We start from the raw sequence: 461,373 nt of genomic DNA, 5'->3' as shown, positions 1-461,373 counted from the left end.
ACCAGTAGCATGATTGGCTATATGCTTCTGGAAGCAGGTCTAGACCCAACGATTTTAGTCGGTGGCGAAGTCAATGCTTGGGAAGGTAATGCTCGATTGGGACAAAGCCAATATTTGGTAGCCGAAGCAGATGAATCAGATGGTTCTTTAGTAAAACACGCTCCCGAAATTGGCATCATTACCAATATTGAACTAGATCATCCTGACCATTACGATACATTAGAAGAAGTCATTGACATCTTCCAGACATTTGCTAAGGGTTGTAAAACGTTAATAGGTAGTATTGACTGTGCTACGGTGCGCGATCGCTTGCAACCCACAATTACCTACAGCTTATACTCAGATACCGACGCCGATTACACCGTCACCAATATTGATTATCGCGCTGATGGTACCACGGCTTTGGTTTGGGAAAGAGGCAAAGCTTTGGGCGTGTTGACGTTGCGGTTGCTCAGTCGGCATAATCTCAGCAATGCCCTAGCGGCAGTAGCTGTTGGTCGCGCTTTGGGCTTAGAATTTGGAGCAATTGCCAAAGGTATCGCCACCTTTGAAGGAGCAAGACGACGCTTTGAGTTTCGAGGTGAAGTCAATGGCATTACCTTCATTGATGACTATGCTCACCACCCTAGCGAGATTCGCGTTACTCTCGCCGCAGCACGTTTACAGGCAAGACCAGGGCAAAGAGTGGTTGCCATCTTCCAACCTCATCGCTATAGCCGTACACTGACCTTTTTAGAAGAATTTGCCGAGTCCTTTACCCATGCTGATTTGGTTGTACTGACTGATATTTACAGTGCAGGTGAACCTAATTTAGGGCAAATTAGTGGTGAACGTCTAACGGCGGAAATTGCTAAACAGCATTCGCAGGTAGTTTATCAATCAACTTTACCCGCAGTGTATGAGTACTTGCTACAAACACTACGCCCAGGAGACTTGGCGCTGTTTTTGGGAGCTGGAAATTTGAACCAGGTGATTCCTGAAATAATTACGACACTTTGTGAGCCGGCTAAAGCCACATCCTAAGTGGAGACTTTGCGAAGTTTTATTTCCGAGCAAAGTGCCTCTCTGGCAACGGTTTCATCTGTGAATTCTGTTACCGTATCTTTGCGGTAAATTAATGTAAAAATTTTACCAAAACAAAGTAAAGATGACCATTTCCCAGGCAGCTGGAAACGTCTGCACAGTTTCTGCTTTGAATACAAAGAAACAGCAAACAGCTAATTCAGTGGAGAACGAAGTAATTTACTTACCCAGTACTGATTGTGCGATCAAGTCCCAGGCTTCTTTGTCAGCGTTTACTTCCTATAGAGTTGGGGGAGCCGCTGATTTATACGTTGCCCCCCGAAACTTAGAAGCACTGCAAGCAAGTCTTAAATACGCAAAAGAACGTAATTTAAAGGTAACAACACTGGGAGCAGGTTCTAACTTGCTGGTAAGCGATGGTGGTATATCAGGCTTAGTCATTGCTACTCGTCATCTCCGCTTCAGCAACTTTCACCCCCAAACCGGTCAATTAACCGTTGCTGCTGGAGAATCAATTCCCAGCCTGGCATGGGCAGCAGCAGAATTAGGTTGGCAAGGATTGGAGTGGGCTGTTGGTATCCCTGGAACAGCAGGAGGTGCCGTGGTGATGAACGCAGGGGCACATAATAGCTGTATCGCAGATATGTTAGTTAGTGCCCAGGTACTTTCACCCGATGGTACACTGGAAACTCTTACCCCGGAACAGTTAGGTTATAGCTACCGGACTTCATTATTGCAAGGTGGCGATCGCATAGTCACCCAAGCCACCTTACAACTCGCGCCAGGTGCAGACCCCGCAAAAGTTGTGGCAATCACCAAAGAACACAAAAAGCATCGATTAAGCACCCAACCATACAACTTCCCCAGTTGTGGCAGTGTTTTCCGCAATCCCAAACCTTACAGTGCTGGCTGGTTAATTGAACAAACTGGTCTCAAAGGCTACCAAATTGGTGGCGCACAAGTAGCGCTACTCCATGCTAATTTTATCGTTAATCGTGGTGGAGCAAAAGCTAGTGACATCTTCTGTCTCATTCGCCACATCCAACATCAAGTACAAGAACGTTGGTCTATTAATTTAGAGCCAGAAGTTAAAATGCTCGGAGAGTTTCAAGGTGCTTGTTGAAACTTTTAATTCCGGGAATGGGCGAAGCAAAGGAGCAGAGGGGAAGTTGGAGTAAGTCTTTCCCCTTTGCACTTCTGCATCTTGTGACCCATAATCTATTCTAGGATGCATTAATTATTGGTAAAAAAAGAGGCAAATTACTTACCGCATCTATAATTGAATTTGATTTGTTATTCAACGCACACGCGTACAAATAATTATGACAGGAAAAGGACAGGGATTTGGCTTTGGCTTAGGAAAAATGAAGGAACTGGCCGAAGCTTTTAAGAAAGCACAGCAAGTTCAAGAAGGCGCAAAGCGACTCCAAGAAGAATTGGAGCAAATGGAGATTCAAGGAGAATCTGGCGGTGGCCTGGTGAAGGTGATTGTCAGTGGGAACCAAGAACCAAAACGAGTAGAAATTTCTCCAGATGCTTTAGCAGAAGGTGCAGAAGTACTTTCTGATCTTGTAACAGTGGCAATGAAAGAAGCCTACAACAAGTCCACAGCAACAATGCGGGAACGTATGGAAGAATTAACCAGTGGATTGGAGTTACCTGGATTTTAGTCATTGGTCATTAGTCATTGGTCATTAGTCATTGGTCATTAGTCACTGGATAAACAGAGAAGTCTGAGCGCCGAAAGTCGGCGCTCAGACTTCTGCTCAGGGAAACGCTGTGCGTAGCTTGCTTTTTTGAAGGGGTACGCAGATAAATGACTATTGACAAAGGACAAAGAAAATCTATGCCTTACAAGTTGCTGTTTGTCTGCTTAGGTAACATCTGCCGATCGCCATCGGCAGAAAATATCATGAATCATCTAATTGAGCAGGCTGGCTTGAGCGATGGCTCCGCCGACCCCAAAGGCATACGCATCCTCTGTGATTCTGCTGGCACATCTAGCTATCACGTTGGTAGCCCACCTGACAGACGCATGAGTGCTGCGGCTGCTACTAAGTTGGGAATTAAACTGCGTGGTCGAGCACGCCAGTTTCAAAAGTCAGACTTTCAAGACTTTGATTTGATTTTGGCTATGGATCGAGAAAATTATGATAACATCCTCAGTCTCGATCGAACTAAGCAATATCAGCATAAAGTGCGTTTGATATGCGAGTTTTGCTCTCGACACACTCTAAAGGAAGTTCCAGATCCCTATTACGGTGGTCAAGAGGGATTTAATCAGGTTATTGATTTACTGATCGATGCTTGTGAAGGCCTGCTCACAAAAGTTCAAAGTGAAGAGTTATGAGTTAGAAGTTTTAATTCCTCACTCCTCACTTTGAACTCCTAACTTTTATTCCACTAAACCATGCTTCATCGCAAAACGGACTAATTCCGCGCGGTTGCTGGTTGAGGTTTTTCTCAATAAACTGCTAACGTACTTTTCCACGGTTCGAGGACTCAGGTGTAGCTGATGACCCATTTCGGCATTAGAAAGACCATGAGTCAATAACTCTAAGACTTCCTGTTCTCTATGAGTTAGGGCTGAGTGCAGATGGGATTGCTGAATTTTAGTGGACAGAGAATTATGCGCATCCTCCGCTTTTGTCAAGCCGGAAATGCCCAAACTGTCTTTATGAGAAAAACGGTATTCTGATTGGATAATTTGCGATCGCTCTAAAAGATTGCGGATTGCTGCTGCTAACTCTTCCAGTTCAAAAGGCTTGGGTAAATATAAATCGCACCCTGACTGGTAGCCCAGAATTCTTTCTTGGGTTTTAATACGTGCCGTTAATAAAATTACAGGCAATAAACGAAACACTGGTTGTTGACGCACCCGGCGCACCAGTTCATAGCCATTCATTCGTGGCATAACAATATCCGTGACAATCAAATCAGGATGATACTCATCCACCATAAACAAAGCCTCTTGACCGTCATTAGCCGTGATCACTGAGTAGCCAGACAGTTCAAGATAGTCGCTAACAGACAGACGAGTGCCCAAATCATCATCCACTACAAGGATCGTCAAGGGCATGGATAATACACCCCTAGCATTTTTTTACTCAGAAATATTGCTTCTATGTACTCCGTTAGTGAACACAGACAATAATAGTGTTCTTATGTTTCATACTATGACAGGATTACTAGCTAATGACTGCTCTAAGGGTTTATTTATAAGGAAAATCTTAAATCATTAGGAAGGTTAACGAAGTGTAACCACCTTAGACTCCCTGTGCTTAGGAGGCACAGAGAGCTTTGTAATTTGTAACAACTCATCATCATTAGCGTCATACCAATTCTTTGTCAGGACTTATGCCAAAAGGGAGTAGAAAATCTTGATTTTCTGTAGGGGCAATTCATGTAAACGCAAAGAAGCAAGTTATGCAGAGTCTTTCCTAGAGAAGCGGCTTCCCACAGGGTATTGCCCCTACTTGATGTATAAGTCCTATTTGTGAAACTGCACAAAATCAGGCTTGGTCAGACAAGTTGCTCAAGCAACTTGTTCTATGAAACCTCAAAGGTAAGCGGTATCAGCTAACTTAAAGTTGCCAGAAAACCTTAATTTTGAACTTAAAAAAGCTAAATTAGTGATATACAGTTCACCATTTATAGCGGTTCTAAGATACACCCTATAATTTACAAGCCAATCAAAATAATTTTTTAGGTACATTTAAAGCACACAAAATTATCAATGAGCGACAAGAACGAAGGTTACAAAGTTATTTGCGACAACCGTCAAGCCCGTTATTTGTATGAAATTCTAGAAACTTACGAAGCTGGAATTGAGTTGACAGGAACAGAGGTGAAGTCGATTCGTGCGGGTAAAGTCAATCTCCAAGATGGCTATGCTTTGCTTCGCAATGGCGAAGCATGGTTGATTAATGTGCATATCTCACCTTACAACGCTAGTGGACAATATTTTAATCATGAACCACGGCGTACACGCAAGCTACTATTGCATCGCCAAGAACTCCGTAAGCTAATTGGCAAAGTCGAACAGCAGGGTTTAACTTTAATCCCTTTGAAAATGTATCTTAAACGAGGCTGGCTAAAAGTGAGTATAGCCCTTGGAAAAGGTAAAAAGCTCCACGATAAACGAGAAGACCTGAAACGACGCCAAGACCAGCGTGACATTCAACGGGCTATGAAAAGCTATTGAGGATCGGTTTGCTAAACTACCACAGTAAGAGTGAGAAACTGATTGCTGTGAAAATTATCTTGTATGTCTACAGCGTGAGTTCTGAAAATGCCTAGTTTATAGCCGCAGATTGATTTTGTTACGGTTGAGACTCGATACAGTGGTGAGTAACTTCGGATGGCATCAGGAATTTTCAGATTTATGAAAAGTAATTTCATTACATTTGTTGGGGCTGGCGTTCTCAGCTTGAGTATGGGAATTTTACCCTTAACTCTATCTGCACAAGCTCAGACAACTAATGACTCCGGGGCCACTACTGCTCCAACAACGACCACTAATGAGCGCAACGATTTTAATTGGGGTTGGCTAGGATTGATTGGTTTATTCGGTCTAGCTGGGTTGGCTGGCAAAAAGCGCGATCCTCAACCGACTGCTTATCGCGACCCTAATGCCCCAAGTGGCACTACTTACAGAGATTAGACAATTCAAAATTTAAAAGTTGTCAGTTGTTCAGTAAGACAACAACTGACAACTTATTGATGTTAGTTTATTGCTGCTTCTGAGTTAGTTGAACTTGTCTGATTTCGAGCTAAAGGTGTCCAATAGCTGGCAATTAAGGCAACGATCAGCCACCAGAGGGTATTAACTTCAGGACGATACCAAACAGTATCTACGGTGCCGTGAGCTAGCATACCCAACAAAATAGCGATCGCTCCAATTAACCAAAATCCCTCTACACTCCTGATTTTTCGCAATCGTCGCACTTGCAAAAGTGCCGTATTAAATGTGACAATTATTAGCCAGAGAAAACAGGCTAAACCAACAAAGCCAGTTTCTACAGTCACTTCAAACAATATCGAATAAGCGCTCAAAGCAGTGTAACGAGGGCGTTGGTACAGGGGATAAACTTTATTAAAAGAGTTGTGACCAGGCCCAATGCCGAAAATCGGGCGATCGCGAATCATCTCAAAAACAGCATCCCATACATTTCGGCGAAAATTATTGCTGCTATCTTTACGGTCGGCAAAAATACTAAAGACTCGCAGTCGCACTGGCTCTACAAATATCACTGCTAGCACCAATACGCCGATCAAACCTCCCAAGACAATCGGTAGTGACCAAGTACGCCAAAAACGAGGCATTTCCACGCTTTTCCAATAAACTAGTAATGCCATCACAGCTAAAACTGCCACCACTAGTCCAATCCAACCACCACGACTAAAAGTCAGAATCAGGCAAGAACTATTGACAATTAGCATCGTTAATGCAAGGGCTTTCTTAGGCCAGCTTTGCCATGCAAAAATTGCCACTAAGCTAAAAATTACTGCTGGTAAGAGGTATCCAGCCAATAAGTTGGGATTGCCTAAATAACTGTAGACTCTTGTAGTCTTTGACATAGGAGATTCTGGATCGACCCAAGTTGCCAGTGCTGTGGCTCCAAAAAACCATTGCCGCAACCCGTATACACTAACAATTAACGATACGTGCAGATAAAGGATGATAATCCAAGAACGGAGACGAGGCGACCTTAATACCCTGGCACAAAGGGTAAATAGTAGCAAATACAAGGTCAACGTTCCCAAGTCGTTAAGTGCCGCCTTTTTCACTGGTGATAATGCTGTTGCAACTGCGGCAACCCCCCAGTAGAGCAATACTAGCAGGTGAATCGGAGTGACTGACGAGACATTTGCTGGTGTTACTTGATCGGATAAAGTCAACAACAGCCAAAATCCGACACAAGCCACCAGCAAAAAACCCACCAACGTACTCGAAGCAAAAGGTGCTAGAGCATATATTAAGCTGAGTAAAGCCGCTGCGATCGCATCTCCCCACTGGAGTAAGACGCTAGTTTGCCGCCAAGAACTTAGTAGTCCCACCAGAGAGCGGTGTACATAACTGGTAGCAAGATATTCTTTGAGCGGTAAAGTTGATAGAGTAAATCGTTGCCAGACTAAATTCATAAAAAACATTGCGATCGATTAGCCTGCCGACGCAGAACTTGGAATTGATCATAATGCCTATAGCTATAAAAAGGTAATAACAGAGATTGCAGATCGCTTGATGGCGCTCTTATTCTTAGCCATCAGCCAACACGAAGTTAAGATAGTTCTTCATATACTTAGTACAGCTTTACGTAAAATGGTGGCGAATTGAGGGTTGAAATTTAAAGGCATAGGTAAGCGCAGAAGCACACAGATAATTCGCTACGAATTAATGAAATATAGATAGAAAATACGTCTTTCCCAATCTCCAATCCCCAATCCCCAATCCCCAATCCCCACGATCAGACATCGCTAATTGCTGGTGAGGAAGTCGCCAGTTGCAGCGGCAAAGAAAGCACATAACGATATCCTGACTCTGGTGAACCTTGAATCAAAATATGTCCGCCATGCAATTCTGCCAGTTGACAACTTAGTAATAAACCCAAGCTTTCACGAGAAAGATTTCCATGCGATTTAGCTAAATTTATACCTGAACTAGTAGCAAAGAAATTTGAGTGGGAATCACTCAGATTCTTGGAATTCTCCACTGCTACTGATGAAGTATCTAGTTGCTCGTGTCTGTCTGTATAAGTATTGTAAGTTGCTACCTCACCTGTAAGCTCCAGCAACGACAAAGAATTGAGACGGAAGTAAGGATCAACCTCAGTTATGCCGTCCCCTAACCAGGGATGGGAAACCCAAATGGTAATGTTGAGCGTATCTTCTTTGTAAGAAACATGAATGCGAACAATGCTACCTGTAGCCGAAAGTTGAATCACACTGAAAACCAGGTGATAGAGGATTTGCCGCACCTTGTCTTTATCTAAAGGGCAAATGCGACTGCGTCCCGGTTCTATAGACAGGCGAATATCTTGCTCGCGGCGATTAGCTATTTCTTCGAGGGTATTGATAGCTTGTTGGCATAGCATTTCAATATCCACGGGAGCTAGATTTAGCACAGTTGAATTTTCATCCATAGCTCCTAGTTCGGTAATTTCGTTTACTAGGGAAAGTAAGTACCGACCACTGTGTTGGATAATTTCCAAATATTCTCTCTGCTTAGTCGTCAAAGGCCCATAAATCTCACGTCCTAAAACACTAGCCATACCGAGTACAGATGTTAAGGGCGTGCGTAACTCCTGAGTTAGCTGACTCAAAAGTTCTAGCTTCAGTTGCTTAGTAGAAACAGAGTCGCTATCTTGAGTGGATGCAGTGATTTTAATCTCAGTGTTACGTTCCTCATTGAGTGAAAATATCGGAACGTTCTTGGGAGCGCTTGATTCGAGTTTCGCTTGCAGGAGTCGGTTACGTTCAAATTCACTCATGCTCCAACGAGCGATGATTTGTAAAAACTCAATGTCTTGGGGTGTAAAATTGCGTGGCACTAAATCCATCACCGCCAATGCACCCAAACAATGTCCCTCAGCATCAATCAATGGCGCTCCTAAGTAAGCACGAATACCATAATCTTGCACTAACTTGCTGCTAGCAAGTACTGGATCTGTAAGTTTATGCGTATCATTAATTACAACTACTTGAAAGCTATCTACTACCTGAGTACAAAAGGACTCCCGGCGTAGTAGTTGGCGGCTTTGTGCCAAATGATTCATTAATCCCAGCCTAGATAAGCCCACCGCCGACTTGAACCAGTGGCGTTCTTGATCTACAAATCCCAATATGGAAATTGGTGCTTCCAAAAAGCGGGCGGCAGTCTGTGTGGCTTCTTCAAAAACCGGAATTGTTTCTGGTTGCCGCAAACCTAAATCCGACAAAGCTTTGAGGCGTTGCTGTTCTCTTGATTCATGAGAATCCCAACCATCCTTTAGGGCAAATAATTTGTTTTCAGGCTCTATCATTGCCACTGCTACCTTAATAATTTCTCGATTATGTAATTGATCTAAGTCCTATTTCTAGGTTATCAATTGCTATTTTTAAGCATTCCCTAATTTTGCCTCTGACAAACAAATTTAAGGCAAAAATTTTTTCTCCCTTCCATTAAGCCAAGATGTGGTGTCTGCTAGTTACTAGTTACTGGTGCTGAATTTTGTTTATTTAGCACTGGTGTAGTCTTTATTGCTTGAGATTTTGCAATCAGACTACGTTAGATTTAGATTCAGCCAGGGTAAGCTAATGCTAAGGATACAATACAAAGGGGCTGTCATTTTTTATGTATATAAGGGAAAATTTGTACTGGAACATTCAAAGTAAATTTACTTAAAAATTTATATGTTGGCGGAATAAAATATAGCTATTTTACTGATAACAGCTAGCACTTAGAGATGATAATGCTAGTGCAGGATGACGTAAATAATCCAAACATATCGCTACGGGTTAGCAAGCTACCAAATTAGTGAAAAGCTCAGTTTGTAAGCTTTTTAAATTTTGATAGAAGTTGGAGTGGTGGCTTTAGAGAAGTCTGATGGCAACTTCGGGCGCTCAAATTAAAAGGGCATGATTTTGAATTACCCATAACCGACTAAATAGTCGATCTAAGCCTTTATCCAATAGATTAAATTTATTACAATTTTACGCCGAAAATTGTACAAAACTTTCTATTTTTTCCATGCAAGGAAACATTTTTTGAGGACGACTGGTAATGAATAAAATGACTATTAGAGTTCCTTTTGTAGACCTAAAGTTACAACATCAACCAATTCAAACGCAATTGCAAGATGCAATCCAATCTGTATTGGAACGGGGAGATTTTATTTTAGGGCAAGCACTTTCAGATTTTGAAGCAGAATTTGCGGCAGTATCTGGTACAGCTTATGGAGTTGGTGTGGCATCAGGAACAGATGCGATCGCTCTGGGATTACAAGCGTGTAATATTGGTGCTGGCGATGAAGTGATTTTACCTGCAAATACTTTTATCGCCACCTTAATTGGAGTGCTACGTGCTGGCGCCAAGCCAATTTTAGTAGATTGCGATCGCCAAACTGCTTTAATTGACTTAAGAGAAGCAGCAAAGGCAATTACGCCTCATACCAAAGCAATTATCCCTGTGCATCTCTATGGTCAGATGGTATCACCACGCGATTTAGTGAACTTTGCCGATACCTACAAACTACTAATTTTTGAAGATGCCGCCCAAGCACATCTCGCCCAAAGAGACGGATATTACGCTGGTTCAGTAGGAATAGCAGCAGCTTTTAGTTTCTATCCCAGCAAAAATTTGGGAGCATTTGGGGATGGGGGAATGCTGCTGACACGAGATTCAGATGTAGCCCAGAAGATGGTGCGCTTGCGAAATTATGGGGCATCGCAAAAGTATTTTCATACTGAACCAGGTACGAATAGCCGCTTGGATACTTTGCAAGCAGCAATTTTGCACAAAAAACTCCCATATTTGCCCCAGTGGAACCGCGATCGCCTGACTATTGCCCAGCAGTATGATCGTGAACTAGCATCCTTGGCAACTGCTGGGATTATCCCTATAGAAAACCAAAGTGATACAGGACACGTTTATCATCTTTATGTGATTAAAGTAGATGATTCTTGCCCAATAGAACGCCAGCAACTCCAGGAAAAACTCACAGCAGCGGGGATTCAAACTGGCATTCACTATCCAATTCCTTGTCATCTCCAGCCAGCATTCACTAACTTAGGCTATCAACCGGGAGATTTTCCCCAAGCAGAGAAGTTGTCAAAGCAAATATTATCATTACCGATGTATCCTGGTTTGAGTAGTAGCCAAGTTAAAGAAGTTGTAGCAGCGATCGCCAATGCAGTCTCAACAAATTATCAGGCAGATAATCTATCTCCTGCTGACCTTGGCAGTGTGGTAGCCTAAAGTTAATTCATACTTAATGTGCATCTAAAAATTAGACATTTGTCATTTGTGCTTTATCAAAAACTAATCACCAATGACCAATGACCGATGACTAATAACTAATAACCAAAGTTTTTGAATTACTTAAAATCATGGCACTCCGGCAACAGGTAAAAAACATAAACGCATCAGGCTTGTTAAATCTAGCTATTTTAGGCGTTTTGCTGCTGCTTTATGCTCCGATATTGCTACACTGGTTGGATGGTTGGCTGCACAAAAATATCAGTACAGAACACGAATATTTCAGCCACGGGATAATTGGTTTACCATTTGCGGCTTATCTGGGCTGGATGAACCGGAAAAAGTGGAGACGTTTGCCAGATACCATCAATCCTTTGGGCGCTGTTTTATTGTTATTAGGGGCAGTTTTTTATCTTAGCGGTGTTACAGAGTGGGTTAACCTTTCCTTGCCCGTGATATTAGTCGGATTATGCTTGTGGTTTAAGGGAATAGCAGGTTTGCGATTACAAGGATTCCCCCTACTACTAGTATTTTTAGCCACCCCAACAGCATTACCTTATCTCATTGCTCCCTATACCATGCCTCTGCAAAGCTTCATCGCTGGTACAGCAGGCTTCATACTGAATCAATTTGGTATGGAAGTAACCGTAGATGAGATCAATCTTTACGTGGGAGGACGGATTGTAGAAGTTGCTCCCTATTGTGCAGGGCTGAAAATGTTGTTTACGACTTTCTACGTGGGCTTGATGCTGCTTTATTGGACAGATGCTTTGTCTTCACGGCGGACAACTATATCGTTTTTATCTCTTGCTGCGATCGTTAGTATTAGTGCCAATATCATTCGTAATACTTTACTGACTTTCTTCCACGGCACGGGTCAAGAAGCGGCTTTTAAATGGCTGCATGAGGGTTGGGGTGGCGATCTCTACTCTGCTTGTATGCTGGTGTCACTAGTGCCCTTACTGAATTGGATTAATAACTATTTTTCAGCATCTCTAGAAACTGAGCAAGAAGCAGAAAGTTAGAACCATTGGGCATTGGGCACAAGAGGCAGAGGGGAAAAACTTACTGCAACTTTTCCCCTGTTCTCCATTCTCCCCTCCCAACTCCCTTAATCTTTCATCACTTATACGTAAGTCCTAAATATTACTGAACTCACAATGTGATTTTATAAAGTAAAATTTTGCCTAAGTATTGCAAATTTTACTGATGATTTCCTTCTCTAAATTTTTCAAGGAAAACCAATTGACTCAGGTAGCAGCACTTTTGTTATTGCTACTGCTGCTAGCAATGGCAGGGGTTCCCGGATATCTGACAGGACACTGGCAATGGAAACAGCCGCCCGCTGTTCCTACCCTCCATGAATTAAAACAGATCCGCAAGACTGGGTTAACCCTTTCTGGTTGGCAAACCATTGAACAAGCTGAACAGCAAATTGGCGAACATAATTGGTCTTTGCAGGTAATCAAAAAAGAAGGTTCCGAATCTCAAGCAATCCTGCTTTTGTTACCGCAAAATGGGCCTATGGATCAACCAGAGGTAGAGTGGACAGACGTTAACGGTTGGGGAAGGTCACGCTGGGGAAAGTGGGATATAGCTCAATCTCGTTCTGCAGAATTTACTGTGAAACCATCTGCAAAGTTGGCTTCTAATGTCGAAACTAAAGTAGAAGCTAGGTTCTTTCGCGCCTCCACACCACAGCAAACCTTCGCTGTTTTGCAATGGTATGCGATGCCAGACGGCGGAAATCCATCACCTTTTCACTGGTTCTTGGCGGATCAACTGGCACAGTGGCGCAAGCAACGTATTCCTTGGGTTGGTGTGAGCATTCTGATTCCAATGGAACCTTTGGGGCAGGTAGAAACATCTTGGTCTTTAGCTCAGTCTATTGGGGAAACAGTACAAGCTGCATTAATGGCAGGCCCTTTGTAGAGCTTGTTATAGATGCCCTTGTGCAGAGATTTATCAAGAGTATCTCTATAAATTGTGTCAGGCTGAAACTCACTTAAAATGATGTTAACAATATGAAGTTAGAAATTAAATTTAGCAAAATTATTCTCTTTCTCTTGGTAAATACTTGTAGATATAAAAAGACATATAAGGCATTTTTAGAGTAAAATAACCACTCGGCGCTACTAATTTCTATATCAATATTTTCTGCTCCGATGTTCATAGATGCCAGTTATTATATGCGTGGATTCAGCGCCTTGTGTTTTGTCAGTCTTCAAGTAGGAGTTTTCTTAACAACACCTATCCAACTTGTTGTTGCCCAGCCTTTTCCATCTCAAGGACAATCACCAGGGCTATTCCCTTCACCTGTGCCAGGTACTGAAGTTGTACCTCCAGGTACGAATGAAGAAATTTCTCCGCAACTCAGTCGCTACCTCTTGGGGCCAGGAGATGCAATTGATGTTGTGCTTCAGCGTCCTCCCGGCCCATACCGCTTAGGCATCGGAGATGGAATTAGCGTTTCGGTTCAGCGCTTTCCAGATTTGAGCTTTCAAGCTTCAATCAACCCAGAAGGTAATATTGCGGTGCCGTTATTGGGAACAGTTTCTTTACAAGGTTTAACTTTGCAAGAAGCTCAAGAAAAAATTCGCTTGGGTTTAAATCGTTATGTAGTCGATCCAATAATAGTTTTAGCATTAGCAGCGCAGCGTCCAGACCTCAGTTTTCAAGCTGTAATTAGTCCAGAAGGCAACATCATCGTGCCACAAGTGGGAACGGTGTCATTAAAAGGTTTAACTTTGGAAGAAGCTCAAGAAAAAATTCGCTTGGGCTTGAGTCGCTTTTTCCCAGATCCAATCGTGGTAGTATCCTTAGCAGGAACGCGACCAGTTCAAGTTACCATTAGCGGGGAAATATTTCGACCAGGAATTTATCCAATTAATTCACCAACACCCCGCGTTGCTGATGCTTTGCTAATATCTGGTGGTTCAACGTTGAATGCAGACCTGCGACAGGTGCAAGTACGCCGGAAGTTAATCGATGGTTCTGTAATTTCACAAACTATTGACTTATATGCAGCACTGCAAAATGGTGGTTCAATCCCGAATTTACGCTTACAAGATGGAGATGCGATACTCGTGCCCCGTCGTGAAGTCGGTAATGAGGACGGTTATGACCGCAATTTAGTAGCACGTTCATCCTTGGCTACACCACAGATTAGAGTGCGAGTTTTAAACTATGCTGCGGGTGGTCTTTCCATTCAAGCACTGCCTAACGGCAGTACATTTGTAGATGCTTTGGGAGGAGTAAATCTAGACACTGCTAATTTAAGAGATATCGCTCTGGTTCGCTTTGATTCGGAACGAGGCAAAGCTGTTACCCAAAAACTTGATGCTAAAAAAGCTTTAGGCGGTGATGCATCTCAAAATGTGGCACTTCAAGATAATGATGTTATTGTTGTTGGTCGGAATCTCATTGGGAAAATTACTAATTTCCTGACCACCATTACCCAACCTTTTTTCAATGTTCAATCTTTTCTCCGGTTTTTTGACAACGTTGGTGGTGGACGAAATTATTAATATTAAAAAAAAGGATGCAAGCTGAAAATAGTTTGGAGCTTAGGAAGCCACATCTCCAAACAATCTTTGAATTTATTAATGGAAAAATTTTAAAGATATCAACCGATATATACATTAGGAAGTTGATAGCGCCCTTGTATCAAAGCCACTATCTTTGTTTGGTGCTTCCTAAATTTTTAATTTTGTATTTTAAATTTTGAATTGGAGCGAAGCGACCATGACCCCACCAATTGTTAAGCGCTATCTGATTGCTTTTGATAAATATAAGTGGATTGGATTAGCTAGTTTTGCTTTAGTTATTGCAGGGTCAACTGTAGTAGCTATGCAACCAGAGCCACCTACTAGCTATATAGCATCTGGTGCACTTAGTTATAGTGGCCCGCCAGTTTCTTTCTCTACAACTGGTAATGAAATCCAACAGCAAGGAAAGGAACTGAATGAGGATGTTTTACTATCAAACCAGATAATTGCAGGCGTCGCAGAGAAAGCCGGTGTCAAACCGAAACAACTCGGTGCAAGTCTTGCCCTTTCTCTACCTAAAAAAAACGTAAAGAGTGGAGAATTAGAATCTCCTTTCTTTGAACTGAAATATGTAGATACTGACGCCAAACGATCTATACAGGTCTTGACGGAATTGATGCAAGCAATGATCAAGGTGAGTAGTGACATCAATACTGGGCGATTACAAGCAATTATTCAAAAGATTAACGATCGCACACCACAAACTAAACGGGAATTGCAAATTGCTGAAAAGAAGCTGGAACAGTACGATCGCATAGAGCGAACCGCAATATTAGCAGCAGAGAATGGCAGCTTGTTAAGTGGCATTACTTCTAGCCAAAATCTACAACGGCAAATTCAATTAACTATTTCTGGGGTTGATGCTCAAGTTCGCAGTTTACAAAATAAGTTAGGCTTAACAGTCGGACAGGCTTATGTTTCTTCTGCTTTGAGTGCCGATCCAATTATTGGTAACTTACGAGCGCAAATTTATCAAAGTGAATCGCAAATCGCTGTACTCAGAAAAGATTTGCGGCCGGAACATCCAACGATGGTGCAGTTAATGCGTCAAAAACAAGCTGCTGAGGAATTACTACAACAACGTGCTGCTGAGGTGTTAGGTGGTGATGGGTCGGCAGCTCCGCTTCAGGGTAGCGTTGCAGGTATTCGCACTCAAAGCAGCTTAGATCCAACACGCCAGCAATTGGCAAACCAAATGGTGGCTTTACAAACCCAACGGGAGACACTGCAACAACAACTAGCTCAAGAAATCCAACAAGAAGCGCGACTACGGCGAGAGTATTCTCTGATACCCAATAAGCAGTTAGAGCGATCGCGTTTAGAACAGGAGGTTGGACTCAAAAAAGCCATTTATGACCAAATGCAGGCGAAGCTAACCGATGCAAAAACCGCAGAGGCAGAAACTACTAGCAGCCTCAGCATTGCCAGACGCCCCGCAGTCACTATCGATCCCAAACCTCCGAAGAGTGTGCCTATTACCCTTGCTGTGGGCGGTTTCTTAGGTGTGTTGGTTGGTGGCGGGGTGATATTTTTGTTGGGAGCGCTGGAAGGGACTTTCAAAACCAGGGAGGATATCCGCGAGAGCCTCAAGCAACGAGAAGTGGCACTGTTGGGAGAATTGCCTTTAATGCCAGTTGATGATTTGGAGCCAGATGCTGTGCCGGTGGTATTCTCCCAAGATTCTCCTTATTTAGAATTTTATGAGAAGTTCCGTAGTAATATGCGCCGGATTGGTGGTAAAAACTTAAAGGTAGTATTGATTACTAGCACCGGTAGCCTAGAGGGTAAAACGGCAAGTGCTTATAATTTGGGTATCGCTTCCGCCCGTGCTGGTAAAAGAACTTTAATTATCGAAACAGATTTGCGATCGCCTTCCCGTTGTACATCCTTGAAAGTAATTCCTGACCCTGAAGCCACTATTGAACCCCTGCGTTATTACGCTAATTTGAGTGAATGTATTCGTTTAGTTCCTGATGTTGCAAATTTATACATTCTTCCCAGTCCAGGTCCAGTGCGGCAATCCGCTGCTATTCTTGAATCTAGCGAAATGCGGCGGCTGATCGAAGATGTCCGCGAACGGTTTGATTTAGTTATTTTAGACACTAGTCCTCTCAGTATATCAAATGACCCTTTATTAATTCAACCCTACAGCGATGGGATCATACTAGTGGCGCGACCAAACTATACGCAAGAGAATATGCTAGCTGAAGCTATCGATCAATTGGTTGAATCTGAACTAGGGTTATTGGGAGCAATTATTAATGGTGCTGATATCATCGTTTCTGTACCTGAAGAAATTGCAAAATCATCAACATTTTCATCTGAAGAAGTTTCAGCGAGTGCTAACAAAAACTAATAGTTTTCAAATGTGGAAATTTTAATCCAGAGTCTCGCAGTGAATACGCAGAGCATTGAGAGGTAGCAGTTTTTTCGCTACAAGTTTCAGGAAATGCTGTATTTAGTCGCGCCGAAACAAGCCAAATAGGGGAGCGAGAATCACGCCAAAAACAAAACCACCGATGTGCGCCCAGTAGGCAACTCCACCAGTTTGCACGGTCATATTAGCAGCTGTTTGTAGGGTCGCAAGACCGGATATTACATTTTGCACAATGAAAAGTCCAATTATTACTAGTGCTGGAACTCTGATTGTGGTGATGAAAATCCCCAAAAATATTAAAGTCATGACTTGAGCGTGGGGAAAGCGGATAATGTACGCACCCAAAACTCCAGAAATTGCACCACTTGCCCCCAAGGAAGGAATCTCAGAATTCATCCCAATAAACCATTGGCACAAGGCAGCTAAAGCACCACACGCCAAATAAAAAATCAGATATTTAGCATGACCCAATCGGTCTTCAATATTGTTGCCAAAAACCCAGAGAAACACCATATTCGAGATTAAGTGCCACCAACCGCCATGTAAGAATTGTGACGTAAATAACGTTATCCACTCTGCGCTCAAATCGGTGGTTAACTGTTGAGGCACTACCGCATACTCACCTAAAAACTGACTCAATTGTGCATGTGACAGGCTCACCTCGTGAATAAAAACTAAAATATTCATGCCAATTAACCCGTAGGTGAAATACGGAGTGATTCGCGTCGGATTTTCATCGTAGAGGGGAAACACAGGTGTTTTTCCTAAATTATTGACTAACTGCAATATAGCTTGTAAGGCTAGCAGTTGCGAAGGTTAAGCAATTTAACCTATTAAATCAATCAATTGAGGGTAACAACGATATTATGAAAAATTACTTGTACCAAGATTCTTCTTGGGATTTATCGCTAAATAAACCCAACAGTGGGCCAAGAATTGCCCCAAAGATAAACCCGCCTGCATGGGCCCAGTAGGCAATACCGCCACTTTCCATACCGATGTTGGTACGTGCTTCGAGTCCAGCAAGCCCGTAGAAAGCTTGTTCGAGAAACCAGAATCCTAAAAAGAAATATGCTGGGACACGGAAAGTTGGGAAGAAAAATCCTAGAGGCACTACGCCAAGAACTTCGGCGTTGGGAAAGCGGAGAATGTATGCACCCATGACACCTGCGATCGCACCACTCGCACCCAAAGAAGGAATGCTAGAATCTTGAGCGAAGAACCATTGGGTCAAGGATGCCAAAACACCGCAAGATAAATAAAACAGCAAATATTTGGCATGACCTAACTTATCTTCAACGTTGTTCCCAAAAATCCAGAGAAACAGCATATTGCCAGCTAAGTGCAAGAAACCGCCGTGCAAAAATTGTGAGGTAATCAAAGTTGCCCACTCTGGTACTAGTTGATGTAGAGAAGTACCACCAAAACTTAGGGTGAGTTCTCGGGGAACTACAGCCGCAAGGTGCAAAAACCCATTTAATGCTTGTGGAGGAAGACTTGCTTCATAAAGAAAAGCGAGGACGTTGACAGCAATCAGTCCATAAGTCACATAAGGGGTAATTTTTGTCGGATTATTATCTCTAATGGGAACCACAAGCGTTTTTTCCTGATTTTAAGACACAAACTCTAGAATACTGAATTCTGTAAGTAGTTTCTTCTACCTCGTGGATGGATCTCACTTTCATTAAGTAAATAATTAGTATTTATATGTATGAGCCAGTGATCATGTAATAAACGTACACTTAGAGTAAACTGCTGCTTGACCGCACAATTTATTCTGCTCATCTAAGAGATTCCAGAGGATGCCATCTTGAATCTCAAAGCGTTTACCAGTACTGGTGATCCGCACACTAGAAAAATAGCTAAACCCTTGAGTTGCTGCTTCTGATAATAGGCGATCGCGTTCTTCCTGCACTACTTCTTCAGCTGATTTCCGGGAAGGCATTCTGGTAAATTCTTCCCAAGAAAGCTCCCATAATTCCAACGCTTTGCGATTACCATAGTTAAAAATTGGGTCTGACTCAGTGCCGTGAGAAACTAAGACAAAAGGTGCTTCAAATAATGCCTGTGCTATTTCCTGGGGTACACCATTTACATCCAACAAAGAATTTCCTATCCAATGCTGAAAACTGTTTACTAGGCGTTGACTGTGGCGAATAATTGCCTCTTGCTGCCAAGGAAATTCGATAATGCTGGTCATGAGATAATGAATACATAGCACTAAAATTTAGTATGACATGAAACAGTTTTTTCTTAACACTTTAGGAAATCAGTGACGCCTAATATATGGAAGATTTGAAAAAGGATTGACATACTCTTCCCAAAGCTGAAAATATTCTAGTTAATCTATCTATATAGGCTTGGCAACTCATGTTTTTTTCAAATTCTCTGGAAAATCAACTCCAGCGCTGGAACGAAACCATTCACAATCAGCCGAAAAATCCTAATGCTTACATTCGTCGAGGTATGGTTAACTTTCAACTAGCCAAAATTGATGAATCTATTCAAGATTTTGACATGGCAGAGCAAGTGGATACCCGTATTAAACCCTACCTCTGGCAACGTGGATTATCGTACTATTATGCAGAAAGATTTGCTGAGGGCGCTCAACAATTTGAAATTGATTTGACTGTGAATGCTCAAGATGTAGAGGAAACAGTATGGCGATATCTCTGCATAGCTCGTTCGTTAGGTGTTGAAGAGGCACGTAATTGTTTACTAACTGTAAAAAATGACCCTCGACGTGTTATGCAACAGGTATATGATTTGTATGCGGGAAATTGTACACCAGATGATGTTTTAACTGTTGGTCAATCAGAAGGGATAAAGGGAAATTTTTACAGTCATCTTTACTTGGGATTATATTACGAAGTTGAGAATAATGTTAATTTGGCTCAGGAATATATAGTGAAAGCTGCTGATAATTACAAAATTGATGATTATATGTGGTACCTAGCGCAAGTACATAAAAAATTACGAAGGTGGATATAGTCAGAATTTTAACCATTGTATGCTACTCCTGAAGGGGAGATTGCTAAGATTCTTATAACCTATATATGGAATCCTATTATGAACAACATCGCTGAACAGATTTACGCACTAGTTAAATCTCTTCCCCAAGAGCAAGCTAGGGAGGTCTTAAGTTTTGCTGAATTTATTCGTAATAAGAACCTAAATGATAACCAACCCATCGACACAGCAGACTCAGTTTCTTGGGCAGAACTTGTTTATTCCCTTGCTGGAACTTGGAAAGAAGACTTTTTGAGCCTGGAAGACATTCGGGCTGAAATGGGACAAGACATCCTACGGGAAAGTCTCTAGATGTACGTTTTAGATACCAACACCCTGATTTACTACTTTAAGGGTCAAGGACAAGTTGCTCATAATCTTGCCACTATCCCTGCTGAGGAAATTAGTATTCCGACAATCGTTGTTTTTGAGTTACAAGTCGGTATTGAAAAATCCACTTCCCCAGCAAAACGCACTCAGCAACTTCAGCAACTTTTAAGCCGAGTAAACCTAGTTCCATTCGATTATGATGCTGCTCTTGCTGCTGCTACAATTCGCACCCAGTTAGACAAGCAAGGAACTCCAATTGGCCCGATGGATATTTTGATTGCAGGAATAGCGATCGCACTTAAAGCAACTCTTGTGACTCACAATGTCAACGAATTTTCTAGAGTTGTGGGACTTGCGATCGCTGACTGGTATTGACTATCTATAATGTCAATTTTCGGTGGCTTCGTTTTCAAACTGCACTTGTCTGTACAAATCAGCGTAGGCGTAGCCCGTCGTAGACATCGCTATTTCTACATCCACCGAATTGCTACTCTGACCAAACACTAACACTCTAGCATTTTATCTTGCAAATGCTTTCTGGCATCGCTTCTTAGATTTTTCGCAATAATTCCCGAATAGCGATCGCACAATCACCAAAAGCTAAAGGTGAAATTGTCACATCCTCTGCAAGTATGCTCTCACTGTGATATCCGTCTGGACTTGGGAGACGATACATATACAACTTGCGTCCATTCACATCTAAAATCCAGTACTCAATAATACCTGACTTAGCATAAGCGTTCGCCCTTGGCGTTGGCAAAGCCATCGCTTTTACTTCTCGATCGTATTTGAGACTGGAATCAGCTATTTCAATCAGTAAAAACACTTCGGAAGCATTGGGATGGTGATCCTCATAATCTAATGGATTCAGCTTCACCACTGAAATATCTGGCTCTGGTTCCGAGTAATCATCAAGTTGCACTGGTGACTGGATTCTTAATAAAACTTTGTCACCCAAACGTTGACGCAATAACCTTTCTGTGCGGGTAATTGCTGATTCGTGAGCAGTTGCTTTTGCTGACATTCTGATGATTTGTCCCGCGATTAATTCTAAGCGTTCTTCAGGATGAAAAATCCCCGTTTCCGCCATTTGGTGATATTCTTGAACACTAATTAGGCGAATATTGGTCAGCATAAGATTCACGTTAACGTCCTAGCATTTTATCCCGCAGGTGTTTAATGCGATCGCGCAATTTTGCCGCCTCTTCAAATTCCAGTTTCTTTGCCGCCTCTTTCATCTGCGCTTCTAACAGAGTAATCAACCCTGGAATCTGTTCTAATGGCAGTTCATCTATATGTTCATCTACAACTTTTAAGTCAGTTGCATTTAACCGCCGAGATACATCTAAAAAAGCCAAAATCGCATTACTTGATTTTTTAACAATTGGTTGTGGTGTAATCCCATGCAGTTGATTGTGTGCTGTCTGAATACCACGCCGTCTATCTGTTTCATCAATAGCTTTAATCATGCTACCTGTCATATTATCGGCATACAAAATCGCTTGTCCCTGGACGTGACGCGCGGCTCTACCAATAGTTTGAATTAAGGAACGCTCGGTTCGTAAGAAACCTTCTTTATCTGCATCCATAATTGCTACTAATGAAACTTCGGGTAAATCCAAACCTTCCCGCAGCAAGTTTACACCAACTAATACATCAAATTTCCCCTCGCGCAAGTTCTGCAAAATTTCAATGCGCTCAATAGAAGTAATCTCAGAATGTAAATACCGTACCCTTATACTGCGGTCTTGCAAATATTCGGTTAAATCTTCCGCCATCCGCTTGGTTAATGTGGTAATTAACACTCGTTCATGGCGATCGGCTCTATCTTTAATTTCTCCCAACAAATCATCAATTTGTCCTTCTGTGGGACGCACAGAAATTTCTGGATCAACCACCCCAGTTGGTCTAATTACTTGCTCAACTACATGATCTTCAGAAATTTCTAATTCCCAATTTCCGGGAGTTGCGGAAACAAAAATACACTGATTTACCTTTTGCCAGAATTCTTCTGCTTTCAAAGGACGGTTATCAGCAGCGCTAGGAAGCCGAAATCCATGTTCAATTAAAACTTTTTTTCTAGCTTGATCACCGTTATACATACCGCGAATTTGTGGCACGGTAACGTGAGATTCATCAATAACTAGTAGCCAATCTTTGGGAAAATAATCAATTAAACATTCTGGCGATTCTCCAGCTTGTCTTCCTGCTAAGTGACGGGAATAATTCTCAACGCCGTTGCAGTAACCTACCTCGCGCAGCATTTCTAGGTCATAGCGTGTACGTTGATCTATGCGTTGCGCTTCTAATAGTTTTCCTGCTTGTTCTAAGTCTAGTTTTTGCTGTTTTAACTCGGCTGCAATGTCATTACAAGCTACTTCTAATCGTTCTTCTGGGGTGACAAAGTGACGTGCAGGGTAAACATTCACCGCTTCCAAACTCTTGATAATTTCACCTGTCACCGGGTCAATGTAGCGAATTGCATCAATTTCATCACCAAAGAATTCGACGCGAATAATTCGGTCTTCATAAGCTGGACCAATTTCTAAGACATCACCACGGACGCGAAACTTTCCTCGCCCCATTTCTATGTCGTTGCGGCTATATTGAACATTTGCCAAATCGCGTAAAATTTGGCGTTGATTTACTTCCATACCTATCTGAAGGGGGATGGCAGCTTTCAGATATTCTGATGGCATTCCTAAACCGTAGATGCAGCTGATGGAAGCAACGACAATGACATCACGGCGTTCAAAAAGCGATCGCGTCGCTGAATGCCGCAACATATCTATTTCATCATTAATCGCTGCCGTTTTTTCAATATAAGTATCGGTAACGGGAATATACGCTTCTGGCTGATAATAATCGTAGTAGCTGACGAAATATTCAACTGCGTTGTTGGGAAAGAAATCTCGCAACTCGTTACAAAGCTGTGCAGCCAGGGTTTTATTATGCGCCAGAACTAAAGTAGGCTTGCCAATTTTCTCAATCACTGCTGCTACCGAAAATGTCTTACCAGTTCCAGTGGCACCTAATAAAGTTTGGTAACGATTACCAGCTTGGATACTAGTAGTAAGTTGTGCGATCGCTTGTGGTTGATCGCCTGTAGGACTAAAGGGAGCTTGAAGACAAAATTCTGTCATACAGTTTTGCTGTAAATACCCTATCTCATGGTGACGATTCCGCCCTGTATCTATTGTAGCTGGCTTATTAGATCAAATAAATAGTAATAATTATTTACAAAAATTATTCTTTTTAATTTACTTATGTATTAGTTTTAAAGATTCTTATATCTATATGAGGTTTTTTAAGGTTAAACTCTAAGGTATATGGGAAAAAATTTCATCTTTCCTTAATTATTGTAAAATTCAGTTAACAAACTAGAGGTTTTCGTTTATGACTATTAGCAACGCTGGCAAAGCAACCAGTTCTCGGCAAAAGTATGCCAAGTCTCAAGGGGAAGCTAAAGAGGAAGTTGAAAATCAACAAGACCAGAGCTTGAATGCAGATAAAGTCGAGGAAGTTAATGAACTGCCAGTAGGAGCTTCTGGAACACTCGCCATTTCTGGAATTCGTCCCATAGGCGCTAGCGACTTAGAAGTTGCTGAACACCTCTCAATTGCTGGGGTGCGTCCCGTTAGCACCAGTAGCTTGGAAGTAGTTGAAACCTATAACTCAATGGGTATTCGTCCAATTGGCGCTAATACATTCCAAGTTGTTGAAAGTATGAATCTGTCTGGGATTCGTCCAATTGGCTCAAGTTTATTGGTAATTGATGAAAGCTATTCAACATTTGGGAACCGTCCGATAGCATCAAATGAGGTTGACAATTCTGAAAGCCTAATGGGTTTTCTAGATTAAACATAAAACACCCCCATAACTTTATTAACCCAGTTTTATATGAAACTGGGTTTTTTATTTAAAAAGTAAAAATTACCATCTGTAACATTTGTTCTATGTCTTTTAGCATAGGTAACTAAACTATTCTCACTTTATTTTATATTCAACCAACAGCCAGAACGCTTACTACAACTAACTTTCTTAATTACGAATTACCAATTCCGAATTCCGAATTATTGAATCTGCCTTGTGGTGGAAGGCTCTAGCAAAAATTTTAAGTTACTATGTAAAGGTAATAACAAAGAGTTTCAAAGTTAGTTTATAGCTTTGAAATTAATTTTTAATTGAATAAGGAGTATCAAAATGAGCATAGAAGATCGCGCAAAGGCTGCTGCTAAAAATGTTGAAGGTAAAGCCCAAGAAGCATTAGGAAATGTCACTGGAGATCCAGAAGATAAAGCCGAAGGTAAAGCAAAGCAAGCCGAAAGCGAAGTACGTCACGGCATTGAAGATGTAAAAGATAATGTCAAGAAGAACATTGACTAGGAATTCATAGTTTTTTTGCAGAAACTTTAGGGATATAAATGGGGTGGATTCCATTTTTGCAATAAAAAATTATGAAGCGTTAAATATTCAATGCTATGTACCTTTATTTTTTTCTTAGCAAGCTTTAAAAGTAAAGGACTGGCTTGATTGACAGAAATTTTATAGAGACGTAATTAATTACGTCTCTATGTTTGTTTATGCTTAATTTATTCTTAATTTATTTTTATAATTATTATAACTATAAAGCAATAGAGTTCAGAATGAGCAACAAAAACCTGATGTAGAGACGCGGTTTATCGCTTCTTGAAAGACCAATCACTTTTAACTAAACCGGATCATATTCTAAAGTTAAAACTTACACACTCAGATACCCCAACCTCCTTTAAAGTAATTTTCCGTTGCAAATCTGTCTATGATGAGCGTAGCCATGATAATTTTACTCAATCTGAAAATCTATTTCAAATATCAAAAATTGTAGTAATATACCACAGGCATTAACTATCTTCAGCTACATCTGATTGTTAGCGCTCTTAAATTCACAATCGATGAGAACGTACCGTGAACCTAACTCTTTATTTCCTCCGTCACGGACAGACAGAATGCAGCCGCAATAATTCCTTTTGCGGTTCTATAAACTCAGAACTCACTCCAGAAGGCTTGGAGATGGCAAAGGCTTTTGCAGACACATATAGTTCTATGGATTGGACAGCAATATTTTGTAGTCCAATGCGGCGAACTGTATTGACAGCAAAACCCTTATGTGGAGCAATAGGGATGGAACCACAACTCAGGGATGGTTTGAAGGAAATTAACTATGGCTTGTGGGAAGGAAAAACGCCTGAAATAATTAGCCGTGAATATCACGATGATTATATTCGCTGGTCAGCAGATCCGGCTTGGAATGCGCCAAATGGTGGAGAAATGGCGGTTACAATTGCTTCTCGTGCCTTGCAGGTAATTGAAGAAATTAAACAAAATTATAGTAGTGGCAATGTTTTAGTTGTTTCCCACAAGGCAACTATCAGAATTATGCTGTGTAGTTTACTAGGGATTGATGTGGGACGCTTCCGTTTTCGTTTGGGATGTCCTGTTGCTTCGGTCAGTATTGTAGAATTTACCTCACATGGCCCGTTGTTAAAGGTTTTGGCAGAGCGTAGTCATTTGGATGAGCGGTTGCAAAATTTACCGGGGACATGAGGGAGTTAGCCCCTTCTCTGCGAGACGCTACGCGAACGGGGAAGTCAAAAGTCAAAAGTCAAAAGTCAAAAGTCAAAAGTCAAAAGTCAAAAGTCAAAAGTCAAAAGTCAAAAGTCAAAAGTCAAAAGTCAAAAGTTAGGAGTTAGGAGTTATTATTTTTCCCTTGCTTTCCTTCACTCTCTGGCTCAGTATATTTGCATAAAACATTTATTCCAATTTTAAAAATATATAACACGACAATTGTTGCGATGTCTACGACGGGCTACGCCTACGCACCATCAATCGGTATTCCATGCACTGCTGCAACGGCAACCAGGGAGCCAATGATGCTGTTGAACAAAGAAGCACTACCAGGGTTATTAGTGTATTCTTTTATTTTGCCCCGTAAACCATCATCACCACAGATTTCCGCGCGGATTTCGTCGAGAGTCAGCTGCAAAAGAGATTTTTTGCCCTTACTATAATCTGTTTTGCCAACTTTCTCTTGCCAGAGTGCATCAAAACTAGCTTCTAGATTGCCGTTGTGGTGCTGTAGGGTAGTAAGCGCTTGTTGCGCTGGGGTATCGTTTTGGAGAAGTTGCTGAAGTTTTTGGATTTCGATAGAGGTTAATTGGGGATTCATATATATTTGACTTAATTATTTATGGAGTATTTGTTAGTTCCTGAATCAACTCTTCAGGTGTGATAATTCTGGGAGTAGCAACTGGAAAATCTCTAGGATTGCGAGTAATAATAGCATCTAAATGATTGAGTACCGCACTGCTGTATTGAATAGCGTCTTCAAAATCTCTAAAGTTAGCAGTTAATGCCATGTTGATTGTGGTACTGTCTACTGTTGTGATTTGACAGAAGGTTACAATTCTATTTAAAAGTGATAGAGCAGATGCTCGACCTTTATCTTTCCGAATGATGTAGTAGAGGTCACTAAAAGTAGAAGCAGAAAGATAACCTTCTATTTGTTTTTGATAAATAAATGAGAATACTTGTATAGTATTGCTGTAAAAGGGATGGCGTTCAAGAGCAAAATCCAAAATTATATTAGTGTCTAGTAAGACTCTCACAGATTATGTTTCTCCCTCAAATATTCCCATTTGGCTTGGTCGGGGTCAAAATCTGAAGGAGTCGGCTCTGTACTTTCTAACCACTCTTTCAAAATGGGTATAGAGCATTCCACTATTCTTTTTTGCTTTTCAGGCTGGGACTGAATTTGATTTTCTCTAGAACTTTCCAAGGATGGAACTGGTTGCAAAATAATCACTTCTACCGTCCCTGGAGCAATATTTAGAGGTTCGTGAATAATTAAATTACCGGATTCATCAATTGTTGCGTTTAGCTTGTAGGCTTGCATATTGGTTTTCCTCATCTATATATAATATATATAATTAAATAATATTTCAGGCATTTTCACAGATTATGTTTCTCCTTTAAAGCTTCCCATCTGGCTTGGTCTGGGTCAAAGTCTGGTGGTGTTGGTGGGGCATTTTCAAATAAACCTTCAAATGCTTTTACTTTAGACTTTCTTCTCGGCTTCTCTGGCTGTGACTCAGTAGGGGTTTCTGTAGAATTTTCTAAGGATAGAACTGGCTGCAAAATAATCACTTCCACTTTTCCAGGAGCAATATTTAGAGGTTCGTCAATAATTAAATGACCTGATTCATCAATTGTGGCGTTTAGCTTGTAGGCTTGCATACTTTTGCTCCTTTTTATTTCTAGGATAGAACACTGCGTAAATATTGCGTAGGCGTAGCCCGCCGTAGATATCGCACTTCTGAATAACTATTTTGTTGTGATTAATACCAATTCCAGAAAAAAAGAAAACAGATGCGTAGGTTGGGGAGGCACTCATGTGGGCGGGTTTCCCGACTTGAGTGAAGTGGCGTTTGAACGGAGTGAAACCCAACAATTACAAGATTTTGAGGTGTTGGGTTTCGTCCCTCAACCCAACCTACATTCTATTTACCAAAATCGATATCTCCTAGAAAATTACCTAGAGAGAATTTATTAGTTCTTGAATCAACGATCGCAGTTATAAGTGAATGTCTTGTCGTCACCATTACAACATTAAGTCTTAAGGTTACGAGATTAAGGCTTAACGCTATAACATTAAGGCTTAACGTTACGACATTAAGCCTTAACATTACAACATTAATCACCAGCACCATAAGATTAAGGCTTAACGTTACGACATTAAGCCTTAACATTACAACTTTTTGACAAAAGCTTATGCGATCGCTCTTTAGGGTAGTGCGCTTTGTGCGATCGCAACCAATTCTGCGCCATAGCTACCCCTAACACTAGTTAATGTGATGCTAACTTATCTTAGTAATTCACGCAGAGGTTAACTGATTACGCAAATGAAATCAGCAAATTCTATTGGACTAGGCTTTTAATTCAGTACATATACAGCGATAATTTACTAAAATCATCACTGAGTTGTTTCATGCTGCCAGTTATTGAAAGCATTGTATTACGTCAAATGGCTTCGGGCGATCGCCTATCCTTACAACTATACAAATTCATCGGCGCTCAACCTGGTAAAAAGGTTTATATTCAATCTAATCTACACGGTGCAGAAATTGCTGGTAATGCCGTTATTCACCAGCTAATTGAGTTTTTATTAACAATAAATGATTCAGATTTAGCTGGAGAAATTTGGCTAGTTCCCGTTTGTAATCCAATGGGGACAAATGAACGCGCTCACCATTTTTCCCCTGGACGTTACTGCGTTTATGAAGCCAAAGACTGGAATCGCATATTTTGGGATTACGAGAAAGAAGCTGATGATTTAGTAGCTTTTACTAAATCTCAACTTCATATTGATCTAGAAGTCGTTCGACAAAATTATCTAACTATAATTAAGCAGCAATTCGCAAAAATTTTAGAAGAAATTAATTCTTCTGTTGGTGTTCCTTACACTGACCTTTTTGCCTACAAGCTACAAAATATCAGTTTAGATGCAGACTACTTAATTGATTTGCATAGTTCTACAAATCAAGCATTAGACTACCTTTATTACTTCCGAAATCGAGAAGACAGTGCAAAATACTTCCTACTTGATTTCGGAATCTTACTTGATAAATATGATGGTGATGCTTTTGATGAAGCTTTTATCAAACCTTGGTTAGCACTAGAAGCTTGTTTTCAAGATTTAGGTAGAGAAATCAAGTTTGATGTGGAAGCTTGGACACTGGAATTAGGCTCAGGAATGCAAATGAACCCTGATTCAGTTGCTAAAGGTGTAAGGGGTGTGAAAAACTATTTAGCCCGAAAAGGTGTACTGCAAATTCCTAATTTATCGAATGACACAAAAACCCATGAAATGACTTTTGCATCTAGCAGTAACCGGAAAAAATATTATGCGATCGCAGGTGGGATGATTCAATCGAGAATAGCATTAGGTAGTTTTGTCAAAGCTGGACAAAAGCTGTATCAAATTCTCAGTTTTAATAAAGAAGGTAAGTTACCTAGTGTAATTGATGTCTATGCTCAACAAGATGGATTAGTTTATGATGTCGCAACCAATCAAGCTGTGAATGAAGGTGAATTTGTCTTGGGAGTTATTAGTTAGGAGTTTTTTTGCAAGCGTCTCTTCCCCCTTCTCCCAAAAGGAGAAACAACTGGCGTGTGAATTTTATGAGACTAATAGGGCTAAAATTGAGTTGTATCGGTATAAAAGAGAGAATCAATTTACTGAAAAAAGCAGCCTTTAACGAAGAACAAATTAAAGCTGTGATTCAGTCACTTTATCGTCGCTGCACTGTGGTAGATTTCAACCTGAGTATTTTGAAATCTGCATCGGATATCCGCAGTCGATATAATTTTTCTTTTTGGGATGGTTTAATTGTTGCTTGTACGCTTTCCGCAGAAGCAACAATTCTCTATTCTGAAGATATGCAGGATGGGTTAGTATTACCTGGTCAATTAGAGATTGTGAATCCGTTTAAATGAAAGTAGAGAATTAGGTTTACAGTTATATAGCAATCCTAAATCTTCGTGAGAGATAAGATACCCGACTAAACTCCCCACTCCCCAATCAATTTAGTCTCCTAAATAAATACTCATACCACGAGCAGTTTTAACTAAAGTACCATTGGGATCGACAGCGCTATATTGAGCGATCGCTTCTGTAATTGGTACACTTAATACTTGGCGATTTTGCCATGTCACCATGCGATCGTATTTACCTTCAGCAATTAGATTAACCGCCGCTACGCCAAAGGCTGTTGCAACTAATCTATCCAGTGGTGAAGCAGTTCCACCCCGTTGAATGTGTCCTAAAACGGTGACTCGCGTTTCGACATCAATATGCTGAATAATTTCATCGGCTAAATATTCGCCAATTCCTCCGTATCGAGATTGACCTAAGCGATTGGTAATCGTCACATTTTCGCCGCCTTGGGTACGAACTGCTTCGGAAACGATTATCAAACAATAGTTTTTGCCTTTATTTTGGCGTTCTTTGATTTTGTGGCAAATGTGTTCAACTGTATAAGGTATTTCGGGAATTAAAATTACATTCGCTCCCCCTGCAATTCCCGCAGCTATTGCTATGTGTCCAGCATCACGACCCATTACTTCCAAAATCATGACTCGGCTATGACTTGCAGCAGTAAAATGTAACCGATCTAGTGCTTCTGTGGCAATATTTACTGCTGTATCAAAACCGATAGCGTGTTCGGTAATGCCAATATCGTTATCAATGGTTTTGGGAATACCAACTAGATTAATACCACCTTGTTGAGCGAGGCGACGCAAAATTGCCAAGCTACCATCGCCACCAACACCAATCAAAGCGTCTAAACCTAGTTGATGATAACCTGCAATAATTTCTTCGGAGCGATCGCATAAACTTCCATCCGCCATTGGAAAGGCAAAAGGGTCGCCTTTATTGGTTGTCCCCAACATTGTGCCACCCGCAGTTAACAACGAGTCAACTCGATCAACTTCCAGCTTGGTGAATTGTGGCGGACGCACCATTAATCCTAGAGTCGCTTGACGAATTCCTAAAACCTCCCAGCCGTAAGTATTTACAGCACAATTTACTACAGCCCTAATCACAGCATTTAAGCCAGAACAATCACCTCCACTCGTAAGAATTCCTATGCGTTTGGGTTCTCCCACATTTTTTATTGACATTTTGATCCAAATGTATATATTAAGCAATCGATGAAAATTAAGCCAAATTTAGCAGCAGATTAAACTTAAGCAAAAGTCCTCCCTGTTAATGCCAAAGTAATTTTATGTTTCTTTTGTATCTAAAAAAAACAAAGTCTAAAAATTCAGCAACTCTTGAGCCAGAAGTCAGAATTTATGTGGGTTTGGTATGATTACTGATGAAATGAGGTAAACTTGGAGTTTAATTTTTTTAATATTCTGACTATTGAATTCTGACTCATTAATACTACAACTAAGGTTATCTCAGGTGTAAAATATAAGTGTAGAGCCAGTAGTAGATTAAACCTCGGCAAAAGCAATCCCTAAAAATGCCAGGGTAATTTTATGCCTATTTTGTGTCTAAGAAAAAACCAAGTTATCCCAGCTATAAAATATGAGGGTGGAGCCAAAGGTGACTAGTATTGAAAATTACACTTTCTCTTTTTCAGGAGAAGTAACAATTCCCCAGGCTCCTCCTGAATTCAAATCAGGTTTTATCGGCATTGTTGGTCGTCCAAATGTCGGTAAATCCACTTTGATGAATCAGTTAGTAGGACAAAAAATTGCCATTACATCACCAGTAGCACAAACTACACGTAACCGTTTGCGCGGTGTATTAACTACACCAGAAGCGCAGTTAATATTTGTAGATACGCCAGGAATTCATAAGCCCCATCATCAATTGGGCGAAGTATTGGTGCAAAATGCCAAAATTGCCATTGAATCGGTAGATGTAGTGTTATTTGTGGTAGATGGATCTGTGGCTTGTGGCTCGGGCGATCGCTATATTGCCGATTTGCTCAGTCGCAGCAAAACACCAGTAATTCTGGGTATGAACAAAATCGACCAACAACCTGCTGATTCGCAGTTTCTAGATGATAGCTACGCTCAAATGGCCCAGTCCCATGAATGGGAAATAGTGAAATTTTCTGCCAAGACTAGTACCGGATTACCGCAACTTCAAGAATTATTAATTAAACATTTAGAAATTGGACCATTATATTATCCTCCCGACTTAGTAACTGACCAGCCAGAACGCTTTATTATGGGTGAATTAATCCGAGAACAAATTTTATTGTTGACTCGTGAAGAAGTACCCCATTCAGTTGCGATCGCCATTGATTTAGTAGAAGAAACTCCCAGCATTACTCGCGTACTTGCTACCATCAACGTCGAGCGTGATTCCCAAAAAGGCATACTCATTGGCAAAGGTGGAGGAATGCTCAAAGCAATTGGTAGTGAAGCCCGCGAACAAATTCAAAAGTTAATCGCTGGCAAAGTTTACCTAGAATTGTTTGTAAAAGTCCAGCCAAAATGGCGACAGTCGCGGATTAGTTTAGCAGAGTTAGGCTATCGCGTGGAAGAATAATATATTGGTCATTTGTCATTAGTCATTGCCAAGCAAAAAAAGCAAAGGACAAAGGACAAATGACAAATGACTAATAACTCTTAATAAATAAAAATGTCTTTAGATACTCGCTATCCCTTAAATTTACCGGTCAATGCTCCGCCATTGCGCGTGTTAATTGTCGAAGACGATCCGATGATGCAATTGGGATTAGAGCAATCATTAATGGCTCATCCTCAGTTGGAGATTGTTGGACAAGCAGAAGATGGTTATTTGGGAGTTCAAGCCGCACTGCAACTGAAACCTGATTTGGTGGTTATGGATATTGGATTGCCGCGATTGGATGGCATTGCCGCAACACAGCAAATTAAGGCGGCGCTGCCAGCAACTCATGTGGTGATGTTAACATCTCATCAAACGGAGACAGAAATTATTGCAGCACTATCTAGCGGTGCAGATGCGTATTGTATAAAAGGTGCAAGTGTGGAAAGATTGTTAAGTGCGATCGCGGCCGCAGTCGATGGTGCAGCCTATCTCGATCCTCAAATTGCACGGCGAGTAATTGATAATCTCAAACCGCCTTCACCCACCACCAACACCGCCAACTTATCTGGGCGCGAGTTAGAAGTGTTAAAGCTGATGGTAGACGGGTTGAGTAACCCAGAGATTGCCGAAAAACTCTATCTCAGTCCCAACACCATCAAAACTCACGTCCGGGGGATTATGAATAAATTAGCAGTGGACGATCGCGTGCAAGCAGCAGTTGTGGCACTGCGTTCTGGCTTGGTTTAAAGTTAGCTAATTTTTTGTTTTATGCGCTCATTACTATTTCAAAACTTGAAGCTGACTATTCCTACAGCTTTAGTATTTACGATTCTTGGCTATATTCTAAGTCTACCTCTGAGTTTTCTTGGCAACTCAGAAGCAGTAAGATGGCAACTCAATCTCCGACACACAATAGTTATTGATACCCGAGAGCTTGATGAGCTTGGAAGTTTTCAAGCGCGGGTAGCACTTGGAGGTACAGCGATCGGAATCCTAGTAGCTCAAACAACTTTTATTGTGTATATGTTTGGACTTAGCAATCGTAGCACTAAGCAGTAATCGACCAATGCAGCAAAATACAAAGATAAACCTTAGCCTTAGAGGATGTTTTAAAAGTGGTCGGCTATAATTTTAGGCACTTCTAGATCCCCCCTAACCCCCCTTAAAAAGGGGGGAACTGGAATCAAAGTCCCCCAATTTATCCGGGGATTTAGGGGGATCTAAAACGTTTTGCTACCGACCAAAGAACTTTTAAAATATCCTCTTAGTAAAGGTAAGAATACTATTCTATCCAAACTTAATAAACCGTAAACTCAGCAGCGAGTAACAAAAACCCATTAGTACGATAAGAAAGCCTATATAATTCTTTGAAAAACTGTCTTTTGAAGCGCTTTTGTTAGCGATCACCATATTTTTTACTCTCATTTATAAGTAGAGACGTACATATATATGTACGCCTCTATAGCTGATTAATTTGTTTTCAAGATGTTTGAAATATAGTCTACCTCAAATGCATTTTAGTTAAAAGAGTTTGAGAATTGATTCGGGTCTATATTAGTAGGAAATAACAAAATTTCCTTACCTTCTAAACTTGCCTTGTGGTGAAGCAAAATTGCCTTTTCCAAAGAACAATATTTAATTGGAACCCATCTGTCGCTATAAAAGTAGACAGTTACTCGGCTCATTGCATACTCTTTAAACAGCAGTGGAAGAGACCAGGACAAGTCCACAGTTTGAACCTTACCTGTTGAATCCATGCTTTGAATCTCAGTTGTTAAGTATATTTACTTTTACTCATTGGAATGATCAAAAGGAACTATCATAAGTAGTAACAATCTGCCTTAAAACTGTATCTTTAGATAAAAGTTAGAATAATTAAAACTGATCTCACAACCTTGGCACTAAATGCGATCGGTACTTATTGTGTCTTTACAGCTTGGGTTATATCCACAATATGACTCTCTCCAACAGTCGTTACTGAAATCACCATTGCAAAAATATAAGTAGTACAGCTTGGCGTAAATAAACATACCATTTCAAATGGCGCAAGAGCTTGGAATACAATTATTTTGACTTTTGACTTCCGCCTTGCGGTAGTAGGGATTTGATAGAAGAGTGCGATCGCATAACCTATTTTTCTTACAGCTATTTACTGGAAAATAGCTGAAAACTGTATGTATCTAACTCTTAACAAATGTCCACTCTAGTACTTTGATAGGGGCTTGTTGTAGTGCTTGAGTTAATTCAGCGCTGCTCTCAAATTTAACCTGGGAGAGGTCGCAGGCTTCGATGTTGACCGTGAATTTCTCGTCTTGGAAGGGCCAGGGTTTGACAACAACTAAGTTATCACTACGCTGCATGATGTCATAGCGCTCACCTTCAGGGCCCTTACTAATTTCTAAAAACCTTTCATCATCAGGTAGTTGTTGCTGACAGAGAATAAGCGAAAGGCGATCGCACCATTGCATAAATGCATAGGCTGCATCAACTTCCTCCTTTTTCATGCCCAGTTCTTTACGCCAACGTTGCTGGTTTTGAAGTTGCTCGTCTAAAAGTTTGTCTAATTTTGAAGACTGACCCCGGCTTGGCTCATTTAAACGGCTGATGTGCATGGAAATTAATAGAGCCACCCATCGTCCACGGTAAAGGGCATTCTTTGCCAAATTAGCCAATTATATCGACACCTGCATCTAGATCGGCATTTGTGGATAGGGTGAAGTCCTTCGGCGCACCCGCTTCAGTCAGAATATCTTCTTCCCACTCTTTTTCTAGGTCATTGTGATGGGAAATTGCAGCTATTGTTTCATATAACCTTTCTGGAGCATCTTTGCGTCGCCATTGTCCCGCTAGTTCAGCACCTAATAAAGCATGGGCACGATGATAAATCACTTCCCAACCATTTGGCGTAGCGTTGACAATCACAAGTCAATCTCCTGATTCTGAGTTTTGATTTTGAGTTGAATTAATTTCTGAAGTCAGAAATGTTGGAGTAGAGATTGAAGCAGCGATCGCTCTAACTTTTTCAGTGTGGCTGAATATTTATAGCTATAGCTATTTTTAATTGAGTATAGTAGCCAAATACTCAGCGAGAATTCCCGACTTTTTAGAAAAGTCGGGAATATTTTTGCTTGGTAGATGTAGGTAAACAGCCCAAAAATTGCTAAATAAGGTAGGTAAAGAACACACTTGATGATTGGGATTTTTCAGAATCTCCCAATCATCTTTTTGCTCAAAATCAACCTCTACTCTAACTGCAACCTATACAATTAAGAGTGGCTTTCTTGCGGGTTAGCAATGTATTTAAACGTTGGCTCAGAATTCCAAGGGCCACGCTCATCTTTACCATTTCCATCTGTAGATAGGTTGTAGTAAAGAGCAACAGTTTCATCTGGCTTAATATTACCAAAGAATGGATCTGTCAACTTACCGAGCGAATCTAGAGCTTTCATGAACATCTGGGTATGAGAAATTTCTCGTGTTAACAGATGCACTAAAGTTTCTTGGGTTCCTTTATCAGTTGCTAACTTAATCAATGATTCGTAAGTCTGACGAGCACCAGCCTCAGCTGCAACGTTAGCTCTTAAATCACGCACTACATCTCCACCCTCATTCAAGTAACTTGCAGTCCAAGCACTACCTTGACTATCTAGAAAATGAGGACCAGCCCCTCGGACTGCAAACAGCGTACTTTTATAAGCCTCTGTTTGATCCACATTTTTGGTATGACCTTCGATGAGTTTCCCAACCATTTCTAAATGGCCAAATTCCTCAATCGCAATGTCTTGCAGCATATCTTTAATGCCAGCATTTTCGACATGAAATGATTGAACCCAATATTGAAGTGCTGCACTAAGCTCTCCAGTAGCTCCGCCAAACTGCTCTAAAAGTAATTGAGCAAAACGAGGGTTTGGTTCACTAATGTTAACTGCATGAATAGGCTCTTTCTTGTGAAAAAACATAGATTTACACTTCCCAAAATTATGATGTTCTCTAAAGGATCGGCTATTTTATTGTCTTCTAATATTTTACCAGACAGAGCTAATTTAATGTTTGATAGCTTCTCAAACTGGTGAACTAGAAGACTGATAAAATACAGTGTTATGTGAATGTTGATAAATGCCAATCAGCGATTAGGCATTACTGCTTATTCTGATTAATCCCATAGATAAATAGCAACAGTTGCGCCGAACACAGCCACTAAAATATCAGGAATTAAACCAGCACCAGCCGCAGTAATTTGCAGAGTTCCTGTTCGTAGCAAGGTAAACAGACTTCCACTGACTAAAGCACCAACGATACCCAAAATCATTAGTGGAGATAAGTCTGCCGCCTTGATAGACAAGATAAATAGCTTTAGCGTAAGCGTACCACTTTGTGGAAGCAAGCTACGCGCAGCGTGCCGCAGACTAGCCTCTCCAAGAGTTGGCATCGCACCTGCCAGAAGTTATAAAACTATCCAAGCAATAATACTCATAACTGCCTCAACTATCTCACTTGTTTCTAACTTATCAACTCTGACTGACAATTCTTTCTACCACATGGGATAAATGCTAAATCCAAAAGTTAGATATAAAACTTTACATCAATGAATATTTGAATGAAAATTGGCATTTTTTATTTTTTAGCATAAAAATGCTAAACAAAGTTTTGCCAGATAAATCAGGAATTATTCAATACATCAGTCTAGACATAATTTTCTGTAAAAATAGACACTGAAAAATTAATCAATTTATTATATCTATCTTAAGTAAGATGTCAAAATATAATCTAACTTTTTGGAGATGCGTCAAAATCTAGCTCAGACTAATTTATAACGGTTTCGTTAGCATTCATCATTGATTATCTTTAATTTAATTACAGATAGATGATTAACCGAGATTGGTGCAAAATTTTTCTTTCAAATCTCAATGACCTGCCTAAATGATAATTTTATCATCAAAGAAAACGGCTTTGTGATAATTACTAATAGTTTATTTTAAAATTCCGATTTCTCAAGAGTTTATTATATTTTACAGCACAGTTTGCTCACAATAATCATTTTAATAATTGCAACATATTAGATAGATTCCCTCAATCGTTATTTTCAAGGTAAATTGAGGAAATAATATCTATCTTGTCAACATTTGCAAAAATGGTATCAAATAGCGCGTGAGAATTTTGTCTCTCGCGTTCTAGTGTAAGTATCAAATATGACAGCAATATTTCTGACTAGTAATCTACCGATATCTGTAATCTGGATCTGATTTTTTGATAAACTGACTAGACCATCGGCTTCTAATGGTTTTAACACCTCTAGTTCCTCAGAAAAGTATTCATCAAAATTGATATGATATTTGTTTTCAATGTCTTGCTTGTATAACTGAAAATGAGACATAATACCCATGATCACATCCCGTCTGATGATGTCATTTTGAGTAAGCTTGATACCTTTGCTAACAGGTAAAGCACCCGCTGCAAGTGTCTGATAATAATCCTTTAATTCCTTGTGGTTTTGAGTATAAGCATCTTCTAGCATACTGATGGATGTAGCACCAAAACCAAATAGTTCTGTTTCAGCGTGGGTAGTGTAACCCTGGAAATTGCGTTTGAGAGTACCATTGCGTTGAGCGATCGCTAATTCGTCATTAGTTTTAGCAAAATGATCCATCCCAATAAATAGATATTGGTTATTTGTCAATTCTTCAATGGTCATTTTCAGAATTTCTAACTTTTCCTCTGCTGGAGGTAGCGCCTCTTCAGGAATATTTTTTTGCGTTGGTTTTAGCCACGGCACATAAGCAAAGTTAAAGACGACAATTCGATCGGGATCTAATTCAATCGTCTTTTTCAGCGTCTCTTGAAATGTCTTACGTGTTTGATACGGTAAACCATAAATTAGGTCTACATTCACACTTTCAAACTTAGCTTCTTTGATCCAACTCATGACATCAAAGAGCATTTCTTCCGGCTGGACACGATTTACAGCTACTTGAACTTGGCGATTAAAATCCTGAATGCCAAAACTAATGCGGTTAAATCCAATCTCTCTCAGAAAAAAAATGTAGTTTTTATCGATATAGCGGGGATTAATCTCAATTGAGATTTCTGCTTGGGGATCGATGTTGAAATAGCGATTGATGTTTTTCCATAAAAATTCTACTTGGTGATGTTCTAAGTAATTAGGAGTACCACCTCCCCAGTGGATTTGCAGCACTTTTCTATCTGGATCGATTAAAGCTGCGGTGTTTTTAATGTCTTGAACCAAATACTCCACGTAAGGTTTAGCAATATTCTTGTTGTTGGAAATTACTGTATTACAGCCGCAGAAGTAGCAAGCGCTTTGGCAAAAAGGGATATGAAAATATAAACTCATAGGGGTTTTGCGTTGATTCGAGGCGGCGATCGCGGCCTTAAAATCAGTTTCAGTGAATGTTTCGCTTAACTCTGTAGCGGGCGGGTAACTGGTATATCTAGGTGCGCGAGTATCGTACTTTTGAATCAGATCCAGATCAAACTTGACACCAGGTAACAGAAAAACCATTGAGTTGCTTTCCAATGAATGAGGGGAGTGGGGAGTAGCGAGTAGGGAGCAAGAGGGAAATAAGCAATGACAAATGATTAATGACTTAGGCTATTAAAGAGAATTTGACCGAGTGCTTTAATTAAACTTCCCTCTAACTCTTGAGCCATATTTAAATTGAACCCAAAGGCATTATTAGCTTCTGCAACAATCCGTTCTGCTGTTATATCATTAACAGGCAATGCATTTAATGCCTGACGATACTTATCCTTAAATACCTTTTTGTCAGGAATTTGCTCAAAGTTGTAAAAGGATGTGCCTTCATAGCCAGAAAGCTTCAGGGTTGACTGAGCAACTTTTTGTAGCATTTCATTCCCAGATAGATCGCCCATGTAGCGAGTGTAGGTATGACCTAGCTATAAGGCTGGTTCACTAGCAGAAATTTCCCGAATGCGGTCAATGTAGCTCTGGGCAGCAGGTGAGGGTGTAATATCATGTCCGCTTGATTACTTATAAAACCCTAAGAACCCCACCCCGCCAAAGCTACGCTTTGTCTCCCCTCCCGAAGAGCGGGCTACGATGTACACACAAGTCTCTACGTTGTTCTTTGAATCTGGGTTTTACCCCACCTTAACCACTGCTTGAATTCAATGAACGACCACCCGAATTCAATAAACGACCACCCGAATTCAATGAACGACCACCCGAATTCAATGAACGACCACCCGAATTCAATGAACGACCACCCGAATTCAATAAACGACCACCCGAATTCAATAAACGACCACCCGAATTCAATAAATGACCACCCGAATTCAATAAATGACCACCCGAATTCAATATATTTATTGCATAAATTCTCAAAACCTCACCCCAAACCTGATTTACTAAGGTTTTAGCTTTAGTTTTACTCTAGCCTAACCATCACTGCGATTAAGTAGGCAATCTTTGGGATTTAAGAAGAAATTCAACTTGTGTGTACACGGTAGCCGCTTGCGGGGAGGGGCTGGGAATGGGGTGCAATGATTGTGGGAATCATAACTAAACCTCATCTATGTTGAGAACCGTAGTTTTTGCCCTCACCCTAAATCCCTCTCCCAAGTAGGGAGAGGGACTTCTTTCCGGCTCCCCTTCTCCCAATATTGGGAGAAGGGGCTGGGGGATGAGGGTTTTTCTATTCATACAGAACTACGGTTTTCAACGTGGACGCAGTTTAATTACCCAGACTTGATATAACTTGCTCTCTCCAATTATCTTCATAATAGAACACCATGTCTTTTCCGAGCGAGGATTGGCGATTAAGTTCCAGAAAGTAAACTGCACTAATTACAGGATGGTCTAGATGGCTCTTGAAAGCAACTTCTAGTTCAGGGTAACTGAAAGATAATTTAATCCTCAACGAACAGCTTTCAAGGTATCGTAAAGTAGCTTGTAGCGGTTAAACCCTGCTTCATACAAAGTATTTGCCTGCGCCTGTAGTACATTACTATCCTGCGGTAAAATCTTGAGTGCAGTTTCTAACTTGGGGTAAACACCAATCCCCACCATTGCTAAAATAGCTGCTCCGTAAGCGGCTCCTTCTTCGGCTTTGGGAGCAATGAGTTTTGTTTGCAAAACATCTGCCAAAATTTGTAACCAGATGTGAGAACGTGCGCCTCCACCCGTTGCTAAGAGTTGACCAATGGGAGCGATCGCACTAATTACCTCCAACGCTGAACGCAAGCTAAATGCAACCCCCTCCAAAACAGCACGAGTGATATCTGCCTGGGTATGAGCTAATGACAGATTCACGAAAGCACCGCGAGTATCTGGATCGAGGTGAGGACTGCGTTCTCCTGCGAGGTGGGGTAGAAATAGAACACCACGCGCACCAGGCTGCGATCGCTCTGCCATATCCATCAAATCGGTGTAGGATATATGCGGTGCAAATGTATCTCGATACCAACGCAGAGAACCACCAGCCGCCAGCGTCACTCCCAGTAGATGATAGCCGCCATCGACATGACAGAACAAATGCACCCGACCTTCGGGATCGGGAATTGGGCGATTGCACGGTGCAAAAATAACTCCCGATGTGCCAATACTCAAGCTACCCCGGTTGAGGTTGCTCGATGAGATGCCCAAACCGATGGCTGCTGCGGCATTGTCACCTCCACCCGCGATTACAGGTAATCCCACAGGTAATCCCACACGGGCGGCTATTTCTGGTTTGAGTCGTCCGGCGATCGCGGTAGATTCGATGACTGGGGGGAACAACGCGGGATTGATATCAAGAACATGGAGAATATCTGTATCCCATTGCCGATTCGCTAAGTTCAAACAGCCGACACCAGACGCATCAGATGGTTCTGTAAATGGTTCGCCAGTTAGCACATATCCCAGATAATCTTTTGGTAAAAGAATCCGCCACAACCGAGTGTATGCTTGTGGTTCTTCAGTTCGCAACCATAGAAGCTTCGGCAGTTGAAAACCAGTAATTGCCGGATTTCCAGTGCGTTGGATTAATTCCTGCCGGGGAATAGCGGCTTCAATTTCAGCAACAGCTTTACCTGTGCGCTGGTCATTCCACAAAATTGCCGGTCTAATCGTTTTGCCTTGAGCGTCGAGAGGAACCATACCATGCATTTGTCCAGACAAACCGAGGGCAATCGCTCGGTATCCGTCTAACTGTTGAGTAACATTGAACAGAGCATCCAAACTGGCTTCGACCCAATCCGATGAGTTTTGTTCCGTCCAACCGGGTTGTGGAGTTAATAGGGGATAGCTTCTGGTTGACTGAGCGATAATTTGTCCTTCCAGATTAACTGCGATCGCCCGCACTCCTCCTGTACCCAAGTCTAAACCAACTACGATATCGGTCAATTGTCCCTCCAAATTCTTAATCCTAAATCGGCAATCTTACAGCAGTTTGCATATATTTAAGACCACACTCTGATTTCTATATTTTTATAACTAGAGCGCCAGTCCAGTAGAAGGTGTTGACATAATGCTATGTCGCTAAAAAAACAAGCCTAGTTCAGAAACCACTCAAAATAGCTAATCTCTGGGACTACACCCATTCTCACTGGTAAAACCGAAACTCCTAGTCCACGTGATACGTACATGGCAATCACACCATCTCGATACCAACCACGGACATAACGTCCGCTACCAGGCGGACGTAAAGGAGCAAAGCCAAATAATGATAATTGTCCGCCATGAGTATGTCCTGATAACATATATTGTGGTTTGTATTGTCTTATCTTTGCTAACTCATCACTTGAAAATGAATCTCGATATCCTGGTGAGTGGGCAAGTAATAAATGGTTTGGTTGAGGGGGAAGACCTTGGAGTGATTTGATTAAATCGGGTTTGCTGACTAAATCATCTAATCCCGTAATTAATATAGAGCGATCGCCGTAGTTATGTAAAATGCTTTCATTAACTAATAAGCGGCAATTATAATTGGCATAAATTTTTGTCAAACGTTTTAAATCAACACCTGCCCAGTATTCCCAATTACCCATAATTGCATACTTAGCTGTTTGTTTGTCAAGGAGCGACAAAAAGTAATCAAATCCATCAAGCTGTTCAACTTTATCAACCGAATCTCCAGTAAATAGTACAACATTTGGGTTAAGTTTATTAACTTGTTTGGCAATATTTTGTGCCCGATTGTTAAATTGTTTGAGATGGAGGTCGCTAATTTGAACAATCTTAAAACTATTATTGTTAGAAGCGAATTGTTGATTTAGTTGATGACGTGTGACGACGAAACGATTCGGCTCAATGATAAAAGCATACAGAATTAGTAAACAAAAGGTAACACTGATAGCAAGTAGAATAAATAGCCACTTTTTTCTCTTCCTTTTTATTAACATTAGTTGAAATTTTTCTGAAATTATCTTAAAGTAATACAAAATGTAATTTTACCACTATCTAGACCCTTTCAAGGTAACTCTAAAAATCCCGTTTTTTCTCTCTGTTACACGAGGTTAGAAAAGGTTTTTTTCACCAATATTTTGAGCCACCTTGAAAGGTCGCGGCTTTCATCTGGTTAAGTTTTCTCTAAGAATCGGACTAATGTTTCTTTAGCTCCAAACTCATACAATCTGCGTAAATGGTTTGCAACTGCATCGGCAAAAGGCGACTGCGATAAATCGCCAAAAATCTCAGTCAGGTTGAGCAATGGTTTGGCATCGGAACCACTAGAATGAGCTAGTTGAGTCAAAGTACCTGCTATTGGGTCATCAATGAGAATGGAGTTACCTAGATCATCAAGTCCATTTAGGTAACGGAACCAAGCAGCAACCGTGAGGCTCATGTAATCAATCGCCCCACCTTTGCGTAGCGCGTCACGAACTGAGCCTAAAATAAATTTTGGTATTTTGGCGGAGCTATTAAGGCAAAGACGCGGCAGTTGATCGCGAATCTTAGGATTAGCAAAGCGTTCAATTAAGGTTTTTTTATAATCGTCCAAATCAATTCCCGGCACAGATTGCAGTGTTGGCGTAACTTCTGCCATCAAATTATCGACGGCTTGCCGAATTAATCGATCGGCCATCACCTGATGGACGTAGGTGTAGCCTGCCAAAGAGCCGAGATAGCCAATCAGCAAGTGACTAGCGTTGAGTAGCCGGATTTTCATCATCTCGTAGGGATGAACATCGCTGGTCATCTGCACGCCAACTGATTCCCAATCCGGTCTACCTGTACAGAAATTGTCTTCGACTACCCACTGAAGGAACGGTTCGGCAACAACTGGAAAAGCATCATCAATGTTAAACTGTTCTGCCACCATTTTGATATCTGCTGGGGTTGTGGCGGGGGTAATGCGATCGACCATGCAGTTAGGAAAGGCTACTTGTTCAGCAACCCAACGTCCCAATTCTGAGTTCTGCATTTCGGCAAATGCGGTCAACATTTTGCGGGCAATGTTACCGTTGCCTTGCAGATTGTCGCAGGACAACACGGTAAACGGTGCGATTCCTTGTTGACGGCGACGATCGAGGGCTGCTGTCAAAAAGCCATATACTCCAATTGGCTGATTGGGATGCTGCAAATCGTACTGAATTGTCTGGTGATTCGCATCGAATTCACCGCTACCTTCAATATAGTAGTAGCCTCCTTCGGTAATAGTGAGGGTAACGATACGGCATTTGGGATCTGCTAAGGTGTCAATTACTGCTTGGCGGTTATCTAGTGCAAACAGATATTTTGTAATTGCTCCAATCACACGAGCGCGATCGCCTTCTGGGGATCTTTCAACTAAGGTATATAAACATTTTTGTGAATTCAGTGCATCCCGCATTCGTTTGTCGAATTCCAGTAGCCCAACCCCGCAGATTCCCCATTCACTACCGGGATTTTGATGAAAGTAATTATCTAAGTACAATGCCTGATGTGCGCGATGGAACCCGCCCACACCGATATGGACAATGCCGTTAGTAATTTGATGGCGATCGTAATTAGGTATGCGAACGTTATTTCTTAAATGGGACAGAGATGCTTCATTCAGCTTGATTGCTGATCCTTTGCTGATATTGCTGTTCATGGGATTCATTCTGGGTTAAGTGGTGACGATGAACTTTGGGAATGGCTTCACCGTCGCGGTCGAACAGATGGCAAAGCTCACCGTTAATGTAAATAGGAACGTAATCGTGCATTTTGGCTGGATTATCTCCGTCTGTTTGCACAACTATGGTTTCGCCACCCGCAATTTTGATGTAGAGAAAGGTTTCTTTGCCTAATCGTTCTACGACTAATACTTCGCCATTCACGCTTGGGTTATTGCGATCAAGCCGCTACAGCAACCCAGCCATTTTCATTTGCAACCAGTTGAATGTATTCCTTTGATGTTGCTCTTTAAAGTAAAAAAACCGAACGAAATAAATTTTCGATTTTATGCTCTAAGTTTGGGCAAAAGCTCAATAATAGAAATCATACCAATCTGATTTCCATCACGACCATTTGCAACAATTCTTCAATAAGAGGTTGAATCTATGACGGCAAAAGCAACTTATCAGTTTGCAGGTAAGACGATCCTAATTACTGGCGGTGCAGGAGATATTGGCAAGGCAACTGCACACCGTTTTGCTGCTAATGGCGCAGGAATAGCCCTGCTAGATTTGAATGAATCGAAGATGGCAGATGTGGCTGGGGAACTAAAAGAGTACAACGTTCCAGTCGGCACGTTTCGCTGTGATGTTACAGCTAGTGATGATGTTGCCAAAGCTTTTACTAGCGCTGTAGAGCAGCTTGGGCGAATTGACTATGTATTTAATAATGCGGGTTATCAAGGAGTGTTTGCCAAGACTGACGAATATCCTGAAGACGACTTTCAAAAGGTGATCGACATTAACGTTATCGGCGTTTTCCACATTCTCAAGGCGGCTGCACAGCAATTACGCGATGCAGGTGGAGGTGCGATCGTCAATATGGCGAGTTATGCAGGGGTGGTTGGGCCGCCAAATATGTTGGCTTATGCTGCTTCAAAGTTTGCGGTGATTGGAATTACTCAAACGGCAGCAAAAGACTTGGCTCCTTACGGCATTCGCGTAAATGCACTCTCCCCTGCGTTGATCGGCCCCGGTTTTATGTGGACGCGGCAAACTGAATTGCAAGCAGCAGTGGGGTCACAATACTTTGATGCCGATCCTAAGGTTGTTGAGCAACAGATGATCAATTCAGTGCCAATGCGGCGTTTAGGAAGTTTGTCAGAGGTGGCGAATGGGGTAGCATTTTTGATGAGCGAAGAGGCAAGCTATATTACTGGCTTTAACTTGGAGGTGACAGGGGGATAATAGAAATTTAAAAATAATTGAGCAAATCTTATATCCTTGGGCATATTCTTTAAAAAATGCAATCATACCTTTGACAGATACATAGTTTTTGCAGGTAGTATATGGGACAACCGTTTTTAGAGCGGCGCGATCGCAAATTAGACCTGGCTGCTCATGCTGCTTGGCTCTATTACATCGCCGGCAATACGCAAGAAGAAATTGCCGCCAAGCTCAATGTGTCCCGGCAAGCTGCACAACGCTTAGTGGCACTGGCAGTCAGTGAAAAATTGATTAAATTTCGACTCGATCATCCCCTGAGTGAATGCATTGCTTTGGCTGAGTCGTTACGCGATCGCTTTGCTCTGTCACTTTGTGAAGTAGTACCAACTGACGCAGGTAGTGGTGATACATTATACGGGATTGGTGTATGTGCTGCCACCCACTTAGAGGTTTACCTGATGGCTAAAACCCCAACCATACTGGCGTTGTCATCAGGTCGCACATTGCGAACAATGGTGGAGCAGATACCCTCAATGAACCAACCCCAGCATAAGATTGTGTCAATTATTGGCAATATGTCCCACTCTGGGCGTGCAGGTCGTCACGAAGTGGTTATGCATTTATCCGATCGCGTCGGTTCCCAAGCTTACCCAGTGCCGACTCCCGTTGTCGCAACTAGCATTGAAGAACGAGAACTCTTGCAGACTCAGCGATCGTTTATCGCCGTCAAAACTCTTGCAGAGCAAGCCAAAGCAACCTTTGTCGGAATTAGTCACATTGCCTGGAATGCTCCGTTACATCAAGACGGCTTCATCAATGACGATGAGGTAGCTGAATTGATTGAACTGGGAGCAGTAGGAGAAATTGCAGGTTGGGCTTACAGCGATCGTGGAGTATTGCTGCAACAGGGGACAAACAGTCGGGTTGCCAGTGTAGCACTCGAACAACCCACTCATCGACTGATTATTGGTGTAGCAGGCGGTGTGAGAAAGGCAGAGGCGATTTTGGCTGCTCTGCATGGCAAGTTAATTACAGGACTGATTACCGACGAAGCTGCGGCCCAAGCGATTCTTTCTCAGATTTAGTAAGTACTAAGTGAGATAATTATCCTAAATGTTAAATGGCAAATTACCTTTGATTTTTGAAAAGCAAAAGTAATTGAAAGAGCAAAGTACCATCCATATCAAATAATACAGCATCCATAGTTTTGAAGATTCATCACTTATGTTGGAATTGGGTTAAAGATTTTACACTACTTATCTAAAAAAGGGCACGCCCGTTAAGCCTGCCCTTTAGCTTTAGTGTTCTTGTCCCGTTGGTCGGATGAGGATTTCATTGACATTAACGTGCGGCGGTTGTGTAAGAGCGTAAACGATCGCAGCTGCAATATCTTCGCTTTGCAGAGGTTGAATTGACTTGCGTCGTTCTTGAATCCGTTGTTTGGCAACGGGATCGGTAATTTGGTTGTCAATTTCCGTATCCACCAAACCAGGTTCGATTATCGTGACGCGGATGTTGTCTTTGTGGACTTCTTGGCGCAATGCTTCCGAGAGGGCATTAACACCCCATTTGGTAGCATTGTAAACACCAACGCCCGCCCGCGCTGTCCGGCCAGCCACTGAGGAGATATTGACTATATGCCCCGATTTTTGCGCCTTCAACAGAGGCAAAACAGCATGAGTAGCATATAAAAGTCCTAATACGTTGAGATCAAACGATCGCCGCCAGTCGGAGCTATTTCCAGCTTCGATAGTTCCTAGCAAGGCAATCCCGGCATTGTTAACGAGGATATCGACTCTTCCCAATTCTGCATTGGCCTTTGCTAGCAAGTTATTTACCTGAGTTTCATCAGTCATATCAGTGACAATAGGCAATGCCTTGCCACCACTAGCTTCGATGCGTTCTGCTAATGCCTGAATGCGATCGCCCCGTCTAGCAGCGAGTACAACTGTTGCCCCAACTGAAGCCAAAGCGATCGCTGTTGCTTCTCCAATTCCCGCTGAAGCCCCAGTGATAATTGCCACTTTTCCTTCTAATTTACCTGTCATTTATTTAACTCCTTAGTAATTGTTGATAATTGGGCATTGGGCATTAATTATTCTTCCCCTGCTCCTCTGCCCCCTGCCTCTTACCGATCCTCAAAACAGATGCAACAGCTGCCCCACACAGTATTAGGGCTGCAAAGCGAAAAGTTCCTTGAAACCCCGCAACGATCGCATCAGGAGGGGCAACAGAGACATCTGCACCCGCAGACATACTAGCGATTAAGGCTCCAAATACTGCCCCAATTAGAGAAACTCCTACGGTGTTCCCTGAGGTACGTGACAAAGATAAAAGCCCAGAAGCTATCCCTAGGCGCTCTCTGGGTACCGATCCCATAACAGTGCTGTTGTTGGGCGATTGAAATAAACCTAGACCAATGCCGTAAATAAAATAGCGCGATACATAGCCTAGCTCAGTAATTTGAGCGTCAAAAGTGCTAATCCCCAGACAGCCGCCAATCATCAACCCCAGCCCAATTGAACTAATCAGTCGAGCGCCAAAGCGGTCTGAAAGTATTCCAGCTAGTGGGGCAATTAACCCACTCAGTACAGGTGACACGGCTAGTAACAGTCCTACTTTTACTGTCGGATAATGCTTGACGCTCTCTAGAAAGAAAGGGACGATCAGTAGCGAACCGCCAATAACAATGAATGCTAACCAGCCACTTAGCAAACCCATACTCAACTGAAGATTGCGAAACAGCTTTAGCTCTAGTAGTGGCTGCTTTAGAATCGCTTCAACTACCAAAAAAGTAATGAAACTTACGGCGGCGATCGCTAATAATATCAATGCATTAGTACTGCTAAAGCCCTGGCTTTGCCCTAGCGTCATACCTAAACCAAAACTACCCAGAGTCAATAAAGCCAATATGGCTCCCAAAAAGTCAAATTTCTGTTTGCCCTGAATGCGTGCAGAAGGTGGCACCACGCGAACTATTAAGAAACTAGCAATAATCCCCAAGGGTACATTGATAAAAAATATACTATGCCAGCCTGACCAGCTTAAAAGCAATCCGCCAGCAGAGGGGCCAAAAGCAATTCCCAGTGACACTACACTACCGATGACGCCAACAGCCCGACCTCGCTCGGAAGAGGGAAAAACTTCTGTGATAATTGCTAAACCAAGCCCAGAAATGAACACAGCACCTAGTCCTTGAAGTGCCCGAAAGGCGATCAACCACTCGATACTAGGTGCAAAGCCACACAACAGCGAACTGAAAGTGAACAGAACAAGTCCCCCCTGGTATAAGGACTTCTTGCCCCACATATCCCCCAAGCGCGTTGCTCCCAAAACTAAACCGGAACTGACCAACTGGTAACTCAATACAGCCCATTGGGTCGTAGGAAAACTGGTGTTAAAGGCTTTCACCAATGTGGGCAAAGCAACATTAATGATGCCTACATCCAGGGTAGACATGAATACCCCAAGTCCGACACCGAGTAAGACCCAATTTTTTTGAGAGCCTGATAAAGCCAGAGGTTCTGCTTGGAATTGTGCCAACGTTTAGCCTCCGCCTTTGACTTTACGGTTGTAAATAGTTTGCATACGTATATTCAGTATAGCGACGCGGCGTATAAACCCAGATATTACCATCGCGGCGCTTGATGGTTCGGGTTTTTGTGGAACCAACGAGAATAATTGTCCGCATATCAGCGCTTGCTGGTGTTAACTGGTCAAGTGCGATCGCCTTTACCGTTTGTCCTGGCCGACCGAGATTCCGGGCCAATACTACTGGTGTATCTGGTCTTCGATGTCGCAGCAAAATATTTCTCGCTTCTGCCAGTTGCCAGGTACGCTCTTTGGAAACAGGATTGTAAAAAGCAATGACAAAATCAGCCTCAGCAGCAGCAGCAATTCGTTGGGCGATCGCAGACCAAGGTTTCAAGATATCAGAGAGGGAAATAGCACAGAAATCATGTCCAAGGGGTGCACCAATGGCTGCTGCTGCTGCCTGCATCGCAGAGATACCTGGGGCCACATGAATATCGATACTGTCCCATTCGGGTTTAGCATAGCGATCGCATACCTCAAAAACTGCTGTTGCCATTGCATAGATACCAGGGTCGCCAGATGAAACCACAGCTACATATCGCCCAGATGCAGCCAAATCTAGGGCCATCTTTGCTCGTGCTTCTTCTTCGCGGTTGTCAGACTCATGCCGTTGTTTACCATCAGCCAGAGAACCAACTAAATCTAAATAAGTTTTGTAACCCACTAGGTCAGTTGCCGACTTGAGTATTTCCTTCACTTCGGGAGACATCCACAGCGAACCACCAGGGCCCGTGCCAATAATCGCTAATCGTCCGCGTGGCTGACCGATGGTGTTAGGGTCAATTACTTGAGAGGCAATAGCGATCGCAATGTTAGAAGAAGGAGAAGATAAAGGGGATGTACCTGTGGCGGCGATCGCTGCTGCTTGGGCGGGGCTATAACCTTGTGAAAGTAGACTTTCTAGCTGATTTGGGGTAAAAAAGCGGGTGGGCACTTTCAAGGCGCTAGCTAGCGTGTGGATTGCGGGATCGGCTGCGGCGGTGATGGGTGCAAATATCCCGGCTACTGATGCTGTTTCTAGTTTGGCATCAGTTAGTAGCTGTTGTACTAAAACTACTGCATGATCAATGATGCCACTAATTGCGATCGCGATCGTTGCTGGGTGGTAAACAAGACAGTTGGTTGTAGGAGTGACTAAACTTTCCGTAACTTGGATAGTCAAATCTCCCTTTGGGTCTATAGGCAGTTTACTATCACTCAACCAAGGCGCTATTCCTTCTAGCTTGACTTGCGCCCCAGCTAACACATCTGAGATAAATTTCTTCGCATCGTCTGGGTTTGCTAAATGGTATCCAGGAGGAGGAGATAACAACGTTGTACCCAAACGTAAATCGCCTGTGGTCGTAATTGCAGGTTTGACATCCAGCGTTTCAGCAATGCGACGTGCTAAATCGTTGACTCCACCAAGTCCGCCCAAAAGAGGGACAACAGCACTACCATCTTCAGCCACAGCTAGCACTGGTGGTTCCTGTCGTTTATCCGAGATTACGGGAGCTAACGTCCTAATTAAAATGCCGGCAGCACAAATGCCAATCAGCGGTCTTCCCTGCATAAATAACTCGCGCAACGTCTCGCCAAAATTTGTGAAGCTGACATCAACCTGCGATGTGCGACCCTCTAGACCGTATAGCGTTGCTCCTGGCAAGACGCTGATTATTTTACGTGCTACTGTCACGCTATTTTGACCTAGTACTACAATGGCGGGTGCAACATTCATGATCGTAAGTAGATATCTTGCAAAATTTTATATCCTTCAAATGAAACCACAGATTTAGACACGCAGCGACTTCCCGTTTCCGATCTTGGGATATTAATGGTGCGATGTCTACAACAGGCTTCTCTTGGAGAGGCTACGCCAACGCCTATATGCGTGCTATCTTCATAGTAGCTATAAAAACCTATTTTGGGTTTATCCCATATTAGGTTTTAGAATTTAACTGAGTTTAGCAATATGTAGTAACTCTCATCGAGATCGAAAAAACTATCGCCAGATAAAAGGCAAGCTAAAGTGCCTAAATCAGTTTTCAGCGAAGATTACGATCGGTTTCGCCAGCTACTTATCGAAGCCCGCAAAGCTGCCAAGCTTACTCAAGCAGAGTTGTCAGCAAAGCTAGAGCTTCCGCAATCTTATGTATCAAAGTATGAACGTGGAGAGCGTCGTCTTGACGTGATTGAATTTTTACAAATTGCCCAAGTTCTTGAAATCGATCCGCTTGCTTTTATCAAAGAACTGTTGAAATACCAAAAGGAGACATAATAATCATTATTCAATATGTAGACTTTAACGCAGCAGATATAATAATTAATACCCAATACCAGAACGAATGGCATGAGATTAGTAATACTCTCACTAGAATGCCTTTGTACATCAAGGCTTCAGATCAAGCTGGAATTCAGGGTAATGCAATATTCGATCCAGTAGGTACAAACGAATACATTAAAGCTGCTTTTATTCATGATGGTTGGCAATCAAATATACCTATTCCAGTACCTTACAGATTTTTAGGTACAGAGGTTGATTTTGCCAAAGCTGGCATTATCATTGAAATTCAATTTTCTAACTATCCCTTTCTACTCAATAACACCTTGCGCTCAGAATTGTTCTTCAAAGCTAAAACTGAATTTGTTGGATACCCAACTAATCTGGTAATTATAGTAACAAAGGCTCTGATGTTTCCTGCTTCCAATAGCACTCTTTATTACGAGCAAGCTGTTAATCAGTTAAAAGCTTTGACTAAATACCAAGTTTTTGATGTACCAATCAGATTGGTTGGATTATTTGAACAACAAAATACAATAGTGCCTATCATCTGGACTGAGTATTCATCTAAAAGATATTCTAGAACCGTGAATACTAGAATTAGTCGCCAATGCCAAATCATTACTGGACGTTCAGCCCGTAGTCGTTGTCTACTTAACTTATTGTAATAATTAATTTATTAACTCCATAATCTCAATTCAATTTGTTCTACTTCTTCTACTTGTTTTACTATTTGATTTTGTAAAGAGGTCTTTTTACCATTCCCGTTAAGCTTTGGATCTAATGGAATCTCTTCACCTCTTAGATTAGCTGCGAAAACAGATTCTTCATAGATTAATCTATCTTCCATTTCCTGCAAATGATACTCTTCTGAATAAAATTTTGCTTTGCTGCGTTCTGAAGCTTTATTTCCTACTTGCATATCAAACTTAAATTTATCAATAGATTGACCAGTTTTTTCAACATAATCGCGCAATGTTTTTAAATTTGGAAAACAACCATTTGGATCTGGATTGCCACTGAGACGACGCAAGGCAACTTGATGATATTTTGGTTCCATCTCTGACCCGATAAAATGGCGTTTATGATCTCTCGCAACCACCGCCGTAGTACCAGATCCCATAAATGGATCTAAAATAATATCATTTTCGTTAGTTGTAGCTAATAGAATTCTAGCTACCAAGTCTTCTGGAAATTGGCAGGGATGTATAGTTTGTTCTTCATGGTTGTGTTTAACATTCCGAAACAGCCAAATATCACCAGGATTTTTCCCTTCTGGATTGCATGAAAGTTCTCCCTTTCGATTTCCTCGATAATGTTTCTTATTTTGATATTTTTGTGGAACTCTAATAGCATCTAGATTAAATTTATAGTTATCCGATTTAGTAAACCAAAGAATAGTTTCATGTCTACAAGAAAACTTTTTCTGGGCATGAAGACCATGTTGCCTAGCCCATATAATTCGGTTGCGAGGAATTAATCTGCATGACTCTAAAATCGGAAAAAAGCGAATATCCAGAGGAATTAGCATTCCTCGGTCAGAAAAAGCACCAATTTGCCAAAATAGCGAACCTGTATTTTTGAGAATCCGGCTACATTCAAGCAGAACGGCTGTTTGTTCTGCTAAATAAATCTCAAGAGCCTGCCTTGATTCGTATTCTTTGCCTAGATTATAAGGTGGAGAGGATACAACTAAGTCAACACATTCATCTGGCAGATTACTTAGCAGTTGTAAGCTATCCTCTAAGAGAATCTCATCTAAGGGTAGATTCTCTTTATTAGTCTTCATTACGATACCTACCTTGCAAGTAATACTAGACTTTCGTCATCATAACCTATTTTAGGTTATTAGCCAATGATTAAGAAAAACATCAATGTAGAGTGTAATACCATACTTACTTTAACGATATATCTTGCTGCTGTAGACATAGCTAAAGGCGATGGAGAAGCGATGTCTCACGACAAGCCGCTGTGCATCTACGCATTTTTGAGAGAATTAGGAGTGCGATCGCATTCTCTTAAAAAAGTGCGTAGACGCAAAGCGGCTTGTCGTGAGACATCGCTTGTTAAATTGGAGATTGGGACTCCAACCAAATATCTAAAGAATTTCTTCCCCAATCCCCAGTCTCAACTTAATTAGCTTTACGCTCTTTGAGTACTTGATCTAGTAAGTTTCTAGCAGGTTGTGCTTTAGCCAACGCTACTTGATGGTCATTATAAGCACGAACAAGGCGAGAAAGACTGCTCACACCTGTTTTGAGTTGCTCAAGTTCTTCACCAGCAACTAATTCTCCATCAAGCATCCGCCCAATCAACGGTTTGATATCGCCCACTTCCTGCCGGACTTTTTGGAGCTTTTCTAGAGAACTCAGTAAGGTTTTTAGTGAGTTCAATATGTCATCAATATCCTGGGCATCCTCCACTGGCTCAGGCGGATTTTCAATTGCGATCGGATCTTTGTCTGAAACTGTAGGCAATTCCTCTACAGACGTTTCACTTATAACCCCGTTTGACCGTGCCATCAACGCTTCCTCAAGGAATTTTCCTCAGTGTATCGCTGATTTCGAGTTGCCAAAGATAGTATTGTTATAATTCGTTAAATAAATACTTGTACAAATTCAACTCTACTATCTGGGGAAACTGTTGAAACTGTTGTTAAGTCCTCTGTTAGAGGATCTATGCGTACTGCTGTTTCGATATGACTAACTGCATACTTAGGCTGACTTCGTGCATCTAGAACTAATGGACGGCGTTTTGCAGAATCTGATAGTAATTGAGCTAATTGCTGGCAATTAATTTTTTCACAGTAGGAAACTGAAATCCGATCAGAAGTTTAATAAAGTTAAACGGGAGCGATCGCACTTGTCAAAAGACTCTCTGGTTGGCAAACAATACTTCTAATAATAAAAAACGATCAAACAACAGGCGATCGCATTGGCATCAACTCGACAAAACAAACAGATAACTCATTTAAGATTAGCTTATTTACAAGTAAATATACTTATAATAATTACAGCATTTACCAATCACCTGCGATGATTTATGGCAATCCTTCAACTGATTGAACCCGAAGTTAAAAGTCTAGGTAGCTTTTTTGCCCGCCGCAGTTTGCCATATCCTAATCGCCAAATGGTTGGGCCGTTTATGTTTTTCGATCATCTTGGCCCGTCCGTTATGCCCCCCAATCAAGGCATTGATGTCCGACCACATCCTCATATTAATCTGGCAACGGTAACTTATTTATTTGACGGTGCTTTGATACATCGCGATAGTTTGGGTACTGTGCAGGAAATCCAACCAGGTGCAGTGAACTGGATGATAGCAGGAAAGGGAATTGTACATTCAGAACGCTCACCTGACTCTGACCGTCAGCAAGAAACTACTATTCATGGTATTCAAACCTGGGTCGCCCTACCTGTTGAACACGAAGAAACCGAGCCAACGTTCATTCACTATCCTGCTGAAATCCTTCCCACCTGGGAAGAGAATGGCGTTATCATCAAACTTATTGCTGGACAAGCATTTGGCTATACCTCACCTGTGAGAGTTCTCTCACCTATCCTGTATTTAGATGCAGTGTTGTCTGCCAACACCCATTTCACTATCCCTACAGATTATTCACAAAGGGCAGTATACAGTGTCACAGAGGGATTGAGGATTAATGATGAACCGATGGAGCAATATCGTCTCGCTATTCTAGAGCCAGGTGATCAGATTGAGGTTTCTGCTACAGCTGCTGCTCAATGTATTGTTATTGGCGGTGAACCGTTAGGTACACGCTACAAATGGTGGAATTTTGTCTCTAGCCGACCAGAGCGAATAGAGCAAGCTAAAGTTAATTGGCGCGACTCTCGCTTTGCTAGCGTGCCAGATGAAACAGAGTTTATTCCACTGCCGGAAGTGGTAACAGAAGCTAATCCTTTTTCATAAGTGTGTCACACTTCGACACTTACTACCTCGCTTTATCGCTGTTTTATAACTCTCACAAGATAAAAATTAGAAACCTTTGTTGTAATCAGTTTTTATAAATCTAGGCGTAGGTTTGGTTGAGGAACGTAGTACAGCTTGGCGTAAATAAACATACCATTTCAAATGGCGCAAGAGCTTGGAATACAATTATGCGTGACTTTTGACTTCCGCCTTGCGGTAGTAGCTTGCTTCCTGCAAGGGTAAATCAACACCAATAATCCTTGATTTTGTTGGGTTTTACTGTTGTTCAACCTAACCTACAAATATTTTATTTTTTCAGAATAATAAAAGAGCGTTAGAATGCCCAAGTTTAAAAGGTATTTGAATATAAGGTTAGTCTTTCGCATAAACTGACCCAGTGGCGACCATCTTCTAAGCAATAGAACCAGAAAAAATACTATTAACCCAAGTTGCCAGTTACTCTTATGGGCGATCGCTTCGGCTCTGGGATTGGTCTTTTTGATTGCAGGTTGGTGGATTGTCTCTGCTTCCTTCAAAAATGATAAGTTTTTAACCGGACACGATATCACTGGACAAGAGGGAGCAAATTGTTGAAAGTCAGCGTCAGGAGTAGATAATTCGACTAAAGTTTTAGGTGTAACTAGATGCACAATGGTTTTAGAAGTAAGCTGCCACTACTGCTGACATTCTGCTTATTTACTAGCTTTTTGCCTGCCTCTGGTTCAGTTTTATGTCCAGCCGTTGCCTCTGACGAATACTATAAAGTAGTCAGAAATTATGGCAGAGATGGACACGCAGGAACCGATGGACGTGAGGGTAGAGATGGTAGCAGTGGTGAAAACCAAAATATTTTTGTCAATGGTTCACCCGTTAATCTTGACTTGTCCGGTAAAGATGGTGAAGACGGGGAAGACGGAGAACATGGTTATCAACCTGACTGTGGTTCCCAACCTGATAATGTCAGCCACAATATAAATGCACCAGATGGTGGTAGTGGCGGTAATGGTGGCAAAGGAGGAGATGGGGGAAATGGTGGTTCTCTCACAGTGTATTACAGCAATTTGGCAGACTTACGGAATATTTCTGTCCGAGCAACTAGTGGGGAAGGTGGGCGCGGCGGTAGAGGTGGCAATGGTACGGAGGGTTGTAACTGTCACAGACGGAGATGGGAAGTAAAAACCTGTAAGGGAACTCCTGGTAGCCCTGATTATAAGTGTACTGAAAAGGTTTATAGATGTAGCGATGGTAGCGATGGGCGAGATGGCAGCGATGGTAGCGATGGTAGCCAAGGGCGCTTAGGAACTTTGAGTATTGTTAATAGCAAGGAACCTTTGGCAGCTGATACTTCAACTGTGCAGCTACCAATTTCGGAACTGATAAACAAACAGTTCCAACTCTCGAAGAATAAGTGGAATCAAGGCATGGGGGCAGTTTCTCTACTTGCTCCTGGTTCTGCGATCGCTGATGATTATCGAGAGTTTGAACAGCGTCTAGAAGAGGCTTTTCAAATAGTTTGGCAAGAAAGACAACCTATCACCAGCTTTGGCAATCAAGCTGTAACACTAAATTTAACTGATAACAAACAAGTAGAAGTTACTTTTTCTGAGGAATTATGGGTTGAGGGTAACACCAAAAGTGAGGCTAACTTTACAACATTTACCGTTAACCATGCCATTCCCAAAAAAGATGTCACCCGGTTAGCTGTAGCAGAGTTTGCCGATGCCGGACAAAATCTCAACTTAAAAATAGTCGATTTGGCAGCCAAATCTGATGCCATTAATACTCAATTTCGCGTGAAACTCCGCGCCCAGGATAGCTTGCACGGTTTTTCTGGCTACAAAACTGAATATGAAGGGGATATTCCCAACGAACTTGTGACTCGTGACTATAACCGTTTTACTCTAGCTTTGGGCAAGCTCAAAATTCCTGACGAAGCTTTACGCCCTGGTGTGAATGTTGATATTGAAGTCGTAGCAACTCGTTCTTTAGGAATACATTCTGCCAAGCAAACTATTAGCTGGCAGGGTGCAATCCGCAAACCTAGATAAAGTTTAAGAAGATTTTTTCCCATCTGAAACCATTTGCGAGAGAATATAGGCTGCGAAATCTAATAACTGATCCAGCAAAAAGCCAATGATACCGATGTATAAGATTTCCTGGATTATGTAATCAGCATTGCCAGCCTTATAAGCATCCCAGAGGGTAAAGCCAAGTCCTCTTGGGCCTGTTAACATTTCTGTGGCAATAACAATAAACCAGGCTACCCAAATGCTAACTTTCAAGGCATGAAATATATGAAATATAGCTACACGAAAGTTATTATTCTGTCTCTTGAAATGCTGCATACCTATTGCCGTATTAATAATCATCGTCCAGAGAGTTCCCACAAAAACTACTACAATAGCAGCCGAATTGCTCTCTTGAAACGTGAGTAGGGCAATAGGTAGCAAAGCTATAGGAGGGATACTATGTGGTATCTGAAATATCAGCCTAAATAGCTGATAAATCATGCTATTTATCCCGATAAAATATCCAATGAAACTACCCAATACAGCGGCTGGAATATAACCAACAAATAACCGTTGCAGGCTAGCTAAAATGTCTAAAAACATGTTATTTTCTCTGCCTCAGTTCTCATGGAAAACATTCGGGAAATACTGCGGCAACAACACAAAACAGGGCTGAGAAAAATGTATTGGATTACACATTCTATTTTTTTGCTAAAAGGTTTTTTATATCTTCTCCTCGTTAATTAATAATTAAAAAACTTAGGTATTATTACGATGTCATAGTAGTAGTACAAAGAAGAGGTAAAGCTTGACTTTACTAAACTTTATCAGAAACGCAAATTTTAATTAGTAAATTAAATACAATTTCTAGAATTTATCAAAGAAGGCAGTTATTGCTAGAGCTTACGTGCGATCGCTCCTTGATTATCTCAGCTGATGGAACGAGCTAGAAAAAGTCTTGAATAGACTGTAGGGATCAATTGGATGGGTATTCAAACCCTAACCAATTGTAGACACTTGTAAATAATGACACAGAAAATTGCTAGTTATCTCTAATAAAAGATGCGATCGCCTTTTTTATTGGAGAACCGGAATCGTCTCTGGTGTAGTATGTAAGACCGCGATCGATGAATGCAGAGGTAGTATCTATTAACTGCTGAAGAATCTCGGAATTAGTATTATCTATTTCTTCAGTGACTTTTTCCCCTGTAAATTTATTTTTCCGATCTTCTGGAGGTAAGACAATGCGAGGATCTTTATAAGTCTCTTTTGGTTTGGGTTTAAATGTCTCATTTAAATCAAACTGAAGACGTAAGTAACGTTTGGACTCATATCCACCCATAATTTGTCGGCAAATAGTACTATCAATCTCAGATGTAGGTTCCATGAAGATGTTAGTAAGATTTTTGATCCAGTCTAAGCCTCTCCATTTGCTTATTTGCTTATATTGATATGGTTGACCAGTTTGACCTGTGCCAATAGAAAGGATAGAAATATCTTCCAATCGCAGATTATCTAGTTTATATTGTTGCTTGATTTCTGGAGATACTGAAGACTGGCTAATCCTCATCGCTAAACTCAAAGCTGCAAGAGCAGGGTTATTAGCAGAAACTCCTCCATCAATGTGTGGAAATTCCCAGTCACCAAATTTTTGTTTATCTACAGGTGCTAATTTATATGCTGGAAAAAAAGTAGGTGCTGAGGCAGAAGCGGTAGATATTTCCCATAAATAACAGTCATCGTACCATCTGTCTCCTAAATCGGGATGACAATTTGTAAAAAAGGTTGTGTTGCGATATAGGGTATCGTAAGCAAGAATCAAAAGAATGGGTTTTTCGATATCCTTGATTCTTGTGGATTTATAGGCATCTTTGAGGACACTAGTAATTCCATCATGAGAATATTTAGATGGGGAAAATACATCAATAATTGATTTGATGATGGACGGAAAGTTTTTGTAGCGCTCTTTTATTTCTAGAGGGAATATATCTTTACCTCTATTTTTATACAGTTTAATGAGTTCATCGCTCTCCTTTCCGATAGCAATCCCTCCTGCTAATATGGAACCAGTAGAAGTACCAGCAACCATGTCAAAATATTCGTGTAAAAACTCTCCTTTTCCCTGATTTCTAATTTCTTGTTCTACTTGTTGAAGTATTCGTGCTGCAACAATTCCCCGAATACCGCCACCGTCTAAAGACAAAATTTTGAAGGACATAGCAATTATCTTTGATTATTTCTCTGGTTATCTTTCTGGGGACAAGTATCATGAGAATCACAATACGGTTCCATTAGCTTGTTTACTCTTATCCGACTTATCCGACTTATCCGACTGGAAGAATACTTAAGTTTTTTTTAACGAACTGCTTCTCTACGAAACACTACGTATGGGTACGCATAGCGTCTCGTTAGAGTGCGCCAAGCAGGGAAGAGAAGACTAAATAGGTAATCTGATAGCGGGAATAGAGTAGTTATTGAAGATTTAACTTGAAACACTTAGGAATACAGCAAATTTCAACGTTGTGAGGCACAGAAATACCCCACTTGCGCGATCTGGCGTGAAGGTTGGGGAAGAATATAGCGCTTCTTGTTTGCGTGAGGTACACCCGTAGGGGCACGGCACTGCCGTGCCCCTACACCCCACGATATAATTTTGTACCGCATCTGAATGGGAACCGCTATATACCTCATGTAGTTGCTGTAAATTCAAGGTTTTAAGTTGCAATTTCTGCTAAAGCGACAAGTCAATACCCTTTGGTTAAAAGAGTAAAGGAGGAAAAACAAGGATTTTCGCCTTTTAGCTTTAAACAAACTGCATTGGTCTAGTCTTGACTCTAGATAGATTAAAATCTTGCTAGTTCAAGTATGGCTTTGATGTATGATCATCTGTCTACTACGTAAGCTTAAATAAATATTTGCTATAAGAAAGTTAAAGCTTGACCCCGCACTTGCGTATTTACTTGGCCTTTGTCATAAACTATCTCACCGCCGACAATGGTAGTTGTAGCCCAGCCGGTCAGGTTCCAGCCTTCAAATGGACTCCAATGGCATTTGGTTAAAAGTTCCTCGCGCCGGACTGGACGGTATGTATTTAAATCTACAAGCACTAAATCGGCATCATAACCAGGTGCGATCGCTCCCTTATTCGGAATACCATAAGCCACAGCTACAGCTTTAGACATCCAGTTCACAACTTGAGCCACAGTACACTTTCCCTCCATCGCCGCAGTTAACATCAAAGCGAGGGAAGTTTCCACCCCAGGCATTCCCGAAGGACTATTGGGGTATTCTTGAGCTTTTTCTTCTAAGGTATGTGGCGCGTGATCTGTAGCGATGAAATCAATCACGCCATCGCGCAAAGCTTGCCAGAGAACTTCGTTATCGTGGGGCGATCGCAAAGGTGGATTCATCTGTGCTAATGTGCCAATTGTTTTATATGCACTAGTATTTAATAACAAATGCTGTGGTGTCACCTCTGCTGTCACCCAACTTGGTTTCTCCTGACGCAGCAAATCTGCTTCCAGCGCTGTTGACAGATGGAGAATATGCAATCGACGTTGATATTTTTGAGAAAGTTTTAATGCTAGTTGGGTTGCAAGCATTGCCGCTCGATCGTCTTGAATTTGCGAGTGAACAGCTGGATCGTGAATATTGGCAAATTCTTGGCGGCGTTGGTTGATTCTAGCTTGGTCTTCGGCATGAACGGCAATCAAGCGATCGCCTTTAGCAAATATCGCCTCCAATGCTGTTTCGCCATCAACCAACAACTGACCATGCATAGATCCCATGAAAATCTTAATTCCTGGTGTTGGCTTTGCTAAAAGCAAATCTGGTAAATTTTCTGCTGTTGCCCCAATAAAAAAGCCATAATTAACCAAGGACTTGTGTGAGGCCCGTTCTAGTTTGTCGTCTAATGCCTGCTGTGTAGTTGTTAAGGGACGTGTGTTGGGCATTTCTAAAAATGTTGTGACTCCCCCTTTAGCACAGGCACAACTGGCGGTGAATAAATCTTCCTTGTGTTCTAGTCCAGGTTCCCGGAAATGCACCTGCGGATCGATAACTCCTGGCAACAAAGTTAAGCCTTCTGCGTCAACTTCAATGGCTAGTGCTGTTTGGGAGATTTCTGGCGCAACTTCGACTATTTGGCGATCGCGCGTCAACACATCCCCAACCATCAGTTCACCATCGGGTAAGATTATGCGAGCGCGGCGAATCAGTAACATTTTTGGAGATGACATAGAGATAACCAAGTTTAGACAGGGAGCTATGTATTACAGAGAACCATGCTTTTAGGTTAAACTTATTCGCGATCGGAGTAACCAATTTTTGCCTTGCCTTAAAAAAAAGTTTATTTTTAAAATCCACAATCTAAAATTGGTAGTCAAGATGCAAACATAACTAGAAAATTAAAATTTTCCCGTTAAGATTAACAGATCAAGTCTCACTAGGCGAGTTAATTACCTACATCTTTCGTTAAGTTAAGTAATTTCATGCATAATCAAGTGTCTGATAACAACTCTAGTCAACAACCCGATAATTCTTGGATCGCAGAGCTAGGTAGAACAATTGTATTGAGCATTGTTCTAGCTCTGGGAATTCGTACCTTTGTTGCTGAAGCACGCTGGATTCCTTCTGGTTCAATGGAACCGACTCTGCATGGTACGCCAAACCAGTGGGAGGCAGATAAAATTATTGTCGATAAGTTGAAGTATAAATTTGCTGACCCGCAGCGGGGAGATATAGTAGTATTTTCACCGACGAAAGAACTACAAAAAGAACAATATCAAGATGCTTTTATTAAACGTATAATTGCCTTACCGGGAGAAAAAATACAACTTAAGGATGGCAAAGTCTATATCAACAACAAACCTCTCCCAGAAGCCAATTACCTCAGTTCTGGGCAGACTACAGTTATTGATGTTTGCCAATCAGGGCCACAGCCACCTTTTTTGGCAAAACCCCAGACTATACCAGCCGATTCATATTTAGTACTGGGTGATAATCGTAACAGTAGTTATGACAGTCGTTGCTGGGGTGTTGTCCCCCGCCAGAATATTATTGGACGTGCTATAGTTCGCTTCTGGCCTTTAAATCATGTTGGCGGAATCGATAAATCGCCAGTATATCCATAATTAACAAACAATATTGCTCAAATAGCTCATTAACAAAAAAATTTTAGATTTTAGATTGGGGACTATTAAATCACCAATCTAAAATCCAAAATCCGTCTTGAAAAGTTTAGTTTGCTCTTAGCATTGGTAAAGCCAGACGTTGCGCTATCGCCAGAAGCCGACACTGCAACTTTTCGCCAAATCTAAAATCCAATATTGCTATGACGCCTTACCTAGCTAAGATTTTACTGTATCCAGTTAAATCACTGGATGGTGTTGAAGTTGAGAACGCTAGAGTTCTTGCCAGTGGCGCACTACAGTATGACCGCGAGTTTGCCATTTTTGATGAACAACATAGATTTGTTAATGGGAAGTGTCATGCTAAAATCCATTTACTAAGGGCACAATTTGCACTCTTAAATAGAACTATCTCGTTGCAAATCCCAGATGGCAACTTACAACAAATTTTTCATCTGGATGAGGAACGGCAAGCATTAGAAGCAACTTTGAGTGATTATTTTAAGTTTGGTGTCACATTGGGACAAAACTCTTTGATGGGTTTTCCTGACGATACACACTCACTTGGCCCAACGGTAATTAGTACGGCCACATTGGCAGAAGTAGCTTCTTGGTTTCCTGGTTTAAGTGTAGATGAAATGCGCCGTCGGATGCGTGCCAACATCGAGATTGGTGGTGTACCAGCATTTTGGGAAGATCGGCTATTTAGCGAACAAGGTGATTTAGTCTGTTTTCGAGTGGGAGATGTAGACTTTTTTGGGGTTAACCCATGTCAGCGTTGTATAGTCCCAACACGCAATTCTTACTTAGGGGAAGCTTACCCAAACTTTCAAAAAATCTTTACAACCCAGCGACAAGCAACTCTGCCAAATTGGGTTGCTTTATCGCCTTTTAATCATTTTTATAGATTGAGTATCAATACTCAACTACCCCGATCATCAGCCGGAAAAATTTTACAAATTGGCGATGAAGTTGACATACTTATACAACAAAGTTAACATTTCGTAAAAATAAAAAATACAAAGTAAATTTTTTGGGATTTTTTTTGTTTATGCTGTGTATTTGCATGACAATTCTAAAATTGTTGTAGTTAAATATAAGTTTTTGTACAAATCCAGAAGTTTCCAGACCAGAAAATCAAGACATTAGCAATTAAAAATTAAATTTAGGATTGGGTGCTAATGGCGACCTGAATTTTAGAATGGCATACTGGAGCTTATTGGTTAAATTTCAGTTCATCTGAGAAAATTTGTTGAGATATTGCCAGATAAAACTGAGCAAATTCAGGTGCAATGGCGTACCTACTAGGCGATTTATATAATGGACTACTCCTGCGCAAAGATTGAAAATTAGGCGTTGGAGGAATTATGGCAGTAAAATAAGTACAATTATTTTGTACTGTTTTATACTAAAAATATAAAATTTTCATAAAAAGTATTGTATGCCGTAATTATACTTATATAAAATGTAGCTGGCATGGCAAAATGCACCTAGTAGATGCTGGGGAAGAATAAAACTACAATGTTATCCAAACTTCAGCCCGTCAAATCATTTAATCGCTTAGTTGGCAAAGTTTATGCCAAGATGCCCCTGAGATATGTTCTGATTGTGCCCTTTATCTTGCAAATTTGTGGTGCGGTGGGACTTGTGGGCTATATTTCGTATCAAAACGGCCAAAAAGCGGTAAGGGAGCTTGCTACTCAATTAGAAAATGAAATCTGCGATCGCATTGAACAGCATCTTGATCGCTATTTAACAACCCCGAAGCAAATCAATCAAATAAACTTAGATGCGATTGAGCTAGGTTTGCTTAACCTTTCGGACTTTCAAACCACCGGCAATTACTTTTGGAAACAAATGCAGGTTTTCAATGTTGGTTACAACAGCTTTGCCAATCCCAAAGGTGAATTTATCGGTGTTGAGCGTCTAGATAATGGCCAGATCTTAATTAATGAAGTTAGCGACAAGCATAGTATAGGCAAACTTTATGTTTATCCTACAGACAACCAAGGAAATCGCCGCCATTTACAGGAAGTCAAAAATTACGATCCTCGCGTAGAAGCTTGGTATGCAGATCCAGTCAAAGTAGGCAAACGAGTTTGGAGTCAAATTTATCAATGGGAAGATAAACCAGAAGTTTTATCCATATCTTCCAGCTATCCTGTTTACGATAAAAATCGCAAATTCGTTGGGGTGATTAGTGTTGATTTGCTTTTATCACAAATTGGCAAGTTTTTAGCTAAGTTAAAGATCAAAGAGTCAGGTAAAACTTTTATTTTAGAGCGTTCTGGGTTATTAGTGGCTTCTTCTACTAGCGAGCCACCATATACAATCGTTAATGGTAAAGGAAAACGTCTATCAGCATTAGATAGTCAAAATTCTTTAATTAAACTCACAACAAAGTCTTTGATCGAACGCTTTGGTAGTCTTAAGTTTGTTGTGGGGAAGCAACAGCTAAGTTTTACCGCCGATGGAATGCGTTATTTTGTGCAGGTAAAAAGCTGGAAGGATGAACTGGGTTTAGATTGGCTAATTGTGGCGGTGATTCCCGAAGGCGAATTTATGGAGCAAATTAATGCCAACACCCGCATTACTATTTTGCTGTGCATAGTTGCTTTTTTAGTGGCTACAAGAATTGGAATTTTGACTGCTCGTTGGGTAATTAAGCCGATTTTACAATTAAACAGATCGGCGAAGAAAATTGCTCAAGGTGAATGGGAGCAAATACCAAACATTCAGCGTTCCGATGAACTGGGAGAACTAGCCAAATCATTTGAAACTATGGCAAAGCAACTCCAGGCATCCTTTAGTGCTTTAGAAGCAAAGAATGCCCAGATGCAAGTTTTAAATGAGGCGCTATCTCATAATCAGAGTCAGCTAACTCAATTTTTAGAAGCCATGCCAGTAGGTGTATTTATCATCGATGCTGAAGGTGAACCTTATTATACAAATCAGATTGGGCAGCAAATTCTCGGTCAAGGAGCAATCGCAGAAGTTAGCACCGAAGAATTATCAGAGATATATCAAGCTTACCTTGCCGGGACAGATCAACTTTACCCCAGCGATCGCCTGCCGATTTTGAGAGCATTACAAGGGGAAAGCACCAGGGTTGATGATATGGAAATTCGCTGTTGTGGCAATATTACTCGCATTGAGGTTTTAGGAAAGCCAATTTATGATGAATCAGGGAATGTGGCTTTTGCGATCGCCACATTTTTTGATATTACCCAACGCAAACAAACAGAAAAGTTATTAGCAGAATACAATCGCACCTTAGAGGCTCAAGTAAAAAAACGTACTGAAGAGTTCCAGCAAGTTATCGAGCAACTGCAAACCACCCAAGAAGAACTGATTCAATCGCAAAAAATTGCTGCACAGGAACAACAAGCAGCCGTTCGAGAAGCGGCGCGAAGTGCTGCCGCCAACCTCGCCAAAAGCGAATTCCTTGCTAACATGAGCCACGAACTGCGTACCCCACTCAATGCCATTCTTGGTTTCACACAAGTTATGAGTCGAGATTATTTGCTATCTAGCGAACATCAAGAAAACTTGGCAATAATTAATCGTGCTGGCGAACATCTACTCAAATTAATTAACGACATTCTAGAAATGTCTAAAATCGAAGCTGGCAAAATCACCTTAAATTGCAGCAGCTTTGACTTAATTCATTTGTTGAAGAACTTAGAAGAGATGTTGCACTTGCGTGCTGCATCTAAAAATTTAGAATTACTGTTTGAATATGCGCCAGATATTCCTAAATACATAGAAACAGACGAAAATAAACTGTGTCAAGTATTGCTTAACCTCTTGGGAAATGCGATCAAATTTACCGATCAAGGGAGGGTGACGCTACGGGTGAGACTGGGGGCTGGTGAGCAGCAGAGCAGAGGAGCAGGGGAGCAGGGGGAGCAAAATCTTTCTTATCCCTCTCTTCTTTTTTTCGAGGTACAAGATACTGGCTGTGGTATTACCCCACAAGAACTTGACTTGCTGTTTGAAGCTTTTGAACAAACCGAAATCGGCAGAAAATTTCAACAAGGGACGGGACTGGGTTTAGCGATTAGCCGTAAATACGTGCAACTGATGGCAGGAGATATTACTGTCAGCACAATGCCTGGTGTCGGTAGTACATTTGCCTTTAACGTTCAGATTGCTCTAACTTGCCCCAGAGAAATCCCGATAAACCAAATTAAATCACAAATTAGAGCTTTAGCACCTAGTGAAAAAGTATACCGCATCCTAGTAGTTGACGACTCCACAGAAAGCCGTATCTTGTTAGTTAAAATTCTCACATCTCTAGGTTTTGAAGTTAACGAGGCTACAGATGGTAGTGAAGCGATCGCTAATTGGGAATCTTGGCAACCACACCTGATTTTTATGGATATGCGAATGCCAGTCATGGACGGTTACGAAGCCACAAGAATTATTAAAGCTAGAGAAATCGGGCATGGGACAGCCAATACGTCGCGCAGGTTCCCAAAATTGAAACAACTGGTGTCATCGGCGAGCCAGTACCTTGCAGAAGAGTTAACCGATTCAGGCGAGGGTGAGGTTATGAAAGTTGTCCGCAAAGAGTCTTCCACACCAGAAACAACTGGTGTGATAGAAAATGATGCTTCTGGTGCGTCCACTTTGCGATCGCGGATGCCACCAGCCTTGGCTCCCCCTTACGACTTCTCTAGAACAATGCCGGATAGCTCCAATACAAATACAATCATTATTGCCCTAACTGCTAGCGCCTTTGAAGAAGAACGCCAGAAAATTTTGTCCATTGGCTGTGATGATTTTATTCGCAAGCCATTCAAACAGGAAGTATTATTGGAAAAACTGAGCAAACATCTGGGTTTAAAATATACCAATCAAGTAGAAACCACAAACACAGTAGTTGTCGATCAAGCTACACAGATTTTTGTCAGTGTTGCCGAACTCCTGGGCGATTTATCAAAAATGTCACCTGAGTGGCTCCAACAGGTTCACTATGCCGCAGCTAGCTGTAGCGATGAACTGATTTTAGAGTTACTCAAGCAAATTACATCAGATAATGCTCAAGTTTTCCAAGTTCTCAGGGATTTAGCAAATAACTACCAGTTTGAGAAAATTATGGAATTGACTACAACAAACTTAGAATGAATTACGATCATTTAAACCCTAATAAACAAGATATTTTGATCGTTGATGATATGGCGGATAACCTTCGGGTTTTATCCTCCATATTGACAAGGGAAGGGTATAACGTTCGTAAAGCTTTGAACTGGCAAATGGCATTGACAGCAACTCAAACATTATTACCTGATTTAATTCTACTCGATATCATGATGCCAGAAGTAGATGGGTATGAAATTTGCCAGACCTTTAAAGCTTGGGAGCTAACAGCCGATATTCCAATAATTTTTATTAGCGCTTTAGATGATGTTTTTGACAAAGTTAAAGCCTTTAAAGTGGGTGGTGTAGACTACATCACCAAACCTTTTGAGTTTCAAGAAGTTTTAGTGCGCGTGCAAAATCAACTGGCATTGAGATCGGCGCGATTAGAAATATTGAAACTAAATGCTGAACTTGAAGATCGGGTAAAACAGCGGACTGGGGAGCTAGAAGAAACTCTCCAAAAACTCCAGCAAGAAATCGATTCCCGCCAGCAATTGCAAAGTCAACTGCTAGATATAGCACTGCATGATTCCCTAACTGGATTATCAAACCGAGTTTTTTTTATTAGGCGACTAGAAAATGCTCTCAATCGGGCGAAGCAAGAATCTAGTTATCAGTTTGCAGTACTTTTTTTGGACTGCGATCGCTTCAAAGTTATTAATGATTCTCTTGGTCATCCGGTGGGAGATGAATTGCTGATAGCCATTGCTCACCGCCTACAAGCATGTCTAATACCTGTTGATACTTTAGCACGACTAGGCGGGGATGAATTTGGAATTCTTTTAGAAAATATCACAGATATCAATATAGCAATCGAAGTTGCAGAAAGGATTTTGCAACAGTTATCACTTGCTTTTCAATTGTCAAGATATGAAGTTTTTATGAATGCCAGTATTGGTATTCGTTGGGGCAATAAAGATTACGATCGCCCAGAGTATTTGCTGCGGGATGCTGATACGGCAATGTATCGAGCTAAGGCTGAAGGAAGAGCCAAATATCACGTTTTTAATCCAGCGATGCATCAGGAAGCTATTCAGCTTTTAGAGTTAGAAAATGACCTGCGGAGGGCTGTTGAAAGGCAAGAATTCCTCGTTTACTATCAGCCAATTATTTCTCTGGCTACAGGCAGAATTTCTGGATTTGAAGCCTTGGTGCGCTGGCAACATCCGATTCGTGGTTTGGTTTCTCCCATAGAATTTATTCCTGTGGCCGAAGAAACGGGTTTGATTAATGCCATCAATACTTGGGTATTACAGTCAGCTTGTCATCAATTAAGCATCTGGCAACATTATCCAGTGACGCTAGAACCTCTAACGATGAGTGTCAATTTGAGTGCAAGGTTATTTTTACAGCCGAATTTGGTAGAACAAATTGACCGAATAATTTATGAAAATAAAATAAATCCGGCATATTTAGAATTAGAAATTACCGAAAGTGTAATCATGGAAAATACAGATGCAATAAAAATAATTCTTCAACAACTAAAGCAGCGAAAAATCAAGTTGATTATGGATGACTTTGGTACAGGATATTCCTCTTTGAGTTACCTGCACAGCTTTCCTTTAAATGCACTCAAAATTGATAAATCCTTCGTCAAACGGATGCAGGAGAACAAAGAGAATATGGGGTTAGTACCAGCAATGATTGGCATTGCCAACTCAATGGGGATGAGTGCGATCGCTGAAGGTGTCGAAACACAAGAACAGTTAGCCCAATTGAGAAGTTTAAACTGTAATTTTGCTCAAGGATATTTATTTTCTAAACCCATAGAACAACAACTGGCTCTTGAGTTGCTCACTTCAGCACCTCAATGGTAGCTATTAAGTAGCACCTGGGAAAAATTTCATTGTTGATCCTCGACTAGATAATCTGTGAGTGCTATCTACTATAATTCTTACAGCAGTTCAGGAGGTGGCCAAAGGTGATAACTGGCCAATAGCTTCGATAATCTGCAAAACTCTCCAGCGATGTGAGAGTTAAACTATAAATATGAGTATTTTGGTGAAATCGGTCAACAAATTTTAGGGTGATTTTAAAGAAGAATTTACTATCCTCAATAATTATACGCATAACTTTTGATCAATAATGCATTTTAATCAAACTAACCATCAGAAAAGAAATATTTTGGTGGTCGATGATACCCCAGATAATTTGCGGCTTTTATCGGCGATGTTGACTGCACAAGGTTTTGAAGTTCGCAAAGCCTTAAACGGTAAAATGGCACTGACTGCATGTCAAATGGTTTTGCCCGATGTGATTTTGCTGGATATCAATATGCCAGGTATGGATGGCTACCAAGTTTGTCAACAACTAAAAGCTGACGATAAAACTAGTGAAGTCCCAGTAATTTTTATTAGCGCCCTGGATGATGTTGTAGATAAGGTAAAGGCATTTGATGTTGGTGGTGTAGATTATATTGCAAAACCTTTTCATGGGGCAGAAGTGGTGTTGCGAATTGAAAATCAGATTAATTTACGCTTGCTCCAGGTTAAACTGCAAGAAAAAAACTTTTTACTCCAACAGGCTCTTGACAACTTGCAAGCCTCTCAAGTTCAACAAATTCAGAACGAAAAGATGGTGGCACTGGGACAGTTAGTGGCTGGACTGGCTCATGAGATTAATAACCCGATCAGTTTTATTTATGGAAATCTCCAATATGCTGGTCAATATGTGGAAGACCTAGTAAATATAATTGAGGTCTATCAGCAAGAATATCCCAAACCCACACCAAAAATTCAGCAAATAGCCAAAGATGTAGACCTGAATTTTATCATTGAGGATCTGCAAAATCTGATAGGTGCAATGTATAGAGGCTCCGATCGCATCCGGGAAATTGTACTGGCGCTACAACATTTCTCTCGGCATGATGAAGCAGAGATGAAACGGGTAAATATCCATGAAGACATGGAAAATACTTTAGTGATGTTACAACATCGGCTCAGAGAAGCAGCAGATCGTCCGGCAATTGTTGTAGTGAAAGATTATGGTAATTTGCCCTTAGTCACTTGTTATGCAAGCGAACTAAATCAAGTATTTATGCATTTATTGAATAATGCTATTGATGCAATAGATGAGGGAGTGAGGAATCAATTTTCTACTCCCTACTCACTCCTCCCTACTCCCCAAATTCGGATTCATACAGAGGTAACAGACTTGAATTTAGTCAAAATTGCGATCACTGATAATGGTGTTGGTATTGAAGAGTCGTTGCGATCGCGTTTATTTGACCCATTTTTTACCACGAAACCTGTGGGCAAAGGTAGTGGGCTAGGATTATCTATTAGCTATCAGATTATCGTCCAAAAACACCGAGGAAATATTAGCTGTAACTCATCTGTTGGCGAAGGAGCAGAGTTTGCGATCGAAATTCCTATAGAGCAGCCTGATATCTCATCGCAATTTTCAAAATCGGAAAAGGGATTAGGGACTGAGGATTAGGGAGATGGAGAGCAAAGAAGCAGAGGAGTAGGGGAAGCAGAGGAGCAGAGGAAGCAGGAGAGAATAATAATTCCCGATCAATGACAAATGACCAATAACAAATGACCAATGAATCTAATTAATCAACAATTCTGGTGCTACCAATCCTTTTTGGATAGCTAAGACTGCGGCTTGAGTGCGATCGCGTACTTCTAGTTTCTGTAAAATAGCATGGACATGAACCCGCACTGTACCAGGGGCAATGTAGAGAATTTCAGCAATTTCTTGATTGCTTTTGCCAGCTGCTACCAGTGCCAAAATTTCTTGCTCCCGCTTCGTTAAAGGATTTTCTAAAGATTCCTCAGTTTTTGCAGACTGCACCGCCATCGAATTGCCCTCAAAAGCGGCTCTAATTTCAGTTGTTGCCGTTTGATCCCACCAAGAAGCGCCCGCAGCAACCGATCGCACTGCTAATATCAAAGACTCAGCCGGAATACCTTTAAGGCAGTAACCTTGCGCCCCAGCAGCAATTAACCGCGAAATCAGGGGTTTTTCAGAACGAGACGTTAAAACGAGAATTGGTAAATTTGGGTGCTTCTGCTTGATTTGGCGACAAGCCTCAATCCCGCCAATACCCGGTAAACCTATATCCAGCAAGACCAAATCCAGAGGATAGTGATTTGCTAATTCTACAGCTTGTTCCCCATCTTCTGCTTCTGCAACAATCTCCAAACTGGTTTCTTGTTGCAACCGCATCCGCAGACCAAGCCGAAATAATTCATCATCTTCAACTAGTAAGATTTTTGTCATTTGTCATTGGTCATTGGTCATTGGTCATTTGTCATTGGTCATTTGTCATTGGTCATTAATTATTCTCCCCTGCTCCTCAACTCCCCGGTGGTGGACAAGCCGGGAGTCGGAAACCAAACAGTGCGCCGCGTGGTGAGCGATTCTCTGCCCAAATTGTACCCCCATGAGCAGTAATAATTTGCCTGGTCAAATAAAGTCCTAGCCCAGAGCCGGAGACGTGGCGATCGCTATTTCCTTGATAAAATCTCTCAAATAAGTGAGGTAACTCTTTTTCGGTAATGCCGGAACCAGTATCGAGTATTTTTACCACTTGATCGCTAGAATAACCTTCAAATACTACTTCCACTTTACCGCCACGAGGGGTATGGTTAATGCCATTACTCAGGAGATTGCTGAAAACTCGCCCAAGTTGCAAAGAATCGCCATTTACCCAGAGAAAGCTGCGAAAATCTGATTCGCCATAATGCAGAGAAATATAAACCTGACGTGTTTTCGCTAGTTCAGTTAGGGTAGCGATAATCTCCTCTGCCACTGTCACCAAGTTAACTGGTGATATCTGTAGTTTCAACCCTTCGGCATCATTGCGGTACACATCTAAAAGTGTTTGGACTAGTTGCAATGTACTCTGATGACTACGAGCCATTGTTTGTAAAACCTTTGCCTGCATGTGCGTGATTTCACCAAATTGCTCATTTTGAAAATATTTCAGAGTTTCAATTGCTCCTAATAGGGGTGTTTTCAAATCATGCGTTAGGGTAGAAACAAAATCTTCACGCATGATAGCCAGTTGTTCTTGGGAGCGTAATTGTGCTTGGGTATAAGCGATCGCTTCTTCATTGCGGTGGTTGCGTTGGCGAAGCCCGCCGCAGGCATCGCTTAACCAACCTGTTACCAACAACGCCAACACTGCAATCAACCTATTTGCCAACGTTGGAGAATTAATTATTTCTCCTCCGGGAACAAACAAATTCAACAATGTTAATCCTGTCGCTGCAACAGTGATCCCCAAAACTGCTCCCCGATTCAATCGAGAATCTGCTAGTAAAATCGTCCCTGTGTAGAGATAGCCAAATACGTATTCAGGGGGTGTCAAATATTCTAGGATTATCACGATCGCAAAGGCGATCGCTATTAGCCCATAGGTCTTTCCACGCTCATTTATAGCTTCTTTCATAGTCAATAATCGACTTAACATCGTCATTTATGATTTACTAAAAATCTGCATAACTATAAAATTAGCCCTTTCAAGGTGACAAACGAAGATACGTTGTTTCAGCGCTACCATCTTGAATCCTCCGCTCAGATTTGGGGCTTTTTGAAAGTTGAAATAATCAACCTTCGTTCCAAATTTCACCACCTTGAAAGGGCTAGTCTTGAAATATATTTGGGGCATACTGCCGTCAGCAAGATCGCGCCTACCGCTCAATAAATAGGGATTAATGAGATTAATTTGAACTCTGTTGAGTCTCATCAAGATATTTCATTCATCTGCAACCACTAGCGTTCAACGATTTATCTACAACGACATTACAGGTGCATTATTCTTTGATCAAGACGGTAGTGCATCTGATTATACTCAAGTAAAATTTGCACAATTATCTGCTGGATTGTCACTAACCCAAAACAATTTTGTGGTTGTTTAATCGTCATTAGCGTTTTACATTACTAAGCAGTATGTGTTGCGAGGTGCTATTTTAAGCACCTCGCATTCGATTGATCAATGCAAGTCATTTTGATCAGCGATCGCCATTCTTGCACAGATATAATCAACTGTATACTTGTCAACACAAAAGAGAACTTTTAATTAATTTTTAACCTATCCTGTACAAGTACAATTTTCCCAAAATGCCACGATCGCCCCTAATGCAGTGATTGGAGATATATAGAGGCGATCGCTAATCTCACTCAACCAATTCTGACTAATCGGGGTCAAATCGTTATAGTCTGTAGATCGCAGCCTTTCTGCGTACTGCCTTAACCCAGATGAGTAACGCTGGTATTTCATTGCGGGTAATTCAGGAAATCTCAGGGCATCGGAATTTAGAGCAGTTCGAGAAGATACTTAGAAGTGTGTAACCATCAGGTATTGGGGGCGGCAGCGGCGTTGTCGATGTTGTCAGGGAGCAATGCAATGGGGAATCTGAGTGCGTAAGTTCTGCAAACTTGGAAAATGTATTGTATAAACAAATAATCCTAACTAGTGAAATAGATGAATTAAGAGTAAAAATTAAATATTCTTAACAAAAACTTGAACAAGTATCTGGAAAATAGTGATAACTGAAAATAGTAAATTCCTCAAAATCTGTTATTTCTAAAAATTGGCTTGCTAAGACTTAAATTTAATTTAGCGCGAAATATATGGGACAAGGTTTTTTGCAAATTGGCTTAACGCTGTGTATTGTCATAGCAATCACTCCATTATTCGGAAAATACATAGCGCGTGTCTTTTTGGGAGAAAGAACACTGCTTGATTTTTTAATGAACCCCATAGAGCGGAGTATGTTCGTACTTGCGGGTGTTCGCAGAAAAGATGACATGACAGGTTGGCAATATATCCGAGCCATACTCTGTTGTAACACGATCATGGGTATTTCAGTGTATTTTCTGATCTATTTTCAGAGACTCTTGCCCTGGAATCCAAGCGGCTTTGGTTCGCCCAGGTGGGATGTATTGTTGCATACAACGATTTCCTTTGTAACCAATACTGACCAACAACACTACGCAGGTGAGACAACCTTAAGCTATTTTAGCCAGGTAGCGGCTTTAGGCTTTTTGATGTTTACCTCCGCAGCCACCGGTTTAGCCGTAGGAATTGCCTTTATTCGTGGATTGACGGGTAGAAAATTGGGAAATTTTTACGTCGATATTGTCCGTGGAATTACGCGAATATTGCTGCCAATTTCGATTATTGGTGCGATCGCTTTGCTGGTAGCAGGTGTACCACAAACATTAGCTAAGACTATGGATGTGAGAACCTTAGAAGGTGGGACGCAATATCTGGCTAGAGGCCCGGTAGCATCCTTTGAAATGATCAAACTTTTGGGCGAAAACGGCGGTGGTTTTTTTGGCGTAAACTCAGCCCATCCCTTTGAAAATCCCAATGGCGCTTCTAATTTGATAGAAATGCTCGCGATGATTTCTATCCCAGCAGCCTTGATTTACACCTACGGTATATTTGCCAATAACATTAAACAAGCTTGGCTACTTTTTTGGATGGTGTTTGTGATTTTTGTAGTTCTGGTGGGAGTGACAGCCGTAGGAGAACTGCAAGGTAATCCCCTAGTTAATACCGCCTTTGGATTAGAACAACCCAATTTAGAGGGGAAAGAAGTTCGATTTGGTTGGGCACAGACAGCATTTTGGGCAGTGATGACTACCGCTACTATGTCTGGCGCTGTGAATGGGATGCACGATTCTCTGATGCCGCAAGGAATATTTTCGACTCTCTTCAACTTATTTATCCAGGTTATCTGGGGTGGTCAGGGAACTGGAACAGCTTACTTATTTATTTACTTAATTCTCACAGTCTTCCTAACTGGACTCATGGCAGGACGTACCCCAGAGTTTTTCGGACGCAAAATTGAAAAACGGGAAATCGTTCTCGCCAGTGTAGTGCTGTTGATTCACCCAATCCTAATTTTGATTCCCAGTGCGATCGCCTTGGCTTATCCCATCTCCCTATCTGGAATTAGCAACTCTGGCTATCACGGTATTTCTCAAGTAGTTTATGAATATGCCTCAGCAGCAGCAAATAATGGTTCGGGCTTAGAGGGGTTGGAGGATAACAGCCTGTGGTGGAACTTGAGTACTTTAGTTAGCTTAATCGGAGGACGCTACATACCGATGATTGCCATCCTGCTGCTAGCTGACGGGATGTCTCGTAAACAACCAGTACCAGAAACCCCTGCTACTTTAAGAACTGATTCTCTGGTATTCACTGGGATCGCAGCTGGAGTGACGCTGGTTTTGGGAGTATTGACTTTCTTCCCCGTTCTGGCTTTAGGCCCCATAGCTGAGGGTTTGAAACTAGCATCTGGCAGTTAGAAAAGTTATGAGTTATAAGTTTGAAATTAAGAAAATATCAAAAAATAATTCAGGAGGCAGGAGGAAGGAGTAACCCAGATTTAAAAGTGTGAGATTGAAGCAAGAAAGGTTTATATCTTGCATATACGCGTCTCGTACCAGTATCTGATTTTTTAACTGGGTAATTACTTAGAATTAAAGTTTTCATTTGTACTTCTTTCCTCCTGGCTCCTGCCTTATCTGATAAATTATCCGGTTTCGTAGGATGCGTTACTAACGCATCCTACAGGTTGGATATTTTTTTATTAGAAGTTCCTATAACTCCTAACTCTTAACTTCTCACTCCTAAACTTTATTCATGAATCAAGTGGCAACTAACTTCAAAGCTAGACGCCCAAGTTTTCGTTCTGGCGATCGCCGCCAAAGACGTAAAAAAACCAGGGCAAATAATAAGTGGCTGTACTTAAGAGCAATTAGAGATGCTTTTGTCAAGCTCAACCCTAAGTATGCAATCAAAAATCCAGTAATCTTTGTAGTTTGGGTAGGGACAATCATCATCCTATTGCTAACGATTGATCCCAACCTATTTGGCCCTGCCCTGCAAAAGAACCCGCAAGTATTCAACGCCTTGTTGTCGGGGATTTTATTTTTTACAGTTTGGTTTGCCAATTTTGCCGAAGCAGTGGCAGAAGGACGGGGTAAAGCCCAAGCCGATGCCTTGCGGTTAACAAAGTCAGAGAGGATCGCGAAAAAACTTGCTGCCGATGGCACAATTAGTGAAGTTTCATCCACCAGCCTCAAACAGGGCGATACCATCTACGTCATTGCTGGCGATATCATCCCCGCCGATGGCGAAGTAATTATGGGTGTTGCCTCAGTGGATGAATCAGCAATTACTGGGGAATCTGCACCAGTATTAAAAGAATCAGGTTCCGACATTGCTAGTTCCGTCACTGGTGGGACACGGATTATCTCAGATGAACTAATTATCCGGATCACGACTGACCCAGGCAAAGGCTTTATTGACCGAATGATTGCCTTGGTAGAAGGGGGAGAACGCAGCAAAACACCCAATGAAATTGCCCTCACGGTATTGTTGGCAGTTCTCAGCTTAGTGTTTTTGTTAGTCGTAGTAACCTTGCCTGCACTTGCTTACTATATCAACAGTCCAGTCAGCATCCCAATTTTAATTGCCCTATTAGTAGCGTTAATTCCTACTACCATTGGCGGCTTACTAAGTACCATCGGTATTGCTGGTATGGATCGAGTTGCCCAATTTAACGTCATTGCCACATCAGGACGAGCAGTGGAAGCCTGTGGTGATGTCAACACTTTACTTCTTGACAAGACAGGTACAATTACCCTTGGCAACCGTCTGGCGGAAGAGTTTATTCCTCTCAACGGTCATTCAATGTCAGAAATTGCTAATGTTGCCTGGGCAGCTAGTGTCTTTGACAATACACCAGAAGGTAAATCCATTATCCGATTAGCAGAAAAATTGGGCGCGCGGTTTGATTTTGACTCCAGTCAGGCAGAAGGAGTTAGTTTTTCCGCTAAAACCCGGATGAGTGGCACGAATTTACCTGGTGGGTATGAGGCCAGAAAGGGAGCAGTAGAAGCTATTAAAGGATTTGTCCGTTCCCGCAACGGACGCGATGTACCAGAATTGGATGCTACCTACGAACGAGTTTCTCGCCTGGGAGGTACACCCCTAGCAGTTAGCTTAGATAACGAAATCTATGGGATTATTTATCTCAAAGATATAGTTAAACCTGGTATCCGCGATCGCTTTGAGCAGCTGCGACGGATGGGAGTGCGTACCATCATGCTAACTGGAGACAACCGAATTACCGCTTCTGTGATTGCCAAAGAAGCCGGGGTGGATGACTTTATTGCCGAAGCCACACCAGAAGACAAAATCAGTGTCATTAAACAGGAACAAGCAGCAGGTAAACTGGTAGCGATGACGGGAGATGGAACTAACGATGCTCCAGCATTAGCCCAAGCTAACGTCGGTGTGGCGATGAATACAGGAACGCAAGCGGCAAAAGAAGCCGCCAACATGGTTGATTTGGACTCCGATCCCACAAAGCTGCTCGATATCATTGGTATTGGTAAACAATTGTTGATTACTCGCGGGGCATTGACGACATTTTCCATCGCTAATGATATTGCTAAATACTTTGCAATTATTCCAGTGATATTTGTCGCTGCTAACTTGCAAAGCCTGAATATTATGAATTTAACTAGCCCTAAGTCTGCTGTACTCTCAGCACTGATTTATAATGCTTTGATTATTCCCGCTTTGATTCCCTTAGCATTAAAGGGTGTGCGGTTTAGACCGCTGACAGCTAATCGGTTACTCCAACGCAATATCTTAATTTACGGTTTAGGTGGGGTAATTGCGCCGTTTATTGCAATTAAGTTGATTGATGCACTGATTACACTTATGGGCTTGGCTTAAGTGGATGTTTGAAAAGTATTAGGCGAATATAATTCGCTATTAGACAAAGATTAATCCACGGAGGTGGACTAAGAGAAAATCAAGTTTTCAAACCCACTGAAGTTGGTTTTGTCTGTATAGTCGCAAATTATATTTGCCAGTGCTAGTATATTTTGCGACTTTTCAAACATCCTCTCAGGACAGCAAAAGTAGAGACTATGGGGAAACAAGCGCATCTTAACCAAAGTAAAATAATAAACATTTTTACTTTTACCTGTTGAGAGGTGGAACAAGAAGAATATGAATAAACATCGTTTTTACTCAGTACTGCTTTGGCGATATCCTTTGTTTAGTCGCAATGGCATAAACAACATCTATCACTCGCTATTTTTATCCTGCTGTGCTTGAATGTGGTAACTGCCCCAGTTGTTTATACTGTTGCTAACAGCATCTTGTAACGTCCTGCTAGGTGGGCAAAAGAATTAAAAATTAAAAATTAAAAATTAAATTCTAGGCGCAATTGGAAAACTTTTTATGGCTATTATTCGAGAAACCATCAGAGCAATTTTTATAACTCTAATGCTTTGGTTGTTGACTGCAATCATCTATCCGCTGGTAATCCTTGTAGTGGGTCAAGTTTTTTTGCCCTATCAAGCTAATGGTAGTATCATGCGAAATCTAAATAATGAACCAATTGGTTCTGCTTTAATCGGTCAGGTGTTTACATCTGAGCAATATTTCCATTCTCGTCCTAGTACTGTTAGATATAGCCAAGGGAAAAAAGCCAAGCCAACTGGCATATCTGGAGCTAGTAATCTCGCTGCAAGCAATCCAGAACTACTGAAGCGGATTTTAGAAGAGGCAGATCAATTGCGAGAGGAAAATCTTCAACCAATAGCTGATATAGTTTATACCTCTGGTTCTGGTTTAGATCCGCATATCTCCTTGAAAGCAGCACGGCAGCAATTGACGCGGGTTGCTGGTGCGCGGGGAGTAAAAGAAGAGGAGATCCTACGTTTAATTAATAAGTATACTGATGGCAGATTTTTATGGATTTTTGGCGAACCGGGAGTCAATGTTCTCCGATTGAATTATGCTCTTGATTTGCAAGATATTAATCGTCAGCAAAATCAGTAAATGGGCATGGAGCATGGGGCATTGGCAATGATGGTTTTCCCATGCAATAGGAGTGCTATAAATGTCAGATAATACTAATACTGGTTCGGCTGGGAATGCGCCTTTAAATTCTGCAAGTTACTCGCTTTATCCAGCACGACGACGGGGTAAGCATAAAATCTTTATTGGTATGGCTCCTGGAGTAGGCAAAACCTACCGGATGCTGGAAGAGGGACACGCATTCAAACAGGAAGGAATTGATGTTGTCGTTGGGCTTTTGGAAACCCACGCACGCAAGGAGACAGCCCAAAAAGCAGAGGGACTGGAAATTATACCCCGTAAGCAATATCCTCACGGTGAGTTGACGCTGACGGATATGGATACAGATGCTATTTTAAAGCGATGTCTGGCGACAAGCCGCTTTGCGTCTACGCCCCAATTAGTCTTAATCGATGAACTTGCCCATACCAATGTCCCTGGTTCTCCACGCGAAAAGCGCTACGAAGATGTAGAAGTAGTTTTGGCAGCCGGGATTGATGTCTACTCCACAATGAATGTGCAACATTTGGAAAGTCTCAACGACCTAGTAGCCAGAATTACAGGTGTGGTAGTCCGCGAGCGGGTTCCTGACAGGATTATGGATGAAGCAGATGAAATAGTGGTAGTTGATGTAACACCGGAAACACTGCAAGAACGGTTATTAGAAGGGAAAATTTACGCACAACCAAAAATCCAACAATCCCTCGATAATTTTTTCCAACGCCGTAACCTGATTGCTTTGCGGGAGTTGGCTTTGCGGGAAGTAGCAGACAACGTGGAAGAAAATGCGATCGCCTCCACTCCCAACGGACAATTCTGTAATATTCACGAGCGGGTTTTGGTGTGTGTTTCCACTTATCCCAACTCAGTGCAATTGTTACGTCGAGGTGCAAGACTAGCTAACTATATGAACGCGCCACTTTATACCTTGTTCGTAGCCGATCCAGAACGCTTCCTCACCAAAGAAGAAAGTTTACACATCCATACTTGTGAGAAACTTTGTAAAGAATTTGAAGGTACTTTTGTTCGTGTTACTAACGGTAACATCGCCAATGCGATCGCCCAAGTCGCCGAGAAATATCGGATTACCCAAATTGTAATTGGTGAGAGTCAGCGATCGCGCTGGCAAATGCTCCTCAAAGGATCTTTGACGCAAAAATTGGTGCGCTTGCTCAAAAACATCGATTTACATATTATTGCCAGCGAAAAAATGGTTTCATCCAAATAGGGGATCGGGCAGGGGGCAGGAGAAAAGAAGTAGAAACTCTTTATGTCTAATGCATGAGTCCTGCACTTTTTACCTCATTTACTTGAAAACTGCTGTATTACACTATTCTAATATTTCTGACTTTGGTTCTCTCAGTACCAACTCAGACATCAAATCAGGCGAAAATGATTTTTCCTCATTTTTGAGTGTCTCAGTTTGCTCATCAGCAGCAGGTAGCCATTTGATAAATGGTAGGGGTAACAGCGTGCTGAGGTTAGTAATTACCACCAAGAGCCAAAGTGAGTCAAAGTTTGTTGCGGTGATCCCCAGCCAATAGGTGATTAATGCCCCGAATGCATGGGAAACCGTTCCGGCTGAATTAAACACTGACATTAACAAGGCAAATAACGTCGCTTCCACACCAGAGGGACAAAGCCTTGCTGCTAGCACCATCACTTGCATAAAGGCAATTTTCCCCATCACAGTCAGAATCAGGCTATCACCCAAACTAAACCAGTGGTCATCTATACCCAATAGTCTGTTTGTGTGAGTCACCAACAACAGCATTGTCATCCCCAAAATTGACGAAAGGACAGTACTCCAAGCAAAAATCACCCGAAAAGGGATGCTTTTGAGGAAACGTTGAAAAATCCAAACACCTGCTAAAGAAGCGAAACTTCCCACCAAGTTTACTCGCCCCAAAAATTCTGGTTCAAAGTGGAGTTCGTTGGTAGTAAAGTAGAAAAAGGCTGAGTCAGCATTTGGGGTAGCTTGCCAGATGAAGATAAACGCTGTTGGTAGCCAAATTGTTTTTTGGCTAATGGCTTGGCGTAGCTGCCCCAGTTGATGTTTGATTGGTAAAGAGTTGGTCTGATTACTATCTTGAGCATCTTTGCTAACAGGGGACTCAGCAATTAACCAAGCCACCCCTGAAACGATCAGAGGAAATAAAGCGGTAATCCCAAAGACGGTACGGGTAGTAAAGTATTGGAGCAGCAGACCGCTAAAGTAGGCTGTTATTAAACCTCCGATCGCCGAAGCACCCCAGCACAGAGATTGTAGTGAACCGGCTTTTGCTTGCGATTCGCCTCTGGCTCGTTCCACAACCAGCGAGTCAACGATAACATCACTCATGGCGACGGAGAGAGAACCTAGAGCGATCGCTAATGTAGCTGCCCAGCTAGTATGAACTATTGTGGCCAAACTGATCCAAGAAGCAGTTCCCAATATCCCGGATAAAATCAAGTAAGGACGGCGACGATAGCCAAATATAGGTAAGCCATCAGAGATAAAACCAAACACCGGCTTGATCATCCAAGGTAGGAAGACAATTCCCAATAGCGCCGATACCTGGACTGGACTCAGGAGTAGTTCATCTTTGAGAAAAAAGCTAACGGCTAGACGCGATAGCCCTAAAATTCCTTGGACAAAGTAAACGGTGAGAATTGCAATTAACTCCGCATTTGGTTCATTACCCAAGAAGAGTTTTTGTGTTATTGAGTCTTTGACCTTGGACAAGCCAGATAATTGATCTACCATTCGATAAATAATTTTTAAATTTTGTTTACTTTTCTATCATATCGATTCTTAGGAGGTGGGTTTTTTCTCACCTTTTTGCTTTTGTTTCTTCTTTGAGTATTATTTAAGGCTTTCCTAACAACTTTTCTTTCTTCTAGCAAGATGTTCTCGTTCTCGATCGGCGGCTATTCGCCTTTGAATTTGGTACATCGAATACAGTTCTCATTAGTTCTGTCTAAATCAATCTTCAGACTCAGGACTTAGGACTCAAGACTTTGTTCCGTGGTAATATCAGTCACACGAAACCGCAAAAAACCGTGGCTACTGTATTAAAATCTCATCGGGCATCAAGAAGGCGTAAACATTCAACGCATCCTCTCCAGCGTTTGCTTGAGTATGGACACCAGTATCGTAAACAAATTTGGCTGGCGACTACTTATTCTATCCTCAATAAATTTTTCGACTTAGCACCACCCGGCTTAATTGGCGTGGCGGTGGATGTGGTAGTCAAGCAACAAGATTCCATAATTGCACAGTTAGGGGTACGGGATGTCTTTGAACAATTTTTGATTATTTCCTTCCTGACTGTGATCATTTGGATACTAGAATCTGTTTTTGAGTACGCCTACGCTCGACTTTGGCGGAATTTGGCTCAGAATATTCAGCATGACTTGCGTTTGGATGCATACAAACATTTGCAAGAGTTGGAATTGGCTTATTTTGAAGAACGCAGTACTGGCGGTTTAATGTCTATCCTCAGTGATGATATTAACCAATTAGAGCGGTTTTTGGATGGGGGAGCAAATGATATCATCCAAGTTTCCGCAACTGTTCTAATTATTGGCGCTGCTTTCTTTATTTTGGCTCCTAGTGTAGCGTGGATGGCTTTGTCACCGATGCCATTTATCCTTTGGGGTTCTTTTGCCTACCAACGACTACTTGCGCCTCGCTACGCTGATGTGCGAGAAAAAGTAGGTTTTCTCAATTCGCGTTTGTCAAATAATATCAGCGGAATCACTACTATTAAAAGCTTCACATCTGAAGCTTATGAAGCCTCTCGTTTGGAATTAGATAGTGACGCTTATCGCCGCAGTAATAGAAAGGCAATTACTCTTTCTGCTGCTTTTGTGCCGTTAATTCGGATGCTAATTTTGGTGGGGTTCACGGCATTACTTTTGTATGGCGGGATGGCAGCGGTTTCTGGAACAATGTCTGTAGGTACTTACAGCGTATTAGTATTTTTAATCCAGCGCTTGCTGTGGCCTTTAACTAGATTAGGCGAAACATTTGACCAATATCAAAGAGCAATGGCTTCTACTAATCGAGTTATGAATTTGTTGGATACTCCTATTGCCATTCATACAGGTAATGTGGCGTTACCTGTGAATGAAGTGCGCGGTGAAGTACAATTTAAAAATGTTTATTTTGCCTATAAAGATAGATTTCCAGTGATTAAAAATCTGTCTTTGGATATTCCGGCGGGAAAAACCATTGCAATTGTCGGTTCTACTGGTTCGGGTAAAAGTACTTTAGTCAAACTTTTATTGCGGTTGTACGAGGTACAAACTGGAAGCATTACTCTCGATGGTATTGATTTGCAAAGTTTAAATTTGCAAGATTTACGCCGCTGCATCGGTTTGGTGAGTCAAGATGTCTTTCTATTTCATGGCACGGTAGCGGAGAATATTGCTTATGGTAGCTTTGAGACTACAGAGCAAGAAATCCTCACGGCGGCGAAGATAGCCGAAGCGCACGAATTTATTGTTGAATTGCCCGAAGGTTATGAGACAATTGTGGGGGAAAGAGGACAAAAGTTATCTGGTGGACAAAGACAACGGATTGCGATCGCCCGTGCAGTCTTAAAAAATCCCCCAATTCTGATTTTAGATGAGGCTACCTCGGCAGTAGATAATGAGACAGAAGCGGCAATCCAGCGATCGCTAGAACGGATTACAGTCGATAGAACTACAATTGCGATCGCTCATCGTCTTTCCACCATCCGCAATGCCGATTGCATTTATGTTATGGAACATGGGAAATTAGTAGAGTCGGGAACCCATGAGCAATTGCTGGAGAAAGACGGTATTTATTCCGGCCTCTGGCGTGTACAATCAGGCTTAAGATAACTTTCGCCCCTTCTCTCTGTCTTAATTACGTTAGCGAGTCCACGAGCGTCATTACGAATTACAAATTATTTATGTTTTTTGGTAATAGTCAACCAGAACCAGGTGATAACAAGTGGCGTCGCCAGTTGGATAAGTTTGTCAAAGCAAATCAGCAAGAATTGGCGGCGCTTTTTTGGGGATTGTGGTTAGCAAATGGTGACAGTCAGGGTACTGTTGGTATTGATTTGCAACCAACGCCGCATTTTGTTTATTGTCCGAAAGAACAGATAGAGAATTTAAATAATAAGGTTGATAATCGGCTTCAGGAAATTTTGGGAATTGTTGAGAATCACAAGCCGGATGTGGAAGTTGTGATGATTGGGATTGGTAAGGGTGAAATTAAGTTAATTCAGTTTGCACCGGAACCAGCACCACCGATTTGTTTTGAGCAAGCTGGGAAGGATGTAGATGGGTTATTGGATGTGCTGGAAGAGAGGATGAGGGAGGAGATTGTTTTTTAACGCAAAGGGACGCTAAGGGAAGCGCAGAGGAACGCGGAGGAAGAGAAATAACTCTGCGCTTATTGTTTAATTGATTGCTTTGTAGAAATCTGGGTAAGTTAGATTTTCGGCACAATGCCAGATGATGTTAAATACGGCTTCGTAGCGATATGAATTGTTACTGTAAAATTGTTTGCTTAGATAGTCTTTTAGAGTTATGACTACTTGTGGTAAATGTTCTCTTTGGAGGATTTTTTTCAAACTATCAGCTATATCTAAGAGAGAGGATTCATACCATAGCCATTGTAAAGGAAATAAATCTTCATTTTCATCTTCTTCAACTTCAAGATCATGATGGGTTTGAATGAATCTGATAAAGATAGCGATCAGTTCATTTAGCTTCTCTGTTTCTAATTTTATACTTGGATTAAATTGTTGTAAGCTATAAGCAGCACTTGTAAAAATTGATTCATTTTTTGTGGTATTCAATAAGCGAATTAGAGTATCAATCACCTGTTGATTATTGCAGTCTATTTCCAGCAACGTCAAGAGCGCACTTAGAGATGTAGACTCATCTTTTAAGTTAACCATTTTCCACATGGCTTTAATTATTTGCTGCTGGTAGTCATTAGTTCGCGCTAGTATGTCGGCCGCATAAAAATACACCCATTCCTCCTCAGCAGTTTCAAGTATTTTGGATAAAGTGGTAATTGCTACTCTATTACCTGAATCGAATTTTCCTAGACATAAAGCAGCCTTACAAAGGAAAAATTCATTCTCAGTGGTTTTAATTCTCTCAGTTAAAATAGTAATTGCAGCTTTGTTTCCTGGATCAATTACCATCAGATATCTGACAGACATATCGAGCAAATATGTATTCTCGGTAGTTTCGAGAATCTGAACTAAAGTATTTAATGCTATTGGATTACCTGGATCAATATCCCACAAAGCCTTGGACGCATGTGAACAAATCACATCATCTTTGTATCTTTTGATGAAATCAATCAGGGTAGCGATCGCAATTTGATTACCAGAAGCTATTTCTCCTAAAGCTATAATCGCACCTTCATATATGTCTTCTAAAGTCAACCACTCATTTGCGATATCATCAGGCTTCATTTTGATAAATTGGATTAAAGCAGCGATCGCAGTTTCGTTACCGTAGCCAATTTTCCCTAAGCTATGAATTACATTCCCAGGCGTTATTTTAATGAATTGGATTAAAGTAGTAATTACAGTTTCATTGCCATAGCCAATTTTTCCTAAGCTATAAATTGCAGTCCGAAGATGAGAGTTATTTTGCTGAATTAGCAGTAATAAAGCTGCGATCGCACTTTTATTACCTGGATCGAGTGTTCCTAACTCTTCAGCTGCAACTCTAAGAATTGAACGACTTTCTGTAGTATGAACCAGATGGACAAAAGCAGCAATTACCCGTTTTCTGTCGGTTAATTCCAGGGTTTTTCTAGCTGTCTTCACCAAAGGTTTTGGTAATATCTGCCAATCTCGCTTATCCTGCCGAAAATAGGCATAACTCCATTTGAGCAGTTGTTCTACAATTGCATCCCCCAAACTAGATTCTGGGAACTGAGATAAAGCCTCAGCCGCCAAAAAGTAGGCGCGATACCGATAAAAATCGCCGCAGCCGTCAACAAAATCTATTAAAGCTTGGATAAAATCTTCTTTTTGCTGCTTATCCACATCCTTTTGGCTGAACCAGTGGAGAATCTCTGCTTTCCACTCCGGCTCAAAGATGCGGTAAGTGCCTTGATTTAGATTGCTGCGATCGTGGTTAAAGAAATACTGCCAATCATGCATTGCCTCCTACCCACTTCGAGATGTGGGACGAAAGGGATTTAAATGCATCTTGCTACATTAGTTGGCTTTCTGTCAAGTCTGGACGCGATGAGGATTTATAAATTTTGCTAGACTTCAGAATTTTATCTCAAGCATTGGAGAATCGATATCTAAAAGCCAACTTTCATCAATAAACTCTAAATTTTTATTGTAAATAAGAACTAACTCACCTAGTTTGTGAGTGCCATCAACAGTAGAAGCTATAAGGAAAAACTTGAGTTGTAGAAAACGTTCTTTGTAGGTAACGCCAATAGAGCTACTAACTAATTCGGCTTCTAGGATACGAGGCAAAGTAATTATTTCATAATATTTATCTTGTTCATCCCAGTAGCCGCATATTTTATAATCAGATAGTATTAGATGTTTTTTAACAAGATTATTAGCATCTTAAGTTTCTAATATTTCAGTTAAATCTCGCCAAATTTGATGATTTTTTAATTCGAGTTTTGTCATAGTTATTACCCCATAGTAGGGTGGGAATTAAAATGCCCACCCTACTTGCCTAAACTAGCGCTGGTGTATTCGCACGCTTAACTTGAGGTGTAGCAATTATCCTCATTCCGGCTGGTGCAGCTAAAGTTAACCCACGGCGCACAGGACGCACGGGACGTTTATTCACTAGCGAAACTTGGAATTCTGACAAAACAGTTGCCAAGACAATTTTCATTTCATACTGGGCAAATGCCATTCCAATACAGCGACGATTACCGCCACCAAAGGGTAAATATTCATAAGGTGAATATTGTCTTCCTAAAAACCGTTCTGGTTTGAACTGCTTGGATTGTGGGTAAACTTCTTCCCGATGATGCGCTAAATAAATACTGGGGACTATTGCCGTTCCCTCTGGCAGTTCGTAGCCCATAATTGTAATTGGGTTCTTCACAATCCGCACAAAAGCAGTCATGGCAATTGGATAAATTCGCAATGTTTCTTGGCAAACTGCTGTCAAATAGGGCAATTTAGCCACACTACTTAAATCAGGGGTAACTCCAATGGTGTTGAGTTCTTTTAGCAACTTCTCACGCACCTCTGGTAAACGATCAATCCAGTAAAAAGCCCATGTCAATGCCGAAGCGGTAGTTTCATGTCCCGCAACTAGCAGCGTCATTAACTCGTCGTGTAATTCTTCATCTGACATCCCTTGACCATCGTCATAACGAGCCGCCATCATCAAACTTAGGATATCTTGGCGATTTTGATCGAGTTGGGCCCGACGTTCTCGAAGCAAAGCATAAATAAGTTGATCAATTTTTTGCCGTTGTTGCAAAATCCAGCCCCACGGACTCCACGCACCGAAATCTTTTTGGATGAACCGGAAAAAGAAGGCGCTAGACATTACGGGCGAACTGATGAAGTCTAGCAAGTCACTTAGCGATCGCCTCAGTTCTTCAAAAAGCTGTCCATCATTTAAACCAAATACAACCCGTAAAATAACACGCAAGGTGATTTCTTGCATCGACTTACGGATATTAAAAGGCTTGCCAATTTGCCATTCATTAGTCACTTGTTGGGTTATTTCGCGAATTTCCTCACCGTAAGCCCGCATCCTTTCGCCATGAAAGGGAGGAGCTAATAATTGCCGTTGGCGCTGGTGGCGATCGCCATCCGCTAACATAAAGGAGCGATCGCCAAGTAAAAATTTTAGTCCTATGTTCCCCCTGCCAACCTCAAAATGCCTGGAATCAGCAGTAAAAATCTGCTCAAGCGCTTGTGGTTGACTAAAATACACAAGATGGTTATCAGAACTACTACTCCTGATCGTGAAAGTATCACCGTAAGTTTGAGCAAAATCATCCACATATTTCAGTGGCTGACTAATAAACTTGATCATCCTTAGCCAGCGCGGCATTTGAGGCCCATCGGGCAGATTGTAAGTTGTTGTCATAGAATTTTGTGGAGTTGATGGCTTCTAAATTTTATTGTTACGACTTTTCATGTTACTTAGGGTTACAGAAAGCGGTATATTCATCATTGGGGACTAGGGACTGGAAACTGGGGACTGAAAAAGAAGACAAAGAGAATAATAAAAACTCTTGTACAGATGCGATTAATCGCGTCTCTACTCCTAACTCAGCACTCAGCACTCCTAACTCAGCACTCAAAAGGCAGCATCGGAAGCAAGCAGTGCCAAAAATCATCGCTATTCTCAACGGTAAAGGAGGAGTCGGTAAAACGACTACCGCAGTCAATCTGGCTGCAAACTTTGCGAAGAAAAAAAAGGTGCTGCTGATTGATGCAGATATTCAAGGTTCTGCCAGTTGGTGGTTTGGGCGCAGTCAGCAGGGAATGGGATTTGATTTATCTCAAGAAACAGATCCCACACTTTTAAGTGATTTAGCAAAGATAACAGGTTACGATTTAGTAGTGGTAGATACACCTCCCGCGCTACGCTCTGAAGCATTAGTGGCGGTAGTTGCGATCGCAGATTATCTAGTTTTGCCTACACCCCCAGCCGCAATGGATTTAGCAATCCTCGTGGAAACAGTCAAGGAAGCCGTCATCCCTGTGGGAACCCCCCATCGGGTATTGCTCACCAAAGTCGATACGCGCAGTCTGGGGGAAGCACAAGAAGCAAAAAGCACTCTGACTCGCTTAGGTATTCCTACTTGTAATACCTTCATCCGTGCCTATAAAGCTCATGAACGAGCAGCACTCGAAGGTGTAGCGATTACTCAATGGCGAGGAGGAAATGCACGGGAGGCGGAATTAGACTACCGCCGTGCAGCTGATGAATTACAGCGTGATTGGAGAAAATAATGGTTAAGAAACAAAGTCTCTCTGACTTATTACAAGAAGAAGCACAAAAATTTACACCCCCAGAAGGTGAATCTGCGATCGAAGTTACAGCTGAAAAAATTGTTGAAGAACAAGCTTCATCTGATGAGGAATCTTCAGCACAACCACTTGAGCCAACTTCTACTAAGCGCACAAGTTCTACTAAGGCTGATTTAGAAACAACTGTCAAAGAATTGACGAGTAATCTAGAAACAAGCCACAAAAAAGAAGCATCTCTTGGACAAGAAATTGCCGATTTGCAATCAAAATTATCTAAACAAAAAACATTTGCATCAGAACAAAAATCATTACTAGAACAGCTAACAAAAGAACTTGAAGAAACCAAAAAAACAGCACTGCAACTAGCAGAAGCGAATTCCAAGCTGATCGAAGAAATTAATGCTTTAAAACAAACAGCAGAAGATAATTCTAAACTTGCTGTAGCTGTCAAAGAAACTAGTGCTATAAAACCCGTAAAAGAACAGTACAATCCATATAACTACAAAAAATCACATCTTTCATCAGAAAGACTAGCTCAAAATCAACCAGATGAGTATGCTGGTAGTGTTGCAAAAGAAACTAGTGCTATAAAACCAGTAAAAGACCACTACAATCCACTTAACTACAAAAAATCACATCGGTCATCGCAACCACTAGCTCAAAATCAACCACAAAATCAACCAAATGAGTATCCTGAGAGTTCTAATGAGATGTGGTTACTTGACTAAAGTCAGTTAATCTTAGCTTCCCCTTTCCTACCCTACGGTGTACGTGCAAATCGAAAAAAGCCCGATTTTTTATTGTTCTGTCTTTCTCCTCGTTCCCATATTCTGGGAACGAGGAGAAAGGGAGCCAATTTCAAAGTCCCTCTCCCAAGCTTGGGAGGGGGATTTAGGGTGAGGGCGTTTGATTCATCCAAGAAGTCTATTAGAAAGTAACTGTTGAAACTATTAGAAATAATCGGTGAGTTTGTAATGAGTAATCAATCGCTTAAAACAAGAATTATCAGGACTAAAGTCGTTATTACAAACTTTAAATTTTTACGCCTAGCTAATTAATGAGTTCACCACAAAAGTTTAAAATATACTGGGCAGTTATTTGTGGTTGTTCCAAGTGTGGGAGATGACCACAATCTTGAATCCAGGTGAGAGTACTGTGTGGAATTGCCCTTTTAAATTTCATAGCATCCTCAGTACCCAAAATTTTATCGGAATCGCCCCATAAAATTAGCGTTTGTTGCACAATTTGTGATATTATTTCAAATCTAAAAGCATTGTAACCACCACTTTTAGTGAAAGAAATTAGAGCTTGATGCCAACTCGGCATTTGTAAGTGTAATGCCCCACAACATAAGGCATCAATAGAGGCAAGAGTTTGATTTTTATATCCAATGCGAGAAACGCGATCGCGCACCTTCAAATTACTCAAAAACTGAGTTGCTAAATAATCTAATGGGGGAAACATGAATTTGCTCAATGGCGAACCACCTGCTAACCCCGCACTATCAATTAACACCAGCTTTTCTACCACTTCCGGGTAAGCCAACGTAAAATCAATCGCTGTCGCACCCCCCATCGAAGCGCCCACCAAAATTACAGGTTGGTTAATTAGGCTTTTCCAGAAATAATAAAGATGGGTTTTAATCGCAGTTGGGCTATAGGCAATTCCTGAAAGTCTATCTGTAAATCCAAAACCCAGCAAATCCACTGCCCAAGTTTCATTATCTCCAGAAAGTAATGGCAAAAGCCGCCGAAATTCTAATACAGAACTGTCAAAGCCATGAATTAATAAAATCGGAGTTCCACCACACCCTTGCTTGACAAATGTTGTGGTAATTGGTTGATTAGTTAAAGGAGTAGCGATCGCACTTGTTTGAATCCTCCGAGCTAGTGCGATCGAAGTAGGTTCTGTCAGTTGCTCAACTGCTGTAGGAAGAAAATTCGGAAACATAAATTTCAGTTTATCGTACTAGCTTGCTTCCACCCATAACTGATTTTGTTAAACAATAAAGTTACACAATCTAAGATGCTGAGGTATTATTTGTAATATATAAAACATAAACCAGTGAGTTATCAAAATATTCTAACTCCCAACAGACGCGATTAATCGCGTCTCTACTTCCCCAAAAAATATGGCATCAAAGAAAGTTTTCCAAAATGTCAAAATTGGGACTAAAGCCACGTACAATTAAAATCGCTTATCCCTTAATTCAGGAGCTAATGCCATGCCAATGGCGGTTGGCGTAATTGAAACTTTAGGTTTTCCGAGTGTCTTAGCAGCAGCAGATGCAATGGTCAAAGCTGCCGCAGTCACAATTGTGTATTATGGTCAAGCGGAAAGCGCTCGCTTGTTAGTCGCCGTCCGGGGACACGTTTCTGAAGTAAATAGGGCTGTTGAAGCCGGAATCGCAGCTGGAGAGGAAGTAAAGGTTGGTACAGTAATTACCTACTACATCGTTCCTAATCCCCCGGAAAATGTGGAAACCATATTACCAATCCATTTCACTCAAGAATCAGAACCTTTCCGCATGTTCTAAGCAATTTTGCTATCAAAATCTGTAGCGAAGCTTCGTACAATTAACTTGTAGCCCCCAGTTTATTCATACAGGAGATTAATAATGTCATTACAGGCAATTGGAGCACTTGAAACGAAAGGTTTTCCTGCGGTGCTAGCAGCAGCAGATGCGATGGTAAAAGCTGGTCGAGTTACCCTTGTTGGTTATATCAGAGTAGGTAGCGCTCGTTTTACAGTTAATATTCGTGGCGATGTTTCTGAAGTAAAAGCCGCTATGGCTGCCGGTATTGAAGCTGCAGAAAATGTTTATGGCGGTACCCTAGAATCCTGGGTGATTATTCCTCGTCCCCATGAAAACGTTGAAGCTGTTCTACCAATTGCCTACACAGAACAAGTCCAAGGTTATCGAGAATCTGTAGAAAATCCCATTGTTAGATCGAACAATCGATAGATTTAACCTCCTGCGGGGGAATTCAAAACAAAAAATTCCCATAAATGAATTTAAAGAGAAGTTTTTTGTCAAACTTCTGATTATCAAAACTTTAGAGAATTACATTCTTTCTGTTTTTAGATTTTGCATAAGTTAAATTTTGAGGCAGAAGGAAAGCAATAGTCAAAGTCAATAGTCAAAACCAATATTGACTGTTGACTATTCATTTTTAGGAATATAAAAGCTTTAAGAAAAACTTAGCAATATTAAAGGTGTAGTTATGACTGAAGCTAGGTTAAAAAAAATAAATTTGCCTATCAATCCTTACTATCCAGAATAGCGTAGGCGTAGTATCTGGTCGTAGACATCGCCACATAGGATACTGAGACTAATTCGACGCTATAGCAATAGTATGGGTTGAAACCTATACTGGTGGAATAACGCCCAACATTGAGTTAAATTAGATTCGTTCGTCGGATCTGTTACAAAATGTTAGATTTAACCGATCCATTTCGTGCATGGTGTATCCTCACCACTTTAAGCAGATTTCTGTTCTTAACTACGAAACATAACTTTACAAAAAAGTTAAATTAATAGAATACCCCCAAATGCTTGATATACATTGCTTTTTGACAATTATCACTGCAAGCAAAACATCAATGTAGAAATTTCTGCATAATCCTAGTGAATTCAGACGTAATAAAAGTAGAATCACTGAGCTATTTTCATGAAACTCATGAAATCTGGGGCAGCTGCCAGTTAAACAATTAGGTGGGGCAATGGGGGTTGTGATGCAAACTTCAAAATTGAGTTTCGAGGAATGCAATCTCACTATGACAACGGATGTGGAAAAACTGGCTCTAGATTGGCAAAAGCGCTTGGCTGTGGAATGTCCAGACCAAAATGAAGCCGCGAGGCAAAGCATTATTCTCTGGCTGTTGGGATCTGACTCAAAACGGTTCGATCTGTTTAATCCTAAAGAATTCGAGATCGCCAAGCAAGCGATGGAATATCGCTGGAGGATTTTACGTCAACGCTACTTGGGATTGGGGCGAGAACGTGCATATCGCAACTTGATAACCCGATTGGGGAGTTTAGTAACTTTACGGAATAAGATTCAGACTTGGGTTTCCCTCAGCCGCGATCGCCAGCGTAGTGTAATGGATGTATTACAAGAAGTACTCCAAGAGTTACTCCAAAGCGACAGTCAGATGCAACAACAAATGGTTGATATTGCCAAATATACAACCGATAGACGATTGGGGGATGCTCTATTATTTGCCAGTGTAGAAGAATATTGTCTGCGGCCAGTACGGAATCAACCCCTATTAGCTTACCGATTTGTGAATTATTTGCGTCGCACTCAGCGCGGTGGTTTAACCCAAGTACCCGGCCGTGACTTGGTTAGACTAGTGTCAGAAGAAGTTCTCACAGAGGACAGTGACAATCGAGTTAACTTAGTTGATAGTCAGGCGATCGCAGAATATCAAGAAGCACAACAACTAGAGGAACAACAAGGGCTGCGCCAGTCAGTACAAAAAGAATTTGAAAATTATTTACAAGAAAATCTCGGTATAGAAGCAGTGGAATGGCTACGACTGTATCTGCAAGGTAAGTCCCAAGAAGAGATCGCCAAAAAACTGAATAAGCCGACTAAAGAAATTTACCGTCTGCGAGAAAAAATTAGTTACCATGCTGTACGTGTTTTTGCCCTCAAAGGTAATCCAGAACTCGTAGACAACTGGCTCTCAATTTCCTTGCAAGAACATAACTTGGGATTAACCCAAAACCAATGGCAGCAACTTGATGAAAAATTGACTCCTCTAGGACGACAAATTCTAGATTTGCGGAGAGCGGGTAATTCAATAGAAGCCATAGCCCAGCAGTTAAAACTCAAAACCCATCAAGTGCTAGGCGAATGGACGAAAGTCTATCTTGCAGCCCAAGTTTTAAGAACTCAGGAGTAGCCTGTAGTGGAAATGGAGCATGGGGGAGTGGGGAGCAGAGAAGGCAGAAAAATGAGAGACAAGGAGATAAACAAAACTCAGCACTAGCTCAACGCCCCGCTATCCATGTACAGCACTCTTTTTCCCAATCCTCAGTATTATCCCAGTCCATAATCTAAAATTCATCTTCTACTTACAATTACTTAAGTATATATAATTGAAATTTATATAATATAACAAAGTATCTTTATTAACTACCTATTGAATTAGAGGCAAAATATAAGTAAACACCAACGAATCAAATCTATGTTGTCTTCAAAGGGCGAACTAAATGATACCGCAGCAAATGGACAGCAAATGCTAACTACCCCTCAAAGTAGGTGGGAAGAAGGAGGCGATCGCGAACAAATATTCTACCTGATTGATAATCTTTTATCCTTTGAAGCTTGCCTCTACCACCAGATTTTGCCCTTTGGATTAAAAGACAAAAACCTCTTGCTAGGTATGGTTCATCCACAAGACAACGAAGCCCTAGATTATGTTGGTCGCATTTTGTCTTCTATCAATTGCACAATGGTGATTGAGGCGATCGCAGCCGATGCCCACCGCAGAATACTATCAGCCTACCTCAACCATAAGAATACATCTCAGCTAGATGCAAAAGTGCATCAGGCAACAGTGGACTCTCCCCCAACAAATAGCCCAGCTACGATTGCTGACACACCTAGTCCTTCCCTAGATGCCGACTCAGAATCAAATCAACAGCCTATCTTGATGGTATTTCAGACACAAAAGCGTCAAAATTCTAGACAGCAGGTAGACTTGCCTCCGATCCCAGAGCTAGACCAATCATCTCAAACTACGACGTTCTTGACCCCTATTTTCAGAACTCAACAGGAAGAGAATTCTGAAGCCACATCATCAAACAATTTACCTATTTTGCCCACACAAGCTTCCGAACTACTGAGTTCGATGGAGTTACTAAAAACACTGCCAACAAAAAAAATACTAGAAGAATTACTAAGGCGAATCTTGGCTGGGGGAATTGGTCGTCTGTACTTAGAAAGACAAGCTTCTGAAGGTAGAATCCTGTGGAGTGACAATGGAGTTTTGCAGTCTGTATTAGACAAACTGCCGCTCTCAGTTTTCCAAGGAGTACTGAATGAATTAAAGCGGTTTGCTTCCCTGCCTATAATCACGGTTGCAGAACCAAAACAGGTAGAAAAGGAATACGTATATCAAAAAAATCGCTTATTATTACGCTTGCGAGTCATGCCGGGAATCTACGGCGAAGAGGCAACACTCCAAGTATTGCGGGGAGCAGCATTAAAATTCTATCAACAACAACAATTGACGCGTCTAGGCCGCGATGCTTTAGGAATTTCTCAGCAACTAAGCATCAAGTTACATGAACTACAAGAACGACTTTTATTGAATCCTAGCCTTGATTCTCAGCAATTAGAGGCTTTAGTTGCCCTGAATCAATTAGTGAAAAATTTAGACCAACAGATCAAAATACTAGCACTAGATAGCAATCTATCAACAAAGAGTAAATCATCCGTCAGTAAGTGAAAACGCTGATTTCGTTCGCATACATAATTGTTATGTTGTAATGGAATCCTAGACTGATAAAGTTTAGAGATTCATCTCTAAATAAATACAAATTTTGCGATCGTATTCTGAGTAAGATTACGGTTTAAACAAACTTAATAGTAGCAAAGTTAGTTTCCCGCTATTGAATCCTATTGTTGCAAATATTTCATGCTAACTGAGGTTTTTAGTGAACTTTTCCCCTTAATGAGTACAGCCAATCCACAGACATTGGAATGGCTACTCAACGTTGCAATTGAACATGAATACCCATCTGGGCGAGCCGTTGTGATGGAAGATGCCTGGGGTAACGCCGTTTACTTCGTGGTTTCTGGTTGGGTCAAAGTCCGGCGTACCGTCGGGGAAGATTCAGTAGCTCTGGCAATTTTTGGGCGTGGCGATTTTTTTGGAGAAATGGCAATTTTGGATGAATCTCCACGCTCAACTGATGTCATTGCCCTTTCACCGGTGAAATTGCTTAGTATCTCCAGAGAGCGGTTTATTCAAATATTGTTTAAAGACCCACAGTTACATCACCGAATGTTGCAACTGATGGTGCGGCGATTGCGACAAATTAACCTGCGCTTACAAATGCGGTCTTCACCACCAGCGGTCAAACTCGCCCATACCCTAGTGACTTTGGGTGAAAGCTATGGTCAGGAATCAGACTTAGGAAGAGAAATTTTTAACATTCCCTTTAAAGATTTAGCAGAGGTGACAGAAATCGGCGTTGAAGAAACCACCAAAATCATGGAAAAACTACATGAAAAAGGGTGGATAAAAATTGATAGCGCCAACAACATCACTTATCTTGTGAACTTCAAACAGTTGATGAACTTGGCTGGCAAAGTGTGATTTTTTTATCCGATTCTCTTCGAGATGCTTCGCGTAGCTTGCTTCTTGGTAAGTTTAACGCCAGAGATTTTGGATGATGATGAACGAAAGACGGTTTGTGTGCGATGTGAAAAGCAAATTTGTCATGATGGGAAAATTACCCATTGATTATTAACTCAGCACGCAAGATGACTGAAGCAACAGCAACTCGTCCCAACACCTACCTCCAAGAAACCGAGCCAACGATTCATTACCTAGTGGCAATGTCCCAACCAGAAACCCATCTGTTTGAAGTGACTTTACGCCTTGTGGATTATCCCTCACCGATTCTCGATTTAAAATTGCCCGTTTGGACACCAGGTTCCTATTTAGTCCGGGAATACGCCAAGAATTTACAAGATTTTGCGGCTTTTGCTGGGGATAAGCCTTTGCCTTGCCAAAAAATCAGTAAAAATCATTGGCAGGTAAACAAGATAGGTATTTCAGAATTAACTGTACGTTACCGCATTTTTGCAAATGAGCTATCGGTACGGACAAATCACTTAGATGCTACCCACGGTTATTTCAATGGTGCGGCACTATTTTTGAGAATACCTGGCTGGGATAAGCAACCCATTCGCGTCACCATCGTACCACCACAGCCGGAATGGCAGGTAACTACTGCCTTACCACCCATTGGTGAAGAAACGAATACTTTCTTAGCTAGCGATTTTGATACTCTGGTTGATACTCCCTTTGAGATTGGTAGCCACCAATTGTATAAATTTGAGGTATTAGGAAAACCCCATGAATTGGCAATCTGGGGGCAAGGTAATTACCAAGTTCAGCAGCTGATTGCTGATATCCAAAAAATTATTCAGGTAGAAGCGCAGATGTTCGGCGGTTTGCCTTATGAACGATATGTGTTTCTGCTACATTTATTTAGCCAAGCTTTTGGTGGTTTGGAGCATAAAGACTCTTGCTCGTTAATTTACCAACGTTTTGGATTTCGCGCTCAGGAAAAGTACCATCGCTTTCTTCAATTAGTTGCACACGAGTTCTTTCACTTGTGGAATGTTAAGCGAATTCGCCCAAAAGCATTAGAGGTTTTTGATTACGACCAAGAAAACTACACACCATCATTGTGGTTTTGTGAGGGCACTACTAGTTACTATGACTTGTTAATTCCTTTGCGGGCGGGAATTTATGATGTTAAGTCGTATTTGAATAATTTAGGCAAGGAAATTACCAGATATGAAATCACACCGGGGCGCAAGGTACAACCCGTTTCCGAGTCGAGTTTTGATGCCTGGATAAAACTCTATCGCCCGGATGCCAATAGCGGTAATTCCCAAATTTCCTACTATTTAAAAGGAGAAATGGTATCGTTGTTGCTGGATTTGCTGATTCGCTCTACTCACCACAATCAGCGCTCCCTCGATGACGTGATGCTAAAAATGTGGCAGCAATTTGGAAAAGCTGAAATTGGCTATACCCCAGAACAGTTACAGGAAGTTATCGAATCTGTCGCCGGAATTGATTTGACTGATTTCTTTAAACGCTACATTGATAGTACTGATGATTTGCCTTTCAATCAGTATTTAGAACCCTTTGGCTTGCAGTTGGTAGCCGAACAGCAAGAAGAACCTTACCTAGGCGTGAGAATAAATACCGAAAATGGGCGGGAGATGGTTAAGTTTGTGGAGACTGGTTCACCTGCACAAGTAAGGGGAATTGATGCAGGTGATGAGTTGTTAGCAATTGATGGGATTAAGGTAACGGCGGGTGGCTTAAGCGATCGCCTGAAAGATTACCAACCAAACGATAGCATTCAAGTCGCAGTTTTCCACCAAGACGAACTCCGTACCTATTCCATCACTCTCACATTCCCACATCCGACTCGGTATCAGGTAAAGCCTGTTGAGCATCCTAACTCCACACAGCAGCAAAACTTTGCTGGATGGCTAGGAGATGCGATCGCAACTGTTTAATAAACGGGCATGGGGCATTTAAAAGAGGCACAGGAACGGGGTGCGGGGGGCAAAGGGGAAAGCGCTTCTCCCTTGCTCCCTGCTCCCTGCTCCCCACCCCTAAGTGGTTCTCACCGCCCCAGAGTAAATCAAACCCCGTTGCAGATCCAGCGTTATAATCGCCCCATCTCGAATCACCTGCGTTGCCTGTTTCACGCCCACAATCACTGGTACACCGAGACGTAAGCCAATCACTGCTGCGTGACTTGTGAGACTTTCTTCTTCAGTAATAATCCCGGCAGATTTCCGAATTGCCTCCACAAAATCGGCACTAGTGCGGGGTGCAACCAATATGTCTCCGGGATTAAAGTTACTCACATCCATACCAGTACTAGCTACCCGTGCGCGACCACTCACTGAACCTTGTCCCAGTCCAATTCCGTGACCTAGTACTGCCGTTACCACCTCTACCTTAATCAAATCTGTAGAGCCAGAAATCCCCTGGAGTGTGCCAGCAGTCATCACTACTAAATCTCCCTGGGACAGTAACTGAAGTTCCTGAGCCACGTTAATTGCAGCTTGAAATGTCTGACCAGTGGAAGGTAATCCTAGCACCAACAGCGGTTTGACTCCCCACACCATCTGTAGCTGCCGCGCTACATTTACATGGGGTGTCACTGCCAAAATCGGTGTGTGAGGACGAAACTTAGAGACATTGCGAGCTGTTGCCCCTGTTTGGGTTAGGGTCATAATTGCCGCTGCACCTAGTTGTTCGGCAATTTGACCAACAGCTTGACTAATCGCATTGGGAATGGAGCGGCGGGCATCTCTCACAGAACGTAAGTTTAAGTGTTGGGCTTCTTCTTGCTCCATACGTTCGGCAATTCGCGCCATCGTCGCCACTGCTTCTACAGGGAAGCTACCCACGGCGGTTTCGTTGGAGAGCATCACCGCGTCCGTGCCATCTAAAATCGCGTTTGCCACATCCGACACTTCAGCGCGAGTGGGACGGGGATTGCTCACCATGCTGTCTAACATCTGAGTAGCGGTGATGATCGGAATTCCCAAGCGATTTGCTGTCGCAATTAGCCGCTTTTGGAGTACGGGAACATCTTCCGCTGGCAATTCCACCCCTAAATCGCCTCTAGCAACCATCACCCCATCACACAAAGCCAGAACTGCTTCCATTTGTTCAATGGCCTCGTGCTTTTCAATTTTGGCAACCACTGGCACTTGCTTGCCTGTACTGGAAATTAGTTCTTTAATTTCAATCATGTCCTGGGGATTGCGGACAAAGGAAAGTGCCACCCAATCTACACCCTGATCTAGACCAAACATCAGATCCTCTCGGTCTTTGTCGGTCATTGCTTTAATTGACAGGTAAACACCGGGAAAGTTTACGCCTTTGTTGTTAGAAAGTTTACCAGGCACGGTGATGCGACAATGCAAATCACCTTTGTCCCGGTTAATTTCCTCCACCAGCATTTCTACTCGTCCATCATCAAGGAGGATTTTTGCCCCAACTGGGACTTCCTCGGCTAAATAATCGTAGGTGACACAGCTAATTTCTTGCGTACCGATCACCGGACGATTTGTCAAGGTGAAGCGATCGCCTTTTGCCAAAACTATAGATCCGTTGTCAAACTTCCCCAAGCGAATTTTTGGGCCCTGCAAGTCTTGGAGAATAGCCACTGGCTGATTTAGTTCAAAAGCGGTTTGCCGAATTAAGCGAATACTACGCTGATGGTCGGCATGAGTTCCGTGGGAGAAGTTTAGCCGCAGCGTCGTGGCTCCCGCTTCAATAATCGCCTTGAGCATTTCAGGACTGCTAGTGGCGGGGCCAATAGTAGCGACAATTTTTGTCCGGCGCAGAGAATCTCTTAATTGCATAGGGGCTGAAGTTAGGGAGCTATCTGGGAAGTCATCGTAACTTAAGTGGCATCTCCTTTTCAGTCACTGCTATATCAATAAAATATAAGCAGTTAGAGAGGGTTTATGGGAGAGTGGGGGCTGTGGGATAGACTAGATATAGTACATCAATCTTGTATCCATCCTCCCAACGAAGGAGTTTATTCCATTAACTTCTTGCCGATTGTCATACCCCACTGATCAGTAAAGACTAGGCTTTGTCTGGAATCATAGCGTTATTCATCTGCTGATATGCAAAGCTGTGGATAAATCTTGCCATACAAAACTTTGCAAAACTTTATTATTCACTAATATTTATCGTATATTCGTAATGTCTGCTTAAGAAGGAGTCAATCTTAAAGATGATCGCATCGGAGGCACAAAAGCCACTGACAATCCCACCCAAGGAATTTTTAGCGCCTCCTGGTGATTTCAATCCGACGCTGCTGTTGTTTTCTGTAGCTGTGGCCATGCTGGTGTTATCCAACTTTGGTTACTGGCTTTGGGAATGGCCGCACTGGCTATGCTTTTGCGTGAACACGATTGCCTTGCATTGTGCTGGAACGGTAATTCATGATGCCTGTCACCAATCTGCCCATCGCAATCGGGTGATGAATGCAATGTTAGGTCATGGCAGTGCGTTGATGCTAGCTTTTGCTTTTCCGGTATTTACGCGGGTGCATTTACAGCATCATGGCCATGTTAATCATCCTAAAGACGACCCAGATCATTATGTCTCTACGGGTGGGCCATTGTGGCTGATTGCAGTGCGGTTTTTGTACCACGAGGTGTTTTTCTTTCAACGGCAACTGTGGCGTAAATATGAGCTATTAGAATGGTTTATTAGCCGCTTAATTGTCGGTGTAATTGTTTATATCTCAGTGCAGTACCACTTTTTGGGTTACATTCTCAATTTTTGGTTTATACCGGCTTTTGTGGTGGGGATAGCACTAGGCTTATTTTTTGACTATTTACCCCATCGTCCTTTTGCGGAGCGCGATCGCTGGAAAAATGCTCGCGTCTATCCTAACCCGATTCTGAATATCTTGATTATGGGACAGAATTACCACTTAATTCATCATTTGTGGCCTTCGATTCCTTGGTATAATTACCAACCCAGCTATTATCTGATGAAGCCCCTGTTAGATGAAAAAGGATGTTATCAAACTTCAGGATTGTTGCAGAAAAAGGACTTTTTTGAGTTTGTTTATGACATCTTTTTAGGAATTAGGTTTGATCATCAAAAAGAGTAGAGTTATTGTATGAAGCGATCGCCCACTAATAGCTAGCACTGGGGAATTGACAAAAGTACATCATGATCAAGGCTAGCATTCATAGTCAACTGAGTGCGATCGCTCAACAGTTCCCAATTTTTGAATGTGTTCCATGTGCGATCGCCTTGCGCCAATTCCTCATTGAGCAAAACATTTCTGGTAAACAGATTACCCTGTTTACAGGTAGTACAGAAGATCCTTTCTGCAACATCTACCATGAACGCCTCCGACAAAATATCTCCATCAACGGACGACATGAAGTGATCGCCGTTGAAATTGATGGACAAGAACTCATCTTTGATAACATCCACCCCGAAGGAATTTCCAGAGTAGACTGGATTAATAACCTATACTGCCCTGCCCAAGATTTAGGCGGCAATTTCCAAATCACCGAAATCGAATTTTAAGCTAGAGGGACAGATGGTTGATTTATATGACCTAATCTGCAATATAAAGAAACGTCCTGCCATGTATTTAGGACGAGCCTCCATATCCAATCTCCGCACTTTTCTGGCAGGTTACTGCTTTGCCCGTCGCCAGATAGGAATCCCTCAAACACTACAAGAACAGCAATTTTCAGAATTTCAAACCTGGATTCAGCAGAGATTTAATTTAACTTCCAATCATACTTGGGATCAGATTATTTTATTTTTCTCCCAAGATGAACACACTGCACTAGATCAGTTTTTCAAATTGTTTGATGAATTCACTCAAACAGAACATTCCAGTGAATTTCAACCGAATTCAACGAATAACTTGATAGTAGTTTCAGGAACTCAAGAGTAAAAGAAACTTGAAATAGATGCTTTAATCTAAGAACTTGACACAAAACTACGCCAATGGCAACCTGACATTGCTCAACAAGTGCGGCGAAGCCTTAAGGGTCGTGGAACACACTCATCAAGCAGAATTCGCATAGGCGGTTAGCATTTCCTTTGCTAATTCGAGAGTGGCGATCGCTTGCTCACGGCTGACACTGGGAAAGTGATCTAAAAACTCATCCAGTGAGTCACCCGCTTCTAGGTAATCGATCAAGGTTTTTATCGGCACACGAGTACCAATAAAAATAGGGGTTTCTCCCAATATATCGGGGTCGCTGTGAACAACACGTGATGTGGATGTCATATAGTTAGCTTGTCTGCAACAGACTACCTTCCGATCCTAACTCTCGTCGTCTGGGAAATCTTAGCATATATGCCATTGTTCCTTTGCAGAGTGCGATCGCTAACTGACAAAACTGCATCATGACCAACGCTAGCCTGCTAGCAGATACCTTAATATAGAAGCAAATACGACATCTTGTTATGGAATAGATGCTTTAGAGGATGTCTGAGAAGTATCAAATATTGGTTAATCCCCCTTACCCCCTTAAAAAAGGGGGAATAAGAGCCTTGAAGTCCCCTTTTTTAAGGAGGATCTAGAGGGATCTCTGAGCGTTCGGTGTATACAAAAAACTTTTTAGACATCCTCTCAGCATTTCCTTTGCTAATTCTAGAGCGGCGATCGCTTGTGCCTTTAAGTTAGATATTTATTAGAAGTTCAGAAATCAACAAGTTTTCAGTTGGGATTGAACTTTAGTGGTTGGTAAAGAATTTTTGGGCAAAGTTTGACAGGTTGTCTTTTGACGCAACTATTCTTTTAAAATTATTGTTCCTAAATACTGGTGAAAAAATAGCATTAAAAATCTTTGAATTTTCCTTTAATTGCCTTTCCCCAGTTAGCCTGGTCTACTTCGTTTACTCTTATAAACTCTATGTTCCACTTTACCCTAGAAAAGAATTTAGGATGGCTATTATTAATTTCTGTTCTGATTGCCACACCAGTTAATGCCCATACTGAAAAGGTATCACAAGATGTGGGCGGGATGCTGCATATTGAACCCCATGACAATCCTGAAGCTGGTAAAACCGCTCATGTTTGGATTGTCCTCACCCGTAAAGGTGGGCAACTAATCCCCCTGACACAATGTAACTGTCAGTTGGCTATCTACCCTCAACCTCACAATGAAACTGATACGCCATTGCTAAAGCCAAGTTTACATAATGTATCAACCAAGCAATATAAGAGCATTCCCGGAGCCGAGATTGTATTTCCCAAAGTAGGAGCTTATGATTTGGAGTTAAGCGGTACTCCAAAATCTGGAGCTAGTTTCAAGCCTTTTATGTTATCTTACACTGTTACTGTCGGCTCATAAAAGCTTTGTAATTGCAGTGCGATCGCCTCTAAAGCAGTAGCCATGCCCAATGCCCCATTCCCAATTCCCAAAATTTAAAATCCTGCCAAACGATGTCAAAGTTTCAAACTCAGGGATGATGAGTAATTAGCAATTAAATTGACAAAATCACACTATAAAGAGTGATATTAAGCGATAGATAGCGCTTGTAAAGGACTAACGGGCATGATTAAATCTTGGATAGTGATTGGGGGCGTGGCTTTCTTGGTTGCTCTAGCAGCAAACGTGATTACGCCAAGCGATCGCCAATGGTTCAAGCGTTTACAACGACCGAGATGGCTAACTTTTGAGGGTGCAATTCCGATTATTTGGACTGTAATATTTATTTGCGGTGCTTGGTCAGCTTATATTGTCTGGGAAAAAGACCCTGGAAGCACCTCAACCTGGTTAATCATGGGTTTATATCTGCTATTAGAAATAGTTACTATTGCCTATACACCTGTAATGTTTAAGCTTCGCAGTCTGAAAGTCGGTACAATTCTTGGTGGCACAGGTTTGATCATTAGTGCTTTATTGATACTTGCAGTCTTAGGTTTTTCTAACTGGGCAGCACTATTACTAGTTCCTTATTTGCTCTGGAGTCCCATTGGTACTTATACCACTTGGCAGATGATCCGTCTCAATCCTCAAGATGCCTAGTACCGCAGGGCGGAAGTCAAAAGTTAAAAGTCAAAAGTCAAAAATATTATGGAATTGCTTTCTCTATCTGGATTTTGTGAATCCATCGGTCACAATTCTTTTCAGATTGGTCTAAGAATCGCACCAGGGAATGATTAAACATATAGCCTAAATTGTCAAACTTGCAGTATATGACTTGACAAAATACACAAAACTTGAATGCATTATGATTCCATTTTGGATAATAATTGGGGCTGTAACTTTCTTCATCGCCCTTGGTAGTTTCTTGATTACGCCGCGTGATGTTAAATGGTTTACACGATTAAGTCGCCCTCGCTGGCTAGTTTTTGAGCCTCTGATTCCGGTTATCTGGACTGTGATTTTTATCAGTGGTGGAGCTTCAGCTACTATTGTCTGGCAAAAAAACCCCGGAAGCCTAATTACTTGGCTATTAATGGCTTTGTATCTCGTGGTAGAAATTATCACCGTCGCCTATATACCGCTAATGTTAAGATTTCGCAGTCTCAAAATCGGCGAAATTCTTGGGCTAATCGGTTTGATTTTAGCCGTTGTCCTGGCAATCTGCGTTTTACCGATTTCTTTAATGGCAGCGCTGTTACTCCTTCCCTATCTAGTTTGGACTCCCATTGGTACTTACACCACCGACGAGTTAAGAGAGTTAAATCCTCAAGATGCATAACGCATCTATGGAAGACGCCCATAATGTGCTGTAACAGGATTGGCTGGATTAGATTGATTATTCAGCCAAGCCCACATTTGATCGCCAAAACAAAAATGCCACCACTCTCTAGGATTGCGTTGAAAGCCGGCTTTTAACATTACATCTTGCAATAGCTGACGGTGAACATGATACTTTTGCGTTTGTGAGCGATCGCTATTGGCATAATAATCTGGGTGCGATCGCTCTGACATTTCATCAATCGGCGAACCCATATTTACTATTTTCCCTGTATCATCTACTAGCGTCACATCCACCGCCCCACCAGTACTATGAGGAGGCGGAGTTTTTTCATCCAAACTAGGTGCAGCCCAAATTGCATAAACCGCTTCCCAAATTTCTTGGCGTTGGTTTGGTGATAACTCTACATTAGTCAGTTCTCTATCCTGCACTGCTTGGGCGAAGCTGTAATCTACCATAAACTGCTGGACTGCGATCGGGCGATAAGCATCAAAGATTTGGATATGCCAGTTAGGATGCAGCAAATTAAGATAATTTTGCGCTTGGAGCAAATTTTCAATAACGCTTTGACGGAGATAATAGGGGGAGCGATCGCCATAAGGCGCACCCAATTTTTCATAAGGATGGGGAGATTCCACCGCAAACAATTCTAAAGGAATCGCTATTATCGGTTCACCACACTCAAAAATCGGGATTTGATGATAAGGTCTCATCTAGTCAGCTACACAGGACTTACGGATTTTAACGCAAGCATAGCATTCTGTGTAACGAGTCTCTTCTTCCTCTGTGTCCTTTGCGCTCTGCGTACAATACCAATTTTTCTCAATCCTGAACAGTAAACCAAAAACTTTTTTCTAAAGGGCGATGCCTACGCCTATGCTAATAATCTGCTACGTATACAAAGTTACAGCGTTTTTCAGGCAAATGAAGTAGACAGGTAGGGGCACAACATTGTTGTGCCCTTACGATAATCTGTACCTCACCAAGTTGGAATCTGCTGTATATAAATTACTTAGGCTGTAATTACTGCTTATAAAGTTCTGAAACCTTTCAAAAAATGAAACGATCAAAGTAACGTGTAGCATATTATGAATCGTTACCAGACTCAAATTAATCGCGCCCGATAAATGTAACAATACCATCTACCTTCTTCCCATTATTCAGGAAGATAATTGCACGAAAAATTAACATAAAAAAATGAAGTATGGCAGATAAAAGCAAAATTGTTTCCTTTGAACTTTCGGACGGCAAAATAATTAAAGTAGAGGTTACGCCTATAGGGGAACAACCTGTTTCTGATGAAACCAGAGTCTTTAAACAAGCGACAGAAATTATTAAATCCATTGCTGAAGATGTCGCAGGTTCATTAAAAGATATTAGCCAGACAGTCAAACCAGATAAATTTAGTATCAAACTAGGTTTACAAATTGGAGTTGAGTCAGGACAACTAACCGCTTTAATTGTGAAAGGAACAGGCACAGCTAAACTGGAAATTACGATGGAATGGGGTAAATAAGAGTTGATTGTCTTACAGTTGTGGTAATCTTTTTACAAAGATGCTAGATCAGAGCAATTAATGGGTAACGAAGACGATTTACAACGCTGTACAGTGCGTTTAAATGTTGCCAGTAGTCAGGGAACAGGTTTTTTTGTTGCACCGAATTGGATTCTCACCTGCGCCCATGTGATCGAATCTTCGAAAGATAACCCTGTGGAAGTATTCTGGAAAGCAGGAAACCAGAATTACACAGCTAAAGTTACGCAATTATACAAATATCCCCTTGATTTAGCCCTTTTACAACTGTACGAGGATTGTTTGGATCATCCCTGTGTTGAATTGGATGACACAAAACCCAATACCAACGATGATTTATATATTTTTGGTTATCCCAAGAATAGCGAAGTTGATTATTCGCAGGGGGATTCAGCAAGCTTTAAATATGAAGGAATAAGTTTTAAACAGGATATTATTCTCTATAAGTTAAAGCAAGGGCAAGTTATCTCAGGCTTTAGTGGATCGCCTTTGTTAAATTTACTAACAGGTAAAGTGTGTGGAATTGTGCATCTTTCTCGTGATGAGGATAGCGATTTAGGTGGGCGGGCAATTTCGGCTCAAGTTATTGTGCAACAGTTTCCCGAAATTGCCTTACTTAATAAACAATTTCATCAGCCAAAGCCCAAAGGTGATAATCCATTTGAATATGGTCTTCCTGTTCCTCCACAACGTTTTTACGGGCGGAGAAAAGAGATTTTAGAGATTAAAAACCGCATTGGCGCAATTAGTCCTCAATGTGTCAATTTGGTTGGCTTGCGGCGCAATGGGAAAACCTCTCTATTGCGATATATCAAAGAAAGAATCAGCGAATTTTGTTCGCCAGAACAAAAGCCTTTAGTTGTTTTCTTAGATTTAACGAATGGGAATTTTCATACTCCAGAAGGGATTATTGAAGGCTTAAGGCGAGGGATTCACAGACTAACAGGGAATTATCCTTGGTTAAAGGAAGATAATAAAGATGGCTTTGCAGTAGAAGATGGCTTACAGTTTTTAGTAGATGAAGGGTATCGTTTAATTATTTTATTGGATGAGTTTGAAGCCATTGCTAGTAAAAAAGATAGATTGGAATTGTTCCAGGATTGGGGAGAAGATTGGCGTTCTAAGGCTTCTGCGGGTTTATTAACAATGGTAATTGCCAGCAAACGCCCTCTTAATGAAGTTTACGAAACTTTGAGTCTGGGTTCTCCCTTTGCCAATATTTTCAGTACGACTATTTTAGGGGCATTAGAGGAGGAAGCTTGGCAAAGCATCATCCAGAAAGGATTTCTGCCTAATTCTGCGGTATTACAATGGGTAGATGAGTTAGCAGGAGGGTTGCCCTATTATGTGCAGATGGCGGGGGCGATGTTGTGGCAAAATAGGAATCAAGAAATAGCTAAAAATGAGTTTAATTTTCAAGCAAACCCTCGTTTTGAAGAACTTTGGAAAGATTTAACCAAAGTTGAACGTTTAGCATTACGTTATGAGTTGGAAGAGAGTAATTTACCTATTCCCGATCTGGCAATTGTAGATAGGCTTCAGCGTCATGGTTTATTACGGAAGAATGGGCGTTTATTTAGCAGTATTTTTGCAGAGTTTGTGAAAGGTCAAAGATAAAGCAAGAAGCCAAAGATTCAAACATTAAATATAAAAAATGTTGCTGTTTTTGCAAGAAATTTGGGAACTATTTTGGTGGGCAATGTTTTGTCCTTCAAGGCTTCAGCAACGAATGAATGAATGGTTGCCTCAAAAAGAAAAAGATGGACGCAGACCAGACACAATTTTTTTTGAGATTTTGTTGTACGGAAAGTTACGATTTATTAATCAGTATTTATTACTATTATTTATTTTTAATATTCCTCTTATTTTAAGACTGATTGAGCGTAATCAATTGTTGGATTGGCTACAGTTACCTTGTGTAATGTTAATTGCTTATACGACAGGAGTTTTATTTTTACCTTTAGGACTGGTTATCCCCTTGTTGTGGTTGATAGTTGTATTAAATCAGCCTGATAGATGGTTAAAGGGCTTAATAGAAGCTATTAAATTTTTACCTCCTTTACCTCAAATGGGTATAGGTCTTGCAGTTTTTGGAATATCTGTATCATTAACTGTTTGGTTAATATTGCAACTGTTAAAAAAACAACATCTTTCCCTTGCTCTTAATGTGATGGTGGTGGGAGGAACAATCAGCGTGATGTTAGGAGCGTGGTTAGCAACTCAAAACTGGTTGTTTCTCTTGTTAGTAAGTGGAATGACAGGCATTTTCCTATTTACAGCAACAGAAAGTATAGAAAATAGTGATGATGCAGGAGGAGTGGCGGGAGTCGTGGCGGGAGGAGTGGCGCTCGTCGTGGCGGGAGGAGTGGCGCTCGTCGTGGCGGGACAAGTGGCAGGAGTCGTGGCGGGCGCGGCGGGCGTGGCGGTCGTCGTGGCGCTCCTCGTGGCGGTCGTCGTGGCGCTCCTTGTGGCGGTCGTTATGGCGCTCCTCGTGGCGGGACGAGTGGCGAGAGTCGTGGCGGGAGGAGTGGCGAGAGTCGTGGCGCTCATCGTGGCGGGACAAGTGGCAGGAGTCGTGGCAGGAGGAGTGGCGCTCATTGTGGCGGGAGTCGTGGCGGGAGGAGTGGCGCTCATTGTGGCGGGAGTCGTGGCGGGAGGAGTGGCGCTCATCGTGACGCTAGTTGCTACTTTACCGCTTACTTGGTTTTCGGTTGTTGCAAGTTTAATCGCTTTTGCTCTTGCACCAGCAAAAGACAACAGAGTTTTTATCATCACTACAGTAATTTTAATAGCTCTTTCTGCCCAAAATTTAGGATGGCTTTCAGTATTAATTATCCCTCTAACTTTAGTCAGCTATTACAGAATATTTCCTGATTATAGCTTTAATTATAACTTTATCTCTAGAAATGGTTATTATACATTTCCTCATTGTTTACTAAAACTTTTCAGATTTTCAGATTCAACAATTAGGCAGTTACGTCCCCAAACAGCAAAAATACTTTTTCAATTACCTCCTTACACTAGCGAACTTCTGTGGATACCTTTACCTAATCATGCTCAACTTCTTGTTTCTGAATTTCGTGAAAGACCTCAACAAGCCTTAACAATCTTTCAATATACCCAAACTTTTTCCTTACCAGGATTTCAAATAACCCTACAAAATGCCTTACCACAAATTGTCGCCGACCAACTCCAGCAAATTCAAAGTATTCCAGAACTAATCTTTACTGCCAACTCAGACCATCCTATATTACCCTTCCTGATTTCCCCCTTCTATCACCTCAATTCTAACAGCGATACCCCCACTCCAGAAACACCTTTATCAAAGGTTAAACCCGAACTTTCTATCCTTATTCCTCGTTTGCAAACTATTATTCAAGATATTCAATCTGCACTTGAAAATAAAAATATACCCCTACGAGAACGAGGATTAGAAAAAATCAATAACAAGCTTGTGCAATTACAATCCCAATTACCCTCTCTGGGACTTAAAGACGAAGCCATCAAACGCTGGACACTTGTACTGGAACATTGGCAAAGGGTTATTGAACTGGAACAAAATGAACAACGCAAACTCTCTCAAGACGAACTAATCAACCCGTTCCAATATGGAAATCCGGTGCGACTTGAGCAAAAAAACTTGTTTAAAGGTCGTCAGAGATTTGCCAATGAAGTTGTCCGTCGAGTTTTAGACCGTGACCGACCTACCCTTGTGCTGCATGGCCCCCGTCGCTGTGGTAAAACTTCCTTTTTGTATAACTTTCCCCGCCTGCTTCCCAGTGATATTCTCCCCGTATTTGTGGATATGCAAAGTTCCGCCATTACCACCAGCGAATCTGACTTTTGCTTTGGCTTAGTCCGTGCAATTCATAAAGACTGCAAAAGTCAAGGTGTTCAATTACCAAACATTCCCAAACGCACCGATTTTCAACCTAGTCCCTATACTACCTTAGAAGATTGGTTGGATGAAGCACTTGCCCAAATCGGAGAACGGCGCATCCTTCTCAACCTTGATGAATTTGAAAAAATCGGTACCGCCATCCAAAAGGGACAAATAAATTTACGTTTATTTGACGAACTGCGCCACTTAATTCAACATTATGAACAACTCGGTTTTCTCTTTTCTGGGGTGCAAACTTTAGAGGAATTAGGCCCGAATTGGAGTAGCTATTTTATCAGCGTTGTCCCGATAGAAATGCTTTATCTTGAACCTAACGAAGCTGAGGACTTACTGCTTAATCCAGATCCAGCTTTTACACTGGGTTACGCTCCAGGCATTGTAGAGGAAGTATTAATGCTTACCAATTGTCACCCTTACTGCCTACAATTATTGGGCGCATCAATGGTGAATCAAGCTAACTTTAACCATACTGATTTTATTACTACTGAACTCTTGCAAGCTTCTATTAATGACGCATTTATTTCCGGTCAACCTTATTTTACAAATATTTGGACAGAATTTACAGGAACTACACCTGAAGAAATGGTAATTGGTCAAGAATTATTATTACAAGTTGCCAAGACTGATATTTTATTACCTATAACTACTGAAATTGCTGAAAAGGTATTAACCCGCTTGTTGCGTTATCATATTTTACACAAAATCAATGGAGGATATGATTTTGAAATTCCTCTGTTAAAACAATGGGTGAGAGAGCGTGCAGTAAGAAGCTAATTCTTGAAAGTAAGGAATTATATCATATCCGTTTGATTACTTATTAAACCCGCAGAACCTTTAAGTAAAAAATTCGGCAATTGCCAAATCATAATGTAAAACTAATTGAACAAAAATAATAAACGGCTGCCCGAATTCAAGAAACGGCTGCCCGAATTCGATAAACGACACCCCGAATTCAAGAAACGGCTGCCCGAATTTAATAAACGACACCCCGAATTCAAGAAACGGCTGCCCGAATTTAATAAACGACACCCCGAATTCGATGAACGACTGCCCGAATTCAATAAACGACACCCCGAATTCGATGAACATAAGTAGGTAAACATAATTCATTACACAATGTCATTGCGAACGCTTCGCTTGCAATGACTGTAATTAATTTTGCGTAGTTACTTACCTTGGACATTTGGGCTTCTGCCTTAACTTGACACTAATGGCAAGATGTTCACCCCATAATATTGGATAATTTATTTTTTGGAGTTCTCTTAACCGTTTGTTTTTTTTAATGCTCAATCAAAACCAAACACCCTTATTAGACGCCTTAAAAGCCAATGCAGCAAGACCCCATGCACCTTTTTACACCCCAGGACACAAACAAGGTGAAGGAATTTCTCAACCCTTGGCTGATTTACTTGGTACAAAAATCTTTCGCGCTGATTTAACCGAATTAGCAGATTTAGATAATCTCTTTGCACCCCAAGGCGTTATTCAAGAAGCACAACAACTAGCAGCAGTAGCTTTTGGCGCTTCGCAAACATGGTTCCTTGTCAATGGTTCTACCTGTGGTATTGAAGCGGCAATTCTCGCTACCTGTGGCACAGGCGATAAAATTATTCTGCCTCGCAATGTACATTCTTCTACGATCGCTGGTTTAATTCTCTCTGGTGCAATACCAATTTTTCTCAATCCTGAATACGATCCAGTTTTAGATATTGCCCATAGCATCACGCCCAGTGCTGTAGAATCTGCACTCCAACAGCATCCAGACGCCAAAGCAGTGTTAACAGTTTACCCAACATATTACGGTGTTTGTGGAAATTTGAGTGCGATCGCCAGCATTACACATCAATATAATATCCCTCTACTTGTAGATGAGGCACACGGCGCCCACTTTGCCTTTCATCCAGAATTACCCACTCCAGCCTTAGCCGCAGGTGCCGATTTAACTGTACAATCCATCCACAAAGTACTTGGTGCAATGACACAGGCATCGATGTTGCACGTTCAAGGTAACAGGATAGATTGCAATCGCATCAGTAAAGCTTTGCAACTCGTACAATCTACCAGTCCTAGTTATTTACTTTTAGCTTCTCTAGATGCAGCGCGTCAGCAAATGGCACTCTACGGAAAAATGTTGATGTCTCGCACTTTACAACTTGCTGATGAAGCTAGAACAAAAATCAGTCAAATTCCTGGATTATCAGTTTTGGAAATGCCTCGTTTGGAAGGTTCTCCCGGCTTTATAGCTTTAGATAAAACGCGACTAACTGTCACTGTTTCTGGTTTAGGTTTAACCGGATTTGAAGCAGATGATATTCTTGATGAGAAATTAGGTGTTACTGCTGAATTCGCCTCACTACAACATCTCACCTTTATCATTAGTTTGGGCAACACCCCAGCCGATATTGAACAATTATTGCAAGGTTTCACCACCCTCGCTAAAGAATATCGCCGAAGCAACTTGACTGTTAAAAGCCAGGTTTGGCAAAATTTAGATAGAACACTAGATTATGCTTTACAACTTTCTCCCCGTGAAGCTTTTTTTGCTGTCAGTGAAATACTACCTTTGACACAAACCAATAAACGCATCTGTGCTGAAATCGTCTGTCCCTATCCCCCAGGAATTCCTGTGTTAATGCCGGGAGAAGTCATCACCAAATCCGTCCTTGAATATCTACAACAAATCCAGGCTATGGGGGGATTTATCAGCGGTTGCAATGATATTAGCTTCAAAAGTTTGAAGGTTGTGAAATAACGTTATATTATAACTCCTGAATTCTTCTTCATAATTGATGAAGTCAATAGTAAATGTGCGGTTTTTTGGATGATTTAGGGAAAAATATACAATAGTTATACCAGTGTGAAACTTCAATGAAAATAGCTAGCAGACTAGTGAAATCTTTAATTTATACCCATAGGATAATGTTGATGATTGATAAACTAGAAGATGAAATCACAAACATATTATAGGGGGTTAGTAGCAGCTCCGATTGTAGTCACTCTAGCACTGGGTTTCTCAGCAAGAGCGAATGCAGTTGAGTTAGGCGCTGCCTCTGATTACAATGTATTTGTTTTGGGAGATATCTCTCAAAAATATACAGATATTGAAGGAAAAGTTGCTGCTGGCGGTAACATAAATTTCGTCGGCGGACTTGGAAGCAGACTTTCTGGCAATAGCGGCAACGTAGTAGTCGCTGGACAGAATTTAACTTTGAGCAACGGTCAAGTCTATCACGGTAATGCTGTCTATGGAGGCAGTGCCAATGTATCTAGCAATGTGGGATTTCCCCAAGGAACTCTCAGCAAGAGCAATCCCATCGACTTCAATGAAGCAGGGAAAGAACTGCGAGGGCTATCTGAATATTTGGCAACCTTAACTCCTACTGGTAATACAACAGTTCAACCTTGGGGTGCTATTAACCTTAGTGGCAGTGGTAATGCTTTCAATGTTTTTAATCTTGCAGGCTCATCTGTCTCCAAAACAAACTATTTTGAAATTAAGGGGGATGCAAATTCAACTATCGTTGTCAATATCAGCGGTAAGGATGTCTCGCTGCAAAACTTTGGGTTTAATATCATTGGCGCAGATAAACAAAAGGTAATTTACAACTTTTATGAAGCAACAAACCTAACTGCTAGTGGAATTGGCATCCAAGGTAGTATTCTTGCACCTTTGGCTAATTTCAATTTCAATAACGGTCAAGTTAACGGCAATGTAGTGGTAGCTTCTTTGACGGGAAATGGCGAGTCTCACAACTATCTATTTAATGGCGATCTGCCAAATGTCCCAACTAAGTACTACACTCCGCCTAAGCCTCCTACACATACTAAGGTTCCAGAGCCTGCAAATCTTCCAGGTTTAGGATTAATTGCTGTAGTATTTGGTTTGTTTCGCTACAAACGCAATCAACCAACTTGTTTAGAATAATTAAAAATTTTTGGCAGCATAGCGCATAATGCGAACTTATTTACAGATTTTCGCTCATGCGCTATTTCCTTGCTTTATACCTTCTACAATAAGGATAGACTTTATTGAGATTTGTATAGTTGGGGATCGGCTGTCATGGCTCCCGCCGTTTTCATTCAAAATTTGCAAAAGCGCTACGGCACAGTGGTTGCCGTCCAAGATGTTTCCTTTCAGGTAGAACCAGGAGAAATTTTTGGTTTACTAGGCCCTAATGGTGCTGGTAAAACCACTACCTTGCGTGCTTTGTGTACGCTGACCACACCGGATGCTGGCAAAATCGAAGTATCTGGCATCTCTGTGTTAGATAATCCGAAAGTGGCAAGACAACGACTAGGCTACGTAGCTCAGGAAGTCGCTATAGATAAGGTGTTGACTGGAAAAGAATTGCTGCAATTGCAAGCAGCACTTTATCACCTTCCAGGCGCAGTAGCCAAACAGCGTATTGAAACGGTATTAGATTTACTCGGTTTGCAAGAATACGCCAACAAAAAGACAGGAACTTACTCAGGCGGTTTACGCAAGCGCCTAGACTTGGCTGCTGGATTGCTCCATGCACCAGATGTTTTGGTGTTGGACGAGCCAACTGTAGGACTGGACATAGAAACCCGTTTTGTGGTATGGGATTTCTTGAGAAAATTACGCGCCTCTGGGACGACGGTAGTAATTACCAGCCATTACTTAGAAGAAATTGACGCTTTAGCCGATCGCGTGGCAATTATAGATCGCGGCGTTGTAATTGCCAGTGGTACACCTTCACAATTAAAAGATCAAGTAGGGGGCGATCGCATCACCTTGCGAATCCGCGAGTTTTCCCCGATTGAGGAAGCCGAAAAAGCTAAAAACCTCCTGAAACCTTTGCCCTTTGTCCAAGAAGTCATCATCAACAGCGCTCAAGGTAATTCGCTCAACTTGGTAGTGACACCTCAGAATGATGTTCTGATTAACATACAGCAAGCGCTGAATACTGCTGGCTTGCCAATATTTGGCATCGCCCAATCTCGCCCCAGCCTTGATGACGTTTATCTCGCTGCCACAGGACGCACCTTATTGGATGCAGAACTCGCAGCCGTCGCCACCCGCGATCCCAAAGCTGAAAAGAAGCAGAATATGAGATAGGGAATGGGAACTGGGGAGCAGGGGGAGCAGAGGATAAGTAGCAAGCAGTCAGTCTTTCCCCTCTGCCCCTCCGCACCTCAGCCTCTTGTGCCCAATCCCCAATGCCTAATGCCCAATCTAAAATCTAAAATCCAAAATCCAAAATTGCTATGAGTGTTACTCCTAAATCTGATATCAATTGGCAGCCGCTAGCATCGCCGCAAGCAGATGCTAATACTGCACCTAACTTTTTCGGCGAATTGGTACAAGAGACGTTGGCTTTAACTCGTCGCTTGTTTATTCAGTTACAACGCCGTCCCTCATCTTTAGTTGCTGGAATTATTCAGCCAGTAATGTGGTTAGTGCTATTTGGTGCTTTGTTCCAAAATGCTCCCAAGGGTATATTTGGCAATACAACAAATTACGGTCAATTTTTGGCGGCTGGCATCATTGTATTTACAGCCTTTGCTGGGGCGTTGAATGCTGGCTTACCAGTAATGTTTGACCGCGAGTTCGGCTTTTTGAATCGTTTGTTGGTAGCACCCTTAGCATCGCGGTTTTCCATTGTCTTTGCCTCAGCCATCTTCATCATCAGCCAAAGTTTGTTGCAAGCAGCCGTAATTGTGGCAGCAGCAGCATTTTTGGGCGCTGGACTACCAAATATAGCGGGTTTAAGTGCGATCGCGCTAATTGTCTTACTCTTAGCTTTGGGTGTAACAGCCATTTCCCTCGGTTTAGCTTTTGCTTTACCCGGACACATTGAATTGATTGCAGTGATTTTCGTCACTAACCTACCATTATTGTTTGCTAGTACTGCTTTAGCACCTCTATCCTTCATGCCTCAGTGGTTACAGGTTGTGGCTACCCTAAATCCTCTCAGCTATGCGATCGAACCAATTCGCTATCTCTATTTCCACAGTAGTTGGGAATTAGGTAGTGTAGTGATGCAGGCTCCTTGGGGCAATGTTACCTTTGGGGGAGCGTTGCTAGTGTTGTTTGGCTTTGCCCTAGTCGCCTTAGTGAGTATTCAACCCCAACTGCGGCGAACTCTGGCTTAAAAAGATAAAATAGATAAATTTTAGGTAGGGTCAAAACCCATGAAAAAACCATTTTTACAAATTACTAGACTCTTTGTAGCTACGGCAGCAGGAATTAGCTTTGCTTCCTTGCTCATGGCTCAACCCAGTTCGGCTCAAATCAGCAGCCCAACGGATGCTTTCCCCAGTAATAGTACAACAGACCAAAATACCGATCCTTTCTCCCGTTCCAACTCAGACAATTTTAATATGTTTGATCTGATTCATCGGGCAAATTTCGGGACTCTCAACTGGGATTCTAACCAGCAGAACCAAGAACTAAACTCAGCAGCAGCAGCCTTTAAAGCAAGGCAACAAAAACTAATTCAAGGTCAACAACAGCAACCAACCCCCAATTTGCCAACGATTACACTACCATCAGTTACATCGCCATCGGTGACACCACCATCAGGTAACTGAATTCAAATAAACAACCCCAAGCCTTTAGGGCTTGGGGTTGAGACTATTTAAAAAATCCTGAATTATCAGGTAAAAAACTACAGTCCAAGTGTAGCTAAAATATCGCTAGCATGGTTGCTGGTATTTACATTAGCGTCAACATGGGTAATTTTGCCGCTGGGGTCAATTACGTAAGTGACGCGCTTGGCATAACCGCCGCCATCCACATCAAAAGCTTTGATGAGGGATTTATCGCTGTCAGCCAGTAGGGGAAAATTCAAATTATATTTTTGGGTGAATGCTTGATGGGAAACTTCATCATCTGCACTGACTCCCAAGATTGCAATATCTTTACCTTGATATTGAGACTGGGCATCCCGGAAACTACAGGCTTGTTTGGTGCAGCCTGGCGTATCATCTTTGGGGTAAAAATACAAAACAACCGTCTTTCCGGCAAAATCAGATAAGGAGACTGTGTTGCCGTTTGTATCTTTGGTGGTAAATGCAGGTGCATCCGTACCAACTGCTAGAGGCATAATAAACTTTTCCTGTTTCAGATTGTTGATGCACTTGAAATTTTACATTAATTTATAATGATTAAATAGAATTACTAAAAAATAGTATAAATATACTTTAGGTAACTAATTTTGGTTTAATGGGGTAGTTGGTACAAGAAAAAATATATTCTGAAATTAATCTTTGTTAGAAGAAAAATTTATACCAATACACAATGGCTGCTGTTGATTCCCAAAACCCAAATATTTTTGTCTATCCTCAAAGCACAGTAGAAAGAGCCGAGCGATCGCTAGTGTGTTCGCCTTTTAATGTATCTTTATTTGAAGTGATGGGACACCAGAGTGTGTCATTAACTGCGATCGCCCTAGAAAATGGACTCAAGCAGGGCTATACTAAACGCCCTTTATCAGAATTAGCCTGTGATAACGCTTTGGGCTGGTTGATTCAAGTGGGTGTATTGCGCCGAGAAGTCGATGGGCAGGGGATTACAGATAGTTTTCGCCTCACTCCCTTGGGACGCCAGTTAGTGGAACAGTATCAGGGAAAAAATTGGCGTACTGCTTCATGGCGCGATCATTTTTATGATGCTGTGATTCATTGGTTGCGGATACCCTTTTAGAATAAAAACCTAAGAGTTAGGATTAGGGAATCAAAGGGAACAATATATACGGAAACATCACATCTATTTATGAAGTCTTTACCATAACCATCTAATTGAAATTTGTGATGGTTATAGTGGGCATTGGGAATTACGCACAAAAGCTAGAGGTGCAAAGGGGCACAGAGGCAGAGGGGAAAAACTTACTGCAACTTTCTCCCCTGCTCCCCTGCTTTTCCACTCCCCCTGCTCCCCTATTGTTCGTTCCTAAAAATTAACCCTGTATTTTGAAAAACTAAGTGATAGCAACTATGAAATCAATTATGGTAGTGGGGACAACATCCCATGCAGGGAAATCACTTTTAACTACAGCTATTTGTCGCATTCTGTCGCGGCGTGGTTGGCGAGTGGCTCCCTTTAAAGGTCAAAATATGGCTTTAAATGCTTATGTCACTGCCAGTGGTGGAGAAATTGGCTACGCCCAAGCAGTGCAAGCTTGGGCGGCGGGAGTCGTGCCTTGGGTAGAAATGAACCCAATTTTACTCAAACCTCAAGGAGATATGACTTCGCAAGTAATTATCAAAGGTAGGTCTGTAGGTAAAGTGAGTGCCTCAGATTACTACGAGCAATATTTTGAATTGGGGTGGCGGACAATTGAAGAATCGCTACAGCATTTAGGAACAGAATTTGACATGGTGGTTTGTGAAGGTGCTGGTAGTCCAGCAGAAATTAATCTCAAGCACCGCGACTTAACTAATATGCGGGTGGCAAAATATTTGAATGCACCAACCATGTTAGTAGTTGACATTGACCGAGGTGGTGCTTTTGCCCATGTCGTTGGCACATTAGAATTATTGGAACCAGATGAACGCGCCTTAATTAAGGGTGTAGTAATTAATAAGTTCCGAGGACAGCGATCGCTCTTAGATCCGGGGATAAAATGGTTAGAAGAACGCACAAAGATCCCTGTGATCGGTGTTATACCCTACTTGCAAGAAATGTTTCCAGCAGAAGACTCCCTTGACCTGCTAGAACGTCAATCGTCGTCGAATAAAGCCCAAACTGACCTCAACATTGCCGTCATCCGCTTACCAAGAATTGCCAATTTTACCGACTTTGACCCACTGGAATCAGAAAGTACAGTTTCAATTAAGTATTTAAGTCCGAAGCAAGATTTGGGACATCCTGATGCCGTGATTATCCCAGGTACAAAGACCACAATTGCTGACTTGCTACTGCTGCAAAAAAGCGGTATGGCAGAAGCTATCCAAAACTATGCTGCTTCTGGGGGAACGGTTTTAGGTATCTGCGGTGGCTATCAAATGCTCGGTCAAATCATCGCCGATCCAGAAGGAATAGAGGGACAAGCGGGCAGATTTCAAGGGTTAAATCTTTTACCAATTAGAACTGTAATTACAGGACAAAAAATCGCCCGCCAGCGCCAAGTTAGCTCAAATTATCCCCAACAAGGCTTACCAGTTAATGGCTTTGAAATCCACCAAGGGCGATCGCGCATCGAACAGCAAGGCATAGATCCCCAATCCTACCATGCTCTATTTGACGATATTAATTTAGGGTTAGTGGATAGTTGTCAATCAGTGTGGGGAAGTTACCTCCACGGGCTTTTTGACAATGGGCCTTGGCGACGCGCTTGGTTAAATCGCCTCCGTCAACAGCGGGGTTTAAAATCTTTGCCCACAGGTGTTGCTAACTATCGGGAACAGCGAGAGCAGATTTTGGACTCTCTAGCCATTGAAGTTGACAGCCATTTAGACTTAAGTGCGTTTTTGTCTTAAGCTAAAATGCGTTGAAATGTCATTAGTCATTAGTCATTGGTCATTTGCAAATGACCAATGACTAATGACTAATGACTAATGATAACAATTAACTGAAATACACAACATTGATGATTGTTCGTGTCCGTTTTTTACCAGATGATGTCACAGTAGATGCCGAAGTGGGAGAAGCCCTCTTAGATGTAGCAGACCGGGCTGGGGTATTTATTCCCACCGGTTGTCTCATGGGGTCTTGTCACGCTTGCACCGTCGAATTAGAGGATGGAGAGATCATCCGCGCTTGTATCACGCCAGTACCGCCACGCGAGGAATTGACGATTAATTTGTTTAGCGACCCAACTTGGTAATGTCGCCCTGCTGTGCTTAAGCACTTTACTAGGTGGTAACTAATGCTGCACAATTTGTGCGAGCGCAGCTTTTTTTGTCTAAATAGTATTTTTATGTATTATTACTGATTCTTTTCACTTAAATAGTTTGTATATTAGCTTGTCAATGTGTGCCTTAACTATAAAATCGGGCGATCGCACTTGCTAATTGTTACTATTAAACGCGATCATCTCTCAAGTACTTCAGTAGGCAAATAATATTTTATTAATAAAATACCATTTAGTCAGGTGACAATTATGAGAAGAGTTGTTCGTATTTGGTTTTCAAGCACTACAAACTTTAGCGAAGTGGGTTTAGAACATGGATTAATAAAAAATAAACAGCTTTATAATGGTAAATGGACTTATACTATTCTTCCTGAAAGATACTCATCATTATACGGTATTAGCGATAATGCAAAGCTAATAAAGCTGTTGGAAAATAAAGGCTTTGAAAACATTAAGATAGAATTATTAGAAGGTTATATTGGTTTTGAAAAAGTAACTGAATTAAGCAAGTGATAAATAATATATATGGAGTTTAAATATAGTGTTATGTTTCTCTGTCTAATTGAGGTTACTTCACTGCTCACTGTCAATCAACAGCCTATATTTTGGACTGTGGCAACATATAACTTTGACCCTGGACTAACACAAAATGAATTCTTTTGGGTTAATTGGAATATAAATGATAAAAAAAGGAAGTTGCGTATAAAAGTGCTGGAGATAGAAAAAAATGTTTTCCCAAAAGGAAGCTGTCCTCCTGATGTTTTCCCAAAAGGAATCTATCCACCCGATTATAAAAATGAATCTGTTTTCTTGTTAAGAATTTTTGGGGAAGCAGAAGACAGAGATGAATTCGTTGAAGTTGTAGATTTCATAAAAAAGATGAATCCAGGAAAATTTGATCCTGCTTTTAGTAATTGAAAAAAAAATCAAGTTTTAGGCTTTAACAAGCCCTAATCAACCAATAATAATGCTTGATCGTACCTCCTCAAACCCTTAAAAATCCATATTTTTCCTATCAGACAGCAAGAAACTTTTATACCTTGTTTCCTACTGCCTGTTTTTACTATCTATATCAATTAGCTTTAACATTCAGCGCGTATTCTTTAAACCTTTCCAAATCAGCTTGAATCGTTGATTCAACTATCCGTCCCAAAAATAAGTTATCCATAATTTTGCCAATAAGGCCGGGGATGGCGTAGGAAATGGTCATTTTAACAATGCTACTATTCTGGCGATCGTAAAAGCGAATCGCTCCCTGATTCGGCAAACCATCAACCGATTCCCATTGGATAATTTGGTTAGGAATAACTTTGAGAATTCGGGATTGCCAATTAAATTCTAGACTGCCAGTTTTTAATTTCCAAAGAGATATATCTGGATTATCTGGCGGAATTTTCACCGAATCAATCCACTTCATCCACCGGGGCATTTGCTCTAAATCAGACCAGAGGCTCCATACTAAATCTATGGGAGCCTCTACTTCTACCTGCACAGTATGCTCTAACCAGTCTGGCATTTCTCTTTTTCCTTCTCTACGAGATGCTTTGCGATTGCGTTCTTTGCACTCTTTGGAGTTCGTTATTTCTTTAAACTCTCCAAAATCACTTTTGCCGCCCGCCGTCCAGAAATAGTAGCACCTTCCATGCTGTCAATGTAGTCTTGCTGAGTATAACTCCCTGCAAGGAAGAAATTATCTACTGGTGTTTTTTGGTTGGGACGGTACGCATCCATCCCTGGCGCTTCCCGGTAGAGAGACTGAGCAAGTTTTACAACACTGTACCAAGTCATATTTAGCTCCCGCGACGAAGGAAACAGTTCATGGACTTGCTTGAGAACATGGTGTGCGATCGCTTCATTACTTTGTGCAATAAACGGATCTCCCGGTGTCAGCACTAGCTGTAACAAAGATCCCTGTCCTGAGCGATAATAATCCGCAGGGCTAGTCAACGCTAAATCGGCAAAACAAGAAAAGTCAGCATCGGCTGTGTAAAGTAAATTATCGATTCCAGCCGCATGATTTAGCTGTTTACGTTGCTCTCCATCGTTCAGTTCTGTTACCCAACCATCAAAGCGTAACTGCACTGTAGCCACTGGCACTGCATCCAGTTTGTAGATATTGTCAAATTCTGACCACTTACGCCACTCCTGGGGTAGGATGCGTTGAATTCCTGGAACATCACAGGCAAAAACGTAAGCATCAGCAGCGATCGTTTCTACTGCATCACCTTGGGCAACTACTATACCAGTGACACGGGTTTGTTCGGCTGACTCAGTAAACTGAATTTCTCTAACTTGTCGGCGCGTATAAACTTTGGTGCCTCTAGCTTCCAGATATTCTAGAATCGGCTTGTGTAAATATTCAGATGGAGAACCTTCCAGCATTCGCAAAACTGAAGCTTCAGTTCTAACTGCAAATAGCTGGAATATGGTTAACATACAACGGGCAGACATATTTTCGCAATCAATAAATCCCAATGCGTAGGCAATGGGGTTCCACATCCGCTTGATGCTGCCATTACTCCCACCATGACTGCGAAACCAATCGGCAAAGCTAACTTTATCTAAATTGCGGATAGTTTTCATCGCCCCATTAAAGTCTACCAATCCGCGAACTATCGGACTAGTACCCAAAGCGATCGCATTTTGCAATTTATCCTGCAACGATAGTTGAGAAGTAGTGAAAAATGCCTTTAAGCCATTGAAAGGCGCACCTGTAAGAAAGCGAAAATCTAAAGCACCAGTGCGCCCCCCTTTATTAATAAAAGTGTGGGTATGTTCCTTGAGGCGTAAGTTTTCTAACACTCCCACTTTTTTCATTAAGTCAAATAGTTGGTAGTAGCACCCGAAAAATACATGCAACCCCATTTCTAGATGGTTGCCATCTCCATCAATCCAACTACCTACTTTACCACCGACAAACGGACGAGACTCAAAAATCTCTACTTCACAACCAGCATCAGCTAGATCTACTGCGGTTGCTAGCCCAGCCAGTCCCGCACCTACGATTGCAACACGCATTCCGTCGTTCCTTTTCAGTTTCTTTACAGATTGTAACTGGGTTGGTGTCGGAATTTGCTACTTAATATCAACTCCAGCAGTATATTAATGCTTGCCAATATCGATAATAAAACCTCTTTGATTACTTTTTTTAGTTCCGGTAAATGACCAGACGCGATAAAATCGCGTCTGTATCATCTAGACAAACTTTTGTCCATAGGGGCGGACTCTCAAAACTATCATAGATATTTTTTTGGTGGCAAAGCAGTTTTCTGGATAAGTCGTGAAAGTAACTTCTTACTTATTTTCATCTTTGTTGTCATCAGAGACAGGTAAACTTCTAATCAGTTCACGAATCACGTCAGTTGCAGGTCTACCTGTTTGTTGACAATATTTTTCTAGCTTTTCTGCTTCCTGGGTTGCGAGGTTAACTGTTATGCGTTTAACGGCCCATTTTTTGTTTGTCATTGCTATCATGCTATCTGCTGTATATTTAGATGGTCGAAAGAATCTAAATTAAAGAGGGAACCGATAAGGTTATCAGAGTTTGTATCAGGAAATCAAGTAATATCATTAATATTAAAAATGTTCGTTTTGTCAAAGGATTGATCATTCTCTAAAAAAATCAAAATAATACACTTTATTTGTTACTAGTGTGACAGCATAAATAGCACATAGTTGCTTTATAAGTAAAGCCTGACAATGAAATTTTATAAATGAATTCAAGATACCTACTGTTGACTCAATGAAGATTTTCAAAATTATTTTCCATTGAAAGCATTTGACCTTCTCTCTTAACTAAGTTCGTCAAACCCCCTTGGAGAGAACATCCGCTAGAACACCAAAAAATAAAGCCTCAGAATCATTATCATGCTGGAATGCTGGCTTATAGGCGGGTTGGAGTGGTGTATATAGAGCGTGAATAGTCACTTATAAAGTATGCAAATAAACGACAAATACCCATCTGTAACCTGACTGTAACCAATAAGTTCAGAGCTACTTGAACAATTATAAATTTTGGCTTACCTTGATCAAGCTGATTGCTTTCCAGTGCCAATATAGTAGCCAGAAAAAAGGGGACAGAACTCAGTCTACTGAGTGTAAATTGCCAAGTATTTTGGTAAATTTTGACAGCAACATCTGTAATTTCACACAGATAAATTAATCCAAAATCGATATGATGTTACTTGACTGCTGTCGATACTAAGATTTTAGTTTTGTTTCATGCTTTTATAATAACTTATCGTCAGAATGCAATAAAATTTTGCATATTTTTATCTTCCTTCCAGCGATATAATTTGCTTTAAAATCAGCATTTTTTTGCGATTTTTCGTATTCATCTATCTGAAAGTTATGTAAATCATTTTTAGCCAAGTAGGGGACTATAATTTTGCCATAAAATCTTTTCCTCATATCTAAGCCAAGATATAAAATACTGTCAATAAAATTATAATTATAACTATTTTTTATTTGGTAAGTATACCTATAAAAAGAATCGTATATTTTAATTTTTTCGGCAGTGTGTTTATTATAGCTATTATTTACGTGCTTTAAATAATCTTCATTTAGACATTAACAAAGCTATTTTTTATCCTTTATAAAAAAATTACAAAGACAAAGATATATATCTGAACTTTTGCTTAATGATATTGATATATAACAGGATGCTAAACTCAACAACTTGTAAAAAAAAAGATTCCAATATCTAAGTGCATCAGTTAGGTTTGATTCAAGCAGTCTTTGTAGATAATTTTTTAGATTTTCGTAGTTATTTATACTTATAGTCATTACCGTAAAAGGACTAGAAAACTATAAAAATACAGGTACTTCATGAAATTTAGATAAAGTTAGCTTCTCAAAATTGGTCGCTTATTAGTATTGACATATACATGAATATTCATTACAAAGTGCCACGCCCTGATAGGTACGCGGATGACGAAGACTGAGTGGAACCGGAAACGCTCTGCCTCCGGTTAATAGACTGCATAGGAGGGATGGGAGGGGTAAACGTTAACAGACAGACAAAGCCTTCCCCTTTTCCTCTCTTAAATGCAGTTTCGGTCAATATGCCAATCAAATACACATAAGTTAATTTTTCATACCGATAATTTCAGATTCTAGATTGCAGTAATTCATGCAATTACTCAAATTTAAGTTGGGGCATAAGTTGGAGAGTGCCAATACCTAAATTTTTTGGTGAAAGCGATCGCCCTTCAAACAAAGCCATCATATCTCGTAACTGAGGATTGCCACGGGAGGCTCCTGTTAGTCCTTTGGCAATGATTAAGCCACAGTAGCCCAAAGTATTTTTACACCGCTGATTCCATTTTTTTCGGGCTTCGACATGGATCGGATCTTCATCTAAAAATTCACCGAATAGGAACAATTCGCCATTTTGAGTTTGCAATAAACCCAGGTCGTAGCGATCGCCATCAAAGGGATCGGCACCTGGATTAAAGCAAATTGCTCTCAATCCACCTGCTGCTTCAATTCTTTCAATTACAGTCTTCGCCTTGGGTCGGGAGGTTTGAATTAAAATCACCGGCAAACCATCACCCACTTGTTTGATTTCACTAGCCTGATGGTAGCTGACCCCCTTTCGTAGAGAATCCAACATTTCCCAGGACACTACACCTAAGCTGAGGAAGGAATCTTCTGGTATCAAGTCATCTCGCAATGATTGGAAATCAAGATTGTCAATCTCGCGATCGTCAATACCAAAGCCTGCCATTTCCTCTAATTCTGCTGCTAACTGCGGCATGGTAGAGACTGTCACAGCTACAGATTTAGTTGATTCTTCTGACTGCGGCAGAGAAATGCGATAGCGACGGCTGAGGGTAGGGAAGATGTCCTCATGAAGTTGGCGACGGCGATCGCGAATAAAGCGACTCAGGCTTTCGATCGCAACCAAGATTACCAATGCTTCTTCGTCATACAAAACAGACCGTAGTCCTTCTAAGGGGTGGATATTACCAAAAGTAGGGTCAATTTCTGATAATGGCAGATCCGCCAAATCATCTTCTTCATCGTCATCTTCATCGGTTTCGTCAATGCTCTCAAAAGTGAGAAACAAGCAATCTTGCTTAAGGAACGCTTCTTCTAGATGCTCTGTTGATTCTTCATCTGTTAGAACTGCGGCACGAAACTGTTTTAAAGACTCTTCTGAGCGATAAAACAAAATCCCATACTCCATTCCCAGCATTCCCATGACTGAGGCGTAAACTGTGCCAACATCCCACTTATTAATCTCGATTGACAAAATTTGCTGTTCTTCCAAAAATTCCCAAGGTGCTGCTTGCCAAATTGCAAATGCTTTCTCTCGCAAGATTTGCGCATACTGTGGGGGTAAGTCAGGGGTTTGACTATCGAGGATATCGGCGAATCCACGAAACAGTTCGTCAATTAAAGGCAGTTCTGGTGCGTAGTCAATAGCGATATCCAAATCTTGTAGCACTCCCCGCAGGTAAAATTGGATCTCACGGTCTTTGACTACAATTCTTTGAGGTCTGGCAGGTCTTGCTGGACTTTGAGGATGCTCCATTGCTTGCATTAAGGTGCGAACTATTGCTTCTGGGCCAATATCTGAAGCTACTACGTCCATTCCTCGAACAACACCTTGGGAATAATCTACCCAAAGAATGCATTCTCCCTTTGCCTCTAAATCTGACTGCTGGTTTGGTGATGACAACGGACGGCGATCGCCCTCCCATACAGAAGGAATTTGAGTTAATTTCTTCAACCGACGACTGGTAGAGCGATTAAAACTTGTCATAGAGATCAAAAGAAGCAATTTGGAAGTAAACTTTGGGGGATAGCTAGCCTCGAATTAAATTTTTATGGCTGCACCTGAAGGATGGTTGCTTCTCAGGCTGCCGCAAGGCTTGAATTTCAAGAATACCGAATGTATAAACACACTGAGTCTCTCAATTCTAGAATAGAAATCTTTGGCTACTTTTGACGGAGTGTTTACAATTTGGCATCTAGTAACATCTAAGCCGCTAGAATGAATACAAAAACACTTAACGAGCAACCCAGAAGCATTAACAAGCCGATATAGGGTAAAGCTTATACTAATTAGGGAGTTGAAAAGCAGATGACACAAGCAATTCAGGCTCAACAACGCGGAATTCTGTTGAGCGAAGCCGCATTGCACCAGGTAAAATCCCTCCGGGACAAGCAAGGCACAGACTTCTGCTTACGGGTAGGAGTACGTCAGGGTGGCTGTTCTGGGATGTCTTACATGATGGATTTTGAAGATACCAGCAAGATCGCCCCTGATGATGAAGTTTTTGACTATGATGGCTTCAAAATTGTCAGCGATCGCAAGAGTCTGTTATATCTCTACGGTTTGATGCTCGATTACAGCGATGCCATGATTGGCGGTGGTTTCCAATTTACTAACCCCAATGCTAATCAAACTTGTGGTTGCGGCAAGTCATTTGGGGTGTAATATTGTCAATTGTCATTTGTCCCTGGTTATTGGACGAAAGACAAATGACAATTGACCCTTCGGGTTCGCCAGTTGCTCATGGGGGAAACCCCCAAGACCGCACTGACTCACCAATGACTAATGACTCATGATTAATTTAATATGACTCAAACAGTTGAATCCCTGTTTGATACAGGTTTAGAACGCTATAAAGCAGGAGAATCAGTAGAATCTTTAATCCCTGTGTTTAAAGAAGTGTGCGATCGCGCTCCTAAAACTAGTGCTGCTTGGGTTTGTTTAGCGTGGTTGTATCTACTCGATAACAAACCCAACTTGGCTTACAAAGCTGGACAGAAGGCAGTCAAGTTAAATCCACAAGATCCCCAGGCTAGAATCAATCTCGCCTTAGCAATGCTGGAAACAAAGCAAAAAGGTTTGCGGGAACATATTGATCTAGCACAACAGTTAATTTTTGTCAATAAAGAATGGAGTGATGAAATAAAAAATAGTATTGAGGACGGTTTAAGTAGAAAACCAGATTGGCAGAGTTTAACAAAAGTCAAAAATTGGCTGTTTGAAAAGTAAAGGATAGGGAGTGGGACAATAGGGACAAAGGAAAAATTATTGAATCAGTTTCTCTCTTGTGTACCTTGTTTCTTGCTAATACCAACTCCCCATTCCCAATTCCCATTCTCCAATCCCCAATCTCCATTCTCCACTCCAATCATGAAAGATAAATTGTTAAATTGGCTAAACATGGTTTTAGTCGCAGATGTTTTTTTGGTTTTGTTTGGCTTTGGCTGGTTAGCGATCGCTGCGATCGGTGATGCCGCAGGAGTAAACCTGGGTTTGGATTTGTGGCATCAACTGTGGCAACCCTTGTTTAACCCAGCAATTGGCATCCTCATGGGCGGTGCCATTCTCAGCGGTATTATCAGTTGGGTTTCCAAAAAATTTCTTTCTAGTCAATAGTCAAAGAATTGGGCATGGGGCAATTCAATTTTGGATTTTGGATTTGAGATTTTGGATTAAATTTCAATCTAAAATCCAAAATCTCAAATCTAAAATTCTTACTCCCCACTCCCTTATTAATTAAGAATTTGTGTTAATGCCGATTGCAAATTAGGATATTTGTACTCAAAGCCTGTTTGCACGGCACGTTTTGGGATAACTTGCTGACCTTCTAAAACTACTATAGCCCCGTCTCCTAAAAGGGCTTCGATCGCAAAACCAGGAACAGGCAACCAAGAAGGTCGATTCATCACTTGTCCCAAAGTTTGGCTTAAATCTGCCATTCGCACTGGGTTAGGAGCAGTGGCATTATATACACCTTCTATTTCCGGTTTAGTTAAAGCTTGCAAAATCAGGTTAACTAAATCGTCTACGTGAATCCATGAGAACCACTGCCGACCACTGCCAATAGGACCACCAGCGAAGAGTTTGAAAGGCGGAATCATTTTACCTAAAGCACCACCATTGCCCAGAACAATCCCAAAACGCAGAATTACCAGTCGTACGCCATCATCTTTTACTTTTGTCGCCTCAGCTTCCCAAGCTTGGCAGACTTGGGCAAGAAAATCGTTACCAGATAGACTGGTTTCATCAAAGGTAGCAGTTTCACTGGTGCCGTAGTAGCCAATCGCCGAAGCGTTAATTAACACAGATGGTTTGGAGTTAGCATTGGCTATTGCTTCAACTATTTTTTGTGTACCTAACTTCCGGCTATTGAGGATTTCTTGTTTCCGTTCTGGTGTCCAACGTCCTTCACCAATAGGTTCTCCTGCCAAATTAACTACGCCATCACAACTAGCGATGACACTTTGCCAAGAACCAGATGCATTTGGTATATAGCCAACAATTTCTACATTAGGGAAAGCCTCAGATGGAAAAACTTTTTGAGCAAAAGTGGTATTCCGAGTTAATACTACTATTTTATGACCTTCTCCGTGTAATCGTTGTACCAAACGACTACCGACAAATCCTGTTGATCCAGTAATTGCGACTTTCATTTTCTACCTCAGCCAAACCTTTATTGTAAAGTTTTTGATCAAACTTTCAGCTTACCAAAGAAGGCAGAGGGCAGGAGGCAGGAGGAAGAAAACATATTTTTTGCCCTCTGCACTTTCTTCTAGATCAAGTAAATTTATTTATGTTCGCGGAGCGTGTCTTAGACAAGAAAGAATAAAATATGTATTTCGAGCGGAAAGTGCCACAAAAAATACTGCGTCCTTATTGAAACCCCGTTCAGCTGACGCTCACGGAACGCCTAAATTTCCTAAATTTATTTATGGGGTTTCCCTCCTGCCTTCTGCCTCTTGCCTTCTGCCTCTTCGTTGACTGGATATCTGGTAGTAGCTGCTCTCAAAAACTTTGATTTTTTAATGACTTTATATTTAGATACTTCGGTATTATAGGATGGACAGAGTGTTGCAAGGCTTGGGGCTATTATGGCTCGCTATACCTGTTCATTTCTTGTTTCTGTTCCTAGTGACCATCTGTTGCCGTTACTTGTAGAACTTCTACAGGACTGTCAGTTGGATATTCAATATCACACAGCCGAATATATTATCGCTCGTGAGGTTCCTGGAAATGTTCCTTTTCCTAAATTAATAACAGTAGAAGTACTGATTGATAAATCAAAATCTACTGAAACAGAAACCCGGATGAGTATTGTGATTAAAAATGAAGAACTACCACTCCACCTAGATAATTACTGCCGACAAATGTTTGAGTTAATCAAGCAAGCTATTGAAAGTAGCCGCCATTGGCATTTGATTGAAAGTATTGCAGGATAGCTTTGGCAATTGAATTCATACTCCCACGGCTTTAAGCCGTGGAAGTGTCAGACTGTGATTGGTAGTTATAATTCACTCTCTTATTCCTCCAAATCCTCGGCCATACCGGGGTTTATTAGTGTAATGTCGTACTCACTCGAATCCGTTTGTCCTAAACGCTGAGTATTTCTTAAAAGGTAATAAATGGCACGTACTTGAGGACCAAAAACGATCTCGTCTTCATTTCTGAGATCGTGGGCTGGTATCTTGCGTCCATTAATCATCAAACCGTTGGAACTAGGTTTACCTTTGGCATCGCCATCTACAATCCGGTAATAGTAGCTATGACTATTATGCTCTCGTGGCAATCTCACTAATGTGGCATGGCGGCGGGAGACAAACTGCGACATTAAACGGATATTACATTCGCGGTCTCTACCAATAGAGTAGACGGGGTGCTCTAGAGAAAATTCTTTGCGACCTTGATCGTCTTCAATAATCAGTAGATGGTTTTCATTGGTTTCTGCTGCCATTGACAAATCGGTGGAACTGTAATTGATTAAGATTTGTTTTGTATCGTATCTTCTTGCCATTTTCGCGCACCATCAGTCTGTGGTGCTAATCTAAATAAGCTTTAAAATTGCATAATACCTTGAAAGAGTAGAACATGGTCCTTCTACTCCAGTAGCTATGATAGCTTTGGTAAGTGTCTCAAAAAGCTTTGTAAACTGGTAAAAGTTGAATACCGACTCAGTTTAACTTTATATGGGATCGAAGAAGAATTCAGAATTTTGAATGAATCAGTGGAGGATACCCTACGGGATCTTGCTACAGACCCGCCACTATAAAAGTGGACTACCAAATTTTCAATTTGGTGGGGGTATTAAACCCGACTATAGCGTTTCCTAAGCAACTGAGGTACACCCAAATCTTGTTTACCAAGGTTAGTAGCTTTGAAAATAGACTTCTTGCATGAATCAAAAGCCCTCACCCTAAATCCCTCTCCCAAGCTTGGGAGAGGGACTTTTAAATTGGCTTCCTTTTTCCCAATTTTGGGAAAAGGGGTTGGAGGATGTAGTAAAATGCCGCAGGGTGGGCGAATTTTGCATTTGTGCAAGAGGTCTAATGTACCTCACCAGGTCGGGAACTGCTATATCCCTCTGCTGCTTTTTCGGTCAGAATACCCTTGTTGTATTCTGACGACTGACTCCTGAATTCTGTTTTGATAGCTAAATTTGTGGTGGCAAATTGGACGTGTCAAGGAGTATTCTACGGGCGATGAGCGAATCGCCGTAATAATATTGAGTTGGTGACGACGCTAACAGAGCTAAAAGCCATTAATGCAGCAGCACTAGATGGGTTAAGCACAAAACCCAGACTAGGGAATAAAACACCTGCTGCTAAAGGAATGCCAAGTGTATTATATGCAAAAGCCCAAAATAAATTTTGGCGGATTTTGTTGAAGGTGGCACGACTAAGCTGAATAGATTCGACGACATCGTTTAGGCGATCGCGCATTAGAATAATTTCAGCAGTTTCCATCGCCACATCTGTCCCGGAGTGTAAAGCAATTCCGACATCTGCTTGGGATAAAGCTGGAGCATCATTGATTCCATCTCCGACCATTGCGACAACTGAGTGGGGAGTTTTCTTTGTCTCCTTGTCTCCTTGTCCCCTTGTCACTTCTAACTGGAGAGACTGTATTGCCGCTGCTTTTTTAGCTGGGGGAACACCTGCGATTACATCAGCGCTATCTAATCCTAATTGTTTGGCTATGGCACTAGCTGCTTCTTGGCGATCGCCACTGAGCAACATTACCCGTAAGCCCATCTGACGCAACTTGTCTACAGTGGATCGGGCATCCGATCTGAGGGTATCAGAAACACCAATTAGTCCGGCTAAAGTTCCTCCAATTGCGACGCAAACGACTGTTTTACCATCTGTTGCCAAATCCTGTGCTACCTGTTGTGCGGTTTCGTTAATGGCAATGCCGTGCCAACTCAACCATTCCCAGTTACCCAACAATACAACTTTGTCCTCTACTACAGCAGATACCCCTAGCCCTGGTTCCGTGTGAAAGTCTACAGCCTCTGGAATAGATAACTGTTGCTGCTGTGCTTCTTGCTGAATCGCTTTTGCTAGGGGATGGTGAGTACCGCTTTCTACAGCTGCTGCTAGTTGGATTAGGGAGTGGGATTCACTACTCCCTATTCCCCATTGCCCCTTATCCCCAGAGGGGGCCCCGAGTTCCCCATTCCCCATTTCCTCAATTAACAGACAATCTGTGACGATGGGATTACCTGTGGTGAGAGTGCCAGTTTTATCAAATACTACGGTATCTAACTGGTGTACTCTTTCTAAAACGTCGCCACCTTTGATTAACAAACCTCGTTCTGCGCCCATAGCAGTTCCAACAAGAATGGCTGTTGGTGTGGCAAGTCCCAAAGCACAGGGACAGGCGACTACCATAACTGCGATCGCTAGTTTTAAACTTATTAATAGGGAAGAGTGGGGAGTTGGGAGTGAGGAGTGGTGAGCGTGGCTGATCATTTCCATGCCACCAGACATGGTAATATCAGTCCAAATATGAGTGCCGAAAAAGTACCAAAAGACAAATGTTAAGACAGATGCTGTCAGCACACCATAGGTAAAGTAACCAGCTACTGTATCTGCTAATTTCTGTACTGGGGCTTTCCGAGTTTGGGCGGCTTCTACTAGGGCGACAATTTGAGCTAGAGTTGTATCACTTCCAGTCCGGGTTGCTTGAATAGCGATCGCTCCTGACTGGTTTAGCGTCCCTCCTGTCACCGTATCTCCTGGTTTCTTGATTACTGGCACTGCTTCTCCAGTTAGCATTGATTCATCAACCGTTGTTTGACCAACCACCACTTCACCATCAACGGGGATTTTATCACCTGGCAGCACTTGTAAGCATTCACCTACACGCACCTGTTCAGCAGGAATCTCAACACTAGAAGAACCCATTCCGGCTTTCTCTGGGTTGGCAATCAATCGCGCTAAGAGTGGCTGGAGTGCTAGCAATTTCCTAAATGCAGCAGCCGCGCGACCTCTAGCTTGTTGCTCTAATGTCCTTCCTAAGAGAATGAAGCCCAGCATCATTACTGGTTCGTCAAAGAAGCACTCCCAACCCAATTGAGGAAAAAGCAGCGCTACTAAACTAGCAATGTAGGCTGTCAGCGTTCCTAATCCCACCAGGGTATTCATGTTAGGCGCATTTCGCCGCCAGCCCAGCCAGCCATCTACTAAAATTGGGCGACCGGGAATTAATAGCGCTACTGTCGCCAGTCCACAGTGAAACCAGATGTTATTTAGCACTGGCAGCACTGAGCTACCAAGATTACCAAAATGTCCACTTCCCGACAATATCAGCAACACCGCAGCGATCGCCAACTGCCATAGAGAAGAACGCATTTCTCGGCGTTGTCGTTCTGCTGGGTTTGGTAAGGTCGATATTTCGCCTGCTACTGTGCCATTAGCTTTTCGGGGTTGAGTCGGGAATCCAACGGCTGTTAATCGCTGTGCCAGTGCATCTGCATCTATTGCACCAACTTCTGACTCTACAACTGCTACCTCTGTGGCCAGGTTCACACAGGCACTCTTGACACCTGGATGTTGGGTCAGCTGTCGCTCTACTGCGTTCACACACCCAGCACACTTCATACCCCCAACATCTAGAATAATCTTCTCTAGGATTGGGTCAAGTTCTAGGGCTGGCTTAGTTTTCGGGACAAGTTGCATGGCTTGTGTTTAGATTCGCTACAGAAATTCAACGCCTGACTAAAAGCGTCTCTAATTCGAGCGTAGGCGAAATATGGAACTATGACTCAATGTCAACCATATTAAAATTATTAATTTATCGTACTTGGTTGAGCATTAAGACTATCGCTGCACTTTCATTCAACGTTCCAAGTTCCCAGATTTATCTGTAGAGTTCTGAATTTCGAATTTTAAATTTGGAATTTTTAATTCCCCTACAGGGGGTTGACAAATCCAACGTCGATAAGTGACATAAATAATAGCTACCACCTGTATTGGTGCGATCGCAATCAGGTTTTTTAAGAAATAGTTGATTTCTAAATGAGACATAACAGTAAAATATCCTAAGCCTAACAAGAAGAACATTGCCCAGTTAAGCTGTTTAGGTTTGAGAATAAGCATATCAATAAAAATAAATACAAAAGGTAGAAGTGCTGTATAACTTCTGCTAAAGGTAAAGGGTGAAGCGGAAGGCAAAAAGGATGTTGCTTTTGTCGCTGCCCTTTATCCCCACGCTTTTGCTGCAATCCTCAGCTTGGAAGCTTATGTTAGCCTCTGCTTCCAGTAAGAAGGCTATTTTTGTACTAGAACCAGCCCTGCTTCTTTTCAAAATAGGTATTTACAAATCCTTCAGGGGATTTATTTAAGTAGATCATGCCTTCAATTAAACCTACAAGTTGCATAATTAACAAAGCAACCCCGTAGGTGAAAGAACCCCCAACTATAGAAATCACTAACATAATAAAGCCTTCCGAAGCGTATCCTAGAATAAACTTATGAACCCCAAACGCTCCCAGGATAATCCCACAGTAACCAGCTAGAAGTTGTTTGGTAGGGTGGCTGGGGTTGAGATTTGCCATATAAGTGCTGCTCCTTGATAAGTGAGTATAAAAATAAAGTCTTTATTGTAATGGAAGCAAATACATTTACTTGCTTAATAAATAGATTTTTAATTTTTTCAGTACAATTAAGTCCCAAGACGAATAACTAAAATCAGCTTCTATTCCAGAGGAGACGCCAAGATGTCTTGCAGTATATGCCGATCTGGCGCTCCTTGTGACTTTTGGTGGATTTGACGATCGCAAACCCTGATGCAGCAGTTGATTTTTCGCTCAGGCGTTTATCTTGAGCAGAATCAATCTTAAATAATCAGCAAAAGCTGCTACATACACCACTTTTTACAAGTCCATCAGTATTATTTCCGGATTCTTTTGCGACGCCGAATAGCCCGCCCTTAGAAATTGCTTTCAGCAGGCGTGAAACGCTATTGCACCAATGACAAGACAACTGTGTGGCTAGTGGGAATCTAGAAGAAGCGCAAAAGGCATCTTCGATATCTTTCTAACCGCTTTTTAGTTACCGATCGTACTTCCATGAGCGCAAACCGGAATTGCATTCCAATTTATGACAGCTAAAAATGGTTCAAGAAGACAATTAACATCTTGAAAATGGCTAAAATCTACCCGAATGAGAATAAATGCTTAACTAGATAGTTTGTTGTCTATGTTAATAGCATTCTTTAATTTGCTTTTGCCATTATCTTAATTGGCTTTTCAGCTAGTATTTATGCTTATAACCAATTATTACTAGTAAATTGTCTCTACTTATGAAGATAAAATCAGATATTTTTGGTTTTGGCAACAGTATTTCATTTGTTTTAATTGCTACCTAAAACAAACAAGCTTAAGAGTGTACCACTATTCCAAAGACTGTGGAGGAGCATCGGAGCGAGGAGATTGCGCGATCGCGTGTAAACTACTCCCAAAACAATGCCCAATGCGGTTAGGGGCAGAATTTCCGATAAGCTGAGGTGAGCGATCGCAAACAACAAACTACTGATCAGAATCGATCCCCACACGGGTAAGTAACGAGTTAGAGAGGGTAACAAAAAACCGCGAAATAGGATTTCTTCAAAAAATGGAGCGGCGATCGCAGCTGTAGAGAAAAATATGCCTAATGCTACACCATCTTGGCTTTCTAGCGCTAGTTGCAACAAAGGATTACTACCACCCTGTCCTTGCCATAGCTGCTGATTAATCAAAGATACCACCACAACTACAGGTAAAGCCGTGCAATAGCCTCCCAGTCCCCACAAAAACCAGTTATCTTGAAAACGGAAGCGAAACCAGAATTCCGGTAGTGGAAAAAAGCGCTTGAGAGAGAAATACAGCACTAACAGCGCACCTAATGCCACTAAGAAGTAACTAACCAACACAGAAAACGCCTGAAGTCGCACATCCACAATGGGACGCGGGATGGGTAGCAGTGATATTACCAAGGGCACAAAAATTTGCCCCATAAAGAAAAAGCCGATGATAAAAACCTGCAAAACCGTTTCACCACCCCAAGGCGTTGACCAAGGGATATCAGCATTTTGAGCTAATAAAGAGGCTTTTCCTTTCAACAAGCGTTGAGCAAATAATAAAATCAGCAGTATGAGACCAATTAAAGCTGCCAAAGTGGGAATAGTGCCAATAACCGCCAATTTCACCACTGCTTGAGCAGAAGATTCTTGTTGTGCAGCTTTTACTGCTGATAATGCGTCTTGTCGTTGCTGGAGTTGGTATAACTTAACTAAAGCAGTAGAGCGAAACCAACCTTCTAAATTCTTTTGAATTGGTTCTTGAGCATTTTGGAGGATACGCGGAGGATTGCTCCACAGTCCAGTCAATACAGCGGCGGTTTCCCCAAATGGATTAATATCTGAGCGTTGTTGTAATTCGCTCCAAGTATTGAAGGCTGTATCCGTCTGTCCTTGCTGTGCTTGTAAAATTCCCAAGCGCAGGTCTAATTCAGCCAGTAATTTTTGTAACTGCTTAAAAGACTGTTGTAACTGTTGCTGTCCCTGTTTAGACGTTTCAATAGTGGGAGGAGCGTCCGGTAGAGGTTTCGGAGGTGTGGGAGTTATTTCAGCTTGAGAGCGTAATTGTGCAAGTTTGTTGTTAACTTTGTCTAAGTTAGCTTGAACTGATTGACGCGCCTCCTGATACTGCTTTGTAGCGCTTTCTAGGGGTTGCTCACCAAGTATTGCTTCTCGAATTCCTTGGAGTTTGTCATCACCGCTATCTTCTGATTGCCAAGCTTGAGCTTGTAAAGCAATATTTGTTTGGTATAGTTCCAGGCGACTTTGAAATTGAGGTTCTTGCCAACTACCGAATAAAGCCGAAACTGCCAACAGAACTGCTATCGGCGTCATCACAAAAAATAAAACCAACCGCTTGAGTGTCATTTATCCCCCTTTAACTGACCAGTGGAGAGCGCGTCCCCCTTGGGAATTATCGCAATAAAAAGTCAGAGGTGGATAGATATCATCAATATTATAAGTTTGCGATGAATGTGCGATGCCTGCGGTTTTTGCTAGCCTATGCACCCACGATGTTAAATTACAGTAGTGTTCCCCCACCTTGAGGAAGCTGATAATCTTTGTTTTGAGCGATGAATCACTCACTACGAACTAGGATTTTATTTTATGTTTAATTATGCCTACTTACTGAGTTTCAGCAGTCTAACTTAGAAGAATTTAGGATCGAGAAGTTGTTCCATAGTGAAAGGACACTCAAGGGGAAAAGTTTCTATTGGCTTTTGAGTCTCATTTGCGGCATCTCGACGAGCGCGGCGATAATATTTTTGTATCCACTCCCAGTCTTCTAGAAGGCGCTCCAAACTGGGAGTATCTTCCAAGCAATCTTGAATTTGATTTCGGCAGTTTGAGATTGTGTTAACCCAACTTTTGGTTTTTCGCTCTGGTTGATATTGGGATTTGAGTAAGTGCATTAAAAGCACCTGTAAATAACTTCCAAGTTCCTTTTGTTCGCTCCGACCCAAAGCCTCTAGTTCTTCTACCAAATGTTCAACATCTAACTCAGCCCAGCGTCCTTTCTTCAGGCACTCAGCTTGTTGCTGCGTCCACACCAGAAAGTCCTGATTGTAGAGTGTTGCTTTACTCATCAATAGTTACTCCTTTGTTTTCAGCAACATTTTGGCTGACTCAGTTTTCCTGCTATCAAACCTCTGGGTGTCATTCTAGCAAATAGCAAGAAATAAAGCCTAACCACCTAAATCAAAAAGCTTAACTTTTACAGCTTCAATAAAGTATTTTTTCAACAAAGAATAGAATTTTTGATTTGGCTTATTTTTAGATTAATTATTCTACTTAGTATCTAAAAAAAGCTTTAGATTTACATAAATTATTATCCTTATTGCCTCCTAACAAAAATTGTGTAACTAGGTAAATGTGAGGCATCCGTTTGAGTTTTGACAAGTCGCCAGTCATTATCTATATATAAATGCTCAAATACTTGAGAAGTTGCTAAAGACATTTTTTCAAAGTCATTAGTATCATTCATCTCTGAATTTTCTAGTTTGAAAGCTTTAGGTAAAACTAATTTTGAGGTATTCAGTTTTACTTTGTTGTTAAGTAAATTAGTAAACCAGTTGTAGACTGATTCTAAAGTTAGAGGAACTTCTCTATTTTTAAAAGCCTGAAATCTATCAATGTTTTGAAGATACCATTTACCATTTTGAACTCCATATTTCTGGATTACCATGAAATCATAAGCTGGTAATCTTGATTGAAAATTGTGGGATAAAGACGGCTCTTTTCCCATTATATAGCGAGCTACACTGGCACAGTAACTATCATGCTGAAAAATTTGGAAGGACTGCTCTTGTATTCTTTTCGGTAAACTTTCATGAAAGGATATAGTAGACCAGATTGGTGTCCAAACACCCACTAAAAGCCGTAGTTGCTCTGTAACACTGAAAACAGGATTCTGTTGGCTCAATTTTATAAAATAGGGAAGTAATTCAGTTTTATAAAAATAGATTTCCTCATTTAAAGCTTCTGGCTTTCGACCTTGAACTCGTGCCAAAATTTCATTTTTAAACTTTATTTTTTTTGGAACAGTTAATTGATTTTTCACTAAGAGGTCGAACATTACTATTTACCTTTTTCTCGTTTTTTTAGATGACTTGGTAAGTATTAAAAACTTTGCCCCTCTTTTCAAGGGTTATTAGGTATTTATCTGCTTGATATTATCCATTTTCACTCCCAAAATGGTGTGATTCAGATCACTGGAAACTAAAATATATTGAAGAAGCATTTAGAAATCAGAGTATTACAGACATAGACGTGTAGCGGCTGACCGTAGGATACGAGAAGCGCTATCAATTCACAAAAAATGAAGTGCAAAGGATGAAAATTTTACTCCTTTGCACTTCATTTTTTATCTGAAATTTCTACGATTCTCTTCCTGATGTGCAGGTATCATATCAAATCATAAACTCTAAGACTCGCGTCCCGATGCCCAAGTATCACGCCATTTGACAGTACCTTCTTTGGCAATCACCCAGCGGCGATTTACGAGATTTTCGCGCAGAGGCGATCGCCCTTCCCGCCACATGGCATATTTATAAGCAATCAGCTGACCAGTACTTTCATCAAAGGGAATCTCAGCAAACCAAGTATTGGTGTTGATATACTCTAGGGGATAGGCTTTGCTGATATCCCAGTTACCTAACTCTGGGCAATCTCCTGTCACCACAACGATTTCACCAGGTTTGGTCTCCACGCCATTGAGTTGGACGCGGACAATTGTTTGTGCTTTTATCCGTTCGCCAACGTGGCTGAAAACAATTGCTCCCCTTTCTTCTAGTACTAGGTCATAAATCTTGCCATCTTTTACCTCATACTTATTGCGAGTCACCACGCAGGTATGTTCTCCATCGGGCAATTCTGTTTCTACTTCTGGTAAAGTAACTTCTCCTCCCCGATTTAAAGCTACAAAACACGCAGAGTCGCGATAGCGGCGTAAATAGCAGTAAACATCCGGTGTTAAGTATTTTTGCCAATGGCTACCCATTGACACGGCTGGATTCAGTCGTCGTAAGCCAGACAGCAGCCTGATGCAACGATAAATCTCACTCTCAGTATCCCAACTTTCCATCATTGGGCGGTTATATGGGTCGTTACCGCCATCAGTGTCGTTATGCAGATACTGTTCTGTGCCGTAATAGATGCAGGGAATACCGCGACAGGTCATAATTAAGACGATCGCAACCTTCAGCATCGCTGGATCGGAGTTCAGCGATTGGAAACGGCACATATCATGGTTATCGATGAAGGTAACTAGCTCTGTTGCCCCGTTGTAGCGATAATCCTGATCAAAAATATATTGAATTGTTTGGAATCCCATTTCTGAACCTTGTCCCAGTGCAGCGCGAATTGCCACGCACAACCCAAAGTCTAGAAGTGTCATGCCTGAGTGGTTAACAAATTCCACCGAGAGATCGTCACTAGGATTACTGTAAATCCACTCACCAAAAATAAATACATCTGGTTTGTGATTGCTCATATCGCCAGTGAATTCTTGCCAAAACCAAATCGGCATGTGCTTGACAGTATCGACGCGCAGTGCATCGACACCCCGATCTAGCCATTGTTTAATTGCTGACTTAATATACTCTCGATATTCAGTATTGTTCTCATTGAAGGTTGCTAGACCAGATAGTTCACAGTTCTGTACTTGCCAATCGTCTTCCCAGTTTTGCACTTCGCCATAGTGGTGATACCAATTATTAGCATCATCATTAAAGTCAGCAATTTTTACACCATCATCATACAATTCACCTTTACTACCGCTGGTATCAGGTGTACTATGGTTGCAGACAATATCCAGCACTAGCTTCATATTGCGCTTGTGCAGTTCTGTAATTAACCGATCGAAGGTTGTATTTTTTTCTTCTTGAGTAGCGTTTAAAGAAGGGTTGTCCCCGTCAGCAATGTATCGAGGATTAAGCCGTTTAAAGTCTTTTGTCCAATAGCCATGTATTGCTGCATTGCCAACAAATAACTCTTCAACCTGCTCAAACAGTGGAGTTAGCCAAAGAGCGGTAACTCCCATATTTTTGAGATAATCTAATTTATCAATGACACCTTGCAAGTCGCCACCCCAGTACTTACCCCAATCTTGTCTAGTTGAATCATACAATTCTGAGTTTGCACCCTCGCTGTTATCTTGATCGCCATCATAAAAGCGATCGACTACGAGAAAATAAATTGTTTCCTGACGAAATTCAATATCTCTGGTGTAAAGGAACTCTAGAGCAATCTCAATATCTAACTGCGGTTCTTGTATAAGAGCTTCTACATTTTCTTTTGCAGGATCTACTTTATATTGATCTGGTGAAAACTGAGATGGTGGGGTTTGTACCATAAAAAACTCAAAATTTCATGTAATTCAATTCACTACTTGTAGAACCAACAGTACAACGTTTCAAGTATTGTGTGTCACTACAAACTTCGGTATTCTGACATCCTGCCTACGGTGTAGGTATCTATCGCTAGCTAGTTTATAATTCTATCGATAGATATAATTCATCTGCTGGAGGATAAAAATAAAGGGGTATAGGAGTTATTTAGGATAATTGCTCGGTCACAAAAATTTACAATATTTAATTAAATTGACTTGCGGTAAATATTGAGCCTAGCTAGTGTTTAAGTGTATATTCAAGAACAGATTTAAGAATACCTCAACTCCTCGAAGATTAGTTGTCAACAAGGTTTTGTTACACCTTAGCAATACTGAGTCAACCACGTATAAGCTAACTTTTTCTCTAGAAGATTCGCTCCATTGGTAAACTGACCATTGTCACTTTCAATCTGTTATTACTATCAAGGAATTAATTTAGGTAGCATTTATGACCAAATATGACAAGGTTTTTAACTCACCAAAGACATCAGAGGAATCACTAAGTCCAGAGGAAGCAGTGGCGGCGATCGCAACTGTCACTGCGATCGCAGATTCATTGATTGAAGAGGTAGATGCAGAAAGTTTAGCGGGTATCCTCTGGGAATTCGAGGTTTTTGAAGAATACTCAGAAGATGAAATTGCAGAAATAGTTGATAGACTCATCTCCATTGCAGAAGAAGAGGGAATTGGGCCCCTGTTTAATGCCGCCAAAGTATCTCTCTCAGATGAATTAGTGCTAGATGGTTTTGCTGCTGGGGTAATAGTGCTTTTAGACGATGAACTGGCCATTCCCAAACCAAAACAAGCCTACCTGAAAAAGTTACAAGCAGCCTTAGAACTTGAGGATGAAGAAGCAGAGGAAATCATCAAGGAGGTAATTGCAGCTTTTAAAGAAGCAGAAGATGAATATGCAGACGACGATGATGATGAAACAGTGGTCATCGAAGATTTTAGCGAACAGACATATCAATCTCCTTTAAGTAATTTTACCGTGCCGATTCCGGTCGATCCGCAGCAGGGCGGTAGAATTCAAAGCCAGGAAGGAGTAGTTGGCTTTTCTGATGATATCGGTACTTTGCTGAGAATCGATTATTATCCTTTCCCCTTAGAACAGTTAGAGGAATTGGAGTCTGTTGGACAAGAAGAATATTTACAAACAATTTTAGTAGACAAGTATATACCCCAAGCGATTTTTGCCAATGTACCAGATGCTTCTGTGGAGTATACCGAATATCTGAAAGATACTTTGCGAGGTGCTTACTACGTGTTAATTGATATGCCTAAAGGTTCCACAATTTCTAAGCAAGAAAATAATGGAACTGCGATCAGATTAGATGCGTACCGGGGCTTGCTCACCTTTATCAATGGGGAATTTTTGTATATAGTTAGTAGTCAGCACAGCTTTATTAACGGTGAAACTCCCGATTCTGTTGAGGAAGAGGCTGAAGATATCAAGGACAGTATTTTAGAGTTTGTTGAGACTATAGAGTTCACTTAGTAAAGCTTTGGGTAAAAGCGTAGCGTTTTGAATGCAAGCCAATGCATTAACAATGCAAGTCAATGCATTAACAATGCAAGTCAATGCATTAACAATGCAAGTCAATGCATTAACAATGCAAGTCAATGCATTAACAATGCAAGCCAACGCATTGACAATGCAAGCCAACGCATTAACAATGCAAGCCAACGCATTAACAATGCAAGCCAACGCATCAGGATTGCAGAGTCTTGCAAATTTAATTCGCTACGAATTACAGATGCAGTGCTGCCAAAGTTGCTAGTGGCTCAACATCGCTAATGTTTCGACCTTCTGTGAAATAGGCATTGAAAATGCGGACAGCCATCTCAGTCGCTTTGCCCTGATTGCCTGCAAACCAGGTCAATCGATGTGCTTTCAGGGTGTTGGGCGTGACGGCCATCAGGTCGTAGCGGAAGTTAATATTATCAGCTTGTGTTGCCTGCACCGTTTTTGCGTCCAATCCTTGTGAGTATTCCCAACTGCCAAATTTGCCAGTGCGATAGGCTTTACGATCCATTCCGGCTGCTGGCATTTGCGGATTTAGCTCAAAGGGAAACCAGAGGTATTCAATCTCAACAGCAGAATTTAGTTGGGCGATCGCTTGATTCAACCGCGTTTCTGCGACCAAACACCAAGGACAAATGAAATCAGAAGTAATTGCGATCGTCAGCGTCATCGTTGCCTCCTTTGGGACTGTTCTGCAACTGTTGATAGTTTCACTTTAATCTCATTTGAAAAGAATGTTAATGTACTAAATACGCTAAATACCTTTGCGTTTTTTGCAATAATCAGTTGCGGAGGGATGCGATGGATCAACTGGCAGCGATGCGATCGTTTGTCAAAGTCGTAGAAACTGGTGGCTTTTCTGAAACTGCACGGCAGTTAGAGTTAGCCGTCTCCTCGGTGACGCGCCAAATCAATTCCCTGGAAGCGATGCTGAACACTCAGTTACTCAACCGCTCCACGCGCAGCATCACGCTCACACTACAGGGGCAGAAGTACTACGAGCCGTGCAAATTCTGCAAGATGTAGAAGAAGCTAACCTTTGTGTTATGGAACAGGGTGATATTCCGCACGGCACTTTGCGAATCAGTCTGCCTGTGACGTTTGGGCGGCTGCACATTGCTCCGATTTTGAGCGATTTTCTGATTCAGTACCCAGAGGTGAAACTCGACCTCCAACTGAGCGATGGACTCGCAAATCTGGCAGAAGCCGATTTAGATGTGGTCATCCGCATCGGCAACCTCGATCGCTCCAATGCCAATCTAATGCTTCGCAAACTCGCGAACTACCATCGGCTGGTCTGCGGTAGCCCAGCCTATTTTAAGCAACAGGGTAAACCGAGTCATCCGAACGACTTAACTCAGCACAATTGTTTGCTGTTTGCTTATTCCACAAATCATCAAATCTGGCGCTTCCAACGTGAGACAGAAGTGTGTGAAGTTAAAGTGAGTGGATCTCTAGTGGCAAACCATTCGGAGGTGTTGCGTCAAGTTTGTTTAAATGGCAGTGGTTTGGTCTTGATGCCAACCTGGTTGATCGGTGAAGATATTAAAGCTGGACGATTGCAGCCAGTGTTGTCTGATTTTCAAATTTCTCCACAAACCGATCGAGATACAGGCGTTTATGCATTATATTTACCCAATCGTAAGCACTCGCGACGCGTTCAAGTGTTTATGGATTTCCTGATTCAGCAATTTGGCAATCCGCCCTACTGGGAGACAGAAAGTTTGGCTTGTGGCACTTTCCACTCAGACAGTTGACTTGAGCATCCTTGTATTCCCCCATTAGCTACACGCGTTCTCAATTCAGTGTCTATAACTCATCAACTGATCTGATGTACATTTGGAAAGGGCGATGTCTGACGACAAGCCCAGAGCCGAAATGTCTCCGGTGTCTACGCTTGTAATTTTTCATGACAATAACCCTGCTAAACAATCGCTATCAAATTATCCAGGTAATCGGCGCTGGTGGTTTTGGAGAAACCTTTCTAGCAGAAGATGTCCACATGCCTTCTCGCCGTCGCTGTGTAATCAAGCAACTAAAACCGATAATTAATAATGACCCGCAAACCTACCAACTTATCCAACAACGGTTTGAACGGGAAGCAGCAACCTTAGAGTATTTGGGTGAAAGTAGTCACCAAATTCCGAAACTCTACGCCTATTTTTCTGAGAACGGGCAGTTTTACCTCGTCCAAGAATGGATTCATGGTCAAACCCTGAAGAAAATTGTTGAAGCCAAAGGATTTGAGAGTGAAACTGCTGTTCGGCAAATTCTCTTGAGTCTGCTTTCAGTTTTAGATTATGTTCACAGTAAAGGCATTATTCACCGGGATATCAAGCCAGATAACATTATTTTGCGTCCTGCTGATGGCAATCCAGTTTTGATTGATTTTGGTGCAGTCAAAGAAACAATCCGTTCTGTAGTGAATTCTCCAGGATACCCCACGCGATCGCTTGTCATTGGTACGCCCGGATATATGCCTAGCGAACAAGCCGTTGGCCGCCCAGTTTACGCCACTGATATCTACAGCTTGGGTTTAACGGCGATTTATCTGCTGACTGGTAAACACCCGCAAGAATTGCTAACCGATCTGAAAACTGGGGAAATACTTTGGCTTCAGTTCGCCCCTAACGTCTCTTCCCAATTGGCGGCGGTACTCAATCAGGCAATTAAGCCTCATGCTGGCGATCGCTACAGCACTGCCAGTAAAATGCTATATGCCTTGCAGTCAGCTGCAAGTACTTCCACAGTCAGTTTTTCTCCCACTGCTACCTCGACTCGACAAACCCAGCCATTATATTCCCCACAAAAAAATTCTGCGATTCCAGGGTCTTCCACTTCTGGAAACTGGCAAAAATCTGCTGTGATTGTTGGTAGTTTGCTCATCGGTGGCTTGATTGGTGCGGTAGCAATTCCTAGCATCATTCGTCAGCAACAACCAGAAACAACGATTGGCACAAATCCCACGCCATCGCCAGAATCTTTTCCAACTTCTGCATCTACCGAACCGCCCGTTTCCTCCCAAACTTCTCCAGTCCCACTTATGCCTAGCTCATCACCACGACAGCGACCAACCTTTAATCCTCCAGTTGTACCCATAGCACAGCCAGAAAAAGAGCCTGTCACTTTAGATACTCCAGCACCGATAGCAGTATCCACACCACAGCCAGAACCAAAGAATGAGGCCGCAGTTCCCAAACCAGAAGTTCCTTCCACACCACAAAACAGCGATCGGTCGCCTAGCAAATTAGCTACCACTAGCCAAAGCGTTCCCGCATTTGCTACAGGTACATCAAGAAGTGACGTAGAAGCGACCCTCGGCAAACCAAATCAAGATTTAAGAGGCGCATGGGGTAAGACTCGTGCTGTCGTTTACAAATTAGTGCCCAACAAAATTGACCTTGGCTACTTATTCGATCGTAATTCTAAAGTGCTACGCCAAACTGAGGTATCTTTTGCCCAATCAGTAGACCCACAGATAATGGAGACTACCTTAGATGGAATGTTAGGAGGGCAAACCACTAAAGAAATTAAGCAGGGACTCAAACAGGTACAACAGCGTCAATCGGATAATTTTAGTTTTACGAATGGCTCAGTCAAAGGCCAAATTATTCGTCAAGAATGTGATTTTATTTACATTAGTATTTGGGATGCAGATTTACATAATTTTGTGAATCCATCTACAGCCAAACAATGTTAATGTCCTGAGAAACATTGTTCTTAAAAGTTAGATTTTAAATTTAGCTACTATGCAGCTTACTTGTTCGCTACTCCATAAATTGAGCAACAGATGTAGAAAGGAAAAATTGTAAATGAGTGAATACATAGAAACAGTAATTGTCGGAGGTGGACAAGCTGGACTTTCAATTAGCTACTACTTGACCCAGGAAGGTTGTCAACATATTGTTCTTGAGCGATCACCTCAAGCGAGTAATGCTTGGCGCAATCAGCGTTGGGACTCGTTTACTCTCGTGTGTCGGTCTTAGATAGTGATGGCTATCCGATTCACAAGCGTGGTTTCACAAATTATCCGGGACTTTATTTACTAGGTCTACCCTGGCTGCACACCGTGAAGTCTGGGCTTCTGTTGGGTGTTGGAGAGGATGCGGCCTTCATTGCATCAAAGATTGTGGCTCAAGAGCAGAATAGGTAATTTTGGATTAGTAAAGCAGGATAAATTTGAGTGTGTTGTTTGACAATAAAATGGCTTTCGCAGGATTTTGTATTTTATAAGACAATTCAGTATTCAATATAGTCCATCAAAAACGGGCTTTACTTGGGGTATAATCAACACAATTTCGGTATTTTAAAACACAAAAACCCAGTTTTGAGAATTTAGTGTATTTGCTTTCTAGGTTTTGCAACTTAACACACGAAAATATATCTTTCCCATGTCCAATGCCCAATATCCGTTTTCAAACTGAGTTTCAAATTCTTAATCTTCATAAAGTTATAAATACCATTATTAAGTTTTTAATAATACTTGTCTCAGCTTCTACATTCATGTCGTAAATTGCGATTGGAATTGTGTAATCTGAAGACAGCAAAGCTAAATTATTCAATTGAGGTCTGATGACTCCTACAATTATGCGTCAGCTTTGGTCAGTGGTTGAAACCGCGCAAGCCAAGCTCCTTTTACAACTGGATGATGCTAGCTTGGTGCAGTGGTTAGTGAAACAAACCGAAACGCAAGTGTTGTTAGATTCTAACGAAACTGATTTTCTTAGCCACTACATTCAATCTCGACTAGCTCTTATACGTGATATTGCCCATGAACGCCAGTGATCGCGATGCCTACGGCGGGCTACGCCAACGCAAAATCAAGATAAATAGATCGATCGTCAAGTGTTATTACTGTTGACTATTAGCTTTTGGGGAAAAATAACCTTCTACTAAGCAGTCAGAGCCGACTACACGCCAACGAACGCGTTCTAAAGACAACGCCTCAGTCATGGTAGTAAAACCTAAATCGCCCACAGGTGTGGGAGCAATACTACCACCAATGATTTTTGGGGCAATAAATGCCAAAACTTTTTGCACTGCTCCTTGAGCGATCGCACTAGCAGCTAAGGTACCACCACACTCCCACAGCACGCTACAAAAACCTCGTTCATATAAGTACGCCATTGCCTTATCCGGTGTAAGTGATGTTAATTCCACCACCTCCACACCCTGTTTGAGTAACAGTTGTTGAAAATCGGGGTTAGCACCCATCTGTGTCAACACCAAAGTTGGAGCATCCGCAGTTTGCCACAGATGGGCACTTTCCGGTAAGTTGAGATGGCGACTCATCACCACCCGCAAGGGATTATGTGCCTCCACCTGATGACTGGTTAAGTAAGGATTATCTTGTCGGACTGTATTACCGCCGACAATTATCGCATCACAAGCCGCCCGCATTAGATGCACTTCACTGCGGGCTTCTTGACTTGTTACCCAAGCGCTATGACCAGAGGTAGTAGCAATTTTGCCATCTAAAGTCATGGCATATTTTAAAATTCCCAAAGGTCGCTTGTAGAGGATGCGATGGACAAAAGCTTCATTTAGCTGACGACAGGCTGACTCTTCTACTCCTACCAACACTTCGATCCCCGCCGCCCGTAAACGGGCGATACCACCTCCAGCTACCAGTGGATTGGGGTCAACCATACCCACTACTACTTTTGCCACCCCTGCTTGGATCAATCCTTCCGAACAAGGGGGAGTGCGCCCGTAGTGGTTGCAAGGTTCGAGGCTGACATAGATTGTTGCACCACGAGAGCGATCGCCTGCTGCTTTTAAAGCAAACACTTCTGCATGAGGCTCACCTGCGCGAGGATGAAATCCTTCACCGACAATCTCGCCATCCTTGACAATCACCGCTCCCACTAACGGATTTGGCGAAGTACGCCCTAAAGCACGGCGAGCCAGTTCCAAACACCGCAGCATCATGCGAGAGTCAAAGTCACTTCCTACCTTTTGCTTCGGTGGTGAATTCGAGCCAGCTGCTGACTCCACTATTCGTGTATTTTCCTGAGTGTAATTTGGTAAAGATGCATCTGCTTGAGCGACCACTGGGGAATTATCCATAATTTTAGGCAATACTGTAAATATTCTGCACGCGATTGCGCAGCCTCTCCACAAAAGAATCGCGCTTTGCTCCTGATAATTAAACAGTAATATCTAGGCGCTATTATTGGCTATCTCAACTTACATGAGTCTGTAATATTCACACTTACAGTTCAGGGTAACTGAAAGTTTGAGACATTTCAAAACCCTTCATTTGGATGAAGGGTTAATAGCATCAGGTCAGAGGAATTATTTTATACAATTCCTGGAACAGTAGGTTTATGACTTTACGCATGAGCTTGCCTTGGATGTGCTTACCACCTAGCGGGACTTAAACATTTTTGAAGCAAAAACAAGCCTCAAACCCATACGCGGCAAGGAAAATACACTAAAGGCTCAAAAATGCTTGAAACCCAGATATATCAACAAACCAAGCAAACCGATGTCCAAATCTCTCTGTATATACATTTGAGGCTTTTTTCTAGCTACTTTTTGTCTAAGTCCCACTACTTGAAGAGAGTTCAAAGTTATTACCTAATTTTATATTTAAAGAATTATTACAACGCCAACAGCAGGTAGTAGATATTAATCCAGATAGTTTAATTGCCGTTAGCTGTCAGATAGCAGAGGCAGAAGTCGATGATTTGGGATTTGATTTAAATATCGAAGTATATTTTGTAGTTGGAGATACAAAAGGTCAAAACCATTTTCGGGCTAATCAAATAGTCCTTTGGTCGAATATATGGGGTGATGAAGAACAGCCTTTTGATTTAGAAGATGAACTAGGAGAACAATTCTGGACAAGTTATCAAATTCAGTTGCTTTTTGACGAAAAAGAGCAGCAAACACTTGAACTTGAACTATCACAAACATATGATTATGCCGCAAAATTAGAATTTTTCCCATCACTAAAAATATCTTCACCATCCATAGTTACCTTTACAGATAATGACTTCTAAAAATTATTATCTACACATACAGTGATGTAAATTAATCATTTAAACCTCATCTATGTTGAGAACCGTAGTTTTTGCCCTCACCCTAAATCCCTCTCCCAAGTAGGGAGAGGGACTTCTTTCCGGCTCCCCTTCTCCCAATATTGGGAGAAGGGGCTGGGGGATGAGGGTTTTTCTATTCATACAGAACTACGGTTTTCAACGTGGACGCAGTTTATATTCACTGAGTATTTGATTTTTTGGAAGTTCCCTTTTAACAAGATCGAGTCTTCAATCCATCCTATATCCTCATTGTGGCTCGATGATTGAACCCATAAACAAAATATTTCCCGTCTGATTATCTCTAATGGCACAGAAGAAGGGACGATCGACAATCATTCGGAATGGTTCTGGTTCTTGTCTCAAAGATGTTGCTACTATTCCCACTGAAGTAGCGGCAGCCGCTTCAGTGCCTTCTTCATTTACTTCAACAAAAGTTTTATGCTTAACTTGGCTAATAGCAAAGTTTTTACCCATGCCAGAAAAATTGGCTTTGTTGGTGAAAGCCTCCCCCATACCTAAAGTTTTTAAAGCATCATTGAGTGTAATATCGTAATCTGTTTTGAAGCGGGGTAGGCGAATAAACCCTTTTTGATTGTTGAACTGAGTCATCCATTTTTCCCAATTATCAATATTCAAGTTTTGATAAAACGCTTTGAGGTTAGAATTATTTTTGGGTAGGAATATATAAAAAATTATCTTACCATCTTTACCATAAGGTAAACTAACTGCTTGAAATTTTTCGCTTTCATAGTATCTATAATCACCCTCTTGTGACATCATTGGGTGTTGTTTTTGCCTGTTAGATGTGATGTAAAAAGGGTATGGAGCAGTTTGCTTTTTGTCAAACTCTTTACTCCAATTACCTTTAAAATATATGGCATTAATCAGAAATAACACCTGATCTGGTTCAATTTTTTCAACGATCTTAGTGATTTTGCCGTTAGTATTTTCTTTGACCCAGTTATTGATAATACTAGATGCAGCGGCATCTTTAAAGTTTAAATTGCTGACTTTGGCTTGATAGAAGTCCTGGGTTCTATTGATAAAGTCTGGCGCAAAGCTAACATCTTGATTTGCCCAAAGTGAGTTAGCAATTTTCAATTGCACTTTCGTATCTGAATTATCTAAAAGCTGTTTTAATACCGCCGCGTAAGAAGAGTTGATTTCTGGTAGATCCATCCCCTGTAATTCCAGGGTTTTTGCCATTGCTTGTTGAGTCGAGCCGCTAGCGCCGTTGTAAGTCATAGCAAGAGCGATCGCAACACTCGATGGTGAGATAAAAATATTTTTCTCACCCCGATCGTTTTTCAGAACTTCTGAAAATAGTTTAAAGCCAAACTTATTGCTAGACTCAACGATTTTTGTATCAGTGTTGGCTGTTTTTTTTTGCAATGGAGTTTCTGGCTGAGGTAAACTAGATTGGGCAAGGGCACTTTTATTACTATCGACTTGAGAACACCCTAATACACTGAATAAAACAACACTTGCAGCAGCCAGGGCATAACGTCTGCCCAGACTAACACCATAACGTCTTTGCAGGAAATTTTCTTTCGCATCACTCAATTTCTGCCGATTCATTCTGCTACCTCACTTGCCAAAGATTCCCGATCTGTGCTCAGAGTTGACGCAGATACTGTGTCAATGACTAACTATTGCATTTACTCCAATGCAAAAATGAGACTGTTACAGTTTTCGTAACAGCAAATTAATAGCTTAGAGGAATTAAACACAACTTGTGGAGTTGCTAATTCCTTATTGAGAAGGCTATACAGACGAGTTATAAAAAATTTCCATTTTTAAGAATTTTTATCTTTACGTATAAACGTATTGTAAGCTACGTAATCATAAAATAATCACTTCTGTGAGGTTTTTATAGATCGAATAACGTTTCTCAGAGGCACGAAATCTCGTTCCCATGCTTGATATGGGAACGAGAAAAACGCTGTAATTTTACACAGATATTTGTGCTAATCTATTTCAATTAATAGGTACAGTCCACCAAGCTAAACTGTAGGGTTGAGTCGCTTCATTCAGCTTTTGACGAAACTGGACACGGATTTTGTAATTGCCAGCAGTAGTAACGGGACAGAAAATATGTTCTACACTATCAATTTGGCTGATTGAGGAGCAAACAGCACCAGTATCTGAATTTTGAGCATCAGCTTTTACCAAGTAGAGGTCAAGATTATTCAAACCGCGATCGCGAAAATTTTCGCCTACGTCATATTGCTGGTTTTTATTTTTATCGTTGAGTTCTACCAATCGATCCCAACTCAGGGTAACAGCAACAAAACTCCCCTGCTTTAACGGTTTTGCTAATATATAGTCAATAGATGCTCCAACATCAACTATGCGATAATCCCAACCAATAGCTGGTACCGTAGCTGATGCTTGCCATTGACCAGCACTAAATTGCTGATAAGCGCGAAATGCGTTCAAATGACCCGCTCCCATTTGGGCATCTAAGGGAATCTTTGGATCTTTATAAGCATCAGAATCTAGCCAGTTTTGATTTTGCTTATCGATTAATGTTCGGGTCATTCCCAGCTTTAAGCCATCGCCGCTATCTAGGATTTTGTCTGCTGAATTCAGTAATACAGCTTTCATCACTTGATGACGCCGAGAATCAATGCTCCAGTGGGGTTGTTTTGTCCGCATCTGTCGGTCAGCAAGTTCTTGTAACAGAGCAACAGTAGCTGTAACTTGAGGTGCTGCAAAACTTGTACCTGTAACCTTGTTCAATTTGCCATCTGGATTGAGCAAAGGAATATTATTGCCAGGAGCAACTAAACTGATAGCGCGACGCCCATCAAGGTCAAATTCCCTTCCAGCGAGTCTTCCATTCACACCTTGGTTAACACCCGCTAGATTAGCCACGTCTACTTTGTTAAAAACTCCCCCTCGGCGGGATGAAAAAGCCACGTTTATTCCGTTAAAATTATCTGTAGGAATAGGAATACCGCCTTTACCCTGGTTGCCAGCGATCGCATACAAAACATCATGAGCGCGACTAGACCAGTCAACACACAAGGTTAGTAAAGCATTGCCGTCTAAAGTAGCTTCCGGTCGAGGATCGCGGCTCAGAGGTTCCCCAAAGCTAAAGTTAATCGCACGGACATCGCCACCATTTTGGAGCGCTATATGCTGTGCCGATAAGCACTCTTCTGGTTGACCCATGTTTTTAGTGGAACCCACCGCTGATGAATACAATTGCGCTCCTGGAGCAACTCCTGGCAAAGCTTTGTCTTGACTCACCATCACACCGGCAACATTGTAGGCGTGGGGGTCAACACCGCTATTTGACTTAGCTGGTCCATCGCGTAAGAAAACCGCAGCTACAGATATAGCACGATTTTTAGACACCGCCTTATCCCACCCAAACATTCCTGGCCGACCAATTTCCACTTGCCCAATAGCAATCTTACGACCGATTAAATTATAAGGAGGTTTGTGTAGCTTAAGAGCATCAATGCCGTTAGTTCCTAGTCCAGATTCTAAAGCTGAAGCAATTACTGGCGCACTCAGACAAGAAGCAGTTAATCCCCAAAATATCCAGGTTAGTTTTTTAGTCATTAGTTATTAGTCATTTGTCATTGGGCATTGGGCATTGGGTATGGTGAAGAGGACAAGGGAAAGACTTGTTGCAAGTTCTAAACTTTTGTCACCTGCTCCCCTGCTCCCCAAAAAACCGGGATCAAAATTATGAGTCTTGCTCAATGTTTTGTTACAATACGTACAGACGAGGACGCTTAAAACCCACTAGCCATGACCCAAAACCGATCTCAAAAGCCCATTGTAATTGCTCCATCTATCCTATCAGCCGATTTTAGTCGTTTGGGTGACGAAATTCGCGCCATAGACGCGGCTGGAGCAGATTGGATTCATGTTGATGTAATGGACGGTCGTTTTGTACCCAATATTACGATAGGTCCTCTGATTGTGGAGGCGATTCGTCCGATTACGACCAAGCCACTAGATGTCCACTTGATGATTGTAGAGCCAGAAAAGTATGTAGAGGATTTTGCCAAGGCCGGTGCCGATCATATCACCGTGCACTGCGAACATAATGCTTCTCCACACCTGCACCGCACCTTGGGGCAAATTAAAGAGCTTGGTAAGAAAGCTGGAGTTGTACTTAATCCTGGTAGCCCTCTAGAACTAATTGAATACGTTTTAGATTTGTGCGATTTAGTACTGATTATGAGCGTCAACCCTGGTTTTGGTGGTCAAAGCTTTATCCCTGGTGTATTACCCAAAATCCGCAAGCTGCGCCAAATGTGTGATGAACGCGGTCTTGACCCTTGGATTGAAGTAGATGGAGGACTAAAGGCAAATAATACCTGGCAAGTTTTAGAAGCGGGAGCCAATGCAGTTGTCGCCGGTTCAGCTGTGTTTAACGCTAAAGATTATGCTGAAGCTATTACAGCAATTCGCAACAGCAAGAGTCCTACTCCAGAATTAGCTAAGGTTTAATTCATTTTTGAATTAACCATTAAACAAGAAATGTAGCAGTGCTACGTCTCTACAAGACTTCTAGATTAATTTCACCAGATATCTATTCTCCACAAAAAATAAGGTGGGCAATTTGCCCGCCTTATTTATTTTTCTATACAGATGAAAAACTGGAAGATATTCAAGTTTTGAACTTCCAGTCTTGCTATATAAATTGAAAGTTTAGAAACCAAAGATAATCCAGGTTGGGAGGACTAGGATTACAATAGTCGAAAGAGAAGCGTATAAGCTACTAGTTCTACCAGCCAAAGACAACAATTAATTTCACCGTAACTTTTCTATTTCTGTTCCTGGAATTGATGTTAAGCGTTTGCTTTATTAACTAAAGCAACACCAACCACAAGATAGAAAGTTTTATTAGCATTACTCGCACCGTCTGCAGTCAGTGAAAGCTGTGTAAAATTTGGCTTGGGGGAATCCACCTCCCCAAATTCTCTTTGCTCAGACTTTCTCAAAAAAAGAACCACCAGTAGCAACGGTTGGATTATTGGTCTTGGTCTAGGAGTTATTTACTCCATGAAATGCTGACTACTTTTGTAATCAGTTTGATTTATTTCATAGTCAGAACTAATCGTTGATTTTATTTTTTAAATTAACTTGCTTGCCAAATCACCTCTATTTTGGTTTAAGTTGTAGTTGTTATTAGTTTACCAATATCATTAGTATATATTTGCCATTTTGGCAGATTTTTGCCAAATACTATGAAATTAATGACTGCTATAGAAAACCTGCCATGCTATAAATTTGAAATTAGCATCGCAGGCTTTCAGATAATCAATCAACTTTAGAGCAGAATCTATTGATTCCAAATACTTTTTAATTGAATCCACAGGATTTCAAAGAAACGTCTTGAACATTTTCTGGTTTGAATGGCGATTTACTTGATTAATGTTCGTTAATTTGCTGTGTCAATCTCTGGTCTAAACTCCCACCAAGGATTTATGCTTTTTGCTTTCTAACTACTTCTAGATAAGCTACGTCTTTAATTTTGCTTAAGCAGCTTGATGACACATTATTATCAGACCGGGAATCATGAGCATGTTTCAGCATTTTTAGATTTTCACTTTGCTGTTGTTTTGTCCTATCTGCTTGAGAATTCTCTTTGAGCAATCGATTGTAGGTGCGATATGGAATGTAATGGAGAGGATTATAACCACCAAATCGCAGCATTAAAACACATGCCCAGGAATACTTTCCAGCAAGAATTGCTTCAACTACTTTGTCAAATTGTTGAGCTTTTACTGTCTTATCTAAGTTACTACTAATACCAGCAATGTCTTGATTCATCATAGCGTTTAGTTATTTTGGGTGAAGTAAACTATTTTCTTCTCTGCAATTGTTGATGTTTCAATTGAAGTGTACAGACTGCCCTAGCCTTTTTGCAAATCTTGAATTGCTAGTGGCAAATTATCATCAATGGAGCGGTATTTGATGGTTTCCAAGGGATAAAAAATCATAAGTAAATAAATTTTCTTGGTTCACACGCTTATATTTATTACTACTGTTGAATTAGGCAATTTCCGGGAAGTTTGCATATTTTTTGAGACTACAAGAGAAAATATATTTATCTTTGAGCGTTAACAACACCATTCGCATTTATACTATTTTTTGTCGTTAACGTCATCTACTAATCTAGTATATTTATAGGTCAAATTTACTGAATATATTCCGATACTTACTTGTGTATTGTGCAGCTTTTAGTTTTGTCCTATTTGGCTAATTCTTGAGGGGTAAGACCCCTCACCCGATATTATTTTTAACCCTTTATTATTGTTGAGTAACTAGAAAACGATACCATTAAATAGAATGTAAAACAACTAATAAAAATATTAGGGGATAGAGAATAAAACCGCTCATAGCCATAGGATTGAACCTATTTATCAATAAGTTCGATTAGATAATGATACTTATCTTAATTGGTTTGCCAAAACTACAGCTTTAGCCTATCTAAATATAATTGCTGTCAACCGACCGCAAATATTTCATCACAACCAGGCAGTAATCATAAAATAGACCAGTTGAAAAATAAAATTACTGGTTAGTGATAATATAGATAGTTATAACTAGCCTTAGCTGAGTCCAGAAAAAGCTCCGTAAATGGATAATTTTACTCAAAAAAATATAGCAGGCTAAGTCTGTTCAATAATATTAGAGAATTTAAGAATAGATATAAAGCTAATTAATACAGAATATTATTAAGTTAATTCAGCAGAAATTTCTATATGTATGAATATCTAATAAATTTATAAAATTGAGATTACAAATGTAGTAGTAATTGGGCTAAATGGTTGTACAAGATCAAAAATCAATATGCGATCGCCTTGATCTCTCCAGACAACTACACAATGAATTACTTGACAATGAGCTATCCAAAGGTTATAGTATGAGTCCACCTTAATAAGACTAGTCCTCACTGATAGCGCTTCACATCCTGCAAGTTTGGGCTGCTTCTACTAAATGGTGAAATGCACCTGCTAAGATTTACTGGCGTTAAGTTACGCAAGCTGTAGGGGTTTAAGCGTATGCCCCAGTGTTGGCTAATCATTGCTAAATACGCAGCGCCACAATCTGATGAACTTTGCTGTTGAGTAAAGGAATAGGCACGTCATAACCTAGCTTTTGATTGTGAACGTAGTCTGGGAACTATTAGCAATATTTATAGCTAAAGCTAGTAATATTTGCATTTTTTGAAACATTAGTCTTAAATTCTCAATGCTTCAACTCTTACCATTACTGAAATTTTCCTTCGCTTCCGGAAACACTCGGAAAATAAAATCGCAAATCTAAACTTTGCTTTTTCAGACGAAGACAGGTTAAATTTGGTAACGTGAAATACGAGCGATCTAGGGACGCACATCTGTCATAGGTGTCAACTTAAGGTAGAAGTTAGGTAAGAGTAAGGGTTTTATGCCCTCATCCCCTAACCCCTTCTCCCATATTGGGAGAAGGGGAACTAGAGAATTTGCTCCCTCTGCCAATTTTGGGTAGAGGGCAAAACTCATACATTCAGAAGATTTCAGCTTAAGTTGACACCAATGACATCTACGTGTGCTGCATCAAAACAAGAACTATTTTGATAGTCAATCAATTAATAACTAAGTAAATTCCCCAAATCGCCATTGGCCGCAGGTAAGTGCTAGCGCGAAAAGTCCCAGTTGCGGTGATAGCTTCTGGCGTGCGAAATTGCAGACCATTTTCATAAATTTGCTGCACTACAGCTTGCGTCAACCTCAACGCTTCATCCTTCATTTCCATTTGCACGAGAAAAGCCGCCAGCCCAAAGTTTATCCCTGTCCAAACTTCTAAGGGATGAGTAGCTTTGGGATTTTCTGGTGAACCATCACGACGAACACCATTAGCAGCACCAAACTCACCATTACAGAATTTCAAAAAGCAAGCGTCATAAACAGTTTTCAGGGCAGAAAGGGCGCGATCGCTCGGTACAATATCAGGTAAATCCAGCAGACGGGCGTAGAATTGTCCGCACAATTGATCTGCCATCACCACATCGGAACCACTTTTACTATCAAGTCGGTAATATTCCCCATTCCAGAGTTTTTCTTGGTAAATAGGAAGAGATTGTTGTAACCAAGTTTCATAAGTGGATTTTTGCGCCGCCAATGTTGTGTTACCTGTCTGGTAAGTTAATAAAATATCGCTAATTGCGATCGCAGCTTCTAAGGCTGCCAACCACAACCCCCCACAATAGGCGCTGACACCTTGTAATCGCCAATCATCAAAGGTTTGATCGGGTGCGCCAGAATTTTCAGGAATCCCATCGCCGTCGAGGTCAAAAGTTTTCAGGTAGTCGAGGGTTTGAACGATCGCATTCCAACAATCTGCTAGGAATTCCACATCGTCAGCACCCGTGAGTAAAAAATCACGGTATACTTGCAAGACAAAATCACTACCTAAATCTTTCCATAAATTACAGTCTTGATAGCTGGTGTAGTTGGTTTTCTCCCAGACGTGTTCGTTCGGTGCGCCTAAATCGTGGGGTGTTGCACCTGCAACTTTGCGAACGGCAATTGGGCTTTCTGCCTTAATTGTCATGTAATAGCCAATGATTCGGGGAGTATCATCACCTTGAGGAATCGCCCGTGCAAATGCCCGAATTACCGATTTTTCTAATTCTGGAAATAGCATTAGCAGGGCAAAAGAGCCATACAACCGCACATCTAGACTTTCATACCAACGGTAATCTAAGCACTCTAGCACCGCAAACTGACCGATGGGGTCAAGTTCTGATGCTGCACTCCAGAGAGTACCGCCGCTGGTGAGGTCATAAAGCTCATTAAATAGAGCCATTTTAAACCAGTTGGGTAAATCTTCCCGGTCGAGAATGGGTTTTTGCCAACTTTGAATTTGCGATCGCCAGGTTTGGTATTCTTGTAACGCAGTCGATGCGATCGCCCAAGCATTGTTTCCACTTTTATCAAAAAAGTCTGTATATCTGCGGTAATAGTTGACTCCGGCAGCAAATTCTGTGATTGGCAAATCCCAAGCGACGACAAAGGGGATTTCGAGAGTTTCGCCTGGTTTGAGAGTGAAACGGATTGCGATCGCAGCCCCGATTTGTGTATTCTCTGTTGCTGGAGTAGTATCAACATAATTGGGCAAAGAGCCATCTTGGGCGAAGCTTTGCCACACCTCATCACCTGTACCTTCAGGATTCCAACGGCTGTGGTGAAATACTTCCACTTTGGGATGTTTCAGCATCGCAATACACCAAGTTCCATCGCCTTCTTGCAAAGGTTCATCACTACCAACCCGACCTAAAATACAGCCAACCTGTTGTGTATTTTCAACTATCTGGTTATAGTTTCCTTGACTTTCGCCCCAGCGCGGTTGGTATTCGTAAACCGGACTACCATCATCGCGCACCCGCACTTCGGGAGATTTGAGAGTGTTTGTAAACCAGCCCACCATATTTTGCCAAGTGAGCATAATGCTGAGAGTAATCGTTGCATCTGTGGAATTATGAGCATTCCAGAGGAATATTGCCACAGGGTAGCTAGTTTCTTGGTAATTGCCTGCCCAGACTGGGGAAAATTGCTCACAAGTCAACTGTGCTTGAAATACATTTTCATACACAAACCAGCTACGTGGATATAGCGCGTGATAATTGCCTGTCCCCTTTGTGTCGGGAGGTGTCGGATACCATTGCCAAGCCTTAAGAGTGCCATCATCGGGCGCTTGGGTAGATAAAGCATAGGCTTGGGAAGATGTACTATTGGATTCAAACACACTGAATTGACAAGCGGGAACGTTTTTGAAGTTATGCTCACCGCCGTCTATGTGCCACAGGTTAAAGTCTCCCCGTGAAGAACGACCGATGCAACCTGCACCAAAGCCGCCTAAAGGCATACCATGCCAAGGGCCATCATCAATATTACTTGCATAGCGGACTGTATAAGGTTTGTCCCAGCCTAAGCCGATGGGACGGCTCCAAGTGCAAGAGGGAATTACTGGAGAGAGTTGATTTGTCATCGCTTAATGTTACAGCGTGCAGTTACGTCAATGAAGACTAGCGCGATGTGCGATTTTTCTCAAGGTAGCTGAAATTTTCTAACTAGTCGTAGCCGCCCTTAGACATCGCTCCCGTAATTACTACCAAACCACAAGGTATAGAGCTTATTCCAGTCACTAAAACTTTAATATTGTGCTTCTACCGTGTATTGCTCAACTCTACTTGAATTTTAAATCTAGAGTTTTTAACTCTAATGGGTAAATCACTAGTCAATTTGGGTATTTTAAAGCACAGAGGTAATTTCTCAATAGTTTTAACAAAAGAAGATGACACAATACGCCCTTGTGGTTGAAATTGCTCAGAATGACAACAGTTTCGGCAGCCTGAGTAAACCTATCAATGATACAGAGGCTGTGGCTAACACAGAAAAATTTTTGCTGGTGGTAGATGAATTTGAGGAAGTATTTACAGTTTGTATAGATAAGGAAGAACGGCAGAGATTTATTGAACTACTTACTGGGGTAGTAGAGATTCATGATTCGCGGTTAGCAGTTGTAATTACTATGCGAGGCGATTTTATTGAATCTTGTTTAGATAATCCTTCTCTAACTCACCTGATTCAAACCCAGGCAGCAGTTATGCTGCCTTTAACTGGAGTTGATTTAAAGGAGACAATCGCCAAGTCTGCCAAGCTTCAGGTTCATAGTGTTGAAGAAGCAGGATTATTAAAAATTCTCCCAAATCTTAAACAAGAACCAGGGAGTTTGCCATTGTTAGAGTTTGCTTTAACTAAACTCTGGGAGAAACGCGAGCAAAAGAAACATCAACTAACCCAAGAAGAGTATGAGAAGTTGGGAGGATTAACTGCGGTGTTAAATCTCCATGCAGAAAATGTTTATCACTACCAAGATTATGAGAAAGAATATCCAACTCAAGAACGCAGTCAGCAAGAAAAAGAATGGATTAAGCAGATTTTTCTGCGGTTAGTGCGAACGGGAGAGGGAGAAAAGGATACCCGACAGCGCCAACCAAAAGCCACATTATTAAATATTGCAGGTGATGAAGCCAATCAACAGCAACAACTTAGTGAGTTGCTAGATGGTGAAGCGGGATTGGTTAAGGGACGCTTATTAGTTACTGGGAAAGATGAAAAAGGAGAAGTCTGGATTGATTTAGCCCATGAAGCTTTAATTGAAAGTTGGCAGCAGTTTGCCCAGTGGCAACAACAAGACCGAGACTTGCGACCGTTGAGCGATACATTAGAAAATACCCGACGGGAATGGTTGAACGAAAGGCCGGATGACAAATATTTAATGCAAAAGGGATTGCTGGCCCAAGTGGAGGATAGCTGGCAACAATTGCAGCCCCATTTGCAATCACCCCAACAAGATGAAGATTTTTACCAGCGCACCGATGCTGATCAAAAAGACCGCATTGCCGAGTTGGAAAGGGCGCTTACTGAATCCCAGTTGCGAGAGAAAGCGGCTAGAGTAGAGAATTTATTGCCCTTCCAACCCCTAGATAGTCTAGTTTTGGCAATTCAAGCTATGGGTGAGAATCAAGAGAAACTACCCCAGCAGATTCTTGCATCAGTTCAAAACAGTTTGAATCGGGTGGTGAATAAAGCAAGAGTCTCTATTCCCTTCTGTGGTCATGAGGGTAATGTCAATTCTATCGCCATCAGTGCTGATGGGCAGACGATTGTCAGTGGCGGTGCTGATGGTACGTTGCGGGTGTGGAACCATCAAGGTCTTTCCTTAGCTGAACCTTTGCGCGGTCATCAAGGTAATGTCAATTCTATCGCCATCAGTGCTGATGGGCAGACGATTGTCAGTGGCGGTGCTGATGGTACGTTGCGGGTGTGGAACCACCAAGGTCTTTCCTTAGCTGAACCTTTGCGCGGTCATCAGGGTAATGTCAATTCTGTCGCCATCAGTGCTGATGGGCAAACAATTGTCAGTGGCGGTGCTGATGGTACGCTGCGGTTGTGGAACCATCAAGGTCTTTCCTTAGCTGAACCTTTGCGCGGTCATCAGGGTAATGTCAATTCTGTCGCCATCAGTGCCGATGGGCAGACAATTGTCAGTGGCGGTGCTGATGGTATGCTGCGGTTGTGGAACTGCCAAGGTCTTCCCTTAGCTAAACCTTTGCGCGGTCATCAGGGTAATGTCTATTCTGTCGCCATCAGTGCTGATGGGCAGACAATTGTCAGTGGCAGTGTTGATGGTACGCTGCGGTTGTGGAATTATCAAGGTCTTCTCTTGGCTGAACCTTTGCGCGGTCATGAGGGTAATGTCTCTTCTGTCGCCATCAGCGCCAATGGGCAGAACATTGTCAGTGCCGGTACTGACGGTACGGTGCGGTTGTGGAATCGCCAAGGTTTTTCCTTAGCTGAACCTTTGCGCGGTCATGAGGGTAATGTCTCTTCTGTCGCCATCAGCGCCAATGGGCAGACGATTGTCAGTGGCAGTGCCAATGGTATGGTGCGGTTGTGGAATCGTCAAGGTCTTGCCTTAGCTGAACCTTTGCGTGGTCATGAAGGTAATGTTAGGTCTGTCGCCATCAGCACCGACAGGCAGACAATTGCCAGTGGTGGTACTGATGGCACGGTGCGGTTGTGGAATCACCAAGGTCTGACCTCAGCAGAACCTTTGCACGATCAAAAGGGTTGGGTCTATTCTGTTACCATCAGTGCCGATGGTCAGACGATTGTCAGTGGCGGTACTGACGGTAAGGTGCGGTTGTGGAACCTGCAAGGTCTGACCTTAGCTGAACCTTTGTGTGGTCATCAGGGTTGGGTTTATTCTGTTGCTATCAGTGCCGATGGGCAGACGATTGTCAGTGGTGGTAGTGACGGCACGGTGCGTTTGTGGAACCTGCAAGGTCTGCCTTTAGCTGAACCTTTGCGTGGTCATCAGGGTAATGTCAATTCTGTGGCCATCAGTGCCGATGGGCAGACGATTGTCAGTGGTGGTGATGACGGCACTGTGCGGTTGTGGAATGGTCAAGGTCTTGCCTTAGCTGAACCTTTGCCCGGTCATCAGGGTTTTGTCAATTCTGTTGCGATTAGCGCCAATGGGCAGACGATTGTTAGTGGCGGTACTGATGGCACTGTGCGTTTGTGGAATTATCAAGGTCTTGCCTTAGCTGAACCTTTGCGCGGTCATAAAGGTTGGGTGTATTCTGTTGCGATTAGCGCCGATGGGCAGACGATTGTTAGTGGCGGTGATGACGGCACTGTGCAGTTGTGGAATCTGCAAGGTCTTCCCTTGGCTGAACCTTTACATGGTCATGAGGGTTGGGTTTATTCTGTCGCCATTAGCGCCGATGGGCAGACGATTGTTAGCGGCGGTGAAGATGGCACTGTGCGTTTGTGGCGCGGTGACTGGCGTGCATGGTTGCAAGTCTGTTGTGATAGGTTACGTTACCATCCCATCTTCACCAATCCGCAAACAGAGGAAGCAAAAGCCGCCTGTGAAACCTGCCAAAAATATGTTTGGAGTAAAGTCAGCGGATAAAAACACGGCATTGCCGTGCCTCTAAGAAGGTCTGTACTCGGCTCAATTGCAAACGGCTATAAAGGCAGTAAGTAAAGAGAGGAGAACACGAAAAAGAGACTTATTATTTTCTCAATTTAGGCTCAGAACTCCAGTTTTCACCTTCAAAACTTGGAAGTTGATGCTCAAAACTCGGAACTTTATGTTCACAACTGCAACAACCGAGATCCAAGGGTAAATTATGGTGAGTGAAAGGCTTAGGCGTAACCCGCACTTTGACAAAGCTCACCTTTTTAATTTGGAATTTTTATTGGTGTTATTGAAATTAAAATTGTATATGTGGGCACTCTAAAATTAAGCAACATACTGGAGACTAATTTCTATGTCCACAGCCCCAATTAGTGCAACACTAGCGCAATCAGAGAGAGATGCAGTGTTGCAAGCGATCGCTACAATTAAAGACAAATTACCATTTTTGATTGATTTAAGTAATGAGGAGCGTAAAGCTTTACCCAAGATGGGAGATAAAAGCCGTGCCTTTGTCAGCAAAGCATTGGAAGTAGCGACACAGAACCCAGAGTTTTTGCCGCGATCGTTTGACCTTAATGAGATGCGGAAAGACGTACAATTATTTGAAGCTTTGTATCCAGTATTGCTGTCTTTGTCACAATTACAAGAGTTGCTGGATGATACATCTATAGCAGTGGGCAGTGAAGCTTATGCAGCTGCCTTGCAGGTGTATAACTATGCCAAAGCTAGTGGACAAGGCGCTGGTTTAGATGGAATAGTTGAGGAAATGGGGCAAAGGTTCGCCCGTAAATCACGGAAGTCCAAGCCTCAAGCAGCAACGTTGTAGAAAATAGCTCGGCGATGTCTAAGGGCGGGCTACGCCTACGCACTTCTTAGGTGCAATGTTGAAGCTAAGAACTCGGATGTTGGAGTAAATTGCTCGGCGTTCCGAGTTCTGAACTCGAAGCTTCAACCTCAGAACATAGAATTTCGAGATGAGAACACGAAATTTGAAGCTCTCAACAGCAACGTCCGAGATCCAAGAGTGAATGATGGAGAGTGGAAGGCGATCGCTCTCCTTTTTAACTCGGAACTTCGTGCTTTGAACAGCAACATCCGAGATTCAAGGGTCAATGATGGTGAATCAAAGGCGTAGACGTAGCCCATCAAAGACATCGCTTCCATAATGTTTCGCATAGCTGAAGGTATAAAGCTTATTCCTGCTAAAGCAAAACCTCAAGTGCTGGAATTTTGCTTCTTCTCAGGAAATTTACACTTCACCTCAATTTCAAAATTACTCTCCGCCGAACCTTCAGTTACGAAAGGGATACCAGTTTTTCCGCCTATCTTCAAGCCAAACTTCAGAGTCACCTCTTCAACTTCAGCAGCACCTAAATTTTTAAAAGCGCCAATGGCATATTTGGTATAAGCTCGAATTTGATGGTGAACTTCCTCAATCTTGACAAATGCTTCTCCCGGAAAACCGTAGGATTCTTTATCGTCATCAACCTCTGGTGTGACTACTTCTGGAACAGTTGGCGTTTCCTTTGACTCGAACAGAATTGTATAGATTTCCCCGTCTTCTTCAAAGACTAAACGTTCTATGTTCGACATCAAGCCCTCAGATTTTAGGTGTATTTACGTTATCTTATTCTGTAACAGACAACTTAAATATGTATAGATGGCTCGTTACGCGCTTGTTGTTGGCATTACAGATTATACAAATCAGCTTTCCAACCTCACAAAACCAGCTACGGATGCAGAAGCGGTGGAACGAGTACTAAAAGCGTATGGTGATTTTGAGGATATCGCTATTCTCAAAGGGAAAGTTAGTACAACTAAGTTGGCTGAAGCTTTAAAAACACTTTTGCAACAACAAGCAGTTAAAAACGAAGCCGTAATTTACTTTACAGGGCATGGCATCACTGTATCTGACAGCTTAGGAACACAGCAAGCATATCTAGCAACCTCTGACTTGACAATTGTCACTCAAGGCGACCAAATTATTGAACAAACAGGCGGGATTAGTCTTCTGAGTTTGAACAGTTTAATTAGAGATTCCGACTTGAGTAGTCTAGTAGTACTGTTAGATTGCTGTCATAGCGGTGAATTTTTAGAACGCAATCTCATTGAAAAAACTCTTACCGCCTTTATTTCACAGCGCGATTACTACTTTATTGCTGCTTGCAGAGGTTTTCAACAAGCCTATGCCAGAAGAAGCGAACAACACAGTATTTTTACAACAGCTTTGCTGGCTGGTTTGTTACCTGAGAATACTAATGATCATGGAAAAGTGACAGGCGATCGCCTCTTCGATATACTTGCCACAGAACTTAAAAGCAGTGGTCAAGAACCAATCCGCATGGGTTGGGGGCGTTCGATTACTCTAATTACCCACAACAATCAAAGACAAGCTCAAACCTTTGAGGTAAAGGAAGAATGTCCTTATCAAGGTTTAAAAGCCTTTGAAGCGGAACAAAAACAGTTTTTCTTTGGACGCAAGCAGGTAGTGAGGAAGATTCTGGGGAAACTGGCACAGAAGCCCTTTGTTCCGATTATTGGCGCTTCCGGGAGTGGTAAATCTTCTGTAGTTCAGGCGGGTTTGATTCCAGAATTAGATAATAGTGTCTGGCAAATTTTACCGCCAATCAAGCCAGGATTTCAGCCTTTGCAGGAATTGAGAGGAGTTCTGAAAGCATTTTTTCCAGGGGCGAAAAAAGAAAGATTGCTTTGGGAGTTGATTACTCAACAAGCGAATCCTTTACCTGTAATTTTGCAGCATCTCACAGGTGCAGACAAATTTTTATTGGTAGTAGATCAGTTTGAGGAACTATTTACTGTCTCTGTTGCTGAAGAAAAGCAGAGATTTATTGAATTGCTGACTCAGGTAGTTGAGATGACCGATTCGCGGTTGGCGGTTGTGATTACCATGCGATCGGATTTTCTCGAACCATGTTCACACTATCCGTCTTTAAATAAATTGATTGAAAATCAGCTTGTTTTGATACCTCGTATAACTGGAATTGATTTAAAAGAGACAATAACCGAACCTGCTAAACTTCAAGGTCATAGTGTTGAAGAAAGACTAGTACTGAACATTTTAGAAGATGTTGGTAAAGAACCGGGATATTTGCCGTTGATGGAGTTTGCTTTAACTAGACTCTGGGAAAAACGCGACCAACAAAAGCATCAGCTGACCCTAGAACAGTATGAAAACTTCCAAGGATTGACAGGGGCGCTAAATCTTCATGCAGAAAATGTTTATCTTTACGAAGATTATCAGCAGGATTCCCCGACTCAAGAACGAAATGAACAAGAGAAAGGCTGGATTAAGCAAATTTTCCTGCGATTAGTGCGAACCGGAGAGGGAGAAAAGGATACGCGACAACGCCAACCAAAAACTGAACTATTAACCATTGCTGGTAATAAGCAAGAAAAGCAGAAAGCATTAAGTGAATTGCTAGATGAAGGATTGGTGAAAGGACGTTTGCTGGTTGCTGGCAAAGGTGAACAAGGAAAAGCTTGGATTGACTTAGCCCATGAAGCCTTAATTGAGGGTTGGGAGAGGTTTGCCCAATGGCGACAACAAGACCGAGATTTGCGACGGTTGAATGATAGGTTAGCAGATGCATTACGCGAGTGGTTGAACAAAGGGGAGAATGAAAAATACTTAATGCAGGGGGGATTATTGGCAGAGGTGCGGGAAAATTGGGAAAAGCTAGAGTTTTTATCATCGCCTCAAGCCAAGAATTTATATCAATGCAGTGATGCTTATGAACAGCACCAGATCGCTACATTAGAAAAAGCACTCACTGAATTACGATTGCGAGAGAAAGCCGCCAGGGTAGAGAATTTATTGACTGTCCAACCCCTAGAGAGTCTAGTTTTGGCAATTCAAACAATCGGTGAGAATCAAGAGAAACTACCCCAGCAGATTCTTGCACCAGTTCAGAACAGTTTGAATCAGGTGACGAATAAAGCAAGAGTCTCCATTCCTTTGCATGGTCATGAGGATTATGTCAATTCTGTCGCCATCAGCGCCGATGGGCAGACCATTGTAAGTGGCGGTTTTGACCGGACAGTGCGGTTGTGGAACCACCAAGGTCTTCCCTTAGCTGAACCATTCCGTGGTCATCAGGATTATGTCTCTTGTGCCACCATCAGCGCCAATGGGCAGACCATTGTCAGTGGCGATCGTGACGGCACAGTACGATTGTGGAACCGCCAAGGTCTTTCCTTAGCTGAACCATTCCGTGGTCATGAAGGTGATGTCAATTCTGTCGCCATCAGTACTGATGGACAGATGATTGTCAGTGGTGGTGATGACGGCACAGTGCGGTTGTGGAACTTGCAGGGTCTTCCCTTAGCTGAACCATTGTGTGGACATAAGGGTGATGTCAGGTCTGTCGTCATCAGCGCCGATGGGCAGACCATTGTCAGTGGCGGTTTTGACCGCACAGTGCGGTTGTGGAACCGCCAAGGTCTTTCCTTAGCTGAACCATTCCGTGGTCATGAAGGTGATGTCAATTCTGTCGCCATCAGTACTGATGGGCAGACAATTGTCAGTGGTGGTGATGACGGCACAGTGCGGTTGTGGAACTTGCAGGGTCTTCCCTTAGCTGAACCATTGCGTGGACATAAGGGTGAAGTCATTTCTGTCGCCATCAGCGCCGATGGGCAGACTATTGTCAGTGGTGGTAGTGACCGCACAGTACGGTTGTGGAACCACCAAGGTCTTCCCTTAGCTGAACCATTACGTGGTCATGAGCGTGCTATCAATTCTGTGGCCATCAGCGCCGATGGGCAGACCATTGTCAGTGGTGGTTTTGCCCGCACAGTGCGGTTGTGGAACCGCCAAGGTCTTCCCTTAGCTGAACCATTGCGTGGTCATGAGGGTGAAGTCATTTCTATCGCCATCAGCGCCGATGGGCAGACCATTGTCAGTGGTAGTGATGACGGCACAGTACGGTTGTGGAACCGCCAAGGTCTTCCCTTGACTGAACCATTGCGTGGTCATGAGGATTGGGTCAGGTCTATTGCCATCAGCACTGAGGGGCAAACAATTGTCAGTGGTGGTGATGATGGCACAGTACGGTTGTGGAACCGCCAAGGTCTTCCCTTGACTGAACCATTGCGTGGACATGAAGGTGAAGTCATTTCTGTCGCCATCAGCACTGATGGGCAGACCATTATCAGTGGCGGTCGTGACGGTACAGTGCGGTTGTGGAATCACCAGGGTCTTCCCTTAGCTGAACAATTGCGTGGTCATGAGGGTGAAGTCATTTCTGTCGCCATCAGCACTGAGGGGCAAACTATTGTCAGTGGTGGTGATAATGGCACAGTACGATTGTGGAACCGCCAAGGTCTTCCCTTAGCTGAACCATTTCGTGGACATGAGGATTATGTCTGGTCTGTCGCCATCAGCACTGATGGGCAGACAATTGTCAGTGGTGGTGATGACGGCACAGTACGGTTATGGAACCGCCAAGGTCTTCTCTTAGCTGAACCATTGCGTGGACATGAAGGTGATGTCTATTCTGTCGCCATCAGTACTGATGGGCAGACAATTGTCAGTGGTGGTGATGACGGCACAGTGCGGTTGTGGAACCGCCAAGGTCTTCCCTTAGCTGAACCATTGCGTGGTCATGAGTATTATGTCAGGTCTGTGGCCATCAGCGCCGATGGGCAGACGATTGTTAGTGGCGGTCGTGACGGCACGGTACGGTTGTGGCGCGGTAACTGGCGTGCATGGTTGCAAGTCTGTTGCGACAGGTTGCGTTACCATCCGATCTTCACCAATCCGCAAACCGAGGAAGCAATAGCCGCTTGCGAAGTCTGCCGTAAATATGTTTGGAGTAAAGAACATGGGTAGGGGCACGGCAATGCCGTGCCCTTACAATGGTCTGTACTTATTATCTCCACCATTTAGGCTCAGAACTCCAGTTTTCACTTTCAGAACTTGAAACTTCCACCTCTGAACTCGAAACTTCCACCTCTGAACTCAAAACTTCCACCTCTGAACTCGGAACTTCCACCTTTGAACTCGAAACTCCGACCTTTGAACTCGGAACTTCGACTTTTAAACTCGGAACTCCGACCTTTGAACTGCAACAACCGAGATCCAAGGGTGAATGATGGTGAATCAAAGGCGTAGGCGTAGCCCGCCCTTAGACATCGCTTTGACGATCAAAAATGCGATTGCTTGTTATCTAATGGTGCATCTACGCTTACCCTGAGGACTCGGATGTTCTAAACTGGAACTACATTGTAAGCACTCAATGATGGCACAAATCACGTTTAAGGTTGAAGCATTTTGGGATTCAGACGCAGAAGTTTGGGTAGCAACTAGTGATGACGTACCTGGATTGGTAACAGAAGCTTCTACGATTGAGGTTCTGACGCAAAAGCTGCGAGAAATAATTCCAGAACTGATCATTCTCAACAAAATTGTCCCTCCTGACTATGTAGGTTCTATCACCTTTGAGTTAATCAGCCATCGACAAGAGTTGATTAAGGTGGCTTCATAGATGGGTGCGTCGTTCACTCCTGAGTTGAAAAAGATGCTTTCAGAAGTTGGGTGCTACTTTGAACGGCAAGGTAAAGGAGATCATGAAATCTGGTACAGTCCAATTACAGATCGTCGGTTTGTTGTAGACGGAACCATCAAGTCACGCCATACCGCTAATGGAGTTTTGAAACAAGCTGGACTTCCCAAAGCCTTTTAGGGAGGTAGCAAGTAAGGACAGTAGAACAGGAAAATAGACTTCTAATCAGCAAGCTTGAGGCTGGGAACTCGGAACTTCGTGCCTTGAACTGCAACAACCGAGTTCTAAGGATGAATGATGGTGAATCAAATGTATTGGAAATGGGGCTTTAGACTATTAATTGTATTCTTGGGGCTGTGGCTACTGTTGGATCTGGGTTCCCGCTTGGGAGCAGAGATTTTTTGGTTTCAAGAAGTCGGCTATCTCCAAGTATTTATGTTGAGGCTGCTGACTCGCGGTATTTTGTGGGTAGTCGTGGCTGGAATAACTGCTGCCTATCTACTGCTAAACCTGGCTTTGGCACAACGGCTAAAATATTCCCAGTCTCTAAAGATTGAGCCAGCAGAACTCAACAGTGAATTAACAAATTTTCTCAGTCCTAATTATCCAAAACGCAACGAAACCCGGATACTTGCGCCGCAAGGCTTTCAAGCATTAAAATTACACTGGTTATTACCCTTAACTCTGATTCTGAGCTTGTTGATTGGGTTAATGCTGGTTCACTATGGTCAAATTGCTCTTTTCTACTGGCATTCTCCAGTTAATCAGGCTATTCTACCCGTTCCCGCCCTATTTCGACCGGAGACAATCTGGCAACTTTTGAGGCAGATTGTCTCTCAAGTCTGGTATCTCGGTTTAATTGTGGGAGTAGCGATCGCCATCTTAATCTATCCTCAATTTTTACTGACTGCGATCGCAATTCTCTTCAGTCCCATTTTTGCCTTCATCATATTCCGACACTGGCCAAAGGTGCTGCAATATTTCCACCCCACCCGTTTCAACAGCACTGAGCCTTTATTTGGTCGAGATATCAGCTTTTATGTATTTTCTTTACCCTTTTGGGAACTGCTAGAACTCTGGCTGATGGGATTATGTTTGTATGGCTTCGTCGCCGTTACTCTCACTTATTTGTTGTCGGCGGATAGTTTAAGTCAGGGAATTTTCTCCGGTTTTTCGCCCCAGCAGCAGCGTCATTTATTCGGTATGGGTGGCTTGTTGATGCTGGTAGTGGCTCTGAGTTATGGGCTAACTCGCTATGAACTCGTGTATTCTAGCCGTGGTGTGAGTTATGGTGCTAGCTATACCGATGTTACAGCCCAGTTGCCAGCTTACACCGTCTTGTGCATTGTGGCAGTTGCGATCGCCTTTTACCTCCTTTGGCGAACATTTTTCTGGAAACCCAAATCTCAGTATCGTCCCTTTCTATTTTACGGATTAGGGGTTTATCTAGTATTAGTTGCAGCTGCTAATGTTGTTTTACCTACTGTGGTGCAATATTTAATTGTCCAACCTAATGAGTTGCAACGAGAGCAACCCTACATTCAGCGGACTATTGCCTTGACTCGCCAAGCATTCGATTTAGAAGCGATCGATTCTAGAAGCTTCAACCCCCAAGGAACACTGACTGAAGCTGATATTCAAAAGAATGACTCGACAATTCGGAATATTCGCCTGTGGGATGAGCGACCACTGTTAGAAACTAACCGTCAACTGCAACAAATTCGCCCATATTATCAGTTCCCCGATGCCGATATCGATCGATATACTCTCAAAACAGATGAACCTTCACCTCGACCACCTGCCCCCCAAAAGTCGCCACCTAAGCAGGAAGCAGTTGAATCAACAGAACGGCGGCAGGTACTGATTGCTGCACGAGAATTAGATTACAGTGCCGTACCACAGGAAGCTCAAACATGGGTTAATCGCCATTTAATTTATACCCACGGTTTCGGGTTTACTGTTAGTCCAGTGAATACAGTTGGGGCGGGTGGGCTACCAGAATATTTTGTTAAAGATATTAGCGGTAATAGTAGCGCCCTTACAACTTCTAATGAAGCCATTCGTCAAAGTATTCCGATTGGGCAACCCCGGATTTATTACGGTGAGATTACTAATACTTATGTAATGACTGGCACAAGAGTTAGAGAGCTAGACTATCCTAGCGGTAGTGATAATGTTTACAACTCTTATGAGGGATTGGGTGGCGTTGAAATCGGTTCAGCATGGCGACGGTGGCTATTTGCGATGTATTTGAAAGATTGGCAGATGGTGCTGACACGGGACTTTTTGCCAGATACAAGAGTGCTACTGCGACGAAATGTCAAGGAAAGAATTCAAGCGATCGCACCCTTCCTGAAATTTGACAGCGACCCCTATTTAGTTGCTGCTACTGCTAATCAAGATTTCCCAAGTAATCCCAGTTATCTTTATTGGATTGTAGATGCTTACACAACGAGCGATCGCTATCCCTACTCAGACACTGGTAGCGATGGAATTAACTACATTCGCAATTCTATCAAAGTAGTGATTGATGCCTATCACGGCACTGTGAAGTTTTACATTGCCGATCAAAGCGACCCGATCATTGCCACTTGGTCAGCGATATTTCCCAAGATGTTCAAACCGCTCAGTACAATGCCAGTCAATCTCCGCAGTCATACCCGATATCCGGTGGACTTTTTCAAAATTCAATCTGAGCGGTTGATGATCTATCACATGACCGACCCCCAAGTATTTTATAATCGGGAAGACCAATGGCAGATTCCGAATGAAATCTATGGTAGTGAACCCCGTCCAGTAGATCCGTATTATTTGATTACTAGTCTACCCACTGTAGACTTTGAAGAATTTATTCTGCTTTTACCCTATACTCCCAAACAACGGACTAATTTAATTGCTTGGTTAGCGGCGCGATCGGATGGCAAAAACTACGGTAAGTTGGTGTTATATGTCTTTCCTAAAGAACGCCTGATTTATGGAACAGAGCAAATCGAGGCGCGAATTAACCAAGACCCAGTAATTTCTCAGCAAATTTCCTTGTGGAATCGCCAGGGTTCGAGAGCTATTCAAGGCAATCTACTAGTAATTCCCATTGAGCAATCGCTGCTGTATGTCGAGCCAATCTATCTAGAAGCCACACAGAATAGTCTGCCAACCTTGGTACGGGTAGTGGTGGCTTACGAAAACCGGATTGTCATGGCGCAAACTTTAGAACAAGCATTACAGGGAATCTTTAAACCAGAAGTGACACCAGCCCCGGCGATTATCCGTCCCTTTGAAGAAGCAGCCCCGCCAGGTTAAGCGATTTTAAGACTAAAAAATTATTCACCACTGATGAGCTAGAAAATTTATTATGTCTTTTTTAGATCGGAGAAGTCGATTTTTCAGTAAGTTTAATCGCCGAGATTTAAGAACTAGCCAGTTAAGTTGGCTGATTATATCTGGCATCTTTTTATTTTTAGGAACTACTGGTGGTGTGCTGCAAGTTAAAACAGCACATAAGTCAGGGTTCACACTACAACTTTTACATACTTCCGACCAAGAAGCGGGTGTCCCAGCGCTGAAAGATGCACCGAATTTTTCGGCGGTGTTGAATGCACTCAAAAATCAGGATGCTAATCGTGATGGTAAACCTGATTATCCTAATACCTTAATCCTTTCATCTGGAGATGCTTATATTCCCAGTCCCTTCTTATTTGCCAGTGACAGAGCTTTTGGTGGTCAGGGACGGGGAGATATTTTAATTCTAAATGCTCTTGGGTTTGGTGCGATCGCCTTTGGTAATCACGAATTTGACTTAGGTACGGGTGTTGTTGCCGACTTACTTCGTGCCAAAGAAGATTACCCAGGGACAAAATTTCCTTATCTCAGCACAAATCTCGACTTCAGCACTGATAAAGACCTGGCAAAATTAGTTACTGCTGATGGACAAGAGGCAAGTAAAATTCCGAATAAAATTGCCCGAAGCACTATCATTACCGTCAATGGTGAAAAAATTGCTGTGGTTGGGGCGACAACTCCCACACTGCGGACTATTTCTTCTCCCGGTGGTGTGACTGTATTGCCTAAAGAATTTAATGACCGCGATACCGCAGATATCGCCGCTTTGGCTGCTGAAATTCAAACTTCTGTTGATACACTGCTGACAAAGAATCCAGAGATTAATAAAGTCATTTTATTGGCACACATGCAGCAAATTGCGATTGAGCAAAAGCTAGCAACATTACTCAAGGGAGTAGATATTATTGTTGCTGGTGGTTCCAATACCTTACTAGCCGACAAAACAGACCGTCTGCGAGTGGGTGATAAATCTGCGGGAACTTATCCAATCATCAAAAAAGCCGCAGATGGTAATCCGATAGCTGTAGTTAATACCGATGGGAACTATCGCTATGTTGGTCGTCTAGTTGTTAACTTTGATGCCAATGGAGTAATTATTCCGTCTAGTATTGACCCCAAAATTAGCGGTGCTTATGCGACTGATTCCCAAGGTGTAGCAGCTGTCGGTGGGAAACCCGATGCCAAAATTGTCGCCATTACAGAAGCACTCAAAAAAGTGATTATTGCCCAAGATGGTCAGATTTTTGGGAAAACCAACGTTTTTCTCAATGGCTGGCGGGGTGATGTCCGCACCCAAGAAACCAATTTCGGGAATTTAACAGCCGAAGCTAATTTAGCGATCGCTAAACGATACGATCCTAAAACTGTCATTTCCATCAAAAATGGCGGTGGTATCCGTGACAATATTGGTATATATACTTTTCCCCCAGGTTCGACTCGCTCACAGGATGTTATCAAACTACCACCCCAAGCAAATCCTGTAGCAGGCAAGAAAGAAAAGGAAATTTCCCAACTTGATATCACCAATGCTTTACGGTTTAACAATAGCTTGACTTTAGTTACTTTAAATGCTAAAGAACTACTAGCAATAATTGAACACAGTGTAGCAGCCATAGCGCCAGGTGCTACCCCTGGCAGTTTTCCTCAAGTAGCGGGATTAGCCTTTAGCTTTGACCCAAATTTGCCAGCAGGTAAGCGTGTTAAATCCCTGGCTATCAAAGATGGCAAAGGCAAAATTATTGATGTAGTGGTGAAAAATGCAGAGTTAGTGGGTGATAATAATCGCATCTTCCGCACTGTCACCTTAAACTTCCTAGCAAGTGGTGGTGATGGTTATCTTTTTCCGAAAAGAGAACGGGTTGATTTGATATCAAAAGATGCTAAACGTACAGGTTTAGCCACCTTTGCTGCTGATGGTTCTGAACAAGATGCATTAGCAGAATATCTGGCTGCTAACTTTAAGCAGATTCCATTTGCTCAGGAAGATGTACCAGCTACCAAAGATACTCGCATTCAAAATCTGAAGTTGCGTAAAGATGTGGTATTTTGAATCAATGGTTACAATTCCAGTAATTGATTTTACTAATTTTACTAAAGGCAACGCAATAAATCGGCAAGCTGTTATCAAACAAATCTATGAAGCTTGTCATGAAATTGGCTTCGTGTACTTACAAAATTCGGGAATATCAAAAGACCTAATCAAACAAGTATTCATTCACAGCAAATCTTTTTTCAATTTACCTTTAGAAGTTAAGCAAAAGCAAGCTTGGAGTGATGAATTTAGTAATATGGGTTACGTTGGGATTGAGAGAGAACGTCTTGACCCCAACAAACCAGGCGACTTAAAAGAGGCGTTTAATGTAAATAAACAAGCGGCTATCGGGATAAATGCTTCTATTGTCACCTTTTATGATAGTTGTACAGAACTTGCTAACACGATATTACAAGCTTATGAGTTGGCGTTAGAATTGCCAGAAGATTTTTTTACTATAAGACATAATCAACAAAATCATACCTTGCGACTATTACACTATCCTCCATCGCAGACACCAGCGAAACCCGGACAAGTGCGTGCTGGTGAGCATTCCGATTATGGCAGTATTACCTTACTTTTCCAAGATGACATTGGCGGGTTAGAAGTACAGACAGCATTTGGAGAGTGGATTGCCGCGCCTGCAATTCCTGATACTGTAATAATCAATACTGGCGATTTAATGCAACGATGGACTAATCATCGATTTTGCTCAACTAAGCATCGAGTGATGATTCCCACTGATAACAGGATAAATCAGTCTCGGTATTCTATGGCTTTTTTCTGTCATCCTAATGATCATACAGAAATTACTTGTTTGGAGAGTTGCCAGAAAGAACAATCGCCTATCTATCCTCCTATCCTTGCGGGAGAATATCTTTTAAGCCGTTTACAAGCAACTTATGGTAATTCGTAATTATAGCGGTTCCCATTCAGATGCAGTATAACATTACATCGTGGGGTGTAGGGGCACGGCAGTGCCGTGCCCCTACGGGTGTACCTCACGCAAACGAGAAGCGCTATAAGAAAGATATTTAAAATGAAAACCTACGACTGGATTGTGGTTGGCGGTGGAATTACGGGTGCTGCACTCGCCTATGAACTTGCTAAAACTGGCTTTTCTGTACTTTTATTGGAGCAAGACAGCAGACCACAGAATGCAACTCGCTATAGTTATGGTGGGCTTGCCTATTGGTCGGGTAATACGCCACTAACTCGGCTATTGTGCGAAGAAGCGATCGCACGTTACCATATCCTATCTCAAGAGTTAGACGCTGATATCCAATTTCGGGAATTAGATTTATTACTGACTATTTCAGCCCATAACGACCCAGAAACAACTGCGGCATCATATAATCAGTTTGCCATTCCACCCCGTTTACTCAGTATCCAAGAAGCTTGTGAGTTGGAACCGCAGCTAAATCGAGAGGCGATATCTGGGGCTTTAACTGTCAAACACGGTCATATTCACCCAGAAAAAACAGCACAAGCTTACATCCAAGCCTTTGAGCGTGCTGGGGGTGAAATGCAGATTACCCAAGTATTGCAAGTATTGCAAGATGGTGTACAAACCACCAGTGCAACTTTCCACAGCGCTAACGTTGTCATCTGTACGGGTGGACTCAGCCGCCAGCTGCTCAAGTCTGCTGGTGTTTCTATCAAGCTGTATTTTACCCACGAAGAAATCATTGAAACCTCACCCGTTGATGTCAGGTTACGCACCTTAGTTATGCCAGCCAATCTACAACGGTTTCAACTAGAAGCTGAATCTACACAAGTTGATGAATTATGGGATGAACTTGGTAATGAATTAGTACCAGCGATTTTAGATGTGGGTGCGATTCAGTTTCAAGATGGTAGTATCCGCATCGGTCAAATTAGCCGTGCGATCGCAGATCCTCAAGCCAAGGTAAACTCAGACGTAAGCGAAAAATGGTTGCGAAAAAGTGTTGGTCAAATTTTACCAGCATTGGAGAATCTACCAGGGACTTGGTATCACTGCTTAGTCGCATTTAGTAGCAATCAACTCCCCTTAATTGGTGCTATCCCCGGATTTAAAGGCGTTCATGTTTTCTCTGGATTTAGCAATCCCCTAGTACTGATACCACCTTTGGCAAAGCGCTTTGCTAATTTTGCAACTGGCCAGGAAGATGAAATTATTACACAAATGCTAATCTAAAAGCCCGCAGCGAAAAACACACATATTACTGATGCTGACACATTAGGCGGGTGCATCCCAGTTTTTATTTTACGTTTAGAGAATAAAATCTTAATTCCCGTAGAATGGATGGTTTGACAATTAGTACTTTTACTCCACTCAAAAAAGTGGGATGCTCCCCTTTGCATTGGCTTGGCAACATTTTATCAGAGGTTGTTTAGCTAAACTCTCTAAATCTACGGATTTAAGCAAATTCATCCACTCCACCGCTAGAGTTGGATCTTCAGGTTTGCTAAGACGTAATTCAGCCAAAGTAGTCAAAGCATCATACCAAATACCATTTTGGGCATAAAGGTTTACCCGTTGCTGAGGAGTTGCTTGCTTCAAGCTATCTACTAATTTAGGATTTAGATTGGCCCGTTGCACCCATCCTTCTACATACTCCTGTTCTACGGGTTGTTGTGGATTGCAAATGATTTTTATCTTGAAAAACCAGTGATACATCTTGTCTACTTGCAATGGGGGAGTATTTGCGCTTAAGGGAATGCTAATAATTCCTGGTACTTCTGGTATTGTTACTATTGTTCGGTAAAGAGTTTGACTTGGTTTAATTGACTCATCTTTGAGAACAAACTCGATGGAATCAATTGTAGATTTCTTATAGGGGACAAAAAACCAAAAAGTTGGCGATTTTTCCGCCGTAAAGCCCCAAACTTTAGTAACAGAAACAGCTTCTGTTTGTTTTCGTTTGAGTCTCTCTTCGTATATAGGTACAAGTGCAATAACAGACTGATTACTAACACCACAACCACGACTTGCAGCACCTCCGCGATCGCCTGCTGCCCCCTGTCTGGAGGAGGCGGAGGAGGTGAAAATTTCTTAGGAATGGCCGCAACTGATGTCATCCAAATCATTGGAGAATAGCCGATAATTCCCAACAAAGTTATTCCGAATGCCGTGATTAATTGTATTTTTTGCCAATAGCTTTTCATAAATACTCCTGACTTCTGCCTGATAAACGGCGATTTTCATGCTTCAAATTTGCGTTATCATTAATTTTTAAATTTCATGTTTAAGGAAGTTGTAGCTATTAAGCTATTAACTACTAAAGCCAACATAGCAGGAATGAGGGGAACCCAACAACTATATACAATTAAAAGTATAAAACAGCTAACGTATAAACTGATAATGGCTATTCCTCCTGCCAAGCTTAAATAAATGAATCGGTGCAGATAAGCAGTAAACAAACCGCCTAAAAAAGACCAACCCCAAACCCAAATTACCTCACCCCAAAGCGGCCAAGTCCACAACAGAGGTTTTCCGTCCAAAGCAGCACTGAGCAGTTGACTATTGTGAGACTTTCTGTTTGATTGATGTAGATTTTTCCTGTTTGATTCGTTTCTTGAGTGGAACTATGTCCGGCAAAAAATAGAATCTGCCAATTCTGCTCCCATAGCTGGTCAGTAAGGTCAAGGCATTGTGGTTCAACTAAAAAAGTGATATCTGTATTGGGTAACAAATTAAGTAGTGCCTGGTCTGCTTTGGTATCAATACCTTGACTGTTACCCAAAATCGCTAAGATTTTTACTTTGTCGGATGTAGTTGCTATGCGGTTAAGGTTGACTTGTTCGTAGGCAGGAGCGCTCAGGGCTATTTCCGCCTGGGGATAGCGTTCTATCAAATCCCAAAGATGCCAAGGAAATTTCTGTAATCGCAGGTCTTTGGTTTGTAAAAGCATACGAATATTATCCGCAAGCATGAGTTTTTCTAACAATGTCTCGCGGATGGAACGAAAGGAATCGGAAGCAAGCCAAGTATTAAAACTTACTTTAAATTCCTCACTCACTTGCTGGCAGTATTCTAGGCTAGGGACTTGGTTAAGTTCTTTAGGTAAACCAATGGGACGAGATGGCAGCCTTAAATTACGATAAATAGATTGCCAACGGTGATAATCGCGGATAATTTCTGGGTTGGGGGGAAGTTCGCCTGTGATTTCTACAGTCGGGCGGACATTTTCATTGCCAATCTGTAGAGTCACGGTAAACCCTTGTTCAAAGTTTCCCTCCCCTAAGTTTAAGATGATTAACTTGTCCACAGCTAGTTCTCCCTAGATGTTGAGTTGTATCTATCTGAGGTACACCCGTAGGGGCACGGCACTACCCATTGGTGTCAACTTAAGCCGAAAACTATATCAGACAGGCGTTTTGCAAATCCCTCACGCCCTCATCCCCTAACCCCTTCTCCCAAGGGAGAAGGGGAATTGAATGTCTAGCTCCCCTCTCCCTTGGGGAGAGGGGCTGGGGGTGAGGGCAAAACGTTGTTACCAAGCGGGTTTTAGGTTAAATTGACACCTATGGGCACTACCGTGCCCTTACACCCTGCTATATATATCTTGGTTGCTAAATGAATTACCTACTGTGTGTAGTTAAATTCAGTGTAAGAGTAAATAATAGGGGCTAAACGTGAAGATTTTTGAAGGTAACACTTAAAAGCGCAAAATCTCTCGCTCGTAGTCTTCAGGTGTGGGTTCTATTTCCCAAACCAATCCTTCTCCTAGTTCCAAAATTACTTCCAAATACAACATATCTACAGGATTTGTTGCTATATCTTGATTATTTTCAAAAGCTTGTAAGTCTTCTGTTAGTAGTCGGAGCTTAAACCCAGCCGGAATTTGACCATCAAGAGTTGTACTTCGCAATTCAAAACGCCAAACATAGTCTTCAGAAGCGCTTTTTGGGAAAATACGTAACTCGTATGTTTGCTCTGCAACTATTATTTGCCGAGACAAGCCGAGGACTGGTTCTGCACTCCGCATTCCCACAGCTACCACAAGGAATTCTCTTTTTTCCCATCCCCACTGTTGAGCTAAATTGGCTACTACTGTCTGTAATAATTGCGGAATTGACGACTGTATGAGTAAACCCTGACGCTGTTCATACAACTTTTTTCGCCAACCGCTATGTGCCAAGAGCGCACCCCAGAGTGAAAATGGAACTGCCAAACGTGGGAATTTCACATCGCGATCGCCCAATCTTTCTAAGAGGTTTTCTGCCTAGATTTTGGCAATAGAATCTAAAGGTGCAATCTCGGCACGTAAAACTTCTGACCGATCGAGTTGGCGTGTAACCCACAGCACATTAATATCTGGAATTAAATCTTCACTTTCCAAGCTGTAAGTGCGATCGCCAGCATCATAAACCCCTTTTGTTTTCAGAATTTGATGGGTTGTGTAGCCAAAAATCTTCATCCAGCCATCATCAGGATTAACTTGTACTGCTATGTAATAATCAGCAACCCATTCTGGAATATCTACCCATTCCTGCGGTACGCGCAACTCATCGTCATCCATCGCCAGGGTGGGAATTAAGACAAGGCGATCGCGATCAAAAGTAATAGCTGTGCCATTGACTACTTCCCAAAAACTCGGCAATGCCGCACTGTTAGGATAAACCCTGGCGGTGGCAGCAATTTCCTCCTGGAACCAAGGCAAAAATGCTTGCAAGCATTTTTGATTTATCCACCCACGTTGACAAGCACCAGCTGTTGAGTATGGTTGTTCTTGCTCCTCTGGAGATTGGGTAATTTCCAAGTATAAATGCTGTGAGTCAATGGTGAATGGGGGAGGTGCGTTCAACATAAATAATTTTAGAATGACTGCATATCAAGACCATATTAGGGAGAGGGGAGAGACAAAATTATTTCTTGTCTGCTCATTGAATCTGGGTATGGCTATATTGGACTTTCAGCCATTCCTCTAAACTTGTGTTTATGGCATCTACTACGTCGGATTTAAGGGAAATATGCAAGATGTTTTGACTCCATTGCGTTAAAGTCAGAAGCAATGACTTTTTAATGCTGTGAAGGCGACGGGAAACAGTATATTGCTTAATTTCTAACTGTGCAGCAATTTCTTGTTGAGTCAGTTGTTGAACGTAGTAAGCTTGTAGTACTTTTTGGGACTCAGCATCGAGTGCAGCGATCGCTTGGGACAAAACTTGGTTTAACTGAGCTTGCTGCGATCGCATATTCGCAGCTTCTTCCTGCTCAATAATTTCCGTTAGTAAAGATGTTTGCAAATCTACAGGCAATATATCTAATAAATTACCCTCATCTTCTTTGAGGGGAGCGTCTGCGGAAACAAACTTAGGATAGAGGAAAGTACGGGCAGCTTTAGCAGCAGATAATACCCAGGTTTCTATGGTTTGCTGATTGACTGCGGCAGTGGGTGAACTCAATCGGCTGAAACGTTCTGCATTATAAAGATGACTAATAGCTTCCCAAGTCCGAGCATCTGGTTTGGTCAGCTGACGAATTTTTGTATTGTCACCTGTGTAAAGTTCCTTAAAGCATTCCCAGGCTAAAACATAACTCTCGATGCTTTCAGTGTTAAATCCAGCATTTTGTAATGATTGCACTAGTCGTTTGCGGCTGAGTTTGTGCAATAATGCCCAGTCTGAGCAAATATCTGCTTCCCGCTGTAAGGAGTTATGTAAAAATAACTTGAACAATTAATTGACTACTTTGGGTTTTATAATATATAGCGGTATGCAATTGTATGAGATACGAACAGATGTACTGTAGTCGTTGACATACCGAAGTGAAAAGTTGCCTACAAGACTCTAGACTGACTCTAAATATTCAGTGAGGCAGTAGCAACAATGAGTAAACCAGTTATGAATATCTTGCAGAGAGACTTTTTGAAAAGCCGTATCAATCGCCTGAGCTAAATCATGATAGGTACGAGGAGCCGCAGAACGAATAAATTCTTTAACCTTTGACCAACAGTTTTCAATGGGGGAAAAGTCAGGAGAATAGGGAGAGAGAAAGTGTAGACTAGCTTGAGCTTGTTCTAGCATCGGGCGCAAAAAGGCTTCTTGATGAATGGAGGCATTGTCCATCACTACACAGGCTCCAGGGCAGAGATTAGGTATAAGTCGCTGGCAGATAAAGGCTTCAAAGGTTAAACCATCCGTCGCCCCCACAATAGCTGTCGAAGCAACAACACCTCGCAATGCCATTGCACCAATGAGACTCACATTCTTACCTCGTTGTTGAGGACGTGTCCCATAAGCTCTTTGTCCTGATAATGCTCGTCCGAATAGGCGAGTCATCCCTAAATTCACTCCAGCCTCATCAACAAAGACCAAATCCTCTACGCGCAGGATGGTCATTTGATGCCTGTACTCTCGCCGTAAGTTTTGAACTCGCTCCGTTTGTCGTTCACTGGCTTGAAACGTTTTTTTTTGCGGGTCAATCCCAAACGTGTCAGCAGACGACTAATAGTGGAACTACTTACTTGAACTTGTATCTGTTCATAGAGTTTTTCTTTCAACTGAGCTAAAGTGGCATCATTTTTTTCTTCTACTAGTTCTGCCAGAATTATTATGCTCTCTGGAGTTAGCTTGAGGCTCTGACCACCTCCATGACTTTTGGATTCTAGCGTACCTGAAACTTTGTATTGTTTAAGTAGTTTATGTATAAAACTCGGGGCAACCCGGAAACGCTCCGCTAATTTCCGTTGAGATATGGATTCCTGTTCATAAGTATCCGTAATTTTCCGACGGAAATCGATGGAGTATGCTTTCATTGCTTACATATTTAGGTCATGTTCAGTCTATACTACATCTGAGTGCATCTCACTCAACTGAAAACCGCTATATCGTTGGCATTGGCAGTTAAGACGCTTGTTAAAACAGCAGGGAGAGATTCAAGGCGCTATTGCTACCTATGATACTGCGATCGCTGAGTTGCAGACTCTCCGTAATGACTTAGTGGTTGTGAATCGAGATGTCCAGTTTTCCTTTAAAGAAAGTGTAGAACCTGTATATCGAGAGTCCGTAGAATTATTGTTGCAGTTTCAGCAAACTCATCCGAGCGAACCAATCCTAGACAAAGCTAGACAGAGGATTGAAGCACTGCAACTAGCGGAATTAGACGACTTTTTTCGGGAAGCTTGCATTAATGCCAAAACTGTTTTGCTTGACACAATAGTAGATAAAGATAATCCTACATCTGCGATCGTTTATCCAATTATTCTGCCTGATCAACTCCAAGTGATTGTCAAAATTCCTAAACAACCACTGCGTAATTATACAGTAAATAAGTCACAGAATGAGGTAGAAGGTACTATAAAACAACTTAGAGAGTATCTATTAGAACCCGATCAGACTGAGGAAGTGCAGGCGTTATCACAGCAGGTCTATGGGTGGTTAATCAAAGAAATTGAGTCAGATTTAAAAGATAGTGGAGTCAAAACCCTTGTATTTGTACTGGATGGAATATTGCGAAATGTGCCAATGGCTATATTGTATGACGGTCAGCAATATTTGGTAGAAAAATACGCTGTAGCACTCAGCTTAGGACTTCAGTTACTCGCATTCAAACCCTTGACACAAACAAAATTCAATGTACTAGCTGCCGGGTTAGTGCAACCACCACAAGGCTTTCAACAGCAATTTCCACCGCTACCAGAAATTAAATCAGAATTTAACTCTATTTCCCAAGCGATCGCGTCTACCACCCAGTTACTAGATCGAGACTTCAACAGGAAAAATCTAGAGAGTAAGGTAAATACTGTGCCATTTAATGTGTTACATCTGGCAACCCACGGTCAATTTAGTTCCAATGTTGAGAATACTTTTATACTTGCAAATGATGGACCGATCAACGTCACGCAATTTGATAGCCTGCTGCGCCGTCGGGATCAAACTCGCTCAGAAGCTTTGGAAATGCTAGTGTTAAGTGCTTGCCAAACTGCGACTGGTGACAATCGCGCCACGCTAGGGCTAGCAGGAGCATCCGTGAAAGCTGGCGCCCGTAGTACCTTGGCTTCACTATGGCATATCAGTGATAAATCTACTGCTATCTTAATTGGTGAATTTTATCGTGAGTTAGTTAAAACTGAAGTGACAAAGGCTGAAGCCTTGCGTCGTGCCCAAGTAAAGTTGTTAAAAGATTATCCCAATTACAGTCGTCCTGGCTACTGGGCACCTTATGTTTTAGTTGGTAACTGGCTTTAACAAATTCTATCCACTTATTGAAGTTTCTAGAGATTACCCTTCTGGAGAGTGATAGAAGCTGTTCATAAGCGATCGCCGCCTAATTGCAACGAGTTCTTAAATCTTAAAAATCAGGCATTAAGTGGAGTTGAAAAAAATAGTATTAATTGATGCTAATGTGATGTAGTTATGACTGCTGAAGAACTGCTAGAGCGTTATGCTATCGGGGACGTGCCAAACTCGAATTAGGAGTAATGTCTTTAATGAAAAATATCTTCATCTGTGCAGTTGTCATCTGCACAACTTGTATATACCCGATTAAGACATTAGCAGGAGAAAAACCTTCTGCGATTTTTCATGCATTTGACCAGCAGTACACTGATATCGAAAAGTTTGTCTGTGAAATAGGGAAGCAAGGATATTCTCACATTCAAATTTCTCCAGCCCAAAAATCTAATCCCGCTCCAGAATGGTGGGCACGCTATCAGCCTGTAGACTACAGCATTATCGAAGGTAGAGGTTCACTCTTCAATTTAAAAAAACTTATTAGTCAAGCCCACAGTTGTAATGTCAAAGTGATTGCTGATGTTGTTTTCAATCACATGGCTAATTTAGATGGCAATGATGATTTTGAAGATTTAACTAAATTTCCAGGTCTTTCTATAAATGACTTTAATTCGGACTCAAACCGTCCAGGTAAAAAATCTTGTAGCATTAATTATAGTGATGGCAACAGAGATTCAGAAATTAATTGTTGGTTAGGTGGTCTTCCTGACTTGAGATTTACCAATAATGTTAAAAAAATTCAAAAAGCTCATTTAAAAAAATTGCTAGATTTAGGGATTGATGGATTTCGATTTGATGCTGCCAAGCATATCCCAGCAGATGTTGTCAAAGAGTACATTAGTTATGTGGATCAACAAAGTCAAGGCAAAGCATGGAATTATCTTGAGGTAATCACAGATAGCGACACCAGTGCAGAAAATTATAACTGGATTGCTGCTGTCACAGATTTTGTTCTTTACAATTCAATGAAAAATGCCTTCAGCTTTGGTGGAGATTTGCGTTCTCTGCGAGATCCCACAGGCATAAACGATCCGCATAGCGTCACTTTTGGCAGAAACCACGATACTATTCGCGAGATTAATTCCAATGCCATTAATCCCTATAGCGATCCTTCTGACTCTTTCCTCGCAACAGCATATATCCTGGCGAGAGAAAGTGGCACTCCTCTAATACTGAACTGGGATAATAGAGATGCTGCTTTTATCAAATATGGTGTCAAATTCCGCCAAATTATGCATCAACGAGGAACTCAGGGTAAAAATACCAAAGAAAATGTTTTAGCAGCCATTGATAGTCCGACTGTATTGCTAATGGAGCGGGGCAGTGAAGGATTCTTTGTTGTCAATAAAGGGGAGAATAAATTTAATATCCCAGCACTAGATTTGACCTTGACGAATTTGGATGGATGTTATCGGGAACTCCGTAATAATTTTACTGTTGCGATTGAACGTCGCGATCGCAAGACAAAATTTATAACTCGTTGGGGAAGCTGGAATAGAGGCGGTATGGAAGTTCAAAAACGCGATGCACTCTATTTTATTCGAGAACCTTTTAATCAATGTCAAGTGTAGACGCTCCCTCCATCTCTTCTCAGCTTTTTATTGCAAGCGTACAGATACACTACCTGCATGGGCTGGCAAACCTTCTGCTTCTGCTAAGGTGACAGCTGCTTTGCCTATTGTCTGTAATGATTGTTTGTCACATTCTAAAAAAGTAATTCGTTTGAGAAAGTCGTAGACACTCAAACCAGAGGCAAAGCGGGCAGAACGGGCAGTTGGCAGTACATGGTTGGGGCCTCCTAAATAATCGCCAATCGCTTCTGGAGTATAGCGTCCTAAAAACACGCTCCCGGCACACTTAATTTGATCGGCAAGCAGTTGCGGGTTGTCTGTACACAATTCTACATGTTCAGGAGCTAGTTGATTGAGTAGTGGTATACTCTCGGCTAAATCGCTGACCAGAATCACGGCTGCATAATTTTGCCAACTAGCACTGGCAACTTCTCTGGTGGGTAAATCGGCGAGAATTTTCTCAACAGCCTTTATTACTTGTTGCGCGAAGATTTCGGAATCAGTAATTAAGATTGATTGGGCACTAGGATCGTGTTCTGCTTGCGATAGTAAATCCCAGGCAATCCAATCTGGGTTGTTCTGGCTGTCAGCTACTACTAAAATTTCTGAAGGGCCAGCGATGCTATCAATGCCAACAGTGCCAAAGACTTGACGCTTGGCTTCAGCAACATAAGCATTACCAGGGCCAACAATTTTATCTACTGGGGCAATGCTTTCTGTACCATAAGCTAATGCTGCGATCGCTTGCGCCCCACCAATGCCATATATTTCTGTAACACCAGCAACTTGAGCAGCAGCCAATACAACAGGATTAATCTCACCGCCAGGCATCGGTACTGTCATAACAATTCTTTCAACACCAGCAATTTTAGCTGGTAAAGCATTCATCAACAAAGAACTCGGATAGCTAGCCCGTCCCCCTGGTACATAAATTCCCACTTGCGACAGCGCAACCCAATTCAATCCCAGTTTCACCCCGACTGCATCGGTGTAGCCAATATCTTGCGGTAGTTGTTTTTCATGGAAAGCCACAATCCTTTTAGCAGCAAATTCCAGCGCCGCCAAGACATCGGCAGGACATTGCGTTGCGTGTTCGGCAATAAAGCTTTCGCTTAGATGCAAAGACTGGAGATTGTTGCGGTCAAAGCGGCTAGTATAGTCCTTGACGGCGGCATCACCACGCACTTTCACATCAGCTAAAATCTCGCGTACTGTCCCACTAACATCAACTGTAACTTCCCGGCGATCGCTTACAAGGGTTTTGAATTTGACAGAAAAATCTTTGTCGGTAGTTTGAAGTAGCTGCATGGACAGTACCTTAAAAGCAGTGAGGTCAATAATTAGTTTAACTCCTGATTAACTTGCTCAATATGACTGTGGCTTATATGCATCACTCTTTTTCAGATGTAAGCTAAAAGCACAAAAGATTATGAGTTAACATCTTATGCAGCAGTCCACAAGAGGCAATTACCGGGATCTTTGGCGGCAGCTTGTTACTTTTGCTGCAATTTTTGGCGCTTTCTTTATCAACGTAGTATCGAACGTTTTTCCGCTGAATGGACTTAGCATCGGGGAAATTTCCAATACTTTGTTTAAAAATGTCCTGATTATCCCTGCCAATTACGCCTTTGCTATCTGGGGGCTAATTTACCTTGGGTTGTTTGCTTTTGGGGTATACCAAGCTTTACCTAACCAACGCCATGAGCCTGATTTACGTAAGACAGGTTATCTGTTGGTGATTGCCTGTGTTGCTCAAAGTATCTGGGTGTATCTGTTTTTGTCTCGGTTTTTTGCTCTTTCTGTGATTGCAATGCTCTTGATTCTGTTGCCGCTAATTGCTGTCTATGTGCAGTTAGAAATTGGCAAATCGCGTGTACCTCGGCTGAAAAAATGGTGTATCCACTTTCCGATTAGCATTTATCTAGGCTGGATTAGCGTGGCGACCATTGTCAACGTAGCGTGTGCCTTGGATTTTCACCGGTGGAACGGTTGGGGGATTTCTGTTGTAATTTGGACTCTGATCGTGGTATTGATAGCAACAACAGTTGCAGCAGTTATGGTCATCCAGCGTCGAGACATTGCTTATGCAGGAGTAACACTCTGGGCATTGGTAGCGATCGCACTCAAGCATTCTGATAACTCAATGCTTAGAAATACCGTATTGGTTTTAGCAATTGTCCTAGTTTTAATCGCTACGATTAACAGCTTACGCACCCAACAAAAACATATTTAAGTGGAGCCGACTTGAGTAAAGCATACTTGATGAGGGCAAACCTCAGCGAGTCAGACCTCCAACAAGCTTCACTTCCGGGAGCTAACCTAAGTAGTGCTAACTTAAATGAAGTCAACCTCACTGGTGCAGATTTAACAGGAGCTAATCTGTCACTAGCAGACCTCAGAGGGGCAAATTTTCACTTGTGCAATTTGAGTGGGGCTAACCTAACAGATGCCAAGTTAATTGAAAGTGACTTGGCTTTTGCTCAACAATATCCGAACAAATACTAAATTTAATCTACTGACCAAACATGACACTTGCGTGAAACTCAAGCCAGGTAATCCCTATGAGCCAATCATGGATTTATTCCCAGACGGGATGATACCCATGCGTGACCCGTTTCCCTGGAGCGAACCATTGGGCCAAATTCTGAGTTGGATGGTATAATCGCCGAGTTATGGTAGCAAGTACTGGCTCATTCCATTCTGAACCACACCCTGAACTTGCTAATTTGGCATGAATGAAGAGAGAATCTATCAGTCAAGTCAAACTAACTTTCCAAAACGCAATAGTGGATGTTACCGAATTAGTCAAAGTTTCAATTATTCTCTTGCTCCTTGCTACAGGAGTAGCTTTGCTGTCCCGACGGTTGGGAATTCCTTATGTTACGGGTTTAGTACTAGCAGGTTTGCCCATCACTGAGTTATTGTCTCGTCGGATTGGTTTAAGTCCAACCCTTGTTTTGGATCTTTTCTTGCCAATTCTGCTCTTTGAAGCTGGTATTAATACAGATGTCAGTCGTCTACGCAGCACCTTTAAACCAATTGCCCTACTAGCTGGGCCAGGGGCTGTGATTTCCAGTGCGATTATTGCCGTCCTGTTGAAATTTGTCTTGGGATTGAGTTGGATACCTGCGTTATTTGTCGGAGTAATGCTGGCAAACACTGATACTGTTTCCATGATTGCTGTATTTAAGGATATACCAGTGCCTTCCCGGCTTTCCACTATTGTTGAAGGGGAAACTCTATTCAATGATGCTGCTGCCTTAGTTTCCTTCAACCTGATTGTGCAAGTATATTCAACAGGCTCACTCACATTTATAGAGGGAATCCAACAACTGCTATTTATCTCTCTAGGAGGCTGCGTTGTGGGGTTAGTCTTGGGCTACTTGAGTATACCTGTATTCGCCCGTTTAGATGATGCTCTTAGCAGTCTTGTGCTGACAGTCGCAGTTGCATTAGGAACTTTTCAGGTTGGGCAATATCTCGGTGTCTCAGGCCCTGTAGCCGTAGTTGTCGCTGGCTTAATTTTCGGTAATCTTGGGCTTTCTCGTAATACCTCTGCTTCTAGTCGCATCACCTTGTTGAGTTTCTGGGAATATGCCAGTTTTACTGTCAACACCTTTATTTTTCTGTTGATTGGTGCAGAAATAAACCTGGTAACACTCTGGAAAACTTTACCTGCAATTCTACTTGCAGTATTGGCTTATCAAGTCGGGCGAGTTCTTACAGTTTATCCACTGCTAGCAGTGGTTCGTTGGATTGACCGCCCAATTCCATTGCGTTGGCAACATTTACTGTTTTTAGGCAACATTAAAGGTTCACTGTCAATGGCTCTAGCGTTGAGCTTACCCACCACATTACCAGGGCGAGAAGTCCTGATAGCTATAGTCTTCGGCTCTGTGCTGGTGTCGTTAGTGGGACAGGGTTTAAGTTTGCCTTGGATGGTAAAACGCTTAAAATTATCTAAATTTTCCGAAATTCAACAACAGGTTGAAGAGTTGCAAGCCCAGTTGATGACGGGTAAAGCCGCACAAGATGAATTAGATAGCCTATTGAAATCAGGGGTATTACCAAAAGCCGTTTATGAAGAGATGCGTTCGGCTTATCAAGTACGAATTGCCGGTGCAGAAAAGACACTGCGGGAACTATATAATCGTCGCCCTGATGAGGTGGAAGGTAGAAGTCGCAAGAGCAGTAAACTTGAAGCCATTCGCCGACGTTTACTGCTGGCAGAAAAAGGAGCGCTCAATGAGGCAATGCGGAAGCGAATTCTTTCAGAAGAAATTGTGCGCGTACGGATACAAACTCTTGATGAACAATTACTGAAATTAGAAGATGATTAAATATGGGGCATTGGGCATGGGGCATTGGGTATGGGGGATAGTCTGAGCTTCGTTGATGAACCTTTGAGCTTCGTAAATGAACCTTTGAGCTTCGTTGATGAACCTCTGAGCTTCGTTGATGAACCTCTGAGCTTCGTTGATGAACCTTTGAGCTTCGTTGATGAACCTTTGAGCTTCGTTGATGAACCTTTGAGCTTCGTTGATGAACCTTTGAGCTTCGTGAGTGAACCTTTGAGCTTCGTGAGTGAACCTTTGAGCTTCGTTGATGAACCTTTGAGCTTCGTGAGTGAACCTTTGAGCTTCGTTGATGAACCTTTGAACTTCGTGAGTGAATCTTTGAGCTTCTTTGATGAACCTTTGAGCTTCTTTGATGAACCTGTGAGCTTTGTGAATGAACCTCTGAGCTTTGGCTGATTAGGATCTGTTGCCTCCAGCAATAGATTGAGTCAGAGACTCAATGAATGCATTCCCATGCGAAGCATAGGAACGAAGAATTAACTTAATTACGAATTACGTCAATGTAGCGGTAGTGAGTCCGCGTTCGCTTTTAGCGTCTCGTAGAGAGTGTCATTACGAATTATTTTAAAGGCGATCGCTTATCGTTATTTTGACTTTTAATTACTCTACTAGGACTGATAAAAGAAATTCCTTGTTGAAAGTCAGTACCAATCATGACTGCTTCCACTATCGGTTCGGATATTTCGGTTTGGGCTACCCACTCGACAATGAAGTTTGCGCCTAAACCTCCACTGGTGTCATTTCTATTGATAAAAAAATCTGTAGAAGCTAGGGGATCAAGTTGAATAGGGCGCTCCAAATACTGTTTAACTATTTTCCCTTCTGAGTTATAGTAGCGCACAGAAGTAATAATAATCGGATTGGTCAAATCTGTGTTCCGAATACTAAGCGTAACTGCTAACTCAAAAATCTCTTGGCGATTGTGATGATAGATATGAGAGTAGACCGGAACATAAAGAGTTTCACCGCTTGCGATCTTAAAATTCTTATCCAGCGTCACTGTTTTTTGCAACGGGGTTGCTGGAATGGCATTGGGTTGTGACTTGGGTGTTGATTCACAAGATGCAAGAATAATAACAGCGATCGCTAAATAAATATATCTATACAGCTTCATCAAAACTCACCAATTTTTTTATGTGTGTAGCTAACCCTACCTAATAAACAGTTTAGGTAGGAACTGCACTCAACATTTTTGTTCAATAAAATCAATGACTTGATGTAAGCATCTTGGTTTAGTTACAATCAGCACAGTTGAATGAGGTTCCAGTATTGTACTGCCGTTAGGAATCATCAAATCTTCATGGGGATGGGATTGATAACCAATAATTAGCGAACCAGTAGGGAATTGTGAATCCTGAGCAATTTCGGCAACGCTACGACCAGCAACATAGCAATTGTTGGGGATGGAAAGTTTCAGAACCTCAATCTGTCCCTGCTCAAAATGCATCATTGATTCCACTTGTGGATACTCAATGGCGTTCACCATTGTTGCAACTGATAGTTCAACAGTACTGATAATATGGTTGGCTCCAGCTATCCGTAGTGGTTCGGCAAAGTCGGGGTGGCGCATCCGACTCAAAATATGAGTGACGCCGTAGTGTTTAGCAAGAGTTACCATTGCTAAGTTTAAGGCATCACTGCGTAGGACAGCTGCCAAGGAGCCTGCTTTCCGAATCCCAGCTTCCAGTAATACTTCTGTACTCACAGCACTACCTTCAAAAGCCATTGCTCCCACTTGTTCACGGGCATAGCGGCAAGCGATCGGATCGATGTCAATTACGGCAACAGTATGTCCTAGTTCTACCAGTTTTTGCGCTAAACTTAAGCCCACTAAGCCGGCTCCACCAATCAGTACGTACATAGCTGTTCTTGATACTCTGTAACTTCTTGTTTCACTCTATAGATTAACAAGGAAATGAAGATGTAGCTTTGTTCCCAATTGCTCTGAACAAAATCCTAGTAAATCTTTTCTATAACAGGGAATTACAGATGCAGATTATGAGCGTTACAGTCCCACTGCATCCACGCATCCACAGCCTATCACCGAGCGGTAGGGGCATCAAGACAACCAAATAACATTGGTAATGGTATTATCCTAGGCTTAAAAATGCTTGAAACCCAGATAGATCAAGAAACTAGGCAAAACGATGTCAAAGTCACTCTGTATATAGGTTTGAGCGTTTTTCCTGGCTACTTTTTGTCTAAGTCCCATTAAAATGTCAAATTCACTTTCTACTCCTGACAAATTCCAGGGGAGGTATTTTCAATTGTAATTTTTGAATTGGTATTTTTCGAGCAACTCTTTAACTTGAGCAGCCACCAGAGGATGTGGATCTTTTTGTAACTGGGGTAAGATTTGCAGGAGAACGCGATATGAAACCATATTTAAGTATGCGATCGCAGCTTCCCTAACAAAGCCAGTTGGATGACGCAAACTCACTAATATCTCAGAACTGGTCAGTCGGATGCGTGTCACTTGAGCATAATGAAAACAGCAAGCTAGACACCAGTCAGAAAGGAAATTACCCAACATCAGCAATCTGTGGAGGCGATCGCTAACTATCATGTTCTCATATTCTACGATCTTGGCTTCGACAAGATATTGTAATTTTTCTGCCTGTGGTCGGTTATCTAAAATATTCAGCAATAAAGACTTTGAAGACAAAGTTACGGTATGCTCTAAGATTTCTAAGCCCCGCGCTAAGTTTACCACTGAGAGCGATCGCAGATTAAATGCTGCTGCCTGCATCTTTTCTGGCGAGTAAAGCAGTTTCAGTAATAGTAGCAGCCGCTCTTTGACATCCAATTCCAATTCTAGAAGCGCGCGTTGCAGTAATTCAGAGACAATCACAATCCTCTGATTGGATTGATGATTTTCTTTTTGGTCTAGTGTTTGGAAGTCAATGTATGCGGCGTAAATTTCACCTAAAAATTTTAATTCCTGCTTAATTAAATTTTCTACCCGACTTTCATAAAATCGATCTACTAAACCTTTAAGTCCTGGTTGTTTGTGTATTTTTAGTAAGCTGCGAAGAATATGATCCCTAGTAGTACCCCAGGATGTTTCCAACTTTTCCCATAAAATCTCCAATGCTTGCTGGGTGCCGACTTGAGCAATGGTGCGCCAAGCGTACATCCGCACTACTTCTGGTTTGTAAATATTGATAGCCAACCGCAACAGCATTTCTAAAGCTTCATTTTCTAGTCGCACTAGGGCTGACATAGCTGTACTGCGGGTTGATTTGTAATAAAGTGCTGCAATCAGTGCTGAATAGTACTCTTCTAAATGGGTGGCTGCAATCATTTCTAATACGGCACAGCGCACCCGTAACGACTCATCTTGTAATAAATTTGGGATGTGAATCCGCAATGCTTGCAAATAAACTGCTTCTCTCAGCGCTCTAACTCCATTCACCCGTTCCCGTTCTTGCTTATGAGTCAGCATCCGGCGCATGGTTTGAGTAGCTGCTACCTTTTGCATGGGCGTTCCCTGGCGTAAGACTAAAGCGGCGGCGGTGGCGCGGATGAGTGAGTTTTGGCGGGGGTGTAAATATCCTTCTAAGAGGCTTAAATTGGGATTTGGTTCAGCCAGCCAAACGTAGCGCAACGCTAAAGCAAAAACTTCGGGGTTAGTTTCTTGGGATTCTTCTAACAAAGGACGGATGGCGGCTAAATAAACCGGATTTACACCTCCCATCAGCATCACTTCCAAACTTTGGCGCTGCAAATCTGGGGTTAACTTCAATAGTAGAGGTGCTAAAACTTCCGCAGCTCCAAGGGAATCAATTTGGGCTAAAAGTTCAATACAAGAGCGTTTATCAGCCTCACTACCTTTTTCTGCTAAAGCTTTGACTACACCCTGTTTGAAAAATCGTAAGCCGACATTGGTTGCGCTCAAGTGACCCCGCGCCACACTCAAGACTAACAGTTCCACATAACGCGATCGCAATTCCCAAACTACTGTTAAACAAGTGCCAGTTATCAGCATTGTTTCTGCTACCAACACCCATTTTTGTAGTGGTTCGGGTACAAACCGCCCACAAAAGAAGATAGTCACAAAAATTAGCGCTCCTGTCAAACCTGTAGCGATCGCTTCGGCTGTTCCACCGGATAAAGTCTGCATCCGGCTGCGAATTGCCTCTGGAATCGGTTGGTACAGGATGGGGCCGCTACTCATGACAAAGGTATAACGCAGAAGTTCATCGCAGAATTTGACAAGTATCAGACCCCAGAAAAAGCTTTGCGATTGCATAGCTGGAATTAAATGCAGCAATACCAGCACTCCTGGGAGTGAAAAGCCGACGGTGATTGGTAAAAGCGTGGCAGTGAAAAATACCCCCATCCGTTCGATGAGTCGGCTGGAAAAAAACCACTGCAACAACAACTCACACAGTCCCAACATCCCACCAAAAAGACCCAAAAAGCTCGCAAGTTCTCGGTCGCTCAAATTGGATTGGAGTTCGCGTAAATACTGAAAATCTATTAACAACCCAATGACTTGCAACAAACCTACAAAAGCAAACAACTGCCAAACGTATCGCTTCAGTGGACTTTTAATGAAACGCTCTCGTGAAGCTTGTTGTTCAGGAGCTAGTCTTTGTGGGGTTTCAGGAAAAGCTGCTCGATAGTGATGAGTTAAATAGAATAGAATCCCCGATCCTAATAAAATCACCATACAGGCGATGAGGATGATCTTATTTAGCGTGGTGTATTGCACTAGCCAAGGCAAACTAAAGCCACTGATCACATCTGCTACTAAAAGACCACTACTCACCAGTGGGTAAGTCCGTTTAATCTCCCGAATATTAAATATTTGGTTGGCGACGATGGAGGTGTTGAGGTCATTGACCACATAAAGTGCATCTACCCATAGCCGTAGTAGAAATGCCGAAATAACTGCCAGGTAGGAAAAATGCGATCCCCAACGTAATACAACTAATAAAACTAATGGCATCAACATACAAGGTGCGATCACCACAATTACCCGACGTAAGGGAAAAATCTTTTGCAGCCAAGAGTATAAAAAGACCAGTCCGGCACTCATTGCTGCACTAGCAATATACATCCACGGCAGTAGATGAGTCCCATATTCATCCAAAAACAGTGCCACCGTACTGTCTTCTGCCCACCGCAATCCTACACATACAATTGTATAAAAAAGAAACATTATCTGGGTTCGTTCGCTCTCCTCTGGTCGGAGATTCACCCACTGTAGTAGTCGTGGTAAAGCAACTTTATTTGCAGCCAACCAGTGATTTTTCAGTTCCATGCAGTTTTATTTTCTGGTAGTATCACCGCGCGAGCGGGGGCAAGGGAGCAGAGGGGGAAGAAATATACCTCCTTGTCCCCCCTGTCCCCTCCATCCCCTGGAAATAGCAAAAGTCCTGAGCAACTGAGTATTATGTTTCCCACTCGGCGTTCAGGACTATCGATTTTAGATAAATTTAAATGCTTTCGTAGGAATGCACAGCTAACTGTGCGCCGAAAGTGCATATTGCATCCAAATGAAAGATGAAAAAATCCCCTGACTTCTAGCCAGGGGATTTTCAAACTTAGTCTATTAAACAGTTAGAGAATTATTTTTTAGGCGAGATGAGCATCATCATGTTTCGTCCTTCTTTTTTAGGCGCTTGTTGAAGCTCACCAAAAGGCTCCAAATCCGTTGCCATTCGCTTGAGCAAATCTTCTGCTAGGTCGCTGTGTTGAATTTCTCGACCCCGGAACATCACAGTCGCTTTGACTTTATCGCCATCTTTCAAAAAGCGCTCTGCTTGCTTAACACGCACGTTGTAGTCGTGTTCTTCTATTTTGTAGCGCATCTTAACTTCTTTGACATCAGCCGTGTGCTGCTTTTTCCGGGCTTCCCGCGCCTTTTTTTCCTGTTCAAACTTGTATTTCCCGTAGTCCATAATCCGACAAACTGGCGGGTCAGCTTTATCGCTGATTAGCACCAAATCTAGCTCTTTTTCTTCTGCTAGTTGTAGTGCTTCCTGTGGGGGCATAATTCCCAGTTGAGCACCGTCAGTGTCAATCACCCGAATTTTCGGGAAGCGAATTCGTTCGTTAATTTGGGGCAGATCGCGAGTTCTTTTCTTCTCAATCACAGCCATTATGATTTGTAGGAGCTCTTAAATGAAGGATTTGGTGTGGTCTAAATTGGTATGCCTCAGAGGCAAAATACAGAAGTAACTCAGGACTGAAAACATAGTCTTCAATTCTAGGGTAACTAATCTATAAAATAGTTGCCTCGTTGTATTTGTCATTTTACTCAGTCTGAGAGAATTTCTCTGCAATAGTTAATCTAAATTAGACAACCTAGACTCATATTAAATATTATTACAATTATTTAGCAAGATTTTTTGCGATCGCATTGAGTCACAAAATCAGGACTAGTCCTTGAGCGTTTTGTGAAAGAGAGTCCAGTATAGGTGGCGATGGTTCGTGGCGTTTAACTGTTCTGGTGTTAATCTTGGCATTTCGTCAAACTTACCAAGTCTGGCGAAAATACCCGCTTGCGCCATTACCTAGCAAGACTACACCGAAAAACACTCTGCTATTTTAAATCTTGGATATGCTTAAACATTCAATTCGATTATTACTTCATTTGGTAACGCAAAACACAACAACCAGGTGGTGCTACTTCCCCCGAAGCCTGAATTTGTTGGATAGAGAATTGTAAAGTCGCAATGGCTTGTTGTAGGAGTTCGGCTCTAGAAATAATGTCAGAGTCAACCATCTGGCATTGAAAGTGCGTATGGTGATTGAGGGGGTCGTCGTGTTCGCGAATATATTAGGAGAACAAGTCTAAATAGCGTAGCTTTGAGGTGGGGTTCTTCGGGTTTAATAAGTAATCAAGCAGACATGATATCAATAGACTTCTGGCATGAATCAATGAGCTTTCACCCTAAATCCCTCTCCCAAACTTGGGAGAGGGACTTTGAATTTAGCTCCCTTCCCTCAAAATTGAGAGAAGGGGTTGGGGGATAAGAGCAAATTTTACATTTGTGCAAGAGGTCTAAGTTTTACCACGCAAAACTATCCCTCTCTGAGTCGGACAGGGATAGTTTTGAACTTTAGTTCTAGGTATATTTTGTCGAACTCACATTAAGATACCGTTACAATAGGGTGCTTTAAACCTTAGTCTAATGCACCCTATTAGTAAATCAAGTGTCTCTCAAAAGTGCTTAATTTACACCAGCAGGTATCTTTTGAGTTTGAGTCATACCCGCTTTGCCATTCTCTGCCTTAATTTCTGCTACTTGCAGATGAGCTTCTAAGAACCAGAGTCGTTTGTCAATGGTGCGGGAAATTTCGGTGTAAAGGTCAGCAGTATCGAGGTCGCCTAATTCATCAGTTTTATCGATCGCTTTCCGCAGATGTTTAGCATAAGATGCAAAGCGATCTGCTAAGGCTGTCACATGGTCTTTGCCATCCAAAATATCTAAGGGGTATTCTGGCAGGATGGAATTACTAGCTGCGGCACGGACTGTTCCGAAAGCGTATCCACCTAAAGCTGTGACGCGTTCAGCTAACATATCGATGTACTCTTCCAATTCCCCAGCAAGTTCATCAAATAATAGATGTAACTGGTAGAAGTCAGTTCCTTTTACATTCCAGTGCGCTTGCTTTGCTTGGGTTTTCAGATCGGAAGTAGCTGCCAAGCTTTGGTTGAGAAGTACCACGATTTGCACTCGCACTTCAGCAGGAATGTCAATACGAGTGGGGTACAAACGTGATGTAATAGTGTTGTCGCTCATAGTTCTACGTTAATGCCTTTTGCATCTAACTTTACAGATTTTGGTTGGCTAGATGAAACTCTCTGACGACAGATTATATTAATGGCTGAATGTGTTACTGCTTATGACTCTTAGTCAGATCCGATGGTTTTCTATGGTATTGAATGTACCACCAAAAAGGCGATCGCGGATATCATTATTCTGCAAAAAGTCATGGGGAAAACCCAGTTCAATTTGACTGACTTCATCTAATCGTTGCAGATGTTCTGGCGAGAGGCTGACATCAAGGGAAGCTAAGTTATCTTGAAACTGCGTTAACTTACGTGCCCCAACGATCGGAATAATCACACCACTTTGAGCGCGTAACCAAGCTAATGCTACCTGTGAAGGTGTATGGCCAATTTCTGTCGCAACTTCACTGACAACTTGCGCGATCGCTAAATTCTTTTCAGAAACTTCTCCCCCTAAACTCGCTACTCGCCCTTGTTCGCCGCCTTCTTGACTGGGTTTGTTATACTTTCCTGTCAGCACTCCACCACCCAAGGGCGACCACGGCGTTACTGCCAAATCCAAAGCTTTTGCCATCGGGATCAAGTCCCGCTCTGGTGTTCGCTGAATCAAACTATACTCAATTTGCAGGGCGGTAAACTGCGTCCATCCTTGATAATGGGCGATGGTATTTGCTTGGGAAACAATCCAAGCGGGTGTGTCAGAAATGCCGATGTAAAGTACTTTACCTTGACGGACTACATCATCAAGCGATCGCAAGACTTCTTCAATCGGTGTTGTAAAATCCCAAGCGTGCAACCAGAATAAATCAATGTAATCGGTATTTAGCCGGTTGAGACTACCTTCCAAAGATTGAATTAAATTCTTGCGATGGTTTCCACTGGCGTTTGGGTCGCCCTTCTTGCCATTCATCTGCAACGGAAAGGAATATTTTGTCGCAACGACAAAGCTTTCCCGTTCTTTAGCGATCAACTCGCCGACAATTTTTTCACTGCTACCATCGGTATAACCGTTGGCGGTGTCAATGAAATTTCCTCCTGCTTCTACATAGCTATCAAAGATTTTCCGACTTTCGTCAACAGATGCACCCCAACCCCAATCTTCACCAAAGGTCATGGTTCCCAAGGAGAGTTCAGAGACTCTTAATCCGCTTTTGCCCAAGAGTTTGTATTTCATGAATATTTTCTGATTAATGAAAAAACTAAGCAAATACTATTCCAAAGGCATGATAACTGGAAATCAACGGAATATTTGAGGACAAGCCTTTTAATACTTGTGTTGTCGTGCTATTTAAATGCAACAGTCGCTTTGCAATACTACTCGATTAAGGCTAAAAAATAAAAATGTGTAGGTTCTTTAGCGTTACCCAACCTACAAGAATAAATTATTAAATATACTGTTATTTGAATAATATGAGAAGATTGAAATTGAATATTTTTATATAACTAAGTTTTTAAATTTACGAAACTCGGCTTCTGAGTTTTTTGATGTCTGCTAATGGTGCCATAGTCCATCTAGCTACGGCACCCAAGTCTACAATCTAAAATCCAAAATCTTTTAGGTGATTACTTCGATAATTTGAGGGCCGTTAACGCCGTTTATTTTAGCAATTTCGACAGAGCCAAATTGCGAACCGCTACCATCTTTGTCGAAGAATAGAATCGAGCTACTGGTGTCAACTCTAAAGCGTTGGTTAGGATTGGTGAAAGCACTACCGAAAGTTAATTGAGAACGTTGTAATAGCCCTACTACGAGTCCACCTCCGAATCCAGATGCAGAAACTTGGATTTTATCACCTTGAGATGCCTTTAAGTCATTGATAATATCGCCACCCTCTAAAGCACTGTTGTAACGGAAGATATCAGCTCCTGCTCCACCAGTTAAGATATCTCTACCCAATCCGCCAATTAGAATATCATTACCATCTCTACCATCAAGGTTGTCATTACCCGAACCACCGTTGAGAGTATTGACTCCAGCATTCCCTGTTAAGCGGTCATCTCCATTCAGTCCATTGATTACATCGTTGCCAATAGTAGCGTTAAGAACATCGTTTAGAGGGGTTCCAGTGATATTAGCCATACTTGTTTATTAGATAATTGGTGTTTTAAGATACAAAGTCTGAAAATTAAGGATATACTTACATGTCGCAAGCATCCAGTATTTTCTTGTGCCAATGTGTGTACGAAAAAAGACTATATATTAAATAAGAATCAATACACAAGATTTTTTTGTTAAAAAATAAGAATGCTAATTATTTTTTGTGGCGAGAGTAAATTATATAGTCCTTGTTTGGAAACTATGATTCTAGGACTTTCATGCTGTACAAAGGCATCGTGATATACATTAAAAAATGGATTATTTTAGGATTTTCTTAATTATCCTGCGATCGCTCCGGGAACGATTGAAACTGAAATGTTTCATGAAAAAGTTTCCCCCGGTAGTAAGGAAGAACACCTTTATTCAAGCATGATTCCAATGGATCGGTTCGGTCAGGTTGACGAAATTGCTGCTGCGATCGCCTTTTTCTGCTCTGATGAAGCAGCATTCATCACAGGACAAACCTTATTTGTAGACGGTGGAGCCGGTATCGGTCGCAGTCTAATCTGAGCTTTACTGAGGCAAGAGCGATCGCTACAATTTTCTAAGCTAGAATACCAAAGTTGTGTTTTAAACACATTCGACAATTCAATTGCCAAAGAGCCGTTATTTTGATGAATTACTACGTAATCTACGACGGAAATTGTAATCTCTGCGTTACCTTAGTGCGATCGCTAGAAACCTTAGACCAAGGAAAGCTGTTTCGCTACGCTCCCATGCAAGATGAGCAGACACTTTTACGCTGGGGAATTTCAGCCCAAGACTGCGAACAGGGGATGATTTTAATTGATGGCAATCAACCTCAAAGACGTTGGCAAGGCAGTAATGCAGCAGAAGAAATTGGGCGGTTATTGCCAGCAGGAAGTATATTTGTAGACGCTTATCGAGCCTTACCGGGGATGAAATGGGCAGGCGATCGCTTTTACGAACAAATCCGCGATAACCGCTACACCATATTTGGTAAGCGTTCTAGTACTTATGAATCGTCATACTGTGTGGATGGTAGCTGCAAGCCGTAGGTAGTACAGGTGAGGGTATTCCCAGTCTGAGGCAGGAAGCAGGGAGCAGGGAAATGTATTGGCTTTGAGACAAATACGCATTATTTATCGTCGCACTTTCCATTCAAAATAAATATTTTTCGCTTGAGCATAAATACATTTATTAGCTCGTAACCCTTGACTGTTGGGCAATTCCAGCATCTTTCTCCCCCTGCCCCCTGCCCCCTGCTCCCCTGCCTTTTTGGTCATTAGACAGAATTTATTCTACTAAAAAATCCGCCTCCAGGTGCTAGCAAAAAGTCTGGTAGACGAACCATTATGCTATCTGGCGTGTTTGTAAACATTGTGCAATCAATGACATTGCGATCGCGACCATAATTCGGCACAACAAAGAATCTGACGGGAGGATACTGCGTGAAAATTGGTGCTAACTACTTGGGGAACGGAGAGTGTGAATTTACAGTTTGGTCTCCGCTATTAGATAGCGTTACGGTAAAAATTTTGACGCCAGAAGAGCAGTTAATTCCTCTCAAGCCTCAATCTGAGGGATACTGGCAGACCAAAGTCAACGATGTGTATCCAGGTACGCTTTATCAGTATGTCTTAAATGGTCAAGACACCTTTGCCGATCCGGCGTCGCAGTATCAACCGGAAGGGGTGCATGGGCCGTCGCAAATTATCGATCATCATTTTGAGTGGACTGATGAAGGCTGGACGGGTATTCCTGTGGAGTCGATGATTTTCTATGAAGTTCATGTTGGAACATTCACGCCGGAAGGAACTTTCACCGCGATCATTCCCCGTTTACCAGAACTGAGGGAACTGGGAATTAACGCCATTGAAATCATGCCCATTTCCCAGGTTCCGGGAGACACTCATATTGAGGCAACTCTTGCATATCGCAACTGGGGTTATGATGGCGTTTACCCTTATGCTGTGCAAAATTCCTATGGTAGTCCAGCCGAACTCAAGCAACTGGTAAATGCTTGCCACCAAAATGATATCGCCGTTGTGCTGGATGTGGTGTATAACCACTTTGGGCCGGAAGGCAACTATATGAGTCAGTTCGCACCCTACTTTACTCAAACCTATAAAACGCCGTGGGGCGAAGCGCTGAATTTCGATGATGCCCATAGTCAAGGTGTGCGAAATTATTTTATCGAAAATGCGCTGTACTGGTTGGGTGAGTTTCACATTGATGCATTGCGGTTGGATGCCGTTCAAGCAATTTACGACTTGGGGGCGAAGCATTTTTTGTGGGAATTGGCGGAAGCTGTTCATCATTTCTCACAACAAGGGCAAAGATGGAAACGCCATCTAGTTGCCGAAAGTGATATGAATAATCCGCAATTAATTCGTCCAGCAGAATTGGGTGGATATGGACTCGATGCTCAGTGGAGTGATGATTTCCACCATGCATTGCACGCACTTTTGACAGGCGATCGCCAAGGATATTATCAAGATTTTGGGCAGGTTGCGGATCTAGCAAAAGCTTATGAAGATACTTTTATCTACGATTGGAAGTACGCACCACACCGCAACCGATTTCATGGCGTATCTTGCCGCGATCGCCCTTTATCACAGTTTACAATCTGCATTCAGAATCACGACCAAATCGGCAATCAAATGAAAGGAGAACGCCTTACCCAGCGCATCTCTTTTGAGGGATTAAAGTTAGCCGCCGGTGCTGTGCTGCTGTCGCCCAACTTACCTCTGTTGTTCATGGGAGAGGAATACGGTGAAACTGCACCCTTCATTTACTTTGTCAGTCACTCCGATCCTGATTTAATTCAATTAGTTCGAGCCGGACGCAAGCAAGAATTTGAAGCATTTCACTTTGCAGACGATCCCCCAGATCCAGAATCGGCAGAAACTTTTCTAAAGTCCAAACTTAATTGGGAATTACGTCATGAAGGTAAGCACAAAGTTCTGTGGGATTGGTATCGTCAGTTAATTAATTTACGGAAGACGCATCCAGCCCTTTTGAATCAAGACCGCAATTTCATCCAAGCGACTAGCGATAAAGAGAAGGATTTGGTGATCGTGCGTCGTTGGTGCGAATCAAGTGAAGTCATATTTGTGATGAATTTCAATTCATCGGCGGTGACAGTGACTTTGCCGAGTCAACACAATGTTCATAAGCTATTAGACTCAGCAGATACCTCATGGTCTGGGCATGGTTCTGAAGCCCCTGAAAGTCTGTCTGTGGGACAAGAAGTGAAATTGCAACCTACTAGTCTAGTACTCTATGAAAAAGGATGAGGGGGAGAGTTAGAACTTAAAGTTTCACCCTAATAACATCAACGTTCGAGCAAAAAGGCTTAACGTTCGAGCAAAAAGGCTCAATGTTCGAGCAAAAAGGCTCAATGTTTGAGTAAAAAGGCTCAACGTTCGAGTCAAAAGGCTCAACGTTCGAGCAAAAAGGCTCAATGTTTGAGTAAAAAGGCTTAACGTTCGAGTAAAAAGGCTCAACGTTCGAGTAAAAAGGCTTAACGTTCGAGTAAAAAGGCTCAAACTCCCTCACCTCTCAAACCATTTCAGATAAGATCCCCCCGCCTGCGGCGACCCCCTTAAAAAGGGGGTAAAGATCGGAAAAAGCCCCCCTTTTTAAGGGGGGTTGGGGGGATCTTCGAGAGACAAACATCTTAACCGAACCGTATCGCCCCATCTCTCATTAGAACAAACTCATGCGAATTCCTACCGCCACTTATCGAATTCAGTTTACACCTCAGTTTGGCTTTGACAACGCTAAAGCGATCGCAGCTTATCTAGCAGATTTGGGCGTTTCTGATTTATATGCCTCTCCCATTTTCAAGGCCCGATCCGGGAGTACACACGGCTACGATATAGTAGATGCCACTCAACTCAATCCAGAATTAGGAACTAATGAGTCCTTTGATGCGTTAGTTGATCAAATCCAATCCCTTGGTATGGGCTGGTTACAAGATATTGTGCCCAACCACATGGCCTATAGCAGCGAAAACGATTACTTGATGGACGTATTGGAACACGGGCCAGATTCCAGCTATACCGACTACTTCGACCTTTCTTGGAATGCACCCTTTGGCGATCGCCAAGAGCGAATTCTCGCGCCGCTATTGGGAGATTTCTATGGTGTATCCCTGGAAAACGGACACATTAAACTGCAATATGAACAAAACGGTTTAACTGTCAACTATTACAGCTTGAAATTGCCACTGCGCTTAGAATCTTACACAAAATTTATCACCTATAATTTAGGTAAACTCACCCGGACACTGGGACGCAATCACCCCGATTTTATTAAGCTATTGGGGATTCTCTACATTCTCAAAAATGTGCCTTCAGAGGTGGCGGGTAAACAACGACAAGACCAGATTGCATTTATTAAAGGATTAGTTTGGGAACTCTACACCACAAACGATGCCATCCACGAGTTCATTGACGAAAATCTCCAAACTTTCAACGGAGAACCCGGTAATTCCGAAAGCTTTAACCTCCTAGATGAATTACTGAATGACCAGTTTTTCCGTCTTGCTTTTTGGAAGGTTGGCGCAGAGGAAATGAACTACCGCCGTTTCTTTACTGTCAACGAACTGATTTCCGTTAAAGTTGAAGAAGCGCGGGTTTTTAATAATACTCATAGCCTAATTCAAAAGCTGGTTGAGGAGGGTAAGTTTACAGGTTTACGCATCGATCATATTGATGGACTTTATAACCCAATCCAGTATCTCGAAAGGCTGCGGGAAAAAATGGGTGATGTTTATATAACTGTTGAGAAGATTTTAGAACTCACTGAAGAACTACCGGAAAATTGGGGAATTGAAGGAACATCTGGATATGACTTTCTCAACTATGTAAATGGCGTATTTTGTCAAACAGAAAATCAATCACAGTTCGATAAAATATACCAGAACTTTATCGGTTCCAGAGCAGATTATGCCTCACTAGTCAAGGATAAAAAGCACCTGATACTAGAAAAGAATTTAGCAGGTGACATTGACAGTTTGGCTCTTTTATTAAAAAATATCTCCAGCAAATATCGCTATGGCAATGATTTTACGCTGAATGGATTAAAAAGAGCGATCGCTGAAGTTTTGACACTGTTCCCAATTTACCGTACCTACATTACGCCCGATGGAATTGGAGATAGCGATCGCGCTACTATTCAAGAAGTAATTCGCCAAGCCAAAGAACAAACACCCCTGTTGCAGCACGAACTGACCTTTATTGAAAAGTTAATGCTGCTAGAGTTTGATAATTCTCTGACTCAAACAGAACGCGAACAATGGATATATTTTGTCTTGCGAATGCAGCAATACAGCGGCCCGCTAATGGCAAAAGGCGTCGAAGACACCACATTATATGTATACAATCGCTTGCTATCGTTGAATGAAGTCGGGGGTAATCCCGGTCATTTTGGGATTCCAGTAACCAAATTTCACGCCTTTAACAAACAGCACCAAGCAACCTGGCCCCACACCATGAACACCACCGCCACCCACGACACCAAACGCGGCGAAGATGTCCGGGCTAGATTGAATGTCCTTTCAGAAATCCCCGATGAGTGGGATCAGCAGGTAAATACTTGGAGCGCCATTAATCGAGGACATCGTAGCGATCGCCACGGCTTCGCTATCCCCGATCGCAACGATGAGTATTTTCTCTATCAAACCCTAGTAGGGGCGTTTCCTTTTGCCGAACACGAACATGCATCTTTCGTGGAACGGATGAAGGATTATATAATAAAGGCAATACGAGAAGCAAAAGTGCATACAGCCTGGTTACGACCTGATAGCGAGTATGAAGAAGCTTGCACTTCCTTTATTGGGAAAGTACTCGATCCTTCCATCTCCGGGGAATTTCTACAAGCCTTTCGTCCCTTTCAACAGCGAATTGCAGACTATGGGATATTTAATTCCCTTTCCCAAACTCTACTGAAGATGACCGTACCCGGCGTACCCGACTTATACCAGGGAACGGAACTTTGGGAACTGAGTCTAGTCGATCCAGACAATCGCCGTCCCGTGGATTTTGAACAGCGACGTACTTACTTAAGCGCCATCCGCGAACAGGCAAAAACAGACATTCTCGGACTAATTCAGGAGTTACTAAACGACAAAACAGACGGCAGAATCAAACTGTTTTTAACGGCTCAATTACTCCAAGCTAGAACAAACTATGTCTCATTATTTCAGGATGGCGACTATCTGCCGTTAGAAGTTCAGGGAACCTACGCCAATCACATTATCGCCTTTGCGCGGCGGGAGGGGAATCAAACAGCGATCGCGATCGCGCCACGCTTTTTAACTAGCCTCATCCAGCCTGGAGACAATCCCTTGGGCGAGTCAGTTTGGCAAGATACGCATCTGCAATTACCCTCTGGAACTTCTCACTCCTGGAAAAACGTCCTAACTCAGCAATCCTTAAAGGCTACAGAAACCCTATCTATCGCAGCAGCCCTCGCTCATTTTCCAGTTGCGTTGTTAGTCAGTGATTAAGGGGTATTGGGCAAAAGAGGCAGAGGTGCAAAGGGGCAGAGGGGCAGAGGGGTAGAGGGGTAGAGGGGTAGAGGCGCACAGAGAAGGGAAAGACTTACTGCTCCCCTGCTCCCCATCTAGCCGGATGAAGGTGATATGTAGATTGAATTTCGTATTTGTTCAACTCCAATCTTCACTTGTTCTTTTAAAATTCTGAAAATTCACAAGTACCGATCTCGAAGTTGCGAGTTCTGAGCTAGTAATGAAATAGGAGTTGCAGTCTCATCCCGACTCACCTTGATAGAGCTACTTCCTGTTTTTAGTCCTTAGTCTCTATTCCCCAGCCCCCCATTTTGAATTTTGAGATGAATTATGACTACTCCAACTCCAGCTTATACCGACACTCAATCAGCACTTACCACCGCGCAGATTGATGCCGTGCGCCTCCACATCAAAAAAACGTGGAAAACCTTAACGCGATCGCACGAACACTTATTACAATCTGCAAGGGATACCAAACTAGAGCACAAAAAAGATGCTTGTTGGATTGTCTACATTTCCCCCTTAGAAGATTCTCCCAAGATTAGAAGTGTGTTGGAGCGATCGCTATCTCCCAAGGATATGGAATGCCTGGAAATTCGCACTTTGCCAAGTGAAGTGGAGGCGATTAAAGATCACGGATTGTTATACCTACCAGGGCCTTATGTCGTACCAGGTGGTCGTTTTAATGAAATGTATGGCTGGGACAGCTACTTTATATTACTGGGGCTTTTGCACGATGGGGAATTAGAACTAGCGCAAAGCCAAGTAGACCAACTGCTGTACCAGGTGCAGAATTACGGCATCATCCTCAATTCCAACCGGACTTATATGCTGTCGCGATCGCAGCCTCCTGTTCTCAGCATGATGGTTTTGGCATTATTCGAGCACACCCAGGATGAAGAGTGGTTAAGGTCAATCGTACCGCTTTTAGAACAGTTTTACTATTACTGGGTAGTTCCGCCCCATTTGAATGCTGCAACCGGCTTATCTAGATTTTATGCCTTTGGGGAAGGCCCCGCGCCAGAAGTTGTGTTCTCCGAGCGGGATGAGCAGGGGAAAAGCCACTACGATCGCGTTAAGGAGTACTATAAAACTTTTGAAGTTGAGGATTATGACGTTAGTCTTTATTACAACCAGGAAACTGACCAACTGACCAACCTATTTTACAAAAGCGATCGCACCATGCGCGAGTCTGGTTTTGATATCACCAACCGATTTGGCCCTTTCAGTGCTGATATCCTCCACTACGCTCCTGTGTGCCTCAACAGTTTGCTGTATCAGGTTGAACTTGACATGGCGCAAATTAAGCATATTCTGGGGAACGAACAATTGGAACAAAAATGGAGCAATCGCGCAGATATCCGCCGCGATCGCATCGATCAATTTCTCTGGGATGAAGAACAGGGACTATATTTCGACTATCATTTCCAGAGTGGAAAACGCCGCCGTTACGAATTTGCTACCACGTTCTATCCTCTTTGGTTGGGAATTGCTTCTCCAACTCAAGCTAAACGCGTTGTCAAAAATCTCTCTTTGTTTGAAGCCCCAGGCGGAATTTTTACCAGTACTCGTGTCACCGGCAACCAGTGGGATGCCCCCTTTGGCTGGGCACCACTGACGTTAATTGCCGTCCAGGGACTTCACCGCTATGGGTATCATACAGAAGGCGATCGCATTGCCAACAAGTTCCTGGCTATGGTAGTTAAAGAATTCGAGCGTCACAATACCCTAGTTGAGAAATATGATGTTGAGCGCTGTTCTGCCAATGTTTCCGACGAAATCTGCTTTGGGTATAGTTCTAACGAAGTTGGTTTCGGCTGGACAAATGGAGCTATTCTGGAACTCTTAGCAATCGGTGATAAAAAAGTTTAAATAAAAAGGCGTGAGTTTTTCCTCATGCCTTGATCTTAATTTTTTACACTTGACTCTAAGCAGGTCTGCGTAAAAATTTGTCGTTGGGATAAGGGTTTTAGTCTAATTTATCTTTCTTCACATAGTTTTGTTTTATTGTGCCAACTTACTTACTTGTATGGATTATGTATAGTTGAATGGAATTTGAATGGGACAAAAACAAAAACCAACAAAATATCCATAAACATGGCATTAGTTTTGAAGAAGCTACAGAAATATTTGACGGTGTTGTTTTCACCTCAATTGATGAACGATACAACTATGAAGAAATTCGAGAAATTAGTATTGGCTCAATCCAAGGCGTTGTAATTATTACCGTCGCCCATACAGACAGAAACGGCAAAATTCGATTAATCTCTGCCCGAAAAGCTACCCCCAAAGAAAGGAGAACCTACTATGAGTATCTCGCCCAATCGACTTAAAAAACTCGAAAATATCCCTGATACAGCAATTGATACTTCAGATATTCCTGAATTAGATCGGCAATTCTGGGAAACAGCTAAAATGGTAAAACCTCTTAACCAAGAAGCCACATTAATTCAACTAGATCAAGATATTCTAGATTGGTTTAAAAGCAAAGGAAAAGGCTACGAATCTCTAATTAACTCCGCTCTCCGCTCTTATATTGAGCAGAATTCATCGCTATAACGCCTTACCTTACTGGCTCGTACCAAATCATCAGGAATAATCACAATGGTTCAATCAGCCCCAAAAGTTCTAACCGTTGATGAATTTATTAGCCATTACGCTAATTTTAAAATATAACAATACCGATGACACCACAAGATGCACGACAATACGCACCAGCAACCCAGCGCAATAGCGAACCAATTATAGAAGTACTTTTACAAGTGTTGCCAAAAAGTGGCACGATATTGGAAATAGCAAGTGGTACTGGCGAACATGCAGTATTTTTTGCCCCCAAGCTAAGTCCTCGTCTGTGGCTGCCAACAGATGCAAATCCACAATTACGAGCCAGCATTACTGCATGGGCTGAACACTTTAGCTGTGATAATATTTATCCACCGCTTGAACTTGATGTCAGAGAACCAGTTTGGGCAGTGGAAAATCCTGGATTTGATTGGCTTAATAAGGAGCCAATTGTCGCGCTCGTCAACATCAATATGATTCACATTTCACCGTGGTTAGCCTGTCTAGGACTGATGGCAGGGGCAGGTCGGATCTTACCAGCAGGAGGTATCCTTTATTTATATGGGCCTTTTAAACAAGGTGGAGAACATACAGCAGGGAGTAATGCAGCTTTTGACAAATCCTTACGCGCCCAAAACCCAGAGTGGGGTGTACGTAACTTGGATGATGTTGTAGCAGTAGCTAGCGCCCAAAATCTTACCTTGAAACAGACTTACCAAATGCCAGCAAATAATCTTTCAGTAGTGTTTGAACGTTCTAAATAGTGAGTAATTTCTAGAGAGCCAGTCCACTAATATATGTTGGCAAAAATAAAGCAAGTGGCGTCAGAGGCTTTGACTTTTGCTCCCCTTCCCTACCAGGGAAGGGGTTGGGGCTAGGTCTCTATTGGACTCAACACACAAGCGCTATATATTCAGTATCTACCAAGTATCGGCTGTACGCTTATCATAAGGCTCACCTGTAAAAGGTTGTACCCCAATAATAGGATAAGCATCATCCGTAGGGCCAAAAATCCTCATTGCAGCTTCAGAAATATACTCAGTTATGTTCGCAATGATTTTGGAAATAGCCATAATATTTGACTCCTTATTTTCGAGTCGCTTTAATAGTGATACCTATACTGTAATCCTAATATTCAAGGCTGGTTCTTATTCTCAATATATTGAGAATATATGCAATGCTTATTCAGATAACTTTGCAATACTTTAGCTTGTAAAAAAGTCAAACTTTTATCTTCGATTCTAATTGTAACATAGTTATTTCTCTAATCCCTGTCTGGGAACGAAGCTAGCAAACAAACTTTCTCTGACAGGATATTGTTTCTTTTCATTAGCCGTCTTATCGGATTAACATTATTGCTAGCTATTACTATTAAAAAATATGAAGTATTTTATAAAGTTAGTATTAAGTTCCTGGTGAATCTACTGTTATACGGCAATCCCAGAAAATATACTTGCCTGGAGTTGACATTATTTATGGTAAATATTACCATAAATAGAGGAAGCATCTTGTAAGGAAGCTCTTGGATGACAACTTTGCCAGATTTGGACTATGTACATAAACAGCAGAACCAGGAATTGAACCTTTCTGCCGATGACTACAGCTTGCTGACCGATCTTTACCAGTTGACGATGGCAGCTTGTTATACAGGCGAGGGTATAGAACAACGACGGGCAAGCTTTGAATTGTCTGTCAGACGATTGCCAGAGGGTTTTGGTTATTTAATTGCAATGGGGCTGACGCAGGCATTGGAATATTTAGCCAAAATCCGCTTTAGTCCGTCGCAAATTGCGGCATTACAGGCAACAGGAATTTTTGCTCACGCAGGCGATCGCTTTTGGTCACTTTTAGCTGAGGGAAAGTTCACGGGTGATGTTTGGGCAGTACCGGAAGGGACGGCTGTGTTTGCCAATCAACCACTGTTGCGGGTGGAAGCACCGCTTTGGCAAGCGCAACTAGTGGAAACTTACCTGCTGAATACGATTAATTACCAGACTTTAATTGCCACAAAAGCAGCACGGTTGCGGGATGTAGCGGGGGAATCAGCAACACTTTTAGAATTTGGCACCAGACGAGCATTTAGTCCCCAAGGGTCTTTGTGGGCGGCGCGGGCGGCGTTGGCAGGTGGGTTAGATTCCACTTCCAATGTGTTAGCAGCGCTACAACTGGGACAAAAACCAAGTGGTACGATGGCACACGCCTTAGTGATGGCATTGTCAGCAATAGAAGGCACTGAAGAACAAGCTTTTAGTGCATTTCATCGATATTTTCCGGGTGCGCCATTGCTGATTGATACTTACGATACCGTTGCTGCTGCCCAACGCTTGGCCGAAAAAGTAAATTCCGGGGAAATGCAATTAACAGGAGTGAGATTGGACTCAGGAGATTTAGTTACCTTATCAAAACAGGTGCGATCGCTCCTTCCCGGTGTGCCAATTTTTGCCAGTGGCGACTTGGATGAGTGGGAAATTGCCAGATTAAAAGCTGCTGGGGCTGAGATTGATGGTTACGGACTGGGAACGCGACTAGTTACAGGTTCGCCTGTCAATGGAGTTTATAAACTTGTAGACATTGATGGCATCCCAGTGATGAAGCAGTCGAGTGGTAAGGTTACTTATCCAGGGCGCAAGCAGATTTTTCGCTCGTTTACAGGAGGTAAGGTAAAAGCAGACAGATTGGGACTTTTAGATGAAAGTACTTTGGACGAAAAACCTTTGTTGCAGTTGGTAGTACAAAAAGGTGAACGGGTACAACCGTTAGAGTCTTTGGCAACAATTCGTCAGCGTACCGCCGCCTCAGTTGCCAGTTTGCCACAACAGACACGGCGTTTGGATCATCCTGTAGCTGTAGAAGTGGAGATTTCTGAGGGGTTACGGGTGTTGACTGAAGAAACTAAGAAACGTAGACGCGCCAGCGGCTTGCCGCAGGCTACCGCCAAGGACGCATTCGCGCAGCGTCTCGTAGAGAAGGACGCAAAGTAAGATGATGAGAATTGCTTTGTTTGGTACTAGTGCCGATCCACCAACTGCTGGACATCAAAAAATTCTGAGTTGGTTGTCTGAGCGTTATGATTGGGTAGCGGTTTGGGCAGCGGATAATCCATTTAAGTCCCATCAAACACCCTTAGAGCATCGGGCGGCAATGTTGCGACTGTTGATTGCGGATATAGACGCGCCACGGCACAATATTGCTTTGGAACAAGAATTAAGCAGCTTCAGAACACTGGAAACAGTAGAAAAAGCAAAGCTTATTTGGGGTGAAGACGCTGAATTAACGTTGATCGTTGGTTCAGATTTACTGACTCAGTTACCACGTTGGTATCGCATTGAAGATTTGTTACAGGAAGTGCAACTACTGATTGTACCGCGACCGGGATATGCAATAGATGAGTCTAGTTCAGAGGTAGTGCAAAAGCTAGGAGGGAAGATTGCGATCGCTAGTCTGACCGGTCTAGATGTTTCCTCAACAGCGTACCGCGAACATGGAGATCCCCAAGCCCTCACAGCCCCTGTAGTTGCCTATATTAATCAAGAGCATTTGTACGAATGCCAGGACGTTCCCAAAAAAAGATACCAACTCCGTTAAACCAACAACCTTTGGCCGATTTCAAGGTTGGTGTTGATAATGTAATTTTTTCTGTAGATACTGTACAAAATCGGCTGTTAGTTCTACTAGTAATGCGACAGCAAAAACCATTTTTAAATCATTGGAGTCTTCCTGGTACTTTGGTACGTCCAGGAGAGTCTTTAGAAGATGCCGCCTATCGCATTATGGCAGAGAAAATTAAGGTCAACAATCTCTACTTAGAACAACTGTATACATTTGGCGGGCCGAATCGTGATCCCCGGGAAGCAACTGATAGTTATGGTGTGCGTTATTTATCAGTTAGTTACTTTGCCTTAGTGCGATTTGAAGAAGCCAAATTAATTGCCGATCGCATGACTGGTATAGCTTGGTATCCAGTCAAACAAGTGCCACAATTAGCTTTTGACCATAATGAAATTTTGGCTTATGGACACAGGCGGTTGCGAAATAAATTAGAGTATAGCCCAGTCGCTTTTGAAGTCTTGCCAGAAATGTTCACCTTGAATGATTTATATCAGTTATACGCCACAGTTTTAGGTGATAACTTTTCCGATTATTCTAATTTTCGAGCGCGTCTACTCAAGTTAGGTTTTTTATGCGATACCGGAATTAAGGTATCACGGGGTGCTGGCCGTCCGGCTAGTTTGTATAAGTTTGACGCCGAAGCTTTTGCTCCCTTAAAAGATAAACCTTTGGTGTTTATTTAATCAATTGTTACCCAAAGTCCAGAATAAGTTATTTGAGCATTTACCAATGACTCTTGACAAATGATCAATGACCAATGACAAATGACAAACAAAATGAAAATTGCGATCGCTCAAATTAATCCTACTATCGGTGACTTGCTTTTAAATGCCCAAAAAATCCTGGAAGCGGCACAACAAGCAGCATCTAGCGGTGCGCGTTTGTTGTTAACACCAGAACTTTCTTTGTGTGGCTATCCACCAAGAGATTTATTACTAAATCCTAGTTTTGTGGAAGGGATGGGCATCACTTTACAAAACTTGGCTCAGGATTTACCACCAAATTTAGCTGTGTTGGTAGGAACTGTTGAACCGAATGTTAAAGCACATATTAGTGGTGGTAAAAGCTTATTTAACAGCATTGCTTTGTTAGAAAATGGCAAGGTTAAGCAAGTTTTTCACAAGCGACTTTTGCCTACTTATGATGTATTTGATGAACGTCGCTATTTTGAAGAAGGTTTGCAAGCTAATTATTTCACTCTCGATGATATCCATATTGGCGTAACTATTTGCGAAGATTTATGGAACGATGAGGAATTTTGGGGCAAACGTAGTTATACAGTAAATCCGATTGCTGACTTAGCAATTTTGGGTGTAGATTTGACTGTAAATTTGTCTGCTTCGCCCTACACGGCTGGTAAGCAGCAGTTCCGCGAAATAATGCTCAGGCATAGTGCAATACGTTTTCAACAACCGATGATTTACGCTAATCAGGTTGGGGGAAATGATGACCTAATTTTTGATGGGCGTAGTTTTGCTTTAAATCGTCAAGGTGAAATCATATCTCGCGCCCGTGGTTTTGACACCGATTTATTAGTAGTTGAATTTGACGAGGTGCAACGTGATTTGCAGTTGGGTTCTGTAGAACCTATATATGAATCGGAAGATGAAGAAATTTGGCAAGCTTTAGTTTTGGGAGTGCGAGATTACGCTCGCAAGTGTCGCTTTTCTAAAGTAGTTTTGGGTCTAAGTGGTGGGATTGACTCCGCAATAGTAGCTGCGATCGCCACGGCTGCACTTGGTAAAGAAAATGTCCTCGGTGTTCTCATGCCTTCCCCTTATAGTTCGGAGCATTCCATTAGCGATGCTGTGGCATTAGCCGAAAATTTGGGGATTAAGACTAATCTTTTACCAATTGGCGAGTTAATGCAAGGCTTCGATCGTACTTTAGATAATTTGTTTGCAGGTACAGAGTTTGGACTGGCTGAAGAGAATATCCAATCTCGGATTCGCGGTAATTTATTAATGGCGATCGCTAATAAATTTGGCTATCTTCTCCTATCTACCGGTAACAAGTCAGAAATGGCAGTTGGTTACTGTACACTCTACGGCGATATGAATGGCGGGTTAGCAGTGATTGCAGATGTACCTAAAACCCGTGTGTATTCACTTTGCCATTGGTTAAATCGCCATAATGAAATCATCCCGCAAAACGTTTTAACTAAAGCACCCAGCGCCGAACTCAAACCAGGCCAAGTAGATCAAGACTCTCTACCGCCTTACGAAATTTTGGACGATATTTTGCAACGTCTGATTCACAATCACCAATCAGCAGCGCAAATTGTTGCAGCCGGTCACGATGCGGTAATTGTAGACCGAGTAATTCAAATGGTGGCGCGGGCTGAATTTAAACGGCGACAAGCACCCCCCGGCTTAAAAATCACCGATCGCGCCTTTGGAACCGGTTGGCGAATGCCAATTGCTAGTAACTGGGTTGGTGTCAAAAAGGCTTACCAGACTAAAACCACAGCTACACCTAACCTTAGTTTGTTGTAATGGACAAAATACTCATCGGCAAATCAAGTAATTTAGTTATCAAACCTGTCCCTGCCTTGAACTTTTATTAAAGTCTGTCCTTCTCCGATGCGGAGAGGGACAGGTTTTGCATAGTAAAATCTTTTTTATAGATAGTAGTTGTAAAAATATAGCGGTTCTCGTTTGAATGCAATACAGTTTGACCTCACTTCCATTCCTCTCTCCTAAAAGGAGAGAGGCTTTGAATCTTACTCCCCTTCCCTTATAGGGAAGGGGCTGGGGGTTAAGTCTGTATTGCACTCAACTGATAACCGCTATATAAAAAGTATTTAGTCGTTATCTTCAACTTGATATGAGCGCAGCAGATTTATTCCCAACATTGCACAAGCTATCTCGTGCAGATAAACTCAAGGTCATGCAGTTTTTAGTTCAAGAACTAGCTACTGAAGAAGAAATATTGTCGTTACAGCCAGGAGTCACTTATCATGTGTGGTCTCCCTATAATTCTCATGAGGCTGCTAATAAATTAGCTGCACTGCTAGAAGAAGACAGACAGGTAAACGATGCTTAATTCACAAAGATTTCCCTTCGTTGAAAGTCGTGATGTGTTCGGGGATATCGATGCACTACCAATATTACCTTTGACGTTAAGCTACAAAAATTCTGTCGTGAACGTTTCAGGTTTATTGGATACTGGAGCTAGTATTAATGTTTTACCTTACAATCTGGGTATTCAGTTAGGGGTGTCTTGGGAAGAATTAACAACCTCAGTGCAACTGGCTGGAAACCTTGCACCAGTTGAAGCAAAAGGGTTAATTTTGTCTGCTCAAATAGCCAGCTTTGCACCAGTTCGATTGGTATTTGCTTGGAGTCTCACGGATGACGTGCCGTTACTTTTAGGACGCATGAATTTTTTCTTGGAATTTGATGTCTGTTTTTATCGTTTGCAGATGGCGTTTGAACTGTCTTCTAAGTCGTAGATCCGATCGCTCCACCTCAAAGCTTCATCATTCCACCTCTGAACTTGAAGATTGCACCTTTTAACACCAATTGTCGAGTTAAAAGAGCGATCGCTTGACCTTTAAGCCTCGAAGTTGCGCCTTTTATCCTCAAAGTTGCACCTTTAAGCCTCGAAGTTGAGCCTTTTATCCTCGAAGTTGAGCCTTTTATCCTCGAAGTTGTACCTTTTATCCTCAAAGTTGCGCCTTTAACCCTGATCATTCTACTTTTGAACTTAAAGCTTGCACCTTAGAACATAAATTGTCTAGTTAAAAGGGCGTAAGTCTAGCTTGTCAAAGACATTACTCGACCTCTGAGCTTAATCAATAGGTTATTTTTACTCATCTAAACGCTGTGCGATCGCATTCAGCAATGACTCAAAGTCTGATTCGCTGTGAATATCAGGCGTGAGCGTATTCATATCTTTTAGCAGGTTGGTGAGTTGGCCAAATTCTGGTGGCAGACTGCTGAGTTGATTGTTGAAGAGGTGGAGGGATCGCAGGTTGGTGAGTTGGACAATTTCCGCTGGCAGACTACTCAGTTGATTGTTGTGTAGGTGGAGGGATCGCAGGTTGGTGAGTTGGCCAATTTCCGGTGGCAGCGTTGTTAAGCCTTTGCCAGAAAGGTCTAATTCTGTCACCTTGTCTCTAGCAGCTTTTTGAATAATTTGCAGCAGTTCTTCGTTAGTCATTTCGGGTTTTACAGAGGCGATGCCTGACGACGAGTTGCTGCTTGGACGCGCAGCAGAGAAATTGAGCTAATTAATAATCTAGCCTGTATCAATGATCGCATTCAGGCAATGTGCGTGCGATCGCAGACTCCAGATGACATCATATTTCAGGTTAGAGTATAGTTTGAGACGACATCAGTTTTTAAAATGATGTTTATACTTAGAACTTAGTAAATCAAAACAGGTGCATAATGAAACTACAAGATTTCTTGGGAAAAGATGAGAAATGGTCATTTGATGCGATCGCAGAAGATGCAGACTTGGCTCGTCAGATTCAGATATTGTTAATCAACTTAGGTTTGCTAGAACCTCCAGCCGATGGGAAATTTGGCCCTGTTTCTGTCATATCTCTCAAAAAATTTCAAGAATTAACAAAGACTGAAGAGAGTGGCTTTTTAGGAGCAGTCACAGCCAAAAAACTAATTGAAACCAAAATAGATGATCTTCCTAAACCCCCTTTAAAACTAGGCAATGACATCCCTAGTAAGATTGTGAAATATATGCTAGCCAAAGGTTATCAGGTATTTACCAATCCCAAAGAATACAACATTGTTTATGTAGAGGGCATAGATGCAGACTGGACTCTCAACAGTGACACGCCCAATCAATTTAACGATCGCCGGATTGTGATTGAAGTCGTAAATGGTATTCCCAAAATCGTCGATCACTGGGAAGCTACTACAGAACCAGGGAGGTACTACACTTATAATCCGATGAATCCCAAAGGAGCAGCTAGGATTCAGTTTGGACAATACAAAGCTTGGGCCATTGGTATCCACGGCACCGCAGAGCCTCACGAAGCATTAGTACAAGTTGGAGATATCACCGTTTGTAGAGATTTCAACCAAGATTTTAAACGGACTGGCGACAAACTTGATACAGGTGATGATTTTTGTGTGAATCAACACTGCGGCTTTGATTTCCCCAGGAATGATATTCGCCTTGCTAGTGCGGGTTGTTTAGTAGGACGTACTCGTGAGGGACATAGAGAGTTTATGACGATTGTTAAACAAGACCGCCGTTATGTCGCTAATCGCAAATATACTTTTTACACTACCGTAATTCCTGGGGATGATTTACTGTAAACATTTCCAGATGAGGTAATGGTTAATTGGTAGCATTTGTTGTTGTGATGCAAGATTTAGGAAGGTAGCATAGCTGTGCTACCTTACTTTGTCTAACCTTGTTCTTGTGGTTGCCCGATCTGTGCCGTCAGCTTCTCTTTATCTTGCCTGCGTTTTTTGGCGTAAAGTTGAATAGTGACTGCCATCAAAATAATCATGGCGAAAATAGCCCAAGCAGCGATATCTGTAGGTAAATTATTCTTAAACACAGCCAGCAAAACGATCGCTACTAACATAACTGTAGGTGCTTCATTTAAAGCACGTAATTGCTGACTATTCCAGCCACATTCATCTACTGCTAATTTCTTCATCAGCCGAGCGCAGTAATGATGATAGCCAATTAAAATAGCCACAAACAGCAGTTTGATATGCAACCAACCCTCTTTTAAAACATCCGGTTCAGTGCTTACTAAACCGATAGCCATTGCGATCGTCACGAACATTCCTGGGTTAGTGATGATATAGTAAAGGCGCTTTTCCATAATTTGATACTGATTTTTCAGTATCGTTCTTGCTGGTTCCGGTTCAAGGTTAGCTTCAACGTGATAGATAAAAAGACGTACTAGGTAGAATAAACCAGCGAACCAAACTACAAATCCGACAATATGAAAGGCTTTAAACCATGAATAAGCCATGAATCATAATCTCCTTTACTTGTGGTTGCAATCCATTTTTAATGGTAATAAAAAGAAGTCAGAATTCATAATCCTCCAACCATGAAAGGATGGAGTCTTAATAATAAAGAATATTTCAATTTAGCCACTTCATCTTCCATTTAGTAGTGATTTGGAATCCTTGACTAATTGATTCTGAATTCTGATTCCTAAATTTTGACATTCATTTTTATAATATCGATTTTTACCAGAGCTATATTGTCAATGAACATCTTTACGACGCACAAAGGGTAAAAGGTCTTGCAAAATCGCCTCGTGGTAGTGTTCTTGAGGATAATGTCCGACGTTATTAAGTTTTATTAATTCGGTATTTGGTACGGATTTGGCAAAGTTTTCGGCAATGTCTACAGGTAGCCAGGGGTCAATCATACCCCATTGAATCAGAATTGGTTGTTGCCATTCTTTAAAGCCAGTTTGTATTTCTGTCATGGCTGAATCAAGCTGTAGATTGCGAATACTTGCTAAGAGACTTCGACCAGATGTAGAAGCGGTCAAAAATGGTTTTCGATAAACATCTAAATCCTTATCTCCTATGCGATAACGGCTTCCACCTTCTAGTGTCCGATCGACTAATAAGGGATCTTGGGTCATTACTTCACCTGCTAAGGGTAAACCCATTTGTTTAATTTTCCAGGGTAATTTGGCAGCAGTTGAAATTGGTGTATTTAAAATAGCTAAATTAGCAATTTGTTCTGGATGACGCAAAGCATATTGTAGTCCTACAGAACCTAAAAAACCTTGGACAACTAAAGAAAAATGTTCAAGTTCTAGGGCTTTAATAAATCCTTCTAAAGCTGTGATAAAAGCATCGGGAGTGTAAGCAAAATCTCGTTTTTCTGGTTTGGCAGAAAAGCCGTAACCAATCCAATCGGGAGCGATCGCTCTTGTCCCCTGCTTCGCCAAGGCAGGTATAATATGACGCCAACTGTAACTTTGTGAAACTAAGCCGTGTAGCAACAACACAGGCGCTAAGTCACTTCTGCCGATTGGTAAAGATTCCCGATAAAACCATTCCAGTGAATCTACATTGATTTTATGTTCTGTTATTGACACGCTATTTTCCTATATTGGGCATTTGTCATTTGTCATTTGTCATTGGTCATTTGTGATTTGTCATTTGTCAGGAATTATTATTCTCTCCTGCTCCTCTGCTCGTCTGCTTTTCTGCTTTTCTGCCTTCCCTCATCCCCCCATTCCCTGAGAAATAATCATCTCACGAATCGCATAAGCTGTAGCGGGTGCTAGTAAAACGCCGTTGCGATAGTGTCCGGTAGCTAGCAGGACGTTACTAAACCCTGGCAACTTACCAATAACTGGGGCGGGGCGTCCTTCAGGGCGGGGACGTAACCCTGACCAGGTGCGGAGAATAGTTGCTGTAGCTAATTCTGGACAAAATGCGATCGCTTGTTCTCTAATAGATTCCAGCAGTTCTTGATTTGGCGGTATCTCATCGCCATTGCTAGGAAATTCCACAGTTGCACCTACCCAATAATCTCCACCGCCCACAGGAACAATATGGACATCATTACCCGTTATCGCTGGCTGGAAGTCGGGATTACCTAATGGATGCCCCACACGTATTTGCAAGGCTTGCCCAAGTACGGGGCGGATATCAATTATCTGATTTAATTTTGCTGTTAGTGGTGTTGAACCTAACCCTGCTGCAATTACAAACCAATCAGCGGTTATTTTTCCTTCTGTAGTCTCAAGGCAATCGCAAAATTCAGGTGTTGAAGTTGGAGCATCCAAAACAGTCACGCCAAATTTGAAAGTTACACCATTTTGCTGGGCAGCTTCAACTAAAGCTAAGGTCAGGACAGTTGGATCGATCTGGCGGTCTTGGGGAGAATAGACAGCGCCAGTAACTTTTTCGCGTTCTACTTGAGGACAAATATTCTGGAGTTTAGCCGTGTCCCAAATTTCTAAATTCCAGCCTTGAGAGTGGCGAATTTTTACTAGTTTTTCCCATGCTGACATCCCCTCTAGAGAAGAATCAGACAAAAGCATGAGAATTCCCTGGCGATTAAAAGGAATTTTGCGACCTGTTAAAGCTTCTAGTTCAGGAATCAAGGTTTCATAGCGTTGGATGCTAGTTTGCCGCATCTGCCAAGCTTTGCCCTTGATTTTTTGGCTGATTACGCCCATCAAAACGCCAAGTGCAGCGCCTGTGGAAGCTTGTGCTGGTGGTTGGCGATCGCAAACTGTGATTTTCAGCCCTTTAACTTGACTCAGTTGGTATGCGATCGCAGCCCCAACTACACCACAACCGATAATAACTACATGACTCATTGCTATTTTGAGGCGAAGATGGGAGAGATGCGGGAGATGAGGGAACAGGGGGAGCAATTTTTACTTTCCCTCATCCTCCTCATGCCCCTTTGCTCATCTTACCTTGCGCTTAACTTGCCTCTGCTTCTCTGCTGGTCTTAGGAAGCAGGTCGAGGAATTTGTCAATGTCTGCGAAAGCAGCCTGGGATTGGTTCAAGGCAACTAGAGGATTGCCAGCACTAGTAGCTTTATCGAGTTTAACCAGGTCTTTAAAAAAATCTCGCGTTATTTGACGTGCTGCGGGTTGGTCTTTGGGTAGAAGGTTGGGAGTGACATAAGTCAGATTCAGCTTTGCTTCTGTTATGGGCCCATGTATAAAGTTACGCACATTGATCCAATCACCTTGTTTTATTAGAGTTGTCAACTCTTGTGAGCGATCTCGTACAGCCTGAATTTCAGGAACATAAGCCTGAATTTTTTCAAGTTGTACTGCTGTGTAAGTCGGAGGTGCCACCGCAACACCAGGGCCACCACAACTAATCAGGAATGTGGCCAATAGTACTAGGAAAAATGAAAAAATCGAGCGTTGACGCACCATATATTGAACTTAATTGCTTTTGGTTTACCGATTAACAGTGTCATTTTAGATCGCTAGCGCAGTTAATCGTTCTTGTCAGCCAAGGATTTTGCAGAAAATCTTGATATTTTCTCCAAAGAGCAGAGTTTCATCTGTTTTTGAGGATTTTTTTAAGTACAATTACTTAATAGGTGTTAGCCCGTCCTAAGAAGAAGCGATTTTTGGCTTCTGTTAGTAAGGAGGATTGTTAGGAAAATATGATTTAGAGTTGCTAAATATCAAAGCTCTTGATAAGCTGAAACACCAATCATATAAGCCTTCTGGCTGTTTTTCTGTCTTCACATCCTTGAAGATGCCGACGCAATATAGGAGTGTTTTTTAGTGAACGCAGCTGAACAGGCAACGAACCTTGAACTCGCCAGCAACATTGCCACGGTAGTTAATTTGTTCAAATTCGAGTTTCCTGATGCCAAATCCGATCTCAAACCCTGGAAGAATGACCCGGAAACTAGGGAGTTAGTCGATCCAGATTCTATAGATATTGGCTTTCACTTTCCTGGTATCAGCAAATCTTGGCGAAGTCGTAGCATTTTAATTCAAATCCGATTTTATCAAGATCCCATCAATAATTCCCGCCGGGCGATCGGTGTAGAGGTAGCTGGATTTGATCATCGCGGCGAAGCGTGGCGACTTTCTACGGTAGAAAACTGGAGTGTTGTTGGCGCAACTTCGCCTTCTGGTGAAATTGAGGAGAAGCTCAAACAGATTTGCCGACAGATTTTAGAAGTTTTTAATAAATCAAGTGAATGAAATCAACTTGTGTCAGAGAAAGTAGTGAGGAATAATACAGAGGAGAGCTTTGCGTAGGCGTAGCCACCCATATCACAATGACCACCGTAATATTTGTACATGGCACAGGCATTAGAGAACGAGAATACAACGAAACCTTTGAGATAATTGAGCAAAAGATTCACGCCCAACGTCCTGATATCAAAGTTGCTCCTTGTCTTTGGGGTGTATTAGGTGCAAAGTTCAATGATAATCGGGCATCAGTACCCTTGGAAGATGCCACACTGGCTTTATCTCAAAGAGAAGAAGACGCAGATATTGTATTGTGGGGGCAATTATACCGCGACCCTCTTTATGAATTGCGGCTGTTGTCTTTGAAACCTATTGCGTCAGGAAATCCCTTTGGGGAAGAACCAGGGGATGTTTTACAATCTCGTGTAGCCAGTCTCACACCGACATCTCAACTGCAAGCTAAGTTGCAAGAGGCGGGAATTGCAGAGGTATTTGAGCCAGCACGAGAGGCAGTTATCCACAGTGAACCATATCAACGGGCATTGCTCACAGTTTCCGAATCTGATTTGAGTGAATATTATCCACCAATAACTAAAGCAGTTGTGGCTCAAGCAATGTTTATTAGCGAACAGCAAGAAAAATTTCCCCCGATACTCACTGATGCCCAATTGCGGGATCATATTGTGAAATTGCTGACTCTGGCTTTGACAGAGGCGGAGTTAGGATTGGGTGGCTGGTTATTAAAGCCATTTGTTGCACTAGCACAACACGGCGGAACAAATTATGTCAGAGGAAACCGCCTTGATTTAACTGATAAAGTCTCGCCTATGCCCGGTGATATTTTGTTGTATCAGACGCGGGGTGAAAAAATCAGGGCGTTTATCCAGGAACAAATTGCCCAAGCAGAACCGCCAGTGGTTTTAATCGCCCATAGTTTGGGAGGTATCGCTTGTGTAGATTTGCTAGTGCAGCAGCAGTTGTCTCAGGTGGAATTATTGGTAACAGTTGGTTCCCAAGCACCATTTTTATATGAGATTAACGCCCTCTACAGCTTAGAATATGGGCAGTTATTGCCAGAGCATTTCCCGCAATGGTTGAATATCTACGATTTACGGGATTTTCTCAGTTACGTGGGTAATAGAATTTTCCCTGAGCGAGTGCAGGATGTGGTAGTAGATAGTAAACAACCATTTCCCCGTTCTCACGGAGCTTATTGGACAAATGCCAAAACCTGGGAGGCGATTATTTCGAGGTTGCCATAATGGTTTACTTTTTACGGTATTTAGAAAACCCCTCTCCAAACCTCTCCCCTAAAAGGAGAGAGGCTTTGAATTTTCCCCCTTCCCAATTAGGGAAAGGAGTTAGGGACTGTTTTCAAACTCGAAGATCCCCCCTAACCCCCCTTAAGAAGGGGGGAAAAGAAACTCTAAAAGCCCCCCTTTTTAAGGGGGGTTGGGGGGATCTCCAAAGATTCAGGTGCTTCAAGAAAGGTTTGAAAACACGCCCTAGTGGGTTAGGTCATTTTCCACATAACGGTAAGAGGCTAAGTCATCATGCAGTTGATGGCTAAACCTGAGCGGACATTTGGGTTAATTGTAGGTATTGAAAAGTACCACGAATCTACTTGGAATGTGACGGGTGGGGGGCCAGCCGATGACGCGCTGAAATTTGCTCATTGGCTGCATCTGCATGGTGTACCGAAGGAGAATATTCGGTTATGTTTATCAGCACTGGCAGAAAATCATCAGTTAATTGGGGAATGTGGGTTAACTGTAGAGTTAGCAACAGAGCAAAATATCTCCGACATTGTGACTAACTTTTTATCCCCAAAGTCGGGGGATTTACTCTACATTTTTTGGGCGGGACATGGTTTGATTACCTCAGAACGAGAGCGTCGGTTGCTTTGTGCTGATGCAAATAAACAGAATTGGCAGAATTTAGATTTGAATTCTTTATTAGTTTTGTTGGGTTCCGATAAATTTCAGATTCGTAATCATATTTGTATTATTGATGCCTGTGCCAATTATGTTTTAGAGTCGAAGGGAAGACCAACTAACCTAGGTGGCAAAGCTTTTTTGAGTGGACAGCCAAAGCAAGATAGTCAACAATTTGTGTTACTGGCTACGCGGGAAGGAGAAAAAGCTAAGGTAAATTCTGAAAATAAAACAGGATACTTTTCTCAAGCTGTGAGAGAGGCTTTAGCCGCAGCTAATGGGACTTTTCCCCCGAATATGAGGGAAGTTACTGAGGCAGTTAAGCAGCGATTTAAGGATTTAGATAAAAAACAACTGCCGACTTATTTTTATTCCCGCAGTTGGGATGGAGATATTGAAACATCTCATTTCAACCCGTTTGATATCCCGCATAATATCCAACAGAGTCAAGCTCGTAAGTTTGTTGGGAGGGATGAGCAAATAGAACAATTGCATCAGCTATTGCAAGCAAATGATGTTGTGGCTATTACCGATGTGACTGGGCAAGGTGGCGTGGGTAAAACAGAGTTAGCTATTCAATACTCATGGCAATATTTAGAAGATTTTTCTGGTGGGTGTTGTTGGTTAAATCCCCAAGGTATTGATTTGGGAACCCAGTTAGTAGAGTTTGGAGTTGTGAATTTACCTGACTTTAATCTTCCTGATGGATTAAGCCTAGCAGGTCAAGTTGCTTATTGCTGGAAGAAGTGGCAAGCTGGCAAAGTTTTATTAGTATTTGATGATGTCAAAGACTGGAAGCAAATTCAACCCTACCTACCACCTAAAGGTTCTCGGTTTAAGGTGTTGATTACCACTCGTCAAAACACAGGGTTAACATATACCTCACTACCGTTAGGTGAGTTGTCACCAGATGGAGCCTTAGAATTATTAGCGAAGCTATTGGGGGATGAATATGTTCAACAGGACACAGAGACAGCAAAAAAACTTTGCGAACATGTCGGTTATATCGCCATTGGAATTTACCAAATAGCGGCTATCTGTCGTAAGCCAGGGAGAGTATTATGCTAGCAGACATTCTCGCACAGCTACAAAAGCAAGCATCAGCAGGCGAGTCTGGTGTAGCAGCAGCTTTTGAGTTGAATTGGCAAAGCTTAGAACCAGAAGCGCAAAAATTGGCTTGTCTGTTGAGTTTGTTCGCCTTGGCTCCTATTCCTTGGTCTTTGGTAGAATCAGCAGCAAGTTCTAGCGATTTGGAATTTGACTTTAAAGCTAACTGCGCTGTTTTAGTTGAGCGTTATTTGCTGCAAGAATTGGCAGAGGACACTTACCAAATACATGAACGCATTCGGGAATTATTGCAGCAGAAGTTAGAAGATTTGGCTGAAGCAGATGAACTCAAGCGCGGCTATTGTCAAGCAATGGTAGCCGTAGCAAAAGATATTCCTGAGACACCCACACTGATAGAAATTGCTCAAGCAACCCTGTCCATCCCTCACCTTGCGGAAGTTGTCACAGTTTACCAAGCTTGGTTAAGCGATGAGGATTTAATCTCACCATTTGAGGGCTTGGTTAGATTTTACGCAGGTCAAGGAGCCTATGAGCAAGCTTTGCCTTGGGGTAAACAAAGTTTATTAGCTACTAAAGAACGTTTGGGCCAAGAACACCCAGATGTGGCAGAAAGCCTGAACAATTTGGCACTCCTCTACAAATCACAGGGAAGGTACAGCGAAGCCGAACCTTTGTATATCGAAGCTTTGGCGATGAGAAAACGCCTGCTGGGGGATGAACACCCCGATGTGGCAAGTAGCCTGAACAATTTGGCAGCACTCTACAATTCACAGGGAAGGTACAGCGATGCCGAACCTTTGTACATCGAAGCTTTGGCGATGAGAAAACGCCTGCTGGGGGATGAACACCCCGATGTGGCAACTAGCCTGAACAATTTGGCATTACTCTACGAATCACAGGGAAGGTACAGCGATGCCGAACCTTTGTACATCGAAGCTTTGGCGATGAGAAAACGCCTGCTGGGGGATGAACACCCCTCTGTGGCACAAAGCCTGAACAATTTGGCAGCACTCTACTATTCACAGGGAAGGTACAGCGATGCCGAACCTTTGTATATCGAAGCTTTGGCGATGATAAAACGCCTGCTGGGGGATGAACACCCCTCTGTGGCACAAAGCCTGAATAATTTGGCATTACTCTACGATTCACAGGGAAGGTACAGCGATGCCGAACCTTTGTACATCGAAGCTTTGTCGATGACAAAACGCCTGCTGGGGGATAAACACCCTGATGTGGCAACTAGCCTGAACAATTTGGCATTCCTCTACAATTCACAGGGAAGGTACAGCGAAGCCGAACCTTTGTACATCGAAGCTTTGTCGATGACAAAACGCCTGCTGGGGGATGAACACCCATCTGTGGCAACTAGCCTGAACAATTTGGCATTCCTCTACAAATCACAGGGAAGGTACAGCGAAGCCGAACCTTTGTACATCGAAGCTTTGTCGATGAGAAAACGCCTGCTGGGGGATGAACACCCATCTGTGGCAAGTAGCCTGAACAATTTGGCATTCCTCTACAAATCACAGGGAAGGTACAGCGAAGCCGAACCTTTGTACATCGAAGCTTTGTCGATGAGAAAACGCCTGCTGGGGGATGAACACCCATCTGTGGCAACTAGCCTGAACAATTTGGCTGGACTCTACGAATCACAGGGAAGGTACAGCGAAGCCGAACCTTTGTACATCGAAGCTTTGGCGATCGCTGAACAACGGTTGGGAGCAAATCATCCCAATACAATAACCATTCGTGAAAATCTGGAAAACTTGCGGCGGAATCGTCAGCCTTGATTCAGGAGAATGGTTGCTTTTGTCTGGCGTTGGTTTCAGTAATTTAGGTAATCTGCACCAGCTGCATTACCCGCCTGGGATTCAAATCCTAGTCTAATAAGTAGGCAATATAATTAATTACACAATATCATTGCAAATGCAGTAAAGCAAAATAAAGCGATCGCAACGCCTACAACTACTTCTCTACGATATGCTCTGCGAAGGGTGCGATCGCAATAACTGTAAATTTTTTTGTTTCTCTACTTAATGAGCCTCTGAACTCCATTAATGAGTCTTTGAGCTTCATTAATGAGCCTTTGAACTCCATTAATGAGTCTCTGAACTCCATTAATGAGCCTCTGAACTCCATTAATGAGCCTCTGAACTCCATTAATGAGCCTCTGAACTCCATTAATGAGCCTCTGAACTCCATTAATGAGCCTCTGAACTCCATTAATGAGTCTTTGAGCTTCATTAATGAGTTTTTGAACTCCATTAATGAGCCTGTTTTAATTTATCAGATCCCCGACTTCTTCAAAAAGTCGGGGATCTAAATCTAGCTGAAGTACGTAACGCACCATCGAGGTTTTCGGTGCGTTAGCCTACGGCATAACACACCCGACGAAACTACGAGGCTACCAGCTACCTACAGGTTCAGCGATCGCAGAAAACATTGAAGGATCAATTGAAATACCCAATCCCTCAGCTACACGACGACCATAAGAAATATCTGCCCGGAAGAAGTGGCAAAGTTGGCGCATTTGGATATCCTGTCTCGCTTGAGAGAGACTGCCAACGATATTATCAGCAAGACGCTCTTGCTGCTCAGGAGTCATTAACCGATACAGATTACCTGCTTGGGTGTAATCGTCGTTTCCTTCACGATGACTGTAACGATCGACTGTGACATCGCCCAAATGACTAGGTGGTTCTGCATAAGCTGGATTTTCTTTGGGCGTACCCTCAGTACTATTCGGTTCATAGTTAGGAGCGCTACCGTGGTTGTTCCCCGGCGCCATAAAGCCATCTCGCTGATAATGCATCACTGGACATTTGGGCTGGTTGACAGGTAGTTGCTGATAGTTAGCACCCAAGCGATAGCGTTGAGCATCTGGGTAAGAAAAGATGCGAGCTTGCAGCATTTTGTCTGGAGAGAAACTAACGCCCGGAACCACTGCACTAGGGCTAAAAGCGGCTTGCTCAACTTCAGCGAAATAATTCTCAGGGTTCCGATTTAGCTCTAATATCCCGACTTCGATTAAAGGATATTCTGAGTGCTTCCAAACTTTGGTTAAGTCAAAAGGATTATCTGGATGTTTGGCTGCTTGCTCGTCAGTCATTACCTGAATAGACATCCGCCACTTGGGATAATCACCTTGAGCGATCGCTTCAAACAGATCGTGAGTCGCATGATCGGGATCTTCGCCCTTAATCTTAGCCGATTCTTCCTCCGTCAAGGTTTGATGCCCTTGCAGAGTCTTAAAGTGAAATTTACACCAGACGCGATCGCCTTCAGCATTAATCAAACTGAAGGTGTGGCTACCAAAGCCGTCCATGTGTCGATGGTTTTTTGGAACTCCCCGATCGGAAAACAGGATCGTCACTTGGTGAAGCGATTCTGGACTGAGTGACCAAAAATCCCACTTTGCATTCTGGTCTTTGCAATTGGTTTGGGGATTGCGCTTCTGGGTATGGATAAAATCAGGAAACTTCAAAGGGTCGCGGATGAAGAAAACAGGAGTATTGTTACCTACAAGATCCCAGTTACCCTCCTCAGTATAAAACTTGAGGGAAAAACCTCTAGGGTCACGCTCGGCATCTGCTGAACCTTTTTCTCCTCCAACGGTAGAAAAGCGCAAGAGAAGTTCTGTTTTCTTGCCAATTTCAGAAAAAAGTTTGGCTTTACTGTAGCGAGTGATGTCATTGGTAATAGTCAAAGTGCCATGAGCAGCAGCACCTTTAGCGTGGACAACTCTTTCAGGAATACGTTCTCTGTTGAAATGAGCCAGCTTTTCTAAGAGATGAAAATCCTGTATTAATAAAGGCCCACGCGAACCAGCAGTGAGTGAGTTTTGGTTATCGGCAACAGGAATACCGTCAGCAGTTGTCAATTTTTGGGGTTCAGTCATGGGTTAAGAAGCTTTCCATTAAGTTACTTAGATTGGTCACAGTACATTTTAATCAGTAGATAAACGAATATTCACTGACAAAACGAACTAATTCATAGTCATAACGAGTTTTATATTTAAAGCATACTCGATATGATTATGAATTACAATATTTTTTTTTGGGAGGATATAGAGGCTATATATTGCCTCTATGCTGCCTTTCAGATATATAAATGTTTGAGAATCAACGAGCAAACATCTGTCGCCTCAATTTGATGTTCGTCAACCAGGTGAGTTTGATGGGTGATAAATAGAGGCCCTTCAGATGGAGAAGTGGTAATGTTACCGTGAGAACCACGCACCAGAGAAGCATCCAGAGGAATCACATCCATCAGGTAGCGAAAACCCAGTTGTTTCTTAAGTAACTTCAGAGCAATTTTTCCTTGGGGGAATTTTATTTGCGGATCGAGGAAAAGTTCTACAGGATCGTAACCAGGTTTGCGGTGGATATCTACTGTTCTAGCAAAATCAGGCGCTTTCGCATCATCGAGCCAATAATAATAGGTAAACCAAGCGTCAGATTGAGCGATCGCTACCAACTCTCCCGATCTAGGATGATCGAGATGGTAGGCTTGTTTACCTTCGTCATCCAATACCTGCGCCACGCCTTCAGTCGCTTCTAAAAGCGATCGCACTTTCGGGATGTACGCGGGATCGTTCACATATACATGAGCAATTTGGTGATCGGCAACGGCAAAGGCAATGCTAGCCCCAAAATCGAGCAGTTCTCGCCCTAATTCTTCTCGCACGGCAATTAAACCATTTTCCCGTAATACGCGGTTCAAGTCCACAGCTTGAGAAACTGGCGTAATGCCATACTCAGAAAGAATAATTACCTGAATATTACGTGCTTGATAATATTCAATTAAATCGCCACAAACAGCATCAATTTCTCGCAAATCTGCTTGAATCTGTGTTTGATTGTTACCAAATTTTTGCAGACAGTAATCTAAATGTGGTAAATAAACTAGTGATAATGTCGGGCTATAACGTTCCTCAATCCATTTTGCTGAATTGGCAATCCATTGGCTAGAACTAATAGAAGTTTTTGGGCCCCAGAAATCGAACAGAGGAAAATTTCCTAAATCAGATTGAATTTGCGAGCGCACATCACTAGGATGGGTATAAATATCAGGTAATTTTCGCCCATCTGCGGGATACATTGGACGCGGCGTAATCGCATAATCTGCTGTAGAGTACATATTGTACCACCAAAAAAGGTTGGCACAAGTGAAAGTTGGGTCAATTGATTTAGCTATTTCCCAAACTTTGGGAGCCTGTACGAGTTTATTAGATTGTCGCCAAAACTTTACTTCGCATTCATCGCGGAAGTACCAACCATTAGCGACAATTCCATGTTCATCAGGCAATTTTCCTGTTAAATAAGTAGCCTGAACAGAACAAGTTACAGCAGGTAGCACTTTTTTGATGGGAAGCACTTGCCCAATAGCCGCCCAAGAAGATAAAAACGGCGTATTTTCTCCTAGTAAGCTGGGCGTTAATCCCACGACATTTAGAATAACTGTTTTTTTCATAAAAGTCCCTTCTTAATTTGCAGTAAATTCTTTTAATACCCACTCATATTCACGCTGAATAGAAGTTAGCAAATCTATCTTCATTTCTGATGGCAATACATCCCAAGTGTAAGTCTCAATTTCTAAATGGGAGCAAGCATTATTTGTCTGAAGTAGATGCAAAACAGTAGCAATGTCATCTTGGGTAGATTGCAAAATTTGATAATCATGAATAAAAATTGGCACATGAAAGTGAGTGCGCCATTCTTCAGCGAGAGATTGCTCTAAATGTGGTAATGCAGTTATTAAATCAGGATAGTGATGGAGTGTAGCATCGCTACGACGTTCTATTACCTGATGAAGATAGGTAGATTCTGCAAAAGGACGTAAGCGTTCAACTATCAAACTACGCTTCTCAACCTCAGCAGGTATTTTTACTTTAATTGCAGCGCTGATTTGAATTTTCCCAATCTTAATTCCTGCCGATTGCAAACGCGTAAATACAGATTGTGGCTGCTCATATTCAACTGAAAAATGGCAGGTATCATAGCAAACACGAATGTGTTCTAGCAATTTAGTCTCTGCTAAATCCGGCTCGATATTTAATTTCTCTGATAAATAACTACCACCTATTGGCAATAACCAATTTTGATAAAAGTCAATTACTTCTGAGGTATTTTCAATTAAACCATCAGGCTCAGGTTCTAAATCAATATGAAGTATCTTGCCTGTTTCTTCGCTGATGCGAATCATTTCTACAACAACTGATGCTATATTCAAACAACTCTTTTTCAAAACTGTTTCGAAAGTTGCTTGGTCTTTTACCCACCAAGGTTTATAGGATAATGGTAATGTAGAAATTCCGCCATCAAGTCCTTCGGGTAACAGAGTAGCTAAAACTTTTGCTAAGTTTAATGTATAATTAACCCGTTCTTGTGTAGACCAATCTGGTGCATAAACTTGGTCTTTTACCACCTGTCGATGGAATCCGCCATAAGGGAATCCGTTTAAGGTGAAAACATATAAATCTTGTTGAGTCAGCCAAGCTTGAAATTCAGCTAAGTTATTACTTTCTAAAAGCTGTTTTGCGGCAACATCTGCTAATCTCAAGCCAATACCAAAAGGTTCTGTAGGCGATAAACGTGATTTTAGTTTGGGAATATAGTTTTCTAAATTGGTGAAAACCTCTAGCCAACTTTCACCAGGATGAATATTGCTGCAATAAGTTAAGTGAAAATTATTGTTGTTTGTAATTTTCATTTTCTCGCTCTATTCCTTGTATATGTAATCTGTTTTCTTTGGCTTAAGTTTCACAAAATACTTGCTACATATTCATGGGTAGGGGATCACATCTATGCATTGATGTCAACTTAAGCTGAAATATCCTGACTGCATGAGTTTTGTCCTCACCCCCAGCCCCTCTCCAAATTTTGGAGAGGGGAGCATAATTCTCCAGTTCCCCTTCTCCCAACATGGGAGAAGGGGTTAGGGGATGAGGGCAACTCTAGAACGCTTTCTCTTACCTAACTTTTAACGTGAGTTGACACCAATAACATTTATGCGCCCCTACAGCCGATTAATCGTATTACTGGATGTACACATTCAAATTTAAGTAACAGCAAATACTTTTGCTAACTTCATCGAAATTGGTAGTAAGATTAAAACGAATAAACCGTAATACAAACCAGCAAAACCTGATGCAACGGTTGCATCTAAGACTATCAGAGATAAAACACCTATTTTCACAGCATTTCGGATATTTTCGGCTATCGGTTCCCTTGCAGCTTTGATAAATTTAGGCAAGATTCGGATAGCTAATAAAATAGCGAATGGTAGGGCTGCGATCGCTGTATACTCTTTTAATAATCCTAAAGCTAAAACTGCTGTCAAAACTATTGCAATCAACAGTAGCGCGAGTACTCCCGTAATCTTTTTACCTCCGTGAACTTCACCCTGACTAATTGCGGTGATAGCAGCAATATAAAGAACAGGAATCAGCGCTAAATACCAACGTTCTCCGATGATTTCTGGTACAGCACTTACACCTAATAATAAGTTACTGCCACGGCACAAACCCATATTTAAAGGGCCGAAAAAAGGATGATGTTTAGCGAGTGAGTTATAGAGGAGGCATGAAAGAGTGATAAAAATAGCGATCGCAGCACTCAACAACGATACTTGAAAAGCAGCTACAATCCCGATCGCAAACAGTATACTTCCCAATAAAGTAGCATTTTGACGAGATACGCGACCACTGGGAATTGCTCTATTTGGTCGCTCTTTTGCATCTAATTCAGCATCGAAAACATCGTTAAAAACTATCCCGCCACCATATAGACCAGTTGTAGCTAATAACAACCAAGCGAATGGAATTAGTATGGCAAAAGTTGCTTCGCCATTAATTAATTTAGTAAAAATTATTCCAGAGCCAGAAGCAGCAAAACCAAGAAGAATATCCGCCCAAGCAGTAACAATATTAGCAGGACGCATCAATTCTAAATAACCCCGCCAGCCTTGAAAATTTAAGCTTGCAACATTCACTTATCTGCCTCCATGCCTAGTAATTTCTCAAAATAAACTGCATATTATAGATGAATCAGATATTTATGCAATTCCTTTTTCTCACTCCCCAGTACAGACGCGATTAATCGCGTCTCTCCCCAATTTTCTACTCAATCAACACATAATCTGAAACTGATTTGATTCCTGGTTCTTGTCCCCGCAGCACAGAATTACCACTGAACAATTGACGTTGATCGATAGATTGAGGATTGAGCCAGTCTGACGCTTTCATCTGCCCAGTTTGACTGTAAGCAGCTAGGGCATTTTCATAACAAACTGCTCGCACATGTTCTTCAGGAATACCCCTATCTAACATCAACTGAGCCGTTTTTGGGACTGCCAAAGGATCGCTAATACCCCAATCAGCACTACTATCTACAATGATGCGATCGCATCCATACTTACGGACAACTTCAACCATCCTGGCGTTACCCATCTTCGTCTGTGGGTAAATCGTGAAAGCCGCCCAAAAACCGCGTCCTAATACTTCTTCAACAGTTTCTTCGTTGTTGTGATCGATAACTACCTGTGAAGGATCTAAGCCATATTCAATACAGCGATCCATACTCCGACTAGCACCCACCTTCTTGTTACGGTGAGGAGTATGAATTAGTACCAAACTATCGAGTTCTTTGGCTAATTCTAACTGTTGACAAAAGTACTTATCTTCTGCTTCTGTCATATCGTCATAGCCAATTTCGCCAATGGCAACAACTCCCTCTTTACACGCGTAAAGTGGTAGCAGTTCCATAACTTCAGTTGCTAGCGCCTCATTATTAGCTTCTTTCGGATTTAGGCCGATTGTGCAATAGTGTTGGATGCCAAACTGACTAGCACGAAATCGTTCCCAGCCCACAAGACTACTGAAATAGTCTTTAAATGAGCCAGCGTTAGTTCGGGGTTGTCCTAACCAAAAGGCTGGTTCAATAACGGCAACAATTCCATATTCCCGCATTACTAAGTAATCGTAAGTAGTACGGGAACACATGTGAATGTGAGGATCGATGAACATCATGGTTTTAATGATTGGGGATTAGGGATTAGGGATTAGGGATTAGGGATTGGGGATTGGGGATTGGTTATTTTCCTTGTCCTCCTTATCCCTACTCCCTTTTATTTGTAAACAAAAAGGCGATCGCGGCTAAAACTGCTCCAAGTCAGATTACCTTGTTGAATGGATGACTGTAAATCTGGGTAATGAGAAAGTAATGCTTGCGCTTGGGGTAAAGAAGACTCAGCACAAGCTAAGGCTGCTGCTTCTTGTTCGTCTATAGTTCCATTAACCAGTACTTTTTCCAAATCTGTGATGATGGCGCTATCGGCAAACCGTCCTACAGGTCGCCAAAGTTCTGGCGTAACTGTGCGTTTAGCTGCCCAACGTTCATGAGCATAGTCTGCCAACATCCTCGCCAATTCAGGGTTAGCACGCCGATCTAGACCCCAAATTAGATGTAACGGACTGCCGACAAACACAGCCTTCAGCACCATCTGATTCCAAGCAGCATTATCTAAATAATTCGCTGGATAAGGGTTACGTAGTGCTATGGCTTGGAATACATTGCTCATATTGCTACGAATTCCCTCAGCAGTACGATGGCGATGTAACTCTGGGTGTGGTAATAACGGCAAACTTTGATAAAGCACAACCAACTCCCCCATATCGGCAGTGGAGAAGACTCGATCGAGCGATCGCACATAGCCCTGAGGATCATCGTGGGGCAATGCTAAAAGCAAGAGTGTGCGACCTGCCTGCTCTACACTCCAATGACCAGGATACCAACCGGGAATCACATCCTGTGCTGCTTCCAAATCCTGGAATGTTAACTGCAAATCCTGTTTACCTAGATAACGCGGCACAGCACTAAAAGCCGTAAAAAACACTCTCTCAGCAGCGCCGCTTGCAATCTGTGCCTGCTTTTGTGACAACCAAGTAAAAGCTTTTTCTGAAACAGACTTGAACAGCCAGTGATGCAGTAATTGGTTTACTTTACTCATGATAAATTCAGGATAAGTTGCCCAACTTTTTTGTGACAACCAAGTATAAAATATACCACTAAACTTGATTTTTTGGGTTTGAAGCAGTTAGATAATATAGTACTGAGATCATAACTTCACTGAATCTATAAAAATATCCTGACTTTAAAGAAGATACTGTAAAGATACCATTTTAATTAGATAAATCATAAAATTATCTTACGGAAAAAAATTAGAATTTTATCTAAGAACGATCTCCATTAGTAACCTCAGATATGAAATATAGGCAGCAATAAAAATTATACGTTAATGTTATTTTTAACTTTATCCGCTAGGCAAAGACACTTCAAAAGTATGATGAATTGAGTAAATAGATTTATCTAGTAATTCATTTCAAGTTTGAATTACTTAGTGAATTTATTCTGCCTATTTTTGGGACAATTTAAATTGCAGTAGTATATCTATTTACAGTTACTTAGAAAACAATAATATTCAAATGATTATTCAACAAAAAAGCGCTCTGAATCTGCAACCAATAAACCAATGCGTCCGTGTTACCTTCAATTATGATGTTCACTTCACTAGAGGTCTGTTTCAGTTAGATAATCCTTTACTCGCACAAGCGATCGCCGCAGATGGGGAGACAACCCCAAAACAAGTATTAGCGGTGGTAGATGGAGGATTTTTACAGTATCAAGATGGGCTGTTAAAAAAATTATCAGTCTATGCTCAATGTTATCAAGATGTACTAACACTGAGCCGTGAGCCGATAGTAGTTCCCGGTGGAGAAGCAGTCAAGAACGATTCTAGATTTATAGAGCAAATTCATCAGCAGATCAATACAGCTGGATTGTGCCGTCATTCCTACGTTTTAGCAATTGGAGGTGGAGCCGTCTTAGACATGGCAGGATACGCAGCAACAACGGCTCACCGAGGAATTAGGCTGCTACGAGTACCAACAACAGTATTAGGGCAAAATGATTCGGGTGTAGGAGTAAAAAACGGAATCAATGCCTTCGGTAAGAAAAACTTTTTGGGTACATTCATGCCACCTTATGCCGTCTTGAATGACTTTGATTTTCTTACTAGCCTCGACGATCGAGATTGGCGATCGGGTATTGCAGAAGCGGTAAAAGTAGCATTGATTAAAGATGCAGATTTCTTCGATTTCATTATGACTAATGCCGATAAATTGGCTAATCGAGACATGGACATAATGGAAAGGTTAATCTATCGTTGTTCTCAGTTGCACTTAGAGCATATTGCTGGTAGTGGCGATCCTTTTGAAATGGGTTCATCACGTCCTTTAGATTTTGGACACTGGGCTGCTCACAAACTAGAGCATTTAACTAATTACAGCCTACGTCATGGTGAAGCTGTTGCGATCGGCATTGCTTTAGATACAACCTATTCATATTTAACAGGGCAACTCTTGCAATCTGAGTGGCAAAAGGTTCTAACTACACTCAAGAAATTAGGTTTTACCTTGTATGTATCGGCATTAACAGAGCAATTAGATCGACTAGACCATCCGCATTGTCTATTTAGGGGACTTACCGAGTTCCGCGAACACTTGGGAGGAAAATTGACAATTACCCTTCTACAAGGAATCGGAGAGGGAATAGAAGTTAACCAGGCGGATTTATCTTTGTATAGAGATGCTATTTTGATGCTGCAAGATTGGGAACTTTTGCATTAATTCTCCTTTGGATGCAATCAACAGAAGCGATGTCTCCTAAAAAACCTCTGAGTATTGTCCTGGCACGCCCGCTATTGGAAGTAACTAGCTACCCCTCAATCTATTACAAAAAGTTCACGATCCCCAGACGCAAGATATCTCGCGTAAAGTCACAGGAATAACCGATAGTTGCATCAGCAAGAAACTTGCCAGCCAAGCACTCTTTTGTCACCCCATAGCCCCCAAGAATTTCAACGGCTGTTTGTGCGTTTTTGATTGCAACATCCACTGCAAAAGTCTTGGCGGCTGGTGCTTTGATTGTGGCGGCAAGTTGGGGAGAAGTTTCTGCTGTAACTGCTGCATCCCATACCACCAGTCGTGCAGCCTGGGTGTTAATCATCATATCCGCTAATTTTAAAGCCACTGCCTGATGTTCGATAATCGGACGACCCCAACTGACTCTTTGCTTGGCATAACTCAAAGCATACTCATAAGCAGCACGAGCCAAACCAACATAAGAAGCTGCCAGCCCAATAGCTACTTCTGGAAGCAACATTAGTAGTTTTCCAGCTTCTCCTTCTTGTCCAATCAGATTTTCCGCAGGGACTGGGACGTTATCCAGACTAATCTCAGCATGATGAGAGGCTTTCCAACCAATCATCTGTGTCTTTTTGCCAAACTTAATCCCAGGTGTATCTGTTGGAACGAAAAAGATAGACAAACTTTCGCGCAATGGTTTATCCATCGCTGTACGGGCAATAATGAAGTAGGCATCCGCAATTCCAGCATTTGTGACTAACGAGGATTTTGTCCCATTAAGGATGTATGTATTGCCCTCACGCGCTGCAAAGGTCTTCATCCCAATATTGGAGTCTGGGAGCGCGCAGAACATATCAGAGGTGGCGACATTAGGTTCACTCTCTGCGGCGCTGAACAGATGGGGTTTTCCGGAATTGACAAAAGATAGTATTCGTTTTTGTTGTTCTGTGGTTGCTGCCCTAGTGACAAACAGTGACATTGCTGCGGTGAGATTGAAATAACTACAAGCAATGCTGACATCCACAACGCCTATTTCTTCTAGGACTATAGCCAAATCTATACACTTTCGCCCCCCACCTCCTAACTTTTCTGGAAGCATCAAGGATGTAAATCCTAATTCAGATCCCTTATAGAACAAATTTTGGCAAAATTCCCAAGGTTCTATCTCTAGATTGTTAGACTCTTCGATTATACGAACAATAGGCTGAATTTCATTTTGGGCAAAGTCACGAGCTTGTATTTGCAATATCTGCTGTTCTTGAGTCAGGTTGAAGTCAATCATGTCTTATCCTTTTTTTCCCATATCGCCAATATCTAACTTTGTTTCAGGTATTACAAACTAAATTTTGTAACTGCCTTTGCCTAGATAATCTTTGTATATAAATAGAAAAACTATTAAGATAAAATAGTTTTAGAATCCACTTGGCTGTACTCACATTTATCTCCAATACCTGTGAAATATTGTCTGATATCAAATGAATGTTAAGATTAGTGCGATAATTGCCAGTAAAAGGATATATGGTCTGTGCTGTTACTATCACTGCATCTAAGCAAATATTAATTGAAGTAAAAACTAGTTGAACCAGCCATATCTTGAATGAACACAGTACCATTTAAAACCTCAACTTTCTAAAAATGTTGAGTTTTATAAAATCTTAAACCTCAATTTTATTAAAGATATTATTCCAAAAGTTACTTAATTGGTTGTGTATATATAATTTATTTTCTATAAGAGACAATTCAAATGTTGTGGAAATAAAAAGTTAACTGAATATCTTCTACAGTTTTAAAATCTACAGCATGTAAACTGCGATCGCAATGAATAATCCTTTGATTAACTTGTCAATTTTTTATCAGTACTGAATAATTTGCCTATACTGACCAAACCTTTGATGCCGTAAGGCGTTAAGCATAATATTTTAATCTGTAACCCCGTATTCTTTCTCTATCACACTCAACAGCCTTTCCTCAAACCCAGTCAAATATGGGCGTTTCAACTCTCCCAAACACTTCAAAACTGTCTAGAATGGTTCTTCTAGCCACCGTCCCGTAGTCTGTTAATGCGTAGGCGTAGCCCGCCGCAGGCATCGCTAATCTGCTGCATCTGGTGACATTCTGACTCCAAGTAGTTCAGTGGCTTTAGGTGGTCGATTCTCACAGTGTACTCTCCATCCCATACCAAAACAGTACAACTGAACTCACCCACATGATTGACGATGCACCAGCACCCACCCTTACCTCGGAGATCGGGATTATCCTTGGCTATGATTTGGCAGACTTCCTCGACACAGTAAAGATTTGGTGCTTTTGTCCGTTCCATGATCCTTCGTACTACATCACTTACAAATCTAGCAGATGGTACTTTATCTCCGGCTTCTTCTACTGTCGTCTGCCATACTTCCCATTGCTGTTGAGGTTCCAGCTTTGTTATCGATCTAACTTGGCGTTCACTCGTAGGCAAAATTTGCGATCGCTTAGGACACATTTCCTCATTTTCTGTTTGTGTCCCACTAACACGTTTTCAATGATTAACCTCGTGTAGGGAAACCAGAGAGCAATGGAACATCTTACTAGCGAGGTCGATTCTCTCGCCCATTATAGATGCGTAAGATTAAACCCTCTACAGCAGGAAATTATTAGTTATCTCGTCAACCCTCCTTGGTGTTCGCAATGAAAACCTCGATGCTCCCAAGCTTGCATATCTACTTCGGTAAGTTTTGTAACATTTGAGCATTGCGGTTGAATAATTTGACTTAAAATCGCCCAAAATAAGCTGCGTGTTACATCTAATCCAGTTTTAGTCCAAGATTCATGATTACCAGGAATACCCAATTCTTGAACAATCTCTGGCTCTACCCAAATACCATGAGCACCTAAAAGAATCTGTGCCATCCATTTAGCTCTGGGTAAATGACTTGTCGAGGTAATCAACATGACTTTATGCACTCCCCAACGGCGCAAAATTGGAATACTATAATAAAAATTTTCAAAGGTAGAATTTGCGCAGTTTTCTAACCAAACGTTTTGTAACTCTGCTAATTCCGCCTGAAAAATTAACCGTATACAGGGATCTGGGGAACCATGAGAAATTAAAATTGGGGTTTGTGGGTGTTGTTTTGCTTGTTGGGCAACATAAGTTTCTCGATTAATACTGCCACCTAGCACAAAAAAGGCACCTATTGGCTGTGAAGAAGCAAAAAGTAAGGTTATAGTAGTAAAAATCAGCCAAACACCCAGGACAACGTACAATCCACCACTGAGTTTTTGTAACAATTGCCACAGATTAACAGATTTTTTTTTAATAGAAATTAATGATTTGATGGGAAATTTGCGTTTCATGACTTAAGTAAGAAAAGCTGATTTTACTGCTGTCTAACAATACTGCAATTCAGTGAGCAAAGTGCTATCTTATAAAAGTAATCTAGAATGCAAACATGACGCTAATTAAAGTGTCACACGCTCAGTATAGCCTTCCGGAGAAGACTAACAAACTGAGAAATGATTGTTAATAACTAATACGGCATTTTTGGCATCATTAAAATGATGAACGAACATAGTTGATTCTGGGGTATAAAAACTTAAAATTTTCTGGAAAGCCTGATTGCTAAACTGTCAACAACACAATTATTCCAGCTAAGTATACATGAACCAATCTGCGAAAAGTTACTCACCGCTCCAAGTAGCCTTGATTGGTGGAGCGATCGCCACAACTGCTACCATGTCCGTGTTCGGCCCCGCTTGGACTCGTGGTGTCCGTGCTGCTCTAGCCCTACAAGACAGCCCAAAAGTGATAGTTGACCAAGTTTGGCAACTGGTAAATCATGAATATGTTGATGGTAAATTTAATCAACAAGATTGGCAAGCAACCAGGCAAAGCCTGTTGAGCAAAGACTACTCTTCTCGCGAAGAAGCATACACTGCCATCCGCGAAGCTTTACAAAAGTTGGGAGATCCTTACACTCGGTTCATGGACCCCCAACAATTTGAAGCTCTGACTAGCCAAACATCTGGGGAAGTCTCTGGTATTGGCGTTCGGATGGAAGTGAACGAAAAAACTCAGCGGCTCACGGTTGTCGAAGCCATAGAAAATTCTCCGGCGCTGAAAGCTGGGATCAAAGCAGGCGATGAAATTTTGGCAATTGACGGCAAATCCACTCTCAAAATGAAAGTGGATGATGCTTCTAAGCTAATCCGTGGCAAAGCGGGTACTCCCATCAAGATACGGGTGGGACGCGCAGGCCAAAATGCTTTTGATTTGAAGCTGACAAGGGCAAGTATTGAAGTCCCAACAGTACGCTATACCCTCAGACAAGAAGGGAACCGCCGCGTTGGCTATATCCGTTTGCGAGAATTTAGCGCCCACGCCGCAGACCAAATGCAACGAGCCATCCGCGATTTGAACACAAAGAAAGTTGATTCTTATGTCTTAGATTTGCGGGGAAATCCTGGCGGTTTGTTGCAGGCGAGCATTGAAATTGCTCGGATGTGGTATGATAACGGCGGAATTGTCAAGACAATAGACCGTGTGGGCAGCAGTGAGGAAACTAAAGCCAATCGTACTGCTTTGACAAATCGTCCTTTGGCGGTCTTAGTGGATGGTAATTCAGCTAGTGCTAGTGAAATCCTTACAGGGGCGCTCAAGGATAATAAGCGGGCGGTAGTTGTAGGTGGTCAAACCTTTGGCAAAGCCTTAGTCCAGTCAGTTCATGAACTCGCAGATGGTTCCGGCTTGGCTGTCACAATTGCCCATTACTACACCCCGGCGGGAACGGATATTAACCACAAAGGAATTACACCAGATATCAAGCTAGACTTGACAGAGGCACAAGAGCGTCAATTGGCTTCTAATCCAAATTTAATCGGAACTAAGAGCGATCCCCAATATGCTCGAGCGATCGCAATTCTATCAAATAACAACTTTGCCCAGCCGCCAGCAAATCAACCGACTCGACCGATGAGCCGCGCTGGTGACTTGAAATTTTAGGTGAGTTATTTGTTAACAGGTATTCACATATTCCCAAATCCAGATTTTTGGAGTTATAGAAACTGCTTGATATTACCGTTCCAAGATTTTGATTTGGGAATACTAGCTAGTAATCCCATCTCCAAAATCTCAGATTTATGAATCATCAGCCAGTTGATGCAACCACCGCCACCAGCTTTTTACCAATGGTGTCGGTGGTTGTTCCTATTTATAACGGTGAGGCAGATTTACCAGAGTTAATCAATTGTCTGTTGTCTCAAACTTACCCAAAAGACCGCGTAGAATACTTGTTGGTAGACAATAATAGTAGCGATCGCACTCTCACTATCCTGAAAACATCTGCCGAAAATTGCCCAATTACAATTCGCCCCTTGAGCGAAACCCAAATTCAAAGCTCTTACGCTGCTCGTAATACCGGGATTCGCGCCGCTACGGGTGAAATTATCGTTTTTACCGATGCGGATTGTCGCCCACAACCGCAATGGTTAAACGCACTAAATCAGCCTTTTGTCAACAAAGAGGTGGTAATTGTTGCTGGTGAAATTTTGGCACTACCAGGTACAACTCTGCTAGAACAACACGCAGACCGTCAAGAAACTTTATCGCAAAAGCATACGCTTAAACATTCCTTTCGTCCTTATGGTCAAACAGCTAATTTAGCGATTCGACGCATTGCCTTAGAAAAAGTGGGTTTATTTCGTCCCTATCTGACTACTGGTGGCGATGCCGATATTTGTTGGCGGATTTTGGGGGAAAACATCGGGCGTTTGGAATTTGCCCCAAATGCGATCGTTCAACACCGCCACCGCGCTACACTTCAAGAGCTGCAAAGTCAATGGCGGCGTTATGGATGCTCAAATAGCTATCTGCACGAACTGCACGGTGTAGATTTAATGCGAGAGATGACACCCAAAGAATACGGCTATCGTTTGGCACGTTGGTTATTGAAGGAAGTACCAAGAGATATTAAAAAGGCGATTGCTGGTCAAGCCACCCTTGTAGATTTATTAAATACTCCCATTGGTTTGTTCACAGCTAGGGCGCGTACTGCTGGACAAAGAGACGCCAAGCTACCAGAGAATGCCAAGATAATTGCTCGATTGTAACTAAGAAATTGGCATCTCCAGCCCAACCAGTACCCGTTGTGAGACTCACAGATACTGCGATCGCAGAGGTGAAATAAGAAGCTGTATCATTGCCTTTTCCACCATTGAGGCGATCGGCATCTGTACTCCCAACTAGGAAATCGTTACCGTTTTCACCCAAGAGAGTGTCTTTACCACCTTCGCCAAAAATGATCTCATTGCCATTTCTGGCTTTAACAATGTCATTGCCATCTCCAGCGTGAATTAATATTGGCTTTGGCACCGCCGATAATTTCATCATTGAAAGCAGAACCGATGACGTTTTCAACGTTAAAGATTTGGTAAGTACCGCCAAAGCCGTCCTTAGCGTAGTTTTGCTCTAAGTTGACTATGATTCGGCTAGGATCGCCGCGATAACTAACGGTATCACTGCGATCGCCTCCGTCAAGGGAGTCATTGGCTGCTTCTTTCCGCAGTAGGTCGTTGCCAGCTTCACCTAACAGCTTATCATTGTCAGCACCGCCGTATATGGTGGTATGGGCAAAACCGCACTCTCTGTGAAGTTGGCAGAACAATTACAGGGAGAATTTCAGTATGTCATCTGGCGATCGCTCGTTTCGATCAAACCGTGAAACTCTGGGATGTATCTACTGGAGTCTGGGGATGTTTGATGACATTGGTGGGACATACAGGACTCGTAACATGGGATTTTAGTACAGGGGAATGTCGGCAAACTTTACGGACAGACCGTCCGAAGGCGCGATCGTTACAGAGGTTAAAGGGTTGACGGAGGCAAAGATGTCAACTTTAAAAGCTTTGGGGGCGGTAGAGGTGAATTTAAGTTGCTCAATGCCTACCAACTTTCGCTAAATTGGAAAAAGCAAAACTCAAGGGAATTTTAAATGTCAGCACAATTGTTACTGGTGGATGATGAACCAGGGATACGGGAAGCCGTGAAAGACTATTTGCAAGAGAGCGGTTTCAGCGTTCAAGTCGCCAGTAACGCCCTAGAAGGTTGGGAATGGATGCAGCTGAATACACCTGACTTAGTGATTTCCGATGTGATGATGCCTCAAGTGGATGGCTATCAGTTCCTGAAGCAACTACGGGAAGACCCCCGTTTCCAAGCACTCCCGGTAGTATTTTTAACTGCTAAGGGTATGACAGGCGATCGCATTCAAGGCTATCACGCTGGTGTTGATGCCTATCTACCCAAACCTTTTGATCCAGACGAGTTAGTGGCTATAGTCGAAAATTTGCTAGCCCGTCGCGCCGCTAAGGCTGCGAGTACGGGAGATGATACTGAAACCCCCGATCTTGCTGAACTAGCCAATCAGATTGCCCAAATTAAAGCATTGTTAACTCAAAAAAATGCTATTTCCCAATCGCCAGCCCCTTTTAAAATTGATTTGACACCGAGAGAACAAAGTGTTTTAAATTTGGTTGCTGAAGGGTTGATGAACAAAGAAATCGCCCGTCGTTTAGAAACCAGCGTCCGCAATGTCGAAAAATACGTCAGCCGTTTGTTTAGTAAAACCGGTACCAACAGCCGTACAGAGTTAGTTCGTTTTGCTCTGGAACATGGTCTTGCTAAATAGGCATTATTGGGCATTGGGCATTGATTAGTAGTTATTCTCCATCTCCCCTGCTCCCCTGCTCCCTTATCCCCTAGTCCTGGGTAATCGGTAATAGGTAACTGGCTGCTAAACCATGACCTATTACCAGTAATAGATAAAACATAAGTATTTCAGCAAATCAGGCACTTAGCTTAAGCAAAAAGCTAAAAGAAAGGTTATTTATTTTTACTTTGGTCTTTTAGGTTTTCATTTTATTTGCGCCTGTTGTCCAATTCCCCATCTGTAAAGACACAGAGTTTTATTATTCTGCAATGTTTTGATAAAAACTCGGTAAAATGCACCCGGCTGAATTTGCTTTCAGATTCTACCAGTACCCTTTGCTACAAAGTTTTTAATAGCGGAAACTGTTCCTGGGACTTTGTGCTGCTAAATAAGACTTTCACAAAGTAGAAATCAAAATATTTTATGAAATCTACTGACTGCTTAGTTTTTATGGCAATGGGGGTATGGGATCAACATTTGATTTGATGCCCAATTCACGTTTTTCACTACTTAAATTACACCTTTAAGTTGGAGAATTTTCCGCGACATTACGCAAGCGCATTAGCTGACGCCGCATTTGAGGCGAGGCTTTAAACTCAGACACTTCTTGGGCTTTAACGGACGCTTGTAGCGTCTCTAGAAAGTCATCAGAACCTTCGGTTAAAGCATCAAGTAGCACCTGTAATAGTTGCTCGCGATCGCTCAATAGACTCTTTTCCTCAATCAACCGGAATTTGAGATGTATTTCACACTCATAAACACCTACTTCGAGATTATTTATCTGGCGTGGTAATGCTTTGGAGTTCATAGCTTATTGAGATTCCTTTACTTGGTTGTGTATGAGGGTAAGGAGGTAGATGTCCAGCAAAAATTCTTTATATCCTTTTTGAATCCAAAGTGCTTGAATTAAGAATTTTTCTTCATCAATCACCTTTGTATTCTATTTCACTCTCCTGTGGTGTATTTTCAAGCTAGATTTTCAGTGTCTAGATTTTGACGTTTCTGTGCCAGATGTAGCTTATGGTAAGCCATAACTATTATTCAGTTTTTAAGATTCTACACAATAAAGTTTCTGTAAGAAGTTGTTCAACCTTTTTAAAGGTTTTTACATCAACTTTATGTGAACGTCAATAACAGTTTGACTTGTTACTCTAATTTTAGTGTTTCTACGTAAGTAAAACCGCTTACTTTTTTTGAGTTTGTTAAAGCCAGCGGTCGATCTAGCGCTATTGCGTGAAATTACTTGATGTACGTTTTTTGCAATAGGAAATTCAGGATAAATTGATGAGCATAATTATTAATGTCAAAACTTTTGTTCTTCAGAAAAAAATGTACACAGAACAAATTATTCCTCCCAAGTGCCTATCCATACTGTATTCTGGGCTGAGTCGAGTAGAAAAATCTTAGCAGTAAGTCAGATTAGTACACCAAATGAAAATACTCAACCCATTAATTTTTACAGAAAAATAATTCGACTACTGTCAGTACTAGCAGTTAAATATATCTTCAACTCATAACAGAAGTAGCAAACTCATCAGTAAAGGTGATATTTTTACTTATGCCCATTCAATATACCCTTTTGAAACTGCATTCAAAGCTTTGAAATTGAGAGCATTCAAGCTTGGATATTAACGTCTACAATAATTTCAGTGTAATCCACGCAAATCTTACACCTTTTTATGGATAACCCGATGCTGCTCAAGTCCACAACCCGGCATATCCGCATTTTTGCAGGTGAAATTGACCGGGATGGCGATTTAGTTCCTAGTCAACAAGTCTTAACCTTAGATGTTGACCCAGATAACGAATTTAATTGGAATGAAGATGCACTGCAAAAAATTTATCGAAAATTTGATGAACTAGTAGAAGCATCTAGTGGCGAAGACCTCACAGACTATAACTTGCGCCGTGTAGGGTCAGACTTAGAGCATTATCTGCGATCGCTTCTGCAACTCGGCGAAGTCAGCTACAATCTTTCTGCCCGTGTTACTAACTACAGCTTGGGAGTCCCTCAAGTTGCCATTGACGACAAACAATAAGCCAATGAGTTGCTAGCGGGCTGGCTGAACCCTTGTGTACGAAGAGTGCTGAGTTAAAAGTGTCTCGGCTTAGAGTGAAAAGATTCATAAGTCTACTTCTTAACTCAGCACTGACTCAACTCTAGCTATCCGCTAACAGCAGTCCTCAAGAGATTTTTAGAGCCACTGGATTTATCAGGTACTTTTGCCAAAATTAATATTTACTATTCTTAATTCTTAAATCAAAGTTAATTCTTGCTATCCTACTTATAAACTAAATAAATACCAACATTCTCTGCCTGTTAATGATGGGGTAATTTAGCAAAAACAAATCGCGCAGTTATGCTTGGGTTATGCTGTGGTGACAGGGTTGGAGTTAGTTGCTTTGGCGATGGAGAGTCACAGGGCAATAGAAGCTATGATTAGGCTGTAGGGTTGAGTTAGGAGCATATTTTTTGGAGCAGATAAGTATTAGCACCTGCTGATATCCGCCAGCTAAAATCATCATCTAAAGTCTGGGTATGTCAAGTTTAAGAAAGATGAGCGGTCTAGATTGTCCCTACTAATGCTATTAAAGAAATTGCCAATCGCTGATCGGTGCGAAAACTATGGAAAATGACGCGGCAACGCTCTACTGTCCAAACGAAAATTGTCAGGCTGCCAACCCCCTGACTCACAAGTTTTGCCAGCGATGTTCCACGCCCCTACCCAAAAATTATCTCTGGGCTGTGGTAGATAGTCCAAGTGTGGGTAGCCCTGGAGAAATATTAGCCGATCGCTATTTAATTCTTGATAAATTTGTTCTTTTAGATACGAAGCCTGGTTTATTAGCGCTAACGCCTGAATTAGATAATTTGCAGCCTCTAAAAGCTTACCTGAGATTGATTCCCTACCGTTTACACGTACCCCAGGTATATGGAGTGCTTTTTGTTGCTGACGGGTCTTCCCACCGAGAAATATTACTCTTAGAAAAACCGCCGCTATTAATAGATGATACTATCCAACAAGTACATTTGGGCAGCCAGTTAAGCACCGCTTGGCGTAATGCAACATCAATGCGCCAACTAAATTGGTTATGGCAAATAGCTCATCTGTGGCAACCTCTTGTGAGTGAAGGTGTCGCCTCTAGCTTACTTGACTCTGATGTATTACGGGTAGAAGGATCGTTAGTACGTTTGTTGGAATTGCGTTTTGATAGCGCCACATCACCAGAATTGCCCCAATTAGGTGAATTTTGGCAACAGTTGGTCAGCACTGCCAAACCAGCAATCGCGGAATTTGTTGATCGCGTTAGCCTTGCTTTAATTCAGGGAGAGATTAATTCAACCGATCAATTAGTCGGAGTTTTAGATCGGGGACTGGCAGGGTTAGGGCGATCGCAAACACCCACCATCCAAATTATCACCAAAACCGACACCGGGCCAAGTCGCCAACGTAATGAAGATGCCTGTAGCCCCCCCAGTGGAACTCTGGTGAGCAAACCACCCCAGCCAACAGCCTTAGCAATTGTCTGTGATGGCATCGGCGGACACGAAGGCGGCAATGTGGCCTCAAATTTAGCCATTGAAACAATCCAGCAGCAGGTACAGCAACTAACAAAGGTTCCCTACGACCATATAGACCCTTCATTGCTGCTGAATGACCTAGATAAGGCAGTGGCAATGGCCAATGATAAAATCAGTCAGCGCAATGACGGTGAAAATCGCCAAGGGCGTCAACGCATGGGCACGACTTTAGTCATGGCATTGCCTGTTGCTCATGAAATGTATATTACTCACGTTGGCGATAGTCGTGCCTACTGGATTACACGTCACGGCTGTTATCAAGTTACCCTCGATGATGATGTCGCCTCCCGCGAAGTGCGACTAGGTTATGCCATTTACCGCGAGGCAGTGCAACAAAGTGCGGCTGGTTCTCTCGTCCAAGCTTTGGGGATGGGTTCTAGCACTTCATTGCATCCTACATCGGGACGGTTTATGCTCGATGAAGATGCTGTTTTTCTGCTCACATCCGATGGTTTGAGTGACTTCGATCGGGTAGAAGAGTATTGGGAAACAGAAATCTTGCCGATTTTAGTTGGGGAAGCAAATATAGCAACTGTTGCCGATAGATTAGTCGAAATTGCTAATACTAAAAATGGACACGATAATGTCACCGTCGCTTTAGTTCACTATCAAGTCCAATATTGGGAACCAGAAATCACCATCCAAGCAGTGATTCCAGAGAGTTATTCTGCCAAAACTGTTGATTTAGCATCCAGGGCGACAGATGCGACAGTTTTAGGCAGCCCAAACCATAAGACTCAGGTGATTCCAGACACTGAGCCTGCTAAATCTCGTCAATTCCCCCTACAGTGGATAGTTCCATTAATATTTGTGGTCGCAGCAGGTTTTTTAGGATTGTTCGTCAAGCAACTGCGATCGCCATCAGGGGCCTCTCCAATTTTTTCTAATCCATTACAAACTCAAAACCCTGCCAACCCTGCCATTGAAGCGACATCTACACCGCGATCGCTGGCTAATCTTTCTCTTGGTTGGGTAATTAAAACCAATAATGACATCTCCTTGGGAAACAACCAATCACTTCCTCGTGGGACTTTTTTAGAAGTTATTGAGAAAAAATCAAATCCAAATCCTGCTTCTGGGAGTTTTTTGATGTCTATGCGAGTCTGTGCCAATAAAACTACACAAACTCCAGCTAATCCTAATAACCCAGATGTAACTACCTCAGTTCCACCAAATTCAAAACCTTTGCCAGCAACAGTATTGCTAAACTCCTTCCAAGTCAACCGTTTTGGCGTTGTTTTACAATCAAACGTACCAAATCCATGTAGATCTGTGACGCAACCGCCAGTTACCGAACCATCTGACACCAGTCCAACTTAATCAAATACTCGATAAACTAGTAAAAACCTGGAATAATAACAGGTAACAATCAGAGTAAAAAACTTACAAGGTCAAAAAAGTAGAAAATTTTCACCTTGGAGAATTGTTATTTGAAATTATTTTTTTTAGCTTTTAGTTTAATGAATCCATGCCATCCCTGAATTTGGCGATCGCCCGTCTCTTAAACACTGGCACTGACAACTTCGCCATTTGGGTGGTCAAGGCTCCATATCCCAGTGGTTACGTTTTACGTGACTGTGTATGGCCTGTTGAACTCACCCAAGTCTGGCAAGAATGGCAGCAGATGTTTGCTGGTCATGGTCGCCTAGATATTTCCCCAAACTCAACATCTCAAAAGGTCAACCCATTCCCTATAGATTGGATTTCATCCCCTTCAGGTCAAACTACTGGTCCCTACAGCAGTCGTCTGATGCAACACTTGGGAATGAATTTATGGCACTGGGTATTCGACGGACAAATTCTTGGTAGTCTAGAACGCAGTCACGGTATGGCTATGGGTGAGCATACACGTTTGCGCTTTCAACTAGAAATTCGCGACCCGGATCTGATCGCTTTCCCTTGGGAAATTATGCAGCGCAAGCCTGGTCAATCGGCAATGTCTCTGTCGCAAGATTTGCTATTTAGTCGCACCACCACTGAAGTTGACGCGTTACCGTATTTGCGAACTGACCAAGCTTTAAGTATCCTGCTGGTTTTAGGTCATGATGACAAGCTGCAACTAGAACGAGAAGCCGCTATCTTACAGCAAGCTCTTGCAGATACGCCTGGTAATGCCCAAAGATATGCACCTTGTGTCGTGAATAAACTCATTCAACCAACTCCACAACAGTTGATTGATGAATTAGAAACTAAAGAATACAATGTTTTCTTTTACGCTGGACATGGTTTGCCAGACCCAGATGGAGGGTTACTATTTTTGCGACCAGATATGCCCCTCAATGGGATAGAATTGGCGCAAGTATTGACCCGTACAGGAGTGAAACTAGCAGTTTTCAACGCCTGTTGGGGTGCACAACCAGCCGCGATCAATCATCAAGCTATCCCTGCCAGTAGTTTAGCAGAAGTACTGATTCGTCATGGTGTACCTGCGGTTTTGGGGATGCGCGATGAAATCGCTGACCACGAAAGCCATAGTTTTATTCAAGCCTTTATCGAAGCTTTGCGATCGCACAAGCCAATTGATGAAGCCGTAGCACAGGCTAGGCAAGAGTTGTTAACACTGTATAAATTTAATCAACCTGCTTGGACTTTGCCTGTTCTCTACCTGCATCCAGATTTTAATGGCGAACTCATTAAAAATCTGGATGAAGGTATTACGGAACTACCAGATACAGCCATTCCTGATGTAGGTTCCTCGCTTGCGATTGCTTCTTTGCGATCGCTCACTCCAAAAGGTAAAACCTGGCTACTGCGTTATGGTGTTACCCGCATCGGCCGCACGAAAGATAATGATATCGTCATTCCCGAACCATCTGTATCCAAACGCCACGCCGAAATCTTCTGCCGCAACACTCTTACTGATGCTACATTAATGCGAACTTATTACTTGCAAGATTTTTCCACCTACGGAACAACCTGGTTTTTAGGCCCTAATGGCTGGCAACAAATCCTCCGAGAGGAAGTCCCTTTGAAATCGGGGATGCAGTTAAAGTTTGGAAGTGCTAGAGGTGAAACTTGGGAGTTTGTGATTGAAGACTCCTAACAAAGCTATTGTGTAAATGAATTTGAGTCTTTAGCATCAGCTTTTAAAATCTGTTTTTTGGAGAAAAAATCAACTTTTTTTGCGGAAATCTCCTCTTAGAACTTGTAGCTGTCAATACCACCAAATAATCATCAGGTAAGAAAATATGGCTGACAAAATTAACGGCTCAGACACTTTCTCTTCTTTGCCATCTCAAGTAGATTTAGAGTTATTAGAAGCGTTACTAGAACCAGAGGATGCTAACTATCCCTGGAATCCAGGTGATGATGAATCAGAAGCTTATTTTCAGGAACTAGAACAACAGTTCGGAATGCAAGATTTGCTTGATGAAGAACTAATTAGGCGCTCGCAAGATTTCTACGGACATTTAGATACACTTTGGTCTAGTATTACTCCTACACCAGACCCTAATGATAACCCACAACAGGCAGTAGTGCTTAACCTTCAAGAAACATTACGTACTAATTTTTCCGTCTGTGTGCCCCAAATATTGCTCAATACCATCGCCACCAAAGCTGCTGAGATATTTGCGGCTCGCCAATTAATCAGCGAGCAACTAGTTGAGTGCGTTCAGACAGTACTACCAACTTGGGGAACAGAGGATCTGATGGTTTTGGCTCGTCCTTTTGCTTACGCTATGCGCAGTAGCGAATCGCAAAACGCGGTATCTGCACTCAGTAATCTTCAAAACAACGAGTGGACAGCTTTATCAGAAGTGGAGAAAGCAAAGGTTAGTTTAGCGATCGCTTCTTATGCTTTTACTGAACTTAACAAGTCCCAACCTGAACTATGAATGGGGAGTGGAGAATGGGGAATTGGGAGTAGTGAGTAGGAAAAGTTTTCACTATGCCTTGTGTTCGTGTGACCCGCGCTTTGTATTCACTCTATTGATAGATGTCTTTTGCAAAGATGTTGGTTTCCCTTACCCAAAGATATAGAGTCGAAAATCAAGACTTTTGCAAGAAGAAGTTTAATGATTTTTATTTTTGTAAGTATATTTACCCTATAATAAGTTAACGATACGCTGATTTTCAAACTAGGCCATCTATCCCAAGAGGTAAATACTCAAGCATTGCTTGTTCTCCCCCCTGCTCCCCTGCTTCCTCTATTTTGGTCCAAGAAATCGGGTAGCAAAATTTTGCGATCGCGTCGGTGACAGTGCCCGTGCCTTGAGAATTGCCGCCATCAAAAAGGCGTAAGATAACACTCCAACAACTACCAAAAGCAAGGCATTGATTGACCCTGTAGCATTCCACAAAGCATGAAGCGCAGAGGCACTCAGATAACCAATAGACAGAATTTGCCAACTTCTACTGGGTTTGAGGACAGCCAACCCGATAAAATAACCCAGGTAGCCACTATAAGCCATGTGTCCAGCTACAGAGCCTAAAATTCGCGGAATTAGCAGTTGTAAACCTGCCAGTTGACCAGCAGCCCCTATACCCACCTGTTGCGTGACATTTTGAGTAATATCCGGCACATACTGACCGAGGGTTTCCAAGAGAGTGAAGCCCACAGCAGAAGCTGTACCCAGGAGAATACCATCTAGAGGTTCCCAGATACCGATACGTTCTCGCCAAGGTGAAGACAACATTCTACCGATGGCAAAGGCCCCTAGTACAGGTAATGCCTTGAGTAATTCTTCCATCAACCCAGCGCCAAAAAACATCCGCACCAGTAACTCTGTGAAGGTGATAGATTCTTGGGGTGTGGGCAAGCTTCCAGGCAGGATGCCGCGAAATACGAAGATAAATAGATCCAACAGCGGACTGAGCAAAATCAGGATTGTACCCAATGACGTAGCCATTAGCACCCACCAAGGCTTTTGTTTACCACAAAGTTGGTAAACAAAATAGTAGGCAGCGAAGGCGATGTAACTCGCTACGATTACTTGATTAGCTTGGGGGCGACCGACTGTAGCAAACATCAGCACCACAAAGACTACGGTCAGTATTCCCGGTACGAGGTAAGCTTTACTAGTTAAATCTTTACCAGTGGAAATAATCGGAAAAAGCTGGGTGAAGCTAACAGAATCTGGCTGCTTTAATTGCGTGTGGTTGTGGTAGTTTGTTGCCGAAGGCAGTGGTGTAACTTGGTTCACTGTCGTCGCCGGAGTCAGTGAGGTATACTCGTACTCAAAAATGTATTGCGGCCCATCAGCACCTAGAGAAATGCGATCGCCTGGGTGCAATTCCTGACATTCATACAAGCGTTCTCCATTCAAATAAGTGCCATTAGCACTATTCAAGTCACAAAGCACCCAACTAAATTTGCTATCTGGGGATAGAGATAGGGGACGAACCACAGCATGACGACGAGATACCATTCGGTACATCATGGCATCCAAGACAACTTGGCAGCTGGGGTCGCGTCCAATTACCATTTCTTTACTGGGGGGCAGCGAGTAGCGAGATTCTGCTCCCAAAGCTACCCCATTACCAGACACTAGCCGCAGAAATGCATTATGTCTTGCGTTTTTGCCTGTCATCGAGTTAGAGTGCGTTTCTAAACTAATTCTTCACATAATTTGGCAGCAGGACTAACCTTAGCCACATTAGCAGCAGCATTGCTAAATCCACTATAGCTTCACTTACTGCTAAGAAATTTAAAATTATTGATGTAAAATTTCAAATTGTTTCACCTCATGTAAATAAGTATTCCATCTGCTGAGAGTTTGTCCTAAAACTGGCTTGTTAAGGAGCTAAATCAGATTGTCTCGATGCTCTACTTTTGACATCGTAGCGGCAAATTAAACCCACTGCAAATTATTAAAAAATAGTATTTTTTACTGCATTTAGTTATATTTCAAAAATATATAATTTTCAGTCGTATATTGTGAGCCAGTAAGGTTTTCTCCCAAAGGGAGAGGCTATCGCCTTTCCTTCTGTACGAGATGCTGCGCGAGCGGAACGGCGAACGCATCCCGTCTCATAGAAAAGCGGTAGCGACGTGGGAGCGTCACCTGAAATGTCAGTTGTTTTTGCCACTGATAATTGACTAAGCTCTTTTGGAGTGGAGAGTAGGTAAAGAAACTCTTCTAAAGTCTTGAATCAAAAGATATCCGGTATATTGCCTCAAATAACTGTAGCTAGTTCTGGGTGTTCAATCTTAGTTCCAAGTACTGTGAGGAATTCTGCTAGCCAATGCGGGTGAGCAGGCCAAGCTGGTGCTGTCACCAAGTTACCATCAACTATTGCTCGATCAACAGAGATATCAACATAGATCCCTCCAGCACTCTTGATATCTGGGCTACAAGCAGGGTAGCCAGTACATCTTTTACCTTGCAGTACATCAGCAGCTGCCAATATCTGCAAGCCGTGGCAGATGGCAGCAATCGGTTTATTCGTTTGGGCAAAGTGACGGGTGATTTCTAGCACCTGCTGATTCAAGCGGATATATTCTGGTGCCCGTCCTCCGGGAATGACTAAGGCATCGTAGGTTGTGACTTCTACTTCTGCAAACGTAGCATTTAAAGTGAAATTGTGTCCGGGTTTTTCACTGTAAGTCTGATCTCCTTCAAAGTCGTGAACTGCTGTCCGCACCTTGTCGCCAGCTTTTTTGTCGGGGCAAACTGCATGGACAGTGTGTCCTACCATTTGCAACGCCTGAAAAGGAACCATCACTTCATAGTCTTCTACATAATCGCCAACAAGCATCAAAAGTTTCTTTGCAGCCATATATTTTCTTAACCTCACTTTTTAGTCAATAATTGTTTATAGCGGTTCCCAGGTGCATGACGTGAAGTAAATATTGAAACTCCTCTGGCAATTCATGGAGAGGAGAGATAAAGCTGTGTTTTATGCAGGTGAGGTACAGCTTAACCCCACTCTTATTCAGAAACGCTATATAAAGTAAATATTAGTTTAAAATCAGCTATTTTAGGCGTTAGCATCCGCACGAATTTTTGATACATTACAACACATTTAGTTTTGTAATGTATCATTTGAGGGTGGGAAGTTAATAAAGTGTAATTCACTCTACAGATTTTTTATTTTCACTACTATTGACTAATTAAAGCAGATGAAATTCTGCGATCGCTCTAGGAAAATTTTTGTTTTCATGTCCTGGGTGGCTGAGTTTAATCAAGGCAAAACGCTGTAAAGGCGTTAAAACTGCCCAATTTTGCTGTGTTAGAGTTACACCTATTTCCTGAGCTTTGTCCTGAAGGCTAGCTGGTACAGTGGCAGAGTCTAGCCATGCCGGATGAGGCTCAATGGGCAATTTTTTAGCTGGTGTACCAGTACGTTGCATAATTAATTTCTCGATATGTTCGCGGTAAGATTGAATTTCCGTTTCTGTAGTGCAAGGTAATTCGACTAAAGCTTGACGCTCGGCTGTAGTCATTTGATTCCAATCAGACAATTTTAGCTTGATACCACAGGTATCTAATTTACAACGCACCTGCATGGGGATGCAACGCAGAGAATCAACAAAGTCTGCTTCAAATTGAAAGAAATCTGTCATAGCTCGACAAACCCAAAGTTGATGGGTGAGGATGGGAAATAGGGAATGGGAAAAGCGGCAAGTTTTGTGGCGGAGTATAAATCCCCATTAGGAATTACGAATTATTTTAACTTGCATCTTTAGAATTACTGAAACGAATTATCAAATAACTAATCGATAAGGCAAGAATAGCTACACCTAGACCAATTATATCAAGACCTCCAATTTTTTCTAAGTCAAGAATAATAATTTTTCTGGCAACAGCAATTAAAGAAGTGACAATAACTAATTCAACCTGAAAAACGTGTCTTCGTAAATAGGCTGTAATATTCTCTAAAATTTCTAACGCAATTAAAATATTTAAAAATAAACCGAAAACCTTATACAGGGTTGTGTTAAACTTCCCATAAGGAACTATAAATAATTCTTTAAAAATAAAAATTCCTAAATCTGTGATTGCTACAAAAATTACAATTACCATGAAAATAGATAGAGCTTTAGAAACTAGCACTTCTATGTTTTCAATGATGTACATGAAGTTCTCATCTTTGGTAGCTCCTAAAATTTGCCTAAGTAACTTTTTCATAGTGCTGCACCCGATTATAAAATAAAATCCCATAGATAAATCTAGAGGATGGGAAAAAGATTACTTGCTGATGCTTTGTAAATTTTCTATCGGTTTTTTATTCTTTATCTATAGCTGAAATTAAGTTTAGTAAAATCTCTTATTACTAAAAATTTATCTCTTTAAATATAGTAATTGGTAACAGTCAAAATTAGAGAGTCATAAAAAATGATAATAACTATTGACTATTGATTATTGACGAAATTACCTATTGCTGGTTATAAATTACCACTTTCGAGCTACAGTTTGCAGCTTACCATTGTGAAGACTGGAGTTGATGATTTTTGATGGGGACTTCCACCGAAATTGGTATCAGCTGTACCGCACAGGCTTTTAATTCTGGTTGCAGTGAATCGGGGCACGATTCTGGATGGGTGAGGGCATTAGCTTCGGCATTGTCAGCCCACAGCGAACCCCAGTGCATGGGGACAAAAACTGTACCAGGTGCGATCGCTTTTGTCACTTTAGCAGGAAACTTCGCTTTACCCCGACGCGATCGCACTTCCACATCCATACTATCGACAATACCTAACCAAGCAGCATCACGGGGATGAATTTCGATAAACGGTTCGGGATGCATTTTGCAAATTTTTTCAATTCGACCGGTGCGTGTTTGCGTATGCCAGTGTCCGTAAAGTCTTCCATTAGTTAGCACAAACGGATAATCTGGGTCTGGTGGTTCTGCCAATCCCTTGGAGTAATATGCCCCAAATCGAGCGCGTCCATCAGGGGTGTGGAAGCGCAAGTTAGTGTATAGTCTTTTCCCAGAGCGATTGGCAGATGCTTCTCCCCCTGCTCCTCGGTCACTGAGCGTAGCCGAAGTGCTGCTCCCCCTGCTCTCTTCAGGATGAGGCCATTGAGTCGGGCCTTGTGTCTGTAATTGCGTGTGACTGATACCTGTCATCTCGCAGGGACGATTTTTAGTTAGTTGGACAAACTCAGCGTAAACTTCTGCGGAGTTCGCAAAGGCAAATTCTCTCTCAAAACCTAATCTACGTCCAACTTCGGCAAAAATTTCCCAATCTGCTTTAGCTTCTCTTGGCGGTTGACGGAATGCTGAACACAGAGTTACCACTCGTTCGGAGTTTGTCATCACACCAGTTTTTTCACCCCACTGGGCTGCTGGTAGCAGAACATGAGCGTAAGCAGAGGTTTCTGTAGGATAATATGCGTCTTGGTAAATAGTGAAAGGCGATCGCAACAACGCCTTTTTAGTCCGCTCTAAATCTGGCATACTCACAGCTGGGTTAGTAGCTGCAATCCACAGTAACTCTACAGCGTCATTTTCCAACCCAGTAATCATGTCCCAAGCAGTTAAACCGGGATTGGGCGAAATTTGTCCTGGCTTGAGTCCCCAAAACTCCTCAACTTCTGCACGGTGCTGGGGATTTTTCACCGCTCGATAACCTGGTAATAAATTCGCCAAACCTCCGGCTTCCCGTCCTCCCATCGCGTTCGGCTGACCTGTCAGCGAAAAAGGGCCAGCCCCAGGTTTGCCAATCTGTGCAGTCATCAGGTGCAGGTTAATGATAGTTCTGACTTTAGCCGTCCCTTCTGAGGATTGATTCACACCCATTGACCACAAAGATAGTACCCGCTCAGATTCACCCCAATAACGAGCTGCTGTTTCTAAATCTTCAATACTGATTCCACAGTGACGAGCTACTATTTCTGGGGGATAGTGGCGAATCACCTCAGCATAAGCGGGAAAGTTGCTGGTGCAATCGTCCATGAACATGGTATCAATGTAATTCCAGCGCATCAACAAGTGGGCGATGCCGTTTAACAAGTCAATATCTGTACCAGGACGAATAGCTAAATGCAAATCAGCAGCTTCTGCGGTTGGTGTGCGACGGGGATCGACCACTATCATTTTGACTTTGCGGTTCTTTTTATGATATTTCTCCAGTCGATTGAAAACGATGGGGTGACATTCGGCTGTATTAGTACCAATTAGAAATGCACAGTCGGTTAATTCCAAGTCATCGTAACAGCAAGGCGGGCCATCTGAGCCAAAGCTTTGAATGTAGCCAGCCACTGCACTAGACATACATAAACGTGAGTTGGCATCAAAATTATTAGTACCCAGACAGCCTTTCATCAGTTTCTGAGCTATGTAATAATCTTCGGTTTGAAACTGACCGGAACCGTACATACATAAGGCTTTTGGCCCTTGAGTGAAGCGGATAGTTTGAATGCGCTGCGTGATTATATTAAAAGCTTCATCCCAACTAACACGCCGAAACTCTTGATCTAAGGAGTCTCGCACCATTGGGTAATGTAATCTATTTTTATCTAAAGATTCTGCGATCGTTGCACCTTTGACGCAAACCATACCCTGGCTGGATGGATGGGCTTTATCACCCCGCACCCGCCAAATTGGATTTCCTTGGCTATCTCGATTAGTTGCTTTGCCCAGTTGGGCTGGAGGTGAGACTTCTAAACCACAGCCAACACCACAGTAAGGACAGAGAGTTTTGGTAAATTCACTCATGGCAGTTGTACCATTTTGTTATTTTGATTGTGCAACCTCAGATGCAGCGCCAGCTTGGGAAATTTATATGTTGCACGCTAATCCTGGATCTAAAGATATCCATACGGTTTGCTTACAGCAGAATTCAAGTATTTGAACCACATCTGTTATAGGGGCACAAGGCCTTGCGCCCCTACCGCATGGTCTATTTACCTGAAAATAGCTGTAAAGATATGTAAGTTGGGTTTTGCTCCGCTCATCCCAAAATTAAAGGCTAATTGTTGAGTTTCTTCCTCAACCCAACTTACTACTGCGTAAAGTGAATTAATTTTTGCAGGTTAATGCATTGGCATTGCAGGTTAATGCATTGGCATTGCAGGTTAATGCATTGGCATTGCAGGTTAATGCATTGGCATTGTAGGTCGATGCATTGGCATTGCAAGTCGATGCATTAGCATTGCAAGTCGATGCATTAACAATGCAGGTTGATGCATTGGCATTGCAGGTGAAGAGACACTGTAGGCAAGCGGGGAGAGGAGACTTTGATGTAAATCAAAAATGGGGTGGGGTTCTTATTTTTGATTTATGCAATAAGTTTATTCTTCCGCTAAAAAGGTAGGATTTTTAGTTGTGGTTTCTGGTAATTCACCTTCATAAGCAGCGGCAAAAGAGCCTTTTGGTTCTTTGAGGAAGAAGGCACACATAAAAGCACATACTAAAGCGGCTAAACCCATTGTAGAAAACAGTGTTGGAGCATCGGTTAAGCTGAAAATTGTCAGGTAAACTACGCCACCAAAATTACCGTAAGCTCCCACATTCCCGGCAATTTGTCCAGTGGCTTCTTTCTTAATTAGGGGGACGATGCTGTAAGTTGCACCGCAGCCAGCTTGGGCAAAGTAGGCGGCAAACATTGTCACTGCGATCGCTACCGGAATCGGCCAGCTACTACTAATAAAACGTGCCATCAAATAACTAACACCAATGCCAGTACTGATAATTGTCATTGTCCACTTACGGGAGTTAAATTTATCAGAAATTAAGCCACCACTAGGACGAGAAATTAAATTTAAGAACGGATAGGTAGCGGCAATCATCCCAGCGGCAATATGCTCTAAAGCAAAGGTTTTTTCAAAAAATGCTGGGAGCATGGAAACAACTGCTAATTCACTGCCAAAGCTTGTTATGTAAGTAAATTCCAGTAAAGCTACTTGACCAAATTGAAAGCGTTCAGATGGAGCGTAAGTTTTGTTGCCAATTAGAAGTTCTCGGTTTACTTCCCAAGCTTTGTAACTTTGATAAGCAAATAATCCTGCTAATAGTAACCAAGTCAGATACATTTGGCTCAAAGTTAGGAAGTGAATATTCTTTTGTTCCAAGCGCCAAGCTAGTAAACCCAAGGCAAAAATCAAACCCAAATTCGAGACAATCATCGCCCAGAAGCTTTTAATGCTGGTTACTTCTAGAGAACCATTTTTCTGAGGTTTTTTGTAGACTTTTCCTGTGGGTGTATCTTGGACACTGTTGTAATAAATTACGCCGTAGATGGCTGCAATAATCCCTGTAAGTGCGATCGCAAATCGCCAGTTAGAAGCACCACCAGCGAAAAAGCTGGTAGAAACTGCAAGTATCGGTAAAGCAAACTCTGCACCAAAAGCTCCAAAGTTGCCCCAACCGCCATAAATACCTTGGGCAATTCCTATTTCCTTCGGCTGGAACCATTCCGCCACCATGCGGATACCCACAACAAACCCAGACCCGACAATTCCCATTAGCAAACGACTGATGACTAGTTGATTAAAATCTTGCGCTAGCGCCGTTGCTAAACAAGGAATAACCGTAAACATCAGCAGGATTGAGTAGGTGATTCTGGGGCCAAAACGATCCAGAAGCATCCCAATAATTAGTCGTGCAGGAATTGTGAGGGCGAGGTTACAGATGCCTAAAGTTTTGATTTGTTCTGGTGCTAGATGTAGTTCTCTGCCAATGGTCGTAGCGAAGGGAGCAAAGTTAAACCAACAAACAAAGGTGAGAAAGAAAGCAAACCAAGTCTGATGTAAGATGCGGTAGCGATCGCTAAATGAAAATAAGTTTTTAAGCATTCCAGTCTTTCTAATTGAATAAAATATGGAGAAGAGGTAAGGGAAGATGCAATACGGTTCGGTTAACGTGTTTATTCGTCGGAGATCCCCCCAACCCCCCTTAAAAAGGGGGGCTTTTTTTTCTAATTACCCCCTTTTTAAGGGGGTCGCCACAGGCGGGGGGATCTTATCCGAACCATATTGAGGGGAAGTTGAGCCTTTGAACTCGAAGGTTGAGCCTTTTATCTCGGAAGTTGAGCCTTTGAACTCGGAGGTTGCACCTTTGAACTCGGAGGTTTAGCCTTTGAACTCGAAGCTTGAGGCTTTGAACTCGAAGCTTGAGCCTTTTATCTCGAAGGTTGAGCCTTTGAACTCGAAGGTTGAGCCTTTGAACTCGGAAGTTGAGTCTTTTATCTCGAAGGTTGAGCCTTTTATCTCGGAAGTTGAGGCTTTGAACTCGAAGGTTGAGCCTTTTATCTCGGAAGTTGCACCTTTAAGGTTGAAGTATGAGTTTTGCCCAATGGCGAATACCTCCGATAAGTACTAACAGTTACTAACTACTAAGGCTTCTTGTTTGGGTTTTGCCCCAAAGTTTTTGATTAGTAAATCTTGCAATACTGGCTGCAAGTCCTCGCATGGTATGCCTTTCATAACACAAGTTCCCAAATGGGCATCTTTGCCAACTTTCCCACCCATATATATGTCAACGCCTTCCAAGGTTTTGCCATTTTTGCGAGTTTTAGTTCCCATCAAGCCGATGTCTGCAACTTGGGGTTGTCCGCAGGAGTTGGGACAACCTGTCCAATGAATTCGCACTGGTTTGGTGAAGGTTAACTCTTCTTCTAAGGCTTTTATCATTGCCAGGGCGCGGTTTTTGGTTTCGATGAGGGCAAAGTTGCAAAATTGTGCGCCTGTGCAAGATACTAGCGATCGTGTCAGCAAACCTGGATCAATAGAAAACCTTTCCAGCAAAGACTCTGTTAAAAATGTTGCTAAACGTGAGTCAGCAATATTGGGTATAACAATGTTTTGCTCAACTGTGAAACGAATTTCGCCAGTGCCGTAAACTTCTGCTATACGAGCGATTTCAAACATATCTTCGGCATCCAACCGACCGACAGGAATGTTTAAACCTGCGTAATTTAATCCTGCTTGTTTTTGTTTATATACCCCAATGTGGTCGCGTTTTTCCCAGTCGATTTCGTCTTTTGCTGCTGCGGATATTAATGATTTACCCAAACGGTTTTCTACTTCTGCTCGAAACTTTTCTAAACCCCATTCATCGATTAGCCACATCAAGCGCGATTTTTGTCGATTAGCGCGTAAGCCACAATCGCGAAATACTTCCAAAACCGCTCTACATAAAGCTACTACATCTTCTGGAGCCACCCAAGCATTCAGAGGAATCGCCGCCTCACAACGTTTAGCGGAGAAAAAGCCACCGACTAAAACGTTAAACCCGAATATTGGTGATTGGGAAAATTCTTGCCCTGTCCCCTCCTGAAATGCGGGAATAAAAGCCAAATCATTAATTTCAGCATGAACTGAATTGTCTCGTCCACCTGCGATCGCAATATTAAACTTTCGTGGTAAGTTGCTAAACTCTGGGTTCCCTTCGCCTTTGTTGGTGAGCATATCTTGAATTTGCTGTACCAACTCTCGTGTGTCGTACAACTCATCTGCATCCAACCCCGCCACAGGATCGCCTGTGATATTGCGGACGTTATCCATCCCCGACTGAACGCTGGTTAAACCAACTGCGTCAAATCTATTAAAGATATCTGGTAAATCTTCAATTCTGATCCCCCGTAATTGAATATTCTGTCTGGTAGTAATATCAGCGCAACCATCATCACCGTAACGCTGCACCACTTGGGCTAAAACACGCATCTGACTGCTGCTGAGAATACCGTTAGGCATCCGCAACCGCATCATAAACTTACCTGGGGTAACTGGGCGAAAAAACACGCCTACCCATTTGAGTCGATGATCGCGATCTGTTTCGTTCATTGCCTCCCAACCCAGAGCGGCAAATTTCTCTATCTCACTTTTGATGGCGAGTCCATCTTTTTCTGCTTTTAATTTCTCGAACTTATTGAGGCTAGGGGTATTTGCTGTGTCTGTCATGAGGCTGAATCTCGTTGCAAATTACTGATACAATCGGCAAATGTGGTCGTAATTGCCCAATATCAATCAATTCGTAGTTACATTAGGTGCTGTATCTACGAGGGCTAGGGAATAAAAACTTAATATTTAATTACGGCTGATTATTTTTGCTCAAGAGCATTCCAGCGCGAAACTTCAAATCCGTGGTTATTTAAAGAAAATTTGTGGCTATTTACATCTTGGGAATTTGTCAAGCAGGTTTAGATAATGTTCATGTAACAATTTCAATACTCATAACTTAAGGTGAGATTTTTGTTAAAATCGTATAAATTGTTACGTTTTTTGGTAATATTTACAAAAAACGCATGAGTCCTATGCATTTTTTACATTAAAGTCACCAATAAACGATGTAGAACCCTTAATCAACGGTATTTGAGATGACTGAAGCAATATTGGATCGCCATAGATTAATCTAAAATCCAAAATTGAATGGCAGATGTTAACTAAAACTTAGATATTATTTCAGCAGCTATGAAACGTCGTGATTTTATTAATTGGGTAGGTTTGGGTTTGATTGCGAGTTCTCTACCTGTAGCGATCGCAGCTTGTTCTTCTCAAACAACTCCAGCATCTAAAGATTGGCAAACAGTAGGTACATCAGCAGATTTAGATAAAACAGGTCAATTGCTGGCAAAAAACTCACCTGCTGGGCCTGTGCTGGTAATCGGCACATCTAAAGCCGGAAATCTAACTGCTGTTGACCCTACCTGTACTCATGCAGGTTGCACTGTAGCATGGAAAGCTGATGCGAAAAAATTCGCTTGTCCCTGTCATGGTTCGGAATATGGAGCCGATGGTAAAGTGCAAAAAGGCCCAGCGACAGAAGCGCTTAAAACTTATGCCGCCAAGATTGAGGGTAATTCGGTTGTAGTCAAGCCAGGTTAGTGGAGGCAGGGGGCAGGAGGTAGAAAATTGATAATTCAAGCAAGATATTGTGAGTAACATCAAACAGCTTTTGGTGCAAGCCGAGGCCGCATATTATGCAGCTGATTGGTCATCACTAATTCAATATTTGCAACAATTAATTTTAGGGGCAGACTCGGAACATCCAGAGATAGTTAAAAATCGAGAATATCTGTTAAAATTAACACTTCCCATGTTAGAAATGGGGGATTTTCAACAACGCTGGGAAATTACCAAAGTGTTGACTCACTTGGGAAATATTGCCATCCCATCTCTGGTAGAGATATTAGAAGATGAAGACGCAGAAGACGAATTGCGCTGGTATGCAGCCAGGACTTTGGGCGAATTTCAACACCCAAAAGCTATTGCGTCAATAGTTGAATTGTTGAAAAATGATCGAGATGAAGAACTTAAAGCGATCGCAGCTACAGCACTGGGACAAATGGGTACTGTTGCTATTACTTCACTAACTGAACTTCTATTAGATGAAAATACACGATTGTTAGCAGTGCGATCGCTTTGTTGTATTCGGCAACCAGAAACCATCACACCGCTGTTGAGTGTAGTGCAAGATCCGCAAGCAACAATCCGCGCCGCTGCAATTGAAGCCCTCAGCAGTTTTCATGACGAACGCATACCACCAGTATTGTTAAAAGCTTTGGATGATACAGCCGCCACAGTCAGGCGTGTAGCAGTGCTTGGTTTAGGTTTTCGTCCCGACTTACACCAAGCATTAGATTTAATAACGAGACTGCAACCTAAACTTTACGACTTTAACCTTGATGTTTGTTGTACAGCCGCAGTTACCCTTTCTCGGATTGGTAGTGATGACGCTGCCAAATACTTATTTGATTTGCTGATTTCACCCCAGACACCGATAACGGTGCAATTAGAAACCATCCGCGCTTTAAGTTGGGTAGGGACGTTATCGAGTTTGGAATATTTGCAAACAGCACTGAATCAAAGTACATCAGAAACAGTCTGGCAAGAAATTGTCACCGTTTTAGGACGAGTGCAAAAACCGCAGTTAACTACACCAGCCGCAGAAATCTTACTGCAAATACTGCGATTCCAGCATCCAGCCACAGAGATTGTCAGCATCAAAAGTGCGATCGCCTTGTCTTTAGGACAGTTAGGCAAAATGCAGGCAATTGAACCATTGATTTCGCTGTTAGGCGATTCTAACGCATCGGTGAGACTACATGCGATCGCTGCACTGAAAAATCTGGATGGGGAAGCCACACATCAACAATTGCAGCAGTTAGCAAATAATCATGCAATCACACCAGATTTAAAACAAGGAATAGCGATCGCTTTAGCCGAATGGTAAATTTTAGTCTCAACTTTTAATTGCGTAGCATCTCGTTGGCGCAGCCTCTCGTACAGAAGAGAAGACTAAAGTCATTATTACAAACCTTTAATTATTTACGCCATCCTACTTAACTGACAACAAAAGTATTCCTTAAGTCTAAAGTAAGACACTCCTAGAGTATGAAGTTATAAGTTCTCAGGTAAAATAGTATTGTAAAGGATTGTTTTTAGAGTCTCAACCGCTAGCAGCATCTAGCTGTTTAAAGTTTTTAGTTGATTTATATCCAAATAACTAAAAACTAGTGTCAATAAAGTAATTATATTTACTGAGATGAAAATCCTGATTAACTTAGCGATCGCTTGTACCTCTTAGGTAAGTCGATTTATCTAATTACAGACTCTAAAATGTTTTACGCTTATAAACTAACTTAACTTCAATGCCAAATTATTTCCTGCGATATAAGTAGTTTTACTCTTATGGTAGAAGTCCACCGAAAAAATAACACTTACGCTAGCTAATAACAACAAAATAATTCATAATAATCAAGTAAAAATGGGATAGGTAAAAGTAAATTTAATATTTAATTTATATTTTGAACAAGCGACTTTGTTCGTGGGTTCTTAATCCTGAATTAATTACTGTTTATGAGTTATTTTGTTGAATGGGACGAATAGTAAGTGGTGGTGGTATTTTTAAATCCTTTCAACGTTTCCAGAAGAAGCCAAGTAAAACACTCCTCAATCTTTAACTATGCCAGAAATTACCTAATTTAGCAGTGGATTAAAGAGACAATATCGCTTTTCAAAATCAATCAACCACAGAAATCTAGAACATAAAAGGAACCATAAGCATGAAGCCTTTAAATTTATCTAAAGCTGTTTTAGCTACTGTCTTTGCCATCAGTTTCGCTTCTGTATCCTTACCTCCTTCAGTTTTTGCCCAAAGTGGAGGTTCCGGCGGTGGAGGCTCAGGCAGTGGAGGCTCTAGTGGTAGCTCTGGCAGTGGAGGCTCTAGTGGTAGCACTGGCTCAGGAACTGGAAGCACAGGAACTGGCTCAGGAACTGGCTCAGGAACTGGAAGCACAGGCACTGGCTCAGGAACTGGAAGCACAGGCACTGGCTCAGGAACTGGAAGCACAGGCACTGGAACTACAGGCACTGGAAGCACAGGCACTGGAAGCACAGGCACTGGAACTACAGGCACTGGAACTACAGGCACTGGAACCACAGGCACTGGAACTACAGGCACTGGAACCACAGGCACTGGAACTACAGGCACTGGAACCACAGGCACTGGAACTACAGGCACTGGAACCACAGGCACTGGAACTACAGGAACTGGAAGCACAGGCACTGGAAGCACAGGAACTGGAAGCACAGGCACTGATTCCACAGGTACTGGAACCACAGGCGGTGGTGGTACAACAGGCACTGATTCCACAGGTACTGGAACCACAGGCGGTGGTGGTACAACAGGCACTGATTCCACAGGTACTGGAACCACAGGCGGTGGTGGTACAACAGGCACTGATTCCACAGGTACTGGCACAACGGGTACTGATTCCACAGGCACAGGCACTGATGCCACAGGTACTAACAGGAATACAGGCGTCACCACTTCCGAAAGAACTAGCGATCGCGGTTTCGATTGGGGTTGGCTAGGTTTGCTTGGTCTAGCTGGTTTAGCAGGACTACGTAATCGCGAAAAAGTCCGGGCTTATCGCGATCCTGATGAAGTCACAGGTTCTCGCTCCATAAAATAATATTCACAACACTCTAGGAGGGTACAGCCGTAGTTTGTGCCCTCTGTATCTCTTGTAAATCTGATGCGATCGCAGCCGTATCTGTAAGTTGTACAGCTATCTACTTGAGGTTGTACAAAATTTTGTATCACTGAGACCTGATAGCGTATCTTAATAAGAGTTAGGTCAAACTGTACCTTACCCCCAAGCCCTTTTTAAACTCACAAAGAGGGCTTGGGGGTGAAGGTTTTGATATGATTACTTCATGCACTTGGAAACTAATATATAATCTGTCGCATAATATGATGAAGTGAACTACTGATAGTTTGCTATGGCTAAACTCTCTGTTTCTGTAATTACAGGAGAGCGCTCAGAGCGATACTGTTAAAAATATTATCTAAAAATTTATATATTTCAGCAGAAAATAGTCAACTCTTTTTTGGTCAAATTTACCGAAAAAATCGGTGCAAAGCGGATAATTGACGACAAACGAGGTAAAACTTGATTTGCTTAAATGTAAATCAGAGAAAAAGACCTGTAACAAAGTCTACTAAATTGTGGATAAAAATCCGTTAACTTAATTAAACCGATAAATGTAATTCAGGCTACATAAAAATGCGCCTAGAGCAGTTGCAAGCCTTTCTAGCGATCGCCCAAACCGGCAGCTTTCAACAAGCAGCGCGAACATCTGGTGTTACCCAATCAACGATTAGTCGCCAAATCCAAGCATTAGAAGCAGATTTGGGGATAGAACTGTTTCACAGAACTAGTCATGCCAAGCTGACGCTAGGAGGTGAACGTTTGTTACCCCGCGTCCGCAAAATTTGCCAAGAGTGGCAGACTGCTACAGAAGAATTAGCCGATTTAATCGCCGGAAAGCAACCAGAACTTTGCATTGCCGTGATTCACTCCCTGTGTGGATCTTACTTACCACCAGTGTTGCAAAAATTTTGTCATGATTATCCAGATGTGCAATTGCGGGTGACTTCATTGGGAAGCGATCGCGCCCTGAAAGTCCTCAAAGATGGATTGGTGGATTTAGCAATTGTGATGAATAATCGCTTTTTAACCACCAGTAGAGAAATGGTGGTAGAAGTACTTTATGATGAGCCTATAGAAGTTTTAATCGCAGCCAATCATCCCCTAACCCAATATGAATTTGTCCCTTGGTCGGAGCTAATTCGTTATCCTCAAGTGGTTTTTAAAGATGGCTATGGGATGCAGCGCTTAATCCAAGATAGATTTGAGCGAATGGAGGCTACACTCCAGTCGGTTTTAGAGGTAAATACCCTAGATGCCTTCCGAGGAGTGGTGCGTCAAGGAGAACTGATAGCTTTGCTACCTCAATCAGCATTACTGGAAGCTCGTCTTGACCCTACCCTGGCGATTCGTTCCTTAGCCAGCAATAATACTAGCGGTTTAGCAGATGGTTCGAGTTTGACTCGTCGGGTAGTTATGGTAACAACTCAAGACCGTCTGCAAATTCCCCCCATCAAACACTTTTGGCAACTAGTGCAAGAAAATATCCCACTGCAAATTGACCAGCAGCGATCGGCTTCTTAAGCGTTATTAATGATTATTCAAGAGTCTTTAATTTCTGATGGGACTTTTGCAAGATAATTAATAGGTTTATAAAAACTAACTGTGCCGTGGTTCTTAGCCAGCCCTGAGTCTTGTTGGGATAAACTCATGCTCTATTATCTTGTTATTCTCGCACGTTAGTCGCTGTACACCAGTTAGCCACTGTTGCGACCCCCGTAACCCGATTTTGAACTTAACAGTACGGGATTTATACTCTTGTGTGATTGTGATCTGCGGCGGATCAAGAAATCTTGCCGTGAGCGACTTACCTGGATCTATAATCATGCCCTGAGTACCGAGTGCGTAGCTACGGAAAGTATTAGAATTTGGCCTGTTTGCGTACTGATCCAGCGATTCTGTTTCCGTAGTTCTATTGCCGCCGTTGTCTGTCGTAATCTTTGTTATTTCCTCAAAATATTCCAGTGGTGGCGGTGTCAAAAGGCGCAATCTTTTCTGCGATTTGTTGTACCATCTGATATTTATATATAAATTATGCCCAAATTGCCTGTCCGTTATGATATCGCTAGGCTGCATCGTCAAGATATCTAACTCCATATATTTTTTCCAGTCCTCCCCGTTCACCTGTATTTCTTCTATTTCATCGCCACCGTTATCTCTATCGCCACTGTATTTGGAAAAGAATTTTTTAACCTTTTCAAAAGGGTTACGCTGGATTACTGGTTGATACCCAGAAGGGGAGTTAAGAAGGGGTTTGGCTTGGATCTTGTTTTTTTTAATCTCCTGTTCAGGAAGCAATTTACGCCCAAGCGCACTACCATTTTGTTGGACAACGTGAGTTAACTCATGGGCAAGTAATTCCTTTCCTCCATGACTCTCAGGAGCATATTCTCCTTGACGGAAGAATATATCCTGTCCTGTAGTGAAGGCACGAGCTTGGATAGATTGGTTGAGTTGGTCAGAGTTGCTATCTGTGTGGATTTTGACACTGCTAAAGTCAGTCCCAAAAGCTTGCTCCATTGGTTGGCGGATATTGTCTGAGAGTGGCTGTCCACTTCCCCGTTCTTGTTGGATTGAAGTTTCCAAGTCAGATGTGGCTGCAACCCCACCACCCTGACGTTGTAGTGAAATATTAGTATCTGCCAGGGATTTCATTTGTAATTCTTCTTCTGACTCTGGTGATGCTTCCCGTTGCAGCGAAATATTGGCATCCGCCAGAGATTTCATTTGTAATTCTTCTTCTGACTCTGGTAATGCTTCCCGTTGCACAGACTGTTTACCTACAGACCCATCCATCGTCTGCATCACTTGCTGTGCTAGTCTATCAGCTTCCTGCTCGTAAATATCTCCTGGCTGGTTAACCGTGAGTTTTGTTTGTGGACGCAGTGACATTCGACTGATGTCGTGCATTAAAGGTAAATTTCGCGATCGCACCTCATTTGCTGCTTGGGATGAAGCACCAGAGGACTCTGAACCAAAACCACGTATTGGTTGTTTGAGTGCAGGTATTGAGAAGGAAGCAGTGGTAGCTTTTTTGGGCTGGCCTATGCGTTCTCTCATTTTTTTCTCCTGATGCCTAAGCAGTAGGTGGATAAATATTTTACTATTACTAACATCTAGAGTACAGCGATCGCACTCCTAACACAATTCATCGAAAGTCTAAATTTTCGGGAAGCCTATTCTATAGTATCGGGCGATCGCATTTCAAGAGGTGTAGGGTAGGCAAATTCTGATAATTTGACAATTTCACCGTGAGCGCACTTGTTCCGCGAGCGCACCCTTTATAAAAACCTCCTATAAGATCCGCTTCCACGGCTTACGACTCATCTCTGTCTTCTATATATCGTTTGGTAACCGAGCTAGTTTCACCTCACCAAAAAGCGATTCGGGGATAACATGCTCCAGCTTTCCAAATTCGTAATAATATTTGTTTCCACCAGACTTATTCTCCAAAGTCTCCATATTCTCTCCATCCTCTGCTCTCTTTAGTGTGCAGTTTTGGTTTATATATACTGCAACAAAACGTGTGCCCCATCTAAGTCCTTCGATAGATTTTTTCAAATTGGAGTTGTACACCGGTAAAATATAGAATCCTGTACCCTTACCAAGACCATGACCCGAACCCATCATGTCACTGGAAATACCATTGGCTACAAGTGAATTAACATTCTTGCTCCTAGTTTCGTGTACTCCGATTAATTTATAATTTCCTTTGACCGAGGGAAAATCTTGAAATTTAAAATTTTCTGCACTTTCTTCTTCTGATTCGTATTCATCTTTATCCGAAGATTCCGATTCGTCTTCTTCAGGTTGCAGTGTTTCTTTAAGCTCTTCAACGATTTCCTTGCAATCTTCCCGATCTGCAAGTTCTGTTACTAATGCTTGCATTTGGTCACTTGTCAGTTTGATCCTTATTCCTTGAAATTTATTCCAATTCAAGGCTTCACTAATCTCTACAAACTCGGAATCGGAAGTAATATTAGTCTTCCCGATCATAACCCGCTGAACAATGTCCACTTGACGGTTTAAAGTAGGATTAATAGTTTGTTGGAGTAGCTTTACTCTCGGTTTATTCGGGGAGATATCTTTGATTTTCGGTTCTTCTGTTCTTTTTTCGCCTTTCCCTTGGATCACGCGATCGCCCACCGATGCCAATAGTGCTTCCGTGGCAGGGTGTTGCGGGAACTGCTGCGGTGGTAAAGGTGATCGCTGTACCGCACCGCCACTCTGCTGGACAACATGGGTCAACTCATGCGCCAACAACTCCTGTCCGCCCCGACTCCCAGGATTATATTCCCCTTGCCGAAAGAACACATCCTGTCCCGTCGTGAAAGCACGCGCCTGAATTGACCGATTCAACTGGTCAGATTGACCATCCGTGTGAACCTTTACCCCACTGAAATCTGCGCCAAACGCCTGTTCCATCGGTTCGCGGATATTGTCTGCCATCACTTGTCCACCATCCCTTGCTTGGTTAATGGATGCTTCCAGGTCTGGCGCACCAGCCATCACAGCCTCACCCTGACGCTGCGCCATCGGCTTCATCTGTAATTCTTCCTCATCCTCTGGCACTTCTTGCCGTTGCAGTGTGCTATTGTCCAGAGATTTCATTTGCAACTCTTCCTCATCCTCTGGCAATGCTTCTCGTTGCAAAGTGCTATTGTCCAGAGATTTCATTTGTAATTCTTCCTCATCCTCTGGCAATGCTTCTCGTTGGATAGACTGGCGATTTACAGGTTGCGCCATTCTTTGCATTACCTGCTGTGCGACGCTATCAGCTTCCTGTTCGTAAATGTCTCCAGGCTGGCTAATTGAGAGTTTTGCTTGGGTACGCAGTGGTATGCGACTGATATCGTGAGTAAGTGGTTGTATTTCAGGAACCGCTTGGCGTGAAATTGCCGACGACTCCAAACCAAAGCCGCGTATCGGGTGTTTCAGGGATGGGATTGAGAAGCCTGTAGTATTTTTTTTCTGCCGGCTGATGTGTTCTCTCATTTTTTCCTCCTGTTGCCCAAGCAGTAGCTAGGTGAATATTTTGCTGTTACCAACATCTAGATTACTGCGATCGCACTTGTAACACAATTCCTCTAAAGTCTAAATCCAGGCAGAAACTAAGTTCGACTTTTGGCTACTTTTGATTCTGATGCAGTACCTTTAGCCTGGATTTAGGGAGAGTTTTTTATTTATGGACTCAAATCAGCAAAAAACTTTTTTCATGTTCGATGGAGATGTTGGCAGTACTGCTGGCTACGCTGGGGTTTCAGCGACATCTAATGCCAGCAAGGTGGCTAAAACGGCAAGTAAATACCTCAATGATTCACTGCTGCTGAACCAACTCACAGAGCATGTGTATAAACTCTTGCTAGAAGATATGCGATCGCAGCGCGAAAGGCTAGGTAATTATAGTTCTCAGAGGTGGTTGTAATGGCTACAAAAGCTAATAATAGCAAGGTTACTCCAAGCCTTAATAATAATGGCAAGGTTGCTCCAAGCTCTAATAATGGCAATATTACTCACGAACTAAATTATGTCACTACTAATCGTTTCTATGTAGAGATAGACAATACTATTGCTGCATCTTTTACTGAATGTTCAGGATTAAGTGTTCAAATTAAGAAAAATGTTTTTAATGAAGGTGGTGTCAACGACCAGCAAAGAATTTATTTAGGTCATACAGAATTTGCAGACATAACTCTTAAACGTGGAGTTACCGATCATCCAGGTTTTTGGAACTGGATGAGTACAGTTTTTGATGAAAAAAAGAAGACATCTCGATGGAATGTCAATATTTTGATTTTCAATCAAGCGGGTGAAACAATGATGAGTTGGACTTTGATTGGTGCTATTCCCATAGCCTGGAAAACACCTGCACTCCAAGCAGATGGAAACGCAGTTGTCATTGAAGAATTAACTTTAGCTTATGAAGGTTTACAAGTTGCAAGGGCTACAGGAGGAGGTATTTCTGTACAACGAAATCAAAAAACCGGATATTTCGTTTCTAGTTAATTGGCTATTTTGAAACTATAATTATGCAAATTAATCAATCTCCACTAGGAAATAATGTTCATCCACTTGGGGTAATATCATCTTTATCTGCTCCTCACAGAATGTTATTGAGAAAAGAGTCTCATTTTCTGCATTCACGAAATAATTTTATTAGTCCCATACAAACTAAACCACCATTAGTCACATCCTCTAAATTTTTATTGTCTCGTGAACAGGAACCATCGATACAACCATTAATAGGTTGGGATACTCAGGATATAAATAGTGAGTTCCCATTGCTTGAGTTTGATTCTTCTGATTCAATCACTCCACTAGAAAATAGTAATACTAATAGTAGGGAATCAGTAAAAGACAGTATTCCAGAGATAATGCCAACTCGCATTGTTAAAAAGACGAGTAATAATATCTCACAAAAACCAAATATTCCAGGTAAAGCTAAATCAAAAATAACAAATAAATCTCAACAGCCATCAGAAACAAAATCAAAATCTAGAACTAAAAAGCCTACTAAATCATCTGCGGCTAAAAATGTTGAGCAATCTTTTGATGAAAGCAACATTACTATTAATCGTAAGGAAGATAGCTTATTAGCATCAGATGAGCCTCTGTCTGTTGAGGGTAATTCGGAAATCCCCATTTTACAACTGGATATTGCTTCAGGCAATACTACAAACAATAGTGATTATGTTAGTAGCACAATGCCTAGCACAACAGCACCAACTTCACCTATTGTTGAAAAAAAATCGAGTTTATTAAATAATATTTCTAACAATACTCTGCAAGAAAATTCTGAGGTAACATCTAGTGTACCTAGTGCAAATCCCTCTTTAACAGAAAGCATTTTACCTTTACAAAAAAAGATTGGATTAAAGAATAATACAAATGAATTAGTCGAAAATTCGCCTAGAGAATTTACTTTAGATAATAATGTGGAGGAAATATTAACCTCGGATAGCAACTTGAGCAATCAAGTAATCCCTGAAGCATCACAAGTAGTTAATATCTCAGATATCCCAGTCAGCCCAACACCATCAGAACAGGATATCGAAACATCTCAAACTGCTTCTATAGTTGATAATCAAACCACTGCTTCCCAAACTAATTCAATCCAAGCAAAAGAGGTGCCATCAAGCGTAACCTCTGCATTGCAGTCAGAAGAATTACCACATACAAATAGTAATTGTGAGGCAATTACAGCCATTGAACCCGACTTAATATCAGAAAGTATCGAAAATAATTTTGTTAGAGATAATGCTATTGTTGATAATCCTCTAACTTTGTCGTCAGCACTGACTTCACCTGATGTTGATGATGCACCTAGTTTATTTCCTCCTTTAGCGAATGATAAAAATACTGTAGCGGCGGATGTTGCTGTATCTAATTCTGAGTCTTCAGTTGCAAAAAGCCCTATTGCAATTACCGCCACATCATCTGAAATTGGTGAAACACCATCAATTACCGCTACATCACCTGAAATTGGTGAAACAGCGATCGCACCACTTCGCGCAACATCACCTGAGATTGGTGAAACACCAACAATTACCGCTACATCACCTGAAATTGGTGAAACAGCGATCGCACCACTTCCGACAACATCGCCTGAAACTGGTGAAACACCAACAATTACCGCCACATCACCTGAGATTGGTGAAACACCAACAATTACCGCCACATCACCTGAGATTGGTGAAACAGCGATCGCACCACTTCCGACAACATCGCCTGAGATTGGTGAAATACCAACAATTACCGCTACATCACCTGAGATTGGTGAAACAGCGATCGCACCACTTCGCGCAACATCACCTGAGATTGGTGAAACACCAACAATTACCACTACATCACCTGAAATTGGTGAAACAGCGATCGCACCACTTCCGACAACATCGCCTGAAATTGGTGAAACACCAACAATTACCGCTACATCATCTGAGATTAGTGAAACTGCGATCGCACCAAAAATTACGGCTACATCATCTGAGATTGGTGAAACAGCGATCGCACCACTTCCGACAACATCGCCTGAAATTGGTGAAACACCAACAATTACCGCTACATCACCTGAGATTGGTGAAACAGCGATCGCACTAAAAGTTAGCGCCACATCGCCTGAGATTTTTAAAGAATCAGAACAAAAAACTTCTCCAGAGACTCCGACTAAAGTCGATTCTTTTCCAGACACTTCATTACAACTAAAAAGCGCACAGACTCATTCATCTCAGGTATCCAATTCCTTAATTCCTTCTTCCTTGGGGTTGGATATTGGAAGACAGAAACTTTCGATCCTAAATTCTCCACAGCTTAATCCTCTTCAAAACGAAACAATTCATGTGGATGAACCTTCACCTCAATACTCATCACCTCCCCTGATTTTCCGAAAAGCAAATCCTAGCACTAATACATCTTCTCAATGGTCAAATACACCTTCTCAATGGTCAAGTGTGGAAGATTTACTAAATGGAAATAATGATGAATTCACTAGCTTCAACTTTAGTGATGTGGAATCTAACAGTCAAAATTATGAATCTTCTCATGTTTCAGAATCGCCACAAGTTTTTGCTAAACACCTTCTTTCACCTAGAGGCTTTGCTGATGGTGGAGAGGTCACTCTACCTGACATATCTAGAGAAATCGAACCAATAACTGAGACGATAGAGAGCGTATCCTCGTCTTCTCAAGAAGATGATAAAGATGATACGGCTGATCTTGAAGCTCTAGCCCGTGAAATTTATAACAGATTACGGCAACGGATAGAAATTGAGCGAGAGCGTCATGGCGGTCACTCAGGTCGATTACCTTGGTAAATACCATTCAAGAATTTTAGGAGAAAAACTCAAATGGCAAGTCCAGCAATTATTGTTATTCAAAAGCTTCAACCGCAACTTGAGAAAGCAAAACTTATAGCTCATAACGGTGAAGCACCAAATATTGAATTCATGTTTAATCCCACAGACATTAGTTTTACTCGAACTGTTAAATGGGAGAGTCAACAAGGTAATAGAGGTACTGAACTTCTCCCTAAAGTTAACTTTTCTGGTGTTGAGCCTTATAAATTCACACTTAAACAGTTACTCTACGATACCTATGAAACGAAAGAGTCAGTAATGAAAAAGTACAAGGTGGGGAAAACTGATAAACCGAAGTCACCAAAGTGATAAATACTAATTTTTAAATCATTTATCGTTCAAGGTTAATCTGAAAAATTCATAGTTATAAAATAATAGTTATGCCTATACAAAGTCTTTATCTAAGTGAACCAAAAATCCAGATAGAAGGACTAAGCGATTCTTCAGAATTGATGAAAGATTTGCTGCAAATCACCATAGAATAAAGCCTTCATTTGCCAGCGATGTTTACGTTAGTAGTACATAATAGCTATATTCCCGCTTCTGACCGTCAACAAAACAAACCTTGGCAATATGAGCAGGTATTTAAGATTGGGAAGAAAGTGAAGTTGGGTTTCACTGAAAGTACTACTCTAGATCAGAATTTTAAAGAAAATATAGAAAAGATTCTGATTGAAGGCGAAATTACAGGGATGGAAGTGAACTTCAATGAGAAATCGGAAGCTGATATCATTGTTCGCGGCTATGATATTTCCCATCGTCTTCACAGAGGTCGTTATAATCGTTCTTTTTTGAATCAAAGGGATAGCGACATAGTAAAAAAAATAGCTAAAGAAGCAGGGATAAAACTTGGCAATATAGACTTAAGTGGCGAAGTCCATAAGTATGTCTTCCAAGAAAACCAAACTAATATGGAGTTTTTGCGAGAAAGGGCTGCCCGCATTGGTTTTGAACTATTTCTTACAGATGGCAAAATAAATTTTTGCAAACCAAAAGCTCAGGAAGCTCTACCACTAAAATGGCTAGTTGATATTAAGAAATTTAATACTCGCGTCACCAGTGCTGAACAGGTAAGTTCTGTGGAAGTACGTGCCTGGGACTATACCAAGAAACAATTGATTACTCAAACAGCTAAGAAAGAGAACCAAATAACCCAGACAGGTAATAAGCTAGGAAGTACTACTAGTACTGCATTTTCTAATCTTAAGTCCCAGGAAATGATTGTTGTAGATAAACCCGTTGCCAGCGCCAAACAAGCAAAGACTATGGCTCAGGCTCTGTGTGATGAACTGGGAGGAGAATTTGTTTATGCAGATGCCAAAGCAGAGGGTAATCCTGAGATTCGACCGGGGCGAGTTGTTACTCTTGAGGGTATGGGCGATCGCTATAGTGGTAAGTATTATGTTACAGAAACACGCCATTTCTTCAGTCAGCGTGTTTATAAAACTGATTTCAGCGTGCGGGGACTACGTTCTGGTGACTTATTCACAACTCTATCTCCAGAAAAACGCCTACAACCATCTGAGACTTTATTAGTGGGAATTGTGACTGATAACCAAGACCCAGAGGCATTGGGTAGAGTGAAAGTTAAGTTTCCCACCCTCACAGAAAAAGATACAAGTGACTGGGCGAGAGTTGTAGCTTTGGGAGCAGGGAAAAATAGAGGTTTCGACTGTTTACCAGAGATAGACGATGAAGTTTTGGTAGGTTTTGAGCATGGCGATATCCACCGTCCCTATGTAATTGGCGGGGTATGGAACGGCAAGGATGCACCCCCGGAAAAGGTGCGTGACTCAGTTGCAAAACGTGGCGTAAGATTACGCACCTTTACAACTCGTGTCGGACATACTCTACAGTTTATTGACGAAGATAAACTAACTAGTAAAACAGGTATTCGCCTAGAAACTAAATACGGTCACAAAATCTATCTCAATGACAGTCAAAAGTGTATAGTGATTGAAACCAAAGGCGGTCATACAATCAAAATGGATGATATGGCTAGGTCTATTTCAGTGGAATCAAAAGGTAATCTGTCATTAGATGCTGTTGGAAATATAGACATTTCAGCTAAGGGAACAATTACAGTTAAAGGTGCGATGATTCGCCTTAATTAATTACTAATTACGAATTATTTTGAAGTTTAGTAATGAAAAATACTATAGGAGGTTGTCATGGGTAGACCAGCAGCAAGAATTACCGACAATGTAGCGCATCCCTTACCGCCAGTATTGACAGGAGGCCCAGGTAGTCGCAATGTGTTGATTGGGTCTTTACCTGCGTGGCGGGGTGTGCTTGCAGCAGCAGTACCGGCTTTGCTATCTGCCAAAACAGCTTCTGATGCGACTGTCTTAGCAGCTGAGACTGCTACCAAGGCAGCGGCAGGTACACCAGGGGCACCTGCTGCTTTAGCCGCCGAACAAACTACAAAGACAACAGCAGCATCTACTATGGGTAGCGCAATCAGTGCTGCTGCGGCAGGTGCTGATATTCATAATTGTGCCACACCCTCGCCTGTACCTCCCCATGGCCCCGGTGTTGTAATTGACGGTAGTAAGACAGTGCTGATTAACAACCTGCCTGCCTGTCGTATGGGCGACACTATTATAGAAGCATTAGGGCCACCGAATAAAATTATCAAAGGTAATCCCACTGTTTTGATTGGCGGCTGATTGGAGAGGCAGAAGGGATAAGGGAGTAGGGGGGTAGATAAGTGAAATTCTGATCTGCGTCCACGAGTAAAAAAGACTCATTCACGAGTATCAAAGACTCATTCACGGAGTTCAAAGACTCGTCCACGAGTAAAAAAGACTCATTCACGAGTATCAAAGACTCATTCACAGAGTTCAAAGACTCGTCGGCGAGTATCAAAGACTCGTCCACGGGTAAAAAAGACTCATTCACGAGTATCAAAGACTCGTCAGCGAGTATTAAAGACTCGTCCACGAGTAAAAAAGACTCATTCACGGAGTTCAAAGACTCATTCACGGAGTTCAAAGACTCATTAATGGAGTTCTAATACTCGTAGACGAGTATTAAAGATTCGTGGACGAATCTTACAGCATTTTTCAAATAAATACAGCAGATTGCAACTTGGTGAGGTACAGATTATCTTAAGGGCACAGCAGTGCTGTGCCCCTACCTGTGTAGTTCATTTGCCTGAAAAACGCTGTGAATGACGGGGTAGGAACCAATACGCTTGAGTTAAGCATTTTTTCTCTCCCCCTGCCCCCTGCCTCTTCAACCTCGACCTTTGGCGAATAGGCTTAAACTTTCTGTGCCGATATCTTTGAAGATATCCATGTAACAGCTGTCTAAGTGCCAGATATGGTTTATGGTGGTCAACGAGAGTATTTGGGAACAGGTTGGGCTTATCCACTGCATTTAAGTGTGCAAGGTGGGATACAACTTAGCCGTGAAGATCAAAAAATTAAAGAATCTATTTGGATTATCCTTCGCACTGGAGTAGGTGAGCGGGTTTATCGACCGACATTTGGATCTCGCTTGTCAGAACTGGCGTTTGCAACCTTGAATAGCGAGACTTTGCTGCAAATCCGCCTTTATGTTTTGGAAGCGCTAGAGGTTTGGGAACCACGGATTATTATTGATGAAGTTCTCACCGATCCCGACCCTATGCGTGGCAGAGTGGATATCATCATCAATTATCGCCTCAAAGACAGTCCCGATATTTATAGCTTTGTTTATCCTTATTATTTGGTTTCAGCTGGGGAGGAATCGTGATACCAATTAAAAATTAAAAATTAAAAATTTCAGAAAGCTGCATTTTATCTGGGTTTCTAGGCTTGTATCTGTCACATTCTTTTTTAAATTGGTATGAACTTTGATTTTTTACCGAAATTACCTTCTTCCAATTTAGACGATCGCGCCTTTGATGATTTGGTGGAGGAATGTATAATGCGTATTCCCCGCTACTGTCCAGAATGGACAGATCACAACCTCAGCGATCCAGGGATTACGCTAATTGAGTTATTTGCTTGGTTAACTGACCAGATGTTGCTCAGATTTAACCAAGTACCTCGAAAAAATTATGTAGCTTTTCTAGAATTATTGGGTATTCGTCTCCAGCCTCCCGCCCCAGCTCGCACAGAATTAACTTTTTATTTAAGCGCTGCACTGCCTGAAGCCTACACTATTCCGGCAGGATTAGAAGCTTCAACTATCCAAACTGAAACCACAGAAGCTATTACCTTTAGTACAGATTCTCCTCTAATTATTGGCACACCCCGGATACAGCACTTTTTAACTGCCCAAACCACTGAAGACATTCCCCAATCTCTGCGAGAAAGAGTCACAAGTTCATGGACTCGTGAATCTAACGGTTTCTGGACAGGTAATGAACAATCGATATTTGAAGAGGAACCCCAGCCTGGTAACTGCTTTTATTTAGCGATTAATTCTGACGATCCAATAGATGCTAATGTCCTAGAAATTATTTTCCAAGGGGCTGCGGCTACACCTGCTGGTATTAACCCCAATCAACCACCTCGAAAGTGGGAAGCGTGGGATGGGGAAAATTGGCAATCAGTTTTATTGCAAGAGTCAGATGATGAGACTCGCGGCTTCAGTTTTTACGAACTCGCAGAACAGGGTGGGAACCCGTCTGAAGGAGCAGAGGTACGTCTGCATCTACCTCAAATTTGGCCGGTGGCTAATTTTACCTCTTACCGAGGTCGCTGGTTGCGCTGTAGCTTTATTAATACAGAAGGCAATCAATCTGGTTACAATCGTCCACCACGAATTACTGGTTTGGCAGTGCGGTCAATTGGCGGTACAGTTAGGGCTAGTCACAGTACGCTGATTCTAGATGAGCGCTTAGGAATTAGTGATGGTACACCCGGTCAGACTTTCGAGTTACAAAGCGCACCGATTTTAGAACGCCGAGAAAATGAATATATCCTAGTTACTCCTGCTGGTGGATTGCCTCAGAAGTGGACTGAGGTGAGAGATTTTGCTGATTCTGGGCCTTATCACTTTCATTACACAATCGATTCGCTGACTGGTACAATCCAATTTGGGCCGCTGATTCGTGAACCTAGCCAACTTAAACAGCATACTCAGGTGCGATCGCGAATCCAGCAACCATCACTAGATGACACATCTCTACAATTTAGTACCCGGGAAAACAATCAATCTGAACACCAGTACGGGGCGATTCCTCCCCGTGGCTCCGAGATTAAAATGGTTAGTTATCGTACAGGCGGGGGTAGAGAAGGCAATGTGCAAACTGGGGCAATCCAGTTTTTGAAGTCTGCATATCCTTATGTTGCTAGTGTGGTCAATCGTGTACCAGCAATCAATGGTGCAGATGCCGAATCGCTGGAGCAGGCTGTGATGAAGGCTCCCCGCATCCTCCGCACGCGCGATCGCGCCGTCACTGCTGAAGATTTTGAAGTTTTAACTCAACAAGCGGGTGCTGGTGCGATCGCCCGCGTTCGATGTTTGCCAGCGAATTCTCGTAGGCAAGCTGGTATAGTTAGTTTACTGGTAGTTCCTTATGCAAACACAGATGCGATCGCACAAGGCAATGGGATGAGACCAGAAGAGTTTGCCCTTAGTAATGCCCTGCAAGAGCAAATTTTGAGTTACTTAGATGAAAGACGGTTATTAGGGGTACAAATAGAATTAGAAGAACCGAATTACGTAGGTGTTTCTGTACAGACAGAAGTTGCTTTAGAGCCAGCATACAATAACCCTTTTGCCAGCGAAGAAATTCGTCGGAATTTAAGGCGATCGTTGTATAAATATTTAAATCCATTAACTGGAGGAATCGACGGCAAAGGATGGCCCTTTGGGCGACCCGTTTATACATCGGATATTGTAGTATTACTCCAACAAACCCCAGGCGTGCGTCATTTAGGCCCCGTCTTGCTGTTTCCCATCCGCAAGCAAGGAGAAAATTGGCGACGACAACCATCGCCAGAACAATTGATCGATCCAGGATCGGAAGGTTTGATATGTTCCTGGGCTGATACAAATCTGCGTTCAAATCACGACATCCAGATAATTCGTAATTCGTAATTCGTAATTCGTAATTCGTAATTCGTAATTCGTAGTTAAATAAAATTAAACAAACTTTTAATCCAAAATCTAAAATCCAAAATCTAAAATTCAAAATCCAAAATTGCTATGTCCCATCCTTTCCCACCTCCACCAATTAAATCCTTTGAACGCCTGCAAGCCGCAGACGGGTTACTAATCAATGCGGAACGCTGGCGCACAGCCCATGATTATCACCGTAATCGGCAAAATGCCCAATACCAAAGTTTAAACCAACCAGGAATTGTCTGCGGTTTAGGCGTGCGAGATGTGACTGCTCCTAGCCTTGTAGAAGCTAGATATCGAGATGGACGTTGGGTGCAAATTCAACCTGGTATTGCAATTGATTTAGCAGGTAATCTAATTGTTGTACCAACTTCTTATGATTTTCCTATCGATCTAGAAGTAGTAAGTTCTGAACCGCTGATGATCTACTTAGTAGTTAGCTATGTAGACCCTGATGAATTGCGGCGCGGACAGCAAAGAGATGTTGTTCAAGAAACTTATCGAATTGACCAAATAAACTCTATACCAGCCAGTTCAGAAATAGAAATATGTCGAATACTCCTACAACCAGGACATACTGACATTACCCAACCTGCGGATGCTTTCTTTCCTGGATATAACAATATTGATTTGCGTTATCGCCGTCAGGCACAAATGCGTCCCCAAGCACTTGTGTGTATGGCGCAGGCGAATCATAGCGATCCCGAATGTGCGCGTAATTTTTTCAGCCTTTCGTATTTGTTACAAGCAGTAGAACCCCTATACCCAAGTTTGCGAGGAGCTGATGAACCAGGTCAGGTTTCTTTAGCAGAAAATATCCAAGACTATGACATCCTTTATCTCACAGGTGGACAAGCAATTTCTTTAAATAGTCTCGAATTTGAATCCTTAAAAAATTACTTAAATTTAGGTGGTGTGCTTCTAATTGATGCACCAACAAATGCTAATCCTCTGATTGAGAGTACTCAAGCCTTGGCACAACAGTTAGAGAGTCCTTTAAGACCTTTAGAAGAATTGCAACGCAGTCATCCTTTAAGGACAAAACCTTTTTTATTTGCTGCACTACCAATGGTTAATCAACAGCAAATTAAACTGTTAATCGGTGGAGGAATTATTTTAGCGATTGGAGATTTAGCAACTGCTTGGGGATTGGATAGAGATTTGAGTTTACCCAGATTGACTATTCGTACAGCTCAGGAATTAGGTATTAATATTCTTCACTATGCTTGGAAACGGCGACAGTTGATAGGTTTGCAACAAGAAGATAATTCCGGGCAGTGGTGAAAGGCAAATTAAGTAGGCTGGACATTGCTTTGAATCATATTGAAATAGATGCCAACATTTTTGAGCAATTTCCACCTTACAATATCAAGTTGGAATTATTGAGTTTGGTTATTTGCGATCGCAACTGACTTTGCTCTGACGAATAAGCGGATGAGTCAGCTTTTTTGTGGATTTGTAGCCGTTCTTTCATCGCTAGTTTTAAAAGTCAATAGTGGGTAATCTATATATTATCTCACTGAAATATCCCCGACAACTTTTACGACAGGCGGAGATATTATTGTTTACGAATGATTTAGGATTACTTTTCTACTGAGTTAAGAACGCCGTACATTCAAGCAACACCATTCTTTTCGTTTCCACAGGGTAGCAACCACCCAACCATTTTCTTCTAAAGCGTCAGCAACAGCTTTAGATTGTTCTAGTAAAATACCACTGAAGATCGCCCAAGTTTCAGGTTTAGCGATCGCACTCATTTCTGGAATCAATTCAATAATCACATGAGCCAAAATATTGCAGACGATACCATCCACTGGGCTTTCAATTAGTTTTGTCAAAACGTCTACACTTCCCTGTGCAGGTAGTAAACGTTCTGGGCTAATATCATTCAGCGCACCATTACTGATAGTTGATTGCACTGCCAAAGGGTCAGTATCCACTGCATAAACTTTCTCGGCTCCCAATAGTAGTGCCCCAATGGAAAGGATACCAGAACCACAGCCAATATCCGCAATTACCAAATGCTCATGTTTGCCACTATTACCCACAAAGGACTGAGAAACTCCACTTAGCCGCATTTCCAGGGATTCCAAACATAGCTGAGTAGTGGCATGGTTGCCAGTACCAAATGCTACACCAGGATCGAGACGAATCACTAACCGTTCCGTTGTTTCTGGTAATGGTAGCCAAGCTGGATTGATTAGGAAGCGATCGCCTATTTCTTGTGGATGCCAATATTGTTTCCAGCTAGTCGCCCAATCTTCCTCATCAATCAATTGCCATTGTACTGAGGGAGATGAAACTCCTACACAGAGAGCATCTTGACGTAGCCACAGCGACAGCGCTGCCAAATCTAGTAGCTGTGTTTGAATTGTCGGCAGATAAGCCCTGACTAAAGATGAATTTCCTTTATTTTCACTAGCTGTACCACGACAGCCAAAATCTTCCAGTCGCCAAAAGATCGTATCTTCTAGGTCTGGTTCACATAAAATATTTAGTTCCCACCAGGTGTTTGCCATATAATTTTAGATTTTAGATTTTAGATTTTAGATTGGGGACTTGGTAACGGTTAATGATCAATGCGAAAAACAATGAGCAATTAGCCATTACCAATCCAAAATCCGTCTTGGAAAGTTCTGATTGGAGGAAGCCTCCGCTCAGACTTTCCGCAAAATCCGAAATCCAAAATTAAAGAGTTACTGTATACGCGTCTCGAATACCAGGGACTTTTATAATCTCATCCAAAATGCCCTCTGGTAAAGGGTCATCTATACTCAGAGCCATGACGGCATCACCACGGACGATTTTACGACCTACTTGCATACTGGCAATATTCACATTAAAACTGCCGAGTAGGGAACCAAGTTTGCCGATAATCCCTGGCATATCGCGGTGCAGGGTAAACAACATATATTTAGTGGGTGGGACGTTAATTGGGAAACCATCAACGTCGGTGAGGTGGATTTCCCGCTCACCCAACAAAGCACCTGTAACAGAATGAGTACCTAAAGTACCCGTGGCTTCTAGATGCAGTGTGCCGGCATAATCTCGAATGGAAGCATCGCGGGTTTCAATCACCCGAATTCCGCGTTCTTTAGCTTCTATGCTGGCATTTACGTAATTTACCCGTTCCCGCAAAGCTTGGTAAAGTAGTCCTTTGAGGGCAGCGACGATCAAAGGCTGACTTTTATTAGTCGCGAGTTCTCCTTGCAGTCGAATATTGAGTACTTCTACCCGTCCACCAGCTAGCTGTCCCACCAGATTGCCTAGAGTTTCTGCTAGTTGCATATAGGGTTTGAGTTCTTCCAACACATCGGGGCCGAGTCCGGGAATGTTTACGGCTGAACGCGCTGGTAGTCCTAAAAGTACATCGCGAATTTGTTCGGCAACATCAATGGCCACATTCACTTGAGCTTCTGCGGTAGAGGCTCCCAAGTGGGGAGTGAGAATGATTTCTTTACCTAGCGATCGCAACTCAGATTCACCCAGAGGTTCTGACTCGAACACATCCAAGGCTGCACCCCCGATTTTACCTGCTTTCAAAGCTGCTGCTAAAGCTACTTCATCAATGATCCCACCACGAGCGCAGTTGATAATCCGGGCTGTGGGTTTCATTTTTGCCAGGGTTGTGGCATTAATTAAGTGGGTGGTTTCTGGGGTTTTAGGGATGTGCAGCGTAATATAGTCTGCTTGCTGGAAGAGTAAATCTAGTTCAACTAACTGACAGCCAAGTTGTTCGGCTCGGTCTGTAGAAATAAAAGGGTCATAAGCTAAGAGTTTCATCCCCATTGTCTTAGCTACAGCGGCAACATGGGAGCCAATTTTACCCAAACCGACAACGCCGAGAGTTTTTTTGTAGACTTCCGCGCCGACAAAGCTATTGCGATCCCACGCACCGCGTTTCACCGAAGCGTTAGCATCGGGGATGTGGCGAGACAAAGCCAAAATCATCGCTAGCGCGTGTTCGGCAGCGGCAATTGTATTTCCCTCTGGAGAATTGACTACCACAATTCCTCGGCGTGTGGCAGCGGGAACATCCACATTATCCACACCCACACCAGCACGACCGATGATTTTTAGCTGGGTGCCGGCTTCAATGATTTCTTGGGTGACGCGTGTACTAGAGCGAATCATCAGCGCGTCATACTCACCAATAATTTGGAGCAGTTCGGCTGGTTTTAGACCTATTTTGACATCAACGGTAGCAACTTGCGAAAGAATGTCAATTCCAGCTTGGTCAATAGAATCTGAGACAAGAACCTTAGACATGATTACTTCATTTAAAGCTACAGGTTTTGCAGCACAAGACTTTTTAGTTTAGTCTTTATCTGTCGCAATTCAGCAAAAATTATTCGTTTGAATATCAACTTAACCTTTACTTACACTACGTGCTGATGGTATCGAAGCGTGAGTTGCTCTCGGTGGGTACTGCCTCCTAACTATTTGAAGATGAGTAGCTGTTTGCGCTACCCTGTCGCTAAATATAAAGCATGAATAGCACTAAGCACCTATATATTTATTAATAGTTAAGAGTTACCAAAATTTTATCGGCTTAAGCAACTTCCTTGTTGGGGTAGAAATGCGTGTATTCTTGGCTGGGCTACAACTTTAGCTGAGGCAATGCTCTACACAACCACCAAACGAGCCAGTAACTATTATATCTGTCGAATCTTGGTTGTTTTTCACTACCACAAGTGGTATCCCCTAGTCAAAGCAAAACATTGCATCATCAAGATAATCAGATTGTGACAGTTAGAATCTAGGCATCAAATAAATTTTATTGCTGATGATTGCGGCAGATTTAAGATTGTCTAGTAGTTAAAAGCTGTCAATTAGTGTCAGTGGAATACTTAATATACAGTAGTAAACTAATGATAGAGTTGCAAAGAAATCGCTATAATTTTGGTGAGCCAAATAGAGTGAAATATCCTTTGAGTTTTGGGGAAACCAGCCATGTTAGAGTACAACTTGCCAAGGTACTTGCCCTCAGCCGAGGAACTACCCGACTCTGATGAAACGCCTGTGGATAATGAACTGCAAGAATTGATACCAGGCTTGTTAAAGGCGATCCTGCTGATACTCTGGTCAGAACGTATGGACTGGTTGTTTGCGATAGATATGGGTATTTATTATCACCCTGATAAACCGCCAATTGTGCCAGATGGATTTTTGAGCTTAGGGGTAGAGCGATTTTATGATGAGGAACTGCGTCCTAGTTATGTGCTGTGGGATGAAAATGTTGTACCGATTTTCGTCCTAGAAGTAGTTTCCCAAAATTATCGTAAGGAATACACTACTAAATTGGATGAATATGAGGCTTTAGGTGTACTTTATTACGTGATTTATTCCTCTCGTCGCCGACGCAAACCGCATCTGGAAGTACATAAGTTAGTTAATGGTAAGTATGAATTGCAAGAGGGAAACCCCGTTTGGCTACCAGAAATTGGACTGGGAATTGGTTGTGAAAGGGGAAATTATTGTGGTGTAACGCGGGAATGGATGTATTGGTATGATGAGCAAGGACAACGGTATCTCACGCCCGCAGAACAAGTAAAACAAGAGACACTACGCGCTCAACAAGAAGCACTACGCGCTCAACAAGAAGCACTACGCGCTCAACAAGAAGCACTACGCGCTCAACAAGAATCACAACGCGCTCAACAAGAAGCACTACGCGCTCAACAAGAATCACAACGCGCTGATGTTGCAGAACAACGGGTTCAACAGTTGGCAAAACAATTAAGAGCGCTCGGAATAGATCCAGATATCTGACTTAACTGAAATATTTTGCAATATTTTCAACAAAACCTAATTTTTAGGTTTAGTTAGATATATGTATTTTTCATAAATAATTGTTAAAACTTTTACATTTCATCAATTAGATTACACACGCTTGATGCAATTGCGCCCATGTAATACCATTTCACTTTAAGGTTAATACATTTAGGTAAGCAGAGGAGAAAATATTTGTATCTTTCATTTGGTAAAATGGTATAAGTTAGCAGCATAGAGCGCTTGATCTACTACTTGCAATAACTCATCAGTGGTTTTTCCACGATCTGGAAACATAGCCACTCCACCCGAAACTTAAGTTTGAGTAAGTCATGATGTTCCAGTAATTTTCATAATTACTTCAAAGCGGTAAAGTTACAGCAAAATTATGAATCCTGAATTATTACAGAAAAACTATTCCTTTTTAGGAATAACGTTTCTGATTCCACTTTTATTAGAGACAGTATCACCTTTGTAACGAGGGATAATATGAATACTAGCGTGCATAATATTTTGACCTGCGGCTCGATTGATATTCATTCCTATATTAAAGCCATCAGGTTCAAATTCTACTTTGAGAATTTCTTGTACTTTATTCACCATAAACCAGCAAGCAGATTGCTCTTTAAATGGTAGTTCCAAATAACTGCTAACATGACGTTTGGGAATCACCAAAATATGTCCTTTGCTTATGGGATAGGCATCAAAAACAGCATAAGCAGTTGCTGATTCAGTTAATAAATTTAGATTTTTCCGAGGATTACAAAATATACAATAATTAGATGAATTGCGCTGATGATTGTAGTGAATATATTCATATAATTCCCGATATTCATCTACATAAATTGAATTAAAGGGAAGTTTGACAATACATTGATATGTTGGCTTTTTATGGACATAATGCTCTCTCAAACCTTCTTTTTTGATATCCCTTCTCACAGCATAATAAGCTTTGCCTCCTGGTTTTAATAAGTGGGATATTTGCATGAGAACATTAGCTTGTCCTTCAGGAAATAAAACATTTAAAACATAAAAGCAAATTATTGTATCAAATTTATTATCAGGATATTCTGGAAAATAATAAGGGTCATAGGCTGTAATATCACAACCTTTTTGGCGCAATATTTTAACATCATTACCAAAGCCACAACCAAAGTCTAGTATTTTGCCTTGGAGAAGGTTTTGATTTAATAAAAACTGTGCCGGAAATGATAGATAACTTCTTTCGATCGCAGTAAGATGGCTGAATTCATTTTTTTGCTGTTTCATAGAATTTTGGTGCTGATGTCCCAAAATTATTATTCCCAGCATCCCTTGAAGTTATGCGATGTCTACGACGGGCTATGACGCTCGCGGACTCGCTACCGCTACGCTATCGGCGTCGCATCAGGGTCAATACCTAGCTCACGTAACTTAGCTGCTAATATATCAGCACGTTGCCGTTCTTGTTGGGCACGTTGGCTTTCTTGTTGGGCGCGTTGGCGTTCTTGTTGGGCTTGCTCGCTGCTCCACAACAGCAAATTTTCTTCTTTATCCCACCAGCGCAGCCAATTCATGGTTTGGCATAATCTTTCACCTTGCCAAATTCCGAGAAATAACTCTAACTCAGGAATCCAGTAGCGTCCATTGGCGTCTGCTTGCTGCAAAGTATATTGTCCATTTTGCAAGCAGCGTAGTTCTATGCTTGGTTCGTAAGGGTCGTAGGTTACGTAGGTTGGAACTTGGAGAATCTTTTCGTAATAATAGAGTTTACCGTAGGGTGGAGTTGAACGAACTGATAGTTCTCCACCTTCTGTGTCTGAGAGAAATTCCATCACTACAGCCACAGCAGCGCCTTCTAAATTTGGGGTATAGCTGCGACGAACTACATTTGTGGCTACAGACTGCACTTGAGGGACGTAAAACCAATCAGGGGCTTTAACAACGATTTTTTTGTTGACTGTGGCTACAAGTCCAAAATTAGAGCCAATCAGCATTTGGGGTTGGATGCGTCCTGTGCTGATTGAGTTACGCACTTATATGCGGCGGCGGGAGGATAAAGAGTGTCATAATTTTCTCGAATTTTTTCATAAATGTAGTGGTGCGATTTCTCACCTCAACCAACATCAACTGCACGAACAGCTAAAGATTGGTAAGGCTTTGGTGATGTTCGATGGTTTGGATGAGGTATTTGATCCTGCTCAACGAGAAGATGTAATTACTGATATTCATCGCTTCACTAATGAATATCGTGATGTGCAGGTGATTGTCACTTCTCGCGTGATTGGCTACAAACCGCAACGTTTGCGAGATGCTGAGTTTCACCACTTTATATTGCAAGATTTAGAAGCAGAACAAATTCAGGATTTTATTTACCGCTGGCATGAGTTAACTTTTATCGATACTGCGGATAAAGTTAGAAAACGGGAACGGCTGCAAATCGGGATTGACACTTCACAATCTATTGCAGAACTAGCAGGAAATCCTCTGTTGTTGACGATGATGGCGATTCTGAATCGGAATCAGGAATTGCCAAGAGATAGAGCCGAACTTTACAATCAAGCATCGCGGGTACTATTGCATCAATGGGATGTGGAACGTGCTTTGCAAGAAGATAAGAGATTAGATCCTAAAATTATTGATTATAAAGATAAGCAAGCAATGTTGCGTCAGGTTGCCTATCATATGCAAACTGGCGATAAAGGTTTGGCTGGCAATTTGATTAGTGTAGGTGATTTAGAGAAGATTTTGACTGACTATCTCAAAAGTCTAGAAATCAGTCAAGCTAGAGAAGTTGCGCGGGTGATGATTAATCAACTGCGGACTCGCAATTTTATTTTATGTTTCTTGGGTGCAGATTACTATGCCTTTGTGCATCGGACTTTTTTAGAATTTTTCTGTGCTTCGGAGTTTGTTCGGCAGTTCGAGAAGGAACGCAGTATTACAATTGAGTATCTCAAAACTGAAGTTTTTGGCAAACACTGGCAAGATGAAACTTGGCATGAGGTATTGCGGCTAATTGCGAGAATGATTCATGCGAAATTTGTTGGTGAAATTCTTGATTACTTAATGGTGCAAGATGGCGAAGAGGAAAAATTTATCAACTTGTTTTTAGCGGCTAACTATCTTGCAGAAGTGGAAAATCGTTCGGTAATTGCGTCAGTGGCTAATGAATTACTTGATAAGCTAAAAGATTTAACTAAATATGACCTCTGGTACTATTACGAATACTATCAATATGAGGAAACTAAGCTAGTTCAGGAAGTTCGCACTCAAGCAGTTGCAACAATCGCCGCAATTTGGAAAGATAACAACAATACTTTACACTGGCTCAAAGACCGCGCCACTGCTGATAATGATGGGAATGTGCGAATTACAGCCATCCAAGCATTAGCCAACAATTTTTCAGATGACCCAGACATCCGCTCGTTTCTGAAAGACCGCGGCACCACTGATAATGATGGGAATGTGCGAATTACAGCCATCCAGACATTAGCCAGCAATTTTCCAGATGACCCAGATATTCGCTCGTTTCTGCAAGACCGCACCACTGCTGATAATCAATGGAATGTGCAACTTGTTGCTATCCAAACATTAACCAGCAATTTTCCAGATAACCCGGATACCCTCTCGTTTCTCAAAGACCTCGCCACTGCTGATAATCATGTGAATGTACAAGGTGAAGCCATCCAAGTATTAGCTAGCAATTTCAAAGATGACCCAGACATCCGCTCGTTTCTGCAAGACCGCGCTACTGCTGATAATGAATGGTTTGTGCGATATGTAGCCATCCAAGCATTAGCCAGCAATTTCAAAGATGACCCAGACATCCGCTCGTTTCTGCAAGACCGCGCCACTGCTGATAATGAAGGGAATATGCGAGGTAGTACCATCGAAGCATTAGCTAGCAATTTCAAAGATGACCCAGACATCCGCTCGTTTCTGCAAGACCGCGCCACTGCTGATAATGAGGGGAATGCGCGAGGTGCAGCCATCGAAGCATTAGCCAGCAATTTTAAAGATGACCCGGACACGGGTTCGTTTTTCAAAGACCGCGCCACTGCTGATAATGAGGGGAATGTGCGGCGTGCAGCTATCCGAGCATTAGCCAGCAACTTTAAAGAAGACCCGGACACGCGCTCGTTTCTCAAAGACCGCGCTACTGCTGATAATGAGGGGAATGTGCGGCGTGCAGCTATCCGAGCATTAGCCAGCAACTTTAAAGAAGACCCGGACACGCGCTCGTTTCTCAAAGACCGCGCCATTGCTGATAATGAGGGGAATGTGCGACGTGCAGCCATCGAAGCATTAGCCAGCAATTTCCCAGATGACCCGGACACGCGCTCGTTTCTCAAAGACCGCGCCACTGCTGATAATGTAGGAAATGTGCGAAGTGTAGCCATCGAAGCATTAGCCAGCAATTTCCCAGATGACCCGGACACCCGCTCGTTTCTTAAAGACCGCGCCACTGCTGATAATGAGGGGAATGTGCGAGGTGCAGCCATCCAAGCATTAGCCAAACACTTTAGAAATCAGCCTGAGTTATTTGAAATTTACTACAACTGCGCTGTTAATGACCCCTTTAAGCGTAAGCGAGACTATGAAACCAATCCTCGACGGGTTGCACTAGAGATAATTATCAAGCAATTTCCTCAGCATCCCCAGACTTTACCACTGTTACGCGACAAAGCAGCGAATGACCTAGATGAGCAAGTGCGAGATTTTGCTCAACAGAAGTTGGCAGAATTAGAGAAGTAAAAGAGTTTCAAAAATATGAACAACACAGAAGTTCGTCAACAAATCAACCAATATCTAGATGGATTGTCTTCAGAACGCCTAGAACTGGTTGCTGACTTCTTAGCTTATCTAGCAGATAAAGAAAGTGAAGATGCTACCCAAGAGTTAGTTGATATTCCTGGATTTATTGAATCTTTCGAGAGGGGTAAAAAAGATGTTGCTGAGGGTCGGGTAAAAACTTGGAGAACAATTCGGTCTGATGTATAGCATTGTTTTGTCTGCTGAAGCAGAGGAGATTTATGCTTTTGCAAGCCAAGCTTTAGCCAAAAAGATTGCTAGGTGCTTTGAGCAACTGGAACAAAATCCTCGTTTTCACCCTAATATTAAACCTCTCAAAGGTAATTTTGCAGGCTACTATCGCTATCGCATTGGTGAATATCGCGTTATTTACCGAATTGATGATGAAACCAATCAGCTTATTGTCCCCACTATTGCTCATCGCCGAGACGTGTATGAATAAATATGAAATATACAATCGTTATTCAGTGGTCTGATGAAGACGAGTGTTTTGTTGTGAGTCTTCCTGAATGGGGATTTTGTCATACTCACGGAGATACTTACGAAGAAGCTTTCAAAAATGCTCAAGAAGTTTTAGAAATGCTGATTGAATCATCTTTAGCTGACGGTCAACCTCTACCTGAGCCAAAAACACTAGAGAAGTCGTTAAAATAATTTGTAATTTATCAAATTAGAGAAGCATACGGCGATGCCTTCACGATAGGCATCGCGGATTTTAGATTTAATCTAATCTAAAATCCCAAATCGAGTTACCGATTCACCGCCGCGGCTTCTCTTGCTGCTGTTGCTTGATCTGGGTGAATACCCAAGCGAGTGAGATTAATGCGACCTTTGTTATCAATTTCGCGCACTTTGATAATCACTTCATCGCCCACCGCTACTTCATCCTCAACTTTGCCAACGCGGTAGTCAGCTAGTTGAGAAATGTGGATCATGCCTTCTTTTCCTGGCAAGAATTCCACAAATGCACCTATCGGTATGATCCGAGTAATGCGTCCTGCATAGACATCGCCTTCGTGCAACTTGCGGGTCATGCCTTGGATGATATTTCTGGCTCTCTTGGCCTTGTTCTCATCCACAGCGGAAATTGTCACGGTGCCATCATCTTCGATGTCAATTTTTGCACCAGTTTCCTCTGTGATCCCCTTAATAGTCTTGCCTCCAGGCCCGATGACCAAACCAATCATGTCTGAATCAATCTTGATTGTTAACAGACGTGGAGCATAAGGTGAGGTTTCAGTCCGTGGTGTGTCAATGCAGGCGAGCATTTTCTCGAGAATGTGCAACCGGGCTGCTTTAGCTTGGTGGACGGCTTGGGAAATAACGTCCAAAGACAAACCGGAGATTTTCATATCCATTTGCAAGGCGGTAATCCCGGTATCCGTCCCGGCAACTTTGAAGTCCATGTCGCCCAAAAAGTCTTCAATGCCTTGGATGTCGGTTAGGACTCGTACTTCGTCCCCTTCCTTAATCAGACCCATTGCCGCGCCACTGACGGGTTTGAGAATTGGTACACCAGCATCCATCAGGGCGAGGGTGGAACCGCAGACTGAACCCATTGAGGTGGAACCGTTGGAAGAAAGTACTTCCGAGACGATGCGAATCACGTAGGGAAATTGTTCTTTTGACGGTAGCACAGGGATTAGCGATCGCTCTGCTAATGCCCCATGACCAATTTCACGCCTTCCTGGGGCCCGCATTGGCTTGGTTTCTCCGACTGAGAACGGCGGGAAGTTGTAATGATGCAGATAACGCTTGTGCTGATCTAGCTGCATGTCATCGTTGAGGTTTTGAGCATCCCCAGGTGTACCCAGAGTACAAGTGGATAATACTTGAGTTAGTTCCCGGTTAAATAAACCGCTACCGTGGACTCGCTTTGGTAAAACATCAACTAAACAAGAAACCGGACGCACTTGATCGAGTTTACGACCATCAACGCGGACGTTATCTTCGATGATTTGTCGCCGCATGAAGTATTTGGTAATATCTTTAAAAGTGTTACCAAGTGCCTTCTTATTTGCAGTTGCGGCAACTCGAATGGGATCTTCTTCTGACAGTTCAGTAATCGTCGCGGCAATTTCATCCTTGACGACATCTAAAGCTGCATCGCGTTCGGGTTTGGTCAAACTAAATTGAGACAGGATTTTCTTAATCTGACCGTTGGCGCGATCGCGGATATAATTTTCTAACGTTTGGTCTACTTCTGGTGGTGCTTCTTGCACTATTACTAGACCCAGTTCTGCGATTAAATCTTGCTGGGCTTTGATTAAGTCCCGCACTGCTTCATAACCAAAGTCAATCGCCTCGATAATATCTCGCTCTGGCAACTGATTGGCTCCCGCTTCCACCATGATCACGCCATGTGGTGAACCTGCTACTACCAGATCCAAATCTCCAGCTTCAGTTTCTGCATAAGTGGGGTTAATAATGAAATCATCTCCCACTAAACCAACCCGCACTGCTGCCATTGGCCCATTAAAAGGAATCTGGGCAATCAGGGTAGCGATGGAAGCGCCTGTAACTGCTAACACATCCGGTGGAACTAACTCATCCATCGACAGCGTTAAGGCAATAATTTGCAAGTCATCCCTTAGCCATGAAGGGAACAAGGGACGCATGGGACGGTCTATAAGACGGCTGGTGAGAATTGTTTTTTCTGGTGGGCGACCTTCTCGCCGCATGATCCCGCCGGGAATCCGACCAGCGGCATATAGCCTTTCTTCATAATCTACAGTAAGGGGAAGAAAATCAATGCCTTCTCTGGCTTGCGATCGCGTAGCCGTCACTAAAACGGATGTGTCCCCTGATTCTATCAAAACCGATCCACCTGCCTGGGGAGCTAGTAGGCCTACTTTCAGTCGAATATCCCTTCCATCGAAGGATATTGACTTATCAACTTCTGCCATTCAGTTTTTTTTCCTTCTCTTTCGCTATTCTCTTTCTGTGGCAATCCTAACATTTATGCCCTATGGCTGACTTCTAGTAGATACAAAGATAGACAAGTCGTTCAAAGCAAAGTGTGATACAAGATTAGCGCATCTGCCACCTGCCCATTCTCTAGCTTCGCCGCGCCCGGAATTCGCCCAATAATCTCGAATCCTAACGACTGCCAAAGTGTAATTGAAGGTATATTAGTCTCAAAGACCAAATTAAACATTACTGCTTCGTAGCCCAAATTTGCTGCTATTGAAAGCATAGCCTCTCCCATAAACCGTCCTAAACCCTGACCGCCAAAGCCTGGTTGTACAATAAAACCAGCGTTGCAAATATGGCTACACCGACCGGGAAAGTTTGGCTTTAAATAAAACGCCCCTAATATTTCTTTTGGCTTGTGTGTAGGATCTACAACAGATGTCCTGACAACAAAGGCATCCTTGCTTAACCAATAAGCTGAAAATTCTGTTGGAGAGAGAGGTTGCTTTTGGGGATAGGTTTTACCTTCAACAATTACAATATTGAGTAATGCTCTTACAACCTCCTCCTCTTGAGGATGCATATAATCTAGTTCCACTAACATCCCATTTTTTAAAACTTTAATTATGGGAAAATTCATTATTAATAATGTTTCTATTGAATAATTACTTAAATTATTATATGCAAAATTGGTTAAAAATTATTTTTGAGAAGATGTAAAAAGTAGAATAGTTGCAATTTTAGTTCTTGAGTTTTGGGAAAATCTGAGTAGTTAGCAAATGGCGATTTTACACTGTAATTGGTTACTAAAAAATCAAAATGGTTGTTTATTTGTTTGGGGGGAAACTTGGCGATCATCACGAGTTAATTTTGAGCTTAATGGATCTGGAGATATAGCACTACATCCATTGGCAATGACATCAGTTGAGTTGAGTGAGTGGTTGCGTTCCCAGAATATGGCAATTACCAACTTCATTCAGCAACCCCAAGTTGCGCTCGCGACTACTGGACGAACGCGCAAAGCCGCCAGTGCCACTGAGATTACTTTGCCAACAAATTCACAAATAATTGCCCTACCAACTTATATCCCAGAAGATACTAATGAAGGAACAACAGCGATTTTCCCTGTACATTCTGCTAGCTTAGGGCTAGACACTGACTCCCCGCAATATTTGCAACCTTGGCGAGTTGAAGGTTTTTGTCTCAACCCCAGCGAAGCAGTAAAATTTCTCGCTGCTGTTCCCCTAAATGCTGCTAAAGGGGAAGATGCCTTTTTGGGTGGAGATTTACGCTTTTGGTCACAGATTGCCCGTTGGAGTTTAGATTTAATCTCACGGTGTAAGTTTTTACCAACAATTGACCAACAATCAGATGGTGCATTTGCTGCTAAATGGCAAGTACTTCTAGATAGCGCTGTAGATGGAACCCGCCTAGAAAAATTTTCTGCGAATATGCCGTTGGTTTGTCGTACCTATGAGGAGGGACTGGGAACTGGGGACTGGGGGCTAGGGACTGGGGAGGAATTTTCCCAATCCCTACTTTATGTAAACTTCCCCGCCGAACCTCAAGAATTACTTTTGGGATTTCTCAACAGTACGATAGATGCCCAAGTGCGAGACATGGTAGGTTCTCAACCTCCAATTGAAGCTAAGGCGATCGCATTACCAGCTGGGGTGCGACAGTGGTTGCCAGCCTTAACTAGTGCATCTCATACAGTTAATGCAGATGCAATTGAAGTGGAACGACTGGAAGCGGCATTGAAGGCTTGGACTATGCCGCTACAATACCAATTAACCCTTAAAACTCTATTTCGTACCTGTTTTCAACTGCGTTCTCCAGAGTCTGGCGATACAGATTGGACATTGGCGTATTTTTTGCAAGCGGCTGACGATCCAGAGTTTTTAGTGGATGCAGCAACTATTTGGAACAATCCAGTTGAAAGATTGGTTTATAAAAATCGCACAATTGACCAACCACAAGAAACATTTTTGCGAGGTTTGGGGGTAGCTTCCAGATTATACCCAACAATAGTAGCCAGTTTTGAAACCGAATATCCTCAATTTTCTCGTCTCACCCCTATCCAAGCTTACGAGTTTATCAAAGCTGTAGCTTGGAGGCTGGAAGACAGCGGTTTGGGAGTAATTTTGCCTCCCAGTTTGGCTAATCGTGAAGGATGGGCGAACCGTTTGGGTTTAAAAATTACTGCCGAAACCCCAAAGACAAAGCAGGGACGTTTAGGCTTGCAGAGTCTCCTGAATTTCCAATGGCAATTGGCAATTGGCGGACAAACTATTTCCAAAGCCCAGTTTGATAAACTTGTGGCTTTAAATAGTCCGCTAGTAGAAATTAACGGTGAGTGGGTAGAATTGCGGCCTCAAGATATCAAGACAGCCCAAACTTTTTTTACCACTCGCAAAGACCAAATGGCCCTTTCTCTGGAAGATGCTTTGCGTCTGAGTACAGGGGATACTCAGGCAATTGAAAAGTTACCAGTGGTTAGCTTTGATGCATCTGGGGCATTGCAAGAGTTGATTGGGGCGTTAACAAATAATCAAGCGATCGCACCTTTACCCACACCAACAGGCTTTAAAGGACAGTTGCGACCATATCAAGAACGAGGCGCTGCTTGGCTGTCATTTTTAGAACGTTGGGGTTTAGGCGCGTGTCTCGCCGACGATATGGGACTCGGTAAAACTATTCAGTTCATTGCTTTTTTGCTACATCTCAAAGAACAAGATGCACTAGAAAATCCAACACTACTAGTTTGTCCAACTTCGGTTTTAGGCAACTGGGAAAGGGAAGTCAATAAATTTGCACCAAGCCTGAAAATTTTGCAATATCACGGTGACAAACGCCCCAAAGGGAAAGCATTTTTAGAAGCAGTAAAAAATCACGATTTAATCGTTACCAGCTACTCACTTCTTCATCGAGATATCAAGTCATTGCAAAGTATCTCTTGGCAAATAATAGTTTTAGATGAAGCCCAGAATGTGAAAAATCCAGAGGCGAAGCAGTCAAAAGCAGTACGCCAATTAGAAGCTACATTTCGGATTGCGTTGACGGGGACACCAGTAGAAAATAGACTGCAAGAATTATGGTCTATTTTGGATTTTCTCAATCCTGGGTATTTAGGCAATAAGCAATTTTTCAAAAGGCGGTTTGCTATGCCAATAGAAAAGTATGGTGATACGGCTTCTTTGACTCAGTTACGTTCATTAGTGCAACCATTTATACTGCGGCGATTGAAAAGCGATCGCGACATAATTCAAGACTTACCAGATAAGCAAGAAATGACCGTATTTTGTGGTTTAACTGGCGAACAAGCCGCACTTTATCAACAAGTTGTAGAACAATCTTTAGTAGAGATAGAATCTGCTGAAGGATTGCAACGCCGGGGGATGATTTTGGCTTTACTAATCAAACTTAAACAAATCTGCAATCACCCAGCTCAATATTTGAAACAGGCGACATTAGAGCAACATAATTCAGCCAAACTTCTGCGGCTAGAAGAAATGTTAGAAGAAGTTTTAGCAGAAAGCGATCGCGCTTTAATCTTTACACAATTTGCTGAGTGGGGTAAATTACTTAAACCCTATTTAGAAAAACAGCTTGGGCGAGAAATATTCTTTTTATATGGCAGCACCAGCAAAAAACAACGTGAGGAAATGATCGACCGTTTCCAACATGACCCTCAAGGGCCACCGATTATGATTCTTTCTCTGAAAGCAGGTGGTGTAGGACTGAATTTAACACGAGCAAATCATGTATTCCACTTTGATAGATGGTGGAATCCAGCCGTAGAAAATCAAGCCACAGACCGAGTATTTCGGATTGGTCAAACTCGGAATGTGCAAGTACATAAATTTGTCTGCACTGGCACTTTAGAAGAAAAAATTCATGACATGATTGAAAGTAAAAAACAATTGGCTGAACAAGTTGTAGGTGCTGGTGAAGAGTGGTTAACTGAAATGGATACAGACCAACTCCGCAACTTACTACTACTTGACCGCAGTGCAGTAATTGACGATGATGCAGAATAAGTTTGTGGTGTAAACTTAACTGGTTTCTGTGTAGTATAACACTACAAAATTGTATTTGTTCGTATGCATTAGACTTCTTGCATAAATACTTCTTGACTTCACGTAAACGCGCAGAGAAATAGTTAAAAGTCGAGACTTTTGCAAGGGGTCTATTGAATCTTTATATTTAAAAATATCTTATATTGATGTTTGATATAACTCTATGGACGATCGAGAAGCATTACAGAGAACTCTCGCTCTGACGGAAGAGATTCATATACAATCAGATTTTGAGGCACTGCTCAAAGCGATCGCAGAAAGTTTAGATGAGTAAGTTAAGAGCGAATGTACGGAGCGTCTGCCAAAGGCGATCGCCCTATAGAAGCCCGCCCCTGGTACGAGCGTGAGTTAGCCCTGGCGCAGGAAGTGGGACGACAAGACTTGCTAGCTCATGCTCAAACGGGGCTAGCGCTAGTTTTACAGGTGGAGGGGCGCTACACAGAGGCGCTATCCTTAGCCCTGGCTGCCCTGGAAATCCGAGAGCGTCTGCGCGATCAGAACTTGGATTTTTCGCGCCAATTGGTTGAGCGGTTGCGGCGCAAGGCGGCGATGGAATAATTCGTAATTCCGTAATTCATTCAAGATTTTACGCCCCTGTGTAGTGCCAGAGTTCCATTCTGTAGGCGTATATTTGCGAAACTGAATATGCTCCCAACCATAAACGCTATAGTTTGGGGTAACTGTCACAAAACGAGAGCAACTCATCCATTCCATAATTTTTAATTTTGAATTGACTTATGACTAATTACACATTACAAGCAAGTCGAGAATGGTGGTCACAACAATGGCTAGATTTGCTAGATTCCTATCGCTTTAAAAAGCGTTTAGAACGTGCAAGAAACTATGCTCGTCAAGGAAATGTTCTCAGCATCGAATTTAAAAGTGCGAAAGTATTGGCTAGAGTGCAAGGTAGTGAAGTAGAACCTTATAAAGTTTCCCTTTCCCTTGAACCATTTACCGATGAACAGTGGGGTTATGTAATTGAAACCATGTCCCAAAGGGCAATTTTTGCTGCCAAGCTACTAGCAGGAGAAATGCCACAAAATATAGAAGAAGTCTTCACGGCTAATGGTCTTTCGATATTTCCATTTACCCTTGCTGATGTCCAAAGTAAATGCTCTTGTCCTGATAAAGCAAATCCCTGTAAACACATTGGTGCGATATACTATCAGTTAGGCGATAGATTCAGTGAAGACCCCTTTGTACTATTTCAATTGCGCGGACGTTCTAAAGAGCAAATTATCAGCGATTTACGCCAATTACGTAGTGCCAAGATTCAACCCAGTAGTACCACAGAAACGCCCGATATTCAACAGTCAATTCCTAATAACAAATACTCGGTAAAAATTGATTCTTTCTGGCAATACAATGAGCCATTAGAGTCATCATTGGTAGTGATTGTGCCCTCCAGTAGCGAGACGATATTAGATGTATTGGGAGCGGTTCCCCTAGCAAAGGAAGAGGAAAATGCAGTAAATTCGACTTCGAGTGATGTGGTAATGAAGTATTTGAATACGGTTTACAGAGATGTAAGCCAGAAGGCTGTTTTAGCAGCGATGAATGTAGGAGGAAGTTGATACTAATTCGTAATTTGTAATTATGAATTAAATTGACTGGAATATTCTCGCTTTAAAACTCTATCCCTTTATAAGTAGAGTATTTACCAATTCTGAATTCTGAACTCTGTATTTTTATTCCTGATTTATTGTCCAAACTCAAGCCTAGCCTGTTCTACCAAATCACCAGTCACAACATCTTGGCCTGCTTCACGAGCCAGCTGTTCAATTCTGGCTTGAGCTTGAGAGCGGACAAAAAAGGGAATATTTTGTAACTTTTCCTTAGCTTCAGATGTCCATCGCAAAGCATCAATAAAATTGGAATCGTTCATAGATTAGTTACCTTGGCAAGTCGCTCACTTTAATCAATAGATTACTAATTTTCCTATAAAAAAAGCCCTTGCTTTTATGCAAGAGCCTCTAAATTATTTAGTTGTCAGTGATGAAATAAACTTTACAACCTAGTCAAGGTCGTCCATGAACATCACTGGCTCAGTATCACGGTTAATTCCTTTCTCAAAACCACCAGCAGCAGCCCGTGCGCGACCAGCGTGCCACAAGTGACCAACTAGGAAGAAGAATCCTAGTACGAAGTGAGAAGTCGACAACCAAGCGCGAGGAGATACGTAGTTGAAAGAGTTAATTTCGGTAGCCACACCACCCACGGAGTTCAAAGAACCCAGAGGAGCGTGTGTCATGTATTCAGCAGCGCGACGAGCTTGCCAAGGCTGAATATCATTCTTGATTTTTTCCAAGTCAAGACCATTGGGGCCACGTAGAGGCTCCAACCAAGGACCGCGGAAATCCCAGAAGCGCATGGTTTCACCACCGAAGATGATTTCACCAGTTGGAGAGCGCATCAGATATTTACCTAGACCTGTAGGTCCTTGCGCAGAACCAACGTTAGCACCCAAGCGTTGGTCACGAATCAAGAAGGTCAAAGCCTGAGCTTGAGAAGCTTCTGGGCCAGTAGGGCCGAAGAATTCGCTGGGGTAAACGGTGTTGTTAAACCAAACAAAGATTGAGGCAATGAAGCCCATCAGCGAAAGAGCGCCCAAGCTGTAGGAGAGATAAGCTTCACCTGACCAGATGGATGCACGACGCGACCAAGCAAAAGGCTTGGTAAGAATGTGGAAAATACCACCAGCAATACAGATAAAGGCAATCCAGATGTGACCACCGACCACATCTTCTAAGTTATCAACGCTGACAATCCAGCCTTCGCCACCAAAGGGAGACTTGATTACATAACCGAAGATAACTGCTGGGTTCAATGTCGGATTGGTAATAATCCGAACATCACCACCGCCTGGTGCCCAGGTGTCATACAACCCACCAAAGAACATTGCCTTTGCTACCAACAGCAATGCACCGAATCCCAAAATAATCAGATGGAACCCGATAATGTTGGTCATCTTGTTCTTGTCTTTCCAGTCGTAACCAAAGAAAGAAGAGTATTCTTCTAAGGTTTCTGGGCCGCGAACGGCATGATAGATACCGCCAAAGCCAAGGACGGCTGAGGAAATTAGGTGGAGTACACCGACAACAAAGTAGGGGAAAGTATCGATGACTTCACCACCAGCACCAACACCCCAACCCTGAGCGGCAAGGTGAGGTAACAGGATCAAGCCCTGCTCATACATGGGCTTTTCAGGAATGAAGTGAGCGACTTCAAACAAAGTCATCGCTCCAGCCCAGAATACAATCAAACCAGCGTGGGCAACGTGAGCGCCCAGCAGTTTACCAGATAGGTTGATTAAACGTGCGTTACCAGACCACCAAGCAAATCCAGTAGATTCTTGGTCGCGCCCAGCGCCGCCTAAGATATTTGGTCTATTAGAGAGCGTTACCACGTGGTAATACCTCCTCAGGGAATACAAATTGTTCGTGGGGTTGATCTTGAGGAGCCATCCAAGCGCGGATACCCTCGTTCAGCAAAATATTTTTGGTATAGAAGGTTTCAAACTCAGGGTCTTCCGCCGCCCGTAATTCTTGGGAGACGAAATCATAAGCCCGCAGGTTGAGTGCTAAACCGACAATGCCAACGGCACTCATCCACAAGCCTGTGACTGGCACGAACAACATAAAGAAGTGCAACCAGCGCTTGTTAGAGAAAGCAATCCCGAAAATCTGTGACCAGAAACGGTTTGCCGTCACCATTGAGTAGGTTTCTTCCGACTGGGTAGGATTGAAGGCGCGGAAGGTGTTAGCACCATCACCATCTTCAAACAAGGTGTTTTCTACTGTGGCTCCGTGAATGGCACACAATAAAGCACCACCCAATACTCCAGCAACACCCATCATGTGGAAGGGGTTGAGTGTCCAGTTGTGGAACCCTTGCAGGAATAGTAGGAATCGGAAAATTGCCGCGACGCCAAAGCTGGGTGCAAAGAACCAGCTAGATTGTCCCAAGGGGTACATCAGGAATACGCTGACGAATACTGCAATCGGAGCTGAGAAGGCGAGAGCATTGTAAGGACGTATCCCTACTAAACGGGCAATTTCAAATTGCCGCAACATGAAGCCAATCAAACCGAAGGCTCCATGTAACGCCACGAATGGCCACAAGCCTCCCAATTGGAACCAACGGGTGAGGTCGCCTTGAGCTTCTGGCCCCCACAACAGCAATAGGGAGTGTCCCATGCTGTCGGCGGGGGTGGATACTGCCACTGTCAGGAAGTTAGCACCTTCTAGGTAGGAGGAGGCTAATCCGTGGGTGTACCAAGAGGTGACGAAGGTGGTGCCCGTCAGCCAACCGCCTAGTGCTAGGAAAGCGCAGGGGAATAGTAGTATCCCTGACCAACCTACGAATACGAAGCGATCGCGCTTGAGCCAGTCGTCTAGAACGTCAAACCACCCTCTACTGGGCGCGCGTCCAACTGCGATGGTCATTAGAGCAAAATCCTCTTTTTTTACTAAAATTGCAACGTTTCTAAGACAGTACGGAGAGCCAGTGTAACCGACTGCCGTGAGGAATTAACGTTTTTTTTGACAATCTCAACTGCTTTTAACCAACTGAGATTCTGAGAGCTTGCTGACTAGTTAAGTCATTATTTCTCAGGGTTATGACATCATACGTACCATCGGCTAGTAATCTAGCTTGTGGTAACTTAATGATTCTTAACTTATCACATTAGTCAGGGTTTTCGCCTGATACGCAAAAGCAAATGAGCTATGAAACACGAACCTTATAAATAATATGAATATCAGAATTTTTACAATTTGACACAACTTTTCTCAGAAATCTGAAAAAATTTAATGCAGATAGACGTAAGTAGGTAACTCATTTCAAGAGGTCAAAAAGAGACAGGGAAAGGGTAGCAGGGAATAAGGGGGGGTAGAAGGGCAAGGAGAAAGAATTTTTATCAGCCATTGAGTGAAAAAATAGTACAACATTCCCTAAAAAATTATATCCGTAGCAGAAACATGGAAGGGCGCAGTTGAGTTTTTGTCAACGATGTTTGGTAAAATGTGGATGGTCACTTCGCCGCCACTGTCGTTGATACACCTCTAGAAAACCTATGTGAAACGTTAGATAAGGAAAAAGGAAGTTGGCACATCTTGACTAATACAAATAGCCTAAGTGGTTTGTTCCGTAGTTTCAAGTAAGCCAGCATCATCCGGGACAGTAAAATTTGTCGGATACAAAGGAAAAAATTTATAGTCTGCGGTAGGGTTCCCGTAAACTTATTAAAACAGAGCTTCAGTGCCTCCTAAGCAATAGCCGGATTGGCACAAAGAGCCACTACTCTATGCAGCAAAAGCATTCAGTGTGCGAGTATGTCACAGCGAGTATCTCACGGGCAATGGTAGTTCAATGACGACATCAACAACGATTAACAAAGGCGATCGCCTCCTGCACCAAAATGTTCTCGGTTCTCGTCGGTTCAGTAACTACTGGTGGGCAACTATCGTTACCTTGGGAGCAAGCGGCTTTTTATTGGCTGGAATATCCAGTTATTTAAAAGTTAATTTACTCATAGTTTCCGATCCCACTAAACTGGTATTCGTCCCCCAAGGATTGGTGATGGGGTTATATGGTACTGCTGGCTTGTTATTAGCCACATACCTGTGGCTAGTGATTTTATTGGATGTTGGAGGCGGTTACAACGAATTCGATCGTGAAACTGGTACAATCAAAATCTTCCGCTGGGGGTTTCCTGGCAAAAACCGCCGAATTCAGATTGATAGCCGCATAGAAAATGTGCAATCTGTACTAATAGACGTAAAAGAAGGTCTTAATCCCCGTCGCGCCCTCTATCTACGCATTAAGGGACGGCGAGATATACCCTTAACACGGGTTGGACAACCCTTATCTTTAACAGAGTTGGAAACAGAAGGCGCAAAGTTAGCCCGCTTTTTGGGAGTATCGTTAGAAGGATTGTAAGGGAGTGAGGGAAGAAGAGGGGGAGCAGGGGGCAAGGGGCAAGGGGGAGAATAAAAATTACCTCTTTCCCCTCAGCTCCCTGCCCCTCTGCCTCTTATGCCCAATGGCCCTCAAAACGATAAGATACTCTGGTTAAATCGGTAACAGGCAATGCGGTTAAAAATTTCACAATTTTTACTTTCTCTTGTGATTATCAGTGCCTTAATGTTGGGAGGATGTTCAACACAGCAAGTCGCTTCTAATAGCTCTTCTCCAAATTCGACAGCTGCCTCGACCACAAGCGAGGCAAGCACCAAGACAACTACTGAGGCAACTTCTGTATCTCAAACTAGTAGTGAGAGTGTTCCTGGACTGGCAGATTTACCGCGCCTCGAAGGCAAGGCTACTGTGGTAATCACGGTTAAAGGTTCGCCGATTACTATCGAAGTAGACGGCACTGATGCCCCCATTACAGCTGGCAACTTCGTAGATTTAGTGCAAAAGGGTGTTTACGATGGTTTAGCTTTCCATCGAGTTGTACGCGAACCTCAACCGTTTGTAGTTCAAGGGGGCGATCCCAAAAGCAAAGACCCAAAAGTTCCAGCAGATCAACTGGGAACTGGTAGCTATATTGATCCAAAAACGGGAAATGCTCGCTATATACCTTTAGAAGTTAAGCCAAAAGGTTCGGATACTCCGATTTACAATAAACCATTTGATGCTACTGCTCAACCCGTCATATTGCCTCATAAACAGGGTGCAGTCGCAATGGCGCGATCGCAACCACCAGACTCTGCTTCTGCCCAGTTTTACTTTGCTTTAGCTGATCTAGCATTTTTGGATGGTAACTACGCCGTGTTTGGCAATGTCACTCAAGGCTTTGATGTAGTAAACAAAATTCAGCAAGGCGATCGCATTGACTCCGCTAAAGTCACCCAAGGTGCTAGAAAATCTGAAAACACCCGGAAAGTAGGAGGAGCAGGGGGAGAAGAGGAGCAGGGGAAGTAATAAAAGAACTCCTAACTCCTAACTTTTAACTCCTAATTTTTAACTCCTAAATTGCTGAAGGTTGTAGTCACAGGTATTGGTTTAATTTCCGCCTTAGGTGGAAGCTTAGAGGATAGTTGGCAAAATTTGCTGGCAGGTAAATCTGGAATTCGCTTACATCAACCATTTCCAGAACTTACACCACTTCCTCTAGGTTTGATTAATCAACAACCATCTGAGTTGACAATGTTAACTCAGATGGTTGTTGCTTCTGCTTTGCAAGATGCTGGCTTAGTTCCACCTTTAGCTGATTGTGCTGTAGTCATTGGATCGAGTCGTTCTTATCAAGCGTCTTGGGAAATGCTGGCAAGGCAAATGTATGGAGATGCAAAGATGCGGCAAATTTCCACGTCTCCCCGTGTGCCTCTGTCCTCTTTTGGAAATTGGCTAGATAGATTACCTCAGATGAATGCGATCGCAGCTGCCAGGCAAATTGGTGCATCGGGGATGGTTTTGGCACCAATGGCAGCTTGTGCTACTGGAATTTGGTCTATTGCCCAAGCAGCTTTACTTATACAAACTGGGCAATGTCAACAAGCGATAGCAGGTGCAGTGGAAGCACCGATTACACCCCTAACTTTAGCTGGATTTCAGCAGATGGGTGCTTTGGCGAAAACTGGAGCTTATCCCTTTGATTTACATCGGGAAGGCTTAGTGTTGGGTGAAGGCGCAGCTGTGTTTGTCTTAGAATCAGCAGAGTTTGCAAAGCAGCGTCAAGCAAAAGTGTATGGTGAAATTCTCGGTTTCGGCTTAACTAACGACGCATATCATAGTAATTCACCAGAACCTGAAGGTAAAAGTGCGATCGCTGCTATCAAACAATGTCTAGAACGTAGTTGTCTATTACCAGGCGATATCGATTACATTCATGCTCATGGCACAGCTACCCAACTAAATGACCAGATGGAAAGTATGGTAATTCAGCGTTTGTTTCCTGAAGGGGTGGCAGTTAGTTCCACCAAAGGAAGCACAGGTCATACACTAGGGGCATCTGGAGCTTTAGGTGTAGCTTTTTCTCTCATGGCGCTAAAGCATCAAATATTACCACCTTGTTTAGGATTGCAGCAGCCAGAGTTTGATTTAGATATCGTGACAGCAGCACGTCTAAGTAAAATTCGACAGGTATTATGTTTTAGTTTTGGCTTTGGGGGACAGAATACTGCGATCGCGTTAGCAAGGTAAAAATTTTTAGGTTTTAATATATAAATTTTTATTAAGGGGCACACAGCAGTGCGCCCCTAGCAACAGTGATTTTTACTTATCAGAATATAACATATAAAACTGTAACAAAAACTACAAAATTTTTATTTACTCAAAAAAAAAGGATAAGCTTAAGTACAGATGATATCCGGTTCGTAAAGATACCGTGATTATGAGAAAATTTTATGATTTCAAAATCCTTGTTGCTGTCAGAACCTGCTTCTCCAGCGCATATATGCCCAAGTTTGTTTTAGTTAATTCATGAGGCAGAATAAATCGTTGTCGACAGTAATTTTACTTGAACCGCCATTGATTTATCTGCCTTTTTTATTGAGCGATCGCTATAACATGAGTAGTACACGATGGCGGAAGTTTCCCCACCTTTAACCAGTTACTCAGAGTAACTTGTCTCACCAAGCTGATATTATTTGGTCAAGGATATTTTAAAGCTACCTTATGACTCGCTAGAAGGTGCAGCAGCATGAATCAAGTCTGGTGTCTCCTCAATAGGAGGACGCTCAATAGTTTGAGCCAATGTGGGACGTTGATGGCGTAGTTTACCGCCGCAGGCATCGGGAGTTTGTATCTGCACAGGTTTACCCGTCTCAATTGACTGGTAAAGCGCTTGAATGATAGAAACATCAATCAACCCTTCCGTTCCAGATGGCTCTGGGTCTTTATCTTCGAGAATACAATCAGAGAAGTAGGTAAATTCAGCTGCTAGTTGATCGCGATCCTCAAAGGTACGCTCTTGGGTTTCACCATTAATTGTCAGGTAGTGCTTCAGTTCTCCCTGCCAAGCATAGGCAGGTTCTACTCGCAAATCGCCTTGAGTACCTATAACCTGATAGCTCGAAACACTTGCCCCTCCAAAGCTACAAGTAAATGTTGCCAATCGCTCGTTGGGAAAACGCAAGATGACGCTAGTCATTTCTTCTACTTCGCTGAAGCGTTCTTCTCCGTTATTGGCAGCTACAGCAAATACTTCAATTGGTTCATCTTGCAATAGATAACGTGCAGCATTAATGCAGTAGATGCCAATATCATAGAGCGTGCCACCACCTGTGGCATCTCGTAAACGAATATTGCCTTCTTCTACTTGCTGAGTAAAAACCGAGTTGAAAATTCGTGGTTCACCAACTTGCTTTGAACGGACAATTTCTACTGCTTGTAAATTGGCTTCTTCTAAATGTAAGCGGTAGGCAATCATCAGCTTCACATTATTGTCATTGGCAGCTTTAATCATTGTCTCACACTCTTCTTCTGTTACTGCCATTGGCTTTTCACACAACACATGAATTGCCTGATTAGCAGCCCGCACAGTGTAGTCGCAATGCAAGTGATTGGGCAGCGCAATATAAACTGCATCAACCTCGCCGCTTGCCAGACAGTCCTCATACTCCTTGTATGAGTAAGTATGATTAATACCGTATTTTTTGCTCAGTTCTTCACTTTTTGTGGGGTCATCTGAAACCAGTGCGACTAATTCCGAGTTTTCACTGTGGACAAAGGAAGGTAAGGCGGCTTGTTGGGCAAACCAACCTAAACCAACAACGGCGTAACGAATCTTGTTTTTACCATTTGTAGTAGTCATTTTTTCTCTTTGATGAAGGAATATTTTGGTAATTTTAATGCCCTAATTACGTGTAAAACATGGCTAACTATTTATGCAAACATTTAGAAAAAAGTGCATTACTACATTGCTAATGCAGCTTCTACATTTGACACCAACTTAGCTTTCGTTTCTTGAAAATCCTGTCCCAATTCAGATAGCTCTTGATCGCTCATACATTCCCGCACAGCATTAAAAATTCCCTTTTCTTCTTCTACATGATGCTCAAGTGTTTCCTTCAATTCGCTGATTTTTTTTTGAAACTCAGGTTGAGTAGGCTTAAGCGCCTTAATTTCTTCTAAGATAACTGAAATTTCTTCATGTTCTTCTTCAGCTTCTTCAACATATTGTTCAGTTTCTTCGTACTCTCGCAAAGCTGGATAGAAGACTAATTCTTCAGTTCTTGCATGTAATAGCAATGCTATATAGATTTGATTGAATTGCTCAACCAACTTTGCGCCCTTAGGTTTTTCTACTTCTGCAAAAATTTTCTCAACTTGGCGATACTCTGCTTCAATTAATGAAAGAATATCTATTGATTTAGTTTTAGTTTTAGCCATTTTTACCCTCAGTGATAATCGATTTATCAGGCTGATAATTTGGAGGTTAATGAATGGGAACTCGTATATTCTCAATGATTTGGGAAATGAAAACCTCATTCTTTGAGTACGCTTTAATTTAGACTTAAGGAATATTTTCGGTATTGCACCTTGACTGAAATTCATAACCTCAGCATGATGGATGCCGAGTATGTACCATTAGTAGCCCAAGGCTATAACCCAAACCTGGAACATCGGCTAAAGATTCCCACACAGTAAACTACTAAATTGCTCTTGCACCCTAGCTAGACTTTATCTATTTTTGTTGAAACACCAAAGCTGACGCTGAAACCTTTAGTGGTATAAGTCTTGAACACAACTCCGTTCTGCTTGTATTTGATGTTACAACAGAAATCATCATTAGTTACTTAGTATCTATGACAACTAACCTTCAGAAACAGGGATTATTGCTTCTGCGTCAAGCGCTTGATAACTCCACAGCCGATTTTCGCCCTGGACAGTGGGAAGCTATTGAAGAGTTACTCAAAGTGCGATCGCAGTTACTCGTTGTCCAACGCACTGGTTGGGGAAAAAGTCTAGTTTATTTTTTAGCAACTCGTTTACTACGAGATCAAGGTGCTGGTTTTACTGTTTTGATTTCGCCATTACTAGCTTTGATGCGAAACCAAATTGCAGCAGCCCAACGCATTGGTATAAAAGCCGAAACAATTAACTCCAGCAATCCAGATAAATGGCGACTAATAGAAAAACAGTTGCTAGCAGGAGAAATAGACATTCTGCTTATTTCTCCAGAAAGACTAGGTAATGAAGATTTTCGGGAAAAAATTCTTTTGCCAGTATCTCAACGTATAGGTTTATTTGTTGTTGATGAAGCCCACTGTATCTCTGATTGGGGACATGATTTTCGCCCTGATTATCGCCGGATTGTCAGAATTTTACAAGCATTGCCGCAAAATATCCCAGTATTAGCAACAACTGCTACAGCCAACAATCGAGTTGTCAATGATATTATTGCTCAATTGGGTTCAAATCTGCGTGTTTCCAGAGGAAATTTAACCAGAGAAAGTTTGCATCTGCAAAATATTTCTATCCCTAGTCCAGCAGCACGAATGGCATGGTTAGCTCAACAGATTCCTGGCTTACCTGGAAGTGGCATTATTTATACATTAACTGTTAGAGATGCTGAACGAGTTGCCAATTGGTTAAAAACTCAAGGTATTAATGCTAAAGCATATCATAGTGATTTAGACAGTGAAATTCGTGTAGTACTAGAAGATGAGCTTTTGAATAATGAAATTAAAGCATTAGTAGCAACTACAGCATTAGGAATGGGTTTTGACAAACCAGATTTAGGCTTTGTAATTCATTACCAGCGTCCTGGCTCGGTTGTCCACTATTATCAGCAAGTAGGACGAGCAGGTAGAGCAGTAGAAAAAGCTTATGGAATTCTTCTGAGCGGTGATGAAGATAATGATATAACTAACTACTTTATCAATACAGCCTTTCCTCCAGAGGTGCATACACAAAAGATTTTAAATGTACTTAACGAAGCTGTAGACGGTTTTTCTGTTACCCAATTAGAGCAGCATCTCAATCTTTCACGAGGACAAATTGAGAAAGTTTTAAAACTGCTATCAATGGAATTGCCTGCACCTATAACTAAGCAAGATTCAAAATGGTATTTGACCCCAGTTTATTATCAAACTGATACTGCAAAAATTGACAAAATCACCCAAATTCGTCGCCAAGAGCAAGATCGAATGTTGGAATATATGCAAACTAAGCAATGCTTAATGACTTTTTTGGCGACAGAATTAGATGATCCAGATCCAAAATCTTGCGGTAAATGTGCTGTGTGTTTGAATAGACCATTATTAATAGAAACTTGCTCAATTGAACTTGTAAATAAAGCAATTCAATTTTTGCGTCGCAGTAAACAAATCATTGAACCACGCAAAAAATGGCCATCAGCAGCATTAGTCAATTATCGCTTTTCAGGAAATATTAAAAATAATTTACAAGCAGAAGTGGGAAGGGCATTATCTCTATGGAGTGATGCAGGTTGGGGAGAATTAGTCAAGCAGGGTAAATATCAAGATAATCATTTTGAAGATGCACTGGTGCAGGGTGCTTTTGAGATGATTCAACATTGGCAACCACAACTCTTTCCGACTTGGGTAACTTGTGTACCCTCACTGAATCGTCCAGAACTTGTACCAAATTTTGCTCAACGACTAGCACAAAAATTAGGCTTACCCTTCATGCCAATTGTGCAGAAAGTTCAGCAAACTGAGTTACAAAAAAAGATGAGCAACAGTTACCAACAAGCTCATAATTTGGATGGTGCTTTTGCTGTTGAGTCCTGGAAAGGAATGAGTGGTTCTGTTTTCTTGGTTGATGATATAGTTAATTCCCGTTGGACTTTTACTGTAATTGCAGCACTTTTGCGACGTGCTAACAGTGGAGTGGTTTTTCCTGTAGCATTGGCACTCAATTTATTAGGTCAAGGGGATTAGAAAATCATGTTAACTCATATCCTGCAACCAGATACTCAAGCAATTTTGCTGTTGTGTGCCAGCTTTGGTCAAAATCGGCAAATTGAACCACAACCCTTAACTCTGAGTGAATATAATTCTTTAACAGACTGGTTGCGGGAAAATCAGATGCGACCAGCAGATTTACTAGAATCTACAGCCAAAGAACAGTTACAAAAAATTACTGTAAATAAACTTAGCCCTGAAAGGCTTTCAGCTTTACTAGAACGGGGTATGATGCTGAGTCTAGCGGTTGAGAAGTGGACTAATCAGGGATTGTGGGTGCTGGGACGAAGTGATACAAACTATCCTAAACGTCTTAAGCAAAGACTGAGACATTCAGCACCAGCAATTCTTTATGGGATTGGCAATATAGAATTGCTATCTATGGGAGGACTAGCAATTATTGGTTCTCGTGATGTTGATGACGAGATATTTGGCTACACACGAAGAGTTGCACAAAATATTGCTGTACAAAGAATGCAGGTAATTTCTGGTGGGGCGCGAGGCGTAGACCAAGCTGCAATGCTGGCTGTGTTGGATGCAGGAGGTACATCTGTCGGTGTACTGGCGGATAGTTTGACTAAGGCAGCAGTGAACAGCAAGTATCGCTCTAGTATTAAAGAGGGTAGACTTACCTTGGTTTCTAGTTATGACCCCGAAGCTGGTTTCAATACTGGTAATGCGATGGGGCGAAACAAATATATTTATGCTTTAGCAGATTATGCTTTGGTAGTCAGTTCATCTTTTGGCAAAGGTGGTACTTGGGCGGGTGCAGTGGAAGCGCTTTCCCGACTCCAAGATATCCCAGTTTTTGTCCGATTGGATGGGGCTGTATCAGAAGGTAATCAGCAATTACACAATCAGGGTGCAAAACCTTTTCCGGCTGAACCTTGGAATGATTCGTTGAGGGAACTTTTAGTAAAAGTGGCTTCTTGGGTTGAACCAGTACAAACTGTAGAAAAAATACCTCAAGAGACTGTTTTGGATATTTACCCACAAAATATTTATCAAGCTGTTTTACCTATCATTCTGAATCATTTACAGCAACCAAAAGATGCAAAATCTTTGGCGGAATGTTTGAATGTTAGACTATCTCAAATACAGGATTGGTTAAATAAGGCTGTGAATGAAGGTAGGGTGATAAAAATTAATAGACCAGTCACTTATGTAGTCAATCAACCAACAACTCAACTCTCTTTATTATGATGTAACAGGAGGATAGTTTTATTTTTGTAAAGGTAAAACTATTGAGCTAGAGTCAGAGATTACAGGCAATTATGGATAGAAGCTCAATAGAGCTAAATGAAAAAATACTAGGAATGCAGCTAGTGTATGGTCAAACCAATAATCCAATCAGCAACTCAAATCTTATACAACCAAGACTATTACCTGTGGCTGAGGACAACTATCAATCAACTTCGTGCTGGACAGTTGTCTGCTGTTGATTTAGATAATTTGTTAGAAGAATTAGAAACTATGGGTAGAAGGGAGAAGCGAACAATTGAAAGTTTCTTAATTAAGCTTCTTGAACATCTACTAAAACTTAAGTGTTGGGATAATGAACGAGAACGTAATCAAGGACATTGGAAAGGAGAAATTAGGACTTTTCGTAGAGAGATTAAAAAAGCTCTGATAGATAGTCTTAGCTTAAAACCTTATATTTTAGAAATATTTGATGAATGTTATCAAGATGCAAGGACAGAAGCAAGCGATCGCTCTCAACTTCCCATTGACATATTCCCCTCTATACCCATTGGTTCTTTAGAGCAAATCTTAGATGAAAACTGGTTTCCTGAATATAACCACAATCATCACGGTAAACCCGATTAAAATGAATACGCAACTTGGGTTTCCATAGGAGTATGCAGACGTGCAGCCGGACTTAATAGGCTTGGAAATTAGTAAGGGGGAACTGAGACGTTTGACTGGGTTCGATCCAGAAGACGTTTTTCGCCCCTCTGTTTTGCGAGATGGCAAGAAGCGATTAGGGTTTTTTATCAATGAACTGCTGGTGACGCTGGCGCTAACGCCAATAATTGTGGGCTTTGTTTATGCGTTTATTATTCTGCCAACAATTGGTTCTTCAGTTCGATTAGGAATTCTTTTACTAATTTTAGTGCCAATGCCGATATTAGTGGGGCGATGGCTGTGGCGACAATTAACCTGTCCCGAAGGACTGACAATACTTTTAGATGAAGTTGATAAATATCATGACCTGGTTGCTGCCATCGATATCAATGACCAATTGGCAGCATCAGGAAACATAGAAAGCAGTATCCATGACCGAGATAAAGTAACCGCCGCCCTGCAACTAATTAGAGAAGATTTAGTCCGCGCTCTGAAAACGGAACGAATTTTGCGAGATAATAAAAAATTGCTTACTAGTAACCAAGAGTTATTTGTGAATAATTTAGCCAGTCTGCAAGCTTTACAAGTTAGTAGTCAAGCAGGCGAATATGCTCAACTGCTAAATCAATCATTGCAAATTGCGATCGATGTGCAAGCAGAAATCAGAAAATTGCAGAAAGGCTGAGTAGAGATTACCTCTGTTGATAAATTTCCCAGAAAACAATCGCCCCGTTGACTTAAATGAGCAACAAACCCAAAATAATTGTCCTGGATGATGACCCTACAGGTTCTCAAACAGTCCACAGCTGCTTGCTGCTAATGCACTGGGATGTGGAGACTTTACGCAGCGGGTTGCAGGATGATTCGCCGATTTTCTTTGTGCTGACTAATACTAGATCGCTAACGCCAGAGTCAGCTGCATCTGTCACCAAAGAAGTTTGCCACAACCTGAAAATCGCTTTGAATGCTGAAGGAATTGACGATTTTCTGATTGTCAGCCGTTCTGATTCTACTTTGCGGGGACATTATCCCATTGAAACAGATGCGATCGCCCAAGAACTCGGCCCCTTTGATGCTCATTTTCTGGTACCAGCATTTTTTGACGGCGGACGCATCACCCGCGACAGCGTGCATTACTTGATTATTGGCGGTGTACCTACCCCAGTCCATGAAACCGAATTTGCCCGTGATTCAGTCTTCAGCTACCATCACAGTTATTTACCCAAGTATGTTGATGAAAAGACTCAAGGACGAATTAGTGCTGAAGCTGTAGAAAGGTTTCTCCTAGCCGATATTCGCGCTGGTAGTTTGGAACGATTGTTACAACTTCATGGTAATCAGTGCGCTGTCGTCGATGGTGAAACTCAAGCCGATCTCAACCGCTTTGCAGTAGATATATTAGCAGCAGCCAGTCAAGGGAAACGCTTTCTGTTTCGCAGTGCAGCAAGTATTTTAACTGCTTTAGCCGCTTTACCACCCCAACCCATTGCTGCCGAAAAGATGGCGCAGTACGTGCGCCAAGGCAAACCAGGTGCGGTGATTGTTGGTTCCCATGTGAAAAAGACTACCCAGCAATTAGAGGCGCTGTTGCAAGTAGAGGGAACTGTAGGAATCGAAGTGAATGTAGCGCGATTACTTGATGATGCAAATCAATCTGCGGCATTGCTAACTGAAATCCAAGAAAGTACATGGGCGGCACACAAGGATGGCAAAACACCAGTGGTTTATACTAGCCGTCAGGAACTGAATTTTAAAGATGTCAACACCCGATTGGAGTTTGGGGCAAAAGTTTCAAGTTTATTGATGGATATTGTGCGCGGTTTACCATCTGATATCGGATTCTTAATCAGCAAGGGTGGCATTACTTCAAACGATGTCTTGAGTACTGGACTAGCTTTAACTTCAGCCCGTTTACTCGGTCAAATTTTAGCTGGTTGTTCAATGGTGTTAACGTCATCCGATCATCCCCAGTTTCCTGATTTGCCTGTGGTGCTGTTTCCAGGTAATGTCGGCGATGCTGATGCCTTGGTGACAGTTTATCAGAGGTTGACCGTGCCAATTTGAGATTTGAGACTTTGGCTACGCTCAGTCGAACGATTTTAGATTAAAGAGTCTTTTGGTTTATGTCGGACTAATATGCCGCTACGCCAACACCCCTTGTGGTCACTGAGCCGGTCGTTGTGTGAGTGACACAAATCCAAAATCCAAGTTGCGCTGTCAGCGCACCAAAGATGCGACCTAAAATTTAAAATCTGTTGTCTTTTGGCTAGTACTGCATGACTTCTGATTCTGCGATTCCCAATCTAAAGTCAAATTCTGCACTTCCTAATGCAGAATCAAACTCTATCCTTTCTGAGGTAGAGGTAAATTCTACTGTTTCTGATGTTGAGTCAGATTCTATCCTCCCAGATGCTGAATTAAAATCTGTCCTCCTTTATTTAAAATCAAATACTGTTCTTGAGGATGTAGAGTCAAATCCTGCTGATCGAGATGTAGAGTCAAATACTGATGCCGGATCGGATTTTATCCTGACTGACTTAAATCCCGATGAGTTAGCATTACCAGGGCATCGTGTAAATGATAATAGTCAAGTCCAGTTAAAAAGTAAGGAGGGACGAATTTTATTAATTTTGCCCTCGGAATCTCAAGTATCTGCCTCAGAACTCACTTGGTCTAATATTTGGCAACAAATCAGGCAACGTCTGAGTGCAGGCGATCGCTTCCGTGTATCTAACACACCTGTGCATTTAATGGCACAAGACCGTTTAATAGATGCCAGACAACTCCAAGAACTCGTTGAGGCTTTGAGTGAAGTCCAACTCCAGCTGATATCTGTCTCGACCAGTCGTCGGCAAACTGCGATCGCTGCTGTAACTTCGGGGTATTCTGTAGAACAATTGCAGCCCGTAACTTCCCTGAATTCAGAACCAACAGCTACAGCGATCCCCCAAGAAGATGCCCTCTATTTAGAAATGACAGTCCGCTCTGGAGTAGAAATTCGTCATCCTGGGACAGTAATTCTCTTGGGAGATTTAAATCCAGGTGGTATTGTAATTGCAGATGGAGATATTATTATCTGGGGTCGTCTGCGTGGAATTGCTCATGCTGGGGCTGGAGGCAATAGTGAGTGTCTGATTATGGCCTTACAAATGGAGCCAACCCAACTGCGGATCGCAGATGCTGTAGCTAGAGCACCAGAAAAACCGCCAATCCAGTTTTCTCCAGAGGTGGCACATATTACGCCCCAAGGAATTCGTATCGCTAGGGCGACTGATTTTTCCAGAAACCAATTCACCAAGAGCAATCAAGAACCATAAATATTCACTTAAAGAATGAAGTATAGAAGTAAAGATTAAATAAAACAAATATTCATGCCTCACCCTGATCAGGGAGAACAGATATTTCTTCATACTTGATACGATACTTCATACTTTATACTGCAATTTACTGTTTTATATTTCCTGAACCCTCATTGACCGCATTTCTATCATGACTCGCATTATTGTGATTACCTCCGGTAAAGGAGGAGTGGGTAAAACCACAGTTTCAGCAAATTTGGGTATGGCTTTAGCCAAAATGGGGCGTCAAGTTGCTTTGGTTGATGCGGATTTTGGTCTGAGAAATTTGGATTTGCTCTTAGGGCTGGAAAACCGCATCGTTTATACTGCGGTAGAAGTCTTAGCCAGAGAGTGCCGTTTAGAACAAGCCTTGGTGAAAGATAAGCGCCAACCCAATCTCGTACTCTTGCCGGCAGCCCAAAATCGCTCCAAAGATGCAGTCACACCCGAACAGATGAAGTTATTGGTGAATGCACTAGCGCAAAAATATCAGTACGTGATTATTGATAGCCCCGCCGGGATTGAAAATGGTTTTAAAAATGCGATCGGCCCGGCCAAAGAAGCGCTAGTTGTTAGCACACCAGAAATTTCCTCAGTTCGCGATGCCGATCGGGTAGTGGGGTTACTTGAAGCACAAGGTATCAAGCGTGTTCATTTAATAATTAACCGCATCAGACCCTCAATGGTGCAGGCAAATGATATGATGTCAGTGCAAGATGTTCAGGAACTTCTCGCCATTCCCCTCATCGGGGTAATCCCTGACGACGAGCGTGTTATTGTATCTACCAATCGCGGCGAACCCTTAGTGTTAGCAGAAAATCCCTCTTTAGCTGCTACAGCCTTTGAGAACATTGCTCGTAGACTAGAAGGGGAAAGTGTCGAATTTCTGGAGATCGACTCGTCCCAAGACAGCATCTTCGCTCGTATACGAAGGTTGTTCAGGACAAAGATTGTTTAACTTACCTTTCCAGTCTCCGCCCCAGACCTATTCGTAATGATTGAACTTCTAGAAAAACTTTTTTTTCGCGGCCCTGATAGCAGTCGAACTCAAGTTAAACGTCGCCTGCAATTAGTGATTGCTCACGATCGCGCTGATATAGACCCTCAAACGTTGGAAAAAATGCGCAAAGAAATCCTAGATGTAGTCTGTCGCTATGTTGAAGTTGAGACAGAGGGCTTAGAGTTCTCTTTAGAAAGCAACCAACGAACCACAGCTTTAATCGCCAACTTGCCCATCCGCCGAGTCAAAGGAGCCATACCTGAGTGGGAAAGAGGTGATAAATAAGTCTTTATAGTTTTAATCTTAGAGGATAGGAATAGGACAACAAGCGAACGCTTTTGAGTTAAGTGTTAGAAAATAATCAAGTAAGGGAACATTAGTCTTGTCCAACAAGCTAGGTAAATAAATGCGAGTATCCCTTTTCTTAGATAGTGCAAACTTCTTCTATATACAGAGAGATTGTTTGAGGTGGTGGACAGACCCAAAGAAAATTTTAGATTTTGTAAGAACAAAAGGCGAATTGGTTGATGCGTTTTATTATATGGGTGTAGATGCTCCTCCAGAAGCTAGACAGGAAGCTTACTTAAAAGCATTGCCAACTATGGGCTATACGTTGGTCACAAAAACTTTAAAGAATATCCTGCTTTCTGATGGGACTACAAAATAAAAAGCAAACTTAGATGTCGAAATAGTGCTAGATATGTTTAACACTATTGATCATTATGATATGGCTGTTTTAATCAGTGGTGATGGTGATTTTGAACGCCCCCTTCAGCTTCTAAGGGCAAGAGGCAAACGCTTTTTTGTTATGTCAACAAATGGTGTATTAGCAAGGAACTCACTATATTGACTTTTGGGATATACGCACTCTGGTTGAGAAGCAATAAGCAAACTGATTTCCTTATCACTCTTCTAATTAGCTAAGTATTTATGGAAAATTAAATATACATTCTGAGTGTAGCGAAACTAAGCAATCACAAGGGTTTGGCATTGCTTCGTTTCCTTTGCAATAACATAAATATTTTTCCATACCCACTTATAACTCAGCAGCTATGATATTGAGGACGACCTGTCACCAAGTAAATATTTTTGGAGTGTTGGAACTGTTGGGCCCTACGGCGGCAAGCTACGCAAGACTAAATAATGCTACTTATATTTTGGGATAATTAATAGTTAATAATGATAACGAGCTTGTAAAAAATTTATTTCATCATCTTTTACAAGATATACAATTCTATGTTCTTGTGTTAAACGGCGAGACCAAGTATTAGGATCTAAATATTTTAAAGGTTCCGGCTTACCTTTCCCCTTAAAAGGATCTTGGCAAGTCTCTTTGACAAGATCCAAAACTTTAAGGGTAACTCGTTGATCATTTTCCACCCAAAATTTCAAGTCTTCTAAAAATTCAGGTTGAAATACTGTTTTTCTTTGCTTTGGAGTTGCTGGAATTTCTTGTTTTGATTGGTTTTTTAGGTTCTTCTTTTTGTTCAAATCCTAACTCCTTACTAAGATCATCCAAACTTTGAGATTTCACAACTCCTGATTTAGCTCGATTTAAAGCTGTTAGCAAACGTTCAGCGTTACGGGGAGAACGTAAAAGATGAGCAGTTTCTAGAATACTAGAAAGTTCATCAACAGGTATTAAAGCTACATTTTCAGCATTACGACGTGTAATGATTACAAAATCGCGTTCTGAAGTAACTTTCTGGCACAGTTCAGACAGATTTTCTCGTGCTTGTGTGTAAGTATAACTAGCAGAAACCATAAGTATCAAAAGTTCCGTTTTTAGTTGTAAATTGAATTAAGTACATTATCGATTAACCTGTACACAAAGTCTGTACAGGTTGATGCTTTTATCATAACAGAAATTGATAAAGTAAAATTTTCAAAAAACTTGGTCAAGCAATTCTGACTAATTGGGGTCAAAAACATTGTAAGCTGTGGATTACAGGGTCTACAGTCTAAGAGGGTGTTTGAAAAATTTTGAAGAGTCAAATTTTATGCCAGTCGCCGCACCATAATGTTGACACTAGTGGTAGGATACCCACCCCACAAGAATTATCCCTATTTTAGGCAACGCCAAAAAAATCCCGTTGTCAGCAGTGACGACAACGGGAGTTTATAAGATTTTTTATAATCTATCGGTAGGCAACTTGTGGTCCTGCCCAAATTTCTGTCACCTTTTTACCAAAAGTAATCGGTCGATCGCTGTCTGTTGTAGTGATAGTCTTACCATCATTAGCAACTTGCATTAATGGCCAGTTTTCCTCGCCCAATTCCCCTGCACGGAATAACACGCTATCCGGTTGGCTTTTACTCCAGCCTAACAATACGGCAACTTTTTCATGTTCTTCGTCACTAACCGGAGCTACTGTGTTAGCGTGATTTTTTTGCCGATCCCAAATCACTGCACTATCTGTAGAATCACCCGTGTTAAATATACCTTCAAACTTGCGTGCTAAGAAGCGATCGCCTTTTTCTGACCAGCTAACTGGAACTAGTACCCCAATTTTACCGCTCGTATCGGTTTCTTCTGAAGACTCCGCTTTTACAGCCTTTACCTTTAATAAAGGATCGCTAACTGGAGTCGTTGAAGCCATCACCCACAATTTCTTAGTTTGCATATCTTGGACAAACAAAACGCTGGTGACACGGCTGTTGTACATTTGGGGTTTGACCTCCAGTTGCACCCGACTATAAACAGCATATTTACCATCTGGAGAAATCACGGGTACGCTGCGATAGTGACGCACTCCAGAACCACCATTAGAAGCAATAGCTTCTTGAGTTGCTGTAATCCATTTCCAAGGAATCGGATGAGGACTACCGATGGGATCTATTTGTTCTGCTTGGGACTCATCAACTGGTTCTACAACAGGTATTTCGGTAGTTGTGGTTGATTGGGATTCTCTAATAGCTGGTGCTACTTGAGTTGCTGTCAATGATTTAGTAAAAGATTTTTCTCTAGAGAGATAATTTTCTTGTCCTCTCAAAGACTTGACATTAGCAGCTTTAAGTTTGCGTATTAAATTAAGTTGACTAACAGGAACATCTGTTGATGGTGCGAGTTCAACTGCTGCCAAAGAATCGGGAACAGTTACATCGCTTAAATCTAAATCGCTGCTTGACAGATAATTATCTACTTTAGCCGAAGACTCAATTTTATCTGCTGGTAATACTTGCGGTTCCTGAACAGCAGTACTTTGTGTTGGCACAGAGTCAAATTCTTCTGTTGTCGATTCGATTTGATCTGTTTTTAATGTTTCAGCTATCTCAGGTTCCCCAACTACAGCTATTTCCTTTGATACAGAGTCAGATTCTCCAGCCATCGAAGTTAGTTTATGTACCTCGGATCTTACTGGGATCGAATGAGCCGATGCTCCTAATAAAGGTGCAAGTAGTATCACAGCGACAACGTAATTGAGAAATGGTTGTGTGCGGAACCATCCTGACAGCAAAAGGGGTTTAAGCATTTGTAGACTCTCTAGAGGGGGCAATTGCTATGTGAGAAGCAATACATCAGCAGCAATGGGGCAGGTGGTAGTTATATGTATAACAAGAAACTAAAAGTCATGACGAAATAATATCTTCAAAGTTTGCAGAGTTTTACAAAAATTAAGTATCATTGTCTACACCTTTTCTTACTGAGGTACTGAATATTTTTTGGCAAAAATATGCGAGTATAGTAAATATGCTGAGTACTCAGTAATTACTACACGATATATAATGTCGCTATACTCCACCACACCAAAAAGAAGTCTTAGTTAAGAAATATTTCGGGTATAGTTTGAGGAATCAGGCTGGCAAACAAGAGTGAGATAACTTAGTGATTGGGGATCGTACTAGCGATCGCTAGTACGCAGCAAATAAGCTAGGTTACACACTAAATATAACAGCGCAAACCCTCATGATGGTAAACGTGAGGCGTTAATTAAAAACCTGAAAAAGCGGACGCATAATACATCATACTCAGAAGATATTGCTATCAGCAACCCAAAGTTATAAATTGCTATCTAAACTACAAAAATAGCTAGAAGACGCAATATTTTTTCGGAAATTTAACTGCATTTAAAGCTAATTTCGGGAAGACGATCAAGAACACAACAAAATTCACTCGGTAGATGCTCTAGCGACTCGCAACGATAAAACCACTAAGTGATTAGGTTCACTAGAGGCAGATGCGGCTGATACTTAGCTATTACACTTGTTAACTTAACAACTAAGTTAATCAAGCAGCCTTTGGTTTCATGAATACGAAAATATTGTACCACCAAACAGCGAATATTATTTACAGCTAACAACTGTATTTTGCAACTGCCGTCCCGAATCCAGGAGCCTGCTAGATGCTGGCTTAGTGTATTCTGTTTCAACATGCAACTTAAATGTTGTCAGTTATCAGGGGCGCACTTACGATTAACTAATAAACTTCTTGCACAAATGCAAAATTCGCCCTCATACCCCAATTTTGGGAGAAGGGGAGACAAATTCAAAGTCCCTCTCCCAAGCTTGGAAAGGGATTTAGGGTGAAAGCTCATTGATTTATACAAGAAGTCTAATGACTGACGACTAACAACTACTAATTATTAATGAAAATTGTATTTTTTGGTACACCTCAATTTGCTGTACCCACCTTGGAAAAGTTATTGAATCATTCAGAATTTGAAGTGTTGGCGGTTGTCACCCAACCAGATAAACGCCGGGAACGCGGAAATAAACTTACGCCAACACCAGTAAAAGCGATCGCTACTGCTCACAATTTACCAGTATGGCAACCCGAACGGGTGAAAAAAGACACTGAAACTTTAACCAAACTCAAACAATTAGATGCAGATGTATTTGTCGTTGTCGCTTATGGACAGATTTTATCGGCAAAAATCTTAAATATACCGAAATTGGCTTGCATTAATGTGCATGGCTCGATTTTACCCAAATATCGCGGTGCCGCGCCGATTCAGTGGTGTTTGTATAACGGTGAGAGAGAAACGGGGATCACCACCATGTTAATGGATGTGGGGATGGATACTGGCGCAATGCTCCAAATAGCCACTACACCCATTGGATTACTGGATAATGCCCAAGATTTAGCCGATAGACTAGCGGGGATCGGTGGGGATTTGTTGGTGGAAACTCTGTTGAAGTTAGAACGTAAAGAAATTCAACCAATTCCCCAAGATAATTTAGCAGCGACTTATGCACCTCTGATTCAAAAACCAGATTATGCTTTGGATTGGTCAAAAAGCGCGATCCAATTACACAATCAAATTAGAGGCTTTTACCCTAACTGCACGGCTACCTTTCGTGACAACTTGTTGAAAATCACTGCTTCTGCTCCTCTTGGTTCTGTAGGCGATCGCGTCCCAGCAGAATTACAAGAATTGATTCATAAACTGCCTGATTTGTCAACTGTACCAGAGCAACCGGGAGTTGTAGTCAGTATTGCCAAAGGAATTGGCGCGATCGTCCAAACTGGGGAAGGTTTGTTGCTGTTGCGAGAAGTTCAGCTAGCCGGTAAACGTCCCCAATCGGGATGGGATTTTGTTAATGGTACCCGCTTAACTGTAGGAGAAGTTTTTGGTACGGGAAGCTGACGGGGATCAAAGAGATGAAGGAGAATAACTTTTAATTCCTCACTCCTGTACAGACGCGATTAATCGCGTCTCTCCTAAGACTTTTCATAAAAGCGGCAAGATTCGCAAGGGCCATCTGGGTTGACTGCACAGCGAATAAGTTCTGAATGAGCATTGTAGCAGCAGGTGGCATCACCGATTACCCAACGTCCTGCTACCAAACTTTTCTCAGATGGTCGTTTAGCAGACTGGACATAAATGGCAATATTATGCAAACGGTAGCGCCCAGCTTGAAGTTTGTATCTATGGCGGCGTTCTAAAACCGCGTAGGTTTTGCCTTGAAAATCGAGATAGTTTCCGGGTTGGGGTGTCCAATCAAGTTGCACTCTACCAAGGGACTCACGCGGGTGCGTCAGAATCACCTCAGTTTGTAAAGAGTCTGGCTCCATAAGCTTATGTGATTTGATTTACATTACAAGGATGGTATCGCGATCGCTTTCTTTAGCTTACCGAATTTAAATTACAATTAATGATTAACTAGATTTGCGAGAAATATACATACAGTAGGGATGCACTGCTGTGCTACCCTACAGATTATGGCAACCAGAAGTTAGGCAGGATAGATTTACTGAATTTACGCAAAGTTTGGTTGAGCGATCGCGCCACTTGGATATGCGCTTCATCCTCCTCTACAGCTAAAATCTCAGCTGGCTGGCCTGCTCCCAAATAAGACACCACCAAATTCGCCGCCTCTAAACCAGTAACATAAGCTTTTTCCTGTGACCAGGAACCATGACGGTTCACAATCCAATCCCCACTCATAAACACATTCTCAAAACTTATCTTAGCGGGCAACATATAACGATAGCTACCAGGTGCAAAGTGAGTTACCGCTTGAGGTAGACGAATTACACTACTATCAATTATCTTTGCCTGCCCAAATGCTGGTATACAAGTTGCTAAATAACTCTGAACTATTGCTAAAATCTCCTCATCACTCAAACTGAGAAACTGATTTGCGTGATAGAAATCAGCTTCAATCACTGTTCCCGGCTCATCTCGATATTCATCATGTAGAGCATTTAAATCAAAAAACGTCCAACCTGTAGTTGTGTCGAATCCAAAACAAGCATTAGAAGGACGAGGAATATCAATTTTACGGTCAAACCATAGTCGCGTTGCTAAAACATCAATTGCTCCTAAATTGCTCAAATTACGGAATTCTTCACGGCTTTGTAAACTAGGGCTAGTTGAGACAATTTTCTTCATCCCCGTGATTCCAACTGCAAAAATCACGGCATCTGCTTCAATTACTTCATCACCGCAAACCACAGCCTTGGCTCGATGATTACTATCAACAATTAAATCTGTAACCCGGCGCTTGGGCAACACTCGCACACCAGCTTTTTCGATACGTTCCACCCAAGGACGAAATATTTTTTCTCCAACAGTTCCCCGACACCAAACCACATCAAAATCAGGTTGATGAGCCAGAATAAAAAAGTAAAGCATCCCTAAAGTTGCGGCGGCTGAACATTGTTCCCCAGGGGCAAATAAGCCCACTAATAACATCGGTTCAAAAGCCTCGCGGTAAAGCCGTGCAGAAACGTTAAAGTCTTTGAACAATTCACGGGCAGTTACAAAATCATAGCGCCGCCAAGCTGCATCGGAATTATCAAAATCAACAACAGAATAAAGTAAAGGCAGGGCGCTGAGACGGTCAATTAGTGGCAGCCGTTTAAACTGAGTGTAGAGAAAAGTTCCCAGTGGCGAAGGGAGTCGCGGTAAATCTTGAAAAATTGGTGATTCAACTTCCAAACCTGCTGGCGAATATTGCGAAGAACGAGTCCAAGTAGTAAAAGGATTAATTTCTAATTCATTGATTAAAGAAAAAATATTTTTGTAAGGATACCAGAACCCATGAATGCCAGCTTCAACAGATTTTCCGGCGGCTGTTTGCCAACCTGCCACTAATCCACCCGGATAGGGGCCTGCTTCGAGAAGTGTCACATCATAACCTTGTTTTGCCAAATGGTAGGTTGCTCCTAAACCAGCCCAACCAGCACCGACAACTACCACCCGTTTTTGTTGTAACCCTCCTACCATCACAGCCTCCAATTGTTGCAGTCCATCAACTAATGTATACGAACTTGTGTTCTAATCGGGCAAGGCTTGTTATTATAACGGTTTTAACTTGGATGCAATCGGAGATTTGGTAGCACATCTGTGTAGCCTCACCATATTGCATCGAATTAAAATAGCTATAGACTTTAAAAAAAGGCTCAGGGTCAGCAGTTCAGTCAAAATAACTTGCGGATAATGCTGAGTTAAGAGTATAACAGAAAACAGACTTAACTATTCATGAGGAATAATCAGAATGACTCGATTAGCAAATGTAAAATCTAATTTGAATGACTTTGAATTACGAGATGGAATTTATTTTCCTAGCGACTATGAACAATTAACTAATACTCAACATAAAAAAACATGGGACGCAATTGGTAAAACATATTATGGTTCCCAAAAAATTGAAAAAGTTGCAGCGACATCGCCCATTAAACAAGATTACACTTTGCTAACTGGCACGCCTGGAGGTACTTGGAACAAATTTCCGTTGAATAAATCTGTCGGTTCTATTCTGGAAATTGGTTCTGGTTATGGTCGCGCACCTTTACATCTCTCGAAAGCGAAAAATCTGAAATGTGAGAAATATTACGGCATTGATATTTCGGAACCTTTATTACGACGGTTAATCAAAGTTAAACAAGAATATAATTTTTTTCCCGAAGCTGAATTTAACTTGATTTGTACTTCTGCTGAGACATTGCCTTTAGAAGATAATTCTATAGATTTGGTAATTTCTAACTGCGTCTTTATGCATATCCCAGATGCACAATTAAGAAATTTATTGGCTGATATATGTCGTGTACTAAAACCTGGTGGAATTTTTGTTTTTAATCATTCCTTTCATAATAAGTCCTGCCCTTCTCATATTATCCATAATTTTATCAGAAGGCTGAACCCATTTGTGAGAAATCCAGTTTATCTAAAGCAATATTCAGCTGCTGAAATAGAAGAAATGTTAGCTACTGCTGGGATGAAAGCGAAGTGTCCAGAATATATTGTCGAACCAACAGCAGAATATGCAATTTTGCCGGAAACCATTAAAGGAATTCCGGTGCCGTTTGCTAATGCTATCAACAGAAGTCTTAAACCATCAGATGCTTTAAAAGAAACTTTGGCTTATGGTTTTAGTGCCTACAGCACTCAACTGGACTAATTACAGTTATTTTCAGGTAAATAGACCCGCTGTAGGGGCACAGCATTGCTGTGCCCCTACAACAGATTTTTCAAAAAGCTTACCAGATAGACTTTTTGAAGCTTGATCAACCTTATTGCTCGATTATGCCTTTTAGTCCATACAATAGATCATCAAAAAGTTCAACAACTTCTTGAAGCTGCTGATTAATATATTCTTTTAGATATGTTTGATAAGTTGTATTCCAGCTATTTTGAGAGCCTTCTCTCTCTAAGTTGGGATAACATTTTTTAACCGCAGGTAAAAGCCAGTCAAATACCTGTGGATCTTTATCCTGCAAAATACTGAGTGTTCTGCAAAGACTAGCTTTTTTGATAACTCCAGGTTTCTTTCCTATATCTCTGAGTAGCTTAATAGACTCTTTAGGATATGGCTTTGTTTCCAAAAAAGATTCCACTTGACTATTACTAATAAACTCAATAATTTCAGGCCATTTAGTAATCAAGTTATCACGGATTTTTTCAATTTTTTTATCACTTTCAGTTGGAGACATTATGTGCTTAATTTCACTACCAAAGAGGGTTGAGTAGTTGTAACTACAAAATAAGCTAGTAGTTTTTAGTGATTCCAGCTTCAGTGATCTTACCCCTGTTTTGATTTGTGAGAATTGCAAGCCACAGATCCTCGACTTGTCAAAGAAGTCGGGGATCTTGTTTCTTACGAATGATTCAAAATTGCTATATTTGTGATGTGATTTACCAACTATTAGCAAAATATTGAGATTAAAGTTGGTAAATTAGGGATTAGTTGAGCTAATTTCTTCCCCAGACAACTATGCCATTGGATTTATCGCCTCTTTGGATATCACTCAAAACTTCGTTACTTGCCACATTTATCACCTTCTTCTTGGGTCTTGCTGCTGCCTACTGGATGCTGGGATATCGTGGCAAAGGTAAATCGTTGATTGAGGGTATCTTTATTGCGCCCCTGATTTTACCACCCACAGTTGTCGGTTTTTTGTTGCTGCTATTTTTTGGCAAAAATGGCCCTGTAGGGAAATTCATGGAGGCTTTTGACTTCACCATCGTCTTTACTTGGTATGGTGCTGCGATCGCAGCCACGGTAGTTTCTTTCCCATTAATGTATAAAACTGCATTAGGAGCTTTTGAGCAAATAGATGGTAATCTGCTGCGAGTAGCCAGAACTCTTGGTGCAAATGAAGCTACAATCTTTTGGCGTATTAGTTTACCCCTAGCACTACCCGGCATTATCGCTGCCACAATGCTCGCTTTTGCCCGTGCTTTGGGAGAATTCGGCGCGACATTGATGTTGGCTGGTAACATTCCCGGACAAACGCAGACAATTCCAATGGCGATTTATTTTGCTGTGGAAGCGGGAGCAATGAATGAGGCTTGGTTTTGGGCGATCGCGATCATGGTGATTTCTCTATCTGGAATTATTGCAGTCAACTTCTGGCAAGAATTGAGGGAAAAGACGAGGGGAGTAGGGAATGGGGAGCAGGGAGCAGGGAGCAGAGAGCGGGGAGCAGGGGGAGAAATTCTTTATACTTCGCACTCTAGCTTTGAATCTGGTGGATTGTTAGTCAACATCGAAAAAATGCTTCCTAGCTTTGATTTAAAAGTTGCTTTCAGTACTGATGAGCAACCCTTGGGATTGTTAGGGGGTTCTGGAGCAGGTAAGAGCATGATTTTGCGCTGCCTTGCAGGGATAGAAACGCCCTCTTGTGGACGCATAGTTTTAAATGGCAGAGTTTTGTTTGACTCAGAACAAGGAATTAATTTACCCAGTCGCGATCGCCGCATCGGTTTTGTAGTGCAGAATTACGCCCTGTTTCCCCACATGAGTGTGGCGCAAAACATCGCTTTCGGTTTGCCCAAAAAACTATCTGCTGGGAGTATTAAGGTGCAGGTAGAGGAGCAACTCATAGCAATGCAGTTGCAGGGATTAGGCGATCGCTATCCGCACCAACTTTCTGGGGGTCAACAACAACGGGTAGCCTTGGCAAGAGCATTGGCAAGTCAACCGGAAGCATTACTCTTAGATGAGCCGTTTTCGGCACTTGACACCCATTTACGCAGTCAATTAGAGGAGCAAATGACAGAAACTCTGGCTGACTACCAAGGTGTAACTCTATTTGTCACCCATAATATGGAAGAAGCTTATCGAATTTGTCCAAATCTGTTGGTATTGGAGCATGGTAGAGCCGTTCATTATGGCAGCAAATACGATATTTTCCAGCATCCAGCTACTGTGAGTGTTGCCCAACTCACTGGATGCAAAAACTTTTCCCGTGCTGTTCTCCAGTCATCACAACAGGTGGAAGCAACTGATTGGGGTTGTACTCTGCAAGTAATTGAACCAGTCAAGAGCGAATTATCTCACGTCGGCATTCGTGCCCATCAGTTTATTTTTACCAACGACTCATCACAGGAAAATACCTTTCCCTGCTGGCTAGTACGAACAAGTGAAACGCCCCATCGAATGACGTTGTTTCTCAAACTAGATTCGGCTGGCAATAATTCTCAAGATTACCATCTGCAAGCTGAAGTCTTCAAAGAAAAATGGGCGACGATGAAAGACCAGCCTTTTCCTTGGTATGTGCGTTTAGATCCTCTGCGGTTGATTTTGATGGAGTGAACGCACAGATGCACTCGCAATCTCAATTCCACAAACACAACCAATACAGAAGCCTCATCCATACAGATTAAAGGTTCCAAATCACTATGCTCTTGGCTATAAAGGTCTAAAACTACTTCCATTTGAGAGACAAAACCTGCTAAATCCCGTTCTGGAATACAAAATCTTTCTGTTTTCCAAGGGCGTAATTTATTTTTTTTAATGTCTTTCTCACCGTCTCCCTGGAAATTTCGATGACAATTTTTCTGTTTTGAATTTCTTGGGTCAGTAATCTTAGACTCCAGTGTGCTTGCCCTGTGGAAGGCTCAGAACAGCATAATGCGATGATTTGGGCTTCAGCATAACCATCAATCTTGCTCTTGTTTGGTGGTTTACGATTTAAGGCTGGTTCTTCTCCCCGTTCAAGGAACCTCTTCCTTATTCTTGCGACCGTATTGCGATGAAGTCTTAAGGCAATGCTTATTTCTTCATCTGTCCATTTTTTCGTTGCACCCTCTCCCTCATCGCACATTAGCAAAACCTGTGCGTGCAATATTTTTTTGGCTGGGGCATGTCCATTACGAGCGATCGCTTCTAATGTTTGTCTTTTATCTGTATCTAATATTACTTTATCCCTACGACCTCTCCCCATCTATGTCTCCTTTTTTCGCTCTATTCTAATGCACTATTTTCAGCTTGCCACGCCACTACTTATAGCCTTTCCTAAGCAACTGAGGTACATCCAAATCTTGCCAAATCTTTTTTACCAAGGTTAGTAGCTTTGAAAACGTACCTCACCAGGTCGGAAAACGCTATAAGATTTACTTTATAAATGGTCTCTTACTTTTGAAACCTAGTTTGTGTACTCCACCAAGCGGAAATCTATTGTCAGTCTAGCTATTGCAAGTTCAACTTGCACTATGCCTGAGTTTGGCTACGCACAAAGCCGCATAATTTGGGCAGACGACAGGCGGCGTTATACATTAATAAGTGTATCTGCAATACCGGACTTGTTCTGGCTTAGTCTCAATAGCAAAGGTTTGGAGATGTTTACTTTATCAGAAACTTCTATCCTGGCGGCAATCCTACTGGTAGCTTTAGGCATTTTGGGCTGGGGCTTTTATCGCGCCAGACCTTTTGGTAAACTGGGAATCTTAGCCTGGTTACAGTCAGTGGTGTTGATGACTCCCTGGCTCCTGTTTTTTGGATTGTTTGCCGCAGGGATTTACATCAATATAGCGGGTATATTGTTCTTAGTTGTGACATCCGCAGGATTGTACGTCTATTTGGGCAGACAGTTACGCGCAGCTGGGCAAGATGCCATCCTCAAGCAACGCGCAACCGAGAGACTCGCTGCTGCTGACTCACTTGAAGCAAATTCCCCACAATTAGCAGTCGCAGAACTGAAAGCGGAGATCCCACCAATACCGGAAGATGACTTGAATGCAATTAAAGGCATTTTTGGTATCGATACATTTTTTGCCACAGAAACCATCGCTTATCAAGATGGAGCCATTTTTAAAGGCAATTTGCGGGGAGAACCAAAAGAGACTCACAACCGTCTAACTGCAAGTTTACAGCAACGCCTTGGCGATCGCTATCGTCTGTTTTTAGTAGAAAATACAGACGGCAAACCTGTGGTGATTGTCCTACCAAGCCGTAACGATCCCCGGCCGATGTTGTCGTCGCAAAAAGCTTTTGCAGGTATTCTGTTGATAGCAACTATTGCCACAAATCTAGAAGCTGCGGGCTTATTGCTGAATTTTGATTTTTTTAGCAATCCAGGGCGGTTTCAAGAAGCTTTGCCCATAGGCGCTGGAATATTTTCGATTTTAGTAGCTCACGAAATTGGTCATTGGTTACTTGCCCAGCGTCACCAAATTCGTCTTAGCTGGCCCTTTTTTCTACCCGCAGTCCAAATTGGCTCCTTTGGTGCAATTACCCGCTTTGAGTCTCTGTTGCCCAACCGCAAGGTATTATTTGATATTGCCTTGGCGGGGCCAGCCGCAGGTGGTATTGTCTCTTTGTTAATGCTGGTGACAGGCTTGCTGCTTTCCCACCCAGGTAGTTTATTTCAATTGCCCAATCAGTTTTTCCAAGGGTCAATTTTGGTGGGAAGTTTGGCGCGAGTTGTCCTTGGTTCGGCGTTGCAGTCACCCTTGGTAAGCGTTCATCCCTTAGTGGTGATTGGTTGGCTGGGGTTAGTAATTACCGCTTTGAACTTAATGCCCGCAGGACAACTAGATGGTGGGCGGATTGTTCAAGCGATTTATGGACGCAAAACCGCAGGACGGGCAACGATCGCAACTTTAATTTTACTGGCATTAGTATCTCTCGGTAATATGATTGCCATGTACTGGGCGATCGTGATTTTCTTTTTGCAACGGGATCAAGAACGCCCCAGCTTGAATGAAATCACTGAACCAGATGATGCCAGAGCCGCTTTGGGGCTTTTGGCTCTATTCTTGATGATTACCACGCTTCTACCCCTAACTCCCGCCTTGGCTGGGCGTTTGGGAATAGGATAGTGTTTATGGAACCTACACCCAAACAAGCAATATCCGCAATTCGGGTGTGCACCCAACTTACCAGTGTTTATAAACGAATAGACCTTGTAAGATTGGACGAGCGCACCAGAAATGTTTATATCTTGGCGAATAATTCAATCGAAGCTGAGGTAACACTAACTGGAGAAATTCTTTGGTTATGACAAAACCTAACTTTCCACAAATGCCTTTAGAGCAGCTAAGAACTTATATTTTGGAGCATCGCAACGACGATGAAGCATTCCATATCTACATCGACAAAAGACGCGCCCAAGTTCTAGGAAATTCAGATTTTATCCGGTTTTCCAGGTTTAAATTTGTTGCCCTGTTTTAGAGAATTGGTATTAGTGCTGTATTCAGTTCGGTCAAAACTAAGAATGCATTTTCAGCCAAGGTACTGGCTACAAAGCAAAAAATAAACGAACTGTTCAAATCGGTCAAAATTATCTGGCGCTTTCAGCAGCTTGTCTCAATGCCAAAAAAGCTTCTTTTAGAGGTTGGCTAACGGCACTGTCTGGTTCTGTTAGGACTAGCTGTTGGTAGGCTGATAAAAAATTGCGATCGCAGCCGATGCTGGTCGTCGGTCATTTCATAAGCGTAAGCCTTGCTATCCCCACGAGAATCGTGCGGGTACGGGGGGTCACAGTAAAATAATGTTTCTGGACTATCGTAGCGTCGAATAATATCAATTGCTCGGTCGTTCTCAATTTGCACCCGTAACAACCGTTGCACGATTTCGGGCAAATCCTCAACACTACCAAGCCACCGGGAAACTGCACCAGCCATTCCAGCGCGGCTAGTAAGTTTGCAGTGCGCCCATCTTCCAACACTGGCGGTTTGTGCCAAGCCTGTTCTTACTTGTCGCGCTCGGACAAAAAATCGTCTAGCCCTTTCCAAATCTGACAAACCCTCTACCTGTTTGGCAATGGCAATCCGAAATTCTTCACGCCAAAATGGGGTTAACCCTATCGCCTCGATTAGTTGGTCTTTTTGGTCGCGTAGTACGCGAAAAAAAGTGATGTGTTCGCAGACAGCTTGTGAGGAAAATTAACTGAACGGTTTCCAACCTGCAAGCAAATTGGGGTAAGCCGTTGGTGCGGGGAAAATTTTCTGGAAGCCAGTTTGACGCTCTTGTGGCTTTTCTTTGCTCATATTCCAGAGGCTTTCATAGAAAAAGAAAGAGACTCCGGCAAAATTGCGATCGCGTACTTTTTGCACTTGTGTTTGAATCTGCTGCATCGGTACGGATCTATTTTTCAACCCAGCCAAAATTCCCACACTCACTGGAATATGTTTCTTGGCCGCTTTCACTTCTGGGTACTCTAATTCGCTGATAAAAACATTCAAGTCATCCCGATATATCTGCAAAACCAAGTCTTCGATGATTCCCAGCCGTTCCCACTTCTGCCAGTCTGCTAAAAAGAAGTCGTAGGAAAGACGCTGAGGATTTGGCGCAACGGAAACCAGGCAATTTTTTTTAGTAGCTTTGATGGCTGTAAATACCCGCTTCATAAACTCGGTGATTTTATTAGCTCTCCAACGCACCCATTCTGGATCTTGGGAGCTCTTAGAAGGAGCTTTTCCCCGGTGTTCTTTTTTGTAAAGTGCTACCGTATAAGCATCGTATCCTAATTCTGATGGTAAGCCAAAATGGTCATCAAATTGAATACCATCGATATTGTAGTTTCTAACAATCTCAACGATTAAATTTTGAATGAACTGTTGTACTTCTGGGCGAAAGGGATTTAGCCAAACGCGATTATGTCTGCCTTCTTTGACAATCCGAGTCCCATTACTGCGACTAGTGAGCCATTGGGGACGATTTTTAGCTAATAGAGAATCCGCCGGTGCCATGAAGCCAAATTCAAACCAGGGAATCACTGTTAACCCTTTTTGATGTCCCACATCAACAATTTCTTTGAGGATATCTCGCCCTTGCAGTCCGGGTGTGGGATCGAGCGATCGCCCGATAACTTTGGCTGCAACTTTGCTAGGATACAATGTATATCCCCAATTCCAAATCGCCGGATATATAGTGTTAAAATTGAGTTCATCAAGGCGTTGCAAAGATCCCTTGAGGCGATCGCGCTCAAATAACACATCACTATCAATATTTGTTAACCACACTCCCCTTAACTCAGATGCTGGCGTTGACGGCAGATTTATTTGAGCGTTCAATGGGAACGACAACATCACCGTAGCGATCGCACTCAAGGTAAGCATAACGACAAACAAAAAAGACTTTCTACTTTGGCGAATATTCCAACAATCAGAAAACTCAACACACCACTTTACAAACCTTTTCATCATTATTTAAAATGTCTGTGTCACTGAAGCAAACATCGACATGATAACTAATATTAATGCTTAATTTTTGTTTCCTGCTCTAAAAAGAGATTGCCAATATCAAATAAAAGTTGCATAGTACCTCGATAGCCTACCTTGGTAAACTGACCATAATCTAAACGGTCAAAAATGGGAATCCCTTGACGGTAGAGAGGAATTTTTAAGCGTTGAGCGATCGCCACTCCATGAGAGTTGGTAATTAGTAAATCAGATCCAACCGCCAATTGCTCAAAGTCTTCTAAATCGCCGATAGTGATGCTCTTTATCGGAAGTTTTTCTAACAGAGGAAAGCGTGTTGTTGTCACTGCTGAGTGAATCTCAACTCCTAGCGATCGCAAAAAAGAAACTGTTGACCAAAGTAAATCGGGTTCCAGCGCCAAAGAAACTCGCTTGCACCCAAAGTAAAAGTGATTCTCCAACATCACATGTTGTAACTGACGGCGTTGACGGCGGTATTTCTCTGGTACGCTGACACCACTGATATCCGCCAATGCTTGTAGGAATTTATCTACTGCTGCTAGTCCCGTCAGTTCACCAAATACCTCATAAGGTATATTAAATCTCTGCTCCAAAATTTGCGCTCCAGCCCGCATACTATCACCTAGTGCGAAAGTGAATACAGAACTACCAATTGAGCGCAACTGTGCTACATTTGTACCATTAGCTGTGATGGCACTAGAAGAATCTTCTATATGACCATCTAGTGAGCCAGAAAGGTCAGGTACAACAATAGGTACGAGTCCAAAAGAGGTAACAATCTCTTTGATTTCCTGTACATCCCCTGGTGTAAAGGCAGAACTCGCCAAAATAGTGATTTGTGTGGGACAAGCATCTTGCTTGGAGCTTTTTTGAGGAATTTCCCTGACTATACTCTCAACTGCACCAGCAAAGCCATCCTGTAATGTACCTTTGAAATCCGGTGTAGAGACAAGCACAATTGGTAAATAATCCAGTTCTGGGTGAAGGTGGCGAATCTCCTTGACAAAGCGTCCCATGTCATCACCTCTGGTTTCCACTAGTCCAGTACTACAAAGACCGATAATTTCTGGTTTGGATCTCTGCACCAAAGTCAAGATTGCTTGTTCAACTCTTTCCTCACCACCCAAAATGGTTGCAACTTCGGTCATTGCTGTACTGGAAAGGGGAATCGTCTGACGGAAATGTTGTACTAATACCGCCTTAGTCAAAGCAGTACAGCCTTGAGAACCGTGTAATAAAGGCATCATTCCCTTCAACCCCAAAAAGGCTAAAACTGCACCTACAGTTTGGCTTTGCTTTAGGGGGTTAACTGCAACTGATGTACTCGTAACGCTAATAATCGCCATCAAATGTTCTCCTCAGAAGAATTTCCTGCTGACCACGGGGCTGGCTGGTATACTTGCTGCCATACAGGGTTGTAAAAAGCGGCATACAGTTCTCGTGCTACTTCTAAAATTCCTATATACCCTGCATAAGGATGGTTGCGTTCTTGATTAATATCTAGGAATGGAATTCTAGCTGTGAGAGAGGTGTCTTGATGGCATTTATCAGTAATTAACATATCAGCTTGATTTTCGTTAATTATCTGTAAAATTTCTTCAGGAGTATTTTGTTCTAGAATTATGCCATCTTGCTCCAACAAACTTTTGACTCTAATTTGATCCTCCTCAGTATTATTCTTAGTAAGAATAGCAATAACTTCCATCCCCAATTTCTTAGCAGCAAAGATAATCAACCAACTCTTGAAACTTCCAATAGAAAGGATAATGCGTTTACCTTGCAATCGGGTAATATACAGAGAGAGTTTTTCATCCATTGCAGCAGTTTCTTCTACAATTAACTTTTCTGTACGTTCCTGCAAATCATAATTACCTAACTTTGCCGCAATATTCCTTAAACATTGATTGATTGACTCTATACCATAGATAGACTCTTCAATATAGGGAATGCCATATTTTTTTTCCATCCCTTTTGCCACGTTGATGAGTGCTTTGGAGGACAGTATGACGTTAAGTTGGGCACGATGAGCATAGCAAACTTCTTTGTAGACAGCATCGCCTGTAATTTTTGCCAAAACTCTGATACCTAATTTCTCCAATAATGGTAGAACATTCCATATTGCACCTGCGATGTTATGTTCACCAATTAGGTTGATGTCATCAGGTGTACTAGTCTCTGGTTCAGCTGTTCCAATAACGTGTTCTAGCATTGCTTCACCAGCGACACGGTTGCCCAAATTTTGGTTCCCAATGAATCCAGGACAATGTACAGGGATAGTAGGTATTCCTGTTTTCTCAGTGGCATCTTTGCAAACTCCCTCAATGTCATCCCCAATCAGGGCGGTGATGCAAGTGGAGTAAACAAATACCGCCGCCGGTTTGTAGCGTCTTGCTAATTCTAAAATGCCTTTGTACAGCTTTTTGGCTCCACCGAAGATGATATCGTTCTCATCGATGTCGCTGGTAAAGCGTATTTTGTACAGCATCGAACCAGAGGAGAGACTGCTGTAACTTCCCCAAATACTGGCAGCACAGCCACTTGGCCCGTGAACTACATGAGCAGCATCGGTGATTGGTACTAAGGTAATCATTGCACTATCAAAAGCGCAACTCCCTTGAGTAGTTCCAGGTTGGGGTAATTGTGTGGAGGACTTTTTTTTCTTTTGTTTCTGTTGCTGAGGAGCATTTTCAGAATTGGAGTCACTGAGCGAATCGTTAATTTTTCCTGGGGTGGGATTCATTGGTTTGGTGACAATAAGTAGAAGTTACTAGGTGTTAAGTGAATTTCCAAAAGCTTTCATAGGATTTTCATTTATTAACCGTGTATCTAAAGTATGGAATAAAAGGGAATGAGAAAGAGAATTTCCCATCCCCGAAAACATAAACACCAACTAGGTTAGAGAAGGAAAAAACAAAAACACGAACTAGACTATTAAAGTATTAATGTTGCTGTGTAGACCTTGGTAGATTAGTGTTAGCACGGTGAATTTGAAACAAACAAAAGTTAAGATTGGCTATTCGATTACCTCCATTTTAAAGGATTTTTCAGGAGTGATGAGTGCTGAGTCCTGAGTAAGAAGTAATGAATAAGTAGTACTAATGAATCTTCCCACTTTCAACCAAGGCATTCGCTACTCAAAACTAATTTGATGCTTAGTCGGTCTAATTTTACTTTTTACTCAGCACGGGCTAAACCTTAGCTATCCGCTAATGTTACTCAGCATTCAGAACTGTTTCGGTGAGAGGGTGGGCTATTTTTGCCCACCTAATATTTACTCTGTATTTAGCACCTGAGTCAGACAAAGAACCTTACTTCTTTTAACTACCGGAAACTATTTCTACGTTTCCTTTTTTCAGAGCTTCTAGTGCTTCGCCTTGAGCGTCTTCTAGCTTCTTTTCACCATCTGCTTGAGCGTTGGCGGCACTTATCAGTTTTGCAGCATTTTCTTCGCTTTCGAGAATACCAAATTCAATCAACAAATCTTCTAGCTCGTCCATCTCAATAGGTGTGGGAACGGCAAGATTTGTATTATTGATAATCTTGTCTGCTAGTGTCCGGTATTCATTAGCTTGATTGCTATCGGGTGCGTACTCGTTGACAGTCATCCGGCGCAATTCTGCGTGTTGCACAATGTTGTCGCGGGGAACAAAGTGAATCATGTGAGTACTCAATCTGGCCGCCAATGTGCTAATCAGTTCGTCTTCTCTATCAGTATTACGACTATTACAAATTAGACCTGCCAAGCGCACGCCACCAGTATGGGCATACTTAAGAACACCACGAGAGATGTTATTAGCAGCAAACATCGCCATCATTTCACCGGAGGTAACGATGTAGATTTCTTGGGCTTTACCTTCACGGATTGGCATCGCAAAACCACCGCAGACAACGTCGCCCAATACGTCGTAGGATACGAAATCTACATCTGAGTAAGCGCCGTTTTCTTCGAGGAAGTTGATGGCGGTGATGATACCACGACCGGCGCAACCTACACCAGGCTCAGGGCCACCAGATTCCACGCATCTGATATCCCGGAAGCCAGTGATTACCACTTCTTCGAGTTCGATGTCTTCCACAGCACCCCGTTCAGCAGCCAAGTGCAGCACGGTGGTTTGGGCTTTACAGTGCAGAATCAAACGAGTGGAGTCAGCTTTAGGGTCACATCCGACAATCAAGATGCGTTTACCCACTTCTGCCATTGCAGCAAGGGTGTTTTGGGAAGTGGTAGATTTACCAATACCACCTTTACCGTAAAAAGCAATCTGTCTAATTTTTTGGTCGGACATGATGATTGATCCTGTAATTGTTTGTTTGGTGGGTCTTTTGGTTTATGAAGCGTTGGCACAAAGTGCCGGAGGTACTTGCACTGTAAAATTACAGCAGTGACCTGATGTAAAACGTCGTTGGAGGTGCTCGTTCTACAGCAAAAAGAGTCTGAATCCAGAACATATTTAAGTTTTGGTCAGTTTTCGTTGGCCATTAGTCATTGTTTTTTCTGACTAATTGCTAGAGGCGATAAAATATCACTCAAGGAATATTGCAAGTATTACCATCCGCTCACTCAAATGATTTCTCTAGCGGTAGTAATACCAATTAGAAAAAAGAAAGCTACAGGTTCCAAGCCGGAAACTCAAATTCAATCCGAATTACGAATTCAGCATCATCAGTTGTTGTAATCTCCTGAAGGTTGCTCATACCTAAAGAGTGGTTGCAGCAGGATTTAAATTTACGCCAAGTTTTCCTTTTACCACACAACCAACCATTGCAATCTACTCTAAACAGTCGCTACAACTTCCCCGATTTTGCTGATATCGTAACCGCCGAGAATTTCAAATTGTGAGTGAACCATCCGATGTCCCAGAGTACTAAGCAACTGCTGTACAGGTGCTTCTTCGAGATATTCCTTGAGAATCACCAAATCATATCGTGACTGATTTAAAGGGATAAATCCCAGCCCAAAAGCGGTAGCTACAGATCCCGTACTCATACCAGCATCGGCAACTCCTCTAACTACAGCTTGGGCAACATCTTGGTGACTTTTGAGTATATTGTCGAAGCCCTGAACAGCATCGAATGGTATCTGCTCTTTTTGGAGTGTTTGTTCCAAAAGCATCCGACTACCGGAACCTATTTCGCGGTTGACAATAGTCACTTCCCCTGCAACCAAGTCAGTAACTGTTCTAATTCCCATTGGGTTCCCTGACTTCAATAAAAGTCCCTCCTCCCAGACACCAAGGGTAATCAGAACTGCTTCCCTGCCAGCCAGAACATCTCGAACAAAGGGAGTATTATACTCACCAGTCTCAGGATCGTACAAATGCATCCCAGCGATGTGCGCTTCACCTCTGCATAAACTATGCAATGCAGCCATGCTATTGGCGAAGTTATATTGGACTCGCAGTTGGGGATGCCAGCGTTCGGTGGCTCTTGCCCATAGTGAAATCACAGGGGCACAACCAGCAATCACAACAGTGTTGTGAAGTGTGTCGAGATTATCGTCTAGTAGCCTGACTCGAACTTTATTTGTACCTGTTTGGCTAGTGCTTTCACCCTTCGGGTGACGCTCGTTCCTCGCTACCGCTGACGCTAACGACAGTTTGCTTATGCCGGGGAACCCTTTCGGCAGTTCCTCTTGGGGGGAACCCCCATCGCCCTTGGCGTCTCCCCTTGGCAGAAGATCGGACTGCCTCACCACCGCAACTGTCTCACCATCAGCCGGAATCATATCTTGGCGAAAAGCATCCTTGCCAATCAAGGGATAAGCTATCCATTGTCCTCCCACACGAGCCATACTAACTCGCAGTTGCTGACCATTAGGAACAGGTTTGGCAAGAACAGCTTCAATTTCAGGTAAATCTCGCTCTAACCAGAATAGATCCTCAACTTGACAGCCAAGCGCTTTGGCCAAGCGAAGTGTTATGGCTACTGAGGGAGCATATTGCCCCGACTCTACACCACTAATAGTTTGACGAGTTACATTAGCGATGTTAGCCAAATCTTGTTGGCTCATGCCTAAGCGAGTTCTAATCGACTTCAAGTTATTACGGAGGTCACTATCCTGCTTCATTGGCTTTGTCTGTTAGTTTCAAAAAGCCGTAGCGGATTTAACAAAATATCTGCCAAGGCGAAAGTCTAGTCTTTGAGTTTATATCATTTCTCTTTGAAGACTTTTTGTGCTTTCGCTGTCTTGATTCCCCATATAAAAAGACTATCACACAAATGGCCAATTTGCTTGCGAAGCGCAAATTATTTTTGCGGGTGTTTGCTTTTTACCTGCTATCTTGGCTTAAAAGCCCCAAATTCCAATAAACAGAGCATTTATCTAGCAGTCAAACTTTACCAATTTAATTGGTAAATTGTGATATTTAATACAGTTTTAGAGATTAGTTTCAGCTTTGATGCTGATAGGCGAGTAATACAAACAGTAGAAAACATCCGAAGCAATTTCGCTTTTTGGGGTAAATTTTGCCCTAACGAAAAATTACCTATTTGACTAAAGTAAATATGCACATAGCATCAGCAAATAATTGCTATTTTATTTTTTGCACAATCAATTAGGTATCTACCAAAGTATGCAATAGATGGCAACAAAGTCATGGAGAGAGTAATGATTACCGAAGAAGACTTAGCCCAGCAATTTAACGTAATTATTGAACACACTCACCCACGGGTATGGAAACTGCTAAGCCAATGTTATGTGAAGATTATCAATCCTCATCCTCACTTAACAAGAGTGAATATAAAAACATGCATCCGCCATGCGAAATACATTGGTATTTATTGCCCTGATAGACTAATTAGTGCTGTAGTAGAACAAAAAAACCTACTCAAAGAAGTGGCAGAATACTTGGGGCTAGTTGAAATTGTTTGCTTGAATGCCAATAACTTGATGCGCGATCCCCTCTCAAATCTCAAGCAAGCTTATCCCCAGTTGTGGTTAGACTTGTTGTGGATTGTCACTCAAGAACAATAACCTAGTAAACCTGATTTTCGGCAATATTCAATCTGCAAAAAATCAAAATTACCAATCTTCACCGCAGCTTCGTTACTTTTGAAGCTTGCCAAAACCTTATGAATCAACCATGCTTACATCCAGATGATTTGCCTTCACCTCAAACAATCAAGGTGAGTGAAATACTATTCAGACAGCTTGAAGAAGCAACAAAAAAAAGCTTTTTCCTAACGTGCGATCGCATGACACGGATTTTGTTATCGAGTTGTCATTGGTATTTCCAAATCAATAGTGGCGTTTTGACGTTGATCCTGATTTGTAATAATATGGAAAGTTATCGCAGTATCATGAAAACTGTTCCCCAATTTGCCGATCGCTTAAAACAGTTTGCCAATAGAGCTAAAATTACTGTAAGTTCTCCAATTGACAAAGGTATACCGTGGGTACTCAGCATAGATAATGTCTTACCTGAAGGGGACTTGCCCAGTACCTGATAGATAAACCAGAAAAATCGCGATCGCCCCTTTTCCCGAACAATTGGCGATCGCGCCAAAAAAGCCCGCCAAGCCTCTCCCAAAGCACGGCAAGCTGTTTAAGTGCTTTGTATCTGCTTATTTGCCTGATTGTGAGGATAGGGAGAGGAAGTTACGGGCGTTTGTGAAAATACTTTAGGAAAAACAAGTTGAGCAAGTGGTACGCCACACAAACTTTGCGTGGTAGCGAGCAGAGGAGCAGAGGATAAAGAACTTTTCAAACCTCTCCTCTGCTCCCCTGCTTCCCTGCTCCTCTGCCTGCCTCCACCCAGCAATTTTGGCTTGGCAGACTACTAGAAAGAGCTATATTCATTAGTATCTAATTCCTTGCGATTTCAGTTGGGAGATGTTGGGGAAATATTTGGCGTAAAACTGGGGTAATCTAAAAGGGTCAAGATGTTTACAAAGCAGCTGTGTTAAACAAAAATTATGTCGTCCGATCAAAGTAGATTTTATCCCAAGACGACAATAGTCTTCTAAATAAGCATTAGCTTCTATAATTGCGATTTGACACACGGGTGTAGATCCGTTTAACGGATTTTGCGCTCCCTTATACTCTATATTGTCAAGTTAGACGCTTATATCTTGCATATAGATAACTTTTACCCTCACGACTGGAGAGCAAAATCTTGGGCATAGAATTACGCAGTTTCGTATTTCTCGACAACCTGCAACCTCAACATGCAGCATATATGGGAACAGTAGCCCAAGGCTTCTTACCATTACCAGGAGATACATCACTGTGGATTGAAATCTCTCCTGGTATCGAAATTAATAAAATTACGGATATAGCCCTAAAATCTGCCTCTGTGCGTCCGGGAGTACAGGTAGTTGAACGACTATACGGACTATTAGAAGTTCATTCAAGCTCCCAAGGCGAAACCAGAGCTGCTGGTCAAGCTATTTTGGCGGCACTGGGAGTCAAAAGAGAGGAATGTCTGAAACCGCGTGTTATTTCTAGTCAGATTATCCGCAACATCGATGCTTATCAAACACAACTGATTAATCGCACGCGCCGGGGACAGCTACTATTAGCAGGTCAAACGCTGTATGTATTAGAAGTGGAGCCTGCTGCTTACGCTGCACTGGCTGCTAATGAAGCGGAGAAAGCCGCGAGGATTAACATTCTTGAAGTTCAAGCTGTAGGTAGTTTTGGACGGCTTTACTTAGGTGGACAAGAACAGGATATTCTAGCAGGAGCAGCGGGAGCATTAACGGCGATTGAAAGTGTCGCTGGTCGGGTAAATTCTCTGGGTGGGCGTCAGGAGTAAAGGAGAGAAAATGGCAAATCGAGAGCATCTAACTTTACTCAAAGCAGGTGCAGTTAAATGGATTGAGTGGAGAAAGAAAAATCCCCAGATTGAACCAGACCTCAGCGCCGCGAATCTGCAAGGCGATAACCTCAGAGGTGCAGACCTCCAAGGGGTAAACTTGAGAAGAGTCGATTTGGGTAATGCTTTACTTGTGCGGGCAAACCTCAGTGGTGCTGACCTCAGTAGTGCCAACCTCTACAAAGCCTTCCTGAATGAAGCTAACCTGAATGCGGCTAACTTCAGTGTTGCTAACTTGAGTGGCGCTATACTTACGCAGGCAGATTTGAGTCATGCCAATTTGATTGGAGCTGACTTGAGTGGGGTGGATCTTAGAGGCGCTGCGATCGCATCTGCTAATCTAATTGGCACTGACTTAAAAGGTGCTAACTTGAAAGATGCCGATTTAGGTGCAGCAAAGTTGATTCGAGCTAACCTTACTTTTGCCAACCTCATTGAAGCTAACTTGATTGCGGCTGATCTCAGCGAGGCGAGTTTGTACGAAGCAGAAGTTTTAGGGGCTTATCTTTACAAAGCTGACTTATACAAAGCTAATCTCACCAAGGCTCACCTCAGTGGTGCATACCTGTTGCGGGCTAACCTAAGTGAAGCTGATTTGAGTCAAGCTGACTTAAGTTGGACTAACCTTAGAGGTGCAAATCTGGCAGGGGCAAATCTCAGAGGAACTAACCTTAGAGGAGCCGACATTCGGGGAGCTAACCTCAGCGGCGTAAATCTTCAAGAAACAATTATGCCTGCTTAACGCTTCAAGACACGATTAGTTTATAAAAAAAAGAAATTGACGTTTAGATTCATTTTTTGCGGTATCTCTTCCCACAACCAGCTTCACTGCTCAAGGAAGTATATAAAATTTATGTAAAGCTTAACTGTTATTAAGCTCAAAAATGTTTTGGATAATCTATAAATTTAACTTATGTATTTCCAGATGTATTTCTTTAATAGAAAAAGTATTTTTTTACAAGCAAAAATTGATATTGAAACCTAACTTAACGAGAATGTCGTATTCAGCTAAAAAATCTTGTAACCTTTACTAAAAAAAACAGTATCTTAAAAAAAATGCTTAATTAAAATTTATATTTTTTTATAACAATACTAAAAATCAAAAAATTTGTATTTTTAAGATTTGGTAAAGAATTTGACGTAACCTTTCAATCATGATAATAAATAATTATAGGTATTGAAAGTCAAAAAGCTTGGGGAAAATCAATAGTTAAAATAGATTAATTTTGACCCAATTTACATAATCAGCTAACTAAATCAATAACTAATATTTTCTCAGTAATATTGGTATTAATTAAGTTAGTAAAGGTATCTATATTTAAACTTAGAGTTTTAATTAATCAACATTAGAACTGATGAAGGGTTATTTGACTGAGGCCAAACTTAGGCATTAGTTAAAAATTCAGGAAAAATAATAAATATGGCAGTTATTTACGGTACTACATCTGCTGACATAAGAAATGGGACTTCGGGAGATGACACGATATATGGTTGGGCTAATGGTGGTAACGTCAATAGTCTTTCCGGTAACGACACCCTGAATGGTGCGGCTGGTAACGATAATCTATTTGGTGGAACAGGAAACGACAGTTTAATCGGTGGTCTTGGTAATGACACACTTGATGGCGGCTTGGGTACTGACAGCTTAAATGGGGGAGTAGGCGACGACACTTACATTATTGACAGCACTATTGATACCATTACAGAAGCTGTGAATTCAGGTACAGATACCGTCCGGTCTTCTGTCACCTACACACTAGGCACTAATCTGGAAAACCTGACGCTGAGGGAAACTAGCGCCATCAACGGGACAGGTAACAGTCTGAACAACTTTCTCTTTGGTAATACTTTTAATAACACTCTAAATGGAAGAGCAGGCAATGACACACTAGACGGTAATATAGGCAATGATATCCTCAATGGTGAGGATGACAATGATAGTCTACAGGGCGGGCCTGGCAATGACATACTCAATGGTGGATCTGGAAACGATATCCTCATTGGTGCTTGGCCCGGTAGTCCACTTTCACCGGGATTGGGGGAGACTGATACCTTAACTGGCGGCGTTGAGCTAGATAGATTTGTCCTTGGGGACGCTAAAAATGTCTACTACGACGATAAAAACACTGTGAATGCTGGTTTTGGGGACTTGGCTACGATTACTGACTTTAACCGTAATCAAGACCAAATAGAACTCAAAGGCTCCCCAAAGGACTATCGCCTACAAACTGTTGGAGCCAACACACAAATATTCTTAGACAAGCCTGGAGCAGAGCCAGATGAAATCATCGGTATTGTACAGGGCATAGTAAACCTCAGACTTGATAGTGACAACTTCTTTTTCTATGAGCGGGAAAATGCTCGACAAGCTACAAACAATACCCTAGCTAGAGCTGAAGGATTGGGTTCTTTATCATCCGGCTCAAACGTTAATCTCTCAGGGGAGTTAGTAACAGTTCAACCGGGGGACAATCCCGATTTTGACTTTTTTACATTTTCTCTAGCAAATCCAAAAACTGTCACCATCAGTGCGGTGACAACCGATGATACAGTTATTGGGCTGTTTAACAATGCTGGGATTTTACTGCAAAGTGACGACGACAGTGGCCCCGACTTTGGGTCATTAATCACCGCTTCACTAGGTGCAGGTACATACTCAATTTCAGTGAGTAAATATGCTTTATTTCCTCAAGATGGCGGAACTTTTTCTGGCACTAGTGACAGCAACTCTGCTCCTTATACGCTAGAAGTCAGTTTGGCATAACGAATAGTACCCATTGCTCATTTCACCCCGTAATCCCTAAAGTTTTTCCCTTCATCAAGAGGGTTGAACAACAAAATTAACTGACTATTTTATCAAGAAAATCATGAATAACACTAAATCATCCAACCAAGCCAAACGCAGATTTCTCGGTAATTTTGCTGCGAAAACGCTGTTATTTACAATAACACTATTATTTACAATAGTTTTATTCAACCATAGCACTATTGGAGTAAATGTTGTACCACAAACGTTGCGTCCTGATATTAATATTCGCAATATTATTAATACGCTATCAGTCTCTCCTTCTGTGCGGATTGTAAAAGATCCACGAAACAATACCCTTTATTATCTCAAACGAAATGGTGAGATTTATCAAGTCAATTTAAACTCTTCTACTAAAACACTTGTGTACAATTCTAGTAATCATAATTTAAGTGAAACTCAAGGTATGGCCATTGGCCCTAACGGCACAATTTATTTAGTTGGCAATGCAGACCTTGTGAATAACCAAACTAAAGCAATTATTGTTAAAGGTGTAATTAATTCGAGTACAGGACAGCGTATCTGGTCTATTTTAGCTAAGAGTGCAGGCTATCCCAAAAGCAAAACAGCTTATGACCATCAGTTCAACGGTGTGGTTGTTAGCCTGGATGGTAAATTTATCTATGTGAATAGCGGTTCTCGTACCGATCATGGTGAGGTTCAGTCTGTTGATGGTCTATATCCCAATACTCGTGAAGTCGGATTAACCGCCTGTATACTCCGTCTTCCTAGTAATGGCAACAATCTCTTTTTGGCAAATAATCGAGCAACCTTAAAGACAGCTGGCTATATTTTTGCAGAAGGAACACGTAATACTTTTGATATGGCTTTTGCGCCCAATGGGGATTTGTTTGGCACAGAAAATGGGCCCGATCGCGATATGTCAGAAGAATTAAATTGGCTACGTTTAGGTGGTAATTATGGCTTTCCCTGGCGTATTGGTGGGACAGACAATCCACAACAATTTCCCAATTATAATCCTGCCACTGACCGATTGTTAAGCCCTCAATTTAACGCCATCCAAAAGGGCTACTATCGTAACGATCCAACCTTTCCTATTCGGCCTACTGGAAATTTGATTGAACCAATTCCTAATCTTGGTCCGGACGCAGATAATTACCGCGATCCTGTAGATGGAAAAATCAAAGATGCTAGTGTTCTTGGACAAAGTTTTAGCACTTTTACAACACACCGTTCTCCTTTAGGATTAGTTTTTGATACACAAGGAGTAATGAGTCCAGAATTCAACAGAGATGGATTTATGTTGAGTTGGACACCAGGCGACCCCACTGGCGAAACACTAGTAGGCCCTTTTAAAGATGCCAGCCAAGACCTACTGCATTTAAAGTTAACTAAAGTAGGAAATACTAACTATAAACTTAACGCTACGCGCCTTGTTACAGGTTTTAGTAATCCCATTGATGCTGAGATTATTGACAATAAGATTTATGTTCTAGAATATGGTGGAAATCAAGGAATTTGGGAAGTCTCTATGCCTACCAAGTAAAACATTAGACCTCTTGCACGAATACAAAACTAGCCCTCATCCCCCAACCCCTTCTCCCAATTTTGGGAGGAGGGGAGTAAAGACGTAGCTTTGGCTCTTTGGTTTAAAATCAATGACAAAATGTCCAACCCACAAAAAATGTCTACAATTTCAACTTTTCACCGCGAATCGAATAATCTAACAACTCCATCGGGTGAATAACTGACATCTTCTTACCTTGCAACTGCAAATGTTTCGTAATTTGCAAAGTACACCCTGGATTAGCAGAAGCAATTAACTCAGCACCAGTATTCAACAAATTCTGTACTTTTTGCCGACCCAACTCTTCAGAAACTTCTGGTTGCAGCATATTATAAACTCCGGCACTGCCACAACACAAAGCTGCATCTATTGGTTCTCTCAACTTCACCCCTGGAATTTGTCGCAACACTTGACGCGGTTGGACGCTAATCTTTTGTCCGTGCAATAAATGACAAGCATCTTGATAAACTAAATTCAATGGTTTATCAGTCAGTGGTGAAAGTTTCGCTGTTAACCCAACAGTTGCTAAAAACTCTTGAGCATCTTTAACCTTAGCTGCAAAATCCTTTGCCTTTTGCCGATATTCTAGGTCATCTTCTAAAATATGACCGTATTCCTTCAAAGTATGACCGCAACCAGCAGCATTAATAATCACGAAATCTACATCTGTCTTGGCAAAACTATCAATCATTTGTCTTGCTAAAGCTTTCGCCTGTTCTGTTTGTCCTTGGTGTTCGGGAAGTGCTGCACAACAACCTTGAGATTTGGGAATCACAACTTCACAACCATTTGCTGTTAAAACGCGCACCGTCGCTTCATTCACGGGTGAGAAAAACAGCCGTTGGACGCAACCCAAAATCATCCCAACGCGATACCGCTTTTCACCTTTAGCAGGAATCACAGTCGGCAAATTATCTTGAAAAGATTTGAGAGTAATTTCTGGCAGAATTGATTCCATTGCTGCCAAACGGGGCGATATTTTATTGAGTAAACCCGTAGACCGAAAGAATTTGGCAAATCCCAACTTTTGATAAACCAACAACGGAACTAATAAAACCCGTAAAAGATTGGGATAGGGAAACAGAGAAAATATCAGTTGACGAAAAAATTGGTCTGGCAAACTGCGGGGATAATTCCGTTCAACTTGATGACGAGTTGCAGAAATTAATTTGTCATACTGCACGCCAGAAGGACAGGTACTCACACAAGCAAGACACCCCAAACAAGAATCAAAATGTTCTACCGTGGCTGTATTTAGAGCAATCTCACCCTGATTAATTGCATCCATTAAATAGATGCGTCCTCTAGGTGAATCCATCTCCTTGCCAAGTACCCGATAACTGGGACAAGTCGAGAGACAAAATCCACAATGGACACAACTATCAATCAACTTCGGGTCAGGCGGATGACTCTCATCAAAGCCATTCAAATTCTTTAAACTAGCCGTATTATTAACAGAATTTTCTGAAACTTGCATATTTCTCTTTTTCCCCTCTCTATCTCAGCGTTCTCTGTGTCTCTGCGGTTTTTTTCTTAAATTCCACCCACAAACCGACCAGGACTTAAAATATTCTTACTATCAAACTGTTCCTTAATACGGCGCATCAACGGCAAAGCATTCCCCGTATAACCCCAAACATCTATTTGTTCTTTAACCGCCATTGGTGCTGACAAAATTGTTAAGAAACCTTTATTATTTTGAGTGCGTAGGCGCAGCCCGCCGTCGGCATCGCTTCCAGCAGAACCTAGCCGCTCGCGGATTTTCAAAACTTGATTTTTACTCTCTAATTGTAACAAACCTAAACCACTACTAATATGAATTAAACCTAACTCCACCTGAGTCAAAATCTCCACAGCAGCAGTAGGCAACACTCCTATTTTGCAGGTAATTACTGTTTCTGTAGCATTAGTATGTATTCGTTTTTGCAATCTCTGCCATAGATTAGCTTCATCAACATCGGCAAAAATTGCCCCATCTAAACCCAACTTTTCCCCTACTTCCAAAACTCGGTTTGACTGTTCCTTAACACTCTCACTAATACTTTGAAAGCGAGCAATTAATCCTAGTCCTTCACCCAATCCTAAACTAGACACTAATTTAGTTGATAGCAAATCAGCCTGAACTGGTGTTAACGCCGAACCTCTAAGGATATCAGCCGCTTCAGATACAGCCTCAGCTTTCCCAGTTAGTACCACCGTTCCCGATGCCTCTGCTAGCGGATACAGGCGAAAAGTTAGTTGACTAATAAAGCCTAATGTGCCATAAGACCCGGTAAGCAACTTCATCAAGTCATATCCGGCGACATTTTTAACTACTCTTCCCCCGGCTTTGGCGACTTGTCCATCAGCACGGACAAAGGTAATACCTAGTAACTGGTCGCGCACACTACCATAGCGTTGCCGCAAAGAACCTGTATCACCTGTGGCAACAATACCACCAATGGTTGCTGACTCTGGTGCTGTGGGGTCAAGGGCGAGAAATTGCCGCGACTTTGCCAAAAGCGCTTCAAGATCGGAAAATTTCATCCCCGCTTCTACGGTGACAGTCAAATCGCCAACGGCGTGTTCAATCAGTTGGTTAATGCGTTCTGTACTAACTACAACATCAATGCCCTTAACTAAACCACCCCAGCTAAGTTTACTACCGCTACCACAAGGGAGGACGCGCCAGTTGTTTGTGTGAGCTGTGGCGATGACTGCGGCTAGCTGTTGTTGGGTACGCGGATAGACAATACAACTGGGAAGCTTTCCAGAAGCCATAGCCTGTTGAATACGTTTTTGCTGACCGAGTTCGATATTTTCCCAAAGGCAAATAGCATTTTCTTCACCGACGATAGATGCAAAATCAGAAGCGCAGACGCCTTGCGGCTTGTCGTTAGACATCGCTTTTATTTAGTTTATTTTTTTACGCCCTACATCTAATTTAACGTGAGTTCGACGCGGTGAATTGACTGTGGTAGTAGATTAGGGATGATGAAGTGAGATTGCATATTTGTGAAGCTTTGTCACTATATCCCTCTCAAGACCAATGAAAAATGTATTAGAGGATGTAAAAATTTTTAGTGTTATTAAGTATTATGATTATTTAACTAATGCGGAAGTCATAGAATTATGGTCAAGAAAGTAGTTATTGTAGGTGCTGGACCTTGCGGACTTCTGCTTGCTCACTACTTGTTAAGTCGTGGCGAAAAATACGAAATCGACATTTATGAACGTCGCAGCGACCCGATAATTGTTTCATTCTCTACATCCAGAACCTACCCTATCTCTCTGAACGAAAGAGGAATGAGAGCTTTAAGAAAAATTGAGGGTTTAGAAGAAGTGGTCAAATCCAGAAGTTTAGAGGTGACAGGAACGATTTTTCACCAAAAAAACGGTAAGACACGGTTGACGCCAAGAAATAAATCTCTCTTTACACTTGACCGCACTAGCCTGGCAATTGTGCTATTAGAAAAATTAAACCAAAAGTACGACAAGAGTAAACTCAACCTAAACTTTAACTGTCAATGTACTTCTGTGGATTTGGTGGCAAAGACAGTAACATTGAAAAATGTTGTGGAAGCCTCTCCGGTTGAAGAAAAACATGAGTTCACTGTTGATTATGACCTATTAATAGGTGCAGATGGAGCCAATTCTCAGATAAGAGAGAATTTTTTTGCTATAAAAAACTTTGAGTGCGAGCAGAAATATGTCCCTAATGACTATAAATCGATTTTCCTGCCTCGTCCCAATGAAAATTCAGGTATCAACTTGGAACAAGGCAAAATTCATTCTTGGATACTAAACGATAGTACGCTGATAGTACTATTACATCAACAAGATGGAAGCATGAGTGGAGTCGTTTTATTTCTCCATAAAAAAAATCAGATAGTTAATCTTTCCAGCACAGAAGAAGTTCTTACATTTTTTCAAAATAATTTCCCAGAAGTTTATCAGATGATGCCCAGGGAAGAAGCTGAAGCTTTCCTCACTAGACCTGTATCAAGAATTTTAACAATTCGTTGTAACCGTTATCACCAAGGTGATAGTGTCCTACTTCTGGGAGATGCAGCACATGCCGTATCTTCTTCTATTGGTCAAGGTTGCAATGCGGCACTTGAAGATGTTGTCTTGTTTGACAACCTTTTAGACGAGTATTCTGACAATATTGAGGAGGTTATTGAACAATTTACTGTTCGCCGGAAGCAAGATGCTCACGCCTTAGTTGAGCTTGGGGATAACGCATTTCCCTCGACTATGGGATTGTTTATTGAATTTATATTCAGGGAAAATATTGCCAAAACTCTGCACAAACTTTTTCCCCATCGCTTCTCACCTTCACTATCTGAGCTAATATTTGAAACCATAGTTCCCTATTCAGAAATTCTGAACTCATACAAAGGTTGGATATCCAAAGTGAAAAAATCAAACGCCAAATTGTAAACGAACTTGTAGCAATTGGCGAGTTGACATTATAAGTAAATAAAAAAATTAAATTTATCTTCACAAAAGTGGTACTGATGTATCCCAGATTTGCTTAGTTTTTAAAATTAAGAAGCAATCATGAAAGTTTTTATTGTTCATCCTCAATGTACCAGCAAAAAAAATAATGATTTACCAAAAAGTAAACTCAGATAATACATCTGTATTTGAGCAGTTATGGAGTATTACAAACCAATTGCGACAAAAGCTAGAGAATCGTTTTCAGCTGAATCCAGCAGATTTTACAAATGATTTAAATAGCTACAGTAGTATTGACGGTAATTTATAGGGTTCACTTAAGGCTTTTTCTGGTACGGAAATTGATTGGCTAGTGCATGTGTTGTCGCATAACGAAAAGTCAAATTTTAGTGTCATGCGTCTGACTGTTTGGTTAGGTTCCCACATCCGTGTTCCCCATCTAACGTTTGAGTTTGGTACGCTTCCAGATATTTTCTCTTATTTAGATTACATTCCTCGAACCGATTTATTGACAGACCTGGACGGTCTGGGCGTAGTCTGTAGCGCTTCTCGGTTGAGTCCAATACAGACCTAACCCCCAGCCCCTTAAGAGCTAGCGTTGGGGAGTAAGATTCAAAGCCTCTCTCCTTTTAGGAGAGAGGTTTAGAGAGAGGTCAAAATGTATTGCATCCAAACGAGAACCGCTATATTCATTTGAATATCGCTATAAAAGTGAAATTTTTGAGAAGAAATTTATGTTGATATGATTAACTTTTAAAAAAAGGTAGCAGATGGGTATAAATTACCCCTCTGCTACAAGCAAACGGAGGTATAAACTTGATTATTTAATTGGCATGAACCAATTCTTGAGACGCTGCGGCATCATATTCTACAGCTTTAACAAATTCCTTGAGAACGTCTTTGAGTCTTTGCTCAATTTCCTCATCTAAGAGGACGCTGTTATCAGCTTGTCGTTGAATTTGTTTGTCTACCGCATAAATGGTGGCTAGGATATGCCGCGCTCCTAATTCAGATAACACAGGTTTCAGAGCGTATTCAATTGCCAATAAATGAGCGATCGTTCCACCCAGAGCAATTGGTAAGACGGGTTTACCTGTTAATGATTTTTGTGGCAGCAAATCTAGAAATGTTTTTAGCACTCCTGTGTAAGCAGCTTTGTAAATTGGGGTGGCAATAATCACACCATCTGCCTTTGCTAATAAAGCTTTTGGCTGTTCTAAAGCCGGGCTGTCGTATCGTCCAAAAACTAAATCTTCAGCAGGCAAATCCCGAACTGAAATAATATCTACATGCAAGCCTTCTTGCTGTAAAAGGTTGGCAGTGTATTCAACAACACCATAGGTTCTAGATGGATGGGTTGGACTACCTGCGATCGCTAGAATATTTGTCATTCAATTAAACTCCCAATTTCTAAAATGGGTTCAGTATGTTTTGCAGTTTTGGTCTTCATAGCTGATGCTGTGTTAACCTTCTCACTCAGACGTTTGTAGGGACGGCGTAAACTCATATTCTCTACTTCCCAGATGTAGCCATGAATAACTACATCTTGGGGAATTAAAGGAGAATTACGCAATAATTCCACCTGCTGTATGCAGATTTCATCCACATCGGTAAACGTTTTGATCCATTTGGAAAAAACGCCTTTTGGTAGCTTCAATTCTGGCAAAGCAGGATCGACACTAACTTGATCCACGTCAATACCTTGATTTCGCAATACCTCACTGAGAAAGTCTCCTGATGCTGTCATCATGCCACATTCGGTATGATTAATGACGATGATTTCTTCGGTGCCAAAAAACTGTGTAGTTAACATCGCTGACCGAATCGCATCATCTGTAACTAACCCCCCAGCATTACGAAAAATATGAGCATCTCCTTCACCAATTCCTAATGCTTTCTCCACTGGTAAACGTTCATCCATGCAAGCTAGTACCCACAAGCGTTTATTGTTAGGGACTCCCAATTGACGACGCAATGCCCACGCTTCTTTTTCTGAGATTTTTTGGTCGATTTGTTGGTGCAGCATGGCTGTGAATCTCCTAGTTTATAATTACTAGGATATGGACGTTGCTCTTTCTTGAGGCTTTTGCTTAGGGAAATCTTCATTTGCCACAATCTCACCAAATGGACTTAAGACATGTTGCTTCTCCACTGCGGGCAAATTCTCTAATGGCAGATGGGGAAATAGAAGTTCTGCAACTCGATAAGCTTCCTCTAGGTGGGGATAGCCAGAGAGGATAAAGGACTCAACACCCAAAGAAGCATATTCCAATATCCTGACAGCTACGGTTTGGGGATCGCCTACTAGGGCTGTTCCTGCACCACCCCGGACTAAACCGACTCCCGCCCACAGGTTCGGGCTGATCTCTAAGGCCTCACGATTACCGTGGTGTAATTGAGTCATTCGCTGTTGTCCAACTGAATCCATCCGGGCATAAGCTTTTTGGGCTTTAGCGATCGCCTCATCATCTACATACTTAATCAATTGATTCGCCGCATCCCAAGCTTCACTCTCGGTTTCCCGCACAATCACATGTAGGCGAATCCCAAACTGCAAAGTTCGGCCTTGTGTTTCTGCAAGCCTGCGAACTGATGCAATTTTTTCGGCTACTTGCGCCGGTGGTTCGCCCCAAGTCAGATAGACATCTATATGCTTGGCAGCAATTTTTTGGGCGATGGGAGAGGAACCGCCAAACCACAAGGGCGGATATGGCTTTTGGACAGGTGGAAACAGCAGTTTCCCATCCTGAATGTTGAAATAGTCTCCTTGGAGATTGGCTTGTTCACCACTAGCGATCGCTCGCCATACTGTTAAAAATTCATCTGTTAATTCATAGCGTTGATCGTGATCCAAATGCAAGCCATCTCCCGCTAACTCTACCGGATCGCCACCTGTCACGACATTAATCAGCAAGCGTCCACCAGAGAGGCGATCGAAAGTCGCCGCCATCCGCGCTGCCACTCCAGGCGATACCAAGCCGGGACGAATCGCCACCAAAAAACGCATCTGTCGCGTCAGTGATACCAGTGTTGACGCTACAATCCAAGCATCTTCGCAAGAACGCCCCGTGGGTAGCAATGCCCCTGTATAACCAAGGTCATCCACCGCTTGGGCAATCTGCCGCAGATAAGGAAAGCTTACTGCCCGTCCGCCTGTAGCAGTTGCAAGGTAACGTCCGTCGCCGTGGGTTGGGATGAACCATAGTAGCTGCATGAATCTTGTCCTTTTAAACTACGGCAATTCTATCTAATTACCGTTATTTATTTATAGCTTTTAGAGTATCACATATTCTACTTAACCCAGCAAGAAGTTTTTCAGAAAACTCCGGTATCTCTATCAGACCAATGTATATTAGGCAGTGTTCAATAAGCTAGCAATCAAAAAAAAATTGGGGATTGGGGAGTTATTCCCCATGTCCCCTCATCTCCCCCTGCCCCCTTCTTTCTGTCTCTAGGGAGAATACAGCAATAGCATCGTTGTGTATATTAGTTTACTTATCCTTAACCTTCTGTTAAATTAACCTAAATGTACGCCAAGCTGATTGACTTAATGTACTTAGTTTTCAGCTATAAACGTGGGTAGCTATCCAGTCCACTGGCAATAGGCGCAAAATTCCGTTCTGTCTTTAGGAGAAATAAGGCAATGGGGCCGATGTTTATTGCTGCCAACGATTGGCCACATATAGCGTTTAGATTGTCTTTGGCGCTCCTGGTTGGTTGCTTGATTGGATTTAACCGTCAGCAAGGGGGTAGACCAGCAGGGATGAGAACATTTATGCTCGTGAGTATGGGAGCAGCACTATTCGTGATGATTCCTTTGCAGGCTGAGGGCGAGAGTCCCTATGCTGCTACCAATGCACTGAGTCGCACAATTCAAGGTGTAGCTACCGGGATCGGATTTCTCGGAGCCGGATTGATTTTACAAGAGTCTCCAAGGAAATCTGCAACGCCAAAAGTAAAGGGTTTAACTACAGGCGCCTGTGTCTGGACGGCGGCCGGATTGGGGGCTGCAATTGGTTGTGGTCTGTGGCAAATGGGATTATTGGGAGGCTTACTGACTCTGATTACCCTAAGTGGGGTGAAGCGGCTCAATCGTGTATTTGTATTTCTGACGAGTCAGGGTAAGCAGGGGACTACTCAGGATCTCACAACCACCTTTGATGAAGATGATTGATTATACCTATTGCAAAAGTCCCTAACACCCCACCCCCCAGGGCGTCCGTGACCTCCAAGTGGTCGCCAGCAGAAGCGATAAGATTTTGATCAACGGTCATGGCTGTCCCTAGGCATGGATGTTTGTATCCAGATTGCGGCACCGCGCTTAGGCACTTGGCTGCCGGTCGAAGTGGATGTCGATCCCATAAATTTCCCGCCCGCGATCAAGGCATTCACTGATCTCCTGCTGCGTGCGTTCCTGCATGCGCGTCTCGAAGGTCTCCACAGCTGCGGTCACGGAGGCGGCCGGGTCGACCATCAAGCTGTCGGCCAGCTCTAGCGCGTCGAGCAGAGCCAGGTTCACCCCCTTGCCAGTGAACGGCGGCATGACGTGCGAGGCATCGCCGACCATAGTCAGACCTGGCTGCGTCGTCCACCGATGGTCTGGCGGCATGACGTAGAGGGGCCAGCGTTCAAAGCTGCCTTCGACCTGCGTCATCATCGTGATCAGATTGGGCGACCAGTCGTGGTAGGCTGCTGTGACGAATTTGAGGACGGCCTTCGTGTCGTCGAGCGTGAAGCCTTGCGATTTGGGCCAGTCCTCGGCAATCGCCATCGAGAAGTAGAGACGGATCAGGTCGTGGGCGCAACGCTGCACCCAAATGGTTTGTCCGCCGCCGGAGACGAGCATCGATCCCTCGCCGAGTAGCTCCGATAGCTCGGAGTCGCGCCAGAGTTCTTTGCGGATGACTGCCGCGAGCATCGTCAGCCCGAAGTACTGGGGGCGTATCGGTGTCAGATAGGGTCGGACCCGTGAGCCTATGCCGTCAGCACCGACGATGAGATCGGCGGTGACAGACGCTTGCTCTTTGAACTCCAGACGCCACCGTCCGCCTGTCTCGGGTAAGACATCCTTGGCGACGTGGCCCCAGGTAATCGTGCCAGGGGAGACCGAGTCAAGCAGCAGCCGACGCAGTTCGCCGCGGTCGATCTCCGGACCGTTATCCTCTTGGCTTTCGGCTTCGACCTCGGTGCGGACCTCGCCTTGCCAATCCAGCATCTTGAAGGATTTGGCTTCGCTCCGTGAAGCTTGCTCGAAAGCATGACCCAGTCCGGCCTGACGTATCGCCCGCTGGCCCGAGTTGGGGCGCAGGTCCAGGCTGCCGCCTTGCATGCGCGAGGTTGGCGAGTCGTCCCGCTCGAAGACCCTCACGGAGAAGCCCCGCATCTGTAGTAGCCGCGCTAGTGTTAAGCCAGCCGGACCAGCCCCAACAATGGCAACTGTGCCGCTGATCTGCAACTCATCGCAAGTTTTCATATCAGCTCATTTTCACGAATGTGTCGTAAGTTTTCATCTCGATTGTGTCGTTCGGCTTTGCTATTGCCATGCTGCCAAATCCTGGTACCTTTACGGGGTAGAATCGCTGCTCTAGCACTGCGTTTGCGAATCTTGTCATAGCTACGTTTTTGGTCGTAAGCCCCATCTGCCGGGACTGGCTTAATTTCATCTTCATAAGATAATTGCAGTGATAACAACAAATTGGTTATCACTGATAATTAATTACAGCGATAACCATAACACGATTTCACTGATAATACAAAACCTGCTAACGGATTATTGTTATCATGGATAGCATGGATAGCAGTACCGATATGAATCCTCGCGATCGCATCTTGGAGGCGGTGGCGCGTCTACTGACTGAGGGGGGACGCGAGGCGGTGTCCACCCGAGCTGTCAGTAGTGCCGCCAGCGTACAGATCCCGACGATCTATCGTCAGTTCGGCGATATGCAGGGTTTGCTTGAAGCGGTCACCAGCCAGGGCTACGCTACCTACCTCGCGAGCCATCTTAAGGGCGAGACCGATGAAAACCCCGTGGAAGACCTGCGCCGAGGCTGGGACGTGAACGTCGATTTCGGGTTGGCTAACCCCGCCCTGTACACGCTGATGTACGGCAATCCCCGCCTGGGTGCGCCGCATCCCACTGCTGTCAAGTTGCAGGATGTACTTCTCGATCGAGTGCGGCGGGTCGCCGAGTCCGGTCGCCTGAGCGTCAGCATTGAGCGTGCGGCGGACATGCTGTATGCCGCTGGGGCCGGTGTCGTCCTCGTACTGATTGCGCAAGGCGGTGCGAGTCATGACCGAACGCTCTCGGTCGCCACCCGTGAGGCGGTCCTTGCGGCGATCACCACCGACCCGCACACTGAGTCCGCGCATGCGCCCTCTCCCCGCAGCGATGCAACCCGCTACGCGGTAGCCCTCAAAGCATCTTTGTCGCAGGATGCACGTCCGTTCACCACTGCAGAACGCGCCCTCTTTGATGAGTGGCTCACGCGGTTCATCGACACGAAACTTTGATTTGAGGTGATCCTCGTCAGTTGCGATGCATTACACTTTGACTTGCTTGCCATCTCGGTCCTGTTGGTCAGAACCGATCGCCTCGATGCCGTGGTACGTCGGGATGAACAAGTAGACCTCTTGGATGAATTGCGTAGATGTCTGCTTCCCGATCTGCCACTGTGATCACACGACTTAAAGCCCAGGGCGAACACATCTAAATTATACTTGCTTACCACTGAGGTTAAGAATCAACAAAAAAATCAGCATTTCTCGTTTGATTTGTTTTCCTACCCTCAAAGCAATGGCTGCGGCGGGCTACGCCAACGCTTAATCCTTTGTCAATAAACAAAACTTAATGAGATTAGTTTTGGGTTTATTGAGAATATAGTAGTTTTATTGACATGATGGGTTCGCCCTGACCCCAACCCCTCCCCTTGGTAAGGCAGGGGAGCGTTTGCTTTACTCAAATGCGGGGTGAGGTTCTTTATTTTTGATTTATGCAAGAGGTCTATTATCTATCGTTATGCTCTAGTTGAAAACTATACTTGTATTATTTGTCCAAAATTAAGTCAAATCGCTCGGATTGCCGTCTAATATTTTATTGAAAAATAATTTGTTGTTTCTTAGGCGATTTTAATCAGTTTATCAGGACTAATTCAGAGCGATCGCTGATTATAGTCATTCATGTAGGGAATTCCGTACTGGAGTTGATTGGCCAGGGAACCGGAAAATAGAAAATAATAGATATATGGACAAACGCTATTTTTTACAGGCTAGTGCAGTCATAGTCGGCACAGCATTGTTATCAAGGTATATCAATTGGGGGTCACAAGCAATGACAACTTCTAATAGTGGATTTGAAGTTACCAAACCAGAGTCAGAATGGCGCACAATTTTAACGCCAGAACAGTTTAGTGTCTTGCGTAAACATGGAACTGAACGCCCTTACACCAGCTCATTGGATAAGGAATACGAGCAAGGCACTTATTATTGTGCTGCCTGTGAACTACCACTGTTTACATCTGATACCAAATTTAATAGTGGTACTGGCTGGCCTAGCTTCTTTAATCCAATTGAAGGTGCGATCGCCACGACTGTAGACAAGTCGTTGTTTATGAGCAGAACTGAAGTGCATTGTAGTCGCTGTGGTGGTCATCTGGGTCATGTTTTTGATGATGGTCCTGCACCCACTGGTAAACGCTACTGCATGAACGGTGTTTCACTGAAGTTTGATCCTGCTTGATAAGTTGCGTACGCGTAGTCCGTCGTGACATCGCACACACAAGCTAAATTATCAGATTTTGGAGCTTGACCAAGGGTGAATAAATTTTTGACAATAACTTTTCCTATTCAGTGCTAATGGACTAAGTATTGTCAATTTAAGGAAATGCAACTCTTGGTCTTCGCTAGAACTATTTACCTAAATCGTCCTATTTGTTTGAGTCTTTTTTCTCCTTTTTGTCTTTGGGATCTTTTTTAGGTTTTTTAGCTTCTTTATTACTTTTTCTTTCCTTCGACATCAGCGTTCTCCAACTAGGTGAATCAGTAAAAGCTTTCCCATTCTGCCGTCAGGAAATCAGGATATTACTTACCTGATATTTTTTTATGGCAAAAAAGAAAGTATCAGACATAAATGCTACTAACTACCATGATACGGTGTTGTTTGATTTTCTTCTGAGAGCCTTTTTGATCTATTTGAACCACATTCGCCTGTAGGGTGACATAGCTAGCTATGCTACCCTAATTATTTACAATGTCGCTACAAGATACTGCAAGCGATCGCGTCCATCGCAGACAGAACAACCATCCCTTGGGTAGCAACTTTTGGTTACCACACTTTTCAAGTAATCTCCCTATTCCCCGTCTCAGTTGTGGTCTAAATACCTGAAAATTCTTGTAATTCAGTAGACCTCTTGCATAAATCTAAAATAAGAACCCCAAAGAGCCAAAGCTGCTTTGTCTCCCCTAAGAGCTTGCGGGGAGGGGTTGGGAGTGGGTGTTAGGGACTTTTGCAGCAGGTCTAGTCAATACGCTTAGGTTAAGAAAATAGTAGCGACTGTTTTAAAAGTCAAGAGATCGCTTTGTTTGTGGAGATTTATGAAAGCGATGCCTACGGCGGGCTATTCGGCGTCGCACCTGTGTACTTGATCGCAGTGCGACAAAGTTTGAAGTACTCCAACACGATTTTGGAGTACCTCAACACGATTTTGGAGTACCTCAACACGACTTTGGAGTACCTCAACACGACTTCGGAGTACCTCAACACGACTTCAGAGTACCTCAACACGACTTCGGAGTACCTCAACACGACTTCGGAGTACCTCAACACGATTTTGGAGTACCTCAACACGACTTTCAAGTACCTCAACATGACTTCGAGGTATCTGTTGCTTATATAGCAGTCCTAAATCATTCGTGAGAATTTGAGATCGTTTTAACCCCCCTATAGTCCCCCTTGGTAAGCTACGCTGTATACACAAAGTCTGAAATAGCTTACTCACGTTTTATCTAAAAGTTATTCCTAAAGAAGTTGACCCTACCTTGTTCGCGATTCGCTCCTGAGTCTGCAAGATTTTGTCTGTTTTTTCTCCAGCGATCAAGGGAGTAAATATTAAAGCTGCTACCTGCAAGCAAAATAAACAGCACAATCCCGTAAGAAAGCATGGAAGTAGCTGCACCCCAGTTTTGTATCGATGTCACCCCCAACTTCAGAATGATCATCAGGGCAAAGGTGACAATCAAAGCGCTTCTAGTTGCTAACCCAAGTGTAATCAACACGCCTACAATTAACTCTACAGGGGGCACTAGATAAGAATTGATTCTCACCAGAAATTCTGGGAAATAAGAATTTGCTAGTTCTTTGACAGTATTTTCAGCGAATCCAGAGATATTGAAAATGCGAGTGAATCCGTGATTAAAGTAATTCACACCGATGAGAATTCGCAGCAACAAATAGGCAATCGCAACATCCTTTGATTTGAGACTAATGTAGTTTCTATTTTCAGTCATTGCCTGAACTCCAACTATGGTACGCCGACTGTAATTGATTTCAATAGCAGAAATTGGGAAGCACTTAGCGGTTTTGAGAGCTAACGTTCTTTCATAGACAGAATTAAGCGAACTGAGCGATCGCCGAAGAAGTAAGTGTGAAGCCAAGTAAATAATACTAGCAAACGACTGCGATAGCCAGGAAGATATACTAAATGAACTCCTAGCCACATCAGCCAAGCCAAGCATCCTGTAAAGGCAAATGCGCCAATTTTTCCCACACCTGAATAACAGCCAATAATCGCTAATCTTCCCTTGTTGAAATAGCTAAAATGCTCTGGTGATTTACCTCGGAATTGCCGCTGAATATTTCGGGCTACAGCAACACCCTGCTGAAGTGCCTCTGGTGCAACCCCAGTTAATGGTTTACCGTTCTGTTCGATATATGCCAGATCCCCAATGGCATAAATATTGGGTTGCTCTAGCAATTGTAGGGTGGGATGAACAAGTAACTTTCCCTTATTTGCTGAAGATACCTCCTCTGATGTTGTAGGAGAGTTTGCTTCTAACCCCGCAGTCCAAATGACGGTTGCAGTTGCAATTACCTCATCGTTTTGCAGATGTAAAGATTCAAAAGTCACTCTAGTCACTTTTGTTTGCAGATAAACCTCCACTCCTAGCTGATGTAATCGTTTGTAAGTGTAAAGTCCCAACTTCTTTGGCAAATCGGCCAATAAGCGATCGCCAGATTGCACGAGAATCAACCTCACTTGCGGCAAAAGTGTCGGATAATCTCGACGCAAGTGGCCTCGAAGCATTTCAACGAAAGCACCTGCAACCTCAACACCCGTTGGCCCGCCGCCAACGATGGTAAACGTCAGCAATTGTTGGCGTCGTAATGAATCAGATTCCTGGATAGCTCTCTCAAAACAAGAGAAAATGTGATTTCGGATTGCTATTGCTTCTTCTAGCGTTCTCATCGAGAACGCATATTCTAAAGCTCCAGGAACTCCCAAAAACTGGGTTTGGCTTCCAGTTGCAAGCACAAGAAAGTCATAGGTAATTGAACAACTATCTGTTTCAACAGTTTGCCTTGAAAAATCAATTTGCTCAACCTCAGCCATCAAAAACTGAACCTTAGACTTATTCCGCAGGAAAGAGAATCGCCGTAATATTGTGCGGATAGGGTAAGCAATGTATTCAGGTTCTAATTGACCTGTCGCAACTTGATACAACAACGGTACAAAGGTGTGATAGTTGTTGCGATCGATTAACAATACATCTGCACCAGAATCAGCTAAAGATTGAGCAGCTTGCAACCCACCGAATCCAGCGCCAACAATGACAACGCGGCGACTGTTCATTCTTCCCCTCTTGATTTAGCTAGTCGGTCAAGTTATTAACTGTTAATATATTGATAACAAATTATCGATAGTGCCATCAGATTTCAGTATTAAACCTCGTCGATTTTGAAACCTGGAGTTTTTAAGCAGAGTATATTATTCGGTGGTGGCTTGAGTTATGAGCTTTACTCTAATTCCAAAAAACTATGGTTTTCAAGGTAGAGGCGGTTTAGTAGCAAAATCAAAGCAGCGCTTCTCTAAAGAATTGGAGGAGTTTGGGCAAAAGTCTGTTAGGCAGAAAGTATTGCCTCAACTCCCCCAACATTCAAACCGACGATCGCCTCCACTCATTTACAATGTCGCTACAAGATCCTGCAAGCGATCGCGTCCATCCCGAAAGACGGGCCAACCATCCCCCACCAGCACTGCTTCTACCCGACTCAGTTGAGCCAACCTGTGAACAGAAGCAACAGCCTCCTCTCGATTCAGCAGCTTGTCATCTGGTAAAATCGTCAAGCTACCTGCTTTGCGTGCCCTGACTAAATCCCCTGTAATTAAAGTTGTCTCTTCCAGTAACAGAGCCAATTCACCGGGAGTTTTAGAACCATTGAGTTCAATCACCTCCAGTCCTGGGACAAATTCTTCACCATCAGATAGCCAGCGATCGCAAGGTATAGGAAAAGCGTCTTTTTCTGCCAGAGGACCAGCGATTTTAGCATAGGTTTGATCGGCAATTTCTTTACTTGCCCTGACGTGCTCAGAATTCGTCAGCACAATCCAAACCACACCACCGAGAGATTTCAGATGATTCCAATCATGGTTTGATAGGGCTACTGGGTCAATCAAGATGTTGCCATCTGGGCGAATCCAGGCAATCCCATTGAAATCAATATTTCTTGCCGGATTGAAATTAGACCAGCTATAGAGATCGGGGCGGTGCAAAGATTTCATGATGATTCTGGATCGGTACTTCAATAATTGACTATTAATCTCAATAATTAAGTATATAGATTAATAAGGTTGCATTCCCTCTGGATCTCAAATTTGAGTATACTACGATAAATCTATCGATATTGTTGATTTTGTTGGGTTTACAGAAATTTCCGCATAACTGCAATAGAGATTAACGGAGGTATAAAGGTGAGCCAGATGCAGCGGCAAAAAATATCAGCGAAGGCAGGTCAATTTACAGAGTCGGTAATTCGAGAAATGACAAGGGTGGCACTGCAATATGGTGCAGTGAATCTGGCGCAGGGGTTCCCTGATTTTCCCTGTCCCTTGGAGTTGAAACAGGCAGCATATCAGGCAATAGAGGCAGATGTCAACCAGTATGCCATTACTTGGGGCGATGTCTGGCGACAAGCCGCTTCTCTACGAGAGGCTCCGCCAACGCGTCTACGCCCATTTCGTCATGCGATCGCTAACAAAGTCCGTTGGTATCTCGGCTTAGATATCGATCCCGAAACCCAAATCACCGTCACCTGTGGTTCCACAGAAGCAATGGCATCTGTGATGCTAGCGACAGTCGATCCGGGTGACGAAGTAATTGTATTTGAGCCATATTATGAAAACTACGGCCCCGATGCGATTTTAGCTGGTGCTATTCCCCGCTACGTGACACTGCATCCTCCTCATTGGACATTTGATGAAGCACAGTTGCGTCAAGCTTTCAATGCCAATACCAAAGCGATTATTATCAACACACCCCACAACCCCACAGGTAAAGTCTTCACCCGTGAAGAACTCACCTTAATTACTGAACTTTTTAATATAAATTTAAAAATGCTTAGTTTAGGCATTGATTTGTTAAAAACAATAACATTATTTTCGAGTTAAATTTAACTCTAACTTTTGATACCCGATATAAAGTTGACTTGCCAAATGAAACCACACTTGTCAACGAGGGTTTATAAGCCTTAATGTATAGTATTTCCCAGAAAAACAATACCAAACTAGTGTAGAATTCCTTCAATTTCCCGGTAATTATATCGGGATAGTAAGCTTAAAAATTCTGGATTAAAAACCCCATTGACTCTTTAAAAGGATAAGACTAATGTGATGAGTAGTCCTTCCGGGGACACTATTTTATGCATCAAAAAATCAGGAGGTATTTCCGATGATGATGATGATGACTGAAACCATGACTCCAGAAATGCAAAATAGTAACAGCAGTGAGTGAACCATCCAATAATGTCTTTTTTAGTTACTGCATTCAGAGCATTTGTAATGGCCTTGTCTAACTCAAGATAAGTTCTAGCAGCTTGGGATGCCTGCGGCGAGCTACGCCTACGCAAAAACTCTTTTACCTTCGACCAACAGTTTTCAATGGGTGAAAAATCAGGAGAATAGAGAGCGATCGCTATATTATGCGATCGCTCTCTTACCCAATAATTAATTTGCTCAAACTGTATTTGAGCGAAGTAGTCTTCTAAGTCCAATAAAGAATTTCAACATTTGGAAAGCGCCTACTAATCTCACTCTCAAAAAAGCAACGCAACGCCTTCATTGTGTCTTTCTCGTAAACATACTTTGTCCCACCAAACTTATTACGCTTGACACTGCGTTTTGCCTCATCCATCTCTAATTTTGATTGCGGATACCAAGTTTGTAACACTTCTTTTGACCCAGGCGTGAAGCGATGCGAGATGAGTTCAAAGGTCACGTTACAGTCAAAATCCAGTGCCTCGTTTATCTGGTCAAACAAAGAACTATAGTGCATCTGCCAATCGTCTATCGGCATAATTGGCGCGATCACCAAACCGACTGGATAACCGCCACCGCCACGCTCTTGTGGTAGCGCCAACCGTCGCAACGCATTAAGTCTGGATGCTACGGAGGCTGTGCCACCTTCAAACTTACCAGAAATCGGTGCTGCATTAACACTCATCCGACAGCGAGTATGCCCTTTATGTGGTAAGTCGAGTAATCCATCCACAGCATCAAACTTCGATACCCAACGTAGATGTGCATTGGTACGAGTGCCAAAGTAACGGATACATTCAGCCAGACTTCCAGTTAAATGCTCAATACCTAATGCGTCAGTATAACAGCTAACTTCAAAACTTGTGTTTTTCCCCTGTTGCTCGTAGTTAGCTAAGTTCTCTAATATCTGCGGTAAGTTAGCAAAAACGCGGATGACAGGTGGCCCCGACAAGCTACCAGCTAAGTAGCAGTATTGACAATGAGCCGGACAACCCTCAGCAAGGTGAAACTGCCAATCCGCAGAAGGTGGAATGGGACTCAGTTTAAAAGAACTGGGTGGTGCAGTAACTACTGCTAAGGTACGTTTGGCGATGTTGTAAGTATCCCGCTCAGACTCACCGCGCAGTCCCTTCAGGCGGTTTTGTGATAATTCTTCTATTGGTAAGTTGAGTGACTGCACACGTGCAAAAATCTGCTGCCCCCAAACCTCATCTAGGGCAGCAGGTGTAAACAGTACCCGTTCAGGTATCCACAACCGTGGTGATTTTGTTTGTGTATCTGATACTGAAACTTGGTCTGTAATTGTATTCAGCAATATTTTTCTCCGTTATTTAGTTTGCTGATTTCTGCAATTAATTTTCCAGGACTTGCTTAATTCGTCGTTCTAACAAATCAAGATCCAAACTGCCTTCATCACGGTTAATTCGACGCACAGTCGAATTAACATTACTTAAATTTACCAATAAATCTTGAAGAATTTCCTGCTGCTGACGTGCTTGCGTAACTTCGCGTGGCTCTTGTACTAAATCACGCACGATGGTATCTTCAGCGCGAGAGGCAATAATTGGATCGCTTTGCCCTTGAATGTGAACAAAGGTTCGTCGCCCTGGCCCTCGCTCCTCTTCTATTGGTATAACTGCTGTTACTTGGTCAGAACGCACATATTTGCCAAATCCTAAATGTACTAGCTCTGATGAGAGGATTTTCATATAATTGAAGCGTTATTTTTAAGTCTTACTTATATTGTAAAATCTATGAAAGTGACTTAAAGCTATAGACCATACGGGTTATACCCAATTTAAAGTAGTAGTTTCCTGTCCCAATTGCTGCTTGATATCTCTGTGTCAGTTACACTATTTTTGCCAGCTTTCGGGCATGTTCTAAGGTTTTACCAAGCTCATTAAACTCAAGTTTTAGGTTGGAGTCCTAACTTTGGCTTGTTAAGTACAGCATTTCATTAATTCGTAGCGAATTAAATTCAGTAATACCTTGCAATGCCAATGCGTCCTCTTACAATGCCAATGCGTCGGCCGCATTGTTAATGCGTCCCCTTACAATGCCAATGCATCGGGATGCATTGTTAATGCGTCCTCTTACAATGCCAATGCGTCGGCTGCATTGTTAATGCATCCCCTTACAATGTCAATGCATCGAGATGCATTCTAACAGTCATCTTTGTGCGAGTTTGATTGCAAATAATATAGGACTCCAAGTTGTAAATTTATTAGTAGCCTCTTTCTTCACTGGCAAAATATTTAATCTTGCTCCGATTCAATATCTTCGTCTGCGATCGCAAAATCACTGATGTAATCCCGTACAACACGCTCAAAAAATAGGGGAGCAGGCAAACCTGTCCAATCGCTGTAGTGACCAAAGCCATAGCGCAGTGACTCTACAAGGGCAGCTAGATCATCAGGATTATCTTCTGGTTGACGTAAGGTAACAACAATCTCAAGGGGGTTTGGAGAAGGCCAGCGACCCACAAATGGAACTTTTGTAGAGAGTTGACTTATCTTTAACCCAGCTTTGTTGGCTAGGGTCTGGGTTGAACGATAACAACTTTGCCCGCGTGGATATTGATGTGGTGCTTCACGTGCCACAGATAGATAAGCCACACATCCAGTTTGCTTAGTGGCGCTGAGTCGGAATAACCCAGTCGAACTAGAAGCTGAAGGAATTTTAAGCGTAGGCGGCAGTTTGTTTAGCTCTTCTTTAGTTCTGGTATCTTCTAAAGAAGTCTCTATTAAATGTCTGGCTTTTTTCTCAATAATTCCAGGGGCGAGTTCTTGGCGAATACGAATTAGACGTGCGCCTTGCCATTCATCCTGCATATATTGATGCTGCTGGCCAAGGTTAATTTGATTAGTATTTATTTCCTCATCTTTGAGCCAAGACCATAATTGGACACAGTTGGAAGAATCAATCATAACCAATGGTTGCATCCCTTCTTCCACAGAGTTAGAAACAATTTGTTTTACAAATTTCATGAATTGAGTCTTGCGTACAGCTTTATCATTAGCTAGTTTGATTGGAGTAAGTTGGGCAATAAAAGCTAGTGCATCAGGAAAGCTAAACCACGGGCTGATTACTAAATTTCCTTTCTCGTAAGCACAGCAAAGCTCACATTTTCCTGTATCTACATTGAGGCGCATTACCACTGCTAAAAATGTATTCTCAATAACACCACGAGCGCGACCCCTTTGTTTACGGACGATTGTGACCCCTAAAATTTCTTTTGGTCTAGCTTCTGGTGGGATATTTTGCAAGTACTTGTCAACTTTTTCTTTTACACCATCAATCCGACCAGAATGAGCCGAGAACAAATCTTTCAGAGCCGACTGCATCCGATGGAAGAAATCTGCGAGTTTGAGATGCTTTGTTTTCCGTGTCTTTGCAATGGGTAGAAGAAACTGAACACCACTACCAACATTTGCAAGTGCTTGGCGGGTTGAAGGTTTATTAACCTTATCGTCATGTTTAACAGTGTTTTGACCAGTAGGATCTGCGTAAAACTGCCGTGCCATTATCAAGGAGAAAGTTGGCTTATTCGGGTCTTCAATCTGTTTTGCAGTGGAATCCCATGCTTTAATTCGCTGAGGCGATCGCTCCTTATTTTTCAAATCTTTACCAGGTAAAACCTCTCGTGGCCCGTGAGTATTTGCTGGCAAGCGATTAATAAGAATTTCGAGTGTGTTTCCCCACAAAACTTTAGTAATTTTCTGCAATAGCTTTGCTTCTGTCTCCAAATCAGCTTCATAAAATATAAACAGTCTCGGTTGCTCATTAGGATATAGTCGCTGCATCGCTGCTTGGTTTGCCTGAATGATAGTTTGGAGATCATTCGTTTGATTCGGCGTAAATCTATTAAATTGAAAAGCTTTTCTTCCCCACTCAATCTCTTCTAAACGGATACCAAAGTGTTTACTTAGCAAGTCATTAATTTGATTGTCGTTGAGTTGTTCGAGGTATTTTGCGGTAAACTCCAAGTTGGAATTTGTTTCGAGAGCTTCCAAAACACCACCAAGCAGTGTAGGAAGATTAATCATACGCGATGCTGTATCATCTAGTTTGTGCTTGGATGGTACTTTTGTGTAACCATCGAATATTTTGATTCCTAATGGGTTAATAATTTTAGCGATCGCTTCAAACGCATCTAATTTATCAATTTCTGGTACACCTGTTTCAATACCGTATTTTTCTGAACTTTCTTCGTCTTCTTCTGAATTATCTTGAAGTCCATTACGGTAAGTAAGAACTACCTTACAGCTATCAGTAGAGGCTTTGCCCAAAGCAATTTCTTGCCCATTAAAAGATTCCAGAGGCAGTTTCAATTCTCTCCGCAGGATTTCAAAATCTGTATCTGTCACCCAAATCCAGTTTTTCTTCTCTTGCTTGTTATTTTTACCATGTTTGTTATTTTTATCTTGTTCACATTTTACTCGATAGCTAAAGGCGCGATCGGGATAGTCTTGAGAAAATATGAAACCGCTAATATTCCTACGATCATATTTAGGATCTTTTAACTGAGTAAACCAGCGACGTTTGGAAACCTCAACTTTCATCAAAGGTTGAGGCAAATAAGGATAAGTCACAACTTCCAAGCTCACCACAAAACTGAATTTCCCTTTTGTGTCAGGTAAGGAGATCGGATCGGTCATCAATTCTACAATCCCAGAATCGCTGGAAATAATCCGTTTTATCGGCCCTAACTCTGGAAAAATCTCCTGTCCTGCAATTTGACGAGCTACGTAATCTACTATCGCACGATAGGCATATTTATCTGTTAAATCTTTTGGCTGAGTTGTACCTGTCTGTTTAGACCAATTCCAAGGGAATACTTGAGATTTAAATGGAGAAATTTTCAGAAGTTCTCCTCTTTCCTGTAAATCTTGCAAGCGGTCAATAATATTGGTTGATATGTCTTCTTTTATTGCAAAAGGCCTTAGATGATTTGTAAACCACTCGTTAATAACTGGGCGAAGCATTTGATTGATATCTTCTTCATTCCCACCATTTAGGTAAACAAAAGGTTCTGGATCATGTCCCCTTTTAGCATTATTCAATGCGAACTTCGTAAGACCTACATCTGGTTCAATTCGCGCTGCATTTTTTAGTACTACCTCTAGAAATCCTCGAAATGAGGCATAGGGTAGATTTTTGACATTAGTTCCTTTTTGAATATCTGCAAAATCTAACGAAGCTGCCTTTGTCCAAGCAAGAGTAAAACCCTCGACTATAATTGGACGCAGATCATCAGGTACAGTGAAAGCTAAGGGAAATTGCTTGATTAACTTGATTTGTCCTTGCTGAATATAAAAGGTATTTGAAACTAAATTACCGTCAGTTTCTTCGTCTTCGTATTCTTCAGATAAATCTTCTTCAAGTTCAATTTTATCATAAAAATTGTCGCTCATTTTTACATCTCCAATAGTGTTGAAAAATCATTGAAACCATCTTCTTCATCTGTAAAATCTTGGAAATTAGCTAGTTCATCAGGGTAAATTACTCCTTCAATACGTTGTAAAGGTGCTAGAAATGCGCCGTAAAGTTCTTGATAAATTTCCCGAATTACAGGCTCGGGGTGGTTGACACATTCTTCTAAAATGATTCGCATCTGCACCAGCATACTATCTCGCCCAGAATCGGGTTTATCTTCTGCTGATTTTTTAGCCCAAGCTGCATCCACAAAGTAAACTGATACTGGGCATCCATTCCGCATCCCGCGCCCAATTGTTTGCAAAATAGCAACCATTTGATTAGCTGTAAATGATTTGAACAGTTCAGGGCCTAAACGGCTAGCCATTAAAGGTTCACGTAATAATCTATTGGCAGTTCGCCAAAGGTCTTTTCTTGATTGCTGCCAAGAAGTTGCGATCGCATTTAAATCTTCTGTTTCACTAAAAACTCGACTATCAAATTCTTGTGTTGCCCGTCCTGCCAAGCTGTACAATAGCCGCATATCATCCTTGGTAGGATGAGGACGAGTCAGGAAGTAAATCGAGCCAATTGCGGCATCTAGCTTCCTATCCCCTTTGGTGAAAACGATGTTCACACCTCGATTAATTGCCAACATGGGAAAAATTAAAATATCACAGTTTTCATCGTCTCCTAATGCCTCACACTGAGCAGAGGTGATAAAATCCTGCGGTTGTTCTCCATCTCTGAGGGATTTAACAATTGCCTTTGTATGCTGCCCAACTTCAGGATGATAGTCATTGATATACTTCTTGATTGTGCGAGCCTGATCGTAACTATTGACAACTAAAGCGGCTTTGCGGCGAATACCAAACTTTACATCAAAATGACGCATGGACTTGTAAATTTCAGATTTAGTAATTCCTCCGCGCACAAGAGCATTCACCATCCGCTTAAGATTATGGTTTTGAAGTTCGCCAGCGCCACTATATTTGAGGGGTTGATCACCACGTTCACTATCTGGAAACCATTTGAAACGATAAACGCTCTGTTCTGGTTTATATTCTGACTGACGCGGTTTTAGTAAATAATGCGGACCAGCATTAATATGATAAGCGGGACTAGCTTCTAAAAATGAAGTTGCCGAGGTAATTAAAACGGCTGGGCTTGGATGTCCATCATCTGCCTCTAACAACTGATGAAAGCGATGCATTAACATTCGCGGCGCACCAACAAATGTAATGTAGGACAATTGCACATTTCTAGCGGCGGTGCGTGTTGTTTGTGCTTTGGAAAAACTGTATTGCACCCCAGAAAAGGAACCTAAAATGCTTTCTGGAATAAATTTTCTCAGTTCTGGTGATGCAGTTGACTCCCCAATGGTTTCACGAATGAATCCCTCTGCAACCATCGTTCTAGTTCCTGGTACAATTCGCTGGTAGCCCACAATTACGAAAGTAACAGTTATAAGTAATTTAGCCAAATCTTCTGCTTCTATTGTTGGTAAATGATTTGGAAAACAGAGCTTGAGAAATAATTCCGCAATTTCTTCTACGATCGCATCACGTCGCTTAATCAGATTTTCAGCCAGGTAACGGCGGAAATGACTAATGAGAGTTTTCCATTGCTTTTCAAGGGTTTTACGGTTATAGCCTAAAATCCGAGGCCACAAATCTGCTTTAAAGTATTGAGGGTTCTCCACACCTGTGCGATCATAGAAGGCGTTATATGCTGCCGCTTCCCAAAATTCAGTCAGCGCCCGACTTTTGCTAAAACCTAGTGTGGCTTCTTGTTCATCAATGTCATCCTGCTGAGAGGATTTCTTTAAAGTATTCAATAGTTCGCTAACAATCCGTAATACAGTTAGCAATTGATTTTCGTAGCGTTCTCCCACCCGCGACTTAGACATATTCTGAAGGGTGGTAATTAAGGAAGTATTATGGTTGCCAAATTCTGACAAGTCACGACTATAAAGTTCTACATCCCGATCAAATAATCGATAGTTCTCGCCACGAGCAAAGCGGTTATGGATTTGTTCTAGAATTACCCGATGAATGGATCGCTCTGAGCCTGAAATACTTAAGGTTGCTGCCCCATAACCATCTAACACTGATTGCACCATGTCGCCTTCGTCGAAAACAACTACGTCGAAGGTACGGGCAATTAACTCAAAATATCGTACTTGTTCCTGAATCGCATGAGGTGATATTTGAGTATCGAGCGATCGCACATGACCAACCCAAATATTAGCACCCAACAAATCTCGCGGTGCTTTGTTTCGACCGCACATGGTCCATAAAGGACACAGGCATTTCTTCATCTTTCCCTGTTTCCCCCCGCCTTGCAATATCTCGTTGCAAGGTGCGTAACCAAAGCCCCACAGAGACATATCAGCAGTTGAAAAGGCTGGTAGGACGCAGTTCATACCAAAAACTTCTGCCTGTTCTAAGGTGTAGGCAAAGCCACCATTACCTCGTGTTGCGTTCGCTGAAAGCGTGCCGGCGGCAATCGCCTCAGCAATATTATCTGCATGACGACGGCGAGTTTCATCACTTTGACCGACAAGCATTCCGACTTTCACCTGATGAAATGCCAGTTCAGCCATGTACTGTCTAGCAACTTCAATGGAGGGAAACACAAACATGGCTTTATAGTCATTTAGTCCCAGCCAGATAGCTATCAGCACGAGGATGGTTGTTTTACCTGACCCTGGCAAACCAATTAAGTGCTTGATGTCTTCTAATTCCAGAACATCATCTTCTTTCCGCAGACCTTTTCCAGCCTCCGATACCATGAGGTCAAAGCGTTCAAAGCGTTTTTGCCAGCTACCTGCTCGTCGCTCAGGATCTTGCTTTTCACGCTCGTCCATCTCAATAGCCAGATCGCGCAATTCACTTAGGGGAATGCGAATCTTTCCTCTTGGTTGGCGGTTGAGAGAATGTGTACGACGTGCAGCAATCGGGGCATTTATACGAGGGATGTCTAACTTCACGGCGGTTGACTCTTCACCTAACGCAACCGCCATCGCCTGACGAGGATCGGCAAATGTAAAACCATACGAATCGTATGATAAAGGGGCACTTAAAATTTGACGCGCTTGTGTAATTTGAGAATCTTCTAAAGGATCTGTTCTTTTGAAGTGCAGTGTTTCGGTATCAATCTCATACGCTCCTTTAGTGTGGTTGCAGTAATGATGATTGTTATAGAGAGCAATTGCGTGTTGAACTGACTGCCGTGTAACAAAAGTCAGGGACATCTGCCGCATATTGAAAATAGCTTGACGGGCTTGCTCTAATGCAGGTGCATTTAAAATGCTGGCCATGCCTGACATAATGACTGGTGCATACTCCAGTGAATTAGTATCAATAAATTCCTCCATTAAGACGCAAAGCCAGCAAATTCGGTCTATACCTTTCCAAAAATCAGGTTTGGTTCGCATAAGGCATCTTCTTTAAAAAATCAATTACAGAGGAAACCGACATAACTTCTAAACTGGCGGGATCACCCTTTTTATCTAATGTTGAGATGAGAGTAGAAATGTAGCTTAGGTTATCCTCAATTAAGCGATCGCTCACAGCAAGAATGCGGCGGCGATAGTGAATCAGCCCGCCAATACTACGATTGAGACGCAAAGCCAGAGTCACAGGACTTGTGTAAGATTTGGCATCAATTCCAATTGCCCGTTCGTTAATTGCCACATCGCATAAATCAGACTCCGGGTAAAGTTCAGCATTGAGCTTATTTTGTCCGGCTATATCAAATATGGCTAATTCGTCAATTGCTGGGCCTGTCCAGTACATGAGAATTTGCGGCTTGGCAATTCGTAAAATATCATTGGGATCTAGTTTTTCAGATACTTTTGGCGAGTTGTGGCCAATGCACTGGCGAATTGGACAGCGCCCTTGTGAAAAAAGTTTTTTGTTGGGATGCGATCGCATCAGTGTGCCACAGTGGGCGCAGCGATGTGCTAGTCCATCAACTAGCCAGATATCTGGTACTGAGTCGAAGAATTTCTCAATAATCATTCCCTGTAAAGGGGTCAAGTCATTTTCAAGCAAGTAGTCTAATAGTTGCCGTTCTCCTATCAGAGAGTACCTGCCAAATAACTCCCGCAGAGCGGTGTAAGCTTTGTGTTGGCGACGGCCGCCTAGTCGTTCAGTTGCTTGGCATAAGTCAGTATATAACCGATGCTCAATCACATTATCTTCGCCAAAAGCCCCGCTCAGATTGGCAATCTCTGCACAGTCTGAAGTAGGTACTCGTAAATCTGGATCGATTAAGGTAACGTTAGAAAAGCGAAAGTCTGATTGGTTAAAAACCCCTAACTGCCAACGATCGCAACCAAGAGAGTATCGCGCGTTATCTAAAACAGTATGCACGCAGGCAGCGCGATCGCTTTGTCCTTCTTCAATATATAGACGACCCAATTTGCACATTGCTTGATAGAGTTCAGGTGGCAGCATACTATCGTCTTGGCGCACAATTTCTCGACCTGGGAGAACCCGATCGTATTGGCGAAGAATTCCCTGAGCAAGTAACACCACAGCATCTTCAGCCAGATCCATCGCTGGGCGGTGTCCTGTATGTAAAGGCAAAGAGGTTGCTGAAATTGCAGGTAGCCATCTGGGATGATGTCCTTGAGCCTCTGCAATAATTTGCCTCTCTAAAGCATCTTCAGGAAAAGAAGGCAAAACTTGAGTAATTGCTGCAAGTGTCCAACCTTTCTTCAATAGGAGGGCAGTTGCCAATCCCTCCAAAATCTGCCGAAATCCAAATTCTTGTCCTTTGGGTTGTGATAAAAGTTGTTTTGTTCTCCACGAGCGAATGGTACGAAGACCAGGTGATTCTATAGACAGTTCAAGGTGTTTAATCTGGCATTTTAGCTCCTTTGTCAGAGCCTCCGCAGTTCCCTGCCACTCACGCACGTCCTCAAAGTACATGGCTATGTATAATACAAATTACATTTTAATATGTTTACACTAAATGATGTAAATTAAAATGTAAACTTTTTATTTATACTGCAAAACTACGCTGTACAGCGATTTTACTTACAACAAACTTTGGTTTTCTACGTATTTCCTACATAACCTCAAGTTTTGGAATAGGCGATACCTACGGTGAGCTACGCTAACGCACTTCATACAGCGATCGCAATTTGAGGATATCTTGCCATTCGAGATCGGTGAATGGTTGGGTAACTAGTTCTATGCCAAAGTACTGTTTTGCCGTTTCTGTCAATGTATCCACAATCTTTGCAATCCATCCGTCCTCTTGGTGTGTGTTGCAAAGTGAGGTATTCCACGGAGCCGATTGTTCAAAGATTTCCTCAAATAAACCTTTGTCTGTAGACAAAATCATCGAGCCGTGTTGAAGAATAGTATTTCTTCCCTTGCGTTGGGCGCTACCAATAAATTTACTTCTATCGGCAGTAACTAAGTCAGCTGCTGTTGCTGTATTAAAGCAACTGGGATTGTGAATGTAACCCCGTCCAGCAGAACCATAATTTAACTCAATACCCAAGATTTGCCAGCCTTGGATCAAAAAGTTACAGATTTTTTCATAAGTACCCCAGCTTTTTCCAGTACTAGCTGAGGTGATTAGAGCGTAGGTTAAGTTCCCTTGGTGGAGAACAGCTCTACCTCCGGTTGGACGACGAACTAGATCGAGTGGCTGTCCCTGGTAAATCAGATTATGCCACTCGACAGGCCATTGTTTTTGCAGATATCCCAAGGAGAGAGCATAGGGATACCAAGTATAAAAACGCAAGGTAGGCGGATGTTGTCCGTTTTCGCATTGGTTGAACAACCAAGCATCGATCGCCATTTGCACTGCTCCTGATGTCTGAAGCATTGGGATGAAACGCCAGGTGGGTGATGATTCGGTTGCTAGTTGTTTCATCAGTTTCGGACTGTGGAAATATATTGACATTCTCATATCAGTATTTAATGATACTTTTATTTCAGATTATCAGGAAAAATCTGTTTATGAATTTCATCAAAACAATCTTTCAGTACGCAATCCGTTCTGCGATCGCTCTGTTACTGGCTATGGTTTTGTTTGTTACCAACTTATTCTGATTAGCCACGAGTGAAGGATCGCTCATTGCAAAGAAAGCGGGATGTTTTGCTAGTTTTTTCGGATGGACTTTTCGACCTATCCCTTGTATTTATGGGCGCTCTGGATGCCCACTCCACAAGAATCATCCCTATTTTATTTTCAATCCAAAATTTAAAATCTAAAATTCCGTAATGACAAAATCAAATAATTGATGTGCCATTTCTAATTTAGAACAAGGTGCAATTTCCAATTGATTTCTTTGGCTATCTAAAAATATCGCTTGATTATTATCGCTACCAAAACCACTATCAGCTCGATCGATGGGATTGGCAACAATAGCATCGAGTTTTTTACTGTGTAACTTTTCTAATGCAGGTTTGACAATATCTCCAGTTTGTGCTGCAAAACCAATTAATATTTGATGTGGTTGTTTCTGTTGTGCTAATTGGGCGACTATATCTGGTACGGGTTCTAAAGGTAAAGCTTGGGGGAGCGATCGCTTGGGCAATTTCTCTGTACTATAATCTCGTGGTTTCACATCTGCCACGGCTGCTGACATGACAATTACATCAGCGTTGGGTAAACATTCCACCATAGCGTGCTGCATTTCGTCGGCACTAACAACGGGAATTGCTTGTACTCCCAATGGCACATCCCAATTAGCCGGGCCATGTACCAGGGTGACACTTGCACCTCGGTGAAATGCTGCTTGCGATAGCGCCAATCCCATTTTACCTGTGGAAGGATTACCAATAAACCTCACTGGGTCCAGATACTCTCGCGTTCCCCCAGCGCTAATTAAGACTCGTTTACCTACTAAATCTCGTTTGCCTTGAGTGTGTAACAAGGATTGGATGTGAGCCAAAATTTCTGGAGGTTCTGCTAATCTACCAGCACCGATGCGATCGCACGCTAATAACCCTGATGCTGTACTCATTCCATGATATCGACTATCTATCAATAGCTGTTGCCAATTCCGTTGTACCGATTGCTGTTCCCACATATCAGTATTCATTGCGGGTGCTAACAGCACGGGACAAGTAGAAGCCAGCACGGTATTTGTGAGTAAATTATCCGCCATTCCGTAGGCTAACTTTGCTAATGTATTAGCTGTCAAAGGGGCAATTACCATGACATCTGCCCATTCACCCAACTCAATATGCAACGGACGAGAGTGAGTTGGTTGCCAAAAATCATCATCTGTGTAGGCGCGATGACGAGATAGGGTTGATAAAGTCAGAGGCGTGATAAATTCTTGCGCCGAATGGGTAAGGATGACTCGGACTTCCACCCCGGTTTTAAACAGCGTCGAAACCAATTCACAGATTTTGTAGGCGGCGATACCCCCACCTACACCAATTAGAACCTTGTTCAATTTTGGATTAGTCATGGTAAAAGTTAGGAGTAAGTAGTAACTTAGGAGCAAGTAGTTACGAATAATAATTTCCAACTCCTAATTCCTCTACAGACGCAATTAATCGCGTCTCTCCTAACTTTCAACCTCAACTACGCTTCATCGTAGGGTTCCAAGTCTAAGAGGTAGATATAGGGTTCAACTAACTCTGGACGCTGAAATGCGATCGCTCGCAATAGATGCCAATCATTTAAACCCTCAAAAGCATTACTATAATTATCCAGTTCCAGACGTGTAGCTAGTTCTTCTACTTCTACTGCGTTCATGGCAGCAATTTCTTTTTGGGAAATGCTTAGAGTTGTCATAATGTTTGCCCCTCCCTTATGCAGCACTCGCCTTCAGCATGGGTTAAGTTGCGCTCTTTCGCAGCCACCCAATATATATTACTCATTAGAGGTCATTAAGTTCGTGAAAATTGTCAGAATTTGTACCAGAATTTATAAAAAATTCGTAATGCTGACTAAGCAATTGTATTTACAACGAAATTTCGTAGCACCTCTAACGTTTTTGGATCTATTTCATGCCCCATATCAAATTCGTGGTATTCTACTGCCACTCCTAGAGACTTTAGAGTTTCTCGTGCCTTCAAAGCAGCTTGTAGGGGCACAACTTCATCATATTTACCATGAGTGATTAAAGTCGGCGCAATCCCTTTTTGATTTGCCATTACTGCATCAGGATGTAAATACCCGCTCATGACAACTAAACCTGCTAAGGGCAATTTTGAGCCGACATCTAAAGTCATTGCTCCGCCTTGAGAAAATCCACTCAAAATGGTACGTGACAAAGGTATGCCAGTGGTACTTTCTAAAGATTCCAAGAAATCTGTTAGCAGTTGCCGGCTTTCTGCCAACCCTTGATACATATTTTCTACCCGCAGGTCATACCATGCCCTCCCTATAGGGGAATAGGGATAAGGATAAGGTGCATTAGGCAATACAAACTGGTAATCAGGTAAATCGATCAAGGGTAACAAAGATGCTACATCCTCAGCGTTAGCACCCCAACCATGCAAAGTGACAATTAAGCCTGCGGCGGGTTGAGAAGTTGCTGTGGGAACGGTGATAGCTTGTAAAGACAGAGGTTTACTCCTAAATTCTACTTTTGTACATAGATCGTATCTCTTATAGCAGACTTAGTATTTAACAGTATTTGCTGCTTGCCTAAAGAATACCTACGTCGTCAAGTAATTTATGGAAAACACAAATCGGCAGTTTTGAGTTAACCGCAATTCACACCGATGATAGTGGTGGAATCATGATGCGCCAAGAAGACTTTATTTTAAAGCCAGCCAATGAGGCTTCTGTAGTTTTTCGCACCCGAATGTTTTTAGGACGGGAGTAGCAATATTGTTTACAAACTCTCTCTGGTAAAGAACTCCACACGCGATCGCTAGCTATAATTACATTGATAAATCGGATGCGAGTTGCTATTTTAGAGACCTCGCAATCCGACCGTTTTCTACTTTCTGTGCTTAGAGTGATAGAGTGCTAATCACGATTAAACAACCACAAAATTGTTTTTGGTTAGTGACAACCCACTCGAAAGTTGTCCAAATTGTACCTGAGTAAAGGCACTCGCACTGCCATCTCGATCAAAGAACAATGCACCTGTAACATCGTTGTAAATAAATCGCTGAGTACTAGTGGTTGCAGATGCTCCGATCGTAAACTGATTTTTCTGAAGTGAACCTGCTGATAATCCGCCACCAAAACCAGCAGCTGATACCCGAATCAGTTCATTAGTAGTGTTGAAATCATCTAGTTTATCAATGCCTTCATTGAAACTATTGAAAGCAAAGGTATCAGCACCAGATCCTCCAATTAGACTATCATTACCGTTGCCACCTATGAGGATATCATTGCCACCATCACCGTTGAGAGTATCATCCCCATTGCCCCCCACAATCAAATCATCGTACTCTGTACCTTCGATATCTAATCGTTCGATACTCTTGTAGATAACCCCATTTGTCCCCGCCGTAATTGAGCCAGTGTTAGTGGTGGCATTGAAAGTCGAAGTGATTCCCTCCCTACCAATGCCGTTATGGACGATCAACAAATCGTCATCTGCGCCCCCATCTATTGTGTCATTGCCATCAATAACCTCAACGCTCTCATCTCCAAAGTGCCCGACATAGAAAGTATAGTTTCCTATTATCGTATCGTTGCCATTGCTCCCCACAATCAAATCAGGGCAGTAAAACCATCGCCGAATTGGATGGTATCCACTTCAGCAATAACTGCTGCTGAGGGAGTTATGCCCTTACCCACGCCACCGAAATCAGTAATAGTATCGATGTTGCTATTAGAGTCAGGATTGCTTAAGTTGTAGATAAATTTATCCTTGCCACCGCCACCAGTCAGAAGATCGTTGTCCTGATAAATTGAGTAAACATTGTCACCATTACCATTAATCGTATCTGCACTGTTAGTGCCCACTAGGGTATCATTCCCTTCGATTCCAATGATATTTGCCATAACTTTTTCCTACCTGAATTGATTTTTTGAGTAAATTAAGTTCTCAAGTTGTAGTTAGTGCTGTGTGAACGCGCAAAAATCCGCCAAATGTTGACGTTTCGACATTCTTTTATGTCACCCTTGAGGGTTACGAATTTTTCTCTGAAGATTCTCCTTTGACTGGCTTTTACGTAGCACTTATCTAACTATCTCGGACTATCTCAGTCTTAGGCATTGTACAAATTCATGAGCCTGTGGATTCAGAAGAAAACTAGTTTCAGGAGTATTTCAATGATCTTTCATCAGTAGCGTAGGTCGGTAAAAACCGTAAGTACCTCTGAAAATTAGTATAAAAATCAAGCTTGAATGCCTGAAAACCACAGCCCATAATTTAGTTGGTTTGTCAATGCGTAAGTCTTGAATAGCTTGAAAAATAGGGAACACTTGACAGAGCAGAGGATAGAGAATCTTTATGTCCTCTTCTGGGTTATTGCTCGTAGATGTTTAGCTTGAAAATAGGAAATATCTAATCTAACCCCATAATAAATGTATACCAAATATTTACTTAGATGTCTATATTTCAATAAAAATCTTTGCATACTCTTCATATTATTTACTGATAAATATATACATTGAGAGCTTATCCGAAAACCAAAATGGGTTTAAAAGTAATCCAAGCACAAGTGAAATGTCATATCACTAAGTAGTTATCTACCTTTTTCTTCTTGCTAGCCCAGACTATTCAATGTTAACGGAGGTACGGAGAACCTGTCCAACTCCTTTTGTTGTCACGCCACTATCCTATCTCAGAATAATTCCTAATACTCTTGAAGTGAACCAAGGCTTATGCAAAACTTGAGATCCTTCACTTCCAGCCTACTTTTAAGGAATTGATCAATGGCGCGTCTAGCCCTGCTGAGTGTATCTAACAAAACTGGTTTAATTGACCTAGCCCGTAGCTTGGTTGAAGAATTTGACTTTGATTTAATCAGCAGTGGGGGAACAGCCCAAGCACTCAAAGATGCAGGACTCCCTGTTACCAAAGTTGCAGATTATACAGGCTCACCAGAAATTTTAGGTGGCCGAGTCAAAACGCTGCATCCCCGGATTCATGGCGGAATTTTGGCGCGGCGAGATGTTCCCCAAGATATTACAGAACTAGAAAATAACCAAATTCGCCCGATTGATTTAGTGGTGGTGAATCTATATCCTTTTGAGGAAACGATCGCTAAACCAGGGGTAACATTATCCCAAGCGGTTGAACAGATTGATATTGGTGGGCCAGCAATGCTACGGGCATCATCAAAAAACTTCGCCCATCTGGCTGTATTATGCGATCCGGCACAGTATGACGAGTATTTACAGGAATTGCGGCAAAATAACGGCGACGCATCCTTAGAGTTTCGGCAAAAGGCGGCATTAAAAGGGTTTTCGCATACTGCTAGTTACGATCGCGCGATCGCATCTTACCTCGCCCAAGCACAGCAGTACACTCTTAGCGGTACACAATTACAATCTCTGCGTTACGGCGAAAACCCCCATCAACCCGCCGTCTGGTATCAAACTGGTACTACCCCAACAGGATGGACATCTGCGACAAAACTTCAAGGCAAAGAACTTAGTTACAATAACTTAGTTGATTTAGAAGCCGCACGCCGAATTATTGCTGAGTTCACTGATACTCCAGCCGCAACGATAATTAAACATACAAATCCCTGTGGTACGGCATTGGGAAGCAGTATTTCAGAAGCGTACCATAAAGCTTTCAATGCTGATTCTACTTCCGCCTTTGGTGGGATTGTTGCACTCAACCGCCCGATAGATGCGGCTACAGCTAGCGAGTTAACCAAAACATTTTTAGAATGTGTGGTTGCACCAAATTGTGATGCAGAAGCTCAAGAAATCCTGGCCAAAAAATCCAACGTGCGGGTTTTGACTCTAGCTGATTTGAGCAGTGGCCCTAAGGATACAGTGAAAGCGATCGCAGGTGGTTTCCTTGTCCAAGCTAGTGATGACGTGATTGCTGACACCAGTCAATGGCAAATTGTCACCGAACGTCAACCCACACCCGACGAATTAGCCGAATTGCTGTTTGCTTGGAAAGTCTGTAAACACGTTAAATCTAATGCCATTGTTGTAACTAGCGATCGCACTACACTAGGAGTAGGTGCTGGTCAAATGAATCGCGTCGGCTCAGTTAAAATAGCTCTAGAACAAGCTCAAGAAAAAGCCAAAGGTGCAACTCTCGCCAGCGATGGATTTTTCCCCTTTGATGATTCAGTCAAAACAGCCGCAGCAGCAGGAATTACAGCCATTGTCCAACCAGGAGGAAGTTTGCGCGATAAAGATTCTATCATTGCTGCTAACGAACTCGGTTTGCTGATGGTCTTAACTGGTGTACGTCACTTTTTACACTAAATTATTGGTTGTAAGGTGTGCAGTTTTTAAAGTGTCACATAATTTACTTACCCTTTGATAGAAGCGGTGATATATTAAAGTCGTGTGTGAGGAGCAAGTTAAAAATAAAAAGCGCCTGGGGTGGAAACACGGCAACACTCCCAGGCGCTTTTTAATTGGGCAGAAATTAGATCGCTTGTACAGTTTTGAAAGTCTTAGTCAATATACTTGACCTTTGATAGAGGTAATGATATCTTTGAGTCGTGTGTGAGGAGCAAGTTAAAAATAAAGAGCGTTTGGGGTGGAAACACGGCAACACTCCCAGGCGCTTTTTAATTTGTCAGAAATTGGATTGCTTATGCAGTTTTGAAAATGTTACTCAATATACTTGCCATTTGATGGAAGTAGTGGTATGGTTTATTTGTGTGTGAGGAGCAAGTTAAGAATAAAAAATGCCTGGGGTGGAAACACGGCAACACTCCCAGGCATTTTTTAATTTGTTTAGAGAAATTATAGAAATTAATGCTTGCAAAAATCTTGCCGAAAATCATAACTGTAGAGGTTTGGCATTGGTAGTCAGTCCTGATTGAGGAATACAATACGCTTCCTAGTCTACCTCCTAACTGGACTGGCGACAGCTATAGTAGTTTAATTTCATATTTTTACTTCCAGTTCAAGACGCGAATATTGTTAAAGTTAATCACGTCAATTTCTACACTTTGAAGATAATTTGCTAGCTTAAAGTCATCAGTTAGTACAAAATATTTCCCTTTAGATAAAGTCAGGATTCCACTGTCAGTAAGTCCGAATTTGACAAATTTTTCCGTATTAACAGCATCTAAACTTTTTATATAGTATTCATCCAAAATATCAACATTTTGAGCAAATAGAGCAAATATTGCAAAGCACTGAGAAAGTTCAGGTTCAACAAGTTTATCGACAAAGTTAGAGACTTCAGTCAAAATATTTGGGGTTGTTACAAGTTTCTGAAATCTGACAATGATTTTTAACAAAAGATCATCATCTTCTGGTATAAATTGCTGTGTTCGATTAAATCGAGTTATTCTTTATTGATTCATCTTCCCCACAAATTTATATCAATTAAAATTCCCTTTTGGTGATAACGACGAATCAAGGAATTAATCACATCTTTCATACTTGTCTAATTTTCATTGCTTCTACTTCGCCAGTTTGAGAATTTACCTTAAAAAGTTTATATTCTCGTTCATACAACACAGGGACAGAAGCAAGAGAGATAGGCATTAAGTCTTCCAATCGGCTTTTAGGAGGTTTTTTAGGAATATCAAACCCTAAAGTAAACCTCATCTATGTTGAGAACCGTAGTTTTTGCCCTCACCCTAAATCCCTCTCCCTACTTGGGAGAGGGACTTCTTTCCGGCTCCCCTTCTCCCAATATTGGGAGAAGGGGCTGGGGGATGAGGGTTTTTCTATTCATACAGAACTACGGTTTTCAACGTGGACGCAGTTTAATCAACCAGAAGCTTTTATCCTCAGAAAGTTCAACTTCTTCAAGTCTCAAATCTTTTAATGAAGAACCCATCATGTCTTGTATAGATTTTATGTATTGATATGCAGCATTTACTGCTGTTTTGACATCAATCATAATCTTAGTTGCTTCCTGCTCTAATTTGCTAATTTAATACTTGATTATAGTAATTTTACCTTAGCTACTGGTAGTTGATTAGCACATAATTAACAATATCTACTTTAACTATTCTCTTAGATAAGTTTAATAAAAATCAATTGAGTCAATCTGAATAGGGGGAAATTTTTTGTAACAACCCTCTGAGTTCTGTTTGTTTGCGGAGAATAAGAGCTTGCTGATTTGGTGTTACTTGACTAAGTTTTTCTAGAATTCCAGGACGGCGAAGAATTGGGTATGACCAGATATATTTGAGAAATTCCCAATTCAATCTTTCAGGACAATTTGATGCCATATCAGGTCTGGATTGTCTAACATACATGAAGCGACGTTTAATCACTCGCGACAAACATAAAAGCCGGGGAAAATCCAAAAAAATTACTGTATCTGCAACCGACAAACGAATGTCGAGAGTACCGCTATAGTTACCATCCATAATCCAAGATTCTCGTCGGGTTAGGTCTTGGATTATGCTCTGCCATTGAGTTTTTGGAGTCTCAACCCAACCAGGATTCCAGTACCAAGCATCCAAGTGAATCACTTCTAAACCTAAGATGGTTCCCAGTTCGCGGGCTAGGGTAGATTTACCAGCACCTCCAGAACCAATGATTAAGATTTTCTTCACCTTAGATGTGCATCTCCCTTTTCAACCTCAAGAGGTAAGCATTACTCACCCAAATAACCGTCTTCAGGGCAACTCAATACGCGGCTACAATAGTACCACTACAAGGATTATGCCCAAATTATTGATATTATGACCACTGCTACGACCGTAAAAACTGAGTATGAAGCGATTATTGGTTTAGAAACCCATTGTCAACTGAGTACCAATACCAAGATTTTCTCTAATAGCTCTACGGCATTCGGTTCTGACCCCAATACTAACATTGACCCGGTTTGTATGGGTTTACCTGGGGTCTTACCTGTACTCAATGAAAAAGTATTAGAATACGCCGTCAAAGCTGGTTTGGCACTGAATTGTCAAATTGCTAAATATAGCAAGTTTGACCGAAAACAGTATTTTTATCCAGATTTGCCCAAAAATTACCAAATTTCTCAATACGACCTACCGATCGCAGAACATGGTTGGTTAGAAATTGAGTTGGTAGATGCTGAGGGGAATCCGATTCGCAAACGCATTGGCATTACGCGTCTGCACATGGAAGAAGATGCTGGAAAATTGGTACACGCTGGTAGCGATCGCCTTTCTGGTTCTTCCTATTCTCTAGTAGACTACAATCGCGCAGGTATCCCATTAGTAGAAATTGTTTCAGAACCCGATCTGCGTTCTGGACTAGAAGCTGCTGAATATGCCGAAGAGTTGCGCCGGATTGTCCGGTATCTCGGCGTGAGTGACGGCAATATGGAACAAGGATCTCTGCGCTGCGATGTCAACATTTCTGTGCGTCCAGTGGGACGAAAGGAGTTTGGCACCAAGGTAGAAATTAAAAACATGAACTCCTTCAGCGCCATTCAACGAGCGATTGACTACGAAATTGAACGCCAAATAGCCGCCATCGATGCAGGCGATCGCATCATCCAAGAAACTCGGCTGTGGCAAGAAGACGCTCAATGCACAAGTAGTATGCGGGTGAAAGAAGGTTCTAGCGATTACCGCTACTTCCCCGAACCAGATTTAGCACCAATTGAGGTGTCAAATGAACAATTAGAGCAATGGCGTAGCGAACTACCAGAATTACCAGCCCAAAAACGCCATCATTATGAAAGTGAGTTGGGGCTTTCTCCTTACGATGCGCGAGTCTTAACAGAAGATCGTTCAATCGCCGAATATTTTGAAACTGCGATCGCATCTGGAGCAAATCCCAAAGCTGCTGCCAACTGGATTACTCAAGATATTGCAGCCCACCTCAATAAGCAAAAACTCACTATTACTCAAATCGCCCTGACTCCGACCAATTTGGCAGATATTATCACTCGCATTGAAACGGGCAAAATTAGCAATGCTCAAGCTAAACAAAAGTTGCCAGATTTGCTTAGTGGTATTTCTCCTGAGAAAGCCTTTGCCGGACAAGAGTTAATCACCGATCCTAGCGTACTGGAACCGATTGTCGATGAAGTCATAGCCGCCAACTCCAAAGAACTAGAAAAGTATCGCAACGGTAACACTAACCTCAAAGGCTTCTTTGTCGGACAAGTTCTCAAAAAGACAGGCAAACGTGCCGATCCTAAGCTGACTAACGAATTGGTTGAGAAAAAACTGAACGCCTAGTAGTCTATCAAGCCAACAATGCTTGGTAAGCAAGCAAAAGGTGCAGAGGGGCAGGGGAGCAGGGGAGCAAGGGAAAAGTTTCAGTAAGTTTTTAGTTTTTCCCCTCTGCCCCTCCGCTCCTCTGCCTCTTCTGCCAATTCCCAATTCCCCAACTAAGTATTTTCCCGGTCTTGCTTCACACAATCTTCATATAAAAACTGGTGACAACCCTCATACCTAAAATGATATGCTGTGGTAAGTAGATGCACCCTGATGATCTGGAGAGCTGCCTAAGTAGCTCTCTTTTTTATTTTATTTTCGTGGTATTTACGGATAAACTTCCAAAAATTTGAGAAGTAATCTCAATAAATAAGTATTAACCCTTAAAAAGTAAAGCATAGAGATAAGGAAGTAGATGTATCCTAACGATCTACAGAGCAACCCAAGTGGCTCTCCTTTTTTGTTTTTGTTTTTCGTCATAAGAAAGGTAAAAACAATTATGCTAATCGCCAACTGGTGCATTATTATTGCCATCAGCAAATAAACTCACAATAAAAAGGACTGAGGACTGGAGACTGGGGATGTAGGGGGATAATAACTCTTGACTCCTAACTCAACACTGGGAACTTTTCCAAGGCACTTTTCCAAAGCACAAATTGACCTATCCAACCTGATAGTTTAGAGTGAAGAATAATGGCAGATTGGCAAGAAATAACAGGTGGTATCACAGCACCAAGGGGGTATCAGGCGGCGGGAATTACCGCAGGATTGAAACCTTCGGGGTTGCCAGATTTAGCTTTGATATTCTCAGAAGTGGAAGCGATCGCAGCGGGTGTGTTCACCACCAGCCAAGTGAAAGCTGCCTGCGTAGAATATTGTCGCCAACGCTTGCAAGCCAAACAAAGCGCTCGTGCCATCTTCTGCAACGCTGGACAAGCAAACGCCGCTACAGGAACTCAAGGCTACCTTGATACCCTAGAATCTGCAATGGCAATAGCCCAAGCTCTAAACATCTCGTCTGAATCTGTGTTATTGGCTTCCACTGGTGTGATTGGTCAAAGAATTAAGATGGATGCTTTGCGAAGCGGGATTCCCAAGGTAGTAGCAGCACTATCAGAAACAGGATCAGATGCCGCTGCCGGGGCGATTATCACTACAGACTTGGTAACAAAATCTATTGCCCTAGAGACAACTATAGGCGATCGCTCGGTACGAATTGCCGGCATTGCCAAAGGTTCCGGCATGATTCACCCCAATATGGCAACCATGCTGGCATTTGTGACTTGTGATGCTGTGGTTTCGCCTCACCTTTGGCAACAGATGTTAGCAAGGGCAGCTGATAGAAGCTTTAATTCCATTACTGTGGATGGTGATACCAGCACCAACGACAGCTTAATTGCCTTGGCAAATGGTCAATCTCGCACCCCAGCAATTATAGAATGGGGCGCAGAAGCAGAGAAATTAGAGGCGATGTTAACAGCAGTTTGCCAGCATTTAGCCAAAGCGATCGCTCGTGATGGTGAAGGCGCAACCTGTCTCATTGAAGTGGAAGTGACAGGGGCCCATGATGAAATCTCAGCCCGACAAATAGCCAAAACGATCGCTGGTTCATCCTTAGTTAAATCTGCAATCTTTGGACGCGATCCAAATTGGGGACGCATCGCCGCCGCTGCCGGACGTGCAGGTGTGCCCTTTGAGCAAGAAAACCTGCAAATTAAGCTAGGGAATTTCTTAATGTTAGAAAATGGACAACCTCTACAATTTGATCGGGGAGCAGCAAGTGCTTATTTGAAAAAAGCATCGGTGGGTGCTTATCTGCAACAGGATACGGTGTTAATTTCCATTAATGTTGGCAATGGTTATGGTGTAGGTAAAGCTTGGGGTTGTGATTTGAGTTATGACTACGTGAAGATTAACGCCGAATACACTACGTGAACTACTCCCAATTGTTTGCGCTGTAGAGACGCGATTCATCGCCTCTTTACCCAAGGATGTGTTGCAATCATTAATTGAATTGGTATCAGAATAGTCTTACAGTTTCTTATGCTGTGGCTGGACGGGGAAAATGGCTAAGAAGCATATAGAACTTAGAAGGAAAAGATACTTCAAGCTAAGTTCACAAATCGCTCAGTTGGATAATGCACAATTGCGTTCTCTGTTTGATAATAGTGAGTCAAATGAGTCGAGCACAGGTTGGGGAATGAATCACACCATCATTCTTGGGGAATCCAAGGTTTTTGTGAAACGTGTTCCGGTTACAAATATCGAATTTGATAACCTGTTCTCCACTAGAAACCTTTATAACCTGCCGACTTACTGTAATTACGGCTTCGGTTCCACTGGTTTTGGGGTCTTCCGGGAACTTGTTACCCATATCAAGACAACCAATTGGGTATTGTCGGGGGTAATTGCCACCTTCCCACTGATGTACCATTATCGAATTATTCCCTTGGACGGGCGACGTGCGGATGTCGATAGGTCGCGTCTAAAAGATTATGTGGAGTACTGGGGCAATAGTGCCAACGCCGGGAATTATATGTTAGATAGAGCAAACGCCAACTATGAGTTGGTTCTGTTTCTAGAGTACATACCGCATATTCTGGAAACATGGCTGCGGGAAAACCCCAACAAACTTCAAAAACCCCTGGATGACTTACGCACGACGATTACTTTTTTGAGAACGAAGGGAATCATCCATTTTGACGCACATTTTCGCAACATCCTCACCGACGGTAAGCAGACATATTTGACCGATTTTGGTTTGGTACTTGACAAGAGTTTTACGTTGACTAAAGATGAAAAGTCTTTTTTTAAGCAAAACACATTTTATGACTACGGAGAAGTCTTGCGGAATCTTGGTCATCTTATTCGAGCGTCGTATGATTTATGTTCCGAGAATGATAAACACAGGATTATGGAAAAATATGGCATAAAAGAAGGCTTAAAACCTTATGAACTGCGGTCTATATTACTCGACAATATCGAGCAGATACATGCTGATAGAGTCATGAAGTTAGACGAATTGTATGTTGCCAGCATCGTCAAATACCGCAGCATCATTGCGCTGATGCAAGACTTCTTTTCTGATATGTGGGCAAATAACAACAAGGACACGAAACTTCGTCACACAGAACTACGGCTGCTGCTTAAAGAGACGGGGTTTCTTCCGAGTGTTGGAAACAGCAGATAGTTACCAAATCACCTGATTCTCACTCACGAACAAAGGTATACAATGGGGGTAGTACATCCCGCATCTATGCACAACTTGCTGCTGCGTTACTGGCTAACGGCTGGAGGAATTGACCCCGATGGCGATGTAGATATGAAGACCATTCCCCCAGCGCAGATGGTAGCCGATTTAAAAGCTGAAAGCATTGATGGTTACTGCGTCGGCCAACCTTGGAACTACCGCGCGGCTGTGGAAGGTGTCGGCTTTACCATCGCTACCGACTTAGAAGTTTGGCTGGGACACCCCGGTAAAGTTCTTGGTGTGCGGGAAGATTGGGCAGAAAATTATCCAAAATAGTACCAGATGGTAGCGGGAAGAACCCTGCAATCAGTAGGGGCAATTCATGGATTGCCCCTACAACTACGTCTACAAGTTATAAAGTATGTGTAGAGCGAGTATGTTGAGAAAAAATCTGTATGACAAGCTACCCAGAAACCGTAACTAATAACGAATCCGTTAATGCTTTAATCAGCGAGACGACAAGCATTAACCATCTTGAGGTAATTGAAAATGTCATCGACTCTTTGGAACAAGATGATAGTGCGATGGTTAACCACACTCCAGAGGGTGGTTATCTTTGGAAGTTTAAATATGGAAGTGTGGAAGTATTTGTCCAACTCAACGGGACAACCGATGAAGACACAATAACGGTTTGGTCTGCGGTGCTAAATTTACCTGCCAAAAATGAACCTAAGTTGATGCGGTATCTTTTGGAGTTAAACTGCTCTAGTACTTTTGAAGCACGTTTTGGTATTATTGAAAACCGGGTAGTTGTAATATCGACACGCACCTTAGCAGAGTTATCTCCTGGCGAAGTGTCTCGGCTAATTACCGTTGTGGCAACGATCGCTGATAATAACGATGAAGCCTTACAAACTGAATTTGGTGCGACTTAAGAAATTTTAGATTTTTAGATTGGGCTATTGCTACATCCGATGCATAGCAATCCGGTTTGGGCGAATCTGCAAAGACTTTTTTCTGTGTACCAATTAAAAAGCGCCTGGGAGTGTTGCCGTGTTTCCACCCCAGGCGCTTTTTATTTTTAACTTGCTCCTCACACAAATAAATAGTATCACTGCTTCAATCAAAAAGCGAGTCTAGTAAGTGACACTTTTAAAACTGCACTGTCAATTAAATTTGGTTTATATTCCCTTGACTTGACCCTATCTGCATTTTGGGTGCGATCGCTCCACAAAGGCGGTTTACTTAACAGACTCGATCGCGTCTAGGATATGTATTGACCTACTGATTTCATTAAACAGCCGCTTTGTTGGTAATCACCAGCTTTCAAAAACTGAGTTAGGGAGGATCTAGCCTTTACAAGTCTTAACATAACTAATTTAATAATTATTAAAGATATATGTATCCCTTAACTAATGCCTGAAACTCTTTAATAATCAATCAAACTCTCAAATAAATATTAGCACTCAATGCTTGTAAGTGCTAATTTATAGCTGAAGTTTCACGCCTATGATATAGACCAAAATTGCACTTTTTGCAGATGCTTTAGTTCCTTTCCAGATATTATTTTAGAAATAGAAAAAACTAAATATTTCCTGTAAATAATATAAAATTGGGAGTATTGGCATGAAATACACTTTTGATATTCTAGGAATATCTCCACTTTTGCAGTTTTTTAATCACCAACAGCAAAATGGGCAAAAACCATCCCAACAAGGTGTGGAATACTTGGGAGTACATACGTGTACGCTAGATACGTTTTTAGAATCGGTAGAATCCGTTCCAGCAAAGTGGGATTGGAATCTGGATCAAGTGGTAGATACCGTGATTAAGTTTTGGTTGAATAACTCAGACAGTATTCGTTATTGGAAAGTGCGTTTAAATGATGCTGGTAAGGATAATTTACTAGTCACAAGGTTGGCGGATATAACCGCCTTACAAGCTGAATTTGAATCTCTACTAGATCGGGAGTGGTGAAGAGATAGGTAGAATTGAAAAAGAATTTAAGAGGGGGAGCAGGGATTGCTCCCTCTCCAGTCAAAATCAATTATTTACTCTATTATATCAAGTTTGGGTTATTACTTGTAATATAAAAGCTGAAGAAAAATTCATTCTTGAATATTTCAAAAAACTCTAAAAATTTAATTATTTTCAATTAACTATAAAAAATGTCAATGCCCGCAATGCAGCTTTACTAATCACACTATAGAAAGTACGTGCTGATTAATTCTACGCACGTTATTACTCATTTTCTCTTCAGCTTACAATAGTATCTTTTCAGACACTAAAATTTGTTTAACCACTGATGCGGACTTTATTTATGTGTATACATACAAATAATGCAAACCTAATAATTGCCAAACTTTCTGCTTGAACATTGTTGTGTCCTGGAAACAATTGCAAGTTAAGGCTTTGAGATTCATTGCTACCTGAAAATTCCAACTTAATTGGTCTCAAATATAGCGCTCAGTGTTGACAATTTATAAATAATCGAATAACAAGGTGGCAGTAGCATAAAAAAAAGCGTTGGTGCATTCCTACCTAGAAACTAATTAACGCCCTTCATTAAACTTCATACGGTTAACATAATTATGCCAGAAAATACGGATAACAAAACTTCCCAATCAGACAATCAAACTATTGCGTATAAAGAACGCCTCAATTCTTGGGCGATCGCTCGTCAACTTCCGAATACGCAACGGGAGATTGTTGCTCGCTTCCGCAGCCGTTCTGATGCCGATGGCTATATGCGGCACCTTCCTCAAGAAATACCAAATGCTTCCTACATGGTTGTTTTTGATTGTCAACGCCAAGAAGCTGTAATTTAAAGTACAAGCATAGGCATTAACCCTTGTTTTTAATCCAATACGCTTAGGTTAAGGGTTATTGGTGTAGATAATTGGTCTTTCAAGATAAATCGCATCTCTACAATCTGGGTTTTGTTGCGCATTCTGGACTGTATTGGTTTTGAATCTCCATTACCCTTTTCTTGCGATCGCGGGTGTAGTCTACTTAAAATCTGCGGGAACCACTATATTTGATTTGCTCTCCACCGAGAGGCTCAGATCCCCTACTTTCTTCAAAAAATAGGGGATCTTTTGGTTTGTAATAACTTCTAGCATCTTAATTAACCAGACAAGTTGCTCAAAGCAACTTGTTAAAGGTAAACAAACTTCCGCCACAGTGTACTAGTACAGATGCCGCTCTTATACTAATTCTTTGTGAACCTGCATATTATTTTGACCCCTCCCAACCTCACCTTACCAAAGAGATGTGCCGCAGGTGGTGGGATTCTTTACTATGTGTCTTTATACAGAATTGGTATCAAAAGAAGTGTAATTACAATCATAAATGATTAAGTTTTTCTGGCACTATATAAACATCTTGATATATTAACTAAAAATAAATTCCGTAATTGCCCCCTTGCTACTGATATTTTAAATTACTTAAAAGTAAAAGTTAGTGCAATAATCCCTGAAAGTGCTAGAGAGTTAATAAGTGGTAAAACAGCACGGATATGACTGGTTCAAAGCTGTGATATTTTTCCATCAACGAGAATTACTCGCTCTGTTGCTGGGGATTTTCTTCTCAATCTCTGTATTCCTACTCTGGCAGAGACTTTTAATCCCAAATCCGGGGTTATTAACACAAGTAGAATTGATTGCAGGGTTATTAGTTGTTGTGACGCTGACATTATCAATCTATTTTGCCTTGGCAATGAATGCAACAAACCAACAAATAACAGCAATCAATCAGGAGTTAACTCACAGGATTTTTGAACAGAAACAGGTAGAAATTGCCCTGCTCGCCAGTGAAAATCGTTTGCGACAGCTGCTGGAAACTGTCAAAGTCATCCCTTGGGAATTGGACTTGAAAACTTGGCGATTTATTTACGTTGGGCCGCAAGCAGTAGATTTGCTAAATTATCCGATCGCAGAGTGGTACGAGGAAAATTTTTGGGTTAATCATCTGCATCCAGATGACAAGAAAAATTCTGTTCGTTTTTGTCAAGAAGCAACTGCTAGGTGCGAAAATCACCAATTGGAATACCGGATGTTAGCTGCTGATGGGCGAGTTGTTTGGCTGCGAGAGATTGTTAGTGTCGTTGAGGAAGCCGGAACTGCGATCGGGCTGAGGGGGTTTATGTTTGACATTACTGATTTGAAACTGGTTGAAGAAACCTTGAGACTGAGAGAGAGGGCACTTACCGCGACCAGTAATGGAATTATTATTGCCGATGCTAGACTCGCCTACAATCCAGTTCTTTACGTCAACCCTGCCTTTGAGCAAATAACAGGCTACAGTGCTACTGATGTAATTGGGCAAAACTGTCTATTTTTGCAACGCACAGATACCCAGCAACCAGCACTGAATGAATTGCGCTCATCTATTCAAACCGGAACCAGTTGCAAAGTTGTTCTCCGCAACTATCGCAAAGATGGCACTTTGTTTTGGAATGAATTGAGTATTTCTCCTATTCATGACGACAATGGCAAGTTAAGCCACTTCATTGGCATTCAGAGAGATATTAGCGATGTCTACAACGAGCTTTGCTTACGCAAGCAAGCCGAAGCCAGTCTGCGCCGGCAAGCCCTCACCTTTGAAAATATGCATGATGGCGTAATTATCACAGATTTAACCGGAAGTATTATTGACTGGAATCCTGCTGCCGAAAGTATGTTTGGCTATACCAAAGCCGAGATTTTGGCTAAACATCCGAGTATTTTGCATCAGCCGGAAGTAGCCGCAACATTAAGCGGCAACATTTTGAAAACAGTCAACCAGCAAGGACGCTGGTCAGGGGAAATACACTTTATTCGCAAAGATGGCAGTGAGGGAATTTGCGAAACAACCGTAGTCGCTCTACAGGATGAACAAGGGGAAACTGTTGCTACTGTCGGCATCAATCACGACATTACCGAAAATAAACGAGCTAAAGAGGCACTGCAACGGCAATTAGATCGCACTTTACTACTTGAACAAATTACTCAGGAAATTCGTCAAAGTCTTGATACTAGCAAAATTTTTGAGACGGCTGCTACCCAAATTGGACAAACATTTGCAGCCGATCGTTGTCTGATCCACTCTTACATTAGTCACCCCACACCCCGAATTCCCTTAGTAGCAGAGTATAATACAATCCCTGGTTACTGCTCCATGCTGAAATTGGAAGTTCCCATGACTAACAATCCCCATGCCGAGCAGATGATGAGCCAAGAAAGTGCGATCGCTTCTCCAAATGTGTACGTTGATCCTTTACTCCAGGCGGCTGAATCTATCTGCCGAGAAATTGGGCTGAAATCTATGCTGTCAATCCGCACTTCTTATCAAGGAGAACCCAATGGTGCGATCGGCTTACATCAGTGTAGCTATTTTCGCCAGTGGACACAAGACGAAATCGAATTACTAGAAGCTGTGGCGGCTCAACTAGGCATTGCTCTAGCACAAGCTCACTTACTGGAACAAGAAACGCGCCAACGTGAAGAACTTACCTTGAAAAATTTTGCCTTGGAGCGGGCAAAACGTCAAGCAGAAGCTGCAAATCGGGCAAAAAGTGAGTTTTTGGCGATGATGAGCCACGAAATTCGGACTCCAATGAATGCTGTGATTGCTATGACAAGTTTACTGCTGGATACCGATCTCACACCTCAACAGCAAGACTTTGTGCAAACAGTTCACAGTAGCGGAGATACTTTACTCACCATCATCAACGATATTCTGGATTTCTCCAAAATTGAGTCGGGCAAACTGGAATTAGAAGAACAGCCTTTTGATTTGAGAGCTTGTGTGGAGGAGGCTATTTCCTTTTTAGCTCCGAAAGCTGCCCAAAAGGATATCGAACTAATTTATCTGATCCAGCCCCAAGTTCCCATTCAGATCGTCGGTGATTTGACTCGTCTGCGCCAAGTCTTGATGAATCTTCTCAACAATGCTATCAAGTTTACGGAAACCGGAGAAGTTTTACTCTCTGTTGAACTGGAGACTCTTGAGTTGAATAAAAAAACTTCTTCCCAATCCCCGATACCTGTTGAAAAAGAGCAACTTCTCTACGAAATTCTATTTGCGATTAAAGATACAGGTATTGGCATTGCACCAGAGAAAATAGAGCGATTATTTCAACCCTTCACTCAGGCTGATGTCTCCATGACTCGACGATATGGTGGCACAGGGCTAGGACTGGCAATTAGTAAGCGGCTCAGTAAGATGATGGGCGGCACTCTTTGGGTAGAAAGCCAGGGATTTATTGGTGGCAATCCTAGCCCTAGATGGGATAATGGAAAATTATTATCATTTCTTGACTCTTCACTAGGTTCAACATTTTACTTCACCATTATTACCAAAGTAGCTGCTCAGTCAGAACAAGCTGAATTAAGCACTTCGCGATCGCTGCTTACCTCCAAGCGACTATTGATTGTAGATGACAATCTCACCAATTGCCAAATTCTCAGCTTGCAAGCAGAGTCTTGGAAGATGGAAACTTATGCTGCCAAATCTGGAAAAGAAGCTTTAGTTAAACTTGCTCAGGGAACGCAGTTTGATATTGCTATTTTAGATATGCAGATGCCAGAAATGAATGGCATAACCCTAGCTCGTCAAATCCGCAAGCAATCTAATTGTCAAAATTTGCCTTTGGTGATTATGACCTCTTTAGCGAAAGTAGAAACTTCTTCTGACTTTAATGATGTCCAGTTTGCTACTTCTTTGAGTAAACCGATCAAACACCCTCAACTCTTCGATGTTATTACTCGTGTTTTGGGAAATCAGCCGATTCTAGCCAGTATTTCTGATTTTACCTTGGTCGATCGGCATTTGGGCCATCGACTACCACTGCGGATTCTTCTGGCAGAGGACACGGTTGTTAATCAGAAAGTTGCCCTACTGATGCTACAAAAAATAGGTTATGGGGCAGATGTTGTAACTAATGGGCTAGAAGCGATTGAAGCTCTGCAAAAACAGCCATTCGACGTAGTGTTGATGGATGTCCACATGCCCAAAATGGATGGGTTAGAAGCAACTCGGAGAATCTGTCAAGAATGGGGGGTGGGTTTTCGTCCCCATATTATCGCCATAACTGCCAATGCCATGCGGGGCGATCGCCAAGTTTGTCTTGCTGCTGGTATGGATGACTACATTAGCAAACCCATTCAGCTGCAAGAGTTAGCTCAGGCACTCAGCAAATGTCTACCCCAAAGAAATTTTGAATTCACTTCCATCGAACAACAAAGGGAAGTGATGCGCCCAGAATTGCAACCTTCGCCAAATATCTTACAGTCAGGGCAAAACCAGATATTAAAAAGCGCCAAAATTGATGCCAAAATCCTCCAATCCTTGCAGCTTATGGTCGGAGGAGATCGTGTGGCATTTGCGGAACTAATTGAGTGTTATCTTACAGAAACAGCCAAATTAGTGCAACATATCAGCACAGCGATCGCAAGTCAGGATATCCAGACTATATGGAAGACAGCGCACAAACTCAAGTCCAGCAGTGCTTCTGTTGGAGCGATCGCCCTAGCTCACCTTTGCAAGCTGCTAGAAGTACAGGCACGCAGGAGTAACTTAGAAAACAATCTAGAATTACTTTCACTACTGTATCAGGAATATGAACAAGTTAAAACAGCCTTAGAAAAAGAACTTGCGAAGGAAGCACCATGAAAGCCACTGCTGAAGAAAGCCAATCTTTAGTTTTAATTGTTGATGATGATCCTTTTATTCGCCTGATACTGCGGAATTGCTTAGAGCGGGAAGGCTATCAAATAGCGGAAGCTGAAAATGGCATAGAGGCAATAAATCTTTTCGAGCAACTGCACCCTCATATAGTACTCCTTGATGCCATAATGCCGGATATGGATGGATTCGAGTGTTGCACTCAGTTGGAGCTTCTAGATTGTAACAAGCACACTCCAGTTTTAATGATTACGGGACTTAATGATCAAGAGACAGTTGACCGTGCATTTGCAGTGGGAGCAATAGATTTTGTTACCAAACCGATTCACTGGCCAGTTTTGCGACAACGGGTAAAACGCTTGATTCAGCAATCTCAGTTACAGCGAGAACTGGAAGCCAAGAATCTGGAATTGCTGCGATTAGTTACTATCGATGGATTAACTCAAGTAGCTAATCGCCGACGGTTTGAAGAGTATTTTTATCAAGTGTGGCAGCGCCTAAAACGCGAGCAACGTCCGCTTTCTCTAATTCTTTGCGATGTTGATTTCTTCAAACTATATAATGATACCTATGGTCATCGGGTAGGCGATCGCTGTCTTCAAAAAATTGCTCAAGCTTTCCAAGATATTATTAAACGTCCCGGAGATTTAGTTGCCCGTTATGGTGGGGAAGAATTTGCTGTGATTTTACCTAACACAGACACCAAGGGGGCGACTCATGTTGCCGACATAATTTGTCATGCTGTCCGAGCACTAGCAATTCCTCATCAAAATTCCCAAGTTGGTTCTTACGTAACTATTAGTGTCGGCTTTACGACAGAAATTCCTCAGCCAGATTCTAACTTAGAAGAAATAATTGCCGCAGCGGATCGGGCATTATATGAAGCAAAGGCAGCAGGACGCGATCGCTTTGTGCAAAATATTCTACTACCCAAAAGTAAAAATTCTCGCTAATCTGTCAACATTCAGTTATCTGCCCAATGCCCCATTCCCCATTCCCCATTTAAAAATCTACACCTCGTTTAAGTTCTACACCTTGATTAGCATAGTGTTTGTGGCAATAAACCTCTGAGTGGATGCTAGCCAAATCAAAGTACGCGGGTGGATTTTGGCAGCGGCCAGTGATAATAATTTCGGTATCGCGGGGTTTGCGGAGTAAAGCCTGGACAATGGGTTCAACGGGGAGTAGTTCTAAGTCAACGGTGGGATTGAGTTCATCGAGAATAATAGTTTTATACAATCCAGAGGCGATCGCAACTTTGGCAATTTCCCAACCTCGTTCGGCTTCTACGTAGTCTAATTCTTGTCGGGAATTTCGCCAGACGATCGCATCTCCACCGCAACGCTGATGATCCACCACTTCTGGATATGACTGTTGCAAAGCGGCGATCGCTGCGTCTTCTGTGTAGCCGCTACCACCTTTAAGCCATTGCATAATCAACACACGGGTAGACCCTGGATGATTAATTCCCCTACCAATTGCTTGTAAGGCTTTGCCCAAAGCGCTAGTAGACTTGCCTTTACCAGCACCAGTATAAATTTCAATCCCTTCCAGGAACAGGGCTTTGGCTGTTGGGTGGTGATGAGGTTTCATTTCTGAGTGTAAATCTGCAATATCGAGCAACTTTTGGGGTGCGGCGCGTCCGGTAGCAATGATTTCCAACTCCTGGGGTTTGGATTTTAATGTCTTTACTACTTCATCCACTGGTAGCAAACCTAAATCCAGAACGGGGTTAATTTCATCCAAAACGACGACTGAATATAAACCACTAGCGATCGCACCTTTAGCGACATCCCAACCCCGCATTGCTTCATCTCGGTCAAAGGTGGTAATTTCCTCATGCCCAAAAAATTCGGCTCTCCCGGTACGAACCTGGTCAATTAAATGGGGAAACCCGCGTTGTAAAGCTGCGATCGCGCCATCTTCATCATAATCACGTTCTGGCCCTTTTAAAAACCGCAGCAGTAAAACACGATTAGAATTGCTAGGCGTATTTATTCCCAAGCCAATGGAGCGCAAAACCACCCCCAAAGCCGCTTGAGATTTACCTTTACCCAGACCATCGTAGACGTGAATTTGACCAATAAGCCGTTCTTGACGCGCTTGCGCTGTCCGAATACCAATACCGTTCCTTGTCATCTCTCAAAAAGTTATAACTATGGCAGTCTTTAATCTTACCTAACCTCTTGTACTCTCATCTTAGAAACTGCCCCTCTAACGTGTCTGTACAAGGGTCAGTTCGATCTATTAACAATATCAATAGAGGAATACTGGCACACCCGCATAGTAAAGGACAAGAACAATGGGATAATTTCCCCCATCACCCTTACTATCCCAGTTATACTCACTACAGTTAACCCTTACCCTTAACCATTTATGCCTGACAATTGGATGCTTCCCAGGATTTTTCCCATTGGTGGATTTCTGTTTGACTTTTTATTTGTACTGATTGCCATCCCCATCGAAGCTTATGTTTTGCATTCTCGACTAAAATTTGACAAAAAAACCAGTACTTTTTATGCAATTTCTATCAATCTGTTTTCCAGTGTAATTGGTTGGCTCATATTTTTTGTATCAGAACCACTGTTGCCGATACAGGTGAAATCAGAATTAATTAACTATATGCTTTTTAATAACTTTAAATCGTCGAATACACAGACTTTAATTATTTTAACTGCTTGTATAATTTTTTTTACTACGTTTTTGATGAAATTTTTTATTTTAAGGGTTTTGCTATTCTCATTAAATGAATCATTTACTAAAAAAGAAGAGGAACCTCAAACATCTCAGCGGCTGCAACGGCGTCGTTTTACCACCTTGAATTTCCAAAATACTAATTTAGTTACTACTATACTAATAGCAAATTCTCTGAGCTATAGTGCCATAACCATTATTTTATTATTTCGTTCAAAATAGCAAAAAATTACTTGTTTAATTTAGAAAAAATTATTGATTTATCTGGTTGAGGGAGGAATATGAATACACTACTAAAAGATGTCTTTGGGGTTTTTAAATTTGCTGAAGGGCTTTATGCAGGAATTAGAAAAATATTAGTTCCACCCAAAGCTTATTCTTGGCAGACATTTATTTATTTAAGTATTTTTTCTTGGGTACTTTCATATTGTGCCACAGGTTATATCAAAGATATAATTGCTTTTTTCGGTTGGTTATTTTTAATTGCTGGTACAGCTTGGTATACAACTGAAGATCCTTTGAGGGTTCCTGGTACTTTTATGCCAGTCGGGGCAGTAATCACCGGATTCTTAGTGAGTGTTTTTGCATTTGGAGATCAACAAGATGTAATTACACCCAGAACCATCGTTTTTTGGCCGACAATTTCAGCATTAATTACGGCAATACCAGAGTTTATTGAAGGAAATGATACCGATGCAAAAGCTCGCATTCCTAAGCCAGAAGACCGCCAAAGAATTATAATTTTAGTTGCTAGTAGTATGCTGCTAAGTTGCTGGATTCAGTTTCACTTTGTGATGGATAATTGGTTACGACAATATCCCAGTTTGCAGGCAGATACTTTTAAACATAGTACCTTTGTTCCCCGAACAGAAGAATTAGTAAAAATTCCCCAAAACGGCGTTGTAATTCTAGAAAAACTTCAACCAATGGTAGTAGAACAAATAGCAAAAAGACCTTGGTCAGAAGTAGAAAAATGGTTGCTAGATGCGAAACAACAGGTAGGAAATTTGGGTAGGGGAATAATTCAAAAAAACCTGAATAAATATGAAGAGAAGGAACTATGGCGTGTTGAACCGCGTGTAGCTAATACAAAGTCAGGATATATATTAGATTTATTAAGTATTTGGATAGGACCTAGTTCTAACCCACGAGGCTATTACTTAAAAAAATCTTGTCGCATTGAACCACTTGCAGCAGCCAATAATTCAGAGAATAAGATTACAGTTGCAGAAATTGAATGCGATCGCGCCAGTAAATTAATTTCTGGTTCACCGCCTCCGCAGCAGTGAGGAGTGGGGCAGGGGGTAGGGGGAAGAATAATAAAATTACCTCTTTCCCCTCTGCCTCTTCCCAATGAAAAATGAAAAATGAAAAATGAAAAATGACTATTAACAGAATTTTTGTATTGGCAAAGAATGTGTTTCAGGAAGTGGTACGCGATCGCATCCTATATATTATTGGTTTTTATGCGCTAGTACTCGCCACTGCCTTTCGCGTCCTTCCTGAATTTGCAGCTACGGCTGAAGATAAAATGTTTTTAGACTTTGGAATGGCGGCGATGAATGCCATCGGGTTAATTATTACGATATTTATTGGTACGGGACTAATTAATAAAGAAATTGAAAAACGCACTGTTTTAGTATTAATTGCTAAACCTGTTAGTCGCAGCGAAATTATCGTCGGCAAATACTTGGGTTTATCCGCAGTCCTAGCTGTGCTTGTCGCCACGATGACAGTCATTTATCTGCTATTTCTGCAATTTGGTAATATTCCTCATCCTACAGCAAGCATTCTAATTGCTGCAATTTTCTTATTTTTGCAGTTGTCATTAATTACTGCCGTAGCTATTACCTTCGGTGTTTTTACTGCTTCTCTGCTAGCGACTGTTTTAACCTTTGCGGTATATTTAATCGGAAATATTACTCAAGATTTAGTACAACTTGGTCGTCTGAGCCGTAACCCTGGTATGGAACGTCTAACTCAAGCTTTGTTTCTTTTCTTGCCAGATTTATCTCGATTAGATTTGAAAAATGATGCCGTTTATGGTCTGCAAGCACTACCTGACACCACTGCACTGATTATGAATGCTGGTTACGGCTTACTTTATAGTACCATGTTGTTAGCGATCGCTATTCTGATCTTTTCACAACGCGAATTTTAGACATTGAGCATGGGGCATTGGGCATTGGGCAGAGGAGAAAGAGGTAATTTTTATTCTCTCCCTTGCTCCCTCGCCTGTGCAAACTGTGTTGCTTACACATCTACAAGGGTTGAGTGCCTTGGCTAGATGCTTTTTGTGCAATAGTTTTCAAGCGAGTTGCTCTGCTTTTACGGATACGTTCACTTTTGCGAACTCCACCAGCCATCTCATATTCGCGGCTATCTTTGCCATATCTAAAGCCGATTCCCATAAGCATTTTTTCGGAGAAACCACCCAAGGTTTGTTCTAACTCTTCAATTTCTACTTTGGAAGAGTCAATCGTGCTGAGAGCAGTATTATGAGCTTCTAACTTGCTGCGTAATTGCTCAATTAGTTCTGTCAGTATTTTTAAATTACAAGTCTCTCCCAGATCCAGATTGGCATCAATTGCTTTGAGTCCAGCAAATCTTAACTCAGCATTTTCTAGAACGCGGGATGTACGTTTTCTTAAAGACATAAATTTCGTTACTTATAACATTTCTACAGTTACTATGCCCTATTAAAAATATATTCTGGTTCAGCAAAATCCACAAAAATAATGATACTTTTTATAAAATAGATACTAGTAAATTCTCTTAATTTATTTAAAGCGTTTATAGCGCTTCTCGTTTGTGTAAAGTACACCCGTAGGGGTACAGCATTGCCCATTGGTGTCAACTTAAGCTAAAAGCCTTTTCAAATCTGCTTTCCAGCCTCTGCCTAGAAATGCGGCTCCTCGCAGCTCTGCCGCCACTTCCCACATTGGTTCGCCCAAATCACTACATAGCTTTGCCCAGCATCACTGATGCCGTTAGAGTCGGCATTAGATGCCCTCAATAATCAGGTCATCAATGCCATCATTGTTGATGTCCCCCACATTGCTGACTGAGTTGCCTGAGTAGTCATATTCTGCAATGCTGTTAATTACAAAGCCATTAGTGCCATTCAAATCAGAGAGGTTCAGCAGGTTGAATGATGAATTAGCCATGATTTTATCCTGTGTTTATTTCTTATCAGTCAGCGAGTGAACTTTGAGGTTCTACATCTTTTTAAGTTGACACCAATGTGCAGTGCCGTACCCTACACTCCTCGGTATAAAGCTGTACCGCATCGTAATGGGAACGGCTATCTCTAATTTTAATTACAGCTTGAGCATTCCTAACTACAAAAGAAGTTGTGTTAAGTACAGCTTGAGCATTCCTAACTACAGAAGAAGCTGTGTTAACTACAGATTGAACATTCATAATCACAGAAGAAGCTATGTTAACTACAGATTGAACATTCATAATCACAGAAGAAGCTATGTTAACTACAGCTTAAGGATTACTTATCATATAAAGAATATTTATAATTAATACTGAAGTTGTATTAACTAAGGCTTCAAGACTTCTCAGTTAAGCATTTTTAAACATCAATATACAAACTGATTTACTCCTTGTGCGTCATGGCGCTCAAATCTCTACCACCGCAGGCACAGCAGAAGCTGGTGGTAATGGTGGCAACATTAATATTGATGTCCCGTCGGGCTTCATTGTTGCTGTCCCAAGCGAAAATAGCGACATCACTGCTAATGCTTTTACAGGCACAAGTGGGAGGCTAAATTAAATTTTGAGTAAATCAAACGAGAAAATAAATCATGAGCACACAAATTGGTACTCCTTTTTCTGACAACCTGTTGGGCGGTAGTGGAAATGATAATCTGCTTGGTCGCAAGGGCGATGATAATCTGTTCGGTTATGACGGCAATGATAACCTATACGGTGACGAAGGAAATGATAACCTGTTTGGCGGCAGTGGAAATGATAACCTGTTTGGCGGCAGTGGAAACGATAACCTGTTTGGTAGCAGTGGAAATGATAACCTGTTTGGAGAAAAGGGAGACGACGTAATATTTGGCAGTGCTGGTAATGACATTATCAGGGGTGGGGATGGCATTGATACGCTTGATTACACTGGTTTAGGTCAAGTAATTACTCTTTTTGCCGATCGTACAAAAAAGGGTGGTGGTCTTGGTAGCGATCGACTTTCAGAGCCTCCTAGTACAGAGATCATCATTGCTGATCCAGGTTTTATAAATGTTATCGATACTTCTGGTACAGATTTAGCATCTTTAATCGACTTGGGTGCAGAAAGATTTGATATTTTTGATGTTCCTGAGGCAATTACCATTAAAAACTTTGTCAATGTCATTGGCAGCAATCAAAATGACACAATTATTGGTAACGAACTAAATAACACACTCATTGGTGGCAGTGGTAATGATTTCTTAGGCGGTAGCGCTGGCAATGACATCTATGATGGAGGAGATGGCATTGATACGCTTGATTACACTGGTTTGGGTCAAGCAATTACTATTTTCCCCGATCGCATCGAAAAAGGAAATCTCGGCACTGATCGGGAAGTCGTTCCGACTGAAATTGAGATAGTTATAGGAGATGTTGGTTTCGCCAATACCATTAATGCTTCAAGTCTAGAAAGTCCTGTTTCTGTAGATGTTGACTTATCTAAGGAATCGTTGACTGGCGTTAATATTTCAGGGGTTGTTAATAGCGTTGGCACTGTCAAAAATTTTGTCAATGTCATTGGTACAAAACAAAATGACACGATTATTGGTAACAAGTTAAACAACATAATCAATGGTTTCGGTGGTCGAGATACTTTATTTGGAGGTGCTGGTCAAGATACATTTGTTTTGGGAGAAAAGGGCAATGTCCTTTATCGCAATTCTGGTTCCGAGGACTTAGCTATCATCAAAGATTTTGTCTCAGGTGAAGACAAAATTCAACTAACTGGTAACAGAAGCGACTATTCCTTCTTTAAGCAAGGTTCTAGTAACTTTATTGCTCTAGTAGGCAATGGCAATGGTCAATTTAACTTGGGTACTGATGAGGTGATTGCATCTCTCAATAGTAGTTTCAATATTGTTAATGACTTGATATTTGTTTAAAAAGAAAGCTCTTTATCTGCGGCGTTGCACATTTGCGGCATGAAAAAGCATTTCTTGTGGGATGGGCATCCTGCGCGTCTTATTTTGCGCGATATTAGAGCTTTTCACGAAATAACCTTGACATTTCTTGAGTTAGAAATGCTTTTTTGTCCTAAAAGTAGCTAGCCGTAAAGAACTTGTCGTAGTCGCAGACAACTTGCTCTCCTGAGCATTGAGGTCGGAACAGAGCGAGTCGTGATTGACCGCAATCGGATGACGGGTGGATGTGTGACAGCAGGTATTGATTTTGGTCTAACAAGGTAAGGGTTATAAGGTTTTTTCTTTCCCTTTCCTCTTCCCCAAAATCCGAGAAGTGTTGGGTTTCAAGTTTACTTATTCTGACTTTTGAATTCTGAATTATGCTGCATCTCGTTTCCATACTCTGCATGGAAACGAAATCACAAGATTATCTCACTTTGCCAGAGCTATTTCTAGCTAATAAATAACTATCTGAGGTTGCTCAATTGTACCATCAGGCATGATAGTATCTCGCAACTTTGCATAAATCAAATTTGTCTTCCAAAGGTTTGCCTTATTCAAGTTTGCTTTAGTTAAATTTGCCCATGTCAAGTCTGCACTAGTTAAGTTAGCTTCAGTCAAATTCGCTTCTAGTAATTTTGCTCCACATAGCTTGGCTCGTGTGAGATTTGCAAAACTTAAGTTAGCTTCAATCAGCGATGCTTCAATTAATTTGGCTTCACTTAAGTCTGCTTCTCTCAAATCCACATCACATAAAGAAGCACCCCAAAGATTACTACCTATAAATTTCACTCGCCATAAGAATGTTCCGCACAAATTTGCCCGTGTTAAATCAGCATTAGTCAAATTGGCTTCACATAAAGATGCTTCATACAAATTAGCTTCACGTAAGCTAGCTTGGATCAAATTTGCGCCGCTTAAATTAGCACGAGTCAGAACACAGCCAGACAAATTTGCATCACGCAAATCTGCTCCAATTAAATTAATACCACTTAAATCAATTCCTTTCAGGTCGATTCCTCTCAAGTCACATCCACTGAAATCCCGACGCTGAAAATATTTATTTGTGATTTGACTTAAAATAAATTCCTGTTGTTGAGTATAATTTTTCATGGTATTCACCTCTGGGTGTAATTGATCTCAAAGGTTGAGTGTGGTAGTTACCGTATATTGAGAGTACACCGCAAACGGAGATTAGCTCAGTAAATAATCAAAAATAAATTAACCAAAAATCGGCAATCACTTGAAAATACGTTTTCTCAGTGGTTTTTAAAACAAAAAATGCTGACATAAGTCAGGAAATATTCATATAAGAAGAGTCATTTGTCCTTGGTCATTTGTCATTGGTATTAATGACTTCTATTTCCCGACGGCTTTTTATGAAAAGCCAGGGGATGAGGTAAGATTCAAAATTTCCATCAGTACTGAGTACTTCTTTTCGCTTATTACCCAGCACTGATAGCGAAGGCATAACCCAATTTAGTCATGACGTATCTTTTTGTTGCTTTCACTACTGCGCTTTTTGATTTATTTGTAACCAAATTTCTAAACTAGCAAGCAACCACAGCTTGACTCCATAACGACTCCAAGTATCTCCTTGATAGTTTAACCAATTCCGAATTGGCAACTGGTTTAAGTAAGGAGCAATACATGCATTTTGATTGAGCAATAAATCTCTGGCTTCTTGCTGCCAATATTTCCGAAATCCTAACTGCACCGGTACCATCATGCCACTTTTGGGACGATGAATAATTTTGTCTGGTAAAATATTTGCATTCGCCAAAGACGTACCGTAGGTAATCGCTTGCTTTAAAACTGCTTTTTCTTCCACTCCAGAAAGCTTATACTCTGGAGGTATTTCCATGCTTAAGTCTACTATTCGTTGGTCAAACAGAGGAGAACGACCTTGCAAAAGAGCAGCTTGAGTCAAGTTACTAACTTTGGTCAGAATTTGGTCAGCGCCTTTAAATTTGATATTCATTGCCATCAAACGATTCAGATAGCTGGCTTGAGAATATAAGTCTTCTGCAAAAACCCAAGGCGCTGTTTGTACTGCTGTCCAAACTTCTGGTTTTAAAAGTTGCGGTAAGTCAACAGCACACTTTTGAAAGGAAATTAAATAAGCTTGCAATGCATCCTGATTGGTGACAGAGCCATATAAACTATTAATTAACATCGGCTGATTTTTTGGCCCACCAAAACAGGGGTCGCCACCTTCACCATTCAAAACTACTTCTACACTTTCTCTCGCCAGTCGTCCCAGCAACAGGTTGGGAACAGTCAGTGGGTCGCCAATAGGATCATCTAAATAAGCCATTGTTTCCGGCAAGCGTGACCACATATCCTTAAAAGTAATTTCTAAAATGTGGTGCTGCGTCTGACAATGGGATGCAACAAGACTAGAAAATTCTAACTCATTGGGACATTCCGAACCAAAATGAATCGAGAATGTGTGAACTGGTGCTTTGTGGAATTTTGCTACTAAAGCAGTGATACTGCTAGAATCCAAACCACCGGAAAGAAAAACGCCAACGGGTTCATTTGCTGGTGGTAAATATTCTTGAACAACTTGGTCTAGAAGTTCTCGCAAGCGATCGCCATGCCATGCTAAGGGTTGATCGATTGCTGTAATCTGTTCTTGAAGCTGCCAATAAGCTGTAACTTTGTGGTCGGGAAATTCTAAAACAGTTCCAGGTCGCAGTTCTTGCACCTGTTCCCAAAGGGTTCGTTCTCCAGGAACAAAGGCACAACAAAGATAATCTCGCAACGCCACTAAATCTAAATCGGATGAACGATGGGGTGATAAAGTTCTCAGTTGAGGCGCAATCCAACGAACTAAACCAGTGGTAGTGTAATAGAGAGTACGAACACCGATGCGATCGCGAATCAATCTCAACACCTGTTTCTCTTTATCCCAAACCACTAGCGCAAACATCCCGACAAGTTGGCTAAGACTTTCATTACCCCATTGTTCCCAAAGATTGGCCACTAGTTGCAGAGAACTTCCTTGAAAGCTATCCGGTTCAATTCCCAACTTTTGCAGCAACTGCACTCGGTTAGTTAACCAAACATCACCAACAACAACAAATCGTCCTCTAGAACTAATTGCTAATTTCTCCGTCGGAAATTCCGAAGTTGTGCGTGGTAAAATTACAGAAATTTTTTCATCTCGCCAAGCTATATCTTCATAATTTGGATTAATTTTCCCCCACGCTACGCGCCAGGTTGGGTTAGTTTTGATGAATTCGATTTTAGGAGATTTACGATTTTTAAACGCATCAAATAGCATGGGAAATTTTTAACGCATATTAGAACCCCATCCCCAACCACCTAAGAGCAAGCGAAGCTACGGTGTACACACAAGGACTCCTGCCTCTTTAGAAAGATCCAGCAATCATCCCAGCAAGTAAAATAAAACCAATCCACACGTTTTGCCGGAACATCTTACCATAAGCAGAATTAGGTAAGTATCGCTCTGTTAATCGCAGAGACTGCCAAACCCATCCGATAGTAGCAGCTGCAAGGCTAATCCAGAAGGCTAAGTGCAGATGTATAACTACGCCTAACCAAGACAACAATAAGATTGTGCCAGCAAAGAAAATTCCAATAGCTACAGGGGCATAATTACCAAAAAATAGGGCGCTAGAATTAACACCAATGCGGCGATCGTCTTCCTTGTCGCTCATGGCGTAAACTGTATCAAATCCTAATGTCCACAGCACAGTCGCGCCCCAAAGTAACCAAGTTGCTTGGGAGATGGTTTGTGTTACTGCACTCCAGCTAATCAATACCCCAAAACCCCAAGCGATGGAAAGCACCAATTGCGGTACAGGAAACACCCTCTTTGCACCGGGATAAAGCAGAATTACAGGTACTGCTGCCACGCATAACCAGAAACTCAGGGGGTTAAGATAAAAAGCCAAGACTGCTGCACAAGCTAAAGATACGATCGCGACTACAATCCCAACTTTCACAGATAAAGCGCGAGAAGCGAGGGGGCGATCGCGTGTTCTCTCCACTTGTGGATCGATATTCCGATCCCACAAATCATTGACAACACACCCAGCCGCACTCGTCGCCAGAGTACCCAATATAATCACACCAACTAAAGGTAAAGGCGGTTTCCCTGAAGCTGCCAAAAACACAGCCCAAAGGGCAGGAATCATTAAAATTAACCGCCCTTCTGGTTTATGCCAGCGTAAAAGCCGGATAATTACAAGCCAAATTGGTTCTTGGGGGCGTTCTGGCATCGTTAACATAGAAATCAACAAATAACTTTAGAGAGATGAATTCACACTTCTTTACATCTATAGAATAACGTTATTTGTTATTTGTAAAAACATAACCCAAAGTGGCAACTTTAAATATCTTAAAATAGTCACTGCGGTTATAAATAGTAGGGTAAATATACATAGCTCAGTTACCCTCGACCAAACTGAGTTGCGAATGCTGAGTATTTTTTAATTTACTCAATATTCAGCACTGGCTCAACGCCCTGCTACCGCTAACAGCACTCAGTCTGAGCAAGTGTGTTGTCATAAATATCAGTGCTAGCTACCCCGACATATCACCGTTTGCCATCATTTCTTAATAAAGAGAGAAAACTAGATGCTGAATTTAGTTTCTAGCTGGGAGAGTATTCCTACTCAACCATCTAAGCAACATCGGATTATTGCTGCCATTGACCTGGGAACAAATTCTCTACACATGGTAGTAGTCAAGATTGACCCCACACTACCAGCTTTCAGCATTATTGCTAGAGAAAAGGAAACCGTGAGGCTTGGCGATCGCAATCTTACCACTGGAGAACTCAAACCAGAGATAATTAAAAAGGCGATCGCGGCTTGTGGACGCTTCCAAGAAGTTGCCAAAACTATCAACGCTGAAACTATCATTGCTGTGGCAACTAGTGCTGTGCGGGAAGCCCCCAATGGTAAAGATTTTTTGCACAAAATAGAAGCGGAGTTGGGTTTAAGCGTTGACTTGATTTCTGGTCAAGAAGAAGCGCGGCGAATCTATCTTGGCGTGCTGTCGGGCATGGAATTTAACAACCAGCCTCATACCATTATTGATATTGGCGGTGGTTCTACAGAATTGATTTTAGGCGATAGTCAGCAAGCCCGCATTCTCACCAGTACGAAAGTTGGTGCAGTGCGACTCACTAGCGAATTAATCACTACTGACCCCATTAGTCACATTGAGTTCCAGTATCTGCAAGCTTATGCACGCGGGATGTTGGAACGTTCTGTAGAAGAAATCTTAGCAAACCTAGAGTTTGGGGAATCTCCGCGTTTGGTCGGTACGGCGGGCACAATTGAAACCCTGGCGATGATTCACGCACGGGAAAAGTCGGGTGTTATTCCTTCCACTCTCAATGGCTACCAATTTAGTTTTAAAGACTTGCAAGAGTTGGTAAATCGCTTGCGGAAACTGAGTAATTCCGAAAAGGCTGAGATTCCTGGTATGCCAGAGAAGCGCCCTGAAGTTATCCTCGCTGGCGCAGTCATATTACAAGAAGCAATGACCCTTTTGGGTAGTGAATCGGTTACAGTTTGTGAGCGTTCTCTCAGAGAAGGCGTAATCGTAGACTGGATGTTAACCCACGGTTTAATTGAAGATAAGCTATGCTACCAAAGTTCAGTTCGGGAACGGAATGTTCTCAAACTGGCGGATAAATACCACATCAACTTAGAATATAGCGATCGCGTGGCAAAATTTGCCGAGAGTTTATTTGACCAAACTCAAGGTACGTTACACCACTGGGGAACTGACGAGCGACAAATGCTGTGGGCAGCGGCCATATTACACAATTGCGGTCATTATATCAGCCATTCGTCTCACCACAAGCACTCTTACTATTTAATTCGCAATGGAGAATTACTCGGTTATACAGAAACCGAGATTGAAATTATTGCAAATTTAGCGCGTTATCATCGCAAATCGCCGCCCAAGAAAAAACATGAAAACTACCAAAGTTTGCTGACTAAACAACAGCGACAAATTGTTAGTCAATTAAGTGCAATTTTAAGATTAGCAGTGGCATTTGATAGACGACAAATTGGTGCGATCGCTCAAGTGGAATGTGAGTATTATCCACAACTTAGGCAGGTCAACCTGCTAATTTTTCCATCTCAATTAAATGATGATTGTGCTTTAGAACTTTGGAGTTTAGATTATAAAAAAGGAGTGTTTGAAGAAGAATTTGGAGTGAAATTAGTAGCAAGTTTAGAAAAGTCTAGCGTTGCTAACTTGTCTTAGAAAGTGAGGTGCGTTGCACTGGTTAACGCACCTGCATCTAGCTGATGTTTTATGCTTGCGATCGCTAATTCAACTTGATACGTTAAGCTCAATATAAAAGCTTCCGGTAAAAATCAGACAACTTTATTTAGTAACTATTTAGGAAGGTAGGATTATACAAGTAACTTTCTCTTGTACACAAAAACTTTAATGAAATTTTAAACTACATTATATAAAGATATGTATCTAATTTTGATATCTAACTTAAGGACGAATTTATAACTGTCCCAAGAAGCATTTCAAAATAAAATTAGTAATTATAATAGAATTAACAATCTATTAAATGTAGGTTATGTTGCTAGTGGATATCTAAGTCGGGAAAACTTGGATATCCTTATATAAAATTTCAATAGTTTAAAAAGTAATCAAGCAGATAGGATGTTAGTAACTGAAAAAACTTGCGCTGACTTTTACCGATAGGTATGGCGATGTCTACGACGGGCTACGCTTACGCAGTTGCTGGAGACTTCAAGGTAAAATTTCGGTAGGCTGATCACTTATGCGTGGGGTGGAGCATAGTTGCCAAAGTCAAATGCAATGTTTCTAGCGATACTAATTTAGTCTTACGCAACCTTACAGCAATTAGGGCAGACATCAACTTGCAAGCATTCTTTGCGACGCTCCCCAAGAAATTTTTCCTTCTTTATAATTTGAAGATAAGTATCATATTTTACACATAAAACTATTTTTTGCAAAATTATGATGCTCATTAGGAATCTGGATTAATACATTTAAGATGTTCACAGCCAAAACCTTGAGTCATCATTGCAGATAGCTGTGGAAAAACTTGTTCATCAAAGTTGAGTTCTCGCATGATTTGGTCATGAGCTTGCCCCTGCGCTATCCGCTTTGCCATTTCCTGAAACTCTACCCAAGTTAAATCACTCTCAACAAATGCTTTACTAAGGGTAATTACCAGTTCCTCATAATCATTGTCTTCCAATTTTGTCATCATTCGATGTTCAATGTGAAGCGAATCATCGAAACAGTAATACCAGGATTTTAGTTGCTGCCTAAGTACTCTTCGGAAAAGCTCCTGCTGTTTCGAGCGACTAACAGCACTATCGGCCTCACTACACACCATTAAAATTGGGGCAGAAACACAGCCTTGAGACTTATCTAAAACCTCATATCCCAATTCCAGAAATATTCGTAAGGCCTTGAGACAAAAACCTTTATAACCAAAATTACCGGGTGCATCTTTGTTGAACCATTCAAAGTAAATTGGCAGAATTTTGATCAGTTGATCAAATATTAAGTAGCGGCTACCTAAATAAGGCGTGAACAATAAGGTGCGGTCAATCTCTTGAGGATGCTCTAAAGCTAACCAAGCAGCTAAAGTTCCACCTGTTGATAATCCACCAATTACAACTTGTTGCCCTAGCGTTTTTGCAATCTGCAACCATTTGATTACAAATTTTTGATAAATCTCAATATCTGTTGGCAGGGGTGGAGGGTTTTGAAACTTCCAGTCACCTGAGCGTCCATGACCTGGTTGTAAAGGAATCAGAACGTTATATCCCGTGTTAAAGAAGGCTTTACCAAGCGGCTCGAACTGGTAAGGGCCTGCTGTAAAACCATGCAAAAATAAAAAAACTTTTGAAGTGAAGTCAGGATGAATCAAAAATTTAGAACGGCAGGCTTCATTTTTAAGACCTAATGTGGACTCTAATTGGTGAACTTGCTCTAGAATTTCTACTGTATTTTGAATGCCAATTTTCATTTATGTAATTATTATGTTCACATATATATAGTAATCCTACTTGAATCCTGCTCAGATTGTGAAAAGGAAATCTTTGTCTGGCAAGCTTTTAAGCCGCTTAGTTATTCAAAAATTAAATAGGAATCTTATATATGTTACTTGATTAATTAAGTAGTTACTCCGAAGCTAGCAAAGGATATATTGTTGAGTTACCTTGTCAGAACTGAGAAACCTTTTTAAAGTCTGATGAGTATTTCACTCCAAACTAATTTTCCACAACCCATCTAGCGGATTAGACAGTTGGAATTGACTATCATTGCTACCGAGCCAATTATTGTCATACACCAACCCAACACTGAATGTTCTATTTAGAGGATATTGTCCTAGTTTTCCAAAACCTTCAATATTCTTTGAGTCAGCGATCGCTTGCTGGTTCAACTGTATAGTTGTTTGGTTGCCGTCGTCAAAGTAAATTGTGGCTCGTTTGTTGTGAAAGCGCACATGAACTTTGTAGACTCCACCAGTTGCATAGTAATAAGCTCTAGCAGGCAGCTTTTGACCATCAATATTTTGTCCTTTAAGCTCAACTGCCATAGCAGGACTGCATAGCAGCAACAGGACTGGCAAGATTAACCCTAAAACTTTCATTGGTAGTAACAAACACTTTCAATCAACTACTTTCTACTTTAAAACATAAGTAGAGCGACTTAAAAGAAGCAGACTATGTGAAGATAAGTAAATACAGGTCGCGATCGCGGTAAAAAACAAGAAGTATACATTTTCGATTTTGACATACAGCGATCGCGAAAAGATGAAATAAGTTTCACAGCCAATGCTAGAAAGTCGTCTTTCCATACTTTTATAGAGAGACGCGGTATATCGCGTCCATTGGTGTCAACTTAAGGTAAAAGTTAGGTAAGAGAAAGCGTTCTAGAGTTGCCCTCATCCCCTAACCCCTTCTCCCAACATGGGAGAAGGGGAACTGGAGAATTATGCTCCCCTCTCCCAATTTGGGAGAGGGGCTGGGGGTGAGGGCAAAACTCATGCAGTGAGGAGATTTCAGCTTAATTTGACACCAATGTATCGCGTCTCTACCCTTACTCCCTACTCATGAAATAAATCCAAGTCTGTGACAGCACCAACACTACTAGAGGAAACTAACTTAGCATATTTTGCTAAGATGCCTTTTGTATAACGGGGTGGACGGGGTTGCCATTTTGCGCGGCGACTGGCTAATTCTGCATCAGAAATGTTGATTTGTAACAAGCGAGAATTAGCATCAATAGTGATGCTATCACCTTCTTCGACCAGAGCGATCGCACCACCAACGGCGGCTTCGGGAGCAACGTGTCCGACTACCATCCCGTAAGTACCGCCGGAAAAACGTCCGTCAGTAATTAACCCGACTGCATCACCTAAACCCGCACCAATAATTGCTGAGGTGGGCGCTAGCATTTCCCGCATACCAGGGCCGCCTTTGGGCCCTTCATAACGGATGACAATCACATCACCGACTTTAATCTTACCTGCAAGGATGGCATCTAAGCATTCTTCCTCGGAATCAAATACCCGTGCAGAACCAGTAATGCCGGGATTTTTCACTCCGGTAATTTTTGCTACTGCTCCCTCTGTAGCAAGATTCCCTTTTAGGATGGCTAAGTGACCTTGGGCATACATCGGGTTATTCCAAGGCCGAATCACATCTTGATTGCTTGGTGGTTCATCGGGGACATCTGCTAAAATTTCGGCGATGGTTTTACCTGTGATGGTGATACAGTCACCGTGAAGTAATCCATGTACCAATAGCATTTTCATCACTTGGGGAATACCACCAGCTTGATGTAAGTCTGTGGCGACATATCTACCACTAGGTTTTAAATCACATAAAACCGGGACACGATCGCGGATAATTTCAAAATCATCTAGATTAAGTTCTACACCAGCCGCACGAGCGATCGCCAGAAAATGTAACACGGCGTTAGTTGAACCACCCACAGCCATAATTACAGAAATAGCATTTTCTATAGATTTACGGGTGATAATTTGTCGGGGTAACAGTTGATTGCGAATTGCTTCTACTAATACCTTGGCTGATTTTTCCGTGCTATCGGCTTTTTCATCATCTTCTGCCGCCATTGTCGAAGAATAGGGTAAACTCATGCCCATCGCTTCAAAGGCCGAGGACATAGTATTGGCTGTGAACATCCCACCACAAGAACCAGCACCAGAACAAGCGCGGCGTTCTACTTCCATCAGTTCGGTGTCGTCAATTTTGCCAGCACTGTATTCACCCACAGCCTCAAAGGAACTCACAACAGTCAAGTCGCGGCCCTCATAGTGTCCGGGTTTAATTGTCCCACCGTAAACAAAGATAGCCGGGATATTCATTCTTGCCATTGCCATCATCGCCCCTGGCATATTTTTATCACAGCCACCGATGGCGATCACACCATCCATACTTTGACCATTACAGACGGTTTCAATGGAGTCAGCAATTACTTCGCGTGACACTAAGGAATATTTCATCCCCTCAGTTCCCATCGAAATCGCATCACTAACAGTAATTGTGCCGAACATTTGCGGCATTGCCCCAGCTAGTTTAATTCCAGCTTCAGCGATGAGTGCTAGTTTATTAATCCCCATGTTACAGGGAGTGATGGTGCTGTAGGCATTAGCCACACCGACAATTGCTTTCTTAAAGTCTTCATCTTGAAAACCTACTGCACGCAGCATAGCGCGATTTGGCGATCGCTGTACCCCTTGTGTGACAACTTTACTTTTAAAATTATCTGACGTTGTTTTTTCACTCATTGCTCTGGCCTCAATCAAATCTCTGTACGAGTATGATATGTAGCCTTTTTTGAGATGTCCAATATATATTTATTTGGAATTGATACTTATAAAGTATCAAAAATATGGGACTACGACACCTGCACTACTTTATTGCTGTAGCTGAGGAATTACATTTCAGCAGGACTTACACAAACGTATAATTTTATTCAGCAATAAATCGAATGGCTCTCTGCGTTAATATTACTCACCCGCAGAAATTATCAACCCTCAACTCGCGCCACACATCAGACGGTTGCCAGCCAGAGTTAGCAACGGAGCGCAAAGGGCGATAATCTTCCCAGATGTAGTCCGATTCGGATGCTTCGATGTACACAGGTGGATTTGGTTCAACCACCGATTCAGGAATATCTTGACTCTCAAGCATCTCAATGGGTTCAGTCGATGATGGAGTTACTTCTGTTGTCTTGCGAATTGGGTTAGAGGTTTTTTTGATGAGTCGTTGCATATTCATAGTCATCATTTGGCTCTCCACAAGGTAGGATATCCCAGAATACAGTAAGTTATCAGAAAATCCGAAACATTTTGTCGAAAAATTTCATCCAAAATTCCACACTAAAAGGTAATCGTTCACAGAATCTGACTGGAAAGTGCTAAGTGCTATTAGCGGTAGCGCGGCGTTGAGCCAATGCTGAGTAAAAATCCCAGTCCCTAGAATATTTTCATGCTTGGCTTTTGAAACTCGTTTTATTGGGACTTGCTTGAACGATCAAAAGTAGTCAGAGAGAGATTTATATTTCAACAGTAACGCGACTCCAAGTTAAGTCAATTAAATCTAAGACCTAATCCAAAGAGTTATCTATATAATCTTCTGATTCTTGATTACCAATTACACACAATTTGCCGCCAGTAATATAAATTTCCTTTGGTTCTTTGTAGTAAGCTTTGTGTCTACTGATCCATCCTGGTTTCTCACCAATTTTCCAACAATCACTGGAAAGTAGTATTGCATGAAGGAATGGCAAATAGTTCTAAGTTTATTGAAGATTATTGCTTAACTCAATAATTAAATATATCTGACTGGAAGATGAGTAATTGATATTTTACAAATAAAAAAGGGATAAGCCAAAAGCCTATCCCTCAAAAAATTAACTAATCAATGTATCAAGTTCCACTTGTCCAAGAATTGATGTACTCAATTTGATCGGGTGTTAGGCTATCAATCGTGATACCCATAGCCTGCAACTTCAACCGAGCAATTTCTTGATCGACTTCAACAGGAATTGAATGCAAACCGGGTTCCAACTTACCCTTATTCTTCACCAGGAATTCACAAGCCAAAGCTTGGTTCGCAAAACTCATATCCATTACCGCGCTGGGGTGTCCTTCAGCCGCAGCTAGGTTAATCAAGCGTCCTTGTCCGAGAACGACAACTGATTTACCATTTTTCAACTTGTATTCTTCAGTGAAAGGACGAACTTCTTTGATTTCCTTAGCTTGTGCAGCCAAGTATTTCAAATCAAGTTCTAAGTCAAAGTGACCGGAGTTACAAACGATCGCACCATCTTTCATGACATCGAAGTGTTCGCCACGAACGACGTGCTTGTTACCAGTCACAGTGATAAAAATATCACCTTGGGGTGCAGCCTTCGCCATTGGTAGAACGCGGAAGCCATCCATTACCGCTTCAATCGCCTTGATGGGGTCGATTTCGGTGACGATGACGTTAGCACCCATCCCACGGGCGCGGAGGGCTGTACCTTTGCCACACCAGCCATAACCGACGACAACAATGTTTTTACCAGCCAACAAAATATTGGTGGCGCGGATAATGCCATCTAGGGTTGATTGCCCAGTACCATAGCGATTATCAAAGAAGTGCTTGGTGTCGGCGTCGTTAACGTTGACTGCGGGGAAGGTGAGAACGCCTTCTCTAAACATGGCGCGTAACCGTACAATACCAGTGGTGGTTTCTTCGGTGCTACCAATCAAATCAGCGATTTGGTGTTGGCGGTGTTGGATTAAAGCCGCAACCACATCGCTACCGTCATCAACAATGATGTTGGGGCGATGATCTAAAGCTATTTGAACGTGGCGGTTATAAGTTTCGTTATCTTCGCCTTTTTGAGCAAAGACGGGAATTTCATGATCGGCGACGAGGCTAGCGGCTACGTCATCTTGCGTTGATAAAGGATTGCTAGCAATTAAAAGCGCATCTGCACCACCGGCTTTCAGAGCGATCGCCAAATGTGCTGTTTCTGTTGTAATGTGGGCACAAGCTACAAGGCGTAAACCAGCGAAGGGCTTTTCGATAGCAAAGCGATCGCGAATTTGCCGCAAAACTGGCATTTCGCGTCCAGCCCATTCAATGCGCTGTCTTCCCAAGGCAGCTAGGCCGAGGTCTTTAACCTCGTGCTTTAATCGGGGAGAAGTTGCGGTCATCAAAAGTTACCTCAAAAAATTAAAAAAGCTACGTAAAGTTTACGCACTTTACTAGGTTATTCTACTACTGGCGATTTTTGCTTGTATGAAAGCAAATCACTAGCCAATAGTCTTCAGGACTAGCTTGACGTTTGATCGGCAGAATGTCAACTTCCTCCCCAGCTTCTTCCTTTTTGTTTTATCTTTGGTAAGAGTAAGATTCTTCTCAGCCTTACCTGCTGATTTTCAATACTTTGTCATCTGTCCAAAGATAGAGGGCAAACAAACAAATCTCAAAATTTCATCGTCTAAAGGGAAAACCTCAACTTTAGATAGGTACATTTACCCAAAGTTATTGCGGAGGATAGTTATAGAAGTAGTCACTAGTAGATTTGATTTAAGGAGGTGTTTGAGTGCGTTTTCAATTTTTGGCGATCGCTAGTTCAATGGCCATAGGCGTTATATCTGTGCCAAAAGCCACAGCCCAGATTCCTTTTTTACCGCAACTGCAAGCTCCCAGCAGTGTGAGTAATGATTCCGATAACAGAGTTGTTTCGGGCTGGATTTATTTAGATGGTCGTCGGTTATTTCAAATAGCGGCAACAAAAACCAACTTTCCTGAGCGTTCAGAAGATATTCAAAAGAAGTTGGATAAAATTGGCCAGAATTACTTTCAATCACCAGCAAAAACACCAGTCAAGGTAGAAATTCGCCAAGTCAACGGATTACCAGTAATTTATGTCAACGGCCAATATCTGATGACCGTTACTTCTGAAGATGCTGCACTGCGACAGGTAGATGTATCGACATCGGCAAATCAAGTCAAAGAATCGTTAGAAGAAGACTTGCAACAAGCAAAGCAAGAAAGACAAACTCCATCTCTAATCGACCAAGGTAAAATTGCTGCTGGTACCGGAGTGGCAATGGTGATTATCAGTTTGGGGCTATATGGCTGGCAGCGACGTTCCCAAAAGGATTTAGAACACTCCATTGCCTCCCAACCGCAAAGGCAACTCTTCAACTACCCAAAACCAGCAGATCAAGCAATTACAACACAACTTAATCAACGACAACAGCAACATCTCCAAGAAGCCAAGAGACGATTGTTTCAGCTCGGTCAAGCCGGAATTTGGGGAGGTGGAAGCTTCTTTATTTTGGGTCTATTTCCCTATACACGAGGTTTTCAGGTAGCAATTCTCATAGCTGCCCAATTTCCTTTGCGATTAGGTGTCGTATGTCTAGCAACCTATGTAGCAATTCGTTTGACCTACGCCCTAATTGACCGCTTCGCCTCCACTTTGATTAGCAGTGGTGCTTTCCTCACCCCAGAAAGTTCTGCACGGTTGCAACTGCGAGTTTCCACATTTTCTGGTGTAACTAAAAGTATCACTACTGCTATCTGGATAGGAGTGGGCTTCTTGCTAGCGCTGGTATCTTTGGGGATAGATATCGTTCCCTTGCTAGCGGGTGCGAGTTTAGTTGGTGTTGCATTGTCTTTGGCGTCGCAAAACTTAATTAAAGATGCGATTAACGGTTTCTTGATCATTTTAGAAGACCAGTATGCTTTAGGCGATGTGATTAATGTGGGAGACGTAGGAGGCTTAGTAGAAAATCTGAATCTGCGGATGACCCAACTGCGGGATTCTGAAGGACGCTTGATCACGATTCCCAATGGTGAAATTAAAGTTGTTGCCAATCTTTCTAGTCGTTGGTCACGAGCCGATTTAACAATTCCCATCGCCTACCAAGCCGATACAGAAGAGGCTTTGAAGTTGATTGCAACTATTGCCGATAAGATGAATCAAGAAATGCAATGGCAGAGTCAAATTTTGGAACCGCCGCAAGTTTTGGGAATAGATCAATTTGGCGATCGCGGTTTGGTTATTCGTGTCTGGATTAAAACACAGCCCCTCAAACAATGGGATGTCGCACGGGAACTTCGCCGCCGCCTGAAAGTTGCCCTAGATGAAGCCGGAATTTCCATCTCTGTGCCTCAACAAGCAATTTGGGTCAATGACGAGCAGTTCTTAAATTTTCAGGAGAATGGCAAAGATAATTAGAAATTTAGATTCATTACCGCATTTTTCAGTTGATTAGACCCAACCGTGACTTCTCCTAGCAAGGGAGCAGGGGAGCAGAGGAGCAGCACTTCGGCTACGCTCAGTGACCGAGGAAAAGATTGCAGTAAATTTTTCCCCTCTGCCTCTTGTACCCAATCTCCAATCCCTAATCTTGCGCGATCGCCAACACTAAACCTTAATAAATTCTTATATTAATAAAAAGCTACTACGTTCCTAATCAGTCTGAAACTTTTCCTTTATTCCTTGATTTATGTTTGTCAATACCTTCATCAGACGTCCAGTCTTGACGACGGTCTGCACGTTTATCATCTTGCTGCTGGGAAGCATCTGTATTCCGATCCTGCCGATTTCTCAGCTACCAGACCTCGCTCCGGTGCAAATCACCGTTAGCTCCAACAATATTGGTGCGGATGCTCAAACAACAGAAAGCACTGTCACCAACATTATTGAGCGACAAATTAATGGTGTTAAAGATGTATCTTATATATCTTCTAATACGGGGAATGATGGTTTTAGCAATATAACTGTCTCCTTTCCAACTAATGTCAATAGCGATATTGCTCAAGTAAACGTTCAAAATAAACAAGCACTTGCCGATCCTCAACTGCCAGATACAGTTCAACGAACAGGTGTCACTGTTGAAACGGCATCGAGCAGTCTGCTTCTCGTCTATGGGTTTTACTCAGAAAATAATGAGTATGACAACATTTTTATCAGTAACTATGTTGACCTGTATATTTTCGATCAGATCAAACGGCTTCCAGGTGTAGGAAAAGCCACAATTTTTGGGGAGCGCAAATATGCCATGCGTCTTTGGCTTGATCCCAACAAGCTTGCCCAACATCAACTAACTCCTCAAGATGTTACAGCCGCCCTGCAAGAACAAAATATTCAGGTGGGTGCAGGGGCGATTGGTAAGGAACCAGCACCAGATAATCAAAGCTTTGAATTTGCTTTACGGGCAACCAGTCGATTTAAAGATGCGGCTGAATTTGAAGATATGGTGTTGAAGGTGAGTCGAAGTGGCACTAATAGCACCACTAATGGCACCACTAATAGCACCACTAATAGCACCATTAATAGCGCTACTAATAGCACCCTAGTTAAGGTCAGAGACATCGGTCGAGTTGAACTAGGAGCAGAGAGCTATCTCGCTGATGCCAAATTCACCCTCCCAGGAAATGCTCCCAAGCCAGCTGTGGGTTTAGGTATATATCAACTTCCGGGTAGTAACGCCCTGAACGTTGCTCATGCTGTTGAAAACCAGATCAAAATATTAGAGAAGAATTTTCCACCTGGACTAAAAGCACAGGTGGCATTTGATACCACTCCATTTGTAGAAATTTCTTTAGAAGAAGTTCTGCACACTCTGGTTGAGGCGATTGTTCTGGTGGTCTTGGTAATTTTTGTCTTTTTGCAAGACTGGCGTACCACGATCATTCCCACTATTGCGATCCCCGTTTCCCTGATTGGGACGTGTGCGGCTCTGTTGGTTTTAGGATTTCAGATTAATACACTGACCTTATTTGGTTTCGTTCTGGCGATCGGGATCGTCGTCGATGATGCGATTATTGTGGTCGAGGCAGTTGCGGTCAAACTAGAGGAGGGCATGAGTCCCTTTGAGGCCGCTGTTGAAGCCATGAAGGAGTTAACTGGGGCAATCATTGCCACTTCACTTGTACTCATGGCGGTATTCATTCCAGTTGCATTCATTCCGGGCACTACTGGGATTGTCTACAAACAATTTGCGTTAACGGTTGCTTGCTCCATTGGCATCTCGACCTTCAATGCCTTAACCTTCTCTCCGAGTATGGCAGCCATCCTCATGCGTCCAGCTCAGACTCCACGGGGCCCTTTAGGTTGGTTCTTTAGGCAGTTTAATCGGGGATTTGGCTGGTTCACGCGCCGATATGTCGGGTTTGTTAGCTATCTTACCCATGTCAAGCCGATTGTTATTGGGGTTTTCATTACTGGTTTAGTAGCAACGGTTTTGATGTACAGAGCAGTACCTACCGGATTTATTCCAGAGGAAGATCAGGGTTACTTCTTTGTAATTGTCCAGGGGCCTGACGGGGTTTCTTTGAAATACACCGAATCTGTTATGGAGCGGGTTGCCAAAGAAGTCACATCGCTTCCCGAAGTTCAAGCTAGTTTTATGATCAGTGGGTTTGGTTTCGATGGCAATGCTTCTAATTTAGGCATTGCCTTTGCTAACCTGAAACCCTGGAAAGAGAGAGTTAAAGAATCTGAGTCTGTCTATGGAATACTTCAGAGGATGAACAAAAAGCTCTCTGCAATTACAGATGCTAGAGCGATCGCTGTGAATGCTCCTCCAGTTAGAGGATTGAGTACTACGGGTGGTTTTGAGTTTATCATTCAAGACAAAACCGGAAGTGCGCCGATTGAAACCCTAATTGAGAATGCTCAAAAATTGATTGGGGCGGCAAATAAAAATCCTGTTCTCCAAGGAGTCTTCACTCAGTTCACCGCAGACACTCCCCAATTTGACATTCAGGTAAACCGCAACCAAGCCAAAGCTCTCAACGTCGAACTCAACGATATCTTTGGGACTTTGCAAAGTTACTTGGGGTCGCAATATGTGAATGACTTTGTGCAGGGACAGCGACAGTATCGAGTATATGTCCAAGCAGATGGGGTGTTCCGCTCTAATCCAGATGATATTGGCAAGCTGTATGTTCGCTCTGCAAATGGTGTGATGATTCCGTTGAGTAGTTTGGTGAAAATTACTCCCTTTGTGGGGCCGAAAACCATCTCCCATTACAACTTGTACAGGTCAATCAAAGTACAGGGCGCTCCTGCTCCCGGTGCTAGTTCGGGACAGGCGATTAAAGCGATGGAGGAAATTGCAGCAGAAGTCTTACCTCAAGGATTTGGTTATGAGTGGACAGGGACTTATCTCCAAGAGAAGACATCTGGGGGAGCTACGGGATTGATTTTTGCCTTAGCGATCGTGATTGTCTTTCTGGTGCTATCGGCTCAGTATGAAAGCTACGTTGACCCGATTATTATTTTGCTGACGGTTCCTCTAGCAGTCTTGGGAGCGATGACAGCCCTTTGGCTACGATCGAATATTTTCATGGTAGGTAGCCTCTTCCCCAAAGTGGTGGATGATATCTATTGCCAGGTAGGTCTGGTAACTTTGATTGGTCTAGCTGCGAAAAACGCAATTCTAGTCGTAGAATTTGCCAATCAACTGCATGAGCAGGGCATGAGCTACACAAGGGCGGCAGTAAAAGCGGGGCAAGAACGTCTGCGACCGATCTTAATGACTTCCTTTGCAGCGCTGTTAGGATTTTTACCCTTGGTAATCTCTCAAGGGGCTGGAGCCAGCAGCCGTTGGTCTTTAGGAACAGCGCTCTTTGGAGGGCTGATGCTTTCGACGTTCTTGAGTTTGTTCTTAGTGCCAATTCTGTATATTTTGGTTAAGAGCTTGGCTCAGGCTATATTACCTCGGAAGGGATCGGGAGGTTCAAATCCTCCAGATTCTCCAAATGGAACTTCGGGATCTAGACATAAGGCTCTACCTGCTGGCTCAAGTCAGCCAGAGACGCAACTTAGGTCTCAGCAGGATGGGATAACCTAACTTTTGCCCTTAAGTCTCCTAGCAAAGTGCAGATAACCTGAGAATACTGGCCAGTGTTAGGGGACTTCTCTGAGTCCCCGCATCTTTTTTTTAGTGATTTGAACTATGCAGGTTAAAAGCGTATCAGCTTATCCACAACATTCTCTAACTCTGATACCATTTTCTGTAATTTCCTGCTTGCTAAACAAATTAGTCGAATAGAATTAAGTACTTAGATAAGGAAGAGTGAAATGGGACTTAGCGACGGACTTTTGAACCCGACCAAAAAGGCTATGGTCATAGATGATTGTTGCAACATGATCGAAGGACAGCTTGCATCCAAGTCAGGTATGAGTGGTATCGCTTTGAAAACTGCCTTTGCTGCTTTGAAGGGGGTTAAGCCAGGGTACATTCCCTATGTCGTTGAGCAGATATTACCGCAATGCTTTATAGCTCTCGATCCTATCTGGAGTCAAGGCGTAGAGAAAGGCGACCCAGTTGAATATCTGAGTGCGAATCGCTCTAATACAGCAGATGCACTACTGAGTGTTACTGATGGGAGAGTCAAGAACTCAAACCGCCAAATCGTGCGAGGAACTTATGAAAAACTTCGCGGTTCAGCCAAAAAACACGTAGAAGAAGCAGTGCCAGACTTAGCCAAAGTAATCAATAATTACACTAAGGTCTGAGCCAGATAAGTAGAGACGCGATTAATCGCGTCTTTTAGATTAATTGAGCGCGCAGCGTCTCTTCTGGAGAATCGCCTTTTTATATCACTCGATCGATTAGTTCAATTGTCTCGTCTGGTAAGGTAATGTTAATCCGGCGATGCATAATTTTTCGCTCAGTTTTGCCCATCAAATTTAATATACACATCTAAAGCAATACAGTTCAGACCCGCTCAAGAAAGTATCTAAAAATACTGCCTAACGCTTTTGCTTTCACTCATTTCTCTGGTTGTTCGACATGAAGTTAATGGAATCCACTGTCGAGCTATTTTCGTTTGCTTTAGTATCGTTACGCAAAAAAAGCGATAATGCTATAGTAGTATAGGGAATCCAGCAAAATTTCCCTAAATTTACAGCATTTGAATGTAAAATAGATACTCAAATGTCTGACTAAATAGTTGGAGAGGTGTCCGAGCGGTTCATGGTGACGCACTCGAAATGCGTTTTGGGGAAACTCAACGGGGGTTCGAATCCCCCCCTCTCCGTATTTCCTTATTCTGTAAGCATTTCAATACAGAACACATAAAAAAAGGGGTTATTATTCCCTCGCTTTAACGCTTCACAGATTTTAAAGGCTAGTTATTAGATCATTGCCCAATAAGTCTATCACTTCACTTAAATGATTTTTAGTCTTGTAGAGGTTGATTAAATTCTCTTACTGGTATTTATTAGGCACAGACACCCTTTTACTTTCAATAGAAGTATAATATTATGCTTATACTCCCTTAGTCTTTTGCCAATCTGCTAACGCAGCAATTACAAAGCTCGCTGCTGGATGGTTAAGGAATTGCTCGAAAGCAGAAACACTACCTTCTGTTAATGCACTAAGTATCCGTGCGGCTAAGGTAGGGTTACTGTCGATTTGTCTGATGGTTTCTATAGCAATCGCCTCCTTGCCTTCTTTCGTTTCAGTAGAGTATGACTTTTCTAGCTGTTCAAGGATTTTCTGAACCTCGGCAACAGCCTCAGCCAGGCTTTGTGGTTGTCCTGTGACGTAGTAATCACCTTGGATTAAATCACGCCCAATATTTTGTTTAAATTTGCCACCGCCAGTATTAATGATGAAATCACCTGCCATCATCTTTTCTCCTGATAATAAGAGTATTTGCTATATTGTAATTATTTTTACGTAGGTTGTTTTCATTGCGGTTATAAAGTTTGTTAGATGCTACTAAAAAACGGGTATTAAGGCTTGTAAAATGTTCATAAACGCGATAGTCAAAGACCTCTCACGAAGCATCGCACTGGGAATGAGAAAGCTAAGGAACCTCTCGTGGTATATATTAATCACCAAATAATCAATTTACTTTATTCAGGATTATTTGCCCAATTATTTGTAAGTTCTTTCTCTATTTCAATAATAGCTTTTCCAATTGCAAAGTATATATTACCCGAACGTTGTCTATTAGCTCGTTCCAAATAAGATACATCACTTCTTCTAATTTTATAACGCCACCATTTAAATTCCTCTTGAAATAAGTGAATAGTATATGCTTTATATATAACATCATATTCATTATTGCCAGAATATCTAAAATATTCTATAAATTCTGAACTATTATAAGTATTTATTTCTTCAATTTTATCGGGCTGAATAATCAGATTTTTTTGATATCTATCGCTATTTTGTTTATAAGATTTAGTCAATAAATCTATAAAAATTTCGTTTATTAATTCTTGGGTGCTAATATTTTCATCTACACCGAAACAGACTTTCACTTCTGGATGATTGCGTAATTCTTCAGTTAGTTCCTTTGCAAACTCAGATATTGATTCTAAGGCATCAGAGCTTTGAGTTATACTTTGTACTAAAATATCTCTAAATTGATCAAATGTCTCAATAATATTATTGGGATTGATTTCTACTTCTCTATCTCTAACAGTAATATTCTTAATATTATGACTGTTAACATCTCGTCCAACAAGATTTCCTGCGATATTTTGCTTGAAATCACCCCCTCTTGTATCAATTATTGTTTGATGATTTGATGTTGACATTGCCTGCTTTACTTGTACTAATTTAACTTGGCGTTTAAGTCTATTATGATTCTTTAAATGTAAAAATATATCCAATGAAAATCCTGAAAAAAATAGAGTTAATCCTACTATTGTACTAACAATATTTATATTGAATGTGCTATGAATTAATGCCAGCAGTAATGATATAAAAAAAGAGAAAAATGCTATAAATAATAATGAATATTTTGATTTTCTCGTCAAAACAATTATGTAACGAGTAATAGCTAGTTTATTATTGTACATTTTGCTTACTAGCATTTATACCTAAAAAATAGTAACACCATACTACAATAGCACACGTAATGTAAATCACTACTCATGTGTGATTTTAGTCAACTTAACTACTTGATATTCGTGCTAACAAGTCATCTTCTAGTCCTAGTATTTGCTGTATCTGCTGATAATTATCAACGTCCATGATTCTTCTGTGAGTCGCATATTTTAAAATTTTTCTATTTTCCTCAGTATCGTGAAAGTTACCTTCTAAAAAACTAATTCCAAAAGAACTGGACAAACAGATATTGTTTACCTTGATAGCTGGCAGGTATAATTATTTGTAAGTAAAATGAGATTAGATTTCCAGGCTTACGTAGTCAAATATTTGCCAAAAACACTAAAACATACACCGCCAACACAGATTTTTGGGATAAACTAATGCCATCGTGTAAGGAGTGAACGATGGTAGATCGCAGCTTGGGGCAAGTATTCTCATTTAGTCTTATTAGCATTTTTTTATATCTGGGTATTAGTATAGGAGTCATTATCCGGCTTGGGCAATCACAGCGATTAAACGCTGCTACTACACCTACTGAGCCTGTGCAATTTCCATTAGCTATTCCTGAACTTACGCCATCAACAACAGAACAACAAACTATTACTATTAAAGCCGTTGGAGATATTATTCCCGGCACCAATTTCCCTAACTATAGATTACCCCGCTTTCGAGATCAATTATTACCAAAGTCAGTGAGAACTCACTTGCAAGGATCTGATATCTTGTTTGGTAATTTTGAAAGTAGTCTAACTAATTATCCCTATACTGCCAAAGATATTAGTCGAGGACAAGTCTTTGCCTTTCGCTCTCCACCTGTATATGCCCAGCTTTTTGCTGAGGCTGGTTTTAATGTGTTCAATATGGCAAATAACCATGCAATGGACTTTGGACCAGTAGGGTTCAAAGATACAATGAAAAATCTTCAGGCTGTGGGCATTGCAACATTAGGTCATAAAAATCAAATTCTTTATTTAGAAGCTAACAATATCCCCGTGGCGATGATCGGGTTTTCTCCTTATGAAATGTATAATTCCATCCATAATTTAGGAGCAGCTAAAGCACTTGTGGCAGAAGCCAAAAATAAAGCCAATATTGTAGTAGTATCGATGCACGCTGGAGCGGAAGGAACGGGGGCACTACACGTTAAGAATCAAACAGAGTTTTTTTATGGAGAAAACCGAGGTAATGCGATCGCGTTTGCTCGAAACATGATTGATGCAGGAGCGGACTTAGTACTAGGACATGGGCCTCACGTTCCCAGAGCGATGGAAATTTATAAGGGAAAAATCATTGCCTATTCTTTAGGAAACTTTTTGGGATATCGGACTTTATCTACAAATGCCCAAACAGGTGACTCAATGATTTTAGAAGTCAAACTCAACTCAGCAGGAGATTTGGTATCAAGTAAAATTATTCCTGTTCGGATGGATCGGCAGGGAATTCCTCATATCGATCAAAGTTTTCAAACTGTGAGACTTATGCGTTATTTGAATAATCAAGCTTTTCCCAAGAATCCGGTGAAGATTAATAAAAAGGGGGAAGTTGTTGTACAGAATAGGCTCGATCCTCCCTAAAATAATTCGTATATTGGTAATTCGTAATTCGTAATTAGTTAGTAGGAGTCGGCGCTGTGCTGGACTCACCGCGCTGCTTCACCAAAATCCCAGATTGAAAATATAAAATTGACTAGTTATTGTCATCTTGTGGCTTTTCCTCGAACTTCTGAATATTCTGAGGTTGACTATTAGTGGGTGAATTTTGGTTTTCCAGTGTTGGTACTACCACAGCAGAAGGATCTGATTGTTTGGATTCTGTTGGTGGTGCTGGTGGTATAAGTAGAGGTTTTGATGGACTTACGGGTTGAGGGGAAGCAGGATTTTGACTAGAAGCGGGTAAGTTCTTTTGTGGGAATGGCAATGGTGTGGGGGAAGCATTTTGCTCATCTCGAAATGTCCGTAGTTTTTTCAGTAGCGAGGATGGTGTGGGTGAAACGCTAGGTGAAGGTGTGGATTGTTCGGAATTACCGCGTTGCGATTCTCTTGTAGGGCTGCTGGTAGATTCTTCTTGGGAAGAACGACGATTGCGGCGACGCTGCTTGGAATTAGAGCCAGGTCTTGTTTCCGTTCTTGAGGTAGTGTTAGTCTCTTCACCTCTCGGTGAAGATGTACGATCAAAATTAGGTGCTTTCGCGGCTGGTTCTTGAGTTGGCTGTTGAAAAGTCGGCTTGGCAGTTGGCTGCTGCTGAGATTTGGGTAATATACTCGCGATCCCAAAACCTGTTGTAGCAGCAACTAGGGCTACACCTATACCAATAAATATCTTAGACGATCCTAGCTTTTTAGCCAGTACGGTTTCCTTAGCCATGCCTGGGTTGGGCTGCGCCAACACAGATGGTCTATGAATAGAATTTTGGGCTGTTTTCCCAATTAAAGTTGCTGCTTGCTGGGCTGATAAATTGACAGTTGGCACTGCGTAAGTGGGTAAGACTTGCGATGTTCCATTCACCTCATTTCCAGGTAGCAATTGCAGCCATTCAGCAACTGTCGCTGGCCGAAAACGAGACTCTACGGCCATACCGCGCATTACCGCCTGGTTGACAGCAGCACTCAAGTGTGGTTGCAATTCGCGGGGGGAAGGCATTTGTTCGCGATCGCGCAATAATGCTGGCATGGGAACTTGGGCTGTCAACAGTGCATACAAAGTTGCTGCCAAACCATAAACATCCGTGGCGGGTGTACGCGCCGCTTGCGTCATATACTGCTCAATGGGAGAATAACCCTCCGAAACCAGACCTGTGTGAGTCTGTCTGACACCGCCATTAAATTCTCTGGCAATACCAAAATCAATCAGTACTACTTCCTGTGTTCCTTGACGAAGAATAATATTATCTGGTTTGACATCGCGGTGTAACAAACCGTTGTTGTGTACTACCTGCAACGCTGCCCCAATTTGCCGGATATAATGAATTGCTGTAACTTCAGGCAAAGTTATGCCTGGTAATACAAATGCGTCTCCCAAGGTTTCACCAGGAATGTATTCCATCACCATGTAAGGCAGTCCAGCTTCCACAAAAAAGTCACTAACTCGGACTATATTTGGGTGAATACACGTAGCTAATCGTCTGGCTTCATCTTGGAATTGGCGCTCGAATTTGGCAAAATCAGGATGTTGTCGTAGCCGTTCATTGATGGTTTTCATCACCACTTCCTGACCCAAGTAGTGATGCCTAGCTTTAAAGGTAATGCCAAAGCCACCCCGCCCTATTTCTTGAATTAGGGTATATTTTCCATCCTGCAAAATTGTGCCTGCTAACATAAAGAGTCCTGAGTCCTGAGTCCTGAGCGAGCAGATAAGTAGCGAGTCCTGAGTCTTGAGGGATTTCCCAAAAATTTTCCCATATTTTTATCGGGCAGGGTTCTTGCCTGTCTATTTTACGGGATGATTTAGTTGTTGGAATTCCTGAAGTGAGAAAGACCTCCCCATCAGCACAACAGTTTTATCTTTCTCAGATGATAACGCGGGAGTGCAGCAAGCCTAAAGCTGAAGATGGGCTAAAGCTATTTTTTGGATTTGATAAAAGTCATTTTCAGAAAAGCTATGAAAAGCCAAATTCATCAATTGAATAATCTGACACGATCTCAACAAAACTTGAGAAACCGCATTTGTGGGCAAAAAATCTAGGTTTTTATGCTGGTTCATCCTAAAAACCTAGATTTTTGATACATCTGCTAAATGTAATTTAGGTAACTCAGTAAAATTACATACTTTTATTGCTTTACAAAATTGGCAACTTGCTAGATGATGGCAAAGAAAGGGAAAATAATTAGTAAAAATCTAGTTTTTTACTCTCAGTAGTTGTGTGAAAACCCTGTAATTACAAGGCTGAAGTTGGTTTGAGTTTCTCTCATTACCTTAGCTGGAAGTAACAAAATGGCAACGCTACATACCTCACACATCTCAGAAAATTCCGCAGTTTCCATCTCCTATACTCATAGTCTAGTCTTCATCGATATGGCGGTTGAAGACTATAGCGATTTAGTCAATGGCGTACTTCCCAATAGTCAAGTGTTCGTGCTTGACTCGACACAGAACGGTGTTGAGCAAATTACGAAAATTCTGGCGAGTTGGGTAGATGCGCAACGGCTTGTCGTTAGACATCGCTTGAATTTGGCTAACATTCATATTGTGTGCCACGGTGGCCCAGGTTGCTTACAATTGGGCAATACCCATTTAGGAATTGATACCCTCGACGAATACAGCCAGCAGCTCCAACAATGGCAGAAGATATTTTCCACCTCTAGCAAAGCCGATAACCCTAGCAATTTACTTATCTATGGTTGCAATGTAGCTTTGGGTGATGCGGGGGAAGAATTTGTAGAAAAACTGCACCAACTCACAGGAGCGAATATTGCCGCTTCCCGTCAGTGGATTGGCAATGCAGCATTAGGTGGTAACTGGGAGTTAGAAGTTCGCACTGCTGATATGGAAGTAAATCTGGCGTTTGCAGAAACGACGCGAGAAGCTTACCCAGGAGTACTGGCAACGTTCACGGTGAATAATACCGGAGATACGGATGATGGGAATGCGAACAACGGCATCACCACACTCCGGGAAGCAATTAACTTAGCCAATGCTACTCCTGGGGATGATACCATTACATTTGAGGGTGTATTCACGGATAGCACCCCAGATGTTATCACCCTCACCTCTGGACAACTGACCATTACCGATGATATTACCATCTTGGGGACTGGGGCATCTAAGCTGATTGTGAGTGGCAATAATGCCTCCAGGGTGTTTGAGATATCGGGTATAGGAACAGATGCCATCATTGATGGTTTGACCGTTGCTAATGGTAATATCAATACTAATTATTACAATGGCAGCGGTATTTTAGTCGATACCAGTACTATTCTTAGGCTCACTAACAGCACTGTCTCCCGCAATACGGGAGAGGGCATCTATAACTCTGGCATCCTCAACCTAACTGGAAGCAGTGTCTCTGGTAATACAGGAAGCGGGATCATTAATAATCTTGACATTGCCTTCCTCAACCTAACGGGAAGCAGTGTCTCTAGCAATACAGGTAGCGGTATTTCCAACATTGGTGGTACAGTCAGTCTAACTAATAGCACTGTCTCTAGCAATACAGCAGAAGGCATCGGTAATGATGTTGGTGGCAGCCTTTATTCTCTTTATTCTGGTTTCGTTAGCCTCACCAATAGCAGTGTCTCTGACAATACAGCAGAAGGCATCTCTAACATAGGTAGCTTTCTTAAACTTACCAATAGCAGTGTCTCTGGCAATACGGGAGGGGGCATTTCTAACTCATACTTCTTTGATGAGAATTCTCATAGCTCAAGTTCAGCAATCTTGATTAACAGTACTGTATCTGGTAATAAGGCAGCCTCTGACGGCGGCGGCATCTATAATAACGACACCCTCTCCCTTATCAACACCACGATTACCAATAACACAGCTGACTCAAACGGCGATGGGACTGGCGACGGTGGCGGTGTTTTTAACGATGGTGGAACTATCACTGTTGGGAACACCATCATTGCAGGCAACTTCGATAAGTCCACCTTCGCAAATATCTATCCCGACGTGGCTGGAAGCTTCAGTGACTCCGGCAATAACCTGATTGGTAATAACACTGGTAGCACCGGATTGACCACCAGCACCCTCGTTGGCACCAGTGCCAGCCCCATTAACCCCAAACTTGGCCCTCTACAAAATAACGGTGGTGCAATCTTTACTGATGCTTTACTTGCCGATAGTCCTGCTATTAACGCAGGCAATAATTCTCTAGTTACTGGTAGTGTTACTACTGACCAAAGGGGCGCCGGATTCAACCGAATATCCGGCGATACAGTGGATATTGGTGCTTATGAAGTCCAGTCCACTAGCCCAGCTGTTGATACTGACACAGTAGTGACTAATATTAACGATTCAGGAGCAGGATCGTTGCGGCAGGCTATTCTCAATGCCAATGCTACTGTTGGGGCAGATATCATTACCTTCGCGGGCGTGTTCACCGATGCCACCCCAGATATCATCACCCTCACCTCTGGGAAATTAACGATTACCGATGATCTAACTATATTGGGAACTGGGGTATCTAACCTTACCATCAGCGGGAATAATGCTTCTGGCGTGTTTGAGATATCAGGTACAGGAACAGATACCAGCATTAATGACTTGAAAATTGCTAATGCTAGTGATGCCTTTGGTAGTATTCTGCTCAATAGCAATGCCAGCCTCAGCTTGACCAACAGCACTGTATCTGATAATAAGGGGTCGGTAGGCGGTATCTTTAACAGAGGTAGCCTTAGCCTGACTAACACTACTGTCTCTGATAATATTGGGTCGTCATTAGGAGGCGGCATATTTAACACTGGTAATCTTAGCCTAACCGGAAGCACTGTCTCTGGTAATTCGTCAGGTGGCTACTATGGTGGCGGCATCTTCAACAAAGGCAGTCTCAGCCTAACGGGAAGCACAGTCTTTAATAATTACCTGCCCAGCGTATTAGATTATGAACGAGGAGGACCTGGCAGTTATTTAGTAGATAGCTACGGTGGTGGCATCTTTAACACAGGCAACCTCAGCATAACGGGAAGCACAGTCTCTAACAGTAGTGCGACCTATGGCGGCGGCATTTTTAACCAAGGCACCTTTAACCTTAACAACAGTACTGTCTCTAGCAATAGCTCCTACAAAGAAGGCAACGGCATCTCTAACAAAGGCACCCTTACTCTCACTAACAGCACTATTACTAATAATTACATCAGACCAGATTATACTATTGGTGATGACGGTAAGCTGCATGAGTATTATGACGGTCAGGGTAGAAGCATTTTCAATGACTCTGATGGCACTGTCATTGTTGGCAACACTATCATTGCAGGCAACTTCGGCTTACAGGGCGATGTTTTCGGCAACTTCACCGACCTCGGCAGTAACTTGATTGGCAATAGCACTGGTAGTACTGGCTTTACTACCAGCATTCTCGTCGGCACCAGCACCAATCCCATTGATCCTAAACTCAGTCCACTGCAAAATAACGGTGGTGCAACCTTGACTCATGCATTACTTGAGAATAGTCCTGCCATTAACGCAGGCAAGAATGCTCTGATTCCAGCAGGTATTACCACTGATCAACGGGGTGATGGATTTCATAGAATATCTGAGGGTAAAGTTGATATTGGTGCCTTAGAGTTCAACGGTCTGACCGGAACCAATGGCTCTGATGATCTAATGGGCAAAAACTACAGTGATATAATTAATGCTCAAGCCGGAAACGATACCATCACAGGTAATCAAGGCAACGACATCCTCACTGGTGGTGGCGGCAAGGATAAATTTGTTTACAACTTAGGTGACGGTGTTGATGTCATCAGCGATTTTGATGGGTTAGGTAAAGGCTCAAATCCCTCGGCAGCATTCGTTAACGAATTGGATACCCTGAAATTTCAAGGTGCTGGATTGACTGCCCAAAATCTGCAACTTACCCAGAATGGTAACAATCTGGAACTCACCTTTGAAGGGGTGGCTGATGACAAAGTTATCCTGCAAAACTTTGCCCTAGAAAACCTAGACAACTTATCAACGCTGGGCAATATCCTGTTTGATAGGCAAAGCAACATTCGTGACAGCTTTGATGTCTTCAATGCCAACTCTACTCAAAACACCATCTTCAATAAAAACACAGTCACCTTTCTCAATGACCTAAACAATAATGTCAATGGCTTTGACAACTCAGCTGATGTTATTAATGGTCAGGGGGGTGATGACCGCATCGACGGTAAGAGTGGCAATGACCTACTACGTGGTGGTGCAGGTAATGATACCCTGTTTGGTGGTGCTGGTGATGATATCCTCATTGGCGGTACAGGTAACAATAGTCTCTTTGGCGGTGCTGGTAATGATATCTTATTTGCTGGTGATTATAAGGATACCCTGAGTGGCGGTAGCGGTAGTGACCAGTTCATCTACCAAGTCTCTAGCACTAATCATACGATTACTGACTTTAATCAAAGCGAGGATAAGTTAGTCCTTACTGATGTGCTTAAGGGTGACGGCTACAGTGGCAGTAATCCCATTGGTGATGGCTACCTAACGTTTGTGCAATCGGGTACTTCTACACAAGTTAATGATTATTACAATCAGACCTTGGCGACTTTGAATAATTTCACGGCTACAAATCTGCTAGTCGGTACTAACGTCATCGTCTAGCACTCAGTTCTAACCTGGAGTGAAAAACAGCTGTAGCACTGCCACGTCTCTATAAGGGTTTTGGATAACGCATAATTAATTTCTGAAGATATCTTGTGCTTGATTTTGGATTTTAGATGTCTCTAAAATCCAAAATCCAAAATCTAAAATTTTTACAGTTGCCGCACTAATGGCTGACCATCTTTGACTTCACCAATCAAAACTAAATCGACACAGTTAACGAAAATACCATTTTCCAGAACGCCGGGAATGTTATTCAATGTCTTTTCTAGGCTGACTGGATCTTCAATAGAGTCAAATCTGACATCTAAGACAAAGTTACCTTGGTCTGTGATTACTGGGCCAGCTTTTTTTACACCCATGCGGAGTTCTGGTTTGCCACCGAGTTTTTTGATGGCATTGGTTACAGGAGTAATTGCCATTGGAATCACTTCCACAGGCACAGCGAAACTTGAACCTAAGCGTTCTACTAACTTGCCACTATCTACCACGACGATGAACTGTTCTGCTAAGTAATCTACGACTTTTTCGCGGGTATGTGCTGCACCACCACCTTTAATCAAATTCTTCTGCGGATCGACTTCATCTGCGCCATCAATGGCAATATCAATGTGGTCAATAGCATCTAAGGTGGCGAGAGGGACACCGTACTGCTTCGCCAGCACTTCTGACTGAAACGAGGTAGGTATACCAATGATATCTTTGAGTTCGCCAGACTTGAGGCGATCGCCCAAAAACTGAATCGTATATGCTGTAGTTGACCCCGTACCCAACCCGACAATGGAACCCGACTTGACTAGGGCGGCGGCGGCTTTGCCAACTTCTTGCTTCATCAACTTTACGGGATCTGCTGCTGCTGTCATTCCCAAAACTCCTGAAAAACTGACTATAGTCCATAGTAGTGGGCAGATAACATCAAAAGATGAAAGGTAAAAAACAAGTTTTTGCTAATTTCTACTTCCTTAATTAGGGACTTCCAAAATAAAAAACATCCTAGTGTCCGGAACAAAGGAGATGACTGATGTAAAATAATGTATATTAATATACGAACTTAATGAAAAGCCCCCAGTACACTGCTCCTACTTTTAAGCAACTTTTCGCTGAAATTGACCCAGAAATAGCAAATACCTTCACGGTAGAGCAATTAGAAGCGATAAAAAAGGGTTTGGCCTCTCGTGCTAGGACACGTCATTCTTTAGACATAAGAGTTTCAATACCAATTCCTGGATTAAGGTTTTATCTGGTGTTGCTAGCAGGTTCAGAACGTCGCTCTCAAGTGCGTTTACGCTCTGAAAAAGGTTTATATCCTTTTTGGACTCCTGCCAATATCTTCTTCATCATAGGATTTCTAATCATTCTATCGACTTGTAGCTACACTATATTTTCTTCTGCATTGTCTTCACTTACTCCCCCATCTAGCTCCTATTACCCTACTTCAATTCCTTGGATTGACGATAAATCAGAATGTGAACACACTGGTAGAATCTGGAATCATGGGAAGTGCTGGGATACTGAACACAGTCCTAATTTTTAAAATTTATAGCCATACCCTACGTAGCTAAAGCAACATTGCCCAGCTGAAGTTCGTCACTAACTGAGTTACAGGTTATTAGAAACACCAAATTTTGCGTTAACCTCAGTAACGTAGTTTTTTAAATTCACGTTAGCAGTTAAAAGTGCTTATTATGATGCGTCAGCTTTCAATTACTCTATCTTTAATGGCACTACTACAAACCTTGCCAGCAATTGCTCAAGTACCAGAATCTACTTCTGGAATACCAGCTGATTCCATTCAACAGGTAACTGCTGTCAAATGGATGACAAACTTTCCCGATGGCAAATTTTATCCTGAAAGGTTAGTGAGTCGGGCAGAATTAGCCTCGATTATGGTAAAAGCATTTCGCTTAGATAAAAGAGAAGCTGTTACCAAAGAAAATTTAACTATTCCAGATGTTCCTCGTTCTTATTGGGCATTTAATGATATACAGATAGTCCTAAAAACTGACATCATGAAAGGCTATCGGGGCAATGAATTTTTCCCTAACCAAAAGGTGACAAGGGCAGAAGCTCTGGCTATTTTCGCCCAGGCTTATGGTGTATTTCAGTTTCCTGATGCTGCTGTGAATGAGATTCTGGCTTCACATCCAGATGAAAAATCTATCCCAGCTTGGGCTAGAAAAGCGATCGCTACAGTAGCTACTGAGGGATTTCTGAATACAGATGCTCAAGGCAATATTTCTCCATTAAAACCCGTAACCCGTGGGGATATGGCTTATGTATTGAGTAAATATTTGCAACGACAACAGCAACAACCCGAAACACCAGAAGTTCCGATGATTCCAAATAGCCCACAATCACCTTAGCTAGACTTTATCGAGCCAACGTACTCAAAATTAGTTTTGACCCGGATTTCTATACTTGTCTCGAAGTTGGCGAAGATATAAGGAATTAGACTGTGTTGGTTGCTGCAAGACATTATTCCCATAATTAGATTGTGGTGGTTGGGTCGGTTGCTGCAAGCCATAATTCCCATAATTAGATTGTGGTGGTTGGGTTGGTTGCTGCAAGCCATAATTCCCATAGGTAGATTGTGGTGGTTGGGTCGGTTGCTGCAAGCCATAATTCCCATAGGTAGATTGTGGTGGTTGGGTCGGTTGCTGCAAGCCATAATTCCCATATCCCGTAGGGTTTGTGGGTGTGGCAATGCTTTGACTAGGACTCTGGCTAGAGTAAGGTACAACATTACTTGGTGCTACATTAGGCACTACTTGACCGTTATTTAAATTGTTGTAGGCATTTTGCGGTAAGTTCGTACCCGTAGTTAATCCATTATTAGGCACTACTTGACCGTTATTTAAATTGTTGTAGGAATTTTGTGGTAAATTCGTACCCGTTGACGTGTTGCCTATCCCAGGAGTTAACCCAGTGCTTGGTAGAGAATTCTGACTGGTTAAGCTGTTGATGGGTGGCATTAGCGTTGTTCTTGGATTGGAGACTTGACCCGAAGTATTTGTCTGAGTTGCAGTAGTACCATTGAAACTAGACAATTTCTGGTTTGTCGATTGGTTAAGCTCTGTTTGCAGAGGGTTGGTAGAAAGAGAATTTTGATTATTGTTGGTTTGATTAGGGAATCCAATACTCAGGCTAGAGGATGTTTGGTCTCCTCCTGTTACTTCAGATGCCGCATTCAAGGTTTTAAGACCTAGAAACTGGTTACTACTATTAACCGTTCCAGTACGCAATAAATTGTCTGTTTGGACGACAAAAGGATTTTGAAAGGCTGGGGAGGTGTCGCCGTTAACGCCTAAATCAGGATTTGATTTGGTATTATTAGCAGACTTTTGTTTGTTACTTACGTCATCTAATGAGCCTTTGCTCTTTTTTTCCTCAGTCTTTTGTTCAGGCGCATTTGCCGTTGATGAGACAGTTGCTTGCTCAAAGTCATTAAATAAAACTGGTAGATTATCAATATCTGCTGCAATAGCTTTGTTTTCTTCTGACAGGGAGGAATCAGCAGATTTTTCTAAAACGACTGGTTTTTGTTGCTTATAAACGAAAATATCTGGGTTTGACCAGTATTCCCAGGTTGCTAGCCCAACTACAGATAAAAAAATCGCAGTTCCCCAAAAACCAGGTCGCCCTAGATTCCATAACCTGGCTTTGAGATAGCGTAAGTAGGCGGGAGGATAATGACGATTTGGCATGGGATTGGTAATTGAGATTTACTATAAATTTCTAAAATTCCCCGGAAGAGGGATTGCTGTTTGATGCTTTTACTTGCCTGGCAAGAAAATGTCTCAACTGAAGTTTGATTGTGATTTTATCGTAACTTCTCAAGAAATTATTAGTGATTATTAAGTCAAAAATTTACTATTTACGTTTTTAGACTAAACAGTTTAGTTTAACAAGTTTTGAGTATCTTAGCTGCGATCGCCCCAGTTTCCATTTTCGCTATCTTGATTTTCTACAGGAGTAGTAGAGGTGGCATCTCTGTGGTAGAAATAGTTGGCCGCTATCGATCAAAGCGATCGCCAAGTGCATTTTTTATACCTGATAAAACTTGATTTATGAATTATAACTGTACAGACGGGCTATGACGCTCTTAACTCCTTCTTTGAATTATGATATACAAACTCCCTCAACAAAAGCTGTTGAGATGGATTGCATTGTTCCTAATTGGAACATTTCTGCAATTTTTGTTTTACATCCCGACACCAGTCTTATCTCAAAATTCCAATAGCTGTAGCAATATTACAACCCCGCTCACATCTGAAGAACAAACTTATGCTCGTGCTGCTTGGCAGTATTTTGTCAAAAATTATCAGCCAGCAACGGGATTTACCAATTCTACTGGGGGTTATCCTTCAGGTACACTCTGGGATATGGGTAACTACCTGATGGCATTGAATGCTGCACGATGGTTGAATCTTACCGATCAAACAGACTTTGATTCCCGCCTCAATAAGTTTTTGACGACTCTCAACAGCCTGAAGTTATTTGAAGATGCTTTGCCCAATAAAGTCTATAACGCAGCCACGGCACAGATGGTTGATTATGGCAACAATCCACTAGAGCAGGGTATTGGTTGGTCTGCTTTGGATGTTGGGCGAATACTGGCTGCGTTTGATGTCATCCGTACCTGTCATCCTCAATATAATAATTGGCTCAAAGGAATTGTAGCGAAGTGGCAGGTGGCGCGATCGCTCAAAGATGGACAACTTTTTGGCGCTACTGTTCTCCCTGACAAGAAAACCTTACTAGTGCAAGAAGGACGACTCGGCTACGAAGAATACGGCGCTAGGGGTTATCAACTTTGGGGTTTCTCAGCACCCAAGGCTATTGCTTTAGAACCGTTTAAGTTAGTTGAAATTAATGGTGTGCAAATTCCTGTTGATAGCCGTGACTTTCAAAGCACCAACGCTAATAATTATGTTGTGAGTGAGTCTTATATCCTTGATGGAATTGAATTTGGCTTGCAAGGAGAATTGGCTGATTTTGCTGCTAGGGTTTTAGATGTGCAAAAACGGCGTTTTGATACCACAGGTCAGTTAACTGCGGTAACAGAAGATAATATCGACCAAGTACCTTATTTTCTCTACAACACCGTTTACGCCAACGGTGCAAATTGGGCAACTATTACCGATGCTAATCAGCCTTACCCACAGTTTCGCAGCATCAGCACAAAAGCTGCTTTTGGTTGGCGCTATCTGTTTCCAGATAATGCTTATGCCCAAAAAGTTTTTGATGCAGTCAAGGATCTCCGCAGTCCTGATGATAGCGGTTACTATGCTGGGATCTATGAAGAATCAAAACAACCCAATAAAGCTTTGACGGGTAATACTAATGGGTTAATTTTGGAGATTTTATACTACAAAGGTAGGGGAAATCACCCTTTAATTGCTTCTACTTCTGCAAGTGTATCTACTGGCAAGCCGAGTGAAAATGCTTCTCCAGCAACACCCTCAAATCAACCGAATTCTACTGGTAATCCCAGTGAAAATGCCTCTCCAGCAACACCTGCCAATCAACCGAATTCTACTGGCAACCCCAGTGAAAATGCCTCTCTAGCAACACCTGCAAATCTACCGAATTCTACTGTTAAGACTGCGATCGCAACCCCTGCTGATATTTCTAAACCTACAGAAGTAGCTGTTACACCTATTCCACCCGTGGATAGTCCCCAGCCATCATCTAACCTGAAACTAGATCGACCACTGACGCCTATTGAACGGCGCTATGCAGAGGCGGCTTGGCGATACTTTCAAGCAAATTACCACTCCAAAAGTGGGCTGATAGACGATCGCAGTGATTTCAAAGGTGCAACCTTGTGGGGATTGGGAGATTATCTCGCAGCACTCCACGCAGCGCGATCGCTCGATATAATTACCCCCAAAGAATTTGACCAGCGCACCCGCCATCTCTTAGCAGCCTTGACAAAGTTACCGTTATTTGCTGGGGAATTGCCGAGTCGGGGTTATGATACCAGAACTCTCCAACCAGTCGATTATGGTGGAAATCCAGTTCCACAAGGAAACGGTTGGTCAGCTTTAGATTTAGGTAGAATGCTGGCAGCGCTATACAACTTAAAAAGCTGTCATCGAGAATACACGGCTGCTGTAGATAAAATTGTGCTGGATTGGTCATACTTGCGTGTGGTGCGCGAAGGTATTCTCTCCAGTGCCACCGTTACCAAAGAGCAAGATGGGCGATCGCTCACCCGCGTTAACCCAGAAACCCGCTTGGGTTATGAGGAATATGCAGCTCGTGCTTTTCAATTATGGGGATTTAATCTCGATCGTTCTGCTGTTGGGGGTGAATATCAAACTGCCTCAGTGGAGGGATTGAAAGTCCCAATTCAACGCCATCGCACAGATACTAATTCCAAAAACCAATACACAGTTAGCAATCCTTTTGTACTCTATGCATTGGAGTTTGGATTAGATCCACAAATGCGATCGCTCTTTGAACCAATTTTTCAAGCACAAGCTGAACGTTACCGTCGCACTGGCATCTTCACAGCCTCAGCCACCACCTTGATCGATCGTAAACCTTACACTCTCCACAGTACAATTACTGGACAAGGGAAGTCTTGGTTAGCTTTAGGAGATGACGGTAAACCTGTACCAAAGGGGCGATTGGTAAGTACAGCAGTAGCTTTTGCCTATAATGCCCTGCTTCCAGAAAATAAGTATAGTCAACAGTTACTGCAAGGAACCACTGACTTATATAATCCATTAGTTGGATTTTATGAGGGCTTCTATGAAACCACAGGCAAAACAGCAGTTGGTTTTACCAGCAGCACCAACAGTATGATTTTGCAATCCTTGCTATACAATTTGACAAATCGACAACCTTTAATTCGTCCGATTACCACTATGAACTCTCTTTGGTGGCAGACAGTTACTAAGGGAGATTCTGGGCGAGGTCTACCAAACAGCGCCACACAACAAACCAAGTTAACTTCTGATAGTTCTGGAAGTTACTGGGTTTCAGATAGTGAAAATACTCACCTAGTAACTGGCATAAAATAACATAACCAAAATCCTGATTTTCAGGTAGGGGCAATTCATGAACTTTTGTGTCAACTTCAGGTTAGATAAAGCGTTCTAGGGTTGCCCTCATCCCCTAACCCCTTCTCCCAACATGGGAGAAGGGGAAATAGAGAATTTGCTCCCCTCTCCCAAAATTGGGAGAGGGGCTGGGGGTGAGGGTAAAACTCATGCAGTCAGAAGATTTCAGCTGAAGTTAACACCAATAATTCATGAGTTGCCTATACAATATGTAGCTTTGCATAACTCCTAGTAATACCAAAATCCTTGTAAAAACGTAGCAATACTACGTTTCTACATCCAGATTCATAGCTCAATTGAGCAACGCCAATTTTAGATTGATCGAGGAAAATTTGTTAGTCACAAATTTAACTAGGGAATACTTATTTTGATGAGGATGCAAATACATTAACTATTGAGTACCAAGATGACTTCAGTTTCTCTGACAAACTTTTCTGGTAACAGCCGCTCATTACTCAAAAAAAGAACGCTGTTATTTCGCTACCTGGCAGAAATCAATTTAATTTTTGGTATCTGGTATTTGCAATGGCGCGTCACCCATTCCATCAATTTTGATGCCCTCTGGATCTCGATTCCTTTGCTGATAGCAGAGATTTACAGCTATTTCGGTGGCGTAATGTTTGTAATTGGGTTGTGGCGACCTTTAGTCAGACAAATTAAGTCTCTCGACCAGATGACCCCACCTCTACCCAGATCAGACTGGCCAACAGTGGATGTGTTTGTCACTTGCTACAACGAGCCGACAGAAATTGTCGAAGAAACTGCCAAAGCTGCTCTAACAATCGATTACCCGCCAACAAAGTTACGCGTTTATGTGCTGGATGACGGGAACTCGGCTGATATGCGAGCGATGACAGAAAGATTGTGTATTGAAGATTTGCAGTCAGCACAATTACAGCTAGAAGCGGAACGGATTGATGCAGAACATTCTGGTTTGTTAGAGCGCTTGAAGCAACTGGAAAATCTAACGCCTAATACTCAAGCTGCCGAACAATGGCTGCAAACATCATCAGAATTAGTGGTGAATCAACCTGCGGCTGGATTTGTGCAAAGTTTGCGATCGCTGATTCTTTGGCTACCTCCGACTCATCAAAGTATTCGCGATCGCCTAATTACTGAACGGAAAGCTTTAGAAGAAGCTATTCACAAAAAAGAACTAGAACTAGTTGAACTCGCTCGTTTTCGCTACATTGCTCGTCCGAAGACGCCTGGTGTGGCACATCATGCCAAAGCAGGCAACATCAATTATGCAATTTTTTCTGGAGAAACGTCAGGAAATTTTATTGTTACTCTAGATGCTGACCACATTCCCAAGCGAAATTTTCTCAAGCGAGTTCTGCCTTATTTCTACACCTATAATCTTTCAACCGGAAAATACGACCAGAATCAAATTGCTTTTGTACAGACCCGCCAGGATTTTTACAATATTCCTCCAGGCGATCCTTTTGGACATCGAGCAAATTTGTTTTATGGGCCACTTCAACAAGGTAAAGATGGCATGAATGCTGCCTTCTATACGGGCACAAATGCGATTCTCAGACGTGAAGCATTAGTTAGTGTAGGACTGCAAAATTTTGCTGATGAATTTGCCAAAGATGAAAAACGTTTAGATGAATTTGATTTAGTTGGTGGGGTATCCAGTAATAGCATTACGGAAGATATGAATACAGCCATGCGTCTGCATAGTGCTGGCTGGAAATCTATTTATCACAATGAACTTTTGGCAGAAGGTTTAGCGCCAGACGATCTAAGTTCTACTCTTAAACAGCGGCTACGCTGGGCACAAGGAACTATCCAAGTGCTAGTGAGGGAAAATCCACTGACAAAATCAGGGCTAACCTTTTGGCAAAGGTTGCAATATTTCAAGACGATGTATAGTTATTTCTCTGGTTTTGCAACTCTGGTTTTTATTTCTTGTCCAATTATTTATTTTTTTACGGACATTGTTCCAGTCAAAACCTACGGCCCTGACTTTGCCGTACACTTTTTCCCAGCTTTTATTATTAACCGTCTGACTTTCCTTGCAGCTACTTGGGGCATTCCAGCTAGAGAAGTATGGCGCTCGGAACAATATGCGATCGCTTTATTCCCCTTATTAATCCAAGCCGTATGGAGTGTGTTTACAGGACAAAAACTCAATTTTCAAGTTACACCTAAGCAACGGCAATCCGGGATTTATCTCCGGCTTGTTTGGCCGCAGTTGGTTGTTTTTATCCTTACCATCTTGGGGATGTTATGGAGCCTTTACCAATTTGCAATTGGCCATTTAAATAATCCTCAGGTTCACCTGCTTAATGGTGCATGGGCTATCTATAATTTATTACTTTTGTGGGCTATCATCCGCGCATCTGTTTGGCAGCCCCCAAAAGAAGCTTAAGAGGTAAGTAAAGAAAGCTGGAAAAGGGCAGGTGAATAAATAACTCATGACTGCTGACTTGCAAATCTAATTTAGAAAGAAAACAGCTATGAACACTTATTCGGACTCAAACAACTTTGGTCAGCGAACTGTCTTAACAATCTATGCTCATGCTGATGATGAAGTTCTACCTGCTGCTGGTACTCTCAGTCTGATGTCCAAAGCAGGATGGAATGTTCGTTGCTTAATTTTGACTGATGGTGGTCTTTCTAGTTCGCCTGTTAAAGGTACACGTCATCAAGAAGCAGATGCAGCTGGTAAAATCATCGGTGCAACTTACGAGTTTCATGCACTTGAGGAGTGCAATTTTTCAACACAAGCAGTGATTAAAGTTACTGAAGAAGCTCTTGGACGTTGGCAACCGGATCTGATTATTACTCACGCACCACAGCCTGAAAAATATGGACATAGAGATCATGAAGTCTGTGCGATCGCAGTTTCTAATGTTGCTACCCGCAAGAATATACCCTTGTGGTATTCAGCCCCGCCTGTTTTTTTGCGCGGTTTTGAACCCAACTTTTTTGTGGATATCACCTCTGTAATTGAGGAAAAAGTTGCAGCTATCGGTTGTTATGAATCAGAATTAAATAAAGCATTTATGCAACTCGATGCCATACTTGTTCTGTCTCGCTTTTGGGCACGAGAGTTAGGTCAGAAAGATGGCTATTTTGAAGCTTTTGAAATTTCTCGGCAATGGGTTGATGCTAGCTTTTTTACTGCAATAGCAAATAATAGTAATCAGCAAGTAGTAAAACAAAGCTAATTGTAGACTTTATCTATTGCGGTTTAATTAGGTCAATGCCAAAATATAACTACATAGTTTTCAAGCCAAATAATCGGAAAATAAAACCATGAGTTTGAATGTAAAAATACTAGAATTATCTGGAATTTTAGACGGTATTAGAGGTAACGAACTACGTCGCGAAGTTAGCGGTATTCTGGCAAACGGAGCCGATATTTTGTTGCTTGATATGAAAGAAGTAAAGTTTATTGATAGCTCTGGTTTAGGTGCTTTAGTATCAGCAATGCAAATGGCACGAACTGCTAATCGTAAATTGTTTGTTTGTTCGATCAGCGATCAAGTCAGGATGTTATTTGAACTAACTAAAATGGATAGAATTTTTCAAACATTTGCCGATCAAGATGAATTCAATCGTCAAGTATTGGCAACACAATAAGCTGTTAAACAATCCAAAATTAAATATGCATATTTGACTATTCTAACCAAAGTTAACTTTTACTAAAGATAAGTCATCATCAAGATTATCTTGAGCATTTAAGGTGAGAATGTTCCCTAATAGTTGATTAAGGTTAGAGCTATCTTTCTGACTATATTTGGTTAGTAAGTCAATGAAAGCATCGATTCCCCAAATTTTACCATCTGACTGATTAATTTCATAAGCACCATCACTAAAGATGTATAAAGTGCTGTTTTCTTCAACCTGAAAAACAGCATCCTCAAATTGAACTTCAGGTAAAAAGCCAATTGGTAAATCTAAAGAAGTTAGCTGTTTAACTTCGATATTATTTGTGGAGGTATTAGATAACAGTAAAGCTGGTGGATGTCCGGCATTGGCATAAATGAGTTGACGTTTAAGGCGGTGATAAACTCCATACCAGATTGTAAAGTATTTATCACCGTGCTTGCTCATTTGGAAGGCATGATTCAGGGCTTTTAGGACTTCACTTGGTTGAGAAAAGTTAGTGTTCGGTAGAGATTGCGATCGCAAAACATTCAGCACCGATACCGATAGGAGGGCTGAACCCACTCCATGACCTGATACGTCCAACAAATAAATTGCCAAATGATCCTCATCAATCCAATGATGGTCGAAGCAATCGCCTCCTAGCTGCGCTGAGGGAATAAACAGATTTTCTGTAGTTACTGTTCCTACAAGCGGTGAGGGTAAAAGCGATCGCACATAAGCAGCTGCCTCAGACAATTCGGTTTCCAAAATTTGCTTTTGGGTTTGCAAATCTTGATTTAGTGTCTCTAAAGCTTGCTTTTGACTTTGTAAATCCTGATTTAGCTGGTGTAACCTTAGTCCTGCTCTCACTCGTGCTTTCAATTCATTCATCTCTATCGGTTTAGAGATAAACTCATCCGCTCCAGCATCAAGTCCCCTAACTCTATCTTCCTCTTCTCCTCGTGCTGCTCCCCTAGCCGTCAATAGAATAAAAAAAGTAGTTGCTAACTCTGGATCTGTTCTAATTCGACGACACACTTCTAGCCCATCTACCTGGGACATCATCCAGTCACAGATAATCAGGGCAGGATGTAGCAGTTGTGCTTTTATAATTCCTTCTTCGCCATTACTGGCTACTGTAGTCTCATAACCCTGCCTTTGGAGTGTACTTTTCAGTACTGCTCGCACTGTCGGGTCATCATCAATAACCAGAATTTTAAACATAAATTACAGTTTACTAAGTAAAACGATCGGTAAATAGTTGCTTTAATTTAAGTTATATGCAATTTAGTTTTTAATGTATAGTAAAAATACTCAAATTAAATAAACTAATTAAGGAATATGATGATTTAACAATATTTTATTAGTTAAGAAGTGAATAATAAAATTTATCTCAAAGTCAACACAGACCTGACAACTTCACCTCAAGTTTTGTCTTGGTTCGAGCAGATAAATCAACCACCTATTACCGATAAACAAATTTGGTGGCAATGTCAAACTCTGATGATGGAAGGCTTTACTAATATTGTTGAACACGCACACAAAAATTTACCTATTGAAACTCCGATTGAGATGGAAGCTGTGCGGTTAGATGAATATATAGAAATTCGCATCTGGTCTCAAGGTGAACCATTTGACTTAGAACAGCAATTGTGCAAAACATCTGAATTTGAGGATAACGATCAAGAGCGCGGGCGGGGTTTAAAAATCATGTCCGCCATTGCCGACAAATTGAGTTATGAGCCGACAGAAGATAATCGTTACTGTTTATTTATTAACAAATATTACAAAAAAGACCTATGACTGGAGTGGGAAGACACTGACTACTTACTACTGATTAAAAACTCTTCGATGCGTTTAAGAAACTCTTCTAACTCTACGATTAAGTTAGTAGTACCTCGACGCTCTTGGTTTATTGCTAATTGTTCTAGTTTTTCTGCTGCCAGATGCATGGTTGTAACTCCCATATTGGCACTAGCACCTTTAATTTGATGCCCTTGGAGTGCTAGTTGCTCAAAGTCATGAGCTGCGATCGCTATTTTAATTAACTCTAGACGAGGTTGAATATCCTCAACAAACATTTGCAATAGTTCCAATTCAAATTCTGGGTTATTTTCTGAAAGTTGATGCAAGCGTTCCCAATCAATTGGGAGGTCAACCGAATCGACATCTGTTGTAGAAACTGTCTGCTCTGTGGCAGCTGTTTCTTTTGCTCTGAATATCACATTTCCCCAATACTCTAGCGTCGCGGCCAAATTTTCTTTCATCACCGGCTTGCTCAAATAGTCGTCCATTCCGGCATCTAAACACATTTGTTTGTCTTGTTTCATCGCATTAGCTGTCATCGCAATTACTACAGGACGACGACCACTAGCAAAGCTGCTTTCTTGCCAACGATGAATTTGTTTTGTGGTTTCCAAACCGTCAAGAACTGGCATTTGGCAATCCATCAGAACCAAATCGTAAGGAATCTTTTCTAATAGCTGCAACGCTTCTTTCCCATTATTAGCGAGATCAGCACTGTAGCCCAGGTTTTTGAGTTGTTTCAAGGCTATTTTCTGATTCACCAGATTATCTTCAGTTAAAAGAATTCTTAATTTATGTAGGTCAGGAGACGGGGAAGAAGACGCGCGGACGCTGAATAACTCCTGACTATTGAACGCCTGTTGCTCCACTGGGGGAGACTCGATCGCTTTTGGTATCTCCTGTTGGGGGAAGACCACACTGGCTCCTGCTGACTCTTCTGGAATCACAGAAGCGGCAATCGTAAAGTAAAATGTACTACCTGCATTAAGCTCACTTTCAACCCAAATTCTGCCACCCATTAACTCGCACAGTTGCTTACAGATGGCAAGACCTAAGCCAGTACCGCCATATTGTCGAGTAATAGAGGAGTTAACTTGACTGAAAGCTTTAAATAAACGCTCCAAGCGATCGCGTGGAATTCCCATGCCTGTATCTTTAACACTAAACTGAATTTCGTCAGTATTGGCAGCACAAGAATGATTAATATTGCTATTCTTGCGGGTTATAACTGAAACTTCTATACTTCCAGTTTCGGTAAATTTAATCGCATTACTGATTAAATTAATCAAGACTTGGCGCAGTCTGGTGATATCCCCCACAATCGTAGTAGGAAGTTCAGGAGTATCTAAAAATGTAAGTTTTAAACCTTTTTCTTTAGCTGTAGGTGCAAGCATATAAAAAGCCTCATGAATGCAATTTCGCAAACCAAAAGGCTCCTCTTCTAGTTCCAAGTTACCTGATTGTATTTTGGAGAAGTCAAGAAAATCGTTAATAATTTTCAGTAAAGAATTTCCACTGGTGTAAATAGTTTCAACAAAATCTTGCTGTTCAGCAGTCAATTCAGTATATTGCAACAAACCGGCCATACCAATTACCGATGCGATCGGAGTCCGTACTTCATGGCTAATCATGGCTAAGAATTCTTGTTTAGCAAGTTCTGCCTGTTTTCGTTCAGTCATGTCTCGCAAAATGTAAACATAACCTTGAAAATGTTCAATTTCTGTTTTTACGATTGAGGATGAAAAAGCTACGGGAATTGTTTTACAACTTTTGGTATAACAAACGGTTTCTATTTCTTTTACTAAAGTATTTATGTCTTGACTGTGGGATATATCAGTATCATCAATTGTCAATGGATACTTATTGACTTCTCTAATAACTTTTGCGATCGGTTGACCGATGAGTTCTACTTCGTTATATTGCAATAAAATTTGTGCGGCATAATTCATTTTTTTTATCTCGCCTGATAGCGTTGTCACTAACAAGGCGTCCGCCATTGATGTCACAATTTGGTCAATATATTGTTTAGAAGCTTTTAAGTTACGTAGCAAAAGATTTGCTTCATTTGCACCTTGAAATAAAGATTGCTCAAGTACCATCCGTTCTGTAGCATCTTCGACAACGATAGTTAGTCGATTGCTGGAATGGTCTTCCTGGAGCTTATTAGTAATACGAATATCAATATACAAAGGAGAAGCCGTATCTTGCGATCGCATAATTCCTTTTAATTCAAAATTATTTTGTTCTCCCTGTAGAATTGCATCAAAAATATCTTCAAGTCCCTCTAATTCTGGAAACACAATCCGAACATCCTGACCGAGCTTTGCTTCATTAGGAATATCGGCAAAATGATTTAATCCCAAAGACATCTCTATAATCTTGAAGTTTTCATCAATTATCAAATATTCAATACCACATACAGATAATAAATTTGTCAAAAATGAATTCATCTTAATTAAATTAAACGAGTGGCTAAAGCTTGAAACATTTTATCAACATTATTGCCAGTTTTAGCTGAAGTTACATAAGTGTCTAATATATTAGCTTGCTTGGTAAATTGATACATTTGACGAATTTTTTCTAAATATTCGGCTGCAATCATATCTGATTTGTTCAGTGCAACAACAATATAGCTGTTAGGATTAACAGCTAAAAAAGTTTGAATATGCTCCTGGATATGATTGAGCGTTTCTGCTTGTGTCACATCACCAACTATCACAGCACCTTTAGACCCTTGAAAATAGTTGTTAGCAACTGCCTTAAACTTATTACTACCTTCAATATCCCAAATTATCAGCTGTAAGTTTTGTTCACTAAGTAGATTTTTTTCGGAAACACTAACCAATTTACGAGAGATTTTTACTCCTACAGTTGAAAGGTATTCATCACTAAACTGACACTCGACAAATTGGCGAATCAAACTAGTTTTACCAACACCAAAATCACCAAACAAGCATATTTTTTTAGAGATTGTAGACATAGTTGGAGAAAATTAGAAAATCTTTGCTCAAAATCATCGCTATTATAAACTTAAAATTGCTTGTTTATCGGTTCTAGAGCGACACAGCGGCTTAACCACAAGGGTTGAGTTTCATCAATTCCTGGTGGTAAATTTGTCCTACCAATGACCTGTAGGCGAGATGGCTCAATGCCTAATTTAATCAGTGCTTGTTGTACAGCCTTTGCTCGCGCCAGTGCCAATTTTTGAGATTTGTTCACGCTAGTACGGTCGCTATAACCAATGATTTTTAAATGCTTATTTGGGTGCTGATTAAGGAAAACCTTAACCTGTTGAATCTTATGCGCTGTATCTACTTTCATTAAACTTGCTGAGTTGGGTTGAAAGTAAAATCGAACTTCAATCTGTGGGGGTTCTACTCGTACCGCGCTAGACACAGATTTTACGCCAGGAATTTGTTCAAATGCCTTAGCAATAATCTGAGCATCTGCAATTCGGTTGACAGTTCCTTCAACAGCTACTTTACCAGCGATGTATTGAGCGGAAATTGCTATATCGTCAGTCTGATTTAAAACTGCTGTAACTCGTTTTACTTCAGCAGCAGCTAATACGGGATCTGCTGGTACTTCTACTAATAAAATTTGATTGTCAATCACCCAATTAGGAGAGGTGATTTGGACAGTTTGCTCGGCTTTCTGGCGAAGAATTTGATTAGGTAATCGTCCTGTTAATTTTAATTTATTATGTTCTACTTGTACACTGAGCCGATATACGGCTAGTTCTGGAACAGAAGTTAGAGCCAACAAAGTTTGATTTTCTATGGAATGTACAACTCCACTACGATATTGCCAAATACCCCAAGGAATGAAAATGGTGCTGATAATTGTTAAACCTAATATCAGTAGCGGTGATATTTTTGTTTTATTGTTTTCCTGAATACCTGTATATTTCAGTTTTTCTAGAAGTGTATAAATTTCAAGAGGAATTGAATCTGGATCGCCGTCAAATTTTTCAATTAAATCACCATGCTTTTTAACGATCGCACTGAATACTTGCCGCATTTCCCAAATAAAGTTTTTGCTTGGTTCTCCGCGTACAACAATCGCTAAATAACAGTATCCTGCAACTTCTAAAATTATTTTGGATGTCCCATATTCAATTGCATCTAATTCTGTTATGCTTCCAGATAGATTGATGCAATCATTGGCAAAGCTGCGAATTGCTGTCAGCATTCCTGCTACCATTTCAGCTTCTAGCTGCTCTACATCAGAATGCTGAATATTTGAGATAACTAAACCAGATGCTTTATGAATCAAGAAAATAGCTTGAATTGTAAATGGTAGAGCTTCTTTAAGAATTAATTCTGCTTCTGAAACTCCCTGTAGCTTGGCACGAATTTTACGTTTAATACCTTCAACGCTGAGGGTTTCTTCAACTTGTCGGTTAATGGCACGGATTGTCTCTGCCATATATTTGGCTATGGTACTACCAATAACTGGGTAGAGTGCATCCACCACAATATTCTGCTCAATTTCAATTTGCTTTTTTATGGCTCGTCCCATTGCCGGAGCGATCGCATCTGAAACTTCTTCTGGAGCGATAATAATCTGTTGGGAAATAGCTAGAGGAATTACAGGCGCGATCGCCTCACTCATGCTAATTTTATCCTGTTCAGTGCGACTGCGGATAGTCTGATCGATGATCGGAGCAATTATTTGGACAATTTCCTCTCTCGACTCTGTAATCTTTAGCCTTAAAAGCTCAGAAATCCACGGTAGTAGTAGATTTATTAGCTCTTTAGGGTCGTAAATTTGATGCTCTATTTTTGTTAATTTTTGTTCAAGTTTAGCTGTAATATGATTTATTTCTGCTAGCTCATATCCGACTAATATTTCCCGTAATTTTTGCAATGCATCCTCTGAGTTGTCTAATTTTTCCTCAAATTTTGTAAATATTTCAATAGATTCTTCTAATTCTTCTTGAGTATTTTGTGAGTAATTAGATATATCTTGAGTCAAATTAAAATCCGACTCTAAATAAGCTTCACATACTTCTAATGTCACTGGAGGAAGTTGCAAAAATTTAGTTTCTTCTGGAATATACTCATTTTTATTATCAGTTTCTGATGGTAAGAAAGGAGATTGCTCAGGTGATTCGATAATTTTGAGATCGATAAGCAAATGCAGCAAATTGTCAAGCTGCACAGATGTTTCTGACTTCAACTCAACAGATTGAGAAACCGAATTTTCCACCTGAGTCATCCTTTTAAGAGTGCTGAATGCTGAGTTTTGAGTGTTGAGTAGGAGTTATTCTTGCCTTATGACTTAATTACAAATGCAATTCTGCCGTACTATTAGAGTGAGTTAACATTTACTTTTGACAACTTTGTAGTCTCTAAAAGCGGTACAGCAGTATATTCGTCGCTGCGTTCATTGGCTGCTTCTCGCAATTTGGGAATAAATTCAGTTTCTTTCAGACGCATTCCTAAGGCAAACAAAGTTTCAGCCATATCGTCTTTAGAAACTTTAGTGTCTGTCAACTGCGAGAAGCGTCGCTCTATTTCTTCTAAAATCAGATCGCGTAATGCCGTGACATCATCTTGTAATTGGACTTTAGTTTGAAAGATTTCATCTCGAATCGAGGTAGTTTGGTTATCTAAGGTTTCATCAAGCGACTGAACGCTGCTAGAAAACTTTTTATTAAGTCTATCAACCTGTTGCCGTAAGTCAAGAGTTTCTTCTTGAGTTGCGAGGCTAAATGACTTCAGCTTTTTATCCAGGGACTCAAACCCCGCTTTTAGTTCAGCCGAAAAGTTGGACTTGAGTTGCTCGACATGCAATCGTGTCTGTTGTTGCAGGAGAGATATATCTGATTCCAGCTTGCTAAATCGATTTTCGTACTCTCTTAGCTGTGTTCCAAGAATAATATCGCGGATCTGATCGATATTGCCAAGTCTTTCTCGTACATCGTCTCTACTCATCTGACTCATTAGGAAAACCTCGCTTTTCGGGAATCAATTGGGAATAAGAGGTGATGCATTTAACTGATATTTAGGCTAAAAATTTTTAGCTGATGATGCAGCTGCTCACCGAATATACTTTGTTATTATTCCCAATCGGTTACAATTTCTATCTGTAAAATAGAAAATGAGTAATGAGAAATGGAAAATAAGTGTTTTTCATAACTTACTCAGAAAAAATGCTCCAGTTAATTTATTAATAAATATTATTATTTTAGGTTTTGGCGTTACTATCTTTACAGTTCAAAAATTCTTCGATGCGTTTAACAAAGTCTTCTAACTCTACGATTAAGTTACTAGAACCTCGACGCTCTTGGTTATAAGCTAGTTGTTCTAGTTTTTCTGCTGCCAGATGCATGGTTGTAACTCCCATATTGGCACTAGCACCTTTAATTTGATGCCCTTGGAGCGCTATTTGCTCAAAGTTATGATCTGCGATCGCTATTTTAATTAACTCTAGACGAGGTTGAATATCTTCAACAAATATTTGCAGTAGTTCCAATTCAAATTCTGAGTTATTTTCCGAGAGTTGGTGTAAGCGTTCCCAATCAATTGGGAGGTTAACTGAACCGACATCGGTTGTATAAATCTGCTTTGTAGCAGCTGTTTCTTTTGCCTCGAATATCACATTTCCCCAACGCTCTAGTGCTCCCGCCAATTTTTCTTTTATTACTGGCTTGCTCAAATAGTCATCCATTCCGGCATCTAGACACATTTGTTGGTCTTCTTTCATGGCATTAGCTGTCATGGCAATTACCACAGGACGATAACCACTAGCAAAGTAGCTTTCTTGCCAACGGTGAATTTCTTTTGTGGTTTCTAAACCATCGAGAACTGGCATTTGGCAATCCATCAGAATTAAATCATAAGGAATTTTTTCTAATAGCTGCAAAACTTCTTTTCCATTACCAGCGACATCAGCACTATAACCCAGACTTTGGAGTTGCTTCAAGGCAACTTTTTGATTCACCAAATTATCTTCAGCTAAGAGAATTCTAAGTTTGGGGGAGTTAGGAGAATAATAGTTGCGGTTGTTTTCAGAATTTTTCAGTTTTAAATTCTGACTTCTGACTTCTAACTCCTGAATTCTGACTTCTGTCTCTTCTTCTAGCTGCGTTCCTAAAATAGTCATGATGGTATCGAGGAGTCGGGACGGCTTAACAGGTTTGACTAAATAAGCCGCAAATCCTATTTTTAGCGATCGCTGGATTTCATCGCGTTGATTAGTAGAGGTAAGCATAATCAAAGGTAGCCCAGCGATCGCTGAATTTGCTTTAATTTGTTCTCCTAATGTCATGCCATCTATTTCTGGCATCTGCATATCAATCACAGCTATGTCATAGAAATTTTTTTGCTTGGCGGCTTCCTGAATAGCTTTGAGGGCAGTAGTAGCCGAAGCAGCTTGATCCACCAGCATCCCCCAACGGGTAGCTTGATGGTAGATGATTTTGCGATTAGTAGCATTATCATCCACTACTAACAAGCGCCGATTCAGCAAAAGTTCGCCTTCGCCTTCTAAAGAAATAGGCTCAAGTTGCTTGGCGAGAGTTACTTCAAACCAAAACTTAGATCCTTTCCCCAAGCGACTTTCTACGCCCATTTCTCCCCCCATCAAGCTTACCAGTTGCTTGCAGATGGCTAATCCCAAACCTGTACCGCCATATTTACGAGTGGTGGAAGCATCTACTTGGGTAAATGGCTGAAAGAGTTTGGATTGATCTTCAGGGGTAATGCCAAGACCAGTATCTGTAATGGCAAAATAGATGGTGGCTGTAGTCGGGGAAAGCGTACGCAATTCTGCTCGTAATACTACCTCTCCATTACTCGTGAACTTGATCGCATTGCCGATCAGGTTCATGAGAATTTGCCGCAGGCGGCCAGCATCGCCTTGGAGGCGGGTGGGGACGTTGCTATAAATTAATCCTGCAATTTCTAATCCCTTATGATGGGCTGAGGGAGCCAATAATTCCAAGACCTCTTCTACACAGGTAGATAAGTCAAAATCTAGAGTTTCTAGTGCCATTTCCCCAGCCTCTAGTTTGGACAGATCCAAAATTTCGTTGATCAGGCTTAACAGAGCATCGCCACTAATGCGAATTGTTTCCATAAAATCCCGCTGCTCGGAGTTTAGGGGAGTTTCTAACATTAAGCTTGTCATCCCCAACACAGCATTCATTGGAGTCCGAATTTCATGGCTCATGTTGGCCAAAAAGGCACTTTTGGTTTGAGAAGCTAATTCAGCTTGGTGACGGGCAATTTCGAGTTCTCGTCGCTGTTGAGTTTCTGCATCTAACATTTGGGCTTGGGCTAAGGCAATACCTACTTGGTCAGCTATTTGCCGTAAAAGATGAGTTTCAAAGCTAGACCATTGGCGAAAACTGCCGCACTGATGGACAATCAGTAAACCGCAAAGTTCTTCTTTGACAAGAATGGGTATGACTAAATTACATTGGACTCCAAATTGTTGCAGTAATTCCAGATGGTTTTTTTGGACTTCAACTATATCTAAGTCAGCAAGCCCCAGATTCGGTTTTTGACGGTACTGCTGTAGATAGTACTGCTGGATGTATTCGGCTTGAAAGTAAGCATCGACTAGCTCTTTATCTTTAATTGCCAGCCAGCCAGAAATTACTGCTTCAACCACAGTGGCTCCAGATCCATCTGCCAAAGGCTGATAAATCAAAACTCGGTCGCTATGGAGAATTTTTTGAACTTCGGTGACAGTAATTTGGAAAATTTCTTTGATTTGCAAAGACTGACGAATTTTGAGGGTGATTTCAGTAAATAGTTGCGATCGCAAGTTTTGGCGTTGAAGTTGTTCTTCTGCCTGCTTGCGCTCAATAAACTGCCCTACTTGCTCACCAATCGAATTCATGACTTTTGCCAAATCTAGGTCAGCTTGCTGGATCTCATGGCTAAAGCAGGTAATGACACCGATAACTTTTTTACCACTACGAATCGGAAAACCGAAAGCTCCGTGCAGTTCTGCTTGGGCAGCGATTTGAGAGCGGATGAAACTTTGATCTTTAGCAACATCAGCGATCCAAACAGGTTCAAGGCTAGTCCAGACACGACCAGGCAGCCCAATTCCTGGTGCAAACGTAATCTGCCGACTGAGGATATCAAATTCTTGCATCTCGAAAGAGATTTTATACCATGAATTTAGCAAAGACAGTAGATTTGATCGCGGATCTAGCATCCAAAATTCACTTAAATCCCATCCCAAACTTTCGCAGATTCCTTGCAGGATTTGGGGCATGGCTTCGTTGATTGTAGTTGACTCTGCCAAGACGCGGGTTGTAGAATACTCAGCTTTGAGATGTTGTTCAGCTCGTTTGCGTAAGCGCAGTTCCTCGAAGGCATCGGTGATATCGATACCTGTGGCGACAATGTATTCAACGTAGCCCTTATGGTCTTGCAAGGTAGTGTTAGTCCAGGTAATCAGCCGCCGACTGCCATCCTTAGCTACCCAATAGTTTTCGTACTCATTGGGCCCTTCACCAATTCGCAACTGCTCAAAAACTGCCTTAACTTGCTCTACCTGTTCAGGAAGTAAAAACAGGTTCCAGAAATGCCTTCCTCTCACCTCATCAAATGAGTAACCAGTTATTTGTTCACAAGCTTGATTGAAGCGAACGATTTGTCCTTGTGTGTCAATAACTATTACCAAAGCGCTGGCTGTATCAAGGACTGCTGAGATAAAGTTGCGTTCTTGGTTCAGTGTCTCCTCTGTTAATTTACGCTCTTTTACCTCACGAGAAATTAAATAGTAGACTATAGCCAGAATCAGAAAACTTAGAAAAATAGCGATCGCCAGTGTCAAAAGCGTGGTGTTAGCACTGGCTTTTGCAGCTTGTGACTGCTGTTGGAGCAACCTTTTATCCTGATTCTCTATCTCATGGACGATCTTACGAATATCATCCATGAGATGTTTTCCTTTGTTTGTCTGGATTAACTGCAACGCTGCGTCGAATCCCTGATTTTGACGCAGGTTTATAGTCTGCTTGAGTATGGCAAGTTTTGCAGCTATCAGAGATTCAAGGGTTGCAAACTGCTTTTGTTGGTTAGATTGATCTGTGATTAAATCTCTCAGTTCGACAATTTTGCGATCGATGTTTCCAACTACTGCTTGATAAGGTTCCAGATAAGTTTCTTGTCCAGTGAGGATATAACCGCGTTGTCCAGTCTCAGCATCCTTCATATCGGACAGTAATTCTTCTAGTTTATTAATTTTCTCTTGAGTTTTTTGTACCTGATTATTATTATCAATCAATATGCGTGTGTTGTGATAAGAAATCACGCCAATTAAAACTAAAATTACTGATGCTAACCCAAACCCTCCAGCTACTTTTTGAAAAAATTGTTTGCGTCGCTTCTGCGTCTGTTTGCGTGTATCACTCGCTAATACTAAACTTGCTAAAGTGCGCCGCATTTCTAGTTGTTTTATTACGTGGCGACCGAGAATTTGTAATGCTTCCAATTGTTCGGGAGAAAGGTTTCTTGGTACATGGTCAATTACACAAAGTGTTCCTAGTGCATATCCTTCAGGGTTCGTCAGCGGTACACCAGCATAAAATCGAACATTCGGGTCAGAGGTGACAAACGGGTTTGTCGCAAACCTTTCGTCAACTGTGGCATCAGGCACAACAAAAACTTCAGGTTGCAGAATAGCATGGGCACAGAATGCCACATCTCGCGGTGTTTCTAGGGCATCCAAACCAACTTTTGACTTGAACCATTGGCGATCGCTATCAATTAAACTGATTAAGGCAATGGGAGTTTCACAAATATATGAGGCTAAACGGGTGAGGTCGTCAAAAGCAACTTCCGACCGAGTGTCGAGTATTTTATACTGCAAAAGAGATTCGATTCGCTGTATTTCGTTATCAGGTAATGGTGCTTTCATTCTTCAGCCTTATACCATTTTGGATTTTAGATTTTGAATTTTAAATTATTTATAGGGTTTACCTTTTGCCTCCTGCCTTCTAAAATTTGACCCGTAACTGTCCTGTGAAGGAATTACCACCGTAAGCACTTGTGCCAGTTTCTTGATTTCGGACATTACTAAAGCTATAGCCCAAGTCTGCTTCTATACTGGGCGACAGTTTTACTGTACAGCGCGTTTGATAGGTATTGGCGTTGTCAAATTCTCCTTTAAGTCGCTGCCGTCCTAAATTGGCAGCAAGGCGACAGCGTAAGAAATTAGTAATATCTCCCTCCCAAGCCACCTCACCGTTGTAAACTAGGAAATCTGGTGGAGAAAAATAGCCACTTGTGCGTTCTAAATCGCGATCGTAACTCCAAGTAAATAAGTTAGCTGCCAAAGAAAATTGTCCGAACTTGCGCTCTAATCTACTAAAAGACTGCACATCGGAATTACCATCGTTGTAACTACCCAAACGCAATGAGGAAAACAAGCTGGTGTCACGGTCAATCTGCCAGTATAAATCAGGCCCAAATCGCCAAGCAGTAATTTGATTGTCTAAAGTTCGAGCATTTGATTTATAAGGCCCTTGTTCTAAATTCCCTGATAGTACTACTACCGATAGCAATCGACCTGATGACGAAACTCGCGGCGGCGAAATGGGAGCCTCCACCTTAGCATTGAGATTGAGAGCTGTGGGTAAACGATTGAACACATCGACTCCAGCTGCTGTTTGTAGAGTCGCTTGTCCAATTTTTCCTTGCCATCCAACTTGCAAGGGAAAATTGGTTACTGATTCAACACCGCGTTGCTCAAAGAAGTTAAAACCTGTCTTGAAAAAGATTTTATTGCCATTTCTCAATCGAAACTGAACTGTTGGCTCAAGGAAAAAATTAGTTTGGCCAAAGTTGTCTGTCTCATAGTGATAGTCCGTATCAATACTTTCCAAAACTGCATCCGACGTTTTTGGTTTGGTGGAAGTTGTTGGTGGAC

General features: G+C 42.0%; 379 protein-coding genes, 1 tRNA gene and 15 pseudogenes (2 of these 395 cut by a window edge). 212 read left to right on the top strand and 183 right to left on the bottom strand.

Features of this window, described 5'->3' with window-relative positions:
* The 4 genes from murC to NLP_RS26970 all read left to right on the top strand — a co-directional run.
* On the top strand, nucleotides 1–1,023 hold the 3' portion of the coding sequence (gene murC, locus NLP_RS26985) for a UDP-N-acetylmuramate--L-alanine ligase (protein WP_104909009.1). 441 nt of this gene lie to the left of the window's left edge; 1,023 of the gene's 1,464 nt are visible here — the last part of the coding sequence; its start codon lies beyond the left edge, outside the window; the stop codon is at nucleotides 1,021–1,023.
* Between the two features lie 124 nt (nucleotides 1,024–1,147).
* Nucleotides 1,148–2,146: a UDP-N-acetylmuramate dehydrogenase gene (gene murB, locus NLP_RS26980; RefSeq protein WP_104909008.1), complete on the top strand. Its 999-nt coding sequence runs from the start codon at nucleotides 1,148–1,150 to the stop codon at nucleotides 2,144–2,146.
* Between the two features lie 199 nt (nucleotides 2,147–2,345).
* Nucleotides 2,346–2,693, top strand: a complete 348-nt coding sequence (locus tag NLP_RS26975) for a YbaB/EbfC family nucleoid-associated protein (protein WP_099100025.1) — start codon at nucleotides 2,346–2,348, stop codon at nucleotides 2,691–2,693.
* Between the two features lie 176 nt (nucleotides 2,694–2,869).
* Nucleotides 2,870–3,373 carry a low molecular weight protein-tyrosine-phosphatase gene (locus NLP_RS26970; RefSeq protein WP_104910056.1) on the top strand — a complete coding sequence of 168 codons (504 nt, stop codon included), beginning with the start codon at nucleotides 2,870–2,872 and terminating at the stop codon, nucleotides 3,371–3,373.
* Between the two features lie 45 nt (nucleotides 3,374–3,418).
* Here the strand turns inward: NLP_RS26970 and NLP_RS26965 are convergent, their stop codons facing one another.
* Entirely contained in the window at nucleotides 3,419–4,102 is a 684-nt protein-coding gene (locus tag NLP_RS26965; RefSeq protein WP_104909007.1) for a response regulator transcription factor, read from the bottom strand.
* A gap of 657 nt (nucleotides 4,103–4,759) precedes the next feature.
* Here NLP_RS26965 and smpB point away from each other — a divergent pair.
* Entirely contained in the window at nucleotides 4,760–5,227 is a 468-nt protein-coding gene (gene smpB, locus NLP_RS26960; RefSeq protein WP_094349892.1) for an SsrA-binding protein SmpB, read from the top strand.
* Nucleotides 5,228–5,407: 180 nt separating this feature from the next.
* On the top strand, nucleotides 5,408–5,686 hold the full coding sequence (locus NLP_RS26955; protein ID WP_104910055.1) for a WGxxGxxG family protein: 279 nt from the start codon (nucleotides 5,408–5,410) through the stop codon (nucleotides 5,684–5,686).
* Nucleotides 5,687–5,748: 62 nt separating this feature from the next.
* Here the strand turns inward: NLP_RS26955 and NLP_RS26950 are convergent, their stop codons facing one another.
* A complete protein-coding gene (locus tag NLP_RS26950; RefSeq protein ID WP_104909006.1) occupies nucleotides 5,749–7,167 on the bottom strand; it encodes an IctB family putative bicarbonate transporter in 1,419 nt (472 codons plus the stop codon).
* A gap of 323 nt (nucleotides 7,168–7,490) precedes the next feature.
* Nucleotides 7,491–9,044 (bottom strand): GAF domain-containing sensor histidine kinase, encoded by a 1,554-nt coding sequence (locus NLP_RS26945; RefSeq protein WP_104909005.1) that lies wholly within the window; start codon nucleotides 9,042–9,044, stop codon nucleotides 7,491–7,493.
* Nucleotides 9,045–9,784: 740 nt separating this feature from the next.
* Here NLP_RS26945 and NLP_RS26940 point away from each other — a divergent pair.
* The 5 genes from NLP_RS26940 (at nucleotide 9,785) to NLP_RS26920 (ending at nucleotide 16,882) form a co-directional block, all read left to right on the top strand.
* Complete coding sequence (locus NLP_RS26940) at nucleotides 9,785–10,978, top strand: DegT/DnrJ/EryC1/StrS family aminotransferase (RefSeq protein WP_199784704.1); 1,194 nt, start codon at nucleotides 9,785–9,787, stop codon at nucleotides 10,976–10,978.
* A gap of 131 nt (nucleotides 10,979–11,109) precedes the next feature.
* A complete protein-coding gene (gene crtB, locus NLP_RS26935; protein WP_104909004.1) occupies nucleotides 11,110–12,003 on the top strand; it encodes a cyanoexosortase B in 894 nt (297 codons plus the stop codon).
* A 184-nt stretch (nucleotides 12,004–12,187) separates the two neighbouring features.
* Entirely contained in the window at nucleotides 12,188–12,910 is a 723-nt protein-coding gene (locus NLP_RS26930; protein WP_104909003.1) for a cyanoexosortase B system-associated protein, read from the top strand.
* A 233-nt stretch (nucleotides 12,911–13,143) separates the two neighbouring features.
* Nucleotides 13,144–14,505, top strand: a complete 1,362-nt coding sequence (locus NLP_RS26925) for a polysaccharide biosynthesis/export family protein (RefSeq protein WP_104909002.1) — start codon at nucleotides 13,144–13,146, stop codon at nucleotides 14,503–14,505.
* A 217-nt stretch (nucleotides 14,506–14,722) separates the two neighbouring features.
* Nucleotides 14,723–16,882: a GumC family protein gene (locus NLP_RS26920; RefSeq protein WP_104909001.1), complete on the top strand. Its 2,160-nt coding sequence runs from the start codon at nucleotides 14,723–14,725 to the stop codon at nucleotides 16,880–16,882.
* 102 nt (nucleotides 16,883–16,984) lie between these two features.
* Here the strand turns inward: NLP_RS26920 and NLP_RS26915 are convergent, their stop codons facing one another.
* The 3 genes from NLP_RS26915 to NLP_RS26905 all read right to left on the bottom strand — a co-directional run bounded on the left by NLP_RS26915 (nucleotide 16,985) and on the right by NLP_RS26905 (nucleotide 19,103).
* On the bottom strand, nucleotides 16,985–17,656 hold the full coding sequence (locus NLP_RS26915; RefSeq protein ID WP_104909000.1) for a rhomboid family intramembrane serine protease: 672 nt from the start codon (nucleotides 17,654–17,656) through the stop codon (nucleotides 16,985–16,987).
* A gap of 121 nt (nucleotides 17,657–17,777) precedes the next feature.
* On the bottom strand, nucleotides 17,778–18,497 hold the full coding sequence (locus tag NLP_RS26910) for a rhomboid family intramembrane serine protease (protein WP_104908999.1): 720 nt from the start codon (nucleotides 18,495–18,497) through the stop codon (nucleotides 17,778–17,780).
* Between the two features lie 129 nt (nucleotides 18,498–18,626).
* Complete coding sequence (locus NLP_RS26905; RefSeq protein WP_104908998.1) at nucleotides 18,627–19,103, bottom strand: MEKHLA domain-containing protein; 477 nt, start codon at nucleotides 19,101–19,103, stop codon at nucleotides 18,627–18,629.
* A 170-nt stretch (nucleotides 19,104–19,273) separates the two neighbouring features.
* Here NLP_RS26905 and NLP_RS26900 point away from each other — a divergent pair, with 170 nt between their 5' ends.
* The 3 genes from NLP_RS26900 (at nucleotide 19,274) to NLP_RS26890 (ending at nucleotide 20,617) form a co-directional block, all read left to right on the top strand.
* On the top strand, nucleotides 19,274–19,894 hold the full coding sequence (locus tag NLP_RS26900) for a tetratricopeptide repeat protein (protein WP_104908997.1): 621 nt from the start codon (nucleotides 19,274–19,276) through the stop codon (nucleotides 19,892–19,894).
* A gap of 78 nt (nucleotides 19,895–19,972) precedes the next feature.
* On the top strand, nucleotides 19,973–20,224 hold the full coding sequence (locus NLP_RS26895; protein WP_104910053.1) for a DUF2281 domain-containing protein: 252 nt from the start codon (nucleotides 19,973–19,975) through the stop codon (nucleotides 20,222–20,224).
* On the top strand, nucleotides 20,225–20,617 hold the full coding sequence (locus tag NLP_RS26890) for a type II toxin-antitoxin system VapC family toxin (RefSeq protein WP_104908996.1): 393 nt from the start codon (nucleotides 20,225–20,227) through the stop codon (nucleotides 20,615–20,617).
* Between the two features lie 12 nt (nucleotides 20,618–20,629).
* Here the strand turns inward: NLP_RS26890 and NLP_RS35665 are convergent, their stop codons facing one another.
* Genes NLP_RS35665 through uvrB form a run of 3 tightly spaced genes read right to left on the bottom strand, consistent with a single transcriptional unit; the run spans nucleotide 20,630 to nucleotide 23,385 of the window.
* Nucleotides 20,630–20,752: a hypothetical protein gene (locus NLP_RS35665; protein ID WP_267894891.1), complete on the bottom strand. Its 123-nt coding sequence runs from the start codon at nucleotides 20,750–20,752 to the stop codon at nucleotides 20,630–20,632.
* Nucleotides 20,753–20,792: 40 nt separating this feature from the next.
* Nucleotides 20,793–21,377: a Uma2 family endonuclease gene (locus NLP_RS26885; RefSeq protein ID WP_104908995.1), complete on the bottom strand. Its 585-nt coding sequence runs from the start codon at nucleotides 21,375–21,377 to the stop codon at nucleotides 20,793–20,795.
* 10 nt (nucleotides 21,378–21,387) lie between these two features.
* Nucleotides 21,388–23,385 carry an excinuclease ABC subunit UvrB gene (gene uvrB / locus NLP_RS26880; RefSeq protein ID WP_104908994.1) on the bottom strand — a complete coding sequence of 666 codons (1,998 nt, stop codon included), beginning with the start codon at nucleotides 23,383–23,385 and terminating at the stop codon, nucleotides 21,388–21,390.
* 253 nt (nucleotides 23,386–23,638) lie between these two features.
* On the opposite strand from uvrB, the gene NLP_RS26875 reads away from it, so the two are divergent.
* The 3 genes from NLP_RS26875 (at nucleotide 23,639) to NLP_RS26865 (ending at nucleotide 25,825) form a co-directional block, all read left to right on the top strand.
* Complete coding sequence (locus NLP_RS26875; protein WP_104908993.1) at nucleotides 23,639–24,103, top strand: hypothetical protein; 465 nt, start codon at nucleotides 23,639–23,641, stop codon at nucleotides 24,101–24,103.
* A gap of 342 nt (nucleotides 24,104–24,445) precedes the next feature.
* Nucleotides 24,446–24,628: a CsbD family protein gene (locus tag NLP_RS26870; protein ID WP_100900626.1), complete on the top strand. Its 183-nt coding sequence runs from the start codon at nucleotides 24,446–24,448 to the stop codon at nucleotides 24,626–24,628.
* 558 nt (nucleotides 24,629–25,186) lie between these two features.
* Nucleotides 25,187–25,825, top strand: coding sequence for a histidine phosphatase family protein (locus NLP_RS26865; RefSeq protein ID WP_104908992.1), 639 nt, complete (start codon nucleotides 25,187–25,189; stop codon nucleotides 25,823–25,825).
* Between the two features lie 268 nt (nucleotides 25,826–26,093).
* Here NLP_RS26865 and NLP_RS26860 read toward each other — a convergent pair whose 3' ends face one another.
* The 4 genes from NLP_RS26860 to NLP_RS26845 are packed head-to-tail and all read right to left on the bottom strand — an operon-like array spanning nucleotide 26,094 to nucleotide 27,514.
* A complete protein-coding gene (locus NLP_RS26860) occupies nucleotides 26,094–26,447 on the bottom strand; it encodes a hypothetical protein (RefSeq protein WP_325034698.1) in 354 nt (117 codons plus the stop codon).
* A 19-nt stretch (nucleotides 26,448–26,466) separates the two neighbouring features.
* On the bottom strand, nucleotides 26,467–26,886 hold the full coding sequence (locus NLP_RS26855) for a type II toxin-antitoxin system VapC family toxin (protein WP_104908991.1): 420 nt from the start codon (nucleotides 26,884–26,886) through the stop codon (nucleotides 26,467–26,469).
* Entirely contained in the window at nucleotides 26,883–27,173 is a 291-nt protein-coding gene (locus tag NLP_RS26850; protein ID WP_104908990.1) for a hypothetical protein, read from the bottom strand. Before NLP_RS26850 ends, NLP_RS26855 begins: the two co-directional genes overlap by 4 nt.
* A gap of 56 nt (nucleotides 27,174–27,229) precedes the next feature.
* On the bottom strand, nucleotides 27,230–27,514 hold the full coding sequence (locus tag NLP_RS26845; RefSeq protein ID WP_104908989.1) for a hypothetical protein: 285 nt from the start codon (nucleotides 27,512–27,514) through the stop codon (nucleotides 27,230–27,232).
* 97 nt (nucleotides 27,515–27,611) lie between these two features.
* Between NLP_RS26845 and NLP_RS26840 the strand changes: the two genes are divergently transcribed.
* The 3 genes from NLP_RS26840 (at nucleotide 27,612) to NLP_RS26830 (ending at nucleotide 29,773) form a co-directional block, all read left to right on the top strand.
* On the top strand, nucleotides 27,612–27,830 hold the full coding sequence (locus NLP_RS26840; protein WP_104908988.1) for a hypothetical protein: 219 nt from the start codon (nucleotides 27,612–27,614) through the stop codon (nucleotides 27,828–27,830).
* A 435-nt stretch (nucleotides 27,831–28,265) separates the two neighbouring features.
* Nucleotides 28,266–29,393: a succinylglutamate desuccinylase/aspartoacylase family protein gene (locus NLP_RS26835; RefSeq protein WP_104908987.1), complete on the top strand. Its 1,128-nt coding sequence runs from the start codon at nucleotides 28,266–28,268 to the stop codon at nucleotides 29,391–29,393.
* Between the two features lie 65 nt (nucleotides 29,394–29,458).
* On the top strand, nucleotides 29,459–29,773 hold the full coding sequence (locus tag NLP_RS26830) for a PIN domain-containing protein (RefSeq protein ID WP_158680548.1): 315 nt from the start codon (nucleotides 29,459–29,461) through the stop codon (nucleotides 29,771–29,773).
* A 90-nt stretch (nucleotides 29,774–29,863) separates the two neighbouring features.
* Here NLP_RS26830 and NLP_RS26825 read toward each other — a convergent pair whose 3' ends face one another.
* Nucleotides 29,864–30,946 carry an ATP-dependent 6-phosphofructokinase gene (locus NLP_RS26825; RefSeq protein ID WP_104908986.1) on the bottom strand — a complete coding sequence of 361 codons (1,083 nt, stop codon included), beginning with the start codon at nucleotides 30,944–30,946 and terminating at the stop codon, nucleotides 29,864–29,866.
* 427 nt (nucleotides 30,947–31,373) lie between these two features.
* Here NLP_RS26825 and era point away from each other — a divergent pair, with 427 nt between their 5' ends.
* From era to NLP_RS26810, 3 genes are all read left to right on the top strand, one after another.
* Nucleotides 31,374–32,348, top strand: coding sequence for a GTPase Era (gene era / locus NLP_RS26820; protein WP_104908985.1), 975 nt, complete (start codon nucleotides 31,374–31,376; stop codon nucleotides 32,346–32,348).
* A gap of 93 nt (nucleotides 32,349–32,441) precedes the next feature.
* A complete protein-coding gene (locus tag NLP_RS26815; protein ID WP_104908984.1) occupies nucleotides 32,442–33,119 on the top strand; it encodes a response regulator in 678 nt (225 codons plus the stop codon).
* Between the two features lie 21 nt (nucleotides 33,120–33,140).
* Complete coding sequence (locus NLP_RS26810; RefSeq protein WP_104908983.1) at nucleotides 33,141–33,431, top strand: hypothetical protein; 291 nt, start codon at nucleotides 33,141–33,143, stop codon at nucleotides 33,429–33,431.
* A gap of 1,121 nt (nucleotides 33,432–34,552) precedes the next feature.
* Here NLP_RS26810 and NLP_RS26800 read toward each other — a convergent pair.
* The 10 genes and pseudogenes from NLP_RS26800 to NLP_RS26755 all read right to left on the bottom strand — a co-directional run.
* Nucleotides 34,553–35,294, bottom strand: a pseudogene (locus tag NLP_RS26800) (DUF3891 family protein).
* Between the two features lie 344 nt (nucleotides 35,295–35,638).
* Nucleotides 35,639–36,331 (bottom strand): manganese catalase family protein, encoded by a 693-nt coding sequence (locus NLP_RS26795; protein ID WP_104908982.1) that lies wholly within the window; start codon nucleotides 36,329–36,331, stop codon nucleotides 35,639–35,641.
* 171 nt (nucleotides 36,332–36,502) lie between these two features.
* Nucleotides 36,503–36,721, bottom strand: a pseudogene (locus NLP_RS26790) (GlsB/YeaQ/YmgE family stress response membrane protein).
* A 788-nt stretch (nucleotides 36,722–37,509) separates the two neighbouring features.
* Nucleotides 37,510–38,892 (bottom strand): oxygen-independent coproporphyrinogen III oxidase, encoded by a 1,383-nt coding sequence (gene hemN / locus NLP_RS26785; protein ID WP_104908981.1) that lies wholly within the window; start codon nucleotides 38,890–38,892, stop codon nucleotides 37,510–37,512.
* Between the two features lie 77 nt (nucleotides 38,893–38,969).
* Nucleotides 38,970–39,362, bottom strand: a pseudogene (locus tag NLP_RS26780) (heme oxygenase (biliverdin-producing)); the annotation flags it as partial.
* 722 nt (nucleotides 39,363–40,084) lie between these two features.
* Nucleotides 40,085–40,270 carry a biliverdin-producing heme oxygenase gene (locus NLP_RS26775; RefSeq protein WP_104908980.1) on the bottom strand — a complete coding sequence of 62 codons (186 nt, stop codon included), beginning with the start codon at nucleotides 40,268–40,270 and terminating at the stop codon, nucleotides 40,085–40,087.
* A complete protein-coding gene (gene xylB / locus NLP_RS26770; RefSeq protein WP_104910051.1) occupies nucleotides 40,267–41,733 on the bottom strand; it encodes a xylulokinase in 1,467 nt (488 codons plus the stop codon). Before xylB ends, NLP_RS26775 begins: the two co-directional genes overlap by 4 nt.
* Before the next feature lie 149 nt (nucleotides 41,734–41,882).
* Nucleotides 41,883–42,731, bottom strand: a complete 849-nt coding sequence (locus NLP_RS26765) for a metallophosphoesterase (protein WP_104908979.1) — start codon at nucleotides 42,729–42,731, stop codon at nucleotides 41,883–41,885.
* Between the two features lie 176 nt (nucleotides 42,732–42,907).
* A complete protein-coding gene (locus NLP_RS26760) occupies nucleotides 42,908–44,404 on the bottom strand; it encodes a mannitol dehydrogenase family protein (RefSeq protein WP_104908978.1) in 1,497 nt (498 codons plus the stop codon).
* Nucleotides 44,361–44,639: pseudogene (locus NLP_RS26755) on the bottom strand (TOBE domain-containing protein); the annotation flags it as partial. The gene NLP_RS26760 and the pseudogene NLP_RS26755, both read right to left, overlap by 44 nt.
* A gap of 213 nt (nucleotides 44,640–44,852) precedes the next feature.
* Between NLP_RS26755 and NLP_RS26750 the strand changes: the two are divergent.
* Complete coding sequence (locus tag NLP_RS26750) at nucleotides 44,853–45,653, top strand: SDR family NAD(P)-dependent oxidoreductase (protein WP_104908977.1); 801 nt, start codon at nucleotides 44,853–44,855, stop codon at nucleotides 45,651–45,653.
* A gap of 101 nt (nucleotides 45,654–45,754) precedes the next feature.
* Complete coding sequence (locus NLP_RS26745) at nucleotides 45,755–46,717, top strand: sugar-binding transcriptional regulator (protein WP_104908976.1); 963 nt, start codon at nucleotides 45,755–45,757, stop codon at nucleotides 46,715–46,717.
* Between the two features lie 213 nt (nucleotides 46,718–46,930).
* Here the strand turns inward: NLP_RS26745 and NLP_RS26740 are convergent, their stop codons facing one another.
* From NLP_RS26740 to cobJ, 3 genes are read right to left on the bottom strand one after another with little or no spacing between them, the layout of a single operon-like run.
* A complete protein-coding gene (locus NLP_RS26740) occupies nucleotides 46,931–47,680 on the bottom strand; it encodes an SDR family NAD(P)-dependent oxidoreductase (protein ID WP_104908975.1) in 750 nt (249 codons plus the stop codon).
* Between the two features lie 43 nt (nucleotides 47,681–47,723).
* Entirely contained in the window at nucleotides 47,724–49,175 is a 1,452-nt protein-coding gene (locus NLP_RS26735; protein WP_104908974.1) for a DHA2 family efflux MFS transporter permease subunit, read from the bottom strand.
* Between the two features lie 22 nt (nucleotides 49,176–49,197).
* Nucleotides 49,198–50,943, bottom strand: a complete 1,746-nt coding sequence (gene cobJ, locus NLP_RS26730; protein WP_104908973.1) for a precorrin-3B C(17)-methyltransferase — start codon at nucleotides 50,941–50,943, stop codon at nucleotides 49,198–49,200.
* Between the two features lie 291 nt (nucleotides 50,944–51,234).
* Between cobJ and NLP_RS26725 the strand changes: the two genes are divergently transcribed.
* Complete coding sequence (locus NLP_RS26725; protein WP_104908972.1) at nucleotides 51,235–51,483, top strand: helix-turn-helix domain-containing protein; 249 nt, start codon at nucleotides 51,235–51,237, stop codon at nucleotides 51,481–51,483.
* Nucleotides 51,465–52,154, top strand: a complete 690-nt coding sequence (locus NLP_RS26720) for a BglII/BstYI family type II restriction endonuclease (protein WP_325034772.1) — start codon at nucleotides 51,465–51,467, stop codon at nucleotides 52,152–52,154. Before NLP_RS26725 ends, NLP_RS26720 begins: the two co-directional genes overlap by 19 nt.
* A gap of 11 nt (nucleotides 52,155–52,165) precedes the next feature.
* Here NLP_RS26720 and NLP_RS26715 read toward each other — a convergent pair whose 3' ends face one another.
* Nucleotides 52,166–53,275, bottom strand: a complete 1,110-nt coding sequence (locus NLP_RS26715; protein WP_104908970.1) for a DNA-methyltransferase — start codon at nucleotides 53,273–53,275, stop codon at nucleotides 52,166–52,168.
* A 66-nt stretch (nucleotides 53,276–53,341) separates the two neighbouring features.
* Here NLP_RS26715 and NLP_RS26710 point away from each other — a divergent pair, with 66 nt between their 5' ends.
* Nucleotides 53,342–53,626, top strand: a complete 285-nt coding sequence (locus NLP_RS26710) for a hypothetical protein (protein WP_104908969.1) — start codon at nucleotides 53,342–53,344, stop codon at nucleotides 53,624–53,626.
* Here the strand turns inward: NLP_RS26710 and NLP_RS26705 are convergent.
* On the bottom strand, nucleotides 53,619–54,008 hold the full coding sequence (locus tag NLP_RS26705; protein ID WP_104908968.1) for a hypothetical protein: 390 nt from the start codon (nucleotides 54,006–54,008) through the stop codon (nucleotides 53,619–53,621). The two genes, NLP_RS26710 and NLP_RS26705, sit on opposite strands and share 8 nt — an antisense overlap.
* Nucleotides 54,009–54,082: 74 nt before the next feature.
* Nucleotides 54,083–54,283 (bottom strand): rhodanese-like domain-containing protein, encoded by a 201-nt coding sequence (locus tag NLP_RS36245; protein ID WP_442946675.1) that lies wholly within the window; start codon nucleotides 54,281–54,283, stop codon nucleotides 54,083–54,085.
* A 245-nt stretch (nucleotides 54,284–54,528) separates the two neighbouring features.
* Between NLP_RS36245 and NLP_RS26700 the strand changes: the two genes are divergently transcribed.
* Together NLP_RS26700 and NLP_RS26690 are read left to right on the top strand one after the other, a co-directional pair.
* Entirely contained in the window at nucleotides 54,529–55,416 is an 888-nt protein-coding gene (locus NLP_RS26700) for a pirin family protein (RefSeq protein ID WP_104908967.1), read from the top strand.
* Between the two features lie 644 nt (nucleotides 55,417–56,060).
* Complete coding sequence (locus NLP_RS26690; protein WP_104908965.1) at nucleotides 56,061–57,464, top strand: hypothetical protein; 1,404 nt, start codon at nucleotides 56,061–56,063, stop codon at nucleotides 57,462–57,464.
* A gap of 3 nt (nucleotides 57,465–57,467) precedes the next feature.
* Here the strand turns inward: NLP_RS26690 and NLP_RS26685 are convergent, their stop codons facing one another.
* The 3 genes from NLP_RS26685 to NLP_RS26675 form a co-directional block, all read right to left on the bottom strand.
* Nucleotides 57,468–58,028 (bottom strand): nitrate transporter, encoded by a 561-nt coding sequence (locus NLP_RS26685; RefSeq protein WP_104908964.1) that lies wholly within the window; start codon nucleotides 58,026–58,028, stop codon nucleotides 57,468–57,470.
* Nucleotides 58,029–58,467: 439 nt separating this feature from the next.
* Nucleotides 58,468–59,643: a patatin-like phospholipase family protein gene (locus NLP_RS26680; protein WP_104908963.1), complete on the bottom strand. Its 1,176-nt coding sequence runs from the start codon at nucleotides 59,641–59,643 to the stop codon at nucleotides 58,468–58,470.
* Nucleotides 59,644–60,343: 700 nt separating this feature from the next.
* Nucleotides 60,344–61,663, bottom strand: coding sequence for a dihydroorotase (locus tag NLP_RS26675; protein ID WP_104908962.1), 1,320 nt, complete (start codon nucleotides 61,661–61,663; stop codon nucleotides 60,344–60,346).
* A 252-nt stretch (nucleotides 61,664–61,915) separates the two neighbouring features.
* Between NLP_RS26675 and lepB the strand changes: the two genes are divergently transcribed.
* From lepB to NLP_RS26650, 5 genes are all read left to right on the top strand, one after another.
* Complete coding sequence (gene lepB / locus NLP_RS26670; RefSeq protein ID WP_104908961.1) at nucleotides 61,916–62,557, top strand: signal peptidase I; 642 nt, start codon at nucleotides 61,916–61,918, stop codon at nucleotides 62,555–62,557.
* A 200-nt stretch (nucleotides 62,558–62,757) separates the two neighbouring features.
* Entirely contained in the window at nucleotides 62,758–63,552 is a 795-nt protein-coding gene (locus NLP_RS26665; protein WP_104908960.1) for an MOSC domain-containing protein, read from the top strand.
* Nucleotides 63,553–64,075: 523 nt separating this feature from the next.
* Entirely contained in the window at nucleotides 64,076–67,684 is a 3,609-nt protein-coding gene (locus NLP_RS26660; RefSeq protein WP_104910050.1) for an ATP-binding protein, read from the top strand.
* Nucleotides 67,681–69,516 carry a GGDEF/EAL domain-containing response regulator gene (locus tag NLP_RS26655; protein ID WP_104908959.1) on the top strand — a complete coding sequence of 612 codons (1,836 nt, stop codon included), beginning with the start codon at nucleotides 67,681–67,683 and terminating at the stop codon, nucleotides 69,514–69,516. Before NLP_RS26660 ends, NLP_RS26655 begins: the two co-directional genes overlap by 4 nt.
* Before the next feature lie 268 nt (nucleotides 69,517–69,784).
* Nucleotides 69,785–71,137: a hybrid sensor histidine kinase/response regulator gene (locus NLP_RS26650; protein ID WP_104908958.1), complete on the top strand. Its 1,353-nt coding sequence runs from the start codon at nucleotides 69,785–69,787 to the stop codon at nucleotides 71,135–71,137.
* A 114-nt stretch (nucleotides 71,138–71,251) separates the two neighbouring features.
* On the opposite strand, the gene NLP_RS26645 is transcribed toward NLP_RS26650, so the two are convergent.
* The 3 genes from NLP_RS26645 to NLP_RS33645 form a co-directional block, all read right to left on the bottom strand.
* Nucleotides 71,252–71,926 carry a response regulator transcription factor gene (locus NLP_RS26645; RefSeq protein ID WP_104908957.1) on the bottom strand — a complete coding sequence of 225 codons (675 nt, stop codon included), beginning with the start codon at nucleotides 71,924–71,926 and terminating at the stop codon, nucleotides 71,252–71,254.
* Nucleotides 71,927–72,002: 76 nt separating this feature from the next.
* Entirely contained in the window at nucleotides 72,003–73,121 is a 1,119-nt protein-coding gene (locus tag NLP_RS26640; protein ID WP_104910049.1) for a sensor histidine kinase, read from the bottom strand.
* Nucleotides 73,122–73,742: 621 nt separating this feature from the next.
* A complete protein-coding gene (locus tag NLP_RS33645) occupies nucleotides 73,743–73,931 on the bottom strand; it encodes a hypothetical protein (RefSeq protein ID WP_158680545.1) in 189 nt (62 codons plus the stop codon).
* Here NLP_RS33645 and NLP_RS35235 point away from each other — a divergent pair.
* The 5 genes and pseudogenes from NLP_RS35235 to NLP_RS26610 form a co-directional block, all read left to right on the top strand.
* Nucleotides 73,883–74,078, top strand: a pseudogene (locus NLP_RS35235) (tyrosine-type recombinase/integrase); the annotation flags it as partial. The gene NLP_RS33645 and the pseudogene NLP_RS35235 overlap by 49 nt on opposite strands.
* Before the next feature lie 206 nt (nucleotides 74,079–74,284).
* Nucleotides 74,285–75,970 (top strand): potassium-transporting ATPase subunit KdpA, encoded by a 1,686-nt coding sequence (gene kdpA / locus NLP_RS26625; RefSeq protein ID WP_104908955.1) that lies wholly within the window; start codon nucleotides 74,285–74,287, stop codon nucleotides 75,968–75,970.
* A gap of 337 nt (nucleotides 75,971–76,307) precedes the next feature.
* Complete coding sequence (kdpB, locus tag NLP_RS26620) at nucleotides 76,308–78,413, top strand: potassium-transporting ATPase subunit KdpB (protein ID WP_104908954.1); 2,106 nt, start codon at nucleotides 76,308–76,310, stop codon at nucleotides 78,411–78,413.
* Nucleotides 78,414–78,926: 513 nt separating this feature from the next.
* Nucleotides 78,927–79,529, top strand: a complete 603-nt coding sequence (gene kdpC / locus NLP_RS26615) for a K(+)-transporting ATPase subunit C (protein WP_104908953.1) — start codon at nucleotides 78,927–78,929, stop codon at nucleotides 79,527–79,529.
* 61 nt (nucleotides 79,530–79,590) lie between these two features.
* A complete protein-coding gene (locus tag NLP_RS26610) occupies nucleotides 79,591–80,775 on the top strand; it encodes a universal stress protein (protein ID WP_104908952.1) in 1,185 nt (394 codons plus the stop codon).
* Between the two features lie 102 nt (nucleotides 80,776–80,877).
* Here the strand turns inward: NLP_RS26610 and NLP_RS26605 are convergent, their stop codons facing one another.
* Entirely contained in the window at nucleotides 80,878–82,293 is a 1,416-nt protein-coding gene (locus tag NLP_RS26605) for a folate/biopterin family MFS transporter (RefSeq protein ID WP_104908951.1), read from the bottom strand.
* A gap of 296 nt (nucleotides 82,294–82,589) precedes the next feature.
* On the opposite strand from NLP_RS26605, the gene NLP_RS26600 reads away from it, so the two are divergent.
* Both NLP_RS26600 and ccmS read left to right on the top strand, forming a co-directional pair.
* Complete coding sequence (locus NLP_RS26600) at nucleotides 82,590–84,398, top strand: ABC transporter ATP-binding protein (RefSeq protein ID WP_104908950.1); 1,809 nt, start codon at nucleotides 82,590–82,592, stop codon at nucleotides 84,396–84,398.
* A 71-nt stretch (nucleotides 84,399–84,469) separates the two neighbouring features.
* The gene (ccmS, locus tag NLP_RS26595) at nucleotides 84,470–84,898 is read left to right on the top strand and encodes a beta-carboxysome assembly chaperone CcmS (RefSeq protein WP_104908949.1); all 429 of its coding nucleotides are present in this window, start codon (nucleotides 84,470–84,472) and stop codon (nucleotides 84,896–84,898) included.
* 66 nt (nucleotides 84,899–84,964) lie between these two features.
* Here ccmS and NLP_RS26590 read toward each other — a convergent pair whose 3' ends face one another.
* From NLP_RS26590 to NLP_RS26580, 3 genes and pseudogenes are all read right to left on the bottom strand, one after another.
* On the bottom strand, nucleotides 84,965–86,695 hold the full coding sequence (locus tag NLP_RS26590; protein WP_104908948.1) for a HEAT repeat domain-containing protein: 1,731 nt from the start codon (nucleotides 86,693–86,695) through the stop codon (nucleotides 84,965–84,967).
* Between the two features lie 114 nt (nucleotides 86,696–86,809).
* Nucleotides 86,810–87,187 (bottom strand): annotated as a pseudogene (locus NLP_RS26585) (hypothetical protein).
* 49 nt (nucleotides 87,188–87,236) lie between these two features.
* Nucleotides 87,237–88,619, bottom strand: coding sequence for a cytochrome P450 (locus NLP_RS26580; protein WP_104908947.1), 1,383 nt, complete (start codon nucleotides 88,617–88,619; stop codon nucleotides 87,237–87,239).
* A 239-nt stretch (nucleotides 88,620–88,858) separates the two neighbouring features.
* Here NLP_RS26580 and NLP_RS26575 point away from each other — a divergent pair, with 239 nt between their 5' ends.
* Nucleotides 88,859–89,491 carry a ParA family protein gene (locus NLP_RS26575; protein WP_104910048.1) on the top strand — a complete coding sequence of 211 codons (633 nt, stop codon included), beginning with the start codon at nucleotides 88,859–88,861 and terminating at the stop codon, nucleotides 89,489–89,491.
* On the top strand, nucleotides 89,491–90,237 hold the full coding sequence (locus tag NLP_RS26570; protein ID WP_104908946.1) for a hypothetical protein: 747 nt from the start codon (nucleotides 89,491–89,493) through the stop codon (nucleotides 90,235–90,237). The genes NLP_RS26575 and NLP_RS26570 overlap by 1 nt, the downstream gene beginning before the upstream one ends.
* A 322-nt stretch (nucleotides 90,238–90,559) precedes the next feature.
* On the opposite strand, the gene NLP_RS26565 is transcribed toward NLP_RS26570, so the two are convergent.
* Nucleotides 90,560–91,459, bottom strand: a complete 900-nt coding sequence (locus NLP_RS26565; RefSeq protein WP_104908945.1) for an alpha/beta fold hydrolase — start codon at nucleotides 91,457–91,459, stop codon at nucleotides 90,560–90,562.
* A 274-nt stretch (nucleotides 91,460–91,733) separates the two neighbouring features.
* Here NLP_RS26565 and NLP_RS26560 point away from each other — a divergent pair, with 274 nt between their 5' ends.
* From NLP_RS26560 to NLP_RS26535, 6 genes are all read left to right on the top strand, one after another.
* Nucleotides 91,734–92,045 carry a BMC domain-containing protein gene (locus tag NLP_RS26560; protein ID WP_104908944.1) on the top strand — a complete coding sequence of 104 codons (312 nt, stop codon included), beginning with the start codon at nucleotides 91,734–91,736 and terminating at the stop codon, nucleotides 92,043–92,045.
* Nucleotides 92,046–92,126: 81 nt separating this feature from the next.
* Nucleotides 92,127–92,474, top strand: a complete 348-nt coding sequence (locus NLP_RS26555) for a carbon dioxide-concentrating mechanism protein CcmK (protein ID WP_104908943.1) — start codon at nucleotides 92,127–92,129, stop codon at nucleotides 92,472–92,474.
* Nucleotides 92,475–93,232: 758 nt separating this feature from the next.
* A complete protein-coding gene (locus NLP_RS26550) occupies nucleotides 93,233–94,420 on the top strand; it encodes a HetZ-related protein 2 (RefSeq protein WP_104908942.1) in 1,188 nt (395 codons plus the stop codon).
* A gap of 285 nt (nucleotides 94,421–94,705) precedes the next feature.
* Entirely contained in the window at nucleotides 94,706–95,971 is a 1,266-nt protein-coding gene (locus NLP_RS26545; RefSeq protein ID WP_104908941.1) for a pilus assembly protein PilB, read from the top strand.
* Nucleotides 95,972–96,160: 189 nt separating this feature from the next.
* Nucleotides 96,161–96,844: a Crp/Fnr family transcriptional regulator gene (locus tag NLP_RS26540; RefSeq protein ID WP_104908940.1), complete on the top strand. Its 684-nt coding sequence runs from the start codon at nucleotides 96,161–96,163 to the stop codon at nucleotides 96,842–96,844.
* A gap of 167 nt (nucleotides 96,845–97,011) precedes the next feature.
* The gene (locus NLP_RS26535) at nucleotides 97,012–98,793 is read left to right on the top strand and encodes a M61 family metallopeptidase (RefSeq protein ID WP_104908939.1); all 1,782 of its coding nucleotides are present in this window, start codon (nucleotides 97,012–97,014) and stop codon (nucleotides 98,791–98,793) included.
* Between the two features lie 99 nt (nucleotides 98,794–98,892).
* Here the strand turns inward: NLP_RS26535 and pyk are convergent, their stop codons facing one another.
* Nucleotides 98,893–100,662, bottom strand: a complete 1,770-nt coding sequence (gene pyk, locus NLP_RS26530; protein ID WP_104908938.1) for a pyruvate kinase — start codon at nucleotides 100,660–100,662, stop codon at nucleotides 98,893–98,895.
* 380 nt (nucleotides 100,663–101,042) lie between these two features.
* Here pyk and crtR point away from each other — a divergent pair, with 380 nt between their 5' ends.
* The 3 genes from crtR (at nucleotide 101,043) to NLP_RS26515 (ending at nucleotide 102,740) form a co-directional block, all read left to right on the top strand.
* On the top strand, nucleotides 101,043–101,933 hold the full coding sequence (gene crtR, locus NLP_RS26525) for a beta-carotene hydroxylase (protein ID WP_104908937.1): 891 nt from the start codon (nucleotides 101,043–101,045) through the stop codon (nucleotides 101,931–101,933).
* A gap of 62 nt (nucleotides 101,934–101,995) precedes the next feature.
* The gene (locus tag NLP_RS26520) at nucleotides 101,996–102,361 is read left to right on the top strand and encodes a papain fold toxin domain-containing protein (protein ID WP_104908936.1); all 366 of its coding nucleotides are present in this window, start codon (nucleotides 101,996–101,998) and stop codon (nucleotides 102,359–102,361) included.
* A gap of 13 nt (nucleotides 102,362–102,374) precedes the next feature.
* Nucleotides 102,375–102,740, top strand: a complete 366-nt coding sequence (locus NLP_RS26515; protein ID WP_104908935.1) for a hypothetical protein — start codon at nucleotides 102,375–102,377, stop codon at nucleotides 102,738–102,740.
* Between the two features lie 114 nt (nucleotides 102,741–102,854).
* Here NLP_RS26515 and NLP_RS26510 read toward each other — a convergent pair whose 3' ends face one another.
* On the bottom strand, nucleotides 102,855–103,079 hold the full coding sequence (locus tag NLP_RS26510; protein WP_104908934.1) for a DUF433 domain-containing protein: 225 nt from the start codon (nucleotides 103,077–103,079) through the stop codon (nucleotides 102,855–102,857).
* A gap of 628 nt (nucleotides 103,080–103,707) precedes the next feature.
* Between NLP_RS26510 and NLP_RS26505 the strand changes: the two genes are divergently transcribed.
* From NLP_RS26505 to NLP_RS26495, 3 genes are all read left to right on the top strand, one after another.
* Complete coding sequence (locus NLP_RS26505; RefSeq protein WP_104910047.1) at nucleotides 103,708–104,148, top strand: hypothetical protein; 441 nt, start codon at nucleotides 103,708–103,710, stop codon at nucleotides 104,146–104,148.
* A 204-nt stretch (nucleotides 104,149–104,352) separates the two neighbouring features.
* The gene (locus tag NLP_RS26500) at nucleotides 104,353–104,826 is read left to right on the top strand and encodes a TspO/MBR family protein (protein WP_104908933.1); all 474 of its coding nucleotides are present in this window, start codon (nucleotides 104,353–104,355) and stop codon (nucleotides 104,824–104,826) included.
* A 205-nt stretch (nucleotides 104,827–105,031) separates the two neighbouring features.
* Nucleotides 105,032–105,505 carry a TspO/MBR family protein gene (locus NLP_RS26495; RefSeq protein ID WP_104908932.1) on the top strand — a complete coding sequence of 158 codons (474 nt, stop codon included), beginning with the start codon at nucleotides 105,032–105,034 and terminating at the stop codon, nucleotides 105,503–105,505.
* Between the two features lie 5 nt (nucleotides 105,506–105,510).
* On the opposite strand, the gene NLP_RS26490 is transcribed toward NLP_RS26495, so the two are convergent.
* The gene (locus NLP_RS26490; RefSeq protein ID WP_104908931.1) at nucleotides 105,511–106,218 is read right to left on the bottom strand and encodes a M15 family metallopeptidase; all 708 of its coding nucleotides are present in this window, start codon (nucleotides 106,216–106,218) and stop codon (nucleotides 105,511–105,513) included.
* Nucleotides 106,219–106,709: 491 nt separating this feature from the next.
* Between NLP_RS26490 and NLP_RS26485 the strand changes: the two genes are divergently transcribed.
* The 3 genes from NLP_RS26485 to NLP_RS34395 are packed head-to-tail and all read left to right on the top strand — an operon-like array spanning nucleotide 106,710 to nucleotide 111,714.
* On the top strand, nucleotides 106,710–107,021 hold the full coding sequence (locus NLP_RS26485) for a CU044_2847 family protein (protein ID WP_104908930.1): 312 nt from the start codon (nucleotides 106,710–106,712) through the stop codon (nucleotides 107,019–107,021).
* Nucleotides 107,022–107,081: 60 nt separating this feature from the next.
* Entirely contained in the window at nucleotides 107,082–108,656 is a 1,575-nt protein-coding gene (locus NLP_RS26480; RefSeq protein ID WP_104908929.1) for a trypsin-like peptidase domain-containing protein, read from the top strand.
* Between the two features lie 37 nt (nucleotides 108,657–108,693).
* The gene (locus NLP_RS34395; RefSeq protein WP_199784701.1) at nucleotides 108,694–111,714 is read left to right on the top strand and encodes an AAA family ATPase; all 3,021 of its coding nucleotides are present in this window, start codon (nucleotides 108,694–108,696) and stop codon (nucleotides 111,712–111,714) included.
* 60 nt (nucleotides 111,715–111,774) lie between these two features.
* Here NLP_RS34395 and NLP_RS26470 read toward each other — a convergent pair whose 3' ends face one another.
* Nucleotides 111,775–112,029: a hypothetical protein gene (locus NLP_RS26470; protein WP_158680544.1), complete on the bottom strand. Its 255-nt coding sequence runs from the start codon at nucleotides 112,027–112,029 to the stop codon at nucleotides 111,775–111,777.
* A 193-nt stretch (nucleotides 112,030–112,222) separates the two neighbouring features.
* Between NLP_RS26470 and NLP_RS26465 the strand changes: the two genes are divergently transcribed.
* From NLP_RS26465 to NLP_RS26445, 5 genes are all read left to right on the top strand, one after another.
* Nucleotides 112,223–113,692, top strand: a complete 1,470-nt coding sequence (locus NLP_RS26465) for an aminotransferase class I/II-fold pyridoxal phosphate-dependent enzyme (RefSeq protein ID WP_104908927.1) — start codon at nucleotides 112,223–112,225, stop codon at nucleotides 113,690–113,692.
* A gap of 192 nt (nucleotides 113,693–113,884) precedes the next feature.
* Nucleotides 113,885–114,865 (top strand): choice-of-anchor A family protein, encoded by a 981-nt coding sequence (locus NLP_RS26460; RefSeq protein ID WP_104908926.1) that lies wholly within the window; start codon nucleotides 113,885–113,887, stop codon nucleotides 114,863–114,865.
* 135 nt (nucleotides 114,866–115,000) lie between these two features.
* Entirely contained in the window at nucleotides 115,001–116,020 is a 1,020-nt protein-coding gene (locus tag NLP_RS26455; protein WP_104908925.1) for an ABC transporter ATP-binding protein, read from the top strand.
* Between the two features lie 149 nt (nucleotides 116,021–116,169).
* The gene (locus NLP_RS26450; RefSeq protein ID WP_104908924.1) at nucleotides 116,170–117,057 is read left to right on the top strand and encodes an ABC transporter permease; all 888 of its coding nucleotides are present in this window, start codon (nucleotides 116,170–116,172) and stop codon (nucleotides 117,055–117,057) included.
* 39 nt (nucleotides 117,058–117,096) lie between these two features.
* The gene (locus tag NLP_RS26445; RefSeq protein WP_104908923.1) at nucleotides 117,097–117,495 is read left to right on the top strand and encodes a hypothetical protein; all 399 of its coding nucleotides are present in this window, start codon (nucleotides 117,097–117,099) and stop codon (nucleotides 117,493–117,495) included.
* 77 nt (nucleotides 117,496–117,572) lie between these two features.
* On the opposite strand, the gene NLP_RS26440 is transcribed toward NLP_RS26445, so the two are convergent.
* The gene (locus tag NLP_RS26440; RefSeq protein WP_104908922.1) at nucleotides 117,573–118,010 is read right to left on the bottom strand and encodes a peroxiredoxin; all 438 of its coding nucleotides are present in this window, start codon (nucleotides 118,008–118,010) and stop codon (nucleotides 117,573–117,575) included.
* 194 nt (nucleotides 118,011–118,204) lie between these two features.
* Between NLP_RS26440 and NLP_RS26435 the strand changes: the two genes are divergently transcribed.
* The 5 genes from NLP_RS26435 to NLP_RS26415 all read left to right on the top strand — a co-directional run bounded on the left by NLP_RS26435 (nucleotide 118,205) and on the right by NLP_RS26415 (nucleotide 121,676).
* Nucleotides 118,205–118,609 (top strand): Npun_F0494 family protein, encoded by a 405-nt coding sequence (locus NLP_RS26435; RefSeq protein WP_104908921.1) that lies wholly within the window; start codon nucleotides 118,205–118,207, stop codon nucleotides 118,607–118,609.
* A 290-nt stretch (nucleotides 118,610–118,899) separates the two neighbouring features.
* Nucleotides 118,900–120,384, top strand: a complete 1,485-nt coding sequence (gene cobQ / locus NLP_RS26430; RefSeq protein WP_104908920.1) for a cobyric acid synthase CobQ — start codon at nucleotides 118,900–118,902, stop codon at nucleotides 120,382–120,384.
* 110 nt (nucleotides 120,385–120,494) lie between these two features.
* Nucleotides 120,495–120,731: a 2Fe-2S iron-sulfur cluster-binding protein gene (locus NLP_RS26425; protein WP_104908919.1), complete on the top strand. Its 237-nt coding sequence runs from the start codon at nucleotides 120,495–120,497 to the stop codon at nucleotides 120,729–120,731.
* 276 nt (nucleotides 120,732–121,007) lie between these two features.
* Nucleotides 121,008–121,271 (top strand): hypothetical protein, encoded by a 264-nt coding sequence (locus NLP_RS26420; protein WP_104908918.1) that lies wholly within the window; start codon nucleotides 121,008–121,010, stop codon nucleotides 121,269–121,271.
* A gap of 12 nt (nucleotides 121,272–121,283) precedes the next feature.
* The gene (locus NLP_RS26415) at nucleotides 121,284–121,676 is read left to right on the top strand and encodes a hypothetical protein (RefSeq protein ID WP_104908917.1); all 393 of its coding nucleotides are present in this window, start codon (nucleotides 121,284–121,286) and stop codon (nucleotides 121,674–121,676) included.
* Between the two features lie 154 nt (nucleotides 121,677–121,830).
* Here NLP_RS26415 and NLP_RS26410 read toward each other — a convergent pair whose 3' ends face one another.
* The 4 genes from NLP_RS26410 to NLP_RS26390 form a co-directional block, all read right to left on the bottom strand.
* Nucleotides 121,831–122,274: an SRPBCC family protein gene (locus tag NLP_RS26410; protein WP_104908916.1), complete on the bottom strand. Its 444-nt coding sequence runs from the start codon at nucleotides 122,272–122,274 to the stop codon at nucleotides 121,831–121,833.
* Between the two features lie 62 nt (nucleotides 122,275–122,336).
* A complete protein-coding gene (zds, locus tag NLP_RS26405; RefSeq protein ID WP_104908915.1) occupies nucleotides 122,337–123,776 on the bottom strand; it encodes a 9,9'-di-cis-zeta-carotene desaturase in 1,440 nt (479 codons plus the stop codon).
* A 276-nt stretch (nucleotides 123,777–124,052) separates the two neighbouring features.
* Entirely contained in the window at nucleotides 124,053–124,229 is a 177-nt protein-coding gene (locus NLP_RS26400) for a CopG family transcriptional regulator (protein WP_199784887.1), read from the bottom strand.
* 1,666 nt (nucleotides 124,230–125,895) lie between these two features.
* Nucleotides 125,896–127,527, bottom strand: coding sequence for a DUF6930 domain-containing protein (locus tag NLP_RS26390; protein WP_104908913.1), 1,632 nt, complete (start codon nucleotides 127,525–127,527; stop codon nucleotides 125,896–125,898).
* 321 nt (nucleotides 127,528–127,848) lie between these two features.
* On the opposite strand from NLP_RS26390, the gene NLP_RS26385 reads away from it, so the two are divergent.
* From NLP_RS26385 to NLP_RS26375, 3 genes are all read left to right on the top strand, one after another.
* Nucleotides 127,849–128,205 carry an iron-sulfur cluster assembly accessory protein gene (locus tag NLP_RS26385; protein ID WP_104908912.1) on the top strand — a complete coding sequence of 119 codons (357 nt, stop codon included), beginning with the start codon at nucleotides 127,849–127,851 and terminating at the stop codon, nucleotides 128,203–128,205.
* A 141-nt stretch (nucleotides 128,206–128,346) separates the two neighbouring features.
* A complete protein-coding gene (locus NLP_RS26380; RefSeq protein ID WP_104908911.1) occupies nucleotides 128,347–128,769 on the top strand; it encodes a tetratricopeptide repeat protein in 423 nt (140 codons plus the stop codon).
* A gap of 141 nt (nucleotides 128,770–128,910) precedes the next feature.
* Nucleotides 128,911–129,156, top strand: coding sequence for a hypothetical protein (locus NLP_RS26375; protein ID WP_094352470.1), 246 nt, complete (start codon nucleotides 128,911–128,913; stop codon nucleotides 129,154–129,156).
* 116 nt (nucleotides 129,157–129,272) lie between these two features.
* On the opposite strand, the gene thyD is transcribed toward NLP_RS26375, so the two are convergent.
* Nucleotides 129,273–130,193 (bottom strand): thylakoid membrane protein ThyD, encoded by a 921-nt coding sequence (thyD, locus tag NLP_RS26370; protein WP_104908910.1) that lies wholly within the window; start codon nucleotides 130,191–130,193, stop codon nucleotides 129,273–129,275.
* Nucleotides 130,194–130,631: 438 nt separating this feature from the next.
* On the opposite strand from thyD, the gene NLP_RS26365 reads away from it, so the two are divergent.
* The gene (locus tag NLP_RS26365; RefSeq protein WP_104908909.1) at nucleotides 130,632–130,979 is read left to right on the top strand and encodes a hypothetical protein; all 348 of its coding nucleotides are present in this window, start codon (nucleotides 130,632–130,634) and stop codon (nucleotides 130,977–130,979) included.
* Between the two features lie 80 nt (nucleotides 130,980–131,059).
* On the opposite strand, the gene NLP_RS26360 is transcribed toward NLP_RS26365, so the two are convergent.
* The 8 genes from NLP_RS26360 to NLP_RS26325 all read right to left on the bottom strand — a co-directional run bounded on the left by NLP_RS26360 (nucleotide 131,060) and on the right by NLP_RS26325 (nucleotide 141,949).
* A complete protein-coding gene (locus NLP_RS26360) occupies nucleotides 131,060–131,551 on the bottom strand; it encodes an FHA domain-containing protein (protein WP_104908908.1) in 492 nt (163 codons plus the stop codon).
* Nucleotides 131,552–132,227: 676 nt separating this feature from the next.
* Nucleotides 132,228–134,717 carry a heavy metal translocating P-type ATPase gene (locus NLP_RS26355; RefSeq protein WP_104908907.1) on the bottom strand — a complete coding sequence of 830 codons (2,490 nt, stop codon included), beginning with the start codon at nucleotides 134,715–134,717 and terminating at the stop codon, nucleotides 132,228–132,230.
* Between the two features lie 159 nt (nucleotides 134,718–134,876).
* Entirely contained in the window at nucleotides 134,877–135,212 is a 336-nt protein-coding gene (locus NLP_RS26350; protein WP_104908906.1) for a hypothetical protein, read from the bottom strand.
* 107 nt (nucleotides 135,213–135,319) lie between these two features.
* Nucleotides 135,320–135,595, bottom strand: coding sequence for a TM2 domain-containing protein (locus tag NLP_RS26345; RefSeq protein WP_104908905.1), 276 nt, complete (start codon nucleotides 135,593–135,595; stop codon nucleotides 135,320–135,322).
* 797 nt (nucleotides 135,596–136,392) lie between these two features.
* Nucleotides 136,393–137,964 (bottom strand): CPBP family intramembrane glutamic endopeptidase, encoded by a 1,572-nt coding sequence (locus tag NLP_RS26340; protein WP_104908904.1) that lies wholly within the window; start codon nucleotides 137,962–137,964, stop codon nucleotides 136,393–136,395.
* 281 nt (nucleotides 137,965–138,245) lie between these two features.
* Entirely contained in the window at nucleotides 138,246–138,683 is a 438-nt protein-coding gene (locus NLP_RS26335) for a DUF29 domain-containing protein (protein ID WP_104908903.1), read from the bottom strand.
* A 248-nt stretch (nucleotides 138,684–138,931) separates the two neighbouring features.
* Nucleotides 138,932–139,657, bottom strand: a complete 726-nt coding sequence (locus tag NLP_RS26330) for a hypothetical protein (protein ID WP_234017080.1) — start codon at nucleotides 139,655–139,657, stop codon at nucleotides 138,932–138,934.
* A gap of 363 nt (nucleotides 139,658–140,020) precedes the next feature.
* Nucleotides 140,021–141,949, bottom strand: a complete 1,929-nt coding sequence (locus NLP_RS26325) for an alpha-amylase family glycosyl hydrolase (RefSeq protein WP_104908901.1) — start codon at nucleotides 141,947–141,949, stop codon at nucleotides 140,021–140,023.
* 484 nt (nucleotides 141,950–142,433) lie between these two features.
* On the opposite strand from NLP_RS26325, the gene NLP_RS26320 reads away from it, so the two are divergent.
* Nucleotides 142,434–143,483, top strand: coding sequence for a hypothetical protein (locus NLP_RS26320; protein ID WP_104908900.1), 1,050 nt, complete (start codon nucleotides 142,434–142,436; stop codon nucleotides 143,481–143,483).
* 31 nt (nucleotides 143,484–143,514) lie between these two features.
* Nucleotides 143,515–143,766, top strand: a complete 252-nt coding sequence (locus NLP_RS26315; protein ID WP_104908899.1) for a hypothetical protein — start codon at nucleotides 143,515–143,517, stop codon at nucleotides 143,764–143,766.
* On the opposite strand, the gene NLP_RS26310 is transcribed toward NLP_RS26315, so the two are convergent.
* Nucleotides 143,737–144,180, bottom strand: a complete 444-nt coding sequence (locus tag NLP_RS26310; protein ID WP_104908898.1) for a DsbA family oxidoreductase — start codon at nucleotides 144,178–144,180, stop codon at nucleotides 143,737–143,739. The genes NLP_RS26315 and NLP_RS26310 overlap by 30 nt on opposite strands.
* 116 nt (nucleotides 144,181–144,296) lie before the next feature.
* Here NLP_RS26310 and NLP_RS35230 point away from each other — a divergent pair, with 116 nt between their 5' ends.
* From NLP_RS35230 to NLP_RS26290, 5 genes are all read left to right on the top strand, one after another.
* Nucleotides 144,297–144,536, top strand: a complete 240-nt coding sequence (locus NLP_RS35230; RefSeq protein ID WP_234017079.1) for a LysR family transcriptional regulator — start codon at nucleotides 144,297–144,299, stop codon at nucleotides 144,534–144,536.
* A complete protein-coding gene (locus NLP_RS26305; RefSeq protein ID WP_234017078.1) occupies nucleotides 144,515–145,267 on the top strand; it encodes a substrate binding domain-containing protein in 753 nt (250 codons plus the stop codon). The genes NLP_RS35230 and NLP_RS26305 overlap by 22 nt, the downstream gene beginning before the upstream one ends.
* Before the next feature lie 152 nt (nucleotides 145,268–145,419).
* Nucleotides 145,420–147,210 (top strand): serine/threonine protein kinase, encoded by a 1,791-nt coding sequence (locus NLP_RS26300; RefSeq protein WP_104908897.1) that lies wholly within the window; start codon nucleotides 145,420–145,422, stop codon nucleotides 147,208–147,210.
* Between the two features lie 112 nt (nucleotides 147,211–147,322).
* A complete protein-coding gene (locus tag NLP_RS26295) occupies nucleotides 147,323–147,496 on the top strand; it encodes an FAD-dependent oxidoreductase (protein ID WP_158680539.1) in 174 nt (57 codons plus the stop codon).
* Nucleotides 147,497–148,082: 586 nt separating this feature from the next.
* A complete protein-coding gene (locus tag NLP_RS26290) occupies nucleotides 148,083–148,295 on the top strand; it encodes a hypothetical protein (RefSeq protein ID WP_104908896.1) in 213 nt (70 codons plus the stop codon).
* Between the two features lie 66 nt (nucleotides 148,296–148,361).
* Here NLP_RS26290 and ribD read toward each other — a convergent pair whose 3' ends face one another.
* Entirely contained in the window at nucleotides 148,362–149,579 is a 1,218-nt protein-coding gene (ribD, locus tag NLP_RS26285) for a bifunctional diaminohydroxyphosphoribosylaminopyrimidine deaminase/5-amino-6-(5-phosphoribosylamino)uracil reductase RibD (RefSeq protein ID WP_104908895.1), read from the bottom strand.
* Nucleotides 149,580–150,202: 623 nt separating this feature from the next.
* On the opposite strand from ribD, the gene NLP_RS26280 reads away from it, so the two are divergent.
* Nucleotides 150,203–150,517: a hypothetical protein gene (locus NLP_RS26280; protein ID WP_234017077.1), complete on the top strand. Its 315-nt coding sequence runs from the start codon at nucleotides 150,203–150,205 to the stop codon at nucleotides 150,515–150,517.
* 285 nt (nucleotides 150,518–150,802) lie between these two features.
* Here NLP_RS26280 and NLP_RS26275 read toward each other — a convergent pair whose 3' ends face one another.
* Nucleotides 150,803–152,134, bottom strand: coding sequence for a serpin family protein (locus NLP_RS26275; RefSeq protein ID WP_104908893.1), 1,332 nt, complete (start codon nucleotides 152,132–152,134; stop codon nucleotides 150,803–150,805).
* Between the two features lie 399 nt (nucleotides 152,135–152,533).
* On the bottom strand, nucleotides 152,534–154,129 hold the full coding sequence (locus NLP_RS26270; RefSeq protein ID WP_104908892.1) for a S8 family serine peptidase: 1,596 nt from the start codon (nucleotides 154,127–154,129) through the stop codon (nucleotides 152,534–152,536).
* 192 nt (nucleotides 154,130–154,321) lie between these two features.
* Here NLP_RS26270 and rpe point away from each other — a divergent pair, with 192 nt between their 5' ends.
* Complete coding sequence (gene rpe, locus NLP_RS26265; protein ID WP_104908891.1) at nucleotides 154,322–155,029, top strand: ribulose-phosphate 3-epimerase; 708 nt, start codon at nucleotides 154,322–154,324, stop codon at nucleotides 155,027–155,029.
* A 978-nt stretch (nucleotides 155,030–156,007) separates the two neighbouring features.
* Here rpe and NLP_RS26260 read toward each other — a convergent pair.
* The 3 genes and pseudogenes from NLP_RS26260 to NLP_RS26250 form a co-directional block, all read right to left on the bottom strand.
* Complete coding sequence (locus NLP_RS26260) at nucleotides 156,008–156,358, bottom strand: HetP family heterocyst commitment protein (RefSeq protein ID WP_234017076.1); 351 nt, start codon at nucleotides 156,356–156,358, stop codon at nucleotides 156,008–156,010.
* Nucleotides 156,359–157,478: 1,120 nt separating this feature from the next.
* Nucleotides 157,479–157,616, bottom strand: a pseudogene (locus tag NLP_RS36240) (hypothetical protein); the annotation flags it as partial.
* Between the two features lie 536 nt (nucleotides 157,617–158,152).
* On the bottom strand, nucleotides 158,153–160,558 hold the full coding sequence (locus NLP_RS26250; RefSeq protein ID WP_104908888.1) for a GH116 family glycosyl hydrolase: 2,406 nt from the start codon (nucleotides 160,556–160,558) through the stop codon (nucleotides 158,153–158,155).
* Between the two features lie 306 nt (nucleotides 160,559–160,864).
* Here NLP_RS26250 and NLP_RS26245 point away from each other — a divergent pair, with 306 nt between their 5' ends.
* A complete protein-coding gene (locus NLP_RS26245) occupies nucleotides 160,865–164,056 on the top strand; it encodes a WD40 repeat domain-containing protein (protein WP_104908887.1) in 3,192 nt (1,063 codons plus the stop codon).
* A gap of 361 nt (nucleotides 164,057–164,417) precedes the next feature.
* The gene (locus NLP_RS26240) at nucleotides 164,418–164,891 is read left to right on the top strand and encodes a hypothetical protein (protein ID WP_104908886.1); all 474 of its coding nucleotides are present in this window, start codon (nucleotides 164,418–164,420) and stop codon (nucleotides 164,889–164,891) included.
* Between the two features lie 389 nt (nucleotides 164,892–165,280).
* On the opposite strand, the gene NLP_RS26235 is transcribed toward NLP_RS26240, so the two are convergent.
* Nucleotides 165,281–165,658, bottom strand: coding sequence for a CU044_2847 family protein (locus tag NLP_RS26235; protein WP_104908885.1), 378 nt, complete (start codon nucleotides 165,656–165,658; stop codon nucleotides 165,281–165,283).
* A gap of 67 nt (nucleotides 165,659–165,725) precedes the next feature.
* Here NLP_RS26235 and NLP_RS26230 point away from each other — a divergent pair, with 67 nt between their 5' ends.
* The 8 genes from NLP_RS26230 to NLP_RS26195 all read left to right on the top strand — a co-directional run bounded on the left by NLP_RS26230 (nucleotide 165,726) and on the right by NLP_RS26195 (nucleotide 178,139).
* A complete protein-coding gene (locus NLP_RS26230; protein ID WP_104908884.1) occupies nucleotides 165,726–169,916 on the top strand; it encodes an nSTAND1 domain-containing NTPase in 4,191 nt (1,396 codons plus the stop codon).
* Nucleotides 169,917–169,942: 26 nt separating this feature from the next.
* Entirely contained in the window at nucleotides 169,943–170,179 is a 237-nt protein-coding gene (locus NLP_RS26225; RefSeq protein ID WP_104908883.1) for a hypothetical protein, read from the top strand.
* A gap of 146 nt (nucleotides 170,180–170,325) precedes the next feature.
* On the top strand, nucleotides 170,326–170,571 hold the full coding sequence (locus NLP_RS26220; RefSeq protein ID WP_104908882.1) for a DUF1902 domain-containing protein: 246 nt from the start codon (nucleotides 170,326–170,328) through the stop codon (nucleotides 170,569–170,571).
* Nucleotides 170,572–170,769: a type II toxin-antitoxin system HicA family toxin gene (locus NLP_RS26215; protein WP_104908881.1), complete on the top strand. Its 198-nt coding sequence runs from the start codon at nucleotides 170,572–170,574 to the stop codon at nucleotides 170,767–170,769.
* 129 nt (nucleotides 170,770–170,898) lie between these two features.
* Complete coding sequence (locus tag NLP_RS26210; RefSeq protein WP_104908880.1) at nucleotides 170,899–173,889, top strand: UPF0182 family protein; 2,991 nt, start codon at nucleotides 170,899–170,901, stop codon at nucleotides 173,887–173,889.
* Between the two features lie 52 nt (nucleotides 173,890–173,941).
* On the top strand, nucleotides 173,942–175,978 hold the full coding sequence (locus NLP_RS26205) for a bifunctional metallophosphatase/5'-nucleotidase (protein ID WP_104908879.1): 2,037 nt from the start codon (nucleotides 173,942–173,944) through the stop codon (nucleotides 175,976–175,978).
* A 4-nt stretch (nucleotides 175,979–175,982) separates the two neighbouring features.
* Nucleotides 175,983–176,876, top strand: coding sequence for an isopenicillin N synthase family dioxygenase (locus tag NLP_RS26200; RefSeq protein WP_104910044.1), 894 nt, complete (start codon nucleotides 175,983–175,985; stop codon nucleotides 176,874–176,876).
* A 123-nt stretch (nucleotides 176,877–176,999) separates the two neighbouring features.
* Nucleotides 177,000–178,139, top strand: coding sequence for an NAD(P)/FAD-dependent oxidoreductase (locus tag NLP_RS26195; protein ID WP_104908878.1), 1,140 nt, complete (start codon nucleotides 177,000–177,002; stop codon nucleotides 178,137–178,139).
* A gap of 138 nt (nucleotides 178,140–178,277) precedes the next feature.
* Here the strand turns inward: NLP_RS26195 and NLP_RS26190 are convergent, their stop codons facing one another.
* The 6 genes and pseudogenes from NLP_RS26190 to NLP_RS35225 form a co-directional block, all read right to left on the bottom strand.
* A complete protein-coding gene (locus NLP_RS26190; protein WP_234017384.1) occupies nucleotides 178,278–178,886 on the bottom strand; it encodes a DUF928 domain-containing protein in 609 nt (202 codons plus the stop codon).
* Nucleotides 178,887–179,397: 511 nt separating this feature from the next.
* Entirely contained in the window at nucleotides 179,398–180,213 is an 816-nt protein-coding gene (locus NLP_RS26185) for a hypothetical protein (RefSeq protein ID WP_199784700.1), read from the bottom strand.
* Between the two features lie 390 nt (nucleotides 180,214–180,603).
* Nucleotides 180,604–181,755: pseudogene (locus NLP_RS26180) on the bottom strand (DUF1822 family protein).
* 73 nt (nucleotides 181,756–181,828) lie between these two features.
* Nucleotides 181,829–182,626 (bottom strand): sigma-70 family RNA polymerase sigma factor, encoded by a 798-nt coding sequence (locus NLP_RS26175; RefSeq protein WP_104908877.1) that lies wholly within the window; start codon nucleotides 182,624–182,626, stop codon nucleotides 181,829–181,831.
* A 111-nt stretch (nucleotides 182,627–182,737) separates the two neighbouring features.
* Complete coding sequence (locus NLP_RS26170; RefSeq protein ID WP_234017383.1) at nucleotides 182,738–183,373, bottom strand: IS630 family transposase; 636 nt, start codon at nucleotides 183,371–183,373, stop codon at nucleotides 182,738–182,740.
* Nucleotides 183,286–183,705, bottom strand: coding sequence for a helix-turn-helix domain-containing protein (locus tag NLP_RS35225; protein WP_234017075.1), 420 nt, complete (start codon nucleotides 183,703–183,705; stop codon nucleotides 183,286–183,288). Before NLP_RS35225 ends, NLP_RS26170 begins: the two co-directional genes overlap by 88 nt.
* A 70-nt stretch (nucleotides 183,706–183,775) precedes the next feature.
* Here NLP_RS35225 and NLP_RS26165 point away from each other — a divergent pair.
* Both NLP_RS26165 and NLP_RS26160 read left to right on the top strand, forming a co-directional pair.
* Nucleotides 183,776–185,137, top strand: a pseudogene (locus NLP_RS26165) (CHAT domain-containing protein); the annotation flags it as partial.
* 233 nt (nucleotides 185,138–185,370) lie between these two features.
* The gene (locus NLP_RS26160) at nucleotides 185,371–186,753 is read left to right on the top strand and encodes an alpha-amylase family glycosyl hydrolase (protein ID WP_199784699.1); all 1,383 of its coding nucleotides are present in this window, start codon (nucleotides 185,371–185,373) and stop codon (nucleotides 186,751–186,753) included.
* A 27-nt stretch (nucleotides 186,754–186,780) separates the two neighbouring features.
* Here the strand turns inward: NLP_RS26160 and hisD are convergent, their stop codons facing one another.
* Nucleotides 186,781–188,061, bottom strand: a complete 1,281-nt coding sequence (gene hisD, locus NLP_RS26155; RefSeq protein WP_104908874.1) for a histidinol dehydrogenase — start codon at nucleotides 188,059–188,061, stop codon at nucleotides 186,781–186,783.
* 136 nt (nucleotides 188,062–188,197) lie between these two features.
* Between hisD and NLP_RS26150 the strand changes: the two genes are divergently transcribed.
* The 4 genes from NLP_RS26150 (at nucleotide 188,198) to NLP_RS33625 (ending at nucleotide 191,507) form a co-directional block, all read left to right on the top strand.
* Nucleotides 188,198–188,986: a hypothetical protein gene (locus tag NLP_RS26150; RefSeq protein ID WP_104908873.1), complete on the top strand. Its 789-nt coding sequence runs from the start codon at nucleotides 188,198–188,200 to the stop codon at nucleotides 188,984–188,986.
* An 11-nt stretch (nucleotides 188,987–188,997) separates the two neighbouring features.
* Nucleotides 188,998–189,258 (top strand): pentapeptide repeat-containing protein, encoded by a 261-nt coding sequence (locus NLP_RS26145; protein ID WP_234017074.1) that lies wholly within the window; start codon nucleotides 188,998–189,000, stop codon nucleotides 189,256–189,258.
* 281 nt (nucleotides 189,259–189,539) lie between these two features.
* On the top strand, nucleotides 189,540–191,093 hold the full coding sequence (locus NLP_RS26135; protein ID WP_104910043.1) for a cation:proton antiporter: 1,554 nt from the start codon (nucleotides 189,540–189,542) through the stop codon (nucleotides 191,091–191,093).
* A 30-nt stretch (nucleotides 191,094–191,123) separates the two neighbouring features.
* A complete protein-coding gene (locus tag NLP_RS33625; RefSeq protein ID WP_158680536.1) occupies nucleotides 191,124–191,507 on the top strand; it encodes a hypothetical protein in 384 nt (127 codons plus the stop codon).
* Nucleotides 191,508–191,670: 163 nt separating this feature from the next.
* On the opposite strand, the gene NLP_RS26125 is transcribed toward NLP_RS33625, so the two are convergent.
* The 4 genes from NLP_RS26125 to infC form a co-directional block, all read right to left on the bottom strand.
* Entirely contained in the window at nucleotides 191,671–192,225 is a 555-nt protein-coding gene (locus NLP_RS26125) for a DUF3124 domain-containing protein (RefSeq protein WP_104908870.1), read from the bottom strand.
* Nucleotides 192,226–192,294: 69 nt separating this feature from the next.
* Nucleotides 192,295–192,972, bottom strand: coding sequence for a potassium channel family protein (locus NLP_RS26120; RefSeq protein WP_104908869.1), 678 nt, complete (start codon nucleotides 192,970–192,972; stop codon nucleotides 192,295–192,297).
* Nucleotides 192,973–193,374: 402 nt separating this feature from the next.
* On the bottom strand, nucleotides 193,375–196,380 hold the full coding sequence (locus NLP_RS26115; protein WP_104908868.1) for an MFS transporter: 3,006 nt from the start codon (nucleotides 196,378–196,380) through the stop codon (nucleotides 193,375–193,377).
* 307 nt (nucleotides 196,381–196,687) lie between these two features.
* Complete coding sequence (gene infC, locus NLP_RS26110; RefSeq protein WP_104908867.1) at nucleotides 196,688–197,221, bottom strand: translation initiation factor IF-3; 534 nt, start codon at nucleotides 197,219–197,221, stop codon at nucleotides 196,688–196,690.
* Between the two features lie 387 nt (nucleotides 197,222–197,608).
* Between infC and NLP_RS35220 the strand changes: the two are divergent.
* Nucleotides 197,609–197,790 (top strand): annotated as a pseudogene (locus tag NLP_RS35220) (hypothetical protein); the annotation flags it as partial.
* Nucleotides 197,791–198,295: 505 nt separating this feature from the next.
* Here NLP_RS35220 and dps read toward each other — a convergent pair.
* The 3 genes from dps to NLP_RS26090 form a co-directional block, all read right to left on the bottom strand.
* Nucleotides 198,296–198,868: a DNA starvation/stationary phase protection protein Dps gene (gene dps / locus NLP_RS26100; protein ID WP_104908866.1), complete on the bottom strand. Its 573-nt coding sequence runs from the start codon at nucleotides 198,866–198,868 to the stop codon at nucleotides 198,296–198,298.
* A gap of 114 nt (nucleotides 198,869–198,982) precedes the next feature.
* On the bottom strand, nucleotides 198,983–200,032 hold the full coding sequence (locus NLP_RS26095; RefSeq protein WP_104908865.1) for an aldo/keto reductase: 1,050 nt from the start codon (nucleotides 200,030–200,032) through the stop codon (nucleotides 198,983–198,985).
* A gap of 381 nt (nucleotides 200,033–200,413) precedes the next feature.
* Nucleotides 200,414–200,938: a calcium-binding protein gene (locus NLP_RS26090; RefSeq protein WP_104908864.1), complete on the bottom strand. Its 525-nt coding sequence runs from the start codon at nucleotides 200,936–200,938 to the stop codon at nucleotides 200,414–200,416.
* Between the two features lie 306 nt (nucleotides 200,939–201,244).
* Here NLP_RS26090 and NLP_RS26085 point away from each other — a divergent pair, with 306 nt between their 5' ends.
* The 8 genes from NLP_RS26085 (at nucleotide 201,245) to NLP_RS26050 (ending at nucleotide 210,781) form a co-directional block, all read left to right on the top strand.
* Nucleotides 201,245–201,466, top strand: coding sequence for an SDR family oxidoreductase (locus tag NLP_RS26085; RefSeq protein WP_267894949.1), 222 nt, complete (start codon nucleotides 201,245–201,247; stop codon nucleotides 201,464–201,466).
* Nucleotides 201,467–201,570: 104 nt separating this feature from the next.
* The gene (locus NLP_RS26080) at nucleotides 201,571–201,975 is read left to right on the top strand and encodes a thiol-disulfide oxidoreductase DCC family protein (RefSeq protein WP_104908862.1); all 405 of its coding nucleotides are present in this window, start codon (nucleotides 201,571–201,573) and stop codon (nucleotides 201,973–201,975) included.
* Nucleotides 201,976–202,368: 393 nt separating this feature from the next.
* Nucleotides 202,369–204,216: a malto-oligosyltrehalose trehalohydrolase gene (treZ, locus tag NLP_RS26075; protein WP_104908861.1), complete on the top strand. Its 1,848-nt coding sequence runs from the start codon at nucleotides 202,369–202,371 to the stop codon at nucleotides 204,214–204,216.
* A 425-nt stretch (nucleotides 204,217–204,641) separates the two neighbouring features.
* The gene (gene treY / locus NLP_RS26070) at nucleotides 204,642–207,434 is read left to right on the top strand and encodes a malto-oligosyltrehalose synthase (RefSeq protein ID WP_104908860.1); all 2,793 of its coding nucleotides are present in this window, start codon (nucleotides 204,642–204,644) and stop codon (nucleotides 207,432–207,434) included.
* Nucleotides 207,435–207,785: 351 nt separating this feature from the next.
* Complete coding sequence (locus tag NLP_RS26065) at nucleotides 207,786–209,327, top strand: trehalase family glycosidase (protein ID WP_104908859.1); 1,542 nt, start codon at nucleotides 207,786–207,788, stop codon at nucleotides 209,325–209,327.
* Nucleotides 209,328–209,503: 176 nt separating this feature from the next.
* Nucleotides 209,504–209,788, top strand: coding sequence for a BrnT family toxin (locus NLP_RS26060; RefSeq protein ID WP_104908858.1), 285 nt, complete (start codon nucleotides 209,504–209,506; stop codon nucleotides 209,786–209,788).
* Nucleotides 209,763–210,014 carry a BrnA antitoxin family protein gene (locus NLP_RS26055; RefSeq protein ID WP_104908857.1) on the top strand — a complete coding sequence of 84 codons (252 nt, stop codon included), beginning with the start codon at nucleotides 209,763–209,765 and terminating at the stop codon, nucleotides 210,012–210,014. The genes NLP_RS26060 and NLP_RS26055 overlap by 26 nt, the downstream gene beginning before the upstream one ends.
* Before the next feature lie 125 nt (nucleotides 210,015–210,139).
* Nucleotides 210,140–210,781 (top strand): DUF938 domain-containing protein, encoded by a 642-nt coding sequence (locus NLP_RS26050; RefSeq protein ID WP_104908856.1) that lies wholly within the window; start codon nucleotides 210,140–210,142, stop codon nucleotides 210,779–210,781.
* Between the two features lie 156 nt (nucleotides 210,782–210,937).
* Here the strand turns inward: NLP_RS26050 and NLP_RS26045 are convergent, their stop codons facing one another.
* A complete protein-coding gene (locus tag NLP_RS26045; RefSeq protein WP_104908855.1) occupies nucleotides 210,938–211,090 on the bottom strand; it encodes a nicotinate phosphoribosyltransferase in 153 nt (50 codons plus the stop codon).
* A gap of 453 nt (nucleotides 211,091–211,543) precedes the next feature.
* Between NLP_RS26045 and NLP_RS26040 the strand changes: the two genes are divergently transcribed.
* From NLP_RS26040 to NLP_RS26015, 6 genes are all read left to right on the top strand, one after another.
* Nucleotides 211,544–212,998 carry a nicotinate phosphoribosyltransferase gene (locus tag NLP_RS26040; RefSeq protein ID WP_234017073.1) on the top strand — a complete coding sequence of 485 codons (1,455 nt, stop codon included), beginning with the start codon at nucleotides 211,544–211,546 and terminating at the stop codon, nucleotides 212,996–212,998.
* 4 nt (nucleotides 212,999–213,002) lie between these two features.
* A complete protein-coding gene (locus NLP_RS26035; RefSeq protein ID WP_104910042.1) occupies nucleotides 213,003–213,602 on the top strand; it encodes a nicotinate-nucleotide adenylyltransferase in 600 nt (199 codons plus the stop codon).
* Nucleotides 213,563–214,309: an NUDIX hydrolase gene (locus tag NLP_RS26030; RefSeq protein ID WP_104908854.1), complete on the top strand. Its 747-nt coding sequence runs from the start codon at nucleotides 213,563–213,565 to the stop codon at nucleotides 214,307–214,309. Before NLP_RS26035 ends, NLP_RS26030 begins: the two co-directional genes overlap by 40 nt.
* Before the next feature lie 93 nt (nucleotides 214,310–214,402).
* Complete coding sequence (locus tag NLP_RS26025) at nucleotides 214,403–216,121, top strand: NAD+ synthase (protein WP_104908853.1); 1,719 nt, start codon at nucleotides 214,403–214,405, stop codon at nucleotides 216,119–216,121.
* A 331-nt stretch (nucleotides 216,122–216,452) separates the two neighbouring features.
* Nucleotides 216,453–216,671 carry a hypothetical protein gene (locus NLP_RS26020; RefSeq protein WP_104908852.1) on the top strand — a complete coding sequence of 73 codons (219 nt, stop codon included), beginning with the start codon at nucleotides 216,453–216,455 and terminating at the stop codon, nucleotides 216,669–216,671.
* Nucleotides 216,664–217,080 (top strand): hypothetical protein, encoded by a 417-nt coding sequence (locus NLP_RS26015; RefSeq protein WP_104908851.1) that lies wholly within the window; start codon nucleotides 216,664–216,666, stop codon nucleotides 217,078–217,080. Before NLP_RS26020 ends, NLP_RS26015 begins: the two co-directional genes overlap by 8 nt.
* Nucleotides 217,081–217,436: 356 nt before the next feature.
* Here NLP_RS26015 and NLP_RS26005 read toward each other — a convergent pair whose 3' ends face one another.
* Complete coding sequence (locus NLP_RS26005; RefSeq protein WP_104908849.1) at nucleotides 217,437–217,790, bottom strand: leucine-rich repeat domain-containing protein; 354 nt, start codon at nucleotides 217,788–217,790, stop codon at nucleotides 217,437–217,439.
* A 230-nt stretch (nucleotides 217,791–218,020) separates the two neighbouring features.
* Here NLP_RS26005 and NLP_RS26000 point away from each other — a divergent pair, with 230 nt between their 5' ends.
* On the top strand, nucleotides 218,021–218,914 hold the full coding sequence (locus NLP_RS26000; protein WP_104908848.1) for a peptidoglycan-binding domain-containing protein: 894 nt from the start codon (nucleotides 218,021–218,023) through the stop codon (nucleotides 218,912–218,914).
* Between the two features lie 92 nt (nucleotides 218,915–219,006).
* Here NLP_RS26000 and hemJ read toward each other — a convergent pair whose 3' ends face one another.
* The 4 genes from hemJ to psbQ form a co-directional block, all read right to left on the bottom strand.
* Nucleotides 219,007–219,588, bottom strand: coding sequence for a protoporphyrinogen oxidase HemJ (gene hemJ, locus NLP_RS25995; protein ID WP_104908847.1), 582 nt, complete (start codon nucleotides 219,586–219,588; stop codon nucleotides 219,007–219,009).
* A 240-nt stretch (nucleotides 219,589–219,828) separates the two neighbouring features.
* Nucleotides 219,829–220,680 carry an alpha/beta fold hydrolase gene (locus NLP_RS25990; protein ID WP_104908846.1) on the bottom strand — a complete coding sequence of 284 codons (852 nt, stop codon included), beginning with the start codon at nucleotides 220,678–220,680 and terminating at the stop codon, nucleotides 219,829–219,831.
* 129 nt (nucleotides 220,681–220,809) lie between these two features.
* Nucleotides 220,810–221,916 carry an NAD(P)/FAD-dependent oxidoreductase gene (locus tag NLP_RS25985; RefSeq protein WP_104908845.1) on the bottom strand — a complete coding sequence of 369 codons (1,107 nt, stop codon included), beginning with the start codon at nucleotides 221,914–221,916 and terminating at the stop codon, nucleotides 220,810–220,812.
* Nucleotides 221,917–222,025: 109 nt separating this feature from the next.
* The gene (gene psbQ / locus NLP_RS25980; protein ID WP_104908844.1) at nucleotides 222,026–222,493 is read right to left on the bottom strand and encodes a photosystem II protein PsbQ; all 468 of its coding nucleotides are present in this window, start codon (nucleotides 222,491–222,493) and stop codon (nucleotides 222,026–222,028) included.
* A 360-nt stretch (nucleotides 222,494–222,853) separates the two neighbouring features.
* Between psbQ and NLP_RS25975 the strand changes: the two genes are divergently transcribed.
* The 4 genes from NLP_RS25975 to NLP_RS25955 all read left to right on the top strand — a co-directional run bounded on the left by NLP_RS25975 (nucleotide 222,854) and on the right by NLP_RS25955 (nucleotide 228,065).
* Entirely contained in the window at nucleotides 222,854–223,282 is a 429-nt protein-coding gene (locus tag NLP_RS25975; protein WP_104908843.1) for a hypothetical protein, read from the top strand.
* Between the two features lie 77 nt (nucleotides 223,283–223,359).
* Nucleotides 223,360–224,535, top strand: coding sequence for a hypothetical protein (locus NLP_RS25970; RefSeq protein WP_104908842.1), 1,176 nt, complete (start codon nucleotides 223,360–223,362; stop codon nucleotides 224,533–224,535).
* Between the two features lie 300 nt (nucleotides 224,536–224,835).
* Nucleotides 224,836–226,275 carry a caspase family protein gene (locus NLP_RS25960; protein ID WP_234017072.1) on the top strand — a complete coding sequence of 480 codons (1,440 nt, stop codon included), beginning with the start codon at nucleotides 224,836–224,838 and terminating at the stop codon, nucleotides 226,273–226,275.
* Nucleotides 226,269–228,065: a tetratricopeptide repeat protein gene (locus tag NLP_RS25955; RefSeq protein ID WP_104908839.1), complete on the top strand. Its 1,797-nt coding sequence runs from the start codon at nucleotides 226,269–226,271 to the stop codon at nucleotides 228,063–228,065. Before NLP_RS25960 ends, NLP_RS25955 begins: the two co-directional genes overlap by 7 nt.
* 175 nt (nucleotides 228,066–228,240) lie before the next feature.
* On the opposite strand, the gene NLP_RS25950 is transcribed toward NLP_RS25955, so the two are convergent.
* From NLP_RS25950 to NLP_RS25920, 7 genes are all read right to left on the bottom strand, one after another.
* A complete protein-coding gene (locus tag NLP_RS25950; RefSeq protein WP_234017071.1) occupies nucleotides 228,241–228,519 on the bottom strand; it encodes a hypothetical protein in 279 nt (92 codons plus the stop codon).
* A 160-nt stretch (nucleotides 228,520–228,679) separates the two neighbouring features.
* Nucleotides 228,680–230,173, bottom strand: coding sequence for a catalase (locus NLP_RS25945; protein WP_104908838.1), 1,494 nt, complete (start codon nucleotides 230,171–230,173; stop codon nucleotides 228,680–228,682).
* Between the two features lie 200 nt (nucleotides 230,174–230,373).
* Nucleotides 230,374–231,747, bottom strand: a complete 1,374-nt coding sequence (locus NLP_RS25940) for an alkaline phosphatase family protein (protein ID WP_104908837.1) — start codon at nucleotides 231,745–231,747, stop codon at nucleotides 230,374–230,376.
* Between the two features lie 12 nt (nucleotides 231,748–231,759).
* Nucleotides 231,760–232,986: a metabolite traffic protein EboE gene (eboE, locus tag NLP_RS25935; RefSeq protein WP_104908836.1), complete on the bottom strand. Its 1,227-nt coding sequence runs from the start codon at nucleotides 232,984–232,986 to the stop codon at nucleotides 231,760–231,762.
* A gap of 348 nt (nucleotides 232,987–233,334) precedes the next feature.
* On the bottom strand, nucleotides 233,335–234,267 hold the full coding sequence (gene eboC, locus NLP_RS25930) for a UbiA-like protein EboC (RefSeq protein WP_325034695.1): 933 nt from the start codon (nucleotides 234,265–234,267) through the stop codon (nucleotides 233,335–233,337).
* 127 nt (nucleotides 234,268–234,394) lie between these two features.
* Nucleotides 234,395–235,276: a TatD family hydrolase gene (locus NLP_RS25925; RefSeq protein ID WP_234017070.1), complete on the bottom strand. Its 882-nt coding sequence runs from the start codon at nucleotides 235,274–235,276 to the stop codon at nucleotides 234,395–234,397.
* A gap of 125 nt (nucleotides 235,277–235,401) precedes the next feature.
* Nucleotides 235,402–236,283, bottom strand: coding sequence for an EboA family metabolite traffic protein (locus tag NLP_RS25920; protein WP_104908834.1), 882 nt, complete (start codon nucleotides 236,281–236,283; stop codon nucleotides 235,402–235,404).
* A 475-nt stretch (nucleotides 236,284–236,758) separates the two neighbouring features.
* On the opposite strand from NLP_RS25920, the gene NLP_RS25915 reads away from it, so the two are divergent.
* Complete coding sequence (locus NLP_RS25915; RefSeq protein WP_104908833.1) at nucleotides 236,759–237,961, top strand: 3-dehydroquinate synthase; 1,203 nt, start codon at nucleotides 236,759–236,761, stop codon at nucleotides 237,959–237,961.
* A gap of 103 nt (nucleotides 237,962–238,064) precedes the next feature.
* On the opposite strand, the gene NLP_RS25910 is transcribed toward NLP_RS25915, so the two are convergent.
* The 3 genes from NLP_RS25910 to NLP_RS25900 all read right to left on the bottom strand — a co-directional run bounded on the left by NLP_RS25910 (nucleotide 238,065) and on the right by NLP_RS25900 (nucleotide 241,318).
* Entirely contained in the window at nucleotides 238,065–239,261 is a 1,197-nt protein-coding gene (locus tag NLP_RS25910; protein ID WP_104908832.1) for an acyl-CoA dehydrogenase family protein, read from the bottom strand.
* 753 nt (nucleotides 239,262–240,014) lie between these two features.
* Entirely contained in the window at nucleotides 240,015–240,464 is a 450-nt protein-coding gene (locus tag NLP_RS35215; RefSeq protein WP_234017069.1) for a hypothetical protein, read from the bottom strand.
* Between the two features lie 155 nt (nucleotides 240,465–240,619).
* Nucleotides 240,620–241,318: a YdcF family protein gene (locus NLP_RS25900; protein ID WP_199784697.1), complete on the bottom strand. Its 699-nt coding sequence runs from the start codon at nucleotides 241,316–241,318 to the stop codon at nucleotides 240,620–240,622.
* A 304-nt stretch (nucleotides 241,319–241,622) separates the two neighbouring features.
* Here NLP_RS25900 and ctpB point away from each other — a divergent pair, with 304 nt between their 5' ends.
* Nucleotides 241,623–242,963, top strand: a complete 1,341-nt coding sequence (ctpB, locus tag NLP_RS25895; RefSeq protein ID WP_104908831.1) for a carboxyl-terminal processing protease CtpB — start codon at nucleotides 241,623–241,625, stop codon at nucleotides 242,961–242,963.
* A gap of 137 nt (nucleotides 242,964–243,100) precedes the next feature.
* Entirely contained in the window at nucleotides 243,101–244,069 is a 969-nt protein-coding gene (locus NLP_RS25890) for a glycosyltransferase (RefSeq protein WP_104908830.1), read from the top strand.
* On the opposite strand, the gene NLP_RS34385 is transcribed toward NLP_RS25890, so the two are convergent.
* Both NLP_RS34385 and NLP_RS34380 read right to left on the bottom strand, forming a co-directional pair.
* The gene (locus tag NLP_RS34385) at nucleotides 243,999–244,349 is read right to left on the bottom strand and encodes a calcium-binding protein (RefSeq protein WP_199784696.1); all 351 of its coding nucleotides are present in this window, start codon (nucleotides 244,347–244,349) and stop codon (nucleotides 243,999–244,001) included. The two genes, NLP_RS25890 and NLP_RS34385, sit on opposite strands and share 71 nt — an antisense overlap.
* Nucleotides 244,291–244,623 (bottom strand): hypothetical protein, encoded by a 333-nt coding sequence (locus tag NLP_RS34380; RefSeq protein WP_199784695.1) that lies wholly within the window; start codon nucleotides 244,621–244,623, stop codon nucleotides 244,291–244,293. Before NLP_RS34380 ends, NLP_RS34385 begins: the two co-directional genes overlap by 59 nt.
* 53 nt (nucleotides 244,624–244,676) lie before the next feature.
* On the opposite strand from NLP_RS34380, the gene NLP_RS33620 reads away from it, so the two are divergent.
* Nucleotides 244,677–244,835, top strand: a complete 159-nt coding sequence (locus tag NLP_RS33620) for a hypothetical protein (protein ID WP_158680535.1) — start codon at nucleotides 244,677–244,679, stop codon at nucleotides 244,833–244,835.
* 115 nt (nucleotides 244,836–244,950) lie between these two features.
* Nucleotides 244,951–245,646, top strand: coding sequence for a response regulator transcription factor (locus NLP_RS25880; RefSeq protein ID WP_104908829.1), 696 nt, complete (start codon nucleotides 244,951–244,953; stop codon nucleotides 245,644–245,646).
* 544 nt (nucleotides 245,647–246,190) lie between these two features.
* On the opposite strand, the gene NLP_RS25875 is transcribed toward NLP_RS25880, so the two are convergent.
* Nucleotides 246,191–246,475 carry an Npun_R1517 family heterocyst differentiation transcriptional regulator gene (locus NLP_RS25875; RefSeq protein ID WP_094350942.1) on the bottom strand — a complete coding sequence of 95 codons (285 nt, stop codon included), beginning with the start codon at nucleotides 246,473–246,475 and terminating at the stop codon, nucleotides 246,191–246,193.
* A gap of 871 nt (nucleotides 246,476–247,346) precedes the next feature.
* Here NLP_RS25875 and NLP_RS25870 point away from each other — a divergent pair.
* The 4 genes from NLP_RS25870 (at nucleotide 247,347) to NLP_RS25855 (ending at nucleotide 253,086) form a co-directional block, all read left to right on the top strand.
* Nucleotides 247,347–247,706, top strand: coding sequence for an NAD(P)H-quinone oxidoreductase subunit M (locus NLP_RS25870; protein WP_104908828.1), 360 nt, complete (start codon nucleotides 247,347–247,349; stop codon nucleotides 247,704–247,706).
* Between the two features lie 587 nt (nucleotides 247,707–248,293).
* Nucleotides 248,294–250,570 carry a protein phosphatase 2C domain-containing protein gene (locus NLP_RS25865; protein ID WP_104908827.1) on the top strand — a complete coding sequence of 759 codons (2,277 nt, stop codon included), beginning with the start codon at nucleotides 248,294–248,296 and terminating at the stop codon, nucleotides 250,568–250,570.
* Nucleotides 250,571–250,718: 148 nt separating this feature from the next.
* On the top strand, nucleotides 250,719–252,293 hold the full coding sequence (locus NLP_RS25860) for a CHAT domain-containing protein (protein WP_104908826.1): 1,575 nt from the start codon (nucleotides 250,719–250,721) through the stop codon (nucleotides 252,291–252,293).
* A gap of 145 nt (nucleotides 252,294–252,438) precedes the next feature.
* Nucleotides 252,439–253,086, top strand: a complete 648-nt coding sequence (locus NLP_RS25855; protein ID WP_104908825.1) for a hypothetical protein — start codon at nucleotides 252,439–252,441, stop codon at nucleotides 253,084–253,086.
* Nucleotides 253,087–253,398: 312 nt separating this feature from the next.
* On the opposite strand, the gene NLP_RS25850 is transcribed toward NLP_RS25855, so the two are convergent.
* The 6 genes from NLP_RS25850 to NLP_RS25825 all read right to left on the bottom strand — a co-directional run bounded on the left by NLP_RS25850 (nucleotide 253,399) and on the right by NLP_RS25825 (nucleotide 261,933).
* Complete coding sequence (locus tag NLP_RS25850) at nucleotides 253,399–254,781, bottom strand: PrsW family glutamic-type intramembrane protease (protein WP_104908824.1); 1,383 nt, start codon at nucleotides 254,779–254,781, stop codon at nucleotides 253,399–253,401.
* A gap of 586 nt (nucleotides 254,782–255,367) precedes the next feature.
* A complete protein-coding gene (locus NLP_RS25845) occupies nucleotides 255,368–255,970 on the bottom strand; it encodes a DJ-1/PfpI family protein (RefSeq protein ID WP_104908823.1) in 603 nt (200 codons plus the stop codon).
* Nucleotides 255,971–256,304: 334 nt separating this feature from the next.
* On the bottom strand, nucleotides 256,305–256,757 hold the full coding sequence (locus tag NLP_RS25840; RefSeq protein ID WP_104908822.1) for a nitrate reductase associated protein: 453 nt from the start codon (nucleotides 256,755–256,757) through the stop codon (nucleotides 256,305–256,307).
* A 106-nt stretch (nucleotides 256,758–256,863) separates the two neighbouring features.
* Nucleotides 256,864–257,322 (bottom strand): phosphate-starvation-inducible PsiE family protein, encoded by a 459-nt coding sequence (locus NLP_RS25835; protein ID WP_104908821.1) that lies wholly within the window; start codon nucleotides 257,320–257,322, stop codon nucleotides 256,864–256,866.
* A 292-nt stretch (nucleotides 257,323–257,614) separates the two neighbouring features.
* On the bottom strand, nucleotides 257,615–259,855 hold the full coding sequence (locus tag NLP_RS25830; protein ID WP_104908820.1) for a molybdopterin oxidoreductase family protein: 2,241 nt from the start codon (nucleotides 259,853–259,855) through the stop codon (nucleotides 257,615–257,617).
* Between the two features lie 575 nt (nucleotides 259,856–260,430).
* Entirely contained in the window at nucleotides 260,431–261,933 is a 1,503-nt protein-coding gene (locus NLP_RS25825; protein WP_104908819.1) for a NarK family nitrate/nitrite MFS transporter, read from the bottom strand.
* A 283-nt stretch (nucleotides 261,934–262,216) separates the two neighbouring features.
* On the opposite strand from NLP_RS25825, the gene NLP_RS25820 reads away from it, so the two are divergent.
* Nucleotides 262,217–262,459 (top strand): hypothetical protein, encoded by a 243-nt coding sequence (locus tag NLP_RS25820; RefSeq protein WP_104908818.1) that lies wholly within the window; start codon nucleotides 262,217–262,219, stop codon nucleotides 262,457–262,459.
* Here the strand turns inward: NLP_RS25820 and NLP_RS25815 are convergent.
* Nucleotides 262,456–264,039 (bottom strand): ferredoxin--nitrite reductase, encoded by a 1,584-nt coding sequence (locus NLP_RS25815; RefSeq protein ID WP_104908817.1) that lies wholly within the window; start codon nucleotides 264,037–264,039, stop codon nucleotides 262,456–262,458. The genes NLP_RS25820 and NLP_RS25815 overlap by 4 nt on opposite strands.
* Nucleotides 264,040–264,549: 510 nt before the next feature.
* On the opposite strand from NLP_RS25815, the gene NLP_RS25810 reads away from it, so the two are divergent.
* The 4 genes from NLP_RS25810 (at nucleotide 264,550) to NLP_RS25795 (ending at nucleotide 269,597) form a co-directional block, all read left to right on the top strand.
* Complete coding sequence (locus NLP_RS25810; protein ID WP_104908816.1) at nucleotides 264,550–264,963, top strand: QcrA and Rieske domain-containing protein; 414 nt, start codon at nucleotides 264,550–264,552, stop codon at nucleotides 264,961–264,963.
* A 46-nt stretch (nucleotides 264,964–265,009) separates the two neighbouring features.
* A complete protein-coding gene (locus NLP_RS25805) occupies nucleotides 265,010–266,311 on the top strand; it encodes a HEAT repeat domain-containing protein (protein ID WP_104908815.1) in 1,302 nt (433 codons plus the stop codon).
* 832 nt (nucleotides 266,312–267,143) lie between these two features.
* Nucleotides 267,144–268,055, top strand: coding sequence for a WGxxGxxG-CTERM domain-containing protein (locus NLP_RS36235; RefSeq protein ID WP_199784694.1), 912 nt, complete (start codon nucleotides 267,144–267,146; stop codon nucleotides 268,053–268,055).
* Nucleotides 268,056–268,649: 594 nt separating this feature from the next.
* The gene (locus NLP_RS25795; RefSeq protein WP_104908813.1) at nucleotides 268,650–269,597 is read left to right on the top strand and encodes a LysR family transcriptional regulator; all 948 of its coding nucleotides are present in this window, start codon (nucleotides 268,650–268,652) and stop codon (nucleotides 269,595–269,597) included.
* Nucleotides 269,598–269,690: 93 nt separating this feature from the next.
* Here the strand turns inward: NLP_RS25795 and NLP_RS25790 are convergent, their stop codons facing one another.
* On the bottom strand, nucleotides 269,691–271,133 hold the full coding sequence (locus NLP_RS25790; RefSeq protein WP_104908812.1) for an eCIS core domain-containing protein: 1,443 nt from the start codon (nucleotides 271,131–271,133) through the stop codon (nucleotides 269,691–269,693).
* A gap of 276 nt (nucleotides 271,134–271,409) precedes the next feature.
* Nucleotides 271,410–273,068: an eCIS core domain-containing protein gene (locus NLP_RS25785; RefSeq protein ID WP_104908811.1), complete on the bottom strand. Its 1,659-nt coding sequence runs from the start codon at nucleotides 273,066–273,068 to the stop codon at nucleotides 271,410–271,412.
* Between the two features lie 190 nt (nucleotides 273,069–273,258).
* On the opposite strand from NLP_RS25785, the gene NLP_RS25780 reads away from it, so the two are divergent.
* The 9 genes from NLP_RS25780 (at nucleotide 273,259) to NLP_RS25740 (ending at nucleotide 284,269) form a co-directional block, all read left to right on the top strand.
* Nucleotides 273,259–273,498, top strand: a complete 240-nt coding sequence (locus tag NLP_RS25780) for a hypothetical protein (RefSeq protein ID WP_104908810.1) — start codon at nucleotides 273,259–273,261, stop codon at nucleotides 273,496–273,498.
* Nucleotides 273,498–274,079: a phage tail protein gene (locus NLP_RS25775; protein WP_104908809.1), complete on the top strand. Its 582-nt coding sequence runs from the start codon at nucleotides 273,498–273,500 to the stop codon at nucleotides 274,077–274,079. The genes NLP_RS25780 and NLP_RS25775 overlap by 1 nt, the downstream gene beginning before the upstream one ends.
* A 23-nt stretch (nucleotides 274,080–274,102) precedes the next feature.
* On the top strand, nucleotides 274,103–276,883 hold the full coding sequence (locus NLP_RS25770; protein WP_104908808.1) for a hypothetical protein: 2,781 nt from the start codon (nucleotides 274,103–274,105) through the stop codon (nucleotides 276,881–276,883).
* A gap of 33 nt (nucleotides 276,884–276,916) precedes the next feature.
* Complete coding sequence (locus NLP_RS25765) at nucleotides 276,917–277,234, top strand: CIS tube protein (RefSeq protein WP_199784693.1); 318 nt, start codon at nucleotides 276,917–276,919, stop codon at nucleotides 277,232–277,234.
* A 194-nt stretch (nucleotides 277,235–277,428) separates the two neighbouring features.
* Complete coding sequence (locus tag NLP_RS25760; RefSeq protein WP_234017068.1) at nucleotides 277,429–279,039, top strand: VgrG-related protein; 1,611 nt, start codon at nucleotides 277,429–277,431, stop codon at nucleotides 279,037–279,039.
* A 57-nt stretch (nucleotides 279,040–279,096) separates the two neighbouring features.
* Entirely contained in the window at nucleotides 279,097–279,594 is a 498-nt protein-coding gene (locus NLP_RS34375; protein WP_199784692.1) for a PAAR domain-containing protein, read from the top strand.
* A 655-nt stretch (nucleotides 279,595–280,249) separates the two neighbouring features.
* Nucleotides 280,250–280,663, top strand: coding sequence for a GPW/gp25 family protein (locus NLP_RS25750; RefSeq protein WP_104908807.1), 414 nt, complete (start codon nucleotides 280,250–280,252; stop codon nucleotides 280,661–280,663).
* Between the two features lie 93 nt (nucleotides 280,664–280,756).
* Entirely contained in the window at nucleotides 280,757–282,961 is a 2,205-nt protein-coding gene (locus NLP_RS25745; RefSeq protein WP_104908806.1) for a putative baseplate assembly protein, read from the top strand.
* Nucleotides 282,962–283,069: 108 nt separating this feature from the next.
* Nucleotides 283,070–284,269, top strand: a complete 1,200-nt coding sequence (locus NLP_RS25740) for a DUF4159 domain-containing protein (RefSeq protein WP_104908805.1) — start codon at nucleotides 283,070–283,072, stop codon at nucleotides 284,267–284,269.
* 314 nt (nucleotides 284,270–284,583) lie between these two features.
* On the opposite strand, the gene prmA is transcribed toward NLP_RS25740, so the two are convergent.
* Both prmA and serA read right to left on the bottom strand, forming a co-directional pair.
* On the bottom strand, nucleotides 284,584–285,504 hold the full coding sequence (prmA, locus tag NLP_RS25735; protein ID WP_104908804.1) for a 50S ribosomal protein L11 methyltransferase: 921 nt from the start codon (nucleotides 285,502–285,504) through the stop codon (nucleotides 284,584–284,586).
* 169 nt (nucleotides 285,505–285,673) lie between these two features.
* Nucleotides 285,674–287,254, bottom strand: coding sequence for a phosphoglycerate dehydrogenase (gene serA, locus NLP_RS25730; protein ID WP_104908803.1), 1,581 nt, complete (start codon nucleotides 287,252–287,254; stop codon nucleotides 285,674–285,676).
* 684 nt (nucleotides 287,255–287,938) lie between these two features.
* Here serA and NLP_RS25725 point away from each other — a divergent pair.
* Nucleotides 287,939–288,757 (top strand): Uma2 family endonuclease, encoded by an 819-nt coding sequence (locus tag NLP_RS25725; RefSeq protein WP_104908802.1) that lies wholly within the window; start codon nucleotides 287,939–287,941, stop codon nucleotides 288,755–288,757.
* 414 nt (nucleotides 288,758–289,171) lie between these two features.
* On the opposite strand, the gene NLP_RS25720 is transcribed toward NLP_RS25725, so the two are convergent.
* Together NLP_RS25720 and NLP_RS25715 are read right to left on the bottom strand one after the other, a co-directional pair.
* Nucleotides 289,172–290,026: an HIT family protein gene (locus tag NLP_RS25720; RefSeq protein ID WP_104908801.1), complete on the bottom strand. Its 855-nt coding sequence runs from the start codon at nucleotides 290,024–290,026 to the stop codon at nucleotides 289,172–289,174.
* A 98-nt stretch (nucleotides 290,027–290,124) separates the two neighbouring features.
* Nucleotides 290,125–290,733 carry a Uma2 family endonuclease gene (locus NLP_RS25715; RefSeq protein ID WP_234017382.1) on the bottom strand — a complete coding sequence of 203 codons (609 nt, stop codon included), beginning with the start codon at nucleotides 290,731–290,733 and terminating at the stop codon, nucleotides 290,125–290,127.
* Nucleotides 290,734–290,743: 10 nt separating this feature from the next.
* On the opposite strand from NLP_RS25715, the gene NLP_RS25710 reads away from it, so the two are divergent.
* The 4 genes from NLP_RS25710 to NLP_RS25695 are packed head-to-tail and all read left to right on the top strand — an operon-like array spanning nucleotide 290,744 to nucleotide 294,205.
* A complete protein-coding gene (locus NLP_RS25710) occupies nucleotides 290,744–293,494 on the top strand; it encodes a HEAT repeat domain-containing protein (RefSeq protein ID WP_104910038.1) in 2,751 nt (916 codons plus the stop codon).
* A gap of 15 nt (nucleotides 293,495–293,509) precedes the next feature.
* Nucleotides 293,510–293,740, top strand: coding sequence for a hypothetical protein (locus NLP_RS25705; protein ID WP_104908800.1), 231 nt, complete (start codon nucleotides 293,510–293,512; stop codon nucleotides 293,738–293,740).
* On the top strand, nucleotides 293,733–293,993 hold the full coding sequence (locus NLP_RS25700; RefSeq protein ID WP_104908799.1) for a type II toxin-antitoxin system RelE family toxin: 261 nt from the start codon (nucleotides 293,733–293,735) through the stop codon (nucleotides 293,991–293,993). The genes NLP_RS25705 and NLP_RS25700 overlap by 8 nt, the downstream gene beginning before the upstream one ends.
* Nucleotides 293,994–293,995: 2 nt before the next feature.
* On the top strand, nucleotides 293,996–294,205 hold the full coding sequence (locus tag NLP_RS25695; RefSeq protein ID WP_104908798.1) for a type II toxin-antitoxin system HicB family antitoxin: 210 nt from the start codon (nucleotides 293,996–293,998) through the stop codon (nucleotides 294,203–294,205).
* A gap of 95 nt (nucleotides 294,206–294,300) precedes the next feature.
* On the opposite strand, the gene NLP_RS25690 is transcribed toward NLP_RS25695, so the two are convergent.
* Both NLP_RS25690 and NLP_RS25685 read right to left on the bottom strand, forming a co-directional pair.
* A complete protein-coding gene (locus NLP_RS25690; protein ID WP_104908797.1) occupies nucleotides 294,301–296,457 on the bottom strand; it encodes a polyribonucleotide nucleotidyltransferase in 2,157 nt (718 codons plus the stop codon).
* Nucleotides 296,458–296,558: 101 nt separating this feature from the next.
* A complete protein-coding gene (locus NLP_RS25685; RefSeq protein WP_104908796.1) occupies nucleotides 296,559–297,104 on the bottom strand; it encodes a GNAT family N-acetyltransferase in 546 nt (181 codons plus the stop codon).
* A 139-nt stretch (nucleotides 297,105–297,243) separates the two neighbouring features.
* Here NLP_RS25685 and NLP_RS25680 point away from each other — a divergent pair, with 139 nt between their 5' ends.
* From NLP_RS25680 to NLP_RS25670, 3 genes are all read left to right on the top strand, one after another.
* Nucleotides 297,244–300,504, top strand: coding sequence for a DEAD/DEAH box helicase (locus NLP_RS25680; protein WP_104908795.1), 3,261 nt, complete (start codon nucleotides 297,244–297,246; stop codon nucleotides 300,502–300,504).
* A gap of 324 nt (nucleotides 300,505–300,828) precedes the next feature.
* Nucleotides 300,829–301,101 (top strand): tetratricopeptide repeat protein, encoded by a 273-nt coding sequence (locus NLP_RS25675; RefSeq protein WP_158680534.1) that lies wholly within the window; start codon nucleotides 300,829–300,831, stop codon nucleotides 301,099–301,101.
* Nucleotides 301,102–301,280: 179 nt separating this feature from the next.
* Nucleotides 301,281–302,120, top strand: a complete 840-nt coding sequence (locus NLP_RS25670; protein ID WP_104908794.1) for an SWIM zinc finger family protein — start codon at nucleotides 301,281–301,283, stop codon at nucleotides 302,118–302,120.
* A gap of 125 nt (nucleotides 302,121–302,245) precedes the next feature.
* Here the strand turns inward: NLP_RS25670 and NLP_RS25665 are convergent, their stop codons facing one another.
* The 3 genes from NLP_RS25665 to psbD form a co-directional block, all read right to left on the bottom strand.
* Nucleotides 302,246–302,431 carry a PCP reductase family protein gene (locus NLP_RS25665; RefSeq protein ID WP_104908793.1) on the bottom strand — a complete coding sequence of 62 codons (186 nt, stop codon included), beginning with the start codon at nucleotides 302,429–302,431 and terminating at the stop codon, nucleotides 302,246–302,248.
* 129 nt (nucleotides 302,432–302,560) lie between these two features.
* Nucleotides 302,561–303,952, bottom strand: a complete 1,392-nt coding sequence (gene psbC / locus NLP_RS25660) for a photosystem II reaction center protein CP43 (protein ID WP_104908792.1) — start codon at nucleotides 303,950–303,952, stop codon at nucleotides 302,561–302,563.
* Nucleotides 303,936–304,991 (bottom strand): photosystem II D2 protein (photosystem q(a) protein), encoded by a 1,056-nt coding sequence (gene psbD, locus NLP_RS25655; protein ID WP_012409998.1) that lies wholly within the window; start codon nucleotides 304,989–304,991, stop codon nucleotides 303,936–303,938. Before psbD ends, psbC begins: the two co-directional genes overlap by 17 nt.
* Nucleotides 304,992–305,916: 925 nt before the next feature.
* On the opposite strand from psbD, the gene NLP_RS25650 reads away from it, so the two are divergent.
* The 3 genes from NLP_RS25650 to NLP_RS25640 all read left to right on the top strand — a co-directional run bounded on the left by NLP_RS25650 (nucleotide 305,917) and on the right by NLP_RS25640 (nucleotide 308,694).
* Nucleotides 305,917–306,486, top strand: coding sequence for a photosystem I assembly protein Ycf4 (locus NLP_RS25650; RefSeq protein WP_104908791.1), 570 nt, complete (start codon nucleotides 305,917–305,919; stop codon nucleotides 306,484–306,486).
* A gap of 150 nt (nucleotides 306,487–306,636) precedes the next feature.
* Nucleotides 306,637–307,473 (top strand): peptidylprolyl isomerase, encoded by an 837-nt coding sequence (locus NLP_RS25645; protein ID WP_104908790.1) that lies wholly within the window; start codon nucleotides 306,637–306,639, stop codon nucleotides 307,471–307,473.
* A 54-nt stretch (nucleotides 307,474–307,527) separates the two neighbouring features.
* Nucleotides 307,528–308,694, top strand: coding sequence for a beta-ketoacyl-ACP synthase (locus tag NLP_RS25640; protein ID WP_104910037.1), 1,167 nt, complete (start codon nucleotides 307,528–307,530; stop codon nucleotides 308,692–308,694).
* A 472-nt stretch (nucleotides 308,695–309,166) separates the two neighbouring features.
* Here NLP_RS25640 and NLP_RS25635 read toward each other — a convergent pair whose 3' ends face one another.
* Entirely contained in the window at nucleotides 309,167–310,306 is a 1,140-nt protein-coding gene (locus NLP_RS25635; RefSeq protein WP_104908789.1) for a Gfo/Idh/MocA family protein, read from the bottom strand.
* Nucleotides 310,307–310,407: 101 nt separating this feature from the next.
* The gene (locus NLP_RS25630) at nucleotides 310,408–310,884 is read right to left on the bottom strand and encodes a hemerythrin domain-containing protein (protein WP_104908788.1); all 477 of its coding nucleotides are present in this window, start codon (nucleotides 310,882–310,884) and stop codon (nucleotides 310,408–310,410) included.
* Nucleotides 310,885–311,300: 416 nt separating this feature from the next.
* Here NLP_RS25630 and NLP_RS25625 point away from each other — a divergent pair, with 416 nt between their 5' ends.
* From NLP_RS25625 to NLP_RS35205, 9 genes and pseudogenes are all read left to right on the top strand, one after another.
* The gene (locus NLP_RS25625; RefSeq protein WP_104908787.1) at nucleotides 311,301–313,400 is read left to right on the top strand and encodes a RecQ family ATP-dependent DNA helicase; all 2,100 of its coding nucleotides are present in this window, start codon (nucleotides 311,301–311,303) and stop codon (nucleotides 313,398–313,400) included.
* A gap of 6 nt (nucleotides 313,401–313,406) precedes the next feature.
* Entirely contained in the window at nucleotides 313,407–314,627 is a 1,221-nt protein-coding gene (locus NLP_RS25620) for a DNA-processing protein DprA (RefSeq protein ID WP_104908786.1), read from the top strand.
* A 126-nt stretch (nucleotides 314,628–314,753) separates the two neighbouring features.
* The gene (locus NLP_RS25615; RefSeq protein WP_104908785.1) at nucleotides 314,754–315,251 is read left to right on the top strand and encodes a DUF29 domain-containing protein; all 498 of its coding nucleotides are present in this window, start codon (nucleotides 314,754–314,756) and stop codon (nucleotides 315,249–315,251) included.
* 40 nt (nucleotides 315,252–315,291) lie between these two features.
* Complete coding sequence (locus tag NLP_RS25610) at nucleotides 315,292–315,954, top strand: hypothetical protein (protein WP_104908784.1); 663 nt, start codon at nucleotides 315,292–315,294, stop codon at nucleotides 315,952–315,954.
* 56 nt (nucleotides 315,955–316,010) lie between these two features.
* On the top strand, nucleotides 316,011–317,333 hold the full coding sequence (locus tag NLP_RS25605; RefSeq protein ID WP_104908783.1) for a four-carbon acid sugar kinase family protein: 1,323 nt from the start codon (nucleotides 316,011–316,013) through the stop codon (nucleotides 317,331–317,333).
* Nucleotides 317,334–317,545: 212 nt separating this feature from the next.
* A complete protein-coding gene (minC, locus tag NLP_RS25600) occupies nucleotides 317,546–318,586 on the top strand; it encodes a septum site-determining protein MinC (RefSeq protein WP_104908782.1) in 1,041 nt (346 codons plus the stop codon).
* Between the two features lie 172 nt (nucleotides 318,587–318,758).
* Nucleotides 318,759–319,565 (top strand): septum site-determining protein MinD, encoded by an 807-nt coding sequence (gene minD, locus NLP_RS25595; protein ID WP_104908781.1) that lies wholly within the window; start codon nucleotides 318,759–318,761, stop codon nucleotides 319,563–319,565.
* Nucleotides 319,566–319,601: 36 nt separating this feature from the next.
* Nucleotides 319,602–319,892 carry a cell division topological specificity factor MinE gene (gene minE, locus NLP_RS25590; RefSeq protein ID WP_104908780.1) on the top strand — a complete coding sequence of 97 codons (291 nt, stop codon included), beginning with the start codon at nucleotides 319,602–319,604 and terminating at the stop codon, nucleotides 319,890–319,892.
* A 121-nt stretch (nucleotides 319,893–320,013) separates the two neighbouring features.
* Nucleotides 320,014–320,457, top strand: a pseudogene (locus NLP_RS35205) (LabA-like NYN domain-containing protein).
* Between the two features lie 323 nt (nucleotides 320,458–320,780).
* Here the strand turns inward: NLP_RS35205 and NLP_RS25580 are convergent.
* From NLP_RS25580 to NLP_RS25570, 3 genes are all read right to left on the bottom strand, one after another.
* Nucleotides 320,781–320,987 (bottom strand): Txe/YoeB family addiction module toxin, encoded by a 207-nt coding sequence (locus tag NLP_RS25580; RefSeq protein ID WP_273768708.1) that lies wholly within the window; start codon nucleotides 320,985–320,987, stop codon nucleotides 320,781–320,783.
* Between the two features lie 25 nt (nucleotides 320,988–321,012).
* On the bottom strand, nucleotides 321,013–321,372 hold the full coding sequence (locus NLP_RS25575) for a type II toxin-antitoxin system Phd/YefM family antitoxin (RefSeq protein ID WP_104908778.1): 360 nt from the start codon (nucleotides 321,370–321,372) through the stop codon (nucleotides 321,013–321,015).
* A 373-nt stretch (nucleotides 321,373–321,745) separates the two neighbouring features.
* Nucleotides 321,746–323,080, bottom strand: a complete 1,335-nt coding sequence (locus NLP_RS25570; RefSeq protein ID WP_104908777.1) for a hypothetical protein — start codon at nucleotides 323,078–323,080, stop codon at nucleotides 321,746–321,748.
* A gap of 1,113 nt (nucleotides 323,081–324,193) precedes the next feature.
* On the opposite strand from NLP_RS25570, the gene fmt reads away from it, so the two are divergent.
* Nucleotides 324,194–325,195: a methionyl-tRNA formyltransferase gene (gene fmt / locus NLP_RS25560; protein WP_104908775.1), complete on the top strand. Its 1,002-nt coding sequence runs from the start codon at nucleotides 324,194–324,196 to the stop codon at nucleotides 325,193–325,195.
* Nucleotides 325,196–325,269: 74 nt separating this feature from the next.
* Here fmt and NLP_RS25555 read toward each other — a convergent pair whose 3' ends face one another.
* Both NLP_RS25555 and NLP_RS25550 read right to left on the bottom strand, forming a co-directional pair.
* Nucleotides 325,270–325,623, bottom strand: a complete 354-nt coding sequence (locus NLP_RS25555) for a DUF6464 family protein (protein ID WP_104908774.1) — start codon at nucleotides 325,621–325,623, stop codon at nucleotides 325,270–325,272.
* Between the two features lie 145 nt (nucleotides 325,624–325,768).
* A complete protein-coding gene (locus tag NLP_RS25550) occupies nucleotides 325,769–327,280 on the bottom strand; it encodes a hydroxysqualene dehydroxylase (RefSeq protein ID WP_104908773.1) in 1,512 nt (503 codons plus the stop codon).
* A gap of 271 nt (nucleotides 327,281–327,551) precedes the next feature.
* Here NLP_RS25550 and NLP_RS25545 point away from each other — a divergent pair, with 271 nt between their 5' ends.
* Nucleotides 327,552–328,454: a class I SAM-dependent methyltransferase gene (locus NLP_RS25545; RefSeq protein ID WP_104908772.1), complete on the top strand. Its 903-nt coding sequence runs from the start codon at nucleotides 327,552–327,554 to the stop codon at nucleotides 328,452–328,454.
* A 112-nt stretch (nucleotides 328,455–328,566) separates the two neighbouring features.
* On the opposite strand, the gene NLP_RS25540 is transcribed toward NLP_RS25545, so the two are convergent.
* On the bottom strand, nucleotides 328,567–328,986 hold the full coding sequence (locus tag NLP_RS25540; RefSeq protein WP_104908771.1) for a hypothetical protein: 420 nt from the start codon (nucleotides 328,984–328,986) through the stop codon (nucleotides 328,567–328,569).
* Between the two features lie 281 nt (nucleotides 328,987–329,267).
* On the opposite strand from NLP_RS25540, the gene modB reads away from it, so the two are divergent.
* Nucleotides 329,268–331,091, top strand: a complete 1,824-nt coding sequence (gene modB, locus NLP_RS25535) for a molybdate ABC transporter permease subunit (RefSeq protein WP_104908770.1) — start codon at nucleotides 329,268–329,270, stop codon at nucleotides 331,089–331,091.
* 47 nt (nucleotides 331,092–331,138) lie between these two features.
* Here modB and NLP_RS25530 read toward each other — a convergent pair.
* Nucleotides 331,139–331,722, bottom strand: a pseudogene (locus tag NLP_RS25530) (helix-turn-helix domain-containing protein); the annotation flags it as partial.
* A 394-nt stretch (nucleotides 331,723–332,116) separates the two neighbouring features.
* Between NLP_RS25530 and NLP_RS25525 the strand changes: the two are divergent.
* From NLP_RS25525 to NLP_RS33615, 3 genes are read left to right on the top strand one after another with little or no spacing between them, the layout of a single operon-like run.
* Nucleotides 332,117–333,598, top strand: coding sequence for a site-2 protease family protein (locus NLP_RS25525; protein ID WP_104910036.1), 1,482 nt, complete (start codon nucleotides 332,117–332,119; stop codon nucleotides 333,596–333,598).
* A 5-nt stretch (nucleotides 333,599–333,603) separates the two neighbouring features.
* Nucleotides 333,604–333,780 (top strand): DUF6888 family protein, encoded by a 177-nt coding sequence (locus NLP_RS36230; RefSeq protein ID WP_442946633.1) that lies wholly within the window; start codon nucleotides 333,604–333,606, stop codon nucleotides 333,778–333,780.
* Nucleotides 333,777–333,950 (top strand): DUF6887 family protein, encoded by a 174-nt coding sequence (locus tag NLP_RS33615; protein WP_158680533.1) that lies wholly within the window; start codon nucleotides 333,777–333,779, stop codon nucleotides 333,948–333,950. The genes NLP_RS36230 and NLP_RS33615 overlap by 4 nt, the downstream gene beginning before the upstream one ends.
* A gap of 109 nt (nucleotides 333,951–334,059) precedes the next feature.
* Here the strand turns inward: NLP_RS33615 and NLP_RS25520 are convergent.
* From NLP_RS25520 to NLP_RS35200, 6 genes and pseudogenes are all read right to left on the bottom strand, one after another.
* Nucleotides 334,060–334,642 (bottom strand): annotated as a pseudogene (locus NLP_RS25520) (DNA adenine methylase); the annotation flags it as partial.
* Between the two features lie 21 nt (nucleotides 334,643–334,663).
* Nucleotides 334,664–335,923, bottom strand: coding sequence for a glycoside hydrolase family 10 protein (locus tag NLP_RS25515; RefSeq protein ID WP_199784884.1), 1,260 nt, complete (start codon nucleotides 335,921–335,923; stop codon nucleotides 334,664–334,666).
* Between the two features lie 53 nt (nucleotides 335,924–335,976).
* On the bottom strand, nucleotides 335,977–337,287 hold the full coding sequence (gene nifN, locus NLP_RS25510; RefSeq protein WP_104908767.1) for a nitrogenase iron-molybdenum cofactor biosynthesis protein NifN: 1,311 nt from the start codon (nucleotides 337,285–337,287) through the stop codon (nucleotides 335,977–335,979).
* On the bottom strand, nucleotides 337,287–338,681 hold the full coding sequence (gene nifE, locus NLP_RS25505; RefSeq protein WP_104908766.1) for a nitrogenase iron-molybdenum cofactor biosynthesis protein NifE: 1,395 nt from the start codon (nucleotides 338,679–338,681) through the stop codon (nucleotides 337,287–337,289). The genes nifN and nifE overlap by 1 nt, the downstream gene beginning before the upstream one ends.
* Nucleotides 338,682–339,258: 577 nt before the next feature.
* A complete protein-coding gene (gene nifH / locus NLP_RS25500) occupies nucleotides 339,259–340,227 on the bottom strand; it encodes a nitrogenase iron protein (protein ID WP_104908765.1) in 969 nt (322 codons plus the stop codon).
* Between the two features lie 488 nt (nucleotides 340,228–340,715).
* Nucleotides 340,716–342,008: a substrate-binding domain-containing protein gene (locus NLP_RS35200; protein WP_234017066.1), complete on the bottom strand. Its 1,293-nt coding sequence runs from the start codon at nucleotides 342,006–342,008 to the stop codon at nucleotides 340,716–340,718.
* 540 nt (nucleotides 342,009–342,548) lie between these two features.
* Between NLP_RS35200 and NLP_RS25485 the strand changes: the two genes are divergently transcribed.
* The 6 genes from NLP_RS25485 to NLP_RS25460 all read left to right on the top strand — a co-directional run bounded on the left by NLP_RS25485 (nucleotide 342,549) and on the right by NLP_RS25460 (nucleotide 349,070).
* Complete coding sequence (locus NLP_RS25485; protein WP_104908764.1) at nucleotides 342,549–342,914, top strand: hypothetical protein; 366 nt, start codon at nucleotides 342,549–342,551, stop codon at nucleotides 342,912–342,914.
* Nucleotides 342,915–343,012: 98 nt separating this feature from the next.
* Complete coding sequence (locus tag NLP_RS25480; protein ID WP_104908763.1) at nucleotides 343,013–343,387, top strand: hypothetical protein; 375 nt, start codon at nucleotides 343,013–343,015, stop codon at nucleotides 343,385–343,387.
* 668 nt (nucleotides 343,388–344,055) lie between these two features.
* Nucleotides 344,056–344,697: a hypothetical protein gene (locus NLP_RS25475; protein WP_104908762.1), complete on the top strand. Its 642-nt coding sequence runs from the start codon at nucleotides 344,056–344,058 to the stop codon at nucleotides 344,695–344,697.
* Between the two features lie 10 nt (nucleotides 344,698–344,707).
* On the top strand, nucleotides 344,708–345,499 hold the full coding sequence (locus NLP_RS25470) for a pentapeptide repeat-containing protein (protein WP_104908761.1): 792 nt from the start codon (nucleotides 344,708–344,710) through the stop codon (nucleotides 345,497–345,499).
* Nucleotides 345,500–346,177: 678 nt separating this feature from the next.
* A complete protein-coding gene (locus tag NLP_RS25465) occupies nucleotides 346,178–347,521 on the top strand; it encodes a DVUA0089 family protein (protein ID WP_104908760.1) in 1,344 nt (447 codons plus the stop codon).
* A 103-nt stretch (nucleotides 347,522–347,624) separates the two neighbouring features.
* Nucleotides 347,625–349,070: a PQQ-dependent sugar dehydrogenase gene (locus NLP_RS25460; RefSeq protein ID WP_104908759.1), complete on the top strand. Its 1,446-nt coding sequence runs from the start codon at nucleotides 347,625–347,627 to the stop codon at nucleotides 349,068–349,070.
* Nucleotides 349,071–349,212: 142 nt separating this feature from the next.
* Here the strand turns inward: NLP_RS25460 and NLP_RS25455 are convergent, their stop codons facing one another.
* Nucleotides 349,213–350,568, bottom strand: coding sequence for a (Fe-S)-binding protein (locus tag NLP_RS25455; protein ID WP_104908758.1), 1,356 nt, complete (start codon nucleotides 350,566–350,568; stop codon nucleotides 349,213–349,215).
* Nucleotides 350,569–350,624: 56 nt separating this feature from the next.
* Entirely contained in the window at nucleotides 350,625–351,974 is a 1,350-nt protein-coding gene (locus tag NLP_RS25450; protein WP_199784689.1) for an FAD-binding oxidoreductase, read from the bottom strand.
* A 228-nt stretch (nucleotides 351,975–352,202) separates the two neighbouring features.
* Here NLP_RS25450 and NLP_RS25445 point away from each other — a divergent pair, with 228 nt between their 5' ends.
* From NLP_RS25445 to NLP_RS33605, 3 genes are all read left to right on the top strand, one after another.
* Nucleotides 352,203–353,513: an FAD-dependent oxidoreductase gene (locus NLP_RS25445; RefSeq protein ID WP_104908756.1), complete on the top strand. Its 1,311-nt coding sequence runs from the start codon at nucleotides 352,203–352,205 to the stop codon at nucleotides 353,511–353,513.
* Between the two features lie 166 nt (nucleotides 353,514–353,679).
* The gene (locus tag NLP_RS33610; RefSeq protein ID WP_158680532.1) at nucleotides 353,680–353,841 is read left to right on the top strand and encodes a hypothetical protein; all 162 of its coding nucleotides are present in this window, start codon (nucleotides 353,680–353,682) and stop codon (nucleotides 353,839–353,841) included.
* 84 nt (nucleotides 353,842–353,925) lie between these two features.
* Complete coding sequence (locus NLP_RS33605) at nucleotides 353,926–354,105, top strand: hypothetical protein (protein WP_158680531.1); 180 nt, start codon at nucleotides 353,926–353,928, stop codon at nucleotides 354,103–354,105.
* A 250-nt stretch (nucleotides 354,106–354,355) separates the two neighbouring features.
* On the opposite strand, the gene ssuE is transcribed toward NLP_RS33605, so the two are convergent.
* The 3 genes from ssuE to ssuD are packed head-to-tail and all read right to left on the bottom strand — an operon-like array spanning nucleotide 354,356 to nucleotide 356,745.
* On the bottom strand, nucleotides 354,356–354,922 hold the full coding sequence (ssuE, locus tag NLP_RS25440; RefSeq protein ID WP_104908755.1) for an NADPH-dependent FMN reductase: 567 nt from the start codon (nucleotides 354,920–354,922) through the stop codon (nucleotides 354,356–354,358).
* Nucleotides 354,919–355,557 (bottom strand): beta-class carbonic anhydrase, encoded by a 639-nt coding sequence (locus NLP_RS25435; RefSeq protein WP_104908754.1) that lies wholly within the window; start codon nucleotides 355,555–355,557, stop codon nucleotides 354,919–354,921. The genes ssuE and NLP_RS25435 overlap by 4 nt, the downstream gene beginning before the upstream one ends.
* A gap of 27 nt (nucleotides 355,558–355,584) precedes the next feature.
* Complete coding sequence (gene ssuD / locus NLP_RS25430; RefSeq protein ID WP_104908753.1) at nucleotides 355,585–356,745, bottom strand: FMNH2-dependent alkanesulfonate monooxygenase; 1,161 nt, start codon at nucleotides 356,743–356,745, stop codon at nucleotides 355,585–355,587.
* 429 nt (nucleotides 356,746–357,174) lie between these two features.
* Here ssuD and NLP_RS25425 point away from each other — a divergent pair, with 429 nt between their 5' ends.
* Nucleotides 357,175–357,705 carry an MgtC/SapB family protein gene (locus NLP_RS25425; protein ID WP_104908752.1) on the top strand — a complete coding sequence of 177 codons (531 nt, stop codon included), beginning with the start codon at nucleotides 357,175–357,177 and terminating at the stop codon, nucleotides 357,703–357,705.
* 147 nt (nucleotides 357,706–357,852) lie between these two features.
* On the opposite strand, the gene NLP_RS25420 is transcribed toward NLP_RS25425, so the two are convergent.
* Nucleotides 357,853–359,004: an FAD-dependent oxidoreductase gene (locus NLP_RS25420; protein ID WP_104908751.1), complete on the bottom strand. Its 1,152-nt coding sequence runs from the start codon at nucleotides 359,002–359,004 to the stop codon at nucleotides 357,853–357,855.
* Nucleotides 359,001–359,237: a hypothetical protein gene (locus NLP_RS25415; protein WP_104908750.1), complete on the bottom strand. Its 237-nt coding sequence runs from the start codon at nucleotides 359,235–359,237 to the stop codon at nucleotides 359,001–359,003. Before NLP_RS25415 ends, NLP_RS25420 begins: the two co-directional genes overlap by 4 nt.
* Nucleotides 359,238–359,339: 102 nt before the next feature.
* On the opposite strand from NLP_RS25415, the gene NLP_RS25410 reads away from it, so the two are divergent.
* The 4 genes from NLP_RS25410 to NLP_RS33595 all read left to right on the top strand — a co-directional run bounded on the left by NLP_RS25410 (nucleotide 359,340) and on the right by NLP_RS33595 (nucleotide 362,425).
* Nucleotides 359,340–360,044, top strand: coding sequence for a TetR/AcrR family transcriptional regulator (locus NLP_RS25410; protein ID WP_234017065.1), 705 nt, complete (start codon nucleotides 359,340–359,342; stop codon nucleotides 360,042–360,044).
* 6 nt (nucleotides 360,045–360,050) lie between these two features.
* On the top strand, nucleotides 360,051–360,209 hold the full coding sequence (locus NLP_RS33600; protein ID WP_158680530.1) for a hypothetical protein: 159 nt from the start codon (nucleotides 360,051–360,053) through the stop codon (nucleotides 360,207–360,209).
* A 565-nt stretch (nucleotides 360,210–360,774) separates the two neighbouring features.
* Nucleotides 360,775–361,269 (top strand): peptide-methionine (R)-S-oxide reductase MsrB, encoded by a 495-nt coding sequence (gene msrB / locus NLP_RS25405; RefSeq protein WP_104908748.1) that lies wholly within the window; start codon nucleotides 360,775–360,777, stop codon nucleotides 361,267–361,269.
* An 838-nt stretch (nucleotides 361,270–362,107) separates the two neighbouring features.
* On the top strand, nucleotides 362,108–362,425 hold the full coding sequence (locus NLP_RS33595) for a hypothetical protein (protein ID WP_234017064.1): 318 nt from the start codon (nucleotides 362,108–362,110) through the stop codon (nucleotides 362,423–362,425).
* Nucleotides 362,426–362,534: 109 nt separating this feature from the next.
* On the opposite strand, the gene NLP_RS25400 is transcribed toward NLP_RS33595, so the two are convergent.
* The 3 genes from NLP_RS25400 to NLP_RS25390 form a co-directional block, all read right to left on the bottom strand.
* Nucleotides 362,535–363,035 (bottom strand): DoxX family protein, encoded by a 501-nt coding sequence (locus NLP_RS25400; RefSeq protein WP_104908747.1) that lies wholly within the window; start codon nucleotides 363,033–363,035, stop codon nucleotides 362,535–362,537.
* 80 nt (nucleotides 363,036–363,115) lie between these two features.
* A complete protein-coding gene (locus tag NLP_RS25395) occupies nucleotides 363,116–364,378 on the bottom strand; it encodes an NAD(P)/FAD-dependent oxidoreductase (RefSeq protein WP_104908746.1) in 1,263 nt (420 codons plus the stop codon).
* A gap of 330 nt (nucleotides 364,379–364,708) precedes the next feature.
* Nucleotides 364,709–365,308, bottom strand: coding sequence for an MBL fold metallo-hydrolase (locus NLP_RS25390; protein ID WP_104908745.1), 600 nt, complete (start codon nucleotides 365,306–365,308; stop codon nucleotides 364,709–364,711).
* A gap of 198 nt (nucleotides 365,309–365,506) precedes the next feature.
* Between NLP_RS25390 and NLP_RS25385 the strand changes: the two genes are divergently transcribed.
* Nucleotides 365,507–366,193 (top strand): aminotransferase class I/II-fold pyridoxal phosphate-dependent enzyme, encoded by a 687-nt coding sequence (locus tag NLP_RS25385; RefSeq protein ID WP_234017381.1) that lies wholly within the window; start codon nucleotides 365,507–365,509, stop codon nucleotides 366,191–366,193.
* A 200-nt stretch (nucleotides 366,194–366,393) separates the two neighbouring features.
* Here the strand turns inward: NLP_RS25385 and NLP_RS35195 are convergent, their stop codons facing one another.
* The 7 genes from NLP_RS35195 to NLP_RS25350 form a co-directional block, all read right to left on the bottom strand.
* Entirely contained in the window at nucleotides 366,394–366,795 is a 402-nt protein-coding gene (locus NLP_RS35195; RefSeq protein WP_104908744.1) for a hypothetical protein, read from the bottom strand.
* Nucleotides 366,786–367,808 carry a spore photoproduct lyase family protein gene (locus NLP_RS25375; protein ID WP_104910035.1) on the bottom strand — a complete coding sequence of 341 codons (1,023 nt, stop codon included), beginning with the start codon at nucleotides 367,806–367,808 and terminating at the stop codon, nucleotides 366,786–366,788. The genes NLP_RS35195 and NLP_RS25375 overlap by 10 nt, the downstream gene beginning before the upstream one ends.
* A 103-nt stretch (nucleotides 367,809–367,911) precedes the next feature.
* Nucleotides 367,912–368,268 (bottom strand): hypothetical protein, encoded by a 357-nt coding sequence (locus NLP_RS25370; protein WP_104908743.1) that lies wholly within the window; start codon nucleotides 368,266–368,268, stop codon nucleotides 367,912–367,914.
* Between the two features lie 546 nt (nucleotides 368,269–368,814).
* The gene (locus tag NLP_RS25365) at nucleotides 368,815–371,973 is read right to left on the bottom strand and encodes an RNaseH domain-containing protein (protein ID WP_104908742.1); all 3,159 of its coding nucleotides are present in this window, start codon (nucleotides 371,971–371,973) and stop codon (nucleotides 368,815–368,817) included.
* A 2-nt stretch (nucleotides 371,974–371,975) separates the two neighbouring features.
* A complete protein-coding gene (locus tag NLP_RS25360; protein ID WP_104908741.1) occupies nucleotides 371,976–375,413 on the bottom strand; it encodes a hypothetical protein in 3,438 nt (1,145 codons plus the stop codon).
* The gene (locus NLP_RS25355; protein ID WP_104908740.1) at nucleotides 375,397–376,914 is read right to left on the bottom strand and encodes a restriction endonuclease-related protein; all 1,518 of its coding nucleotides are present in this window, start codon (nucleotides 376,912–376,914) and stop codon (nucleotides 375,397–375,399) included. Before NLP_RS25355 ends, NLP_RS25360 begins: the two co-directional genes overlap by 17 nt.
* Before the next feature lie 187 nt (nucleotides 376,915–377,101).
* Complete coding sequence (locus tag NLP_RS25350) at nucleotides 377,102–377,824, bottom strand: lipoate--protein ligase family protein (RefSeq protein ID WP_234017063.1); 723 nt, start codon at nucleotides 377,822–377,824, stop codon at nucleotides 377,102–377,104.
* A gap of 4 nt (nucleotides 377,825–377,828) precedes the next feature.
* On the opposite strand from NLP_RS25350, the gene NLP_RS33590 reads away from it, so the two are divergent.
* On the top strand, nucleotides 377,829–378,065 hold the full coding sequence (locus NLP_RS33590) for a hypothetical protein (protein ID WP_158680528.1): 237 nt from the start codon (nucleotides 377,829–377,831) through the stop codon (nucleotides 378,063–378,065).
* Between the two features lie 144 nt (nucleotides 378,066–378,209).
* Here NLP_RS33590 and coaBC read toward each other — a convergent pair whose 3' ends face one another.
* The 5 genes from coaBC to NLP_RS25325 form a co-directional block, all read right to left on the bottom strand.
* Complete coding sequence (coaBC, locus tag NLP_RS25345) at nucleotides 378,210–379,421, bottom strand: bifunctional phosphopantothenoylcysteine decarboxylase/phosphopantothenate--cysteine ligase CoaBC (protein WP_104910033.1); 1,212 nt, start codon at nucleotides 379,419–379,421, stop codon at nucleotides 378,210–378,212.
* A gap of 116 nt (nucleotides 379,422–379,537) precedes the next feature.
* Nucleotides 379,538–379,750 carry a protein IsiD gene (gene isiD / locus NLP_RS25340; protein WP_104908739.1) on the bottom strand — a complete coding sequence of 71 codons (213 nt, stop codon included), beginning with the start codon at nucleotides 379,748–379,750 and terminating at the stop codon, nucleotides 379,538–379,540.
* A 155-nt stretch (nucleotides 379,751–379,905) separates the two neighbouring features.
* Complete coding sequence (locus NLP_RS25335; RefSeq protein ID WP_442946674.1) at nucleotides 379,906–380,511, bottom strand: alpha/beta hydrolase; 606 nt, start codon at nucleotides 380,509–380,511, stop codon at nucleotides 379,906–379,908.
* Between the two features lie 434 nt (nucleotides 380,512–380,945).
* Entirely contained in the window at nucleotides 380,946–381,629 is a 684-nt protein-coding gene (locus tag NLP_RS25330) for a calcium-binding protein (RefSeq protein WP_234017062.1), read from the bottom strand.
* A gap of 2 nt (nucleotides 381,630–381,631) precedes the next feature.
* Complete coding sequence (locus NLP_RS25325; protein ID WP_104908736.1) at nucleotides 381,632–381,925, bottom strand: M10 family metallopeptidase C-terminal domain-containing protein; 294 nt, start codon at nucleotides 381,923–381,925, stop codon at nucleotides 381,632–381,634.
* Nucleotides 381,926–382,801: 876 nt separating this feature from the next.
* Here NLP_RS25325 and purH point away from each other — a divergent pair.
* The gene (gene purH, locus NLP_RS25320) at nucleotides 382,802–384,322 is read left to right on the top strand and encodes a bifunctional phosphoribosylaminoimidazolecarboxamide formyltransferase/IMP cyclohydrolase (RefSeq protein WP_104908735.1); all 1,521 of its coding nucleotides are present in this window, start codon (nucleotides 382,802–382,804) and stop codon (nucleotides 384,320–384,322) included.
* Nucleotides 384,323–384,963: 641 nt separating this feature from the next.
* Here purH and NLP_RS25315 read toward each other — a convergent pair.
* The 4 genes from NLP_RS25315 to NLP_RS25310 form a co-directional block, all read right to left on the bottom strand.
* Nucleotides 384,964–385,314 carry a hypothetical protein gene (locus NLP_RS25315; RefSeq protein WP_234017061.1) on the bottom strand — a complete coding sequence of 117 codons (351 nt, stop codon included), beginning with the start codon at nucleotides 385,312–385,314 and terminating at the stop codon, nucleotides 384,964–384,966.
* 139 nt (nucleotides 385,315–385,453) lie between these two features.
* Nucleotides 385,454–385,627 carry a hypothetical protein gene (locus NLP_RS33585; RefSeq protein WP_158680527.1) on the bottom strand — a complete coding sequence of 58 codons (174 nt, stop codon included), beginning with the start codon at nucleotides 385,625–385,627 and terminating at the stop codon, nucleotides 385,454–385,456.
* 145 nt (nucleotides 385,628–385,772) lie between these two features.
* Nucleotides 385,773–385,925: a hypothetical protein gene (locus NLP_RS33580; RefSeq protein ID WP_158680526.1), complete on the bottom strand. Its 153-nt coding sequence runs from the start codon at nucleotides 385,923–385,925 to the stop codon at nucleotides 385,773–385,775.
* A 145-nt stretch (nucleotides 385,926–386,070) separates the two neighbouring features.
* Nucleotides 386,071–386,589: a DNA topology modulation protein gene (locus tag NLP_RS25310; protein ID WP_104908734.1), complete on the bottom strand. Its 519-nt coding sequence runs from the start codon at nucleotides 386,587–386,589 to the stop codon at nucleotides 386,071–386,073.
* Between the two features lie 129 nt (nucleotides 386,590–386,718).
* Here NLP_RS25310 and gatB point away from each other — a divergent pair, with 129 nt between their 5' ends.
* From gatB to NLP_RS25265, 9 genes and pseudogenes are all read left to right on the top strand, one after another.
* Nucleotides 386,719–388,194 carry an Asp-tRNA(Asn)/Glu-tRNA(Gln) amidotransferase subunit GatB gene (gatB, locus tag NLP_RS25305; RefSeq protein WP_104908733.1) on the top strand — a complete coding sequence of 492 codons (1,476 nt, stop codon included), beginning with the start codon at nucleotides 386,719–386,721 and terminating at the stop codon, nucleotides 388,192–388,194.
* Nucleotides 388,195–388,866: 672 nt separating this feature from the next.
* The gene (gene argJ / locus NLP_RS25300; RefSeq protein ID WP_104908732.1) at nucleotides 388,867–390,108 is read left to right on the top strand and encodes a bifunctional ornithine acetyltransferase/N-acetylglutamate synthase; all 1,242 of its coding nucleotides are present in this window, start codon (nucleotides 388,867–388,869) and stop codon (nucleotides 390,106–390,108) included.
* A 130-nt stretch (nucleotides 390,109–390,238) separates the two neighbouring features.
* Nucleotides 390,239–391,363, top strand: coding sequence for a hypothetical protein (locus NLP_RS25295; RefSeq protein WP_104908731.1), 1,125 nt, complete (start codon nucleotides 390,239–390,241; stop codon nucleotides 391,361–391,363).
* Between the two features lie 18 nt (nucleotides 391,364–391,381).
* Nucleotides 391,382–391,693 (top strand): annotated as a pseudogene (locus NLP_RS25290) (ABC transporter substrate-binding protein); the annotation flags it as partial.
* A 125-nt stretch (nucleotides 391,694–391,818) separates the two neighbouring features.
* Nucleotides 391,819–392,298 (top strand): YbjN domain-containing protein, encoded by a 480-nt coding sequence (locus NLP_RS25285; RefSeq protein ID WP_104908730.1) that lies wholly within the window; start codon nucleotides 391,819–391,821, stop codon nucleotides 392,296–392,298.
* A gap of 691 nt (nucleotides 392,299–392,989) precedes the next feature.
* A complete protein-coding gene (locus tag NLP_RS25280) occupies nucleotides 392,990–393,340 on the top strand; it encodes a hypothetical protein (RefSeq protein ID WP_104908729.1) in 351 nt (116 codons plus the stop codon).
* Nucleotides 393,341–393,954: 614 nt separating this feature from the next.
* The gene (locus NLP_RS25275; RefSeq protein ID WP_104908728.1) at nucleotides 393,955–394,191 is read left to right on the top strand and encodes a hypothetical protein; all 237 of its coding nucleotides are present in this window, start codon (nucleotides 393,955–393,957) and stop codon (nucleotides 394,189–394,191) included.
* A 670-nt stretch (nucleotides 394,192–394,861) separates the two neighbouring features.
* On the top strand, nucleotides 394,862–399,016 hold the full coding sequence (locus NLP_RS25270; protein WP_104908727.1) for a PAS domain S-box protein: 4,155 nt from the start codon (nucleotides 394,862–394,864) through the stop codon (nucleotides 399,014–399,016).
* Complete coding sequence (locus NLP_RS25265) at nucleotides 399,013–399,981, top strand: response regulator (protein WP_104908726.1); 969 nt, start codon at nucleotides 399,013–399,015, stop codon at nucleotides 399,979–399,981. Before NLP_RS25270 ends, NLP_RS25265 begins: the two co-directional genes overlap by 4 nt.
* Nucleotides 399,982–400,030: 49 nt before the next feature.
* On the opposite strand, the gene NLP_RS25260 is transcribed toward NLP_RS25265, so the two are convergent.
* Nucleotides 400,031–401,167 carry a cob(I)yrinic acid a,c-diamide adenosyltransferase gene (locus tag NLP_RS25260; protein WP_104908725.1) on the bottom strand — a complete coding sequence of 379 codons (1,137 nt, stop codon included), beginning with the start codon at nucleotides 401,165–401,167 and terminating at the stop codon, nucleotides 400,031–400,033.
* Nucleotides 401,168–401,404: 237 nt separating this feature from the next.
* Between NLP_RS25260 and fraC the strand changes: the two genes are divergently transcribed.
* The 3 genes from fraC to NLP_RS25245 all read left to right on the top strand — a co-directional run bounded on the left by fraC (nucleotide 401,405) and on the right by NLP_RS25245 (nucleotide 403,883).
* A complete protein-coding gene (fraC, locus tag NLP_RS34360) occupies nucleotides 401,405–401,944 on the top strand; it encodes a filament integrity protein FraC (RefSeq protein WP_104908724.1) in 540 nt (179 codons plus the stop codon).
* A gap of 59 nt (nucleotides 401,945–402,003) precedes the next feature.
* Entirely contained in the window at nucleotides 402,004–403,011 is a 1,008-nt protein-coding gene (gene fraD, locus NLP_RS25250; RefSeq protein WP_104908723.1) for a septal junction protein FraD, read from the top strand.
* 92 nt (nucleotides 403,012–403,103) lie between these two features.
* Nucleotides 403,104–403,883 (top strand): ABC transporter permease, encoded by a 780-nt coding sequence (locus NLP_RS25245; protein WP_104908722.1) that lies wholly within the window; start codon nucleotides 403,104–403,106, stop codon nucleotides 403,881–403,883.
* Between the two features lie 100 nt (nucleotides 403,884–403,983).
* Here the strand turns inward: NLP_RS25245 and NLP_RS25240 are convergent, their stop codons facing one another.
* The 3 genes from NLP_RS25240 to NLP_RS33570 all read right to left on the bottom strand — a co-directional run bounded on the left by NLP_RS25240 (nucleotide 403,984) and on the right by NLP_RS33570 (nucleotide 405,187).
* The gene (locus NLP_RS25240) at nucleotides 403,984–404,379 is read right to left on the bottom strand and encodes a hypothetical protein (RefSeq protein ID WP_104908721.1); all 396 of its coding nucleotides are present in this window, start codon (nucleotides 404,377–404,379) and stop codon (nucleotides 403,984–403,986) included.
* A 345-nt stretch (nucleotides 404,380–404,724) separates the two neighbouring features.
* On the bottom strand, nucleotides 404,725–404,889 hold the full coding sequence (locus NLP_RS33575) for a hypothetical protein (protein ID WP_199784687.1): 165 nt from the start codon (nucleotides 404,887–404,889) through the stop codon (nucleotides 404,725–404,727).
* A gap of 61 nt (nucleotides 404,890–404,950) precedes the next feature.
* Complete coding sequence (locus NLP_RS33570; protein ID WP_158680525.1) at nucleotides 404,951–405,187, bottom strand: hypothetical protein; 237 nt, start codon at nucleotides 405,185–405,187, stop codon at nucleotides 404,951–404,953.
* Nucleotides 405,188–405,308: 121 nt separating this feature from the next.
* On the opposite strand from NLP_RS33570, the pseudogene NLP_RS25235 reads away from it, so the two are divergent.
* Nucleotides 405,309–405,503, top strand: a pseudogene (locus tag NLP_RS25235) (hypothetical protein); the annotation flags it as partial.
* 34 nt (nucleotides 405,504–405,537) lie between these two features.
* Nucleotides 405,538–406,848, top strand: a complete 1,311-nt coding sequence (locus NLP_RS25230) for a calcium-binding protein (protein WP_104908720.1) — start codon at nucleotides 405,538–405,540, stop codon at nucleotides 406,846–406,848.
* A 474-nt stretch (nucleotides 406,849–407,322) separates the two neighbouring features.
* On the opposite strand, the gene NLP_RS25220 is transcribed toward NLP_RS25230, so the two are convergent.
* From NLP_RS25220 to NLP_RS25210, 3 genes are all read right to left on the bottom strand, one after another.
* Nucleotides 407,323–407,979, bottom strand: a complete 657-nt coding sequence (locus NLP_RS25220; protein WP_104908719.1) for a pentapeptide repeat-containing protein — start codon at nucleotides 407,977–407,979, stop codon at nucleotides 407,323–407,325.
* Between the two features lie 397 nt (nucleotides 407,980–408,376).
* A complete protein-coding gene (locus tag NLP_RS25215) occupies nucleotides 408,377–410,155 on the bottom strand; it encodes an asparagine synthetase B family protein (protein ID WP_104908718.1) in 1,779 nt (592 codons plus the stop codon).
* A gap of 88 nt (nucleotides 410,156–410,243) precedes the next feature.
* Nucleotides 410,244–411,125, bottom strand: coding sequence for a 4-hydroxybenzoate solanesyltransferase (locus NLP_RS25210; RefSeq protein WP_104908717.1), 882 nt, complete (start codon nucleotides 411,123–411,125; stop codon nucleotides 410,244–410,246).
* Nucleotides 411,126–411,474: 349 nt separating this feature from the next.
* On the opposite strand from NLP_RS25210, the gene NLP_RS25205 reads away from it, so the two are divergent.
* The gene (locus tag NLP_RS25205) at nucleotides 411,475–413,124 is read left to right on the top strand and encodes a Ppx/GppA phosphatase family protein (protein ID WP_104908716.1); all 1,650 of its coding nucleotides are present in this window, start codon (nucleotides 411,475–411,477) and stop codon (nucleotides 413,122–413,124) included.
* Nucleotides 413,125–413,872: 748 nt separating this feature from the next.
* Here the strand turns inward: NLP_RS25205 and NLP_RS25200 are convergent.
* From NLP_RS25200 to ahcY, 5 genes are all read right to left on the bottom strand, one after another.
* Nucleotides 413,873–414,886, bottom strand: a complete 1,014-nt coding sequence (locus NLP_RS25200) for an alpha/beta hydrolase (RefSeq protein ID WP_104908715.1) — start codon at nucleotides 414,884–414,886, stop codon at nucleotides 413,873–413,875.
* A gap of 234 nt (nucleotides 414,887–415,120) precedes the next feature.
* The gene (locus NLP_RS25195; RefSeq protein ID WP_234017060.1) at nucleotides 415,121–415,459 is read right to left on the bottom strand and encodes a hypothetical protein; all 339 of its coding nucleotides are present in this window, start codon (nucleotides 415,457–415,459) and stop codon (nucleotides 415,121–415,123) included.
* Nucleotides 415,460–415,969: 510 nt separating this feature from the next.
* Nucleotides 415,970–417,676, bottom strand: coding sequence for a dihydroxy-acid dehydratase (gene ilvD / locus NLP_RS25190; protein WP_104908713.1), 1,707 nt, complete (start codon nucleotides 417,674–417,676; stop codon nucleotides 415,970–415,972).
* A gap of 226 nt (nucleotides 417,677–417,902) precedes the next feature.
* Nucleotides 417,903–418,178, bottom strand: a complete 276-nt coding sequence (locus NLP_RS25185) for a hypothetical protein (protein ID WP_234017059.1) — start codon at nucleotides 418,176–418,178, stop codon at nucleotides 417,903–417,905.
* Between the two features lie 641 nt (nucleotides 418,179–418,819).
* Complete coding sequence (ahcY, locus tag NLP_RS25175; protein WP_104908711.1) at nucleotides 418,820–420,097, bottom strand: adenosylhomocysteinase; 1,278 nt, start codon at nucleotides 420,095–420,097, stop codon at nucleotides 418,820–418,822.
* Nucleotides 420,098–420,489: 392 nt separating this feature from the next.
* Here ahcY and NLP_RS25170 point away from each other — a divergent pair, with 392 nt between their 5' ends.
* From NLP_RS25170 to NLP_RS25155, 4 genes are all read left to right on the top strand, one after another.
* Entirely contained in the window at nucleotides 420,490–422,136 is a 1,647-nt protein-coding gene (locus NLP_RS25170; RefSeq protein ID WP_104908710.1) for a mechanosensitive ion channel family protein, read from the top strand.
* 271 nt (nucleotides 422,137–422,407) lie between these two features.
* On the top strand, nucleotides 422,408–425,761 hold the full coding sequence (locus tag NLP_RS25165) for an efflux RND transporter permease subunit (protein WP_104908709.1): 3,354 nt from the start codon (nucleotides 422,408–422,410) through the stop codon (nucleotides 425,759–425,761).
* Nucleotides 425,762–425,991: 230 nt separating this feature from the next.
* Nucleotides 425,992–426,429, top strand: a complete 438-nt coding sequence (locus NLP_RS25160; RefSeq protein ID WP_104908708.1) for a DUF6918 family protein — start codon at nucleotides 425,992–425,994, stop codon at nucleotides 426,427–426,429.
* A gap of 439 nt (nucleotides 426,430–426,868) precedes the next feature.
* Nucleotides 426,869–426,953: transfer RNA gene (locus NLP_RS25155), tRNA-Ser, on the top strand.
* Nucleotides 426,954–427,183: 230 nt separating this feature from the next.
* On the opposite strand, the gene NLP_RS25150 is transcribed toward NLP_RS25155, so the two are convergent.
* Together NLP_RS25150 and NLP_RS25145 are read right to left on the bottom strand one after the other, a co-directional pair.
* Entirely contained in the window at nucleotides 427,184–427,549 is a 366-nt protein-coding gene (locus NLP_RS25150) for a hypothetical protein (protein ID WP_234017057.1), read from the bottom strand.
* A 227-nt stretch (nucleotides 427,550–427,776) separates the two neighbouring features.
* Complete coding sequence (locus NLP_RS25145) at nucleotides 427,777–428,730, bottom strand: hypothetical protein (protein WP_104908706.1); 954 nt, start codon at nucleotides 428,728–428,730, stop codon at nucleotides 427,777–427,779.
* 435 nt (nucleotides 428,731–429,165) lie between these two features.
* Between NLP_RS25145 and NLP_RS25140 the strand changes: the two genes are divergently transcribed.
* A complete protein-coding gene (locus NLP_RS25140) occupies nucleotides 429,166–430,335 on the top strand; it encodes a CapA family protein (protein ID WP_104908705.1) in 1,170 nt (389 codons plus the stop codon).
* A 112-nt stretch (nucleotides 430,336–430,447) separates the two neighbouring features.
* On the opposite strand, the gene NLP_RS25135 is transcribed toward NLP_RS25140, so the two are convergent.
* Nucleotides 430,448–432,076, bottom strand: a complete 1,629-nt coding sequence (locus tag NLP_RS25135) for a serine/threonine protein kinase (RefSeq protein WP_104908704.1) — start codon at nucleotides 432,074–432,076, stop codon at nucleotides 430,448–430,450.
* Nucleotides 432,077–432,691: 615 nt separating this feature from the next.
* On the opposite strand from NLP_RS25135, the gene NLP_RS25130 reads away from it, so the two are divergent.
* Nucleotides 432,692–436,999: a DUF4347 domain-containing protein gene (locus tag NLP_RS25130; RefSeq protein WP_104908703.1), complete on the top strand. Its 4,308-nt coding sequence runs from the start codon at nucleotides 432,692–432,694 to the stop codon at nucleotides 436,997–436,999.
* Nucleotides 437,000–437,151: 152 nt separating this feature from the next.
* On the opposite strand, the gene rpiA is transcribed toward NLP_RS25130, so the two are convergent.
* Complete coding sequence (rpiA, locus tag NLP_RS25125; RefSeq protein WP_104908702.1) at nucleotides 437,152–437,862, bottom strand: ribose-5-phosphate isomerase RpiA; 711 nt, start codon at nucleotides 437,860–437,862, stop codon at nucleotides 437,152–437,154.
* 191 nt (nucleotides 437,863–438,053) lie between these two features.
* Between rpiA and NLP_RS25120 the strand changes: the two genes are divergently transcribed.
* Complete coding sequence (locus tag NLP_RS25120; RefSeq protein WP_104908701.1) at nucleotides 438,054–438,533, top strand: hypothetical protein; 480 nt, start codon at nucleotides 438,054–438,056, stop codon at nucleotides 438,531–438,533.
* Nucleotides 438,534–438,687: 154 nt separating this feature from the next.
* Complete coding sequence (locus NLP_RS25115; protein WP_104910031.1) at nucleotides 438,688–439,362, top strand: S-layer homology domain-containing protein; 675 nt, start codon at nucleotides 438,688–438,690, stop codon at nucleotides 439,360–439,362.
* Between the two features lie 30 nt (nucleotides 439,363–439,392).
* On the opposite strand, the gene NLP_RS25110 is transcribed toward NLP_RS25115, so the two are convergent.
* Nucleotides 439,393–440,703: a hypothetical protein gene (locus NLP_RS25110; RefSeq protein ID WP_104908700.1), complete on the bottom strand. Its 1,311-nt coding sequence runs from the start codon at nucleotides 440,701–440,703 to the stop codon at nucleotides 439,393–439,395.
* Nucleotides 440,704–441,120: 417 nt separating this feature from the next.
* Between NLP_RS25110 and NLP_RS25105 the strand changes: the two genes are divergently transcribed.
* The 4 genes from NLP_RS25105 to NLP_RS25090 all read left to right on the top strand — a co-directional run bounded on the left by NLP_RS25105 (nucleotide 441,121) and on the right by NLP_RS25090 (nucleotide 447,663).
* On the top strand, nucleotides 441,121–444,030 hold the full coding sequence (locus NLP_RS25105) for a DUF3131 domain-containing protein (RefSeq protein ID WP_104908699.1): 2,910 nt from the start codon (nucleotides 441,121–441,123) through the stop codon (nucleotides 444,028–444,030).
* Between the two features lie 445 nt (nucleotides 444,031–444,475).
* Nucleotides 444,476–446,446: a glycosyltransferase gene (locus NLP_RS25100; protein WP_104908698.1), complete on the top strand. Its 1,971-nt coding sequence runs from the start codon at nucleotides 444,476–444,478 to the stop codon at nucleotides 446,444–446,446.
* A gap of 88 nt (nucleotides 446,447–446,534) precedes the next feature.
* Entirely contained in the window at nucleotides 446,535–447,248 is a 714-nt protein-coding gene (locus tag NLP_RS25095) for a PIG-L deacetylase family protein (protein WP_104908697.1), read from the top strand.
* Between the two features lie 88 nt (nucleotides 447,249–447,336).
* Nucleotides 447,337–447,663: an STAS domain-containing protein gene (locus NLP_RS25090; protein WP_104908696.1), complete on the top strand. Its 327-nt coding sequence runs from the start codon at nucleotides 447,337–447,339 to the stop codon at nucleotides 447,661–447,663.
* Between the two features lie 42 nt (nucleotides 447,664–447,705).
* Here the strand turns inward: NLP_RS25090 and NLP_RS25085 are convergent, their stop codons facing one another.
* Nucleotides 447,706–448,896, bottom strand: a complete 1,191-nt coding sequence (locus tag NLP_RS25085) for a SpoIIE family protein phosphatase (protein WP_104908695.1) — start codon at nucleotides 448,894–448,896, stop codon at nucleotides 447,706–447,708.
* Between the two features lie 150 nt (nucleotides 448,897–449,046).
* Here NLP_RS25085 and NLP_RS25080 point away from each other — a divergent pair, with 150 nt between their 5' ends.
* The gene (locus NLP_RS25080; RefSeq protein WP_104908694.1) at nucleotides 449,047–449,475 is read left to right on the top strand and encodes an ATP-binding protein; all 429 of its coding nucleotides are present in this window, start codon (nucleotides 449,047–449,049) and stop codon (nucleotides 449,473–449,475) included.
* A gap of 20 nt (nucleotides 449,476–449,495) precedes the next feature.
* Here NLP_RS25080 and NLP_RS25075 read toward each other — a convergent pair whose 3' ends face one another.
* The 6 genes from NLP_RS25075 to NLP_RS25050 all read right to left on the bottom strand — a co-directional run.
* Nucleotides 449,496–451,916: a hybrid sensor histidine kinase/response regulator gene (locus tag NLP_RS25075; RefSeq protein WP_234017056.1), complete on the bottom strand. Its 2,421-nt coding sequence runs from the start codon at nucleotides 451,914–451,916 to the stop codon at nucleotides 449,496–449,498.
* A gap of 17 nt (nucleotides 451,917–451,933) precedes the next feature.
* The gene (locus NLP_RS25070) at nucleotides 451,934–452,458 is read right to left on the bottom strand and encodes a Rab family GTPase (protein ID WP_104908692.1); all 525 of its coding nucleotides are present in this window, start codon (nucleotides 452,456–452,458) and stop codon (nucleotides 451,934–451,936) included.
* A gap of 50 nt (nucleotides 452,459–452,508) precedes the next feature.
* Nucleotides 452,509–454,698, bottom strand: a complete 2,190-nt coding sequence (locus NLP_RS25065) for an OmpA family protein (RefSeq protein WP_104908691.1) — start codon at nucleotides 454,696–454,698, stop codon at nucleotides 452,509–452,511.
* 92 nt (nucleotides 454,699–454,790) lie between these two features.
* Nucleotides 454,791–455,426 (bottom strand): hypothetical protein, encoded by a 636-nt coding sequence (locus tag NLP_RS25060; protein WP_104908690.1) that lies wholly within the window; start codon nucleotides 455,424–455,426, stop codon nucleotides 454,791–454,793.
* 244 nt (nucleotides 455,427–455,670) lie between these two features.
* On the bottom strand, nucleotides 455,671–460,362 hold the full coding sequence (locus NLP_RS25055) for a response regulator (RefSeq protein ID WP_104908689.1): 4,692 nt from the start codon (nucleotides 460,360–460,362) through the stop codon (nucleotides 455,671–455,673).
* Between the two features lie 79 nt (nucleotides 460,363–460,441).
* Nucleotides 460,442–461,373 carry the 3' portion of a hypothetical protein gene (locus NLP_RS25050; protein ID WP_104908688.1) on the bottom strand. Its footprint extends 382 nt past the window's final position, so only the last 932 of its 1,314 coding nucleotides appear in the window; its start codon lies beyond the right edge, outside the window — the gene reads right to left on this strand; its stop codon occupies nucleotides 460,442–460,444.

It is taken from the genome of Nostoc sp. 'Lobaria pulmonaria (5183) cyanobiont', from assembly GCF_002949795.1.
Classification (GTDB): domain Bacteria; phylum Cyanobacteriota; class Cyanobacteriia; order Cyanobacteriales; family Nostocaceae; genus Nostoc.
Note: the sequence above shows the minus strand (reverse complement) of the source record. Positions and strands in the feature narration are given on the sequence as shown.

Excerpts from the sequence above, each read along its gene's own strand:
- hisD (WP_104908874.1), bottom strand. The coding sequence starts at position 188,061 with ATGCAGCTACTTCAAACTACCGACAAAGATTTTTCTGTCAAATTCAAA.
- NLP_RS25880 (WP_104908829.1), top strand. The coding sequence starts at position 244,951 with ATGTCAGCACAATTGTTACTGGTGGATGATGAACCAGGGATACGGGAA.
- NLP_RS26300 (WP_104908897.1), top strand. The coding sequence starts at position 145,420 with ATGACAATAACCCTGCTAAACAATCGCTATCAAATTATCCAGGTAATC.
- NLP_RS25145 (WP_104908706.1), bottom strand. The coding sequence starts at position 428,730 with ATGTACAATAATAAACTAGCTATTACTCGTTACATAATTGTTTTGACG.
- NLP_RS26360 (WP_104908908.1), bottom strand. The coding sequence starts at position 131,551 with ATGGCAAGAAGATACGATACAAAACAAATCTTAATCAATTACAGTTCC.
- NLP_RS34385 (WP_199784696.1), bottom strand. The coding sequence starts at position 244,349 with ATGATGAAATTATCGGCGGTGCCAAAGCCAATATTAATTCACGCTGGA.
- NLP_RS25870 (WP_104908828.1), top strand. The coding sequence starts at position 247,347 with ATGGATAACCCGATGCTGCTCAAGTCCACAACCCGGCATATCCGCATT.
- NLP_RS26315 (WP_104908899.1), top strand. The coding sequence starts at position 143,515 with ATGCAAGCCAATGCATTAACAATGCAAGTCAATGCATTAACAATGCAA.
- NLP_RS25815 (WP_104908817.1), bottom strand. The coding sequence starts at position 264,039 with ATGACAGACACAGCAAATACCCCTAGCCTCAATAAGTTCGAGAAATTA.
- kdpA (WP_104908955.1), top strand. The coding sequence starts at position 74,285 with ATGGGACAAGGTTTTTTGCAAATTGGCTTAACGCTGTGTATTGTCATA.
- NLP_RS26965 (WP_104909007.1), bottom strand. The coding sequence starts at position 4,102 with ATGCCCTTGACGATCCTTGTAGTGGATGATGATTTGGGCACTCGTCTG.
- NLP_RS25220 (WP_104908719.1), bottom strand. The coding sequence starts at position 407,979 with ATGAAAAATTATACTCAACAACAGGAATTTATTTTAAGTCAAATCACA.
- cobQ (WP_104908920.1), top strand. The coding sequence starts at position 118,900 with ATGAAATCAATTATGGTAGTGGGGACAACATCCCATGCAGGGAAATCA.
- NLP_RS26095 (WP_104908865.1), bottom strand. The coding sequence starts at position 200,032 with ATGAAATACAAACTCTTGGGCAAAAGCGGATTAAGAGTCTCTGAACTC.
- NLP_RS26030 (WP_104908854.1), top strand. The coding sequence starts at position 213,563 with ATGCCAGGACGTTCCCAAAAAAAGATACCAACTCCGTTAAACCAACAA.
- psbD (WP_012409998.1), bottom strand. The coding sequence starts at position 304,991 with ATGACCATCGCAGTTGGACGCGCGCCCAGTAGAGGGTGGTTTGACGTT.
- NLP_RS35215 (WP_234017069.1), bottom strand. The coding sequence starts at position 240,464 with ATGTGTCCTAAGCGATCGCAAATTTTGCCTACGAGTGAACGCCAAGTT.
- NLP_RS25670 (WP_104908794.1), top strand. The coding sequence starts at position 301,281 with ATGACTAATTACACATTACAAGCAAGTCGAGAATGGTGGTCACAACAA.
- infC (WP_104908867.1), bottom strand. The coding sequence starts at position 197,221 with ATGGCTGTGATTGAGAAGAAAAGAACTCGCGATCTGCCCCAAATTAAC.
- NLP_RS26050 (WP_104908856.1), top strand. The coding sequence starts at position 210,140 with ATGACACCACAAGATGCACGACAATACGCACCAGCAACCCAGCGCAAT.
- NLP_RS25525 (WP_104910036.1), top strand. The coding sequence starts at position 332,117 with ATGTTTACTTTATCAGAAACTTCTATCCTGGCGGCAATCCTACTGGTA.
- NLP_RS26355 (WP_104908907.1), bottom strand. The coding sequence starts at position 134,717 with ATGCAACTTGTCCCGAAAACTAAGCCAGCCCTAGAACTTGACCCAATC.
- NLP_RS26035 (WP_104910042.1), top strand. The coding sequence starts at position 213,003 with ATGAGAATTGCTTTGTTTGGTACTAGTGCCGATCCACCAACTGCTGGA.
- NLP_RS26545 (WP_104908941.1), top strand. The coding sequence starts at position 94,706 with ATGTTGTCTTCAAAGGGCGAACTAAATGATACCGCAGCAAATGGACAG.
- NLP_RS25840 (WP_104908822.1), bottom strand. The coding sequence starts at position 256,757 with ATGACAGATTTCTTTCAATTTGAAGCAGACTTTGTTGATTCTCTGCGT.
- NLP_RS26005 (WP_104908849.1), bottom strand. The coding sequence starts at position 217,790 with ATGACTAACGAAGAACTGCTGCAAATTATTCAAAAAGCTGCTAGAGAC.
- NLP_RS25780 (WP_104908810.1), top strand. The coding sequence starts at position 273,259 with ATGGACTCAAATCAGCAAAAAACTTTTTTCATGTTCGATGGAGATGTT.
- NLP_RS26375 (WP_094352470.1), top strand. The coding sequence starts at position 128,911 with ATGAAAGATAAATTGTTAAATTGGCTAAACATGGTTTTAGTCGCAGAT.
- NLP_RS25455 (WP_104908758.1), bottom strand. The coding sequence starts at position 350,568 with ATGCAAGTTTCAGAAAATTCTGTTAATAATACGGCTAGTTTAAAGAAT.
- NLP_RS25945 (WP_104908838.1), bottom strand. The coding sequence starts at position 230,173 with ATGACTGAACCCCAAAAATTGACAACTGCTGACGGTATTCCTGTTGCC.
- NLP_RS26210 (WP_104908880.1), top strand. The coding sequence starts at position 170,899 with ATGTATTGGAAATGGGGCTTTAGACTATTAATTGTATTCTTGGGGCTG.
- NLP_RS25390 (WP_104908745.1), bottom strand. The coding sequence starts at position 365,308 with ATGAAATCTTTGCACCGCCCCGATCTCTATAGCTGGTCTAATTTCAAT.
- NLP_RS35200 (WP_234017066.1), bottom strand. The coding sequence starts at position 342,008 with ATGAAGCAGGATAGTGACCTCCGTAATAACTTGAAGTCGATTAGAACT.
- NLP_RS26540 (WP_104908940.1), top strand. The coding sequence starts at position 96,161 with ATGCTAACTGAGGTTTTTAGTGAACTTTTCCCCTTAATGAGTACAGCC.
- gatB (WP_104908733.1), top strand. The coding sequence starts at position 386,719 with ATGACCACTGCTACGACCGTAAAAACTGAGTATGAAGCGATTATTGGT.
- NLP_RS26160 (WP_199784699.1), top strand. The coding sequence starts at position 185,371 with ATGTCTTTAATGAAAAATATCTTCATCTGTGCAGTTGTCATCTGCACA.
- ahcY (WP_104908711.1), bottom strand. The coding sequence starts at position 420,097 with ATGACCGCAACTTCTCCCCGATTAAAGCACGAGGTTAAAGACCTCGGC.
- NLP_RS26920 (WP_104909001.1), top strand. The coding sequence starts at position 14,723 with ATGACCCCACCAATTGTTAAGCGCTATCTGATTGCTTTTGATAAATAT.
- NLP_RS26260 (WP_234017076.1), bottom strand. The coding sequence starts at position 156,358 with ATGATGAATCAAGACATTGCTGGTATTAGTAGTAACTTAGATAAGACA.
- NLP_RS26465 (WP_104908927.1), top strand. The coding sequence starts at position 112,223 with ATGCTCAATCAAAACCAAACACCCTTATTAGACGCCTTAAAAGCCAAT.
- cobJ (WP_104908973.1), bottom strand. The coding sequence starts at position 50,943 with ATGAATGTTGCACCCGCCATTGTAGTACTAGGTCAAAATAGCGTGACA.
- NLP_RS26555 (WP_104908943.1), top strand. The coding sequence starts at position 92,127 with ATGTCATTACAGGCAATTGGAGCACTTGAAACGAAAGGTTTTCCTGCG.
- NLP_RS26885 (WP_104908995.1), bottom strand. The coding sequence starts at position 21,377 with ATGCTGACCAATATTCGCCTAATTAGTGTTCAAGAATATCACCAAATG.
- NLP_RS26715 (WP_104908970.1), bottom strand. The coding sequence starts at position 53,275 with ATGAAGACTAATAAAGAGAATCTACCCTTAGATGAGATTCTCTTAGAG.
- treY (WP_104908860.1), top strand. The coding sequence starts at position 204,642 with ATGCGAATTCCTACCGCCACTTATCGAATTCAGTTTACACCTCAGTTT.
- NLP_RS25395 (WP_104908746.1), bottom strand. The coding sequence starts at position 364,378 with ATGAACAGTCGCCGCGTTGTCATTGTTGGCGCTGGATTCGGTGGGTTG.
- NLP_RS25920 (WP_104908834.1), bottom strand. The coding sequence starts at position 236,283 with ATGAGTAAAGTAAACCAATTACTGCATCACTGGCTGTTCAAGTCTGTT.
- NLP_RS26450 (WP_104908924.1), top strand. The coding sequence starts at position 116,170 with ATGAGTGTTACTCCTAAATCTGATATCAATTGGCAGCCGCTAGCATCG.
- NLP_RS25665 (WP_104908793.1), bottom strand. The coding sequence starts at position 302,431 with ATGAACGATTCCAATTTTATTGATGCTTTGCGATGGACATCTGAAGCT.
- NLP_RS25370 (WP_104908743.1), bottom strand. The coding sequence starts at position 368,268 with ATGAAAATCCTCTCATCAGAGCTAGTACATTTAGGATTTGGCAAATAT.
- NLP_RS33625 (WP_158680536.1), top strand. The coding sequence starts at position 191,124 with ATGGGGGATAGTCTGAGCTTCGTTGATGAACCTTTGAGCTTCGTAAAT.
- era (WP_104908985.1), top strand. The coding sequence starts at position 31,374 with ATGAGGGTGGAGCCAAAGGTGACTAGTATTGAAAATTACACTTTCTCT.
- NLP_RS26195 (WP_104908878.1), top strand. The coding sequence starts at position 177,000 with ATGAAAACCTACGACTGGATTGTGGTTGGCGGTGGAATTACGGGTGCT.
- NLP_RS26240 (WP_104908886.1), top strand. The coding sequence starts at position 164,418 with ATGTCCACAGCCCCAATTAGTGCAACACTAGCGCAATCAGAGAGAGAT.
- NLP_RS26710 (WP_104908969.1), top strand. The coding sequence starts at position 53,342 with ATGATTAAGAAAAACATCAATGTAGAGTGTAATACCATACTTACTTTA.
- NLP_RS26850 (WP_104908990.1), bottom strand. The coding sequence starts at position 27,173 with ATGCAAGCCTACAAGCTAAACGCAACAATTGATGAATCCGGTAATTTA.
- NLP_RS26295 (WP_158680539.1), top strand. The coding sequence starts at position 147,323 with ATGAGTGAATACATAGAAACAGTAATTGTCGGAGGTGGACAAGCTGGA.
- smpB (WP_094349892.1), top strand. The coding sequence starts at position 4,760 with ATGAGCGACAAGAACGAAGGTTACAAAGTTATTTGCGACAACCGTCAA.
- fmt (WP_104908775.1), top strand. The coding sequence starts at position 324,194 with ATGAAAATTGTATTTTTTGGTACACCTCAATTTGCTGTACCCACCTTG.
- NLP_RS26895 (WP_104910053.1), top strand. The coding sequence starts at position 19,973 with ATGAACAACATCGCTGAACAGATTTACGCACTAGTTAAATCTCTTCCC.
- NLP_RS25970 (WP_104908842.1), top strand. The coding sequence starts at position 223,360 with ATGACCACCGTAATATTTGTACATGGCACAGGCATTAGAGAACGAGAA.
- NLP_RS25860 (WP_104908826.1), top strand. The coding sequence starts at position 250,719 with ATGCCATCCCTGAATTTGGCGATCGCCCGTCTCTTAAACACTGGCACT.
- NLP_RS25785 (WP_104908811.1), bottom strand. The coding sequence starts at position 273,068 with ATGAGAGAACACATCAGCCGGCAGAAAAAAAATACTACAGGCTTCTCA.
- hemJ (WP_104908847.1), bottom strand. The coding sequence starts at position 219,588 with ATGGCTTATTCATGGTTTAAAGCCTTTCATATTGTCGGATTTGTAGTT.
- NLP_RS26065 (WP_104908859.1), top strand. The coding sequence starts at position 207,786 with ATGACTACTCCAACTCCAGCTTATACCGACACTCAATCAGCACTTACC.
- NLP_RS25230 (WP_104908720.1), top strand. The coding sequence starts at position 405,538 with ATGAGCACACAAATTGGTACTCCTTTTTCTGACAACCTGTTGGGCGGT.
- NLP_RS26495 (WP_104908932.1), top strand. The coding sequence starts at position 105,032 with ATGATTCCATTTTGGATAATAATTGGGGCTGTAACTTTCTTCATCGCC.
- NLP_RS25165 (WP_104908709.1), top strand. The coding sequence starts at position 422,408 with ATGTTTGTCAATACCTTCATCAGACGTCCAGTCTTGACGACGGTCTGC.
- NLP_RS26040 (WP_234017073.1), top strand. The coding sequence starts at position 211,544 with ATGACAACTTTGCCAGATTTGGACTATGTACATAAACAGCAGAACCAG.
- NLP_RS25925 (WP_234017070.1), bottom strand. The coding sequence starts at position 235,276 with ATGTGTTCCCGTACTACTTACGATTACTTAGTAATGCGGGAATATGGA.
- NLP_RS26750 (WP_104908977.1), top strand. The coding sequence starts at position 44,853 with ATGACGGCAAAAGCAACTTATCAGTTTGCAGGTAAGACGATCCTAATT.
- NLP_RS26025 (WP_104908853.1), top strand. The coding sequence starts at position 214,403 with ATGAAAATTGCGATCGCTCAAATTAATCCTACTATCGGTGACTTGCTT.
- NLP_RS25420 (WP_104908751.1), bottom strand. The coding sequence starts at position 359,004 with ATGAAAACTTGCGATGAGTTGCAGATCAGCGGCACAGTTGCCATTGTT.
- NLP_RS25575 (WP_104908778.1), bottom strand. The coding sequence starts at position 321,372 with ATGGTTTCTGCTAGTTATACTTACACACAAGCACGAGAAAATCTGTCT.
- NLP_RS25855 (WP_104908825.1), top strand. The coding sequence starts at position 252,439 with ATGGCTGACAAAATTAACGGCTCAGACACTTTCTCTTCTTTGCCATCT.
- NLP_RS26860 (WP_325034698.1), bottom strand. The coding sequence starts at position 26,447 with ATGAATCCCCAATTAACCTCTATCGAAATCCAAAAACTTCAGCAACTT.
- NLP_RS26685 (WP_104908964.1), bottom strand. The coding sequence starts at position 58,028 with ATGTTTTTAGACATTTTAGCTAGCCTGCAACGGTTATTTGTTGGTTAT.
- murB (WP_104909008.1), top strand. The coding sequence starts at position 1,148 with ATGACCATTTCCCAGGCAGCTGGAAACGTCTGCACAGTTTCTGCTTTG.
- NLP_RS26510 (WP_104908934.1), bottom strand. The coding sequence starts at position 103,079 with ATGACATCCACATCACGTGTTGTTCACAGCGACCCCGATATATTGGGA.
- NLP_RS25795 (WP_104908813.1), top strand. The coding sequence starts at position 268,650 with ATGCGCCTAGAGCAGTTGCAAGCCTTTCTAGCGATCGCCCAAACCGGC.
- NLP_RS26535 (WP_104908939.1), top strand. The coding sequence starts at position 97,012 with ATGACTGAAGCAACAGCAACTCGTCCCAACACCTACCTCCAAGAAACC.
- NLP_RS33590 (WP_158680528.1), top strand. The coding sequence starts at position 377,829 with ATGAAACGCCAGGTGGGTGATGATTCGGTTGCTAGTTGTTTCATCAGT.
- NLP_RS36230 (WP_442946633.1), top strand. The coding sequence starts at position 333,604 with ATGGAACCTACACCCAAACAAGCAATATCCGCAATTCGGGTGTGCACC.
- NLP_RS26950 (WP_104909006.1), bottom strand. The coding sequence starts at position 7,167 with ATGAATTTAGTCTGGCAACGATTTACTCTATCAACTTTACCGCTCAAA.
- fraC (WP_104908724.1), top strand. The coding sequence starts at position 401,405 with ATGCCTGACAATTGGATGCTTCCCAGGATTTTTCCCATTGGTGGATTT.
- NLP_RS25845 (WP_104908823.1), bottom strand. The coding sequence starts at position 255,970 with ATGGCTGCAAAGAAACTTTTGATGCTTGTTGGCGATTATGTAGAAGAC.
- NLP_RS25445 (WP_104908756.1), top strand. The coding sequence starts at position 352,203 with ATGGTCAAGAAAGTAGTTATTGTAGGTGCTGGACCTTGCGGACTTCTG.
- NLP_RS25615 (WP_104908785.1), top strand. The coding sequence starts at position 314,754 with ATGGTCAAACCAATAATCCAATCAGCAACTCAAATCTTATACAACCAA.
- kdpB (WP_104908954.1), top strand. The coding sequence starts at position 76,308 with ATGAATCAAGTGGCAACTAACTTCAAAGCTAGACGCCCAAGTTTTCGT.
- NLP_RS25775 (WP_104908809.1), top strand. The coding sequence starts at position 273,498 with ATGGCTACAAAAGCTAATAATAGCAAGGTTACTCCAAGCCTTAATAAT.
- NLP_RS26045 (WP_104908855.1), bottom strand. The coding sequence starts at position 211,090 with ATGGCTATTTCCAAAATCATTGCGAACATAACTGAGTATATTTCTGAA.
- purH (WP_104908735.1), top strand. The coding sequence starts at position 382,802 with ATGGCGCGTCTAGCCCTGCTGAGTGTATCTAACAAAACTGGTTTAATT.
- NLP_RS26700 (WP_104908967.1), top strand. The coding sequence starts at position 54,529 with ATGGCAATCCTTCAACTGATTGAACCCGAAGTTAAAAGTCTAGGTAGC.
- NLP_RS25810 (WP_104908816.1), top strand. The coding sequence starts at position 264,550 with ATGAAACGTCGTGATTTTATTAATTGGGTAGGTTTGGGTTTGATTGCG.
- NLP_RS25675 (WP_158680534.1), top strand. The coding sequence starts at position 300,829 with ATGTACGGAGCGTCTGCCAAAGGCGATCGCCCTATAGAAGCCCGCCCC.
- NLP_RS25685 (WP_104908796.1), bottom strand. The coding sequence starts at position 297,104 with ATGAATTTTCCCATAATTAAAGTTTTAAAAAATGGGATGTTAGTGGAA.
- NLP_RS26215 (WP_104908881.1), top strand. The coding sequence starts at position 170,572 with ATGGGTGCGTCGTTCACTCCTGAGTTGAAAAAGATGCTTTCAGAAGTT.
- NLP_RS26225 (WP_104908883.1), top strand. The coding sequence starts at position 169,943 with ATGGTCTGTACTTATTATCTCCACCATTTAGGCTCAGAACTCCAGTTT.
- NLP_RS25425 (WP_104908752.1), top strand. The coding sequence starts at position 357,175 with ATGGGGCCGATGTTTATTGCTGCCAACGATTGGCCACATATAGCGTTT.
- NLP_RS26570 (WP_104908946.1), top strand. The coding sequence starts at position 89,491 with ATGGTTAAGAAACAAAGTCTCTCTGACTTATTACAAGAAGAAGCACAA.
- NLP_RS25245 (WP_104908722.1), top strand. The coding sequence starts at position 403,104 with ATGACTATTAACAGAATTTTTGTATTGGCAAAGAATGTGTTTCAGGAA.
- NLP_RS25705 (WP_104908800.1), top strand. The coding sequence starts at position 293,510 with ATGAACAACACAGAAGTTCGTCAACAAATCAACCAATATCTAGATGGA.
- NLP_RS25210 (WP_104908717.1), bottom strand. The coding sequence starts at position 411,125 with ATGTTAACGATGCCAGAACGCCCCCAAGAACCAATTTGGCTTGTAATT.
- NLP_RS26605 (WP_104908951.1), bottom strand. The coding sequence starts at position 82,293 with ATGGTAGATCAATTATCTGGCTTGTCCAAGGTCAAAGACTCAATAACA.
- NLP_RS25700 (WP_104908799.1), top strand. The coding sequence starts at position 293,733 with ATGTATAGCATTGTTTTGTCTGCTGAAGCAGAGGAGATTTATGCTTTT.
- NLP_RS25890 (WP_104908830.1), top strand. The coding sequence starts at position 243,101 with ATGAATCATCAGCCAGTTGATGCAACCACCGCCACCAGCTTTTTACCA.
- prmA (WP_104908804.1), bottom strand. The coding sequence starts at position 285,504 with ATGGCAAACACCTGGTGGGAACTAAATATTTTATGTGAACCAGACCTA.
- NLP_RS26745 (WP_104908976.1), top strand. The coding sequence starts at position 45,755 with ATGGGACAACCGTTTTTAGAGCGGCGCGATCGCAAATTAGACCTGGCT.
- NLP_RS36235 (WP_199784694.1), top strand. The coding sequence starts at position 267,144 with ATGAAGCCTTTAAATTTATCTAAAGCTGTTTTAGCTACTGTCTTTGCC.
- NLP_RS26150 (WP_104908873.1), top strand. The coding sequence starts at position 188,198 with ATGCAGCAGTCCACAAGAGGCAATTACCGGGATCTTTGGCGGCAGCTT.
- NLP_RS26660 (WP_104910050.1), top strand. The coding sequence starts at position 64,076 with ATGTTATCCAAACTTCAGCCCGTCAAATCATTTAATCGCTTAGTTGGC.
- NLP_RS25120 (WP_104908701.1), top strand. The coding sequence starts at position 438,054 with ATGAAAAGCCCCCAGTACACTGCTCCTACTTTTAAGCAACTTTTCGCT.
- NLP_RS25740 (WP_104908805.1), top strand. The coding sequence starts at position 283,070 with ATGTCCCATCCTTTCCCACCTCCACCAATTAAATCCTTTGAACGCCTG.
- NLP_RS25715 (WP_234017382.1), bottom strand. The coding sequence starts at position 290,733 with ATGCTGATTGGCTCTAATTTTGGACTTGTAGCCACAGTCAACAAAAAA.
- NLP_RS26455 (WP_104908925.1), top strand. The coding sequence starts at position 115,001 with ATGGCTCCCGCCGTTTTCATTCAAAATTTGCAAAAGCGCTACGGCACA.
- NLP_RS25725 (WP_104908802.1), top strand. The coding sequence starts at position 287,939 with ATGTTAGAGTACAACTTGCCAAGGTACTTGCCCTCAGCCGAGGAACTA.
- NLP_RS25540 (WP_104908771.1), bottom strand. The coding sequence starts at position 328,986 with ATGTCTCCAACTGAAAGTGATAAAAAAATTGAAAAAATCCGTGATAAC.
- NLP_RS26550 (WP_104908942.1), top strand. The coding sequence starts at position 93,233 with ATGGGGGTTGTGATGCAAACTTCAAAATTGAGTTTCGAGGAATGCAAT.
- NLP_RS26875 (WP_104908993.1), top strand. The coding sequence starts at position 23,639 with ATGACTATTAGCAACGCTGGCAAAGCAACCAGTTCTCGGCAAAAGTAT.
- NLP_RS35225 (WP_234017075.1), bottom strand. The coding sequence starts at position 183,705 with ATGAAAGCATACTCCATCGATTTCCGTCGGAAAATTACGGATACTTAT.
- zds (WP_104908915.1), bottom strand. The coding sequence starts at position 123,776 with ATGCGTGTTGCAATCGTAGGTGCGGGACTGGCTGGGCTAGCAACCGCA.
- ribD (WP_104908895.1), bottom strand. The coding sequence starts at position 149,579 with ATGGATAATTCCCCAGTGGTCGCTCAAGCAGATGCATCTTTACCAAAT.
- NLP_RS26325 (WP_104908901.1), bottom strand. The coding sequence starts at position 141,949 with ATGGTACAAACCCCACCATCTCAGTTTTCACCAGATCAATATAAAGTA.
- NLP_RS26900 (WP_104908997.1), top strand. The coding sequence starts at position 19,274 with ATGTTTTTTTCAAATTCTCTGGAAAATCAACTCCAGCGCTGGAACGAA.
- NLP_RS25070 (WP_104908692.1), bottom strand. The coding sequence starts at position 452,458 with ATGTCTACAATCTCTAAAAAAATATGCTTGTTTGGTGATTTTGGTGTT.
- NLP_RS26365 (WP_104908909.1), top strand. The coding sequence starts at position 130,632 with ATGGCTCGCTATACCTGTTCATTTCTTGTTTCTGTTCCTAGTGACCAT.
- NLP_RS26830 (WP_158680548.1), top strand. The coding sequence starts at position 29,459 with ATGAGACTAATAGGGCTAAAATTGAGTTGTATCGGTATAAAAGAGAGA.
- NLP_RS25110 (WP_104908700.1), bottom strand. The coding sequence starts at position 440,703 with ATGCCAAATCGTCATTATCCTCCCGCCTACTTACGCTATCTCAAAGCC.
- NLP_RS25325 (WP_104908736.1), bottom strand. The coding sequence starts at position 381,925 with ATGGCAAATATCATTGGAATCGAAGGGAATGATACCCTAGTGGGCACT.
- NLP_RS25745 (WP_104908806.1), top strand. The coding sequence starts at position 280,757 with ATGAACTTTGATTTTTTACCGAAATTACCTTCTTCCAATTTAGACGAT.
- kdpC (WP_104908953.1), top strand. The coding sequence starts at position 78,927 with ATGGCTATTATTCGAGAAACCATCAGAGCAATTTTTATAACTCTAATG.
- NLP_RS26385 (WP_104908912.1), top strand. The coding sequence starts at position 127,849 with ATGACACAAGCAATTCAGGCTCAACAACGCGGAATTCTGTTGAGCGAA.
- NLP_RS25690 (WP_104908797.1), bottom strand. The coding sequence starts at position 296,457 with ATGGCAGAAGTTGATAAGTCAATATCCTTCGATGGAAGGGATATTCGA.
- NLP_RS26290 (WP_104908896.1), top strand. The coding sequence starts at position 148,083 with ATGACTCCTACAATTATGCGTCAGCTTTGGTCAGTGGTTGAAACCGCG.
- NLP_RS26690 (WP_104908965.1), top strand. The coding sequence starts at position 56,061 with ATGCACAATGGTTTTAGAAGTAAGCTGCCACTACTGCTGACATTCTGC.
- nifE (WP_104908766.1), bottom strand. The coding sequence starts at position 338,681 with ATGAATCCCACCCCAGGAAAAATTAACGATTCGCTCAGTGACTCCAAT.
- nifN (WP_104908767.1), bottom strand. The coding sequence starts at position 337,287 with ATGGCGATTATTAGCGTTACGAGTACATCAGTTGCAGTTAACCCCCTA.
- NLP_RS26420 (WP_104908918.1), top strand. The coding sequence starts at position 121,008 with ATGAGAAGAGTTGTTCGTATTTGGTTTTCAAGCACTACAAACTTTAGC.
- rpe (WP_104908891.1), top strand. The coding sequence starts at position 154,322 with ATGACCCAAAACCGATCTCAAAAGCCCATTGTAATTGCTCCATCTATC.
- NLP_RS26705 (WP_104908968.1), bottom strand. The coding sequence starts at position 54,008 with ATGGCACGGTCAAACGGGGTTATAAGTGAAACGTCTGTAGAGGAATTG.
- NLP_RS25085 (WP_104908695.1), bottom strand. The coding sequence starts at position 448,896 with ATGTTTAAAATTCTGGTTATTGATGATGACCCGACAGTGCGAGCAGTA.
- NLP_RS25625 (WP_104908787.1), top strand. The coding sequence starts at position 311,301 with ATGACAACTAACCTTCAGAAACAGGGATTATTGCTTCTGCGTCAAGCG.
- NLP_RS25365 (WP_104908742.1), bottom strand. The coding sequence starts at position 371,973 with ATGAGCGACAATTTTTATGATAAAATTGAACTTGAAGAAGATTTATCT.
- NLP_RS26480 (WP_104908929.1), top strand. The coding sequence starts at position 107,082 with ATGGGTAACGAAGACGATTTACAACGCTGTACAGTGCGTTTAAATGTT.
- NLP_RS26205 (WP_104908879.1), top strand. The coding sequence starts at position 173,942 with ATGTCTTTTTTAGATCGGAGAAGTCGATTTTTCAGTAAGTTTAATCGC.
- NLP_RS26905 (WP_104908998.1), bottom strand. The coding sequence starts at position 19,103 with ATGACCAGCATTATCGAATTTCCTTGGCAGCAAGAGGCAATTATTCGC.
- NLP_RS25100 (WP_104908698.1), top strand. The coding sequence starts at position 444,476 with ATGACTTCAGTTTCTCTGACAAACTTTTCTGGTAACAGCCGCTCATTA.
- NLP_RS26740 (WP_104908975.1), bottom strand. The coding sequence starts at position 47,680 with ATGACAGGTAAATTAGAAGGAAAAGTGGCAATTATCACTGGGGCTTCA.
- NLP_RS25150 (WP_234017057.1), bottom strand. The coding sequence starts at position 427,549 with ATGATGGCAGGTGATTTCATCATTAATACTGGCGGTGGCAAATTTAAA.
- crtR (WP_104908937.1), top strand. The coding sequence starts at position 101,043 with ATGATCGCATCGGAGGCACAAAAGCCACTGACAATCCCACCCAAGGAA.
- NLP_RS25095 (WP_104908697.1), top strand. The coding sequence starts at position 446,535 with ATGAACACTTATTCGGACTCAAACAACTTTGGTCAGCGAACTGTCTTA.
- ctpB (WP_104908831.1), top strand. The coding sequence starts at position 241,623 with ATGAACCAATCTGCGAAAAGTTACTCACCGCTCCAAGTAGCCTTGATT.
- NLP_RS25285 (WP_104908730.1), top strand. The coding sequence starts at position 391,819 with ATGACAAGCTACCCAGAAACCGTAACTAATAACGAATCCGTTAATGCT.
- NLP_RS26390 (WP_104908913.1), bottom strand. The coding sequence starts at position 127,527 with ATGACAAGTTTTAATCGCTCTACCAGTCGTCGGTTGAAGAAATTAACT.
- NLP_RS26675 (WP_104908962.1), bottom strand. The coding sequence starts at position 61,663 with ATGTCATCTCCAAAAATGTTACTGATTCGCCGCGCTCGCATAATCTTA.
- NLP_RS26120 (WP_104908869.1), bottom strand. The coding sequence starts at position 192,972 with ATGTACGTACTGATTGGTGGAGCCGGCTTAGTGGGCTTAAGTTTAGCG.
- NLP_RS25130 (WP_104908703.1), top strand. The coding sequence starts at position 432,692 with ATGGCAACGCTACATACCTCACACATCTCAGAAAATTCCGCAGTTTCC.
- NLP_RS26380 (WP_104908911.1), top strand. The coding sequence starts at position 128,347 with ATGACTCAAACAGTTGAATCCCTGTTTGATACAGGTTTAGAACGCTAT.
- NLP_RS25055 (WP_104908689.1), bottom strand. The coding sequence starts at position 460,362 with ATGAAAGCACCATTACCTGATAACGAAATACAGCGAATCGAATCTCTT.
- NLP_RS26245 (WP_104908887.1), top strand. The coding sequence starts at position 160,865 with ATGACACAATACGCCCTTGTGGTTGAAATTGCTCAGAATGACAACAGT.
- NLP_RS25720 (WP_104908801.1), bottom strand. The coding sequence starts at position 290,026 with ATGAAACAGCAAAAAAATGAATTCAGCCATCTTACTGCGATCGAAAGA.
- NLP_RS26680 (WP_104908963.1), bottom strand. The coding sequence starts at position 59,643 with ATGTCCTTCAAAATTTTGTCTTTAGACGGTGGCGGTATTCGGGGAATT.
- NLP_RS25825 (WP_104908819.1), bottom strand. The coding sequence starts at position 261,933 with ATGCTTAAAAACTTATTTTCATTTAGCGATCGCTACCGCATCTTACAT.
- NLP_RS26945 (WP_104909005.1), bottom strand. The coding sequence starts at position 9,044 with ATGATAGAGCCTGAAAACAAATTATTTGCCCTAAAGGATGGTTGGGAT.
- NLP_RS26505 (WP_104910047.1), top strand. The coding sequence starts at position 103,708 with ATGTTCCACTTTACCCTAGAAAAGAATTTAGGATGGCTATTATTAATT.
- hemN (WP_104908981.1), bottom strand. The coding sequence starts at position 38,892 with ATGGTTTTTCTGTTACCTGGTGTCAAGTTTGATCTGGATCTGATTCAA.
- NLP_RS25830 (WP_104908820.1), bottom strand. The coding sequence starts at position 259,855 with ATGAGTGAATTTACCAAAACTCTCTGTCCTTACTGTGGTGTTGGCTGT.
- NLP_RS25400 (WP_104908747.1), bottom strand. The coding sequence starts at position 363,035 with ATGACTGAAAATAGAAACTACATTAGTCTCAAATCAAAGGATGTTGCG.
- NLP_RS26890 (WP_104908996.1), top strand. The coding sequence starts at position 20,225 with ATGTACGTTTTAGATACCAACACCCTGATTTACTACTTTAAGGGTCAA.
- NLP_RS25875 (WP_094350942.1), bottom strand. The coding sequence starts at position 246,475 with ATGAACTCCAAAGCATTACCACGCCAGATAAATAATCTCGAAGTAGGT.
- NLP_RS26345 (WP_104908905.1), bottom strand. The coding sequence starts at position 135,595 with ATGGCAAATCTCAACCCCAGCCACCCTACCAAACAACTTCTAGCTGGT.
- NLP_RS26580 (WP_104908947.1), bottom strand. The coding sequence starts at position 88,619 with ATGACAACAACTTACAATCTGCCCGATGGGCCTCAAATGCCGCGCTGG.
- NLP_RS26015 (WP_104908851.1), top strand. The coding sequence starts at position 216,664 with ATGCTTAATTCACAAAGATTTCCCTTCGTTGAAAGTCGTGATGTGTTC.
- NLP_RS26230 (WP_104908884.1), top strand. The coding sequence starts at position 165,726 with ATGGCTCGTTACGCGCTTGTTGTTGGCATTACAGATTATACAAATCAG.
- NLP_RS26515 (WP_104908935.1), top strand. The coding sequence starts at position 102,375 with ATGGTTGATTTATATGACCTAATCTGCAATATAAAGAAACGTCCTGCC.
- modB (WP_104908770.1), top strand. The coding sequence starts at position 329,268 with ATGCCATTGGATTTATCGCCTCTTTGGATATCACTCAAAACTTCGTTA.
- NLP_RS26490 (WP_104908931.1), bottom strand. The coding sequence starts at position 106,218 with ATGAGACCTTATCATCAAATCCCGATTTTTGAGTGTGGTGAACCGATA.
- NLP_RS26970 (WP_104910056.1), top strand. The coding sequence starts at position 2,870 with ATGCCTTACAAGTTGCTGTTTGTCTGCTTAGGTAACATCTGCCGATCG.
- uvrB (WP_104908994.1), bottom strand. The coding sequence starts at position 23,385 with ATGACAGAATTTTGTCTTCAAGCTCCCTTTAGTCCTACAGGCGATCAA.
- NLP_RS26275 (WP_104908893.1), bottom strand. The coding sequence starts at position 152,134 with ATGAATCGGCAGAAATTGAGTGATGCGAAAGAAAATTTCCTGCAAAGA.
- NLP_RS26310 (WP_104908898.1), bottom strand. The coding sequence starts at position 144,180 with ATGACGCTGACGATCGCAATTACTTCTGATTTCATTTGTCCTTGGTGT.
- NLP_RS25105 (WP_104908699.1), top strand. The coding sequence starts at position 441,121 with ATGATATACAAACTCCCTCAACAAAAGCTGTTGAGATGGATTGCATTG.
- NLP_RS26080 (WP_104908862.1), top strand. The coding sequence starts at position 201,571 with ATGAATTACTACGTAATCTACGACGGAAATTGTAATCTCTGCGTTACC.
- NLP_RS26975 (WP_099100025.1), top strand. The coding sequence starts at position 2,346 with ATGACAGGAAAAGGACAGGGATTTGGCTTTGGCTTAGGAAAAATGAAG.
- NLP_RS25630 (WP_104908788.1), bottom strand. The coding sequence starts at position 310,884 with ATGGCTAAAACTAAAACTAAATCAATAGATATTCTTTCATTAATTGAA.
- NLP_RS25750 (WP_104908807.1), top strand. The coding sequence starts at position 280,250 with ATGGTTTATGGTGGTCAACGAGAGTATTTGGGAACAGGTTGGGCTTAT.
- NLP_RS25770 (WP_104908808.1), top strand. The coding sequence starts at position 274,103 with ATGCAAATTAATCAATCTCCACTAGGAAATAATGTTCATCCACTTGGG.
- ssuE (WP_104908755.1), bottom strand. The coding sequence starts at position 354,922 with ATGACAAATATTCTAGCGATCGCAGGTAGTCCAACCCATCCATCTAGA.
- NLP_RS25470 (WP_104908761.1), top strand. The coding sequence starts at position 344,708 with ATGGCAAATCGAGAGCATCTAACTTTACTCAAAGCAGGTGCAGTTAAA.
- NLP_RS26340 (WP_104908904.1), bottom strand. The coding sequence starts at position 137,964 with ATGACACTCAAGCGGTTGGTTTTATTTTTTGTGATGACGCCGATAGCA.
- NLP_RS25940 (WP_104908837.1), bottom strand. The coding sequence starts at position 231,747 with ATGAAAAAAACAGTTATTCTAAATGTCGTGGGATTAACGCCCAGCTTA.
- minE (WP_104908780.1), top strand. The coding sequence starts at position 319,602 with ATGATTGAACTTCTAGAAAAACTTTTTTTTCGCGGCCCTGATAGCAGT.
- NLP_RS25620 (WP_104908786.1), top strand. The coding sequence starts at position 313,407 with ATGTTAACTCATATCCTGCAACCAGATACTCAAGCAATTTTGCTGTTG.
- NLP_RS34375 (WP_199784692.1), top strand. The coding sequence starts at position 279,097 with ATGGGTAGACCAGCAGCAAGAATTACCGACAATGTAGCGCATCCCTTA.
- NLP_RS25215 (WP_104908718.1), bottom strand. The coding sequence starts at position 410,155 with ATGCTATTTGATGCGTTTAAAAATCGTAAATCTCCTAAAATCGAATTC.
- NLP_RS26335 (WP_104908903.1), bottom strand. The coding sequence starts at position 138,683 with ATGAGTAAAGCAACACTCTACAATCAGGACTTTCTGGTGTGGACGCAG.
- NLP_RS33575 (WP_199784687.1), bottom strand. The coding sequence starts at position 404,889 with ATGGCTAATTCATCATTCAACCTGCTGAACCTCTCTGATTTGAATGGC.
- NLP_RS26870 (WP_100900626.1), top strand. The coding sequence starts at position 24,446 with ATGAGCATAGAAGATCGCGCAAAGGCTGCTGCTAAAAATGTTGAAGGT.
- eboE (WP_104908836.1), bottom strand. The coding sequence starts at position 232,986 with ATGAAAATTACAAACAACAATAATTTTCACTTAACTTATTGCAGCAAT.
- NLP_RS25760 (WP_234017068.1), top strand. The coding sequence starts at position 277,429 with ATGTTTACGTTAGTAGTACATAATAGCTATATTCCCGCTTCTGACCGT.
- NLP_RS26410 (WP_104908916.1), bottom strand. The coding sequence starts at position 122,274 with ATGCCAGACTGGTTAGAGCATACTGTGCAGGTAGAAGTAGAGGCTCCC.
- NLP_RS26435 (WP_104908921.1), top strand. The coding sequence starts at position 118,205 with ATGGCTGCTGTTGATTCCCAAAACCCAAATATTTTTGTCTATCCTCAA.
- NLP_RS33585 (WP_158680527.1), bottom strand. The coding sequence starts at position 385,627 with ATGAGGTTTACTTTAGGGTTTGATATTCCTAAAAAACCTCCTAAAAGC.
- NLP_RS26565 (WP_104908945.1), bottom strand. The coding sequence starts at position 91,459 with ATGTTTCCGAATTTTCTTCCTACAGCAGTTGAGCAACTGACAGAACCT.
- ilvD (WP_104908713.1), bottom strand. The coding sequence starts at position 417,676 with ATGAGTGAAAAAACAACGTCAGATAATTTTAAAAGTAAAGTTGTCACA.
- NLP_RS26640 (WP_104910049.1), bottom strand. The coding sequence starts at position 73,121 with ATGTTAAGTCGATTATTGACTATGAAAGAAGCTATAAATGAGCGTGGA.
- NLP_RS25410 (WP_234017065.1), top strand. The coding sequence starts at position 359,340 with ATGAATCCTCGCGATCGCATCTTGGAGGCGGTGGCGCGTCTACTGACT.
- NLP_RS26520 (WP_104908936.1), top strand. The coding sequence starts at position 101,996 with ATGATCAAGGCTAGCATTCATAGTCAACTGAGTGCGATCGCTCAACAG.
- NLP_RS26765 (WP_104908979.1), bottom strand. The coding sequence starts at position 42,731 with ATGTTAATAAAAAGGAAGAGAAAAAAGTGGCTATTTATTCTACTTGCT.
- NLP_RS26560 (WP_104908944.1), top strand. The coding sequence starts at position 91,734 with ATGCCAATGGCGGTTGGCGTAATTGAAACTTTAGGTTTTCCGAGTGTC.
- NLP_RS26060 (WP_104908858.1), top strand. The coding sequence starts at position 209,504 with ATGGAATTTGAATGGGACAAAAACAAAAACCAACAAAATATCCATAAA.
- NLP_RS25205 (WP_104908716.1), top strand. The coding sequence starts at position 411,475 with ATGCTGAATTTAGTTTCTAGCTGGGAGAGTATTCCTACTCAACCATCT.
- NLP_RS25090 (WP_104908696.1), top strand. The coding sequence starts at position 447,337 with ATGAGTTTGAATGTAAAAATACTAGAATTATCTGGAATTTTAGACGGT.
- NLP_RS26655 (WP_104908959.1), top strand. The coding sequence starts at position 67,681 with ATGAATTACGATCATTTAAACCCTAATAAACAAGATATTTTGATCGTT.
- NLP_RS26665 (WP_104908960.1), top strand. The coding sequence starts at position 62,758 with ATGACGCCTTACCTAGCTAAGATTTTACTGTATCCAGTTAAATCACTG.
- NLP_RS25280 (WP_104908729.1), top strand. The coding sequence starts at position 392,990 with ATGAAATACACTTTTGATATTCTAGGAATATCTCCACTTTTGCAGTTT.
- NLP_RS26445 (WP_104908923.1), top strand. The coding sequence starts at position 117,097 with ATGAAAAAACCATTTTTACAAATTACTAGACTCTTTGTAGCTACGGCA.
- NLP_RS25450 (WP_199784689.1), bottom strand. The coding sequence starts at position 351,974 with ATGTCTAACGACAAGCCGCAAGGCGTCTGCGCTTCTGATTTTGCATCT.
- minC (WP_104908782.1), top strand. The coding sequence starts at position 317,546 with ATGACTTCTGATTCTGCGATTCCCAATCTAAAGTCAAATTCTGCACTT.
- NLP_RS26795 (WP_104908982.1), bottom strand. The coding sequence starts at position 36,331 with ATGTTTTTTCACAAGAAAGAGCCTATTCATGCAGTTAACATTAGTGAA.
- NLP_RS25275 (WP_104908728.1), top strand. The coding sequence starts at position 393,955 with ATGCCAGAAAATACGGATAACAAAACTTCCCAATCAGACAATCAAACT.
- NLP_RS25265 (WP_104908726.1), top strand. The coding sequence starts at position 399,013 with ATGAAAGCCACTGCTGAAGAAAGCCAATCTTTAGTTTTAATTGTTGAT.
- NLP_RS25900 (WP_199784697.1), bottom strand. The coding sequence starts at position 241,318 with ATGAAACGCAAATTTCCCATCAAATCATTAATTTCTATTAAAAAAAAA.
- nifH (WP_104908765.1), bottom strand. The coding sequence starts at position 340,227 with ATGTCCGACCAAAAAATTAGACAGATTGCTTTTTACGGTAAAGGTGGT.
- NLP_RS25950 (WP_234017071.1), bottom strand. The coding sequence starts at position 228,519 with ATGAAGCTCAAAGACTCATTAATGGAGTTCAGAGGCTCATTAATGGAG.
- NLP_RS25140 (WP_104908705.1), top strand. The coding sequence starts at position 429,166 with ATGGTAGATCGCAGCTTGGGGCAAGTATTCTCATTTAGTCTTATTAGC.
- NLP_RS25960 (WP_234017072.1), top strand. The coding sequence starts at position 224,836 with ATGGCTAAACCTGAGCGGACATTTGGGTTAATTGTAGGTATTGAAAAG.
- NLP_RS25240 (WP_104908721.1), bottom strand. The coding sequence starts at position 404,379 with ATGTCTTTAAGAAAACGTACATCCCGCGTTCTAGAAAATGCTGAGTTA.
- NLP_RS26125 (WP_104908870.1), bottom strand. The coding sequence starts at position 192,225 with ATGAAGCTGTATAGATATATTTATTTAGCGATCGCTGTTATTATTCTT.
- crtB (WP_104909004.1), top strand. The coding sequence starts at position 11,110 with ATGGCACTCCGGCAACAGGTAAAAAACATAAACGCATCAGGCTTGTTA.
- NLP_RS25555 (WP_104908774.1), bottom strand. The coding sequence starts at position 325,623 with ATGGAGCCAGACTCTTTACAAACTGAGGTGATTCTGACGCACCCGCGT.
- NLP_RS25465 (WP_104908760.1), top strand. The coding sequence starts at position 346,178 with ATGGCAGTTATTTACGGTACTACATCTGCTGACATAAGAAATGGGACT.
- NLP_RS25185 (WP_234017059.1), bottom strand. The coding sequence starts at position 418,178 with ATGATGACTATGAATATGCAACGACTCATCAAAAAAACCTCTAACCCA.
- NLP_RS25515 (WP_199784884.1), bottom strand. The coding sequence starts at position 335,923 with ATGAAAAGGTTTGTAAAGTGGTGTGTTGAGTTTTCTGATTGTTGGAAT.
- NLP_RS25695 (WP_104908798.1), top strand. The coding sequence starts at position 293,996 with ATGAAATATACAATCGTTATTCAGTGGTCTGATGAAGACGAGTGTTTT.
- NLP_RS25605 (WP_104908783.1), top strand. The coding sequence starts at position 316,011 with ATGAGCAACAAACCCAAAATAATTGTCCTGGATGATGACCCTACAGGT.
- NLP_RS25910 (WP_104908832.1), bottom strand. The coding sequence starts at position 239,261 with ATGATTGACTTCAACCTGACTCAAGAACAGCAGATATTGCAAATACAA.
- NLP_RS25355 (WP_104908740.1), bottom strand. The coding sequence starts at position 376,914 with ATGTACTTTGAGGACGTGCGTGAGTGGCAGGGAACTGCGGAGGCTCTG.
- NLP_RS26610 (WP_104908952.1), top strand. The coding sequence starts at position 79,591 with ATGTCAGATAATACTAATACTGGTTCGGCTGGGAATGCGCCTTTAAAT.
- NLP_RS25485 (WP_104908764.1), top strand. The coding sequence starts at position 342,549 with ATGATTACCGAAGAAGACTTAGCCCAGCAATTTAACGTAATTATTGAA.
- NLP_RS25115 (WP_104910031.1), top strand. The coding sequence starts at position 438,688 with ATGCGTCAGCTTTCAATTACTCTATCTTTAATGGCACTACTACAAACC.
- NLP_RS25360 (WP_104908741.1), bottom strand. The coding sequence starts at position 375,413 with ATGCGAACCAAACCTGATTTTTGGAAAGGTATAGACCGAATTTGCTGG.
- NLP_RS25135 (WP_104908704.1), bottom strand. The coding sequence starts at position 432,076 with ATGTTAGCAGGCACAATTTTGCAGGATGGAAAATATACCCTAATTCAA.
- NLP_RS26925 (WP_104909002.1), top strand. The coding sequence starts at position 13,144 with ATGTTCATAGATGCCAGTTATTATATGCGTGGATTCAGCGCCTTGTGT.
- NLP_RS25200 (WP_104908715.1), bottom strand. The coding sequence starts at position 414,886 with ATGAAAATTGGCATTCAAAATACAGTAGAAATTCTAGAGCAAGTTCAC.
- NLP_RS25060 (WP_104908690.1), bottom strand. The coding sequence starts at position 455,426 with ATGAGTCAGATGAGTAGAGACGATGTACGAGAAAGACTTGGCAATATC.
- NLP_RS26815 (WP_104908984.1), top strand. The coding sequence starts at position 32,442 with ATGTCTTTAGATACTCGCTATCCCTTAAATTTACCGGTCAATGCTCCG.
- NLP_RS25850 (WP_104908824.1), bottom strand. The coding sequence starts at position 254,781 with ATGACAGGCAAAAACGCAAGACATAATGCATTTCTGCGGCTAGTGTCT.
- NLP_RS26220 (WP_104908882.1), top strand. The coding sequence starts at position 170,326 with ATGGCACAAATCACGTTTAAGGTTGAAGCATTTTGGGATTCAGACGCA.
- NLP_RS26645 (WP_104908957.1), bottom strand. The coding sequence starts at position 71,926 with ATGACAAAAATCTTACTAGTTGAAGATGATGAATTATTTCGGCTTGGT.
- pyk (WP_104908938.1), bottom strand. The coding sequence starts at position 100,662 with ATGCAATTAAGAGATTCTCTGCGCCGGACAAAAATTGTCGCTACTATT.
- NLP_RS26090 (WP_104908864.1), bottom strand. The coding sequence starts at position 200,938 with ATGGCTAATATCACTGGAACCCCTCTAAACGATGTTCTTAACGCTACT.
- NLP_RS26020 (WP_104908852.1), top strand. The coding sequence starts at position 216,453 with ATGAGCGCAGCAGATTTATTCCCAACATTGCACAAGCTATCTCGTGCA.
- NLP_RS26200 (WP_104910044.1), top strand. The coding sequence starts at position 175,983 with ATGGTTACAATTCCAGTAATTGATTTTACTAATTTTACTAAAGGCAAC.
- NLP_RS25680 (WP_104908795.1), top strand. The coding sequence starts at position 297,244 with ATGGCGATTTTACACTGTAATTGGTTACTAAAAAATCAAAATGGTTGT.
- NLP_RS26590 (WP_104908948.1), bottom strand. The coding sequence starts at position 86,695 with ATGCATGATTGGCAGTATTTCTTTAACCACGATCGCAGCAATCTAAAT.
- NLP_RS25650 (WP_104908791.1), top strand. The coding sequence starts at position 305,917 with ATGACGACATCAACAACGATTAACAAAGGCGATCGCCTCCTGCACCAA.
- NLP_RS26235 (WP_104908885.1), bottom strand. The coding sequence starts at position 165,658 with ATGTCGAACATAGAACGTTTAGTCTTTGAAGAAGACGGGGAAATCTAT.
- dps (WP_104908866.1), bottom strand. The coding sequence starts at position 198,868 with ATGAGCGACAACACTATTACATCACGTTTGTACCCCACTCGTATTGAC.
- NLP_RS26835 (WP_104908987.1), top strand. The coding sequence starts at position 28,266 with ATGCTGCCAGTTATTGAAAGCATTGTATTACGTCAAATGGCTTCGGGC.
- NLP_RS25195 (WP_234017060.1), bottom strand. The coding sequence starts at position 415,459 with ATGGCAGTTGAGCTTAAAGGACAAAATATTGATGGTCAAAAGCTGCCT.
- NLP_RS25480 (WP_104908763.1), top strand. The coding sequence starts at position 343,013 with ATGAATCAACCATGCTTACATCCAGATGATTTGCCTTCACCTCAAACA.
- ccmS (WP_104908949.1), top strand. The coding sequence starts at position 84,470 with ATGTTTTTTGGTAATAGTCAACCAGAACCAGGTGATAACAAGTGGCGT.
- minD (WP_104908781.1), top strand. The coding sequence starts at position 318,759 with ATGACTCGCATTATTGTGATTACCTCCGGTAAAGGAGGAGTGGGTAAA.
- psbQ (WP_104908844.1), bottom strand. The coding sequence starts at position 222,493 with ATGGTGCGTCAACGCTCGATTTTTTCATTTTTCCTAGTACTATTGGCC.
- NLP_RS25545 (WP_104908772.1), top strand. The coding sequence starts at position 327,552 with ATGACTCGATTAGCAAATGTAAAATCTAATTTGAATGACTTTGAATTA.
- serA (WP_104908803.1), bottom strand. The coding sequence starts at position 287,254 with ATGTCTAAGGTTCTTGTCTCAGATTCTATTGACCAAGCTGGAATTGAC.
- NLP_RS26485 (WP_104908930.1), top strand. The coding sequence starts at position 106,710 with ATGGCAGATAAAAGCAAAATTGTTTCCTTTGAACTTTCGGACGGCAAA.
- NLP_RS26500 (WP_104908933.1), top strand. The coding sequence starts at position 104,353 with ATGATTAAATCTTGGATAGTGATTGGGGGCGTGGCTTTCTTGGTTGCT.
- NLP_RS25635 (WP_104908789.1), bottom strand. The coding sequence starts at position 310,306 with ATGACTACTACAAATGGTAAAAACAAGATTCGTTACGCCGTTGTTGGT.
- NLP_RS26810 (WP_104908983.1), top strand. The coding sequence starts at position 33,141 with ATGCGCTCATTACTATTTCAAAACTTGAAGCTGACTATTCCTACAGCT.
- NLP_RS26470 (WP_158680544.1), bottom strand. The coding sequence starts at position 112,029 with ATGTTCATCGAATTCGGGGTGTCGTTTATTGAATTCGGGCAGTCGTTC.
- NLP_RS25645 (WP_104908790.1), top strand. The coding sequence starts at position 306,637 with ATGCGGTTAAAAATTTCACAATTTTTACTTTCTCTTGTGATTATCAGT.
- NLP_RS26055 (WP_104908857.1), top strand. The coding sequence starts at position 209,763 with ATGAGTATCTCGCCCAATCGACTTAAAAAACTCGAAAATATCCCTGAT.
- NLP_RS26415 (WP_104908917.1), top strand. The coding sequence starts at position 121,284 with ATGGAGTTTAAATATAGTGTTATGTTTCTCTGTCTAATTGAGGTTACT.
- NLP_RS33610 (WP_158680532.1), top strand. The coding sequence starts at position 353,680 with ATGATTTACCAAAAAGTAAACTCAGATAATACATCTGTATTTGAGCAG.
- NLP_RS25385 (WP_234017381.1), top strand. The coding sequence starts at position 365,507 with ATGCAGCGGCAAAAAATATCAGCGAAGGCAGGTCAATTTACAGAGTCG.
- thyD (WP_104908910.1), bottom strand. The coding sequence starts at position 130,193 with ATGAAAGTCGCAATTACTGGATCAACAGGATTTGTCGGTAGTCGTTTG.
- NLP_RS26250 (WP_104908888.1), bottom strand. The coding sequence starts at position 160,558 with ATGACAAATCAACTCTCTCCAGTAATTCCCTCTTGCACTTGGAGCCGT.
- NLP_RS33580 (WP_158680526.1), bottom strand. The coding sequence starts at position 385,925 with ATGATTGATGTCAAAACAGCAGTAAATGCTGCATATCAATACATAAAA.
- NLP_RS25550 (WP_104908773.1), bottom strand. The coding sequence starts at position 327,280 with ATGGTAGGAGGGTTACAACAAAAACGGGTGGTAGTTGTCGGTGCTGGT.
- NLP_RS26000 (WP_104908848.1), top strand. The coding sequence starts at position 218,021 with ATGAAACTACAAGATTTCTTGGGAAAAGATGAGAAATGGTCATTTGAT.
- ssuD (WP_104908753.1), bottom strand. The coding sequence starts at position 356,745 with ATGCAGCTACTATGGTTCATCCCAACCCACGGCGACGGACGTTACCTT.
- NLP_RS25260 (WP_104908725.1), bottom strand. The coding sequence starts at position 401,167 with ATGACAAGGAACGGTATTGGTATTCGGACAGCGCAAGCGCGTCAAGAA.
- argJ (WP_104908732.1), top strand. The coding sequence starts at position 388,867 with ATGGCAGATTGGCAAGAAATAACAGGTGGTATCACAGCACCAAGGGGG.
- NLP_RS25460 (WP_104908759.1), top strand. The coding sequence starts at position 347,625 with ATGAATAACACTAAATCATCCAACCAAGCCAAACGCAGATTTCTCGGT.
- NLP_RS25435 (WP_104908754.1), bottom strand. The coding sequence starts at position 355,557 with ATGCTGCACCAACAAATCGACCAAAAAATCTCAGAAAAAGAAGCGTGG.
- NLP_RS25765 (WP_199784693.1), top strand. The coding sequence starts at position 276,917 with ATGGCAAGTCCAGCAATTATTGTTATTCAAAAGCTTCAACCGCAACTT.
- fraD (WP_104908723.1), top strand. The coding sequence starts at position 402,004 with ATGAATACACTACTAAAAGATGTCTTTGGGGTTTTTAAATTTGCTGAA.
- NLP_RS25865 (WP_104908827.1), top strand. The coding sequence starts at position 248,294 with ATGGAAAATGACGCGGCAACGCTCTACTGTCCAAACGAAAATTGTCAG.
- NLP_RS26460 (WP_104908926.1), top strand. The coding sequence starts at position 113,885 with ATGAAATCACAAACATATTATAGGGGGTTAGTAGCAGCTCCGATTGTA.
- NLP_RS26270 (WP_104908892.1), bottom strand. The coding sequence starts at position 154,129 with ATGACTAAAAAACTAACCTGGATATTTTGGGGATTAACTGCTTCTTGT.
- NLP_RS25835 (WP_104908821.1), bottom strand. The coding sequence starts at position 257,322 with ATGAAAAAGTTACTTAGGCAAATTTTAGGAGCTACCAAAGATGAGAAC.
- NLP_RS25915 (WP_104908833.1), top strand. The coding sequence starts at position 236,759 with ATGATTATTCAACAAAAAAGCGCTCTGAATCTGCAACCAATAAACCAA.
- rpiA (WP_104908702.1), bottom strand. The coding sequence starts at position 437,862 with ATGACAGCAGCAGCAGATCCCGTAAAGTTGATGAAGCAAGAAGTTGGC.
- NLP_RS25570 (WP_104908777.1), bottom strand. The coding sequence starts at position 323,080 with ATGCTTAAACCCCTTTTGCTGTCAGGATGGTTCCGCACACAACCATTT.
- NLP_RS25790 (WP_104908812.1), bottom strand. The coding sequence starts at position 271,133 with ATGAGAGAACGCATAGGCCAGCCCAAAAAAGCTACCACTGCTTCCTTC.
- NLP_RS25955 (WP_104908839.1), top strand. The coding sequence starts at position 226,269 with ATGCTAGCAGACATTCTCGCACAGCTACAAAAGCAAGCATCAGCAGGC.
- NLP_RS25350 (WP_234017063.1), bottom strand. The coding sequence starts at position 377,824 with ATGCTTCAGACATCAGGAGCAGTGCAAATGGCGATCGATGCTTGGTTG.
- NLP_RS25160 (WP_104908708.1), top strand. The coding sequence starts at position 425,992 with ATGGGACTTAGCGACGGACTTTTGAACCCGACCAAAAAGGCTATGGTC.
- NLP_RS26940 (WP_199784704.1), top strand. The coding sequence starts at position 9,785 with ATGAATAAAATGACTATTAGAGTTCCTTTTGTAGACCTAAAGTTACAA.
- NLP_RS25710 (WP_104910038.1), top strand. The coding sequence starts at position 290,744 with ATGCGTCCTGTGCTGATTGAGTTACGCACTTATATGCGGCGGCGGGAG.
- NLP_RS26845 (WP_104908989.1), bottom strand. The coding sequence starts at position 27,514 with ATGCAAGCCTACAAGCTAAACGCCACAATTGATGAATCAGGTCATTTA.
- NLP_RS33605 (WP_158680531.1), top strand. The coding sequence starts at position 353,926 with ATGCGTCTGACTGTTTGGTTAGGTTCCCACATCCGTGTTCCCCATCTA.
- msrB (WP_104908748.1), top strand. The coding sequence starts at position 360,775 with ATGGACAAACGCTATTTTTTACAGGCTAGTGCAGTCATAGTCGGCACA.
- NLP_RS25985 (WP_104908845.1), bottom strand. The coding sequence starts at position 221,916 with ATGAGTCATGTAGTTATTATCGGTTGTGGTGTAGTTGGGGCTGCGATC.
- coaBC (WP_104910033.1), bottom strand. The coding sequence starts at position 379,421 with ATGACTAATCCAAAATTGAACAAGGTTCTAATTGGTGTAGGTGGGGGT.
- NLP_RS26955 (WP_104910055.1), top strand. The coding sequence starts at position 5,408 with ATGAAAAGTAATTTCATTACATTTGTTGGGGCTGGCGTTCTCAGCTTG.
- NLP_RS25295 (WP_104908731.1), top strand. The coding sequence starts at position 390,239 with ATGGCTAAGAAGCATATAGAACTTAGAAGGAAAAGATACTTCAAGCTA.
- NLP_RS26440 (WP_104908922.1), bottom strand. The coding sequence starts at position 118,010 with ATGCCTCTAGCAGTTGGTACGGATGCACCTGCATTTACCACCAAAGAT.
- NLP_RS33570 (WP_158680525.1), bottom strand. The coding sequence starts at position 405,187 with ATGAATGTTCAATCTGTAGTTAACATAGCTTCTTCTGTGATTATGAAT.
- lepB (WP_104908961.1), top strand. The coding sequence starts at position 61,916 with ATGCATAATCAAGTGTCTGATAACAACTCTAGTCAACAACCCGATAAT.
- NLP_RS26320 (WP_104908900.1), top strand. The coding sequence starts at position 142,434 with ATGACCAAATATGACAAGGTTTTTAACTCACCAAAGACATCAGAGGAA.
- NLP_RS26425 (WP_104908919.1), top strand. The coding sequence starts at position 120,495 with ATGATTGTTCGTGTCCGTTTTTTACCAGATGATGTCACAGTAGATGCC.
- NLP_RS26760 (WP_104908978.1), bottom strand. The coding sequence starts at position 44,404 with ATGAACAGCAATATCAGCAAAGGATCAGCAATCAAGCTGAATGAAGCA.
- isiD (WP_104908739.1), bottom strand. The coding sequence starts at position 379,750 with ATGACAACTCTAAGCATTTCCCAAAAAGAAATTGCTGCCATGAACGCA.
- NLP_RS26115 (WP_104908868.1), bottom strand. The coding sequence starts at position 196,380 with ATGGAACTGAAAAATCACTGGTTGGCTGCAAATAAAGTTGCTTTACCA.
- NLP_RS26650 (WP_104908958.1), top strand. The coding sequence starts at position 69,785 with ATGCATTTTAATCAAACTAACCATCAGAAAAGAAATATTTTGGTGGTC.
- NLP_RS33645 (WP_158680545.1), bottom strand. The coding sequence starts at position 73,931 with ATGAAATACCAGCGTTACTCATCTGGGTTAAGGCAGTACGCAGAAAGG.
- NLP_RS26930 (WP_104909003.1), top strand. The coding sequence starts at position 12,188 with ATGATTTCCTTCTCTAAATTTTTCAAGGAAAACCAATTGACTCAGGTA.
- NLP_RS34395 (WP_199784701.1), top strand. The coding sequence starts at position 108,694 with ATGTTGCTGTTTTTGCAAGAAATTTGGGAACTATTTTGGTGGGCAATG.
- NLP_RS25065 (WP_104908691.1), bottom strand. The coding sequence starts at position 454,698 with ATGACTCAGGTGGAAAATTCGGTTTCTCAATCTGTTGAGTTGAAGTCA.
- NLP_RS33615 (WP_158680533.1), top strand. The coding sequence starts at position 333,777 with ATGACAAAACCTAACTTTCCACAAATGCCTTTAGAGCAGCTAAGAACT.